Origin of the sequence: Vibrio celticus, assembly GCF_024347335.1 — a bacterium.
GTDB classification, from domain to species: Bacteria; Pseudomonadota; Gammaproteobacteria; order Enterobacterales; family Vibrionaceae; genus Vibrio; species Vibrio celticus.
Window position 1 is genome coordinate 1,211,102 of the sequence record NZ_AP025464.1, and the last position, 461,373, is coordinate 1,672,474.

Consider the following 461,373-nt stretch of genomic DNA (forward strand, 5'->3'; position numbering starts at 1 on the left):
ATAGGCTTAAATTGCACCTTTGAGCGTGACAAGCAAATATCTGACTGGTTTCAAGAGCACAACATCCAGTGGCAAGAGTTCGCACAGGGCGCCGTTGTAAGAGGGTCAAAAGATCGAATCGGTTGGGACAAGCACTGGAACAGTGTCATGCGTGCTCCCATAGCACAAAGCCAGTTGACCACAGAGTCGCTGTATACCCTTGATGCTGAAGAAGTAGGTTTGGCAATAAATCCTCCACAAGCATGGTTAACCAAAAGTAGCGGAATACAAACGGGCGGTAGCGTACTGGCTTGGGCAACTTTGCATGATTTCTTTGAACGCCGTGGTCGTGATTACTACCGCAGTATCTCAAGCCCAGAAGCGTCACGCCATGCCTGTACTCGCCTATCTCCGTATTTGGCTTGGGGCAACATATCGCTGCGTGAAGTTTATCAACACCTGTTGGGACACTGGCAAGTTGCAGGGTTTCGTCGCAGCCTAATTGCCCTTTCTTCAAGGCTTCATTGGCACTGTCATTTCATGCAGAAGTTTGAATCGGAATGCGAGATGGAATTTCGCTGCATCAACCACGCCTACGAGACGTTATTGCAGAATGAAACGGTAAAAGATCCAACACGTTTGGAGGCATGGAAGGCGGGATTAACAGGCGTGCCATTGGTCGACGCCTGTATGCGCTGCCTGCATCATACGGGCTATATTAATTTCCGTATGCGCTCAATGCTGGTGAGCTTTCTCAGTCATCATATGAATATGGACTGGCGTGATGGCGTCACTCACTTAGCGCAGCTGTTTCTCGATTTTGAACCTGGTATTCACTACCCACAGTTTCAGATGCAAGCTGGGGTAACAGGGATCAACACTATCCGAATTTACAATCCGACAAAGCAAGCGCAAGAGCACGATTCAGATGGAGACTTCATCCGTAAATGGGTACCAGAACTTTCAGACATACCCACTCCACTTTTGTTTGAGCCTTGGAAGATGACGCCTATGGAAATGATGATGCATGAGCTCAAACCGGATTCCCCTTACCTAAACCCAGTTATCGATCTCGACACTAGTGCCAAAGAAGCCCGGGTGCGTTTATGGTCGTGGCGAAAACTGACTGAGGTAAAACAAGAACGTAGCCGTATTTTGGCTCGCCATGTCAGGCCATCGAAGAAGAAGCCTAATCAGACTCCAGCTCCACAAGTTGATTGAGCACTTCTTTGTCCAATACTGGATGATGTTTGCTCGCTAAGATCAACACAATATCGACCGAAGGCAACGGCGGCATATCATCAAGAATTTTCAAATCTGAAGTCACGCTCAGCTTGCCCATCGCGCCAATCGCTAATCCGGCTTTAACAATTGCTCGCTGCGCCGATGCGGTATTGCTACACGCCAATAACTGATAAGGCGTACCCTGCTTAGTTAAACCATTCACTGCTGCAGCGTGATACTTACAATCGGTCTGAAACAAGGCTAATGGGACTGGTTTAGAATCATCGAACACAAAATCAGGGCTGCTTATCCATACTCCGATATCATGAGTGAGCCAGTACCCTTCTTCACTATCGGGCGCTCGGGTGACGATCGCAGCATCAAGCCTACCATCATCAAGCCACTCTCTAAGCGTAATGCTCGGCAAGCTAAATACTTGAATGGAACACGTAGGTTCTGCGTTTTGCAACAGCTTAATCACTTTCGGCAAGATGCTGTCGTTATAGTCTTCAGGGCAACCTAATCGTAGAGGCTGTTTGTCCTCATAACGTTTTACTTGCTTTAGCGCGGTATTGTGGAGGGCGACTAACTGTTCGGCATGAGAACGCAGCGCTAAGCCAGCTTCAGTCAGTATCAAATTACGTCCTTCTTTCTGGAAAAGAGTCACGTTGAGTTCTTCTTCCAATTTGCGCATCTGCGCACTGAATGCCGATTGGGTACGATTGATCTGTTTCGCAGCACGAGTAAAGCTACTGGTTTCTACAAACGCGAGAAAGCCTCGCAAAGCATCAATATCCATATTGAAATCACCACCCATCGTTTTTATTAATGTATTGCATCAAAATTATCTGTTAGTGCGCCGCAATACAATCCCCTAAGCTCAAATGCGTACCCACCAAACGCAAGGAAGCCCCTATGCAGCTTTATATTGGAAACCAGAACTACTCAACTTGGTCACTGCGCGCATGGCTGATATTCGACAACTACAACCTGAATACAGAAATCATCAAGCTCAAGCTTTTCACCTCTGATTTCTACGACACTCTGGCGAAAGTGACACCAACGGCTAAGGTTCCAACCCTAGTTGATGGTGACGTTGCAGTGTGGGATTCATTGGCCATTCTCGAATACGTTAACGACGCCCACTTGAACGGTGCAGCATGGCCCAGTTCAGTGAAAGAACGCGCCCATGCCCGAGCAATTTCCGCAGAAATGCACTCTGGATTTTTTGCCATCAGAAATGAAATGCCGATGAACTGCCGCGCACAACGAAAACTCACACTCAGTGAAGAAGCACTAAAAGACATCGCTCGTATTGATGCAATATGGTCAGCACAAATGGAACAATACCCTGAAGGATGGTTGTTTGGTGAATGGTCGATTGCCGATGCGATGTTTGCACCTGTGGCATTGCGCGTAGAAACCTATGGCATCAAGCTTTCAGAAAAAGCATCGCAGTATCAACAACGTGTGCTTAACAGCCCATCAATACAAAAATGGCTGGCAGAGGCAAGCTTAGAAACCGATGTGGTGGAAGAAGATGAGGCGGGTGAGCCAGTATAAAATACAAGACACCCTTCCAAAGCTCACTAGTCTGTGAGCTTTTATCTAAACCTTATTAATTTGGTCGATTGTGATCACCGAATCACAATGTGCAGATGTGATTGTTTATATTCATATAAATTCAAATATTTAAGATAAACATCATGTTACGAGCAACGATCGCATTACTCAGTGTTACTAGCTTCGCCGTATCTGCCAACGCCCCTCTTCCTTCTGGAGAAGAATGGCTCAATCATGCTACTGAAGGGCTTGCACCTTATTGGTTAATGCCTAGCGCTCAAGGAGAACCGGTAGGCAACTTCCCGACTTTCCGCTGTGATGACGGTACCTTGCTCGATGTTTATGATGTGTGCCCTGAACTGAACAAAGGCTGGATCACGCCGCACTTTGGCAAAGAGTTCACACGGATGAAATCACGTCAAACTTATGCCTATGGAGTGCTCTACCACCTTAGTGGTGATAAGCAGGCTTTAGCGCTTGCCAAGCAAGGAGCCTACTACATCATTGAACAGCTAGAAGATAAGCAAAACGGCGGCTTCATCAGCTTCACTAAAGACGGTAAAGCAGGATTGGAGTGGCAACAGCGAACGGCTCAAGATCAAGCGTATGCATTAGTTGGCCTTGCCATGTACTACTACCTGACCCAAGACAAAAAGGTAGAAGAAGCACTCATCGCACAACAAGCTTTTATCTTTGATAAATATCGACTTAGCGACAACAGCGGTCTTGCTTGGGTACTTGCGGATGGTGAAGATGGCAAAGCCACACAGCGTGAACTGGTCGCGCAACTTGATCAGATTAACGGTTACATGCTGTTAGTCGCTCCCCTGCTAAAAGAGCCCATCAAGACAAGATGGCTTGATGATCTAAGTTGGCTGACACAAACCATGGTCGAGCACTACCACTCTGAAGATGAACAACGCTTCTACGGCGCAATTCACGATAAAGCTGCGATGATGCCGAATGCTAATCACAACGATTTTGGGCACACCATCAAAGCGTATTGGATGACTTACCTTACGGGACAAACTCTGGATAACTCCGAATGGAAAGAGTTCGGTATGAATGGGATGAAGCACACTTTAGCCCAAGCTCAATACCAAAAAGAGTTCATGAGCGTATCCCAATATTTTGGCGAAGAACTTCATAATGCGTGGAAAGGACAAGAGATTACAGGCTGGCAAAGCAGACCAAACACAAATTGGGCTTCATCATGGGAGTGGGCAGAGCTCGACCAAGCGGCCATGACGGTTTCGCTGGTCGATGGTTCAATGAAAGACGTCCTGCAATACACCTTACCGACCTTTCATGATGTATGGGTCGACCATAAATACGGCGGTGTCGGGCTTGAGCCAAAACGAACCAAAGCTTTCCATTGGGGCAACGGTTATCACCAGTTTGAACATGCTCTGATTGGCTATTTTTTCGCTCAGCAAGTTGACGCAAAGCCAGCAGTATTGCATTACGCAAGGCCGACCAACAGTGAGATGCCAATGGAACCGTATTACTATCAAGGCGATGTGGTTAAGCTGGAAAACACTGGAGATGGTACGCAGACAGTCAGTTTCAATAACATTCGACCTTAGCGTTGGTTGTTTGTTCTAAATGGACTTGAGGTTCAGGGCTACGGGGAATGGACAAGGTCAAAGAGTTAGCACAATAGTGATGTCGCAGACCAAACAAAAGCCGCTGTTGATCAGCGGCTTTCTTGATGGAGATAAGCGGAGGTTAGTTGTCCAACCCTTTAATTGGGTTCATCGAATGATAAACGGTTTTTACGTCACCTTTGATGGACAGCATACTTAAATCATTAATGAAGAAACGGCTGGTCATTGTGTGCTTACCGCCATTGATGAAGATTTCGATCACTGACTTATCAACATAAACTTCGATGGTTTGCTTGGTGCTCAACCTCGGTGCTTTTCTCACTGAGCCAAACTCTTCCGCGTAGAGCTGAGACATCTTACTGCGATCAAGCATGAACTCCTTTTCTGTAGCACTGAACACGATGTTATCGCCCGCAGCATTTGCAATCGTTAATTCAAACTCGTCCGTTTCCGTTTCAAGTTGAACCATGAAGCTGGTTGTATCCAACTCAAGAACGCCCTCAACCGCAACCGTGTCGCCTTGCAACGCTTTCAATTCAGGTAAAGCCGACTGCACCAGATAGCCATCTTGGATGTGAAGCTCGCGTGGTAAAGACAACATACCCGCCCACTGATGCTCATTAGATGGTGTATCAATCTCAGGCAGACCAATCCAAGCAATCAGAATACGGCGGCCTGTATCATCTAAATAAGTCTGTGGTGCATAGAAATCGAAGCCATAATCTGGCTGCGCAATATCTTGGTGGTTTTCCAGTTCTACCGAATCGAGATTTAGGCGGTCACCGACGATATAAGCCACCGAGTAGATATTTTTGAAATCGTATGGATTTTCGCTAGACACACCTTGTGGAGAAAACAGCATCACCGACTGATTCTCTATTTCAAAGAAATCTGGGCATTCCCACATATAGCCAAGGTTGTTGTAACGAGTTTGAATTGGACCTTTGTGCAGCCAATTCATCAGGTCTCGGCTGCAATATAGCGCCATAGAGCCAGTATTTTGAGGCGTTTGAGCACCCACAACCATCAGATAATCGTCGCCCTGTTTCCACACTTTTGGGTCGCGGAAATGTTCGGTGTAGTGATCGTTTTCGATAACCACGCCGTGCTTTTCTATTTTGCCGTCAGCAGACATCTTGGCAAAACATTGAGTTGGGACTCGTTGCCAGTTTTCATCACGTTTATTACCCGTAAAGAACAGCAGTGCATTGCCGTTTTCAACCAATGCGCCACCAGAATAAACACCGTGAGAATCGTAATCTTGGTCCGGGTGTAGGCCTATGCCGTGGTCTTCGAAATTAACGAAGTCTTTGGTAGAAAGGTGGTACCAGTACTTCATACCATGGACTGGGCCAACTGGCGTCCATTGGTAAAATAGGTGGTGTTCACCATTAAAGAAACACAGACCATTCGGATCATTAAGCAGACCAAACTTAGGCGCAATATGGTAGCTTGGATAGCCAGAGTCTTGTTTGCGAAGCTCTACCATCGCATCAATACTCTCTTGAGAAATATCATCTATACGGCGATATCTTTGCTCTACTGTCCAGTTCGAGTTCAAACTCATACACTCTCCTCTACGGCATTCGTATTTGAGGAGTCTTTTTGAATAAACTGAGTAAGAGCTTCTTGCGTTGGAAGTGCGGTCATTGCGCCTTTTTGCGTGGTCGCCAGTGCACCACACCCATTCGCCCACTGAATTGCAGAATCGACGACTTGTTGATTATTCCACTCTTCATGTTGAGAAAGCTTTGCAAGCAAACCGCCAACAAAAGCATCGCCTGCACCCGTGGTATCCACTGGCGTCACTGAGCGACCTGAAATCAACACACCTTGGTTTTCAAATACTCGCCAAACGCCTTTCGCGCCCTGCGTAACCAAAACAAGCGTGTTATTAAGATCTGCAATGTTAGCCAAGCCTTGTTCCATCGAAGTTGAATCGGTTAAGAAATCCAGTTCTTCTTCTGAGAATTTAACCACATCCGCCAACTCAACCGCTTTCATGACCACAGACTTAATTTCAGATGGGTTTTGCCACACTTCATCACGAAGGTTTGGATCGAAGCTGATGTAACCGCCCACGGCTTTCATGCGTCGGATGGCTTCGAAGGTGCTGCTTCGGCTTGGTTCATTAGCCAAAGAGATTGAGCAGACGTGTAGCCACTCATTTTTCTTAAATTCGGGAATGTCTGCAACAGACATAAACTGGTCGGCACTTGGTTTAACCATGAACGTAAAACTGCGCTCGCCTTGGTCATCAAGATCAACCACCACGGTTGATGTGCGTTGTTCAGGGTCCTTCACCAAGCGATCGGTATTCACACCTTCCTTTTGCAGAGTCACTTCCATAAAAGTGCCAAACGGATCGTTACCCACTCGGCCGAAAAATGCGCTTTTGCCTAAAAGGCGAGAAATCGCTACTGCGACATTAGCAGGAGCTCCGCCCGGACATTTCAATAATGTCGAGTCAGACTCCGGAATGAGGTCGACGACGGCGTCTCCAGTTACCCAAACTTGATTCATCTTTCTTACCTTAAAACTGAAAATCATGACAACCGAAAGCAAGGTGAAACTTCACGCTGTCATGTAAAAATATAAAAAGGCTAGCTAAGCCAAATCACCTAGCTAGCACCCCAAAGCTTAGGAAATGAAGTGAAAAGGGGGGCTTCACTTCTAGGGATAAACGTTAAGCTGTTGTTTTAATGTTTTGCTTGCTGCTCTCACGCAAACCTAAAACAACGGTCAGAGCAAAGGCAGTCACGAACGCGATAATCATACCTACCACGTAGTAACCAATTTTTTCCGGCGATATTGAGATGATGCCAGGAATACCCGCCGCACCCAGTGCTTGTGCTTTCACATTGAACATAGTGATAAACGCGCTTGAAACCGCAGCTGCACAAACCGCAGCAATGAATGGGTAGCGAAGCTTCAAGTTCACACCGAACATTGCAGGCTCAGTAATACCAAGCAAACCGGTCACACCAGAAGGAATCGCGATACCTTTCATTTTCTTATCTTTACTCATGAAACCAACCGCCAGTGCCGCTGCACCTTGTGACACGTTAGACATCGCCGCGATAGGGAAGATAAACGTACCACCAGTTGTTGCAATATCCGCAAGCAATTGAGTTTCAATCGCGATAAAGCTATGGTGCATACCAGTAATAACAAACGGCGCATAAATCAAACCAAACACCGCACCGCCAATGAAGCCAGCACTGTTGTATAACCAATTTAGGCCGTCACCAAGCAGGAAGCCGATATCACGAGTAAATGGACCAACAATCGTGAATGTTAACAAACCAGTTATGAAAATCGCCAATAGCGGCGTTAGCAAGTTATCCAGAACCGAAGGAATAACTTTACGCAGCCCAAGCTCAACTTTCGCTAGAATAAACGCAGAAACAAGAACAGGCAGTACTGAACCTTGATAGCCTACTTTCTCGATTTCGAAACCTAAAATGTTCCAAACCGGAATGCTGCCCGACACTGATGCGCCACCGAAGCCCCAGCCGTTAAGCAAGTCTGGGTGAACCATCAACATACCTAAAGCCGCGCCAAGGTATGGGTTACCACCAAACTTCTTACTCGCTGAAAATGCTAATAAAATAGGTAAGTACACAAAAGGAGCATTAGCAAATGTATTGATCATGTTTGCTAAGTCGGTCAAACCCGGATTAGCGTCGATTAGAGATTTGCCATCAATGAATAAGCCTTGAGCCGTCAATAGGTTGTAGATACCCATCAACAAACCACCAGCAACAATCGCCGGAATGATTGGTACAAAAATATCAGACAGGCCTTTCACCGCGCGTTGCAGGATATTTTGGTTGTCAGCACCTGCAGACGCCACATCGTTGGTCGACATTTCCGTCATTTCAGTCAGCTTAGCCAACTCAGCATAAACTTGGTTTACAATGCCTGAGCCAAAGATGATCTGATATTGACCTGCCACTTTAAACTGGCCCTTAACCCCTTCTAGGTTATCAATCGCCTGTTCATCAATTTTATCTTGGTCTGCAACCGCAAGACGCAGACGAGTCGCACAGTGTGCGAGTGCGGTGATATTACTTTTACCACCTAGTAGAGAAAGCAGCTCTTTTGCTATTTTTGGATAATTCATTACATACCCCATTGGATTATCATTTGAGCTTTTGAATTTTCGGGAACGTTTGCAAAACAAATTTTTGCCTAGAAATAACAAATGATCAAAGATAACTGCTCAATAGTGTGAGAATGATCTTCAAATTATCTCCCTAGGATAAGAAGACAGGGTTAAAATCCCCTAATAACAGGTAAATTTGATGCTCTGTTTGCAAACAATCCCAAAACTAAAATTACAATTGGATAATGAATAATGGCTAGTCTTCATGATGTCGCTCGTCTCGCTGGAGTTTCCAAGTCGACGGTTTCAAGAGTAATCAATGATGAGTATGGCGTAAAAGACGCGACCAAGGTGAAGGTGCGTAAAGCGGTTGAAGAGTGTGGCTATCTCCCAAACCAAGTCGCTAAAGACTTAAAGTCCCAAAAAACCAACCTGGTTGGCGTGATTGTTCCTAGGGTTTCTTCCCATGCCACCTCTCAGGGTGTCGATGGTTTAACCGCCGTCTTAGAGCAAGCGGGCAAGCATGTATTATTAGCGAGCACACACCAAACACACCATAAAGAACTTGAATATATTCAGATATTTAACCAGAAGCGTGTTGAAGGCATCATCCTGTACGCGACCCACCTCGACAACCAATTAGTCAAAGCGATTCAAAGCTCTGCCGTACCCGTGGTATTGGTTGGTCAAGACGGGTCAATGTTTAACATCCCAAGCATTGTGCACGACGACACTCGCGTAGGGTTTGAAGCGGGTAATCGCCTCATAGCGAAAGCTTGTAAGCATATGGGATTCATCGGTGTGCAAGGTGATGATATTGCGGTTGATAAGATGAGATCGGAAGGCTTCGCTCAATCGCTTCAATTTAACGAGCTCACACTGCAATTTCACGCCCGTGGCGACTTCACCATAGAGTCAGGTTACCAACTGGCTAAACAGTCTCTAAAAGAGCACACCGAGCTCGATGGCCTGTTCTGCGCAACTGACCGTATCGCAATTGGTGCGATCAGAGCAATTCAAGAAGCGGGCCTCGTTCCAGGAAAGGATGTCTTGGTACTCGGCGTGGGTGATGATGAACTTGCTTCAGTATGCACACCAACGCTGTCTACGTTTAACTATGCGTTTGATAAAGCGGGAGAAAATGGAGCCAAGCTGCTACTCGACCGTATTGAGAAAAAAGGCTTTGAAATGAGCAAGATGGTGTTGACCTTCACCACTATTGACCGAGAGTCTTGCTAGCGATTTATTTCAGAGATCAGGTTATCCCAAGATAAAAAATGCCAACCTTCGAGTTGAAACGATAAGGTTGGCATTTGGTGATGCGACTATCACATCATGAGTAACACTCTCTATCTAAACGATATATCAAGCAATTAGAACCAAGTTTCCATCTGCAGTGCAAACAGAACCTCGCCGCCCTCTCCCATCGTTGCAGCATCTGCTTCAGTGCTGATCGAGTAACCATTCAGGTCTTCACTCCAATCCACATAGCTCACAGCGAAACGCAGTTCAGGCCTATCAAAGAAACCAGTGCTAGTTGAAAGCTTCAGTGTTGGTGCAACTGTCGCTTTGTAGAAACCGCCGCTCGCTTGCTCTGTCGAGTTGTCTAAATCCATGTATTGCAATGAACCTTCGTAAACCATCTCAAAGTTCTCTGTGAACTCTTGAGCTAATCGAACGTTTAAAGAAGCCCATGTGAACTCGTCATTCTTCTTCAGACGGTCTTGGCTATGCTCTGCCATTAATGCAGGTGCTAAGCGCCAGTTGTCGCCAATGCGAGTGACACCGTAGCTAAACAGGCGAACGGCTTTCGCGTCATCCAGTAGATCACCATTTGAACCGATGCCTTTTAGCTCTGCACCTAGGCCGCTACCCACTAACATACCCGTTTTAGAGAAGCCTTCGCTCAGACCAAAGAAGTTGTCTCCATGGTATGCAAACATTGCGTGTACACCGCTTTCAGCTGCGCCATTTAGGCGGCTATCGTTGTCTGCTGAGGTCATACCGCTCAACATCACTTGCCATTGGCCAATACGGTTATTCATGGTTGCAATGTAGTTTTCTACATCTGTTGACGAGCTATCAATCTCACCAAAATCTCGACCATAAATAGAGAAATTCGCTTTCCAGTTGTCGCTCATCTGAACGTCATAAACGCCCGCACCAGTACCTGATAAGAAGACAATATCCGAATCGAAAAAGTGAATATCAAAGTTATCGCGATCGAATCGTTTACCCGCCCAGAACGTTGCTTCAGAAAACGCTTCAGATTCAGAGAACATACTCAGACGGTTCAGTTCTGAATACACTTGTCGCACATTCAACTGGCTTTCGCTGGCAGTCCACTCGTTATTTGTCTCAGTACTGTCGGCCAACATGATGCGAAACAAAGCACTAGAGCCATCGTCTGCAAATCGCTTATGAATCAAGTTCGCTTCAACGTAATGATCATCTTCAACACCAAGACGTCCAATTGGAGCTCCAATGGCACCAGCTGTCGTCATGTAAGGTCCAGTGCCTGTCGCGCCATTGAGGTCGTCGTTGATCAATAACCCAGAGCGAGCATAGCCGTGAAACTCAAACGAAGAAGCCTTTTCATTGGCCTCGGTAGAGACCTGCTCTGTTTGTGCAACCCTTTGTTCTAATTCATTAATACGTTGCTCTAATGCTGCAACGTCTTCACTTGCTAATACCGATGTAGTCATTAACCCCATTGTTACAGCAACCGCTAAAATGTGTCGTTTCATTCTGATGTTCTCACGTTAATTGTTTTGGATTGTCTGCAAACGTTCCCAAAATAATTCGTAAGCGCATTTCGGCTTATACTTTTGATGTATAAGCTCTATATCGAAGAAGAAATAGAAATCAGTCGTGTTTATTACTTCACTTTTGTATCTGAGTGGATGATAGATCGATAATTTCGGGAACGTTACCGAAAATGAATAATTCTGATAACTTTGTCACAAGTGAAATTGATTAATGGGCGAAAAATAGTGTCTCGCGCACATTAGCTATCTCAGAAAAATAGAGAGAAAATCCAGTACGAGAATTAGGAAAGGCGCTAAAAAATGCAACAGGTTGGCTATAAAAATTAAAGCCTGAGAAGCGATTTTTCAGGCTTTAGAAAGGCGTTCATTGATAACAATAGGTCGTTTTTGAAAAGTGTATGACATTAACTAACGTGACAGTTTATAGAAGAGTAAAGTGTTTAAAAGACTACTTTCTCTTACCCTGCTCCACCAGCTTTTCGTTCCATGCCGTATTGCCGTCACGCTTAGTCACGTCATACTCTGAACAGAACTGAGAGATGGTCATGTTGTTGTCGCCAGTCGCCAATTTCAACGCCAACTGGACTTGTTGAAGTTTGCTTTGCAGACGCAGAATCTGACCAGCATTCGGGCTCTTCTCTTTGGCATACTTTAAGGCTGCATGCTTACGCTCGGCCGCGCCCGCTCGGCGATCGGCTTCTGATAACAGATACTTGAGTTGAGCAACACTCTTGCCTTTCTTGAAGGCAGGATCAAGCAACTCAACGCATTCATCAAACGATGGATCGATAACGTATGGGTCAACTTTATGAGCTTGTTGGCGCATCCACTCTAGTGCGAGTTTTTCATCTGACATAATTACATCTTTACCAAAGAAACAGCCCTATATGGTATCGCTCAATAGCAAACCGCTGCAATAACAAATTGAGTGACTTTACGCCTTTTTGCGCTGTGCCGATTGACTAATTTAACAATCACAGCCCCAATAGTTGGCTTTAACGCATCACAAACAGCTCTTCGTGATAGTGCTTTTCAATATCAAATTGATAGGTGTCTAATTCTTTTTTCAGTGATGTAGAGAACAACTCCGGCCCACAGAAATACATCTCGTACTCGTTGAGGTCGCCACATTGATTGACAATTCTTCCGGCGTTCAGTCGAGGTGAATGTAAGGTGTCTATCACGGTCAACTTCACACCAACCGCGTGTGCAAGGTGCCACAACTCATCGATTAATTGCTTATCAACACCGCGAGTACAATAAAACAGTTCAATACGAGGATGATCTCGTTCTGTTTTGAGCGCTTCAAGTGTTGCAAAAAACGACGCGATCCCAACACCACCAGCAATCCAAATTTGTGGTTTGCTTAGGTCAAAATAAAGTCGACCATAGGGTCCTTCAACCGTCACCGCATCGCCTGCTTTCACTCGCTCATATAGGCCATTGGTAAAATCACCCAACTCTTTGATCAAGAAACTCAGTTCTGGATCATCACTGCCAGAAACAATCGTAAACGGATGCGGGTCTTCATTACCGAAACGCAAGTACGCAAACTGCCCAGCTTTGTGACCTTGCCAAGATGCATCAGGTTTTAAGACTAGCTCCATCACCTCAGCTTGTGGAAAATAACGAGTTGAGGTAATGGCCGCTGAGTGACGATTACGACGCCCAACCAAGCCCAACAAACTGTAAATCGCTGCGATAGACCCAACCAAAGCAAATGCCACAGTTAGATAATAAATAGGCTCTCCCCAATACGCTCGTTTAAGCAGTATTACTGAGTGAAAAGCGATAAACAGGTACGCAACCGACATCAAACGGTGCGACAATTTAAACGGTTTATACTTCACTGCCGCCCATAGTGACGCCACCAGTAAAATGAGTAATAAGTAGAAGCCCCATTCGCCAATACTCTGAGCAATTCCGCGCAATTCACTGACCCATAACTCCCACCCTGTCAAAACAGCTTGCGGCCCTGAACCATCGTGTCGTACAGGCTTATCTAACACGCCAGACACCACCAATGACTTAGGAATTTGGTACCACAACCAGTGTGTCACACCCAGTGCAACACCACCGATACCGAGCCATTTATGGACTCGATATGCTTTATCCATACCTTTCAGCCAATTCTCAACCATAGGCAAACGCATCGCCAAGCTCATGGTGATGGACATTAACATCAGAGACAAAATACCTGAGTACTGAATCATGGCTGAGCGCCATTCAAAGACATCGCTTGAAGCGAATAATTGCGGTTCCATCGCAAACCAAAAGGCTGACATTGTGGCAATCATTGCCCAAATGATATTGCGGACTGTTTTCATTTTTTAACACTCATAAAGACGACATCATTACTTTAGCTCCTGTGATGTAAAGGGACGTCAACGCACGTAAATCTATGCAAAGGATCTCGCTCATTGTGCTGTAGCAGAGATAAAAGAGACAAACTGCCCACGGCCAATAAGTGCTCTTTGATCGATAAAAGCGGATTCTTCGTACATATAAGTCCGTTAGTGAGCATGCTCGAAGATAACAATAAATGAGAAGAAGAGAAGATATGAAGGATATGACCCTTTCTAAACAAGATATCCAAACAATGGATCCGCGCCACCGCATTCGTTTAGTTAATTCCTTGTCTGGATTTAAAAGCGCCAACCTAATTGGCACTTGTGATAAACAGGGGTTTGAAAACCTTGCGATAGTAAGCTCTGTCATTCACCTAGGGTCTGATCCGGCGCTGCTTGGTTTTATTGTTCGCCCAGATAAAAGCCGCCGTCATACGCTAGAAAACATTCTAGAAACAAAGTACTTCACCGTTAACAGCATTGGTGCTGACTTTGTTAAAAAGGCCCATCAAACCTCGGCTCGCTACCCTAAACCAGTCTCAGAATTCAACGCGGTCGGCTTAACGGCCTATTATGACGACAAATTCCCCGCTCCTTTCGTCTTGGAGAGCAGTTTAAAGGTAGGGTTAGCGTTCAAAGAACAGATCACAATCGAAAGCAATCAAACGCAAATGTTGATCGGTGAAGTTATAACGATTCACGCACCCAAACGCGCCGTGATGCCGGATGGCTACCTTGATTTAGAAGCGTTGGATTTGGTCACGGTATCAGGGCTTGATAGCTACCACGTAACTCAAAGACTGCACCGATTAAGCTATGCAAAACCACAACAGCCACTCTTTCCACTCACTCGTGAAGGTAACCCAACTTCATGGGAAGCGTTCGAACTTAATCTAGACTAATTTTGTTCGGCAATTTGTTATCAAAAGTGCTAACGTCCTTTAACGCCAAGAGATGCATCTCACACAAGTGCATCTCGCTGAGCACCCCATTCATTCTTACGTCTGTTTCCAAGGACCCTTTTGAAGTTAACTCACTTTAAATACAAAACGCGCGAAGGCCCAGACTACCGGCACGGCGACCAGGTGTCTTTTATGGACATCAAACAGACCTTCGGTATGGGCAGCATTCGTGTGGGGGCTTGGGTCACGAAAGAAGAAAAAGAGTTGGCCGCAAATCTGATATTCGACTCGCTAGCCGACTTGGCTTACATCTTGGCTTTGCCACCAGAAGCAATTGGCTTACGTGGCACATTAGGCTTAGCGTTCGGCAGTGGTGGCAGAAAGGGTGTACAAGCACACTACGCCCCAAACCAGAGAGAATTAGCCCTCGCCAAGAACGCTGGAGCTGGCGCGCTCGCACACGAGTTCTGGCATGCGTTTGACCACTACATCGCCGAAAAGGCGTTTGAGATTGGTGACACCTCCGGTCCTCGCAAGCAAATCTTGTTCGCCAGTGACTGTTGGCTACACGATAGAAAAGTAAGACCACATCCATTAAACGAGAGTTTGATGTCTTTGTTTGACGCCACTTTGCTTAGCGACAATAACTTGGACAAACACGATTACGTGGCTCGCAGCGTTATTGCCGACAAGGCGATGTCTGCCCGTTACTTCTCACTACCCACAGAGATGATGGCGCGTGCTTTTGAGTCCGTGATTGAATCGTGTTCCGATATCAAGAACGCTTATCTAGTGGATGGCACAACCAAGCCTGATATGTACCCCGTGTATCCTGATATGGCGCACCGAGAACAGATATACCAAGCCCTGCAAGGTTACTTCGCACCATTAGGCCGATCTTTAAGTAAATAGCGTTTTGAGTCAGTAGCACTCTGCAGATTTACAGTGAATGACATGTACCATAAGTTGATCATGTGCAACCTCTGATATAACATGTACAACAAGCGGAACATGTATAATGGTTAATCCATGAATGATTAACTATTCTGTGTATATTGAAAGATTAAACATATCCAAAAACAACAGGGTAAATAAGTGATGAATATTGTTTCTTTTACTGAGGCCAGAAATAGCCTTAAGTCTGTGCTCGATAGAGTGGTAGACGATTCTGATGTTACGGTAATAACCAGACGCGATTCAGAAGATGCCGTGGTAATGTCTCTTGATCATTTTAATTCAATGCAAGAAACCTTGTACCTAATGAGCTCGCCTAAAAACGCTGAAAGATTGGCTGAATCCATTGCTCAACTCGAAGCCGGAAATACAACCGTTCGAGAATTGAATAATGACGAATGATCGAAAGATTGTATTTACAGATAATGCTTGGGAAGATTACCTATACTGGCAAACCCAAGACAAGAAAACGCTCAAGAAACTAAATAAGTTGATTGAAGCTGCCAAAAGAATGCCCTTTGAAGGGATTGGAAAGCCGGAGCCACTAGTCGGCAACCTGTCTGGCTTTTGGTCAAGACGAATCGATGACAAGAATCGATTAGTGTATAAAGCAGATGACGATAACTTTTACATAATTGCTTGTCGTCACCACTATTAAAAGCAGTAAGCAGCACATCATAGACTGAACCTTAAGCATTAAGACCAGCATAAATCCCGTCTAACGTGATGTTTTTCTTTGACTTCCTCTGGGCGGACTTTTGTGCGTTCTTAAATATATAGCTAGAGGCCCATTCCAGTTTATTGCCTATTTCTGACCATGCCTTGTGGCTGATACATTCAAATATGGGCAACAGCCACACATCCACATTTTTTGCCGCCTTAAACAGCGAGACCGATGGCATTATCTGAAGCGCAGTACTGCGCCTGATGATCAGCGAGTAAACTGGCCCAGATAAGCCCATCAACGATGGCCTTTTGTGCGGTGACAAATCGTTGCCAGTTTGTGTGAGATTTTAATTCTTTAAAAAGCAACTCCACCTGCCATCGACAGCGGTAGATCGCCATTATGTCATCAGCAGTATAGGTACCTGAAGGCAAGTTAGTTAACCAAATACAGAATCGCTTTTCTTCGGCAAACCAACGTCTTACCACTCTAAATTCTTGCTTACCACTACGAACTTTAAGGTCGAGTACCTGTGAGCGATTAGTACCTCGAGTGATGTCTTTGAGCTTCTTTCCTTCTAGTTTAGATAAATGCCGGCCCTGACCGTTTCTCGCTTCTATAACATGAGGATTCAGGGACTTTGCTCCTCGAAAAATATAGAAACCACCATACAGTTCAAGCTCAGTAAAGAATTGGAAGTCAGGGTACCCTGCGTCAGCCAACAACAATTTGTTACTCATTGTTTTGGGGGCGGGCAAAAAGTCTCTTTCTGATGCTGTATCAGCGCTGATGCTCATTGCGACTGGAGAAAAGCTTTTTAAAGACATTGTCATATGGCATTCAACTGCGGCTGGATTGCGTTTAAATCGGCTCGGGTAAACGTTCGAAAGGTCACGATGAATGTGGAAAGAGCTACCATCTTGAAGCAGCACATCATCAAAGGTGGCGAGTTTATCTGGTAGGTTGGCACTCTGCTGGCGAGCAAACTGAGCTATCGCTCGCATGGCCAATTGGCGCATGAATATCGGAAATTCTTCTTTTCTTAACTGGTTATGGTAGGGCTTATAAGCCACAGTATCTTTAGCGCTTAAGCACATCCCATTGAATTGCCTTAGTAAATCGGCAATAGATGAGCAGTTTCCTTTGCTCAAAGCGGCCACTAGGCTTACTACTAGCTGGTCGGGTAAGATAGCCCGACATCGCTTCATAAGTCCTGTACTTTTCGCCATTTTTTGAAGGCTATCAGCATTAAAGAATTGCTTAAACTGCTTTTGTAGGGAGATAATCGTCATCGGCTTCACGGTTGATATGGGTGGTTTGTTTGGCGACGATTATCTGATCATAAATGAAGCCTTTTTTCTATCTAAATAAATAGCTTAGAGCTTAAGATCCTGTCTATGAGCAGCACATAGAAAGAGCAGTAATGATCAGTTGGCCATCTTTGGTAAAACTCGACGGTGACGATGAGCTTATTTACGTCGCGTCCGAGCAAGATTTTCAAGCAGAATGCTCAGACATGATCTTGGGCGAAGATGATTATCTGATTGATTCAGAGGGCGACAGCTACTCGCTACAATCAAACTCAAACCAACTGGGTTTAGCTAAACGAGCCGAGCAGTATTCGGTTGAAAGCGTGACTAAACTGATTCGAAATCACGAATTCCAGAAAGCCGAAGTGTGCTTGATGAAGATTCACTTCTTAACGATTGAAGAAGCAATTCAGTCGCTGGCTTTTGAGCCACGTTAATAGCTCTCCTGAAAGCTAAAAAACGAAACCTGTTAAAACAAAAACAGCGCCTCAATAGGCGCTGTTTCTCGTTTCTTATCTCGCTAGTCGATTAAGCGACAATTAAGCGATAAAAATCTGTGCCAGTGCGTAGCCCAAGCAACATGCGCCGACCACACCGATCAAACCAACCGACATGAATGAGTGGTTGAAGTACCACTTACCAATCTTGGTAGTGCCAGACACATCGAAGTTCACCGTTGCGATATCTGATGGGTAGTTAGGGATGAAGAAGTAACCGTAAACCGCTGGCATCAAGCCGATAAGCAGTGCTGGGTCTAATCCTAAGCCAAGGCCAACCGGTAGCATCATACGTGCAGTAGCCGCTTGTGAGTTCACCACAACCGATACGATGAATAGCGCTAGTGCGAACGTCCATGGGTAGTTAGTCACCATTTCCACGATGCCAGATTTGAACTGAGGCATTGCGTATTGGAAGTAAGTATCTGACATCCAAGCGATACCGAAGATAGCAATCGCCGCCACCATACCCGATTTAAATACTACGCCGTTTGGCACATCTCGCGGGTCAGTTTTAGTCGCTAACAAGATGATACCGCCGAAGCAGAGCATCATCATTTGGATGATGACCGACATCTTGATTGGCTTGTCGCCGTCAACGATGGTTCTAATCTCAGGCACCATCGCCACGATAACAATCACGACAATTGAAAGTAGGAAAATCAAAACCGCATTACGAGCCGAAGTTGGCAGCACTTCATCCAAAGACGTCGCTGTGGTGCTTTCGATACGCTTTTTCCACTCAGGATCTTTTAGACGCGCTTGGTATTCAGGATCGTCGTTCAGCTCTTTACCGCGTTTCAAGCTGTACAAAGAAAGTAAGAACGTACCAAACAGCGTTGCAGGAACCGTCACCATCAAAATAGAAAGCAGAGTAATAGAATGTTGAATATCAGAAAGCTGTGCGAGGTAATACACCACAGCCGCTGAGATTGGTGATGCCGTGATAGCAAGTTGAGACGCGACAGACGCAGCTGCCATTGGGCGCTCAGGACGAATACCGTTCTTCAGTGCGACATCACCGATGATCGGCATGATGGAGTAAACCGCGTGACCAGTACCCAATAGGAAAGTCATCGAGTAAGTCACGAACGGAGCTATCAGGGTAACGCGTTTCGGATTCTTTCTTAGCACCCTTTCCGCCACTTGCAGCATGTATTTCAAACCACCTGCCGCTTCGAGAATCGAAGCACAAGTAACAACGGCGAGGATGATCAGCATTACGGTGACAGGAGGAGACGTTGGTGGCATCTTGAAGACAAACACCTCGATAACCAAACCAATACCAGAAACAACACCTAAGCCAATACCGCCATACCGAGACCCGATATAAAGGACGACTAATAAAAATAGAAACTCAAAATACAACATAAACAACCCTGCTAAAAATGTGGACTAATGTTATTTTCTCCCTAAGTTCAGCCATTTACTTATTGCTTGGTCACACTATGATTGCAGGCTCCAGGCAATTGCTTTTTATAAGATTATGGTCACGCTAACACGCCCGTAAGTTTATGAAATGTAATAAGAAGCCAGACGCACAAGCTATATTTGTTATGTGGAATAATCATAATTGTTTCTGTTATATCTGGATGGCCTATAAAATACCAAGCTCATAACTGAGCGATATTATTCCAACCATAATCAATCACATTTAAAGTCATTCAGAAGCATATTACCGAGCCGATTGGATACATTCTTACTGAACGTTGACTCGCCTATCACTAGACACTATGTCAAAATACCTGCCCTCACGACGACAACACAGAAAGAACCACGTATATGAATTTTCAAGCTGCTATTTTTGATATGGATGGACTGCTGCTCGACACTGAGCGACTTTGTATGCAGGTTTTTGAAGAAGCATGTCACGCGCAAGGTGTTCCGTTTTTGCAAGATGTTTACCTAGGCATCATCGGCTGTAACGCAAAAACCATCGAACAGATTTTTCGAAACGGTTATGGTGAAGGGCTAGATTACCCAGCGCTGAATAATGAATGGCGCACCCGCTACAGTGCGATTGTTAAAAACCAAGCAATCCCAGTAAAAGATGGCGTAATTGAGCTGCTTGAATGGCTAAAATCAAACGACATTCCAATCGCGGTGGCGACCTCCACTCAGCTTGATATCGCGAAGAAGAAGCTTGAGCTGGCTGGCCTAGATTCGTACTTCACCTCGTTAAGCACAGGCTGCGAAGTGACTCACGGCAAGCCTCATCCAGAGATCTACCTGCTAGCGGCAGAACGCTTAGGTGTTGCACCTGAAACCTGCCTAGCGTTTGAGGACTCGAACAACGGTATTCGTGCATCAATGGCAGCGAACATGATCAGCTTCCAAATTCCAGATTTGGTTGAACCTTGCGAAGAAGTTAAAGCGCTTGGTCACACGATCAGCCCGTCACTGCATCATGTATTGGCGCAGCTGCAACAGGCCGCCGCTTAAAAGCCCATCACAGCAATTTAAGACCAATATTAAGCCGACTCACTGAGTCGGTTTTTTTGTGGGTATTCCTTTTATAAAAGATAAAAAATCGCGCTAGAAACTGTTACAGTCGATGTGAAACTGATGCTAACTGACAAGCAACATTGATAACGTCTAGAAAGGGAGAAAGGGACGCGTGATTGAAAAAATTGAAAGCCAACTGCTTGATTTTGCACAACAAGAAATGACACAAGATGCGGCGCATGATATCAGCCACATCAAGCGCGTTGTCAAAACAGCTAAGGCTTTATGTACTCAAGAACAGGCTAAGCTTGAGGTCGTTCTGCCTGCTGCTTACCTTCATGATTGTTTCACCTTTCCCAAGAACCACCCAGACAGAGCCAAAAGCTCACAAATGGCGGCAGACAAGGCGATCTCTTTCCTCAAATCTATCGAGTATCCTGCGCCCTATCTCGACGAGATCCATCATGCGATTGTCACTCACAGTTACAGTGCCAACATCACACCAGAAACCTTGGAAGCACAGATTGTTCAAGATGCTGATCGCCTAGATTCTCTCGGTGCGATCGGCATTGCTCGCTGCCTATACGTTGGCCAAAGCTTTAACGCAGAGCTCTATAACCACGAAGACCCGTTCGCCAAGCTGCGTGACTTGGATGACAAGAATTACAGTGTCGACCATTTCTACGTGAAACTGTTCAAGCTGGCTGAAACCATGAATACAGAATCCGCCAAATTAGAAGCCAACAAGCGCACCGACTACATGCGCGGTTTTCTAGAACAGTTGGGCGCAGAAGTTTAACGGATTACAAAAGAGACACGCGATAAGGGAGAGAGAAGGATATGGAAATCAACCGCTTTAAAGCATCCGACGCCGAAGAGATCGTCACTTGGTTTACATCCCTAGAAGACTACGTTCTGTGGGGAGGGCGAACCTTTGGTTGGCCATTAGAAGCCGCCTCCATCATTGAACGTTCTCAAGAGCCCCATGTCGAGCTGTACACATTCTCCACATCTAGCACTAACTCGAATGCTAATGACTTGCTTGGCTTTATGGAATTTCAACGCATGTCAGACAGTGAGCTTCGCTTTTGCCGAGTCGCGATTCGCCCAAGCCAACGTGGTAAAGGGCTTGGGCAATCCATGATAGAAAGTGCATTAGAAGCGGCGAAAGAAATACCAGATGTCACCACCATCACCTTAGCGGTATTTAAGCAAAACCACGGCGCAAAACGCTGCTACGACAAAGCCGGCTTTCAAGTGGTAGACAAAGAGCCGAGCGTAAAAGAGTTCAATGGTAAAACATGGCCCCTGTATCAAATGGAATTAAAGCTCGGCTAGTTTGTTTTGATCAACAAACTGGTTTTAATTACTAGATTCAACCCCATATCATTAAGCATTAGCTACACACTCAAGATACACAGATGTAATTTGGAACCTCCAATGACCCAAGAAAAATTCGATACTATTTACCAACGTGCAGCTCACCGCAAAGGCGGAGCGGCCGAACTCGAAAAGATTGTTCGTGCGCCCCTTTCCCAAGCCGAATTATCGCAAATCACCGACGACCGTTGGCTAGCCGCCTTTACCGAAAAGGTATTCCAGTGTGGTATTTCATGGAATTTGGTGAGAAAGAAATGGCCGCAATTTGAAGAGGTGTTCTTCGAGTTCGACATCGAAAAAATGCTGATGCTGCCGAATGAGATGTGGGAACAGAAAGCGCAAGACCCGCGCATTATTCGTCACCTTACCAAGGTGATGACTATCCCTGCCAATGCCACCATGATTCATAATGCCAAGCGTGAAGCCGATTCATTCTCGCAAATGGTTGCCGACTGGCCATCAGAACGCATCACCGAACTTTGGGATTATCTGAAGAAACACGGCAAGCGACTGGGCGGAAATACAGGCGCTTACACCTTACGCCAAATGGGTAAAGACACTTTGATCTTGTCGTCGGACGTTGAAGCGCACCTACGCAGTACCGATGTGGTCGATAGCGGTCGTAACACCAAGCGAGCACAAATCGCGGCGAGTAAGGCTTTCAACGAATGGCAGCAACAATCAGGTCGTAGCCTCAGCGAAATCAGCCAGATCGTGGCGTACAGCTGTGGCGACAACCGCGTCTAGTTTTAGGGCGAATGTCTTAAAGCTTTAGATTGCACACAGTTCCCTGCAAACTAAATGTTATAAGTCATTAACAAATAAGCGTGCATCGCACTTTCATCCAGTGGCATTGTATAGATAAATGTATACAATATAGAGTAATACTCATGAATTATTCTCGACCAACCCAACTCGACTAAACAAGGGTCCTTATCTCTATGACAGTTCTCAAAAACTCTGTCTCCAAAGGTGTAAAAACGAAAGTAACAGGCCAGACTCAAGACGATGTTGTTTACTGCCATATCTTCGACGCGATACTAGAACAAAGGCTGCCACCAGCCACCAAATTAAGCGAAGAAGCGTTAGCAGAAATCTTTAGCGTTAGCCGCACCATTATCCGCCGTGCCTTACTGCGTCTTTCTTTAGAACAAGTTGTGGTGATCCGTCCTAACCGAGGAGCCGTGATTGCTGCGCCAACGGTTGACGAAGCCAAACAGATCTTTAAAGCACGTGAAGTGATGGAAATTGCTATCACTGAGCTAGCAGTTAAGAATGCAACCAAAGCCCAAATCGACGAGTGTAGAAAACTGGTCGCGAAAGAGAACTGCGCCTTTGACCAAGGTGACTATGGTTCTGGCTTACGTTTATCTGGTGAGTTCCACATCAAACTGGCTGAAATGGCTGAGAACGCGCCACTGCTGGCTTTCCAACGCAGCTTGGTATCGCAAACCTCTCTACTTATTGCCCAATACGAAACCGGTAGCCACTCGAACTGCTCTTTGGATGAGCATGAAGGGTTACTTGATGCGATAGAGTCTGGCGATGAAGAGCAAGCCGTTGACCTAATGCGAGAGCACTTAAGCCACATTCGATCCAAACTCAATCTAGACAGCAACACAGCTTCGAGCGACCTGCATGTGGTGTTCTCTGATCTGCTCAAGAGCAAGTCATAGTTCTGCTAACTAGATAGCCCAACCTTTTGTTAACAACTTTTCGTTAACAAACAAGAGAGAAGTAAGCCTCAGCGTTTACTTCTCTTTTTTATGCGTAAAGCCCTCTTCCATCGTTAGAAAATCACCACGACTTCCCCTGTTCGCCTTGTTATTACTTGCCTAAATGAGGCTATAGAACTGAATAACACCGATGTACTCGCTTCCTTAAAATTCTACAATTTTTGTATACATCGTTAAAAACACATTCACACCATTAAACTTACCAAAAGACCATAAACTCCTTATAAAACAAACAAATAGACAATGGAATAAATTGTACACAATCCAACAATGCGCAATGTTGTTGCATTTTTGTAAATAAATAGTTGACCACAGGGTCAGGATGGATAATTATTGACCTAGAAGTCAAAAAGAATACACATGGAACAATGTCGATTTACAAGGAGGTCTCTTGATTACTTTTTTGCTCAATCAGGAAATAAGACGTGAAGACAATCTGTCGCCGAATATGACAGTGCTCAATTACCTTCGTACCAAGGTTAATAAAACCGGTACCAAAGAAGGTTGTGGGTCGGGTGACTGTGGCGCATGTACCGTCGTTTTAGGTGAAGTGGTGGATGGACAGCTGCAATACCGCTCGGTGAACTCTTGCCTTACGTTCGTTTCAGCGCTGCACGGAAAACAGCTAATCACAGTAGAAGATCTACAAAACCGAGACAAGTCACTGCACCCTGTACAGAAAGCTGTGGTTGATTTTCACGGTTCACAATGTGGTTACTGTACGCCGGGCTTCATCATGTCAATGTTTGCGCTAGGCAAGAACAAACCCGATGCGAGCAAAGAAGATGTCATGGAATCACTGGCGGGTAACCTATGTCGCTGTACAGGCTACCGACCTATTGTTGATGCCGCGATGTCGCTTTCAACAGACCAACCTTTGATCGACCAATTTGCTGAACTTGAACGCAACACCATCAAGAAGCTAGAAGATATTCAAGACACCGAAGCCAACCTACGCCTTGGTCACCTCACCGCTTTTTCCCCGAAAAGCACTGATGAGTTGGCCAAGCTTTTCCAAGCCCACCCGAACGCTAAGCTGGTTGCTGGCGGCACGGATTTAGCACTGGAAGTGACGCAATTCCACCGCGAGATAGAAACACTGATCAGCGTAAACCTTGTTGAAGACATGAAGGTATGTGAAGAGACCGACACCGACTTAATCATTGGTGCCAACCTTCCAATCAGTGACTCTTACGCACTACTGAAAAAACACTACCCAGATTTTGGCGAGCTACTGCACCGCTTTGCTTCACTGCAAGTACGTAACCAAGGCACCATCGGCGGTAACGTGGCGAATGCCTCGCCTATCGGTGACACCCCTCCTCTGCTGATTGCCCTGAACGCGAAGATCAAACTTCGTTGCGGTGACGAGTCACGTACGATGCCGATTGAAGATTACTTCATCAGCTACAAAGTGACGGCGCAAAAAGAGAGTGAGTTCATTGAACAGATCATCATTCCTAAGCCAACTAACGACAGCTTCCGAGCTTACAAACTGTCTAAACGTTTAGACGATGACATCTCTGCGGTATGTGGTGCGTTTGATATTCAAATCGAAGACGGCAAGGTGTCTTACGCTCGTATCGCCTTTGGAGGTATGGCTGCAACGCCTAAGCGAGCGGCGCGTTGTGAAAACACGTTATTAGGCAAACCGTGGACAGACGCTAATATTAAGTTAGCAATGCAGGAACTGTATAACGACTTTGAGCCGCTCTCTGATTTCCGTGCAAGCCAAGAATATCGTTCATTGTCGGCAGCAAATATGTTGCGTCGTTACTTCATTGAACAACAGAACAAAAACAACCAAATCGAAACAAGGGTAACGTCTTATGTCTAAATCACACGAGCATGCGATGACCCACGAAGAGATGGTTACCATTGCAAAACAAGATCTAAAAACTGGCGTCGGAAAAAGCGTTAAACACGACAGTGCAGCCAAGCAAGTAACGGGCGAAGCGGTATACATTGATGACCGCCTAGAGTTCCCAAATCAGCTGCATGTCTACGCTCGCCTGAGCACGCAAGCACACGCCAACATCACCAAAATAGACCTGTCACCGTGTTACGAATTTGAAGGCGTGGCAATTGCCATTCAAGCCAAAGATGTGCCAGGTGAACTGGATATCGGTGCCATCCTTCCGGGTGACCCACTGCTTGCTGATGGCAAAGTCGAATATTACGGTCAACCTGTGATTGCCGTGGCAGCTAACGATTTAGAAACCGCACGTAAAGCCGCACACGCTGCAATCATTGAATATGAAGAACTGCCTGCGATTCTTGATGTAAAAGAAGCGCTAGAGAAAGAACACTTCGTCACAGAGAGCCACACTCAACAACGTGGTGACTCTAAAGCAGCACTGGCAAAAGCGAAACACGTGATCTCTGGTGACCTAGAGATCGGCGGCCAAGAGCACTTCTACCTAGAAACTCAAATCAGTAGCGTGATGCCAACCGAAGACGGCGGCATGATCGTGTACACCTCGACTCAAAACCCGACCGAAGTTCAAAAACTGGTTGCGGAAGTGATTGGTGTACCGATGCACAAAGTCGTGATTGATATGCGTCGTATGGGTGGTGGTTTCGGTGGTAAAGAGACCCAAGCGGCCTCTCCAGCATGTATGGCTGCGGTTATTGCTCACCTTACAGGTCGACCTACAAAAATGCGTTTGCTGCGCAATGAAGACATGCAGCAAACTGGTAAACGCCACCCGTTCTACAATCAATATACGGTCGGTTTTGACGACAATGGTGTGATTCAAGGTGCCGATATTACCGTTGCAGGTAACTGTGGCTACTCGCCAGACTTATCAAGTTCTATTGTCGACCGCGCGATGTTCCACTCAGACAACGCCTATTATCTAGGTGATGCAACTGTGGTCGGTCATCGATGCAAAACCAATACAGCATCGAACACCGCTTACCGTGGCTTTGGTGGCCCGCAAGGCATGATGACGATTGAACACATCATGGACGAGATTGCGCGTTACCTGAAAAAAGATCCTTTGGAAGTACGTAAGGCGAACTACTACGGTGAAGAAGGCCGTAACGTGACCCATTACTACCAAACCGTTGAAGACAACTTTTTACCTGAGATAACCGAACAGCTTGAACGCAGCAGTGACTATCACGCACGTCGTAAAGAAATCGCTGAGTTCAACAAGCAAAGCCCTATCTTGAAGAAAGGCCTTGCGATCACACCAGTGAAATTCGGCATCTCGTTTACTGCGACTTTCTTGAACCAAGCAGGTGCGCTCATCCATATCTACACCGATGGCAGTATTCATTTGAATCACGGTGGTACGGAAATGGGGCAAGGCTTGAACATCAAAGTGGCACAAATCGTTGCACAGGAGTTCCAAGTCGATGTCGAACGTATCCAGATCACCGCTACAAACACAGACAAAGTTCCGAACACATCACCAACCGCAGCCTCATCGGGCGCCGACCTCAACGGTAAGGCCGCGCAAAACGCCGCAATAACGATTAAGCAGCGCCTGATCGACTTTGCTTCTTCGCACTTCAAAGTGTGGCCTGAAGAAGTGGTGTTTAAGAACGGCATGGTGCAAATCCGCGACGAAATCATGACCTTCAAATCATTTGTTGAACTGGCTTGGTTTAACCAAATCTCGCTATCGAGCACTGGCTTCTACCGCACTCCGAAGATCTATTACGATCACGAGAAAGCACGCGGTCGCCCGTTCTACTACTACGCGTATGGCGCATCTTGTTCAGAGGTTATCGTCGATACTCTAACCGGCGAAAACAAGATTCTACGTGTGGATATTCTGCATGATGTGGGCGCTTCCTTGAACCCTGCGATTGATATCGGCCAAGTTGAAGGTGGCTTTGTGCAAGGTGTCGGCTGGCTAACAACGGAAGAGTTGGTGTGGAACCAACAAGGCCGCTTAATGACCAATGGCCCTGCGAGTTACAAAATCCCTGCGATTGCTGATATGCCGATTGATTTCAGAACGCACCTTTTGGAAAACCGCAGCAACCCAGAAGACACAGTCTTCAACTCGAAAGCCGTGGGTGAACCACCTTTCATGTTGGGTATGTCGGTATGGAGCGCACTGAAAGATGCCATTAGCTATGTCGCTGTCGATGGCGCGATTCCAAAGCTCAACACGCCTGCAACGCCAGAGCGCATTCTGATGGCGATTCAGGAAGTCTCTGAAACGGCTCCGACTTCGGTCGATGCACAATCAGAAACGGCTTAATAAGGCTGATGTAGAGCGTAGGAAGCATAAAAGGGATTTAGGAGGACATATGTTTAAGGATAATTGGATTCACGAACTGGCAAAACTGGAAGAGAACTACGAGCCATGTGTGATGGTGACAGTGCTTGAAGACAGAGGCTCAGTGCCGCGTGATGCGGGTACCAAGATGCTTGTCACTCGTGACCGAATCATCGCTACGATTGGTGGTGGTCACCTTGAACATGTGGCCACTAAAATGGCGCGTGAGATGCTGATTGCCAGTGAAAAATCACTCAAAGTAGAACGCTTCAACCTAGGCGCTCGTCTAGGCCAATGTTGTGGCGGAATGGCGACGTTAAGCTTTGAACCAATTGGCACTCAGCAGAATCACCTTGTGCTGTTTGGCGCTGGCCACGTTGCCAAAGCGCTGCTGCACATTGTCGCGACTCTGCCCTTCCGTGTGACCTGGATTGATGAACGTGAAGAAGTGTTCCCTGAAACGCTGCCACACGGTGTTAAAAAGCTTGTTTCAGATGATCCGGTCGGTGAAGTGAAACACATGCCACCAAACAGCTACTACCTTGTGATGACCCACAACCACCAGCTCGATTTTGACCTAACCAAAGCCATTATCGACCGTGAAGACAGCCGTTACTTCGGAATGATTGGATCACTCACTAAGCGCAAGAAGTTCGACTTCCGCTTAGAGCAACGCGGCTACAGCCAAGAGCAAATTGAAACCATGCTTTGCCCGATTGGCATTAGCGCTGTGAATGGCAAACATCCGGCTGAAATTGCGGTATCGGTTGCGGGTGAACTGATCGCACACTATCAAGGCCAAGCCCTTGAACAAAAGCGCCCGACCAAACAATATCGAAATCAGGATTTGACCGATCAACACAGTCAACCAAGCGACGTAGGCGAACCACCATTGGAAGAGAAGATCGCCTAATAAAAGTCGCAAAGCTTTAGCGGCCATAACGTCGCTGAAGTCATTAAAAGGAAGTAAACATGACAACGCAACGCAAAGCTTATCGCGCCAGTATTTTACACAGCGTCGCCGACCCAAAAGACGTCGGCATTGATGAGTCTTACGACTATTTTGAAGATGGTGTTTTAGTGGTTGAGAACGGCCATGTCGTCGACCTCGGGCATGCCGACGAGGTATTGGCTCGCCAACCTAAAACACTCGAAGTAAAAGAATACAAAGACAAACTGATCACCTCTGGCTTTATTGATACGCACATCCACTACCCTCAAACAGGGATGATCGCGTCTTACGGTGAACAGCTACTCGATTGGTTAGAGAACTACACCTTCCCAGAAGAAAAGCGCTTCAAAAACCCAGTTTACGCACACAAAGTGGCGAAGCTATTTCTAGACGAGTTAGCCAGCAACGGCACCACCACGGCACTGGTATTTGGCACGGTACACAAAGAGTCGGTCAACGTATTCTTCGAAGAAGCTGAGAAGTGCAACCTACGCATGATCGCAGGTAAGGTATTGATGGATCGCAACGCTCCAGACTACCTTACCGACACTCCAGAATCTGGCTATGCTGACTCCAAGGAATTGATTGAAAAATGGCATAACCGCGGCCGTTTGCTTTACGCGGTGACACCTCGTTTTGCGCCAACCAGCACACCAGAACAACTTGCTACTGTCGGTAAACTGCTAGAAGAATACCCAGACGTGTACATGCACACTCACCTTTCTGAAAACGAGAAAGAGATCGAATGGGTGAAATCGCTGTTCCCAGAGCGCGACAGTTACCTAGATGTCTATGACCATTACGGACTCCTTCACAAACGTTCGGTATTTGCCCATGGTATTCACCTATCAGATTGCGAATGTAAACGCCTTGCTGATACTGAATCTGCCATCGCCTTTTGCCCAACTTCGAACTTATTCTTAGGCTCTGGCCTATTCCGATTACCAGAGATGGAAGAACACGGCATTCGTGTCGGCGTCGGTACTGATGTTGGCGCAGGCACCAGCTTCTCGATTCTGCAAACCATGAGTGAAGCGTATAAGATCATGCAGCTACAACATAAGAAGCTGCACCCGGCTAAGTCGCTATTCTTGGCAACACTAGGCGGTGCTCGCTCGCTGCACCTAGAAGACAAGATTGGTAACTTGGAAGTAGGAAAAGAAGCGGATTTCGTGGTGCTTGACTTGCACGCTACACAACTGATGCGCTTTAGAATGGAACAAGCCACCAAACTGGAAGAGAAACTGTTTGTATTGATGAGCTTGGGTGACGACAGAACCGTTAGCGAGACTTACATCTATGGTGAAAAAGCCTACGATGTGAACTTCAAAGATTACAAGAAGCTCGTTAGTTAGGCTTAAAACCGAGTAACAATCGCCAGACAGCGACAAGCCGTCGTTAATTAAAAATCCGTCCAGATTTATCGAGCCTTTAAAGACCAGTTGCTGATGCCACTGGTCTTTTTTGTGCTTAATTCAAAGAAATATAAATTAACCGATCACAGACAACGATCTTCGGTGACGCCAAGTCATTATATTGATAGGTTAATGTTTATACATTTCGACTTCATACTTCACTTTAGCGTCTCTCTAAAACATTCGTTTCTCAGCTAAATGGAAGCACTCAATCTAGAAAGGAATTCTATGTTCGAACAGGTCGTCAGCATTCTGTTTCCCGTTTTTGCTTTAGCCAGTGCTGGCTTTGCGGTCGGTCGTTGGCTCAAGCCCGATTTCAAACCGATCAATCGCATCAACATGGATGTGTGTATTCCTGCGCTAGTGTTTGCATCGCTGACCACCATGCCGCTCGACACTGAGCAACTGCCACTCATCACCGCCTCTTTGGTTGCGGTGCTAGTGCCCGCTTTATTGATGATTCCAATCTGTAAGATTTTTAAACTCAATTTCAAGGCTTGGGCTCCGCCACACATGTTCCGCAACAGTGGCAACCTCGCGATTCCTCTGTTCACGTATACCTTTGGCGAGAGCGCATTAGCCCCTGCAGTACTGCTGTTTGTGGTGTCGGCGTGCGTGCACATTAGTGTTGGCTTGGCGCTCCTAAGCGAAGGTAACCCGATCAAACAGATCCTCAAGATGCCGATATTTTTGGCCGCTGCATTAGCGATGACGCTCAACCTGTCTGGCATTACAGTGTGGAATCCAATCTACGAAGCCACATCGTTACTTGGCCAAGCTGCCGTGCCTATCATGCTGTTATCGCTGGGTTCGCAAATGGTAAACTTGAAGCTGAGTGGGCTCAAAGTTGGCTTGCTGTGTACGGCTCAATCGCTGTTCACAGGAGCCATCGCCTTTGCCATCATCTATTTCTTTATCCCGCTGCCTACGCTGCACTTACAAATGATGGTGCTGTTCACCATGCTGCCACCCGCCGTGATGAACTATCTGTTTGCAGAACGCTTCAATGTCGAGCCACCCAAGGTCGCGTCTATGGTGTTGTTCGGCAACTTCCTGAGCGTGGTTACCTTACCTATATTGCTGTCGTTCGCGCTGTCTATGTCGAGTTAATTGTTTGCGCATTTATCCAGTTTAAGCTCTGCCGTCACTTTAGTAAGGCGCAGAGCTATTGCGAAACAGACTAAGTAAGGACTCACATACCAGAAGAGGCTTTCTAGTGGCTGCTTCACCTGCGCTTCTCTGGTTTTTATGTATTGGTTCTTCTGTTTTTCATACTGACTCAACATACCATCCACCCACACAGCATCACTTTCAACCAGCGATACGCTCGGCGCAGGAACCGTAAAATCCGATGCGTTCGGTAACAAGGTGAAATCGACATCTTTGAACGTGATCGCCGTATTCAAATACCACAAACACGCTTCGTGGTGCTGAGCGTGACTATCTAAAGATGGCTGACCGGTACAGGTATCACTTCTTAATTTATCCAAAGAAAACTGCTGAACCGACTCTAAAATCGCGACCGCTCTAGTTTGTTCTGTTTCAACCCAATCACCCGCTACTTTCGCACGAATCTCAGACACTGCACCCAGCATCCCGATACCCACCAAGAACGGCCATAAATAATCCATAAGTTTCCATTTGCGACGGCTCAAATTGAACCCACACCAAATCGGAAGATGAAAAAGGAGCGTTAGCCCAAGCGATAGCAAAACGAAATTCAAAGAGCTAGAGAGCATGAGTTCGCTATCAAAGAAGTTCATCATAATGAGAGACTTGCCTGTATAACAAAGAGAAATTTGATACTAGGTTCGATATTAGAAAAGAGTGTAAGGGTAAAGTAAAAACAGCGCGAAAAGTTAGAGTTTGGATAAATAACATCCAATTGAAACTTGTCGTTATTTCAAAGCCAACACATGCTCGATAAAAGTCGACTTCTTTTCGCGGTATTCATCTTGTGGCCAACCTTCACAAGACATTTTGAGGGTGTTGTATTGCTCCACGAATGCCGGATTCGCACGTAGCTTGTCACGAAATGCCAGAAAGCATTCGAACTCAGAACCGTTAGCGACCACTTGCAACGCCACATCATGAGCGGATGTAGATTCCAACATACACAGTTCGGGTGTTCTTAAGGTATCGAGTTTCTCATTGAAGCCGAGTGTTGTGAGTTGTTCAATGGCGTACTCAAGTTCACTCGATTCAATACCGACGAAGATATCCAAATCGCCCTTAGACACTGCAGATGGAATAGAAGATGCGCCTACATGCTCAATTCTCGCATTAGGGATTAGCGTTTTGATGTCTCGTTCGTATCGGACAAACAGCTCGTTGCAAGCCGCTTGGTATTGTTCCGCGGGGTAAAATTTCATATATCCTTACTCCGAATCACAAACTATTGAACACACCAATTGCTAACAGAAGCAACACGATGCTAATAGCTCCGATATAAGAGATTCTGGTTCTCTCTTTTTCAGTTGGAATCAATGGGGGGAAGCGCCCTAATGTGAATACTTTACAAACTATCCAGCCAGATCCGTAACCAATGAACTCAATCAAGAACGACTGAAACAGATACCTAAAAAATGAGCTCAATGCCCTAAAATACGCGACTATTAAGTCTTCCATTTTTTGTCCTAACTAAAGTCAATTTGGACTAAAAATGCCATGGGGTAGAGATTCATATCAAGAACCTTATACAGGACTGCGCACGCAATGAATCAGTTTAAACGTAAGTACTTACTATCGACATGCAATGATTCACAGAGTCTTCTTTCTCGTCAACAGGTGCAACATAGTGAATTGCAGTTTCGGCATGTTAGACAGCTAACATCGAAGTGTTAGCTGTCACGCATCTGAATACTAGGCTTCAGTCTCGCCTTTTAAGTCCTTTAGAGACTGCAGGTTTTCATTAATTTTGAAGATAACTATCATCAATTCACACCAAATTCTCGCACCTATAGCGCCGCCTAATATCGTAAACGCACCAAGAATAAACTTCTCAAATGTTACGCCTCCATATCCTCCAAACATGGTTGCTAGTCCTGAAACTACAGCGATTAGCAACAACAACCAATATAGGCCAGTAACTAACTTAGGAGTTAACATTGAGTCGAACGAAAAAACTGATTTCATTACTATATTTCCTTACTTTTTATGAAATTTATACTTGGGTATCTAACTAGTTCTTTGTGAATTTTCGCAATCAAAAGCTTTGAATTTCAACAAGCTTTCCTTTCAGAACATACACATACCAAACATACAGCCTAAATTTCATGACCAACAACAATTTATATGCAACTAAATGTATCATGTGACGCAAATATCGAACTCACTTCGGTGGATTCATAAAACTATTAAGGATGCATACTAATAAAGTTTCTAATATACCTTTGTCCAAAAACAAAAAGCCCCGGTTATAGGAACCGGGGAAACAGGGTGGGATGAGTTTGGCGCGTGCCCGTAAACCAAACTCTCCCCAAGCCTCACCTAAGACTCATGCTCTTAGGTAAAGGATTTCACATGATTATTGAAGCGTAGCGCCTTGCTCTACCCAAGTACCGATCAGTGCGCGTTCTTCGTCAGTCATTTGAGTCATGTTGCCGAGCGGCATCACCTTGGTTGTTACGGTTTGAGCAACAATCCTTGGGACATTGGCTTTAATCTCTTCTGGGGTATCAAACATCACACCACCAGGTGCAGCAGCAAAAGCGGCGTGGCTCGGGGTTGATGAGTGACACACAGAACAGCGCTCTTGAATGACTTTGTTGATAGTTTCAAAGCTGACGCCTGCGCTAGCAGTTTGTATTGCGTGATCTGCTGGTGCAGCTTGAGAACTAGTCATCGTTGATGCTGTGTCGTTTGCAGCGAGCTCTTCTGTCGCTGATTCAGTCGCGCTTACTTGCACTTCTTGAACCACTGGTGCTTGCACAACCGGAGTCATCTGTTTTTTCGCGTAAGGTGAGGTAACAAACGCAAGCGTGATCATACCCAATGCTGCTACTGGTATTGTCCATGCAAACTTCTGGCTACCATGACGGGTGTTGAAGTAGTGACGCACCAAGATACTGAAGATCGCTAAACCGGCAAGGATCAACCAGTTGTATTCCGAGCCGTAAGTGCTTGGGAAGTGATTACTGATCATGATGAACAGCACTGGCAGTGTCATGTAGTTGTTGTGACGAGAACGCAGTAGGCCTTTCGCAGGCAGTGCCGGATCCGGTTCGCGCTTCTCTTCAATCGCTTTCACCAAGTTGCGCTGTGCTGGCATGATAACGCGGAATACGTTACCGACCATGATGGTACCAATTATCGCACCAACGTGGATGTAGGCACCACGACCACTGAACACTTGAGTTAGGCCGTAAGTTGCAGCAACGAGCAGCACAAACAGCACAACGCCAAGCAACACCGGGGTTTTTCCTAATGGTGAGTCACACAGTAAGTCGTAGATAAACCAACCAGCAACGAATGAACCAATACCAATAGCGATTGCCGTTGTTGAATCAAGGCCAGAGCCCGGTGCAATCAGGTAGATTTCAGCGTTGAGGTAGTAAACCACACCCAGTAGACACACACCGGTGATCCACGTGAAGTAAGCTTCCCATTTGAACCAGTGCAGGTGCTCTGGCATTTCTGGTGGTGAAAGTTTGTACTTCTCTAGGTGATAAATACCACCGCCGTGAATTGCCCATAAGTCGCCTGAAAGGCCGGTTTTTGGGTTTACTCGGTTAAGGTTGTTCTCTAACCAAACAAAGTAAAATGATGCGCCTATCCACGCAACACCAACAATCATGTGAGCCCAGCGTATTGCTAGATTCAACCATTCTGTAATATGCGGATCCATAATAAACTCCTGTATCACAACGCTTTAGCTAAGCGTTGCTCTTCCTTATTGTCGTCCGTTGGCAGATCGTCCAAATGCAATGCCACTCGGTCGCTGTCGAAATAAACTTCGTCACAGTTGTGCCCTTCGCCGCCTCTATCGACGATCAAGAACTGGTCTTGATCAGTAAGCGCAAGAACTGGGTGATGCCACACCCCTTTGTGATAGTTCACTCCTTGACGGCCGTTGCTCAAGAAAGCTCGGCTATTGGCTAATGTTGGATCGTCGCCTTTTGGCGCAACAACAATTAAATAGGGTTGACCAAGTAATGGAATGAATGCCTGAGAGCCAAGTGGATGACGCTCCAACATTTTGATGGTCAGTGGGTAGCTCAACGGTGTGGCTTGGAAGATGCTGATGATCGCTTCTCCGTCTTGGTCTTGCACATCCGTTGTCGCTAGCTTGTGGTAGCGACGTGTTGATCCACTGTTGATCATGAAGAAATCACTATTATCGGACTCGATAACATCACCAAACTCTGCAAAAGCCTGCTTGGTTAACGGTTCGATGGATAAACGACGTATTCCATTACTCATATTCAATTCCTTACCTATTTCGCTTTCGTACCAAATAGACGCAAACGGCTGATACCACCATCTGGGAATATATTTGCACGTACATGGGTAATCGCACCAAGGTCATTAACCTCAGAAATGAATTCGTGAATCTCGTGCGCTTGCAGCTTTTGTGCTGGCAACAGTTCACGCCAGAATAGGCTTTGTGTTTCCACTTGGTCGTCGGTGCCACCTTTCACGTAAGCCGCTTGGATTGAGCAGCTGTCTGGGTAGTTACCTTTGAAGTGTGCCGTATCCACAACGATACGTTCGATGTTACCTGGGTGACCTAGTGCCACGATAACCCAGTCATTACCCGGTGTACGACGACGTGCTGTTTCCCAGCCATCACCCATGTTTTCACCGCGGCCTGGGCCTAAGATGTTGGCTTTGTTGCCGTAGTGCTCATCGCTACATGCGAGTGCTCGGCCACCGTGTTCAACCGATGCTAGGTCAACTTGTTGCTGAGAATCTATTGCTTCCCAATCGACACTTGGTCGACCGTAAACACGCAAGCGCGCGACGCCGCCGTCTGGGTAGATGTTCAAACGTAGGTGCGTAAATACTTGGTCGCTTTCAATCGCTTCAAGATGATGATGATCACCCTGCAATGCCATTGAAGGCAGAATTTCTTGCCACTCTGTTGCGTCCGTTGGTTCACCTTGTGGTGAATAACACGCGTCAATTGAAGCCGAAGGTGGGAAGTTACCTGTGAAGAATGAGGTATCAATATCAACGCCAGCAATGGTGCCAGCTAGGCCAAGGCGAACGACACAGTAGTCGTAACCTTCACCGCGTTTACGTCTGCTTTCCCAACCGTCCATCCACTTGCCGTTATCGTCATATAAGTCGTCTTTCCACTCTGGCGCTGCGTGGCTGAGTAGACGGCTTTTATCGGCGAAAAAATCGTCTGTTGCGAAGGTAGCTTCTGCGCCGAGTTTTTCGTCTGCAAGGTTTATGAATTGTTCAAATGTTTGGGTCATGTCCGTGTAATCCTATCCAATTAATCAAGTAATAATAAAATGAGAACTTAGTGGCTTATGCTTTATTCAATAAGGCTTTGATAAACAAGCCTTCGATAAATCAAGCTCTAATAAGCAGCGCTCTGATAAACAAAGCTCTTGGCTCACTAAGACTGGGCTGAGATAGCTGTTAACTCCGTTAACTTACATATCCCAGAGACGAAACATCGCGATCTTGTTGATCTCTTGAATCGCCGTAGCAAACTCAGTTTCACTATCATTTCCTAATCGCATCTCGAACGACTCAAGAATTTGGTAACGATTGGCTCCCTTCACCGCCATGATAAAAGGGAAATTGAAGCGACTTTTGTAGCTGTTGTTGTAAGAAGTGAATTTTTCAAATTCTTCGGCGTTGCACTGGTCGATGCCCGCCCCCGCTTGTTCTTTGGTCGACGACTCGGTGAGTTCGCCGTTTACTGCTGCTCGACCGGCTAAATCCGGGTGAGCGTTGATCAAAGCCAACTGTTTGCCTTGGTCTGCACTTAACAAGGTCGATGCCATTTTCAGGTGAAGATTCTCGATATGGTCGTCTTCGGCATTCAAACCTTGGTCATACACCACTTCTGCAACCCACGGGCTGTGTTCGTAAACATCAGCAAAGTGAGCGACAAACGTATCGCGGTCCATGGTTGTTGGTTGGCATGATCGAAATTCAGTCACGTTAAGCCTCCTTGCTTCACTGCTACTTTTGCTGTTGATCAATAGCGTTATTTGATTGATATGGATGATGTTGGTGCCAGTGGTTGGCTATATCGATTCGACGACATAACCACACGCTGTCGTGCTGTTTTACGTAATCTAAGAAACGTCTTAATGCAGCAATACGACCGGGGCGACCAATCAGACGACAATGCAACCCAACCGACATCATTTTCGGTGCGGTTTCGCCTTCCATATACAGGGTGTCAAACGTGTCTTTCAGGTATTGGAAGAACTGCTCACCCGAGTTGAAGCCTTGCGCCGTTGAAAAACGCATGTCGTTCACATCGAGTGTGTATGGGATCACCAGTTGTGGATGACCAGTCTCGGTGTGCCAATAAGGCAGGTCATCGTCATAAGCATCGGAGTCGTAAAGAAAGCCGCCTTCTTCTGCTACTAAGCGACGCGTATTCGGCCCAGTTCGACCTGTGTACCAACCTTGTGGGCGTTGACCCGTCACTTGTTGGATGATCTCAATCGCTTTGGTCATGTGGTCGCGCTCTTCAGACTCATCAATGTATTGATAGTCTATCCAGCGATAACCGTGGCTACAGATTTCGTGACCCGCTTCGACCATGGCTTTGGCTACGTCTGGGTGACGCTCAATCGCCATTGCGACCGCAAAGACGGTCAGTGGGATTTCATATTCATCGAACAAGCGAAGAACACGCCATACACCCGCACGGCTACCATATTCATAAATGGATTCCATGCTCATGTGACGTTCGCCTTTGATCGGCAGTGCTGACGGGATCTCTGAAAGAAAAGCTTCAGACTCGTCGTCTCCATGTAACAAACAACGCTCACCGCCCTCTTCATAGTTCAATACAAAAGAAACCGCGACGCGCGCATTACCTGGCCATTGAGGGTTTGGAGGGTTAGCTCCGTAACCGATCAAATTTCTTGAATAATCCTTATTCATCCAAGTACTCCTAACATAAGTGGTTGGCTTAGCCGCTCTTTCATTGGTTCATCAAAATGAATCAATGAATGGATTTTCCAAAAACTGAGCAACCTTACCCCTGTACATTTATTGTATACAATTATTTATCTCAATGTAAAGATTTTGTTATTCAAGTTAATTTTCCTTACTCAAACCATTTAAAAACAATATCTTAACAACACAACCCTCGACCAAAAACCAATACCCCACATCTAAAAAGTCAGAAAAAACGACTAAATGGTTAACATTTTTCCAACAATTCGCTTTACTAATTGTATACAGTTCGTACATAGTTAGTGATAACAAAGTGACCAGTTGCATTCTTTGCAGGGTCGAATTACACAGATAAACCACGGAACAGAGGAGCGCCAAAAGCGCTATTAAAGGACTATGGGAAGACTAACAACACACGTATTAGACACTACTCACGGCTTACCGGGTGCAGAGATCAAGGTAGAGCTTTATAAGGTCAACGAAGACTCAACAGAAAAGCTGGCGACGGTACTCACTAACTCCGATGGCCGAACCGATGCGCCGATTCTGGCAGGAAATGATTTCCGACCGGGGAAATACCAATTGGTGTTTTACGTCGCCGATTACTACAGAAGCAAAGGCGTGGAGCTGGATGGCGTGCCCTTCCTAGATGATGTGGTTATTCGCTTTGGTCTAGATGATCCAGACGCGCACTACCACATTCCTCTTCTCGTCTCGCCTTACAGTTTCTCAACCTATCGGGGCAGTTAGTCCCGTGACCTAGAACTTCGAACTAGGCTCAACCAACAAATCATAAACAAATTCACGTGTACACCCCAAAAGGTGTGCACTCACTAAACACGCTCATATAAAAATACTAACAACGTTATTAGTTAGAAGTTGATGATTAAACAACAGATAACTAAAGAAATAACGGCTAGGAAAAAACCTTAAAACTTAATATTGAAATCTCGCTGTATTCAATAAATGGATCACAACATAAAAGGACTTGCTGACATGAGTGAGAGTAAAACAGAAATACTCAACCAAGATGCGAACAACGGAATTTTAGAGAAGTTTTTTAAAATTAAGGCCCACGGAAGTAGCGTAAAAAATGAGTTAGTCGGTGGTGTCACCACCTTCGCAACCATGGCTTACATCATCTTCGTTAACCCACAAATCATGGCCGCTTCAGGCATGGATTCAGGTGCGGTATTCGTCGCAACCTGTATTGGTGCAGCTATCGGTTGTTTGTTAATGGGGTTATTTGCGAATTGGCCTGTCGGACTTGCGCCGGGCATGGGCTTGAACGCCTTCTTCTCGTTCACAGTAGTAAGCGAAATGGGCTACAGTTGGGAAGTCGCGCTAGGTGCGGTGTTTATCTCCGGTATCTTGTTCGTCGGGATGAGCTTCTACAAAGTCCGCCAATGGATCATTGAAAGTATCCCAGTGAGTCTGCGTTACTCCATGACAGCGGGTGTTGGCTTGTTCTTAGGTCTGATTGGCTTAAAAACAGCAGGTATCGTCGTCGAAAATCCTGCAACTTTGGTGTCACTAGGTGACTTCACTAAACCTGAAGCGCTACTGGCAGCTATCGCTTTCCTTATCATCGCGGTTCTCAGTGAACGCAAAGTGTTTGGTGCGGTGCTAATCGGTATTTTGAGTGTAACTCTGGTCGGCATGATGCTTGGCTTAGTGCATTACAACGGCTTCTTCGCAGCTCCACCAAGCTTAGCGCCTACGTTCCTAAAAATGGACATTATGGGCGCTCTCGATGTTTCAATGATCAGCGTTATCTTGGCTTTCCTTTTTGTAAACATGTTCGATACCGCGGGTACTTTGATGGGCGTGGCCGAGCGTGCAAACCTGACGAACCCAGAAACGGGTAAGATCGAAGGTCTGAGCAAAGCGCTGAAAGCTGACAGTATCTCAAGCGTGGCAGGTGCGTGTGTGGGTTGTCCGCCAGTAACCAGTTACGTAGAAAGTGCAGCGGGCGTTGCAGCAGGCGCACGAACTGGCCTATCGGCAATTGTGGTTGGTGTGTTGTTCTTAGCGGCAATTTTCCTATCACCGTTAGCCGGTATGATCCCAGCTTACGCAACGTCTGGCGCTCTTATTTACGTCGCATTCGTGATGATGAGCAGCATGCAGCACGTCGATTGGAAAGACTTTACCAATGGTGCTCCTGCCGCGATTACCGCACTGATGATGCCACTGACCTTTTCTATCGCGAATGGTATCGCACTGGGTTTCATTACCTACACAGTGCTTAAGTTGGCGACAGGTAAAACCAAAGATGTGTCTATCTCGATGTACTTCCTAGCGGCTATCTTCATCGCCAAGCTAGTGTTCATCGGCTAATCACCAAACGTAACTATCGCTTGGCCTGTTCGCAGGCCGAGCTATCAAGAAACAGGTTACAACAACATTTTTAAGAAAAAGCTAATTGTGCTAATCAGCGGAACGCACAAACACCCGCTCGGTTAGTGCACCTTTTTTATGACCCTACGCAGTTTGTAGAAGTCATTATTTGACCGCCAATCGCCTGTAAACGGAAACACAGGCAGAGGAATATCAAATGAAACTTCTGTACACCCTAAATGAAAGACCTCCTCATGGGCTAACCCTCCTACTCGCACTGCAACACATGCTCGCCTCGATTGGTGGCATCGTCGCTGTTCCCCTTATTGTCGGCGCTTCTATCGGCCTACCTAACACAGAGATCGTCTCGCTGATCAACGCTGCGCTACTGGCATCCGGTATTGTGACCGTCGCTCAATGTCTTGGTTTCGGCCCTGTAGGTATTCGACTGCCCATGGTGATGGGTTCGAGCTTTGCCTTTTTGGGTGTGGCCATTTCAATCGGTAACGAAGGTGGCGTCGCCGCAATCATGGGCTCAGCGCTTATCGGCTCGTTCGTGGTAATTGGTGCCAGCTTCTACATGGACAAGGTTCGGAAACTGTTTCCAACCGTGGTAAGTGGTGTTGTAGTTACCTTAATCGGTTTAACCATTTTACCGGTTGCCATGAATTGGGTCGGAGACTCTCCTGCCAACACGGAACAATTCGCAACCTTACCAAAGCTGTTTCTAGCCCTTGTATCGCTAGGCATCGTGGTCGGCGTATCGGTTTACTGTAAAGGCGCGGTTGCTGCTTCAGCTATCGTGATTGGTTTAGCGGGCGGCTACATTGTGGCGCTATCGCTTGGCATGGTCGACCTTGAGCAAATCAGCTCTGCCGCTTGGGTCGGTGGCCCAGAACCTTTCAAATACGGCTTCACCTTTTCTGCGAGTGCCATCATCAGTATGAGCTTGGTGTACATCGTGGTTATCGCCGAAGCGACCGGTGACTTCATGGCTCTGGGTAACAACGGCCAAACCCAAGTATCCGGTAAAGACTTAAAACGTGGTCTTCTAGGCGATGGCCTTGGCAGTACCTTATCTTCAATTTTAACGGCAATGCCATTGGCGTCGTTCAGTCAAAACGTCGGCATTGTGGGTATCACCGGTGTAGCGAGTCGTTATGTAGTGGCTGCAACCGGTGGTTTGTTGATTTTAGGTGGTTTATTCCCGAAATTAGCCGCCATTGCCGTCACAATACCTAAGCCTGTTTTGGGCGGTGTCGGTTTCGTGATGTTCGGTATGATCGCTTACGCGGGTATCCGCATGTTGATCAAGGCCGCAGACACCAAGCGAAATGCCTTGGTAATCTGTGTCGGTTTAGCGTCAGGTTTAGCTGTAACTTTCGAACCAAGATTGCTGCAACACTTGCCGCATGACCTTGCGAATTTTCTTCACTCTGGCATCACTACCGGTACTATCATGACGGTGCTATTGAACCTTGTTTTACCAAAGTCTTCACGAGCAGAAGAGCAAGAGGCACTGGCCGAAAGCCAAGCGCAAGTTGAGCTAGAAATGAAAGAGCAAGCTGAAGAAGAGTTACAGTCAAACGACCAATTAGAGATTCAGCAAGCAAGTACAGAAGCAGACGTTCAAGTGGCATCAGATAACCCTGAGCCCAAAGCGAACTAACTGGTTCACTGATTAACGTAAAACCGATTTCCGTAGGATCAGGGCTGATTAGAGCATTAAACGTTTTAACGACCCTGATTCGAATTTATCTATCAACAGCAAATACCAAATAAAGACCCTCTTCCCTGAAAAGGCTGAGATGGCTAAGGACTACTATGAATGGAAACCATCTGGATTAAGAATCCTCTCGCAATCTACACTGGCTCACTGGCTGATGCAGAAGGCGGAATTGTCATTAAAGGTAATACAATCATTGAGCTGGTTGGCAAACACAAAGAACCGACCTTACCCGTAGATTACAGCGTCGACGCCTCTCGTCATGTTGTGACCCCAGGGCTTATCAATGCGCACCACCACTTCTATCAAACCCTAACGCGAGCCTACCCCGGCGCACTGAATAAAGAGCTCTTCCATTGGCTACAAAGCCTCTACCCTGTTTGGGCCAACCTCGACTCGGAGATGATGAGCCTAGCTACAGAGCTAGCACTGGTTGAGCTAATGATGTCAGGCTGTACTACTGCATCCGATCACCACTACTTGCTACCTAATGGGCTTGAGCACGCTATTGATTTACAAGTCGAGGCCGCAGAGAAGCTGGGCGTTAGAGCCATATTCACACGTGGTTCAATGAGTCTTGGGGAAGATGAAGGTGGGCTACCTCCACGACACACCATTCAAACCGAACAAACCATCATTGATGACAGCCAACGCTTGATTCGTGATTACCACCAGCGTGATGAAGGGGCGATGATTCAAATCGCACTCGCGCCTTGTTCGCCATTCTCGGTCACCACCGATCTAATGAAAGAGACCGCCAAGATCAGTGAGCGTGAGAACGTAATGATGCACACCCACCTGTGCGAAACCTTAGACGAAGAAGACTTCTGTATTGAGAAGTTTGGCCTGCGCCCTGTCGATTACCTAGAAGATGTCGGCTGGCTGAATGAACGCACTTGGCTTGCTCATGGTATTCACTTCAACCCAGAAGAGATTAAGCGTTTGGGTAAAGCAGGGATAGGTATCAGCCACTGCCCAACTTCCAACATGATGTTGGCTTCCGGTATTTGTAAGAATAATGACCTCGAGGCCGCGGGTGTAAAGGTCGGGCTGGGTGTGGACGGTTCTGCTTCAAACGATGGCTCCAATATGATTGCCGAAGTGCGTATGGCGATGTATCTACAACGTCTGCAATATGGCTCGGCAAACGTATCTCACTTCGACGCACTGCGCTGGGCAACATCAGGCTCCGCACGAGCGATGGGCAGAACCGACATTGGAACGCTAGAGGTCGGTAAACAAGCCGACATCGCGATGTTCAAGCTCGATGATATTCGTTTCTCTGGCAGCCACGATCCACTTGCTGCACTGCTACTTTGTGGTGCTCAACAAGCGGATAAGGTGATGGTAGCCGGAAAATGGCGAGTTAATGATGGTGCCGTTATTGGCGTAGACATGGAACAGTTGATGCACCGCCACCATGCTGCTGCGATGAAGCTCGGTAAGCTGGCGATGAATAACTAGAGTTTCGATATTTTGAACTCACTGAAAACAAAAGGCCGACGTGATGTCGGCCTTTCTTGTTTATTCATTCTATTCGATTTTAGAAACCGATTTACGCTCTAATCCATCAAGCTCTTAGACTTAATCGCCTTCTTAGAAAGCTCTTTGGCAAAGGCTTTGATGTCAGTTTCAAACTCATCGACGCTTTGGCGGATTTCATCCAGTTGAACCGTCTGCATCACTCGGTTTTCCATTACGATTTGGCCGTTAACAATGGTGGTGTCGATGTTGCTTGGGTTCGCTTGGTAAACCAAAGTCGCGTATGGGTCGTAATTAGGCATCATGTTCGCCGATTGTGTCTCTACAATCACGATATCCGCCTTCTTACCCACTTCAAGAGAACCAATTTGATCTTCCATGTGTAGGGCTTTTGCACCACCTAAGGTCGCCATTTCAATAACCTGTTCAGGGATCATAATGGTGCGGTCTGAATGCTTTAAGCGCTGCATATTAGCTGCGTAACTTAGGGTGCGCATGATATCGACTTGGTTTGAGCTCATTGGGCCGTCTGTTCCTAAGCCAATACGCATGTCAGCACGGTACATCTCCCACGCAGGTGCAATGCCTGTCGCTCCTTTGGCGTTCGCCATTGGGTTGTATGAGATACCTGCATCTGCTTGTTTCAATAGCTTTTGGTCATTCTCTGAAAGGTGGATACCGTGAGCAATCACAACACGCTCATCAAGTACGCCGATTTCATCCATGTATTCAACTGGCGATGTCGCTTTGGTTTCGTCTTTGATGCGCTTTTCTTCATTCGGGAATTCAGCAACGTGAATCAACACAGGCACATCGTATTGAGCAGACAGTTTATTGATTTCTTGCAGCTTATCTTTGCTCACTGTGTACACCGCATGTGGTGCATAAGCAGGTGTGATTAACTCATCGTTTTTGTATTGTTCGATAAAACCCTTCGCATAATCAATTCCACCGTAAGGTTCTTTGGCATCGACCACCGGGAACTTAATCACGGTTTCGCCGAGCACGGCGCGTAAGCCGACTTCTTTGGTCGCCTTGGCCATTTCATCCATGTGGTAATACATATCGGCATAAGTGGTTACACCGCTTTGTGCTAATTCGATAGAGCCAAGCTTAGTTGCGTTGTAAATCAGTTCACGGCTTAGCTTTTCGGCTTCTAGAGGGAAGAAGTAAGCGAACAAGCGGTTCGAAATACCCTCTTCCCCTAAGCCACGAAACGCAATCATAGGTAAATGGTTGTGCGCGTTCACCATGCCTGGCATAACGACTCCGTCTTGAGCATCAATCACCTTTTCAGCGCGATATTGAGTGATCAAATCCTCGTTACCAACTGCGATAATCTGGTCGTTTTTCACTACCACAACACCATCTTCAATCACATCCATTTCTGAATTGATGGTGAGAACCTGTCCGTTGGTGATGATCAGATCTGCGTTGTATGTTTGCGTCGCGACCGTTGAACCGCAACCTGCAAGCAGAACTGCGCTGATGGTGCATGCCAAGCTTTTAAGCGTCATTGCTAAACCTTAATGTTGTGCGTGTAATATTGTTAGCGGCTGCATCTATAAGTTTCCAGCTTTTCGCTTTTCAGAAGAGTAAGTGCCGCCAATTTTCGCGATACTATAACCTGTCATTTAAATAAAATGGCATACCTGATCGAACCGAATTCAAGATAAATGGGTTATTGCACAACGGGTCACAAAAAGTGGCTTTACGCTTGTCGTCGCTCACACGCAAAAACAAAAAAGGCCTGCAATCGCAGACCCAAAAAAACGTTCAAATAACGTTAGCTTTTCACACCACAACCTTTAATTACCAACTGTGTGATGAACTCAGCGGCATCTTCATAGTCTTTATCATCGAGCTGGTCTTTCTGCATTACGCTGCAAATCTGCCAACCAAAATCGGCGTAGGTTTGGGTGGCTGCCCAGATGGTGAACATGAGGTGGTGTGCAGGAACGTCATCCATTAAGCCTTGCGCCGACCATGTCGAGAACTTATCAAGAATCATCTGGGATTGCTTATACAGCTCGTCACCAATCTCTTTCGGCAACACTTTCGCACCCGACATCACTTCATTGGCAAATACTTTAGAGGCATGTGGATGGTCACGAGAAATGATCAGCTTGGTTTGAATATACTGAGACAAGGCTTCAACAGGATCGCTGAGTTCTTCAATCGGACGAGACGCTTCTAGTAAGGGCTGAGTGACGGTTTCAAGCACAGCGTTGTAGAGCTTATCTTTGGAGCTGAAATAGTAGAATACGTTGGGTTTGGGAATATCGGCCGCTTTTGCGATATCGGCCATTTTTGTTGCGGCATAACCATGAGTAGCGAATTGTTCACACGCGACTTCGATGATTAAATCTTGATTCTTTTGTCTGATCCTAGACATATTGCATCCTTTACAGCTCGTTACTGAAATCATAGTAATCAACGTGCTTCATTAGTCCAGAAGATAATCTCAGAACTCAAGGTCACCGCATTGATAACAATAAAATGGCCGCTCTATTTGTTAAGAAGCGACCATTCCATACCGTGTTTATGAACTGTTCAAGTTAAAGAATCAATATTGCGCGGAAGTCATTCACATTTGTCAGCGTCGGCCCCGTGGTAAGAAGCACATCGACTTGCTTGAAGAAATCGTAGCTGTTGTTGGCATCGAGGTAGTCTTGCGCTTTAAGCGACAAGCTCGAACCTAGTTGCCATGTTTGTGGGGTAATCCACGCACCCGCATTGTCTTCCACGCCATCAATCCCGTCGGTATCGGCGGCCAATGCAAATATGTTGTCTTGGCCTTTAAGCTCATTATACAAGCTCAATAAGAACTCACAGTTACGCCCACCGCGACCATTGCCTTTAACGGTTACTGTGGTTTCGCCACCGGAAAGTATCACGCAAGGCGTCGCAAATGGGTGCTTGTGATTGGCCACTTGCTTAGCCAACGCTGCGTGAACTTTCGCGACATCTCGCGCTTCCCCCTCTATACAATCACTCAACACATAGGCGGGAATGCCTAAGCCTTCAGCCTCTGCAGCAGCGGATTCCAATGCTGACATCGGGGTGGCGATAATATGGTGTTCGGCGTTTTTCCAGCACTCATCATCCGGCTTTACCGTTTCTGACTCTGGGTTGTTCAACCATTCGAATGCCGAAGGTGGTGTTTCAATTCGATAGCGTTCTAAAATTGCCATCGCATCAAAACGCGTGGTGGTGTCGGGTACGGTTGGGCCCGATGCAATCACACTGATGTCATCGCCCGGCACATCTGAAATCGCCAAAGAGACCACTCTTGCTGGGTAAGCAGCTTTCGCTAATCTCCCACCTTTGATCGAAGATAAATGCTTACGAACGCAGTTAATCTCATCAATAGCGGCGCCCGATTTAAGCAACGCTTTATTGATTTGTTGCTTCTCTGCCAAGCTGATGTCGCCACCGGGTAGACTTAGTAATGCAGAGCCGCCTCCAGACAGTAGGCAAATCACTGTGTCGTCGGCACTCAAGCCACTCACCAATTGCAGCATGCGCTGGCTCACTTCTAAGCCCATCGCATCTGGCACAGGATGCGCTGCTTCAATCACTTCGATATGTTCGCAAGGGGCAGTGTGCTCATAACGAGTCACCACCAAGCCTTCAAGGTCACGCAGTGCAAGGTCTTGTTGTTTCTTTGCCTGCCAAACCTCTTCAAGTTCTGCTGCCATTGACGCGGCTGCTTTTCCTGCTCCTATAACGACAGTTCGCCCAGCTTGGTTAGCAGAGCGATAAAAAATGTCTTGAGGAAGAAAAGGTTCGATGTGATTTTTGGGTAGCGCCTGATTAACAGCACTTGAGAAAAGGGTTTGCAGAAACTGCTTAGCATCAATGTCCATCAGCCACTCCTTAGTTGACGGAGAAAAAAGAATCCCGATACAAGGCCAAAGGGTGCCTGCTAAGATCAAGTTGGAAAGGAACAACTTCAACCTCTGCCTCGTATCAGGAACGCGTATAAAAGGAGACGAAACTACGCGATTTATAAACAAACTGTTGGGCTACGAATCGATAGCAGCCCTAATTAACGGATAATCGGTTGATTGATTAACCACTAAACGGATAAACCGTTAACTAGATTAACGAATCGAGTGGTCAGAGCGTTTCTCTATCGCTTGGATAAGCGCAGAGTGGTCCCAACCTTCGCCGCCCATTTCGGCACACTCGCCAAACAACTCCTGAGCATTAGCCGTATTCGGCAGTGCAACACCTAACTCTTGTGCGCCCGTTAGTGCTAAGTTCAGATCTTTTTGGTGAAGCGAGATTCTAAAGCCAGGGTCAAAGGTGCCTTCAACCATACGCTCACCGTGCACTTCCAATATCTTAGAGTTAGCAAAACCGCCTAGTAGCGCCTGACGAACTCGTGCTGGATCGGCACCGGCTTTTGAAGCAAAAACTAACGCTTCAGACACGGCTTCGATATTCAGAGCAACGATGATCTGGTTAGCCACTTTACACGTTTGACCTGCACCGTTATCACCCACCAGCGTGATGTTCTTACCCATGATTTCAAATAGCGGACGGGCTTTATCAAAGGCGTCTTGCTCACCGCCCACCATGATAGTCAGCGCTGCATTGATAGCGCCCACTTCACCACCTGAAACCGGAGCATCAAGGTATGAAGCGCCGCCTTCGTTGATTCGCGCTGCAATGGCTTTGGTCGCGATTGGTGAGATAGAACTCATATCGATAACCAGTTTTCCAGTTGCGCCGCCCGCCGTTAAGCCTTTCTCAACGCCGCTGTCACCAAACAGGACATCTTCGACTTGAGGGGTATTCGGCACCATTAGGATAATGATATCTGCTGCTTCAGCCGCTTCCGCTGGTGAGTGGCAGACCGTTGCACCCGCTGCCACAAGGTCGGCAGGCGCTGCATTAAAGTGGTCCGACAGAATCAAATCGTGACCTGCTTTTTGAAGGTTACTCGCCATAGGTTTACCCATGATGCCAGTTCCGATAAATGCAATTTTAGACATGTTGTTCTCCTTAACGTTTGAAGGTTACCAGACGCAATTAACGGTACTGGTGCAGCCAACCAAGGCCTTCTGTCGTTGTTGTTTTCGGCTTATATTCGCAGCCAACCCAACCTTGATAGCCAAGTTCATCAAGATAATTGAGCACGAATGGGTAATTGATTTCGCCAGTACCCGGTTCGTGTCGGCCTGGATTATCCGCCAGTTGCACGTGTGCGATTTGGCCAATGTTCTGCTGCATGGTCGGCGTAAGATCGCCTTCCATAATTTGCATGTGATAAATATCGTATTGGATAGAAAGGTTATCGCTCCCAACCTCTTTGATGATCGCTTTGGCTTGCTCTGTGGTGTTTAAGAAGAAGCCCGGAATATCACGGGTATTGATCGCCTCTATCACTAGGCTGATGCCTTCTGCTGCTAGCGCGTTCGCCGCGTAATGCAGGTTAATCACAAACGCCGAGTGCGCATCTTGTTGGGTAACACCTTGCGGAACAATCCCGGCCAAGCAATTCACTTGAGTACAACCGAGCGCTTTTGCGTAAGCGATGGCTTTAGGTACACCCGCTTGAAACTCTTCTACTCGTGCAGGGTCGACCGCGATACCACGGTCGCCAGCGTCCCAATCACCCGCGGGCAGGTTAAATAGCACTTGCTCTAGGTTATTAGCATCGAGCTTGGCTTTGATTGCCTGAGCATCAAAGGCGTAAGGGAAAAGGTATTCCACACCTTGAAAGCCCGCTTCTGCGGCGGCTTCAAAGCGGTCCATAAAATCAACTTCCGTGAATAACATTGACAAGTTTGCTGCAAATTTTGCCATGACTCTGTCCTTATTCTTTATTTTTGAAAATCTGGTTATTTGTAGTAGAGCCTCGCTCTATTGGAGGCTTTTCCGTAGAGCTAAACCTCAACTCTACGGATACACATGACTTAATGATTACTTGTACGCTAGCGCCGTTGGGGCATCGCCACGGCTTTCAGCAAGTGGCTCAAATTCGTTAATAGCGTTGATCTCAACGCCCATCGCTATGTTGGTTACTCGCTCAAGAATCAGCTCAACAACAACAGGTACTTTATGCTTGTTCATCAGCTCTTTTGCTTGCTCAAACGCAGCGGCAATTTGCTCTGGTTCACGAACTCGAATCGCCTTACAGCCTAGGCCTTCAACAACGGCAACATGATCAACACCGTAGCCTTCAAGCTCTGGCGCGTTCTGGTTATCGAACGCTAGTTGTACACAATAGTCGATATCAAATTGGCGCTGTGCTTGGCGAATCAATCCTAAGTACGAGTTGTTCACCAACACATGAATGTATGGCAGGTTGAATTGAGCACCTACCGCCAGTTCTTCGATCATAAATTGGAAATCGTAGTCACCAGAGATAGCAACGATATCGCGATCTGGATCGGCCGCTCGTACACCCAATGCGGCGGGTGTTGTCCAACCCAATGGGCCAGCCTGACCACAGTTGATCCAGTTACGCGGCTTATAAACATGCAGGAACTGGGCGGCAGCAATTTGCGACAAACCAATCGTGCTCACATAACAAGTGTCACGACCAAATGCCTTGTTCATCTCTTCATAAACACGCATCGGTTTCATTGGCGCTTCATCGAAATTGGTTTTACGCAGCATGGTCGATTTGCGTTCCTGACACTCACTTGCCCAAGCATTTCGGTTTGGCAGCTTGCCAGCGTCACGCCACTCTTGCGCCACTTCAACCATCAGCTCTAGCGCTGCTTTCGCATCAGAGACAATACCTAAATCTGGACAGAACACGCGGCCGATTTGGGTCGGTTCAATATCAACGTGAACAAACTTACGACCTTCGGTGTAAACATCCACAGAGCCAGTGTGACGGTTTGCCCAGCGGTTACCGACACCAAACACAAAATCAGAGTTGAGCATGGTTTCGTTACCGTAACGGTGAGACGTTTGTAGCCCCACCATACCTGCCATTAAGTCATGATCATCTGGGATAGAGCCCCAGCCCATTAAGGTTGGGATCACTGGCACACCGGTGATTTCGGCGAACTGTTGTAACAATTCAGATGCGCCAGCATTAATCACGCCACCACCCGATACAATCAGCGGCTTTTCCGATTGAGACATCATGGTTAATGCTTTCTCAACCTGCGCGCGGGTTGCTTGTGGTTTGTAAGGTTCTAGCGGTTCATAGGTATCGATATCAAATTCAATTTCAGCCAGCTGAACATCAATCGGTAGATCAATCAGGATTGGACCCGGGCGACCCGAACGCATCAAATGAAAGGCTTTTTGGAATGCGCGTGGCACTTGTGCAGGTTCCAGCACCGTGGTTGCCCACTTAGTCACTGGTTTAGCGATAGATTCAATGTCGACCGCTTGGAAATCTTCTTTATGAAGACGAGCACGTGGCGCTTGGCCGGTAATGCATAGAATTGGAATCGAATCTGCAGTCGCAGAATAAAGACCCGTGATCATGTCCGTTCCCGCAGGACCAGAAGTACCAATACACACACCTATATTGCCTTGATTAGTGCGCGTGTACCCTTCAGCCATATGGGATGCACCCTCTACGTGACGAGCTAAGACGTGGTCGATTCCTCCGAGCTTTTTCATAGCCGCATACATAGGATTAATTGCTGCGCCGGGAACACCAAATGCGATGTCTACACCTTCACGTTTAAGCACCTCTACCGCTGCTTCAATCGCTTTCATAATTGCCATTCGAACCTCCAGTTCAGATTGTATACAATTAAACTAACTTTTGTGTACTATGAACCATCCTCGCCATTTATCAACCCCAAAATGAAACAATTTAGTTACATACCGCTGCCATTCTGAGTAAGCACCCACCCTTAAAAGCTTACAATTCATTGCTTTACATAAAATATCTTTACGTGAAAATAAATCACAAAAAGATCAAATGATAAATAAATGTTAAACACCCTTTGCTTGTTTACAATTTATGCAATATAAATATCCTTAAAAAGAGCATTTTGTATACAAAATGACATCGTATTGTTCAAAGGAGACAACAATGATGAATGACGTAAAAGAGAGAGAAGAAGTACAGTGTATGCAGGTACTCGGGAATATGGACAACTCCGAGTACAAAGAGATCTTGTCTAAAGATGCATTAAAATTCTTAGAAGCTCTCGTCAATAAGTTTGGAGATCGCCGTCATGCCCTGCTAAGTGACCGCGACACAAAACAAGCTCAGTATGACGAGGGAGAGCTACCCAATTTCAGAAAAGACACCATTTCCATTCGTCAGAATAAAGAGTGGAAGGTGGCAACGCCTCCACCAGAACTGCTTGATCGCCGCGTAGAGATCACCGGGCCTATCGAAAGAAAGATGGTGATCAACGCGCTAAACTCAGGCGCGAAAGTCTTCATGTGCTGCTTTGAAGATGCGTCTTCTCCTACTTGGGCCAATATGGTCGAAGGGCAAATCAACCTAAGAGATGCCAACCTTGGCACCATTAGTTACTTCGATGAAAAGAAGCAGAAGCGTTACCAATTAAACGACGATCCTGCACTGCTTATCGCACGCCCACGAGGGATCCACCTTCCTGAGCAATCCATCCAATTCAACAATCAGCCTATCGGCGGTTGCTTGATGGACTTCGCCTTGTACTTTTTCCACAACTATCAATCACGTGCACAACAAGGTTTAGGGGTTTACTACTACATTCCAAAACTTGAAAGCATGGAAGAAGCACAATGGTGGGACGATATTTTCAGCTTCACCGAAAACTATTTCCAAGTACCCAAAAGCACCATTCGCGCGACAGTATTGATCGAAACGCTACCAGCCGTGTTCCAGATGGAAGAGATCTTGTACGCAATGCGTGATCATATCGTGGCGATGAACTGTGGTCGTTGGGATTACATCTTCAGCTACATCAAAACGCTGAAGAACCATAAAGACCGCATCCTGCCTGACCGCCATGGGATCGGTATGGATCAAGAGTTCCTAAATGCCTACAGCCAGTTGTTAGTGCGTACTTGTCATGCTCGTGGCGCACTGGCGATGGGTGGTATGTCAGCCTTTATTCCAGCGAAAGACCCGCAAGAAATGGCGCGAGTGACGGCCAAAGTCATTGAAGACAAACAGAGAGAATCTCAAAACGGACACGATGGCACTTGGGTCGCACACCCGGCACTGGTTGATTTAGCGATGTCGATCTTCGATAAGCACCTCGATGGCAAAGTAAACCAAATGGATTTCCAAAGCCCAGAACATGTGATCAACGCCGACACTCTACTCAAGCCTTGTGAGGGCAGTCGCGACGAAGCAGGAGTACGTAAAAATATACGCATCGCGCTGTATTACATCGAAGCTTGGATCCAAGGCTACGGTTGTGTACCTATCTACGGCCTTATGGAAGATGCGGCGACCGCAGAGATCTCGAGAGCCAATATCTGGCAGTGGATCCACCACGGGGTAACGCTCGATGATGGCCAAACCTTTACCAAATCACTATTCCACTCTTGGCTTTACCAAGAGCTAGACACCATAAAACATGAAGTCGGAGACTCGCGCTATGCAGCAGGTCGATTTGAAGAGACAGCTGATCTTTTCTATCAACTTTCTACAGCCGAAGAGTTCGCCGCCTTCCTAACTTTACCCAGCTATGGGCTGTTACAAGAGTCCAGTTAGGACTCTTGTACCGAACTGAATCAGTCAATGATGCTCACCAACAAGAGTCATGATTGGCTGACTTAGCTTGGTACACGGCCCCTTGAAAAACTAGGAGATAACATGGGAAGTTTGACTCTACAACAAGCGTTAACCATCATTGATGGCACCTTACAAGCAGGAAACAAGATCCACACTGAGCCTTTGACGGTCGCCGTCTTAGACAGCGGTGGCAAGCTGATTTCTTTGCAACGTCAAGACGGCTCTAGCATGATGCGACCAGATATCGCGATCGCTAAAGCGTGGGGAGCACTCGCACTGGGTTGTTCCTCTAGAAAACTCGCCCAAGATGCTGACAACCGTCCAGCATTCATCTCCGCCGTAAACGTGCTGGCACACGGAAACATGGTACCAGTTCCAGGGGGGCTACTGATTCGAGATAAGGATAAAACGGTACTTGGTGCAATTGGGGTCAGCGGTGATATCTCAGACATCGACGAAAGCTGCGCCATCAACGGCATTGGCTGCGCAGAACTCTTTAGTGACGAGATGCTCCAAGCTTAACTCGTCAATTCGCTGTACTTGAAGTTCTTAAACAAGAACAAAAAAACCGAAGCGATTAGGCTTCGGTTTTTTATTGAATCTAAAGGAAGATCAGCAAGACTACTCGTACGCACTCAACCATGTTTTCAGAAGTTGGTTGGTGTTCTTCTTCTGACTCGCAGACAATGATTTAACCAGTTTTTTCTGCGTTTCGACATGCTCTGTCATCATTTGGTCAATCAGAATAAGACCATCTTTGGTTAGCTGAACACTCACGCTACGTCTATCTTCTTTGCTGTGTTCACGGCTGATCAGCCCTTTGGCTTCTAGCTTATCAAGGCGATTGGTCATCGCACCAGATGTCAGCATCATCGACCCAATCAGTTCTGATGGCGTCAGTCGGTAAGGCTTTCCAGAACGTCGCAACGTCGCCAGCACATCAAACTCACCCAGCTTCATGTCGTACTTTTTATGAAGCTCGGCAACTTGCGTCTCCATATACTTGGCAATACGCATAATCCGACCCATCATTGCCATAGGCTCAGTTTCTAGTTCGGGCTTTTCCTTTGCCCATTGCTCTACTACGCGGTCGATAGCATCCATTTGCAATCTCGCTCCGTTGTTAGTCTGATTACTTCAAACTAGTTTAACATAAAGATACTTTACAACCACTAGTTCTCAGTATACAGTTCACACAATAGTTATCTTAACGTAAAGATATTTCAGATGAACATATTATTAGCAATGATCCCCGCGTTCTTTTGGGGAACAACCTATGCAGTGACGCAATTTACGCTACAGGAGTGGCCACCATTATTATTGGGTGCTTTGCGTGCGTTACCTGCTGGTTTGTTATTGCTAGCAGTAAAACCAACACTGCCTAAAAAAGGCGAGTGGCAAATCATTTTCACACTGGGCCTTATCAATATCGCGACCTTCTTTGGCTTGATCTTCGTGATGGCGCTAACGCTGCCTTCGGCGATCTCTGGCGTGGGTATGATCTCTGTGCCGGTGTTCGCGATGATCTTCCACTGGGTAGTGAAAAAGCAGCGCCCGCATTTGATTCAAGCTTTGTCTGGTATTGGCTTGATCACCTTAGCGTGGATATTATTCAACCCAAGTCAGATCGCTTTGAATCCAATCGGTTTAGGCGCAATGTTCGCCGCAATCATGTGTATTGTCATCGGCAGCAGCATTACCAAATCACTGGGTAATCGCATGCATTGGTGGAAGGTATTAACGTGGCAGCTGATTTTGGGTGGTACGATTTTGTCTGTCGCGTCTGGCGTTCATGCATTCATCGATCCGCAGCCTTATATTAACGCTGTCACTCATTTCGATACTCGCAATGCGATGGGCTTGGTTTGGGTTATTGGGCTAAACACAGCGCTGGGTTACGGCATGTATGTGTGGTTGCTACAGCGTATGTCGGTGGTTGATTTCACCTTTGGTGGCATCGCAAACCCAGTAGCTGGCATCGTGACCGGTATGGTGTTGATGGGTGAATCATTCACTGCAGTACAATACTCACTAATGACCGGCATGATAGTGATGTCACTGCTGCCACAACTTATTCTGGCAGTAAGACAGTCCAAACAAGTCAAGCCTGTTACGCAGTAGATACCGTCTATTAAACGTATTGATCAAAAACGCGCCTCATTTTGGGCGCGTTTTTGTTGCTACGCTGAAGCAATAACCTAACAGCCATACTCGCCGAATTGATCATTTCTTGAACTAAATTAAACCTCACAAAGAATAATGACTTTACTTAAGCTATCTAAAGTGAATTTACTTTCTATAAAATAATTATATTAGAGATTTTATTCCTACAAAAAACTCAAATTATAGATAAAAAGGCAAAACTTTTCTCCGACTACCTTTCTATACTGTGCCACGTCATTAAGGCGCTACAAGCCTATGATTTAAAATAATTATTAATGAGTAGTCACCATGAATTCGAAGTCGCTAACTATCTTGCTTTTTGTCTCTGTTTGCTTAATTTGGGGAACCACTTGGTTCGCTATGGAAGTAGCATTGCATTCTATTCCACCTATTTTTGCTACTGCGTTTCGCTTTTTACTTGCAGCCCCTCTGCTTGCGGTATTGGCGAAAGTCTTCAACCAACCACTGCTGTTCCCTAAAGGTAAGCGCCAATGGCTGCTTATTGTGGCACTGATGTATTTTGCTATTCCGTTCACTTTGATGATCTATGGTGAGCAATACATCTCTTCTGGTCTAGCGTCGATCATCTTCGCCAACATGCCCGTAGCAGTAATGCTGATGTCGGGTTTATTCTTAGGTCTACGATTAGCGAAACATCAAATCTTTGGTTTGGTCACAGCTGTTGTGAGCCTATGTTTAATCCTTGGCAATGAAATGCAAATGGGTGGTGATGACTACCTTATTGGCACGGTTTGCTTAGGCCTTGCTGTTGCGATTCACGCTGTTATGTATGTGCTGGTTCAAAAGCACTGCAAAGGTATTGAAGTACTGACCTACAACGCCGTACCAAGCTTAATTGCAGCTCTATTCTTATTTGCTGTATCAGCTATAGGTGAAAACGTGAATATTGAATCTTTCACTTGGGACTCAATCTCTGCTGTGGTTTACCTAGGCTTTGTGGCGAGTGTTGGCGGCATTGTTGCTTACTTTAAATTAGGTCAGGTTTCGACACCTTTCCAAGCATCTATCTGCTTCCTAATTTTCCCTGTGGTTGCACTACTGATCTCTTGTTACATCAATGGTGAGGTTCTATCTGAACAGTCTCTTGTAATGATGATTCCTCTACTTTGCGGCATCCTGCTAACCAAAGCACCAAAGGGAATCTTCAAGCTACGCTCTTCTTTGAAAACAGCAAGTAACAACTAAGCTAATAATCTGTCGATCTAACCCTAGGGCTCGCTATGAGTCTCTAGGGTTTTATTTAGTTACGACCCCGACTTAAAATTCTCTCTCACGTCCTCCTCATATACTTCAACCAGTTCCAATGCGCCGCAGGTTCACTGCTCATATCAAATAGCCAATAACGCAGCAATCGAATGACTTAAAAGTCACTATCGACTACATTAGAAACGTCGAAAACAACCGACTCTAGTCTTAACTGCACAGCCTACCTTCAACCAAGGAATGTCATGAGAACTCCCATCAAACACATGCGCCTCATCAAAGGTCAGCCTTGTAGGGTTGAGGAACTGACTAACAGCGACGACGCGTTCTTAGAACCGCACATACATGAATACTGGGAGTTGGTGTGGTGCGTGGATAGCTTAGGTAGTCAGAGCATTGATTTTGTAGACTACGATAACAAGGTCGGCCGTATTTTTACCATTGCTCCGGGTCAGGTTCACCGATCTGAACTAGTGGGAGAAAGCGCTCGTTTACTGGTGTTTACCCCAGGCTTTGTCAAAACCAACCATCGCAACACACAACTGGTCGACACCGTTTTTGCCATGCATCAAAGTCGCCCTCCCTACTTAGATTGCAGTGAAGAAGGCAACCGCTACCTACTGCCTATTTTCACTATGATTAAAGAAGAATGTGCACGAGAAGAGAGCGACTGGGATTTGGTAGAATCCCTCATGAATAGCTTTTTGCGCTACATATTACGCTTCTCAACCCAATCATCATTGAAAGGCGAAGTGCGCGACAGCCGAGTAAACCAAGTGGTCGATTTGATTGAGCAACACTACACTACCCACAAACATTGTGAGTTTTATGCGCAAGCGCTATCGATAACTAACAAGCGCATCAATGAGATCGTGAAGGCTGAACGAGGTAAGACGGTCACCCAATTAATCCACGATCGAATCATCTTGGAAGCGAACCGAGAATTGATTTTTTCGACCAAGACAATTAAAACCATCGCCTTTGAACTTGGCTTCGAAGACCCCGCCTATTTCAGCCGTTTTTACCGTGGCCAGATGAAGGAGTCGCCAGCAGAGTTTCGAACTCGATGTGCAGATAGTGCAACATAACACGCAGATCATCCCTTTTTAGAGCCCAGTTAAGTTCGGATAATGCTCCCTCTTTATTTCATCCAATTTGGTTAAATCCAATTTGTTGGGAGCTTACTCCAATGGCCATCAACCTAAAAACCGATCCGATCTCAAAATCCTTTTATCAGTACCTTTGGCCCGCACTAACTGGCATGGTGATCAAGTCTCTTTTCATCATGGGAGATGCATGGTTCGTCGGACGCGGTGTTAGCCCAGATGGGCTTGGTGCTATCGCGCTAACCATTCCTGCTTTCTCTATATTTACCGCTATCGCGATGATGGTGGGTATTGGCGGCGCGGCTCTTATGTCTATTGAAGTCGGCAAAGGCAATTCGGCGTCGGGCCAAACTCTCTTTAGCCAATCGATGCTGAGTACCGCCGTACTTAGCACCATTTCAGTCAGCATCGCTCTGTATTTTCTGGACGACATTATTGCGTTAATGGGCGCTTCTGGATACATGGCTGAACTGACTCACGATTACCTGTCTGTGATGCTGCCATTCTTTGTGTTGTACTCATTAGCTTGGGTCATGTCGTGCTTTGTTCGTAACGATACCAACCCAAAACTGGCCACTTACGCAATGTCGATAGGTGCCGTGGTCAACCTAGTTTTGGACTACTTCTTCGTCTTGAAATGGGGCTGGGGAATGAAAGGGGCAGCCTACGGTACAGCCATTGCACAAGGTGTCATCGCTTGTATTTTATTAAGCCACTTTGTACGTAAACAAGGCACCTTGGAACTGAGCTTAAAAGGGATTGGTTTTAACAAACTGCCAAGCATTCTAAAAATAGGTACGCCGACCTTCTTCATTGAAGTGACCGCAGCGATGACAATCTTATTGTTCAACTACGTGTTGCTGCATCAGTTTGGTGAGAATCACATTATCGCCTACGGCTTAACCGCAAACATCGGGGTATTTGCGTTGTTTGTAATGGTCGGAATCGCTCAAGCCTGCCAGCCAATCATCAGCTTTAATCATGGTGCTAATCAGCCAAACCGCATCGAAGCAATTTTTCGCTTAGGTTTAAAAAGTGCAATGGGTAGCGGCTTGGTGTTTATGATTATTGTGTACCTGTGTGCGCCTCAAATCGCAGCCCTCTATTTAGGTGATTCGAGTGATTTGATAGGGCTATCTGCAACCGCCTTAACGTTCTTTTTCTTTGCTGTACCACTAATGGGAGTCAACTTGGTGATCGCCAACTTGTTTCAGGCAACGGCGAAGCCTAAGCAAGCGACACTAATCTCTCTTGGTCGTGGTTTTGTCTTCGTCGCATTAGGCATCGTCATCTTACCTAAGCTATTCCCAGAGCAAGGGATTTGGGCAAGTATTCTGTTAGCCGAGACCCTAACCGCGATAGTCAGCCTCAGCATGTTACGCAGCTACAGGAAACGCTTTACAGGCTCTTTAGAAAAACAGGTGGCCTAGGAAGTAATCCGTTTAAAGATATTGCTTCTTGATCATCAAACGCCACATACAAAAAAGCTCCAATAGCGATATTGGAGCTTTTTATTTGTCTCTATCCAGCGTTAACGCCAGCTAAACATTCGCACTTCATTGCCTTCTTCAGGTGTCTTAGGAATGTTTAAAGACAACGCCAAAGAAACCGCCGCCATCGCAGCACCGATGTAGAAAACCGTTGCAGGAGACGATAACCAAATCACACCAAACACGACCGGAATAACAACCGCGGCAATATGGTTGATGGTGAAAGAGACACCAGCGGTTGATGCCATGTCTGCCGGGTCTGCGATTTTCTGGAAGTAAGTTTTGATCGCCAGCGCCAATGCAAAGAACAGGTGATCGATCACGTAAAGTGCCGCCGCCCATTCCGCGCTTTGCACCAAACCATAACCCACAAACACACCAATCAAGCCAACATACTCGAAGATCAACGCTTTACGCTCGCCAACCACACCGATAAATCGACCAATGCGCTTCGCAAACAAGAAGTTAAATAGGTAATTAACCAAGAACAACAATGTAACGTCGGCAGCCGAGTAACCAAACTTCTCTACCATCAAGAAGCCTGTAATACGGTGAAGATTTGTCTTCTCGCGCCGCTCATAAACGTTAGCGCGTAGTAGAGCCAGTAACGCTTTCGCAGTACCAACTTTTTATTCTGTGGCGTCTTGGTCTGAAACTCAGGGAAGCCAAAGGTCATCACCAAAACCAGAATAAAACCAATACCGCCAGTAATACCGTACACCCAAGCAAAGTCGAGCTTCAGCTGTTCTAACATCACCCAGATAGATCCGTAAGTGATTAAAGATGCCAGTGCGCCGACTGAGATCATCTTACCTAGCATCTCTGGCGCTTCTTCTTTACTCAGCCATTGCAGTGACAAAGACTGCTTCAGCGTTTCAAAATAGTGGAAACCCGTCGACATCAAAATAGTGGTAAGCAAAAGGCCTGTCAGTGAAGGGAATAAACCGGTAATCGCGGTGCCCACAGTGAGCATCGCCAGCGATATCAACATGAAACGTTGCTCACGAATGAAAGCCAACACAAACACCACAGTAAACGCCAAGAAGCCCGGAATCTCACGCACACTTTGCAGTAAGCCAATATCCGCACCATCAAAGTTCGCTTTCTCAATCACGAAGTTATTAAGCAAAGCCATCCAGCTCGAAAACGCGATCGGTACAACAATCGAAATCAGTAATAAAAAGTTTTGCGGCGTTTTCCAGCTCGCGGTTCTATCGAACATTGACGGACTCCTGTTCGTCTAATTGAGTGAGCACTCGTAAGGTCAGCTGCTCAGTATAAGGGTTAATCTTCCAATGTTCTGGGCTCCAGCCTTTTACGAAGCGTTGGAAATCAGCCCACGCCACGTAAAACATTGGTCGCCATGCAGCTTCTACCTCATCAAACGAAAGCTGTGGCTGATAGTGCGCCAATGCTTCTTTCAAGTATTGGAAGTAAGTGTCTAAGACTTGTGATTCAAGCTCTGCGCAGTCTTGCGGCCTCACAGCACTGCTCATGAACAGGGAGACATCTTTCATCGCACAGCCGTGACCCACATATTGAAAATCGACCGCAGCCGCGCGCTCGCTTTCTGAATCAAAACAGAAGTTGGCTAGCTTAGCATCGCCATGGACCAAGGTTTGATATGGGCACTCTCTGAGTAGACGGTCGATGGTTTGTGCTTGATTCTTTAGTGGGACATCTGCCAAAGCATTGAGCTCATCAGGACGTGTATCTAGATGCCAATAAGTACCGACTTGCCACAATGATGACGACTGTTGTTGATTGATATTGATGTGCTTTGCGTGAAAGTTAGCGAGCCATTTAAGGCAAGCATCGCGTTGTTTTTGCTCTTCTCTTGTGTAACTAGATACCTGATAGTCAGAAGCAGCAAGCACATCAAACTGAGAGGTTAACGGAAAACCTATATCCGCTAAGTCTTGCATCACAATCAGCCACTCATTCTCTTCTAGTTCACATTGCAGCCCAACAGGTACAGGGCAGCGCTCATCCCATTGTTGGGTGAACGACTGATACCAAGCTGTTTCCACTTGGTAAGAGTGTACCTTTCGTTGGTGAGAGAGTTTGGTATTCCAACCCTTTGGGTGTTCGGCTTTATCTGGCAAAGCGACATGTTTAACAATCACGCTTTTCAGTTCAGCATGGCCTTCTTGAGAAAAGATCAAGCGAACTAACTCGCCATATCCACCCCATAGGCGTTGAATCACTTGGACATCAAATCCTTCATGACACCCCAACGAGGTCGCAATTTTTTGATAAAGCTCATTTTGATAAAAGTCTTGTTGATAAAGCTCTGACTGATTTTGACTTGAACCCGCTTCAGGTTGAGCTCGATTATTCGACGATATTGATTGAGACATATTACTCGTTGTTATGCTTTATCGGATAGAAGATGTGACCACTGTGGCTGCCTATTCATGTAGTGAACCACATAGCTACAAACCGGCACAATTTTGAAGCCCGCCTGTTCAATTTCAGGCAATACCGACTCCATCATCACCTTACCAAAGCCCTTGCCTTGCAGTTCATCAGGAATGCGTGTCGACGTGATATGTAGTACATCTCCGTCCTTTTGATACTTAACGACCGCGAACTGGTTGGGTTCTAACTCTACCGTGATCTGGTTTACTTCTTGATCCCATTTTACTGCCTGCATTCTCAACTCCTGCAAATAATTGATACGACAAACAATAAAAGTTTGAAGTATGAGTTCCTTGTAATAGACTAGCGCAAGTGCATATAAATAAAACTAAGTACTTACAAACACAGCAAATAATTCAGTGCAATCGGCTTAATACAAAATCAGCAATGATAAAAGGCACTCTATAAATCTATGTGAGTACGTCCACTAAATCTAGCACGTAATAACCCCTTGCTAGCAAGTTACCAGTATAACTAACAGACGCATGTTGGCGCATGGAGAACATATAATGAACGCACCCCTGAAGAAGCCTTTGGAGCATAATCAGGCACTTCAAGACCCTCGTAATCGCACCGTTTCCACTATCAATAGCACTGATGCACTGGCCATGATTGAGCACGGCAGTGAGCTGACATTAAATGTCTCGACTCCCGTTGGCACGAAGTTTCTCGCCACCACCAAGTTTATCGGAACGCACAGTGATAACTGTATTGTGGTTGAGGTTCCCGAGGTATCCAATGAAGATCTGAACTTTTTCTTTCAAGAAGGTTTTTGGATGACCGCTCGTGCGTATTCTCTACGAGGTGAAGGCGCGCTTATCCACTTTAGAAGCCAAATTCACCATAAAATTGGTGAACCCTTCCCTATTCTGGTGCTTTCGACACCAAGCACGATGCAAGTGACTCAGCTACGTAAAGAAACACGCTATGAAGTGAATCTGGCTTCAAGAATCATCTTCAACGACCAGCGAGCAAACTGTGAGATAAGAGACTTATCGAAAAGTGGTTGTCGTTTCGTGACCTCACCGACCTCTCGTGCGATTCAGATTGCCGATCGAGTGTCTATTGAGATAACCCCTGAGAACTACAATGGCCCACTGATTCCGCCACTGCGAGGCATCGTCTGTAACCTACAGAAATCGACGCACTACGCTCGATACGGTGTTGAATTTGATGATATTGGCCGAGCTAACGCCAAACACTTATTGGCAAAACTGAAGTTCGATGGCACCAAGCTCTGCTTGCGAAACGGGTAACGCCTTTTAAGACGCGACTTTCACCGAATACAGCAAGCTGACCAAATACAAATAGCTCACTAGCGAACCAAATCGTAACCAACAAAAAAGCCATCGACTCTATAATCGATGGCTTTTGCGTTTTGGCTGTTTATCTGTTTGTTTATCTATCTATTTAGCTTAGCTATCAAACTATGTATCTATATATTCAAGCTATTTACGCAGTGCGTTCAGCTTCGCTTGGGCGATACCAAAGATAGTATCAATTGGATAGCTACCCTCATCACTTGCTTCACCTGCGGCTTTGCCTGTGAACAGCTCAATCGCTTCTGTTACATGGTCAATCGCCCAGATATTAAACTCACCCTTTTCAACCGCTTTCACGATATCGCTGCGCAGCATCAAGTTGTGAACATTAGAACGCGGGATGATCACCCCTTGCTCATTTGAACGCCCTTTGATTTCACACACATCAAAGAAACCTTCAATTTTCTCGTTCACACCACCAATTGGCTGAGACTCACCAAACTGGTTCATCGAGCCAGTAATCGCGATGTCTTGACGGTTTGGCTGCTTAGAAAACGCTGACACCACCGCACAGAACTCGGCCATACTCGCACTGTCACCATCGACGCCACCATACGATTGTTCGAAGGTGATGTTAGTGGTGAGCGGGACTTTCGCTGTCTTACCAAACACAGAAGAAAGGTAAGCCGACAAGATCATCACCCCTTTCGAGTGAATACTGCCACCCAGGTCTACGTTTCTTTCTATATCAATCACTTCGCCATCACCGTAAGCGGTGGTTGCCGTGATTCGGTTCGGCGCACCAAACATATGATCCGTCGTGCTGAGTACAGACAGCGCATTCACTTGCCCAACCGCTTGACCATCAACATGGATTAGCGTGGTGCCGTTAGTGAAGGTTTCCATCACACTGTCTTGCAGTCGTCCGACACGCATCTGTTGGTTAGATAACGCTTGGTCGACGTGTGTCGCACGAATCAGGTTCGATTTTGAGCCTCTCGCCACGTAATTTGATTCACGAAGCAGATTAGCAATGTGTGCCGAGTGCAGAGACAATTTACCTTGGTCACCCGCCTGACGAGAGCTGTGCTCAATGATGCGAGCGATCGCTTTGCGGTCACAATGCAGCATGTTGTTGTCGTGCACGATGCTCGAAATAAAGCGCGCGTAATGCATTTCAGAATCGGGAGTACGCTTCATCTCATCTTCAAAATCGGCCGTCACACGGAATAGTTCACCAAACTCTGCATCGTAGTGTTGCAGCAGTTGGTACGTTCGGTAATCGCCAAACAGGATGATCTTAACGTCCAATGGAATCGGCTCTGGATCAAGCGATACCGCCCCCGTTAAGGTCACCTCTTTTTCTAATGAAGTGAAGCTCAATTGACGTGAACGCAGTGCTCGTTTCAAGCCTTCCCAAACGTACGGTTGCTCAAGTACCTTTACTGCATCCATCAGTAATACGCCACCGTTGGCTCTGTGTAAGCTACCTGCGCGAATCAATGAGAAGTCAGTAAATACGGTGCCCTTGAACGTTGCCGTTTCTACATAGCCAAACAGAGAGTGATAATTTGGATTCTCTTCCACTACGATCGGCAGAGTCTCCTCCTTTTGGCTCACAATCACGTTAACCTTGTAGCGACGCGGCATTTTCTTATCCAAAGAGGCCGTTGCAACTTCTGCTTGCTCCGTGCTCTCTTCTAAAAAGATGTCAGCGTTGTCGACAATGTCTTTACGCAGTGCCGTTAGGTACTTTTTGATGTCTGGATATTGGCTGTAATCCTTCTTCAATTGCTTGATGAAGTGAGTGATCACATCTCGCGCCGTATCATCATTCAGCTTTTGAATTTTCTCAGTGTACGTCTCTTCAAGTTCCGTCAGTTCACGAGAGATGGTTCGTAGGCCGACTTCCAATCCATCAATGGTTTTATCAAATTGATCTTGTTCTTCCGGCGAAAGCAGATCGAAGCTCTCTTCGGTATGAAGATCATCACCATTCATTGCCACAAATTGGTAATCACCCTGGGTGGTGATCGTCAGGTTAATGCCCTTGTCTTTCGCTTCTTGGCTAATGCTTTCTAACGCGGCTTGTTGCTTAGCTGCCAGTTGATTTTTAAGCCTGTCAGCACGGCTAAAGTACATCTCGTTATCAAACGCTAGAGGCATACCTTTCAGCAGTTTACGCATCAATTTTTCAATATCTTGCTTTAAGCTGCTGCCAACGCCACGCGGCAATTTCAGTACCTTAGGTGTACGAATATCTTCAAAGTTCGCGATATAACACCAATCAAAAAGCTCCTGCACTTCTTGAGGGTGACGGTTCAGATAGCGCAAGATCATGGTGCGTTTACCCAGACCATTTCGCCCTATCGCATAAATGTTGTAACCCTTTTCCTTGATTGACATCGCGAACTCAACGGCTTTTTGTGCCCGTTCCTGCCCGACGATTTCGTCAATTGGAGCCAGTTCTTTGGTCGACTTACATGGTAGCTTGTCTAAATCCGCCACCTGATACAGCTGTTCTGTATTGAGTCTTTGCATCGCCATCGCCGCCTCCTTAGTCCTTCATTACTTGGGTGTAGATAAAATCAGTGTAGATGTAATTTCCTACAAATTTAGTGACTTACGCTACACAGCTGTTCAACTGGACAAATAACACACAATTTAAGCCATTTTTAGGAATAGCTCGTCATTTAATTCACCAACTTAACATGTGAATGATTTTAATTTGCAATTGATAATAAATATCATTAACATTTTCAAATATTATAAATTGAGGATGTGGATATGGAAATTGAACGATGCTGGATGCACTACCTAAAAGCTGAACAGTTAATGGAACAAGGTCACTGGCCTGAAGCACAGCGCCTGTATGATGATGTTCTAACCTCACTTCCTCATCACATCCAAGATGCAGCATACCAAAGCGATATCAAGCCTTGCCAATTTGCCTGCCTGCTTGCCGGGTTGAGAGACGCAAGTGTCGCTCAATCAGAGATACTCAACCGATTAGGTCAGCATCAACAAGCCTTCGATACCTTGAATCAATCTTACGCTCTGATGCAATTTATCTCTCTTGAGAACACTGAGCTGATTCAACGTACCTTTGGATTATTGGAAAAGCAGAGCGAAGATTTGCTCAATCACCTGATCGCTTTTTGCAGCGCTCAGCGCAGTTCGCATTGGATGCTCGAACTAGAACAAATTCAACGTGCTCATCACCATTTTGGGCAACTTAAAACAACGTCAGAAGTTCAATCTTCACCTAATGTCTTAAATTGATAAGGATATATCATGTCGGACCGGGCCATACTTAAAGTCAATAACCTCTCCGTAAGTTTCAAAACCAATGATGGAATCATTGATGCGGTCAAAAAGGTTAACTTTACCCTTAATTCAAGCGAAACCTTGGCCATTGTTGGTGAATCAGGTTCAGGTAAATCCGTCTCTTCCAACGCGCTGATGCGTTTGCTGCCTGATAACGCGATTATTGATAAACAATCAGACATCGAGTTTGAGGGAGAATCGATTCTTGGAAAAACTGAGCGAGAAATGCAGTCGATTCGTGGCGATAGAATCGGCATGATCTTTCAGGAGCCGATGACCTCTCTCAATCCTTACCTTCGTGTTGGCATTCAAGTGGCAGAAGCCATTATGTGTCATCGCAAGGTATCAAAAGCAAAACAGCGCGTACTAGAGCTCTTCAATCTGGTTCATTTACCAATGCCAGAGCAGGCTTACACCAAGTATCCGCATGAATTTTCGGGTGGTCAGTTACAGCGCATCATGATCGCAATGGCACTGATCAATGAACCGGATATTCTAATTGCCGATGAACCCACCACTGCATTGGATGTGACTGTTCAGGCGGAAGTACTTTCTCTTATCAAAGAGATTCAAGGCAAAATGGGTATGGCGATTTTGTTCATCACCCATGACCTAGGCGTCGTGAAACACTTTGCCGACCGTGTACTTGTCATGTGTAAAGGGGAATTGGTTGAAGAAGGGCAAACGCAAGAGCTGTTCGATAACCCTAAGCACGACTACACGCGCATGCTGATTAACTCTATTCCGAAAGGCGCTAAGGTTCCTGTTGAGGCGACAGCCCCAGAGCTATTGTGTGCTGACGACATCCGAGTTCAATTCTTGGTGAAATCACACTTCATCAAGAATAAAAGTCAGTACTTCGAAGCTGTAAAAGGCATTTCGTTGAATCTTAAGCAAGGCGAAACGCTAGGCATTGTTGGTGAATCTGGTTCAGGTAAATCAACCCTTGGACGTGCATTAATAGGCTTGCTGCCAAGCAGCGGACGCATTGTTTACAAGGGCCAAGACGTTAGCTTGTTGAACGACAAAGAGCGTCACAAGCTCAAAAAAGATGTGCAGATGGTGTTCCAAGACCCTTATGGTTCTTTATCACCGCGCATGACGGTTGGGGAGATCATCACCGAAGGCTTAACGGTGCATCAACCTCATCTAACCAAGAAAGAGAGATTAGAAAGAGCGCGCAAAGCGTTGATTGAAGTTCGTTTAGAGCCAAACTCAATTAACCGCTACCCGCACGAATTCTCAGGTGGACAAAGACAACGTATCGCGATTGCTCGCGCGCTGATTCTTGAACCTTCTTTTATTTTGCTGGACGAACCAACTTCGGCACTCGATCGCTCAGTACAACTGACCGTGATTGACCTACTCAAAGACATTCAAGCTAAGCACAATATCGGCTTCCTATTCATCAGCCACGATCTCTCGGTAGTGAAAGCACTGTCGGATCGTGTATTGGTGATGCAAAAAGGCGAAGTGATGGAAGAAGGGGCTGCAGAAGAGATTTTCAATGCGCCGAAAAACGACTACACCAAGAAACTGATCGCAGCGTCATTCGACTTAGAAAATAAATCGAAAAAAAATGCCGCTTAAAGGGAACTAATCAACATTAACAGCGTCTTATAAGTACATTCTGAATAATCTCCTAATGGATTGAACTCTAGAATGGATATAGCAAGACTGGTTTGGCCGCCAAAAGAAAAATGTCGCATGGATGCGACATTTTTCGTTTCTGGCGTATATAAAAATCAACTCAGTGATTCGAGCCCGTGATTATGAAGGTTTGCTAAAGTTGACGGACTTTTAACAGGTTAGCTGATAGTCGGGTCACCGTCGCAGAGCGGCTTCGTTCAACTCGTTTTTGGACTGAAATGAGTTTCGGAGAACCAAGTATTAGCAAATCACGAATTAGAATAAATATGGAAAGCCACTAAGCTCACTGTCCAATATTGTTTTCACACAAATCTGACATTGATGGATACCATAAGCATCGATATAAACATCAATATATTGTATTGTTATATCCGTATTTATACTTATTAGGATTTTCTATGTTGATTCACGAATTTTCGAATAAGGACGTTACCGCTGAGCATGTAATTTTAGCTCAAGCAATACTAGCAGGGACTGCTCAAGGTGATAAAAGTAAAGCACAGCGCTTTATGATTTTTGTAAATGAGATTCCCGATGCGCCGACTGTGCAAAGCCTGATTCCATGCTTTAGTCAACTTATGAAGCGCTTTAAAGCCAGCTGACATTCAGAATGCGTTACACAGGGATGTGTAATTAAGATCACCAATTCCCCCCCTAACCACTAACTACTTTTAAACTCTATCTGACCCTATGCTCCCTCTATATCTAGCCATTGTTGTCGGAGGAAAATAGAGTTTGATCAATTTTAAAAACGTTTCTGGACAAAACTTTCTTAGGGTAATCCCTTAATTAGAGAAATTCGGATAACTATTGGTATCGGAAAGTCGCTTAGTTCTGCTGGCGTAGATCAGCTTACCCTTTCGTCAACACATTAAAATCAAGGGTGACTTTTGTCATTTTTAAGGCTGAGAAGGAGCTCGTTAATTACTCAGTCAACAGCCTATACTGGAAAACTTAAGGCGTATTTCTAAATTTTAATATTTGATTCAATAACTTGTAATAAAACTGAAGCATTAATTTCATATTTCAGGGCTAATTTCTTTCACACTCGAAATAAATTAGGAAATGCGCAAAAGTGAAATTCTTTTACAACAGTCCACTCGTATTGTCAGCAATGACACTAGCGATACTTTCTGGCTGTAACGAAACTAAGACTGAATACGTAGACAGAGAAATTGCTGAAAGTATCGATTCTGGCCCATACGGTTGTACTGACGCTGAAATAGCAGAAGCGCCCAATAAAGATTGCCGTCTCTACATTAAAGGTTCGATGAACAGCTGGTCTGCACGACCTGAAGCACAGTTCCATTATCAAGGTGATGGGATGCACATAGCACTGTTTAAAATGGAATCAGGAAGTTATTCCTTCAAACTTTCCGACCCAGATTGGAGTGAAGAGCGTGACATCGCGATATCGAAAGAACAAGATAGCTCGGTAACCACTGATGTGTTGTATGAACTTCAGCGAAAATATGACGAGTTTGAAAACCAAAACATGGATATTGCTGTTGATGGCCAAGACCAAATCTTTAAGTTCTCCCTTGATGCGAGCTCTGGCGTCAACAACCCAACTATTTATATTGAAAACATCACGGATTCTGACGTTGAAGCGCTAACCAGCCCAGTCTATCTCTCTGGTAATTTTAACGATTGGGATACACCTGACGCTTATCAGTTTGACTATATGGGTGCTGGCAACTATCAAGCAACAGTGTCTTTCGAGCAAGACCAAGATATCCAATTCAATTTAGTTCAAAACGTTGACGGCAATGAATTGGTTTATGGCGCACTAAAAAATCAGCTCATCGATCTAAAAGAAGGAGCTTCGGCACTGACCACCTATCCTGGTGGCGTGATTCATTCTTCTGTCGTGGCTGGTACTTACGTTTTTGGTATCTCAACGTTGGGGGATGGACAACTCGCTATTCCAGTATCAATTTCTAAAGTTCGTGCTAACTCGGGTTATGACAAGGTTACTGCTATTGATACGCCGATCAATCTTGGTGCCGATGGTAGCACGCATACGGTGAACTACGACTGGCAAACCGACTCAAGCTTTGTTGGTGTTGATTTACAAGATGACACAAGGCATGACAACGAGCAGTTTCGTCAAATCGCCACCGCCGATTCGCAAGGCCGTTATCAAGTCACACTGACCGCCAACAAAGGGCTTGATTCTGAAACAGTCGATCAACACGATGTTGATGTGGTTGAGATGACACCAACAAACAACGTGATTCTAATGATTGGCGATGGTATGGGTTACGCACAGCTTGATGTAACTCGCGCGTTCAATGGTCAAGCACTGTTTATGGATTCAGCGTCTCATGTCGGTCAAATTCATACTGCTAGTGCTGATACGCTCGGTTATGAAAAACTAGCAGGGCTTGGTATGCAATACTATACCGACTCAGCGGCAGCTGCGACAGCAATGTCTACTGGCGTGAAAGTTGTCTCTGGTACAATTGCACAAGCACGTCCAGGTGATGGTTCAGACTTAGAAACTATACTCGAAGCCGCGCAAAAAATGGGTAAATCTGTCGGTGTAGTGGCAACTTCTCATTGTGTGCATGCAACGCCAGCGGCTTTCGTCGCCCATGGCCCAAATCGTAACGATTTCGAGCAACTTTCTGACAGCATGTTTGGTGATGTCCAGCCAAACCTTGCGATTTGTGGTAGCAAACAGGTCAAGGATGTTGACGTTATTAGCCGAGCAGCTAAAGACAATGGCTACACCGTAGTAAAAAATAACACTGAAATGCTAAAAGCAGTAGAAACACTTCCAGAGCAAGACCCTAATGCTTCAATCAAATTTGCTGCTATTTTTGGTGAAGATGAAATTCCTTACGTATTTCCAACCGAGTATCAAGCGCAACAAGGCTGGAACTACGAAAGCCTTGATATTCCGCATGTCGAAGAAATGACTAAAGTCGCAATTGATATATTATCGCGTAACCCGAATGGTTTCTTCTTAATGGTTGAAGGTTCACAAATCGATTTTGCTGGTCACATTAATGATGAAAAGCGCATGATTCATGAGACGATTAAGTTCGATCAATCAGTAAAAAGTGCTGTTAACTGGGCAGAGACTCGCGACGATACAATGGTGATTGTCACGGCTGATCACGAAACGGGAGGGTTAGAACTACTTAAAACTAATGGCGCTGGCGAAGTACCAGAAGTAAGTTGGCTGTGGGGTAACCATACTAATGTACCAGTACCAATTATGGCATGGGGTGTAAACAGCGATGTTGTTCATGGTCGCTCGGTCGATAACACCTCAGTACACAGCATCATGCACGGTGCTTTATCTTCTAATTAATCGCGTGTCAGTGGATAGCTTGTCTATATAGATAGACAATTTACGCGCAGTCACTATCGGCACAGTAGACGCTGCTACTGACTGTATTTATGAGAAATTCATTTTACTACGCTTTCGAGGTGCCCCTGAAATACGGGGCCTTTTTTATGAAAAAAATGATCAACTCCTTTATCGTGCTTGGCCTGATGTTCAGCGACACGATACACGCCGAGCAAGCAATTTTGTCTTGGCTTGATATGGTTCCAATTGAAGAACGTCACTCGTCAATGCCAGTGAGCGTAAACCACGAAGAATCGTTAGATGCTCGTATACCACAAAGTCTTGTCGGTAAAACAATTAGTGCGTTAAACAATACTGAGCAACGTATTGCGGGCTTTGTTGTACCTTTAGAAGTCAACGGGAACAATATTGAGTCATTTCTGTTGGTGCCTTTCTTTGGCGCTTGCTTGCACGTTCCCCCACCGCCGCCTAACCAAATTGTGTATGTCGAACAAACGATTGACTACATAGACCCGTGGGAGCCCATCGTGATCGACGGTACTCTTAAAGTAACAGCTCAGCAACAACAAGAGATCAGCAGTGGCTACCAGCTTGTCCCAAGTGGCGGCATTCAGTTGTTGAAAACGTTATAAATACAAATCCACTATACTCAGTTAACTTGAATGTACTCGACAGAGCATCTGAAAAGCATCATTAATTCTAGACGTCAGTGAGCCTGCAATCTCCTGCTTCTGGCAGAGTCAAAGTAAAAAATGATTTATAGCCGCGTTGAAATCCTGCTTACTCTTTTTTTGACGATATTCTAGCGTTTTATCTGCGGATAATAACGTTACTTTTCGAATACGCTTTCATGTTGATAGAGCTGAGCTATCAAGTCGAGTACATGCTGAGTTAAATGTGCAGCGTCTGTTCCAGTTGTTACCTAGAAAGATCAGTGTCTAATTCAAACTATTAAGATTCTGGATAGAGACTGCTTAGCTTATCGTTCTTCAAACCATCCCAATTACACCGTCGCCTCGTACAGACTAGGATAGCCCAAAGTGTGTGACTCACTTAAATAGAAATGAATGACACCAGAATAGATTCACGACACGCTGACGGAAGTTGAACTGGCACGCAAAGGGGCAGAAGTGTTTTAGCTTACCTGCCCTATATTGAACAATGTGAAGACGCAAATATCAGCTATGAGGATAGCTTTACTCAGCGGCACTCCGGCCATGGTTCGCATTGACATCAATACGAACCATCAAGGGCGCACACCTTGATGCTTTTCTTGAAATTAACGATACAAAGACTTAGTCGACTCTCTGACGATTAAATCAATCGGAGGTAAACGAGCTTCATGTCGCTCGCCTGACAGCAAGTTCAAAATCGACTGAGCACACACCTCGCCAATCTCTTCAATTGGCTGCCTTAATGTTGTTAACGCGGGTGTGAAATACTTCGACGTTGGCAAGTCATCAAACCCAATAACTGACACATCTTCTGGCACTTTATAACCGTGATCGTGTAGCGCCTTAATCGCACCGTAAGCCGTTTGATCATTGGCGGCAAACAGGGCTGAGAAGTAAATCTTAGATTCGATTAATTCCACGGTTTTCTCATAGCCAGTTTCACTACTGAAATCCCCTTGTTTAACGAGTTTTGGCATCACTTTAATACCCGCCTCTTGAAGTGCTTTCTTATAGCCTTCAAAGCGATTTCCCGAATCCGGTTGACTTGAAAGCCCCTTAATATGAGCAATGTTCACATGTCCCTGTTGTAACAAGTGCAGAGTCGCCATATAGCCACCCAGCACATTATCGATATTGATAGAGCGAACATTATCTTCAACGATGTCGTAACCCACCGCGACAATCGGAATGTCTTGAGCGTACTTAGCGATGTCGTCTTTGGTAATACTGCCCGTCACGATGATCATGCCATCTACGTTACTTTTCGCTAAGTACTCCAGCGCATGTAACTCGAGCTTTTTTTGCCAGTGCCCCGTCGCGATCACCAATGAGTAGCCTTGGGCAATCAGAGTTTTCTCCATGTCGTTGAGGATCCGACAGGTATAAGGGCTGTCAGGGTTTTGTACCAATACACCAATCGTCAATGAACGGCGGTTGATGTTCTCTTGCATTTGAAAGTTAGGTTTGTAGCCTGTGTCTTTGATCGCTTGCTCAATGTTCTGGCTTTTATCATCCGACACATAAGTGGTTCGATTAAGGAAGCGAGACACGGTGCTGGGAGAAACACCAGCCAGTCTTGCTACATCGTATACTGTTGTTTTTTTTGTTTTAGTGCGCATCTCGATACCCTAATCAAGTGACATTCGGGGAGCTTTAAGCTCCCCATCAGTTTCAACCTGCATACCACTGCTTTCGTTGAAAATCGTGTCATTAAGTTAATACAAGTAGGCGAAGATCATCCCCGGTCTAAAGTAGCGACCAGCCGTGTATTTCAAGCCAGTACTCAGTAGCCATTTGTGCAGGCTAGCCAGCTTTTCTAATGGGATTTCACCGCTCAACATTTTAACAAAATTATCAGTATCTTTCGTCAATGTTGGGTTGATACGACCGTCAGACAGCACACAGTTTTGATATTTAAGTACACTTAGCCAGTTTTTCGCATCATTTTGCGACAATTTAAATGCTTCTATAAGATCTTTCTCATTGACAGACACAGAGCAATTGAACCCCTCTGGCGCTGCAAATGGAATTTTCGAATAGTCATAGAGTGCGGTATACACGGTATCCATCAATGTTTCTGCTTGCTGCGATTTACCCGCTAAGTTCAACGCTGTTGCCACACTAAACTGAACACCAATCCACACATCTTGTGCCTGAAATGCTTCATGTGGAGAGCCATCGGCTAACGTCATATTCGCAACACCCAACTCAGGACTGTTAATTTCGAAGTTATGCTTATAAACATAGTCCAATGCGCGTTGGATATTTTCTTGCGGGAAAATACCTTCTAAACCGATGAGCTTAAGGTAGCTGTCGGCCAACAAGGCATCGCCAAAGCTGTTGTCGGAATCTGGCACTAAATCTAAGTATTCTTGTGTAAAAGCTTGTGGCGCGGTCTCACTCAGCAAGCGTTTCTTGGAGATTCTTTGAGATACCTTACTGATGTTGATGGAGGTATCCGTTTCATTGAGATAAGCATTGAGCGTGTTCTTGTCAGCAATCGCATCACCAGTCAAAGTCAGGCCTAAGGTTTCCAGAGCTTGATAGCCAGAACCGGTTAGATGCTTGGCTTGAACTGGCGTCACGAAGAAGTGGTAGTAACCCTCTTTCTCATCCCACAAGCTTTGCTCAACGGTTGCCAACGCCTTTTTAGAACGCGTTAAGTAGCCCGAAGCTAACTCGCTTTCATTCATCAATTTTGCAAGTTCGCTTGCCGCTTGTAGACCTGCCACCCAAAGGCTCGCGCAGTAAATAGAGATGCCGTGAGACGCAAGGTTATCAAAGGTATCGTCTGTACCACGGGTTAGCGGTAAATCATCACCTTCAGCAATCAAGTTCGATAAGAAATCGATGCTTTCAGTTACGGCTTGCCAGCACTCTTTAACCACAGAGATATCTTGGGTGTTTTGATAATGGCGGTACACCATCAAAATGTATTTCGGCGCTAGGTCCTTCCATTCTTTCACGTTGTGCCAACTGTAAGCATCTGGCTGGATGTCGAATGGGCTGCCCAAGTCGTGGATTACCGCACCTCGAATGGCACGCACGCCTTGGTACTTGTCATCAATCAATTCGGCATTAGGCGTCGCTTCGTATTCCCAGTATCGGCGCTGAGTAAAGTCTTCGGCCAAAATCGCTTTCGAGAACTCTTTCATCACGCAGCCATCAAGCTCAGGCAACAAATAAAGCAATGAAAATGAACCGTAGAAGTACACATCCAGCGAGTTAAAGAATGGGTAGTCGACACACTCTTTCACCAAGAATTTATCTTCTTTATCCCATACCGTTGATTCGGCTAGGAAGGACAATGAATTCATTGCCATCGTCGCATAACGCAATGCCGATTCAGGCTGCGATATCTTGCTTTGAGCTTGTTCGAGGAAAGCCGTTTGTTGTTCGACGATCTGTTGCTCAATCGCTTCTAACTCTGGTAATACATCTTCTAACATCGGCAGAGCTGGTTGCATTTGCGGGTAAAATTGCGTGTAAGCCTTATCTGAATACCAGCCATTAAGCATGACTTTGCTGTGCGCCATTACCTGTGCAAAACGCAGATCAACAGACTCACCCGCTTCCAATTCAACCTGAACCACCACCAATGCGCTCAGAGCCTCACGCCCAGTGTAGATGCCGGTCTGGAACTCAGTGTTTGTGCGGCCTGTTTTCAGTGCGAACTCTGTTTGTTGAGCACTCTTAGAGGTGTAAAGCGTTGGCTTAACAGAAATCGAGACCTTGCCAGATTCCGTCAAATGGTTATCCGCTTGAACACCAAACACCACTTCGCCTTCAATATCGCTCTGATAAGGCGATTGGCTAGAAAGCTGAACACCGGTAAAGCTGTGACTTTCGCCTTTTAAGTTAACCACTTCATGCTGCTGAGCGATCGGATTTTGAGATAAGGTACACGCCGAATCTTGAATGCCATCGCGACCTTTTTGATAGGTTGAACCAATCAAGTTTTGTAGCGGTTGAGCAAGCGTAATCACGCGCGTTTGCGATGAATTATTGGTTAATTCGAAGTGATTCCAGTGCATCGGTAAAGAACAAAGGCGTTTGTTCTCTTTAACGATCGGAGATACTACCTTACGCTTTATATTAATATCTTCGAAGCTGCTGTATTTATATTCAGCCAATGGATACAAAGCTTGATATTCTATATCACTGCCATTAACGCTATCCATATCATTATTATCACCCGCGGTAAGTGATAATAACTTCGTTGTATCATTTATTAGTAAACCATTAAAGAAATCTAAGGCGACATATAATTGACAAACTATTGAATCTGAATCTTCTTCAATCAACAATTGAGTCTTATTTGAAAATTCAACGTTCCACTTTGTAAAGTTAGCTTTATTTTCTTGGTAGAAGCGACCATTTTTTAATGCTGCTCGAATCAGGTTAATCGCATTCGATATGTTTTTGCTTTGGATCTTCTTGCCATCGAACAAGGCAGGATAAAAGTTTAGGTGTACGCTCAGCTCTTGCTCATCAATGACTTGCAGCGTATCGATAGTCGGCACATTCATCACGGAAGCATAAAAATCATTAAAATTAATAACTTGCTCTGAACAATCAACAAATATTCCCGGAATAAAGCTGAAATTTGGTGTTTTGCCGTTTGGCGTCAGTGTAAATGTGTTACCAATTCCGCCCACCGCCATACCGGTATTTTCTGGTGTGGTAGAAATTGGCGTGTACCAAGGTTGAATAAATTCAACTGCATCACCTTTTTTACATAAGTGTTCCGAATTTCCTGAGTAGCTCGTATATGGAATTTTATTATTCATTTTAAAACCGCCATTGAATATTTTTTTCTTCTTGTTAATATCTTTTTAAAATGGAGACATCAACATGTTTAAAATTATAAATGAAAAATTTGGAAATATTGACTCAGTCACATTAATAAACCACCAACATGGTATAGAACTTCAAATAATCAATGGATTTGGTGCTGTTATTAATAAATATACCGTAAATAACAGTCCATTCTCTTTTATTTGTGGTTATCAGAATTATGATGAACTGATCAACCAACATCCGTTCTTTTCCCGCAGTGCTAAATTATTCCCTTTTCCAAACCGTTTAAACTTAGGTCGTTACAGTTTCGATAACCAAAACCATCAACTCCCAGCTAACTTTCCTTGGTCTGATCACGCCGTACATGGCCTGCTCTACAACCAACCTTTTTCAATCACAAACAGCGTAGCCACTGAAGAATCCGCCAGTGTGACGTTGCAGTATCAAACGTCATCTTTGCATCCTGCTTTCCCGTTTGCGTTCAACCTTGAAGTCACCTTCACTATCGATATCACGGGTAAACTCACTTCCTCAACGACCGTCTCTAATCTTGGTGATTCTGCATTCCCATTCGGTGATGCTTGGCACCCTTATTTCTCACTCGGCACTGAGCTAGCACAATGTGGACTCGCTATGTCGCCTTGCTCTGAGGTCATACACGAAAACGACCTACCCAATGGTGAAAAACTGGCTTTTGACTGTTTGTCTTTGGGTGACTCACTCACCAATCAAAGCTTAAATCACTGCTTTGAATTTGATTCCAAGGCAACCAACCAACTTGCGTTTACACGCTCAGATTCGTCTGCCGCTATTCGCTATCAACAAGATGCAAGCTACCCATTCGTTCAGCTGTACACGCCGACTAGCGAACAAAGTATTGCAATAGAACCAATGACTTGCCCAGCTGATTCATTCAATAACCAGATAGGCTTATTGACGCTTAGCCCGAACCAATCTCAGACCTTTACTTGGCAATGCCAAGCCAGCTATCAACCACAGTGATGCAACCAAAATAAAGCGACACTAAAGAGAAACCAAAAAGCAATAAAGGGCGCATAAAGCGCCCTTCTCTTTGTTAACCTAAAATCACCTCGATGGTGTGCTCACCAGAGGTAAATACTGGCGCTTTATTACCTGAAATCAGGTCACCATTTACCTTCATCTCTACCACACCTTTGCAGACGTTATTCGGGTTAGTGACATGAATATGGTATGTCGCACCACGGAACTGACGACGGACTTTGAATTCAGGCCATTCTGCCGGAATACATGGGTCCACCAGCAAGCCATCCACTTCAGGGCGAACACCCAGAATCCATTGCGTACCCGCAACGTATGTCCAAGAAGACGTACCAGAAAGCCACGCATTTCGGCCTAAACCGAACTGTTTGTGCTCGTCACCCAGAATGTTCTGTGGGTAGCAGTAAGGCTCAGATTCAAAGGTATCAATGTCGTCGTTCTTAGACGCTGGGTTGATTTGACGGTAGTACTCGTAAGCACGCTCACCGTTACCCATTTTCGCTTCGGCGATCATCACCCAAGGGTTGGAATGCAGGAAGATACCGCCGTTCTCTTTCGCACCTGGTGGGTAAGTTGAAACACCACCTAGCTGCGGATCAAAGCCGTTGTAACCAGGAGTTGAAAGCTTAATGCCATTCGCTGTATTCAGCTTGTTGTAAACCGAGTCTAGGGCTTGCGTTGCACGCTCTTGAGTCGCGAAACCAGAGATCACAGGCCAGCTTTGACCGTTAGTGTAGATCTGCCCTTGCTCATTTTTATGAGAGCCGATTGGCAAACCTTGCTCATCAAAGTAACGAACAAACCATTCGCCATCCCAACCGCACTCATTCACCGTACTCTGCATCTGTTGGTACTGATCGTTAAACTTAGCCGTCAGTTGCACTTCGCCACGCAGCTCACACAAATCCAACATGTCGAGCAGTGCTTTGCCGTACATGTTAGCCACCATCATCGACTCAGCACCGGTTGGCAGGTTCACCGTGTCGTTCCAGTCAGCAAAACCTAGCAGCGGTAGGCCGTGCTCGCCAGTATTGGTGTAGGTAAATTCAATCGCTCGGCACAGGTGGTTCCAAACCGTTCCCGTTTCGACTGGGTTGCCCGCTTTGTCTTTTTGATAGAACGGGATCTCTTTATTCAAGAAGTCTGCATTGCCCGTTTCTTTCACATATTGCGTGACCGCGTAGATGATCCACAGGTGATCATCACCGTAGTAATCCGGGCGATCTTCCTCTTCACGCGAGTCACCCGCGTTCGCTTCCATCGTTGATGGGAAGAACTGATGCATCGCAGAACCGTTGGTGTTTTGCACAGATAACAGACGCTCGATGAATTCACGCGCTTCTTCTGGCATGTGCGTAATTACGCCCAATGTATCTTGCGAAGAATCACGGAAACCAATGCCACGTGCGCCATAGCCAAGCTGGTACAGAGACAAGTAACGAGACCAGTTTTTGGTTGTGTGACACTGACGTGGGTTATGTACGTTCAGCATCGAGTTCATTGCCGGATCTGGCGTTTCAACCTGAACCGCTTGTAGGTAACCATCCCAATGTTCAGCCAGTTCAGCGAAGGCCGAGTCAACCACTTGATGGTCACGATATTTAGCTAGTAAAGGCAGTGCATCTTCTAGGCTCTGTTCTTGCGCGATTTGTACAATCGTACGTTCGGTCTGCTCTGGAGATAACCAACCTAGACGCAGGTTCAGTGCGCCAATGTTGTCGCCACGCAAACACTCGGTGTTGCCTAATTCATCATTGTTTAGTGCTTCTGGTGCTGCCCATGTGCCGTAGCCCAAATTCCCTAGGAACGATTGGCGATCACCATCAAAAGACGTCGCAAGGCGATCCGCTGTCATCAGGTTCACCGCGTAGTCACGCTTCATGAAAGCATACTGCTCAAGCACGGTATGACCCGACTCTTGCTGGTGTGCTTTTAGCGTCATGGTTTGTGGAACCCAGTCCGCATTGAGTAGCTGTTTAAGCGCATCGAAGTGCGTGAATTCGTACACAGGCACTACATCAACGTGCAGTGCTTTGTCTGAAATGTTGGTGACTTTGATGTCTTGTAGCAGTACTTGGTCAGCTTTTGGTACAAAGAACGTCGCTTCACAACGCACACCAAAGGCTTCTGCAATGATGGTGGTGTATGACAAACCAGTGTGGTTTTCAAACTTATCTAACGGCTTCAAGGTTGGCGTGTAGAAAGGTGAGAACACCTCTACGTTGCCCTCTTCATCACGCACCTTAAGGTATAGGGTCGAACCTTTAAAATCTGAGTTTGGCAGTTGAGCAATGTACTTAGTGATGCGGTTGAGTGCTGGATCACCTTTACACAACAACACGCCGCCATTGCTATCTACAATGCCACCGAAATCTAATGTGCCCACATAGTTACACCATTTGATCGGTGTACACGGTGTGGTTGCTACGTATTCTTTGTTTTTATCGTCAAAATATCCGAATTTCATCATCACTATCCCTAGCCCCTCTCAAATCAGGAGGAGCCAAAACAATTTGTCGTAAGTTGGTTGGTGTCAGCTCAATGGCTGATTTGAATTAACTGGCTAGCTCGTAATTAGCTAGCTCGCTAGCGAGTTCTCACTCAGTGCGTCAAACAAGTGGAAAGCATCCAAATCTAAGTAAAGTGTCAGCTCTTTCACATCCACTTCAGCGGCTTGGGTTTCAACCATCAGCGGTTGACCACCAATTTCTGTTTTCAGAAGAATGCTCGCGCCAAGTAGTTCCTTGTCTTTGATTTTCACAGGGAATGGCAGTACGCGATCGTGGTCGACTTGCTCAGCACGTAGGTGGATATCTGTTGGACGAACACCAAAGTGAAGCGCTAGGTTTTTAGACGCCAGAGACTTAAAGCGATCTGGCAGTGGGATATGAACATCGCCAAGTTCAACAAAGTATTCGCCTTCTTTTTCAATCAGCTTGGCTTCCAACATGTTCATTGAAGGGTTACCAATGAATTGCGCGACAAACTTGTTAGCAGGGCGTTGGAACACTTCCGTTGGCGTACCAACTTGAGCCACATAACCGTCTTTCAGGATCACGATGCGATCCGCCAGTGTCATCGCTTCGATCTGATCGTGTGTTACGTAGATCGTGGTGGTTTTTAGTTCACGATGTAGGTGTTTGATCTCTTCACGCATCACGCCACGCAGTTTTGCGTCTAGGTTAGATAGCGGCTCATCAAACAAGAACACTTTAGGTGTACGAACCATCGCACGGCCCATTGCCACACGCTGACGCTGACCACCAGAAAGCTCTTTCGGCTTACGGCTTAGTAGCGGGTCCAGCTCTAGCATTTTCGCCGCTTTTAGAACTTCTACGTCGATTTCTGCTTTCGGCATGCCTTTCAGTTTCAGGGCAAACGCGATGTTCTCGTAAACGGTCATGTGTGGGTACAGAGCGTAGCTTTGGAATACCATCGCCAAGTCACGGTCTTTCGCATCGACTTTATTCATCAACTTGCCGCCAACCACAATGTCACCAGAGCTGATGCTTTCAAGGCCAGCAAGCATGCGTAGCGTAGTCGATTTACCACAGCCAGATGGACCAAGGAAAACCACGAATTCACCGTCTTCAACCGTAAAATCAAACTCTTTTACAACTTCAACGTCACCGAATGATTTTTTGATGTTCTTAAATTCTACTTTAGCCATTATCTGTTCTCCTCAGCGCGCTCTAGAAGCATATTTCGGTACGCAATTGCGCTCTGTTTCAATGTTCTTTCTTGGGTGGTGTAATCAACGTGGACAATGCCAAAACGCTGGCAGTAGCCGAATGCCCACTCAAAGTTATCCATCAGGCTCCAAGCGAAGTAACCATCGACTTTCACGCCCGCTTCAACTGCGTTGTGAACCGCTTCGATGTGGCCTTGGAAGTAGCGAACACGTTGATCATCCATCACTTGTCCGTTAACACGCTCGTCGTTACCTGCAGCACCGTTCTCTGTGATGTAGATAGGCGGCATATTTTCGTAACGCGCATCCAGTCTTACCAATAAATCGGTTAGGCCCTGTGGGTTGATCTCCCAACCGATGTAAGTGTGTTCAGCGTCAGTCTGTTTCACTGATTCAATATCGCCATTCTCGTTGAAGCGAGCGACATTACGTGTGTAGTAGTTGATACCAATGTAGTCGACCGGTGCACTGATGATGTCTAGATCGCCCTCTAGAATCATCGGCATGTTCATCGCTTGGCGCTCCACCACTAACTGCGGGTACTCGCCTTTCAATACTGGGTCGATGAACCAGTGGTAGTTCTCGGCTTCGCAGTAGTCTGCTGCCGCTTGGTCTTGTGGTGTCAGCGGGTAAGCTGGCGTCGCGTTAAATACCACACCGTGCTTAGCGTGAGGCGCATTGTTACGAAGGATCGGCATTGCTAAGCCGTGTGCCAACATTAGGTGGTGAGACGCTAAGTAGCCCTCTTTTTCACCTTTGATACCTGGCGCGTGTTCGCCCCAACGGTAGCCTAGGAATGCAGACACAAACGGTTCATTGAGCGTGGTGTATACGTCGATGGTATCGCCAAAGTACTTGCTCACCACTTCAGCATATTCAGCGAATTTGTAAGACGTTTCTCGGTTTAACCAGCCGCCTTTGTCTTCAAGGTATTGTGGTAGATCCCAGTGGTACAAAGTCACATACACCTTCATGCCACGAGCATGACACTCATCGATGATCTGACCGTAAAACTCAAGGCCTTGCTGATTCACCACACCGTCTTGCGGCAGGATACGTGGCCATGCAATTGAAAGGCGGTAAGCATCAACGCCTAAGCCTTGAATCATCTCGATATCTTGTTTCCATAGGTGGTAGTGATCACACGCCACATCACCATTGTCGCCATTATCGACCTTGCCCGGCTTCTTGCAGAAAGTGTCCCAGATAGACGCTGTACGACCGCCTTCTTCAACGCCGCCTTCAATTTGGTATGAAGATGTCGCGACACCGAATACAAATTCCTTACTGCGTAACTTTGAATCACTTGGAAGTTGAAATTTATTCATTGTTATAACCCTTAAACCTAACCTTTAACTGCGCCGGACGTTAAACCACTGATCATCTGTTTCGATGCGAACAGGTAAGTAATCACGAGTGGTAAAATTGAAATTGTGGTACCTAGCATTACCGCGCCCCATGGCGTATTCGGAATACCTTGAACGCTTCGTAGCGCCTGTGTAATTACGTAATTATCTGGGTTATTTAGAACCACGAGAGGCTGCATAAACATGTTCCAGAAGAAGACGAACTGAACAATCGCAAGCGTTGCTAATGCTGGTTTCATCAGTGGCAGTACCACGCTCCAGTACGTTCTGAACTCGCCTGCACCATCTAGCTTCGCCGCTTCTAATAGCTCTTTAGGAATCGATGCAATCACGTGCTGACGCATCAAAAAGATACCAAATGGCGTGGTGGTGAACGGTAGCCATACCGCCATGTGGTTATCCAGCAAGCCTAAGAATTTCACGATCATGAAATAAGGGATCAAGCTAAGCACAGGCGGAATCGCCATCGAGCCAACCAGCATGCCGAACAACACGTTCTTACCGCGAAACTTAAACACAGCAAATGCGTAACCACCCATGCTACAGAACAGCAGCGAGATAGTTGTGCCTAGGAACGCCACGTAAATCGAGTTAAACATCGCTTTCCAAAACGGCATGATTTCTAGCAGTTTTGCGTAGTTGATTGCCAAGCTATCGCCAACAGCAAAGCTGATGCCCGAACCAAAGATTTCCGAACGATCACGTGTTGAAAGCAGAGCTGACCACACAAACGGGAACACCGTAATGATTGCAGAAACAACCAGTAATATTCCGAGCATAACCATCAAGATCTTAGTCATGATGTACATGGTGCGTTCGCTTGGCATTAGGCCACTTAGTGGTGAAGTATTTGTCTTAATTGATGTCGACATCTTAATGTTCCCCTAAGCCTTTCTTACCGAAGAATAAAAATTGAACCAAGGTACACGTTGCGATGAGTGCAAACAGAAGCCATGAAATCGCTGATGCTGTACCCATTTCTAGCCATTCCCAACCCACTTTGTAGAGGTACATCGAGATAGTTAAACCAGATTGGCCTGTACCACCTGTGCCACGCGTTAGAACGAACGGTTCTTCAAACATTTGCAGGTTACCAATGATGGTCATGGTGATAGCAAAGAAGATGAATGGACGAATCATTGGTAGTGATATATTCCAGAAGCGGCGGAAGGCATTGGCACCGTCCATACGAGCAGCTTCTAAAATGTCTTTAGGAATCGTCATTAAACCTGTGGTGTAAAGGACGATGTTAAAACCGGTATATTTCCAGAAAACCATGATCGCGATAGACGGCTTCACCATAGTGGCATCGTCTAACCAGCGGATTGGTTGAAAATCGTTAACCCAAGCAAATGCCCAACCAAACAGCGTGCTATCAGCCAGAGCCATCAGCGTTTGGTTAATAATTCCTGAGTTAGGAGAATACATATTGAAGAAAATTAGTGACGCTGCGACCGTTGATGTAATGAACGGTAGAAAGTACGCCGATGTTAGCCAGTGACGCATACGGTCACCCATTGAAACCAACATGTAAGCCACTGGAATAGCGACTAAGTGCTGAGCCACACCTGACGTGATTGCTAGCCATAGCGTGTTCTTTAATGAACGCCATAACCATGGGTCAGTTAAAGCGATGTGATAGTTCTCAAAACCCACAAACTCCATCGCATCCATGCCCCTCACAGGGTTCCATTCATGAAACGAAAGATAAACAGAGAACAACAGCGGGAAGATCCCAAATACAGAAAAAATGATCAGAAACGGCAGAAGAAATCCATACGGTGTAAGCGCTTTCAAATTTAGACGAGAAAAAAAGCTTTGCTCAGAAGGTTCTATCGTTGTGCTCGCTGTATGATTCATAGTACGACCTCTTAAAAAAGGAAGCGCGCTATCCGCGCCTCCTCACTTACTCAAAGTAATAACAAATTAAAGATTACGCGTGCGACGTTTGATTAGACGCTCTGCCTCTTTAAGCGCTGTCTCGATGTCCTTACCTTCATCAAGTACTTCCATCAATGCGTTCTCTAAGATGATAGAACGTGCAACGTGGTCGCCTTGCGCTGGAGATACTGGCTTAATGTTTTGCGCTACTTCAGCAAAGATAAGACGAGCTTTTTGTCCACCTAGGAATTCCATCTCTTCTTGGAAAAGCTCATCATCATAAGTAGTTACGTTAGAAGGGAAGGCAGCGATAGTCTCAAAGGCACCTAACTGAACATCACGATCAGTCGTCATGTATTCAATAAGAGCCCAAGCTTCATCTGGGTTCTCTGATTGGGTTGGAATCGAAAGGAATGAACCACCCCAACTTCCGTAGATACCATCAGGAAGGTTAGAGACTGCCCATTTACCCGAAGTATCTGGAGCCATCCAGTTTTGAAGGTGACCCAGCAGCCATGCGCCAGACAGTTGAGTAGCTAACGTACCGTTGCGGAAGCCTTCGTACCATTCGTTAGACCAAGCTAGGATGCGGCCGTCTAAGCCTTTGTCGCGAATCTCTTTTGCTACTTCAAAAGCGTGAACAAAACGCTCTGATGTCACAACAGGGTTACCATCTTTATCAAAGTACAGGCCTTCACCTTCAGGAACGGTCGTAAAGATAATCGCTTGTGCTACATCTGATGCTGAAGCGATAAGTTGTACGTTTTGTTCTTTCAGTTTTTCACCAGCAGCAATGTATGAATCCCAATCTTTGATGGCTTCTTTTACATCAATACCCGCTTTTTCGAATACGTCGGTACGGTAATACATAACACCTGGACCAAGATCGACAGGGATGCCGTACATGTCGCCGTCAGCGCCTTTACCTTGCGCCCATGCGTAAGGTGCGAATCGTTCTTCGTATTTATCTGCACCGTAGTTTTCAGACAGGTTAACTAGACCACCAGAGCCAACGAATGGACCAATTTTCTCAACGTCGACAACAATCACATCACCTGCACCAGAACCCGTTGCAAGGTTCGTTGTCAGTTTCGTGTGGTGGTCACCATGGTTGTTCATAAGGTAATCAACTTTAATCCCTGTCTTCTTTTCGAAATCAGGCAGTAACACCTTCAAGCTGCTATCGAAATCAGGGAAGCCGTCGAAACGAATCTCTTTGTCAGCCGCATTCACAGCTGTTGTACCTAATCCTAAAGCAACCGCGCATGAAAGCGCCAAGGTCTTAAATTTCATGTTCTATCCTTAATATTTTTATAGGGTAACTGGTAAATCCGATACCGAGTTTCTAGTGACCAACGTCGGCAGCAATTTAAAGTTCACGTCATGTTTGATTTTTTTTAGCTTCTGTAGAGTGAGCTGTACTGCTTCAACGCTCATCTCTTCAATAGGGAAATTAATGGTGGTCAAACTAGGGGTCAGATAACGCGCGAAGATGGTGTTATCGAAGCCCACCAGTGATACATCTTTCGGAACTGACAGTCCCTCTTGATGCAACACCTCAAAGGCGCCGAATGCCATGTGATCATTCGAAGCAAATACTGCTGTGAAATGACACTTACGATTCATCAGCTTTTTCATAGCGCTGATGCCCGTCTCTTCAGTAAAGCCCGCTTCCGAGACTAATGCTTCATCGTATGGCACACCCGCTTCTTCCAAGGCCTTTCGATACCCCTGCAAACGCCCCCTAGCATCTGCTTTATCTAAAGGCCCGGTAATACACGCGATATCTGTATGTCCCTTTTGCAAAAGATACTGAGTAGCGAGTAGCCCCCCGACTTCGTTATCAATATCAATGCAACTCATCGCCATTTCTGGGATGAAGCGGTTAATTAAAACCACAGGGGTCCCCTGTTCTTCCAATTCAATTAAATAATCATCACTGAGCAGTTGAGTATGAAGAATCAAAGCATCAACACGACGCCCCAACAGAAACTCCACAGACTCTCGCTGCCCTTGTTCGGTGTTCGAACCCGCTGTAACAACAGCGTGGTAACCAAAGCGGCGTAGGTTTTCTTCTATGCAGTGCAAGATGCCTGAATAGAAAGAACCGCCCAGTTCTGGAACAACTACACCAACACTTCCAGTACGACTTGAAGCCAAAGCTTGAGCGATAGAGTTAGGGCGATAACCCAATTCTTTGATCGCTTTTTCAACCTTTAACTTCTTGTCATGACTCACTCGGCTAGTGCCATTAATAACCCTAGACACTGTCGCCTGAGACACACCTGCATGTTCTGATACGTGTTTAATTGTCGCCACTCGAACCTCGATACTTCATTAGCTTGTAACCGCTTACAAAACGATTATTAAGAAATTACGTTTTAGTTGAAGTGAGTGTCATCACACTAAAGTTGGAGGTAAAAAGGCCAGTTGTGGAAATCATGAAAGCGCTTACAGATTCGCTTCATGCTATGAAACTGTTTCATGAGATTATTGTTTATATTATCAAGATGACGTTCGATTACTTGCTCGTCAGATCAAACAAGTACGCCAAAATTCATTTTTTGAAAGCGTCATTTGATGATGAATCCGCAGCTGACGGTAATATACACGGGGAAAGTGACCTTGTTATTTCAATGGCCTTTCGAAATTGTATGAGAACATTTCCTCTCATGGGCACTCACATTAATGCTCCGTTGACCCGACACAAAAATGCCCAGCAAAAGCTGGGCATGGAAGGGGGTAGAGTCTCCTCTAAACCGTATTTTCTGATTGCTCGGCGAGCTTAAACTCTTGAGTTAGTGAGAATTGCTGCTGCGACATGGTTTCAAGCTGTTGACCATGAGAAAACAAAACCTGAGATCGTTGAGAGTTGTCCTCTGCCAAGGTGTGTATCTGACTGATGTTTTTTGTGACTTGAGAAGCAACCACTTGGTGTTCCGTGGTTGCAGTCGCGATTTGATGACTCCTTTGCTCAACCTCATTAAGCAGATCAGACACCGTTAAAATTGAATGATTCACTTCGCCCGTTTGCTCAACACATTGAACCATACCCACCACACATTGATTGATTTGTTCCACCGCCAATTTAGAACTGGTTTGCAGCTGTTCAATCTTATTGTGTATCTCTTGCGTTGACGCATTGGTTTTGGCCGCTAACACGCGAACTTCATCAGCCACCACAGAGAAACCGCGCCCTTGTTCTCCCGCTCGAGCGGCTTCAATGGCGGCATTCAATGCCAACAAATTGGTTTGTTCGGAGATCCCAGATATCACATCCAAAATGGAGCCAATGCTGGCACTTTCGCTTTCGAGCTGGCCAATGGTCGCTGTTGATTCTGCCAACTTACGTTCTAAACTGCCCATCAACTCGACGCTTTTATCCATCGTCTTCTGGCCATCACTGGAACTCGACACCGCTTCGGTCACTAGGATTAAAGTTTGATTGGCCGCTTGGGTTATTTCCGTTACAGAACACTCAATTTGCTCCATCGCAGTTGCCACCATCACCGTTTGATTGGTCTGGTCTTGCATCGCTTCACGCAGTGAACGACTAGTGCTTTGGTTCTCTAAAGACGCCTCTTTTAAGCGTGTAGACGATTGACGCATGTTCTCAATCATTCGAGTCAGGTGGCTGATCACTAAGTTGACCTTAGTGCTAACTGAACCGAACTCATTATTGGCTTGATATTGCACCATCGTGCTCAAGTCTTTATTGGCAACTTGGTCGAGTGCACTTTGCAGCAGCTTGCTTGGTTTACGGATCCCTTTGGCAATATTTAACCCAATCAACAGAGCAATAAGTACGGAAGTAAGTGCAATAACGCCCTGCATCACAAGGGCTTGCTGTGAAGAGTCCATCGACTCGTGATACAGGCGTGTCGCAGTATCTTCAGCGTACATTGAAAGCTCATCAAAGTGACTTAACTGCTGATCGATTAGCTGTTCAATTTCCTGCTTTTGGAGGGAGATAGACTCATCGAGCTTGACGGTTTCTTTATGGGTAGCTACTGAACCATTGGCTGAAAACGCATGTGAAACGAGCAGTGATAAAGACTGCTTACTGCGGCGCAGCAAAGACGAATCTAGGTTATCTAAATCTACTACCGCTTGTTCGAATCGCTCTTTGCGACTTTGCAGGCGGCGCTCAACACCGCGTACTTCCGATGACGTTTGCAGTGAAAACGCTTCGTTAGCTTCCGATGCGATCAAACTCAATTGCACCAACAGAGCTTCGACTGCCTTTTGTGTCTGCTCCGAATCTGCACTCGCGAGTTGATTCACCAAGGTATTATTAAGCTGTCCCACCACAGATTGAAATTGCGCCTGCTCCATCGAACCGAGATCTTTGCTATCCAAATACTCAACGTAAAGCTCCAATGCCCGCTCTATCTTATCGATCGTCGACACGCCAGTTTGAGTGATGTTGTTGAGCATGGCTTCCATTTGTGAACCAGACTCACCCTTGCCTTCGAACCAGCTCAATTGCTGCTGATATTGCTTGATGTTGTTTAAGAAGGTTTGCTTCAGTGGCTCCAGTTCATCAACATAATTAGCGGACAAGTAGGGTGTGGTGCTGCGATTAATGTCCAAGAATCGAATCGTCAGCGTAGATGATTGAAGCATTAGTGGAGTGGCTTGATGTGTGATGTTTTCGATTCGAGTCGTTATGTCTTTATTGCTATTGATACTTAACCATGCAGAGCCCAGCATGATCACAATGAGTACAAAGAAACCTAAATATACTCGAAACACGATGGAAGAAAGTCTCATGGTGAATCCTTGATCTAGTGGCGAAAAAAAGGGCACAAAGAATGTGCCCAAGAATGGAGTTAATTGAAACGTGCCCTAATTAATCTGCCTTTAGGGCTAAAATGGACAGTCTTTACTACTTTCAAACACAGGCTCTTTGAAAATATGCCGAATTCAAAGAGCTGCTGTTGCTAGCTTGTGATTACCACCAAGCTTCAAACATTGCACCGAATGCAAGTGTATCTGCAGTAACCGTTTTAGTTGTGCCTTTAGTCTCCACATCACCCACTGTTGTGTAGAAACGTAGCATTGGACGACTCCAAGGTAGACCACCAAGTGATACGTTTTGAGATAACGTTACTTTCCAACCGTTTTTCTCAGAACCATCATCACGATCTTCCATCGCGTAGCCCGCTTCTAACCATGTAGAATGCGTGTCATCCCATTGGTACTGTGGGCGAACGATACCAGCATATTCGCTCTGCTCTGTTGCATCGTCACCAGAGATGTCTTTGTACGATATAAGGTAATCAATAATGAATTGATCGCTCGTTGCGTAGTTACCTTCTAAACTTACATAGATAACTTGCTTATCGCCCGCTAAGTCAAATACTGAGTTGTCAGCACCGTCAGCGTATTTAGCAACTAACTTGTTGGAATCACCTAAGCCAAGAGTTGCACCGATTTGCCATGCATTTTCATCGCTTACTTTATTCCCGATAGTATCGGCTTCTTCAGACGCGAAACCATAGTTAGCATACAAATCTAGGTTACCAATACCAGCATTGATGCCGTGAAGTTTCGACGTAATACCATAACGGCCTGAATCATTACCTAGAGCACCGTCTTCGCTATCAACCGCACCAACAAAACCCATATTTAGCTTAATGCCACCAAGGTTTAAGTTGTTAAAGCCCGCACCTTGACCATCATGTGTCATCCAGAAGTAATCGTTCAAACCTTGTTGTGGACGTTGATGGAAATCACGACCAGCCCATGCGTATAGTTCAGGTTGGCTCTCAACGAAATTAGTGACACCAGCATACATTTTCTTCAAGTTTACGCCGCCAGAAGAACCCCACTGATCGTTGTTCCAATCATCAAGCATGAGCACTAAATCCCACTTCGCACCGCTATCTGCTTGGAAAATTTTTCCTAATTGAAACTCACCGCCGTTTGCTTCGTTACCCAAACGACCGAGAGAGCGACCTGAGCTACCAACTTCAACATAGCGGTTGTCTCCATCCGAGTAATGTGCACCGTAACGAGCGTAACCAGAGAATACAATCCCTTCTGGCACTTTCGTGTCTGGAGTCAAGACAGCTGGCTGTTGATCGTTGACATAATCAATATCCACAACCCTAGATTCTAACTCTTGAATTCGTTTTTCTAATGCTTCGATATCAGTATCAGCAGCAAAAGAAGAGATTGAAGCAAGCGACGCCGCCACTGCGACTGTTATTGGCAAAAGCTTAAATTTTTGCATTATATTTCCCTATTATTTTTTTGAGTTTTCATCGAACAGGGAAATTTTAAGCAATGAAAGCGTTGAAAAGTTGGTCGCTGTTCACACTGATAAATCAGCCTAAAAGCCATGAAACTTTTAGAATATCCATGACGAAAACTACAGGTTTAAGATCAACAGGTTAGAATTGATATTGCGTAAAATATCAGCTTGAAATCGCTTTCATTTCATCAGTAATGGTGGCAGCTATCACGGAAAACAGTGTGTAAAAGTTAAGGAGATACGACCCCGTTTTGATTGGTTTTCACATATATGAAAAGCCTCGAGATCTAAGGCAGATTTTGAGGCTTTTTGGTCAGACTAAAATACCCTGTTATCTAAAATCAAGCATTCGCTAAAGTGAATCTAGAGACGCAATCCCCATATTGAACAGAGTAAATGCGTAGATATCGGCGGTTAAATCGATCGCTTTGCTGAGTGGCATTCCGGCGCCATGGCCCGCATTAACATCAATACGAATCATCACTGGCGCGCCACCTTCATGCTTATCTTGCAGCTCTGCAATGAACTTATAAGAGTGAGCAGGCACCACGCGGTCATCGTGATCAGCGGTCGTAACAAGAGTCGCCGGATAATCAACGCCACGCACCACATTGTGAACGGGAGAATAGCCAAGTAAGTATTCAAACATCTCTTTGTTTTGTGCTGATGTGCCGTAGTCGTACGCCCAGCCTTCACCAGACGTGAATGTGTGGTAACGCAACATGTCCAATACCCCAACCGCAGGCAGAGCCACTTGGAACAGCTCAGGCCTTTGTGTCATGCAAGCGCCCACTAGCAAACCACCATTAGACCCACCGCGGATCGCTAACGTATCGCTACTGGTGTAGTTTTCTTCGATTAAGAACTCGGCAGCAGCAATGAAGTCGTCAAAGACATTCTGCTTTTTCTGCTGAGTTCCGGCTTTGTGCCACGCCGTACCATACTCACCACCGCCACGCAGGTTTGGCACCGCATATACACCACCCAGTTCTAGCCAACTGCCGACCGTACCTGAGAAAGAAGGCGTTAGGCTAACGTTAAAGCCGCCATACGCGTACAAAATGGTTGGGTTACTACCGCCTAGTTTTAATCCTTTCTTATAAGAGATAAGCATCGGAACCTGTGTACCATCTTTTGAGGTATAGAAGACCTGTTTAGACTCGAACTTGTCAGATTCAAACGGTGACTCAGATCGCTGATAGATTTCTGAACCACCAGTTTCGACATCGAATAAGAAAATCGTTGGCGGCGTGACATAGTTGGTAAAGGTGTAATAAAGCTGGGTTTGCTCTTTTTTACCACCTAAGCCACTGGCCGTTCCCATCCCTGGCATGTGAAGTTCTCGAACTAAGTTACCTTGGTAATCAAGCTGATCGATTTTAGACACCACATCCACCATGTAGTGCGCAAACAAGTAACCACCACCAGTGCTGATGTCCAGTGGCTGTGGCTTCTCAGGGATGATATCAAGCCACTTTCCATCGCGAGTATCAAAGCTCACCACCTTGCCATTGGGTGCTTCTAAGTTGGTGTATAAGATGAAGACTTGGTCTTGGTTATCGATGAGGTAAGTGTCGCTATCAACATGGTCAATCAGCGTGTTCAACGATTGCGCCTCTGAATCTAAATCGATATAGAACAGTCTGTTACCTGATGTCGATTCTTTCCCAAGAATAATTAGGTAACGATCGTCTTCCGTGGTGTAGCCCGACACATAACGGTGTTGTTCAGCGTTGCTCTCACCAAAGATTACCTTGTCACTAGCTTGCTCTGTACCCAACTCATGGAAGTACAGCTTGTGTTGCTCAGTACGAGCAGAGAGTTCACTGCCGTCTGGCTTGTCATAGCTAGAGTAATAAAAGCCGCGATTACCCAACCAAGAAATACCAGTAAATTTGGCGTCAGTGATTTCGGCTTCAAGCTGCTGTTTAGTCTCGGTATCAATAACGAAGATCTTGCGCCAGTCGCTACCACCTTCAGAAATGCTGTACGCCACTAAGCTGTAGTCTTTAGAAAACGACACCGAGCCTAGAGATGTGGTGCCGTCTTCCGAGAAGGTATTCGGGTCTAAGAAGGCTTCAACCTGCTGCCCCTCTTTCTGACGATAGAGAATACTGTGATTCTGCAGGCCATCGTTCTTATAGAAATAGGTGTAATCACCTCGCACAAACGGCTGCGAGCTCTTTTTGTAGTCTTGCGCTTTCGCCAATCGCTCTCGCAGTTCAGCGCGATACGGAATTTAAGCAAGGTAATCAAACGTGACCTCATTTTGACTCGCTACCCACTGCGCGGTCTCGTCACTTCTATCATCTTCTAACCAACGATACGGGTCTTCGATTATCTGGCCAAAATAGTCATCGCTGACGCTCTGTTTGTTGGTGACTGGATACTCTTTTAGATAGCTCATCGTGATCCTTATTAAAAATAATGTGAAATCGTCAGGTAACGGGTTCTGATGTGTTCAATCAATAACTTAATCTTGTTCGGTGGCTGGCGCGTAAAGGGGTACACCGCATAAATACCCAGCTTTTTACCGACTAAATCAGGGAAGATGTCCACCAGCTGGCCGTTGCGAATATCGTGATACACCAGACAACGTGGCACGTACGCCACACCATGGCCGCCCAACGCAGCTTTACGAAGTGCCGTGGCGTTATCGGTAGAAAATGAACCTGAGACACGCACTATGTATTTGTCGTTGTCAGTACATCCGTCTTTACTATGCAGGAACTGCCATTCACTGGCACCCGTTGTTTGATACGCGTATTGCAGACAGTTATGTTGCACTAAGTCTTTAGGTAGCATCGGCTTACCGTTCTTAGCGATATAAGACGGCGAAGCGCACACCACCCATTGTGAATCCAATATATGACGAGCAATGAGGCTTGAATCTTCCAAGTAGCCGGTTCGAATCACCAAGTCGAGACCATCCTCAACCAAGTCGACAAAGCGATTGTTCAGAGACATATCGACCGTTAAACCTGGGTGCATATTACAAAACTCAGCCACCGCGTCTGCGAGAATCAAATCTCCGGAGATAGTAGGCACTGACATTTTGATATGACCACTGACATTTTCACCAAAGCCTGAAACTGCATCCATAGCCTCTTGAGCTGCCTGCTTCACATTTTTGGCCCCGTGTAACATTGCCTTACCCGCCTCAGTCAGGGTCAATTTACGCGTGGTTCGATATAATAATTGCACGCCGATCTCTTCCTCTAAACGCGCAATTCTTTTACTAACTACCGAATTTGTAAGGTTATTTTGCTCTGCCACTTTACTGAAACTGCCCAGTTCTACCACCTGTGAAAACAGGATCAAATCGTCTGCTCGCATCTGATTATGCCAATTTTGGAATTAATTATTTTCATTATTTCCCTATATCAATAAAAAACAAAGGGGTAAATTCACGCCAAATTAACAAAACAATTACAAAAACAGTCATTCCAATTACAAGAGTCGCCCAAAGAAGGTTCCCATTTAGAGGCCAAAGCGATTCAAATAATGACAAACCATAACGTGATCTTTACTTCAAACATGAACGTTTGAAAACAGTACGAGGAAGTACCCATGAGTGAAACTCTACTAGCCCTATTGGCATTTTCACCAATAGTTGTTGCAGCGATTCTGCTGGTTGGCCTTAACTGGCCTGCAAAAAAAGCGATGCCCGTGGCATTTGCCTTAACGGTTGCTATCGCCCTACTCGCTTGGGATATGTCTAGCACTCGCGTGCTGGCCTCTGTATTCCAAGGCTTCGGCATTACCGTGTCGGTTCTCTGGATTGTGTTCGGCGCCATCTTCTTATTAAACACTTTGAAACACACCGGAGCCATCACCACTATCCGCAATGGATTTACTGACATTTCAGCAGACCGTCGTGTACAAGCGATCATCATTGCTTGGTGTTTTGGTTCATTCATTGAAGGTGCGTCTGGCTTCGGCACACCCGCTGCAATCGCCGCTCCATTATTAGTTGCAATTGGCTTCCCAGCGTTAGCTGCGGTACTGATGGGCATGATGATTCAATCTACGCCGGTATCGTTCGGCGCGGTGGGTACTCCAATTATCGTTGGTGTGAACAAAGGTTTGGATACGCACAACATCGGTGAAAGCCTGATTGCTCATGGCTCAACATGGGATGCTTACCTACAACAAATCACGTCAAGCGTTGCGCTGATTCACGCTTCTGTTGGTGTAATGATGCCTGTATTGATGGCGATGATGCTGACTCGCTTCTTCGGTAAGAACAAAAGCTGGACTGAAGGTTTAGATATTCTGCCGTTCGCACTTTTCGCAGGTGCTGCTTTCACTATTCCTTACGCACTAACAGGTGTTTTCCTAGGCGCTGAATTCCCATCACTGATTGGTGGTTTGGTTGGCCTAGCAATTGTGGTTACTGCAGCAAAACGTGGCTTCCTCGTACCAAAATCAAAATGGGATTTTGAAAGCGAAGACAAGTGGCCAGCAGAATGGCTAGGTTCTCTGAAAATCGACCTTGATGACAACAATCAAAACCATAAGAAAATGAGCATGGCGATGGCATGGGCACCTTACGTGCTGCTTGCTGTCACTCTAGTTGTTAGCCGTGTAAGCCCTGAGTTCAAAGGCCTGCTTAAGAGCGTGAGCCTTTCGTTCAGCAACATCCTAGGCGAGACAGGCGTAAGCACAGCGATTCAACCTCTATATCTACCGGGCGGCATCTTAGTCTTCGTCGCGCTGGTTGCGGTTCTAATGCAATCTCGCAGCGCAGCTCCACTGGCTAAAGCCTTTGGTGAATCAAGTAAAACACTGATTGGCGCAGGCTTTGTGTTGGTGTTCACCATCCCGATGGTACGTATCTTCATTAACTCTGGTGTGAACGGCGCTGATTTGGCAAGTATGCCGGTAACGACTGCGAACTTTGCAGCTGACCTAGTTGGCGGCGCATTCCCAGCACTGAGTGCAACGGTTGGCGCGTTAGGTGCCTTCATTGCAGGTTCGAACACAGTTTCAAACATGATGTTCAGCCAATTCCAGTTTGAAGTGGCACAAACTCTGACTATCTCTAGTGCGGTGGTTGTCGCTCTGCAAGCGGTTGGTGCAGCAGCAGGTAACATGATTGCGATTCACAACGTAGTAGCGGCATCGGCAACGGTAGGTTTACTAGGACGTGAAGGTGCAACGCTACGTAAGACAATCATCCCAACGTTCTACTACTTGGTGATGACAGGGATCATCGGCCTAGTGGTTATCTACGGCTTCAAAATGACAGACGCACTTATGTAAACCATAAGTCGTAACAAAAGCACTTGGCGTTAATACTCAATTCCCCGACTGCAACACCGTCTAATAAGACAGTTGATGAGTTTTGGAATGGATACTGAAACACATCAACACTCTCGGGTATTAACGCCATTTTATCGTTTACAGCTTCAAAGATTAAGCAAGATCGAACACTTACTTTCAAGAATTAAAGCAGCCCAAACCAAGCTCTCATAGAAGGGCAACATCCCAAGAATTTAGGACTGAAATTATGATCATATCCGCATCGACTGATTACCGCGCCGCAGCAAAATCGAAATTGCCACCGTTTCTTTTCCACTACATTGACGGCGGTTCTTACGGAGAACATACCCTACGCCGCAACACGGCCGATCTGGCAGAGATCGCGCTCAAGCAGCGTGTACTTAATGACATGTCGGACCTAAATTTGGAAACCGAGTTGTTTGGCGAAAAACTCGCAATGCCAATCGCGCTGGCTCCGGTTGGTTTAACGGGTATGTACGCACGACGTGGTGAAGTACAAGCAGCAAAGGCCGCCGACAACAAAGGCATCCCTTTTACCATGTCGACTGTATCGGTATGCCCGATTGAAGAAGTCGCACCTAAGATTGAACGCCCAATGTGGTTTCAACTTTACGTATTAAAAGATCGCGGCTTCATGAAGAACGTTCTTGAGCGCGCCAAAGCAGCTGGCGTCACAACGCTGGTCTTCACCGTGGATATGCCAGTACCCGGCGCTCGCTACCGTGACATGCACTCAGGAATGAGTGGCCCGAATGCAGCAATGCGTCGTGTATTCCAATCGATGCGTCATCCTAGCTGGGCCGTTGATGTTGGTTTACTCGGCAAGCCTCACGATCTTGGCAACATCTCTACTTACCGCGGTTCTCCAACCAAACTGGAAGACTACATCGGTTGGTTGGGTGATAACTTCGACCCATCAATTTCATGGAAAGACCTAGAGTGGATCCGTGACTTCTGGAATGGCCCAATGGTCATCAAAGGCATTCTTGATGAAGAAGATGCAAAAGACGCCGTGAGATTTGGTGCAGACGGTATCGTAGTTTCAAACCACGGCGGTCGTCAGCTTGATGGCGTTCTATCAAGTGCTAAAGCACTGCCTGCAATTGCAGACGCAGTAAAAGGCGACACTAAGATTCTGGTCGACTCTGGCATTCGTACTGGCTTAGATGTGGTTCGTATGATGGCGATGGGCGCAGACTGCACCTTGCTTGGTCGCTCTTTCGTCTACGCGTTAGCAGCGCAAGGACAAGCAGGCGTTGAGAACCTACTCGACCTGTATGACAAAGAGATGCGCGTTGCGATGACTCTAACTGGCGCTAAGACAATCAAAGACTTAACTCGTGAATCTCTGGTAGGACTAGATTAATCGGCCACGACTCAGGCTCAGATTCGGACTAATGCTTTGGTCTACTTAGACTGAAGTTCAATCGGTGTCACAGCAATTCCACTGCCGTTGTGACACCGTTTAAGCACTGGAAAATAAAATAAAAACAAATCAGTGCCAAATAAGAAGCACAAGGAAGCAAAGATGGAGACAACCACATCCCATGAGCGAGTAATAGACGCACAAGCTTATCAGCAGCTTGAAGCGATACTGGCTCAAAAAATAGAAACACAACGCATTGTCACTCAAGAGGCAAAGCGATTGGCTTACGGCACCGATGCGAGTTTCTATCGCTTGGTGCCGAAAATGGTTCTAAGGCTCAAGAACTTAGACGAAGTCATATTCACCATTCAAAGTTGTCGCGAACTCGGTATTCATTTTACCTTTCGCGCCGCGGGCACCAGCCTGTCAGGGCAAGCGGTTTCAGACTCGGTACTCATCACACTGACCGACGACTGGCGCGGCCACGAAATCGTCGACAACGGCAATCAGATCATCCTTCAACCGGGTGTGATTGGTGCAGATGCCAACAAATACCTTGCCCCTTTCCAACGTAAAATCGGCCCAGATCCAGCCTCTATCAATACCTGTAAAATCGGTGGTATTGCAGCGAACAACGCCAGTGGCATGTGTTGTGGTACTGCGCAAAACTCGTACCGCACCGTTGAGAGCATGAAAATCGTATTGAGTGATGGCTCCCTGCTTGATACAGCTGATAACGCAAGTGTTGAGGCATTCAAGCAATCACACAAAGAACTGTTTGAAGGCATTGTTGAATTACATCAACAGACAGCGTCAAACCAAGAACTTGCAGACAGAATCCGCCACAAATACCGCCTCAAAAACACTACGGGCTACGCTCTGAATGCATTGGTCGATTACCACGACCCAATCGAAATCATTAAACACCTGATGATCGGTTCAGAGGGCACGCTAGGCTTCATCGCCGAAATCACCTACAACACGGTTATCGAACACCCGAACAAAGCTTCTGCACTGCTTGTGTTTGCCGACATCGAGCAAGCCAGTAAAGCCGTGACTACGCTATCAAAAACGCCAGTTGCTGCGGTTGAATTGATGGACGGCAGAGCGCTGCGTTCAGTGGCTGATAAGCCAGGTATGCCTGCATTCATGCCGAACTTGGATTTAGAAGCCGCAGCGATTTTGGTTGAATCACACGCCAGCTCCCAGCAGGACTTAGATTTACAATGTAAATCAATTTTGGACGCATTGACTGAGTACACGATTGTTGAATCGGTGCCTTTCACTTCCGATCCAAAGACAGTCGCGACTCTTTGGGGCATCCGAAAAGGCATGTTCCCTGCGGTTGGAGCCGTTCGTGAAGTTGGCACAACCGTTATCATCGAAGACGTTGCTTTCCCTGTTGAAAACCTCGCTAACGGCATTCGAGAGCTGCAAGAGCTGTTCGACAAATACGACTACAGCGAAGCGATCATTTTCGGTCACGCACTCGAAGGCAACCTGCACTTTGTGTTTACCCAAGGCTTCGATAGCCAAGAAGAGATCGACCGTTACGGCGGTTTCATGGATGACGTAGCCGAGCTCGTCGCCGTGAAATATCAAGGCTCTTTGAAAGCGGAACACGGCACGGGCCGAAACATGGCACCTTATGTGGAATTGGAATGGGGCAAAGATGGCTATGCCTTGATGCAACAGATCAAAGCGCTGTTTGACCCAGAAAGGCTGCTTAACCCCGGCGTTATCATCAACGACAATCCAAATTCCCACATCACAGACTTAAAGCCAATGCCTGCTGCCGACGACCTTGTCGACCGCTGTATTGAGTGTGGATTCTGTGAGCCAGTCTGCCCGTCTCGCACACTGACCTTATCACCACGCCAACGCATCGTGTTGTACCGAGAACTGCAACGCCGCCGAGAAGCAGGTGAAGAGATAGAAGCAAGCGAGCTAGAGAAGACATTTGAATACCAAGGCATTGATACCTGCGCTGCAACAGGTCTGTGTGCCGAGCGTTGCCCAGTGGGTATCAATACTGGCGATTTAGTGAAGAAACTTCGTATCGCCAAGTATGAAAAGTTCACGCCAATTGCTAAGTGGACAGCGGATCACTTCTCGACCACCACCAAGCTAACCAAGGCTGGTCTCAAAACCAATCAAGTGGCGAATAAGGTTCTAGGCGCAAATACAGTTGGTAAGCTCACCAATGGCTTACGCTCAATAACCAAAGGCGCGACACCGGTTTGGATGCCAGAGATGCCGCAATCCAATAGTCACTCGCTTGCCTCATCACCAGTGACGGCAGAATCTTCAAGCAATCATAAGAAGGTGGTTTACCTCCCTTCCTGTGCGAGTCGCACCATGGGACAACAGAGTGATGCGGGCGACCAACGCCCCCTAACTGAAGTGACCATGTCTTTACTTAATAAAGCCGGATTTGAGGTAATTCTTCCGAAGAAGCTAGACGACCAATGTTGTGGTATGCCTTACGACAGCAAAGGGATGACCGATTTAGCCCAATCTAAAGCGCAACAGCTCGAAGAAGTGTTGTGGCAAGCGAGCTGTCAGGGTGAATACCCAGTCTTAATGGATACCAGCCCATGTGCTAAACGCAGTATTGAACAGTTCACCAAACCGTTAGAGGTATTAGAGCCGACAGGATTTGTGAATCAATACCTGCTTGAGCACCTGACACTTGAGCCGCTGCAAGAAACCGTGATGCTGCATGTGACTTGTAGCTCTCGTCGAATGGGTTTAGAAGGCGCGATGTTGAGCCTTGCTAAAGCCTGTACCGAAGAAGTCATCGTTCCTGAACATATTCAATGCTGTGGTTGGGCGGGTGATAAAGGTTTTACCACGCCAGAGCTGAATGAAGCTGCAGTACACCCACTCAAGGAGCAAGTGCCGAGCAACTGTACTCGTGGATTCAGTAACAGTCGAACCTGTGAGATCGGTTTGTCACATCACAGTGGCATTCCGTATCAGTCAATCTTGTACTTGGTGGACGAAGTCGCGCAATAGCATCGTTCATAGCGCAAAGGTATTAACTTAAACCTAAAACGAAAAATGGCAGCCCAATCAGGCTGCCATTTCTTTATTCGATTTAAAACGCATTACCGAGCTAGATATTGCTGAGCTAACGGTTACTGAGCAAAACGCATCAACTCTTCTGGTGAGTAGTGTTCTGCTTCTGCGCCTTTGGCGATTAAGTCGATCACTTGGAATTCGCTCATGTCACAAAACTCTTTAGTTAAATAATCACGAAACGCTTTCTCATTCGGCCATTTACCTCGCACGATATAGCCCTCTTCTTTGTCAAAGTCTTCCGTTTCAAAAAAGGAAAAGTCGGTCATACCAATATTGTGGCAATACAAAACGAGATACATGTTGAATCCTTAACGCTGAACATTTAACTAAGCTAAAAACCGATCGACAACCGATCCGAAAGCCAATTCAAAAAAACAGGCTCAAGGTTACAATATAAAAAGCAAATCGAACACTCAGTCGAATAGCACATAGAAAACTTAAGCAGCCTGCACTTTTTCGTTAATCATCAAACATCATATTAATTGCAGCACCTAACAGGATCAGACCAACAATTGGGCCCATGACTGCTAATGGCGCGCGTTCAATGTAGGGCAAGTTTTCTGCAATCATCAAACCCCATTCCGGTGCAGGAGGCTTAGCTCCCAAGCCGATGAAGCTAAGCGAGGTCAGGCTCAATGTGATTACTGGCAGCCTCAACATCGCGTGCCTTAGCAAAGGTGGCAATACATAAGGAAGCAAGTAGAAACGGAAGATTCGAAGCTTGCTAGTTCCCCACAATGGCGCGAGGTGCGTATATGGTTGAGCCTTGGCTTCTACGATTAAACTTGAGCAGTGGGCGGCTAACGGCGCCCACGACACCAATACAATCGCGATTAATGCGCTGTTCGGATTCATGCCCGTTAAGCCCGCAACCAACAGACCTGCAATGATGTAAGGAATGCCCTTAGTGATCTCGATAAGGCCTTGGCTAAAGCGGGTATTGAAGCCCATGACGATGCCCGTCACCAAGCTCAAAAACGTTGCCAAGATACCCGCTTGGAAGGTCGAGACCATACCCGAGCCGATTCTCGCCAGTAAGTCTCGGCCAATGCCATCCGCACCCAAAGGCGCTTGCCAACTAGGTGATGCCAAACGTGCGAATTGGCTAGTGTATGGGTCTCGGAATGCAGCCCATACAACGATAGCAATTAGGAAAGAGAAGATCGCAAAAGCAGTGACACGCTTAGCTCGGTTCTGGGTAAAACGAAACGAAGAGTGGCTACTGATGAGCTTGCCGCTTTTCAGGCTGTGACCAAGAATCAATTGCTGAACAAACAAACTCATGCTGCTCACGGCAATTGAAAATAGCAGCAACACCAATAAGCCGCCTTGCAGCGTTGGTAAGTCTTGCGCCTTGGCTGCACCAAGAATCATGCGCCCGATACCAGGGATCGAAAAGATAAGCTCAACCGCGACTGCGCCACCAGTTAAGCCAATCACGATCATCGCGATTTGCGGGATCAGACTGCTCAACGCTCTTTTTAGCGCAAAGCGAATAATTTGATTGGAGTGAACGTTGGCACTGAGCCAAGTGATCACCCAAGGTTCGTTAAGAACGCGTTGTAAACTGTCTCTGAGTAGGCGACTAAACAAGCCACTTGCAGGCAGTGCGAGCGCTAAACTCGGTAGCCAGATATCTTGCCAGCCTTGCCAACCATACGGTGGTAGCCAACCTAACCAGATTGAGAATACCAGTATTAATACCGAGGCGACCACATACTCTGGCAACGATATTAATACGGTGCTTAAACTGCTGTAACTCTGCCCCAGTTTGCCCTTCTTCCAACTGCGTAAGGTAGCAAGTAAGCCTGCACCGCACAGTACGAAAGTCATCACCAATGCGCTAGACATCAAAAACAGAGATGTCGACGCTGTTTTTTGAATGCCTAATGCTACCGAGGAACCATCAATCCATGATTCACCTAGATCACCTGAAAAAGCACTTCCTACCCAGTCGATCAGGCGCTCAATGGCTGAACGGTCAAGCTGAAGATCAGCACGTACCGCCGCTAAAGCTTCAGGCGTAAGCAGGTGTTGTTGCCCCGCCCTAGCCCGCAGAATAGATTGGCTTGGGTCGATGCCTGCAATGTCAGGCATCAAACCAACAAGAATCACCACCACAATCAGTGAGGCGATTCTTGATAGCCAAGGCGTCAAGATAAATAGAGTTCGACGCAGAGTCTCAGCAGATAACATTTATTTAGTTAGCCTGTTTCACTTGTTTGATCTGTGTAGTTTGGTCAACTAAACGACGCTCACTTGGGTCACGAACCACATTGTTTACGCGCTCGCTTTCACCTTGAATCACACGTTCGTGAAGCAGTGGAATCGCAGCAAAGTCATTCAAGATTTTTTGCTCAGCTTCGATGATCGCTTGCTGACGCAGTGCACCTAATGGTTGCAGATCAGCGTGAGTCAGTGCTTGGTCTACTTCTTGAGAACAGAATTGACCAAGGTTGAATGAACCCTTACAGCCAAAGTCACTCATCATGTAAGCCACTGGGTCACCCGAATCTAGAACGGTTGCACGAGAAAGAATGAACGCATCAAACTTACCTGATAGCGCATCGTTCTCGATCTGAGCGTATTCACGAATATCCAGCTCAACCTTGAAACCAGCCGCTTCAAGTTGTTGTTTAAGTAGTGCTGCCACTTCTGGAAGCTCAGCACGGTCGGTAAAGGTACCGATAACAATGCTTTCACCGTTTGCTTTTAGCGTTTTGTCTACAGCCTGACCTTCAGGTCGAATCGGCTCAGCCCAAGCAAGTGCAGGACCTAATAGACCTTGCGCGATATCCGCGTGGTTTTCATAAACGGTATTCACGATTTGCTCACGGTCTACCGCAGCAGCCGCTACCTTACGCAGTTCAATATCGCTAAATACACCTGACTTATTGTTCAGGTAAAGCGTGTTAGTACGAGGCATTGCTACTTCGTAAAGCAGGTTCGGATCAACGGTCGCGATCTGTGAAACTGGCACCGCTTCAACAATGTCAGCCGTACCGGTTCTTAGAGCTGCAGCACGAGCGAAGCCGTTAGGAACGTATTCTGCAATCACAGATTCAACCTGTGCTTTTTCACCCCAGTAACCATCGAAACGTTTCAGTTTCGCGCTGGTTGTACCGTTAATTTCAGTCAATTCAAACGGACCAGTGCCCGCGCCCGTTGGGATAACACGGCCATCTTCTTGGTACGCACTTGCTGCAAGAATCGCTAATTGAGGGCTTGATAAACGACTTGGTAGAAGAGGGTCATCAAAGCTGGTTTTGATCTCTACGCGGTAGTTGTCCATCGCTTTCACTTCTAGCTCTACACCATCTAGGATGCGTGGCTTAGGTGCTGCTTCAAGCGCTTTTTGTAGAGAGTTCACTACAGAGTTTGCCGTTAATGTCGAACCATCATGGAATTTAACGCCTTGGCGAATCGTGAACTGCCAAGTCAGAGGATCAAGATGTTTCCAATCCGTTGCCAGCATTGGTTGAGCTTCAGAGGTTGGGCTCAAGTTCACTAGCGTTTCAGCCGTGCTCCAACGAGATAGCTTAAAAGCATCATCAGAAAGTGGCGATAAGCCGGTTCTTGGCGGTTGCATCATCGCAACACGGATTTCAGATTTTACTGCGGCATCGCTCGACTCTGGCTGAGAGTCAAAACAGCCCGTCAAAGGCAGAGCCAACGCAAGCGTGCAAGCCAGTTTGATTGAATTAAAACGCATAGTTATTTTCTCTGTAGCTGTATTTTTTAATAAGATGTATTTCGTTAATAAATAAGGTTGTGTTAACAAGTAGATTTCGAAAGAGGCTGAGACTCGATCAGCATCTGAGTTGCAAGATGAGCAGGTTTACTCATCACTTGATCGGTCGGTCCATGCTCGACCATTTCACCATGGTCGAGTACCAGAATTTCTTCGCAAAGCGCTTGTGCTGCGCCTAGGTCGTGTGTCACCAAAATAAGGCGCATATCGCGCTTCTTTTTCAATAAATTCAATAAGTCCAATAACCTTTGACGATTCACCGGATCAAGGCTGCTGGTTGGCTCATCGGCGACTAAAACTGCGGGTCTAACGACAAGAGCCCGAGCAATAGCCACACGTTGAGCTTGACCTGTAGAAAGCTGATTAGGTTTCAGTAAGAGCAAACTGGCAGGCAATCCAACGTCTGAAAGCTCCTCTTCAATGATGGCTTCATGATTACCCGAAACATCTAAGTTGCTTAGCGGTTCGGCTAAGATCTGTCGAACGCTATAGTAAGGGTTGAGGCTAGTGTGGGGCTCTTGAGGCACCAATTGAATCAAGCGACACACAGTTGCTTGCGCTTTGCTATCGCGAATTGGGAGCGAATAACCGAACAAGTTTATTTGACCAACGGTCGGCGCTTTAAGGCCAAATAGCAGCTCAATCAACGTTGATTTACCGGCACCAGAACGCCCAACAATTGCTAGGCTTTTGTCTTCAACATTAAGGTCTATGTTCTGTAGCGCTTTGAACGCTTTACCACCCAACCAACTTGGTACGGAGTAGTAGTGAATACTCACATTGTCGAACTTAATCTCTATCGGTGTTTGTGTTTCTGAATCAGTCACTGGCATTAATGACGAGGCTTCTGAGTTTAGTGGTAAGGTCGAGCTCATTCGATTAAGTCTCTCAATGAACAGCAGAAAGCGTGAGAGCTCGATTCAAGTGCATGTTTCGGAGCACCATACGCCACCACACCACCATCATCGATGACCAATAACTTGTCACACGCGAGCGCGCTGTGCAGATCATGAGTAATCAACAAGCCACCGATTTGTCGCTGCTTAACATTGTGTCGAATCAGCTTGAGTATCTCTTGCTCTGTCACCGGATCTAACGCACTGGTTGGTTCATCGGCGATGATAATATCGGCGTTACTCAGCAAGCCAATCGCAATACAAACACGTTGGCGTTGCCCGCCCGAAATTTGGCTCGGGTACAGCCGCAAGATGATTTCTGGATTAGGAAAACCAAGTTGTACTAGCAATTCGATGAGTTTGATTTTGTCTTGTGATTTGGGCTTAGTGCGAGTCCCCGTCAATGCCAAACTAAGTTGACCTTCGATTGAAACCAGAGGATTTAATGCTTGAAGGGCATCTTGGAAGATAACCGCAGGTCGTTGTGCTGCGGTTCTTTGCAGCATAGGCAAACCACATACCGCTTCACCAGACAGAGAAATATGACCTTCAACTTCAATCGTCTCAGGCAGAAACCCGGCAATAGCGCGAGAAAGCATCGACTTACCAATGCCTGAAGGTCCCATGATCGCCAACAGCTCACCGCGATAAACATCGAAGTGGATATCTTGGAAAAGGGTTCTCGAAGAGGTTTTGATCGTTAGGTGGTCAACAGACAAAAGTGGGGCGTTCACGCAGATACTCATAAGTAGATGTTATAACATAACAACTCTATCATTAAGCCTGTATGATGAAAAGTGAACATTGAACCGAATCGCAGAAAATTTGTTTGTGAAACCACCTATGGTCACAATCCGTAAGATACAAAAAAGCGCCTAACTACGAGAAAAAATCAGGCGCTTTCGTAATGATTCTATATGACCTCAGCTTTGTGGTCGCTGTTATTACTTATGTCATTGGAAGGCATTTCCGCTTAACTTGAGCGATGAACGGATACAAGAATGCAATACGCCCAAGATAGAACAAGGTAAACGCCAACCACAAGCCATGATTGCCCCATAAATCGACCGAAAACGTCTGTACAGCCAAGAATACCGCCAAGGTAGCGATGCTTGAGTCTCTAACCGGACGTGTGGTTCCCGTTCCGGTAAAAATGCCATAAACCGTTAAGCCAAAGCCAGCCACTAGCGGGAACACAATTAACCACGGAGCCATCTCTTGGTACAGCGTGACCAGCGCTGGAATATCGGTAAACAAGAAAACAATCATATCTTTAAAAATCAAGGTTAAAAGCGTCAGCGCAGCAATGAAACCTGCCGTCCATTGGAAGTTAAGCCTTAATACTCGATCCAACGTTGAAAGATTCTTCTCTCCTACTGCTTTACCCGCAAACACACTCGATGCGTTGGCAATGCCGTCAAACATGTAACTGACAATGAAGGTTACCTGCATCAAGATCGCGTTAGCCGCAAGAACATCGGTACCCAGTTTAGAGCCTGTACGTGCCATCATGTTGAAGAACACCAAGATACAAATGGTGCGAAGCAATAAATCAGTATTCGATGAGATGATTGCCGATAGGTCTTTCTTGGTCATCTTCGAGCCTTGCAGGAACTCAGAGATCGAGATATTGCTGGTCTTCATCACCAAGGTCACACCAATCGCAAAGGTGGTAATTTGTGCAATCAAACTTGCGTAAGCCACACCTGCGACACCCAAATCGAAATAGAGTACAAACACCGCATCTAAAACAATGTTAAGCACATTACCAAACACTTGTGTATAAAGGACTTCTTTGGCTTTCGCCTGCCCCATCAACCAACCAATAATAGTGTAGTTAAGCAACACGAAAGGCGCACCATAAATCAAAATACTGAAGTAGATATGCGCGTGCTCGGCCACGTTGGCTTCAGGCTCTATCACCCACATTGCACCTTGCCAGATGAGCGGTTGTATCAAGATAAAGATCAAACCCACTAAACCCGACAGCACAAACGGACGCATCAAACTACCCGCCAAATCAGTGCGGTTTCCCTTACCCAGTGCCATCGCACTTTGTCCCGTGGTACTGACACGGAAAAAACCAAACAACCAATACATGGTGTTCATAATAATGGTGCCGATCGCTACGCCACCAATCAATTCAGCAATACCAAGTTGGCCAATAACAGCGGTATCCACCGCACCTAACAGAGGTTGTGTCACCGTTGAGATGATGAAAGGGAAAGCAATTTTCAGATAATCTTTGTGGGTAATGGTCATATATTCCAGTGAGTGATATTAAGAACTATTTGCAATTAGAGCGAAATGCTATCGTTTAATCCGTACGTTGTCATCATTTACTTAGAGTAGATTATCAACAAAGCACCTTTATCTTAGTCCAACTACATTGAATCGTTGGCTACTATTGGTTGTGCTAATTTGTCTCAACAAAAGATCAAAGTCTGGTTCAACAAAACAGCACAACCATCGATTAAGTGATTTTGCGCTAGCGAGCCAAATGAGTAGCTTTAGATCGGTTAGTAAAAACTCACGGGAAGGTAAAAATCGAGTTCGAATATTTCATCACCATTAAGAAAGTGATTCTGATGATAATGCACATAGGCGGGAGTCGAGCGCTGTTTGAAACCAGATGTGGGTAGCCACTTTTCTAACACCATACTGATCTGTGGTAGCAGTTCTCCATAACGGCCATTCAGTCGAAACACGGCATGCAAGCCTCCTGGGATCACCATCTGGTTCACAACACTGCGATACTTAATCGGTTCATCAATCGCGATACACGCGACATAACGACACTGATCCATCTCAACCCAAGCAGGGTTTGAGTGGTGCAAACCAAATTGGCTCGAAAAATCACGCTGTTCGGAATTCGCCCATGCTTTCAATATCAACCACGCATTGCGAATAGAGCGGTTATAACCCGTATGTCGAACATAGGCTGCCATGCGCTCAGGCACTTCAATAATCTTAGGTTCAGGTAGCACTCGCTGCGCCACATTCAAATAACCCGCCGCCACTTCGGGATCTTTCAAATAGGGCTTTTCTGCTACTTGTAAATCATGCTTACGCCACTCTCCGGGCGACATATTAAAGGTCGCTTTAAATGCTCGACTAAACGAAGACACAGAATTAAAGCCACATTTATGGGCGATCTCAACCACAGACGAGCTGGTATCAAACATCAATTGGTTGGCTGCATACTCCATTCGAGTGCGTCGGATATATTGATGCAAGGACTCCCCGACCACACTTTTAAAGGTGCGATGAAAGTGCTGTTCTGAATAGGCCGCTATTTCAGATAGCTCTTTGGCAGACAAAGGCTGACTGATGTCTTGGTGAATATGGAACAGGACATCATTGATTCGCGATATGTGTTGACGTGACATTGTTTAAATAGCATAAATGGACATGTTTAAGAGCATAAACGGACACGCTAGTTTTTACAATTGCCGTGTAATATCAAGCGATAGAATAAAAACGATAAACGACGAGACACAACACATGGAAATCGCACAGTCATTACAACAGATTCAATCTTCATACATTCGAGAGATCCTCGCAGCCGCAAGTGATCCAAATGTCATCTCATTGGCCGGTGGTTTACCGGACGAGAAGACATTCCCTATCGATTTAATGAAGCCAACGCTAGAAAATCTAGCGAATATGCCTGAAGTTTTCCAATACGGTTCTACTGCCGGCTACGGCCCGTTGCTTGACCACCTAACACAAAGCTACCAATTGCCAGAGTCACACACGGCAATGATTTGTACTGGCTCTCAGCAAGGTTTGGATTTGATTGCACGTGCGTATGTAGACCCGGGTGATGTGGTTGTGATGGAAGCGCCAAGCTACTTAGGTGCGATGCAGGTGTTTGGCCTAGTTCAAGCAAACATTGCGACCGTGTCTCAAACTGAATTTGGCCCGAACCTAGACGAACTGGAAACGTGCTTTGCACAGCAATCACCGAAGATGTTCTATGCCGTGCCTGATTTCCACAACCCAACCGGTGTGTGCTGGGCAACAGAAACTCGTCAAAAAGTCGCTGAGCTGTGTATCAAATACAACGTGGCATTCATTGAAGATGCACCATACCGTGAGCTGCGTTTCACAGGTACAGAACTGCCGTTGGTTTCTTCGTTCTGCCATGATAACTCTATCGTTCTTCGTTCATTCTCTAAGATTGCATCGCCAGGTTTACGTATTGGCGCAGTAACAGGCAAACGCAGCTACCTTGAGCCACTGATTAAAGTGAAGCAAGGCGCTGACTTACACTCAAGTGTACCTATGCAAGCGCTGCTTGTCGGTCTTCTAAAACATGAAGACTTCAACGTACACATGGAAAACATTCGCACTCTATACAAGTCTCGTTATGAGGTGCTGTTCTCAGAACTAGAGAAACAACTGCCTGCAGATTGCGTCTTAAAAGCCGTAGATGGCGGGATGTTCATTTGGGTTGAGATCCCAGAGTGCGACACCTTCGAACTGGCTAAAACTCTACTTTCGAATGGTGTAGCGGTTGTACCAAGCCCTGTATTCTATCCAAAGGCCGATGAAGCTAAAGCTGCACTGCGCTTAAACTTCACCAACGCCAACCCAGAAGAATTGACGGAAGCGGTAAAACGCTTAGCGGAAGTACTGAACCAAGCGAAATAGCTATTTATGTAAGGCTAACTTGATAAAAAAGCAAAAGGCTTGCTAAATTTCACAGCAAGCCCAAGCCCTTTAATTTGATACTTGTTTTACTTATTGGTTAACGCTTTGATTGCACTAACCCACCTACACAGCAAGCTGTAGTATCGCGCTTTTTATCACATTTTTTAATAGCAGATAATGACCGTAAAAGTAGAAAATTAAAGCTACAGCAACAACTCTTCGACTTCACACACCATTTTCCAGTTTTTAGGCAACACGTGCTTGTCGCCTTGAACCTTCACGGTGACGCGATGTTCAATCTGGCTAGATGAACGCCCTATCATAAGTTCAAATTCCCCACCTTCAACCACACGACGGTGCTGACCATCAGTAAAGTTAAGCATGTCGACAGGTAAACGGAACATCACTGTTTTTGTTTGTCCTGCTTGAACCGATACTTTGTAGAATCCTTTAAGCTCCTTCACTGGACGAACCACTGAACAAATTTTGTCGCGCACATACAATTGCACGACTTCAGCACCATCGCGACTGCCACTGTTGGTCACATCAACGCTCACTTCGATCATATCGTCAAATGTAACCTCGTCACCATTAAGCGATACATTGGCGTAATCAAATTGGGTATAACTGAGACCATAGCCAAAGTTATACGCCGAACCGAAGTGGTAAGCAATCGGGGTACCCGCACTCTTTAGCTTGTGATTGTAGAAATATGGTACGGCTCCAACGTTCTTTGGAATAGACAAGGTTAAGCGACCACTCGGGTTGACTTTGCCCGAAAGGACATCGCATATAGCGCTTGCGCCCTCTTGCCCAGGAGCCCAGCCATACACGATCGCAGCGGCCTCCTCTTCTGCTCTTCCTAATTGATATGGTCGTCCTCCGGTAACGAGCACAACAATCGGTTTGCCCGTGTCCAGTAGTTCGTTGAGCATCTGTTGCTGCACACCTGGCAACATTAGCGAGTCAGTATCAGAACCTTCACCCACAGTGCCAGTTTGGAACAACCCAGCAAGGTCGCCAACACAAGCTACAACCACATCGCTGTTCATCGCGACATCAACCGCACCCGCGATATGAGAGGTGTCTTGGCTAATTGGTGATGTCATCGCTTGCCCAATCGCAAGGTCAACGTCTCCTGGGAAAACAGGCGCATTGGCGTGACGTTCAGTTAATATTTCGCAGCCTTTATGATAATTCACTGATTCAAACTGTTTTTGGAAGATGTTCAACAAGGTTTTAGACACTTGTTCATCGCTATCAGATTCGCTCAAAATTAGATGTACAGGGAAACTGTAGCCTCCTAGCAACGCCAATTGATCGTCAACTGTCGCACCTACCAAACCGAGGGTCGTTTTGGTATTAAGTGGCAAGATGCCATCGTTTTTAAGCAGCACTATGGATTCACTCGCGATTTGATAAGCGAGTTCACGGCTAGATTCCGTATGTAAAGGCGTAGTAGGAACTTCGCAATATGGATTTTCGAACAAACCCATTTCGAATTTAACGCTTAAGACCCTAGCCACAATTTCGTCGATTTTTTCAATTGAAATAAAGCCTTGATCAACGGCGTTAGTCAGGCGTTCCGCGCAGGCATCGTCAGGAAGTTCGATGTCTAAGCCCGCATTAAATGCAAGCGCCGCCGCTTGTGCGTTGTCTTCTGCAATTGCATGATGCGACGCAAGCAATTCGACGCCACCATAATCAGCAACAACAAGCCCATCAAATCCCCACTCTTCTCTTAACACTTGCGTCAATAAATGATGAGAAGCGTGGCAAGGTTCGCCATCAAGGTCATGGTACGCAGGCATTACCGAACCCGCATTAGCGAGTTTGACCGCCATTTCGAATGGCAACATGAATGTATCGTTGAGTTCTCTAAAACCAAGATTTACAGGCGCGTGATTACGCGCGCCCTCACTGGCTGAATGACCAACGTAATGCTTGAGTGTGGCAAACACATCTCGGTTTGGCCCTTGCAAACCGCTCACATAATGACTTGCCATTACACCAGCGTGATAAGGATCTTCGCCTAATGTTTCTTCTGTTCTTCCCCACCGCACATCACGCGATACATCAAGAACGGGAGCTAAACCTTGCTTTGCCCCAACCATTTTAACTTGTCGGCCAATATCGGCTGCCGCTGCTTCAATCAAAGCCGGGTTCCATGTGTGCCCATAGTTTAGTGACGATGGATATAACGTTGCACCTTGCGCCATTAAACCCACTAAACATTCCTCGTGAGGAATCGCAGGAATGCCTAAGCGCGTTTGCTCAACCAAATATTGCTGAAACTTATTGAGCGCTTTAACGCCCGCTTGTGCATCAACAGTATGGGTACCAAGTGCGCGTGTAATTTGGCCCAAACCATGCTTGATTTTGTCATCTAGGCTGCGCGAGTCAGTGCCAGAAACCATTTCCAAACCGCGTTCTTTATGATCGCCATTTTCATCTAACAGCAGCCACTGCGCGCCGAGTTGAGCTATTTTTTCTTCTAACGTCATGCGAGCCAATAGGTCTTCCACTCGCTGTGCCACTGAATATTCCGGTTGTTTGTAAATCACCATTGTTCACCTCTATATGATGTATGGCGTTACTATCTCCGAAATTCATATTCAATACGTTAAGGTAAAACTCACTTACGAAATCCAACATGAAGCTTGCCAGATTCATAACAGTTGAGGGGGAAATCAGGTAAAACGGTTGTTATTTTGCCTAAATGCTATAGGAGTGAGCCCAAATTGCTTAATGAAAACTTGAGATAAATAAGACTGACTTGGGTAACCCACCTGCTTCGCGATAACTTCCAGTTTTTCAGATGTTGTAGACAATAGTTGTTTTACCTTTTCTAATCGAAGGCGCGTTACGTAATGGTGCGCCGTCACACCATGTGCGATCAAAAATCGCGTATCCAAGGTTTTACGAGACACTCGACAATGATCCGTCACCTGTTTGATTTTGATATTGAGATGGTAATGATTTCGAATATACCCTTCCGCTTTAATGACTATCTGGTCTGCATTATCTTGCGAAATGGTAGTGTGCCCTTGAATCAATTTATACGACGAGAACTTAGTATGGTGCGGCTTTTTAAAGCGCAGCGTTTTCTGTAAGGTTTCTACACATAATTTGCCCAATTCGACGGGGTTAAGCTCAACCGAACTGAGTGGCATCGGCGATAACATTCGCTCGGTGTCATCATAATCGGTGCCGATGATCGATACGTCTTCGGGCACGCTCACACCTAATGTGTGGCACAAATTTGCAAGACGGCGCGCTGAGCGATCAGATGAACAATACACTCCCATCGGAAACGCTTTGTTGTGTATTGCTTTTTCTACGTCATCGACAACCGCAAGCCCCGCGGCTTGCGCGGTTTGTTTAAATGAAACATGGCGCTCCTTACTCCACGGGAACACACAATCTTGTTGGTTAGCAAAATAACCGACACTTGTAATCCCTGTGGCTTCAAGCCCTTGCAATGCGGTAATCGCTAACCCTCTGTTATCTAAAATCACAGAAGACAAACGAGAAGGAATCACCTCAATTTGGTGATTGCTGTACACGACGGCTTTTGCCGACAATGAATCAACGATGTGATTAATATGCGGTTTGTCGTAATCCGCAATAACGTAGTCCCACTCGCGTGACAAGATGTATTCCAAATTTGATGAGCACTCTAAATGAAGCTCTACCTTGATGCTCGACTCATCGACTTTAGCCTTGATGCCTTTCAATATTTCGCGGTCGTAATAGATCATACTGTCTAACAGCAACAACAACGTCTTCACTCTTTTTTTCTCCAATGATGCACTGAGGAATATCGCTCCCTTCAGATAGCAAAAATGCCCCACAACTAAGTGGGGCAACAAGAGTTCATCAGGAGCGATAAACTCTGGGGGTTAGGTCGTTCCGCTCTGTGCTCGATGGTATAGACGAGTTTTATCCTAGCTCAGCGTTATGCACACTTACTTTCTGTTCTTGCTTCAACTTGGCATCAAGTACTAGCAACGCTTTAATTTGGTCGAGCTTCTTGTTATCTAATCGATAGAACATCATAAATATTGCCAAAGAAGCAAATATGATGCCTGGTATTACCGTAAATAATAAGTTAATGGCCGTCACGACCTGATCTGACTGAGTTTCTGCTCCGCCTATATATCCTGCACCAGCGAGAATCCACCCTACTGACGCGCCTCCGATTGCAATACCTAATTTAATCGCAAACAAGTTGGTAGAAAACACCATGCCACTCAAAGAACGATTGCTGCGTGTTTTTTCATAGTCAACCACATCTGACATCATGCTCCACAAAATAGGCGTAGTGCTCATTTGAATCACACCAAGCATTATGACTAACGCAAATACCATATAGATATTCGTTGGATCAACTAAGAACAATAATGCCGACAAAAAACCAGAAACTACAATTAAGACACGATAGATTTTAGGCTTATCAAATCTACCGAGTAACGGTGCTGAAGCCATTGCACCTACAATATTCGCCAACATACCTGCAACCATGAATGTGGTGGCAAGATCCGCTCTCCCCATCACAGTATTAACGTAATACATTGTTGAGGCGCCTTTTAGCACTACACCAGTAAGTAAAACAACGTTAACAATGAACAGCACTCGCCATTGGTTGTTTTTCATCAATAGCTTTAAATCGTCAACCACTGATTGCTTAGCTTCGTCCTCAGGAACACATCGCTCTCTTGTGTTCGCAAAACTAAAGAAGAACAATCCTATTGCGCCTAATCCCATAATGGCCATTGCGCCAACGTAACCTTTTTGAACATCACCTTGCCCAATAACGTCGACTAAAGGAAGCGCAACCATTGCAACTACTAACCCCCCCGCCGTACTCAACGCAAATCGATAAGATTGCAATGACGTTCGTTCACTTGAATCGTTAGTCATAGCATTTGCCATTGCGCAATAAGGAACATTAATGGCGGTATACATGAGTGTAAGGAAAATGTAAGACGCATACGCATAAATAATTTTGCCAGTCTCACCAAAGTCAGGCGTATAGAAAGCAAACATACATGCTGCACCGAAAGGAACCGCCATCCATAAGAGATAAGGGCGGTAACGGCCATGTTTGGTACGGGTTCTATCTACAATCGAACCCATGAGTGGGTCTGTCACTGCATCAATAAAACGAACAAGAAGAAACATAGTGCCCATGTGTGCAGGAGATAAACCATAAATATCCGTATAAAAGTAAGCAAGAAACAACATCACGGTTTGCCATACAAAATTACAACCAGTATCACCTAAGCCGTAAGCAACCTTTTCTCTTACCGATAATTTAATCGTGTTCATTCTTTCTCCAGGGGACAATATTTATCTGGTTGTCATTGTTCTAGCTCTGATAAAAATTATCAATTTGCTCAATTTCGTAACATCATTACGATATTTATTATGTGTGATTTAACTCAATTATTCCAACAAACATAATTGGTTACAACTATAAAAATCAAAGAGTTAAAAAACATTCAATATTAGAAAATATAGATATAAGTGTTTTTTGAGAGGTTGAGCACATTTAATAAATTCAAGAAATTTGGTATCAAAAAACATAATTGATGAGGCCATTAAAAAAAGAAAATATAGCTCACGAAATACGTTCACACCGATTAAACGACTAACTGGAACTTTAGCTATGACTGATTTCTTTAAACACATTAATAAAATTCAATTTGAAGGCACTGAATCTTCGAACCCACTTGCATTCCGTCATTACGATGCCGACAAGATGATCCTTGGCAAAAGCATGAAAGACCACCTTCGTTTTGCTGCGTGTTACTGGCACAACTTCTGTTGGCCGGGCTCTGATGTTTTCGGTGCTGGCACATTCGACCGCCCTTGGCACAAAAATGGCGACGCCATGGAAATGGCAAAAATGAAAGCCGATGCCGCGTTCGACTTCTTCTCTAAACTCGACGTTCCTTATTACTGTTTCCACGACACCGATGTGGCACCAGAAGGCAACTCCATCAAGGAGTACGTAAACAACTTCAAGCAATGGTTGATGTGCTTGAGCAAAAGCAATCGGAAACCGGACTTAAGTTGCTTTGGGGTACAGCAAACGCTTTCTCTAACCCACGTTACATGTCGGGTGCGGGTACTAACCCTGATCCGAAAGTATTCGCTTACGCGGCAACGCAAATCTTCAACGCGATGGGCGCAACTCAACGCTTAGGTGGCGAAAACTACGTTTTATGGGGTGGTCGTGAAGGTTACGAAACTCTACTAAACACTGACTTACGCCAAGAACGCGAGCAGTTGGGCCGCCTAATGCAGATGGTGGTTGAGCATAAACATAAGATTGGCTTTAAAGGGGCGATTTTAATTGAACCTAAACCACAAGAGCCAACAAAACACCAATACGATTATGATACCGCAACAGTTTACGGTTTCTTGAAACAGTTCGGCTTAGAGAACGAAATCAAGGTGAACATTGAAGCGAACCACGCCACACTTGCGGGTCACAGCTTCCATCATGAAGTTGCGACTGCAACGTCTTTAGGACTATTTGGTTCTATCGATGCGAACCGTGGCGACCCTCAACTAGGTTGGGATACCGACCAATTCCCGAACAGCGTGGAAGAAAACACGTTAGTCATGTACGAAATTCTTAAAGCAGGTGGTTTCACTACAGGTGGCTTCAACTTTGATGCTCGGGTTCGTCGTCCTTCCATTGATGGCGAAGACTTGTTCCACGGCCACATTGGCGGCATGGACACTATGGCATTGTCTTTAGAGCGCGCTGCCGACATGATTGAAAATGACGTGTTATCTAAGAAAATTGCTCAACGTTATGCGGGTTGGAATGAAGACCTAGGCAAGAAGATCCTAAGCGGTGACCTTAACCTTGAAACGCTAGCTAAGCATGCTGTCGACAGCAACATTTCTCCGGTTAAAACATCTGGCCAACAAGAACATCTAGAAAACATTGTCAACGGTTTCATCTACAAGTAATTGTTAGGCGTTGTTTAGACCAAGTCCAAGTGTTCTCAGGGGGAGTATCACTTGGACTTTTTTATATCTACGATAACGAGATCATCATGACACAGACCATTCAAAATCCCATATTAAAAGGCTTTAACCCTGACCCATCTATTATTCGTGTTGGCGACGATTATTACATCGCTACTTCTACCTTTGAATGGTTTCCCGGCATACAAATTCACCATTCTAAAGATTTAGTGAATTGGCGGCTAATTGGCCATGTGCTCACTCGTTCATCTCAATTAGATATGAAAGGAATGGATAATTCAGAAGGCGTTTATGCCCCGGCATTGTCTTATTCAGATGGGAAATTTTGGGTCTGCTTTTCCAACGTTCACTCCTGCCGGGGTGGTAACTGGATGGCAACACCAAGCTTTGTTGTTACCGCAGATAATATTGAAGGCCCTTGGAGCGACCTTGTATCAATTGGCAACTACGGTTTTGACCCATCGATCTTTCACGATGATGATGGTAAGAAATATATGTTGAATATGGTGTGGGACGGACGCGCCAACGAGAACTTTTTTGGCGGTATCGTTATGCAGCAATTTGACCCTGCCAATAATACGCTAGTTGGTAAGCCACAGAACATTTTCAAAGGGACTCAGTTAGGTTGCACTGAAGGCCCGCAGATGCTCAAAAAAGAAGGTTACTACTACTTGATCACTGCTGAAGGCGGTACGTCTCGCGATCATGCTGTCACCGTTTGCCGTTCACATAACCTTTGGGGACCTTATGAAGTCCACCCCGAAAACCCTATTCTAACTAGTCGCTTTCAAGAGCAAGCAGAACTTAGCCGAGCTGGCCATGGTTTTTTAGTGGAAACACAACAAGGTGAATGGTATTTAACGCACCTGTGTGGTCGCGGTATACCCAACCCTGAGGGATACCAGTTTATACCTAAATACGACAATAACTTTTGTATTCTTGGCCGAGAAAGTGCAATTCAAAAAGTACATTGGCACAATGGATGGCCTTACGTGTCTACTGGGAAAACCCCAGCGGTTCAAGTGCAAGCTCCCGATCTTGCTGCGTGTCCTTGGCCAGTGTTAGACACAAGAGATGATTTTGATGACAGTACTTTAAGGCTTGAATATCAAACCCTACGCGAACCTTTCACTGAGCAATGGGGTTCGTTAACTGAACGTCCTGGATACCTACGTTTAAAGGGTCGCCATTATCTTAGCTCTCGTTATGAACAGAGCTTGATTGCCCGTCGATTCCAATCGTTCTATGCTAGCGCGGAAACCAAAATGGAGTTTGCTCCAAACACTCCCTACGAAATGGCAGGATTGTGCGCCTATTACGCTCGAAACGGTCACTATTTCTTGAAGGTGTCCGCGAATAACAGCGGTCAACGCGTGTTGCAAATCGTGGGTAATATTAACGATCAATACGAAGAATATGGATCAGAAGTGACGATTGGCGATACTTCTGTTGTATGGATGAAGCTCACTCTCAACAAACAGTGGTATCAGTTTAGCTACTCACTTGATGGCGACACTTGGCACAACATGGGCCCAGCACTGAATAGCACGCCACTATCAGACGAGGGTGGCCCTGATATCTTCCGATTTACGGGAACATTCGCGGCTCTTTACGCTGCCGATATTACCGGACAAGGCAAACACGCCGACTTCAATTACTTTGAGTACCGCGAAAACACAGGATCTTTATAGACATTCCTGTTAACAATCAGTAATCACCGATTTCCATGGATTAACACCTTGGTACTCACTTTTTTGAGTGCCAAACCCCACCTAAATAAACACGTAATTTGGGGTTCAAACCGGAAATCTAGTGAGTATCGCAATAATAAAAAAACATAATTCGCGTGAAAATAAACGCCATTTTGTAGCGAATCAGCGTCGATATACTGGTTTAAATATCTGTTAACTAAATTATAAACTTAGTGAGTAAACATCATGACTGAAACAACCATTGAAGCTGCGTCATTGAGTGACGCTGAAGCTGTCACCGCTCGCGATTTAGAACGCGCAAGCCAACTTAAACCTATTTCCTCACCGCTCGTCACCCACATGTATACTGCCGATCCTTCTGCTCATGTATTTAACGGCAAGATTTATATCTACCCGTCCCATGATGTTGAAACAGGACAACCATTGAATGATGATGGCGACCATTTCGATATGCGCGACTACCACGTGTTTTCACTTGATCGCCCATTTGGCAAAGCTACCGACCATGGCAACGCACTCGACGTTAACGATGTAAAATGGGCGGAACGTCAAATGTGGGCACCGGATGCTGCAGAAAAAAACGGAAAATACTATCTGTATTTTCCAGCCAAAAATTACGACGGCATCTTTCATATTGGCGTTGCCGTCAGTGATCGTCCTGAAGGCCCATTTGCACCACAAGATGCACCCATTGATGGCTCATTTAGTATTGACCCTGCCGTGTTCGCAGATGATGACCAACAGTACTACATGTATTTTGGTGGCTTATGGGGTGGTCAGCTACAAAACTGGCGAAATGGGGAATACGGTGAAGATATTTACCCAGCTGACGATGAGCCAGCACTATTACCTTTGGTCGCTAAACTGAGTGATGACATGCTCAATTTAGCCGAGCCTGCTCAAGAAATTCAAATTCTAGATGAACACGGAAAACTGCTCACTGCTGGTGATGTTGATCGCCGTTATTTCGAAGGGCCATGGTTACACAAACACGAAGATACTTATTACTTCTCGTACTCGACTGGCGATACGCACAAGATCGTGTATGCCACCAGCCAATCTCCGTATGGCCCTTTCACGTACCAAGGTGTGATCTTAGAGCCCGTACTAGGCTGGACAACTCATCATTCCATTGCACAATACCGAGGGAAGTGGTTCTTGTTCTACCACGATAGTTCACTGTCTGGCGGACAAACTCATCTACGCAGTATCAAAATGGCCGAATTAACACACAATGCCGATGGTTCCATTCAAACCATCCAACCCTACCTCGACTAACGGGCTTATTTATAATTGATTTAAGAATCGACGCTGTTAGCGTAAGCAGAAGTTAAGTAAGCAGAAGTTAAGTAAGCAGCGTAAACGCACACAGCTAAGCTACACACAACAACGCCGAGCATGAAGAGAAGTCTTCTTATACTCGGCGTTTTATTCTTGATTTTAGTATTCAATACATAGGTAACACAATGATTACCGATCGGTTGGAATCAATCCTTCAATGAGCGACGTACGCCATTGCATTGCTTCCGCATCGTATGCTCCAAATCCTGCGCTGTACTCCCAGTAGTGCCAACTAAAACCGCGTTTTTCTGCTTCTCTGGCGATAAACGCTGTCCAAGCGCGTTGATCTTCCGCTTTAGAAAACTGGCTGTATACGCCAAATTCACCAATATTCACTTCGAACTCACGACCAGGTTGATCATTCCATTGCGCGACAGCATCAAGGTATGTAAACAAGGTTTGTTGCTCAGCATCACTGCCTAACCATCGAGTTCCTATCCAATCACTGGCTCCTTCTGTCCAATCGGCACCTTGATGAGTGAACTTAAAGGGTTCATAGAAATGAACAGTAATAATAGTATTACTGGCATTACATGCAGCCGGTAAACTCAAATCAGGCAACTTAAATGGCCCGCCCCAATCGGCTGTACCTACCATAATTTTACGTTGTTCGAGGCCGTTATTCTGCTCGCTCGCCTTTTCAGTCCAAAGCACGCTGACTAAGTCATCAATCAGAATATTCCATTCATCAACACCTACCACTTCATGGGGTTCATTCAACAGCTCAAACACCAGTTGATCTTGCGGGTAGCGGCCAAGAGGAAATTGGTCTGCTAATTGCGCCCAAATTGCTTTTAAACGCGCTCGGTGCAGCTCAAACTCACCTTGGTTGTAAAACAGTTCTTCGTAATGGTGAGTATTGATGATAACTCTTAACCCTTGTTGAATAGCTTCATCAACCACTTGTTGTACTCGCGATAGAAATACAGGATCTATCGTATAAGGTGCACCTTCCATTGCATGCGAACTCCAACGAATTGGCACTCTCACACTCGCAAAACCTGCATTGTGAATGTTCTCCAAGTCACTTGATTGAATCAGTCGATTTGCATTCCACTCACCTTCGTAATTAGGCGACTCTAAGTAGTTTCCCATATTGATGCCACGACCTAAAAAGCTGTGCGCTAATCCGTTCGTCTCATTCCAATCATACAAGTCGCTGTAGTACGCTTCATTTAATACCACGCGCGCTTCTTCAGAGCTTTCACTTGAAGAGCCACACCCAGAATTGAATAACAATCCTACCAATACCGCACTCAACGATATTAAGCTGCGTATTTTCACTGGTCTTACTCCATTACTATTCTGTTACCAGTGGAGCACACTGCCCTCTATTCCTGTGTGGCGGCTATCACAACACACTGATAATTATAAATATATAAGAATTCAATCATGTTTTCATGACACGAGAATTCATGACTTATATGTGCATGCGAGGCACCTATCTCACAAGGGGTCAATGACAAAACTCCGCAATAATGTCGGTTTGGTCTTTCGCGATAGACGTTAAGTTATCACTGATGCTGTTCTGTTGCTTCGGGAGTGGACTCCGTAACCGTTAATCGTGGTCATATCTCAAGTCAAGCTTGTAGTAGACATACGACTGTTGAGCAGTAGAAATACTGCTCGCCTCATTAAGCTGTGCAATTCCGCTAAGTTAACAAAGTTAGGCGGTAAACCCGACCTGCCACCCAAGATCATAAACTACGTAAACAAACTAAGTCGATAAGCTACGTCGGCAAATTAGCAGCAAAGAAAAAAGGGTGACGCCATGCGTCACCCTTTGTTAGCAAAGCCTAATCTGCAATGAGTTTTGTAAGCTCCTCGCCAAGGTAAGCAATGTTACTTCCTGGCACTGGATACAATTGATATTTACGACCCTCTTCATCACCATCGTTATCTGAAAGTGCTATGTTCCACATTACGCCCTCTCCAGATTTCATCGGTGCTTCAAGCTCAATCGCAAAAAACAGCTGAGTACCATCGGCATTCCATTGTGCAATGTATTCACCTTTATAGCCTACATCCTCAAAATCTTGGCCTACGACAGTTCGGAACTGAGTGAAACCTTGGTCGCCACGCTGCAAAAATACTTCAACGTTATCATTTTCGTAGGTTTGCTCCATTGACGTCACGGTGGTGTCATCCACGCGATTAACCACACCGTATAGCCAGTTTTGGTGATAACCTACCGTCCAAGTTCCGGCAAAATTGTCGCCTTTAGCTACAGACATATCACGCTGGTTCAACTGGTTAAACGCGAATGAATACTGATAACCTTGTTGCCATACTGCATCATCAGCACCGCTTGGTTTGCTTGTCAACTTAGAAGCTTTAAAAGCTGGTGGAGTTGAAACAGGCACTGTAGACAATACAGCATTTTGCCCATTCATAAACAACTCACCAAACTCTTCACCTTGCCAACCAATGTTAGTGCCCGTAAGAGGATACAACTGAGCATGTCGGCTTCCTGAGCTATCTTTACTGTCGTTATCCGACAACGCGATATTAAAGCCTAAAGTTTCGCCCACTAAATCTTGATAGTTTGAAAATGAAATGTTGAAGTCGAAAACAGTGCCGTCAGTATTCCATTTGCCCGTCGCTTTGCCCGGAAACCCGAGTGGAGCAAAGTCTTGACCAACGACAGAACGGAATTGCCAGAATTGCTCACCAATGCGAACAAATACTTCCACGTTGTCATTTTCATGCGCCTGAGCATTGTTCGTTACGGTGCTGCTGTCTTCACGGCGAACTTGGCCGATGATCGCATTATTATGGTACCCCACCGCCCACTTACCATCGATAACATCACGTGGAGACAGTGTTTGATTGCGTCCGCCGAGCTGATTGTACCCAAATGGGTAAAACACAACTTCTTCGGCATTAAATCGATCAGACGTTAGTGCTTTAGCGTTAAACGGTTGAACATAACGCTGCATATTGCTCATATCGGTTACTGGCTCATAACTAAAGTTACCCGTTACCGCATCAACCAAGACGCCTTGAATCGCGTAATACGCAGGCTTAGGTTGGTAATTTTCATCAAATATTAGTGCTCGCCCGTAACCATTAAACCAACTAGGCACCCACGAATACTTATCCGTGACTCCCCACATAGTGAACATATCAACCTCAGGGTAATACGCCGCGAGCTTCATAAGTTTTTCGTAGTGATTCGCTTGGTCTTGCAATGCAAAATTGCCTTTGCCATCACGAATACGAACATCAATTTCGGTAAAGTGTGTATCTAAACCTAATTCGGAGATACGTTCTATATTGCGTGCAATAGACGCATCACTGAGCGCATTATCACCCGTTAAGTGCAGTTGCGTACCAATACCATGGATTGGCACACCTTTTTTAAGCAATTTTTCTACGTGACGGTAAACGGCATTTGATTTGGCATTCATACCTTCCGTTGAGTAATCGTTGTAGAAAAGCATCGCATCAGGATCCGCTTCATGAGCAAATCTAAATGCCAACTCTATGTAGTCTTCTCCTAAAGTTTGATACCATAATGTATCGCGAAAGCCGCCGGTGTCATCAAACGCTTCGTTCACCACATCCCAGTAGGCGACTTTACCTTTGTAATGACCGACGACTGTTTTAACGTGGTTTTCTAGTACCTGAGTCAGCTCTTCTTTTGTCCATTTCGTATCTTCTAACCACTTAGGGTTTTGGATATGCCAAACTAACGCGTGTCCTTTAACAGTCATGTTGTTTTCTAATGCAAATTCAACCAGTTCGTCGGCTTTAGAGAAATCAAATTGACCGCGTTGCGGTTGTACATAGCTGAACTTCATTTCGTTTTCTGGGGTGATTTGAGAGTACTCGCGAATCACCGTGTCTCGAAACATGGGATCGTCTAAATGACGAGTTTCAAACGCCGTTCCCACTGCAAGGTTGATTTGATCAGCCAGCGCTTTGAGTGGTAACTCGGAACGAGATTGAGTTGCTTCAGCTGCAGTGTTGGCCGAATTAGATTCATTAGCAGATGTAGAGTCATTGGTATTGTTACTGCACCCAAATAACGTGGCAGCAAAGAGTGTCGGCAACAGCGCTGGTAAAAATGTCTTCTTCATTAGCAATTATCCTTATAATTTATAGCGCGATGCCCGCTCATCAATTCGATAGAGCGGGCATCACGTTGATGGTACTTATCCTTTAACCGCACCTGCTGTTAGCCCGTCAATTAGGCGTCGAGAAGCCATAATGAACAAGAACAATAGTGGTAGAACCGCAATCGCAGCTCCTATAGACACCGCGCCCCATGGCACTTGACCCGTTCCTTGAAGTGCTCGTAACGCCAGAGGAACCGTGAACATTTTCATGTCGTTCATAACAACCAATGGTCCCATAAAGTTGTTCCACGTTCCGATAAACGTAATCAAACCCAATGTTCCAAATGCTGGCTTAATCAACGGCACAATCACTCGATAGTAAATCTTAAATTCACCACAGCCATCCATGCGAGCAGCTTCGACTAACTCTTTAGGAATTGAGCTCGAAATAAACTGACGCATCATAAAGATACCCATCGCACCACACGCCGCTGGGACGATCAGAGCTTTAGGATCGTTCATCCAGCCAATAGTCGACATGATCATAGCGGTTGGAATCATGCCTAAAAACGGCGGCAGCAACATAGTCGCCATAATTCCAACAAACATAGCATTCTTGAATTTGAAATCGAACATCGCAAACGCGTAACCTGCCAACGAACAAAACAGTAGGTTCAACACTGTTACGATAACCGCAACATACAAACTCAAGCCCAAGTTGTGCCAAAAGTACGGTAGGAATTCCAACAAGGTATTGAAGTTTTCAACCAAATACTCCCCAAAGAAAATGGGCGGGGGCACCGACAAGATACCGGTATTCGAATGCGACGAAAAAATGAACATGAAGTAAAATGGCGCGAGCATTATTAATGCCCCCAAAGCGACAATAATGTAGGCAATGAGCCTATCTTTTTCTATTTTCATCATCATTGGTTGTTACCACCTAGTAGTTTGTTATTCACGAGCGTCAAGCCGGCTATCAGCATAAATAGAATCCATGAAATTGCTGATGCAGTACCAAAGTCACTCTCTACGAATGCAGTAATGTACATGTGCATTGCCGCTGTTTTACCTGCTTGGTCGATACCACCAGTACCACCAGTGATAATGAACGGTTCTTCAAATAACTGCAGGTTACCTATGATAGTTAATGTCACAGCGAAGAACGCCATTGGTTTTAGCATTGGTAGCGTGATGTTCCAGAATTGCTGATAACGACTCGCCCCATCGATAGTGGCCGCTTCGTAAATATCTTTTGGAATGGTTTGTAGCGCCGATAAGTAAAGCACGGTGTTCCAACCCACGAATCGCCAGAATACGACGAAAGAAATCATATCTTTGGTATACGCGGGTTTGCTCCAGTCAATATTCTCCGTTGGGAAGATCCACGAGAACACTTTGATATCCGCAATTGAGAAGTTGCCTAGCGAGGTCAAAATTTGGTTAACCATGCCGAAGTCACGAGAGAACAAGGTGGTAAAGACCAGAGAAATCGCAACCGTCGAAGTAATGTAAGGCACAAAATACACGCCAATTACCGTGTTACGCATTTTGCTAAAGCTGGTGTGAATAAAGTACGCGAGTGGCAATGCGACTGCGTGTTGAGGAATACCAGATTTCAGAGCGATCACAACAGTGTTGTAGATCGACTTCTGGAACCATTCATCTTCCAGTGCGAAAACATAGTTTTCTATCCCTACCCATTCCATCGCAGCGAGGCCAGCCGCTGGCTCCCAGTAATGAAATGAAAGATAGAGTGAAAATATTAATGGAAACAGTCCGAAAACTCCGAATATTACGAAGAATGGACTCACAAATAAGTAAGGGGCGATTTTATTGCCCTTACGCAACCAAAAGTTTCCCTTTTGCGTTGCCGTTAAATTGGTAGCTAATGAAGAACTCATATATCTGATCCCGACTTGAAAATCATCGAGTTAGAGCGATTGCTCTAACTCGTTACTGAATTAACGACGACGAGCGCGACGTTTAATTTGTTTCTCTGCATTGGCGAGTACTTCGTCGATATCAGCATCGTTCTCAAGTACTTTTTCTAGTGAATCGTTCACAACCTGACGTGCCACTTCGTCGTAACGGTCAACCGTAACCGCAGGAATGTGAGACGCCGCTTCACGCCAAATTAAGCGTGCTTTCTGGTCACCTAAGTAAGCCACTTCTTCATCAAAGAACGAGTCGGTATGTGTTGCTACTAACGCAGGGAAAGCGTTAATTTCAGTAAAGCCAAGTTTTTGAATTTCAGTGCTTGTTGCCATGAATTCGATAAATGTCCATGCTTCTTCTTTGTGCTCAGCTTTTTTAGGGATGCTGTAGAATGAACCGCCCCAACTTGCGTAAGAACCGTTCGGAAGTTGAGAGGTTCTCCATTTACCTTTTGCTTCTGGAGCAATCCAATCTTGCAAGTGCCCACCTAACCATGCCCCCATCAATTGAACGGAAATAGTTCCGCGACGCAGGCCTTCAGTCCATTCGTTAGACCAAGCGCCAATTTCAGCGTCAATCCCAGCATCGCGGGCTTTTTTCGCTAAGCGAAACGCTTCTTTAAAACGGGGAGAGTTCACCAATACGTTATGCTCTTTATCAAAATAGATACCATCGCCATCTTTTAGATTTGAGCGAATATAGATATCCGTGATGTCGACAGCGTTAGCGAGCATGTAGTTGCCCGTTTTCTCTTTGATTTTGATACCCGCTTGAATAAACGAGTCCCAATCTTTTAGCAGTTCTTCTTCTGTGACACCTGCGGCTTCCAAAATGTCAGCGCGATAGAAAGTTGCACCTGGACCGATGTCTGCAGGAATGCCCGACAACATACCTTTTGAACTCGTCGCTTGCGACACAGAATAAGGCACAAGTTGCTCTGTAAATTTAGCGGCATTATATTGCGGCGCATTCAGATCTTCTAGGCCACCAGATTCCACAAAACGACCGATGTAAGCGTATTCGATACCCATGACATCTGGTAAGTTTGCCCCAGTAGCCAAAGCCGTTGTCATTGCGTTATGGTGATCGCCATACGCCAACGTAACTAGGTTTACCTTGATGTTTGGATATTTCGCTTCAAATTTTGGAATCGCCACTTCGGCAACTTGGTTAAAATTTGGGAACGAAGCTACCGTAATTTCGGTCGGCGCTGCATAGGCATTGGACGCAAGCAATGTCGCAATAGATAGTGATAAAAAGTTGATGTTCGACTTCTTCATGTTCAGTCCTTTGTTATTGTAGAGTGGTAATTTTGTTTTTATCGAAATAGTGTGCTTTTCGTTTATCGAAGTAGATCGTGATGTCGCCTTCGATGAGTTCTTCTATGTAATGAGTTTCAACCACCACTTTTTTGCCGTTAAACAAACAATCAAGGTGAATAACTGAACCCAGTACTTCAGAGCCAATCACCGTGACGTTTAATGAACGACAAACTTCAGATTCGATGTCATCTTGATAGAGAGAAAAATCTTGTGGTCGAATACCAATGGATTCGATATCTGCAGAAAGGTCGACGTCAGGTAAGCTCAAGTTGATTTCGGTGGTATTGGTATCAAACACGTTGATTTCCGGGCTACCAATGAAGCGCGCAACAAATTGGGATTTAGGCTGCTCGAAGATTTCTTTCGGCGTACCAACTTGTTCGATAACACCATTGTTCAAAATCACAATTCGGTCAGCCAGAGTCATGGCTTCGACTTGGTCATGCGTAACGTAAATGACGGTGGTTTTGACTTTTTCATGCAACGCACGAATCTCTTTACGCATTTGACCACGAAGTTTTGCGTCTAGGTTTGATAAAGGCTCATCAAATAAAAACACTTCCGGCGTGCGAACCATGGCGCGCCCCATTGCGACGCGCTGCCTTTGACCACCAGAAAGTTCTTTCGGCTTACGATCTAGAAGCGAGGTTAGTTCAAGCACCTTAGCAACATCAGCCACCATTTCTTTACGTGTGGCTTTATCGATTTTCATGTTTTCTAAACTGAAACCAATGTTCTCGCCAACCGTCATGTGTGGGTATAATGCGTAGCTCTGAAATACCATGGCTATATTTCGTTCTATCGGGTGAAGCTCATTCACCATGAGATCGTCAATATAAATCTCACCGCCTGATATTTCTTCTAGCCCAGCAAGCATTCTTAACGTTGTAGATTTACCACAGCCAGAAGGCCCAAGTAATACGATGAACTCCCCATGTTTAACCTCTAAGTCAATATCTTTAACGACCTGAGTTTCTCCATAGTTCTTAATTAAATTCTTAAAAGTTACTGATGCCATTTACATCACCTAATTATTTATCCAGTTAAACCGCTTGTTTAAATAGTGTGTAAAAACACCAATTGGAACAATTATATTTTTTGTTTTCTAATTTACTCTATTTCTTGTTTCGTGGACTTTAAGATAAGAACTAGCCATTGCTCACATATATGAACAATGGCCAATTTCTTTTATTAAATCTTGAATTTAACAACTTGAAATTTATTAATTTGTTGAATTTTTTCTATTATTTACCACCACGCTTCAAACATCGCGCCTAGACTCAGTGTGTCGTATTTAATATTGTCTGTATCTTCTACATCGCCAACGGTCGCGTACAGTCGAAGCATTGGACGGCTCCACGGCATACCACCCATAGAAATGTTTTGCGACGCTGTGACTTTCCAGCCTTTCACTTCGTCATTATTTTCACGGTCTTCCATTGCATAACCCGCTTCAAACCATGTTGAGTGAACTTCATTCCAGCTATACATTGGTCGAACAATCACAGCATATTCACTGCGCTCACCTTTGCCATTTAATGCCGCGGCATCCTTACCCACTACGTCTTTGTATGAGACAAGATAATCAACAGACCAAGGGTTGCCATAGTTGTAGCTACCTTCAAAGCTCATGTAGAGCGCCTGCACATCACCCGCAAGATCAAAGGAAGAATCGTCGGCACCATCAGAGTAACGAGCGATCACTTTGTTTGAATCACCAAGCCCCAATTCGGCGCCAACTTGCCACGATGTTTCATCTTTTAAGTCATTTCCGGCTTCATCAGACGCAAAACCGTAGTTAGCATAAAAATCGAGAGTACCTAGACCGGCATCAATGCTGTGTAATTTACTGGTAAACGCGTAGCGCCCAGAATCATTACCTAACGAACCACCATCACCGAAATCAACTTTTGTGATCACTGCAAAATCGAGTTTTGCGCCACCAAAGTTATAGTTTTTAAAACCACCACCTTGACCATCATGCGACATCCAGAAGTAATCATTGATACCCTGTTGTGGTCTTTGGTGGAAATCTCGACCACCCCAAAAATACATTTCAGGCTGACTTTCAAATACGTTTGTTACACCAGCAAAAGCTTTCTTCAAATCAACACCACCTGGCGATCCCCATTGATCGTTTGCCCAGTGATCAATCATGACTCCCACATTCCAAATTGGACCATTATCCGTTTCAAAGATACGTCCTAATTGAAATTCCCCGCCATTCGCTTCGTTACCTAAACGACCCAATGACCGCCCAGTAGTGCCAACCTCAACATAACGTCGGTCGCCATCGGCATAATGCGCGCCGTAACGTGCGTAACCAGAAAAAACCACACCGATAGGTGCTTTCGTTTCTGGCGTTAACACAGAAGGTTGTTGGTCATCCACATAGTCAATTTTTACCACTTTTGCTTCAAGTTCTTGAATGCGTTTTGTTAACGCATCAATGTCTGCATCGTTAGCCATAGCGGGTAGCGCCATCATTGTGGTAGCCACTGCAGCAGCAAGAGGTAAGAGTTTCAACTGTTCCATATTATTGGTCCTTTATTTATTGTTGGTATAGTTATTCCGAGTGGATACCCACTCAAATTTAAAGTTAGCGATATTGGAACCTGAGACTTCACGCCGCAAGCTCTGTATGTTTAGGCTCTGTATGTTTAGGCTCTGTATGTTTAGGTTTTACATATACCCGGCTTCAGGTAATAGCTGCGATATTCAGCTGTTATCGGATAATCACATTATCGATTTGAATCGTTTTTAGAGGGAGAACAGCACCGTTAGCAATGAACTGCAGTCCGATACGGTCTATATTGGTGAAGTCAGGATTTCCACTGTAACCAAACGCAAAATCTGGTGAAATATTGGGTATAGTAATCGTCGACCATTCATCCAATTGATATCCGAACTGCCATCCAATATAGGCAGGCGTATAAGCGCCATCCATGATGAAAGGCTGAATCGCTAAGTGCCCATCCGTTCCATATTCACTTGGTACGTAAACATCAAAAGACAGCGTTTTGGCGGTAGAGAAATCTATTGTTTCGTTGTCTGTGAACGTAGTGGCAACAACATACTCATCGCCATTTGCTAACCAGTCCACATCAACGTTCATCGTTTTATCAGCGGCATTATGAGTGTATGCACCAGTAACAGTTGTCGAACCGTCTTCATACCAGTACACGCCATCTTCAAAACTGTCTTTAAACAATGATGGCAATTCGGGTTTGGCTGCGGATATCAAGCCATTTGCAAAGCCTTGTAGAGCAGGTTTTGCCACAAGTTTCGAGTCAAAAAGCAACGGCCAGTCAGCATTACCATATAAATCAATAATCCAACTATCGGCATCAGAGACACCCCAAACGGAGATCCCACCACGTTGCTCTTCCGGAACAATGGCTAAGTATTGAGTGACTATATTTTCGAAACGTTTTTTTTGTTTATCTGCGAGTTCAAGCGATAACTCCGAATAATCACCGTTCGGGTTCAAGCGCACATCGAGCTCCGTTATTTTTACTTTTAGACCTGTTTGCGCAGCTTTAGTTAAAGACGCAGAGATCACTTCGATACTTGGATCATCGAGCCCTATGTGCATCTGAAACCCAATACCGTCAATGGGTACATTAGCGGTTTTTAGTTCGTTCACCATTGTAAGCACCGCCGTTAACTTAGCGTCATTACGTTCTATGTTGTAATCGTTGTAATACAAGGCGGCACTGCTATCTGCTTGGTCAGCAGCGGTAAAGGCCTGTGCAATATAATCTTTACCAATATTTGCAAACCAAACACTTCCTTGGTCGCCGGCATTTCGATACGTTCCATCTTCATTAAATGCTTCGTTGACTACGTCCCAACTGTCTACTTTTCCCGCAAAATGATTCGCAACGTTAGTAATATGATCGGTCATCACCGAGGCGCAATTGGTTGTGCAGCTTTTCATCCACTCGGGTAACTGCTGGTGCCAGACTAACGTGTGCCCATGAAGCCCTGATCCAATTTCCTGGCTGAATGCAACCAAACGGTCGGAATCATCAAAAAAGAACGTACCTTGCTCTGGTTGTAAATAACTAGGTTTCATAATGTTTTCAGCAGTTATTTGGTTAAAATGCTGACCTACAACACTTTGTAAGTCGCTTCTAATAAACACTGAGTTTTGAGCATCACCTGCTGGAAGCGCTACACCGATTGGATACCCTTCGGACAGTTGGAACAAACTGGCAACTTCTGTTGAAGGTAATTCAGGAGAGCCTGTCTCAACTTCAGATCCACATTCAGACAAGCAGCCGGGTAAAGCGATAGCGACGCCCGCTATTAGCAAAAATGAATTCCATTTCATTGGTTTTAACCTTTTATTAGTGTTGTATGAGTACAGCAACACTATGAGATAAACCAGCGTGGAGTTCTTTACTAAATATTGCAAATAGAGTTAGGTATTTACCTTGGAATTATTATTTGTGATATAAAGCAAACTATTAATTAGCCACATAAAAGACACAAAAAAAGCTCAATAAAATTATTGAGCTCACATAAAATCAGATATTGGAATGCTTATATTAGATATGATAACGTGAATTTTCCTTCTTGCGAAAATCTAGTGGGGTACAAGACAAGTTTTTCTTGAATACTTGATACAAATAACTTTGGTGCGGGTAACCACATTGCAATGCTATATCTTCAATACTTTCATCGGTCTCAGATAATAATCGCATGCATTTTTCTAAGCGTCTTTCATGAATATATTGATGGACTGTCATATTCTTTGCATTAAAAAATCGACTATCTAGCGTTTTCCTTGAAACACGACAATAGTTAGCCACATCAGAAACCTTAATACTATTGTGGTAATTATTGTAAATATAAAAACTGGCACGACTCACTATTCCGTCAGATAGGTCTTCACTGCTACAAGATGCCTTTTCCACTAGTTGACTTGGTGTGTAAAAATACGCCTGAGCTTTCTCTTCTTTAAGTACCAGCGATAACGCTTGCTTACCAATATCATAAGGGCTGATATCGACAGAAGTAATTGCGACAGGAGAAATTTCACTTTCAATAGGATCACAATCGACACCAATCACGTTAACTTGCTTTGGCACCATAATTTTTTCGTCAGTAAGCGCTTGTATTAATGTTCTCGCCGAGCGATCAGTGCTGCACAACACACCTATTTTCTCATTACTACCTATCAAATGATGCGGGTCGACAAGGCACATCTCTAGGCCAATCTTGTCTGCGGTCGCTTTAAAGCATTGTTCCCTTTCTTTGCTCCATTCGTATTGACGGTCAAATTCGTTGCTATAAAAGCCAACACGTTGAATGCCGAGCTCGGTGAACTTACCTAGTGCGGTAATCGCAATTTGCTGATTATCAACCACTAACGTAGAAATGCCGGCTGGTACGGATTCGAGTTGGTAGCTTGAATATATTAATCCTTGCCGCGCCACCCTCATTACTGAAGGGATATCAACCAACTTATCCCCATCAGCAATGATGTAATCCCAGCTATCTTCTTTCAACTTATCAATGTGCTCTTCAGAACTAATATAAATAGATACGTCTTCTGAACGACAATGCACAGCAGCTTTAATTCCTCGGAATATTTCGCGGTCGTAAAACACCATCACATCCAATAGCACGAGTATCTTTTTCATACTGGTTCTTTCCTCTTACATTGCAATGCTAGAGGATAGCCAAGCCATTTTGATTAAACAGGTGCGATCTTTGAATATCGATATAGAAAGTACAACTCGTGCCCTCTTCGACTTGTTGCTCAGAATCCAGTTCGATGGTCACAGCGGTGTCACCAAGCTGTCCGTGGACTTGTATTGTTGTGCCAAGTAATTCTGTGGATTCAACAAACACTTCAACCGCAACCGCTTTGCTTGAACTTTGGCTGCTAATATCGCTTGGTCTTACTCCTAACGTGGCTTCATTGGTCACTATGCTTGAGTCATTTAACGACACCACATCAATAGTTTTTCCATTTAATTCGATGCTCCAGCCTTCTTGAGCAGGTTTTATTGCAACAGGTAACATGTTCATTGATGGGCTGCCGATGAAACTAGCGACAAACAGGTTGGCAGGTTTGTGGTAGATCTCTTTTGGCGTGCCCACTTGTTCGATGATACCATCGCGTAAGATCACCACTTTATCGGCAAGTGTCATTGCTTCCACTTGGTCATGGGTGACATACACCGTGGTTTTTTGATGCTTCTTATGGAGGTCTTTGATTTCAGTACGCATCACATTACGAAGTTTAGCGTCTAGGTTCGATAGCGGCTCATCAAACAAAAACACTTCTGGTGTTCTAACCATCGCTCGCCCCATTGCTACACGTTGACGCTGCCCACCAGACAATGCACGCGGCTTCCGATCAAGCAAAGGCGTCAACTGCAGCATATCTGCTACGTGTCGAACTTGCTTTTTGATTTCGTCTTTGTTGACGCCAGCCATTTTCAACGAGAAACCAATGTTTTCATACACCGTCATGTGTGGGTACAAGGCATAACTTTGGAATACCATGGCAATATTTCGGTCTTTAGGATTAAGGTGGTTGACGACCTCACCATTAATTAAAATTTCGCCATGAGACACCTCTTCGAGACCAGATAGCATTCTTAACGTGGTTGACTTCCCACACCCTGAAGGCCCTAGAAACACAACAAACTCTCCATCGCCAATCTCGAGATTGAAATCTTTAACAATGTGCGCATCATCAGAATAGATCTTATCTACATTTTTGAATTGAACCGTCGCCATTTATTCACCCTATTGTTCCGTAATTTGTTTTGGATTTTTAATTACTCTTATCTTTATAGGCAATCAACTTAGCCTCAATTATGTTTTTTGTTTCTGCTATTGATAGATTTTACGACTGAGCATTGGATCACAAAGATTGGCTGAGTGGTGCATAGCATGGCATAAATAACAATGAGAAAACTCTCATGCAATCAGCTCGCCCCTAACAAGCAAGAGTTCAACAATATAGCGCGATGTATTAAAAACACAGCACAATTCAGGATTAACCCATATTTGAGACGTGATACACATTTAACAAATAGATTAATAAGTGTATAAAATTTCGTAATTGCTGAAATGTTTTAAAAAAATAATTATTGATGAAATTTAATATCAATACTATGGCACAGTAATCATGACAAAATATTTTGAACACATTAATAAAATTCAATTTGAAGGCACTGCATCTTCGAACCCACTTGCATTCCGTCATTACGATGCCGACAAGATGATCCTTGGCAAAAGCATGAAAGACCACCTTCGTTTTGCTGCGTGTTACTGGCACAACTTCTGTTGGCCGGGCTCTGATGTTTTCGGTGCTGGCACATTCGACCGCCCTTGGCACAAAAATGGCGACGCCATGGAAATGGCAAAAATGAAAGCCGATGCCGCGTTCGACTTCTTCTCTAAACTCGACGTTCCTTACTACTGTTTCCACGACACCGATGTGGCACCAGAAGGCAACTCCATCAAGGAGTACGTAAACAACTTCCAAGCAATGGTTGATGTGCTTGAGCAAAAGCAATCGGAAACCGGACTTAAGTTGCTTTGGGGTACAGCAAACGCTTTCTCTAACCCACGTTACATGTCGGGTGCGGGTACTAACCCTGATCCGAAAGTATTCGCTTACGCGGCAACGCAAATCTTCAACGCGATGGGCGCAACTCAACGCTTAGGTGGCGAAAACTACGTTTTATGGGGTGGTCGTGAAGGTTACGAAACTCTACTAAACACTGACTTACGCCAAGAACGCGAGCAGTTGGGCCGCCTAATGCAGATGGTGGTTGAGCATAAACATAAGATTGGCTTTAAAGGGGCGATTTTAATTGAACCTAAACCACAAGAGCCAACAAAACACCAATACGATTATGATACCGCAACAGTTTACGGTTTCTTGAAACAGTTCGGCTTAGAGAACGAAATCAAGGTGAACATTGAAGCGAACCACGCCACACTTGCGGGTCACAGCTTCCATCATGAAGTTGCGACTGCAACGTCTTTAGGACTATTTGGTTCTATCGATGCGAACCGTGGCGACCCTCAACTAGGTTGGGATACCGACCAATTCCCAAACAGCGTGGAAGAAAACACGTTAGTCATGTACGAAATTCTTAAAGCAGGTGGTTTCACTACAGGTGGCTTCAACTTTGATGCTCGGGTTCGTCGTCCTTCCATTGATGGCGAAGACTTGTTCCACGGCCACATTGGCGGCATGGACACTATGGCATTGTCTTTAGAGCGCGCTGCCGACATGATTGAAAATGACGTGTTATCTAAGAAAATTGCTCAACGTTATGCGGGTTGGAATGAAGACCTAGGCAAGAAGATCCTAAGCGGTGACCTTAACCTTGAAACGCTAGCTAAGCATGCTGTCGACAGCAACATTTCTCCGGTTAAAACATCTGGCCAACAAGAACATCTAGAAAACACTGTCAACGGTTTCATCTTTAAATAACCGATTAATCCCACGCAAATCAAAGCCCAAGCGCATTTCATTATGCTCTTAGGCTTTTTTAGCCATCAATCTATTTCTTATTTAGTACAACAGATTGCTCTACGCTGACTCGAATACGCTGTAAATCTTGGTCTTTAGATGATGCACCAATCATAAATTCAAACTCACCTGCTTCAACAACCTTTTGTAGTTTCGTATTAATGAGCGCCAGTTCATCAAACGGTACGACAATATTCACCTCTTTTTTCTCACCCGCTGCAAGCTCAACTCGTGCAAAACCACACAATTTTTTGATAGGAGTAGTGACCGAGGAATACAGATCGCGAAGGTACACCTGCACAATTTCGACCCCATCTATATCAGATAGGTTTTCAAGTTCTAACGATATTTCAACATTTTGTCCAGGGTTAATGTGCATGTTCTGAATATGAATATTACTGTAGCTAAATCGGCTGTATGACAGCCCTTCACCAAAGCTAAATAATGGGTCTAAGGGCATATCAATGTAGCGTTCTTCACCGTTTGTTTGGCCACTATTGTGCGCGTGCCAACCTTGATATTTGTTGTAATACACCGGAATTTGCCCAACATGGACGGGAAATGAAATGGTTAATTTACCAGCTGGGTTTAGTTGACCAAACAATGCCTCAGAAAGCGCTTGTCCACCTTTAGGGCCAGAGTTAAAACCACACAATATGGCATTTGCATGTTCTTTTACCCAAGGGAGCGTTAATGGTTTAGACGCAATCAAACACACCACAAGAGGCTTATCGTGGCGGTTAATAGTTTCAAGCATAGCTTGCTGCTGCCCACTCAAGTCCAAATTCGCTCTGTCATGAAACTCGCCGTTTTGGGATAAAGTATCTCCCACACATGCCACAACAAGATCCGCCGTCGGCAACGCCAAATTAATTGCATCGATTTCATCAACCGATGCATCAACGCAGTCTGCACCTTTAATAAATTCTAGCTCGAACCCTTGCTCATTCGCTTCATGAGTTAGCGCGTCTAACAGTGTGACCGTTTGTTCTCGATGAAATGTATCGTTTGTCATGCTTGCTTGGATCGAACCGAACGACCAGTCGCCAAGTTGCGCGATCACGTCGTCTGCGTTCGGACCAACCAGAAGCACTTTCTTTAGCGAGTTAGGTTTAATCGGTAACACACCATCGTTTTTCAATAACACTAGGCCTTTACGACTGGCTTCTAATGAAACTGCATGGTGCGCTTCGATGCCCATAATTGAGCTTCGCTCTGGAGCGTAATTGGCCATCGAATCAAACAAACCTAATTCAAACTTCTTAGTTAAAATGCGTTTTACAGATGAATCCAATGTCGCAACTGAAATGCGCCCTTCTTGAACTAGTTCCACCGTCAGAGGGTAAAATTCTGGCGTTGACATCATCATATCGTTGCCTGCAATTAATGACTGATAACACGCTTCTTTGGCGTTCTCGCATACCGTTTGTTTCGTATGCAACGAACGCACGTTTTCCCAATCTGTCACGATAAAGCCATCTAGATTCCAATCGGTTTTTGCTACATCGGTTAACAACCAATCGTCAATCGTACACGGTATTCCGTCGTTGCTGTGATACCCCGTCATCAACGAAGCAACGTTGGCTTCCTTCACGGATTTTTCAAATGGCGGTAAAAATGTCGATAGCAACTGGCGTCTAGTTACATTGGCTTCATACGAGTCACGCCCGCCAATGGTTTCACCATAAGCCACGTAGTGTTTTGCGCACGCTAAAATAGAATCTGGCGAGCTTACGTCGTCACCTTGATACCCTTTAATTGTGGCGGAGGCCATTTCTCCAATTAACCACGCATCTTCACCGTAGGTTTCATCAATTCTTCCCCAACGGGCGTCACGCCCTACACATAACACCGGCGAAAATGTCCAGTGTAATCCTGAAGCGCGCGTTTCTTTTGCTGTAATCCTTGCCATTCTATACATTAGGTCTAAATCCCAACTTGATGAAGTAGCAAGCTGGCTAGGAAAGACTGTTGAATCATTGTCGAAACAGTGGCCGTGAATTGCATCAATGCCAAAAATTAAAGGAATACCAAGACGTGAATCAAGCGCTCGTGCTTGAAGTTCTGAGTTCATCGAGCCTGTACAATGAAGATAACTACCAACATGCCAATGTTCTAACTTATCAGTGTTTCCTTCTATATTGGCGGGCAATTGAAGTAGCTGGCCTACTTTTTCTTCGAGAGTCATAAGGCTAAGAAGATTATCAACGCGCGTCGATATCGGATATTGATTACTCTTATATATTGGGTTCACGCAAGGCTCCATGGTTAAATGATTACCTACTCTTTTATGATACTAAATCAGGATAATTTTCAACGTTACACCACGATAAGAATAGGCTGTGTTTAATAAAAACTCAGTGTGGTTAAAACGTAGTATCATATTTTGACAGAGTATAAGCATTTATCTAATTGAGTATTAGTTTATGTTTTTTCAATCAGTTCCTGTGTTTGTGAGAACAATCATAATATTTGAAAACTGGTGACTGGTTATATGTTTGTTTCACGGGAAAATGTTTCACGGCACGATGACGTAATTTCGTTGTGCTCGTTCTCTAGCCGCGAAATATGAAAGACTAAGGTAGATCAACATGTACTTTATAAACGGTCGTGGATTGAAACGGCTTATCAGCACTCATTAAGGCTGATGCACTTTCGTCCGGCATATTAACCTGATCTGGGAATGCTTGAGTTTCTAAGCATAGACCTGCATATTGAACAAACGGCTTTCCATTTGACATGACTTCACCAGTTAAATGATTTCCGGTGTAAAACTGAATCGCAGGTCTATCAGACAGAACTTCTAACTTTATTCCTGTTTCTGGCTCAAACACCCGTGCTACGTTTCTTACCCCATCTCCTTTAATGATATAGCAGTGGTCGTAACCCTTAGCAGCTTTAATTTCACTATCTTGGCTCACGAGACCAATATCGACTTTTTTGGGTGACAAAAAGTCCATGACGGTTCCAGAAACACTCCGACGATTTATAGGAATTGAAGCGCTATCTACTTGCCAGTATTCATCGGCATCAATAGTGACAACATGATTGCGAATATCATTGTGTCGGCCAGATAGATTAAAGTAAGCATGCTGAGTGGGGTTTACTGGGCAGTCACCCGTAGAATCAACTCTATAATCGATCTTCAATTCGTTATCGTTATTCAAATGATATGTGACGCGTAAAGTTAAATCGGCAGGATACCCACCTTCTCCATTGATCACTTCCGTTTGTAAAGAAATACTTTGCTTTTGACTTGCAGTAACATTCCAACGGCGTTTATGCAGCGCACATGAACCTCCATGGAGATGACTATTACCTTCATTTTGGTCCAACTGCACCGGCTTTCCATTGAGCTCAAACTCACCGTTTCTAATTCGATTTCCCCATGGACCAACCACGGCACCTATGTACGCACCTCCACTGAGATACTCATCATCAGTGTCATAACCCAACACAATATTGCGTTTAATGTTTGATCTATCCTTCACCCAAAAGTTGACAATCGTCGCTCCTAAATCACTGACTTCAACCTTCACTCCGTTTTCATTGGCGAGAACAAAAATGTTATATTCCCCCCAATGTTTACGCTCGGCACTATGCTCATTCACGCTCATATTCACTCCTGTTTTTAGCCATTATCAGAAATAAATATGGTTTCATCCATTATGAAATTTTGAACCACTCTAATGTTAAATCTCAAAGCTAATTTTGCTCACAGTTTCTATAACATTCTCCAAAGCATCAAGATAACACTATATGAACTGCGTTCTTCAAATAATTACATAGACCGGTTCTTTAGAAAATAGCCTTTAAAATAAAGTATTTACCTTCGTGTAGATCTCCTGGAAGATTTTACGTTTTGTTTGATAATATCGGTATTTACTCGCATCAGGCTCATGCCGCTGAACCAATTCGGGTACAGGGCAAACTTCGTCAAGGCGTGCGCCTTTTTCAGTTCCAAGAATCGCTAAACGCGCAGCACCAAGAGCTGGGCCAACATCGCCACCTTTACGGTAAACCAAAGGTAAGCCAACAATATCGGCTAGCATCTGTCTCCAATATTCACTGCGTGCACCGCCACCAATCAATGACACTTCTTCAGGGATCATTTTCGTGACATGCAAAGCGTCAAAGCCATCGGCAAAAGCAAAACCTACCCCTTCTAATACCGCCTGAACAAGTTCAAAGCGTGTAGTTGAATGCGTCATGCCAAAGAACACGCCTTTCGCATTAGGATCATTATGAGGCGTTCTTTCACCGGATAAGTAAGGTAGAAAGATCACTTGAGAGTCTTTATCAGCGTTTACCTGCACTTCGGAAATCATGTTACCAACATCTTCAAAGCCAGTTAGGTCTGCCACCCATTTAAGACATGACGCTGCACTCAATGTCACCGACATGGTATGCCAAGTACTTGGAAGTGCATGACAGAAACTGTGTAATGCAGATTCAGGGTTTGAAATAAACCCATCGCTGACAGCGAAATATACGCCAGATGTTCCCAAAGACAACATCGCTTGTCCCGGTTCAGTGATACCAACGCCTACAGCACCCGCCGCATTGTCACCGCCACCTGCGATAACAGGAACACATGACATTCCCCACAAGGTTGCAATCTCACTAGACAAGCTTCCCGTTACATCACTACCTTCAAACAACTTCGGCATTTGTGCACGTGTTAACCCTGTCGCTTGCAGCAAAGTATCGCTCCAATCTCGCGCATTCACATCAAGCCAACACGTTCCCGCGGAATCAGACATATCCGATGCGAAGTCACCCGTCATTTTAAAGCGCAGGTAATCTTTAGGTAGTAACACCTTATCTATTTTTGCGAATAACTCTGGCTCATAATTTGCGACCCATTTGAGTTTCGGTGCAGTAAAACCTGGCATCATGATATTGCCTGTAATATCTCGGCTATTCGGTACATTTTGTTCCAGTTCTTTGCACTCTTCTTCACAACGCCCATCGTTCCACAAAATGGCGGGGCGAAGGATATCTCCTTTGCTGTCTAAAAGTGTTGCTCCGTGCATTTGACCAGACAACCCAATCGCAACAACCTGTGACAAGTCTACTTTATCCCCTATACCTTTGATTGTTTTACACGTTGCTTCCCACCAGTCGAGTGGGTTTTGCTCTGACCACAACGGCTTTAAACGCGATACCGATAACTCAGCAGAGTGCGTCGCTAGAATATCACCACTGCGTGACATCGCGATGGATTTAACACCAGATGTGCCCAAGTCGATTCCAATATACATAGGTAGACCTCAATTGATTGCAATTCGACACTACACAAACCGGAATTGGTGTTATGTGTGCCGTAGTAACTAGTTGTAATTAGTTACACTATTCATCAACCTTTTACGCTGCACAATTACGTTATTTAACAGTTATGTTCACTGATTTCACGACTGGGCGAAAAGTCACACCTTGCGCAACTGCTCGCTGATACAATAAAAAAAACAAAAACGGACAAACTTAACAGTTAGGACATCATGGATAAACGCTACCGTATTACTTTGCTTTTCAACGCCAATAAAGTCTACGACCGTCAGGTTATAGAGGGGATCGGCGAGTATTTACAAGCCTCTCAATGTGAGTGGGATATTTTCTTGGAAGAAGACTTCGTTACTAACATCGATAATTTTAAGGAGTGGCGCGGTGATGGTGTAATAGCTGATTTCGATAACCCTAAAATTCAAAAACTACTGGTTGATTCTGACGTGCCTGTAGTTGGCGTTGGTGGTTCTTATACCAATGCCGATGATTACCCCAACGTTCCCTATGTCGCTACCGATAACGAAGCACTGATTGAGTTGGGTTTTCAGCACCTAAAAGAAAAAGGGCTGGAGAACTTCGCCTTTTATGGTATTCCACACGACCCAGCCAAACGTTGGGCTACAGAACGTCAGTTAGCGTTTAAAAAGATTGTCGAACGTGAGGGTTATTCAGGCGCGGTATATCTTGGCAACGAAACCAGCCCTCAAACTTGGCAGTACGATATGAACCGCTTAGCCGACTGGTTGCAACGCCTACCGACACCAACGGGGATCATCGCCGTCACCGACTCACGAGCCAGACACTTACTGCAAGTGTGCGAGCACTTGAATGTCATGGTGCCTGACAAAGTGTCTGTAATTGGTATCGACAACGAAGAGCTAGCACGCTATTTAACTCGCGTATCTCTTAGCTCCGTTGGCCAGGGTTGTAAAGACATGGGCTATCGCGCGGCAAAAATGTTGCACAAATTGGTGAAAAACCGCGATACCGAGGCAGGACAACCTAATGCCGATAAGAAACCGCCTCGGATACTGATCCCGCCAACCAAAGTGTTCGAAAGACAAAGTACTGACTTCCAAGCACTAAAGGACACCTACGTCATTCAGGCGATGCACTTTATTCGGCACAATGCATGTAAAGGTATAAAGGTGGATCAAGTTCTAAGCTATGTCGGGATTTCGCGTTCAAACATGGAAGCTCGTTTCAAAGAAGAGCGTGGTCATTCCATTCACCAAGAGATCCACAACTCAAAACTAAAACGCGCTTGTACGTTACTCCAAGGTACATCATTACCCATCATCGAAATATCAGAGCTTTGTGGTTACCCATCTTTACAATACATGTACACCGTATTTAAAAAGAACCTAAACCAAACGCCTAAAGGTTATCGCGAAGCCGCCTTGACTGGTTCTTTGAGGGGACTGTCCTAGCAACGATTAATACTTCTATTTTTATCCGAACCTTAAAATTAGAGCACAAAGAAAACCCCTTACCACTGGAATAATAAGGTTTCCATTAGTTCATCGCGAATGTTCTGGAACTAAAAAAACGATAGTGAGTGATATGGTTTGTTCACCAAACAAAAAACATACACAAACTATTATTTTCATCCTTTCCTACTGTAGGGCTTTAAAATGGTTTCTTAAATCGTAAATCCACATTACATTTTGTGATAAATAGCCCTACGTTTGGTTGGTTTTTGTCCCGCACCGCCTTGGTTATACTGCGCCTGATTTTAATAAGCCAACAAGACAGAACTAAGTTGAAATACTCAGTTCTGATCACAACAGGCAACCGCTCTGGATTTACGTTCCAGCTCGCAGAAAGGAAAAACCATGTCTCAATATGTTGTATGTGCTCTGTATAAATTCGTAGCACTTGATGATTACCAAGAAATTCGCCAGCCACTAACCGACGTGTTAGAAGCCAACCAAATCCGCGGTACTTTGTTACTTGCGAGTGAAGGTATCAACGGTACCGTTGCAGGTAAGCGCGAATCTATCGACGCCCTTCTTCAATGGTTCAAACAAGATTCTCGTTTGGCTGATGTTGTTTACAAAGAGTCGTTCAACGAAGAGCAACCATTCAACCGCACCAAGGTTAAGCTTAAGAAAGAGATCGTAACCATGGGTGTTGAGGGCATCGACCCACGCCATGTTGTCGGCACTTACGTGAAACCAAACGAGTGGAACGCATTGATCTCTGATCCAGATGTGATTCTGGTTGATACTCGTAACGACTACGAAGTGGACATCGGCACATTCAAAAATGCCGTAAACCCAAACACAGAAACCTTCCGTGAATTCCCTCAGTACGTTGAAGACAACCTTGATCCTAAGAAACACAAGAAAGTCGCGATGTTCTGTACTGGCGGTATTCGTTGCGAAAAATCAACAGCCTACATGAAAGAGCAAGGCTTTGATGAGGTTTACCACCTTGAAGGCGGCATTCTTAAGTACCTAGAAGAAGTACCTGAAGAAGAGAGCATGTGGGAAGGCGACTGCTACGTATTTGACGGTCGTGTTGCAGTAAACCACCAGCTAGAAAAGAGCGGTTACGATGTGTGTAACGCGTGTCGTTTGCCAATCACTGACGAAGACAAAGCTTCTGAACACTTCGAGAAAGGCGTAAGCTGCCCTAAGTGTATTGATAAGCACAGCGACGAGCAGAAAGCCCGTTTCCGCGAACGTGAAAAGCAAGTTCAACTGTCGAATGCTCGTGGCGAAACCCACGTAGGTGGCGAAGCTGCTCACCTTATCGAGCAACGTAAGAAAGAAAAGCTTGCACACAAAGAGCAGCAACGCTCTGGCAAGAAAGCAAAGTAAACTTTCTGCTTTAAACTCTTATAGTTCTAAACATATAACTATAAATAGTTAGCTATATACATACAAAAGGGCGCAAGTTCGAAGATGATTCCTCGAGTTTGTGCCCTTTTTTGATCGCTTTACGGCTTTGTGTTTTGAACCACATTTCTTTCGAAAAATTACTTCTATACTGTTAATAATTCGACTAGAGAGGAAGTGCCAATGCTCAATGAAAACCATGCCTTTATCTTAGATTTCCCAGATCTTAAATTAGACATTGTTCAGCTCAACCACGACGACGAAAAATTCAAAGCAGACATGCAAAAATACCACCAACTCGACTACGACATCCGTCAGCTAGAAATCTCTGGCAGCCCTATCGATGACGACAGCATGCACAACCTCAAAGTAGAACGCATGGAGCTAAAAGACTCGCTACACAAACAGCTCACGCGCCACCACGCGCTTAAGATCGTATAGAAAAATCAATCCAATACTTTATTCTAAGCCATGCACTATGAACTGACCCCCAATAGTTGGACACCAATTATTGGGGGTCTTTTATGTCCAAATATAGCCGAGAGCTAAAATGTATCATTGCTAAGCAATACTTAGATGGCACGTCATCTCTCTACTTAGCAAAACAATATTCAATTTCTTCAAGGCAGATACGGTATTGGGCTCAAGTCTTTGCCATCCATGGTACTGATTCATTTTTACCAACTAAGCATGCCGCGACTGCTCAAACAAAACGAAAAGCATTGAATTTAATGTGGACGAATGAATGGTCTCTCACGCACACTAGCGCAGTATTAAACCTCTCATCCCCTGGGACACTGTCTGCCTGGCTCAAACGATTTAATGAGCTCGGTATCAAGGGGCTCAAAATGCGCCAGAAAGGAAGACCCTCAATGAAACAGCAACCTCAACGAACCACTAAGCCGGATAATGAAATGACACTTGAGGAGCTAAAAGAGGAGTTAGTCTACTTACGAACCGAGAATGCTGTTTTAAAAAAGTTGGAAGAGTTGGAGCAGGAAAAAAACCGTCGAACAAAGAAAAAGCGGTCATAGCTCTAACTCTTAAAGGCAAGTACCCGTTGAAGCACTTACTGCAGACTCTACAGCTGACAAAAAGTGTCTTTTATTATCAGGCTCAAACGAGCAAGCGCCCAAATAGCTACGAACGTGAGCTGCGGTTGATAAAGTCAATTTATCATGAACATAAGGGCCGATACGGTTATCGTCGTATTCATTTAGAACTAAAAAATCAGGGGGTCGCGCTTAATCACAAAACGGTTCAAAGGCTTATGGCTCAGCTCAACCTTAAATCGACGGTCAGGATTAAAAAGTACCGTTCATACCGAGGAGAGTCTGGAACAGCTGCTCCCAACGTGCTTGAAAGAGATTTTAGTGCGACTCAACCCGATGAAAAGTGGGTAACTGATGTCACGGAGTTAAAAGTCAAAGAGCAGAAAGTATACTTGTCTCCCGTTGTCGACTTGTTTACTCAGGAAGTGGTAGCTTATAGAGTGGCCAAAAATGCCTGCTTGCCGCTTGTCACGGATATGCTGACGGAGGCTATATCAAAGCTGAAACCCAACTCAAAGCCAATTATACACAGCGATCAAGGTTGGCAATATCGCCATCGACAGTATCAGAAAAAGGTAGCGGAGAGTGGGTTAACGCAAAGCATGTCGAGAAAAGGTAACTGCTTGGATAATGCTGTTGCTGAAAACTTTTTTGCTTTACTCAAAACCGAGATGTATCACAACCAAAGCTTTGAAGATGCAGATGCTCTGATAGAGCAAATTAAAGAATACATCGAGTACTACAATACCAAACGTATAAAAGTGAAACTAAAAGGCCTGACTCCGATAGAATATCGAACTCAGGCCTTGAAAGCCGCTTAACAGAAATGTCCAACTTTATGGGGTCACTTCACTACGCATGGCTTTTTGGTTTCATAACATCGCAAATCTAAGCTAATTCGGCTTCTTCAATTATGTTACTGTTTGCTTATTCAAAGGCGTTTGATAAGGAAGCAAGCAAAGTGGCAAGACAAGAAGAGAATATACAATTCCAGCTCGTTTCAAATTCTGAATTCGAAGAACTGTTTGCGTGTGTGAAACAAGGTCTTTTCATACACGTAGATGACGTTTTCGGTTGGGATGACGACTTCCAACGTCAACGACTTTTAAACGATTACCATCCCTCTTGGTTTCATTGGGTATACCGAGGAAAAGAGAGGATTGGACTTGTGTGTTTTAAGCCTTATGACAACGCATACCATATTCATCTGCTGATCATTTTTCCTCAAAACCAAGGCCGCTCACTTGGCAAGCAAGTCATGACTCTCATACATAAGAGAGCCACGGAAGAGCGACGTGAGCAAGTCACTCTGTCGAGCTTTAGAAGTAACACTCGCGCCATTAGTTTTTATCAGTCACTTGGCTACCGAGTTATTGATGAAGGAGATGATGATTTTATGGGATTGGCTCTCAACCTAGCTAACTCTCAGCCTCGCTAACCATAGAGAAAATACAGATAGCGAGTAGGTAGAGAGCGTTTACTTTAGCGCGCTTGAAATATCTAATTTCTCAATCAATGACGGAAAACCCCAACCGTTCTCGCCTTCGACCACCGATTCTCCGGTCAAATACTCAAACAGCGTTGGCGCTAAAGATCCGTTAGCTTCAATTTTCAATTGCTGAGAGTTATCGCCAATTGGCGCTCCCCAGAATCCGATGAAAGCATCTTTCTCTAAGTAATCCTCACCAGCATGACGACCCGGCACCTTAGTGTTGTAGCCAATTCCCGCTTTAGGGAACAAGTTAACCGTGCCAGCCCTATCTTCAAGGTAGATATTAGCCAGTTGATTCACTGAATCTGGTCGAAGTGTTGGCTGCGTCAATGAAGTCCACTCAGCACTACTACACCACGTTGTCACATCCGCTTTAACCGCTCGGTTAATACACTTGTCGACCAATTGAGAATACTGTGAAAAATCAGCTTCGCTTGGTGATGCTAGGTATGGATTTAACCTTTGCGTATTGAGCAAAATCGGCGCTCGGTTATCTTCCAATGACTCATAGAAAAGCTTGTCACCTTCACGTGTGATCAATTCATCGACCCGTTTTAAATCACGGTTGCCAATCACACGAACAGCGCAACGTTGTTGATCACATGTGCTTTCTCTTACGACCATATAATCAAGACTCTCAGGCAAGCGTTGCGCTATCTGATTGATGATGTCTATGTTCTGACCAGCTGGCGCTGCAATCGGAGACCACTGCGTGAGTTCTTGGTAAACAGGCTGAACCTGCCACCCTTGAGCCGAATTAAAGAAGTCCATCATGAAGTTACCACCAGCAGTCGAGGCAACCACCACATCCAATTCCTTCGAGCTTGGGTAGCTTAGAGCATTGGTGATTTTAGGCCCTTCCCCCTCGTCCGAAGATATCTTCTTAACCACAATTGGATACTCTAGCTCTGCTTGTAAGCCTTCGAATACCTGCTTTTCGGGGTTGAGCGCGTAGAACACTGGCGTTAAACCATGATCTCCTGCCATGCCCCATAGCGTTTTATCGTAAACGCCTGCACTGCGGTAGGTCGCTTCAATCTGGCGAATCCAATAGTCCAGTCGGTTAAGCTCTCCAGTCGGCATCAGAATTTCGTCACTAAAAGGACCGGTAAAGTGTGCGAAGTGATCCGGCCATGGGTTATAAACCAAGGTGTAGTCGGGCATCCCTTTTCCATCTAACTCGGCAAACTGAGTGATCGACTGTTTAACCAGAGCTCTCTTTGAAAACTTAGTGAAAAAATCAAAGCCAGATATAGACTGATACGCTTCAATATCTTCAATCAAGGCTTGACGCTTTTCTTGCAAAACCACTTCGACTTCTGAACGTTCTTGAAGCTCTTTAACGCAGCGTTTCTCACCATAATCACGCAGTGACTCACCCAAACCTAGGTTTACTAGCCCGTCGTAAGTGGTGTGAGCATTCCAATCATATTGAGCGTTGCAGTTCAGCGTTTTCAGGTAATCAAGGCGATCAAACATGGTCTGCACCTTGTTGTTTGCCATCAACACATCCAACTGCAGGGCATCATTGCCGAAGAAGTAATAAGCTCGGTCGATCTCTCGGTCAACAAAGTGGAAATTAGGGATACCAGTGCCACCTTGCCCCGATACTTTCGCGCCCGTTTTAATGATCGGTAGATTACGTACGCTGATCGTCGGAGTAGAAGAGATACCCACTCGGCTTATATTATTTCGATTCTCTTGATAAAGTTTTTTGAAGAACGGAAGATAATTCGGATCACGGTAGGTTTGTTCAGACAGAACCTCCATGAACCTCACCTGCTGTTGATGCTCAGGCTCAATCACCGTTTCTAGCTTAGGTTTGTATTGCGCTCGGTTTTTATGGTTCTGATAAGCAACCGAAATGAAAGGTGAATCTTCATCAACCAAGCCTTCGATCAACCCCTGCTGTAAACCATCGACAGTCACTTGAACCGCAAAGCGCTTGTGCTGTTGGGATTCTAAGAACTGAATGAGCGCATCAGGCTGGTCACTGAACGCTTGCTGCATCCAATCATCGAGCGCTTCTGCACGTTCTTCTTTAAACACAAACTGTCGGTAGGCTTTCAGCAAGTTTAAGCGCACAAAATCAATAAGCGTGATGGTAAGAGCTTGTGCTTTGTTATTCGGCTTATCAGCGTTTTCTGGTTTACCATCTTCTGCAATCGCCAACATTGCAGACTTCATGTCGCCGTCATCCATTCCCAATGCCGCTTTACCGATCAAATCAACAATGATCGGTTGAATTTGAGCGATGATAGCTAGATCTTCAGGGCTATTGGTTAAGTATGTGTAATTCGCAGGGAGCGTGTCCATATCCTGCCAAACACCAATTTCGAATAACGCATCGTAGATAACCACCATGTTAGCAATGAACTGTTCATCGATACGAATACCTTCATGATGTCCCGTTGCTTCAGTCGAGGTATCTGGCTCGTGATGCTCTGAGGTTGGCTTATCTCCAACATGATAGAGGCTATGTTCAAAGCCCTTTAGCGCCTGCTTATCATAAACCGTCGACAAGTAAGATTTGAACACATCTTCACTGCCCAAGCCTGAATAGCGGTCGTAATAACTATAGAGAAAATAACCCAGAGGAATTGAGTACGTCGGGTTAGATAACTGAGCAACGACTCTGGCTTTTGTTTTGACATCTAAAGGGAGAGCGAGAATATACGCATCTAATGTAACGCCACCAATCGTGAAAAGAGCCGCATCACGAGTTAGTTTGGCAGAATAACTTAGGCTTGAAAGCACCTGATTTTTCAACACTTCACTGGAGCTAAACACGCCACCAATGACGGGCGTTGTTGATATATCAGCCGCACTCGGAGCTGACGCAAGCGCCAACGATAAGACACTGAATAAACTGGCGTAACTGCGAACGTGAGAATAAGAGCTCATCAAATTTCCTTTAGATCAACACACTTCTATAAATACGACTTATTGTTTCAGTTTAAACTGATTAGTCAACCTACGGCCATCTCTAAAGGTTATACAGACAACCAGCACCTATAAAATATATACACATCTATAAATAACAATCACTTAACCCAACCTGCAATTGACAGGAACATCAATTACAAACACTAAACATTCACCATAGATATCACTCGCATATATAACTCAGCTAATTAGATATATCTCTAGAATAAACACTCCTGCTATTTCCGCTATATACCGTTTTGATACATTTCTCATCAATGGCATTCAATTTATAAATAGTCATATTTATCAATGACATTCTCCCGATTGATTCCAGAGTAATAATTTTTTATCAATAACTTAATAGGAGAACTAACATGAATGGTCAACGTTCACTGTTAGCAGTGGCAATAGCCCTAGGGATAGCAGGATGTGGTAGCGACAGTTCGGATAGCTCTACAACTGATACTGGCGGTTCAACAGCAACTTCAGCGTCTTTAACAGCAAAAGCCGCTGATGGCTATTTGGTAGGAGCCAATGCGTGTTTGGATCTAAACAGCAATAAAGTTTGTGATAAGGATGAGCCAAGTGCCGTAACGGGTGACGATGGTTCGTTTACAATTGATAATCTAACTCAAGAACAACTTGAACAAGGTACTCTGTTGATCGAAGTGGTTGCTGGGCAAACCATAGATACCGATAACCCAGGTGTCGTTCTAAGCAAGAGCTATCGCTTAACTGCACCTCCAAAATCCGCATTTATTAGCCCATTAACGACTCTGATTCAAAATGAAATAGAGAGTGGTTCTTCGTTAGAAGAAGCTAAAACAGCTATTCAAGAGAAGTTAGGGACAACTCTCGATTTAACGCAAGATTATATCGAAGCCAAAAACAATAATGACTTAGCCGATTCACAAAAAGCGGCTTTTGAAAACCTACACCGCGTTGCTCAAGTTACCGCTTCAGTCATGGCAGAGAACACGGATGCGTTATCAGAAACAGCAGCGGGCGCCGGTATTTCTGTCGAAGCACTCACCGCATTGATTAATGAAGAAGTAACTCGAGTCCTCGAGGAAGTCGTAAGAAATATTGAAGCAGCTGGAGAAAACTTCAACCCAAGCGACATTGCTGGCAGCATTAATCGCGATCACATCGCCATTAATGACTCTAATCTCGAAGATAAAATTAAAGAAAATGACGCAAATAAAGGCTCTAAGCAAGCCGACCTCGCGAAGCTTATCAAAACAGACGGTATCAATTGGTTTGGCGGCGATAATGACACTGGCAAAGATTTAGTAGTTGCCTATGGAACATTGAAGTCTGATGCAGATAACTCAGTTACCGATACCAGTTATATTTATGATTACTTTGCTGAGCAATTTGTTGAGTTTGAAGATACACCTGACACAAATAGCATGGTGTTAGGACAAAACGGTTGGGAAGCGAGCGATGATACCTTAACCAGCATTAAGCCGAACGAAGACGGCAGCTTAACTCTAGAATCTAGAAGCTCGATTTTTAGTGAAGTTGCTAGCGCCAAGCAATTAGATATCAGTGGGCTCAATGTTCGTTCCATCATGGATCAAACGGATGATGAGAACGTTTGGTCTAACATTATGCCAGTAGGTTTAAAATTCCCTGACAACACAACCGCATATAAATTGTCTGTAGAAGACATCAGCGACAACATTTATACCTTTTACAAAGGTGATTGGTGTGCCGAGCACGCTCCGGATCGCTATGAAGCGCTCAATAACATGTGTAACGGCATTAGCGCCTTTAAGAATGGCAGCGATACATGGCTTGCCACTTTGGCATCGACCATTGCTGAAGATGAATCAGACCGTCATGACACAGCGTCTAACAATCATGCAGATTTAATTCCAATGGCAGGCATGGAAAGTGCTGAAATATTTGCACAGCTGCTCTCTAACGGCACCGTAGTTTATTATACAAGAGCATGGAATTTAGATTCTACATTCTCCAAATTGTCAGAACTCGGTTCGTGGAAAGATGAATCCGTAAATGGCGAGGTATTACGTCAAGTTACGATTCCTGAATCTATCCACTCGCAAGCTACATGGTCTAACTACCAAAAAGAAGATAACTCCGCTTACTTGTCTGTAGTCGAAGGCTTTGTACGTATTACCTACAAGGAAGTTGAAGATGCAGGCAGTGAGGCTTATGTTTTTGATGAAGCGACTAAGCAGTTCATTTTGGATAACGCATTAACACCACAACCTTTACACCCTCTCAACCTACAGGCTTGTCTTGACTCGCTGCCGGATGCTGAGTTCATTGCGACGGCTAATGACGTCACGGTTTACGATGTACAGCGCACACCGATATGGGATCCTGAGCCAGTAACACAGAACCTAACTTATGAGTTTATCTATCTTGGGAATACTTTCTCTTGGCTGAATGACGTTACGTTGGTCACCGGGCTACCAAGTTGGATTTCGGACTTAGCAGGTAGCTTAGAAAAAACGCGTATCGATATCAAAGATCCGGAAGGTACTTTAATGGGGTATGAGTATTCATATAGCTCTGAAGATCACTATCTAGGTCAAGAGGGCTTTAACTCTGATGACTCACTAGGTTGGGGATCGGCTAAAGCAGTATTACCACTGACGATTACTGACAACCAGAAAATCATCAATCAAACGGTAGACTTTGGAACGTCAACTAACGCACCACTTGCCTCTCAGTTTGATTATTGGTATGACGAGATCAGCGGTGAATTCGGTGAAACTGAGTACCCTGGATTAAGAACCGTTTCTGTAGAGACTTCACTAGACGATATTATCTACGGACGACCTTACTTTCTGCACACTTTCAACTACCAAGAAACCTACCTAGGTAAAGAAGAAGTTACTGTGCCTGCGGGTACCTTTGCTGCATGTAAAGTAACAAGTGAGACACAATTCGAAAATGACGGACCTCGTGACACTCAAACCACCTGGGTGACCAACCGAGGTTCAATTAAGTCCACCCGTGAAGAACCTTCTTGGGGCATGTCGATTGTGACTGAGGCAAAAAGCTTACCTTCTATTCAATAATCGTTAGATAATATGAACAAGCCAATATCTGAACTGACCCCCAATAGTTGGACACCAATTATTGGGGGTCTTTTATGTCCAAATATAGCCGAGAGCTAAAATGTATCATTGCTAAGCAATACTTAGATGGCACGTCATCTCTCTACTTAGCAAAACAATATTCAATTTCTTCAAGGCAGATACGGTATTGGGCTCAAGTCTTTGCCATCCATGGTACTGATTCATTTTTACCAACTAAGCATGCCGCGACTGCTCAAACAAAACGAAAAGCATTGAATTTAATGTGGACGAATGAATGGTCTCTCACGCACACTAGCGCAGTATTAAACCTCTCATCCCCTGGGACACTGTCTGCCTGGCTCAAACGATTTAATGAGCTCGGTATCAAGGGGCTCAAAATGCGCCAGAAAGGAAGACCCTCAATGAAACAGCAACCTCAACGAACCACTAAGCCGGATAATGAAATGACACTTGAGGAGCTAAAAGAGGAGTTAGTCTACTTACGAACCGAGAATGCTGTTTTAAAAAAGTTGGAAGAGTTGGAGCAGGAAAAAAACCGTCGAACAAAGAAAAAGCGGTCATAGCTCTAACTCTTAAAGGCAAGTACCCGTTGAAGCACTTACTGCAGACTCTACAGCTGGCAAAAAGTGTCTTTTATTATCAGGCTCAAACGAGCAAGCGCCCAAATAGCTACGAACGTGAGCTGCGGTTGATAAAGTCAATTTATCATGAACATAAGGGCCGATACGGTTATCGTCGTATTCATTTAGAACTAAAAAATCAGGGGGTCGCGCTTAATCACAAAACGGTTCAAAGGCTTATGGCTCAGCTAAACCTTAAATCGACGGTCAGGATTAAAAAGTATCGTTCATACCGAGGAGAGTCAGAAAGCTGTCCCAACGTGCTTGAAAGAGATTTTAGTGCGACTCAACCCGATGAAAAGTGGGTAACTGATGTCACGGAGTTCAAAGTCAAAGAGCAGAAAGTATACTTGTCTCCCGTTGTCGACTTGTTTACTCAGGAAGTGGTAGCTTATAGAGTGGCCAAAAATGCCTGCTTGCCGCTTGTCACGGATATGCTGACGGAGGCTATATCAACGCTTAAACCCAACTCAAAGCCAATTATACACAGCGATCAAGGTTGGCAATATCGCCATCGACAGTATCAGAAAAAGGTAGCGGAGAGTGGGTTAACGCAAAGCATGTCGAGAAAAGGTAACTGCTTGGATAATGCTGTTGCTGAAAACTTTTTTGCTTTACTCAAAACCGAGATGTATCACAACCAAAGCTTTGAAGATGCAGATGCTCTGATAGAGCAAATTAAAGAATACATCGAGTACTACAATACCAAACGTATAAAAGTGAAACTAAAAGGCCTGACTCCGATAGAATATCGAACTCAGGCCTTGAAAGCCGCTTAACAGAAATGTCCAACTTTATGGGATCATTTCAAGCTCATCGCTTTCCCTAGTTAAACGCCCTAGCCACTCTGCCGTTACTGCTCAATTCATAATGACCAATATAGGCTGGGATAAATACAGATTGCCCTTTAGTGAGCGTTAAGTGCTCGCCTTTCTGACTCACTAGCGTTAGATCAGCGTCTATTGCCATTAATATTTCAGCGCCGCTTGTGATGACTTCTTCTTGTTTGGGGCCATGAAAGATATTGAAATCAAAATCACTGACCGGGATATCATAGCTATCACATTGACCCAGTTTTGAGGGTGCTAATAATAAGCGTTCGAACGGGATTGGCGTAAACTCTGTACACGCAACTAATTCAGCGACATCAATATGTTTTGGCGTTAAACCAGCACGTAACACGTTGTCTGAATTTGCCATGATCTCGAGCCCAGTTCCCTTAATGTAAGCGTGCGGAGTGTTCGCATTCAAATACATCGCTTCACCCGGCTTCAATGTAATCAAGTTAAGTAGCAGAACACAAAACAAACCGATGTCGTTCGGGTACTGATGGCTAAGCTCAGTAACCAAAGCAAATTCAGCTTGGTCTTGGTGAGCGTCTGCGTAAGTCAAAAGTTGCTCTAACGCATGATGTTTACGTTGGTCATCTAGAGTTAACAGATCGCGGAAAAACGCTTCTAAGCCTAGAGAATCAAGGTTGTTGCCAAACTCTTCAACTAAACCAGCCAGCTCGCTCGAATCCAACGTTCTGAACAGACCTAATATTTCATCGAACTCTCGAAAGCTATTCATCGCTTGGTATTCAGTGATCGCGTAAACCAATTCAGGTTTATGGTTAGAGTCTTTGTAATTACGATGCCCTGCAGTCAGAGGGATTCCTGCTTGCTCCTCTCTCGCAAAGCCTAATTCAGCTTGTCGCTTGTTTGGATGCACCTGAACAGACAGCGCTTTTTCTGCCGCCAAGATCTTAAACAAGAACGGCAGTTCACCGAACTCCTGCGCAATATCAGTAGATAGATAGGCCGGTTTATTCTTGTTAATCAGCTCAGAGAGAGGCACCAAATGTTGGTCTAGCTTGACCATTGAACAACCTTTCGGATGCGCTCCCATCCAAACTTCCGCTTGCGGCTCTTGTGACTCATTCTTAAAGCCAAACAGTTCACGTATCGAAGAAATGCTCCCCCATGCATAATTTTGGATGGTGTTTTCCATTAGGAAAAATGAGTGTTCTGAGAAGTGGCTGAGTGACATGGCGTTTTCCGTAGTGAGCCCTTTGAACACAATTCAGAGAGCTGATTTCTAATAACGTAAATAATTAGAAAGACTACAGAGAGCAGCTAGAACCCACATGAGATGAGGTCTTAGACGCAATAGGAAAAATTCTTAGAAACGGGTGAGAACGATGAAAAGCGTGAAAAGAGTCACATTTGAATACTACGTATAAAAAACGCTGAAGATAAGATAGCTGCACAATAACCAGAGGACTATTAGCAGCTATCTTATTGACGAAGAAACCCCTTAAAAACCAGAGCGAGCCTCTGCACTTTTCTGAGGTGATTGAGCTTGTAGGAAAGGCAGTAGCAGCAACCCGATGACCGCAGCACAAGTAGATATGGTAATGAAGAACCCACTCCAACCGTAGGTTTCTAGAACGAGCGCTAATGGATAACCAGAAAGTGCTGCACCCATGTAAGCAAACAAGCCAACAAAGCCTGTTGCTGCCCCGGCAGAGTCTTTATGTGAGCATTCCGCGGCAGCCATGCCAATAAGCATTTGAGGGCCAAACACAAAAAAGCCAACACAAAACAGCCCAGCCGCTTGAAACACAAAGTTGGTTAAAGGCATAAGCCATAAAGCCGATACCGAGAGAAAAATACCAATCGCAAACAGGATGTTCATCGGGCCACGGTTGCCACCAAACAATCTATCCGATCCCCAGCCAGCAACAAGTGAACCAACGAAGCCACCAATCTCGAACAGAGACAAAGCAGCATTTGCGTTAATCAAACTGTAATGGTGTTCTTCGGTGAGATATAAATTACCCCAATCGTTGACGGCCGTTCTTACGATGTAAACCAACACATAACTAAAGGCGAGCAACCAAATGTACTTGTTGCTGAACACGTAAGTTTTCAAGATCTCTCGATAGCTTAACCCTTGCCCATGGCTCTCTTGCGCCAATTCTAGATGGTCATTGCGCCACTTCCCTACAGTCGGGAGCCCCATGGTGGTGGGCTTATCACGTAAGCGCCAACAGACGATAAGACCAATAAAAACACCAATCACACCCGGCCATATAAACCCTGAACGCCAACTGTATTGAAGAGTTAGATAGCCCACAAGAATAGGGATAAGCGCCCCGCCAACGTTATGGGCTGTATTCCATATTGCCCAGCGAAATCCTCTCTCGGAGCGAGAATACCAAGTCGTCAATAACTTAGAACATGAAGGCCAACCCCAGCCTTGGAACCATGCATTGAGCACCCAAAGCGAGATAAAAGCTGCTAACGAACTTGAGAAGCCAAACGCGATGTTTATCAGACCAGTCGCGATTAAACCAAGCCCCATGAAGTAGCGAGGGTTTGAACGGTCCGATATTGTTCCTGAGATAAATTTCGATAAGCCGTAAGAGAGATAAAAGAGCGTGCCAATTAAGCCGATATCACCTTTGTCTAAGCCAAGATCGGTGATCATGGCTGGCGCGGCATAATTGAAGGTTTTACGAGTGAAGTAAAAACCAGCATAACCAACATACATACCTATCATGATGTGAAGGCGCCAGTAGCGGTAACTCTGATTGACCTCATCATCACTTAGAGTATGACGATTTGACGTTGTTGAGCGCAGAAATCCAAACATACTCGTTCTCACACTTTAGGTAATGTAACGCTGATATTGGTGCCCGAAGATGACCCATTAGCGTTGATTGTCATCTTGCCGCCGAGTGCCTGAACACGCTCTTGCATACCACGAACCCCCATTCCTTTGAGAAGATCTTGCGCTGTAAAACCAACGCCATTATCTGTGATCTGAAGGTCAGCTTGGTCACCTAAAATCAGTTCAATTTTAATCTCGCTCGCGTTGGCGTATTTAGAGGCATTGTTTAGAGATTCTTGGCACAGTCGGAAGAGAGTGACCTTGAGCGTGTCACTCAAACACGAGTAATCACCTTGCCAATTTAACTGGATATCAACGCCGTGATCCGAAAACTCCATCTCTCGAATAAGCTGTTCCACAGAATCTTTTAGATCCAGATCGTCCAACATCTTAGGTCTTAATTTTGTAAGTAGACGTTTGGTGGTGTCATAAACATTCAAAGACAATGACTCAATGGTACCCGCACAGCGAACGCTCATCTCAGCGGCATCAACGCGTTTAATAATGCTTGCCTGAGTACGAATTGCCGTGATGTTTTGGCCGATTTCATCATGCAGTTCACGCGCAATATCACGACGAACCGACTCTTCAGCGGTCACTAACTGACGTGAAAGGTTTTGATTTCTGGAGAGTTCACTTCGCAATTTGGAGTTGAGATCTTTCTGCTTTTGAACCGCTAAACCAAGCAATATGCCTGTGATGGTTTGAGCAGACAGAGACAAGAGCAAGTCGGTAATTTCGAGTTTGGATGTTCCGCTGTGAGCAGCAATCAACGCGACACTATTTAGCATTGTTGCAAGCAGAGCACCTTGCCATCCATAACGAACGGCGAGTAAGATAATAGGGATCGCCATACAGAACGGGGCGAAGCGCCTTAATTCATCAGGCAAACTGGTTTGTATTAAAATACTGGCGACCAACAAGACGCTATATAAAGCGATGTGACGAATTTTGAACTCAACGACATTGTTGATTAAGTAAGAGCTCAGTGGCGCCCACTTATTTTGGAATAGATAGTTCCAGACCAGATAACACATAGGCACCAGCATCAGTCCACCCGTGATACTCGCTAACCACACCATGTAAACGGCTGGTACATGAGAACCCACCACAGCAACGTTAATTGATGCGGTGACCATGATTAAGCTCGCCATCACTAGCAAGTGACGATTCTGGTCACCAGAATAATAACGCTTGGCAATGAGAGTGGCAGGAATACTCAATCCACTGGCGATAAGGATCGTCAGCCATTGAGGTTCATCAAGTAGCAGAGCTAAAGCGATCGCAAGCCCCCACTCGGCAATATAGATAGCAGGCCAATAGTGAATGCGAGTGTGCAGCGTCATTCCCAGTCGAAGTGAAAACGGGAAAAGCAGAATGGCTAACTCAGGATCATTAATGAAATAGAAAGCAATAACCCATAAACAGAACCATGCACAGCCAGCCATAAAAACCCCACACAGGGAGGTGGCTAGATAGGAGCGCATTAGTACTGGTCTTGTGTGAACAATTTAGCTAACTCGACGTTGTTCTTAACATTGAGTTTGTCCATGGCATTGGCACGGTGTACATGCACCGTTTTATGGCTAACCCCTAGCTCAACGGCGATAGATTTCACATCGAGCCCTGTTGCCAATAACTGACACACTTCGCTTTCTCGGCGGGTGAGTTGATTTAAAGAGGCTTTATTCTTCATGGGTGTCGCAAGCTTTATTGCGATATCGGGCGTGAGATAACAGCCACCATTTGCGCTCGTGTGTACGGCTTGAATTAACTCATCAGGGCTACAGCGCTTGCTGAGATAACCTTTGGCTCCTAACTCTAATGACTTCTCAACCATCGCCGGAGAGTCATGAACGCTCAACATGATGCTGGCAATGCCAGATGGAATCTCTTCCAATAAGCTCAGGCCACTTTCGTCTTGCATTGAGATATCTAAGATCACGACATCAGGGTGACAACTTGGTAATCCGAGGCGCGCTTCTGCCGCAGAGTTGAATTCCCCCACGACCGTAATATCAGCTTCAAGACTGAGTAATTGAGCAAAGCCAGATCGAACAATGACGTGGTCATCAACAAGCGCAACATTAATCATGATATTAACCAGAATTAAGAGTAAGAAAGAAAAATAGCCCCAACAGGAGCTATCTAAAATTGAGTTTATTGATAGAGATGATACTGAATCGAACTAACGATTGGTATGATCTCACGTGCTTTAAACCAATAAAGCACGTGAGACTCGCTACGCGTTTTGAGACGCTAAGTGCATTTTCTTAGCATGGCGAATCTTCTTCTCTTCCGCAACCGCAACGAATAGCAGTAACACGATACAAATGGCAGCTGACGTATCAAGCGCTGCGAACGTGCCTTTCCAACCCGTTAAGCCAAAAATAGGCGTGCCGTCTGCAATCATACCTAGGCCAAGTTTGGCAAAACTGTCACCAATTAAGTAAGCAAATGTACCTTTCACGCCATCCGCAACGCTGATTGCTTTCTTAGGCACGAAACCTACTGCAGCAACACCAATCAGCAACTGAGGACCAAACACAAGGAAACCAAGCACAAACAGTGATGCTAGGTACATGAACTCACTTGTTGCATGCTGGTAGAACTCTAGAGAAACGATGATCAGGCCAAGCGACACACAAGCAACCAAAGCACGGCGTCCGTTCGCAAGGTCTGACAGATAACCCCACATTAACGTACCGACTAGTGCACCAACCTCAAACAGAGTGAAGCCTGAAATCGCGGTTTCTTTTGATAGACCTAGCTCTTGATACGCATAAACGGTAGACCATTGATCGATACCGATACGAACAATGTATAAGAAGATATTCGCGAAGCAGAGCAACCAGATCACTTTGTTTTTCAGGATGTATTCAACAAAGATCTCTTTCTTAGTCATTTGATTTTCTTCAGCAGCCGTATCTTCTTCGCTGACTTCTTCATCAAACAACTCTTCGACTGTACCTAAGCCATATGCTTCTGGAGAGTCGTTACCAAAGCGCATACCAATAAAGCCAACCACAATCGCAATGATTGATGGGAACACAAACATACCGATCACGTTGCCATCAAATAGGTAGTTAGCGCCGAACAGAGCAACACCAGCCGCACCTGCGCCACCCACGTTATGCGACATATTCCAAAGGCCTAAATAAGAACCACGCTTGTTACGAGGCGTCCATTTAGTGATGGTCGAGTAGCTTGAAGGACCGCCCGTACTTTGGAAGAAACCACTCAACGCATAGAAGGCAATCATCAGGAATAAGCTAGCGCTGCCGCCGCCCATACTGAAGCTGAAGCCCAACATGGCAATACCAGAAAGGACAAGCATAAATGGCAGGAACTGCTTGGTGTTTTTACCATCGGCATAATAGGAAACGACAGTTTTACCGATACCGTAAGTGATAGAGAAACCCAGACCGATAAGACCTAGATCCGTCATCGATAATCCATAAGTAGAAATCATGTCGTTTTGCGCGACATTGAAGTTCTTACGGATCAAATACATGGTTAGATAACCAATGAACACGACGAGGTAAGATTGTAGGAATGGTTTAAACCACATTTTTCTTCTAGTTTCGACCGGAAGATCCAGCGTCGGTTTTCGAACCTGATCTAGGAACTTTAACATTGTGAACTCTCTTATTATTTATGAGGTCTGCACGGCATAATTGCGACCATGCATTGTTTGTTATTTGATAGGGAAATAATAAGGAGTCTAAAAATCGACCGCATGAGAGAGGGTCTTAGAATAACTAGGAAAAATTCTTAGTTCAGAATTGGGAATCAAGAAAGCGTGAACAGCATCACTTTGTTTACGGTCTGTTATGGATTGATATTACGATAACAAAAGTCACTCATTTCAAGGCGGACGAACCTTGTAAACAAACAGAAACAAGTGGATTACTTCACTAAAAAAACACCAGTATCGGTTCATCACCATCAAACTCCATGGTGTGTCCGATACTGGTTCAACATCCATTCTTATTAAAATAGATTCAATAGGCTTGTTACGTTTCGTGCGAATCGTACTACAGTCGTTTACCGCTGCCGTCTTCCCACATCACTTCGCATTCATCCTTGATGGCGGCCTTTAATAATTCAACCAGTGGGAACGCTCGGCTACCGATATTAACAGGCGCTTCAACCACCTCTTCTTCATTGTCGTCATCAGTATTTTCTTGCTCTACGGGCTTGCTCTGCTCTGCTGCAATAGCAGCACGTAGATTATCCAGAGCTTGAGGAACCTCTGAAGCATCCATAGCACCTGGAATGGAACCGCTATGCCCAAGCATCTTGATGAACTGAAGGCCAACTTCACCAAACATCGTGACGCTAGCATGAGCTTTACAACTAAAGGTAATTAACATAGTGAGCCTTTCTTAATTTTGGTGGTTTACAAACTATGTGGAGTAACTCACTGGAAAGCAAGTAGATAAACATCAAACAACGGTTACAAATTTGATGCTTAAATCTAATCTTCTAGAGATGACCTGCACCGTCGGTGATATACATCACTATTTGGAATTGGTTAAACAGTCTTTCATATGAAACCTTGATAGTAGTCACACTAAATAGACATCTAAGCCTCTGCATAGCTTGTTATTTAATCTACTATTAACACCATTATCAAAAACCTTGGCACAGATCACATGAAAAGGCTCGTCGGCAGACACCTAGAAGAAATGGCGGACATACGATCCACCCGCAAACAAAAAATTGTCCACTCCTTTTCACTGACTGCCGCTGCGTTATTCATTTTCTATACTTGGGCCTACTTCCAAGGCGAACATTACACGCTGTCAATTTTCGAATTGTGCTTCGCCATCATTGCTGTTTCTAATGCGTTTTACGTAAGAAAAGTCATCAACCCTGAGTATTCCGAATTGATTCTGAGTGGTGTTCTTCTAGTGCAGGGCGTCATCCTATTCTTGTACAGTCACGCTATCCCCGATCGCATACTTTGGCTCTACCCAATTCTGGCCGCGGTCATTTTCATTAATGATTTCAGAATTGGCATAATCTTCAGCACCTCGTTTTGCCTGTTCATCAGCACCTTGATCACAGCAATGCCTAACAACTTTTCTTTACCATTTAACAGCACACACAGATTTGTCCTTAGCTTATTTACCATGAGCTTGGTGTGCCACACATCCGCCTATTACTACACAAAAGCCGTCAGTTATATCCAACGCCTGTATAAAGAAGGCATTGAAGATCTCGCCTACAGAGATCAGTTAACCGGCTTGGCAAACCGTTGGAGCTTTGAACGCTGGGCGACAGAAAAACTAGCAACAGTGGATAGTGAGCGGTCACTTACAGCACTGGTCTTTTGGGATATTGATGACTTTAAAGGCATTAACGACAGCTACGGGCACGATGTGGGAGACAGTGTCTTACAGCATTTTGCCAATCGCTTGAGCAACAACATTCGAACCAGAGACAGAAAAAGCCATGAATACGATTATTCCATCGCGCGCTTTGCTGGAGACGAATTTGTTCTGATGCTCTACGATATCCCTACACGTAAAGATCTAGACGGTATTCTAGATAGGATTTGCGGGCTGTTCGAAAGCGGGTGCCAAACAAACGAGAGAATCAAGGAGTTGACGTTAAGTGTTGGGGTTGCTTTATACCCGCAAGATGCCCAAGAATTACATGAGCTGACGAGATGTGCTGATAAAGCGATGTATGTTGCCAAGCGTTCAGGAAAAAACCGCTACGCTTATTACCACGACAACCCGGTATCGACTTTGATAGAAGAACTACCAACGAGCCTTGTTAGCTCAGCACCGGGTTCATCTGAACTTGAAGATTGCTTTGAAGCGAAGATCAAAGGGAACAATGTTACGTTATTAAAAGCGCGTCAACGCTAGCCATTCCTATAACGGAGCGGCGCTGCTAACCTGCAAAGTACATAAGCCAAAGGCTCACTAACCCGATCATAATAATCCATATGACTTGACGTGTTCGGTTTGGGTTATTCCCTTTAGGTCGTCTCACCACGGTTTTAAAAGCGGCTTGCTTCGCTGACTGAATAAACGGTGCCTCAATCTCACGCTTTTTCACGCGGCGTTTAACGGCACTGTTCGCAACCTCTGTAAAGCGCTGGCTTTGCTCCGTTGTAAAGTCGTTATCAAAACCCATCCGACCATGCCTTTCGCCATGTTTTTGCTGAACTGCCATAGCGGCCTCCTTGGCGATATACTCTCTATTGAGTATAGACATAATTTCATATTGTTACCTGTTCAAGATTTTCGAATAAGTCACTCAACGCTATGCCATCTTCTTTTTAATTCAAATTACATAAACTACAGCCATTCAAGTTTATGAGGGTTTCAAAATGACGAATGTAAGAGCAGTAGATCATGCGATTGCAGCACATGCCACCTCAGATGGTGATGGCGTCAAAATCCAACGGCTCGCGGGTTTTAATAACGCGCGCTTCTCTCCATTTTTGATGGTTGATGAACTAAAATCGGATGAAAGCAAAGACTATGTTGGCGGCTTTCCTCCACATCCTCACCGTGGGATAGAAACGCTCACTTACATGCTCCAAGGTCACTTCCAACACAAAGACCATATGGGAAATGTTGGTGAGCTGAGCAGCGGTGGCGCTCAATGGATGGCCGCAGGTCGTGGTGTCATTCACAGCGAAATGCCAATGATGGAAGAAGGTGCGCTGCATGGTTTTCAAATTTGGATAAACCAACCTGCGACACACAAAATGCAGCCAGCGCAGTATCACGATTTCCAAAGTGAAAGCATCGCGGAGCATCAAAGTGAACAAAGTGGTTTGTTAAGAGTGATAGCCGGAGGGTTTGAACTGCACAACCAAACTGATGATGATTCAGAGATTTTACGAGCGCAGGGTCCATTACAGAAAACAGGTGTGCCATTAAGCGTTGCGGATTGGCGCTCTCATTCTGGGCAAAAAGTCACGTTAGGGACTAATGTTAATCACAATGCCATGACTTACGTGTACAAGGGTAGTATTAAGATCGGCGACAAAGTGATCAACCAAGGTCAACTTGCCCTGCTCACCAAAGCTGACTTGCTGTCTTTGGGTAGCTTGGAAGATTCAGGGGTACTGATTTTTTCTGGTGAACCGATTAATGAACCTGTTGTGCACTATGGTCCGTTTGTCATGAACTCGATGGAAGAGATTGAACAGACAATTCAAGACTACAACAACGGTGTGTTTGAGACTTACTGATGTCTTGGCTTTGAGCTTTGAAGATTGAAGAGATTTTGCAACGAACAACGATTTGGTCATCCATTTGATGACTACAAAAACAAGTGACACTATCCACTGCCGGTTACTATCACTTATTTAACCACGCTCCTAGAGCGTGGTTTTTTTCTATTCAATCAGAGACAAACGATGCCCTGGTTGAACAAATTTAGATCGGATTACAAGTACTCACACAGGTAAGCCGTCGCTTCTTTTACCTGTAGGTCGAATGATGAATCACCCGCAACGTCAAAAGACTCACCAGATTGGTATGTCGTCCAATCATCATCGCCAACACGCTTTACAATCAAAGCACCTTTAACAACGGTCATCTTTTCTGGAGCCGCAGTACCAAAAGTGTACTCACCAGCCGCCATTACACCAACACTCACATCAGCACCAGACTGGTTAAACGCTAACGACTTAACGCCACCTTCAAAGTATGTGTTTTCTTTAATCATTGTACTTCCTTGTTATCTTCAAATTGCAATTATTGAGCTCACCGAGTAAGCCTATGCGTAAATTTAGGTGATAATTGTTTTAACCAATTCGAGACTTTCCTACAAGAAATAAATACGCATAGCTTAAGCATTTCTGGAATTCGCTTTCATTGATAACATAAATACTGAGGAGCAAGGCTAAAAACCACTAACGCAACCAAATTTATTAGAACATTCGATCCTGCTTCTAACTCTTAGAACAATTTTTGCAAACTAAGGTTTTAGTTAATAGAATCTAAAACAATATCAGTCGAAAAATGAAGAAATAATGGCAAAAAAGCCGACTAAAAGCAGAGATCTATTTGCCAACTCGTTACTCTACGGCTTCCTATTAGCTGGCTTTATGGTTGCCCTCACCGCTGGCTATTTTGCTTACCAAGCCCACCAGCAATCTGTCAGCCCAAATAACGTCTATGGCACATGGATAGAGATTGCGGCGCCACCTTACAATACCGATATCCTGACACTTTCAGAGAACGGTGTGATGATGAATCATCGTCTTATCACTACCTCATTCGATTTTAACGGTAAGATCGTCACGATCAATACTGGCTCTGGAACCACAGTTTACACCATCAGTGGTACTTACGATTCGCCTCGCTTAAAGCGATTAGAGCCAAGCGTACCATCTCAGCAATTTATTAAAGAAGGCTACGAAGATACTGCGACTGGTGATACCCATAGTGTAATGCAGCAACGACGCGCTTCCTTAGCTGAGCAATTCAAAAGATAACCCTCTTATCCATACTGCCATAAGCATTCGTCTTCAAGTTTGCTCGTCGATCGACCCCGCCCGCTCAACATACTTCACTTTGTGATTTCGCTTCAATTCACAGTATTTTCTTATAGTTTGTCGCACCTTTTCATAACTTCATGTCGTGAATTTTCACTTGTGAGATTTTCCTACTGAAGGATGTTTTATTTTATAAAACATGGACTCAGCCTCTCATTCATTAAGCAACAGAATTGTAACAAGATACAATTTTTTAGTTGTCCATCGAAAACGGATTTATTTTCAGTTATGAAATTAAAACTCTCTCGAATACTGACTGGGAAGCTCCTTCAAAACTGATTGGAGCCGTTTATGGGGCCAATTGGTTCTCGTAATCTTCAAGGAATGAGAGAAATAGTATGATTCGTATAAATACCTGTGCTGCAAGCATTGCTCTAGCGCTATCTGGTACAGCATTAGCTGCTCCAACAGCACCTAGCATCGACATGTACGGTTCCAACAACCTGCAATTTTCTAAAATTGAACTCGCGATGGAAACCACCTCTGGCTACAACCAGATGGTGAAATATCACGATAAAGCAAAGGTCGACGTTAAGTTCAACCAATGGAGCGGAACGTCAGGAAACACGTACAACATCTACTTTGATGGCGTTAAAGTGGCCACCGGCCCAATCACTGGCAGCCAAACCACAGCTTCTTTCGAATACGGCCAAGGCGGCTTATTTGAGATGGAAATCGAAGCGTGTGATGAAACAGGTTGTAGCAAGAGCGCACCTGCTCAAATCACGATCGCTGATACCGATGGCTCACACTTAGCGCCACTTGCGATGAATGTGGATCCGAACAACAAGTCATACAACACAGATCCAAACACGGTAGTCGGTACTTACTTTGTTGAGTGGGGTATTTACGGTCGTGATTACACCGTTGATAACCTACCCGCTGACAACTTGACCCATATCCTTTATGGCTTCATCCCAATTTGTGGTCCGAACGAATCAGTTAAATCAGTAGGCGGTAACAGCTACAACGCACTCATGACAGCTTGTCAGGGTGTTAACGATTACGAAGTGGTGATTCATGATCCGTGGGCGGCATTCCAAAAGAGTTTCCCTCAAGCAGGACACGAATACAGCTCACCGATCAAGGGTAACTACGCAATGATGATGGCGCTCAAACAGCGTAATCCTGATTTGAAGATCATCCCATCGATTGGTGGCTGGACACTGTCTGACCCGTTCTTTGATTTCACAACCAAAGCCAACCGTGACACCTTCGTTGCATCGGTTAAGAAATTCCTCAACACATGGAAATTCTACGACGGTGTGGATATCGATTGGGAATTCCCTGGTGGAGGCGGTGCGGCGCCAGACCTTGGTGACCCAGTAAATGACGGCCCAGCTTACATTGCATTGATGGCAGAACTTCGCGTGATGCTGGATGAGCTAGAAGCGGAAAACGGTCGTACTTACGAGCTAACATCAGCGATCGGTGTTGGTCACGATAAGATTGAAGACGTGGACTACGGCGATGCAATCCAATACATGGATTACATCTTCGCAATGACTTACGACTTCTACGGCGGTTGGAACAACGTGTTAGGTCACCAAACTGCGCTCAACTGCGGTAACTTCATGCGTCCTGGTCAATGTGATGGCACAGGCATTGATGAAAATGGCGAACAGTACACAGGCCCAGCTTACACCACAGACAACAGCATCCAATTGTTGCTTGAGCAAGGTGTTCCAGCGAACAAACTTGTGGTTGGTACAGCGATGTACGGTCGTGGTTGGGAAGGCGTATTACCATCATCACTTTCAGATCCTAGCGATCCTATGACTGGCGTGGGTAACGGCAAACTGAAAGGTAGCTCTGCGCAAGGCGTATGGGAAGATGGCGTTATTGATTACAAAGGCATTAAAGAAAACATGCTTGGCGCGAATAACCAAGGCATCAACGGCTTTGAATATGGTTACGACGAAATGGCAGAAGCGCCTTACGTTTGGAACCGCACTTCAGGTCAGCTAATCACATTTGATGACGACCGCTCGGTAAAAGCAAAAGGCGCGTACGTTCGTAGCCTTGGTCTTGCGGGTCTATTCTCTTGGGAAATTGATGCAGACAACGGCGACATTCTGAATGCAATGCATGAAGGCCTAGCGGGCGGTACAACAGATCCTGTCAACCGCAAACCAACGGCAGCCGCAGGCGCAGACCAATCAGTTGAAGGTCCAGCTTCTGTTTCTCTAGATGGTAGCGCTTCAAAAGACAGCGACGGTACAATCGCTAGCTATGCTTGGTCACAAGTAAGTGGTTCGGCAGTAACGCTGGCGAACGCAAATGCCGCTGTTGCAAGCTTCGATGTGGTTGAAGTCGCTCAACAAGAAGTACTCACGTTCAGCCTGACGGTAACTGATAACGAAGGTGCTACTGCAACTGACACCGTTGTTGTAACGGTAACTCCTAAAGACACGGGCCCAGTCAATACAGCACCGGTTGCTGTGGTTACGGCTCCGGCTGAAGTGAATGCAGGTGATGGAGTCGTGGTTGATGCTTCGGCTTCGAGCGATGCAAACCAAGACACATTGACCTTCACATGGGATGTACCTGCTGGTATTGATGCAACGGTTCAAGGTTCTTCAGTGAGCTTTGTCGCGGCGGAATACACGCAAGATACAACGTTGAACTTCTCTGTAACAGTCAGCGATGGCACAGAGACATCAGTAGCGGCTACTTCAGTGAAAGTTCTTAAGAAAACCACAGGCGGCGGTACTTGTACTAACGCTTGGGATTCAGGCGCGGTTTACACTGGTGGCGACCAAGTGACTCAAGGCGGTAAGATTTGGGAAGCGAAATGGTGGACAACCGGTGAAGATCCAACAACGACAGGCCAATGGGGCGTGTGGAAAGAGATCGGCCCAGCAAGCTGTTAACTAAAAATAAGGTTGAGCTAAACACCAACTAAGCATCAACTAAATCCCTAAAACAAAGGCCAACCAGATAATGTCTGGTTGGCCTTTTTAGTGTTTGTTTTCTTAACCTGCGTTCTATTGGCTTGATTAGTTAAAGTTAACCAATCAAGTTGTCAAAGCTCTCAAATACTTGTGGGCACTTCATTACTCGCCCGTGGCCCTGTCCTTGAGTCGCAATTAAAGTAACGCGATCCATTTCATTAGCAGCACGCTGAGACACATCAAACTTAGTAAACTTGTCTTGCTCATCATGAACGATGATCGTCTGAGACTCTCGAAGCGCTAGCTTTCCATAGGGATCAACAGACTGAATTGGGTAGTTAAACTGCTCTTCCACTTCACCTACCACCGCCTCAAACAGTTTCATTGAGTAACCTGAACGAGCCACGCTTCCAAATAGATTTTCGAGGTAATCCAACACAGGTGCGATAAGCAATAACGGCTTGTTTTCCAATTTAACGTGCTTACATTCCAACGCAGAAGCCGTGCCCATACTGTGACCGACCAAACCTGCCACTTCACCCACCGAATCTAGAATGGCTTCAAGACCGTTCACAAACGCAGGAATATGACCATGTACACCATCGCTGCCACCATGAGCAGGATGATCGTAAGCCAGAGCCGTAAAACCTTTTGCAGCAATATGTTCCATCAGAGGGAAAAACTGACTCGCGGTACCAGACCAACCATGAGTCAGTACCCAAACAGGCCCCGTACCCAAAGAATAGGTTTTTAAAACGCCATCACGACCTTTGATTTCACTCTTGATAAGCCCTTGGGGATCAGCATTTTTCTGCTCAGTACGCATTGGAGTGAGCAGCAGCTTACGTGCCGTTTTCTTCGCATGACTCGGCGCTAGAATGTAATGCAGATTGGTTGTTGCGCCAATCAAGCTGCGCTTGAAACTGAATTTTTTCGATGTATTAAAGTAGATTTTGTCACTCATGACCGTTCCTTGTATCGCCATCATCATTGGCGGATCAAGCTCGGTCCTAAAAAATCGAACGACCGTGCTATTTGTTAGTATAAAAAATAGCGACAGCGCTTTTTATGACTGCTTGCCGCCACTTCTCTTAAAATCTTTTGCAAACCTTAGTTAAGCAAAGTCACATGCTTTGCGAGCTCAATAGTTTGCGTGCTAAGTAGCTTACGAACTCTATAGATTTCCGAACCAAGTGGCTTGGCGAGTTAAACCGCCTTCCAACTAGCGATTAAGCGCTGTACGCCACTCCAAAAATGGGTATGGCTCGCTTGTTGGCCTCGCAACGAGTAGAACAAGTTCGCACTCAAGTAGAGGCCGTATAACTCAAAGGTAGCCTGTTTAGGATCTAAATCGGCTCTGAACTGTTTGCTCTCAACCGCTTTTGCTACCTGAATCGTCAAGTAATCAATCCACACTGAAATGGTTTTCTGCAGTGCTTTCTGAATCACAGACGTTTCACTGCCCGCATCTTTCCATGCATCAATAAACATGCAACTGCCTTGGAATGAATGGTTCCAGCCCAGCCAATTGTCGAGCAGCTGTTTCAATTTCGCTTCAATATCACCATCTCCCAGCTCTCTTGCGGGAATGATGACTCTTTCGGTGAATATGGCGTTGGAATACTCGAGTACAGAGAGTTGCAGGTTTTCTTTAGAGTTGAAGTGTGCAAACAAGCCACTCTTAGACATGCCACACTGCTTGGCTAACTCGCCAATCGTCAAACTCTCAAGCCCATTCTCACTCGCAAGCGCGAATGCATGGCTCAAAATATACTCTTTGGTTATCTTTCCCTTGCTCATTATTCACCAATAATAAATCTGATACATTATTTTTAGCACGTTCGTTCTTTTTTTCAAGATTTTTTACTTAACCCTTGGTATTCATTTTGTCTTATCAAAGAATTATGGAAAAATGCGACAGTATTCAAAGGAAATTGAAATCGACTAACAAAGGAAAAACAATGAACACACTTTGGGAACAGTTTGCGTTTTCGGCGTCAGTAACAGGCCCTATCTGTTTAATGCTGTTTCTCGGTGTGATGCTCAAGCGAATCGGCTTAATCAATGACAATTTCATTGATGTCGCATCTAAAGTGGTATTTCAAGTCACCCTGCCCGCAATGCTATTTCTGAGTATTGTTCAATCGAATCACAACTTTTCAGCCAGTAGCGCGTTAGTTGCCTTTGGCGTCATCGCTAACTTTGTCTTTTTCTTGTTCACGATTTTCTCGACCAAGTTAGTATTTAAAGGTTCGAAAGATCAAGGTGTGATTGTCCAAGGTGGGTTCCGCGCTAATACCGCGATCATCGGCCTCGCCTATGTAGCTAATATCTATGGTAACCAAGGCGTGGCATTGGCGGCGATCTATGTCGCATCCCTAACCGTGCTATATAACATTCAAGCCGTAATTGCACTGACACCCAAAGGCGAAGACACAGGCGCGAAAGCGATTAAAGTAATCGCCAAGTCGATTACCAAAAACCCATTGATCATCGCTATTTTCTTAGCGGTCGTCTTCTATGCGCTTTCTATTCCTATCCCAAAAATGGTCACTGACGCTGGTCAATACTTTGCCAACATGACGTTGCCTTTAGCACTGCTGTGTACCGGTGGGTCGCTCGATATCAGCTCGCTCAAACAAGAAAAACTGTCGACGTGGTTCGCCTCTAGCTACAAGTTAATTGCCTCACCGTTACTGATTACACTGGCGGCTGGGTACTTAGGATTTGAAGGGCTCGATCTCGGGCTTATCTTCTTGATGAGCGCAGCACCAACAGCAGCGGCAAGCTACGTTATGGCTCGTGCGATGGGAGGAAACTCAACACTCGCGGCTAACATCATCGCACTTACTACTGTTGTTTCTCTTATCACTTGTACTCTCGGTATTTTTGTACTTACTGCAATGGATTTAATATAGCTGCGACAGGCTTCAAAAAACCGACACAAGCCTTGAAACAAAGGTCATAAGCCTTGATTTAGTACTAACTGGGTGGGCATAAAGACTGCTAGATTTCGTAAAAATTTTACTAAGAGATCTGATATGTCTTCCGTTCAACATACGCCTTCACAACAGATCGCCAGTATCGAGTTAGGCCGAGTGATTGCTATCTTGGCGATCATTGGTTTACACGGTCAAATGGCACTCACTTATTGGCAAATAGATGAAGTGCCTTGGATCGGTTATGTACTCAACCAAACCGCTCGTTTTGCGGTACCTCTGTTTTTCCTAATTTCCGGTTATCTTATTCAGCCCAAGTTGACTGTATCCCCGTGGCAAACCGTCATTAATTACTCTAAACCACTGCTTAAGGTTTGGTTGGCATGGAGCATCATTTGCCTAGTGATGCCATTCAACCTCGCGAAGGTAGAAGAGTTTGGATACCTGGGTGAGCGCCAAGGCTATTGGGGTTTCTTAATGAACACGCCGCTTAATTCTTTCTTAGAGGGTGGGTTGGTTCATTTATGGTTTATTCCCGCTCTCGTATGTGCAGTGTTGGTCATTGCTTTGATAGTCGAAATGAAACTCGACAAACTGCTATTACCGGCGGCTATTGTACTTTACGTTTATGGTGTTTTGGCAGGCAGCTACGCAACGCTAACCGGGTTAGAAGCACCCTTCTTCACGCGTAATGGCCCGTTCTTCAGCACGTTAATGGTGACCTTAGGTTTCCTTATTCGTCAGAATCAATGGAAGGTGTCATCAACTAAAGCGTTGGGGCTATTAGCGTTAGGCATGTTGATTCACTTTGCTGAGGCGGCATGGCTCACCACGTTCGACGTCGGATTCAACATGAATGATTTCTTGTTTGGCACGGCGCTATGGGGAATGGGCGTATTTATGTGGCTTTTGACTAATCCAAACATGGGTAACTACGCTTGGATTCGCGCCATTTCAAATCGCATGCTGGGTATCTACGTCTGCCATCTGCTGATCATTATCGTGTTGTTCAATGTCTGTGGAGTCTTAGGCATTACGGAATTGGCAAAAGACGTTACGGTATTTTTTGGCACCGTATTGTTGAGCTTCGGGTTGATTGCTGGGATCGAGAAAACACCACTGCGACGCGTGCTACTTCGCTAAATTAGTTTTAAAGAGCAACAAAAAAATAAAGGCAAGATAACGGATTATCTTGCCTTTATTTCATCATGTCAGTAACTAGACTATATCACTCGCTGGAGTGTTATCGGAACGCCATTGCGCCCTTGCCAACACCTTCATAAGCGACGATTTGTAGTGATTGGTTCTCTGCTAGGCTAGGTTCAACTTGATCCGCAATATAGCCCGCAAGTAATTCCACCGTGGTATCGGTCGGCAAGATCTCTGTTTCACTCTTAGCAATCGCTAGCTCAAATTCGCCTTGTGGCGCGGTGTAGCGGAAGCCATAGTGACTTTCATCATTAACACTTTTCGCGTGTTCACTCAGGTTAAGTGATGAAACAGAAACTTGGTCTTCTTTAGAACCTAAGTAAATGTCTTCCCAACGCTGAGCAAATGCTTGTTCGCGTTGCTCGTCACGCTGACCATCAACCACGATTTCTACTGGAGAACGGTGACCATGGGCGATGCGTTGGCAGTTGCCATCATGCTTTTTTAAACCATGGGTGTAGTGGTAGAACGCGCCATTAATGTTCTCATGACGTAGGGTGATCTCTAACCCTGTGACGTTACTTGGTAGGTTATCGCGAAGAATATTGTAAACGTGTGCGGTCACACTCTCGATGGTGATCGCTTCTGCATCAATCAGACAATATGCTTCATCAGGGCAATGTAGATGAAGACTCTTGTCACCACGCAGCACGTCAACCTTAGAGTAGCCCGCTTTGCTCGCTTGAAGAACGATTGCAGCGTTTTGCATTGGCAGCAGCAAACGGTGATCAACTTGCTCATCGACAAGCTGTTTGATCTGCTTTTTGACCTTGCTAAAATCCAGCACCATGCTCATTTCATTAAGTTCACCAGACATGGTGACATCTAAAATCCAACTATCTCCTACGACCCCTCTGTGTTCACAGATGTATGAAGAATCGATAACGGTAAGGTCTCTTACAAATAGGTTCAAGTTGAACTCCTTAATACTTTAATGAGATACGGGAGGCTGAATAATGTTCAGCAGGCACTTCGTCTCATTGGTGTCTAGATAAAATAGGACGGGCAGGATGTTACAACGAGCTTATAAAGTCCACCTTTTTACACTCTCTGCCGATAAAAGAACAAACTACATACAATTTCCGCTAAAACATAGACCAGCCAGATGTGAATAGCCATAAACCGAGTGGGGCTGACCGGCGTTTCACCCATTTATCGTTTGAACGCTTCAATAAACTGTGTGCGAGACATCACGGCCAGTGACGCCATTTCGGCAATCGAATGGTAATCGAGAATAGACGTGACCACAGAAGCCAATCGTGGGTGAGCAAGTGCCGAGAAAACGCCGCTATCAATTTTCTGTTGTTCGATGAGATGACGAAAAATCAAAGCCATCAAGGCATCGCTCAATTTGTCCATTAAGTACTGCTGCCCCGACGACTCTTGGCTCGACTCATTAGATAACACCTTGATCAGTAGCATTAAGTTAGGTGCATCCTCAAACGGAATCACTATCACGTCAGGCAGAGCCGATAATAAAGGATTCATCTGCCCTAAACGATATTCTACGTGCGCACACCCGGCTTCAGCACCGTCTCCAACGCCTTCAATCACATGTGGTGTTATTTGGAAGGTAAACAATGCAGGGCTGTGACAGTTGCCTATACTCCGTGTACGCGTTAGACAAGCTCACCTTTCAAGCCCATTTTTATTCTATACTCCTAGCAGATAAGCTTTTCTTTTTATGGAAGAATAATGACATTACCTAGGATTTTGGTACTCGGCCTCTGCGCCCTATCGACACTGACTTATGCCAACCCGTGGCAGTTCGTCAAAAGTGAAGGTGGCATCATGATTGATAAAAGGCCACACAGCGAAGGCTTGGTCGAAATACGAGCACAGATGCAAACGCCCACTACTTATTCCGGTTTTTTACTATTGCTGGAAGACAGCGAGAACGTACCAAACTGGATAGATAACGTGTCGCAAAGTCGTGTGTTGATGCAGATATCTGAAGATGAAAACATCGTCTATACCCAATTCAAAGCACCGTGGCCTGCCCGAGATCGAGACATGGTGACCTACTCAAAATACAGCATTGAAGATGGTCAGTTTGTATTGTCGATAAAGGATGCATCGAACTATTTGGCGAAAGAGTCGGGGTACATTCGAATCTACGATGTGGACGCACTTTGGACACTGCAACCGCTGACTAATGGCAATACCTACATCACCTACACCGCGTATGCGAACGCAGGGGGCATCTTGCCAAATTGGTTGATGAACAAGTTATCGATAGGCAGTGCACTGAGCACGTTTAAGGGGCTAAAAGAACAGTTACCAAAGTACCAAGGCCAACAGCACCCTAACCTGCCAAATGAGTCTCGCTAACGATACAAGTCGATAAGTAAATGGAGGCATTAAGGTTAAAGATTAAGGTCTTCTAGCAAGATCGCGCGCTAAGATAAGCGCCAAGCCAAATACTTGAAGAAACAGGGCTATGTTCTTATAGAAAGCCATTTTCTCATCAAGCCTTTGGATTAACTCAACCAAGGTCAGGTTATCCAAATAGTAGTCATCGATTCGGGTTCGTTGCGCTTCTTGTGCACTGTTTATCAGCATCATCAGTTTCGGTAAGTGAGCCAAAGAGATACTTGGCACTTCGCTACTCACCCAACGCCTAAGTTGCCCACGCAGTGCTTCGTCGAGAACCGTGGTCGGCTGCACCGTTTCTGGTTTATCAAGGTGAATCAGAATCGCTTCACGCTTGCGCTCTAGGGTTTCAATCGTATTCCAAGCAAGCTGTATTGAGTACACATTGCCGTATTTGCGATCGTTATACTCCGCTTTCTCAGCTTCAATTTTATCGAGCACCAAGCTCGACATGACAATCGCCATGATGTTGAGTATCAAGCCTGCGAGGACAATCGCCCAAGCAGGAGGAAGACGCAACGCCATAATGCTCCCTAGAACATTTTATCAAAAGGTAAGTAAGCTAAGTTTAGGACAATCAAAGAGATCATGCAGATAAGCGTTAACACCATCCCCACTTTTCGACCTTTGAAGTTCTTCGCTAAGATCCCTTTCGCATGAATCACACGCCCCACAATAAACGCCACACCAATGACATGAATCAGCCACACACCAGCACCATTCATCTCTAACAATCCCATCAAAATCACCGTGATTGGGATGTAATCCATAGCATTACTTTGTGCCGAACGTGCTATCTGTAACGACTCGACACCGCCATCAGCATGAGCAACAAGATTGATTCGCCTTTGCTTGATCACCTCTATTGCTAACCAAATCATTACGACCGTCAGCAAGGCTGCGTAAAGTGCTGTAACCATCATATTTCCCTATTATTTTGTGTTTACTCAGTGTTCTTTCTTATCTGTTCGACAACACCCGCCGAGATAAAATGAAAATCGCGCCCGAGCACTTGTAAGAGATCTCTCACACCGAACGTAAGAGATCACAATCAAGCTTCGCAGAAAATTCCTAAAATACAAACCCAAGCCCTTGTTTTGTATGAATCCACGCATATTTCTTTCGATCAGTGGGTACATTTATTTCTTGAGGTGGATTGTGAGTAAAGCCTCTGCAGTGTTTAATACACATGTCGACAGGGAGTTGGCAGGAACAGGAAAAAGCCTAACGGATTAGGTATCTTCAGGATGAAGATTTGATAGCTTTAGGATGAGTTATCAGCAAGGAAGTTATGCTCTAGGATAGAGTCGCTTATCAAGATGATGAGTTTGCAAGGACACCGCTAGGACGGCGATGAATTGGATAGGTTAAAGGATTTAGCCACGTCAAGGAACGATGCAGGGAGCACCAGTTACCTATTGAAAGATAAGTAACGCGCAGTAGCAGGATGGCTACGAAAAGAATAGACCCCGTTTGGTGAAAGCCAAACGGGGTTTCCTTTTTTGTAACGCCTGAAAGCTGCTAGCAGCTAACCGTTCAAAGTCACGTTACAAAATAATGTTCATCAAGAACATTGCACCAAAGGCATTCAATACCGAAATCGCAATCATCACCGGGATGTAGCGACCTTCAGTACCAATTGGCCCCATAATACCGGTGTTTTTCAAGGTAGTTGTCATCATTTGCTTACTTATTAAGCAGCTTCTCTTTCTGGATTTAGGTGAACGTCACCGACAGGCTCACAGTTCCTGATATCACCAGGCCATCGCTCAGGTTTTCGGCGTTTTGCAGCGAGCAATACCTCAGCACGCTGCTTCAAGATCTCTTTATCTTTTCCATTGTGACGCTCTGAAGGCGTGACGTAATTTAGCTTACTGTGCTTGTGCTCGGTGTTGTACCAGCGTACGAAGTCTTCAACCCAACTTCGACTACTGTCGAGAGTTTCAAAGCCCTTTGTTGGCCAGCTTGGTATGTACTTTACCGTGCGGAACAATGACTCGACATACGGGTTATCATCACTGACTCTCGGGCGGCTATACGATGAGGTAATACCTAACTCTTCCATTTTAGCTTTGAACGTCAGCGACTTCATAGGCGCACCGTTATCTGAGTGAAGAACCAGCGCTTGATTGAAGCACTGCTCTCGCATCAACGTCCGTTGCAGAAGTTGTGACGCCAGCTCACCGCACTCACGCTCATACACTTCATAACCAACGACTTTTCGGCTGTAGATGTCCTCGATGACATACAGGTAATAGTGGTGGCCTCGAACCTTTGAAGGTAAGTAAGTGATATCCCATGTGTAGACTTGGTTCGAGTCCGTAGCTGTGTAACTTGTTGGCTTCGCTTGCTTCTGTCTACTCCGCTGACGACCTCGTTTGTGAAGTTGCCCTCGTGCAGTCAGCACCCGATAGTAACTCGACTCAGAGGCGATATACTCACCTTTATCAAGCAGTGTTGGGACGACTTGAGTCGGAGGTAAGCTTGCGAATTCAGGGCGGTTACACACCTCGATTATCGCATCTCGCTCTTCCTGCGACAGCTTGTTAGCAGGCTCAGGTCTGACGCATATCGGCCTTTTGTCAGCTTGAACTTCACCTTGCTGATACCAGCGACGATACGTTCTCAAGTCGATTTGAACTTCATGGCAAGCTGGCTCTAAACGACATCCGCATTGCTTCGCTTCAAGGATAAGAGTCACTATGGTCTGCCTTTCATCGGTTGAGGTTAGTCGTCCTCTGGCTCTTCCCCGTAAAAGGCTCTCAGCTTTTTTCTTAGTACCAAGAGAGCGGCCGTTTCAGCGAGTGCTTTTTCTTTGAGTCGTAAATCTTTCTTCAACTCTTTGATTTCAAGTTTGTCAGCTTTAGCCTGCTTCTTTGCTTCAGCTTCCTGCTCTTTACTCGACTTAAACCCTTGCATACAATCGCTGCGCCAGCTTTGGATTTGCTCTGGAAAAAGACCTTTTTCACGACAATATTGGCTGAGTTCACTTTCTGTCATTGAGTAGGTTTCAGCGACGATGGCGAGTTTAGTTTGAGCAGACCACTGCTCTGATGAAGTGTTGCTATTTGGCACTGCGGCTCCTGAACGTCTGAGTTGCTTGCGCCAATGATACAGGGTCGCAGTGCTAATTCCTTCCTCTTCCGACACTTCTTTAACTGACATTGAATAGGGAGGCAACAGCTTCTTCAATATAGCTTCTTTTCTTTCTACTGAGATACGAGACACAATTACTCTTTATCGCCCAAACTGGTTAAATTTTAACAGTGACAACTACCCTGCCAGATAGGGATACGACCCATGTATTGCACTTGAGAGCCCATCAAGTAGATAGCAGGCGCCAAGATAGCGATATGGTTGCCGTTCAAAATACCTTGATCAAACAGCGTGATAACCACGCCCACCGCGCCACCCATCGACATCCACGCACCGATCAATACCGCTGCCGCTTCGCCAGGCAAACCAAATACCGCCATGATCGGAGCAAATACACTGCCCATCAAATCCAGCGCACCCGTTATCTGCAATGCCTTGATGATCACAAATGCCATCAGAACATTTGGTACTGTAGAGGTAGTCGCAATAACCCAGCCTTTCTTAGCACCTTCAACGAAAATATCAGTAACCATTGGTTTCTTTGCTTTAACTTCGCTCATTATGCTACTTCCTCTTCCAGTTTTTGTTCTTTGTCTGATTTTGGTTTGTCTTCTTTGCCTTCAGTAATGTTGAGGTAAATACGGAACAGGTTCGCGCCGATAAACTTAAAGATAAACATCACAGCGACAGCCAAACCAATTGACGACGTCACCGCTAAAGAGCCGTCCATCGCGGTTAGAGTGAACAGCACCGCACCTGAAGAGAAAAAGTTAACGATCGCCGCACCCGCCGTAAACTGGAACATGGTGAACACATCGGTTTCACGCTTAGTGAGATGCCCTTCATCTTTCAGCTGACGTGTCATCGCTGCGCCAGCATCGGTACTTTGCAAAGACGCGATCAGTGCCAAGCCTGAGTTACCCGGAATACCCATCAGAGGGCGAAGCAGAGGTGTCAGCAGTTTACGAGCTGCATCCAGTGCACCGTAATGCTCAAGTACGTTGATCATACCCAGTGCAAACATTACGGTCGGAATAAGTGTCAAAGCAAAAATGAAACCGTCGCGAGCACCACTACCGCCTTTACCACGCAGTGACGTCGTTGCCGCTTGAATACCATCGGCAGTTTCACTCACATCGTAAGCGACCTTACCGAATGAACCGTTGAGCGTTGTAAAATCGAACACTCCATACCATTCATTGGACTGCATTAAACCTGAAAAGAACACAGTCGCGAACGCGAGTGCGATATAGCTGCCGATCGTGACTTTACGATCGGTTTTGGTTGGATTAGTCATAAGGACCTCTATACATCTCGTTTATGTGGAACAGAACACGTATAGATAGTGCAAACTAATGAGCGAAAGGTTAATGACCAAAATCAAATAGCGTATCGGTTTGAATAAAAGAAGCACAGCAACATATAAAACTGTGGTTTGAATTTAAAAGCAGGACCATACGCTAAATAAATTAGAATATTTCACATACAAAACTAAACAAACCTTGCTTCAACAGCGCAACCAAAAACGCACACAATCACCACACAAGTCTGGCTTCTAGTGAGAAGTTTTTACCTAGTGTGATCTCTGATAATGTTGTAAGAGATCTCTTACATTGTTTTTCTGGTCAATTTTAATTCGATTATAATACAGAGACTTAAAGAGTGATTTTGCTTCCAGAACGAAACCGTTTTCCCTTAGTTGATTGAGTTTTGAGCCAAGCGCAAACAGTGAGCCATTTTATAAAGAATTTGAGCTTAATTCGAAATTTCAGCCCTCAGAGGTGCTATAGACTTCGCGCAGCCAATATAGAAGGAGAACGGTGATGACTATGGAAATGAGAACGCTTAAATATCAAGTAATGGGCAAAGGCATGTGGATCACTGCAACAGTATCTCGCGTAGTAGCGGACAAACTTGCGCTTGAATACCAATCCTATGGCAGGCCTGTTGAAGTATGTGCAGCAGAACAAACACTGACGTTTGATCTCAATGCTGCATAATGTTGGCAATTTCGAATAAGCTCTATCGGCACTGAGTCCGGTAGGGCTTTTTCTTTAGTCTTTAGGGCGTGTTGATCTTTGCTGTACATTTCGCGTTCAACAATACATCGGTAGCCACATTAACATGAATGCCAGCGATAACATGCTGGCATAATTCCTTTCTAGCTTGTCATATCTACTTGAAATAGCTCGATAATGCTTAATTCTCCCAAAGGCATTTTCGACCAAGTGACGATACTTGTATAAACACCAATCCATACTGTCTTTGTCTATATCTTGTCCGTAATTGCGTTTAGCAATTACCGTTTCTCCGCCACGTTCCTTAACAAAAATACGGAAAGGTTCGCTGTCATATCCTTTATCACAAACGATGGTATTAACTTCATCGAGTTGCTCAACTAAGCTTTCGGCATGCACTATATCGTGGCGTTGTCCCTCTGATAAATCAAAGCAAATCGGCAGGCCACCACTATCTACGGCTAAGTGAATTTTGGTTGAGTTGCCCCCGCGACTTTTTCCTATTTGCTCTGAACTTTCAGTAGCTGCACCTGTACTATGCTGATGTGCTCTAACTATAGAGCCATCAAGAAATACCATTCAAAATCAGCCATGTTAGATAAGCTTTTGAAAAGATTATCTAAAATCCCTTTCTTTGACCAAAGATTAAATCGTCTGTAAACGGTACTCCACTCTCCGAACTCAGAGGGTAGATCTCGCCAAGGAATACCTGTTCTCATTCGATAAAGTATTCCTTCAAATGTCATTCGATGTTCAGTTTTATCGTAAATACGACCTGTACTTTTCATAACTTGGAGTAGCAGTTCCCAGCGAATATCAGTTAGCATTGTTCTTGGCATGGTATTGGTTATGGTTTTACTTTTGGCGAAGCAAATTATAACTCTTTACCATGCTGTTCAAAAAACACTCACGAAAGATCAACACGCCCTAGTGAGGTGCAAGGGATGAAAACGAAAACAGAACTCGAGAAAATGCTGTCCGGCGAGATTTTTGATGGCGCAGACCATGAGATTGACCACATGCGCACTCACGCCAGCAAGGCGCTATCAGACTTGAATCAATGTTCAGACGATACTCAACTACCAAGTCTTCAGGCTAATCTGTTTGGTAAAGTAGGAAGCAGCGTTGTCCGTCCCCCTTTTCATTGTGAGTTTGGCAAAACCATCGAAATTGGTGACGACACCTTTATCAACATGAACGTGGTGATGCTTGATGGCGCGAATATCAAAATTGGCAACAATGTATTGGTGGGGCCAAGTGCCCAATTTTACACAGCCTTTCACTCACTGGATCACCTCAGTCGTCGTAAGTGGGAGACTTTCTGTCTACCTATTACAGTCGAAGATGATGTTTGGATTGGCGGAAACTCGGTCATCAACCAAGGAGTTACGATTGGCGCACGCTCTGTTATCGCAGCGAACTCAGTGGTTAATAGTGATGTACCACCAGACTGCTTATACGGTGGCACTCCAGCCAAGTTGATTCGGCATTTGAATACTGAGCAACAAAGCGACTAGTTCAGAAGCAATCTAAGAAAGGCAATGTTTATCACCCAACATGGCCTTTCTTCCATTGATAAGGTGTAATTCCATTTGCTCGCTTAAACGCTCTTATAAATTGTGAGGCATCTGCGTATCCCAAGTGAAGTGCAATATCTGAAATCGAATAATCTTGCTCAGTCATAACACGCTTGGCGAATTCAAAAGACAGAGCCTCTTTAATGGTTCGAAAGGTCGTCCCCTCTTCACTAAGCGCCCTTTGAATTGTACGCTTACCCATTCGGTTTATCTGACTAAACGAGACCAAATCTACATCTACTCGACCGATATAAGGAAGTAATGCTTGTGTCACCTTGAAGGTAGAAGTAGTAGCCGTTGATACCGCTTTGATTGAGCAATCTCGATCAATGGGGCTATACGAAATGCACGTCTCAGATTGACCTAGGTACTGTGGCGTTTCCGTTTGTATTCTCAACTCACTTAACGTACTCGCCGACACCGAAACTAAGTCGTAGCGAATTGGCTTATCAATATCAGTCTGCTGAGATTTAAAGTAGGCGTGGCTATACACGATCAAAAACAGCTCGGCTTCAATACCATTGAGCGAGCTATTAAATACTAGAAATGAAAGCTTTAATGACTGTGAAGACGATTCGACTGACCATTGTTCAAACGGAAAAAGGGAGAGAAAACCTTGAGCTGAAAGGTTGGAAAAATCGAGTTCGAGAGCGGCACGTTGAGCACTGCCTAATAACGAAGAAACAAACACCTCTGATGGTAATATATTCCTCAACCCCTCTAAGAACTGAGTAAACACATTAAACGGGACATATTGAGCAGGTGAAGTATCCATTGAGAATGGCATGCTCACTTGAACTGCGAGCGCTTCTATCGCGGCGTGATATGGAGCTAATGACTTATCTTCTCGGACGCACTGCTGAAAATGACTCACAACACTCTTCGCAATCAATGGTAATTCAAGCATCAGTTCACGATTCCTTTGTCTTGTTCAAAACAGAGTTCTGTTGCTTTATGACTCCTTTTTGGACAGCTGGCTGAGGTTAAACTCTGTGTGAGATCAAACTAGTATCGCTATAGGCTTCAAAAGCAATAGTTGCTGGTTCTATTTCACTTAGAAAGGTTAAGAGTCGGTTGCGACGAAGCGCCTCCACCTCACAACGGTTATGTGCGATAGCATAGAAGCAATGTTTACCTAGGTCGATACTTAAAGTATGGATAGAAGATATTTGGTTCACCTCACTCTGAGAGCCGACTCTAAGCTTAAGGGCTTGAGAGTGAGGCGGATCATATAATTAAGCCCCACCAAAGTGCTGTGGCTTTATTGTTAGAAATTAAACAGGCTCTGTTTACCTGAATGACATAGACTAGTGATTCACTTGCTCAACAATCTCGCGCGTTAGGCGGGCAATCTCATCCCACTCTCCGTTTTCAACCAGCTTCTTGTCGACCATCCACGTACCACCGCAGGCTAATACTTGAGGCACGGCTAAGTAGCTATCGATGTTTGATGGCGTGATACCGCCTGTAGGCATGAGTCTAATGTCGCCATAAGGTCCGACTAACGATTTCACCATACTGATACCGCCAGAAGCTTCTGCTGGGAAGAACTTCAAGTTTGTTAAGCCCATCTCCAATGCAGCTTCAACGGTGCTTGGATTGTTCACACCCGGCATGATATCGATACCGATTTCTTGGCATGCTTTAACAGTGTTTGGATTAAAGCCCGGTGATACCACGAATGTTGCGCCCGCTTCTTTCGCGGCTAGAGCTTGTTCACCATTCAAAATCGTTCCGGCACCAATCAGCATGTCTGGCTGAGCTTCTCGTAACAGTCGAATCGCTTCAACAGCGGCTTCTGAGCGGAACGTGATTTCTGCTGCTGGCAGCCCATTTTCAGCCAAGACTTTACCTAATGGAATAATATCTTCTGCGTTATCAATCGCGATAACTGGGATAACTTTAAGTGCTTTTAATTGGTCATTAATTGTAGGCATGGTTTACTTCTTAATAGGGTTTGAAAGAGTATCGGTGATGGCTTTTGGAATAATTGCACCGTGGTGCTGAATCACTAGTCTCGCGAGTGCATTACCTTGTTGGCAGGCTTCTGAAACAGAACCTCCAGAGAGATAACAAGATAAGAAACCACCGTTAAAAGAGTCGCCTGCAGAGGTGCTATCAACCACAGTTTCGACAGGTGTTGTTGTGACTTTTATTGGCACATCTTTGGGGCTTTCACTGATCAAGCAGCCTTCAGCACCAAGCTTTACAACAACAGTTTTGACGCCGAGTGCATGCAGTCTTTTTATGGTGTCTTGTGGCTGGGTGTCTTGCCATAAAAGTTGCTCATCGTCGAAGGTTACCAAGGCGATATCTGTCGCTTTATAGGCAAGCTGATAAGCTTCTTTGGTTGCGTCTTGTGAGTCCCACAACTTTGGTCGGTAGTTACTATCAAAGGCGATGGCCACGCCACGTTCACGTAGACCTTGGATGATAGTGAGTAACTTTAGCTGATCGCCATGAGGCAAGATCGCCATGAGGCAAGATCGCCAGAGAGATTCCACTCAAAAACACCATATCGACATCTTCAAGTTGGGCGGTTATTTTGTCGAAATCTGGGTGCTGTACCATGTAGCGAGCAGCCGAATCATTACGCCAATACAGAAATGTGCGTTCACCAACGTCATCCAATTGAATCAGATACAGGCCTGGCGAGCGCTGCTCGTCAATCAGTACGAAATCAGTTGATAGCCCTCCATCCTGCCATCGGTTAAGCATCTGCTGACTGATAGCGTCTGAGCCTAGCGCTGTGACATAACTGGTACGAATCATAGGTGTATCTGACGAACAGGAATGGCTGATGGCACTTCGGTTCAAATAAACAGCGGCGTTGAGCGTATCCCCACCATAGGTCTGTTGCATGGTACCGAATGGAGCGCCGTTCAGTTCTATCATGCACTCGCCGATAATCGCAATGTGGCTCATAGTGTGCCCTTACAGAAAGATTGGTATTGCTAGGTATAAATGATGGAACGTGGCTACAAGGAAAGTAGCCACGTTGATTCTTTTCCCAATAGCTTGAGAGGGAGTGTTACTTGTTGTCTAGTTTCACGAACAACAGCGTTAGAACATAAGAGAGTGCGAACACACCCACCACGCCCATCAGTGCTTGAATGAAGTTTTGCGTACCGCCTGCAAGGTAAGCTGGCAAGCTGAATACAGAAGAGAGAATGTAGCTTGTTAAGTGCGTATCGATTGTTACCGAGATAGCACCGAACACACCTGCAGCTAAACTCGCGGTCATCATCGCTTTGGTGTATTTCATGAGTACACCAAATAGAGCCGGCTCCGTGATGCCTAAGATAGCGGTAACACTTGAGCCCATCGTAATTGAAGATTGCTCTTTAGAAACCGTTTTACGTTGTTTGTGCCAGATAGCCATGGTTGCACCCGCAATCGCCATGTTACCCAAACACATGATAGGCATTAGTAGATCCTTACCATACAGTGCAAAGTTGTTGAGGCTGATTGGCGTCATGCTGTGGTGGATACCAAATACGATGGTAATCGGGCGAGTTAGACCAAACACAAAACCCGTTAGCGTCGGAGAGATTTCCAGTAGCGAGCTCATTACCCAACCCGCGCCATTACTTAGCCAGATTCCTGCAGGGCCAACAAATGATAGCGTGATAGTAGAAGTCACCGTAAAGGCAAGCAGTGGTGTAAATACTGGTTTCGCTGAAGAGGGTACCAGTCGGTCAACCAGAGGTGTCACTTTCGATAGTAACCAGATAGCGAGAATCGCGGGTACGATAGCGCCACCGTAGTTAAGCAGCTCAATGGGTACTACGCCTAGCACCGTCAGCTCTGGTGCAGCGCCAGCCTCTTTTAGCATCGCCGCTTTATCTACTAGCTTGGGGGCTAGCATTGCAGAGGAGACAGCAAGTGCGATGTACTCGTTTACTTTGAATACCTTAGCGGCAGAGAAAGAGACCAGCATAGGCAAGAAGAAGAACACAGCGACAGAAATTGAACGGAAGAAATAAACCGTGTCTGAGGTTTCAGAGATAACATTGGTTGCGATAAGGCCAGAAAGTAAGCCCATCAACATACCTGCACCGGCAATCGCTGGGACTACAGGGCCGAAGATACCCGCGACAATGCGCATCACGCCTTGGAACAGTTTGCCTTTCTCTAGCTCATCAGCCGGATTAGCGTCAGCTTGTTGAGTGTTTGATAGCGCGTTAAACCACTTCTCTACTTCAACACCGATGATGACTTGAGTTTGACCTTGTTGAAGTACCACACCTTTCACATCAGCGATCTGCTTGATCGCTTCTTCGTCTACCAGAGACTCGTCGGCTAATTTGAATCGCAACCTTGTCATACAGTGCGTGATACGGCTTTGTTGCGTAATTAAATTTAGAGATAGAGCAACCCGTTTCGCTTGTTTTTTAGTCAACACGACAAGTTTCAGGCATACCTAACCCAGTAAGCTTGTTCAACGCTTTTATCATCGCGTAAGTTTCACCCACCTGGGCATTGTAATTTCTTAAGCTCAGTTTCCCTCCTAGCAACTGTTTAACTCGATACATCGCTGTTTCTGAGAGTGAACGTTTGTGGTATCCATACCGCTCTTTCCAATACTTATTTGAGCCGTATAATTTCTGGCAACCCACGGCGAGATTTCGAGGGTGACCTCGCTCCCAGAAGGCAGCCCTTCTCTTGGGGAATAAGCGCAATAGCTCCCTTAATCTTAATAGCAGCGTGACACGCTCTCGTGTCGTAAGCGCCATCACCAGACACCTCAAGGATACTTCGGCGTGTTTGTTTCAGTAAGTTAGGGAGTACTTCTCCATCTGTAACCGTCGATAAACTTAGCTCAGCGGCAATGATCTCATGAGTGTTGGTATCGACGGCAATATGAAGCTTTCGCCAGACTCTACGCTTGCCATCCGTCCCATGTTTTTTGACTTTCCATTCACCTTCGCCATAAACCTTAAGGCCAGTAGCATCAATAGCTAGGTGCTGTATCGCTCCTCTCGTTTTAGTCTTAAATGAAACCTCAACTTGCTTGGCTCTACGACTGATGCAGGTGTAATGCGGACAACTTAACGGTACATGGGCTAACCTAAATATCGAGTCGATAAATCCTTGCAGCGCTCTCAATGGCATAGAAAAAACTCGTTTCACCATGAGTGCTGTCGTGATAGCTAAATCACTGAACCGACGCGGCCTCCCGCGCTTATTCTGTTTACTTTGCGCCCACCCGCTTATTGCTTCTTCATCAATCCAAAAGGTCAGAGAGCCACGGTTAATGAGTGATTGGTTGTATTGCTTCCAGTTGGTTGTTTTGTAACGAGGCTTAAGCATAGGGCTACGAGAGAGGGTGGAGGTAGCTGATCAGATCGTAGGTTCTTGATTTAGTTCCATTGAATTACGCAACAAAGCCCATGAAAATGTAACAGTGGAGGGTGAGCCCTCCACTGTTACATTTTATGCTGCATTCACCGATGTCTCGGTTCTTTTATCTTGATCAAAGAACTCTTCATGCAACGCGCAAATCGCTTGTTGATACTTGTCATCACTCACAACAAATTGCACATTTACGTTTCTCATAGACGAATGTAATGCAATAGGCGTAACACTATGATTCATCAAAGCCAATACACCATTAGCGAGCGTTTTATTGGTATCAATTTGAGAACCGATCGCTGAAATTATAGCGACCATTCGACCTGAAATAGATGCCTGAGGGTAACGTTTCTCAGCTTTATAAGACACCTTGTTTAAACTCTCGGTGCTACCACCTAGATAATAGGTAATAGAATTGGCGTTCATCTCTTTACCGATAAGGCTCACTCTAGCATCTGCGATAATCTCCATTAACTCATAACTAACATTGTCCGCCTTACCGACCATTCCCTGGTCAAAAACGTGTAACGCATATACCTTCTGTTTTCCGGCAATGATCTCAATGTGATTAGTGTCTGGTCGGTAATCAGAAGAAATCAGTGTTCCCTCATGTTCTGGCTCGAAAGTGTTTTTGATTTGCAGTTCTATGCCACTTTCTCGTAACCCAGCAGCCGCATTAGAGTGAATAGCTTCCATACCAAGGTTAGCCAGTTGATCGGCAACATCATAATTGGTTGCCCCAATCGGTTTAACCGAACCTACACCAACGACTTTTGGGTCAGCCGAACTAAAATGATACTCCTTATGGATGATCGCCAATGATGCCTCAGTAATAGTAGCGATACGACTAAACGTCATCTCACTGTAACCACGATCATAAGTATGCATCAAACCTTCTTTGCAATATGCATAACCAGTTACTATGGGAAGCTCCTCAGTAACATCAATGTCAGAGAAAGCCTCTCTAATGGTATCGTCCAAACTTTGAGGGGTTTTGTTGTCCCAACCAGAAAGGTCAACAAAGGTCGAGTTTATACCAATGTTTTTTAATTTAAGAGCCGTGTTGTATGCACTATGTGACTCTCCAATTGAAGAAAGAAACTCTCTAATCTGTGGTAAATAATGTCTCAGTGAAAACTGTCCGTATTGACACGTTTCAAGAATGTTAGTGATACAGTTTTTAGCTTCTGAAATACGAGACCGGATGAACTTATCGGCTCTCATACGATTCATTGGATCCGCAAAAATATGCTCATTGGTCAATAGCATGCGGCGTTCAATATAAGATAGAGCATCCTTCCACGAATCGTCACGCATCGCTATCAATTGATAGATACCAGGCTTACCTGTTTTTTTACATTCCAACAATGCATCCGTCATACCGCTGTATGCGGACACAACAAAGATTCGGTTATACGGATTTTGAGGGCGGAGAATAATATTGTCGAGCACAGCATCAAATGCTGTCATTGATGTACCGCCGATTTTTTCTACGGTAAATGTCATAAAAGACCTTTTGTTCTTGAAGAGATTAAAGACGAAATAATAGGGAGCGGGGTGAGATATCACCCCTGAAGATATGGGTTAATCAACGAGTGGATAAACGCCGTTTTCATCGTGTACTTCAGCGCCAGTAATTGGTGGGTTAAACACACAAGCCATTGTCATTTCTTTGTTTTTATATGCGCGTAAATAATGCTCGTCATTCTTATCTAGGATGTACAGCGTACCGGGTTTGATTGGGTAAGTTTTACCACCAACGACTTCAATCTCCCCTTCACCACTCATACAAAACACAGACTCCAAGTGGTTTTGGTAATGGATATGTGTTTCTGTCGCTTCGTAGATTGTTGTGATATGAAAAGAAAATCCCATATTGTCATCTTTCAATAACATGCGAGTACTTTCCCAGTTATCCGATACAATACGTCTTTCACTATTACGACATTCATCAAGTGTTCTAACAATCATTTTACTCTCCCTATTACGATGCTTTCTTGAAATGCTTGGTTGCTACCACTTCAACTGAGTCTTCGAACATAGTTAAACCTTGCATCAATTCCGATTCTGAAATGGTTAATGGACAAAAGAACTTCAAGATTTCATCGTTTGGACCTGCGGTTTCAATTACCATGCCCTTGTCAAAACACACTTTCGCAATCTCATCAGCTGTGTTCCCATCTTTACATTCAATGCCAATCATCATTCCGCGTCCCTTGCGTTGAACAAATAACTCAGGGAAACGCTTGAGATTGCGTTGAATGACATCATCGACCATGCTTGAGCTACGTTGAATATGGTTTTCAAAATCATCATTTGACCAATACATTTCTAACGCTTTCGCAGCAGTAATGAACGCATGGTTGTTACCACGGAAGGTACCGTTGTGTTCTCCCGGCTCCCACTTGTCTAGTTCAGGCTTTAATAAAACCACAGCCATCGGTAAGCCATAACCACTTATCGACTTAGATAGCGTAACGATATCTGGTTTTATGCCTGAAGGTTCAAAGCTAAAAAACGTTCCTGTTCGACCACAACCGGCTTGAATATCATCCACAATAAGTAGGATATCGTGGACTTTACAGATTTTGCTTAACTTCTGTAGCCATTCATTTGAAGCGACATTTAACCCGCCTTCACCCTGAACCGTTTCCAATAAAACGGCGGCAGGTTTATCCATACCAGCGGAATTATCGGTTAACATCGTTTCAAATAATTTTAAACCATCAATTCCAGCGTAACCTTCAAATGGCAAACGCGTAACATTGTTGAGATTTGAGCCCGCACCTTGCCTGTGGTGTTGGTTGCCTGTAGCAGCCAATGCCCCCGCCGTACAACCATGAAAGCCATTGGTAAATGCAACAATACTGCTTCGACTTGTCACTTTTTTTGCCAATTTAATCGCTGCCTCAACCGCATTTGTTCCTGTCGGGCCGGTAAATTGAACTTTGTAATCTAATGCTCGAGGTTCCAAAATAAAGCGACTAAGAGCTTCTAGAAATTCAGCTTTGGCTTCTGAATGCATATCTAAGCCATGTGTAATTCCATCCATTTCAATGTACTCAAGTAGAGCTTGCTTTAGTATTGGATTGTTGTGACCGTAATTGAGAGATCCTGCTCCAGCAAGAAAATCGAGGTAACGATCACCTTGTTTTGTTTCAAGCCAGCAGCCTTTTGATTTAGCAAAAGTGACTGGAAAACTATTCGAGTATGAACGTACGTTAGATTCCTGCTTCTTAAAAATATCCATGATAATGCCGTTATTTAATTCCTATAAGTGTTTGATTATTCGAGGATAATTCGATAGAGATATTCGGTATCGTGCTGCCCGTTAAAATGAAGGTTTTCATCTAAGAAAGTAGTCACTCGCCCGGTGTTACCGTTTTTTTCGTCCAGCTTTTTGAATAGTGCCCAAGACGCTTGGTTTGATTTAGTGATAGTCGTTTCTATCGCTTCAATGCTCTTTAGGCACTCTCGATTAAGTAAGGTGTTCAACATCTTGTAGGCTAAAGCATTGCCTCTAAACTTAGGCGCCACCGCGACTTGCCAAATAAAGAGAACATTGGGCTCACTAGGTTTCCGGTAGCTAGAAATAAAACCAGCAAGGTCACCTTCATGCTCCACTAAAATGCAAGTTTTACTAAAGTGAGTAGACTGCAAGAAATTGCAATATGAAGAGTTAGTGTCTAATGGAGGGCACTCTGAAATTAATTGATAAATGTTGTTGCCATCCGAAACTTCTGGCTCGCGAAAATTCCACTTTTCAATCATTTTTTCTACAACCTCTGGATACAAGATCCAAGGCGCTGATGTAATCATACCGAGAAAATCCTTTGAGCTCTAATTAAATTCCTTTTTATTATGAGCATTTACTGCCTGATAAGATCAACAGCTTAGCCTTAAAAATTAAAAAATAGTGATAAACATCACATTTAGTGGCGTTCACCATGAATTAAATAATATTTTGAGCTCTAATGTATTTTATTGATGAGGATTTTAAGAAAATGTCTTAAACGGAATAAGCGCCAAAAGAAAGCTAGAGTTATTAGAAAATAACGATGCTCAGATTACTAAACAAGCGGCATACATAAATCACCAAAACTCTCAATGCTGAACATTCTGTCGAGTCGATAGCAACGCTTCTAATGGCAGAGACTCGTTATCCACTATTAAAATACCTGTCTTAAAAAAACAAAAAACCTAGCGAGAGCTCGCTAGGTTTCTTATCTAACATATCGATGAATAATGAACTCAGAGGGAACGAGTTCAGGAATATCAGCTTAGGAAAGGTTTACTTCAAAGGGTCATTGTCAGGAAGTGCATTATGAAGCCAGAGTGCTAAACGCTTCTTGATGTTCGCACCATCAAGCTTGCTCTCAGGGAGAGGTGTGATCTGATTGACTTCAACAAGGAACAAGTACACCGCTTTAACCTTTATCGGTTGGGATGAATTTGGCAAATCAAAACCTTGTAGTTTTGCCATCTTAAAACCGACTTCAACTGCTTTTTTTACCAGCTTATCTTCATTAATGATCTTCGCGGTTTTCGACATATCATCTCCATCATCTTTATCGAACGAGTACTGAGTATATCAAACCGAACAACTCACAAGATTACCTCGCTCTCAATTTGAGGAGTCGCTTTGATAAATAACATAAAACGAATAACAGGCTCTAGGCTGATTCAAATTTGGTTGGCATTTACGATATCAATGGCTATACGCAACCGTTCTCTTAATAAAACACTCAATAAATGAGATCTTAAGTCAAGAAACAAAAAGTTGAATAATATTTGACTTAGTATTCCAAAGAATACGGAATACTATGTTTCTCATTTAGATGATAAACATTGTATATAATACAAATAACTTTCTGTTATTTAATCAGTTTTATACTAAAACGACTTAGATCATACTTACTAGTTCTTGTAACAAAATGTTATTTACAAAATACTCATTAAGAAAATAGAATAAACCCACTAATATTATACTGGTGTTAAAAATGCGTTACCTATGGGCTTCATTCTGTCATAAAAACCCAATCATCGGACGAATCGTTCATATCTTGGTTATGTTAGTTGCATTAGCTTCTATCGTTGTTCCATTGATATCAAAAGACGCAACAACAATCATAGCTTCACTGTGTGTTGCTCTAGTATGCTTCGTCATTTTTGTCTTCTTTGCACTCGCCGACAAGATGCGTTCAGGCATGCACTAATCAGTTCTCTATTCACCAAGCATTCTCTTTTCTACAATTTATTATAAAATGCTGGTTACCAAATACGGAAAAGCCCAAAGTTATTAGCTTTGGGCTTTTTGATACCAGTAATCATTAACTCAGCAACACACTTAATATAAGTGTGCAAATTCTTCGATTCGACTCTTACCGCGCAGTAATAAAAAGTTCAAAAAGCGGGATGTTGAGGTAGTGATTATTTTGTCTTCTTCCACACCGTGCTTTTCAAGTAATGCTTTTACAAGACCCAAATGAGCAATCTCTTCACAGAAATGCGCATCAGAACCTGTAGTTTGGGTTCCCTAAGTGCCCTAGCACATCAACTTGGCCACTCTTAATGACGTTGATTAACGCCTGTGTATGTTCTTGTTCTGTCGATGGCTTGAAAACTGGCTCATGTAAGCTCGCAATCACCCAGTCTAAGTGTTGGTAAGAAGAGGGAGGAAGATCCAACTCTCCAGCAGTGTTCAGTGTGTTGGCTTCCACACCACGCAAGATACCTACATCGTGCAGAAAGCGGGGCAAAATCCTTTGGTTATTGAAAAACCAGTAGTGGGGGGCTCCCGGCATTTCAGGAGCATGATCCGTTGTACAAAGGAGTTTTAGCCCTTTATTTTTCGATGCCAGTGCATTTTCGATAATGGTGCTATAGGCATGGCCACTTGCCAATGTATGAGTATGGCTGTCGACAACAATCTCCATTATGACCTCCTAAATTGTTTAATTGATTTGAAACGAACCGTCTTGACTCATGAAGAGTGTTAGGTCAGCAGGGATAGAATGGTCTCATAGACTGAACCTTAAGCATTAAGACCAGCATAAATCCCGTCTAACGTGATGTTTTTCTTTGACTTCCTCTGGGCGGACTTTTGTGCGTTCTTAAATATATAGCTAGAGGCCCATTCCAGTTTATTGCCTATTTCTGACCATGCCTTGTGGCTGATACATTCAAATATGGGCAACAGCCACACATCCACATTTTTTGCCGCCTTAAACAGCGAGACCGATGGCATTATCTGAAGCGCAGTACTGCGCCTGATGATCAGCGAGAGTAAACTGGCCCAGATAAGCCCATCAACGATGGCCTTTGTGCGGTGACAAATCGTTGCCAGTTTGTGTGAGATTTTAATTCTTTAAAAGCAACTCCACCTGCCATCGACAGCGGTAGATCGCCATTATGTCATCAGCAGTATAGGTACCTGAAGGCAAGTTAGTTAACCAAATACAGAATCGCTTTTCTTCGGCAAACCAACGTCTTACCACTCTAAATTCTTGCTTACCACTACGAACTTTAAGGTCGAGTACCTGTGAGCGATTAGTACCTCGAGTGATGTCTTTGAGCTTCTTTCCTTCTAGTTTAGATAAATGCCGGCCCTGACCGTTTCTCGCTTCTATAACATGAGGATTCAGGGACTTTGCTCCTCGAAAATATAGAAACCACCATACAGTTCAAGCTCAGTAAAGAATTGGAAGTCAGGGTACCCTGCGTCAGCCAACAACAATTTGTTACTCATTGTTTTGGGGCGGGCAAAAGTCTCTTTCTGATGCTGTATCAGCGCTGATGCTCATTGCGACTGGAGAAAAGCTTTTTAAAGACATTGTCATATGGCATTCAACTGCGGCTGGATTGCGTTTAAATCGGCTCGGGTAAACGTTCGAAAGGTCACGATGAATGTGGAAAGAGCTACCATCTTGAAGCAGCACATCATCAAAGGTGGCGAGTTTATCTGGTAGGTTGGCACTCTGCTGGCGAGCAAACTGAGCTATCGCTCGCATGGCCAATTGGCGCATGAATATCGGAAATTCTTCTTTTCTTAACTGGTTATGGTAGGGCTTATAAGCCACAGTATCTTTAGCGCTTAAGCACATCCCATTGAATTGCCTTAGTAAATCGGCAATAGATGAGCAGTTTCCTTTGCTCAAAGCGGCCACTAGGCTTACTACTAGCTGGTCGGGTAAGATAGCCCGACATCGCTTCATAAGTCCTGTACTTTTCGCCATTTTTTGAAGGCTATCAGCATTAAAGAATTGCTTAAACTGCTTTTGTAGGGAGATAATCGTCATCGGCTTCACGGTTGATATGGGTGGTTTGTTTGGCGACGATTATCTGATCATAAATGAAGCCTTTTTTCTATCTAAATAAATAGCTTAGAGCTTAAGATCCTGTCTATGAATCGGGGCTAGCTTATTGCTGTCGAAGTTTGCGTCGGCATAGACAGATAAAGGCTCGATGGCATCGTTTGGCTTAAACGTATAACAGCTCACAGAGGCTGAAGTGCGATCAAACCACTGGTAAGGTTGTGCACCGATTAAATCGTAGACCGTGCAATCATTGAATTGAATCGCCCACTCTTGGTGAGCTTTAAAACCGAGGTAACCTATGGGTTGTGATGGTTCAGGCTTTGAGTCCGCCTCCTGCTCATACACCGGTTCTGAGGTAGCACATCCCATAAGCCCAAGACTAAAAAGGAAAGTCACAGCAAGCTTCATCATTGTCATACCTCAGTTCCGTTAGTAGATGAGTAACTCAATTAAGTCTCTACATTAAACGGTAAGTTCCAAACGATTACCATCCGGATCGAGTACACAGCTCTCATAATAGCCATCACCTGTTCTTCTTGGGCCATCTAAGCGTTCATAGCCGTCTTCGACCAAGCGTTGAGTCAGTTGATCGACCGCTTGTTCCGACCCTAATGAAATCGCCATATGAATGAAGCCTGTGAACTGGTCATAAATATCATCTTTCGATTCAGGCACAGAATCCATTTCCATGATCTCTAAACGACTTCCCGTTTCAAACGAGAGGAAGTATGAAGAAAACCCTTTAGTTGGGTTGTGATATTTTGAGTTCGATGTCGCGCCGAAATAATCTTCATAAAATCGCTTCAGCACGTCGAGTTTTTTGGTCCAAATTGCGATGTGTTCAATCTTCATTTTGTTTGCCTAAGTTTGATGTCTAACGCTAGATTACTCATCAAATTAAGAACAATAAACAGAACGAAATTCATCGAAATTGTTCCTGATTAACGGGCTCGATTTTATGTCCATAACTGCACAGTATTGGTATCTATGTTTGTGTAATAGTTATCTTTCCTACATAGTCAGTGTTTTACACATTCTGAGATATAAGCCGTGAACTTTCTAAAATTAATAACTCTCGCTGCTATATGGGGAGGCTCGTTTCTTTTCATGAGAATGGCGGCCAATCCATTAGGGCCCGCAGTCTTGATTGAAGCGCGAGTTCTGTTTGCAGCACTTACTCTGCTTTTAGTTTCTTTTTATTTAAAAAAGAAGCTCTCTTTTCATGATCACGCTAAACACTTCTTCATTCTCGGGCTGTTTAACACCACACTTCCTTTTTTGCTTTTCGCTTATGCCGCGCAGACACTTAACGCCTCGACACTCGCCATCTTGAACTCTACCGCGCCAATATGGGCGGCAATCATTGGTGCAATATGGACCAAAACAGCACTCGAGGCGAAAGTTCTATTGGGACTTGGGATTGGGGTAACGGGAGTTGGCGTGTTAGTCGGTTGGGATGCGATGAACATTGGCCGTGAGGCTATGCTTCCTATCTTTGCAGCAGTGATGGCGGCCTTTAGCTACGGAATAGCGTCAAACTATACGAAACAAGCCCCTAAAGTTGAGGCATTCAACAATGCTCATGGCAGCATGTGGGCTGCGGTGTTGCTGGTTTTGCCATTTGTATTATTTATTCCAATGAGAGAAACACCCGACGTTACGATCACTACGTCAGTTATCTTATTAGGCGCGGTATGTACTGGGTTAGCGTATCTACTTTACTTCAATCTAGTCTCTGAACTCGGCGCACCTTCAGCCCTGTCCGTAACCTTCATCATTCCGGTATTTGGCATCTTATGGGGCAACCTTTTCTTAGACGAAGCGATTGGCCTTAATACTATTTTCGGATCGGTTCTGGTTATTACAGGTACCATGTTAGTAACCGGTATGACGCCTTCTAAGATGATAGAGAGCGCCAAACAAAAACGATCAGCAAGAGCGGCTCGTTAATCAGCCATGTATTGTTGAATCTTGTTTCTCAACCACTGATGAGCAGGATTCAAATCGGTTCTCTTATGCCAGATCATGTATTGCTGCATCGGTAAGATTTCAAACGGCTGATCAAGGACTTGAAGCTGGAAGGATTCGGAAAATTGATTGGCAAAATCACGCGATGTGCTGCCGACACAATCTGAGCCCGATACCAGCACACACATGGTCATCAGCGAGTCACACTCGGCACTCACTTTTCTCTGTTTCAGTGGCGACTTGGTAAAATAATCTGCCGTGTATAAACGGGTTCGACGCATTCTAAAAGTAACATGCTTTTCGTTGTAATATTGCTCTTGCGTCACAGAGCCATTGATTCTCGGATGCCCCTTTCGAGCAATTAGCACCAACTCATCTTCAATCATCGGCTGCTTCATATATCCATTAACTTGCGGGTAATGGATATCAATCGCCAAATCGGCTTGCTGCATGCTTAAACTCTGAAGAAGCTCTTCTTCGTTGTTCGGCACCATATTGAACTCAATAGAGATATTTCCTAACGTTTCATCTTGCTCGACAAGGGGTTGAAGCTTGGTTAAACCGATCTCATTCACCAGAATTCGAAACACATGATGCTGCTGATTATCGAACTGCTTTAAGGTACTAACTGCACTGGTTATGCCTTCAAGAGCCGGTTCCACTCGGTTTGCTAATTGCACCGCAGCGTTGGTCGGAATAATCCCGCGCCCTTCACGAATAAACAGGTCGGTATCAAGCTGAGATTGGAGTCGCTTCAAGGCTCCACTCACCCCGGGCTGAGTCATACCAAGCGATTCTGATGCAAGCGTGATCGACTTTAATCGATACACTTCTAAGAACACGCTCAATAGATTTAAATCCAACTTTTCCACGTCGCTCACCGTTACTCTCCCTGTCAATGTGGTCTTAATCAATCATTGGTCAGGATTCGTCTTCGCTCCTCAACCATTGCATGACTCAATACATAGCCAATCGTGATGTATTAAATAAAGCTTACTTTATTTTTTGCTATATGTCTTATTCCTATAATCGCCTCAACGAAACAAAATTCTGAAATGAAGAGGCTCTTATGAAAACTTCTCGCACGTTCAAAAATGCATCACTGTTCCTAGCTATCTCGCTGGCATTCCCGGCGATTGCAGCTAACCATGACCACGCACACTTCAGCGAAATTGGCGATCAAGGTGGCAAAAGCGCAACCGAGATGACGACTAAGGCAAACCAAGAGTTCGCAAAAACACTTAACTTTGCCGACACTCGCGCTTTCGACAATAACAACAAGGGTCTTATTGCTAGCTTCGACCAAGAGACGGGCGACATCATTCGTAATAGCTTTAACTTCATCGATCCAAGTGTGACGAATGCAGACCAAGCACCAGATTCAGTAAACCCTTCACTGTGGCGCCAAGCGGTATTGAACCAAGCGGCAGAAGGTTTATATGAGGTTGTTCCGGGTAAAGTTTACCAAGTTCGAGGTGCTGACTTAGCGTCTATCTCTTTCATTCGTAGTGACAACGGTTGGATCGCTTATGACGTACTCCTGACCAAAGAAGCGGCCGCTAAATCTCTCAAATTCTTCAAGAGCAATGTGCCTGATGGCGGTGAACTGCCCGTCGTTGCAATGATTTACTCTCACTCGCACGCTGATCACTTTGGTGGCGCAAGAGCAATCAAAGACGCGTACCCAGATGTAAAAGTGTACGGTTCGAAAAACATCACTAAAGAAATCGTCGACGAAAACGTATTGGCAGGTAATGCAATGTCTCGTCGTACCGCTTATCAATATGGCGCAACCCTGAACCGACACGAACACGGTATTGTTGATGCGGCACTGTCGAAAGGCCTATCAACCGGTAGCATTACTTACGTACTGCCAGACTACGAGCTGAACCATAACGAAGAGATTGAAACTCTGGTTATCGACGGCTTAGAAATGCAATTCATGGATGCTTCAGGTACCGAAGCGGCCTCTGAAATGGTGACCTACATTCCAAGCATGAAAGCACTTTGGACTGGCGAACTGACCTACCAAGGCATGCATAACCTGTACACGCTGCGTGGCGCTAAAGTACGTGACGGCTTGAAATGGTCTAAGAAGATCAACGAGATGTTAGTCACTTGGGGTGAAGATACTGAGGTGCTGTTTGCGTCTCACTCATCGCCAATTTGGGGCGAACAAGAGATCTCTGATTACCTAAAAATGCAGCGTGACGCTTACGGTTTTACTCATAACCAAACGCTTCGCTTAGCCAATAACGGTGTGGTTCTACAAGACATCGGGGACGAGATTTACAAGGTCATGCCAAACAGCATTCAACAGTCTTGGCACACCAACGGTTACCACGGTACCTACTCTCACAATGCTCGCGCTGTGTACAACATGTACCTTGGTTACTTCGACATGAACCCAGCGAACCTAAACCCATTACCAATCAAGCCAGAGTCAGTGAAGTTTGTTGAGTACATGGGCGGCAGCGACGCTGTGATTGAAAAAGCACAGCAAGACTTCCAAGAAGGTGAATACCGCTTCGTTGCAACAGCACTGAATAAGGTGATTCAAGCTGAGCCAGAGAACAAAGTTGCACGTGGCTTATTGGCAGATACTTACGAGCAATTGGGTTATCAATCAGAAGGTGCAGGTTGGAGAAACATCTACCTAACCGGCGCTCAAGAGCTTCGCATTGGCACACAACCGGGCGCACCAAAGACTGCATCTCCGGATGTGTTGGCTAACATGACCATTGAGAACTTGTTGGATTACTTAGCAGTTAAAGTGGATTCGCTAAAGGCACAAGAAACACCATTTACGTTGAATATTCAGCTACCAGATGTACAAGAGTTTTACTACGTTGAAATGTCTAACGGTAACCTGAACAACATTCAAGTGAACGAGCTGCAAGATGCAGATACAACACTGATCATCAATAAGTCTGACGTGTCTGACATCGTGCTTAAGAAAACAAGCCTTGGAAAACTGTTAGAAGACGGACAAGCAGGCGTGAAAGGTGATAAGACATCACTTAACAAACTGCTGTCTTCATTGACAGAAGCTGACACCTCTTTTGAGATTGTTCCTCGTCCAAACAAAGGCGAAGAAGTTGATGCCGAGCTATACCAAGATTCACACGAGCACGCTCACTAAGCAGCTCTTAGGTAAAATAATTACAACGTCAAACTGGCCTAAATAGGCTGAAACAAGGCTAATACGACCAAGCCTCAACCATTAAACTGGTTGAGGCTTTTTTGATTTGAGCTTTACTCGATATCAAGAAAATAAAATGAAAAGCCACACCCTTGTTTCACGGTTTCTCAATCGTAATACACATCCGTACTTTCTATATCTCAGCATGTGAAGTAGTAGAAACTTTGTGCAATCAAACTTTGTTATAAAAGTTGTCCGGACTCTTTATTCAAGGAAGGAAGATGCGAAAAAAGATCATGATTACAGGTGCGACAGATGGTATCGGTTTAGAGACCGCGAAAATGTTAGCCCAACAAGGGCATCACATCCTTATCCATGGACGTAACCCAACAAAACTCAGCAAAGTAGAAGCCGGCCTTTCTCGATTATCCAAGGATGCGATTATCGAAAATTATGTTGCTGATCTCTCTTCTCTTTCTGAAGTTAAAGCCCTCGCCAACCAAATAAAGTCGAAGCATGAACAGCTCGATGTACTCATTAACAATGCTGGTGTCTACAAGGTTTCGGAAGTCACCACCTCAGACAACCTTGATGTACGTTTTGTTGTGAACACCATTGCCCCTTATTTACTGACTCAAAAGCTGCTACCACTTTTTGATGCCAACGGTCGCATCGTCAATCTATCTTCAGCCGCTCAGTCATCGGTCGATCTCGAGGCACTTGTCAGCCCAAATCCTGACGCTTTAGATGGCCCCATCTACGCACAAAGTAAGTTGGCGTTAACGATGTGGTCAATCCATCTTGCGCACCAATTAAGAGATCAAGGGCCTCTAATCATTCCCGTTAATCCGGCCTCATTTCTTGGCAGTAAATTGGTCAAAGATGCGTATGGTTTGGAAGGTAATGACTTAGGGATTGGCGCTGATATCTTATGCCGAGCGGCACTATCGGAAGAGTTTTCTAACGCTTCTGGGAAGTATTTTGATAATGACTCAGGGCTATTTAAAGACCCTCATGCTGATGCATTAAATACGGAGAAAAATCAGAAACTGATGACGACTCTCGACCAGTTACTTACAGAACCGCTCTAGCTAATGCCACGCTCACTAGTCAGATACAATGAGAGCTCCGTATTTAGGAGCACTCCACAACCCAAAATTGTCTGATGTGGTTACGACAGAACTCCAGCAATTGTTTAGATAGAATTGAAATGGTTCATCCACCCGACAAGTTAACTGGTGTTAGCGAAAGGAAGACATTACGCATACTTGATGAAAGCTTGGCTTAACCGCTGAAAGAGTGAGTCTACGTTGGGGAGGCTCGTCAAATGCGCGGACAACAGTGTATGAACCTGCGCATCCACCACGGTCGGGTTATCGCAAATTTGATTATAAAAATTCACAGGCGCAACGATGTTCTCTAAGTCGGCATCTAACAAGATACAAGCTTGCGAAAGTACAATTTGGCCGCCCCCTTGTTTAAGCAATACACGCTGCGCAGTACCCACTATTTTTTGTTTATTGATATTGAGGTTGTAGTCACCATCACAATAAGAACCGGGGGTTGCGTGTACATCCACATCAATACCCAGTTCTTTAAAAAACAGGGTTAATACATCACATAAATGTCGATACGCTTTTTGGATGTTGTAGGCTTCATCACGAGGCCAATGATAAATGTGCGATAGGTTAATGATCCCCGGTAGTTGAGGAACGGGAGCGCCGCCTGTTTTTCGCGAGGTGAGTTGCCAGCCTTGTGCCGCAAGTTGCTTTCTAGACTCAAACGTCACTGGCCACTTTTTACCTGCGGGCAAAACGAGTGTTGGCGTTTTTGCTTGCCAAAGCATTAAGGCTTGCGCAATTTCACCGGCCTGTATTTGCTGCAATAGCTCATCTTCTTTTTCAAATGCGCGATCAACATCAATGTGCGGATAACGTACGAGTTTATTCGTTAACTTCAATGCACTTTTCCTCTACAGATTGTGGTGACCGACCATTTAACGCTCTGAAATGGTTGATGACATATGGGACTATGTGGGATGGAAACAGCGCCAAAATTTAGTTATTGGCGCAACAATCGTTTTTTTTTGCATTTTTATAGACTCGTGACTTTAATATTTCGCTTACTTTTTTAGTCTCACGCCAAACTTCAACTCTAAATTGATCTGTTACAGGAGCTGGACGCTTAGGTTGAGGATTTCTCGGCTTTTTAGGCTTCGAATCTTCAATTGTAAGCTCTTCGCCATCCGAATCCACTAGATTCAATTCCATTTGTTTGGGAATTACTGGGACTCGTTCCAATGATTTCTTTAGATCAGACATGAACTCAGGAGATTCCTCAACCTCGGCACCGAATATGGCTTCGGTTTCCTGCATTGCTATTTCAACGGTCATTTCACCTCTTTGGACTTTGACAAAGAGGTTTTCTAACCGTGCTAGAGATTCCCCACGATTTCGTATTTTAGGTTTGGCTAAACTTAGGTCGAAGGGTGAACTAGCTCTTTCTCCCAAATACGCACCAACAGCCCTAACTTGATTATGTATAGACCAGAAACAAATGAACCATATTGACCAATACCAAAATAGAGAACACCGATCGTAGCAAATATTTTTCCCTTGGCTTTAATTGACCCTTCTTCCACCTCGAGCACAAGTGAGAAATCACTCAATTGTAAATGCTCTCCGATATAAGCCTCCCACTCATCGAAAAGCTGAGTCGAGTAAATTTCAAATTCTTCACGAGGTAAACTTGGCACTCCAAGATAGAAGTCAACCGTACCTATATTTGCCATTGTTACTCCTTTCACCAGACTCTAAGTGCGCTAACGAATTCCATGGATTCCCCCTCCCGAGGATCTGCCACACTTATGTGGTACTTAAATGCATCGGAGGCACCATGTCTGATTATTCTTATTTCTGCGGTATCAACCTAGCTAAAAACCACTTCAGTCTTCATGCCGTAGACCAAAATGGTAAGATAATACTTCATAAGCCGGTAACTCGCTCTAAACTGCTGACTACAATAGCAAATATGCCACTCATGCGTATAGATATTGATGCGTGTGGTGGTACACATTATTGGGAAAGGGTAATCTAAATTATGCCGTGGCTATCTCCAAAACAGTCCGACACCTTTTCTCGATAACTCAGGGGCTTGATGGCTTCTGTCTGACAAGGTTGTCTGATATGGTGGCGGCAGAACTTCAGCAATTGTTTAGATAGTATTGAATATGAAAACACTAACCATACTTGATGGCGGCATGGGCCGAGAACTCAAAGAAATTGGCGCGCCATTTTCTCAACCGCTTTGGAGTGCTCAAGCGCTGATTGAAGCACCCGATTTTGTCAGCCAAGCGCATCAAAACTTTGTCGATGCAGGTGCTGAAATCCTGATCACCAATAGCTACGCATGTGTGCCTTTTCACTTGGGTGAAGAGCTGTTCGATCAACGAGGTTTTGAACTAGCCGCACTGTCTGGCGAACTGGCTAACGCAGTGGCTGACAATGCTACCCACACAGTGAAAGTCGCGGGCGCGATTCCACCGCCATTTGGCAGCTACCGACCAGACTTGTTTAAGGTCGAAGAAGCAGCGCCGATCATCCAAACGCTTTACGATGCACAAGATCCAAACATCGACCTTTGGATAGCAGAAACCATCTGTAGCCTGCAAGAATTCGAATCCATTCATGCGGTACTCAAGCAATCAAGCAAACCGTGTTATTACGCCTTTAGCTTGGAAGACAACAAGGGCGATTTTGCCAACATTCGTTCTGGCGAGAGCGTAACAGACGCCATCAAACTTGCCTGCCAATCAAACGCAACAGGCATTATGTTTAACTGCTCAGTGCCTGAAGTGATGGATCAAGCCATTATCGATGCTAAGAAAGTGATCGATGAGCTAGGCCGTGATTTAGAAATTGGTGTCTACGCCAACAATTTTGCGCCTATCAGCAACGAACATGAAGCGAATGATATGTTTCAGGAGATGCGTGAGCTGGATGGTCAAGGTTACTTAACTTACGCTAAACGTTGGCACGCATTGGGCGCGAATATCGTCGGTGGCTGTTGTGGCATCGGACCAAAACACATTCAAGCCCTAGCCGATTGGAAACGCTCCATACAGAGCTAATCCTGAGCTTCAACTAGAATAAAATAAATAGAGAACAGGTTGAGAAATCTGTTCTCTATTTGTATGTGACGTCTCTGAGTACACTGATACAAAACAACGATTTGGAGCAACAGATGAGCGACACGCAACGCAAAATTAAATGGGGCATCGCAGGGCTAGGTAATATCGCCAATCGATTCGCAACGGCAGTCACAGAACACTGTCTGCATGGTGAGCTTTATGCGGTTGCCGCGAGAGACCATACACGCGCAGCCACATTCGCCAACAAGTTTGGTTGCGACAAGGCTTATGGTTCTTATGAAGAGATGGCGAATGACCCAAGTGTTGAAGCAGTTTACATCGCTACGGTTCACCCATACCACCAGCCACTCGCCGAGTTGTTTCTAAAGAGCAATAAGCACGTATTGGTCGAGAAGCCAGCTTTCACCAATCTTGGTGATTGGCTTGAGATGAAAGCCCTTGCAAATCAAAATGGCGTGATGCTGTTAGAAGCGATGAAAACCGTGGTGTTTCCCGCGTATCGTGAGCTCCAGTCATTCTTGGTCGACAACAACATTCAGATAGACTCAATTGAAGCCAGCTTTGGTAACCATCATGACTATGAGCCCGATTTGTTTATCTTCAATCCGGATTTGTCAGGCGGAGCAACGCTTGATGTTGGGGTCTATGGGCTTTGGTTCTTTTACGATCTGTGCAGAACACTGGGTGTGACCCCTTCAAAACCTCAGGTAGAGATGTCGTGTCTTTATGAGGGAGCGAATGTTGATACCAATGCATGCTTTACATTCTCTGGTGATATAAGCGGTAAGATATCGGCATCAACGGTGCAAAACCTTCCCCGATCAGCACACTTGAGTGGGCCTGATACTAAGATCACCATTCACGAAAAATGGTGGAATCCGGCCTTTATTGAGATTGAACATCAAGGCAAAAAGTCGACCATCAACTACCCAGTGACAGGGAATGGGTTCGAGTTTGAAATCGACCATTTTTCAGAGTTAGTCCTTCAGGGCAAAACTGAATCGGATATCCTAAGCTCAGAGATAACCTCTCGAGTTCTCGATACGATGGAAAAAGCACTCATTGACTCTGGCTATCCAAACTTAACTCAACCTCGTCGCTAGGAAAAGAAAATTGGGCAACCTTAAGCGCAAGCTTGAACTGTATGAAAAGATATTTCAGGCTTTTGGGCCTGGAGTATCACATTGTCAGGTCAACCAACTGGCCACACTGCTGCACGTGAGTGAACGTCACGTTCAGACCTTACTCAAAGCGATGACAGCACAAGGCTGGATTGAGTGGCAAGCTAGCTCAGGCCGCAGCAAGAAGGCAGAACTCACGTGTCTGGTTGAGCCCATTGAGGCGTGTTACCGATACGCACAAACCCAAGCTGACGCAGGCAACATAGAACAGGTGTTTAGCACCTTAAGCTTCAACGGCCGCAATGCTGGCGCTGAGTTACAAGCCTTTCTAAGCAGCACCAATCCGTCGGCGCAGAATATCGCGTATATCCCGTTTCACCGAGAACTCGAGGCTCTTCACCCTCAACGAGTACTTAGACGCACCGAACGTTTCTTAGTGATGCAAGTTTGCCAACGCCTAACCTCCGTTAAGCACGGCAAACTCAGCGGCGATCTGGCTTATCATTGGCAGCCTAATCTAGATGCGACACAGTGGCACTTTCAAATTCGCAATGGTGTTCAGTTTCATAACGGAAGAACACTCGAACCTCAAGACATAGCGCGCAACCTTAACTCGCTCTGCCAAAGCAAAATATGGCGTCGTTGTTATCAGCATATTGATGAGGTATCTATCGCGGCAGGCAATGTGGTTGTCGTAAAGTTGAATCAACCGGATTGGCATTTACCGCGCCTACTTGCCAGAGCTGAAGCTTCCGTATTTGATCACTCATCACCGACTGATAGGCTGATTGGATCTGGCGCGTTCTCATTAGACATCTTCTCGAACAAGATGTTGAGATTGAGCCGCAATAGCGCCTATTCACACAGCACGCCGATTCTCAATCGAGTCGAGTTGTGGGTCTATCCGGAATGGGCACAGAGCAAAGCCTGCGCTCAAAATCAGGTGTGCGTGAAACTGCCCGAGAAGACGACCACCGTGCGTGGGGATGGCCATGCTTCCCAACCGGATTTCGGCTCAACCTTCTTTAAGATTCAAAACCCGATGTTGTCGAAAACCGTTCGTGAGTTCACCGTTGAAGACACCTCTGAATGCCAAACCCTTTTCGAGCAGTTGTCAGTGTCTGGCGACTACAAAACCAGCGTGGAATATGGGCACTACCTAACTAACTTCCTAACTACCAAAGACGTCGCGTTGTGCAGCATTATTGATGAGAACGACACCTTCACTTCGTGGTTAAGCTTCTTCAGTCGCTTCCCGTTTGAGGACTTAGCGCTGCCTGCTGAGATGCTAGAGAAAATCGAACAAGGCTTAGCCTCAATAAGAAACCAGCCAAACTTTAAGTTGGCGATGAATACACTGTTGGAACTCAAGCATTGGTTGAATGACTCTGGGGGTGTGGTTGAGCTCAAGCAAGAGGCGTTCAACTTAGAGGTTTCTGAAAAGATACACGGCGCGCAAGTGAATGGTTTCGGTTGGTGCGAGCTCGACAAGCTATGGATTAGCCATTTGTAAATCTAGCCATGTTCAAAATAAGTCATTAGGCACAGAGACTTATCTTTAACACTCCCCTGCCAATAGCAAAGAAATGGGATGCTAATGTACTCTCGAAGTGAGACTCAACAAGTATAAGCACAAACTAAATAGACCCAATAAGAAGGTAAACCATGACTCGACACCTAACAGGCTCATTACTGTTTCTTTGCGCATTCTCTTTTAACAGCATGGCGAGCACCCAATGCGATGCACTTGTAGGATGTGAAAAAAAGTTCTGTGAGATCGAATATCAGATAAAGAAAGCGGAACCGTACGACAATCAGTACAAAGTAGAGCGATTAACAAAAGCGTTGAAAGCCGCGAAAGAGAACTGCACCAATGAAGGTTTGAAGGATGATCTCCGTGAGAAAATCGAATCAAATGAACAAGATTTGGCTGAATACCAAGCCGACTTAGAAGAAGCAAAAAGAGATGAAAGAGCGGATAAAATTCGAAAGTATGAAGGTAAGATCGAAAAAGAACTGCGTAAAATCGATGAATTGAAGCAAGAACTGGCTCAGATCCCTTAATCGATAATTGAAACAAAAATGGTCTTACTGCTTCGTAAGACCATTTAGAAAATACCGCTTTATGACGACTACAGAATCAACCTAGCTAACGCCAGCCGTTATTATCCTACCAGCGCTAATTCAGACTCTTTATAGATACGATTAGCCACTTTGTATGCCGTAGGCGACGTTAGTGTTTCTTTGCATCTGCACTTAAACTGCTCGACTTCAATCGTTTGTTGTTCCAGTAAATAGCACAGCTCACTCAAATAGTTTGCTTCAAACACAGCCTGACCAAGTGGTGTGCATTCGTATCGGCTCGACTCTTGGTAACCAATTGCGGTCAACACAGGCTCTGGCAGCTCCCAGAACTTGGCAATGGTGTAAGTCAGACGAATAGAGTAGCTGTTCATCAGGCGCTTCAATGCTAGCGAGTTAGGCGGAACAGAAGGATCAACATGCTTGAAGGCTTCTACCATCATCTGGAAAATGATCATCTTGCCTAAGTTTCGAATCAACCCAACAAAGTACGCCGCCGCTTGATCTTCTTGAGATGAAGAGTCTTTCATCAACTCCTTAGAAAACGACGCGGTTTGAACACTGTGATTCCAAATTTTCTCACCGAAGTAACGCCAGTAAATATTGTTCCCCGGTGTGAAGTTCTTCATGTAGCTATTCACCACCCCTTCAACAAGCCCCTGAGAGCCCATATTGAGGAATGCTGTTTTTAGGTCAGTAACCTGCTTTTCACCACGCTTATAGAAAGTACTGTTAGCCAGTTTAATTACATCGGCAGCCATACTCGGCTCACGCTCTATCACTCTTAACAGTGCATCGACATCAAACTCATCGCTCTGTAATTCTGCCATTAACGTGGTCACAGAGGCTGGCATCACTGGCAGTTCATTAAGCAAGGCTTTCGGAGAGCGAATCAAGCGTTCGATTTGGCAAGCCACAAAGTCGCTAAACGGATCTGACTCTGTTCTCAAGCGTGATTCTCCAAACAGATAATCAAGAAACTCACCATCGTGAAGGCTTATCGTTATATCGACAATGAGTGATGATGGCTGAGCGGACGAAGGCGGAACAAAGATTGAAGTGCGGGGAGTGACTTGCTCCGCTTTAACGTTTTTCTGCTCAGAGGTCGTTTGTTGGGATGTAGCTTGTTGAGAGACACTTTTTGAAGAATGACTTTGCTTACTTTGATTAGCAACGAAAGGGGAAAATAGTGCCTGCAATACCCTTTTAAACATCAATACGGCTCCTAGATGAATACAACATAGATCGGGATATATAACGGCGGTGATTATCGCACAGTTAATTCATAAACCACACAATGGCAAATGAATCATTAATTTTTTAGCTGTATAGGATCTGTTACTCAACGGCTGCGAGACAGTGCCTACCAGCATTCACTAGAAACAAAAAAAGCGAACACATAACGCTTGTTCGCTCTTACATAGATTAGACGTGTGACTGCCAAGAGTTAGCTCTGAGCGACTTCCAACACGATCTTACCGACGTGTTTTTTCTTCAGGAACTCATCTTGTGCTTTATGGATATCGGCTAGCGGATAAGACTCTGCAACGATGGCGCCAATCTGCTGCTTCTCAATACGGTCTACTAGATTCTGGAATACCTGAGGCTCTAAAACCGTGCAACCAAAAAAGCTGAGATCCTTGAGATACAAAGTGCGAACATCAAGCTCAACCATAGCGCCACCAATTGCGCCAGATACGGCATAACGACCATGTGGTTTCAGCACTTCAAGGAATTCAGGCCACTTATCACCGGCGACTAAGTCGATAACGACATTAACGCTGCTTTCACCTAGCGCTTTAACCAAATTAGCATCACGAGCAATTACTTCATCAGCGCCAAGTTCAAGTAACTGTTGGTTCTTGCTTGGGCTAGTGATGCCAATAACATAGGCGCCGCGAGCTTTTGCTAGCTGAATAGCCGCAGAACCCACACCACCCGATGCACCAGAGATAAGCACGCGATCACCCTCAGCCACATTCGAGCGAGTCAGCATATTCTCTGCCGTCGAGTAAGAGCATGGAAAAGACGCTAACTCAACATCCGACATGGTGCTGTTCACCGCGTAAGCATGCTTAGCTGCTACTTTGGTGTATTCAGCGAAACCACCATCGCACTCAGAACCGAAATACCATGGCTGTGGCAGATCTCGTCCGTATACTTCTGTTAAACAAGGTTCGATAAGAACACGCTCACCAATACGGTCAGCAGAGACTTCATTGCCGACTGCCACGATGAAGCCGCACACGTCAGCACCTTGGATACGAGGGAATTTCAACGCTTCACCCGACCAACTAGCATCGTCTGAGTCATCGCTTTTTGAGTACCAACCGATTCGTGTGTTGATATCGGTATTGTTAACGCCTGCTGCCATCACTTTGATCAGCACTTCATTAGGCTCGATTTGAGGAACAGCGATATCTTCGCGGTAGCCAAGCATTTCTGCTCCGCCGTGCCCCAACATCTCTACGCCTTTCATTGTCTTTGGTAGTTCGAATTTCATCGTGTTTCCTCGAGTAATTTTGTAACCATATTCTGTGCTGATGCCACCGCTTCTTCGCCTAATACCGGCCACGCGCTTGATACGCCTTCATGAAGTAAAAACAGTGGTGTCGCGAGATCATCTCGCAGGCTCTGCTTGCCTATAAGCAAACGAACTTGTTCTTTATGCTGCGTAACCGCTTGGTTGATAAGTTCATTATCTGGGAACGCAGCAATCGCATTCATCGACATACACCCATGCGGCGCATACTCTTCTAACCATTGTTGGAGCTTGTTGAATATATGAGTCACAGATTCCAATCCAGCCTCTGGCGACGCCTCCAGTAAGAAATCGAGATAGCGTTGGTGTCGGTATTCCAATGCTCCAACAATCATCGCTTCTTTTGAAGGGAAGTGTTTATACAAGGTTCTTAGGCTTACATCGCACGCGGTTTTCAGTTGTGCAACGCTCGGCTCAGCAAAACCTTGTTGGCTGAACGCTACTTCAAGGCTTGCTGCAATCTGTTCTCTCAACATAGTGCTCTCTCAATACCCGATAAAGGGTAGAATGATTGTTCTACTTACAGGGTAGAACGATCACTCTACCCCTGTCAATATCCAAATTTACAAACCAAGAAATGATAAATTCCGCGCCAAACAGGACACGGAATTTATCAATACAGATGAGAGACTTAGCGTTTAAGAGAGAGTCGGCTGCGTATCGTCACCAACACAGACAAAGCGCCGCAAAGTACCAACACCACCCCTAAATCTTGAATCATTCCCGCTAAAGCGAGCCCTGAGCCGATCAAGGTGTAATACATCAAACCAAACAGTGCGCCTGCACTTCCCGCTTGAGATTGGTAGCTGACTAATGCGCGACTCAACACATTGGGAATCGCAATACCAAATGCCATGACCACCAGCATCATCGGAAGTAAAAACCATATTGAGTGTTGTGAAAAATAGACACCCACCGCACCTAATGTTTGAAGCCCTGCTGCGATACCAATCAGAGACATTGAAGACACTTGTCTCTTCAACAATGTCTTGTTCACCAAGCTTCCTAACAGAGTCCCGAACCCAAGAACAATGCCGCTGTAGCCAAACTGCTCGACGTCAAATCCAAGTTGAATGAAGGCAAATGAACCCAATTGATAATAAGAAAACAGCGCAATATTGAACGACGCGACCAGCAACGCAGACATCCATATATCGCTATCTTTGATCATGTGAATACTGAGTGACTTTAACTGCAATGGCTGCTTAGATTGTTGCGTTTCAGGCAATGACCATAGGCTATGTGCCAACAGCGTTAACACCATAATAAACAGGGCAATAAACACATATTGATGCCCGCCCGCTTGGCTTAGTTGACCGCCAAGAAGCAGCCCGATGATTGGACTAATCGACAGCCCCATCCCCATGTAACCAAACACCTTGGCTAGCTCTGTTCCGCTAAAAACATCTCGAAGCATGGTTTGAGTGACGACAGAGCCAACTGCAAGTCCGAAAGCGCCCATCGCTCTTGCTATCATCAGCCACGTAAAGCTGTCGGTTTGCATGGCAATGAGTGCTGAACAAGCGAATAATCCCATCCCCAATAACATGGTGGGACGACGTCCCCATTTATCCGCTAACACGCCCCATACCACCACACCCACCGCAAATGCAGAGAAGTAAATCGATAGGGTTTGAGCGGCTTGTGTGTAGCTGACATCAAAGGATTTCGATATTGAATCCAGAGTCGGGCTATAGATGGTTTCTGCGATTTGAGGGAACATCAACAGCAGCACCATTTGCCATAAAGAAGGTTTTGTTTTCATCATTTTTCCAAGACCAGTGAACTTGACGAGGAGTCTAGGGGAAACTAACCTTGGCTCGTTAACAACATTAAAACCAAAAACAACAAGATTGGGACAAATGGCATTAATCAGCGAAACCATTGAGTTTGATGCAGACAGCTTACCTGCGCCCGTAATAGGGATTGCGGCAGAACTAGGTCAGCATGACTCAGGAATACATAACCACGTAAAAGGACAACTTCTGTATGCTCCGCAAGGCTGCATCACCTTGACCTTAGAGAACGCCCTTTGCATTTTGCCACCGACTAAAGCCGTGTGGATCCCGCCCTATACCAAGCACCGAGCGCAAATGACTAATGTGGTTGCTTATCGGTCGCTCTATTTTGATAGCAGTATTTACACCTGCCCAGAAGTGATTGAAATTGTGGAAGTGAATGAGCTTTTAAAAGCCCTAATCAATAAGATGGCTTTCTGGGATTGGGACGTTGCCCGCGAGCAAACCACCAATACCGCCAACCTATTCTGGGAAGAGTTTTACAGTGCTAACCAACACTCGTTTATCTTGCCACTACCGACAGATCGCCGCTTTAAAAGCTTTTGCAAACAAGTCCGAACCGCTTCCTTTCTTGCCCCAGCCCTCTCGACATTAGCGAACTCGGTTGGCGCAAGCACCAAAACGATTACTCGATTATTCAAAGCCGAAACAGGCATGACTTATCAAGAATGGCGTCAGCAATGGCGCTTGTTTAAAGCGATTGAACTGCTCTCAGAAAACCGACAAGTCGGTGATGTGGCTCATCTGCTAGAGTTCTCATCCAACAGTGCGTTTATCGCCTTTTTCAAACAGCAAACCGGACAAACCCCGTTGGCGTTTACCAAGTTAGCAGCGTGATTATTGTTATCCAAACTCTGAAGTTTTACTTAGCTCAGATACAAAAAAACCAGAACATGAGTTCTAATGCCGTTCACTTAAGAGTGAACGGCATTTTTGTTCTTAGCATACCGTTGTGGTCTGGGTTTAACTGTTCTAGGGAATGTCCTTTCCCTTCGCCCTTCAAGTATTAAGCTTTCAGCCATGTTGTGGAACCCCTTTAGCTGACGAGGTATTGCGCCTGGTGTTGAGTAAGGTAAGCCTACAAGTAACGCAGATACATGAGCTAATGTGCCGTTAAAACTGAGTTGATAAGGAAGGTAATTTCCCTTTAGATTGAAGCAGAGCTCGACCATCTGGTATCGGATTAAATTGTAAGTAAGCAAGATGCCCCATAACTCCTGCTTTACCAGTTCTGGTAAACGACTTCGCAGCGTGAGACGATTTCCAAGCATGTATTGTTTCTGCTCTCGGTAGCCTAGCTCAATTTCCCAACGATGTTCATAAAGGCCTGCAATATCTTTTGATGGGTAACGCAGGGAGTCCGTCATGGAGGTTAATACTTGGTAGTCTTTTCCTTTAATTTTACGAGTGACAAGTCGAGCGGTTATCGACTTTGGTAAATCAGGCCATAGCTTTCTAGCCCTTGGGTTACTGTGTAATTGAACCAGTTTGTCATTTCGCCCTAAAGATTGAACAATGTCATATTGTGTATTTTTCTTGAGGGGGATAAGCCAATGACGCTCTGAGCCAGAGTCTTGCCATTTATGTAATAAGCCTAAAGAATAGAACCCTTATCGAACATTGTCACGCTATGGTTTGGTGTTGTTTCTATCAGTTTTTCAGCTAATATCATTTCGTTTGTATTGTAATTATCAAAGGCACTGGCCGTAATAATGTGACTGCTTAGTTCCATTTGGCAGACCATTCTCACTTGCGGATATTGCGTCCCTTTTTGTCGAGAAAATGCCTTTTCATTTTGCGGGTTATCGGGCGTTCGCCAAACAACGCCATCGACGCCAAGAAGCGTTAATCCATTCCACTGGGGTAACTTTGCACTTTTTAACCATGACGTAGTCATTCGCTCAAAGACCGCTTTAATTGCGTCTTCACCCAACGTCTTTCGACGTTGAGTTAACGCACTTGGTGCGACAAAAGCTTTACCTGTACGGTCGACAATATCAAGTTGGTTCACTAAATCTTTCATGGATTTACTGTTATAGATAGCCATTCCAACAAGCAGCCACACCATGGATTCTAAAGTTAATTTCCTCTTTCTCATCGTGACGGTATCAGTAAGAGAATAAGCTTCGTCGATGAGGTCAATTGGAAGCAAGTCAGACAAAGTTTCAACGTTGCTAGGTTTCCAATCATTAATTATGTTTAGAGCTTGAGAAACATCCATAAAAAAATCCAAGTGCATTAAATACACTTGGATTTTGACAGCTCTGAAGGATCGTTCAACCGATCACTTTGGCTTTAACTGATCGGCATTAGAACATGAGTTCTGGTTTTTTAATGCAGATTCAACTAATCAATCAACACCAACGAATCCAAAATCCCTTTACCACTGTGGATTCCACCTTCATTTTCGCTAGCGGGTTTGCTGCGGATTAAATAGCCCGCGTAGCCGTCTAGCTCTGTTACTGGTTCACCTTTGAAGTAAGCGGTGAACAAACCCACTTCACTGACTAAGTCTGTCACGAGCGTTTGTTGAGTGTCACGCACTGCAATAGTCGGCACGTCACGTTCATGCGGGTACAAGCGTTGCATCAATGCCCACGCGTCGTACTCCTCTGCCTTAAGTTGGCTCAGTTGTTCGCTGATGCCGTCACCAAAAACACAATGGCCACCGCCCTCACCTTGGTTTTTCAACACCCACTCTTGCTTATCAGCTTGTGTGTTAAACCATTCAATCGATTCACTGGTGATTGGCTTCATGTCAGCTAATACACTCTTGACCAGTTCGGCTTCTTCTAGCGTTAAACCCCAGCGGGCATATTCAGCTGCAGACATCATGGTTAGCAGCATTTGCATGGTTTTACTGGTCGCTAATTGCTGGCTGATGGTCGCGTTCATTGCGACATGGTGTTGTTCCATAAACAAGCGAGTCTGACTTAGCGTATGGCAACAAACCGATTCGTTGAGTTCTGGAGCCCAGTAATCTGAATACTGGTAGCCAGCTCTTAGGTACACCACATCGACAGCGCCGACATCTTTCAATAACAGGCGTTGATTATCACCCGATGAAAGCTGACAACTCAATTGTTCAAAGGTACGACGAACCGTGCGAACTCCCTGTTTTTGCAGCTCAACTTCAAGCAAATGTTGGTCATATACGTTGTCTTCGTTCTTCTGCACCACCATCAAGAAAACCGGTTTACCTGGTTCATTGAAATCCGCTCTCACTTGCCTTGCTGCATTAGCGATACCATAAGCCAACTGGGTTAAACCTTGGTTTTCAGCCGGTGTTACTGACGGATCTTCCAACCAATGGTTATACACGTTTGGCCATTGGTTTTGCATGAATGAGTGGAATTCTGTAGCGCGTTGACCAAAAGGCGCCATCCCTGCCGCAATGCCATTAAACTCAATCACTTTTGCACCGTGTTGGCGATCGTCCATGAAATCAGTACGCATCAACAGCAATGGCTGACGAGCTGGATTCAAGCGTTCACCCGCAAAACCGTGTGCTTGTTGGTGCAACTCCATCAGGCGGCCAAAGAACGGGTCGGCTTTCGCCATATCGATCAATGATGACTGTAAAAAGTCATGGTCTTCCGAGACATTGTTGATGAGTTTGGTGATCAGCGGCGTCACCTTCAACAGGTGTTCAAAAACCTCACGCTCAATACTCATTGGAGCAAGACTAAACGGGCAATGCCTCGCGGTATTGTCTGACTGACGAAACGCGACACCGTGCATGATCGCCCACTCACAAGCATCTTCTATTATTTGTTGCGGAATCAATGGCATTGAATTCATTTAGATATCTCATTCTTGTCGGGCATTTGGCACCCGTAGTAAGACGATGCTCATTCTAAAAAGACGAAATAAATTTCAAAAAGTTATTTCGCCGTTTTGATCATCGTAGCTCGCGGTTTACAGCTGAGGTTCTTGAGTCTTATTAACAATGAGGTCGCGAAGCCATTTGTGGCTTGGTTCAGAATCAAAGTAACGGTGCCAAAGCAGAAACAAACCACCAGGAACCAACTCAATGGGAATCGGCTTCATCACCAGTTCGCCACTCTCAATATAGTCACGAACCGAGTTGTACGGATAACACATCAGCAAGTCGCTTTGCTTGCACAGCTTTACTGCGCTGGTGATGTCCGACACGTTGGCGGCTTTGTTAATTTGGAGCTGTTTGGCTTGCAAGATTTCCAGTAGCAGCCAGTCGCCAACGCCACCGGTCACTAACTGAATATGACGATATTTAAGGAAGGCTTGCAGGTTCCACTCTTCTTGAAGTACTGGGTGATCATTACGCATCAAACACACAGAGTAATCTTGCAGCAACTCGACATGGTTCAGCTCAGCAGGAATGTTTTGAATGTGGGTACTCGCCCTTTCATCGAGCTCAAAAATTCCAATCCCGAAATCGACCTCACGCTTTAGTAAGCGCTTAAAAGTTTCGCTACTCCAAGTTGTGCTGTTTACCGTAATGTTCGGCGCATCTGCTAGCGCGTTAGGCATAAATTTAGGGTAAATCGCGGTATAAGCGGTTTCGACTAGATCGATATTAAAAGTGCGCTCGCTGTCTTTCGGCTCAAAAATGTCCGGCACGGTTAGCTGTTCAACTTGCAGAAGGATCTGATGAATCTTAGGCGCTAAAGAGGTGGCTTTCGGGGTTGGAAACAGGCCTTTTGACTCACGTTCGAACAGCGGGTCATCAAACAGAGAGCGTAGCTTGGTGAGTTGCTTACTCACCGCAGACTGACTAAGGAATAATCGCTCTGCCGTTTTGCTCACGCTGCGCTCTTCAAGCAACACGTGTAAACACAGCAGTAAATTCATATCACATTTGAGTAAGCTTTTAACATCTACCATGATATTCCTTAGATTCAGATTAATGATGACTTTATGTCACTTTAAATCATATCACAAACTTGTTAATTTAAGCCCATGTAACCTATGAGTTAATAACTCAAAAAATAATAAACCTAAGGAATACTCATGAACTTTCTAGCACTCCCTAAGATTGATCTGCACTGCCACCTAGACGGAAGCGTTCGTCCAGACACCATTATTGATCTGGCGAAACAGTACGGAATCGAACTTCCAGAAGACCGTGAAGCGGTAGTAAAGTCTCTAACAGTGCCTGAAGATTGCAAAAACCTTGATGAGTACCTAGCTTGCTTTAGCCTGCCACTGCAAGTGATGCAAACGGAAGAAGCTATTGAGCGTATCTCTTTTGAGCTTTACGAAGACGCGGCACTAGAGAACGTTAAATACCTAGAAGTTCGTTTTGCACCGATTCTTCACGTAAACAAGGGCTTGTCTCTTGATGCGATCATCGCAAGTGCGGTTAAAGGCATGAAGCGTGCAGAAGAGAAATACGACATCAAGGGCAACTACATCATGTCTGTACTTCGTATGTTCCCTAAAGATTCAATCAAAGACGTGATCGATGCAGGTAAGCCATACCTAGGTAAAGGTGTGGTTGCGTTTGATATTGCTGGCGGTGAAAAGCCGGGCTTCTGCGCTGAATTCCCTGAGTACACGCAATACGCGATCGAAAAAGGCTACCGTGTGACAGTTCACGCAGGTGAGCAATGGCATGGTCAGAACGTTTACGATGCAGTGACTCTGCTAGATGCTGAACGTATCGGCCACGGTGTTCACATCCAAGGTAACGAAGACGCATACAACATCGTTAAAGAGAAGCAGGTTGCGCTTGAAACTTGCCCAACAAGTAACGTGCAAACTAAATGTATTCACAAATTCAGCGACCACCCAATTGCTGAATTCAAGAAAGACGGCATCGTTGTAACGATCAACACAGACAACCGTACTGTGTCGAACACAACCATGACTAACGAAGTGAAGCGTGTATGTGAAACGTTCGGTCTAACACAAGAAGACTACGCAGAGATCTACAAGTACTCTGTAGAGAGCGCTTTTGCTTCAGACGAAGTGAAGAAGCACCTAATGGGTTTCGTTGAGCAAATCTAATTTGAGCAATCTTGATTGCTAAGTAGAAAAACAGGAAGAGAAAGGCTTAGGCTTTTCTCTTTTTTTATGTCCAATTATCCGTATTCTAATACCCATGTTGACTAGGGCGTGTTGATCTTTGCTGTACATTTCGCGTTCAACAATACATCGGTAGCCACATTAACATGAATGCCAGCGATAACATGCTGGCATAATTCCTTTCTAGCTTGTCATATCTACTTGAAATAGCTCGATAATGCTTAATTCTCCCAAAGGCATTTTCGACCAAGTGACGATACTTGTATAAACACCAATCCATACTGTCTTTGTCTATATCTTGTCCGTAATTGCGTTTAGCAATTACCGTTTCTCCGCCACGTTCCTTAACAAAAATACGGAAAGGTTCGCTGTCATATCCTTTATCACAAACGATGGTATTAACTTCATCGAGTTGCTCAACTAAGCTTTCGGCATGCACTATATCGTGGCGTTGTCCCTCTGATAAATCAAAGCAAATCGGCAGGCCACCACTATCTACGGCTAAGTGAATTTTGGTTGAGTTGCCCCCGCGACTTTTTCCTATTTGCTCTGAACTTTCAGTAGCTGCACCTGTACTATGCTGATGTGCTCTAACTATAGAGCCATCAAGAAATACCCATTCAAAATCAGCCATGTTAGATAAGCTTTTGAAAAGATTATCTAAAATCCCTTTCTTTGACCAAAGATTAAATCGTCTGTAAACGGTACTCCACTCTCCGAACTCAGAGGGTAGATCTCGCCAAGGAATACCTGTTCTCATTCGATAAAGTATTCCTTCAAATGTCATTCGATGTTCAGTTTTATCGTAAATACGACCTGTACTTTTCATAACTTGGAGTAGCAGTTCCCAGCGAATATCAGTTAGCATTGTTCTTGGCATGGTATTGGTTATGGTTTTACTTTTGGCGAAGCAAATTATAACTCTTTACCATGCTGTTCAAAAAACACTCACGAAAGATCAACACGCCCTAGTCTTTAGTCTTTAACTTAAGTGTACAAGACAGTAATCTTGAGCATGTAAGACCGTATTTCGTTCACATCACAGTCTATTCCTTTCATTATAATCTATTGAATTATTAAGATATCTATCACACTGCACATGGTTATTTAGGTCTACGCTTTTACCCGTGTTAATAACTTATTAACTTCGGAGCGTAATCCATGTTAGGTATCCAGCTTTCTGCTGTTCTCTCTTTGTTACTCTTTTCTACGGTAGCAGGTGCTGCCACTTCTCAGTTGGGAGAACCACTCAAGCTCACCAGCTCATTTGCTGGTTACCTATCCCTGACCATTTTCGTTGTTGCCTATATAGTGGTGATGATGGAAGAGTACCTAAAGCTCCGAAAATCCAAGCCTGTGTTACTTGCGGCAGGCCTGATCTGGATAATTATTGGTTTTACCTACCAAGAACACAACCTCGTTGACGTCGCCAAACAAGCACTCGAACACAACTTATTGGAATACGCTGAACTGTTACTTTTCCTACTCGTCGCCATGACCTACATCAGCGCCATGGAAGAGAGAAGACTGTTTGATGCACTGCAAGCGTGGATGGTGGGCAAAGGCTTTAATTTCCGCTCTCTGTTCTGGCTAACCGGTATTCTGGCCTTCTTTATCTCACCGATCGCCGACAACCTCACTACAGCTCTATTGATGTGCGCCGTGGTTCTGAAAGTTGCAGGATCTAACCCTAAATTCGTTAACCTAGCGTGCGTGAACATCGTGATAGCCGCAAACGCTGGCGGCGCATTCAGCCCATTCGGTGACATCACAACGCTAATGGTATGGCAGGCTGGCTATGTGAGCTTCAGTGAATTCATTCCCTTGTTTATCCCTTCAGTGATGAATTACCTCGTCCCAGCCCTGATCATGTCTTACTTTGTTCCCACAACTCAACCTGACACGGTTCATCAGCACGTTGAATTAAAACGCGGTGCAAGACGCATCGTGTTCCTATTCATAATGACCATCGGCACTGCGGTTGCTTTCCATGCCGTACTCCACTTCCCTCCTGTGATGGGGATGATGATGGGGCTCGCCTACCTGCAGTTCTTTGGTTATTACTTACGTAAGACTTTACCCAACTCACTCGCGAAGAAAAAAGCGGTGGCGATCGCCAACAATGATGAGGGGACATTGAAGCGACTCGGTTCTGTTGTGCCCTTTGATGTATTTCGTAGAGTGTCGCATGCCGAATGGGACACGTTGCTGTTCTTCTACGGCGTGGTAATGTGTGTCGGTGGCTTGAGTCTGCTTGGATACTTGGAGCTTGCCTCTGGCGTGATGTATAGCCAATGGGATCCAATTTGGGCCAACGTCATGGTGGGGATCTTATCGGCTATTGTCGATAACATTCCGGTGATGTTTGCCGTGTTATCGATGGAACCTCAAATGTCGATGGGTAACTGGCTACTGATCACCTTAACCGCAGGCGTTGGCGGCAGCTTATTGTCTATTGGTAGTGCGGCAGGTGTGGCGTTAATGGGGGCGGCGCATGGAAAATACACCTTCTTTGGACACTTGAAATGGATGCCAGTGATCATGATTGGCTATGCCGTCAGCATCGCGGCTCACCTATGGCTTAATGGTGGGCTTTTCTAATTCGGAGATCTTTTCTAGTTCGAACTGTCTTTCAGAGGCTCATCTACAAGTGTCCAGACGTTACTCAATTGTATTGCTGGGCATTGGTTGCAAGTTAACATCTCGCCCTGATGTTGAATGCGCATCACGAGTCTAGAGTCAGTTCGGCTGCTTCCAGAATTGAACTCAATGGTGATCAAGTCATCATCAATACGATAGGTTCGAGTCACGGAATTGTCCGTTGTTTGATAAGTCACTTGCCCGGATTCAAAAAGTAGATAACTGTCATTATCTGCGTTCTCATACATACCTTTGAACAGAGCAAGCTGTGGAACCTCGAAAGGTCGGCTGGTATCAGTTAAACAACCTGTCAGCAATAATGCAGAGCTGCAGCCAGATATAAGTAACGGGAATCCATTCATTTGGGCATCCTTGCCTAGAGAACATAGTCAAATAATATGCAACCAAATCAATACTTTCCAGAAAGCGTTGATTTTAATGCAAAGTCACATTTTAAGAACCACTCGCCTTCATCATAAGTAGTACGTGATCCTCGTCCAGCATCTCGACAGGCTCATTGCCAAATCGCTTGCTAGTCTTGCTCTCTTCCTTCTATCACCAATAAGCGCTGTTTGCGTTCTACGCCACCTGCATAACCCGTCAGCTTGCCATTTTTGCCAATCACACGGTGACACGGCACAATCACAGAAACCGGATTTTTGCCATTCGCTAAGCCAACAGCACGAACGGCTTTCGGATTACCTATCGCATCAGCCAGTTGTGCATAGCTCCAAGTCTCTCCATAAGGAATGGTAGTCAGCGCCTGCCAAACCGACTGCTGAAATGGAGTGCCTTTGGCTGCGATCGGCACAGAAAATTGGATAGCTTCGCCTGAGAAATAACGATTAAGCTGCTCGATAGCCAATGCAAAGATCGGAAAGCTATCTTCTTGAACACCCAACTGTTCCGGCTTGGTGGTATATGTTTCAAACCAAAGGCCGAGCAAGCCCTCATTGTTCGCCTGTAAAGTTACGGTTCCCAATGGGCTCTCATAATATGTAAAACGGTTAGCCATAATATCTCCTAGCGTGGTACTGCAAATGTTTGTGGATTGCTCATGTTCGCGGGTTGCTTCTATTAAGACTGATTCCAGCAATGGAACGTGGCGTAGCTCCCCCAAGGTGAAACACTCTCTGTATTAATGGCAGGTCGATGCTCAATAAACTTCTTCACTACCAAATCACCAACCAACAAGTGGTTAGGCTCGCTTAACCCGCGAAGCAGCGCGTATTGAATTGTCCAAGGCCCAATGCCTTTTAGCTCAATCCATTTAGAAGGATGCTCAGTTTCATTGTCGACCATGTATTCGGCAAAACGCTTTAGGGTCTCTTTGCGGCTTCCCGGCATTCTTAAAAAGCTAACATCGGCCTCCGCTATCTGCTTAGGCGTTGGGAAATACGCTTTCTCGGATGCATCAGAAAGCTCTTTAACCAATAAGTTGAGCTGGCCAATCGCTGCGATTACCGAGACTTGCTGCCCGAGGATCGCTCTCACTCCGGCTTCCCAAGCACTCCACACGCCAGGAATACGGATGCCACTCTTAGCCACCAAGTTAGGATCGATAGTCGTAAAAAAAGCTTCGACTTTGGCGATGTCGACATCAAGATCGAACATACGGCGGATATTCGCAATCAAGCTTCTTAACTGGCTTATATCGTCCAACTCAAATTCAATATCCAAGCGGTTCTCTTTGGCTAAAGTCGCCTTGAACCAACCCTTTGACCCGTTCACATTTACCGAACGCTGATAATAATCTTCGCCAACATCTTCTAAGCCCTCAATCATTCTTCGTCGATAAAACCCCAACAAGTGATTCCAATCTAAGGGTCCATGAAAACCAAGCTGAATATCATTACGCAGGGTGTCACTTGGCTTGGCTCGCCTAATTTGGGTTGGCGAAAGCTGCAGCTCTTTTTGAAAGGCATCATTAAAACGGCGCGTACTATTGAAGCCACTAGCAAAGCCGACATCCGTAATGCTCATGCTGCTGGTGTGCAGCAACTGCTTGGCGAACATCAGTTGGCTGTACAGACTATATTGCTTGGGTGACACACCGATGTAATTTTCGAATAAGGTTCGTAAGTAACGATCTGAAATACCTAGCCGCGTTGCAAGGTCGACGATAGATCCTGAATTCAGTGCGCCATTATCAATCAACTGCATCGCACGCAAGAAAGTGGTTTCGACGCCCTTCCATGCTGGCGAAAAAGGCGCGCTGTCTGGTCGGCAACGTAAACAAGGACGATACCCCGCTTTCAATGCTTGAGCTTGATGGGAAAAATATTCGACGTTTTCTTCTTTGGGCGGACTTGCTGGGCAAATCGGGCGACAAAAAATTCCTGTCGTTTTCACCGCTGTAAAAAACATCCCATCAAAGCGAGCATCTCGCGCATATCGAGCCAAATGGCACTGTTCACTGGTTAAGGTGCTGTTGTGATTGATCTTTTTCGACATGCCGTACTCTTCCCATTTACCATAGCGTTTGATCCGATACCTAAAAGTTTACCGTGAACCACCATTGTCGCTAGCCACTTTCGGAAGCGAAGGTCAGATAAATCACAAAAAAGGGTTTTAATTTTATTAAATTCGACTAAATTTAACCTAGAGAAGGCAATCTTCTCACGACGTCAACGATCGGTACTTAGCACGCCAAGATGCAGAGACCGATCGAATATAAATATAAAAAGGAAAAGGCTATGGTTCTTCACACGTGTCGTATTGTTTTATCAAACCAACAGGTTCTCACCAGTCAATCAGTCGAGCAGTCTCTAAGCTTTCTTGAAGACAAAGCGGACAACGGGATTTCTATGATTGAGATTGACGCAACGGATGGCAGTCAAATCCATTCGTACATGTCACACTCTCTTGAAGAGTCTATTGAGAATCTAATGAACCTATAAGTGTGTTAACACTATAGAGCCTTAAAATAGGGCTAGATATACCAGGCTTAAACGATTTTATTGGAATGAGAAACGATCTCTAGTTCCGAAAAGAAGTACATCTCTGGTTTAAAACAAAAATGGCTCCTAACTAATTAGGAGCCATTTTTTATTTAACCTAAACAACAAAGCATATTGGTTATAGCAAATGCCGTTACTCAGGCGCTTGTTCAGCGGCTTGCTGCAATGTGTAAGCCGTCGATGGGTCAATCTCATTAACCAACTTCTCAACCTGCATGATTGCATCAACCGAAGTACTGCTTTTACGGTAGCTCAGATAAATTGGGCGATACCAGTCTTCAACCCCTTTCACCTTATGCAGCTGACCCGAATCGATAAAAGGTTCGACTAGAGACACCGGAAGATACGCACTACCACCTTTCTCTAAAATGAAATCGAGGGCAATACGCGCTGTAGAGGTGCGTAGATAAGGTGCTGGCACTTTAGGGTGACGTTCTGCGTGTTCAGAACCAAAACGCGTTCCCCAATCTACATACACGTACTTATGTTGGAATACAGATTCCAGATCATCTTGCTGCGTTGATACCAACACCAAAACCAAGTCAGCGACTTTTTTACAGTTCAGCTCTTCTGCTTTAATCTGATCGAACGCGAAAGCCATATCTAAGGTTCGTTCTAACAAATTACGGTTCAGTTGCTCGCGCCCCATCACCTCTGCCATAAAGCCGTAACCACCAAAAGAGTCGGTTACCACACTTAAACAGTTTTGCAGATACGCATCCCAAATATTCGGCGTGCCGCCCAGCGTTAACTGCAAGGCTTTACCACTCTCTAACGACAGCTCAAATTTGGCTTGTTGTAGGGTGGACACCATCACTTCGGCATAACCAATCAAACGTTCACCGGAAGATGTGAGTTTGATGTTATTGCGGTCACGAATGAAGAGCTGAGTATCAAAATAGCCTTCAAGCTGTTTGATCCGCGCACTCACCGCCGCTTGTGTTAAATACAAGTTTTCAGCTGCACGCCCAAAATGGCGCACCCTTGCAACCTCAAGAAAGGTTCTAAATACTTTCACATCCATCAAATACATCTCTGTAATAAATCTGCTAACTAGCCGATCTAGGATTGTTTATCGTAAAGGCAAAAACGTTTTGTTTCCTATTTTAGCCTTTTAACAATATTTTCGCGTGAGCAATAAACACTAATTTCTATCTAACCACATTACTGAGGCTGATATGTCTGAGACCGAATTCCGACACGGAAAAAAACGTTTTTATGACACCATTAAATTCCCGAGAGGGTTCGCTAAGTCGGGTGATTTTACTCTTTCAGAAGAGGAAATCCTAACCTTGTTTGGTGACACTATGCTTGCACTTGAAACTGGTGAACTAGCACCAATCAATGCAGAAGAAAAACACTTCATTAAAGTGTTGTCTCACCCTCATAAGGCAAAGTCCAAGTTAGAGCGTGTTTGGTTGAAGTACATTCAACTGGCTCGTGGACGCCGTCGCTTTCACACCCTAAACGGCTGCAAACGCGGCGACGTATCTAGGGAAGAATACGAAAGTGAGTTAGTGTTAGAAGATTAGTAAAATCGCTCAAAGTGATACCTCATCACTTTGGGCTTTTTTTTGCCTTCAAACACACATCTTCTTTGTAATTGGTAAGTTTAGCCAACCTGTCCATTTTTACCAATATTTATATACAATTCATAGCGATAGCGTGACTAAAACACAGCTCTCGTTCAATCTTATGGGTATTCATCCCACTGAGATTCATCGTTCTTCACCCTGCCCCTGTCTTTTATCACGATAGCGCTCCATTGCCATCATTATTTTTCTAGTTTCAACTGTAAGCTCAACGCTTGTTTATACGCGAAACACGTTAATGCACCAAAATTCGTCAATGGTTCGAGCGATGCGATTATTGCAATAATCGTATCAAGGCATAGAAACACACCAACCCTTTCAGGTGCTGAATTAGATCAACATTGCTGTATATGACAAACGTATTAATCTTGTTTAACGCCACCAAATATCCATACAAAAATTGTGCAATATTGAGAGTTCCAGTCACAGTTACGACGAAAAAAGCAAAAACTTGACCTAAAACAATAGCGGAACTGGATAACTTATTTTATAATGCGAATTAATGTTTCAGAACACTATAAAATTTTATTTCTAGGGGCAAAATCAATGAGACTTATTCCATTAAGCAACAAAGCAAAAGTAGGTAAATGGGCTGCTCGTCATATCGCAGATTCGATCAACAAATTCGCTCCAACTGCTGAGCGTCCATTTGTACTAGGTCTTCCTACTGGTAGCACACCTCTAACTACTTACGCTGAGCTAATTGAACTTTACAAAGCTGGCGAAGTAAGCTTCAAGCACGTTGTAACATTCAACATGGATGAGTACGTTGGTATCGAACCAAACCACCCAGAATCTTACCGCACATTCATGCACGAGAACTTCTTCAACCACGTTGATATCCAAGCAGAAAACATCAACCTGCTAGACGGCAAAGCTGAAGATATCGATGCTCACTGTGCAGCATACGAAGAGAAAATCCGTTCATACGGCAAAATCAACCTGTTCATGGGCGGCGTAGGCATCGACGGTCACATCGCATTCAACGAACCAGGTTCTTCTCTATCTTCACGCACTCGTATCAAAACGTTGACTGAAGACACTCGTATCGCGAACTCTCGTTTCTTCGATGGTGACATCAACCAAGTTCCTAAATACGCACTAACTATCGGTGTTGCGACTCTTCTAGATGCAGAAGAAGTGATGATCCTTTCTCTAGGCCACAACAAAGCTCAAGCGCTTCAAATGGCTATCGAAGGTTCTGTAAACCACATGTGGACTGTTACAGCTCTACAGATGCACCGTAAAGCTATCATCGTTGCTGATGAGCCAGCTCAACAAGAGCTAAAAGTTAAGACTCTACGCTACTTCCAAGAGCTAGAAGCTGAGAACATCCAAGACCTATAATTCCTATAGTCTTGAATAGCAGGGCGTTTTTAATAAAGAGAGCGTCTTGAATAGAAAAAGCCACTGAAGGTGGCTTTTTTTGTGCCTGTTACTTTCGTGTTTAATGGGAAGAGGTTTCGGATATTTTTAGAGGCACAAAAACAACAAAGCGATTTCTCCAACGAGAGAAACCGCCATCATTTTAAGCTTTGGATTGAAACGAACGAACAGCTACAAGATATGTAGGATGTGAAACAAGATAAGCAGGGCTGCAAACTAGAACTAAGAGCTCAGCGCGTTATCTCGGCACAAGGTAGTGATAATGTCAGTGATAGCCAATACGATCGTCGACTTCACTTTCTGATTATGTCGCCCCAAAAACATTTCAAGCATTGGGCCAGACATGGTTTCCACCATCTCCGCGTCATATTCGATAGGCATAATACGCTGAATAGCGTGCACCTTGTTGAGCTCAAATATCACATCAACTTCTGTGAAGCTGGTGTCTTCACCCTGTATTTTCGCCCACTCTTTCAAGGTAACGAAAACCTCGAGATCGTCGTAGAGTTCTTTACTGATCACGCCAAGCCCTAATAGCAACTTAGCACGAATCATGATCTCGCCTAACGGCCCACCACTGTTGAGAAGTGGTTCGACAACGAACTTAATTGCAGTGTCGTCTTTCTTAAAGATGTTTTTTAATACGGCATCTACCGTGTCATCCAATGCATCGTAAGCAGCCATTAGGCAGGCGCCAGCACTCTCAGCTTCCGAAAGGGCTTCGAGTAATTCAGTTTCATGGCTTGTTTGTATTGGCATAACGGCTCGACAATAAGAAAGTGCCACTGGTGTGGCACTTTGATGGTTTATCATTTCAATGCTAGATAAGCTTCTTCCGCTAGTTTAACAACTTCTGAGTCACTATTCAGCTCAGAATAATGCGCCAATGTCTCAGCAAAGCCTTTTTCTGCGAACATTGCTTGAAGTTCAACCGCTTGTGGGTCGTCTTCGTTCTTGTAATGGAACGCAGCAGCAATTGCTTTTACTAGGTGAGTATTCGGTAGGCCGTACTCTAACGTACCGTTTAGAGGCTTAACTAGGCGGTCTTGCGGGCTCAGTTTACGAATTGGCTGACGACCAACGCGGTCTACTTCATCACGTAGGAACGGGTTAGCAAAACGACCTAGAATCTTTTGGATGTAGGCAGCGTGAGCTTCTGGATCAAAGCCGTAACGCTTAATCAAAACCGCACCACTCTCTTCCATCGTCGCTGTTACTTCAGCGCGGATTACGTCATCTTCGATAGAGTCTTTAATAGTCTCATGACCTGCAAGCACACCAAGGTATGCCGTTACCAAGTGACCAGTGTTTAGCGTGAACAGTTTACGTTCAACGAAAGCCATTAGGTTGTCAGTGCATTCCATACCTGGGATGTTTGGAATCTCACCTTTGAACTGTGTTTGGTCTACGATCCACTCGCTGAACGTTTCAACCGTTACCGCTAGAGGATCTGTTTCGCCCGATTCTGCCGGTGGAACAATACGGTCAACCGCAGAATCAACAAAGCCAATGTGCTCTTCAGTGAAGGCTTTCATTTCATCAGAAAGGTGCTCTAACACTGCTGCTTTTAATTGGCTTGTACCGCGAACCATGTTCTCTGCCGCGATGATGTTCATTGGTGCAGTGTTGTTTGCTGCTGCACGCTTTTCAATGCCTTGAGCGATAGACTTAGATATGATCTTAAGAACCGTAGGGCCTACTGCTGTCGTCACAAGATCAGACTCAGCAATGCAATCTACTACTGCGCTTGTCGCTGAGTTTACTGCTGTCACGTTCTTAACAACTTCGACAACACACTCTTCGCCAACAATCTTAACTGGGTATTCTTGGCGTTCAATTAACGCATTTACAACCGTTTCATTTACGTCAGCAAACGTAACCTTCATACCAGCATCAGAAAGAAGCTTACCAATGAAACCACGACCGATATTACCTGCACCAAAATGTAACGCTTTCATAATTTTGACCTTATAAATATTTGAATCTAGATAGCTAACTGCTCAACAACATGCCTGATGATTAACTAGAGGCATTAAGCAGTAAGCTATTCAGACTGAATCTTGTTAAGACAGATTTAGACCGAAAATGAGGCCAGTAGGGGGATACCGGCCTCCTTCACTTAGGAGCTTGACTAGAGCTTTTTAGTTTCCGTTGAGAATACGTAGAACATCAGCAGGGTTTGTTGTGTTCTGTAGGCATTCCACAGCGTCTTCATCATCAAGTGAATTGGTAATAGCCATCAGCACCATGTTGTGCTCATCGCCTTGTGCGGCAATACCGATAACCATCTTAGCGATATCATCTTCATCTTCGCCCCACTGAATACCTTCTGGGTACTGACAGAATACGATGCCGGTTTTTTGTACATATTGCTTCGCTTCGATTGTGCCGTGTGGTACTGCGATAGACTCACCTAGGTAAGTAGATACAAGCTCTTCACGAGCAAACATGCCATCTACATACTCTGGAGATACGTTGCCAAGCTTCACTAATTGGTCGCCAGCAAACTTGATTGCGTCTTCTTTCTGAGTCGCTTTAAGGCCAAGGAAGATGCTGTCATTAGTCAGTGCAAGCTTGTTGCCTTCTTGAGCTGGTGCTGCTGCAGGAGCCGGAGCTTCTACCTTCGCTTCACCACTTTGTGCTTCAACAAGTTCTGCTACTAGGTTGTCGTATACTGCGCCATCTAAGAAGTTGTTCAGAGACATGTGCATTGCACCAGGAATGGTTTTACGTGCACGGTCTGTTAAATCTTTATGCGTAATAACAATTTGTGAATCAGCTGGTAAGTTGTTGATTGCGTAGTTAGTTACCGTGATATTTAGGCCCGCTGCATCTACTTTCTTACGAAGGAGACCCGCACCCATTGCACTTGAACCCATACCCGCATCACACGCTACGTATACTGCTTTCACGTCAGCTAGGTTGATGTCTGCACCCGTGGTTGCACCTTTAGAAGACGCTTTCATGTCTTTCATTTGTGCTGATGCTTTCTCTAGTGAATCTTCCTCGTCATCTTGCGCTGAAGTCTTAAGTAGGATTGAAGCTACGATGAAAGACACGGCCGTTGCAGCGATAACCGATAGAACAACACCGATGTAAGAACCTTTTGGCGTCATCAATAGAATCGCGAAGATTGAGCCCGGAGATGCAGGAGAGATAAGGCCAGAATCAAACACCACGTTAGTGAATACACCAGCCATACCACCTGCGATTACCGCAAGGATCAGACGTGGGTTCATTAGAACGTACGGGAAGTAAATTTCGTGGATACCACCTAGGAAGTGGATAATAGATGCACCAGCAGCAGATTGCTTCGCGCTACCTTTACCAAACACCATGTAAGCAAGTAGTAGACCTAGACCTGGACCTGGGTTTGCTTCGATTAGGAAGAAGATAGAACGACCCATCTCTTCAGATTGCTGGATACCTAGTGGAGAGAAGATACCGTGATTGATTGCGTTGTTTAGGAATAGGATTTTCGCAGGTTCAACAAAGATAGAAGCAAGAGGTAATGCGCCCGCTTCAACCATTACGTTAACGCCAGCCGCTAAACCAGAAGACAGAACTTTCACAGCAGGACCAATCACGATGAACGCGATGATCGCGCAGATCATACCGATGATACCAGCAGAGAAGTTGTTCACTAGCATTTCGAAACCACTCTTCACTTTACCGTGAACAGCTTCATCGAATTTCTTGATTGCGATACCACCTAGTGGACCTACAATCATTGCACCCATGAACATCGGGATGTCAGTACCAACGATAACACCCATTGTTGTGATGGCACCCACTACCGCACCGCGGTCACCACCAACCATTTTACCACCGGTGTAACCAATCAATAATGGCAGCAAGTAAGTGATCATAGGGCCAACCATTGATGCTAACGTTTCGTTAGGCCACCAACCTGTTGGGATGAATAGTGCTGTAATGAAACCCCACGCAATGAATGCGCCGATGTTTGGCATTACCATATTGGATAAGAAACGACCAAAGTTTTGAACCTTGATCTTCGCTTCTGGTGATAACATAGGTAGAACCCCGTAGTGTATTGGTTGGTCAAATGACCGAAAGTGTGTGCTCAAAAGTTGATTAAAATGTATCACAACATTTCCAAAATGCACCCAGACCCACTTTTCGTGACAAATGTCACACACAAAAAACACTTACGGGTTAATGCGAACGACTTAGATCACAAAAACACCATGAATTTAAATTACAAAGCAAAATTAACGATAATAAATCTCATTCACACGAGACTCACATCACAATTACAAACTCAACACCCAAAAATAAATAGCGATCCGCATCACACTTAATAAAAGATACACCCTAGAAACTATAAAACACGTATGAAAGAACGCCATTCTAAGTGTGTTTTCTATGCACTTAGATGAATTAAACTTATCATTTTGTAATTTAATTACAAAAAGAAAACTAAAGCCTATCTTTCAATACTCTGATTCTCCTAGCGCCCAAACCTCAAAATACATGAACAATGAAGGAGCGAAATTGCGTAAAATAGATGTGTTATTCTAGTAACTCCTATCCCAACGTTATCCAGTAGCCCAATAACGACTTAAGAGAAGACTATGTCAGACAAGATCTCCACATCGGCTCTCGCTAAACAGAGAGATATAGACGCTAAAACTCTATTCAGTGATCTAAAAACGGCAGGCTATATCGTACGTTCACAGGATCGATGGGTACTGACCGAACGAGGGGAAAGCTTTGGTGGGGAATATGTCGAACACAAAAAGTTTGGTGTCTTCATTGTATGGCCAGAGAAGCTGCTTATCGACTTGGACACCTTCTCAGGGCAAACACTAACCGCAACTCAGCTCGGCAATGCCTTTCAACTCAGCGCAAAGAAAATCAACTTACTGCTCAATGAGCTTGGTTGGATCACAAGAGAAGAAGACGGTTGGCACGTCACCTCGACAGGTTTAAAGGCCGGTGGTGAACAGAGAGAAGATAAAGCCACACAAAATCTATTCGTGGTGTGGCACGATTCATTAGTCCGTAATAAACGTTTGAAGCAATCAGTTATTGAGTTCTTAGGGCACGATGCAGAAAGCCACTCAACGGATGTATCGTTTTCTAGCTTCCGCCAAAAGTTCGAGGCCAAGCACCGAAGCTTAGATGGACATTATGTGCGTTCAAAAGGAGAGCTGATCATCGATAACTGGCTTTATATGGCTGGAGTGGTTCATGCGTACGAACGTCCGCTGCCAATATCAAAAGAAGTCATCAGTGATTTTTATCTGCCAAGTGGCAAAGTATACATCCAGTTCTGGGGAACCGATTCTGCACCCATCGCCGAAGATAAACGTGAAACGACGAGAAAAGTCTATGAAGAGCATGGTTTTGGTTTAATCGAAATCACGCCAGAAGAAATCACCAACCTAGACAGCGTCCTTCCGCCATTATTGCGCCAATACGGCATCAAGGCGTACTAAACTACTGAATCTAGACATTTCATACCTATTAAGATCACACTTATCGAGTCATTATGGATATTATTTACCATAGTGATTTGATGTGTTCGCTATTTTTCCCACGTCATTCTTCTATTATCTTACACCCATCGACTTGAGCTACCGCAGATACTCGATTTATTGGGGCATGTTCGATGACCATTTAGACGTTCAATCTATAGAGATTCGTTTAAATTCGTTATCCGTTTATTGTTGACGTGACTGAACATAAAACCCTACAACATTTATTATTGATAGATATTAGGATTCAACATGACTCATCCAATCATTACTGATCTAAACACTCGTTACACAGCTAAAAAATACGATGCAGAAAAACGCATCTCTGCGGAAGACATGGAAGTAATCAAAGAAGCACTTCGCTTGTCAGCTTCTTCTATCAACTCTCAGCCTTGGAAATTCATCATCATTGAGAGTGACGCAGCAAAACAACGCTTCCACAATACTTTCGAAAACATGTTCCAGTTTAACCAACCACATGCGAAAGAAGCGTCACACACGATCCTGTTTGCTCACGATCCTAAGTACACTAAAGAGAAATTCGCGAAGCGTGCTGATACAGAAGTAAGCTCTGGTCACCTACCAGCTGAAATGTACGAGCAATTCTTAGGTGCTTACGCATTCACAGAAATGAACACTGACGAAGCTGGTTTCAACGGCAACTGGACTAAGTCTCAAGTTTACATCGCACTAGGTAACACACTGCACACACTAGCTCGCCTAGGTATCGCTTCAACACCTATGGAAGGTGTAGACGCAGCTATGATCAGCGAAGAGTTTGCTGACGAACTAGAAGGTCACATTGTTGATGTAGCGCTAGCTATCGGCTACCACAAAGACGGCGAAGACTACAACTACGGCAAACCAAAAGCGCGCCTAGCTCTTGATGAAGTCATTACTACGCTGTAATAGACACTGATCTGTAATAGCTGACACAAACAAATCGCACTGCTTTATTTGGCCAGACGCTCGTCTGGCCTTTTTTGTATCTGTTATTTATCCAAGCAACTACCAACCATCAACCACTTAGTCATAAAGACACACTGTGTTTATTTTGATTACACAAACTACAATGTCATAAAGACACATCATGACGATTAAAAACCAAACAAACGACATAAAAACAAACACTTAAAAACATGGCATGACTAGTGCAATGAGAGCCTTAGATATTTCAATAAGGTATTATCATTATGACTATTCACGTTAAATCAAATGTTCATTGGGTCGGCGTCCACGATTGGGAAACCGAGCACTTCCACGGTAAGGAATACCACATGAACAAAGGTACGAGCTATAACTCATACCTGATCCGTGAAGAGAAGACAGTGCTTGTCGATACTGTCGATCATCGCTTTACTGAGCAATTCCTTGCAAACCTAGAGATGGAAATCGATATCAATGAGATCGACTACATCATTTGTCAGCACGCTGAAGAAGACCACTCAGGCGCGCTCTCTGCGCTGCTTGCTAAAATTCCGAACACGCCGGTTTATTGCACTGAAGCGGGTGTAAACTCCATTGTTGGTCACCACCACCAACCAGACTGGAATTTCAGAACCGTCAAAACCGGTGACACTCTTGATGTCGGTAACGGAAAGCAACTTATCTTCGTAGAGATGAAAATGCTGCACTGGCCAGACTCAATGGCGACTTACTTAACTGGAGATGAAATCCTGTTTAGTAACGACGCTTTCGGCCAACACTACTGCGACGAAAACCTATTCAATGACCAACTAGACCAAGTTGAGCTGCATGAACAATGTCTGCGTTACTTCTCGAACATCCTGACGCCGTTTGCGCCGCTGGTTAAAGCAAAGATTGAAGAAGTGCTGAGCTTAGGCGTGCCGATTGATGTCATTGCTACTTCTCACGGCTGTATTTGGCGTGACAACGCGACTCAAATCGTTGAGCAATATTACGAGTGGTCGAAAGCCTACAAAGAAGATCGTATCACGATTGTCTACGACACCATGTCCAACAACACTCGCATGATGGCTGACGCGATCGCAAAGGGTATCCGTAAAGGCAGCCCAGAAACGGCAATCAAGGTCTTCAATATTTCTAAGCACGACAAGAATGACATCCTTGCCAATATCTTCCGTTCAAAGGGTGTGCTTGTTGGGTCATCGACCATGAACAACGTGATGATGCCGCAAATCGCCGCGCTACTTGAAGAAATACACGGCCTGCGCTTTGCAGGAAAAAGAGCCGCAGCATTTGGATCTTCAGGTTGGACTGGCGGCGCAGTAAAGCGCATCGATGCTCGCTTACGTGAAGCCAACTTCGAGGTGAGCGCACCTCAGCACATCCACTGGAAACCAGATACAGACGCACTTCGTCAATGTATTGATTACGGGATGACACTGGCCGAGGTTTGGCGCACCGATGCGGACGAGGTTAGTGAGCCTAAACAAGTTGAGTGCAACGTTCAACGTATTGAATCAGCACCGACAAGCACCCCAACAGAGCTAAAAGACACGGCAGAGCAGAAGTCAGAAGAAGCGCAAGATAAGCCTGTACATAGCGCAGATTGCACTTGCTGGCGCTGTACTGTGTGTGAATGGGTGTACGACCCACAACTGGGTGAACCCTACCAAGGCGTTGAACCAGGAACACCATGGGCACAAGTGCCAGATGATTTCCTTTGCCCTGAATGCCATCTCGGTAAAGAAGTGTTTGTGGAGAAGTAACATGTCGAACATTGTGATTGTGGGCGGTGGTTTCGCCGCCCTACAAACCATAAAGATGGTACGTAAAATTGACCAAGATGTCGCGATTACCATGATCACGGCAGATGCAGGGGTTGAGTACAGTAAGCCGAATCTTTCACACGCATTCAGCCAGGCTCAAACACCACAGTCGTTAGCCGTTAATAACGCTCAGCAATTGGCTGAGCAGTACAACGTAGTCATCAAAACCAAGGCTTTCGTCAGTGAAATCGATACCAAGCAGCAGTGTGTTCATGTTGACGGGCAAATTATCCACTATTCGAAGTTGGTATTAGCAACGGGGGCTACACCTTTCATACCACCAGCGGAAGGGCTTAAACGCAGCGCGACCATTACGTTAAATAGCTTGGAAGAGTTCGAGAAACACAAAGCTCAGATCGATGAAGCTCAACGTATCACTGTGATTGGTGGAGGCTTGATTGGGGTAGAGCTCGCATTCGACCTTCAAGCTGCGGGCAAAGATGTCACGATTATCGAACCCGCAAGTTATCTATTGAACAGCCTTGTGCCGCCTTTCGTTTCACTTGAGTTGGAAAGGGAGCTGGCAAAAGCAGGGGTTACCGTCGAAACCGACTCTGCGATTTTTCGAGCGACTTACCTCCACGATGGAGTCAGGCTACAAACTACCGCCTCTCGATTAATACGAGCAGATATCGTGATTGCCGCAGCAGGATTAAGGCCAAATACGGCTTTAGCCACGCAAGCGGGAATAGACGTCAACAGAGGCATTGTGGTCGATGACACCCTGAAAACCAGTGCCAACAATGTGTATGCGATTGGTGATTGCGCTGAAATTGAAGGGCGTGTTATGGCTTATCTGCAGCCAGCAATCTTGTCGGCAAACGTGTTGGCGAAGCAGTTGACTATGGATAAAGGCGACATCAAAGTGGGCGAAGCAAAGCTCAGCTTGCCTCATATGATCACCAAGGTGAAAACACCGAGTTACCCGATTCAGCTGGCAGGGCGCGATATTCACACAGCTCAGAGCTGGGAAACTCGATTCGATCCCAAAGGTATTGTCGCCAAAGGCTTCAATGAAGATAACCAGTTGGTTGGATTCATTGTCACGGGAGAGCACATCAAGGCTGCATTTCCTTTATTAAAGGAGTTGCAAATCAGTTCACCATCATAAGTACAAAGGTGTAAAAGCAGTCGACTCATTACATATGTTCGGCTGTGTTCAACGCAAAAATGCACATCAAATTCGGGAAAATTTGATGCTTATACTAGAGCAACTCGAGTATAAGCAAGCAATAAAAAAGCCAGTCAACAGACTGTAATGCCGTTCACTTAAGAGTGAACGGCATTTTTGTTCTTAGCATACCGTTGTGGTCTGGGTTTAACTGTTCTAGGGAATGTCCTTTCCCTTCGCCCTTCAAGTATTAAGCTTTCAGCCATGTTGTGGAACCCCTTTAGCTGACGAGGTATTGCGCCTGGTGTTGAGTAAGGTAAGCCTACAAGTAACGCAGATACATGAGCTAATGTGCCGTTAAAACTGAGTTGATAAGGAAGGTAATTTCCCTTTAGATTGAAGCAGAGCTCGACCATCTGGTATCGGATTAAATTGTAAGTAAGCAAGATGCCCCATAACTCCTGCTTTACCAGTTCTGGTAAACGACTTCGCAGCGTGAGACGATTTCCAAGCATGTATTGTTTCTGCTCTCGGTAGCCTAGCTCAATTTCCCAACGATGTTCATAAAGGCCTGCAATATCTTTTGATGGGTAACGCAGGAGTCCGTCATGGAGGTTAATACTTGGTAGTCTTTTCCTTTAATTTTACGAGTGACAAGTCGAGCGGTTATCGACTTTGGTAAATCAGGCCATAGCTTTCTAGCCCTTGGGTTACTGTGTAATTGAACCAGTTTGTCATTTCGCCCTAAAGATTGAACAATGTCATATTGTGTATTTTTCTTGAGGGGGATAAGCCAATGACGCTCTGAGCCAGAGTCTTGCCATTTATGTAATAAGCCTAAAGAATAGAACCCCTTATCGAACATTGTCACGCTATGGTTTGGTGTTGTTTCTATCAGTTTTTCAGCTAATATCATTTCGTTTGTATTGTAATTATCAAAGGCACTGGCCGTAATAATGTGACTGCTTAGTTCCATTTGGCAGACCATTCTCACTTGCGGATATTGCGTCCCTTTTTGTCGAGAAAATGCCTTTTCATTTTGCGGGTTATCGGGCGTTCGCCAAACAACGCCATCGACGCCAAGAAGCGTTAATCCATTCCACTGGGGTAACTTTGCACTTTTTAACCATGACGTAGTCATTCGCTCAAAGACCGCTTTAATTGCGTCTTCACCCAACGTCTTTCGACGTTGAGTTAACGCACTTGGTGCGACAAAAGCTTTACCTGTACGGTCGACAATATCAAGTTGGTTCACTAAATCTTTCATGGATTTACTGTTATAGATAGCCATTCCAACAAGCAGCCACACCATGGATTCTAAAGTTAATTTCCTCTTTCTCATCGTGACGGTATCAGTAAGAGAATAAGCTTCGTCGATGAGGTCAATTGGAAGCAAGTCAGACAAAGTTTCAACGTTGCTAGGTTTCCAATCATTAATTATGTTTAGAGCTTGAGAAACATCCATAAAAAAATCCAAGTGCATTAAATACACTTGGATTTTGACAGCTCTGAAGGATCGTTCAACCGATCACTTTGGCTTTAACTGATCGGCATTAGTCAACAGACTGGCTTTCTTGTGTTCATCTTAGTGCGATGAGCTCATCGCGTTTAAGCAAAGGCGAACATTAACCGATAAACGAGATGTAACCTTGAAGGATAATCAGGTTAACGATATCGATAAAGAAGGCACCAACAATTGGCACCACCATGAAGGCTTGTGGCGATGGACCAAAACGGTTCACCAAAGAGCCCATGTTCATTACCGCTGTTGGTGTTGCACCTAGGCCGAAACCACAGTGACCACCTGCCATAACCGCTGCGTCGTAGTTAGAACCCATTACTTTAAACGTCACAAAGTAAGAGAAAATACCCAGTACAACCGCCTGAACCGCAAGGATAACCAAGAACGGAATCGCAAGGTCAAAGATGTTCCAAAGCTTAAGGCTCATTAGCGCCATTGCTAGGAACAGTGACAATGACACCGTACCAAGAATATCGACCGTTTCGCTGTCAGTCTTATGCAGCTTAGTCACTTCAAACACGTTAGTGATGAACACACCGATAAACAACGCGTAAACGAAGTCAGGAATCATCAACCAAGAAATTTCAAAAGTCGCCACCCACTGCTCTAGGTACTTCGCACCCGTGATACAGATAAGAAGGATGAACAACACTTCAATCACCTTCTTCGCCGTCACTTTGTCTTCTTCATACTCGTTGTAAGTAACAAGTTCAGGGAAGCGTTCATGCGTTTGCGTGCCAGTGCCGTACTCAGATTCAAGCTGGTTTTTATCAATCAGCTTTTGCGCCACTGGGCTACCGATAATACCACCGATGATCAAACCAAAGGTCGCTGAAGCCATCGCGATTTCTAGCGTATTGGCAATGCCAAACGTGTCTGCAAAAGTTTGAGACCAAGCCGCGCCTGTGCCGTGACCGCCCGAAAGGGTAATAGAGCCAGCAATCAAACCCATCAAGGGTTCAAGGCCTAGTGCCGTAGCTAAGGTTACACCTACACCGTTTTGAATAATGATGTAAACCGATGCTACCCCTAAGAATAGGAATACCTTAGCACCACCTTTTACCAGCTGCGTGTAGTTCGCCGCAAGACCGACCGTTGCAAAGAACATCAACATAAACGTGTTCTGCAGGGGCAAAGAAAACTCAAGATCAAGGCCGTTAAAGTGCAGGGCTGTAATAGCAAAAGCGACAATCAAGCCGCCGACAATGGGCTCTGGAATGTTGTACTTTTTGAGAATCGGAAGCTTTGCATTGACGAAATGACCTAGAAACAAAACACTAATCGCGATTAGGAAGGATTCTAATGGTCCAATTGAAATTAATTGATTCATATAACCTCTATTTTTTTACGTTCTCATCTTCCCTAATGAGTCTAGTTTTATCTGTAATTATTTGTGCTGCTCTACCTATATTTATACAAACTGGAGAGAAAGTGTGGATTCGAAAAGCGAACACATTACTGCGATCGCTTAGTGCCATGTTAGTAGCACGTTAACTTTTATAGGAGATAAAAGGATTTGTGACAACAATCACCTCCTAAAAGTTGAAAGCGGCGTGAGTATCTATGCCGCTGACTCTGCTTTCTTAATACCTAAAAAAGCAAAAAGGAGCTATTTCTAGCTCCTCTTTCATCACCATCGCTGGTAATTAGAATTTTTTCGGTGCGTAACCAGTCATAACCTCAATGCGAAGTTCTTTACCGATCTTCGTCATTGGGTGAACAATTACGAGTCCTTTAACAGACTTTTTGAGTTTACCCATATCCGCTTGCTCAGCCTTGGTGATCTCACGGCTAAATGGCATATCAACCAGAGACTTACGCTCTTGGTTCACATCGTAGCTTTCTTTGTGTTTGAGCTGGGCAATTTTCTTAGTTAGCTTCTTAATCTCTTCCTCGAACTGACGAACAACAGGACGATCATTACGAGTTTTAGCAGCATCTAACTTGTGGCGACACTTGTCTAGACGGTTGTTAATTTGTTGAAGTTCGTTTTTAACACTCATAATAATTTCCTAAGATTAAACAAGCCAATTCGGATTGGGGCGCGGAGTATAGCACAAGGGTTCTGTTGAACCGAAATTTATCTGTTAATTACCAACAGAAACGAATCACATCGACACCGCTCATTCAGCCCACCGATTCTTTGTGGCGAATCTCTAAGCGGATTATTCATTGATAGGATAGCGCCTACTTCAAAAATTGCAGTCCTCGATGCATCAAAATTCCGTCTAAACTTATACTCTAACGCAATAACTAAATCAGGGTACACAGCTTGGAGTTGTTACCCCCAGCACGACTCTGATTCACCACGTAATCACAAGGATAGCCGATGACATTATTGAAACGAACATTGACCTGCAGCCTAGCCTTAAGTGCAATGTTTGCCACAACTTATGCATCTAGTGAACAAACCACCCAAAGTAACCTGCTCGTCGAGTACTCTACACCGCAAAATACAGAAGAAGAACAGCTCAAACGAGAGATTCAAAGTAGTGGCGTTAATGACACCGTGGTCGACCTATCAAACCAACTCTTCATGTTTGAGAAGCCATTAACCATTCAATATGGCGGGGAAGAAGGACCACTCTACGATCCACAAAACCATCAAGTGCTGGTCCCTTATAGCTTTTACGCTGAGTCACTCAATTACTTTGAGAAGAACCAATACGAAAAAGAGTATGGAAAATCTGCGCAAACCGGCGCTATTGATACTTTGCTGCACACCCTGCTGCACGAAGCTGGGCATGCGTATATCGAAGACCAGAACATTGCCATATTGGGTAAAGAAGAAGATGCAGTTGATAACCTAGCGACGGTGCTACTGCTTAACTATGTAGAGCATGGGGCCGACGCTGCTATCAGCGCTGCAGACATGTTCGCTTTCGAGTCCGAAGACCGCCCGGAGTATTACGACTTGGGGGAATACATCGACGAGCACAGTTTCGACCTGCAGCGTTACTTCTCCACGTTATGCTTGGTGTATGGCAGCGATCCTGATGCCTATAAAAACTTGCTCGATGAAGTGGAAAACGACTATTTGAAAGACAGAAAAGAGTTCTGCGTTGAGCACTTTGATGTGATCAATGAAAATTGGCACCAGTATTTAAAAGAGAGTGACGATGCTTAAATGCTTAAAAGTTAGTGTCGAGAACGAGACAAAACGGCTTTGGTATCAAATTCCAAAGCCGTCACTCGATAGGTAAGCTTACGTATTAAGAGTTAAGAGCTTAAACCCTAGACCTTCACTTTATACTTCAGATCTTGAGCTTCATCGCCGGTCATGCCTCGAAATCCCCAACAGTGCGATGGCTGCTCCTTAATGGTGATTTCAATATCAATTGGAGAGATAGCTAACTGCTTCTCTATCTCAGAAAATATCTTCTTGATTAGACGCTTTTTGGTGTTTACCGCTCGACCTTCCATCATATTTATCTCAATGACGGTATAGGCTTCTGTTCTTCCTTCTGGGTAAAAGAAGTCATCTCGTTCCAATGGCACAAATCGATGTGCTCGCTTGTCATCAGGTAAACCCATTTCACTGTTCAAGCACTGCTGCAACACATTAGAGAGCTGCAACTTAATTGGATTTAAGCACTCTTTGATACCATAAATAACAATCATGACCATTCCTTTGATGCGATGTTAGGTATAGAAGAACGTCAGATAGAAGCATCATCTGGCGACTACCCATTCGCTTACTATTTGTACATATATTACCTAATGACGCGTATGAGAAAAGGTAAAAACAATGAATTTATGAACAGGTGCAACAAAATACTTATCCCTTTGCCAACATAAGCCGAAGCGAATTGATCGAACACCACCCTCCCCGCGTATATCTTCTCAAATCACATTTGAACTAAGGAGTGCTATGTGCCGAATTCACCTAGGAAGACCACGCGGACAGACACCGAACCAGAAACACCCGTAGAGTCTTCTCTAAAGCTTGCTGTGTTTCCTCTCCCTATCTTTCTTTTACCGGGAGGCAGGCAAAGACTGCGCATTTTTGAGCCAAAGTATCTCGCGATGGTTGCTCACGCAGCGCAGGGCGATGGTTTCATTATCGCCACTCAAGACAACACTAACTCTGATCATCTCAGTTCTTGGGGAACAAAGGTGACCATCGTAGACTTCAATATGTCGGAAGACCAAATATTAGAAATTGATGTTGAAGGCGAAAAGTTGGTGCAATTGCATGGGTCGTTTCGAGACGATGATGACCTGATTAAAAGTAAGTTCAGCTCGTTGCCACACTGGCCAGCCCATGAATATAAAGTGCCTAACGTGTTTACAGCGTTTTTGGTTCAGCTATTTCGCGACCACGATTCGATAAGAACCCTTTACCCCACCCCTGATTTCGAAAGCCCGCAATGGATCTGTGCGCGATTGCTCGAAATGATGCCTATCCCATTGGAAAAGAAAACAGAATTTACTGAACCAGCCAGCTTTCCGTCTCTAGTTCCTTTTTTGAATCAAATCATTACGGGGCAATAAGCACCTTTCTCCACTATAATTTTGTATAGTAGAAATTAATTTAAATTAAAGTGATCCCGACTTTCTCCTTTCACGTAGTGCCTATCAAATTCGCATGATGGTTAGTTACTATGCAAGTGGAAAGCAGAAGTTCAGGGAACGGCAAGGAGCATGTCATTATTCCCGATAACAAAGTACCTACAGACAACAAAGTACCGACAGAGCTATCGAGCTGGTTGATGTTGGTTGGTACAGACCGAGACAAGCAGGCGTTCACCTATTTGTTCAAGTTCTTCGCTCCTAAGATTAAGCGTTTTGGTATTAGTAAGTTGGGTGGCGAAGCGGCTGCAAACGAGCTAGTTCAAGACACGATGACTAATGTTTGGAAGAAAGCTCATCTTTACAATGTAGACAAAGGCGCAGCGACCACTTGGGTTTACACCGTTATGCGTAATGCAGCGTTCGATATGTTGCGCAAAGTGAAAGCGAAAGCCGAACAAACGACAGCCGACGATATTTGGCCAATCGATGCGATGGTAGCCGAGTCTCAAAGCGAAGATTTGCCATTCGGTGATCATTTGATGAGCCGACACGTAATGACTCAAATAGAAAAGTTGCCTCTCGCTCAGAAAACTATCGTCAAAGGCGTTTACTTTCAAGAGCTCTCTCAAGAGCAACTCGCTCAGCAACTTGGCGTCCCACTTGGAACGGTGAAATCACGTCTGAGACTCGCTTTAGCCAAATTAAAAGTTCACATGGGGGAACAAGACCATGATTAAACATCACCCAAACGCGGCAATATTGAAAGACTTCGTCGATGGCATGTTGGCTGATTCTGTTTCTTTGATTGTTTCTAGCCATGTAGAACTGTGCGAACACTGCCAACAACAAGTTAAGCAGCTGACCGCCGAAGCGGCAAATGTTGCATTTGACGCAGAGCCAGTATTCTCAAATGAAGATCTAGACAGCTTCTCAATAGACGACATGGACTTCGATTGTGACGCGATAGATCAAATCACAGCCGATGCTTCTCAGTCAGTTGAGGTCATTCCAGAGGTTCAGAAAGTAACTGTCGCTGACACGACATTCACAATCCCTCGCGCCCTTAACTCAGTAGCGAGAAAGGACTGGATGAACCTAGGCAAAATTTCTCGAGCAAGACTCGATTTTGCTGACGAAGCACACCACACCAGCTTGTTGCACATAGACAAAGATGGACAAGTGCCTTGCCACACCCACAAAGGCTTCGAGATCACGCTTCTTCTAGAAGGTAGTTTCGAAGACGAAATGGGTGTTTACAACAAAGGTGACTTCATCTGGTTGGATGGCAATCACACTCATCAACCGGCAACAAAAGAAGGTTGTGTCTGTTTAACCGTTTCAAGTGATGCGCTTTACTTCACAAAAGGTGTGAGCCAACTATTCAATCCACTTGGAAAATATATCTATTAACCCAGTTGCAGGCTATAAATATACAGGATGGCATGAAGCTATCCTGTATATCGTCAATACATCTGAATAAAAACAACTACGGTGTCAAAGTAAAAACACACCCAGCTCTGTAAGTACGATTAGCAATGTTGAACTATAAGAAAAAGCTCAGAGCAAGAGCAAAGGAGTTGGCCAATGGAAAAGAAAATCAAAATCGGTATCAGTGCATGTGTTGCTGGACACAAAGTACGTTTCGACACAGGTCATAAACGCTCTCGTTTTTGTACAGACGACCTAGCAGACTACGTGGAATTAGAACCTGTTTGCCCAGAGATGGCTGTTGGCCTTCCAACCCCTCGTCCAACCATTCGTCAGACAAGAATGCTAGATGACATCATCCATGTTTCTCGCCCTGATGGCTCAGGTGATGTGACCAACGAACTGATCGAGTTCGGTCAAAACTACTCAAAGAAAAACCAACACATTGCTGGCTTTATTGTGTGTCAAAAAAGCCCAACCTGCGGTATGGAGCGCGTGAAGGTGTACCACCACCATGGTCGCGGCTCTGAATCGACTGGCGTAGGCATGTTCACCCAACAAATTATGGACGGTAACCCGTTACTCCCCGTTGAAGAAAACGGCCGCCTTAACGATCCCATTTTGCGTGAAAACTTCATGACTCGAGTATTCACATACCAAAAATGGCTCGATCTTGTGGATGAAGGTGTGACCAAACACAAATTGATTCAGTTCCATAGCGCCCACAAGTACCTCGTCATGTGTCACCACGTTGAGGGTTACAAAAGCTTAGGCAAACTGCTAGCGGGTAATGACTTAGAAATCGACGAATTGGCGGCTCAATACATCGAGGGCTTGATGACAGCATTGTCACATCACGCGAATCGAGGCAGTCACGCCAATACGCTGCATCATTTGCAGGGTTACTTTAAGAAACAACTGAGTAGCGCCCACAAACAAGAGTTGACCAACCAAATTGCAGCTTTTCGAGAAGGTGTTATCCCACTGTTAGTGCCGCTGACACTGATCAATCACTACCTGATGGAATACCCGAACGAATACCTAGAATCACAGGTTTACCTAAACCCGCACCCTCAAGAACTTAAACTGAGATACGGATATTGAGTGACATACTATGGATACGACGAGACCTGCGGATTCACGATAACCCAGCGCTCGTCTCGGCAGTTGAAAACGGCGTAACAATCGCCGTTTTCATTTCAACTCCTCAAACGTGGCAGCAGCACCACCTTGCGCCAATCAAAGCTGATTTCATCTATCGTCATCTAAAACAACTCGATTCCCAGCTCGCTGAATTCGGGATAACGTTGCTTCACTTGAAAGCGACCGATTTTGACGACCAATCCAAACAGCTCATCGATTTGTGCCAGCAGCTTGATGCCAAGTGCGTCTACGCTAACTCTGAACCAGAGGTCGATGAACAAGCTCGCGATAGAAAGCTGATTTCAAGTGGCCTAAACCTCAAGATCAGCGATTGTGACGTTATGCTGCCACTCGGTAGCGTTCTCAACAAACAAGGCGAGATGTTCAAAGTCTTTACGCCCTTTAAGAACGCTTGGTTAAAAGAAGTTCAGGTGAAAGGCATCATCTGCAGTCCAGCTCCTGTCGTGCCGACTGAACGTTCACAAACACAGCTTCCTGACGACTTACAAGCCTTAACCATCTCCGCTGACTATGATTTCGATTTTCCGCGTGTTGATTCGAGTCGCTGGCCATTAAGCCAAGATGTATTGGGCAGTGTGATCCCCAATTTCTTAGAGAATAAAGTCAACGACTACGCACGTCTGAGAGATATTCCCTCAGTTAAAGGAACATCGGGGCTATCACCTTATTTAGCAATTGGCGCAGTGAGCCCACGTTGGTTAGCGATTCAATTGATTCAGCAACAACCCGATCTGTTATTTGATACGCAATTACCGGCCTTTTGTTGGCTCAACGAATTGATTTGGCGAGATTTTTATAAGCATTTGATGTTCCACCATCCTAAACTGGTTAAAGGCGCTAACTTTCAGCAAAAATACAATGGTTTAGATTGGTATCACGATCATCCTAGCTTTAAAGCTTGGTGCGAAGGAAAAACAGGATATCCATTGGTTGATGCAGCAATGCGTCAACTGGTTGAAACGGGCTGGATGCACAACAGGCTAAGAATGGTGGTGGCAAGCTTCCTAACCAAGCACCTGCTTATTGACTGGCGTTGGGGCGAACGTTTCTTTATGTCACACCTTATCGACGGTGACTTTAGTGCCAACAATGGTGGTTGGCAGTGGGCTTCAAGTACGGGCTGTGATGCGCAACCTTACTTCCGAATTTTCAATCCAATCACCCAGAGTGAAAAGTTTGATCCAAAAGGAATTTTTATTCGTAAGTACATACCAGAGCTGCAAAATATTCCAGATAAGCATGTGCATTTCCCACATGAATTTATCGCTAAAAACGGAATAGACAGCGAATACTGGCAACCCATCGTAGAGCATAAAGAAGCACGATTGAGAGCCTTAGCCTTCTTCAAATAATTAGAGTGAATATTATGGATAACTCTCTATGGCTTGATAACTTTCTCAACATGTATCAAGAACTCGGAACCGACAATTTCGACGTGCTTAAGACGGTTTATCACCCTGATATTGAATTCCAAGATCCGCTGCATCATGTCAGCGGTATTTCGGCGCTTACGCACTACTTCGAGAACCTCTACACCCAAGTAACCAGCTGTTACTTTCATATCGAACACACTTTCGAAGCGAACGACGAAGCTTCTGTTTACTGGACGATGCAATTCGCTCACAAGCAATTAAATGGGCAAAAGCCAATAGAAGTACAAGGACACAGCCACCTCAAGATGCTCGACGGTCAAGTGATTTACCACAGAGACTACCTCGACGTCGGTTCTATGTTGTATGAACACATTCCAGTACTGGGCTGCGCGATAAAATCCATCAAAAAGAGAGCGAGTCGATAATGCGTATTATGATTACAGGCGCGACCTCAGGTATCGGCCAATCCCTAGCTAAAGATTACGCTCAGCAAGGGCATCAGGTGATTGCTTGTGGCCGCAATCCAGACAAACTGCAAGCCTTAGTTGATTCTCACGATACAGACATCACGCATTCATCAATTACACCGCTCTGTTTCGATCTGACTGATTACCACAACTTTCCAGAACTCGACCAAGACAAGCCGCTCGACCTGCTGATTTTAAATGCGGGTGATTGTGAGTACATCGACGACCCAGTGAACTTTGATGCCGAGCTATTCGAGCGCGTCATCAATATAAACCTAATTTCAATTGGTTACGCTCTTAAAGCTTGGTTAAAAAACATCAAGCCCGGCGGTCGTTTGGTTTTAGTCAGCTCCAGCGCCAGCTTTTTACCTTTGCCAAGAGCCGAGGCTTATGGCGCTTCAAAGGCAGCCCTCACCTACTTAGGCAGAACACTTTCGGTTGATCTGGCAACGCACAACATTCATGTCTCAATTGTGCACCCTGGCTTTGTTGAAACGCCATTAACCGAGCGAAATACGTTCTCTATGCCTATGATTATTAGTAGTGAGGCCGCAACTCAGCGAATCGTAAATGGTATCGCTCAAGGAAAGAGTGAAATCGATTTCCCAAGACGATTCATCATGTTGATGAAGCTACTAAGAATGCTTCCAACTCCAGTTTGGCAAAAACTCGCTTCAAGGATGGTATAACAATGAAGAAAATCGCCATTATTGGTTCAGGTATCTCTGGACTCACTTGCGCGCATATATTAGACAAGCACCACGACGTAACAGTATTCGAAAAGAACGATTACGTTGGTGGCCACACCGCTACCGTTGATATTGAACATCAAGGCTCGGCGTTTTCGATAGATACAGGTTTCATCGTATTCAACGATCGAACCTACCCGAATTTCAATCAGCTTCTAGAACAACTCGGTGTCGAAAGGCAACCTACCGAGATGAGCTTCAGCGTCCACAACACCACTACCAAGTTTGAATACAACGGCCACAGCATTAATTCGTTATTCGCGCAGAGAAGTAACATCTTCAAACCTCAGTTCTGGTCTTTAGTGTCTGACATTCTCAAGTTCAACAAACTGTGTAAGGCTCAGTTTGAAAGCAATGAATTCACACCAGACGTTACCCTCGGCAGCTTCCTACGTGATAATCAATTTTCCGACTTTTTCAGTCAGCACTATATTCTACCGATGGGCGCGGCTATTTGGTCGACAAGCTTGGAAGAGATGGAAGAGTTTGAGCTGAAGTTCTTCATCCAGTTTTTCTACAACCACGGATTGCTCGATATCGCGAACCGTCCTCAGTGGTATGTGATTCCAAAAGGATCGCGTTCTTATGTTGAAATCATCCTTTCACGCTTAAACAAACCCGTTGCACTCAATACATCGATTAAACAAGTGACTCGCCAAGAAACGGGAATCACGATTGAATTTGAAGATGGCAGCACACAAAGTTTCGACGAAGTGATCTTTGCTTGTCACTCGGACCAAGCCTTACGTCTGCTTGGTGATGCAACAGAACAAGAGCAACAGGTACTGGGCGAGATCCCATACAGCCGCAATGAAGTCGTTCTGCACACCGATACTCGATTGTTACCAGATCGAAAACTGGCTTGGGCAAGCTGGAACTACATGTTGGATGGCGATAGTAAACGACCTGCTTGTGTCACGTATAACATGAACATTCTGCAAGGCATCGAAAGCCAAGACACCTTCTGTGTCACCTTGAATCAAAGCGAAGCCATCGACCCAGAAAAAATTATTCGCAGCTTTGTTTATCATCACCCGGTACTTAACTCGAACACAGTAGAGGCTCAGCACAAGCGCGAACAGATCTGTGGCAAAAACCAGACGCACTTTGCCGGCGCGTACTGGTACAACGGGTTCCACGAAGACGGTGTCCACAGTGCACTCGATGTGACCAAACGCTTTGGTCTAGATTTGAGTACGAGTTCAGCGCTATGAAGAGTCAAACCCTGACACCCGAGATGGGGATCGCATCCGAAAAGAGTGAAGAGCTCAGCGGTATCTATTGGGGTAACGTCAGACATCGCCGCTTTGGCGACATCACCCATGAGTTTAGTTATCAGCTGTATATGATGGGGTTAGATCTTGATGAGCTACCCCAAACCACAGCGCGTAGTGCGCTGTTCGGAACTCGATGGTACAACCCGATTCGCTTTGTCCAATCGGATTATCTCGCTGAAAAAAAAGAAAATGTCACCACGGATGAACCAAAATCACTTAAGCAACGTATAGCTTCCAAAGTGCAACAACTTGGTGGGGTTTGGTCTGATTCAAACCGTGTGACTATGCTGGCTCAGTGCCGCTGTTTAGGCATCTACTTCAGCCCAATCAACTGTTTCTTCTGTTATGACGAGACTGGAGATTGTAAGTACATGTTGGCTGAGGTGAGTAACACGCCTTGGCGAGAAAGACACTACTATCTGATCAACATGCACCAAGAGTTAAAGGTAAAAAAAGAGTTTCACGTTTCGCCGTTCATGGATCTGAACATGACTTATTTTTGGAAGATTAAGCCACCAGCGAAACGCACGTTAGTTCACATCGAAAGCCGCCGAGACGACAAGCTTTTCGATGCGACACTGGCTCTGACGAAACAGTCAGTAACCAAGACAAACATTAGACGAACGGTATTCAAGATTCCGGCGATGACGATAAAAGTCGTGATGGGAATTTATTATCAGGCTCTCAAATTATTCCTGAAAAAAGTACCGTTTGTGGCGCATCCAGACTCAACGTCTTAAGCGCTTAAAACAGAAATCGATTCTAGCTTGGGTTCGCTCCAGCCGAGGAGCAGAACTCAGCTTAGTTGGCACAAAATATTAGAATGAGTTATCAGCGAGGTTTACATGGAACAGCTTGCCAAACAAAACAACAATATTGAACAACAAGCTAAAGCCGTTGCTGTTTCAAGCAACTGTAAATATCGAGCTTTAATCTTCAAGGTTTTAGAAAGCCTACAATTCGCGACGCTTGAGATCATTGAGCGCGACCAGCATTCAGTATTTGGTGATCGAGAAGCCGAACTGAAAGGTCGAATCGTGATTCATGATGCGACCTTTTTTAGAGATGTCGTTATCAACGGCAGCATTGGGGCATCTGAAGCCTATATCGATGGCAAATGGACCAGTCCAAATCTGACGCGTGTGATTCAAATCATGGCTCGTAACCAAGCCCAATTGGATGAACTTGATGACAAGACACAGTGGATTTCTCGCATCAAAAACCTCTTGCTGCGTCGTAAGAATGCCAACACCGAACAAGGCTCCAAGCGCAACATTCTCGCCCACTACGATATTGGCAACGAGCTGTATGAGCGCTTCTTAGATAGCTCGATGCAGTACTCTTCCGCTATCTACAGCGAAGACGCAGAAACCTTGTCGAAGGCTCAACAAAACAAAATGAAAACCATCTGTGAGCGACTAGAACTGTCTGAGAAAGATAGCGTGGTCGAGATAGGCACAGGCTGGGGCGGCTTAGCCATCTTTATGGCGCAGCATTACGGTTGTCATGTCACCACAACCACAATATCAGATGCACAACATGCACTTGCTGAACAGAGAGTAAAAGCACTTGGTTTAACCGACAAAATTACTCTACTCAAAGAGGATTATCGCAATCTCACTGGTGAGTACGACAAGTTGGTCTCTATCGAGATGATAGAAGCGGTCGGCCATGAGTATCTACAAACATTCTTTGAAAAATGTTCATCGCTACTTAAGCCCTCAGGCAAGATGCTGATTCAAGCAATTACTATTGCCGACAGCCGTTATGATAAATACCGTAAAGGCGTCGACTTTATTCAGAAGTACATCTTCCCCGGTGGTTGTTTACCTTCGGTTGCCGTGATGACTCAACATCTCGCGACCAGCACCGACCTTGTCGTCCAAGAAATTGATGACATTGGCCTTCACTACGCTCGCACACTCAATGACTGGAACGTCGCCTTTGAAAACAGCTGGGAAGAGCTCGAATCATTAGGCTATTCAGAAGAGTTTAAACGCCTTTGGGTCTTCTACTTCTGTTACTGCGAAGGGGCATTCCTAGAGCGCGTGATCAGTACTCATCACCTTGTCGCAAGAAAACCTCGTTACTTTGGAGCAAAAGATGAAACGGTTTTGGATTATTAATCTCGTTCTGTTTCAAGCGACCTGGGTTTGCAGCGCCTTCTTTACCGCGCAAGCCCCGTTCGTCACGCCATTGATCGTGGTGGTTCACTTCCTTCTCTCTCCAACTCGCAGTAGCGACTTAAAAATACTCATCTTATTACCATTGGGGCTATTGCTTGATAGCCTCATGCTCCACTTCGGTATTTTTGCCGTCGACTCTGAAATTGCTAATCAATCTTGGTTTCCAGTTTGGCTCATTTGCCTGTGGATCATGTTCTTAATCAGTTTCAATCACAGCCTGAATTGGCTTTTAAAATGCTCAAAAGTGATCTTGTTTGTCATAGGGTTCGTAGCAGGTACTAGTAGTTATTGGGGAGGCATCAAAGCAGGTGCCCTTCTTACTACTTGGCCAGATGCATCGGTGCTAGCTGCCCTTGCAATAAGTTGGGGGATTTTGTTGCCCTTACTGGTGGCCGCCTACTCCAACTTAATACAACGTAAAATGGCAATAACGAGGTGACTTATGGCTTATCCACGCAACCCGACACAAACGTTCAAACCTGAGCGCGGTATTGTTCGCCCTCATCAGCAAGCAAAAAACACACTTCTAAGCTTTATTACTCTCTCGTTAATTTTTGCTACGCTCTTATTTACCGGAAGCGTTAAAGCCTCTGCTGTCGATGATTTAAACAAACGTGGTGAGGGTGAAATGAGTTACCTGTTCTGGACTCTCTACTCCGCAGAATTCTACGCGACTCCAACCAACTCTGAACGAGCTTTGAAGCTTGAGTATTACCGCTCTATCGATAGCAAAGACCTCGTAGACGCGACCGAAGATCAGTGGAACAAGCTTGGCTACTCTAACAGCAACATTCAACGTTGGTTGAAACCCTTATACGCGATGTGGCCGAACGTGGAAGAAGGAAGCACACTCACGATTCGTGTCGCTGAAGATAACGTGAGTCGCTTTTATTTCGATGAACAACCGATCGGCATCATTCAAGACAAGCAATTTGGTGAAGCCTTTCTAGCTATTTGGTTATCTGAAAACACCTCTGAACCCGGTCTTCGTAAACAACTTTTAGGTTTGAACAAATGAATCCAAAAACAACAATAATAAAATTCGCTCTGGCATTTCTTTCACTCACTTGGCTAGTGGGCTGTGGTTCTGCAAGTTTAGAAGACCATGTCGACACTACGCCAGAGCTCAAGCTTGAAACCTTTTTTAATGGCGAGCTAATGGCCTACGGCATGGTGCTCGACCGCTCTGGTAACTTACTGCGCCGCTTTGATGCCAAGCTCATCGCTACTTGGGACGGAGACAACGGAGAAATCAAAGAGTGGTTCTCCTTTGCTGATGGTGAGCGTTCAACCCGCGTTTGGAACCTCATCAAAACCGGTGACAACACCTACACAGGCACCGCCAACGATGTCGTAGGCACGGCATATGGAGAGACCCAAGGTTCTGCGCTGTATTGGAAATATGATCTAGAAATTGAAGTAGACGGCAGCACCTATGAAGTGGTGCTCGATGATTGGATGTTCTTAATGGACGATAAACGCTTGTTCAACAAGACTGAGATGTCCAAGTTTGGCTTTAAAGTCGGAGAAGTCATCTTATACATCGAGAAGATTTGATTTAACTACCGTTTCTGATTCTTAGTTTCAAACCGATGACTACATCTACAGTACGTAACAAAACAGCCCACAACGAAAATTGTGGGCTGTTTTGTTTAATCCCTCGAATAGCATACCTGCATGCTCAAGCCACTGTGCTAAGATGCGCCACCAGCATACAAATGGACTAGACTCATACTCAGCTGTCCCTATTTGTTTCGCTAAGCGTAGATTCCCTACCATGAATAATTGAAAAGGCTTTAAAGCATGAGCAAGTTGACCTCAGCGGAGCGTAAAGCTCGCGACAATGAACGTTTCTCACAACGCGTAAACGACCGCAGAGAAAAAGGTGAAGACGTAGTTGCTTACGCACTGACCAACAAAAAAGCTGTAAAATTCCTGACTAAGTCAGAGAAAAAACGTTTCAACGAAACGAGAGCGACTCTGCAAGAAGAGAAGCGAGTGAAAGAACAAGAAGAACTTAACCGAATCGAAGACGCGTTCACGATCAAACAGTTCGACGACGAATAATCACTTATGATTACTCAAAAGCGCTGGCACTATGCCGGCGCTTTTACTTGTTAGTTCTATTGCTTTTTAGCGGTTATATTTCTCACCAACCCCGTCGATTCTTAACGGCTTTCCCCACGCTCTTATTTCAGCCCAACCTATCAACTAAGCTATCGATCAACTTTAGCCATAGATCTCAGAAAATCTTAGCCTAGCCCCTTACTATCTCGAATCAACTCTACAAACTTAAGACAGTATGATTTTAATTACCGGATCAAGCAGCGGTTTAGGGGCAGCGCTCGCGAAGCAATATGCTAACGCCGCAACCAACGCTCAGCGTGTAGCCATTACAGGTCGCAACGCACAACGTTTAGCCGAAGTAGCGCAAGGCCTACCTGCGAATACCATTAGCCAAGCGTGTGATCTCTGTGACCCGCACTCAGTGAGTGAGTTATTGGATGCGTTACCTGAAATGCCTAAGCTGGTGATCCACAGCGCTGGCAGTGGCTACTTCGGTAAGATAGAACAGCAAGACCCAGCCACCATCAGCGACATGCTGAAAAACAATATTGAGTCTTCGATCTTTTTGATTCGCGAGCTTGTGCAGCGCTACAAAGATCAATCGGTCACCATTGCTGTGGTGATGTCGACGGCGGCACAAGGTGCTAAAGCGGAAGAGTCCACCTACTGCGCGGCAAAATGGGCCGTGAAAGGCTTTATCGAATCGGTAAGGTTGGAGCTAAAAGGTCACCCGATGAAAATCGTGGCGGTTTATCCTGGAGGAATGGCGACCGAGTTTTGGAATACAAGCGGTAAAGACATGGATACCTCGAGCTTTATGACCGCGCAAGAAGCCGCTCAGATGTTGCAGCAGGCGTTAACCAGCACCGAGCATGGATTCGTATCAGATATCACGATAAACCGCGGCTAGCAGGTAAACAGCTCGCTTAATCGGTAAATAGAGCGACGCGTTACCAAAGAAATGATTAGAGTAATTATTTGTGAGGGTGAGCATGAAAGTGTGCGACAATGCTCGGCGTAAATTCATATTCAAGGTTTATTATGAAACTTCTAGTTCGTAACCTATCGCGCTCTACCTCTGAGCAAGACATCCGTGTGCTATTTTCTGAGTTTGGCTCAGTAAAAGAGTGCAGCCTAGTTTTAGACCAAGAAACTGGCGACTCAAAAGGCTTTGCTTTTGTTGAAATGCCAGAGCAAGAAGAAGCTAAAGCGGCACTAAACAAGCTGAACTTGTCAAAGCTTGGCAAAAACACGATTCGTGTAAAAGTAGCGAACTCTTAATCGAGTCAATGCTTCATAAGCCGGATGGCTTAGCTTAACAGCAGCACAGATGATAAAGCCCGTAACGATATGACGTTTTCCAGCGCAATATCGTTACGGGCTTTTTGCTGCTCGCAATTCTCTTTTCACACGCTTCGAATACGCCTACAGACCTTCATGTTCATCAATAGCACGTCTTGCTTCGGCCATTGAACATCCAGATTCCATCACCAGCTGGGCCACAGTCATTGAAGGTGTAGCGGCCAACAGGGATGCCAAACACACCACGGGTTTAGGCAGCACTTTGTCGATTGCAATTGCTATCCAACCGTCTTTTTCATGGGTTAACATCGTTTTAAATTCAACGAGTTGATGCTCTTGAGCGACCAACATCCAATTACGCGAACGACGAACTCGTTTCAACTGACATCCACATTCCGCAGCATTCGCCATCACTTGGCTTTTATCACTCACACGATGTACAAAACTATTCAATGGGACGCTAAACATAACTCTCTGCTAATCAATCTATTCCTACCATTCAAAAGCTCTCTACCTATCTCTCAGAACTTTCTAACTGTCACTCAATTAAAACCGTACGTAGGATTACACAGACACAAAAAAACCGCCAGTGATGCACTAAGCAACCTCGCGGTTTTTCGATGTTAACGTGTGTGGTTTACGCTTTAGTTTCTACCACAATGTCCGTTTTTACCGAGTTCGCGATAAAGCAGTTTTTGTGCGCCAAGTGGTGCAGTTTGTCGAGCTGCTTGTCGGTGGGCTTTTTGGTACCTAAAAACACAATCTTAGGGCGCAGTGTCACCTTAGTAACAGACGAGCGGCCAGATTCATCTTCTTCCAGCACACCGACGGCATCATCAACATACGAGTCGATCACGTACTTCTGCTTTGCAGCTATGCCCAAAAACGTCAGCATATGGCAACTAGAAAGTGCCGCGATAAACGCTTCTTCTGGGTCGACATTCGCTTCCACCGACAACGGTAGTGGCACAACATGTGGGGAGGACGAAGCAGGCACAGTGACACCACCATCGAACTCCCACGTATGGCCGCGACTGTATTGATTGTCGCTGAAGGCTTCATCTTCTGCTTTTTTCCAGCGAATGATCGCTCCGTATTCAGACATAGTTCCTTCCCTTTTTAATGCTCAATAAATTAACGATCAGCTGGATGATTAACACCATCATTGGTCACCACATCACCAATATCAAAAGGGTTCACCCCTTCCAAACAGCCGATGTTAAAACCGTATTCGTTTGGGCTAGAACGGCGTTGATGATGGGTATAGATGCCACAGTTGGAGCAGAAGTAATGCTTCGCGGTATTGGTATTGAATTGATAAAGCTTGAGATACTCTGCACCTTTGAGGATCTTGATGCCATCCAGCGCAACAGAGCCCACAATCGCTCCCCTGCGACGACAGATAGAACAATCACAGCGGCGTGGCTTTTCTATCCCGTTAGGTAAGCTGAGCTCTAGTTCAACCGCACCGCAATGGCAGGTTGCCTTGTGAAAAGGTTGGATAACCGTATCTCCGACGACTTTCATTTTTATCTCCAATCACATCCTTATGTTGGTCGTATCATAACCAGTTCAATACTCTCTGTCCGTAGTCGGGTGTTGAGTTCGAGATATCTATCATGCGCTGCTTCTCGGCTAATCTAACTAGACTTTTCAACCAAATTGCCAAAGCGTTCAAACAGAAAATCAAGAAACAACCGGATACGCTTAGGCTGATACTTCTTGCTGATGTACACCACATTCAAATCGGCACTCGACACCGACATCGCGGTGTTGAAGTTCTTCATGTAGCCATTGAGCAGCGTCACAAGGCGCTGGTTGTTGATGTCATCTTGCACATCCAGTACCGATTTAAGTGCAATGCCCTCGCCTTTTAATGCCCAGTAGCGAATCACTTCGCCATCGTCTGAGAATCGCTTTGGAACAACGGTAATCGACTTCTTCATATCATGATCTTGGAAGTGCCATGTCTTGAGCTCTTCATTACTGCGCAGCATGGCTAAACAATCGTGATCAACCAAATCTTGTGGTGTTAACGGTGTTCCATGCTTGGCAAGATATTCAGGAGAAGCACACAGCACACGTCGGCTTGGCGACAAGCGTCTGGATATCAAATTGCTGTCGACCAATTCACCATAACGGACCACGATGTCCATGCCAGATTCAGCAATGTTCGAGAGGTTATCGTTCAAGTAGAGGTAAGGGATCACGTCGGGATATTGCTGACAGAACTCAGAGAGAATAGGAAGAATGTACTGTTTTCCGATGTCTTTCGGCGCGGCGATTTTGAGTGGACCTTTGACCTCTTTGACACCATTTTGGATCAGGTTTTCGGCCTCACTGACATTATCTAATATCTCCAGACACGCCTTGTGATACAACTCGCCAGAGTCGGTCAAAGACACATGGCGCGTGCTTCGATTCAACAACTTCACACCATATCGTTCTTCCAGCGCTTGAAGCCTTGCTGTCATTGTCGCAGGTGATAAACCTAGTTCACGCCCCGCCGCCGCTAACCCGTGATGCTTAACAATACTGACGAACATCGCCATATCTGAAAACTTATCCATACGATTCTCGCTTCCGCCTCTTCGTCTTACTTCTCGATCTTAATGCTCGATCTCAACACTTAGCCACATTATTCAGATTATCCGAATAATGAATTTATATTTTAGCCAATTATCAAATTTAGTCGAATACATATAATGACAAACATCAACAGAACAACGCAGGAATTCAGAGCATGACTAACGAATCGACTAATCAAGAGCAACGCACTTTCGTCATCATTGGTGGCACATCCGGCATCGGTAAAGCACTCGCGATGAAATTGAGAAACGAAAACAACACAGTGCACGTCGCTAGCCGACATACAGGCCTTGATATCAGCAATGAAAAGTCAATTTGTGAATACTTCGAATCGATTGGCGTATTTGACCACTTAATCGTAACGGCTGGCTCATCCGCTCCCGCAGGAAAAGTAACAGACGTCGCAACCGCGGACGCTAAGACAGCTTTTGACACTAAGTTTTGGGGCAGCTTAAACGTAGCAAAACATGCCGCACGCTACATGACGCCAAACGGCTCTATCACGTTCACGACAGGCATGTTGTCTCGCAAAGTAGTGGCTGGCACTTACGTAAAAACCGCCATCAATGCCGCACTAGAAAGCGTGACTAAAATACTGGCGAAAGAGCTATCACCCATTCGAGTTAATGCCGTTAGCCCGGGTTTAACCATGACGGAAGCCTACAAAAACATGGACGATTCCGCTCGTACAAGCATGTACGACAACGCCAAAAATAATCTACCCGCAGGCAAGGTTGGGGAAGCTTCAGAGATCGCCATGGGTTACCTGTTCGCGATTAATAACCCATACGTAACTGGGTCAATCATCGACATCGATGGCGGCGCTCTACTCGGCTAACACCTCGCAAAGACACAAAGAACAATGGTTAGGGCGTTTGTCTCACGTCCTAACAAACAAGAATTTACATAGGTAGATCATCATGAAAAAAGAACAGATCCCATTCCAAGTTTGGATACTGACACTCGCGGCGTTCGCGATCGGCACCGCTGAGTTTGTTATCGCAGGCATTCTTCCACAAATCGCCACATCACTTTCAATCACAGAAGGTCAAGCTGGCTACCTTATCAGTGCTTACGCGTTGGCTATCGTTATCGGCGGGCCAATCTTAACCATCTACCTTGCACGCTTTAATAAGAAGATGGTGCTGATTGGCTTAATGGCACTGTTCATCATCGGTAACGTGTTGTCGGCCTTAGCGCCAAGCTACCCATTACTACTGGCAAGCCGTGTGATCGCAGGCTTAGTGCAAGGCCCTTTCTATGGCATAGGTGCGGTTGTCGCAACCAACTTAGTGTCTGAAAAAATGGCAGGTCGTGCCGTTGGTCAGATGTTCGCAGGCCTAACACTCGCTAACGTTCTTGGCGTTCCAGCGGGTACTTGGGTTAGCTTGCAATTCGGCTGGCACACCACTTTCTTTACCGTGGCTGCACTTGGCACGATTGCGATGATTTCTATTCTAACGTCAATCAAATCGACTGGTCACAGTGAAGCAAAAGACATCAAAACTCAGCTGTTAGCGTTCAAAAATCCAATGCTGCTGATCAGTTTGGCAATCACTGCTTTTGCTTGGTCTGGCTTCATGACGCTATACGGATACCTTGCGCCAATCGCTATGCACATCACCGGCTACGGTCAAGAGTCTGTTACTTGGATCTTAGTGATTGTGGGTGTCGGCTTAATCATCGGTAACACCTTGGGCGGACGATCTTCAGATAAAAACCTAGGCAAAGCTTCAATGTTTTGGGCAGTCGCAATGATCGTTTCATTGGTGTTGGTTGGCCTTGTGGTAGACAACAAAATCCTATTCGTTGCAGCGGCATTTGTCTTTGGTATTGCATCATTTGCGAACGTTCCAGCCATGCAACTTCGAGTAATGAACAACGGTGGCGAAGGCCAAGAGCTAGCAGCAACCGCGAATATCTCAGCGTTTAATTTAGCCAATGCCTTTGGTGGGTTCCTTGGCGGCATGGTACTCGACAGCCAACTAGGCGCAGGCATGATTCCATTCGCAGCCGTTGTTGTCCCTGTTATTGGTTTGCTGCTGATTGCGAAAGCCAACCGAGCGGGCAAGCCACAAAGCAACTCTATTTTCAGCCCAGCAGAAAGCAAATAACGCGATATAGCCCCATACAAAAAGAAAGATCACAGCATTAAAACAAGGTAGAAACCATGAACAAACTATTCGAAACATCAGAACTGAAAGGCCTAGAACTGCAAAACCGCGTGGTTATGGCACCCATGACACGCGCTCGTACTAGCCAACCTGGAAACGTGCCAAACGACATGATGGCAACCTATTACCAACAACGCGCAAGTGCAGGGCTTATCATCACTGAAGCGACCCAAATCTCAGATGACTCTCAGGGTTACTCATTCACACCCGGTGTTTATACCGATGCGCAAATCGAAGGTTGGAAGTCAGTAACCACAGCAGCCAAAGCACAAGGTGCCGCGATATTCTGCCAACTATGGCACGTAGGCCGAGTATCACACCCCACCTTTCAAAAAGGCGAGTTGCCGATAGCACCTTCAGCATTAGCACCAATTGAAACGCAGGTTTGGATCTCTGATGAGAATGGAAACGGCAACATGGTGGATTGCATCCAACCAAGAGAGATGACCCAAGCAGACATCGATCGTGTTGTTCAAGATTTTGCTAACTCAGCGAAAAAAGCAGTCGAGGCAGGATTCAACGGCGTCGAGATCCACGGCGGCAATGGCTACCTGATTGATCAATTTCTAAGAACCAATTCAAATAAGCGCACCGACAACTATGGTGGCAGTCGTGAGAACCGACTTCGCTTCCTAATCGAAGTTTTGGATGCAGTGGTTGAAGCAATTGGCGCAGACAAAGTAGGCGTACGCTTGGCTCCGTTCATCACCTTCAAAGACATGAACTGCCCAGATATCGTGCCAACGATTTTAGAAGCGTCAAAAGCGCTGCAAGCTCGTAATATCGCTTATCTGCACTTATCAGAAGCCGATTGGGATGACGCGCCTGTGATACCTGAAAGCTTCCGTGAAGAACTAAGAGAACTGTTCTCTAACACCATCATCGTCGCTGGCAGTTACACGCCACAACGCGCCGAAGAAGTACTAAGCAAGGGCTACGCCGATCTCGTCGCATTTGGTCGCCCATTCGTGGCAAACCCCGATCTCGTTTCACGCCTACAAAACGGCAACGAACTATCAGAACTTGATGGCGCTACGTTATTCGGAGGCAACGAAAAAGGCTATATCGATTATCCTGCTTTGTAGTGAATCTTGAAGTGATAGTGATGACTTGAATTTTTCGACAGGCAAAAGAAAGGCTCGCGTGACTAGTGCGAGCCTAATGCAGTTTAGGGGGTAAACCACAATCTGATATTAATTTGGGCTAATTATTTAACTTATGAGCCATTATGCACTTGCGCGCATTGATATTCCATTTTTAAATGATTCACTGCAATTAATCAATCGATAAAAGTTAGCGTTTGGTCAATTTAAACCACACAAATAGCAGTGAATTAGTGAACTGTGTCTACTAATCCACCAAAAAGCCCCTACATATCAGGCTTATAGACTTTTCATTTGCCAATAGCCTTCACCATTGGTTGCAAGCTGACTATGTAAATAATCTAGCGTGTCAGCAACCGTCCCTGCAATGCCTTGTGGTGGGTTAAATAACAGCAAACCACTGCCGATCAAGCGATCATCACCCTTGGGATCTCGAAGGCGAAGCTCCGACTTAATCGGACTGGGTAGCAAACCATCTTTCACCGCTGTCACACAGTGGTTCAGAATCAGTGAGCTCTTGTCATCCGTATAAAGTGGATACCAAATCAAGGCAGATACCTTCTCAGATTGCTGATACGCCTTAACCAAGGCATCGATCACCGCGAGATATTCAGAATCGGTTTCATAGGGCGGGTCGATAACAATCAGGTGATGGTTGTCGTGTTTTGCTATGCCGTCAGGCAGTGCTTTCAAGCCATCGCCAGCGGTAATGGTGAGCTTACTTGAAACATCAAGATCGCGTTGCAGCTTCTCAATGTTGGTTTGTAATAAGTCGGCTTCATCTTGCTGAATGTCTGAAAAATAGAAGCTATCTTGGCTGCGGCCTTGTTGGTAGGTGATGGCTGCAGAACCCGGATAGAGAGAGATAAGTTGGTTCGGATTGTAGTATTCCAGCACCGACATAAAAGAAGCGAATGCCGGAGGAAGATAAGCCTTGTTTCGCCACAAGTACCCGACCCCTTCGGCAAACTCACCAGCATGATTACTGGGTGCAGTGTTGAGGTCATAACACCCTGTACCAGAGTGGGTGTCGATAACATTGAGGCATGAATGTTGCTGCATTAATGACTGAACAAGTGCACTCAATACTGGATGCTTTAGCGCATCACCATGGTCGCCTACATGACATTGATGTCGATATTCCATTCCCTTGCCTCATTTCTACGAACATCATCTAAACATACTTCATATCATGAGGGCTTGCCTGTTCAATCCATCGTTTTTTGAAATAGGCTCTCTTTCTGTAACTGTTTGACTCTTATAAAAAATAAAGCCCCTCGTTTTGTTATAAACGAAGGGCTTGTTGACGTTACTGACTAAGTCGTACAGTTAACCCATAGAGAGCCTAAGGGTACTCACCCTCAACTTCTACCGGCGCTTTCACTTGGTAGTGACAAGGCTGTAGGCCAAGTAACTTAGGCAGTGTAATACCTACCGAAACTGAAGACCACGTACCGCTGACAATACCTACAACCAGTGCAATCGCGAAACCTTGCAGTGCCGCGCCACCAAGCAGCCAAAGCGCAGATACAGTGATTAGCGTTGTTCCTGAAGTCACCATTGTTCGTGAGAAAGTCGCTTTAACCGATTCGTTAAGCAGGTTATCAGTGTCACCATTTGGATTGCCACGCAGCATTTCACGAACACGGTCGGCAATGATGATCGAGTCATTCAATGAGTAACCGAGAATCGCTAGCACGGCCGCCAATACGGTCAAGTTGAACTCAAACTGAGTAAAAGCGAACAGACCCAAGATAAGCGTCACGTCATAGATGATCGCGGCAAGCGCGCCGAGTGCCAAACGCCATTCAAATCGAACACTTAGGTACAGCATGATCATTAGGAAACACACCAATACCGCCAAGCCACCTTGGTCAACCATGTCTTGACCTACTTGAGGGCCAACCACGCTGCTGTTAAGCACTTTTACTTGGTCACTTACAGAAGACAAAGCATCCACTAAGTTTGGCTGTGGGGCGTCTGTCAGTTGGCTGTAACGGATTGTCCAGCGATCCTGCTCTGCCATACCAACCACTTGCACGTCTTGTTGGAAAGCCGTATCAAGTTTTGTTTTTAACGCATCTTTGGTGACTTGATCAGAGAGCTGAACCTCAGCAACCACACCACCTGTGAAGTCCAAGCCCCAGTTAAAACCTTTCACCGCCACCAGCATCACAGAGCTCATGAACAGCACAATAGATATCGCAGACATCACCTTACGAAGGCGAGTCATATTCTTATCCGAAATATAGCTATTTGAAAAATAGCGGTCTGAAATAGTCATTTTTGAAGTACTCATGCTTAAATCCTTACATCGTGGCGTTGGTCACGCCCCCAAACCAAATTGATGATCGCTCGTGAAGCAAAAATGCCCGTGAACATACTGGTTAGAAGACCTAAACCCAGTGTCAGAGCGAAGCCCTGAATCGGTCCATTACCGATTGTGTATAGAGCCACAGCAACGATCATGGTGGTGACGTTAGCATCGAAAATTGACGAGAATGCGCTATCGAAACCACGATCGATAGAGCTAGCAAAGCTGCGCCCTTCTTTCATCTTGTCTCGAATACGCTCGAAGATAAGCACATTAGTGTCTACCGCCATACCAACGGTCAGTACCAAGCCCGCAATACCCGGCAGAGTTAATACCGCACCCGGTAGCAAAGCAATCAAACCAAACAACGTGGTCATGTTAACCACCAATGCACAGTTCGCGACCCAACCAAGGCGGCGGTACCATAGCGCCATAAACGTTAGAGTAAGACCAAGGCCAAGAGCCAAAGCAGCAAAGCCATTCGTTACGTTTTCAGCACCCAGAGATGGGCCAATGGTACGCTCTTCAATGATGGTAACAGGCGCTGTTAATGAACCTGCACGTAGCAGTAGAGCAAGCTCTTGTGCGTCTGCCATGCTGCCTGCACCAGTAATTCTGAAACGGCTACCCAATTGAGATTGGATGTTCGCCACACTGATCACTTCACTGGTTTTTTCGCTGTTACCGGCTCTGTCACGGCTGTATTCGCTGTAAACGGTTGCCATTGGCTTGCCGATGTTATGGCGAGAAAACTCAGACATTTTCTTACCACCAGAAGAATCAAGCGTGATGTTTACTTCTGCACTGCCCATTTCACCAATGCCACTGCGTGCATCGATAATGTGTTCACCGCTCAGCACTGCTTTGCGAGCAACCACGACACGATTACCATCTGAATCTTTCAGAGTTTGAGTATTGCGCGTTGCGTTGTCGTACACAGAGTAGAACGCTAATGAAGCCGTAGCACCAATCACGTCTTTCGCAGCTGCAGGGTCTTGTACACCCGGTAATTCGATACGGATACGGCTTTCACCTTGGCGTTGAATCGATGCCTCAGTGATGCCTAGCTCTTCAATACGGCTGCGCATGATTTGCAGGTTTTGTTGAACCGTTAGGTTGCGTAGCGTTCTTTGTTCTTCTTCAGACTGAGTTAACGTTAGCGATTTATCTGAACGGTCACGCTGCCATTGTGGGAACTCTTCACGAATCAGTTTTTGTGCTTTCTCGAAATCTGCATCAGTGCGGAAGTTAAATTCAACTTGGTTGTTCACCACTTTACCGCGTGCATAACGTACTTGGCTGGTGATTTCATCGACCACAGATTGCGCTTGTGCGTGGTAAACCGGTTCCATGTCCACTTCTAGCAGGAACTGCACACCACCACGTAAGTCAAGGCCTAGCTGAATCGGTGCGAAGCCCATGTCAGTCAACCATTTCGGTGCTGCTGGCTCCATCGCTAGCGCAACCGTCGCGTTGTCCAATAGGCGCTCATTCAGCACCTCTTTGGCTTTCGCTTGTTGCTCTGCATCTTCCAAGATCACAACCAAACGGTTGTCTTTTTGAAATGCCGATTTGGCTTGAATGCCTTCGCTCGCAAGGTATTGGGTAATTTGGCTCGCATCGATGGTCTGTTCGGAACGATTGTTAATTTGAACCGATGCATTCTCGCCATACCAAGAAGGTAAAGCACTCAGAACCATGATGATGATAGTGGCGATAAGCACCACGTATTTCCACTTTGAGTAGTGGTTTATTTGTTTTCTTTGAATGCGTTTTTTCACAGTCAAGATCTCTTCTTTGAACTAATATTTTGCGAACACGAGCAATGGCTAATCGCAACCAGAACAAGCTGATTGAAAGATAGTGATGCTAAAGCTGATGTCGCTATGTTTGTTTTGGTTAATTGGCGAGTTCAACGGGCACAAGTGGCGCCATCGATACGACCAATTTAGGGTCAAACGATTAGCTAAGAAGTTCTCGGAAATGCGAGTATTGGATGTTGCCCTCTTTCCACCCAGCAAGCCGGGAGGACGGAGAACTCACAATGCTGGTCCAGTGCTGCTTGGAATCCAACAACGGTGTGTTGAAAAGCAGAGAAGCCAGTAATGAAGGGGGAGAGAAGTCGATCAGTAGGTGATAAGCAGGCTCAAGATCGGCCACGCTTTCTTGCTCGTTACTGAGCATACGTCTGAAGTTTGCTGCTTGAAGGCTTGATTCGGTGTCGTGATAGTTGGAACTGTCACCAGAAGGTACTGTGCCAAACTGAGCCTTATCGCACTCTAAGTAGCTCGACGGATTATCCGTATCAGCTTGTTTACAAAGATCATTTTTTGAAGATTGCTCTTGAGCCGAGTATATTTGAAATGGCTTAGAAGGCAACGAATAGCCGTTAGAATTCACTAAGCCAAAGCTCAGTAAAAACAACATTAAGACTAATCGGGTACCCAGTTTAAGCAATCTAATATCCAAACAACATTCTCGTAGATCGTCAATCTACAATACAAATGAAACGCTGTCTTGATTTAAAACATTTTTTTAGAAAATGATTCGATGCAACCGATTAAGCACCCTCGCAATTTAGATTTACATAGATCTAAAACGGCTTAACAACTGGTGATGGATAGATGTTATGAATAGTAGAAAAACAAGAAAGCCAAGCGGTGCTCGCTTGGCTTTGAGTTGTCTCTTTCTGTTGGCTTCAAGCTTCAAGCTTTAGGCTTTAGGCTTTAGGCTTTAGGCTTTAGGACGCATGATGTTCTTAACCTTACGGCTATTTTCACCAAAGATGCGTTGGACAAGTTGATTCATGTCTTCCGCAGTGATCGACCTCGCCACTCGCTCAACTTGAGACAAAGCTTCGATATCATAACCATGAAGTAAATAACGAGACAGGTACCATGCTTGGTCAATAGAGCTCATCTCGAGAGGTGTGAAGTCCGCTTCAAACTGTTTCACGACTGCGTGCATTTCCTTTTCAGAGACGCCTTGTAAAAGGTCTGCAATCACTTTATCGATCGCCACTTCGACTTGGTCAACGTTCTCCGGCGCTACCATCGCCCCGATAACCCACTCGCCACTCAGCTCACTATCTGCTGATGCTGAATACGTATATGGCGAGTAATCTAAGCTCAACTCTTCACGAATATAAGCATCTAAGCGAGTCGCCAGCAGTCGTTCTAGCAAGTTTTCCATGAAGATATCTTTTGCCGTTACGCCTTGGTCGGTTTCGGCTTCAGGTTCAGGTTCAGGTTCAGAGATGACTCGTAAGATGTACTCTGCACTATTCACATTGTTGATCGCTAAATCAATGCGTGATTCAGATGGCTGTTTGTAAGCCACCTTAAATTCAGGAACCTCAGCTTTTTCTAATGGAATCGAAGCCAAGTATTGCTCAACCAAAGGCTTTAATTCACTTGGGTCGATGTCACCCACGATCACCAATTGGTTATGCCTCATTTGACCAAACAATTGCTGATGAAGATTAGCGACGTCTTCCACAGAAACCGCTTCAACACGTTCTTTATCAACAAAGAGGTGACGACTGTCTTGACGATAGATATTCTGGTTTCTTGCGCGCTCAAACTGACCAACAGGGCTGCTCAAGAAAGATTCTTGACCTTGTACAAACTCCTGTTTCACTGCCTCTAACTGCTCGGGAACAATTTTAGGCGCAGTTATGAAGGTATAAAGCGCAGCAAACGTATCTTTAAGTCCGTCTTTACTGATATTAAATTCAATACCATGACGAGTATTACCAATGAAAGAATCGGCGCTAATATTTTCACGATCAAAGTACGCTAAAAGCTCAGAGCCCGTAAACTCACCGACACCACTTCGAGCGAAGGTAGGTAACGCAACCTCAACCGCTGGGTACAAGTTCGGATCCAAAGCCGCTTTTCCGCCGAGGCTCATGTACATCACCCCAACATCATCACCTGCCTCATAATCACGCAGGTACCACATGTCGATGCCATTGCTTAACGTCCACTTTTGGATGTATGGGTCGACAGACATTTGTTCAGCAAGTACAACCTCGCCTTGCGAGCTAGGTACAGCAAAAGCACTCGCTGTTCCAATCGCAAGCGGCGGAACTCCCGCCTCGCTATACGTGGCTTTTAAACTATCGAGAGAGTTGATGATCGCTGCTCTGTCTTCAGAGTCGTCCATCCCAATAACAATAAAGTAATCATCAGAAAGTAAATTCTTGATGTTGTCGTTAATCACTTCAAGGCTCAAGTTAGCGATGAAAGCTTCCAAGCTAGCTTGATAATCTTTCTGTGATTGGACTATTCGATCATTGACTAACGCACTCACTTTGTAATTCGCGTGTTCAACACTGTCCATTTTATCCCAGTTATGCTCGATGTTATCCAGCAAGTCTTGGTAGTAGTGCTGTTCGCCAGCAATATCCGTTTCCGAAACACCAAAATCACGCAATGACGCCAATGTAGAAAGCAGCTCTTGTTGGATAACTTCACGGTCTCCAGCCGGAAACCCAACACTTATTGATGAATAGTGCAGAGCGCCCATCTGATAGCCATCAGATGCTATCCATTGAGTCGGCAGCGCAGCATCATTGAACACCGCTTCTAATCGTAGTCGAATCAATTGTTGAGCGGTTTCATCTAACCAGCGTTGATGCTGCTGAGCATGATTTTCAACTCTATTTAAACCTCGGTTAAACGTCAGAGTGATGCTTGGCGCTTCTCTTCCTGCGTACTCAACATAATCACCTTCATTGAATGACGTCGTTTTCTGTTTCTCTGGTCTCGGCGTATCACCACGCTCCCAGCTAGAAAACTTTTCTTCAATGAGTGGAATCACGGTTTTGATGTCCACATCACCAGAAACGACCAGCTCTACTATTTGAGGTTGATACCAAGTCTGATAAAAGTTGGTGATGCCTTGAGGAGTAGCATTCACGATCGACGATTTCGTCCCTAGTGCATCTTGTGATTCGTACGGGCCGCCTTCAATGAAGTGATCATAATATATATCTCCGAATGACTTATCATCGAGGCGAGCCATACGGAACTCACCAAGAACCACGCCTTTTTCTTTTTCGACTTCTGAACTTGATAGATCCAGGCCATCACCAATGTCACGCATCCACGTCAAAGCAGACTGCAATTGAATGTTATCTGGCAAATCTAACTGGTAGACCGTCTCTTCATAAGAGGTGTAGGCATTAATATCAGCACCAAAGCTAGCGCCTGCGTCTTCGAATAGACGAATCACATCATTTTGAGAGAAATTCTTACTGCCATTGAATGCCATGTGTTCCAAAAAGTGCGCGTAGCCTTCTTGTTGAGAAGTCTCTTGAATTGAGCCCGCGTGCACGACTAAACGCACAGAGACAGAGTCCTCATGATCTGGATAAACATGATAAGTAAGGCCATTTTCTAGTTGGCCTGAAGTCCATGCCGGATCCGGCTGGATTGGCGTTTCAGTAGTTTTTGATGTTGAGCTACAGCCAACTAAGGTGAGGCATAGAGCCGTGGCTAAATAATATGTTTTCATAACAACCTCTTAATGTCATTCATCGACAATATACAGATTGAGCTAACGATTATTATTTAATATTGAACCGGATGAGTATCTTTGTGATCTAGATCTTTATTTTATAAATCATCAATCGTTATGTAAGATCGCTGTGCTCATTTAAATAGGCATTTAGATAAGAGCCTATTACATCGATTTTAGACTCGCTTGTCAGTGCAATAAAAAGCCAAATGCTTGAACATTTGGCTTGTAAGTGAATCCACATAAAAAAGTAGAAGCGGCTTTCAAGAAAAACCACTCACCTAACTAGACCTAACCTTGTGGGCTTAACAAATTCTTCAGCTGATAGCTGTTATCACCAAAAATTTCTTTCGCATACTCTGTCATGTCTTGACTAGAAATTGAGTCTGCCGTCCCCTGCAGGTCGAACAACACCTCAAAACCATAGTCATGAATCAAATAACGAGAAATAAACCAAGCTTGTTCGGTAGGCTTATATTTAAGTGGAGTAAGGTCCGCTACAAGCTGCTTAGCGGCCGTTCGAGTCTCATCTTCAGAAATCCCTTTTGCCGCTTCAGCAATGACCTTATCAATCGCCTGTTCAATTTTATCTGAGTTTTCTGGAGCCGTTAAAGAGCCGATTAACCAGTCATAACTCGGCTCACTGTCTTGTGCAACCGAGTACACATAAGGCGCATAATCCAAACCTAACTCTTCACGAACATAAGCCGTTAAACGGCTCGACAACACGCGCTGAAGCATATCGTCCATAAACACATCTTTTGCGGTTTGATCCCGAGCTTGCTGGGAAATCACACGCAATAAATACTGACTGCTGTCTTCATTATTGACGGATATATCCATTCGTTCTTTCGAATCAGGACTATAAGCCACCTGATAATCAGGAGACACAGCGGCTTCTAATGGCAACGATGCAACGTATTGACGCACAAGAGGCTTAATTTCAGCGGGGTTAATATCAGCGACAATAACCAATGTATTGTCTCTTAATTTTTGAAAGAGTTGATGCTGTACGTCTAGTATATCTTGCGACGTGACAGCTTTAATATCGTCACCTTCAAGCATCATGTGACGGCTGCTTGTTTGATAGCTATTGCGATTAACCATCTGAATAAACTGACCAACTGGTGTTTCTAAATATGCTGTACGATCTTGAGCAAATTCAGACTTCACAGCCTCAAGCTGGGCACTGTCTATTTTAGGTTCGGTTACAATGGTATGGAGCGCAGCTAAACCCTCTGCAAGCGTCTTTTTCTTGGCGCTTATTTCTAAACCATGATGAGTAAAGTTGATAAAGGGGTAGATTTCAATGTCTTCGCGTCTCAAGTGAGCGGTTAACTCCGAACCACTAAATTTACCAACACCACTACGAATCGAAGCTGGCAGAGCAATCTCTACAGCAGGAAACAGCGAAGGATCCAACGCCGCTTTTCCTCCCTCACTTGCATAGTAAACCCCAACACTATTACCAGCCTCAGAGTTACGGAGATACAAAACTTCAATGCCGTTGCTTAGTGTCCATTGCTTCAAATTAGGATCGTCACTCACCTGAACTTGTTTTACAATTTCACCTTGAGACGCTGGTACACTAAACGCCGAGCTTGCAGTAACGAGCAATGGTCTGTTACCTGTCTTTTTATAGGCTTTTCTGACATCTTTTAGCTCGTTATTCATTGCCTGCAAGTCTTCTTTAGACGATAAACCTAATCCCAAAATATATGGACTAGAAAGTAAATCATCTAAATTATCATTTACGGCTTCCAGATCCGTACTCGAAAGAAACTCTTTCAAGCTCGACTTATAATCAAGCTGTGATTGAACCGTTTGGTTAATCACCAGCGCCGTCGACTTACCGTCAGCATGAGCTACTGCGTCCATTCTCTCCCAGTTAGCTTGAATGTCATCAAGGTTAGCTTGGTATTGCTGTATCACACTCGTGAATTCATATTCGCTCACACCATAATCACGCAATGAGGCGAGAGTAGAAATAAACTGCTGCTGGCTTTGCTCTCGACTATCGATAGGAAAGCCAAGCGTAGTAATGGAATACCTTTGGTACTCTAAGAAATAGGGAGTCGAAGCAACCCATTGCACTGGCAATGCAGCGTCAACAAAATCTGAATTCAACCTTTGTTGGATGAGTTGTTGAGCAATATCATCTAGCCAAAGCTGATGTTGTTGCTCATGGCTCTGTGTCACTCTTTGCCCACGCTCAATCACTATCCCGATGCTCGGTGGCTCGCTCCCAGCTCCATACGCCACAAAATCTTGAGTATTGTAATCCGCTGACGTGTTCTTTACGGGAACCGGTGTTGTGCCTCTTTGCCAATCAGAGAAAGTTTCTTCAATCAAAGGGATCACTTCTGCCAGAGTGATATCACCAGAGACAATCACCTCGGTTAACTGAGGTTGATACCAGGCTTGGTAATAGTTATTTAACTCTTGAACATTCGCATTAGAAACGGATTCTTTATTGCCAATGGGATCGTTGGTTTGGTGATTCGTGCCTTCAACCATATGGTCGTAGAATTTAAATGAGAGAGGCTTATCTTCAACTCGTGTGTGTCGAAATTCTCCTAATATCACTCCTTTCTCTTTTTCGATCTCAGCGCCGGACAGCAGTAAACCATCGCCAATATCTCTAAACCATGCCAACGCTTTATCTAGATTCTTGTTGTCGGGTAGATCTAACTTATAGAGGGTTTCTTGATAAGAGGTATAAGCATTTAAGTCAGCGCCAAAGCTAGCACCAGATTGCTCAAATAACTCAACTACATCATTTCCTGAAAAATTGTTGCTGCCATTAAACGCCATGTGCTCAACAAAATGGGCATAACCTTTTTGTTGATCGCCCTCTTGAAAAGAGCCGGCATGCACAAGTAAGCGTACCGATACTGGTTGTTCTCGGTCAGGGTAAACATGGTAGGTTAAACCGTTATCTAATTCACCTGTGACCCAATATGGATCGGATTTCAATAACGTTTGTTGCTGAGGAGTAGAACTGCAACCTAGCAATGTGGAGCTCAATACGACGACTAAATAGTATGCTTTCATAACGATCTCTTTGAAGGGCTTTCCTCCAATATATCCGATCGCCAAAGTGTAATAATTCGCCATTAAATCAAACGACTAAAATTTTAGAGTCACTCGATATAAGTATGAAAGTGTTTAATTTATAAATTACATAAATGAATTGTAAAGCCGATATGTAGCACCTTTTATTTGTTCGCTACATACCCTTAAACAACGCTTGCGAGGCACGGCTGATCGGTAGTTTTTCCCCTGACACATACGCCGACATCTGACCTGAGAGCCCTTTCTTCACCTTATCGATGGCCGACACTTTCACCACCACCGAACGATGGATCTGCCAAAACTCATCCGGGTTAAGCTGCGCAATCAGCTCTTTTAATGATACGCGAAGGATATACTCCTCTAGCGAACCTCCTTGACCCTTCTTAAATATAGACACGTACTTATCTTCGGCTTTGATATACGCCACATCATCGACGGCGATTAGGTGAATGTCTTCCCCAACACTGGCTTTGAGCCATGTGAGGTGCTTTTGCTGCGATCGATAGGGAGGTTGTTGTGACGTTGATTGTGATAACTGCTGAAGTTGACTCATTAACGCCGTGATATCGGGCTGTTCTGGTGTAATACCTGATTGTGTTTGATTGCTCGACAGACGCGCTTGAACCTTCTGACATGTGGCCAGTAAGCGCTCTTCGTTGATGGGTTTCAGCAGGTAATCCATCGCATTGTGTTCAAAGGCTTTGACCGCGTATTCGTCATAAGCTGTGATAAACACAATCAATGGCGGTGAAGCTAGCTTGTTGAGTTGTTTCGCGAGCGAGATACCATCCAGCTCCGGCATACGAATATCGAGAAACGCCACGTCGGGCTTAAGCTGCTGAATACTCTGCATCGCCTCCAAACCGTTTTGTGCCTTGCTGACGATCTCCAGCTCCGGCCAAACCTCAGCAAGGCTCTTGTCTAAATGATGCCTTAGCAGTGCTTCATCGTCTGCGATAATCGCCGTTACGCTCGGCTGTATTGCTGGGTTGTTCATGGTTAATCCTTTAAATTCACACTGTAAATCGTCTATTTTTCGTCACTGTTCTGTGCTTTCTGACCTGTAATTCTAGGCAGCTGCGTCAGTCAGCGGTAACAAGATCGTCGACACTACCCCGCCTTCAGCGTGTTCAGTAATCGTTAGGCTCGCCTTATCGCCATAAAGGGTTTCGATTCTTTGACGAATATTGCTTAACCCAACACCATGACCCGTATTCGCAGAGGGCGTTTTCAACCCCGCGCCATTATCAGCTACTTCAATTTTTAGCTGCTGTGCTTGTTGAGTAATACGAATATTCACTTGGCCACCAGCGGCTTTGGGTTCGATACCGTGCGTGAGTGCATTCTCGACCAAGGGTTGAATCAAGAAGGGCGGAATCACCTGCAAATCGCTAATCTCGTGTGTTTCAATCGAGAACGCTAAGCGCTCACCCAAACGTATCTTTTGAATATTAAGATAAGCGTCTAACAAGTCGACCTCTTGTGCGATGGTCGATTGCTCGGTGCGGCTGTTTTTCAAAGTCACACGCAACAAGTCGGTGAGTTTTTCGAGCATCAACTTGGCTTTCGCGCTATCACTCTCTATCAACACATTGATGGTCGCAAGTGTGTTGAACAAGAAGTGCGGTTCAATTTGGCTTTGCAGTTGTTTAAGCTGACTGAGCACCACCACCTTTTCTTGATCGGCCTGACGACGCTTAGCCACTTCCAATTCGTTATCGGCGCGTAGTTGTTGCTCTCGGGTATAGAAATAGTAATAACAAACTGAACAAAAGATCACGCCCAATAGCACTACAGATTTAAGGTCCGAGATATTTGTCCCGAAATATCCGTTCAACCAATAGTGCGCGTTCAAGGTACCAAAGGTCATCGCGATCACCATTGAGATACCCACATCAAACACCTTTGATTTCCTCTTAAACACCTCGACCAAGATAAAAGAGGACCCCACCGCGCTGTAACCAAAACCAAAGCTTATCGCGAGATTGACCACAAGGTCTCCACCCCAAATCGTTTGAGTGGTGATGGCAATGACGAAACAAAACAGAGTGGTCAGCGTGAAACTTTTAATCCATGGAAACTGACTGTTTGAAGAAATGTTCATTAAAATCGTCCTTTGATATTTATAAGAATCATATGACTATCGGGTAAGTTGGCGTAAGCAGAATCACTTTTACCGCCTAGAAAGCGTGCAGCAAGTTCCAAATCCAACGATGAATTGCCATTATCTAAAGCCTGATAGTTGAGCCACTGGGTAGCAATAAAGCCGCCATCTTGTGGAGACAACATAACATCGAATGTCGGCGTGATATCTTCAAGCCAGCCATGTGTCGAATCCAATGACCAATGGAACATGATGTTGTGTTGAACCAAATTGGCATGCTGATAGCCTTGTGCGTAAGAGCCTGCCAGTGATGCTGTCATTGGATTAACCGACAAAGACTCTGCACTTTCTATCGCACTTTGCCACTCAGAGTTGCTCCAAGCTCGACTATCAAACCAGTATTCCAACACCACATTATGGCCCGTGTCATTGGCCCATGTTAATCCTGCTAACGCTTGATAAGCCTCGCCCTGCTCTTCAAGATAAACAGGTTTAAGCATCGAGTTGGGCTGACTGTAGCCAAGGCTTTGTCGTTGATAGACCACCGAGCCATGAAACTCCCAAGCGAGGTTCAACACCGACACTAAACTCGCCCCAAGCAAGCCGTGACGTACATCGTCGTAATAAGCGACCCACTGATACTCATGATCACCCACTAGGTTGTAACGACGTACCCCAAAGCCTTGTTGCTGATTCTGCTTTTCAAACTCATTCACGTCTTGAGAAGTCCATGACGAATCACTGTAAAGCAGTGTCCATTCGCCCGTCATATCGAACAGCGACGCCGATGCCACACCCGCGCCCTCTTCTGCCACAATACCCACCGGGTTCTGACGGTAAGGCTTGATGATGTCTAACGGTCGGTAGCCATAACCCACGCCCCAATCCAAACGAACCTTGCCGAGCGTGACATCAAGATAGTAGTCACCGAACGCTGAATTAGACAGCTCGACACCACCTTGCCAGAGCAACTCACGCACGATGAATTCAGACTCAAAGCTCGCGTCTTGTTCTTGAGGGCTGTTGCTTAGAATATCGTTGGCTTTCACTGCGAACAGACCAAGCCAATTACCATATCCAATCTCTAGATCCAGCAAGCCATTGAATGACTGACGATTATCAGACGCTAAAGGGCTGAATGGCGACTCTCTCGATTCAACCGACTCAGCGCTAAGTTGCCAGTCCCACGCCAAGCTCAGATCGTCCGCCTCAACCGTGTTACTCACACAAGACAAGGCAAGCAAAGTAGCGATTGAAGACTTGATGTGGAATCGGCGATTGGAAGCTTTCATGACGTCCACCTACAGACCAGATACGCTGTTACGCGATAAATAAGCAGGGTTGTAATATTTGTCTTCCAAGCTTTTCTCAATCACTTCGCGGTACTCAATCACGGTTTTCTTGCTTGGCTGAATCTTATCGAGCAAGGTCATCGACACCACTGTGGGTAAGCCATCACGCACGCCTTCAGTAAACCAAGCTTGTTTCGCCAGCTTTCCTGAACGCAGATAAAGATCCGCTTTAACTGGAAACGCTCGGTCAGCCGTTAACCACAGATCAATCGATTGATAGCTGGCACCCTTGGTTTTCGCCGCGAGCTTTAGGTGATGGGTATTTAGTGTCTCGCCAGTCGGCATCTCAACCTGTTGCTCGGCAACCCACTCCCCTTGGTAGTCTTCGCTCCACGTCAGCGTCGAGATATCCCCTACCGAGGCTTCGCCCAATAGCTTTTGCATCGGTGTGATACGAATTGGTCGACGAGATTTCGGCATCAACAACCAATAGTTATCTTCAATCATCAGCATCTTTTGCCCAGCCTCGACGGCTGATTTAAAGACCACTAGTGACTCTCGGTTTGGCCTTGTGTAGACGTTGTATTCACGGGTTTTGTCCAGTTGCTCGTCTTGATACAGCGCCACAACAGACACTACCTTAGAGGCTTGTGCGCTGTTCAAGCGGTAGCTATCTGCCTTGGCGATCATCTCAGTGACTTGTTGTGAATCGACTGCCCAGCTTGGTGTCGATGCTAGAACCAAAACCAATACAGAACCTAAAACAGTGAGTGAACGAGTAAATTTACACATAAACCAGCGCCTCCGTGATTGGCTTATTCACGCCTTTGCGAGCAGAGAAATAAGCAGCTAGCAAACATATCGTCAGCACACCTAAAGTGGCGTAACCAACCAGTTCCAATGAGAAATAAATGTTGAGTGGGTAACCCTCGGTTCTGCCGGGAGGTGGTGGCATTTGGATATCAACCACCAGCAATAACACCGACACTAAGCCACTCACTAACGCGCCTATCGCGCTGCCAATCAGTGCCAGCAATCCCGCCTCTTTTAAGAAGCCTGCCACGATTTCAGAAGGGTAACTGCCGAGTGCTGACAAGGTGCCAATTTCACGAGTGCGCTCAGTCACTGACATGGTCATGGTGTTAAACAGCGACACGAACACCACCAATGCCATCACCGCGCCCATGATGCCGAAGATACGATCGTAAAGATCTTTAACCTTGGTGTAGAAAAACGCGCGATCTTGCCATGGGGTGATCTCGATCTCTGTGCCTTGATCGCTTTGGCTCGCGCTATTTCGATCTAAAGCAGTTTGGATACGCTGTTGTACGGTCGAGGTCTTGCTTGTTTCAAATAGGAACACCGACAAGGTGCTGACTTTGTCTGAGGCCAAAAGCTCTTGAGCAGTGGTGATGTGAACATACAGCTGACGCTTATCCAGCTCTGGCACACCCGTCGAATAGATACCCTGCACCTTAAAATCAAAAGCGTTCAAAGCACCGTCACTGGTGGTGGCTAGCAGCGTTACCCAGTCGCCAACGACAACTTTGAGGTTACGAGCAAGTTCAGTTCCCAGCATCACTTGTGGCTCTTGGCTGTCGTATCTTGGGGATTTCACATCCGACAGGGTTTGCCCGCTGCGCACATCAAGGAATGGACGTTTCATATCGAACTCACGCTCATTAACACCCGTTCCCATAAAGATGGTCGACTTACTGCCGTTAGACACCAAACCGCTGAAATAGACTCGCGGCTGCACACCACGCACGTCACTGTCGCCAATAATGCTCTTGGTTAGCGCTTGAACGTTGTCCAGACCATTGCTCAACGGCATGTCTTCGTCTTGTTCAAAATATCCCGGCGTGCTCAAAGTGAGATGACCAGTATCTCGCGCTGTCGATTCACGCAGAGATTCATAGGTGTAAAGCCCATAGCCGCCCGCACTGGTCAGCGCAAATACCGCAATCGCGATGATCAATACCGAAAGCAGGCTGCGTCGACCGTTTCTTAATAAATTAAGCCAAGCCAAACGCACCGAGGTAGGAAGCAAAAAAGTGCTCATTCTTTGTGTTAACTTGCCCATGAGATTGCCTCCATTGCTGTGGCTTGTAGTGCCAGTTGGCCATCGATTAACTCAATCACTCGGTCACAACGCTGCGCCATTCTTGGGTCATGCGTTGCGACAATAAAGGTGGTGCCCATTTCATGGCCGAGCTCTTTCATAATGTCGATCACAAGGTTGGCGGTGTGGCTGTCTAGGCTTGCAGTCGGCTCATCGGCAATCACCAAACTTGGGTTGTGGATTAGCGCTCTGGCTATCGCGACACGTTGCTGCTGGCCGCCTGAAAGGTTGTCTGGGCGATGATGTACATATTCGCCTAGCCCAACACGCTCTAACATATCTTGCGCTCTGCTCTGTTGTTCTTGCTTAGAGCATTGGTTCAGCATTAATGGGTAGGCGACGTTCTCAAGCGCTGTCATCACCGGAACCAGATTGAAGCGCTGAAATACAAAACCCAACGACTGACGACGAAAACGCGCAGCGGCGATTTGCTCTGTCGGATACGCTTTGCCATCAATATTGATCTCGCCTCGGTAATCCATATCCAACAATCCAAGAATATTCAACAGTGTGCTTTTTCCAGAACCCGACGGGCCACACAACGCAACCATTTCACCGCGCTGGATATGTCCGTCGACCCCGTTTAATGCATCAACACGTTGACCGCCCGTGACATATGCTTTGCCGATATCTTTAAATTCAATCATTCCTCTGTCCTCCGCTGACCCATCATTCTTAAGCGTTCGCAGCTGTTATTTGGCTTTCGCTATTAGGGCTTTAGCCGTCATTGTCTCGATGTTGCCAGCATCTGTACTTTCCATTTTTTCAAGCCACACCTGTGCTTGCTCGAAGTCTTCAGCACGAATCGATGCGGTAATGGCGTAACGGTAAATCCATGAGGTCGCAGCGAAATGCTGTTGTTGGAAATCATCTTCCGCAAGTAACGAGAGGAACAGGTCATAACCACGATCGAAATGGTTAAACATGTCTGGTAGCGAAGTGTAAGTCACCGCAGCCATTGCGCGAGTTAGGTAAGAATCTGGCAGCCCTTGAACACGAGGTTGCTCATGAATCGGTTGGTCTTCGCCTTTAAGCAGCACCAGTGATTTATCAATGGTTGATAAGCCCTTTTCCACAAACTTCATCTTGTTCCAAGGCAAGAACGCATCACGCCCCATCAGGGTTTCTGTGCTTCCAAGGTAAACCAAAGTCAGTGGCGTCGCGCCGTCTTGTTGCAGCGTGTCATTAAGGCGTTCGTAAGCCACCTCAACCAAGTCTTCATTGCCTTGCGCGGCTTGATTGTAGATATCAAGCACGTCTGAACTTGGGTTCGCCAAAGCTAACGACGGTGCAAACGAAACAAGCGCAATCAGTAATGAACGCTTAAGCAGAGAAGTGGTAGAGCCTGAATTAAATGAGTGTGAAGTAGTCATGATTTCTAATCCCTTTCAAATGTTGACGTTGAAAGGTTAGCTAGAATTTGTCATGCTGTTTTACCAATGCGACGAATGGTAATAATGAGGAGTGAATGGTTTAGAGAGGGTGTGAGTGGAAAATTCGAAAAGAAAGAATAAAACAGATGGGTCAAAAAATAATCTGATATTGCCCACTTCAGACCTTAATCAAAGCTGACTAATTTCTGCCCCGAAGTGAGCCGGAGTGAGATTGAACCTAATTTCAATTATCTGAGTTTTGGTTTACTTTTCCTAATGCTTAGAGTTCTAACTTTGTGGCCAAATTTGCTAATTCACAACACTTTTGCAAAGATCATCTTGTTGGCTTTTATATGCAAAATCCTTGACCTTAGAGCTATATCAAGGGTTTATTATGAGGCTTGATTTAACGGATAATATTTGGTTTTTGAATGTATAGGATCGGAGAGTTAGCTAACCTTCACCGAATTAAGGTTGATACGCTGCGCTTTTATGAAAAAGTCGAGATTCTGCAACCGTCAGCGCGTAGCAATGCAGGGTATCGGCTCTATAACCAGCACGATGAGCAAAAGTTGGCATTTGTAATACGAGCTAAACAAGTTGGATTTTCATTGCAAGATATTAAGCAGTTACTCTCTATTGAGGTTGATAGAGATAATCGGGCTTGCTCTGACTCTAAGGCGATCGTTGATAGCAAACTTGCGCAGGTCGACGCTCAGATACAAGAGTTGCAGCTCTTTCGTGTATCACTATCAACGTTGAGCCAGTCTTGCTGTGGCACTGATGAGCCAGCGACGAATTGTTCGATTTTAGAAGCGCTAAACAGTCACGATTAGGGTGTATACTGAGCGTGCAATAACTCTGAAGCAGTGCCTGTCAACTTTGTTTGTAATGTTGTACTTGCACAGTATCAAGTGTTTAAGGGTTAAATCTAGGAAAGGTAGTTTTGAAAACGATTGAAGCGATACGAAAGATTACACTCATAGGTGCATTGGTCAATATCATATTGGCGATTGTGAAAATAGTTGTAGGTAGTGTGTCTGGCAGTAGTGCGTTGGTTGCAGATGGTGTACATAGCTTTTCAGACTTGCTGACTGACGCTGTAGTTCTGTTTGGGGCACAGTATTGGATAGCGCCCGCAGATGCAAAGCATCCCTATGGTCACTATCGTTATGAAACCATGTGTAATCTAATTATAGGTACACTTTTGCTGTTCACCGCTGCTGGCATTGCATGGGACTCTATTGACCGAATAGGGTCGAGCGAAGCAGTAGCCCCTAGCATGTGGGCGTTAGTTGCGGCACTAGGCTCTATTGGGGCCAAAGAGTTGCTTTATCGTTGGACATTTCGATGTGCCAACGATGTTGGCTCATCGGCATTAAGGGCCAATGCATGGCATCATCGCTCTGACGCACTGAGCTCTGTACCTGTTGTTTTGTCTGTAATTGCAGCTCCCTTTGTCCCTGAATATTACTACCTTGACCAAATTGCCGCGTTGTTGGTTACAGCTATGATACTGAAAGGCGCAGTGTCAATCGTATTGCCTTCCTTGCAAGAGATAACGGAGCGGAGCGCTGGTCAAGAGGTGATAGGTAGAATACAGCAGCATGCTGCTGAGCATAACGACGTTAAAGAAGTTCACGCCATCAGATCACGGCGTGCTGGAAATGCAACATTTGTCGATTTCCATCTTCTGGTGCAGCCAGATCTAACGGTCAGAGAAGGGCATGATATCGCAAAGGACTTTAAATTGAGATTAATGAAAGAAAGCAATGAGATGCTAGACATTATTATTCATATTGAGCCTTATGAACCTCGACCTCAAGTATATTGACAGTAGCAGGACTTAATTAGCCTCACCCTGTCAATAATCAGGTCACAGTACAATCTGATTTGTTCTAGCCAGACTGGATATTAATCTAAGCGACTTTCTATACCTATAGTTATCCATTAGTCGCTCATATTCGATTTTTCGAAACTCATTTATGTCCAACGATGTTTCGCACCTGGTGATGCTGGACAAAGGTCACTTGGCATTAGTGTGTCTGGGGTCCTTAACTTAAAGCTGCCCTATAGCGAGTTTCGAGCGATTAAAAGATCTTTCAGAAAAGCATGATTTGATTTACTTTTCTTCATGCTTAGAACTCTAATTATGTGACCAAATTAGTTAATTCATTACAGTTTAGGAGGGGGTATTGTTATTGCGTTATAAGATTTGCTTGTTCGGTTTAAGTGTACTTTTTACCCTATAGCTCTTAAGATTATTTGAAACGATAAAGGAGTGAAGCGCATGTCTTCCCCAATTCAAATCTATTTGCTACTTGGTTTTTTTGCCATTGTTGGGTTAACTCTAATTACTAGCCGCCTCTTATTAAAAAAGGCAGCTAAGCAGTAGGTCAATTCTTTTTGCCATATTTGATGGTTAAACTTTACTCCTGTTTCAACCAAAGGAAAGGTCTATGAGTCAGCAGCTTTTGTATCTGAAAAACCTAAAACCAGATCATACTAATAAATCTGAAGTAGCCGTAATTAAAGAAGCTGAAAGTATCTTTTCTAGCCTTGATAAAGCTCTCCGTTGGATGACTAAACCGAAGAAACAATTTTCCGGAATGACTCCTTTAGACATGATTCAAAGAGGACAGCGAGATCAGGTTAGCCAGCTATTAACTAAAATCAATCAAGGGTCTTGGTAAATAAGAGAACGACAAAGAAGCTTAGTAGTTAAGGTACGACAGAATCGCTGATCTCAATACTTTTAGCGTGTGCTGTAACTTCCCTTTGCCCCACCATTAGTCATATTTAACAGAATGTTAACATGTATTTGCCCTACTAAAAGTCATCCCTTGTCTGTTGGATATTTGCAAGGCAAACTGCTGGGCAAAAGTTCGAAAACACTCTGAATGTCTAAAAATCGCCATATTTTTCGAATCTAGGGATTTTATATCATCGGCTTTTCGGTTTCGGTGGCTGAAAGTTTGGGATAATTTGGAAATAGCTATACCTGTACTCTTATCTGAGTCATAGCGGCAGAAGATTCATAATTTCTGTTGCGCTGCGCTTACGAACCGATGAGAACATAAATCGATATCTACTTAGCCATCTTTACATACCTTTACATCACATAACGTTATCTTACTTACATTAGTATATTCTTAAGTAGTGAAACAAAGAGAAGGAAAACGTCATGAAAATCAAAAGGACGATAATCGCGTTACTCGGTATCGTTATTGCCTTCGGAGCAATGGCTGGTGGAATGAATAAAGGCATGAATAACAATATGTCACGCCCAGTATTTTCACAGTTTGATCTCGATGGTGATGGCAAGATAACCGAAGCCGAGTTCAATCAAGCACGCTCAGAACGTATTGCCCAGCGAGCAGAAGAGGGACGTACGTTGAAAAATATCAATCAAAGCCACAGTTTTGCTTCGTTAGATAGCAACGCGGATGGCGCTATCTCTCAACAAGAGTTTAATGCTCATCAAGGCATGGTGAACCCCAAAAATACCATGGGCAAAGGAAAAAACAATCAGTAGCTCAATTCAATCAGGCCTCCATTTGTGAGGCCTGACTTATTTTGAGATCAAGGAAGCAAATCCGCTTATGTTGGTGTGCTACCTTTTACTTAAGGCAAAGCTAATATATAGTAAGGGAATCGCTATGACTGGGTATAGCTGGTTACAAAGGGCTCTGTTTGTTCCTCCTGTTTTTTTGGGCATCGCGTTATTGGTGATCGCACCAGGGATGAAGGCTGAACCGCCTAAAGCGAGTAATACGGCTGCTAAAAAGGTGGTTCGGGTGTTGAAAGTCGAGCCGCGAAATATCCAACCTTCTGCCATCGGATATGGACATACCGAGTCTGTTCAAGACTGGCAGGCACAGTCTGAACTTGACGGCGCGGTTGTGTGGGTTTCTGAGCAATACAAAACGGGCGCTATTATCCGCAAAGACAGCGAACTCCTTAGAATCGACCCCACCTCTTATCAACTTACTATTGCCCGTTTGCAAGCTGAGCTTGAAGTGCTAATGCTAACGAATCAGACCATTATCGATTCGCTCAAGATTGCAGAGAAAGAGTTTGAGGTACAACAGTCAGAATATGCCCGCTCAATCAAATTGAGTGAAACCGGGCATATCTCCAAAACAGAGAAAGACCGCGCGACCAAAGACTTGCTCAGCAGCCAGCAACAGCTCCAGACACAGAAAAACCAACTGGCAATTAATCAAGCGCAGCAAAAGGTTTTGCAAACGGAACTAGCACTTGCAAACCGAGATCTCGAACAAACCGTAATTAAAGCCCCATTTGATATTCGCATTGTCGAAACCCTGGTTGGACTCGCCGAGTATGTCAACAAGGGGGAGTTGCTGCTCAAAGCGGATGACATCGATGCCGTTGAGGTTCGCGCGCAGTTTCCGCTTGGTAAAATGCGTCCGCTAAGAAATTCCAATCGTTTTGACTCGCTTGACGAAGATGTTCATAGCAACTTGAGCGCGACAGTAGAACTCCAAGCAGGCGATAAAGTAATTACTTGGCCTGCCGAGGTTAGCCGCTCCGGCGGTGAAATCGATGCCCAGACTCAAAGCCAAAGCCTGGTTGCACAAGTCAATCAGCCCTATCAGCAAGCCATTCCCGGGGAGAAGCCACCACTTATTCGTGGGACTTTCGTTAAAGTCACGATTAAAGCACCGATGATGGAGCAACAAGTCTTGCTACCGATAAACGCCATCCATGACGGTAAAGTTTACACTGTCTCTGAAGGTAAACTGAAAAGCAAACCTGTCAGGATAGATTTCGTCCAAGGGCAGGTTGCGGTGATTAAATCTGGCGTGGAATTCGGTGATGTGGTTGTGCTAAGTAAACTTTCACCCGCCGTTGAGGGGATGGCTTTACAACCGCAACCGGATGAGAAAATCGGCCTTTGGTTGGATACGCAGAGCGGATTTAAAGCCCTAAACGCGATTCAGAAAGAGAGCAAATTATGATCGCTTTTTTTGCTCGGCACACCACTGGCGCCAATGTCCTGATGATGGCGGTACTGCTGTTAGGGACTTTTGCCTTGCCCAAACTGCAGAAAGACACTTTTCCGTTGACGCCGACCAAAAATATTGAGGTTCGGATCGTTTATCCGGGCGCGTCACCTTTTGAGATGATGGAAGAAGTGTGTTACCCGTTGGAAAATTCTCTCGATAAGCTGAGTGAAATTAAAGAGTTAAGCTGTGATGCCCGAGAGAATTTGGTCATCGCCAATGTGGAAATCGGCGATGATGAAGACATTGACACTTTAACCAGCGATATTCAACAGCAGGTTAACGCCATCAGTGATTTTCCGGATCGAGTTGAGCAGATCACGGTGTCGAAACTGGACCGAGTGGCAACGGTGGCCAGTGTCGCGATTACCGGCAATATGTCAGATAGGGACTTATATCTCTATGCCCAACAAATTAAGCACAAGTTAAAAGAGAGCCCATTGATCGCTCAGGTGACCGTGAGCGGTTTTGCGGATCAAGAAATAGAAATTCGCGTATCGCAGTGGAAGTTGCAGCAGTACGGCCTGAGTGTGTCCGACTTGTCCAATCTGGTACAACAGCAAAGTATCAGCACTCCTGCTGGTGTATTTAGTAATGACTTGGAAGAGATCAGCGTCCGCTTCGACCACTTAGGCAGCAACGTCAGAGACTTCGAAAATATCGTGATTAAATCCAGTGAGACGGGGACTCAGGTTCGCCTCGGTGATGTTGCCGTTATTCAGCAGAAGTTCACTAGCGATGAAAATCAAATCCTGTTCAATGGTCAGCGTGCCGCTTTGCTTCAGGTGTCCAAAACGCAATTTCAAGATACCTTAACGGTCAAAGATGCGATCGTCAGCATCGTTGAAAAAGAACAGGCGAGAGCCCCTGAAGGCGTCGCTTTAACCATCACCCAAGATTCCAGCATCAATATTATTGAGCGTCTGAGAATCCTCACCAGCAATGGCGCACAGGGATTAGCACTGGCATTTTTGATGTTGTGGGCGTTTTTTAATATTCGCTTTAGCTTTTGGGTCACCATGGGGCTGCCGGTTTCATTCCTTGGCGCCATTTTTGCGATACAACTTCTCGGTTATACCCTGAATATGATGACGCTGGTCGGGCTGATTGTCGCGATTGGTCTGCTAATGGACGACTCGTTGATCATTGCAGAAAACATCGCTGCCAAGAGGCAACAAGGGCTACCCGCGTTTGACGCTGCAGTTGAAGGTACCAAACAAGTCTTCCCAGGTGTGATTGCATCGTTTGCTACCACCATCATGGTGATAGGGCCGCTGATGTTTCTCACAGGCAAGATGGGCGAAGTACTACGCTATATTCCCATCGTGTTATTGATTACCTTGCTTGTTAGTCTGATAGAAGCTTTCTTGATCTTGCCGTCTCATTTGGCACATAGCCATACTGAATCTCGCTCTAATCCTATACGGGACAAGTTCATTGCCGGTTTTGAAAACATCAGAGACAGATTCTTTGTGCCAGTGAGTGTCAAGGCGATGAATGCACCTTATCTTTCACTAGGGATATTGGTGATGGTGGTGATGATTTCAACCGCTTCCATTTCATCAGGTTGGCTGAAATTCAAAGCCATGCCTGCCTTGGAAAGTGATGTGCTGCAGGCGCGTATCTTGCTCCCTCAAGGCAGTTTACTGAGCCAGACAGAGGCGGTGGTGGAGAAGGTTTCAAACGCGCTTGATGAACTCAACCAAGAATACGCAGAGAAACACCCAAGCTCAAAACCTTTGGTCGCGAGCACCACCATCATGTTCAACTTAAATGCTGATGCCAATGAGTCGGGGCCGCATATGGCAACCGTCAGTGCCGATCTATTGCCAGCGCAATTTAGGCAGCAGAGCATTAAAGATCTGATCCAAGATTGGAAGCAAAAAGTGGGCCCCATAGCCGATGTGGTTTCACTCAAGTTTACCGATAAAGAACGGGGCATTGCTGGCAATGGCATTGATATTCGAGTTCAGGGGGAGTCGTTACAAGAGCTTGATAAGGTGAGCCGATTGCTGGTGAAATGGCTAAAGGGATTTGATGGTGTCTATAACTTGTCCACTGATCTACGTGAGGGCAGAACCGAATTTCACGTTAACCTTAAAGATGAAGCTGGTGTGATGGGAGTTAATGCTTCCAACATTGCTCAAACGTTGCGCAGTGCGGTAAAAGGCAGTACTGATCTGACGGTTTTCCAACAAGGTGAGCTGGTGGATATTAGTGTGAGACTGGATGAGTTTACTCACCAAGCTAGCCTGTATGAGTTGAATAACTTGATGGTGACGGCAGGCAATGGAACCCTAGTTCCATTATCAAGTGTTGCGACGTTTGACAGAAAACAAGCCTTCTCGCGAATTCACCGCATTAGTGGGATGAACACTGTGGTTGTGCAAGGCAATATCGATACGCGGGTTGCCAATGCGCGTGAAATCATGCTGCAGTTCAATAGTGAATTTGTCTCGCAAACTCAACACAAATTCCCAGACATCACCTTCACCTCGCAAGGTCAGGATAAAGAAAGCTCAGATACGGGCTCCTCGCTGGCGACCTTCTTTGCTCTTGGCGTGGTGGGGATTTATCTTATTTTAGTTTTCCTGTTACAAAGCTACACTCAACCGATTGCTGTGCTGCTGGCAATCCCTATGGGCTGGATTGGTGTGGTATGGGGGCACTTGGGCATGGGGTTCGATTTGACTATTCCAAGCTTGGTTGGCTTTGCTACCTTAGCGGGTATCGTCGTTAACGATAACATTCTGTTGGTCAATTTTATTAAGAAGAATATCGCCCAAGGCGAGCGCTTGATAGACGCTTGTCGAGAGGCGGTACGTGACCGATTTAGAGCGATATTTATCACCTCGTTAACCACATTTGCAGGATTGCTTCCACTGTTAACCGAAACCAGTACGCAAGCGCAATTTCTGATCCCGTTAATTGCCAGTATTGCGTTTGGCTTAGTCTCGGCTACGTTACTCGCGTCAATTGTTGTGCCTTGCGTGCTGCTTATTTTGGACGATTTAAAGCTGACCAAATGGGCAGAAGGTGCTCAATCTTCCCTTTGAGGCCCTTGGGAGTGCATGCTGAACCATGTCATTCAGCCCGGCATGAAAATGGTAGTTTGCGTAGAATTTATTTGGCGATTAAACCCTATCACTGACTGCTGTTTTTTTGCTTACAAAAAACAATAGGGTCTTGTCTTTTGCTTTTTGGTGGCAGTTTTCTATCAGGTTTAGCTATTTGTTGTCATAAGACAATATAGTTTGAACGAGTCCAATAATGTCTGATCATTTACAATAAAGTTTGTCACTTTTCCTCTGTCAGTTCACTTGGCAGAGGTGTTGCGAACCGACTATAGCAAACACGCCTTTGTCCACCGACGTTTCAGATCTTTCTAAACCCTACTAAATGTGACTGCCAAACTTCATGTTGACCAAAAACACTGAGAGGAGGTCATCATGAGAAAGCTATCTTCTGGAAAATGCAGTGGCATCAAAAGGCCATTTAAGCTTGAAGAGATCTGGCGGATAAGAACTAGGCTGGAGATTGAAAATGATCTGATGCAGCTCGCACTACTGAACCTAGCGATAGATAGCAAATTAAGAGCGAGTGATTTGCTAAAACTACACGTTTACGATGTTTCTTCACAAGGAGTTATCTATGAAAGGGTTCAGTGCATCCAGCAAAAAACTGGCACTGATGTCCACTATGAGATTACCCCGAGAACACAGCAAAGTATTAGCCGATGGATTTTTGCAGCATCCCTAGAGGCGAACAGTTTTCTATTCCCGAGTAGCCGACGCTTTGGGCAACCAATCAGCTACTCATTCTATCGTTCAATTATCAGGAACTGGGCTACAAAACTGGGACTGAATGCAGACTATTACGGCACTCATTCCATGCGCCGCACCAAAGCCACTTTAATCTATGCCAGAACGAAAAACATCAGGGCCGTACAGATTTTACTTGGACATTCGAAGCTAGATAACACAATTCGATACCTTGGCGTTGAGCTAGAAGACGCTCTGAGGCTGTCTGAGAAAACAGACTGCTGACAGACAGGCGCTGAAACAGGCTTTTCTTCTGAAAAGCCTGTGTCCAAAAGCTTCATAAATCCAGTATATGTAGCTACATTTCCATAGCTCCAAGAAAAGCCCTCATTGCAACGCAATGAGGGCTTAAATCAAATTCCAATAATCAAACCAAAGTTTAATTCACAGCGTAGTGTTTTCTTGCTGCATCAAGGATCTTGTTGGCTTCCACGTCGTCGCCCCAGCCTTGCAGTTCCATACCACCGCCTGGACCTTTGTAGTTTTCAAACCATAGACCGACGATGTCTTGAACACCTGGGTAGGTAGCGTTTAGCTCGTTTAGCGAAGCAATATCTTTAAATGGTGAATCGTTAGTGAGAACAGCAATGAGTTTGTCGTCTTGCTCGCCATCATCTAGCATTTTCATCACACCTATTAAACGTACAGGAACAACTTCACCACGTGGTACAGACTGACCAAGAACAATCACATCTAACGGGTCGCCATCACCACCCACCCCTTTTGGTAGTGCAGTACGTGGGATAGAGCCGTAGTTACCTGGGTATCCAAGATAGTTAACAACGCGTGGTGCGCCTTTTTTGTGTTCCCAGACAACTTGCTTGTCATTGTCTTTGCTTAGTTCCCACTTAGCGGAAGTACCTGTTGGGATCTCTACAATTGCATTGACAATGCCATCAGCAGAAGCTGCTGGGTAATCATTAAAGCTTGAGTTTGCTTCAAGGGTAAATTGGTCTAATTGTTTTAGTGCAGGAGCTGATGCAGCTGCTAAGTCATAGCTTAAACCATTGGCGGTAGATGTTGTTTTGTAACGCAGCATATAGTCAACTTTACCGCGCTCTTTGAACAGTTTATCGAAGCCTTTTTGGTTATATGCGCTAAACTGCCCCATCTGCTTAACGGAAAGATTTGAGCCACCAACGTTGTTGGTATCCATAGATAGAATATGATTGCTGACCGCATTGACTGCTTTTGCGTAACCTTCGGTAGAATTTAGATCAAAGTCTGCAGCATCAATCGCTTTACGTACCTCTTTAGACCAGTAAAATTCTAAGAACGGGACTGGTTGAATTGGCTTGTTCCAGCCTACATCACGAGAAAAGTACATCAGTGAGCGATATTGATCGTTAGCAAAGTTGGTTAGCCCAAGAGAGGTTGGAAGTTGTTGATAGCTAATCGCTTCGCCTTTGTTATCAAACAGCCATGTATTACCGTCTTTTACCATTTGGTTCCAGAACGCATCCATGTTTTTGAGGTTGCGGTAATCTTTATCAACCACCACATTCACATTGAACGATGCTCCACCTTGCGACATGCGGTAGAACACATTGAACGTATGGTGACCGTCAGTCAGGTAGTACTCATCGTTGGGTGCGATAACCACAGTCTTCATGTCTTTTTTACGTGCACCTGTTTCCAGCTCACAGGTGAAAGTCGAAGGAATATTCGGGTGTGCTTGGTCTTTGATGCTCACTACACCTTTTTGGCCGTTGGCTTCACAGATTTCATCAAACATCTTTTCTTGGTCAAATTGGTAACGACCCAGCTTGTACATAATTTGATCATAACCCACAGATGGTTGAGTTGGTTTTAACTCATGGAGACCAAGCTTAATAACATCGCCTTCAGAGACATTGCTTGCGTGAGCGGGTAAAGCGAAGATAGCCAGAGCGCCAATCGTGGCAAAAATCCCAGTCTTTTTCATAAGTCCTTCTATATATGGAATAAAAATTATGCGCTAAGTTAATATGCAATCATGACATCAATATTTCACTTTGATAAAGAAGATGTTGCAGTCGTTCTGTCGTGGGTGACTGATTTCAGCCTACCGACTAAAGGCTTTCTTATACCTCGGGTAATCCGTTAAATACTAATTTAGTAAACCCATTAAAACGTTTCTGTCCAATAGTGAGTTTCAGTACCAACGCTTTCACTGCATTCCTAAGTTCATACATACAAAAATAGCCGCTAATCAGCGGCTATTTTTAATTATCCAAGCGAAGCTTCTATTACTTCTAGCTTCTACTTCTTAGTCTCTTCAACGACAGCTTTCATCAATACTGATGTATCCATGCGGCCTTGTCCTTCGGCAGACAGAGCCTTGTAAGCATTGTTGGTCTTTTCAGTCAGTGGAAGCTGGATGCCTTGGCGCTCTGCTTCATCTAAGCAGAAACCTAAGTCTTTGATCATCCAATCAATAGCGAAGCCGAAATCGAACTTATCTTGTGCCATTGTGGTAGCGCGGTTTTCCATCTGCCATGAACCAGCTGCGCCGTTTTTAAGACAATCAACCAGAGTTGGAATATCCAAACCTGATTTCTCTGCAAGTACTAAGCCTTCAGAAAGACCATTCAATACACCTGCAATGCAAATCTGATTGACCATCTTTGCGCGTTGGCCTTGGCCGACTTTACCCATTAGAACTGACGACTTACCGTAAGCTTCGAACACAGGTTGAAGGTCGTTGAAAAGCGCTTGTTCGCCGCCACACATGATGGTTAGCACGCCATTTTCTGCGCCCGCTTGGCCACCAGATACAGGTGCATCCATAAAGCGAATACCTGCTTGCTTCGCTGCCACTTCAAGCTCTTCAGACAGAACTGCAGACGTTGTAGTGTGATCGACAAGAATCGCGTTTGGCTTCATCGCTGCCAATGCGCCTGTTTCGCTGGTTGTCATGCTGCGTACGTCGTCATCGTTACCCACACAAACCAATACCACGTCAGCTTCCGCTACACATTCAGCCACAGATTCTGCCGCTTTACCTTGGTGTTTATCAGCCCAGTCTAGCGCTTTGCTGTGAGTGCGGTTAAATACCGTTACTTCAAAACCGGCTTTGACTAGGTGGCCTGCCATTGGGAAACCCATAACGCCTAGCCCGATAAAACTTACTTTCATTGTTTCTCCTTTTATTTGACCAAACCATCGCTATGAAAAGATCGAACACTCTCAATCAATGCATCAATAAGCAGGGTCAAAGCCTTTGGCTGATATTTTCTTTCTTTGTACACTAAATACGCTTGGCGATCACCCCGATGATACTCAGGGAGCACTTGAATCAAATTCATCTCAGGGGATACATGACGAAAAGGCAATGACGCGAGCCCCAAACCTTTTTGTGCTGCGGCCGCCACCGCATGAATATCGTTGACGATGAACTTAGGTTTAATCGTGATCATTTGCTCTAAGCGGTCGGATTTGTAGAGCGGCATATCAAACACATCATCGACGTTAATCCAATCTTGCAGCTCCAGGTCGTCCGGTTTTTCTATTGTTGCACGCGAATCTAAGTATCCTGGGCTCGCATAAAACCCGTATTTGGCTTTAAACAGCGGTCGAGCAATCATGCCTTCCATGTCCGAGATCTTAAACGTGATCAGTAAGTCACGATCGGTCTGTGGAATGAGCTGCTGCTGGCTCAGAGTAAGGTCGAGCTGAACGTTCGGATATTGAGTGAGGAATTGCTCTACCGTCGACCGTAGAAAGCCACTGTAGAAGTTATGAGGCACGGCAAGCTTTATCTTGCCTTGGATAGCGTCACGCTCTTCAAGCAAGCTATTAAAGCCGTGATGAATCGACTCCATACCGCTGCTCAGTGCAGAAAAAGCCGCCTCACCGTCTTTGGTGGCCACCAGCTCTCGACCTTTCTTTTCTAAAAGTCGGATATTGAGGCGATCTTCCAATGCGGTTAGCCGACGCGACATAGTCGACACAGGGAGTTGCAGCCGTTTCGAAGCCGATAGCAAAGAGCCCTCTTCAACCACTGCACAGAATAAGAACAGATCATCAATGTTTCCAAATATGGAATTCATACTTCTACATGTGCCTATTTTTCTCATTAATGGATAAATGTAACCTTATCTCGTCAACATCAGAAAATCACGGGAGAAACACAGTATGAGCAACAAACAATTTTGGGTAACCGCGATTTTATCTTCACTGACCATGGCGACCATCATGTCTGGGTTAATTTCTGGCTACAAAATGGGATTTAGCCCCGAATGGCCGCCAATCTGGATGCAAAGCTTTTTCATCGCTTGGCCGTGTGCCATCGCACTCAACCTCACCGTGCTTCCTTTGATCAGAAAATTCTCAGCATGGATTTGTCGCCCAAGAACGCCTTGCGAACCTGAGATCACGGAACGATGATCAAGGGCTTATGACCAAGGCGCTATAACCTAGGTTCTGCCACCAAATAGCTGCGTTCAAAAAGCTATGTTCATGGATAAACTACTGAATTACAGAAATAAAAAAACCGAGCACTAGGCTCGGTTTTTTATAACTTGTTGTTACTGTAAAGATTACAGCTCAGCGTTGTGGTAAACCTGCTGAACGTCATCACAGTCGTCAAGCATGTCTAAGAACTTCTGGAATTTCTCAGAATCTTCTTCAGCTACTGGCGTAGTTGTTTGAGGAACGAAAGTGATTTCCTCAACATCTAGCGTTAGCTCTGGGAACGCAGTGTTTAGTGCAGTCTTCGTTTTGAAGAACTCAGTCGTTGGAGCGAATACAGTGATAACACCGTCTTCTAGCTCAACGTCAGTCACGTCTACGTCTTCCATCATTAGCGTTTCTAGGATGATCTCGTCGTCTTCGCCTTTAAACTGGAATACAGCTTGGTGAGCGAACATGTGAGAAACAGTACCTTCAACACCGATTTTCGCGCCAGTTTTAACGAAACATTGGCGAACGTCTTGGAAAGTACGGTTGCCGTTGTCAGTTAGACAGTCAACGATTACGCTTGTGCCACCTGGGCCAAAACCTTCGTAACGAGCTGGTTGGAAGTCTTCACCGCCGCCGCCGTTCGCTTTATCGATCGCTTTGTCGATAACGTGAGCTGGTACTTGGTCTTTCTTCGCTTTAGCAATCAGGTGCTTAAGAGGTAGGTTCATGTCTGGGTCAGAGCTGCCGTTCTTAGCCAGTACGTAAATCTCTTTACCGTATTTAGAATAAACTTTAATTTTTGCGCCTGCAGTTTTCGCCATTGAGGCCTTGCGCACTTCAAAACTTCTTCCCATCGGGATCTTCTCTCTGATTCAATTAACGGTGCAAATTCTAGCAAATTACTGTGTCATTTCAATTCAACAGCACTGCTGGGCAAGGTTTGTCTGCGTTTATGCGACACCCATTACCCGTTTGTATTTTTCTACAGACTGATCAAACCAAGCCTTTTCTTCTGGGTCACCTAGCTTCATTGCTTCTTCAACAATGGCTTCAGGGCCACATTTCGCTTGCTTCAGTTTCCATACAAGAAACGATGCTTGCTTATCCAGTTCGATTTTATTTTTCTCGCTGGGTGGAAGGAGTGAAAGGTTGATAGACATTATTAGCCTTCGTCTGTAATACACTTGGCCGAGAAATATATCATAGAGCAGCCTCATAAAACCAATACTATGAGTAACAGAAAGGGTTTATGAGACAAGAAACCAAGCAAGTCGCTGATGCAGGTCAAGCTAGTTTGAGAGAAGTTGCACCCCATGGTGAGAAAGTATCACGTATTCGACTCACCTAATGAGCCGAATAATGAGGTAATCGCATCACTAAGGTTGCAAGAGTAACCCCTAACCAAAAAAACTACTCACTAATGGCGAACACATCGCAGCGTGAGGCGCAGATGAAGTCGTTTTTGTGCAGGCCTTTGATTGAGTGGCTCCACCAAGTGACGGTGACTTTGCCCCACTCCAGTATGATCGAAGGGTGGTGGAACTCTTCTTCTGCCAGTTCTGACACTTTGTTGCTGAATGCCCACGCTAGTTTGTAGTTCTTAAACTTAAACACCTTCTCAAGCTGCGGGATGCCGTCTCTTTCGATGACCTGCCAGTCTGACAACTCCAACAGTAAAGATTGTTGTTCATCTTTACTTAGGGCAATCGCGTCGATACTGCAGGCTTCGCATTTTTGTTCATTCAACATGTGTTGGTTCCTTGGGTTCAAACAGTGGTGGTAGTAACCCCGCGTCGATGGCGAGATCAGCTTGCTGTAATAGGTTTTCCTGACTGATTTTGAAGAGCTCAGATAGCTCGTCGATCACGTAATATTTCGGCTGCATAATGTCAATTCGATAAGGAGTTCTTAACACCGTTTGCAGATCGAACCGCTCACGAACCGCCAAATCACCACCCAACGCATACATGGTTTCCGCCGGAGAAGAGAGAATGCCACCGCCATAGATTTTCAGTTGTTGGCCTTCTTTTACTAAACCGAACTCGACCGTAAACCAATACAAACGGGCAAGATAAGCACGCTGTTTGGATGTAGCGGCTTGGCCTAGTTTTCCATAATGCTCAGTGAATGCTGCGAAATCAGCATTAGTGAGCATGGCACAGTGGCCGAAAATTTCATGAAAGAAATCAGGTTCTTGTAAGTAATCGAACTCGTCTCGCGTTCTCAGAAATGTCGCAACTGGAAATTTCTTATTGGCGAGCAAATCAAAGAATCGGTCGAAATCGATCAATGCAGGCACAGGCTGAACTTGCCAACCTGTTGTTTCCATTAGCACTTTATTTATCTCTGGCAGCTGAGGAACTCTGTCCAATGGCAGATCCAGCAGGGTCAAACCGTGCAAATAAGCTTCACAAGCGCGGTCATTAATGACGTCCAGTTGCCTTTTCACTAAGTCATGCCAAATGGCGTCTTCTTCGAGGTTCCACTCAACCCATCCCTCTTGGCTCACGGGCTTAGAATGATATTGAGTCATTACACACCTCCTTTTGAATGTCTCACTTTAAGCCTATCTCCACTCCTTATATCCGCCAATTTGCGCGATTTTTCTAAACGGGCGATCGTGTAACATTTTATTTACACAATTCCGACAGCCCCTTATTTTGCTGATCTTTTGACTTTGTAAAACCTAAATACCAGACTGAAATCGTTAACTTTTTGTTAAAGGTAAAGGAATGCACGAGAGCAATAAGCCAATTTGGCAACCCAGTGACCAACGTATCGCACACGCCAACGTAACCCGATTTATGAATAACCTCGATCAGCAGGGCGTATTCGAGCGGAAATTGAAAAACTACACGGAGCTTCATCAATGGTCTGTGGAGCAACCGGAGTTGTTTTGGCAAAACGTGTGGCAGTTTTGTGGAATGGTGGGGTCGCAAGACTGTATTAACAAGGCAGAAAGCGAGCACATCAAAACTCAAGGCGAGAGCCGCTGGCAGCAGCCGAAATCGAATCGCGATGCGGTCTGGTTTCCGACAGATCAAGTTAACTACGCCGAAAACTTACTGCATTCAGCAAAAGCGTTGCCAAACGAACTTGCGATTTGGTTTGAGAATGAGCGTGGCGAGCAGCAAAGCTACACATGGCAAACCTTGTATGAGGAAGTCTCTAGCATTCAACAATGGCTCGTGAATTGTGGCGTGCGACAAGGCGATGTGGTCGCCGCTTATACCCCTTATCTGCCACAAACCGTGGTCGCTATGTTGGCAACCACCAGCTTAGGGGCGATTTGGACATCAACCTCGCCTGATTTTGGCGTCGAGAGTGTGATTGAGCGATTTGGACAGGTGAAACCTAAGGTGCTGTTCACCTGTGATGGCTACACCTTCAATGGCAAAATGTTCGATATGACGGACAAGAACCGTGAAATCATCGATCACTTAAACGCGCTAAAACAGGTGTGTCAGGTCGGCTATTTGAAACCGACTCGTGATTTAGAGAAGAAAAAAGTTGAACATGATGTGTCGATTCTAAGTTGGAACAGCATCATTAATAATTATCAGCCACAACCTGTACGATTTGTACGTGTCGGCTTCAATGAACCACTGTTCGTACTCTACTCTTCCGGCACCACAGGCAAGCCAAAGTGCATTGTGCATTCTGTCGGTGGCACCACCATCAATCACCTAAAAGAGCATCAACTTCATTGCGATATTAAGCCGAGAGATCGCGTGTTCTACTACACCACTTGTGGTTGGATGATGTGGAACTGGCACGTCTCTGCGCTCGCGAGCGGTGCTTGTTTGGTTATCTTTGATGGTAGCCCGGTTTACCCGCAACCCAACGTTCTGTGGGATTTAGCACAGCGTGCTGACGTATCGACATTTGGCACCTCAGCCAAATACCTAGAAGCGATTGAGAAAGCCGAATTCTCACCGATCGACAGCCACTCTCTTCCCCACTTAAGAACACTGTGCTCGACCGGTTCTGTGCTCTACCCAGAGCAGTTCGATTACGTTTACAAGCACATCAAGCAAGACCTGCATTTAGCGTCCATTTCTGGCGGCACGGATATTTGTGGCTGCTTTGTTTTAGGCAACCCTATCTCGCCAGTGTATCGCGGTGAGTGCCAACAGGCAGGGCTCGGCGTCGACATCAAGGTGTTCAATTCGTCTGGTCAAAAGGTCGATCACGAACGGGGCGAATTAGTTTGCACCAACTCCCTACCCAACTTCCCCGCAGGCTTTTGGAATGACACCGGAGAGCGCTATCACAGCACCTATTGGGATAGGTTTGATAATGTGTGGCATCACGGTGATGAAGTCGCACAGAGCGCACATGGTGGCTATCTGTTCTACGGTCGAGGCGACACCACACTCAACCCTGGTGGCGTGCGAATTGGTACCGCTGAGATCTATCAACAAGTGAACACCATTGAGGGCGTTGTTGACTCGATAGCAGTCGGTAAAGACATCGACCGCAACGAGCAGATATGGCTGTTTGTTCAACTGCAACAAGATATGGAACTAGATGAAACGTTATTGGCAGCCATCAAAAGCAAACTCAAATCCTCTTGTTCGCCGAGGCATGTACCAAGCCAGATATTTGCGATCAGCGACGTGCCAAAAACACGCTCTGGCAAGCTGGTGGAGTTGGCGGTGAAACAGGTGATCAATGGTAAGAGTGTAGAAAACCTCGGGGCTATCGCTAACGCCGAGGTTTTGGAAGAGATAAAGAGTGTTGTTTTGCTGTAGCGCTCTTATCTCACAAGCTCTCAATTAGAAGAAAGTAACTTCCAACGAAAGCCCTCCACGAATAAACATCGTGGAGGGCTTTTTTATCTTCGTATTAACTGTAACTCAGGTTTAAGCGGTTCTAACAAATTGCTCAACTCATTTTTACCTCTAATTGAAGCGAACAATATTTAACCAACCCTTAATCAATCAGTCATCAATATTCTCTAACGTAAACACTCAATGAACGGGCGTGCAAAAATTAAGGAGAAATTATCCATAAGTTATTTTGGCCAGAGCTAGCTTTACTGACAAGCTCTCAAGCCTTGGCATCAGTCATTCAGGTAGAACCTGTAGATCCAAGTAAACATACATTCAGTGACATCTATTACATGCAGCAACATAACACCCAAGACTATGGAGATAAGCTGACGGATTGGTTAGATCAGGGGTTTGGTATCGTGGAATTGGATGTGATCGATAGAGGTAGATGGGAACACGAAGAGTTTGGCCCTTACGTGTCTCACTCCTCAAGTCCCGGCAACAAAAACTGCGCAGCAGCTGGCAATACTCGGCCGGGGCAGGAACACAATGGCACCTTTACTCCTGTCAGGATTTTAACGCAAATACTCGCTTCAAACTGCTGCCAGTCACTCGTTGGGATGACACTCACCAATAAATATTAACCAATATCTAATTTCAGTGAAGCTTAAAATCGCTTCGCCATCATGATTTTAAGTTTCACATCTTCGTCATCAATCTGACATTTAGCTTCACTAAGGTAACAAGCATCAATTTGAACACGCGTGCAATAACGCTCAACTTATCAAGGAAAGGGAGAACGTCATGTTCCGAAAAGCAATCATTGCCTCGGCAATTCTCGCCACAACACCATTGGTCAATGCAAGTGAACTGGTCATTGCAAGTCGCGATAGCAGCTATGGCGAAGCCATGGAATTTGTAGTGAGTGAGTACAACAAGGTTAAGCCAGAGACGAAGGTAACCTTGGTTAAACGCCCTACCAAAGGACTGTATGAAAGTACGGTTCTTTCTATGCGTGAGCAAACGGGTCATTACGATGTGATCCTTATGGACGATACGTGGGCACCTGAGTTTTTAACCAATCAATGGTTAGCACCACTGTCTAGCTCAGTAGAGGATACTGACTTTGTTCAAGCGTCATTTGATATTGGCCGCTACCCAGATGCAAGCGGCCCTGCTTATGCGATGCCAATGGTGGGGAACGTTGCGATGTTCGCATGGAATCGTGCTGAATTTGCAAAACATGATCTGTCAGAGCCAACGTCATGGACAGACGTGCTCAATTCAGCAAAAACCATCAGTGAATCAAGTGACACTAATGGCGTGGTTTTTCGTGGCGTAAAAGGCAACCCTATCGTGACGGGTTTCCTACCTGTACTTTGGGGATATGGCGCTGATGTGGTCGACGAGAATGGCCGTTCAACTCTCGACTCTAAAAAGGCTGTAGAAGCATTAGAAACCTTCCTAGCAATGAAGCAATTTGCGCCGAGAGGCGTCGATGTTTACAACGCTGATGAAGTACGTGATTCGCTGCAAAAAGGGACAGCGGCAATGGCGATTGAAGTATGGCCAGCCTGGGTGCCAAATCTAGATAACGCTGACGTATCCAACGTTGTGGGTGATATGGAGATAATGGCACCGCCAGCAGAAGTAGGAAGCCCTGCGCCAATGCTAGGTATTTGGCAGCTCGCCATTCCTTCAGACTCAAACAACAAGCAAGAAGCAGAGGCATTCTTAAAATTTGCAACCAGCGCCGATATTCAAAAAGCTCTCGCTCTCGACTACGGCATGCCACCAACGCGTAACAGCATTTACTTTGATGACGAAGTGGTGAGCAAGTATCGTTGGTATCCACAACAAGCCAAAGCACTCTCAACAGGTAAGGCTCGTCCTAGAATCCATAACTGGGCGGAAGTGGAAAGTATCTTAGGTGACTTCTTACAGTTAGCAATGATGGGGCAAATGAGTCCGGAGCAAGCCCTTAAGCAAGCTCATACTCGCATCAATCGTATTGTTAAATCGTAATCACTCATAATGAATGCCATCGGTATTGACCTGTGTCGTTGATGCCGATGGCTGCTTTTAGGCTTTTGTATGTTGTTTGAAAATCGTAAGCAGCTCACTGTTTTGTTGCTCCCTGCAATGCTTGTGCTTGGCTTACTCACGGTCTACCCAATTTTGTCGGTACTTTACAATGCGTTCTTCAGCTTAGACAGTGAACGTGCCGGCTATCAATTCATTGGCTTCGCGAACTTCAGCGAACTCTTCAATGACTTCTTCTTCATCGTTGCGATAAAAAACACGTTCGTTTTTACACTGGTAGCCTCAACCGCTCAGGTGCTGCTTGGTTTGGCATTAGCCTTGCTGTTTCATCGCCAATTTCCTGGTCGACGATTCGCTCTGCCCATTATCATCTACCCGATGATGATCTCGACCTTAGTTTGCTCTTCTATATGGCGCTCTTGGTACCACTATGATTTCGGCCTTCTGAACGCCGTTTTGGTGTCGATTGGACTGCCTGCACAAGAGTGGTTGTTTAACCCTAACTTAGCTCTATTTGCCATTGCCATGGTTGATACTTGGCAGTGGACGCCAATGGCATTTCTCATCATTCTCGCGGGATTACAATCGGTGCCGAAAGACATCAATGAAGCCGCGATGGTCGATGGTGCAAAAGGCTGGAAATCGACGTTTTACATCACCTTACCGCTCATCCAGAAACAGATATTATTGGCCTTTCTTCTACGCTCGATAGACACCTTTAAGCTATTTGACAAGGTGTACGTGATGACGGGAGGAGGCCCGGGGAACGCCACAGAAACCTTATCGATGTTTGTCTACAAATACGGTTTCCGATTCTTTGACTTAGGAATGGCAAGCGCCTCATCACTGGTCATGCTCGCTATCTCACTCTCTATGACTCTTATCTATGCGAAACGCGTAATGAAAGGAGGCAAAAAATGAATACACGCCTTCATATTTTTTTCGTCTGGGCTGCGACCGGCCTATTTATACTTCCGATCATTTGGATGTTCGGTACTGCCTTTAAGTCACCCGCGGAAATCTTACATTCTGGGACCGCATTATTGCCTTCGACACTGAGCTTCGACTCCTTTCTAAAGGTATGGCAAGGGGAGCTGTTTACTCTAATCAGTAATACCGTACTGGTATCGCTATCTGCAACGGTGGTTTCCGTCATTGTGGCATTCTTCGCTGCTTACGCGTTGGTTCGATACCGCTTTCCAGCCAAACTGGACAACCTGTTTTTATTGTCGGTGTTAATCATCAAAATGATGCCACCGATTGTGGTCGCCATTCCGTTGTACTCGTTAATGAACCAATTCGGGTTACTAAATAGCAAGCTTGGGCTGGTATTGGCGTATCAGGTTTACACCCTGCCCTTTTGTATCTGGATGCTGCTAGGCTTCATTCGTGACGTCCCTTTAGAGATTGAAGAAGCAGGCTCAATGGATGGCGCTCACTTGTTCAAACGCCTTCAATATATTGTATTTCCACTCTGTGCCCCAGGTTTGGTTGCCACGTCTATTTTCGCCATGATTTTGGGATGGAACGAGTTTTTATTCTCTCTTCTTTTCGTGCACACACCGGACAAATTTACCATCCCGCTGTTCATTTCTAACTTCATGACAGAAGACGGCACCGCATGGGGCGAGCTTATGGTGATAGGCATTATCTCCTCTGTTCCTATGCTTTTTCTTGCCAGCTATATGCAGAAATACCTGCTGCGCGGCTTTTCGATGGGCCTGAAATAGGAATTGAAATAAGGAATTAATCATGACGAAACTAAAACTAAAACTAAAACTAAAAAATATCCATAAAACCTACGGTGACCACATTGTGATCCCTGAGGTTAACTTGACCATCAACGACGGTGAATTTGTCGTGTTTGTAGGCCCATCAGGTTGCGGAAAATCGACGCTTCTTCGCATGATTGCTGGTTTAGAAAGCATTACCAAGGGCACCATGACGCTCAACGAGCATATTTTGAATCGCGTACACCCTTCTGAGCGTGAAGTTGCGATGGTATTTCAGTCGTACGCTCTCTATCCGCACATGACGGTAAAAAAGAACATTGGCTTTCCGCTCAAGATGGCAGGGGAATCCAAAGAGACCATCGATTCACTGGTGCAGTCCACAGCCGAAAGCTTGCAACTCACTCCCCTTCTAGAGCGCTTACCCAGTGAGCTCTCTGGTGGTCAAAAACAACGAGTAGCCATTGGCCGAGCCATTGTAAGAAATCCTGAACTTTTCCTATTTGATGAACCGCTATCTAATCTAGACGCTAAACTGCGCAGTGAAATGCGCCTTTATTTAAAGCAACTACATCAGAAGCTCAAGTCCACTATGGTTTACGTGACCCATGATCAAGTGGAGGCCATGACACTAGCGGATAAAATCGTGGTGCTTAACAAAGGATCGATTGAACAAATAGGAACGCCTGAGGATCTGTATAACAGACCACAGAACAAATTCGTTGCCTCATTCATTGGCTCGCCAGTCATGAACTTTCTGCCAGCTGACACCTATGAGGCGCTCACTCATAAAGGCTTAGTGCCAAAAGGGGCTGTATCCGTCGGACTGCGCCCTAGTCAGGTTTGTGTCGACTCCATTAACCCAAATTGCACAATGACTGTAGAAGTCATGGAGCCGCTCGGTTATGCCCGTCTCTATTATGGGCATTTGAACGGTTCAGCCTTCATTGTAGAAAGTGATGAACTGTATGACGTGGGTGACGCTCTGCCTATCAACCTGCCTGATTCAGTGCAACATTGGTTTGACGACAACGATGAACGAGTACTCGATATCGAGGTTTCTCATGCCGCATGATTTTAAGGTACACACACTTGGGATTGGGGATGCTTATGATGGAGAGCATATTAACGCCAGTGTTATCGTCAAGCAACGCGATTACTCGTTATTAATTGACTGCGGCCCAACGGTGCCAGCTGCCTTATTTCGCTGCAATATAAGTTGCCATGAACTCGATGCCATCTACATTACCCATTCGCACCCCGATCACTGCTTGGGGTTAACCACACTGCTCAATTGGATGGACTCAAAGCAACGCTCACGACCAATCAAAATCATTGTTCAACGTGAACAAAAGGCGATTATCGAACCTTTAGCTCATTTTGCACATTGGCCTGTTGATGCCTTGGGTTATGAGATCGAATGGTGTGAGAGTGAAACGTTAACGAAGATTGGACCTTGGGATGCTCAAACCGCACCGACACAGCATGCAGTCAGTAATTTGAGCCTGCATTTAACCACCTCTCTAGGCTATCAACTCCTCTACTCTGGGGATGGTCAATTAACTGGGAAAAGCTTAAAACTGGCCTGCGAGAGCGATCTAGTCTTTGCTGAATGCGAGACGATCGAACCTCATACCAGTCACGGATCGTGGGCGCAACTCTCCAATGTTGAAGTAAAACCTGGCAGTCAGTGGAAACTCTATCATATAGAACCAGCGTTACGCTCGCCGCTTTCAATTGCAATCTATCATCGTACTGAGTTCGAGTTGGCAAAAGAAGACGAGATTCTGGTTGCTATCAATCATTGGGGAAACGGTAATGTCGCTTAATCAACCAGGTTCAAACTGCTCAAGTCCAAATCGAGTTCAATCACGTGACGAACTTAATGCCATGTTAAACACCGTTATCGAGATAGCTAACGACGCGGCAACCATTGCAATGACATGGTTCAACAATCGACATGATCTGTCAGTGGAGTCAAAGGGACACCACGACTGGGTATCTGAAGCTGACCGAGAGGTAGAACAGTTCATTCGCCAAGCACTAAGCCACGCTTACCCTACGCATCACTTCTTTGGCGAGGAGCTTGGTGGGAAGTTAATCGCCCCTTGCTGGGTAATAGACCCCATTGATGGCACGACAAATTTTCTCTACGGGCATGGCGACTTTGTTATTAGCATCGCCTTTCTAGACCAAAATGGCGCGTGTATTGGCGTGATCGCAAACCCAATACAAAAGCGAGTGGTCGTCGCCAGTCGCGGGCAAGGAGCCTACGAAATTAAAAATGGAGAGACCCGCCCTTTAAGGCCAAGGCCACTTTCAGACAAAGAATTAGTCATAGGGCTAAATCTTAATTACCAACCAAAGGTTGCCAACGGCTACTTACGCAACACAGAATGGCTCATTGAGAACGGCCATCAGGTTCGAGTGAGTGGTTCCGCTGCTTGGTCAATGACACAAGTAGCCTGCGGAGAACTGGACGGATGCTACATGGGACACGTGTATATTTGGGATGTTCTCGCGGCCCAATTAATCTGCGCCGAAGCAGACTTAGTGGTAGCCCCGTCACTCACCACCACTTATACTGGCCCAGTGTGGGCATGGCCCAAAGGATCAATACTGGAACAATTGTGCCAGCCATCTGATGGCCACGATGTAAGCCAGAAAGTTCGAAAGGAGTCCATTTATTAATAGCACGAAAAAGACCGTTACCGCACTGGATGTTGCCGAGCATGTAGGTGTCTCACGATCCGCTGTTTCAAGAGCATTTACCGAAGGTGCAAGCATTCAAGCCGACAAACGAGATCGAATTCTTGAGGCGGCAAAAACACTGGGCTATCAACCCAACTTCTTTGCTCGAACCTTAAGTACCCCTGCACAAAAAAAACGGTCAAACTTAGTAGCCATATTGATCAGCGACTTTTCAAACCCGTATCAGTCGCATTTATTTGAGATCCTCTCCAACATACTTCAACAACATGGCAAGCAGCCTATGCTACTCAACGTTAAGCACGAGCAGGACTTAGAGCAAGCCATATTACGCCTCTCTGGTTATCAGGTTGATGGCGTAATTGCTGTCGCAGGATCTCTCCCTGTCGAAGGATTTGAACAATGCCTAAAGCTCTCTCTACCCCTTGTGACACTGGGACGAGCGGACGAACGAGGCATCATTCCCTCTGTTCAAACCGACAATGTTCAAGCTGGTCGCCTTGCTGCTGAACACTTGATTCGCCTCGGTATAACAAAGCTCGGATTTATTGCTGGTCGGCAAGACGGGTCAGCCTCAAATGAACGCTATCAAGGCTTTAAAAACGTCGTTGAAGAGCAGCTTGGCTTTATCCCTGAACGTTTGTGCGCGCACAGCTACGGCTATTCAGCCGGTTTTGAGTTGGCTATTCGAGAGATAGAAGCCATTCGTGAGCTTGACGGCATTTTTTGCGCTTCAGATGCGCTCGCTATGGGCGTCTTGGACAGCTGTCGCGATATCGCTCGTATCCCAGTGCCAGAACAGTTAAGAATCGTTGGCTGTGATAATGTTCCCCAAGCGGCGTGGCAGGGTTACCAGCTCACAACCATTGCCCAACCGGTCAATGAGATAGCCAAGACCGTGATGGAAAAGCTCAACCAGATCTGGTCAAATCAACACGGTACTCAAACCTACACCCGCATTTCTCCCATATTGAAGGTACGCAGAACCTGATTTGGCATTTATTCAGGCTCTTAAATGTCAGGCTGTGTATAAGCTATTGCAGTAAAGCCAGTTGTTAATTGTTGCTATTCGCTTACATCGGTACATTCGCATCCGCTTGATTCTCTGGCATCGCATCGATAAAAGCGGGCAACTGATTACACGCTTCGACAATCGAATTAATTAGCGGATAAGGCGACATATCAACGCCAAAGCGCAGCGCGTTATACACCTGCGGCACCAAGCAAATATCGACAATGCATGGTGAATCGGTAAGGCTATAAACTGAATCACCGTGTGTTTGACGATGCTTAGAAAGCTTCTCTTCTAAAGCTGAAAAACCTTGGCTCATCCAATAGTGAAGCCAATCCATTTTCGCCTCTTGCTCACACGACAATTCTCGCTCCAAGTACTGCAACACACGCAAGTTATTAAGAGGATGAATTTCTATCGCAATATCCTGAGCCAACGCCAACGCTTGATAGCGCAGTGGTGTTTGCTCAGGAATCAACAAGGAGTCTGGGCTGCTCTCACACAAATAGTGTTCATCGAGATATTGAAGAATAGCCAGCGACTGATTGAGTTGAACGTCACCATCCACCAGCACGGGCACCAATTCACTGGCGTTGAGCTCACGATATTGTGGGTCATGCTGCTCGCCGCCATTACGCACCAAGTGCACCGATTTAGACTCATAGTTGAGTTGCTTTAGGTTCAACCCAATACGTACTCGATAGGCAGCGGAAGAGCGCCAGTAACCGTAAAGTATAATGCTCTTGTTCACGATGCTCTCGCTCATACAGAAATCCTATTATGTGGATTATAGCGCTCGATACTGGCTCACTTTTTGGTCTATCGCGCCAAAAATAGAATGACCTGCAGCATCAAACATCTCAAGCTTGATCGAGTCACCAAACGACATGAATTGAGTCGAAGGCTTACCATCACGGATGGTCTCAATCATACGAACTTCAGCTATGCATGAATAACCCACGCCGCCCTCGGCAATTGAGGTGCCGTGGTCAGTGCCTTGCTTATTCGATACCGTGCCTGAACCTATGATCGCGCCTGCCGATAATGGTCGAGTTTTCGCTGCATGCACAACTAGTTCGGCAAAATTGAAAGTCATATCGACGCCCGCATTCGGACAACCAAAAGGCTGGTCGTTGTAGGTCGATATCAACGGTAGATGAACCTTGCTGCCTTTCCACTGTTCACCAAGCTCGTCAGGTGTCACTGCGACCGGAGAAAACGCTGAAGAAGGCTTAGATTGGAAGAAACCAAAGCCTTTCGCGAGCTCTGCTGGAATCAAACCACGTAAAGACACATCGTTCACCAACATCAGCAAGCGAATCGAATCGTGCGCTTGTTTAGCGCTAGCGCCCATCGGTACATCACCGGTCACAATCGCAACCTCACCCTCGAAATCAATGCCCCACTCGTCGCTAGCAAATTCGATGTTGTCACGAGGACCGATAAACGCGTCTGAGCCGCCTTGATACATTAATGGGTCGACCCAGAAGCTTTCTGGCATTTCAGCACCACGCGCCTTACGCACCAGTTCAACGTGGTTTACATAAGCACTGCCATCAGCCCATTGATATGCGCGTGGCAGAGGTGATTCACAATACTGAGATGCAAACACTTCACTGCCTGTGACATGTCCGTTGTTTAACGAGGTGTATAACTCTTCTAACTGAGGTGCAACGCTGTCCCAGTTATCCAAAGCCACCTGCATGGTGGGTGCAAGGTGCATTGCATGGAAGATTTCGGTGGCAGCTACGCACTGTTTAAGATCTTTACTTACGACCATCAACAGCCCATCACGAGTGCCATTTTTCTTGGTTGCTAATTTCATCCTTGTCCCTTATTTCTCTTGCCAACTGTAGACATATTCTTTGTTTTCAACGCTATCGAGTTCCTCAGAGAACTGCAGCGCGTGGCGAGTATCAATCATCACCGCCACTTCGTCGGTGAACTTCTTCTTATGCGCCTGACCCGCCTTGAAAGCCTTTGGGTGAGGCCCATGCGTGAAGCCCGCTGGGTGGAAAGTCACCATGCCCGCTTCAATATTGTCACGGCTAAAAAAGTCACCAGCGTGATAGAACAGCACTTCGTCGTAGTCGTCATTGTTATGGTAAAACGGCACTTTCAATGCGCCAGGATCGCTCTCAATCGGGCGTGGCACAAAGGTACACACCACAAAGCCTGCGCCAACAAAGGTGGTGTGTGCAGACGGTGGCAAGTGGTAACGATGTGACATCAGCGGTCTGATATCACGCCAATTCACTTTCACCACCGCTAAGTCGCCATGCCAGCCAATTGCATCTAATGGATTGAACGGATAGGTGATCACACTGACTTTGTCGTGGTGTTTCACCTGAACCTGAGTTTGATTTTCTGAATACTGAGCGCGGAATTGATCATTGATTGAAGGGATGTCGAGCACCGCCGGATCAAACACCGCGTGATTGCCGACCATGCCTTTCTCTGGCAAGGTGTAAGCCGCGTCTGTGTTCTCAATCATCAAGATGAACATCGGCTCACTTGGCTCTAAGCGCCAGTTGGTCGAACGCGGGATCATTACATAATCCCCTTCACTCACCGCTAGATGACCATAGTCACAATAGAGATCGGCGCTGCCTTGATGAATGAACAGCAGCTCATCACCATCAGAATTACGCACCAAGAAATCCATCTTCTCATCCATGCGCCACACACGGATTTTGCAGTCCGCATTGTGCAAAAGATGAGGCACCGCCCAAGGGGTTATCTGGCTGGCTTTTTCCACCAGCGTAAAATCAAAAGCGCGAGGGCGCAGATCGCCCTCCCACTCCGACCAACCTGTTGGGGCATGTTGGTGATGAAAATGAGCGGCAGGGCCGAAGAATCCACTTCGGCCCGCCTCTCGCTCATAAATTGCCTCTTCGGGAAAATCGGCGTGCGCTTGTTTAGAGCACACCCCCTCCCGATGAGGAAACGAGATCCATTTATGCATCGTCTAATACTCCTCGACGAATCTGGTCCTCTTCAATCGATTCAAACAGCGCCTTGAAGTTACCTTCGCCAAAGCCTTCGTTGCCTTTACGCTGAATGATTTCAAAGAACACTGGCCCGATTACTGTCTGTGTGAAAATTTGCAGCAAGATGCCGTCTTTGGTCGGCGCGCCATCAATCAGAACGCGTAGATCACGCAGCAAATCGGTATCTTCCCCGTGGCCTTTCACACGATCGTCAACTTTCTCATAGTAGGTGTCAGGAGTTGGCATAAAGTCCATACCGCGATCACGCAGAGTCTTCACGGTTTTGTAGATGTCATCGGTGGCGAGTGCGATGTGTTGGATGCCTTCGCCGTTGTATTCGCGAATGAACTCTTCGATTTGTGATTTGTCGTCGGAAGACTCATTGATTGGAATTCGGATTTTGCCACACGGTGAGGTCATGGCGCGGCTCACAAGGCCTGTCAGCTTACCTTCAATATCGAAGTAGCGAATCTCGCGGAAGTTGCCCAGACGCTCATAGAACCCAGACCATACATCCATATTGCCTTGTTTCACGTTGTGCGTGAGATGGTCGATTTCATACAAGCCAACATTGGCTTCGGCCATGCGTTGTTCCGCATCGTCATAGAATCGGAAATCGACATCATAGATGCTCTGCTTGCCATAACGATCCACAAAATAGAGCAGGCTTTCACCGATGCCGTAAATGGCAGGAATACTCAGCTCCATCGGCCCTATTTCTGTTTTGTACTCTTCACCACCGCCCTTAAACGCTTGTTCCATTGCAGCTGTTGCTTCGTTGACACGAAAGGCCATGCCGCACACCGATGGCCCATGCACTTTAGCGAACGCTTCCGCTTGGCTGTGTGGCTGTTCATTAACAATGAAGTTGATGTCACCTTGTCGATACAGCCAAGCCTCTTTTGAGCGATGCTTGGCGACCTCAGCAAAACCAAGTGACACAAACAGTGCTTTAAGTTGCTCAATTCCCTTGTGGTCAACGGCCGTGTATTCAACAAACTCGAATCCATCCGTACCAAGCGGGTTGTATGTATCCACCATGAACTTTCTCCTTGTACCTATTGGTTTTGTGTTGTGTATTTTTTGTCCTTAATTAAATTTGGCCCACAAGCGGAAATAATGAAATGGATGGAGGAAAATGGGCAATTTCAATGAAACCCCGTCAATTTGTAAAATAATTATTACACGCAAACCCTCACAACAGGAAAGTGAGTGCTATCAAGGGATTGAAGAGTGGTGGTTTGATTTACAGCAAAGCAAGAGATGTTATCGAATTGTTACATACGCAATTTTATCAGCTAAGGTGATAAATCGAACATTAGATTGATGATGCAAAAAAGCCGCTGTAGTCAGCGGCTTGATGAGTTCTAGAACGAACCTAATTTGAATATAAGATTCAATTTAATCCCAGTTGAGAATCGACCAATTCGGTTGATCGGCTAACGCTTTCAAACGCGGACATGGGTTCACCAAATAAGCAAAATCAGCGTGTTCACACAAAGGTAAGTCGTTGATTGAATCCGTATAAAAGTGGATATCTGAGTAGTTGGTTTCTTGATTATCTAACCACTCTTTTAAACGCGTCACTTTGCCTTCACGGTAGCTTGGCACACCTGAGATTTGAGACGTAAAACGGCCTTGGTTTTCAATCAAATCAATACCGAGTGCATTCTCGATACCAATCTTACGGCCGACCGCTTCTACTAAAAAAGTCACGCTGGCAGAGATGATCAACATATCGATATCATCATTCTCAAGCTGCTCAATCAAAGGTTTCGACTGCTTGAACTGTTTAGGCAAAATATGCTGTTCAACACACTCTTCCACCAAGGCAGTCACTTGCTCTGTTGGCATATCGGCTAATGGCTGCATAGAAAACGTGAGGTAATCTTCCATGTTCAGTTTGCCTTCCGAATACAGGCCCATTAGGCGCTTGTCTTCTTCAATAAAGTTGGGCGCTGTGGCAATGCCCTTTTCAACCAAGAACTCATTCCAGAGCATCGCTGCATCAGCATTGATCAGCGTTTCATCCATATCAAATACATACAAAGGTTTGAACATCTTAGGCTCTCACGGGTTGAATTTCGTTAAGGTTAAACAGGAGTTCAAGTTGGCTGCCGTTTGCCAACAGTCGTTCAGAGGAACGGTTAAGTAAGTCAACGGTTAATTCACATTCATCGACGTCCACTTGGTAGCGAATCACATTACCCAGTAACTGGTGGTTACGAATAGTGCCCGTTTTCGGCGCAGAGATATGCTCGCCATATTGTCGACCTTGCTCTTTAACGTAGATAGATTCAGGGCGAATCGCCACTTTCCACTCGGTTTCAATATTGAACAGCTGCTTGGCTTTGTTCGCCTGCACCAAGTTGTAGTGCCCCATGAAACCCGCTACGAACTCATTGGCAGGTTGAGTGTAGATCTCTTCGGGTGTCCCCGCTTGTACGATCTCGCCTTTGTTCATCAAGAAGATACGGTCAGACATGATCATCGCCTCTTCCTGATCATGAGTCACGAAGATCGTGGTCAGGTTCATCTCTTTTTGAATATCTCGGATCTGTTGGCGTAGGTGTTTACGGATTTTCGCATCCAGTGCAGAAAGCGGTTCATCGAGCAATAGAATACGCGGCTTGACCACCAAGGCTCTTGCCAAGGCGACACGCTGACGCTGGCCGCCCGATAACTGATGCGGGTAGAATTTCTCTTTGCCCGTTAAGTCCACCAGCCCAATCACTTTCGCTACTTCACGTTTAATCTCGTCAGCAGCAAGCTTTTTCATCTTGAGGCCAAACGCAATATTGCCTTCAACCGTCATGTTTGGGAACAGCGCATAAGATTGAAACACCATGCCGATGCCACGCTGTTGTGGCACTTGGTGAGTAATCTCTTCGCCGTTAACCCAGATCTCGCCACCATCAACAGGATTCAGTCCTGCTAAGCTACGCAGGAGAGTCGATTTGCCACAGCCACTCGGACCAAGCAGAGTAATGAATTCGCCCTTCTCGATGGAAAATTCAATATCTTCAAACACCGTGTTGTCACCAAAGCTTTTGGTGAGGTTTTTCGCATTTACATAGCTCATTATTTTGTTCCCTGGCTGAAACGACTTGCCAACCAAGTCAGTAAGAAAATAAACAGGAAGTACGTCATCACAAGGGCTGACGTGAAGTGGCCACTGGTTTGACGCATGTTGTATAGGTAGATTTGCAGCGTCTCGTAACGTGTACCCACCAAGATGTTGGCGAACACGAACTCGCCTAATAGGAACGAGAACGACAAGAACAGCGATGCCATTAAGCCTTTCTTAAGGTTTGGCAGAATAATCAACAAGAACGCCTTGGTGGTGCTTGCGCCGAGCAGATGTGCTGCATCCATCAAGTCATGCAAGTTAATCGCTTCAAAGCTGTTGGCAATCGCGCGGTACATGAATGGCAGCGCGATGGTGAAGTAAGTACCAATCAAAATCCACGGCGTGCCTATCAGTGAGATTTCGCTGTCTGCATACAGCTGAAGCAAGCCGACTGACGACACTACTGGCGGCACCGCGAACGGCAATAAGATCAGGATATTCATCACCTTGTCTAGCTTCGGGAAATAGTAAAACACCACGAAAATCGCAGGCAGAACCAACACCACACTCAATGACAGCGCTGCCACACAGATAAACAGTGAACGACCAAAGGCTTGTAAGAAGCGAGGATCGGTCAGCAGGTTGATATACCAATCTAACGTGAAGCCATCCGGCAGGATCGTCGCGCCCCAACGAGAAGAGATCGAGTAGATAAAGGTCGCCAAGATCGGGATCATCATGATGCCGACAATCGAATAGACAACCGTTTTATGAAAGCGAGTATTTACGGTGTTCATTACTTTCTCTTCCCTGCGTAGCTTTTACTGATCAGCCATTGGTTAATCACTGTGATGAAGGCCAGCATCGCCATCAGAATCACGGAAATTGCAGCAGCCAGGTTTGGTTCTAGGAACAGGTCGCCCGATACCAAGCTCGCAATTCGAATCGTAATCACGTTGTAGTTGCCCGAGGTCAACGCATACACACTCGCATAGGCGCCAATCGCGTTGGCAATCAAGATGATGAAGGTGCCGAACAAGGCAGGCGACAACACAGGCAGTGCTATTTTGGTCCAGTATTGCCAAGTTTTCGCGCCAAGCAATGCCGAAGCGGCTTGCCAGTCGTCACTCAAGGCATCGAACGCTGGATACAGCAACAACACCGCTAATGGGATCTGGAAGTAGATGTAAATCGCCAGCAAACCCCACTTGCCGTACAAGTCAAAATCGCCCAGTAAACCGTACTGCTTAAGCAATAAGGTGATCGCACCATTAGTACCAAGGATGATGATGAAGGCGAACGACAAAGGCACACCAGAGAAGTTGCTGCTCATGTTGGTAAACGCGATCACCGCATCGCGGATTTTAGAATCAACACGGCGCAATGAAGAGACCAACAGAGTCGCAATCGCCAAGCCAACAATGCTCGACCAAATCGACAACCATAAACTGTTGCCAAAAGCCTGCATCATGAAAGCAGAATCGAATATTTCAGAATAGTTTTCGAGAGAGAGCTCATCGTCATAGAAGAAGCTGTTGATCAGCACCCAAACCATGGGAGCCAGTTGGAACAGATAGAAAAACAGGGCGAAAGGCGCAAGCCACAAAGCGGGCTTGAGGCGTTGAAACAAAGATTTGGTTTTGGGTTGAAGCGCAGAGCCATCGCTCTGCGTGATTACAGAACTGCTCATAGGGCCAACAATTCCTGAGTGTAAGATTTATCGTGCTCAAGGTTGAGTAACTGACACACGCAGCCGCAGATGTCGGTCTGTTTCACTGAACACTCTTGGTGTGTGAACTTATCGCCAATCACAAAGAAAGGCACTTCACGCTCTTCAGGCAAAATACCACCGTGAGACAAGTCATTGTTCATGCCATGGTCACTGGTGATGATCACTTGATAACCATCGTCTACCCATTTCTCAAGATAGTTTGATAGGTAAATATCCGCGCCACGTGCACTATTGCGGTACTGGCGAGAATCCAACCCATGCTTGTGTCCAATATCGTCAATGTTCATTGGGTGAATCAATAAGAAATCAGGCTGATGAGTCACGCGCAGGTGCTCGGCATCCAAGAACAAGGCTTCATCTGGGTAGTGATCCCAGTGGTAGAAACAGCCATGTTGAATGTTCATGGTCTCATCGTTGGTAAAACGGTCACGCACAGCATCAAATGGCGCGCGGTTATACAACTCACTCACCCAGTGATAGGCCGCCGCTGCCGTCACTTTGCCCTGCGATTTCGCCAAGCTAAAGATCGACTCGTGATTCGACAAACGCACGATTTGATTGTTAACGATGCCACTCTCGACAGGGCGAACCCCAGTTAAGATGCATTCATACAGTGGGCGTGACATGGACGGCAATTCACATTGCACAGGGTAAAGCGTGGCGCGCAGCTTGTTTTTTTGCGTGCTTATGATTTGCGAAGTGCCCTGTTGGCTCAGAGGAACGCTGTGGTTACTGTTTTTCGAGTCACTAAGTTCTAGAAGACCGTTCAGGTAGCCCATGCAATCACGGGCTACCTGATAATTCAGTCCATCTAGAACAACAAGGATAACCTTATTGCTCATGGTCTATTCTCTATTGCTTGTTTCTATAAGCCACCTACAGGTAGCGTGTTAAGCGGGGGTTATTGCTGGTGAATCAATACGCTTTCTTGCCATTGACGCGGCAGGCGACGTGCTGATTTTTCCCATGCTGAGAAGTCAGTCACTGGGTGAACATTGCTGTATTGCTCGTTCGATATCAGCTTGTCTTGCACTGATTTAGGCAGCGTAACGTTGCTACGGATTGGACGTGCGTAACCTTCTGCTAGGTTGATTTGGCCTTGGTCGCTGAAGATGTATTCACGAGCCAACTTCGCCGCATTCGGGTTTTGTGCGTATTTGTTGATGATGGTGGTGTAACCAGAGATCACTGAGCCATCTTGTGGAATGCTTACAGTAAAGCGCTCACGGTCGATCTTGTCGCGGTAGTTCAGTGCGTTGAAGTCCCACATGATTGCCACTTCCACTTCGCCTTTTTCAAGATTAGCGATGCTTGGGTCGGTGTAAGACAGACGGCCTTGCTTCGCTAATTCACCAAAGAATTTAATCGCCGGTTTTAGGTTTGACTCGTCACCACCGTTAGCAAATGCAGCTGCTAGAATCGCGTTGTTTGCTTGCGCTGCTACACCGACATCGCCCACTGTGACTTTGTAGTCACCTTCTAGTAAGTCACTCCAAGTTTTCGGCGCATCTTCAACAAGGTTGTTGTTGGAAATGAAAGAGATGGTGCCAGTGTAAGCCAGAGCCCAATGACCATCTTTGTCTTTTGCCCAGTCTGGAATGTCATTCCAAGTGGTTGGTTTGTATGGCTGAGTGACGTTTTTCTTTACGGCCACACGTGCGAATGCGAAACCCACATCACCAATATCAGCGGTTGCGTTTTTCTTCTCTGCTTCAAATTTCGAGATCTCTTGCGCCGAGCTCATATCGGTATCCTGATGCTTCAAACCGTAGTTTGCTTTCAGGTCAGTCCATGTGCCTTTCCAGTTTGCCCAACTGTCTGGCATACCCACACTGTAAACCGCACCCTCTTTTTGAGCGGCTTCAATCAGTGACTCAAGATCAGCATCCTTCGCCATCGCTGGCATTGAAAGTGTTGCCGTTATTAGCGTTGCGCCTATCAATTTTGCAGGTGAACCGATTAATTTAGCTGGCGATACAGTTGAACGGCTAAGCAAAGTTTTCATTGTCTCTATCCTTCTGGACTAGGTCAGTAAGTTCGTTTTGTATGCTATAGCCGGAATATGACGGTTTGCCGTAAGTTATTTGACAGTTCGAGTGTATTTACGTGGCAGTTATATTTCACTCATATGACAATAAGCCATTGTTTACTGTCACATTCCTGTTAACTCCATGGTTTACCTTATTAAGCACACGAACTTATGGACTAGATCAGCAATGAGAACATTGGGTACAGGGCAATCAGGGACACAGCTAGGCAGAATTAAGGCAAGCATCAGAGAACAGCTTCAAGCAGGCATCTTCACCGAGGGGCAAAAACTGCCATCCGAAAGAGATCTCAGCGAGCTGTTTTCCACCACACGAATCACGCTCAAAGATGCGCTGGTGTCATTAGAAACCGAAGGCTTGATATACCGAGAAGAACGCAGAGGCTGGTATGTGTCACCCGAACGGATTCGCTACAACCCATTGTCACGTTCTCACTTTCATCAAATGATTCGCGAACAACATCGTATTGCAGAAACAAGGCTGCTGAGCACCCGAACAGAAATGGCAGCGGGCGATTACGCCAAAGCGTTAGAGATAGAACAGATAACGCCGATACACGTCATTGAGCGATTACGCTTTATTGATGGCAGAGCGGTACTCTTCGTTGAGAACGTCTTGAAAGCACCGCTGTTTGAGAAGGTATTATCAGAAAACCTCACCATGTCGTTGACGGGTATCTACCGAGAAAAATACGGCTACGAAACCCAACGCTCGCGCTTTGACGTGGTTCCTACTTCAGCCCCTGCGCATGTTGCCAAGGCTCTGAATTTGGCAGAGGGCCAGCCAGTTCTTAAGATCTGCCGAGTGAACTACAAACAAGACGGTGAGCTAATGGACTGCGAACTGGAGTACTGGCGACCTGATTCTGTGGTGATCCATATTGATAGTATTGGTTAGCGTCACGTAACCATTTGCTTAGGCCTAGGTTTAAGCTTTGGCTTAGGAAGAAAAAGCGAGCACATACAAAAACTCCGACGGATTCAGTCGGAGCTTTTTAACAGTCGAACCTTGAAGCTGTGCAAGCTATCTAGCTCATGAATCAAGCTTGAGGAACTGTCTTACCCTTGATGAATCTGGGTTAGTGAAAAACTTCTCTGGGTTGGATTTTTCAATCAATATGCCTTTTTCAAGAAACACCACCTGATCCGACACCTGACGCGCAAACTCCATCTCATGTGTCACAACTACCATGGTGTAGCCCTCTTGCGACAGTTTCTTCATCACCAATAACACCTCTTCGACCAATTCAGGATCGAGTGCTGACGTTGGTTCATCAAACAGCAACACATCCGGCTCCATCGCGAGTGCTCTGGCAATGGCGACACGTTGCTTTTGCCCACCCGATAACATGCTTGGGTAGTTCTCTAGTTTGTGCGACATCCCAACCTTATCGAGTTGCTTACGAGCCATCTCTTCGGCGTCTGATTTCGCGATCTTCTTAACGTGAACGAGCGCTTCCATGACGTTTTGCAACACGGTTAAATGCGGCCACAAGTTGAAGCTTTGGAAAACCATACCAAGGCGCTCTCTAAGTTTCGCCAGCTCTTTATATTTGAGTGGTTTTTCCGTTTCTGAGTTAATACCAATACGCTCATCACCCATGAAAATCGTGCCGCGCTCTGGCTGCTCTAGCCAATTCATGCAACGTAATAACGTCGATTTCCCCGAACCTGACGAACCGAGAATACTCACCACATCGCCTTTGTTGATGTTGAGGTTGATGTCTCGCAGTACTTCGATGCCATCAAACTGTTTCGACAGGTTTTCAACCTTGATGATCGTCTCTCGTTCCTCCAATAGTGGCTCGCACTCAATTACTTCCAAATTCACGCCCAAAGAAGGGTTAATCGGTGCTTCCGTTTCAATAATCTCTGATTGTTTAAGCATGGCTAAGCCCTCTAAGTTCAACTTTGGTTTGGATTCGTTTAGTGATGGTTTCAAGTGCAATACTCACAGCCCAGTAGAGCGCGATAGCAATGATGAACGCATTCAATGGGATGAAGTAGGTCGATTGAATACTGTTGGCTGCCGCAGTAATTTCTGCGACGGTGATGATGCTAAGAAACGCTGTGTCTTTTAAGCAGATGATGAGTTGGTTCGTGATCAGCGGAACCGACTTAAACAACACATTTGGGGTAATAACTCGGGTAAAGGTTTTGAATTTAGAGAAGCCATAAGCGTGCGCTGCTTCGATGTAACCAGGCTCTAGCCCTTTACGAACACCTCGGAAAATCTCACAAAAATAGGTACCGTGATAGAGACTTAGCGCGATGATTCCCGCTGTAATCGCATCGAGTCGAATACCAACCTGCGGCAGCCCGTAATAGAGCAGGTACGCTAAGATAAGAAACGGCAAGGTGCGCATCATGCCTATCAAACTATTGATGGTGTACTTCACACCAAGTTTTGAATTTTCGAGGCAATACAACAAACTGATGCCAATGATGAAACTCAAGATTGAAGACGAAACAAAAAGATAAAATGTGGTCACAAACCCTGAAGCAAACAGCTCTTTTTGTTGCCAGATAATATTCCATTCTTCCATATTTACTCCTTAAACTTACCCGCTCAATAACGCATCACAAGCAGGTAAATGGTGCTTCTGACCAAGTAGCCGTGACGGCTAAACTGTGGCTGTTGTTGATAGCTGTGACTGAGGTAGATGACTGCTAGCCACACTTACTGCTGCAGATAAGTGGCTCGGTTTTCAGCCACCGCTTGCAACTTCACCAACACGCCAATAATCAACATGTATATGGCGCCGGCACACAGAATCGGCCCAAGTGGTTCATAGGTAACCGCAGAGATTCGATTGGTGACACGAGTTAGGTCGACAATACCGATCACCGCAATCGCTGGGCTGCCCTTAATTAAGAATGACATCTCATTGACTAGCGCTGGTAGGCTCATGATCACCATTTGCGGGAACATGATGCGGCGGAAGTAAGTTATGCGTCTCATACCAATGGCTTCCGCCGCTTCCATTTGTCCTTTTGAAAAGTTAAGAAACGCGTTGCGCCAAATCTCTGCATTGAATGCCGATGTATTGAGTGTGAGAGCTAAAATGGCAGAAACGTGTTTATCTAAATTGATGCCAAATGACGGAAAAGAAAGGAAAATAAACAGAGCCAACGTAACCAAAGGCGTTGCTCGTGCCCAACTAACATAAATGCCCAACATTTGATCCACAAACGGGATTTTCATCATTCTAACCAAGGCAATCATTAAGCCAATGACGACACCTAATACAATCGATACTGCCGATATCCATGCCGTTGCCCACGCGCCCTGCAGTAACTGTTCCCAAGCGTAATAATCCATAAACGACCTCTTTGATCAGCGACTTCTTTCGATAGATTGTGCGCCAATGACTCATGGGTTAAACCGCTTTGAACCCATTGGCATGGACACAAACAGTCGCTAACTGTTTGTGTCGGCGCAAGCTTATTCATCTATTGAACGGCTGTTAGCTTGCGATACTGCTCGACCGAAGTGATGGCTTCTGAAGGGAGTTGGTCGAACGATTCACCGAACCACTTCTTCTGCAGCTCTGCCATTTTTCCTGTTTGCTCAAGGTGTAGGAAGAATTCCGTTAGGTAAGCCAAAAGCTCAGGATTATCTTTAGGAACGGGCCAGCTCACGAAACCCCGGCCAGAGACTGCTTCGCCTTTTTTGAATACCTTTGACTTCGACTTCACTACCTCGTTAACCGAAACGACACTGTTGATCACATAGTCGATACGACCGATCGCCAAGTCGGAATACGCTTCTGGATAAGATTGATACTGAACGACTTTGCCCAAAGACTTGCCTTGTGCTTCTAGCATCTCTTCCAGCTCAGGAAGTCGCTCTAACAAAGCACTACCCGCTTGTAAGCCAACAGTTTTACCGTCTAGATCCGCGACAGTATTGATGTCGTCATCACCTGCTCGGGTTAAGAAGTAGTGCTGCGCTGAAGCAATCGGTGGAGTAAAGTCGAAGGCCTTTAAACGGGCGTCGGTAATGATCGCTCCGGTTAACGCCACATCGTATTGGCCAGCGGATACTGACGCGAGTAACCCTGTCCAAGGTAAGATCTCTTGTTCAATATCGAACTTCGAATATTCACGCAATTCATCAAGCAGATCTTTATTAATCCCAGCCGGATTACCACGATCGATGTAGTTGAATGGCGAATAGTTATCTTCTGTCGCCACTTTCATAAAACCTTGCTTTTCGATGGCTGCAAGCTCGGATGCTTGTGCGACACCAAAACAACCCAGTACAACTGTTGCTGCCGCTGTTGAAACCCATGCCTTCATCGTCATTCCCTGTTTCATACGCTTTCCTTATCGAGATTATTTGCCTGCCTTTACTTTATGAACGGAATGCCTCGAAGACGTAGAGCCAATTTAATTTTCGGGTTGGGACAGAGTGGTTTTCGGGTTTGGGACAGGGCATCTTTCACATTAGATACCGTTCAAAAGCCAGTCCTTAAAACATCCATATGAACTCTGGCTCAGTTCTTGCTCTTTTATACAAATAGGACCGAGGTTTACTGAGAATAAGGACTGTATCTCATGGCGATAAATCACAATTGTTTCATCGAGTTTGATTCCAAAAGAAGCCTACAAGAACAAGTGCGGAGCTATTTGGTGACGGCGATATTGAATGGTATTTTTCCTGCGAAACAAGCGCTCCCGTCTTGTCGCAAGCTCTCTAGCCAATTAGGTGTTTCACGCAATACGGTCTCGTTGGTGTACGACAGTTTGCTCGATGATGGTTATCTCATCAGCAAGCCTCGTAGTGGTTATTACCTGTCAGAAAAGTATCAAAATCCAAGCGAAGAAATCGATGCGAAGTTGGATCATTTTGAATCAACAGACAACGACAATGCACCGGATTGGAGCAAGCGAGTTAAACTGCAATTGAGCCAATACCCTCGCATTGTCAAACCCTCGCACTGGAGCTGTTATCAGTACCCCTTTATTTTTGGCCAACCCTCTATCAATGACTTTCCATTAGCGCAATGGCGAGAAGCCACAAGAAAGGTCACCTCAGATCCAAATGACCATCGCTGGCTGTGTGACAAGGTCGATAAAGACGTCGACATGCTGGTCGAACAGATACGCACAAGGGTGCTTCCTCAGCGCGGTATTCATGCCCAAAGTGATGAGGTCCTCATAACCTTAGGCTCGCAAAATGCGCTGTATTTGATTTCGACCTTGCTCATGAACCATCAGAGCCGAGTCGGAGTCGAGAACCCCGGCTACAAGGAAGCGAATCACATCTTTAATCTCGCAGGCGCGCAGTTACACCCGCATCAAGTGGATGAACAAGGATTGAGATTCAATGAGCACTCTTCACTGTGTGATCACTTCTATGTCACGCCCAGCCATCAAGCTCCAACGGGCGTCACCATGAGTGACGAACGTCGAACTCAGTTACTGGAAATGGCCAAAACCAATGACGCGGTGATTATCGAAGATGACTATGACGCCGAGTGTAACGTAGAGTGGAACCCTAAACCCGCGCTAAAAGCCAGTGATAAGGAAGGGCGTGTCATCTACGTCAGCAGCTTCTCTAAGCTATTAGCACCCGGCTTGAGGTTAGGCTACATCGTGGCACCTGAAGAGTTGATCTACGACCTTAGAATACTGCGTCGCTTGATGTACCGACATGCGCCAAGCCGTGTTCAGATGGAAGTGGCGCACTTTATTGAACAAGGCTACTACGACAGCTTTGTGAGGCGCTTTAGAGAAAACACGCGCCAGCGCTGGAAGCTTATCAACGATGCCGTCTTGAAGTACCTACCTGACTGCAAGCGACTGGCTCAAAGCGAGCAGGCCAACTCTCTGTGGTTACAAACGCCCAGCCACATCAATAGCCAGCGTTTAGCCTCACGAGCCGCCCAAAAGGGCATATTGATTGAGACAGGCTATTCACACTTTATGACTAATATCGAAACGGAATCGGGCTGTGAAGCATTGTCAGAATATGATCCCAATTCCTATTTTCGATTGGGCTTTCACGCCATCGACAAAGATCTGATCGCCCTCGGTATCAAAGAGCTGTCAGAGGTGATGAAGATCTAGCATCATTGAAGAGCGGTTTGAGCAGAGTGATTTAGTGAATAAACGTAAAAAGAGCATCATTCGATGCTCTTTTGTCGTTTCTGAAGGTTAAGTTTGGCACGTTTAAAAGAACGGGGAATCCTTTGTCAAAGTGCCTTGGTTGCTGTGCTGGCTATCTTATTGAAGAATTAAGAAGCGAGTTCAAACAACACTTCATCAATGATCTTAACGCCTTTCTTAATCTCGCTTGGCTGAATAACCAAAGGTGGCGCAACGTGAATACGGTTATTCACAATGAAGGTCAACAGGCCTCGCTTAGTCAATTGCGCTTTCAATTGCCCCATTTTTTCATTGCTTAAAGGTGTTTTACTTTCACGATCTTCCACCAGCTCTACCGCCCAGAACATCCCTTTACCGCGCACATCACCAATCATAGGGTGCAACTCTTGAAGACTCAGTAGGAGCGGCCCTAGCACGCTGTTACCGACGTTATCAGCATGTGTGACAATGCCCTCTTGCTCCATCACATCGAGCGTTGCAACGATAGAAGCCATCGCCAAAGGGTGACCAGAGTACGTTAAGCCGCCCATAAAGAAGTTTGACTTAAAGTACTCAACGATCGGTTCACTAACCACCACACCACCAGCCGGCACGTAACCCGAGTTCACCCCTTTCGCGAAAGTAATCAGATCTGGCACTACATTAAAGTGTTCAAACGCAAACCACTTACCCGTGCGGCCAAAACCGACCATCACCTCATCAAAGATCAGTTGAATGCCATGTTTGGTTGCCAGCTCACGCACACCAACAAGGTAGTCTTTGGGCGGAATCAGAAAGCCAGCTGTTCCCGGAATGGTCTCTAGAATAATCGCCGCAATCGCCGTTGGCCCTTCGCATTCAATCACTCGCTCTAAATGCTGCAGGGCACGCTCACTCTCTTCTGCCTCAGTCGCCGCGTTGAATTCGCTTCGATAGAGAAATGGATTGAAGAAGTGAACGTGCCCACGGCTATACTCGTTTGGAATTCGACGAAAGTCCCCCGTCGCAGCAATAGCAGTACCTGTATTGCCATGGTAAGAACGGTAAGCAGATAACACCTTGTCGCGCCCTGTGAATTGTCGCGCCATGCGAATCGCATTTTCGTTGGCGTCTGCGCCTGCATTGGTAAAGAACACTTTCTTAAACGTGCTTGGCGCTTTCGACAAAATGCGCTTGGCCGCCAAACCGCGAGTGAGGTTGGCGGTCGCAGGGGCAACAGTTACCAATGATTCCGCTTGATCTTTAATCGCTTTGATCACTTGTGGGTGCTGATGACCAATGTTGGTGTTAACCAGTTGGCTACTAAAATCAAGGTACTCTTTACCTTCGTAGTCCCACATTTTGCATCCTTGCCCACCCGCAATGGCGATAGGCTCCGCTGCTTCTTGAATCGACCAAGAATGAAATACGCTCTTGTCGAGGTCGATAATATCTTGGTTCACAAGCTGTTCTGTTGATACTTCCATTTCATCGTCTCCATTAACAACACTAGATTCACAGCCGCTCGTGCTTGGCTAGTCTTCGAGAATGAAAGACACAAAACACGACATTGAAAAGGCTGCGCTATCGGATGGAATAATCTTCATCCCAAACAGGGCGGATCTCATAGTGTCAGTTTCAACAAAATCGTGGGCCAGTGGATCAGCCCAAACCTCCTCCCCGATCCAACCAACAGCCTGACCCAATCCAATCGTCGATCTGGCTCTATTCAAAATTCTTAGGTGTGAATAGATTGAAAGGCAGACAAGACAAGTCTCATCAAACGCTAATTAACGCAGCAGCAATATCAAAAGCAAAGAGGTGAGTAAGAGTGGAATTAGGGTTGGCGATGACATTGATTCTGTTTGCAGGAGTAGTTCGAGGCTATTCAGGGTTTGGGTTTGCGATTATCGCAGCGCTCTCCCTCAGCTTTATTGTTACACCATTGCAAGCGGTAACCATCGCTATCCTGTTGGACTTTTTAAGTACCTTTCCTCTGCTCAAGCGAAGTAAAACCACCATCAATATCCGGCTTATTGTGCCGCTGTGTATTGGCATGTTGGTTGCGGTTCCTTTCTCGCTGTATTTCATTAGCACGATATCGGAATCAGGCTTGAAGGCCTTTATCGCGATGATGTCTTTGGTCGCTGGCACGCTGATTATTTTGGACTTACGCCTCACTTGGCTACACCAACGACACGCGTTTTGGGCGGGAGCCATTTCGGGGTTTAGCATGACCACCGCCTCTTCAGGAGGTCCGCCATTAGTGACGTATTTGATGAACCTAACCATTCAAACCAGTGAGCAGAGAGCCACCGCGATTGTGTTTTTTCTGCTGAGTTCAGCAATTTCACTGGTTGGCTTCATATGGATTGGCGCATTTAACCAAGGGTCGTTCATCACAGGTTTATGGCTATTACCGGCAGCTTTGATTGGCAATGTACTGGGGCAAAAACTGTATCTATCAGTACCGAACTTGTCTGCAAAAACAACGACCGCGCCGATTTTGATCGGCATGGCACTACTTATGTTAATTTCAAATTAGAAGGATGTATTTATGGATAAGATAGCGTTCATTACAGGGGCAACCTCTGGTTTCGGCAAAGCGGCAGCAAAACGTTTTGCAGAAGATAACTGGTCGTTAGTGTTGTCTGGTCGTCGAATCGAAAGGCTACTCGACCTAAAGGAAGAATTAACGGTGCCTGTGCATGTAATTCAACTCGACGTTCGAGACGCAGACGCCGTAAAACAAGCCATTGATTCACTACCCGCTGAATTCTCATCGATTACCGCATTGGTTAATAATGCAGGATTAGCCTTGGCACCAGAAGGCTCGCCTGATGTGGACTTGAAAGACTGGCACACAATGATCGACACCAATGTCACTGGCTTGGTTAATGTTACTCACGCGCTGCTGCCGACGTTAATTAAAAAAGGCGCAGGAAGCTCGATCATCAATGTTGGATCAATCGCCGGGCAATGGCCTTACCCAGGAAGCCATGTGTATGGTGCCAGCAAAGCATTCGTAAAACAGTTCAGTTACAACCTACGTTGCGACCTACAAGGCACAGGGGTACGAGTGACTGACCTTTCCCCTGGTATTGCAGAAACGGAATTTACTCTAGTAAGAACCAAAGGTAATCAGACGGCTTCAGACAATCTTTACCAAGGCACCACACCGTTGTCAGCAGAGGATATTGCCGAGCAGATGTTTTATATCGCAACCTTGCCAGATCACATCAACATTAACCGAGTCGAAGTGATGCCGACCCGTCAAGCATGGTCTGCATTCGCAATCGATAGGGACTAAGTTCAAACCGACACAAACAAAAAAGGTGGTCTTTTCAGGCCACCTTTGTCATTTCTTTCACACGATACTTCAAATATAACCAACGGCATAAAAGACGGTGTCTAACTCGCCTCATTACTCTTTTAATGAAAGTAAGATTAGATATACTCAACTAAACAATTTGCTGCTCATGCTCTTTGTTTGATTCGGTCTCTTTCGACAAGAAACTCGCTACGATCTCTCTCAGTTTGCCTTGGTTAACAGGTTTAGGTAAAAACTCATCCATGCCTACATCGAAGCACAAATGCTTGTCTCGCTGTACGACGTTGGCCGTCAGCGCAACGATTGGGATGTGCTTTGAAGAGCCTTCTTCGAGCGCTCGGATCTGCTTGGTCGCTTCGAAGCCATCGAGAATCGGCATCTGACAATCCATAAAAATCATCTCGTATTCGTTGGCTTTGAATTTCTCGACACCAATTTCACCGTTGTCGGCAATATCAACCTCAAAGCCAAGCTTCTTGAGCATCATCTTGGCAACTTGCTGGTTTACTCGCGAGTCTTCAACGACCAAAACCGTACCACTAAATTCTCCGGCAACCGCGACAGGTTTTGACTCTGCTTGAACTGGATCTTGTTTAACGGCTTGCGGGGCGTTTACAGAGACATTGGAAGCCTCTTTAACAACCGCCGCAGGTTTGCTTAACGGCACAGGTTCATTGTCTTTAAACGCAACCTCTCCTCTATTCGGATAGGTAAAGACTGAAGTATCAGCGGCTCTCGCGAGTACCTCACTGATGGTCCATTTAAGCTGATTATCTTGGTAAGGGCGCGCAATGTAGGCAACAAAACCGACTTGTTTAGCACGAGCTTCATCTTGCTTTCTAGGGTCAGCAGAGATCATTACTAACTTAGGACATTCAACACCAAAGCGTTCAACTAAGCTTCTCGCCAGTTGAAAGCCATCAACGGACGGCATTACTTTGTCTATCAGCACGAGATCATAAGGTGATGACTGAGCCACAGACTCTGAAACCAACTCTAACGCTTGGTTTGCCGTTTCACAGCACTCAGACTTAACGCCAAAGGATTGAAGCTGTGTAGACGTTATACGCATGTTCAGCTGGCTATCATCCACGAGCAAAACCGAAACCTGATTGAAATCAATATTGCTTTCGTCGGCTTCTAAACACGGGTCAAAGTCAGCCGTAAAATAGAAGGTACTGCCCTGACCTTCAACACTGGTGAGTTCAAGCTTGCTGCCCATCAATGCCACGATCTTCTCGCATATTGTTAGACCAAGCCCTGTGCCTCCGTAAATACGCGTGGTACTGCCATCGGCTTGTTGAAACTTATCGAACACCGATTTCTGTTTGTCTTCTGCAATACCGATACCGCTGTCGATAACCTCGAATTTCACTCTGAGTTTTTGCTCAGGCTCAACCACCTCTTCCAAACGAAGTGAGAGTGTGACGTGGCCGTGCTCGGTAAATTTAATCGCGTTGCCTACTAAGTTATTTAGGACTTGTCTTAGTTGAGTACCGTCGCCAATCACCATGGTTGGGATCTTAGGGTCGATCGCTAATTGGAATCGAAGCCCTTTCTGTTCGGCTTTCACTCGGAAGGTTGATTCAACGTCAGCCGCAATGCCCATCATTTTCATCGGCTCTTGCTGAAGCTCTAGTCGCCCTGCTTCGATCTTCGAGTAATCGAGAATATCATTGATTAAGTCGAGCAAAGTAAGCGAAGAGGTGTTGAGCATGTTGATGTACTCTTTTTGCTCTTTCGGCATATCCATTTCAGAGAGCAAAGACGACAACCCGATAATCCCATTCATTGGGGTACGGATTTCGTGACTCATATTGGCAAGGAATTCACTTTTATTGCGGTTGGCCACCTCAGCAACGTCTTTGGCTTTTTCCAGCTCTTGATATTGTTGACGAATACGTTCTACCGATCGGTTATAGCTACTCTCCAGAGTCGATATCTCATCTTTGTAAGTAGAGTGAGTTGGCGTTATAAAGCGCGGTTTGTTGTCTTCGACCTGTTGCTGGTTGATTTGGGAAGACATAGTCATCAAACGTTTTACGACAAGACGATAGACGATGGTTAAACATACCAGAGACAACAAGAAGATTTTAACGGCTTCGAAGGCGAGCAACAATAACACTCGTTCTTCAAAGTCATTGAGGATCATGCTCAAGTCAGATTGCACCGTGAGCGTCGCCAATGGGAAGTCTGTACCGCCCATCTGGTGCACCATTTCCCAAGACTGAGAATAAGATTGGCCTTCGGTCTTTTGACCTAACTCTAGAATTTTTTCATCGGGACTTTCGATAAGAAGGTAACTGACCGAAGGGAGGCGAGAGATGCCTTCGGCTTGCACAAACAATTGCTCTCGATCTTCAACCCACAAACTAGACGTTAAACCAGACAGGTAGCCAGCCTTGACCAGCTCGATCTGAGAGCTGATAAAAGAAACTCGACTTTGGTACTCTACATACAACCCGAGACCTGTCACTATAACTGTGAATAAGGTACTGATCGCTATTATCATCCCGATCAACTGTCGGGAGAGTCCAACGTAGCGTTTTCCTTTTGTCACCATACACGAATTACCATTATTGTTATCCTAGCAAACTACAATTAGTATAATAGTAGTCATTCATCAAATAACTAGGGAAGGTTATGAAAAAACATCTTATCGTTGCATCCATAGTCAGTTTGTTTTCAAGCAGTTATGCTTCTGCAAGCGAACCCCTTCACTACTACATTATTGCGAGCCAAGCGCAACCTTTTCAAATCGAAACTGACGGGTCATCTCACAGAGGAATCGTTTCAGATATTGTGGAAGCCGTGTTTGATGACAGCCAATATGAGATCAACTACCACACCTACCCTTTTAATCGAATGATCGACAAGCTCGATGCGAGAGAGAATCCAAACTGGGTTACCTATGGCAGCCCTAGTTGGGGGAATATTCAATCTGCGAACCTATCTGAAGACCCGATTTACAATGTAAAACACGTATTACTCAGCAGCGGTAAAAAGCCATTTGAGTTCAATACAATCGATGATCTCGATGGGAAAGCCGTGGTATTGCTGAAAGGATTTGAGTACCCGAATTTGGAACCTTATATCCAACAAGGCAAGCTCAACGAGATTCGAGTAAAAGATTACACTGCTGCGTTTCGTGTCCTGAACCGAGCACCTGGCGATACCGTGTTTGTAGAAATGGAATCACGAATCAAATACAACCTAAACGAGCAAAAACTGAGTATTGATGATTACCAGATGCAGGAGTTTGGTTCTGTAATCAATAACTATCCTATCCATTTGGCGTTTGACCCTGAGATGGATCCTAAGCTGCAAAGCTTCATCAACCAACGCCTCGACCAAATGAAAGACGATGGACAGCTTGACGACATCGTACAGAGTTACTTGTAGCACCAGCGTTACGTCGAACTTAGCAACGGATAGCTTGATAGCGAATAGTTTGATGACGAATAGCTTGATAACACACTTTAACTATCGTTGATGCCTGACTCTATAAAACCGAAAAGGCCGCCCTGCTTAATGCTAGATAGCAGAGCGGCCTTTTAAATGCGTCTAAGGGATAATCATAAGCATGTCGCTATCTGAATCGACGAATCAGTGCGAAGCAATAAAATGCAGTTGCTGAGTACGAAGCTGGTGACGCACTGCCATCAGAATCTTACCCAAATGGTTCTCGCCGGTTCCATCGCCTCCATCGCCCCAGAAGTGGTCTTTATGCGAATGTTCTTTGATCACCGAATCTCCGGTGTTGGTAAGAAACAACGCAAACTGTGGATTCTGTCTGAACTTCTCCGTCACAATAAACTGCATCACTTCAACACGAATGTCATACCAATCTTCGCGAACTTGGTCTTCGTAGTCACGACTTAAAGAGAACGCTTCGGCAGGTGTACTGGCTTCTAAAATGGTATTGCGTAGCGCTTCGGAGGCAAACTTCATCGCTTGATAATAATGTTCGCTGGTTGCCCAAACTTGATCACCCACCTTGATAGGACAAGCGGCAAAATTTGACAGGTATCCGTTCGGATCTTCGGGTTCGTAAAACAGCACTTCTTTAGCTTGAGCCACAGAATTAGACATAGCCTTCTCCTCACCAACGACATCGCATATTTTTGCTTTAACTTTAAAATTAGTGGCGTTGAATATGACTGTCAAACAACTTAGTTCAAGAGTATGCCATGTGCGTGTTTTTCATCTGAAAAGCGTAATATCAAAAGGGATAGGCTAAACGGAACAGTGAGCTAAAGAATCAAGGGGTCGATTCAATCTGGATAGGAACTATTAAAAAATACATATAAATCAAAGGGTGGCGTTGTACCACCCTTCTAAATGCAATGAGGGTTATTAGTGAATAAGACCTAGCTCCCTCGCTTCTTCCAGACTCAAACCGCTTTCTCTAATCTCTCTTAGAGCCTCGATACGACGACGAGCTTCAGCAGACTTCATTTTCTTTTCTGGTTTGAAAGATACCTCTTCTTCAGCATCCCACTTGTTTGCAATATTTGTCATTTCATCATGGTTGATAGAATTAATGGACATGTTTCCCTCCGAAAAGCACCATGTAATGGACAGGTAATCTGTAGCAAATGCTTTTTCGCTTGTTAAGAAATTCTGTACTGAAGTGTGATGATTCCGACGCTTCACAAAGCTAATTAATAAATGCCTCATTTAAACTTTGCCAAAGCTATTTTCTGCAATTACATTTAAAAGATTCCCCATAAGAAATGTGGTTTGATCCAACTCTCATTTTCCCCGCTTTCAATGCAATAAAATCCGTTAGCTTTCACATAGGCTAAGGCGAGATTTTCGGCTTAGCCGGAGAATCAGGTTGTGGTAAAAGCACCTGCGCACGATTTTTACCCTACAGCGAAGGGAGAGATACTGTTCAAAGGCAGGGACATCTCTACGCTGAAAAGCCGTAAAGATATCTTGGATTATCGCAGCCGTGTGCAAATGGTTTTTCAAGACCCCTTTGGTTCACTCAATCCCACTCACACCATTTAACGCGCCCACTTAAGATCCATAAAAAGGTAGCTACTAAACAGGCTCTCACAGAGCGCCTCAAAGAGTTGTTAACGCTGGTGGAGTTACCCATCGAAACTCTCGCCAAATACCCGCACGAGCTCAGTGGAGGCCAAAGACAGAGGGTTAACCTAGCCAGAGCACTGGCCGTTGGCGCTGAGGTTATTCTTGCTGACGAACCCACCTCGATGTTGGACGTCTCGATTCGACTTGGCGTGTTGAACCTAATGCAAAAAATGAAAAAAGAGTTGGGAATTGGCTTTTTGTACATAACCCACGATCTTGCCACAGCACATTACATCGCAGAAGAGACAGCGGTGATGTACAAAGGACAGATCGTCGAATGGGGATCAACCCAGTCGATCTTAACCAATCCACAACACCCGTACACTAAGTTGTTGATCTCTGCAGTCCCTGATCCCGATCTGCCATTTGGCGAACTCGTCAAAAATGAGCCAAACTATTCAATAGACGCTGATCGTATTCGAGAGCAGAGCAGTGAAATACAGCATGAAATCAAACAAGTTGCTGATAATCACTTTGTAAAACAGTGGGATAACGTTGCATGAATGAACTAGACACTTGGTTAGAGCGGATCGGAGATTGGTACAAAGACCGAAAGCATGATCAAGTGGACCGGTTAGAGCCTTTGATCTTAACGCCTCCAGATGCGCTCTGGGGGCCATTGATCACGGATGAGCAGAGTAAAGGCATCGCATGTTGGCTAGACGGGTGCCTGAGAATCTTTACTTTCTATCGCCACCTCGCGGATTCATCGAATCCGGAGTTGGCCTCGCAGGAGGTCAGCAGTTCAAGCCATCAAGATAAAGCCTACCAATACCTGATGTTTGCCTACAGCAAGCTGCAAACGGTGTCATGCGACCCAAAATCAGAAGCAGGATTGCAAGAATGGTGTACACAGCGGCTACAACACTTGTGTGTATTGGCTTTGGAGTTTACGAACCAACAGCAAGAACCACGTTGGAAAGCAGAATCAGAGAAATTGATCGAATCGCATGTGCGTTTTATGGCAACCCATCCCCGAAACGATGATCAAGGCAGCATTCAACGCCATCTCCACTGATCAAGCCCTTCTCGATCAAACATGAAATCAAAATCTCATCAGAGCTAGATCCGTAGAAAGCATGATCTAGCCTTGATCATGCTTCGGCATTTAATTCTTTAAGTTATTGAATTTTAATGATTGACTGAATTTAAGGCAAAAAAAAGCGAGTCCCTTAGGAACTCGCAAAAATCTATTCAGTATGATGTAACAAAATATGAGCCAATCTATTAATCATAAGAAAGGACAAAGGTTGTCTATTCGGGATAAATAATAATCAACTAGATGCGTTACTTTGTCATCAGTTTGTCAGCGTTAGGTGCGATTTTAATCAGCACCCAATGTGTTCAAAACTATCCATTCAGCGACGGTAAAACAGGCTTATCGCGATAGGATAATGACTAGTGGCCAATCGCCATTTCATCGAGCGCAAGGAACACGTTTTCATCTAAATGGCCTTCATGAACTTGTTTACACACTTTACGACGCACCGCTAAGCCAGAGATCAAACGTTCAATGGACAGATGTCGATTGCTGGTGCTATCTCGGTCGTTATATAGCTCAATCAAGCGACTCAGTGTTTCGTATGGGATAACGTCCTCCCCTACTCTCAACCAATCAAGCTTCTCAATGAGCTCTGAGCACTCTTCTTTGATTGAGGCATGTGAGTGCCCTGTCATAGCAGATAAAGCCGTTATGCTGCGTTCTAGAGCCTCTGCAGAGGTATATTTAGAGAGAGTAATCATGATCTCGTCAGCGTTGATCTCAACAGAGTGTTTACGTTGCTTAACTCGACGTCCCAATTTGCCTCTTGGCGACGGTGCTTTACGCTGAATTGGCTCAAACTCACCGTCGATAATCTCAGACAGCTCTTCCAGTTTCTGCTTAGACACCATTTCGTTACGAAGTGGGTTCGGCAGCGTTGGTGCCATATTACGCTTACCCGCGTTAGTGGTACGCGCTCTTGAGTAACGTAAGACTTCTTCCACATTACATTTGATATCTACCTGATAATCGGTCGTTTTCCCTTTTTCGATCAACGCGGTGATCGTCAAGTGATACCCCCAAAGATTAACCAGGAAGGTATCTTCTTGATCCCCGACCTCACCCAGCTTTCTAAGCTCGCGGATCAGATCCATCGAGAAACGACGCCAATCGATGTTACGCGCCAATTTCTGGTTGAGCTCACTGAGCAACATGCTATCTGAATGGCGACGTGCCATGCGGCTTCTAAAGTACGAATACATTTGGAAGACCAAGGTATGTTGCTTCAGGATTTCTGGCGGAAATAGGAAGAAATAATCACGCGTCAGCAGCTCTTCGTAGAACGAAGGTTCCCAAACCAGGATGTATAGGTTCGGCTTAATGCGAATTTCGCCGTCAGAGCCCTCTGTAGGCGCTTCTTCCGATGCGGTAATGGTTCTAGCTAAGAATCGGAAACGATCACTCTTAAAGCCTTCTGGCATGTTCTCACTAAGCCAGCGACCTGTAAGCTCGTGCAGTTGGAAATCCGTGAATTCGATACGATCAATACTGTCGCGGATCGAATCACGTGCAGGTCCGCTGTCTTTCTTGCCACGTAAAGACAAAATATCAGTGATGTAGAGTGGTGTTTTGTTCGGCGTGTGTTTCGCGTCTAGATGGTAATCATCTTGGTGATGATCATGATATTGAACGGTGAGCGTGAATAACGCGAATAACGTCATCAGATCGTCAACGGTCATGATGTTTTTAGAAGATCTTGTCTCGATCACAGCTCGAGTGCCAGAGATCGAAACCATGGATTTCTGGTAGCTCTTACGAGTTCTAGGTGGCGCTAACGCTTGATCAATAATCCCCGCCCAATTGGTTGGCGAAACAATGAATTGATCCGCTTCATCTTTCATCGTTGGTGGGGTATTCAACCCATGTTCATTCAGTAAGCGCTTGTTTACTTTGGTTTGAGCTAGGGCTTTAGAGCGCTTTTGCTTTTCATTTTGTTTCACGCTTTCTGTCACTAAGCTGGTGGCACCCAGTACCGATATCAATTGGTTTGGGTTCACAAAGCGATGCAACATGGTTTTACCAGCAAGGCCTTCTTCAAAGCGAACGGGGATTTGTTTGAACAATCCGATATTGACTGCTGCTCTCAGCCTTTGCTGTAAGGCCGCACGAGTGACTTGACCATCAGTTGATTCAATAATCTCAGTGGTGGAAACGTACCCGTCTTTGCTGCTAAACCCACGAAGTGAAATTAGGTTAAGAAGCTCAACTATGCTTTTGGTGACACCTTTGAAGTGTTGATATTGTTCTATCCATTCAACGGCTGTTTCAGATACCTCAAATAAATGACCATCTTTGTGGCTTCGTGCCTTAATTAACAATTTCTCTTCTGGTTTCATTTTTGATCCGTATCACACTAACCGTAATTTCACTATAGTTCCTGAATGATAAAGAAAGAATGATCATAAATAAAGAGAATTTATTGGCTTTTAAATAACTGATCTTTTTGATTAATATGATCTTAAATGATTAAGTGATCTAATGATCTGGACGCAACTTTGCTTTTAAGTGGCTGAATTTAAAGTATTAAAATAAATCGCCTTGGAAAGCATGATCATAAGGGTTCCGAAACTATGATCATTATACTTAAGAAAGCATGATCACAGAACATCAGAACGATGATCATTAAGTCATTGTAAGCATGATCATTATTGGTTCGAAAGCATGATCATTATACTTATACAGCTTATCCACAGATCGGAATTCAACATCGGTTTCTAAGTCGCTTTTGACTTGTCTATGTGGACACTTGTGGCGGCCAATCTATCGGAACAATGATCAAGAGAGCATACTTTTTTATCGTTCCTACCCTATTGAGTGCAAAATTTAGTCTGTATACGCTGGAAATGGATTGCTTTGATGTATTTAGCGCTGGTGGGTCTTAACTAGGAAGCATGATCATGAAATTGTCATGTTTGTGTATTCTCGGTCTGTGTCGATTGAATTTTCAATCATTGAGCCCTTATAGGCGTTGAATCCCCATTCCAAAAGCATTTATCCGTAACTTAGCTCATAAATTACATGCTTCCGGAACTATGTTTACTTGATCATTTTTCCGGAGGTTGATCATTTCCAATGTGCAGTTGCTCGGATCAATATTGTTCAGTTTACGCCTTGATCATGCTTCATAGTTTGGCGTTATTAATTATCTTACACTGGATGTGGTCCATGATCATTCTTCCGGTTAGGCTCCAATCCTCTGCTGTTTTTTGACATCCCGTCTTCTCTTCTGTTTTGAATCTTATTGTTCATTGAGCGTTTTTTAATTTTTATTGTATTGAAAATCTATAAATTCGAATGCAAATCACACCAACCGTAATCTACGGTTGTATTTCAATCGTTCCGAAGGTTTTTCGCTGAAATTCCATTTACATTGTAAATAAGTGATGCTGTAACATTTTAAATGTAGGTTAGAAATAACATGGTTATGCATGATAAAAACGGTCATTTTTGTGTTTGTCTAAGGCGATGTTTCATCAAATTGTAAAAACGCGGTCTATTTTATGTGATTTTACTCATAAATGTATGTTCATGTTTTTGTTGTGTTTGCTGTTAATCGCTGTACAATTTGTGCTTAGTTAATCATTACGGAAACTGGCAATGAAAAGAGAACAAACGATTGATAAGCTCTATCAGCTAGCCGAACAAACTCAACAAGTTCAGGCTGACCGAATTGAGATTATTTTGGAAGAGCGAAGTGATGAACATTTCCCTCCAATGTCTAAAGCTATGATGGAGACTCGTTCTGGCTTAACGCGTCGTAAACTCGATGAAGCGATCACTAAACTTGAAGCTGATGGCCATCAGTTTACAAAGAACAACGCCAATCATTACTCGATTTCATTGACAGAAGCTCACATGCTGATGGACGCGGCAGAAGTGCCAAAGTTCCATGAACGTAAGCAGCACGCTGACAATAAGCCATGGATTATCAACGTACAAAACCAGAAGGGTGGCACGGGTAAATCAATGACAGCGGTTCACTTAGCCGCTTGTTTGTCTCTGAATTTAGATAAGCGCTACCGTATCTGTCTGATTGACTTGGATCCACAGGGCTCTTTGCGTCTATTCCTAAATCCACAAATTAGTGGGGCAGAGCACGACAGCATCTATTCTGCCGTCGATATCATGTTGGACAACGTGCCTGAAGGCCAAGATGTCGATTTAGAGTTTCTTCGTAAGAACGTACTATTGCCAACTCAGTATCCAAACCTGAAGACAATTTCTGCATTCCCGGAAGATGCGATGTTTAACGCTGAAGCGTGGCAAAGCCTTTCACAAGATCAGTCACTTGATATTGTTCGTCTATTAAAAGAGAAGCTTATCGACAAAATCGCCGATGATTTCGATGTGATTATGATTGATACCGGCCCGCACGTTGACCCTCTAGTATGGAATGCAATGTATGCGTCGAACGCACTTCTGATTCCATGTGCAGCTAAGCGTTTGGATTGGGCTTCAACGGTTAACTTCTTCCAGCACTTACCAACGGTTTACGAAATGTTCCCGGATGACTGGAAAGGGCTCGAATTTGTTCGTCTAATGCCAACTATGTTTGAAGACGACAACAAGAAACAGGTGTCAGTTCTGACTGAAATGAACTACCTGTTGAATGATCAAGTAATGATGGCAACCATTCCAAGAAGCCGTGCTTTTGAAACCTGTGCCGACACTTACAGCACGGTTTTCGATCTAACGGTGAGCGACTTTGAGGGCGGTAAGAAAACTCTAGCTGTTGCTCAAGACGCAGTACAAAAAAGTGCTCTAGAATTAGAGCGCGTATTACATAGCAACTGGCCTTCACTTAATCAGGGATAACAACAATGGCAATTAAAACATCTGACTTAAATGCAAAGCTATTTGGTAAAGCAAACAAACGTCGCGTAGTAACACCACAAGAAGCGCAAACAGCGGCAAAAGAACAGGCTCAAGTGATCGAGCTTTCTGTTGCTGGCGAAGATCTGGTTTCATTTGAATTGGTTCGAATTCCTGCGGCTGAAGTGGCTACTCGAACGGTTGTTTTTGAAGAGAACGCTCGTGAGCAATCTTTCTTAAACGAGCACGCGCTTTCTGATGTTCTTACAACATTGAAAGAACGTGGTCAGCAATACCCAGCGGTTGGTCGTAAGAACAAAGACGGTAAGATTGAAGTTCTTGATGGTAGCCGTCGTCGTATGTCATGTATTTTGGCTGACAAAGAGTTCCTAATCTACGTTGCTGAAAACATTAACGGCGAACACGCTAAGTTCCTATCAGACGTAGCTAACGCTCATAAACCGCTTTCTCTTTACGAGAAGGGCAAAGAGATGCAAGCGAAGCTGGACAAAGGCGAAGCTGAAGACCAGAAAGCACTGGCAAAAATGTTCCAGTGCAGTGAAGCTTTGGTGAGTGGTGCATTGAAAGCGGCCGCTTTGCCACTTGAATTGCTACAAGCTTACCCGAATGTGAGCGACCTTGGTCGTCCAACTATTGTTAAACTGCACAAGCAGTTTGGTGGATTGACGAGTGAACAGCAGCAAACACTGCTTACTAAGTGTGATGCTTCTGAAGGTTTCGTATGGCAGCGTAGCGAAGCTCAAGGCGTAACTCGTCTAACCAAAGACGTGACAGAAACTTTGGAAGGTTGGATTCTTGAATTGGCGCCAGCGCCAGCGAAGAAAGCTTCTCCAAAAGTTGAGCTTATTAAGGGGCGCGCATCATACAGCCGCAAGGGTTCAAACTTGACGTTGAACCTTAAGAAAGTTGATGATGCAACAATGGAAGAAATCCTCGCCTTCGTTCAATCGAAGCTCGACTAAGTCGACGACTTTTCATTACTCCTCTAAAGCCGCTTAATGCGGCTTTTTATTTGGCTGTGATAAACTGTGTTTAGATGAATCTGGACGCTAACTATGACAAACCCAACCAACACTTTTCTGCATACACTTTCTAATATTGCTCAACATAACGATCACCGTTACGGCGTGGTCTTTGATGGCGAATTTGATTGGCAAAACTCAGCTGTTTTTACTTTCCTTCAAGACTCACACACTCAGAGCATCTTCCAGATTGGCGGTACGCCATTTGAAGATGTGATTCATGCTCCAGTAAAAAAAGGCCAACAACTGCTTGGTCGTGAGTGCCAAGTTCTTATTTGTGACTTTAGAGAGCAGTTTGATGCGAATGGTTTTAGTGCCGCGCTGGGTTCGTTAGTTGGTGGTGGGCTGTTGTTGGTGTTGCCGCCAAAATTTGATGCCTCTGAAGATAGCGAAAGCTTTGGTCAACGTTGGTTAAAACGTCATTTCGATAAACTGATTTCTGTTTCACAACACAATGAAGCCGGCGATGTAGTTCAAGCTACTCACGCTCTTCCTCAGGTGCAAAGCGCCCAAAACGGATTGGATAAATTTGAACAGCAAAATACGGCTGTTGAATTAGTCAAAAAAGTGGTGTCTGGACATCGTAAACGTCCTTTGATTCTCACTGCGGATAGAGGGCGTGGTAAAAGCTCGACATTGGGTATTGCCGCAGCGCAGCTGTTAGTTGAGCGTCAGGGGTTTAATATTATTGTTACCGCGCCTTCAGTGAAAGCGGTAGAGCCGGTATTTTCTCATGCTAGCCAAGGGTTAGAATCTTGCGAAGTGGTTAACGCTACTCACATTCGTCATCAAGGTGGCAGTTTAAGATTCGTCGCAGCAGATGAATTACTTAAATCCAAGCCTGATTGCGATCTGTTATTGGTTGATGAAGCAGCTGCAATTCCAATTCCGATGCTTAAATCCATGGTCGACATCTATCACCGTATGGTCTTTTCAACCACGGTACACGGTTACGAAGGCAGTGGACGAGGGTTCGGTATTAAGTTTGAGTCTTGGCTTTCTGAGCATCGTCCGGGGTGGAAAGGCTTTAAGCTCGAACAACCGATTCGTTGGAATAACAACGATCCGCTAGAAGCTTGGTTGTTTGATTGCTTCCTACTTGGTAATGACGCATCACTCACTGAATTGGCGGTTGCTGAACTCGATGGCTTTTCTGCCGAGGCAATCAACCAATTAAACTTGGTCGAGTTATCAAAAGCAGAATGCTTGGCTAATCCTGAGCAGCTACAACAATGTTTTTCTCTTCTCGTGGATGCGCACTATCAGACCTCGCCTAATGACTTAATGCAGTTTCTCAACAATCCAGCAATCCGTTTATACGCCGCTTGGCAGCAAGATGAATGTTTAGGTTGTATGTTAGTGACGGAAGAGGGTGGTTTGGACAGCGAGTTGATTGCTCAAATTCAACTTGGAAAACGCAGGCCTCAAGGTCACCTTGCTCCCGTGTTATTGGCAAACCAACTTGGCTGTACTCCGGCGGCGACCAGTCGGTGCCTTCGAGTTATGCGCATTGCTGTTTCAACGCGTCATCAAGGTTTGGGTATTGGCCGTTGGATGTTGGCTCAGTTATCACAGCAAACCAGCCAAGCAGATTATCTGGCGACAAGCTTTGGCGCGACCAGCGAGTTGATTTCTTTTTGGCGTGGTAGTGAATTTGAAGCTGTGCACATTGGCCACCAGCGAGATCAGGCAAGCGGCTGTCACTCGGTTCTGATGGTTAAGGCCCTTAACTCAAACTCTCAAAGTTGGATTAACCAAGTTCAAAATCACTTCGAGCGTAGCTACTGTTTTCTTGTTTCAGGTTCTTTGGTTTCACTTGAAACCGATATGGTGCGAGCTCTGCTGCCAAAGAGTGTCGATGCCGTTGGCGAGTTTGAAACTCAGTTAGTTAGAAATTACGTGAACGGTGGCAACAGTTATGATGCGATCAGCTTCAGCGTACTGAACTTGATTCTACTCAGTAACGATCGAAACATAGGTATTTCTGACTTACTCATCGCAAAGGTTGTTCAGCAGAAAGAGTGGGGGACTTGTGTCGAACAGTTAAATGTTGTTGGTCGCAAACAAGCAGAGATTCAGTTTCGTAAAGACGTCGATGCATTGCTAGCAAATTTACACTGTAAATAGATAGGACATCAATAAAATAGACCGACCGCTACAAATTAGATTTACAGTGTAAATTAGAATCTTGGATTTACACTGTAAACTGAAGCTCCATATTGAAATCCGTTTTGACCCTGATTATCTGTTTAATCACTTCCGTTTCATCTCTCCATGACAGCCTTTAATCTTCTAAAGCTATTCGTCTTTACTATCTTGCACCAATATCGAATCGACATTCAATCACACTAAATATTATGAAAAAGTCTCCCTATGTATTTGTAAAGGCGAAGCAGATCATAAAATGTGTAAGTCTTATTTATGAGTCATGTTTGCAGAATCGAAAGTAAGTGATGTGACGCTGATTATTCTAATAATGTGATACTCAGCGCAGAATGAATTATATAGACTGAATAACAACTGAGTCATTAGGGATACTCAATTCGAATGTGGGATAACATCGTTACATTGTCGGAAGACAAGCAACAAGTAATGGCATGTCTGCCAACCGGGACAGTGGTTGACGCAAGCTTTGATAACAAGACGCTGCCACCAACCTTGGAAGCTTTGAATGCATCAAACTATTTTCTTTTCGAAGAAGAGGTCTTGCGTTTCGTTACTCTTGCTAAAGAAGGTAAGGGTGAAGCTTATGAAGGAATCTTGATTGCTGAAGTTCGAAATGCCAGTGTTGCGGTCGAACTGTCTGATGATGAGATGTTGGCGAGTCTCGTTGTCACTGGTCCCTACAATGGACACCCACTGCGTGGCAGCGACATCATTCATTGTTTATCTCAAGCTCAAATAACAAAAGGAATAAATAAGTTAGCGCTCAGAAAAGTTCTGATGATGAGTAGCAAACTTAAGCCCGGCGAAAAGTTTACTCAGCCAGTCGCTAAAGGGACACAACCAGTAAAAGGTAAAGACGCTAAGTTTGCCGCTTTGGTTGAAGATATTACTCGTCAAGTATTGAAGCCTCGTAGTAAAGACGAAGGCAAGATTGATATGCGAGACTTGGGACAAACCATTACCGTTGGTCAAAATGATCACTTAATGAAACGAACCCCCGCTACCAAAGGCATCGCTGGCTTTACCGTTCAAGGCCGAATTATCCCACCGCTTCCTGGACAAGACAGTTTAATCAAGCCTGGAAAGGGCACCTACATCTCCCCTGAAGATCCCAATTTACTACTCGCCTCACACCCTGGATTGCCCATCATTAAAGACCGAACCATCGAAGTGGATGACGCCTTATGTGTCAGCAACGTCGATGTCTCAACTGGGCACGTTAAATTTAAAGGTAATGTCTTTGTCTCTGGCAACATCGAGCCGGGGATGATCGTCAAGGCGACCGGAAGTGTTACGGTTGGTGGCTTTATCGAATCGGCCGAAGTGCAAGCTCAGGGGGATGTCAAAGTCGCGAAAGGCATTATCGGCCACACGACCAAAGAGGGTGAGCCAAAAAGTTGTAAGGTATTCAGTAAAGGCTCTATCACAGCAAGCTACGCACAGAATGCCGAGCTACAAACGGCCAATGACCTTCGACTTGGTGTGCACAGTATGAGTAACGACATTCGCTGTGGTAACAACCTTATCGTGATGGACAGCTTGAAAAAACACGGCACGCTAAGCGGTGGTGAAGCCAAAGTCGGCGGAAAGGTCGAATGTGTCTTCTTAGGCGTTGAGGGAGATACCGCAACCAAGGTACATGGTTTTGCGCGCTACGATGGCTACCGCCAAAAGATAGCCGAGCTGAAGGAAACTTATAAACACACTCAAGAGCAAACCATGGGTGTTATTCGCCAAGAGTTGGAATTTAAGAAGCGCCCGAAAGCCGAGAGAAACGAAGAGCAAGCTCTAGAAATTGAGCAACAACGTGAGAAGAACAACCTCGCTATTGAAAACACGAAGTCGCAGTTAGATACACTCGAAGCGGAGTTTGAAACCAACCTTGCTGAATGTACGGTAGAGGTGCACGAAAAAGTGTATACCCGAGTGACGATTCAATTTGGTGATGAGACAGTCACAACCAAGCGAACCCACGGCGGAAGTGTTTTCTCATTCAACCAATACGAGATCCAATGTTCGTTTAAGATGGAGCAAGAGGATATTGCTTTGTAGGCTTTGTGTTGAACATAAGTGATGTGTGGTTTAGGTGACGATACTGACAAATAGAAAAAAGGGGAGCTGATGCTCCCCTTTTGGTTTCTACTGATAACGATTTATTTAGGTGATTTGAGCGCCCTAACTAACGGCTCTCACTCGACCTTGTTTAAGGTCTGAAAGAACCTGTGCTTTTGGACCATCTGCAATGATGCAGCCTTTCTCCATAACGATCACTCGATCGACAATGTCCAACATCGACGTTTTGTGTGTAATCAGAATTAACGTCTCGCTTGGTAGCAATTGGTTAAGCTGGTGCTTGATGTGCATCTCTGAACGGTTATCCATAGCACTAGTCGGTTCATCCATTAACAAAACTGGCGGACGGCCTAGGAAGGCTCTAGCAATAGCAATTGACTGACGCTGACCACCAGACAGTAAAGCACCACCTTCACCCACTTGGCGTTCCAAACCTGCAGGATCTTGTTGAGTAAACGCGGTTACCCCTGCACGGTTTGCTGCATCCATCACGTCACGGTCATCTACTAAAGGGCGACCTAAAGTAATGTTGTCTCTTACCGAACCGTAGAACAAGTTACTGTCTTGCGGCACACAGCCTATATTGCGTCGTACGTCGACATGATGCAGTTGTTCCATATCGGTGTCATCAATGCGTACATGGCCCTCTGTGGGCTTGTAGAGGCCCATAATCAGACGTTCTAGTGTGGTTTTACCTGAACCGATACGTCCAATGATCGCCACTTTCTCACCGGGTTTAATATGCAGAATTAAATCTCTGATAGAAGCCACGGGCGAATCAGGGTAGTGGAACGTCACTTTGTCGAGCGAGATATGACCTTGAATAATCGGACGGTGGATGTAGCGCTTACCTTCTTCTTGTTCATCAGGCATCGACATCACTTGCTCAATCAGAGTCATTGATGATTTTGCTTGGTTGTAACGAGTCGAAAGTAGCGACAGCTGAACAAGCGGGCCAATCGCTCGGCCGCTCAACATGGTCGCGGCAATCAAGCCACCCATCGTAAGTTCGCCTTCCGCTATTAGGTACACACCAAAGATGATCATACCGACGTTAGTACTTTGTTGAACAAAGCCGGCGGTGTTTTGGATGCTGTCTGTGATGCGTCGGCTTTTTATATTCCAATTCGCCATGTGAGCAACGGCTTCTTCCCAACGGAATTGGAATTGGCTTTGCGCACTGAACAGCTTAACCGTCTCTAACCCTGCCAAACTCTCGATTAAGTTCGCGTACTTCTGCGAAGCAAGACGAGAGCCTTCTTCAATGGTGCGGCGCAGTGGGCCTTGGATTAGCAATGCATAGACGATCAAAATGACCACGCCAGCAACGGGAACGAATACGAGGTTTCCAGCCATTAACCAAATGAGTGCTAAGAACATCAATGCAAAGGGGAGATCGATGAGCGAGCCAATGGTTGCAGAGGTAAAGAATTCTCGAATGGATTCGAACTCTTGCAGGTTTTTAGCAAAAGCACCGACAGAAGCAGGCTTCGCTTCCATACGAATCCCCAGTACTTTACTGAACAGCTTGGAGGAAATGAGAATATCGGATTTCTTACCGGCAACATCAATGAAGTAGCTGCGCATCAATTTGAGCAACAAATCGAATAGGAACACGACGAAAATACCACTCGCTAACACCCACAAGGTCTCAAAGGCGAGGTTCGGTACGACTTTGTCGTACACCAAGCGTGTAAACATGGGCGCGGCTATCGCGAAGATGTTGATCAGAATTGAGGCTATCAACACATCTCGGTAGATGTTTTTAGATTCCCAAATCGTGCTCCAAAACCAGTGACCTTTGCGTGTTTTTAGAACCTCTGGTGAACGTTCATCATAACGGAACTGTTTCTTTACCAAGAAGTAGCGGCCGATAAATTGTTCTTTCAGCTCTTCGACAGGAATGATGATTGGCATCATTCCGCTTTCCGCAGTAATGATTTCCGCTTCTTGCTTCTCTAAATCGATACTGTTGAGAACGCACGCCTCACCTTGTTTAAGCAATAAAACTGCAGGCAGAATCAGGTGAGGGATCTTTTCTAAGTCGGAACGGTTTTCTTTCGCCACCAATCCTGCTCGCTCAGCTGAACGAGGGAATAGGAAAGGGGTTAGCTTTCCGTCTGATAGTGGTAGCCCATTGATCAACGCTTCGGGCGAGTTAGCTAACCCGTAATATCGGCTAACGTAGATCAGTGAGTTCAATAGTGGATCTTGCATGTGATATAACCCTTACAACTATTTATCAACAATGAAGCCTTGGAACACTTCTACGTAGTTATCAGACAGAATATCTAGCTGAGTCTGAGTTTCTATTCGAGACGCAATGGTGGTGACGCCTAGGTTGTGAGCGGTTCTAGAGATCGACGTTAAGGTGAACTTCTGTTTTTCGTCATCAAGGTTATGTGTGAACAGGTAATCTAGCTTCACATAGCTTGGACGGTATTCGTTGATGTAATCCAGTGATTGGAAGTTACGTCCGTAGTTATCGACACCAAACACCGCTTCAGCGTTGCGAATGGTGTTACACAAGAGTGCCGTGTAGTGCGGAACGTTGATGAAGCAGTTTTCTGGAATCTCAAAGTGCAACAGGTGAGCGATTGAAGCATTCTGTTCAAGCGTCTTACCGATCCAACGGATGAAGCTTGGTTGAGAAATACTGCTTGGTGAAATATTAATAGCGACAGGGCTGGTTACTTCTTTTGCATTGAGCTTTTCAATCATCTTCTCGATAACGTATTGGTCGAGAATGTGGCTCATTTCAAGCTGTTCTAGCGCGTATAAGTACTGGTTAGCACCGTAACGCACGCCATCTTTTTCAATCGCAGAGAACACCTCTTGGTGATACGTTTTACCAAAGGCATTGTTTGCAGCCTGCAGACGGAAGGTAATGAGGTCGTTGATGATCGCTTCTTCAACCAACATGCGCCATTGTTGTTTGCCCATTACAGCGCCGTGATCGTCTGCGGTTACGTAGCCGTAAGACAGCTCTCGGTTCGCCTTGGCACTTGAAAGCGCGTTATCCACCAGCGACATGATTTCAGTACTGGTCTTACGCGTGTTGCTGTATGTCACACCAAGAGCAATATGTGGATTCGCAGTACCTGTTGGGTCTGAACCTAGGCCCTGGATACAGTTTACGATGCTGCTCGCGACAAGTTTCAGTTCGCTCTCATCAATGTTTGGCATGATGAAACCAAATTCGTCACTAGAAATTCGGGCGATGGTGATGTCTGGTGATGAAATTGAAGCCTGTAGCTGTTCAGCCAGTTGATGAACCAAGGCATCACCTTCTTGATAGCCCTTTTCATCGTACTCTTCACTAATAAACTCCGCTTTAAGTACCGCTAAACCACCTAAGCTCGACTCTTCTAACCATTGAGTTAACTGAGACATGTAGTAAGCACGGTTACCGAGCTGAGATACAGGGTCGATATACGCTCTTTCACGTAACTTCTGAGCTTCTTTCGCTTGGTTTTTAAATGCCAGTTCAACTTGAGTCGACATGTGGTTGATACCATCGACAACCAAGGTGAGATCTTTTGTCTTTGGACGAGCCAGTGGTTCGCCAAACTGATTCTTAGCGATCTGATCCATCTTAGTAATGATCAACGAGAGCGGGCGTAAAGCGCGTTTAAGGATCCAAGAGATAGACACTAAACCGAGCAAGAAGATCGTGCCAAAGATGCTCAGTAAGCGGATGAATGCTTGCCAAAGTTGATCGTAGGCAGGGCCAGGATGACTTACGATCTCGACTTCGGCCAATTGCATCCAGCCACTGGTGATCACGCGGCGGTCATGAACAGGCTCGAACAGGTTTAGGTTGGTAAACCACTCTGGTACGCCAGTTGGCTTTACAGGGTATGAGCGGAGAATGTCTTCACCGCTATCGAGAAAGATCAATCGAACGACTGAGTAAGAACTGCCATCAAACAGGGCGTTGATAACAGACTCCACTGCCACCTTGTCCTTTTCTTCTAGGTAAGGGGCGAGAGCCAGTCCAACAGTATTAATGGTATTACTTACCTCAGAGCGTTGCTGCTCCTCTAAGTATCCACGGGTGGTATTGAATTCGATCATAAAAACTGACGTCATCAGCAGAATGAACACTGCAACCATCCCGACCACAAGCTGTTTATATAAAGTCATTGTACCTACTCATCGTAATTGATAATGGGTTTGTTTAATTTTAGAGAGCGCTCACGTGAACGTAAGTCGTTCCATAAGCTCAATCTTGAAGATTTCCCTGCCAACTTGCCGCTGCCTGCTGCCGACTTGATCAACCAAAGGTTTTTACCGTTAAAACTGTAAATTGGTCGTAGATCTGGGCGTTTGGAACCGCGTTTAATTTCAGGGTTTAAGTTGTCCAAAATTAGTGGCTCTGCACTCGGTGTTGAGTAGTACGCCAACACCATGTGGAACTGGTTTAGCTCCAGTGCTTTTACGTACACTAATCGTAATTTTTTATCTGGGACGCCCAGTTCAAGTAAAGAGAAGTATTTTGCGATAGTGAAGTCTTCACAATCACCGGCGTTGCTGCCTAAAAATTCCAGTGGTGTTGCCCAGTAGTCATTCTTTCCCCACAGCATGTTGTCATCGACAAAGTACATCTGGTTGAAGAACTGGTTTACCGACCTGAGCTTCTCTTTTTCACTTAATCCGTCGTATGACGTCATATTTGAGCGCCATGTTGCCACTCGCTTTCCGGCTCTATCGCCGTAGGTTTTGGTCACCGCATCTATCCACCGTTGGTCGCTCTTGTTGAGCGCCACAGAGGTAAAAGAGGTGAGGACCAGCAGCAATAGCGAAATCCGAGACTTCATAGCCTCTGCTCTTGTCTATTTGCTGTGTATTGAAAGGCGTTATCAAACATCCAACGTCCTTACTCTTTTAGTGCATTGTTTTGAGCGCTTAATAGTGGCTTCAACATGTACTCAAGCACGGTTCTCTTGCCCGTGATGATATCGACAGAGGCGGTCATACCTGGAATGATTGGCAACTCTTCGTTCTGTCCAAAATTGTGTTTTTCGGTGCGCACGCGCACGATGTAGAAGCTATTGCCTTCTTCATCTTGGGTGGTATCGGCACTGATGTGCTCTAGCACGCCTTCTAGACCACCGTATTTAGTGAAGTCGTAAGCACTGAATTTAACGATGGCTGTCAGTTCTGGGCGTAGGAAGGCGATGTCTTGAGGAGCGATTTTCGCTTCGACCAATAGCGAGTCTTCTGTTGGTACAATCTCAACGATGTCCATACCCGGTTGGATAACACCGCCTACGGTATTTATGCCAAGCGTTTTAACGGTGCCGGTTACAGGAGATACCACCACAGTGCGGTTTACTCTGTCTTCAAGGCCAACGGCCGATTCGGTCATTGCAGATAGCTTGTCTTGGGCTTGATTGAGTTTTTCTTGTTGTTCGGAGCGGAAGTTCAGTGCGGCATCAATACGGCTGAGCATCGCTTCTTTGATGGCTGAACGTAGAAGAGGGATTTTTAGCTCGCTTGAGGTCATTTCTCGGCGAGTGTCGTTGACTTGTCTTTGCAGTTTAAGTAATTCAATTCGTGGTACCACCCCTTCATCGGCCAGAGGCTTGGTGATATCCAGTTCTTGGCGGGCGAATCGGTAACTCTGTCTTAAGTTATCGACACGCGCTTTAATTTCGATAAGGTCTTGTTGTTTCTGTTCAACTTGTTGATCAAAAACGGAAAGTTGGTTTTTTAGGTTATTGAGATCTTGACGATATTCTGCTTTTTGGCGATTAACCAGTTGAGGTTGAAGTTCATAAAACTTGGGTGGGAAGGCGAGCTTGCCGTAATCAAGTAACACACTTTTTTTCCACTCTTCTACAGAAAACTCTTCGTCGATAACAACACTGGTTAATGAGGCTGAAAGCATCAATACGTTGGCGGTTAAATTGGCAACTTGTTGTTCACGTTCGCGGAAGTCTGAGCGGAAGCGAGTGTCATCGATCAATAGTAGTTGTTGACCTTTTTGAACTTGTTGGCCTTCTCTAACTAAGATCTCTTTAACCAAACCACCCTCAAGGTTTTGCACCACTTGGATCTGAGAGGAAGGGATGACTTTGCCTTGGCCAACGGTAACTTTGTCGATCTCTGCCCAGGCAGACCACCCAATAGCAGCAATAAAAAACAGAACGATCACCCACAACATAATACGCGCACTGGTGGGCGTATTGAGGAGCAGTGCCGCTGTTTTATCATCGACATACTCAAGCTCGGTCTCGTTCAATTTGCTGAAATTTTTCTGACTCATAACAGTCCTTGTTCGCTAAATAAAAGTGCAAGCCTATTGAGTGTATTCTTACTTTTGATAAATGTTAAGATTTTGCTCCTTTAAATCTTTGAATTTATATATTTTTTAAGACTTATCGGTTCTTGAAATCTGTTTTATCGAGTTGGTGCTTTCTTAGTTTGTCATACAGTGTTTTTCGCGACACCTGCAGCTCTTGTTGTACTTCTTTTAAACGACCTTGATGACGATGTAGCGCCTCAATCAAGATAATTTGTTCAAAGCTATCGGTGCGTTGGTTTAACGACTGTTGTTGCTCTTCAATGCTCATATCGAGTTCATTGTCGTCATTTGGCTCATTAGTATCGCTGTCGAGCGACGGCTGCTTAATTTGAGTCAGCACTCTGAGTTCAGCATGTTGGCGAAGCTGACGAATGTTCTCCGTCCAATGCGTTGCAATGAGTCGCTGAATCTCTTTTTCTGTAATGACGGGTGGCGGCAGTTGATAGCGACTGGCTGCACCGCGAGCAAAGTGTTTGAACAAAGAGCCAATATCTTCCGTTCTTTTCGCCAAGGGTAGTAAATTAAATTGGCGCAGTTCACCTGTAATTGTAGTAGGAACTACTGTAGTTGCGATAATGATACAAGTTGCATTGGTCTTGCATGAGTTTTCACGAAGTAGAGTGGGTTTTAGGTTCGCTAACCACAGCCATTGATCCTGAGTTAGTGCTTCTGTCTCATGGATATAGAGTGTTCCACCTTGATGCTTCAAGAACAGTTGCAAAATAAACTGATGGAATGTCGCTTCGTCACTGCTTGGCAAATTAAACGCAGCGACAGGGCAAAGCTCCGCGGTTTGATGACTGTGTAAATCATGGGTGTATTGTGCTGTGACCCTTTTCCCCGTCCCTAAATCACCAACAAATAATAGAAGTGGGTTAGTTTTGGTATCTAGGGTGATCAATTCTCGGCGTAATGCCTGCATTGATGGTGATTGACCAATCAGTTTCGGGCCAACCTGATTTTGCATTGCCAACTCTTTACGCAATAGGTTGTTCTCTTCAACCAGTGCGAGCTTATCTGCGGCTTTTTTAACGGCAGTGAGTAGGGCATCGACCACAAATGGCTTTTCCAGAAAATCGTAAGCGCCGGCTTTCATCGCGGATACCGCGGTTTGCACATCACCATGCCCGGTAAGCACGATGACCTGAAAATGAGGGTTTTGGTTCAGTAACTTTTGCGTTAATTGAATGCCATCCATCACCGGCATGTGAATATCGGTGATGACAATTCCGGCTTGCGTGGTATCTATTTTCTTTAATGCCTCAATAGCATTGGGAAAGCAGACGATATCGATGCCTTCAATGAGCATGGCTTGTTCTACGGAGTCTCGAATGGCGGGTTCATCGTCGACAAAATAGAGTTTAGGCATAGAGTGCAAAAGTCGAGTCCTTAGCTGTAGGTGAGATTAGCAGTATGTGAGATTCGTTTTCTAATCAGCGATAACAACGGCGTGTTAGCCCTTATCGTTATATAACGGGATGCTTAGCGAGAATACCATGCCTGAAGGCTCTAACCGGTTCGCGCTGATCGTGCCGTGATACGCTTCAATAATCCGTTTCGATATTGAAAGCCCTAGCCCTAAGCCTTCCGGTTTGGTGGTAAAAAACGGGTCGAATAGCTGTTCTAGTTTATCGCTCGGCATGCCAATTCCGTTATCCCAAATGATCAGCTGACAAGAGTTATGATGCAGTTGCCACTCGATGCCTATCTGAGGGCTAGTCTGTTGGTCAACGCTTTCCAGGTTTTGTTGATCCTGCAAGATTTTCTGTTCAAGAACTTGTTGTTGAAGCGCTTGAGTCGCGTTGTGAATCAGGTTAATGAGCACTTGTTCGAGCTCGGTTGGGTGAATCGCAATGTTAATGTCGTCTGGCACTGTGCTTAACCTCAGCGTAATGCCTTGCTTGATCATCAGCGCACTGAGAAGGCTGGTAGCGTTGTTGACCGCTTGGTGGAGGTTCGCCACATGATGCTCTTGTTTAGTGACCTTGCGAGTAAAGACTTTGAGTCGCGCGATGATGTCGGTAATGGTGTTGTTGAGGGCAATCATTTTCTCAAGATTGCTCTTCACTAAATCGGTTCGTTCCATTTCAAGCAGCTTTAAGCTGTTTTCACTGTAGGTTCGCAGTGCTGCAAGCGGTTGGTTGATTTCGTGGTTAATGCTGGCTGACAGTTCACCGAGTACCGCTAATTTCGCGGTTTGTGTCAGCTCTTGTTCTGTCTGTTTCAACTTGGACTGCGACTCTTGGTATTGAAAAAGGGTTTGTTGCAGCTGTTGATTGGATTGCTTCAAGTAGTGGGTACGTTTATCAACGGTTTGCTCTAGGTTTTGGTTGAGTCGGGTCAACGCCACTTTCGCGAGATAAGTCTGGCGCCACGACCAAGCGATGAGCATCACCAAGCTGTAAATCACCACGAAGATGACATCGATCTGAAAGATTTTAATAAGTTCAGCTCTGGTCTCTTTTAGTGCGACAACTTGGTACTGGTTGTTGCTGACCGTTGCAGGGTAAAGATTAAAAGCACCAAGCTTGAATAACTGGTTGGCGGTGAGCTCTTTTCGGATTTCATTGGATTTAAGGTTATCAGATTGATTGGCGTTGCTCGCTTCTGACTGAGAGCTTGAAGAACGAAAGGCTTCGATGATCGAAATTTCGCTTTGACCGTATTGGCGTTGAAGTGCGATATCCGTTTGTTGTTGCTGCGTTAATGGCAACAATGAATGATAAAGCCATGGAGCTTGGCTTGATAGAAAGACCACTTGGTTCGAGTCTAGTACTACGATCTCAAAGTCGTCGCTGGTCAGGATGTTTTCGAGATTTTCTAAGCTCACTTTTACGGTGATAACGCCAACAACTTCCTTGTCGATATACAGAGGTGAAGACAGAAAATAACCTCGTACGTTCGAGCGAGCGCCTAGCGCGACATATTGTGTGTTGTTACCTTGAATGGCAGAAGCAAAGTAGGGACGAAACGAGAAGTTTTCGCCAACAAAAGTTCGTGGCTTTTGATCGTTACTTGAGGCTACGACAGTGCCGCTTGGGTCATGAATATAGATGGTGTCAGCCTGGCTTTGTCCCGACCACTCGAATAACAAGTTATTGAGCTGCGCCGCGGAAATCCTGTCTGCTTGTGGTGATTTGTCGAAGTAAGAGAGTAAGCGCGGATCGTGGCTGAGCAGGTCGGGGATCTGCTTGAACTTATCCAACTCAGAATCGATTTGTAGATTGGCTTTATTGGCCGCCTCGTTGAGTTGTTGAGTGACGATTTTTTCTTGAAATTGCACTGCCAAAAAGTGTGTTGCGGTCAGCCCTGCAGCTCCCAGTAGCAAAGAGAATAAAACGAAGGGCGTCATTAGGTTAGGCAGTATTTTGGTCACTCGGGTCTCAGCTTGTCATGGGTTTGTATAAAGATTATCAATATGATGGAGAGAGTACCGAGATCTTGTTAACACAGAGCACCTTCTGTGAGACAAAACCATGGCTTAGACTTGTGTTTCAAAGGATTACGGCGCAAAATCACAAAAAAATTAAAAGGAGCAACCAAATGGAACTGACAGATATTCGTCGCGAATACGCTAAGGGTGGATTGAGACGTAAAGACTTGGCCGCAGACCCGATTGAGCAATTCAATCTATGGCTAGAGCAAGCCATTGAAGCGAAGTTGACGGACCCTACTGCCATGACAGTTGCTACGGTTGATGAAAATGGTCAGCCATTCCAACGAATTGTTCTGCTGAAGAATGTTGATAAAGACGGTTTCGTTTTTTACACCAACTTAGGTAGCCGTAAAGCACACCAGCTTGAGCACAACAGCAAAATCAGTTTGCATTTCCCGTGGCATCCACTTGAGCGACAAGTTCATATTACGGGCACGGCTGAAAAGCTAACGGCTATGGAAAATATGAAGTACTTCTCGTCGCGTCCAAAAGAGAGCCAATTGGCCGCGATTGCAAGTAAGCAGAGTAGCCGCATCTCAGCGCGTGGAATTTTAGAAGGTAAGTATCTAGAGCTTAAACAGAAGTTTGCCAAAGGCGAGATTCCCGTGCCTTCTTTCTGGGGTGGATTCCGAGTTCGTGTGGATAGCATTGAGTTCTGGCAGGGTGGTGAACACCGCTTGCACGACCGTTTCTTGTTCTCACGCCAAGACAACAGTTGGGATATTGATCGCCTAGCGCCTTAGGCTGCTTGATCGCTTAGCTGCTTAATAGATCCAAAAATGCCGTTGATTAGACTGATCAACGGCATTTTTTTGTCTGAATTTTCAGCTGATTAGTAAATCAATCACTATGTAGAACAACAGATATCTGTTTTTTGAGCAGAGTTTCTGGGATCACTGAGCCCAATCCTGAGTCCAATGCATACTCAATCAATTGGCTTTTGCTGCGTGCATCGAACTTCTGTTTCAATCTGGCGACATGACCTTCGACCGTTTTGATTGAAATGTTTAGCGTCGACGCGATGTACTGTGGTTTCTTGCCAAAAAGCAGTAAGAACAGCACCTCTGATTCTCTCGAAGTCAGCCGCTTTTGCAGTTTAGACACACGCGGCTCTGATCCCGCAAGCGATGCCTGATTACCTTTTGTTCCTGTGGCCTGACAAACCCAATGACCAACCTCTAAGATCGCGGTATCGGTAAGCTCTTGGCCATAGAAGATGGTGCCTTGGACGTTGTCGTCATCATCAAGCCAAGGGGTTTTGGTAAAGATATGGGCGTGCCAGCGTCCGTCTGGATAAGGGTGAATATCGAGAATCTTAAGGGTACTGCGTGTATCCATCACATGTTTGTCTTGAGCTCTGAAATCTTGTGCGCACTCCGTGGTTTGACTGGGCATGTCGAAGTCGGTCAAGCCAGTACAAGTCTCATTAGGTTTTAAGCCAATCAATTGGTTGTAAGCAAGGTTGGCGTACACGAAGACCGAGTCAGTATCTTTGCAGCCCCAGCAGCCTGGAAGTTGTTCGAATAAAGAACGATGTATGGAGTTTAGTGGATCTGGCAAGGTTTTATCTCGTAAGCTGAGGTATAGCAATGATATCAGTTTCTTATAGCGCTGCAATGTCAATTAGAGTACGAAAAATAAGGGGTGACTGACAGTTAAACGGACTGCTGATTAACTGTGTCAATCACGGGGAATCGATGGGCATAAAGGGTGATAATCAGGCAAAAAAAAGCCAGCCTGAAGAGGGGCTGGCTAAAGACAAGATATGCCTTGTCGACATGTAGAAGATTTTCAGTCTAATTTACGAGGGTCAGGTAAATTAAACTGAGGCATCAATTTGATACCCAGAGTGACTTACTACTCTATCGACGAATCTACTCCTAGGAGTGCTTATGCATAAGGGGGGAATTCCCCTATAAATGCTGCTCAATGTGATAATTGAGAACTAGAGTAAATATTTGGGATTCTGAGCCTGTGATTGGGAGCCTACAGCTCTCGTACTACTCGGAATCCTAGATAGTTCGCTGCCGTTGAAGGCGGTACGTACAGTTCGTTAAACACTTTTGCTTCTTCAGGAGAGAAGCTCCACGCGCCACCTTTCGCTAGGCCTTTCTGAACGGTTGTCCATTCCCATACATTACCCACCATGTCGTAGAAGCCTGTAAAATGTTTTTCGTGTTTGTGCGATTGCTTGTGAAGCCCCTAAACTCACCGGAACGATTGGTTTTACAACGCCCGTAGTTTATACACTCTTGATCATCTTTCCGGAGGCATGATCAAGACGATCGCAGTGATGATCTTTCCTTTGAGGTCAGGAAATGACTCTCATGATCATTTACAAATTCATCTTATGCAGATTTCAGAGTATTATTCTTACTATGTCGATCTGAGTATTTTGCTGTCATGCCAAAACCTTTACCCTTTCCAAACCTAGACTTGTCCCCGCTAGGCCTTACTGGCCCTCGCCCTGCGGAGATCATTACTTTGCCTTCGCATATGGATTGTCACGATCACCACTATTCGCAGGTCGTGATTGGTTTAAAAGGTCAGGCAGAATTTGAAGTTTGCGGTAAAGGTAATCTTATCGGGCCGGGTCAAGGTTGTGTGGTAACGGCAAGCTCTGATCATGCTTTCGGTGGGGTGGTCGGTCAGTCGGATATCCTAGTGCTTAACATGCCAGTGCCAACCGATGATGACCCTCTAATGTTAGAGAAGATTAACCAGTTAGAATCATCGAACGTCTACTTTCAATTAGACGCGCAAATTCAAAAGCTTATCCATATGTTGGTGCAAGAAATGCAGGCGAGCCCGGATGATCTATTGTTAAGCCGTGCCTGTAATGACACGGTGATCGCTCTGATGCAAAGGCACATCTCGGCATTTGAAACCTCAATTAAAGACTCGCGTTTTGATCTTGAAGCTCTGGATCGTTATATCGAGCAACACCTCGCAAATAAGATCTCCGTCGCGCAGCTAGCAGGCAGTGTGTTTTTGGGTGAGAGCCAGTTTCACATGCTATTCAAAGAGCAAATGGGCATTACCCCTCACCAGTATGTATTAGGTAAGCGTATCGACCGCTCTCGCCGCTTGATCGAACAAGGCAACCTGAGCCTTGGCCAGGTTGCAGAATTGGCTGGTTTCTCCGGCCAATCTTCCTTTACTCACACCTTTTCACGCCTTCAAGGCATGTCACCATCCCAATATAAAAAGAAAATTTCTGTTAAATAGTGAAACAAAACGGCATGTTATTTTAAAGTTTCATGTGTGACGTTGTGTTTGTTTTGTTAATAAAGCGAGTTTTTAGCAAAAAACTCGGAGTTTTTGACAAGTAATCCTTATATACTCTAAATACACTGCAGCCATTGTAGAGATCCCCGGGCTAATTCCGGGTGTGAGATTAAGGAAAACGCATGTTTACAGCTACTGATGTGTTAAAGCCAGAATTCAATGAGCAGTCGCTTACTGATCTATGGTCGCTTATCTCACCATTATATATGGTGGATGAAACCCAATGGCTAGAGCAACTTCTGCCACTAGCTACCCCTTCTGAGTCTGAAAAGCAGCAAATCACAGAGAAAACGACCTCATTGATCGAAGCTATCCGTGCGGATAAGACTTCTATCCAGATGATCGATGCACTGTTGCTTGAATACAGCTTAGATACTCAAGAGGGCATCTTGCTGATGTGTCTGGCGGAAGCCTTGATGCGTATTCCTGATTCAGCAACGGCTGATGCACTGATTCGCGACAAACTAAGCGTTGCGGATTGGAAGTCTCACCTTAAGAATTCTGATTCGGTGTTTGTTAACGCATCCACTTGGGGATTAATGCTAACGGGTAAGGTGGTTGGGCTTTCATCTAAAGAGCAGAGTGCAGGTCAAGCGGTTAACCGTCTAGTGAACAAGCTTTCTGAGCCGGTGATTCGTAAAGCGATGCACCAAGCAATGAAGGTGATGGGTCACCAATTCGTTCTTGGCCGCAGCATTGCTGAAGCGCAGAAGAACGGTAAGTCTATGCGTGACAAAGGTTTTACCTACTCATACGACATGCTAGGTGAAGCGGCACTGACTACTGCAGACGCAAACAAATACTTCAAAGATTACCTAATGGCGATTGAAGCCGTAGGTCGAGACACGTATGTCTCTTCAAAATCGAGCCCTGCGCCATCGGTATCTATCAAGCTTTCTGCGCTTCACCCACGTTATGAAGTGGCGAACGAAGACCGCGTACTGACTGAACTTTGCGACACGCTAGAGCAGTTATTGCGCCGAGCAGTAGAGCTAGATGTTGCAATTACGATCGATGCGGAAGAAGCGGATCGCCTAGAGCTTTCTCTTAAATTATTCGAAAAACTGTACCGCACTGATCTTGTAAAAGGTTGGGGTAAATTTGGTCTGGTTATTCAAGCTTACTCAAAGCGTGCACTTCCGGTTCTAGTATGGCTAAACCGCCTAGCGAAAGAGCAGGGTGATTTGATCCCGCTTCGCTTAGTGAAAGGCGCTTACTGGGACAGCGAAATCAAATGGTCACAACAAGCGGGCTTTACTGATTACCCAGTTTACACACGTAAAGAAGCGACAGACGTAGCTTACCTTGCATGTGCGCGTTACCTATTGAGCCCAAGCGTTCGTGGCAATATCTTCCCTCAGTTTGCGAGCCACAATGCTCATACGGTTTCTGCTATTGCAGTAATGACCGAGCATAAAGACTTTGAATTCCAACGCTTACACGGCATGGGTGACTCACTTTACAACCATGCGATGGAAGCTTACCAACAGTCAGTACGTATCTACGCACCAGTTGGCAGCCACAAAGATCTACTGCCATACCTAGTACGTCGCTTGCTAGAGAACGGTGCAAACAGCTCGTTTGTGCACCGTCTAGTCGATGCACGTTGCCCAGTGGCAGAACTGACTCAACACCCAGTCGATATGCTTCTGGCGTTCGATACATTGAACAACACTAAGATTCCTCTGCCGCCAGCGGTATTCCCTGAGCGTAAAAACTCTTACGGTGTGAACATTGATATCGAAAGCGAAGCGCATCAGTTTGAAGAGCAAGTAAAAGGCTTCTTAAACAATCAATGGACTGCTGGCCCTGTGATCAACGGTGAATCTCTTGCCGAAAGCATGATCAAGGCTGATCAGAACGTTGAGCAAGTGACGGCACCTTATGATCGTCGTATTAATGTGGGTCAGGTGGCTTTCGCTAACCTTGATCATGTTTCCGCTGCGATCACTGGCGCAGACGCAGCATTCGCTGATTGGAACGCAACTTCGGTTGAAACCAAAGCGGCTGCACTTGATAAGTTGGCTGACCTGATGGAAGACAACCTCGCTGAGCTGGTGGCAATTTGTCATCAAGAAGCGGGTAAGACGATTCACGACAGCGTTGATGAAGTGCGTGAAGCGGTCGACTTCTGTCGTTACTACGCAAAACAAGCAGATAACCTACAAGGTTTCGAACTAAAAGGTTTTGATGGCCAAACACGAATCGCTTCTCGACAAGGTCGTGGTGTGTTCGTTTGTATCAGCCCTTGGAACTTCCCTCTAGCTATCTTCCTTGGCCAAATTACTGCAGCACTAGTGGCGGGTAACACGGTTGTGGCGAAGCCTGCCGAGCAAACAAGCTTAATTGCAGCTCGCGCAGTGGAATTGATGAATGAAGCGGGCTTCCCTGCTGGCACCATTCAGTTACTACCGGGTCACGGTGCTGAGATCGGCAGTGCACTAACAAGCCATGATGCGATTGCGGGCGTTGCCTTTACTGGTTCTACGCCAACGGCACAGCGTATCAATGTGTCATTAGCCACTCGTAATGCTAAGCCAGTTCCGTTTATCGCGGAAACCGGCGGCCAGAACGCGATGATCGTCGACAGTACTGCACTGCCTGAACAGGTAGTTCGTGATGTGATTCGTTCAGCATTCGCTTCAGCAGGTCAGCGTTGTTCTGCACTACGTGTGCTTTACATCCAAGAAGACATTGCAGACCGCGTGGTTGGGTTGATTCACGGTGCAATGGACGAGCTGAGTGTTGGTATTCCACACCTTCATAAAACCGATGTTGGCCCTGTTATCGACCAAAACGCGAAACAGAAGCTAATGGCGCACTTAGAAAACATGACCAATACCCAGAAGAAGGTGGCTCAACTTTCTCTAGGTACGGATTGTGAACATGGTGATTTTGTTCCACCAAGTGCTTTTGAGATTGATGACATCAGCTGCTTGAAAGAAGAACAGTTTGGCCCAGTGCTACACATTGTTCGCTTCAAAGCGAATGAGCTAGCGCAAGTGGTAGACCAAATCAACCAAACGGGCTTTGGCTTAACCATGGGTATCCACAGCCGTAACGAGACAACTTACCGTTGGATCGAAAAACACGTTCGTGTGGGTAACTGCTACATCAACCGTGACCAAGTGGGCGCCGTTGTTGGTGTTCAACCATTTGGTGGTCAAGGCTTATCAGGTACTGGCCCTAAAGCGGGTGGTCCTCACTACCTATACCGCTTTACTGATGTTCATTTCTCTCAATCACAAGACAAGGCATAAGGAGCATTATCATGGTTCATCAAGTGACAGGTTTTTCTGATGCTTTGCTAGCGTGGGAACAATGGAATCTTACCGATTTTGATTACAAGAGTGCTCAGGTACTTGCGCTTAAATCAGAGATCGAAAGTCAATCTGTGCCTTTGGCGACGGTGGCGACTTATCATCTAGAGCAAGCGTCTGCACTGCTTTCTGAACATCACCTAATGGCAGGTCCTACGGGCGAAACCAATGAGTTGTATGCCGCTGGTCGCGGTGTGGCTTTGGTGATTGTTGATGATTGCGAAGAGAAAGTGCCAGCACTGCAAACTGCAATGGCTTTGATTACTGCTGCGCTATTGGCAGGTAACAGCGTTCAATTGTGCAGTGATGATATGCAGTTCAATACCTTAGTTGCAGACGCAGCTAAGTCGGCGAACTTGCCAACTAACTTGGTGCAAGTTGCCTCGTATGACGCTGCTCAACAGTTGTTGTCTTGCGATGTACGTAGCGCGGGTTACGTGGGTAACTCGCAAACGGCACAAGCTATCAATTTACAGCTTGCTAAGCGTGACGGTGCAATCGTCGGTTTAGTAGCTGAAACGGATCTGGCGACAATGAATGTTGCCAATGATCCACACCTATCGCTGCGCTTCATTACCGAGCGTACGCGAACTATAAATATAACAGCCGTGGGCGGTAACGCGACTTTGCTCGAACTTGGAAGCGAAGCTCACTAACCTTCAGTAAAATTGGCTCTAAGCACTTTTGGTTGTTTCCATTTTTGGTTGTTTCCACTTTTGGATTTAACCCATAGTGCTTTGGAGCCTGAATACCTAACTCAATGCACTCGCTTGCCTTTATGGTGAGTGTCTTGCATTGAATTAGGCATGGAAGGCTTTCTACAAAATGAGGACTATCAAATGATAGAAAACAGTTTTGCAATAACGACGACGTTCATTGCGTATCTAATTATGATGCTAGCGATCGGTGTTATTGCTTACAAACGTACATCTAACTCAACTGACTACTTCCTAGGTGGTCGTTCGTTAGGCCCATGGCCTGCTGCACTTTCTGCTGGTGCATCAGACATGAGTGGTTGGCTGTTACTTGGCCTGCCTGGTTACGCTTACGCTGCTGGCTTTGAAGCATTCTGGCTTGCTGGTGGCCTACTTGTGGGTACTTGGGCAAACTGGTTAATCAGTGCTAAACGCCTACGTACTTACAGCATTACTACAGAGTCACTGACACTGCCTGAGTTCCTATCTCGTCGCTTCAACGATAACTCTAAGCTGATCCAAACAATTTCTGCTTTCTTTATCCTTTTATTCTTCCTTTTCTACACAAGTTCAGGCTTGGTAGCTGGTGGTAAATTGTTTGAAACGGTATTCGGCCTAGATTACACAACGGCAGTAATTATCGGTACGGTATGTGTGGTTTCTTACACCCTGTTTGGTGGTTTCCTAGCGGTATCTTGGACTGACTTGGTTCAAGGTTTACTAATGTCTGCTGCGCTATTGATTGTACCAATCGCGGCAATGAACGGCGGCCTTGGTCAGTTGTCTAGCGACCTGCACAACATCAACCCAGAGCTACTAACGCTATGGAATGATGCGAAAGGTGAGCCGCTTTCTGCTATCGCGATTATCTCGCTAGCGGCATGGGGTCTAGGTTACTTCGGTCAGCCGCACATCCTTGCTCGTTTCAAAGCAACACGTACTAATAAAGACCTAACAACAGCGCGTCGTATCGCGGTGGTATGGACAGCACTGTCTATGATTGGTGCAATGCTGGTGGGTCTTGTTGGTCTAATCTACGTAACTAACTCTGGAGCACCTAAGCTAGACGATGGCGAGAAGATCTTCATGCTTCTTGTAAACGCGATGTTCCACCCAGTTATCGCAGGTATCCTACTTGCTGCAATCCTAGCGGCAATCATGAGTACTGCGGATTCACAACTTCTTGTTTCTTCATCTGCAATGGCAGAAGATTTGTACAAGCAAGTGCTTAAGAAAGATGCGACGTCTGAAGAGATCGTTCGTGTCGGCCGCTTCGCGGTAATCCTAATCTCTCTCATTGCACTTGTGCTAGCGATGACGCCAGACAGTTCAGTACTTGGCCTTGTGTCTTACGCATGGGCTGGTTTTGGTGCTGCGTTTGGCCCAGCTATCGTATTGAGCCTTTACTGGTCTCGTATGAACCGTAACGGAGCTCTAGCGGGTATCGTAGTTGGTGGTGTTACGATTGTACTTTGGAAACAGTTCACAGGCGGTTGGTTCGATGTGTATGAAATCGTACCGGGAATCATCCTATCAACGATTTCTATCGTTGTGGTTAGCTTGATTACTGGTGAGCCAGAAGATGAAGTTAAGAAGCAACATGCTGAGTTCGAGAAGAACCTCGTTGAGCTAGACTAATTTACATTGTAAAAATACAGATGAATTAGCAAAAGCAATTGCAACAAATAATAGAGTCACTTCGGTGGCTCTATTTTTTTGACCAGTCCCTAATGCTTTCGACTTCTTTTTGAACGATATTCAATGACTCCAAGAACTCTTGGTGAGCACTCGGTTCCATCTTCTCAAACAGCCTGTGTCAGTTGTACATGTATTCTTCATTGCCCCCGTAATTCTCCATGACGTGACCCTAGCGTTCTTTATCAATATTGGTGTTTATTGCTTCGTGCTCGATCAATATGTTTTTTGTGATCATTAAAAGCTGAGTTTTCTTTATGTGGGTGCGACTTTTGTCTTATTTCAAATTCGGATGAATACGGGTGAGGTACTGCCGTTATCGGGTTTTACAATGTAAATCGAACCCGAATGATTAAAAGGGGGGTAAATAGAAGAAGGATCTTGATGACGCTTGATATCAAAAAACGAAGGGAAAAATGGCTATTTTTTGAACTTGGCGCTCACTTTTGTGATTAGCTCGGTGAATTGTTGAACTGAATTAGACATGATGTGTCAATTGTCAGTAACCACTAAAGACCTATAGGACAAAGGTATGCCAGATCTCTATTGCAAAGGATGTAAAAAAACAACACTACATAAGTCTATAATGAAACGTTGTGAATCAGAGCCCGAGACAACCTCTGGCCGTATGATGCAATGGACGTCAAAGCTATTTAGTGGAAACCTGTACTACGATATGGAAACTCAGCACTTCTGCCGCACGTGTAACTGCCGTTGCGAAACAGGAAGTACTGTACCCCAAGTTGGTTTAGCTTAACTTACAGTAAGCGCTCACTAACTTAGATCAAAAAACCTCCGTTTTAGGAGGTTTTTGCGTTTCTATGCGGCTTTGAGTGCTAGCTCAGCATCAATGGCGTCGCCATCAATCTTCACATCCCAACCATAGTTTGAGTACTCATTTGCTAGTGCTTGAGCAACATCTTTTGATACCGTTACGTGTGTCCATGAACCAATACCGTAAGGTTTATATGCGAGTTCTTGCGTTTTCATAATAGAGTCATCCTTTCTCTTTGATAATTATATTATTCACTTTGGCCTATATGCTTTCTTTCGTTTCCGGCTCAACTTATTTGTTAATCGGGTCATTTCTATAATAATTTGTTAATAACTAGAGTTTGATTTATAAGGGCTCTTATCTATTTGTATGTATTTATATCTGGTGTGAATATCATCCGTGCATTTAGTTTTTAAATGTGTGAGCGAGGTTTTCTTCGATTGCACTTGGTATGGAATATACTGAGCGGAATTTAGAATGTTTAAGGAATGTTATGTCTCAGCATCAGCTCGATCGTATCGATAAAGAGATACTAAGAATTCTGCATATGAAAGGGCGTTTACCTGTCGTTGAACTGGCAAAACAGGTCAACCTTACTACGTCACCTTGCTCTGATAGACTCAAGCGATTGGAGAAAGAGGGCTACATCACGGGCTATCATGCTGAGCTTTGTTCAGAAAAGCTGGGACTCGATGTTCAAGTCTTTATCCATATCCGTCTCGATCAGACTAGCTTTTCGATCTTTGACAAATTTGCCCAAGCGGTAGAGATGATGCCTGAGGTGGAAGAGTGCTACTCACTGTCGGGTGACTTTGACACTATGATCAAGGTTCGAGTGAAAGACATGAAGGCGTACCAAGCGTTTATGGCAACTAAGTTGGGTACTTTGCCTGGTGTGATTCAGACACGCAGTGAAGTGGTGATTGAAGAGCATAAAAAGGGCTTCGGTGTGAACCCTGAGTTGTTGGCAACTCTAAAATAGTGGCCTGATTTCGCCTTACCAAGGTGGTTTAGATATAAAAAATGGAAGCTAATAAGCTTCCATTTTTTGTTGAGCGTCAGATAAAGAGCGATCCGATAAACTTGTTCGGCTTACAGCGTAATTGTCGCAGAGATTAAGCCAATCACACCACCGAATACACCGCCCCAAACAACCAACCAACCAAGGTGTTTCTTGATCATGGTCTGAACCATCTCTTTAACCAGCTTAGGTGTTAGTTCATTCAAGCGCTGATCGATGATCGCCTCAATGTTCTCTTTGATTTCATCCATCATCGCAGGCGACTCTAGCTCGTCTTTGATGGCATTTTTTACAGAGTCACTCTTGCTGATTTCAATCACAGATTCTTGCATCTTCTCAACAAATGGCGCTTTCATTGGCTCTAGTGCTTCTGTGCCACCAAACATTGCCAACATACCGCCAAACTGAGAGTTCTCGATAACATGCACCAGTGAGTCGAATGCAGGGTTAAAGTCGATCTTCTGAATCACAGGCTCTAGATTGAGCGACTTTCCTGTCATCTCGCTGCTTAGGAAGCGATCGATGTTACTTTCTGTAAAGAATTGCTCCATCATCAGTTGCTTGATGGCTGCCTTGAACTCTTCAAAGCGTGCTGGAATAACGCCAGAACCGTATAGGCCGGGTACTTTCTCGAACAACATGTGAATCGCAAGCCAGTTGGTGATGGCACCAGAAAATGCGAATAGGCCTGCGTAAAGCAAGTATTGGTTTGCTGTCGCATAGCCGCCAGCAAGCAGTGCTAACGCAATAACGTTAGTTAAGACACTTTTGTTCATGGTTGATCTCTAGAAAGAATATTGCGCGCATTTTAAGAAAAAAACGCCAAGAAAAAAACAAAAGGATCGATGAAGTTTATTTGGCAGGTAGCAAAGAACGCTAAATAGCAGGTATAAAAAAGGCTAGCCTCCCCCCGAAGTCTAGCCTTATTCCAGAACGCGCAAGCGAGGCGTCTTTGGTGTTAATGTCATTATATAATTACAACATAACATTCTGCTATATGTAATTTACCGTTAATTAACAAATTGGTGTGAATAACATCGCACTTTTAAAGTAGCACAAAAATTAAGCGTTCGTAGCTTGCTCAAGATCATCGGCAATGAAGCCACCAGTTTGGTGATTCCACAATTGAGCATAGATGCCATTTTGTGTAATCAGCTCTTGGTGCGTGCCTTCTTCTACGATATTGCCGGCATCAAGCACGATCAGGCGATCCATCGCAGCAATGGTCGACAGGCGGTGTGCAATCGCAATAACCGTTTTGCCTTCCATTAGCTCAATCAAGCTCTCTTGAATCGCGGCTTCTACCTCAGAATCGAGTGCAGAAGTTGCTTCATCGAGAACAAGTAAGGGAGCATTTTTCAAAAGAACACGCGAGATAGCGACACGTTGACGCTGACCACCAGAAAGCTTGACGCCACGTTCACCCACTTGAGCATCGTAACCAACGTTGCCAAACGGGTCGGTTAGTGTTTCGATAAACTCATGAGCGTGCGCCTGTTTAGTCGCCGCGTATACCTCTTCGTCTGATGCCTCTGGTCGACCGTAAAGAATGTTGTCTTTGATCGAACGGTGCAGCAGTGAAGTGTCTTGGGTCACCATACCGATGTTGCTGCGCAGAGAATCTTGAGTAACGCTCGAGATCTCTTGGTCATCAATCAGGATGCGACCACTTTCTACATCGTGGAAACGCAAAAGTAAGTTAACTAGGGTCGATTTACCTGCACCCGAACGGCCAACTAAGCCCACTTTTTCACCCGGTTTGATGTTGAGGTTTAGGTTGTTAATCACCCCCTTATTCTCACCGTAGTTAAAGCTCACGTTGTCGAAGTTGATGCCGCCTTGTGGAACGTCCAGAGGCTTCGCGTCTTTCTTGTCTTCAATAGCGATGGGCTTAGACAGAGTTTTAATGCCGTCAATCACGGTACCAAGGTTCTCAAACAGACCACCAATTTCCCACATGATCCATTTCGACATGCCGTTAATACGCAGAGCCAAGCTGACCGCAATCGCGATTGCACCCACGGTGATCGCGTTGTCTAACCATAGGTAGATAGAGATACCTGCAATGCTGAATACCAATAGATAGTTAGCGAACTCAACGCAGATGTTGAAGCCAGTAACCAAGCGCATTTGGCGATGAACCGTATCTAAAAAGCCTTCCATGCCTTCTTCTGCGTATTCGGTTTCTCTTTTACTGTGTGAGAACAATTTCACGGTGGCGATGTTGGTATAGCTATCAACAATACGACCTGTCATCAGTGAACGAGCATCTGCTTGTTCGGAAGAAACGTCTTTTAGCTTTGGCACGAAGTGCAGTTGGATACCGATATAAACGAATAGCCAAATCAGCATCGGAGCCATCAATCGCCAATCTGATTCAGCAAGCATGAACAGCATCGCCGTGAAGTAAACCGTTACGTAGACAAACACATCAACCATTTTGGTCACGGTTTCACGCACCGCGAGCGAGGTTTGCATCACTTTAGTCGCGACACGTCCGGCGAAGTCATCTTGATAGAAGGACAGGCTTTGCTTCAAAAGGTAGCGGTGTGCTAACCAACGAATCGACATTGGATAGTTGCCCAGCAAAGTTTGGTGAAGCAATAGCGAGTAAACACTGATCAAGATTGGCATCACAACCAACAGCAGAATACCGAGCCCCACCAATGTCGACTCGTTGTCTGCTAAGAAAGTGTCTGGGTTGCTTGTTGATAGCCAGTCGACCAATTGCCCCATGTAACCGAACAGCGCGACTTCGATGATCGCGATGGTCATGCTCATCAACCCGAGCAAGATCAAAGGTTTCTCGAAACCCCGAGTGTAATGGCGGCAGAATGCGAGTATGCCAGTAGGAGGTTGTATCGGCTCTCCCTTTGGAAAGGCTTCAGTAAAGCCTTCAAATTTCTTGTACATAGATTTCCCTTTATAAACTAGTGCATCTATAAGCGACTGCATCGTTGGTGCAGCTTTGTTTTTATGGTCTTGATTCGAAATTTAACTGTCTTAGTTTGAAATTATATAAGCGCCCATGGGTTCTTATCAGTATTAAGTCATTCGATGGATTTTGTTCTAGCGCCTATTTAGGCACTTGGCTTTAAAACACTAAAACTTTGTCTAAGCGATACAGGAAAGGTCCAAAGAGTGTCTTTCATGACGCTTATTTTAGATTGAATTAGACAGGAAAAGTTAAGCTTATTTCCAACGTAATTGATTGTTATGCAACGGTGATAATCCTAACGTTAAATGGATTGAATTGTAATCAAAACTCGTGATGGGCGAGAAAATGGAATCAGAATATTTATCCATAAAGTGACTTAACGAATATGCATACAGTTGGTTCTTTCTGATGTGCTGTTATCTTGCAGTAAAAATTACCGATTAATCTAAGATCTGCAGTAATTGTTTGGGATAAATATTCAAATCAATATTCTTTTCAGTGAATCTTGTTGTAACAAGTTGTTTACAATTCTGAAGTAAATAAAAGATAGGGACGGTTGAAATGTTAAACCTACACAAAAAATCACTTCATATCACTAATGTTCAAAACGCCAATTGCGTTGTTATGGTGCCGCCAAAAGAGTTTAAATTTAACGAAGAAACAGCACGTGATAACGAATTTCAGCACAGAGTTAATCTGACCGAAGCTGAGGTGAAAGTAGAAACGATGGCCGAATTTAAAGCTATGGTCGCTTTGTTGCGTAAAGAAGGTGTGCAAGTTGTAGAGTTTGATTACCCAGAATTGGGCGTTGAAACTCCGGATGCTGTTTTCCCAAACAACTGGTTCAGTACCTGTAGCGATGGAAGCTTATTCACTTTCCCTATGGCGTGTGAAAACCGTCAGAATGAAGTTAAGCCAAATGCTCTTATTGAAGCGTTAGAAGCGTCGGGTCGTATTGTTAACCACAGTGAATCTCTAGAGTCTTACATCGCGCAGGGTTCTTATCTAGAGAGCACGGGCGTGATGGTTATCGACCATATCAACAAGACTATCTACGCAGCGCTTTCTCAGCGTTGTGACCGTGAAGTGTTAGAAGACTATGCGAAGCGTATTGGTTACTCTCGCGTGGTTTCATTCCAAACAGCACTGCCGTCTGGCCAGCCGATTTACCACACCAATGTGATGATGGCGATTGGTGATAACTTCTGCGTGATCTGTGATGAAGTGATCCCAGAGTTTGAGCGCCGCTTTGTGGTGAAATCTCTTGCTAAAGACAAGCAAGTTATCTCTATCTCAATTGATCAGATGAACCGATTCTGCGGTAATATTCTGCAACTGGAGACAGTGAATGGCGACAAGGTGATCGCGATGTCTCAATCGGCTTACGATGCGTTTTCTCCAGCTCAGTTAGCTCAGCTATCGACACATGGCAAGCTGCTACCATTTAACGTGAAAACGATCGAAGACATTGGCGGTGGTTCGGTGCGATGCATGTTGGGTGAGGTGTTCTTACCAACACGAGTTAATCGCTTGTAACAAGTATAGAAAGTATAACAAGCACTCACTTCAGTAATGAATCTTTGAATACCACTCTTATCGCAGAGTGGTATTTTTGTTTTTATCCATCACAAATAAGAGAACAAGAGTTCGATACAGGAGTCAACGCGCAAAAGCTAATGGCAATAAGCTATGAAGCGTCCTTAAAAGCTCTGTGTTCGATGAACTGAGCCGACAGTGTTACGACTTCTTTGGAGTAGACAAGCGCTGTGTGGTTGAGTTTGAGGGCGTAGGTATCCGTTGCTCCTCTTAGGTTGGCGTCTTCGAGTGTGACTGTGCCATCGCCCGGATTTCTTCCCAGAACAATACGTCCGACTCCGGCGTCGTAGGTGCCTGTAATCACGCCAATCGGCACATCAATATCGTAGTCACCCAAGCCATCGCTTAAGATAATTTTGCTCGAGCCAAATATAAATCCAAGCCCATGATTCGACAGTGTTTTGGCGATGGTTGCCCCATTGTGCGGTGTGCCTGCTGTAATAATACAGGTGTCGGCAAAATTGGGCTGATAAAACTTAAAGTAGTGACGAATGAGCAAACCACCCAGTGAGTGACCAAAGAAGTAGACCTCATCGTATTCATCAAAACGCGCATTAATAAAGCGATTGAGGCGTTTAGCGGCCGAAGGGAAACGCAGCGAGTTGTAGGCAAACTTGTGCGTTGTAAAGCCGCGTTTTTTGAAATTCCTATCCAGATATTGCATGATCAACGAAGGCATATATAGACCATGAATTAAAACTATATGTTTGTTTTTATTGTTCATTTTTGTCCTCCGTTTGATGATGTCCCCAGTATATTCAGTGATGAACCGAAACTCAATTAAATGCATTGGTGGCTTTGTTGCGTAATTAAATTTAGAGATAGAGCCAACCCGTTTCGCTTATTTCTTAGTCAATACGACAAGTTTCAGGCATACCTAACCCAGTAAGCTTGTTCAACGCTTTTATCATCGCGTAAGTTTCACCCACCTGGGCATTGTAATTTCTTAAGCTCAGTTGCCCTCCTAGCAACTGTTTAACTCGATACATCGCTGTTTCTGAGAGTGAACGTTTGTGGTATCCATACCGCTCTTTCCAATACTTATTTGAGCCGTATAATTTCTGGCAACCCACGGCGAGATTTCGAGGGTGACCACGCTCCCAGAAGGCAGCCCCTTCTCTTGGGGGAATAAGCGCAATAGCTCCCTTAATCTTAATAGCAGCGTGACACGCTCTCGTGTCGTAAGCGCCATCACCAGACACCTCAAGGATACTTCGGCGTTTTTGTTTCAGTAAGTTAGGGAGTACTTCTCCATCTGTAACCGTCGATAAACTTAGCTCGGCGGCAATGATCTCATGAGTGTTGGTATCGACGGCAATATGCAGCTTTCGCCAGACTCTACGCTTGCCATCCGTCCCATGTTTTTTGACTTTCCATTCACCTTCGCCATAAACCTTAAGGCCAGTAGCATCAATGGCTAGGTGCTGTATTGCTCCTCTCGTTTTAGTCTTAAATGAAACCTCAACTTGCTTGGCTCTACGACTGATGCAGGTGTAATGCGGACAACTTAACGGTACATGGGCTAACCTAAATATCGAGTCGATAAATCCTTGAAGCGCTCTCAATGGCATAGAAAAAACTCGTTTCACCATGAGTGCTGTCGTGATAGCTAAATCACTGAATCGACGCGGCCTCCCGCGCTTATTCTGTTTACTTTGCGCCCACCCGCTTATTGCTTCTTCATCAATCCAAAAAGTCAGAGAACCACGGTTAATGAGTGATCGGTTGTATTGCTTCCAGTTGGTTGTTTTGTAACGAGGCTTAGGCATAGGACTACGAGAGAGTGTGGAGGTAGCTGAGCAGATCGTAGGTTCTTGATTTAGTTCCATTGAATTACGCAACAAAGCCTTTTTTATGTTTTGAATGAAAGTCTCAAAGCTGTTTGTTCGTTAAAGTAAATGACTGATTAATGTTGAAAATGTAATGTTCTTAATTATTCTAATGGCTGATGGTTTGTATTAATTAAACGCAAGGAATTTTTATGAAAAAGGACAAGTCAAAACTATCATGCCTCAAAGTAACAGCACTTACTTTCTTAATAAGTTCTTCATTTGCTAACGCAAATATTCACCTAGAAGAACAAGTAAAGATATCCGATATAGGGTTATTTTTTGATGGAGAGAAAGTAGCAAATAATGCTGAAAACACAGGTCCTGGACAGTATGATTATCTTTTTGGGCAGCAGATCTCAGCTCATGGCGATGCTATTAAGGTTTATAAAGACTATGTGTTTGTCACTTGGTACCGAGGAGGCAAGTACAATCGTCACGTGATGCTCAGTAGATACAATCGTGCAACAGGCAAAGTCAAAAGTATTGAGTTTCCTCATACGCATACTGGGTTTCAAAATCAGTGGTGGATAGGTGAGTCCCACAACACAATAGCCGTAGCCATTAGCCCTGTTGATGAGTCTATCCATTTGTTATATGACATGCATGCATACTCGAATTCCAAGCCATCCGATGGCAGTTTAAGCCAGGACTATTTTCGATACAGCTTTTCAATGAATAATGCTGCAAGTGTGCCAGATAGTGAATTTAACTTAAGTTTATTTGAACAAAATGATGACGGTGGATATAAGCACCTAACGTTAACTGGCGAAGTTGATCATGATACGTTTTCAGGTTTGACTTACCCTAAATTCTTTCAGAATACATTGGGCGAACTATTGGTTTACATGCGTAAAGGCGGTAACAATAATGGAGGCTACCAATTTGCTAAGTATAAAGCGGATGAGAATCGATGGTCAGATTTTCAGCCGTTCAATGTTATCAATGCTAAAAGCTATGGTGAAGCATATAACTGGGGTGTATATGGCAGCATGAAATTCGTTGATGGTAAGCTCAGGGTTGGCTTTCAACGACGTTCTGGTAATAACAATGATAAATATGTTTATCAAAATGGTTTTTACTATGCCTACTCGGATGATCCAAGCGGTGCAACGCAATGGAAAGATCACAGAGGAAACGCTTTTTCTATCCCGTTAGCAGAATCGGATAAAATTAAAATTTCTGAACCCGGTGATCTGGTCAGTCAAACAGCGCCTAATTCAGTTTACATCGTTCATGGTTTTGATTGGACCGTGTCTGACGCTGGCGACGTTCACTTTATAGGTGCAGTAAAAACCACAGACAATAGTGAAAGGGTAAAGGTACATACTTATAAAAAATCAGGCGATGAAGACTTTACGACGACTACCGACTTTGCCGGTGCTGACAAAATCTATACTTCTGGGAATAGAATTTACATCATAGGCTTAAATTCACAAGGCCGACCATTTGTCGAGATGGCGAAAAGTGGCACCAATGACTTTACTCGCGTTTATGAGGCAAAAGATGGTCCGAACTTTAGGCATGGCGTCGTGCATGTAGAAAATGACAAAGTATACTACTACCTTCAGGAACGAGGTGAATCTGATAAATTACCCTTGTATGTACAAATTATTGACTTAGAGTTAGACCCTACGGCACCTGAAGGTTTTGAGTTTGCAAGTGTCGAAAACCAACCGATCAGAATTGATACCCCTGTTGATATTGCTTTTGGCTCCAATGGAGAGTTTGTATACCTATATGGACAAGAATCAGAGATCAATTGCAACGTTGAGCAACTCGGTGACCCTAACCCAGGACAAACCAACTATTGCTATACCCGCCCCGCGCAATCACTTGATCCTGTCGTGACTTTTGAACAGACATCAGTTGAATTAAACGAGAGTTATGATTCTTTGTACGTATTAGTCAATGCCAGCACGAACAAACCGGACAGTACAATATCTACTGTGAAGTTGTATTTAAATGGTGAGTTTTTAAGGCAAGAAAAATATGCTCCCTATGAATGGGGTGACAATGAGCGAACTGAACTACTCGGGCTTGAAGCGGGTACACATATGATAACTGCAATAGCGGTTGACAGTGATGGGATTGAAACAGAAACCACGATGAACGTAACTGTTTCCACACTAGAACCTCAAGTGATCTATGTAGACGATGAGCAGGAACCTAATGTTGCGTCCAATATGTTGGATGGTGATAATTCTGATGCTTCTCGATGGAGTGCTCAGGACTTTAGCAAAGCGGTCATCTTCGATCTTGGGCGTACCGAAACCATCACTGGTACAAGTATGTGGACTTATCAAAACCGCGCATATCAGTATCAAGTCTCTGTCTCTGATCAACCATCAGGGCCATTTACTCTGCTTTCCGATATGGGTGAGAATACCAGTAGTGCACAACCTCTAACGACTCATGATCAAGCACAGGGTCGTTATGTTAAGCTAAATGTTATCGGTGCATCTAATTACAATCATAATTGGGTGAGTATCAACGAGTTCAAAATTAACACTCAGTAATCGTATTTTCGTTAAATATATGAAATAACGTAGCGAAAGGGCTTTAAGATCACTCTTAAAGCCCTTTCTATTATTAGAAATACTGTCAATGTATTTTAGGACGAGACACAGTTATTTTATTTTGGATTAACCAAGAAAAACACTTGGGATTTCATTTGGGTAACGTTCATGTGCAGGTTGGTTGTAATTAATATCAGAAACACCAATCAAATCGAGCACTTGGTACAGTGTTTTACCTACATGGCCAAAGGCAATGCCAGCATGGTGCGGATAACGTTTCTGAATTAATACGTGACGGTAAAAACGCTGCATTTCGGGAATAGCAAACACTGCGATAGAACCAAATGATTCAGGGTCGATATCTAGAATATCGCCTTGTGCAACGTATGAACGCAACTTAGTGTCTGCCGTTGATTGAAGACGGAACAGTGTGACTTCACCCGCTTTAATCTGGCCTTCAAGAGTACCACGAGTGATATTTGGCTCAAGTCCCGGTTCCATCAAGCTGTGCATGATTTTTTGGAAGCGAAGCTGTGAGTTTTTCATGCAACTTGGTGCTGTGTTGCCACAGTGGAAACCCATAAAGAGATCTTTCTCTGTGTAGCTACCCATTTGGTCTGCAGCATTTTCAACCATGTCTTTTGGCACGGTATTGTTAATATCTAACAAAGTAGCTGGGTGGTCGGTGGCACAAGTAATCATATACTCAGACAGTGCTCCGTAAATATCGACCTCGCAAGCGACAGGAATACCGCGCTCTGCTAGACGAGCATTGACGTAACAAGGGACGAAGCCGAAGAACTTCTCAAACGATGGCCAGCACTTGTTAGCAAAGATACCAAAGGTTGAAGCGCCAAGGTTTTCTTTGTGGAATTTCAATAGTGCCACTTCGTATTGTGCCAGTTTTGGCAGCAGATCTGGGTATGGGTTGTTATCGCCCAACTCTTGCTCCATTTCCGCAACGATGCGCGGAATGTCTTCGTGACCTTCTGCTTGCTGATAGAGATCCAGCAAGTCCAGCTCGCTGTTTTCCATGATCTCTACGCCAAGATCAAACAGGGCTTTGATAGGAGCATTACACGCAACGAAATCATGCGGACGTGGGCCAAAGCTGAAAATTTTCAGACCTTTTAAGCCAAGAATGGTGCGTGCCACCGGAGCAAAGTCACCGATCATTGTCGCGACTTCTTCAGGTGTGCCTACTGGATACTCAGGGATATGTGGGCGAATATTGCGCAGGTTTGCACTGTAAGACGCGTTTAGCATACCGCAGTAGGCATCGCCACGATCATTGCTCAAGCATGCGGTTGATTCCTCTGCAGCAGAGACAAACATCACAGGGCCGTCAAAACGTTGTGCCATTTGAGTTAATGGGCCTTCAGGTCCGAAGTTACCTAAATAGATCACAAGAGAGTTGATTGACTTATCTTTTGCTTCTTGGAGTGCTTTGATCATGTCATTTTCATTTTCGATGATCGTTTCTAGCTCTACAATATTAACTTCTTTGTTTTGACACTGCGCTACAACATTGTTTCGACGTTGCTTTGACAGTGAAATAGGAAAGCAGTCACGGCTAACAGCAACAATGCCCATATTTACTTGAGGAATGTTAATCATAATAATCTCTATCTATTTGGTTGTTAGTACTTGATATACAACGTTGTGACGGTACGGCTTGTTTGGCCCATAAATACAATCTTGTTTATTATCCATATTGATCTGGTTTGGATAACATTGAGTCTCTAGACATAAGCCTGCATGCTTATGATAAATTCGGGAATTTCGGCCATGCTCTTCGTTTAAAAAATTACCGGTGTAAAATTGCATGCCAATTTGGTCACTTGCTACATGCAAGTGAAGGCCAGATGTGTTTTCTGAAACAATTGCGTTAGTTTGAAATTCGGTTGGCTCGAAACACCAACAGTGGTCATAGCCACCAGCCGCTTTTAGTTGCTGATTGTTTAAGTCCATATTCTGTTTAATTTGAACAGATTGACGAAGGTCGAATGGAGTATCTTCAACCGGCGCTTCAAATAATGGAATTGCGCAACTATCTACAGTTAGGTAACGGTCAGAGTTGATTTGAATACTGTGGTTCAACACATTTTCACTTTCATCTAAGTTAAAGTAAGTATGTTGAGTCATATTAATTGGGGTTTTTCCGTGTGGCATTGCTTCATAGCAGATACGGAGTTCATTTTCTTCAGATAAGTGGTACGTGACCTCAAAATCGATCGTATGTGGATAGCTTGCTTCATCAGCATTTATCGTTGTCGCGAGTTTTAATGTGGTGTCGTTAATGATTTCGACAGTCCAGCGTTTTGCGCCTAAATTGGCAGAAGCACCATGTAAATGATTGGTGTTTTCATTTTGTTCTAGTGCAAAATCAATATCGTCAATTGAATAATGGCCATTAGCAATACGGTTTGCCCAAGGCCCGACAACGCAACCTAAATAGCATGCCCCATTAATGTACTCATTCGGAGTGTCGTACCCCAAAACAATATTTCTAGTTTTTTCATGCTTGTCTTGTACATAGAAATTGACAATTAAACCGCCGAGATCAGAAATATCAACTTGGGTGCCTTGTTGATTAACTAAAGAGAACAATTGGTATTCACCCCAACTCATCACTTTGAAATTTGCCATAATTTAATTATCCGAATTATTTGAATAACTAAATTTTGTGCTTTACACAGTATTTTTTCTATTATGTTTTTTAGTCTCTAATTAATAAATAAAGTTAATGTGATCCAAGGCGTATATCTATTGTTGAACTTGAATTTTGCCCGTTAATTTTATTTAAGTTACCTTGTTGATTAACATGAATTAAACTTTGTAATTACTGTTGCGTAACAAGAGAAATCCCCAAGAGGTACGACCAACTTGGGGATTAAACAACCTACATTGCTAATGTTTATGACAAAGAGTCACGTTATGCTTTACCGGCATTGGTTGGCGCGCCACATCTTAGCCAGAGTGAGCTTCACAAACCATATTCCATTCTCTTGGCAATACTTTTTTACCAGGTTGAACTTTTATGACATGTCGCGACTCTATTTCTTGTGAAGAACGGCCTAGCATGAGATCAAACTCTCCGCCTTCAACCACACGTCGATTTGATGAGTCAGTGAAGCTCAACATATGAATCGGTAGCGTAAAGGTAACGGTTTTAGTCTCTCCAGCGGTTAAGAACACTTTATGGAAACCTTTCAACTCTTTTACGGGGCGTACAACAGAACAAACTTGATCGCGAGCATAAAGTTGGACGATTTCTGTACCGTCACGTTCACCTGTGTTAGTGATGTCGATAGACAGAGTTACTGATTCATCAAATCCATAGTCTGTTTTGTTTAATGTCGCGTTGCTGTAGTCAAAGTTTGTGTAACTTAAGCCAAAATCAAAATTGAACCGAGAGCCAAAATGAAAGGCTATCGGTGTACCAGCACTTTTCAGTTTGTGGTTATAAAAATACGGCACCGCTCCAACATTTTTTGGAATAGATAGGGTCAGCTTACCGCTTGGATTAGTCACCCCTGTCAGTACATCTGCAATCGCGTCTGCTCCTCGTTGACCTGGAGCCCAACCATATACGATCGCAGCAGCTTCATCTTCTGCCCGACCTAAACAATATGGGCGACCACCCGTCACAACGTCAACAACTGGCTTACCACTATCTAGTGCAGCATTGAGTAACTGCTGTTGCACACCAGGTAAGTCAAGTGTATCTGCATCAGATCCCTCACCAATTGTACCGGTTTGGAACAAACCTGCTAAATCGCCCACACATACTACCGCTACATCTGCGTCGCTTATAATAGAAGTCGCTGATTCAATATCCGAAGTACCCATACTTACCGGTGATGTTTTATCCTGCGTGACCGCCATATCAACATCCCCAGGGAAAACGGGTGCTCCGCCGTGGCGTTCTGTCAGGATATCGCAACCTTTTTGGTAGCCAATCAGAGTCACGCGTTCTTCCATTGCCTCTTTGATAGATTTAGCAACACGTTCTGATGAATCGTTACCGCTCAAAATGAGATGTACAGGGAAACTATAGCCACCAAGCAGTGCTAATGGATCATCAGCCGTCGCGCCTAGTAGTGCCACTTTACTATCCTTCGATAAAGGTAATTGACCATTGTTTTTCAGTAGTACAATCGACTCACTGGCTGCTTGATAGGCGAGCTCATCACTCGTTTCATTATGTAAAGGCTCAGTAGGTACAGGTGTGTATGGGTTTTCGAATAGGCCAAGGTCAAATTTCATCGCTAAGACGCGCCCAACAATCTCATCAATTTTTTCTAATGTGATGAGTTTTTGCTCAATCGCTTCACTAATGTAGGTTGTACAAGCATCATCAGGCAACTCAACATCTAGCCCTGCGTTAAAAGCTTGTGCTGCAGCATCAACGCGATCTTTAGCGGTAGCATGGTGCTCACTTAGAAGCTCAACACCGCCGTAGTCAGCAACAATAAGACCATCGAAGCCCCATTGGTTTCGCAATACCTCTGTCATTAGAAACTCAGAGCTATGACATGGTTCACCATCAATATCATGGTATGCCGGCATTATGGAACCCGCATTACCTAACTTTACTGCCATTTCAAAAGGCAGTAAAAAGGTGTCATTCAACTCTTTAAAGCCTAAGTTTACTGGTGCGTGATTACGCGCTCCTTCACTGGCTGAGTGACCGACATAGTGTTTTAATGTTGCGATCAAATCACGGTCTTTACCTTGAAGACCTTTTACATAACTGGTGGCCATGATACCAACCAGATAAGGATCTTCTGCTAGGGTTTCTTCAGTACGCCCTCAGCGAACATCACGAGATACATCTAATACAGGGGCAAGACCTTGCTTAGCACCAACGGCTCTTGCTTGACGACCAATATCTTCGGCCACTTTCTCCATTAGTTCCGGGTTCCACGTATGCCCGTAGTTTAAAGAGGATGGATAAAGAGTGGCACCTTGTGCCATTAAGCCAACTAAACATTCTTCATGCGGGATGGCTGGAATTCCTAGTCGAGTATTTTCTATTAGATGTTTTTGCAGTTGATTTAATGCCTGAACCCCTTGTATTGCACCAACAGTATGAGTACCAAGTGGGCGGGTAATTTGCCCAAGACCATGCATTAATTTCTCTTGAACGGTGCGAGAAATACTATTGCTTGACATCTCAAGCTCGCGTTCTTGATGGTCACCATTTTCATCCAAAATTAACCACTGTGCACCTAATTGAGCTACTTTCTCATCTAATGTCATTTTTGAAAGTAAGTCTTTTACACGTTCGTTTGTGGTGTATACCCGTGAGCATTGAAGGTGCTTGATTTTAGCCAAAATGAGGATCATGCTAGGTGACATGAAAATAACACTATCCAATGAACAAAAAATCACGCTGATTAACCAACACGATACGACTCGTGATGGGCGAGTGCGCGATCGCATCAAAGCTGTTATTCATGCCAGTAACGGGTGGAGTCCTGAAGAAATTGCCGATGCACTGCTTATCCATGAAACAACGGTTAGACAGCATCTCAAAGATTACTCACTATCGAACAAGCTCAAGCCTGAAAATGGTGGTTCAAAAAGCTACCTATCTCAACAGCAAACCCAAAGCTTGATTTCACACCTAACCTCGCGCACCTATCATCATACGCGTGAGATTGTTGCGTATGTTTTTGCTGCTTACCGTGTGCAATATAGTGTTGCAGGAATGAACAAGTGGCTTCACCAAAATGGTTTCAGCTACAAGATGCCCAAAGGCGTACCTCATAAGTTTGATGAAACCAAACAGAAAGCTTTTATTGAGGCTTATGAAGCGCTCAAAGCCAGCTGTAGTAAGGATGAGTCGATCCTATTTATTGATGCAGTCCATCCGACTCAAGCAACCAAAATATCGCACGGTTGGATACGAACAGGGCATGACAAGTCTGTTGAAACAACGGGAAGTCGAAGTCGCCTCAATCTCATTGGTGCTTTAAATCTTAACGACATTGGCGGGACTATTATTCATGATTACGAGACCATAAACAGTGAAAGCATTGTTCGCTTTTTCTGCCAAATTAGAGAGCGTTCATAGACAGGATCTTAAGCTCTAAGCTATTTATTTAGATAGAAAAAAGGCTTCATTTATGATCAGATAATCGTCGCCAAACAAACCACCCATATCAACCGTGAAGCCGATGACGATTATCTCCCTACAAAAGCAGTTTAAGCAATTCTTTAATGCTGATAGCCTTCAAAAAATGGCGAAAAGTACAGGACTTATGAAGCGATGTCGGGCTATCTTACCCGACCAGCTAGTAGTAAGCCTAGTGGCCGCTTTGAGCAAAGGAAACTGCTCATCTATTGCCGATTTACTAAGGCAATTCAATGGGATGTGCTTAAGCGCTAAAGATACTGTGGCTTATAAGCCCTACCATAACCAGTTAAGAAAAGAAGAATTTCCGATATTCATGCGCCAATTGGCCATGCGAGCGATAGCTCAGTTTGCTCGCCAGCAGAGTGCCAACCTACCAGATAAACTCGCCACCTTTGATGATGTGCTGCTTCAAGATGGTAGCTCTTTCCACATTCATCGTGACCTTTCGAACGTTTACCCGAGCCGATTTAAACGCAATCCAGCCGCAGTTAAATGCCATATGACAATGTCTTTAAAAAAGCTTTTCTCCAGTCGCAATGAGCATCAGCGCTGATACAGCATCAGAAAGAGACTTTTTGCCCGCCCCCAAAACAATGAGTAACAAATTGTTGTTGGCTGACGCAGGGTACCCTGACTTCCAATTCTTTACTGAGCTTGAACTGTATGGTGGTTTCTATATTTTTTCGAGGAGCAAAGTCCCTGAATCCTCATGTTATAGAAGCGAGAAACGGTCAGGGCCGGCATTTATCTAAACTAGAAGGAAAGAAGCTCAAAGACATCACTCGAGGTACTAATCGCTCACAGGTACTCGACCTTAAAGTTCGTAGTGGTAAGCAAGAATTTAGAGTGGTAAGACGTTGGTTTGCAGAAGAAAAGCGATTCTGTATTTGGTTAACTAACTTGCCTTCAGGTACCTATACTGCTGATGACATAATGGCGATCTACCGCTGTCGATGGCAGGTGGAGTTGCTTTTTAAAGAATTAAAATCTCACACAAACTGGCAACGATTTGTCACCGCACAAAAGGCCATCGTTGATGGGCTTATCTGGGCCAGTTTACTCTCGCTGATCATCAGGCGCAGTACTGCGCTTCAGATAATGCCATCGGTCTCGCTGTTTAAGGCGGCAAAAAATGTGGATGTGTGGCTGTTGCCCATATTTGAATGTATCAGCCACAAGGCATGGTCAGAAATAGGCAATAAACTGGAATGGGCCTCTAGCTATATATTTAAGAACGCACAAAAGTCCGCCCAGAGGAAGTCAAAGAAAAACATCACGTTAGACGGGATTTATGCTGGTCTTAATGCTTAAGGTTCAGTCTATGAGAGAGCGTTATCCATTAGAACACAAGCTCCATCTTATCTTAGATGGTGCGGGGTACCATCGCAGTGAACTAGTCAGGGATGCTGCTTTTGTCTTGAATATTGAGCTTCATTATCTTCCACCTTATAGTCCGAATCTAAATCCAATCGAGCGGCTTTGGAAAGTGATGAACGAATATTCAAGGAACAACGTTTATTTCAAAACTAAACGGGAATTCAGAGAAGCCATCGAGAATTTTGGCATTTTGACTCTACCTGAGATCGCAGACTCTTTGACGTCTCGAATAAATGATAATTTTCAAGTGCTCAAACCCGCATCTTCAAGTTGACTGGGTATAACACTAATCGTTCACTATCTATCCAAGTCCATGACGCTGGAGTGTACCAATTTAATAGTCTTGTATGATACGACCATGATCCTCTTGCTCAATCAGCATGCAGCTTATTTTTAAATGGGGAGTTCAGTATGATGGTACCGAGTAACGGAACGAATAATACATCAGTCGTTGTTGAAGGTCTGAAGGTTAAATTAGCTCCAGGTTTTTATACATTAGATACTGACTTTGTTAAGCCTGGTTTAGTTTTAGAAAAAATCATGTTCAGCAAAGAGCTGCTTTAAATAAATGTCTGTTTGTAGCCCTTTATTGAACTTATTGATTGGGACGTTGAATAGGGCGCATTATTTTCCTGAGTCTCCAGCTTTGATGAGTTTTGTATCGACAGTTTCACTCTTTAACTCAGGATCAACTAATACCTTTATCACGCCTTTTTGTAGGATCAGGTTATTAGGGTAGGTGATGATGTTGCCCGAACTGTGTCGAAGAATAACATGGAACATGGTGATATCGATGATCACACCGCTGATGTCTTCGTCTTTCTCCGCGACTCTTACTCTGTCGCCAATGCGATAAGGGAAGACGAAAAATATTAGTACGCTGGCTGTGAGGTTACTTAGAATCGACCATTGCGCGAATAAAGCGACACCCAGCACCGCAAATATGGATGATAAGAACAGCGAAATATCACCAAAACCCAAGTTAAGAACAATCGTAAACACAGCGATGAAGAGTAGAAACAGAACGATATTGAAACACTTAATCACGAACTGCTTTCGCTTCAATTCGACACGCTTATTTTCCGCTAATGTTTCTATCCAGTTCTTACCTAAGCGTTTGATCACCCAATACACAGTGATAAGAAGTAAACCTAAAACTACTTGTCTAAGCCACATATTGGATTGCAAAAACTCAACCATTAAATAAACCTCAATTTTTTCAAAATAATGACCTCTGCCGCTATGACCACGAGCAGCCCAACGCAAAATAGTGGAAATGCTATCGGGTTATCTGTTCCGGGTATCCCAGCTATATTGACACCCAGTAAACCGGTGAAAAACCCAGCAGGGAGGAAAATACCTGCAATGATAGAAAATAGGTACGTATTTCTATTCATTTTTTCAGCTTGTTGCTGACTTAGGCTCGCTAAAAATACATTAATTTGTTCGATGTAAAACTCAACAGACTCGTTAATTCTCAGGATGGTATCAAGGCTGTTCTTTATATGACTGTTGTGCTTACTCAATGGTGCAGGTAGGTCACTCATTAAATCTTCAAAAACGTATTTCTGTGGCTTCAAATAACGCCTTAGTCTGAGTAGCCTTGAATGTAGAGCGTTAATAGATCTTATGTCGATATTGGATGTAGATTCTAACTCATCAATTAATAGTTCGACGGGTGCTAGGAAGGTTGAAATATTGTGGTTGATTCCACGGATCATGCCCAACAACACATCAGGTAATGATGTAGGGCCTTGGTTTTGTTTGAGATCAGATATCAGATTACTGACCGCTTTTGAAGGAACTTTGCGTGTCGATATTAAAGTGCCTTTGTACCATAAGATGCGTAGGCTAAGCATGTCGTCAGGGTTAGCACCTTCGTTTAGATTAATGCCTCGCAGAATCATCAAAAAACAGTCGTGGCCAAACTGTTCGAACCGAGGGCGGGTGTCATCGGTGAGTAATGAATCGATGATGGCATTTGGAACCGTATTACTGTGGAGCCATTCTCTCAAACCGTCAGCATCTCTTTGGCAGTGATACCAAGTTGATTGCTCGAATGAGGCTGGGCTGGTGGTGTGTTCATGTGCCACACCCTCAGAAAATTGCCAGCTTGAAATTATGAAAGCGTCCATTCATTTGTCCTTAATGATATGACGTAAACATTGATATTATGGCGCCATTCAGGTGCCGTATTGAACTGAGCTTAATCTTGGTAAGTTCAATGAGCGATGTGAGTGAGATAAAGTCTAATAAGACAGGTTGGTCTTTGGAGCTCGACGGACTCTTCCATTATTGTCTCTATTAAATGTAGCTCATTGTTTCGTCGTTATAAATTAGCACTCTAGCTCCATGTTAGCGACGAAAAAAAGAAAAGACCGAGGTCTTTTCTTTTTAGGGGAAGTTGAGGAGAGCTGGTTCAGACAACTCGAGTTTTCCGATGGTTTACATAAGCAAAAACACTACCGACACGCAGCAAAAATATCTTGGTTCTCTCGATATTCTTTGGTTTGTACATCCATTAGGCCGAGTAAAGAGTCGAACAGGTTGTCTTGGGAGAAGCTCTGTTCTTTGCCTGCCTTTCTTAAGCAGGTCTGGTTTATCCCTTTCTGCTCGGCGAAACCATCAGACATCCACATGATCATAGGCACATGGGTTTGCTCTTTCGGCGCCAATGAATAAGGCATGCCGTGTAAGTAGACGCCGTTTTCCCCTAAAGATTCACCATGATCGGAAATGTACATTAGCGCCACGTTGTACTTATCGGTGAGTTTCTCTAGCTTTTGAATAACCTGTGAGAGAAAGAAATCCGTGTACAAAATGGTGTTGTCGTAGGTGTTTACCACTTCCTCTTTGGTGCAGTTTTCGATATCTGCACGAGCGCAATCAGGCGTAAATTTCTTATGTTCTTCTGGATAACGCTCAAAGTACGTTGGGCCGTGAGATCCCGAAATATGATAGAAAATGATGCTATCTTGCTTAAGATCTTGAGTGTCTTGTTCGAAGTTCTCTAGCATCGCTGTGTCGTAGCATACGTCGTTATTACATAACGGGTCGCTGTCTTTAGCGACGAGCGTCATCTCTTTGATTCGGTGTGCGACCGCCTTATCCCCACCATCATGTTCTCTCCAGATAGAGTGAATGCCCGCGCGGTTCATTATGTCGACCACGTTATCTTGGTTGTAGGCTTTGTCGCGGTCGTAGTTGCTACGATTCATGTTCGAGAACATACACGGTACAGAAACTGCGGTGGCTGTTCCGCACGACTGCACATCAGAGAAAAATATCGGGTTATAAGGCTTGGTATGAGCGTTGGTTTCTCTCTCATAGCCATAATATTGGTAGTTATACACGCGAGCGGTTTCGCCAAGCACAAACACCAATAAGGTCGGCTTGGTTGCCGCTTTTGCTTGTGGTTTGAGCTGAGCCTCTAACCCCAATTCTTGATAGGGGATGGGCTGTTTGATGTAGGTGTTATTGATGTATTTGACCGTTGATGCCACATACTCGGTCGGAATGATCATCTTTTTGATGTGCGAGTTATTACGACCAATCGAGACGTAATCTTTGTAGAAAAGCCCGGCAATAATCGCAATGACAATCAAGGAAGAGAGCAGCCCAATTGATTTCCAGACAAAGAAATCCTTCCAAGACTCTTTTTCAAGTTTGGTAAACAGCAGGATGAGCGATGGAATACCGCCCATGGCGAGTAGCCATAAGATCGAGTGACCACTGATATAGCTGGCTGCTTCACCGCTATTGGTCTCAAACACATTCTCTATCATGCCGTAGTCGACGAATATGCCGTAATTGAACATGCTGTAGCTGACTAAGGTTGAGGTGATCAGCAATAAGATGAAAAACGGCTTAGAGAAAATAGGCCAGTTGAAGACTTGGAAGATGAAATTAAAGGCAGCAAGGAAGAAGATAGGAATGGAGATAAGAAACGCAACGCTTTCAGACTTCGATGCCTGAACAATACTAAACAGTTCTTGGGAGAGAGGTAAATTGACGACAAGCAGATAATACACGGCCAACACAAAAGGCAGCTTGTTTATCGACATGTTAAAGCTTGGTAGATTCATAGGTCTTGTTTTCCTGCGTCTCTTATCCCTTTATTTTAGTCTCGCTACCAAGAAAGCTCTAATATCAACGCATAAAGCTCAATAAGTGATGGTGAGCGATAAACCGGCTAAAGTGAAATGACGCGATAGGACGTGTAGAAACAAAAAATTCACTTTACTGAGTGACCTTCATGACAAGGTGGAACAGCAAAGTGAATTAGTATGTTCAGCTTATTCTATGTGGTTCAATCACATTAGAAGTTGTATGAACCACCGAAGCTAATGCTGTTGAATGCTAACGTGTGATCATCGTTTTTGAGTGACCCATTGCCAATAGAATAGTCATCGACACTTACTGCGTCTGCTTGCGAAATCAAGCGTAGCGTTAGGTGTTCGATTGGCGTGTATTCAACACCAACACCAAAGTGGAAACCTGTACCGCTGTCATCAGCGTAACCAGCACTCTTATTTGCGTTTAGGTCAACAGAGCTTAAACCAGCCAAAACGAATGGGCGGATTGTGTTGTCGAATGTGTAACCAAGATTTGCTGACAAAGAAACAGACGTCGGAGACAGCTTTTCAGCGCTATTTTTGTAGTTTGCGTAATCTGTGTAGCCAAGTTCAACACCTACGATACGGTTGAATTGGTAGCCGCCGTATAGGTTGTAGCCCATGCCATCTGAATCTAAGCTACCGTGACCGTCTGTGTCAGAATCTTGGTAGACACTAAGTCCGCCACCAATGTACGCACCGCCGTCAGTACCTGCTGCTAAAGCTGGAAGAGAAACTGCGCTGATTAACCCCAGTGCTAATGCTGATTTCGTTATCTTGTTCATCTTAGTTACTCACTCTTAAATGTCATGCCAGTATCAATAATTTTTATTTTGCGACCTTTCGACCGTTGGTGAGTATTATTCCGTAGTCTTGTATGTATTACTGTATGGTTTTGTAAGCTGAATCATTACATAGTAGAAAACATACACATCAGATTGCGTAATTAATCAGGCTGCCCAAAACAAGGAGTAAACATGCTAATGAAAAAAAAGACAGGTTTGGTGGTCGTGGATGTTCAGGGTAAGCTCGCACGCCTTGTTGATGAGAGCGAGACACTGATTGCTAACTGTGAAAAGCTGATTGAGGGAGCTCAGATTTTAGGTCTTCCTGTTGTTAGCTTGGAGCAGAACCCAGAGAAATTGGGGGCAACCGTTAGTGAGCTGAATGACCTATTGAGTAACTCTAAGCCGATACCTAAATTCACGTTTAACGCGTGTGATGAGCCCAAGTTTGTTGAGGCGGTTCAAACCAAGGATGTAGAGACTTGGTTGGTGTGTGGGATTGAGGCTCATATTTGTGTCTATCAAACCGCAATGGGGCTGTTGGAACTTGGGTACAAGGTTCAGGTAGTTGGCGACTGTGTTAGTTCGCGAACGGCACTCAACAAGGATCTAGCAATCCGTCGACTAACGGATGCTGGTATCCAAATCACAGGATTGGAAATGAGCTTATACGAGCTTGTGAAAGATTGCCGTGCACCAGAATTTAAGTCCATTCTGTCCTTGATTCGTTAACTTGGGTTTCGTTAAGGTCCGATTCGTTATTTTCCCCCTTTGAAGAGGTCTATTTGAACAATCTAATCGTATTTACCGGTGGGCCGGGATCTGGCAAAACCTCGGTCATCGATGCTTTGAAAAGTCAGGGTTATCGCTGCGCACCAGAAGTCGGGCGTAAAGTGATTCAACACCAAGTTGAGCAACAAGGTAGCGCTTTGCCGTGGTTAGATAAAGTGGCTTTTCGTGATGAGATGGAGCGAGAAGAGTTAGCCAATTACCAAGCATTTGAGGCAAGTGAGCAACTCATCTTCTTTGATAGAAGCATCGTGGATTCATACGGTTACAGCCTGTTAGAAACGCTGCCTATTCCAGAATCCTTGCTAAATAGCTGTAATGAGATCACATACAACAGTAAGGTATTTATCTTCCCGCCTTGGGATTCGATTTTCATCAATGATCAAGAACGTAAACAAGACTTCGGCGAAGCGATCGCCACCTACGAAAACATGGTGTCAGCCTATAATCAGTTTGGTTATCAGCTGGTGGAAGTACCTAAATTATCTGTTGAGGAACGAGTTGAGTTTATCTTAGCTTCAATTGACGCAGGCGAGTAATTCCCCGAAACCACAATTAAAAAAGGTTCATCGCGGCTTTCCGGGGAAGGCCGCTTTTATCTTCATAAAAAAGTAATCCGTATCTCGATACCCATAGCCCATTCTTTTGATTAACTTAATCTTGTTATTAATCCCTTCCAAGGTACATGTATTTAAGTGATATAAAGCTGAAGACACTATCCCATGAAGGTACGGTTTCAGCTTTCTAGCAAAGTTTATGAGTGGCTTTACTCCGCTTTCATGAACTTGTTGCCACCATATTTCCCAAAGGTCTCGGGCTTGTTTTTCCGATTCGCAGTACCAGAGTTCCTTGAGTTGAGCGCCAAGTAAATGGGTCACCATTAAGTCACGGTTAATCGCAAGTATTTCATCCAGATAGCTTTGTTGCTTGGTATTTAAATTCTCTCTATTTTTCAGTAGTACCCAGCGTGAGCGCTTGACCCAACGCCGTGCACTTTTGTCATCTTTAAGTTGGTTAGCTTGATCTACTCGAACTCTATCCATAACCTCTCGACCAAACTTAGCGACGACATGAAAGAGATCATAGACGATACGGGCATTTGAACAATGAGCTTGAACCTCTAGATCAAAAGCGGTGTTCATATCCATTGCCACAACTTCGATATTTTGTGCATGCTCTCCAAGCATCTCAAAGAAGGGGCGTATGTCTTTGCGACTTCTACCTAGACCAATCCAAAGTACTTGATGCGTTTGTGCATCTGCGATAACAGTGGCGTAACGATGGCCCTTGAATATGGCAAACTCATCCATGACCAGTTGACGCAAGCACCCCCAAGGAACCTCAGGTACGACACGCTTGAGACGTTGCTTGTCTATTTCTTTGATGGTGTGCCAGTGCACTCCAGTAAGCTCTGAAATGTGTTTGATGGGTAGCAATGGTAATAGATTATCAATGTAATCAATCAGCCGATTAGTGAGGCGAGAATATGGCTTAACCCAAGAAATAGACTCAGTCTTGATACCACAATTTGAACACTTGATGCGCCGAGTCTGAACGAGTAACTCAACGGGTGTGCCTAGCATCATCGCATCCTTAAGCGTTCTCCACTGAGTGTCATGGATAGAGGCAGAAACTTGACCACAAGAGCAGTATGCTGCGGTATCAGGAATTAAGGTGATAGAGATTAATGAGTCAGTTTTATAAGACTTTACGATCTGAAAGCCTTCCCAGAATGACGATAGGAAAGTATTATTCGGCATGAAAACGGTAGTTTGTGAAAGGTTGTGTTTGGCGATGTAACCTTACCACTAACTACCGTTTTTGTTTTCAGTTCCCGCTAATCTGCGAAGAACCTTAAAAAAGCCCCGCAGTATCGACTCAATTGAGTGAATACTGCGGGGCTTTTTTATTCAGATTTAGTTTGTGGTGTACTAGCGGCGAGAAGCTTGGTTTCGGTAACGTTTAATCGCCGAGAGGCTGTCGGTCGCCACCGCCTCGGTAGGAATCGAGCGCAACCTTTAAGCGACGCAGTTTATCGCGCGAACGGTTCTTGTGATTGACCGCCATGCCCATCGAAAGCACATCTACTAGAGCCAACATTGCGTAGCGAGAAGCCGATGGTTTGTAGATGAAGTCGGTTTCCATATGTTTGATTGGTAACAAGATATCCGCAATTTTTGCTAGCGGAGTGTCTTGTGGGGTAATAGCGATAATCTTAAGCCCGTATTGCTTGGCTAATTCGGCGGTTTCGGTGATCACTGGCGTAAAACCGGTCGCTGAAATCATCACCATCACGTCATTGGCATCGGCCGTGGCAGCAACCATACGTGACATCAAGCCATCGTTGTACGACACCACTGGGTAGCCCAAACGAAACAGTCTATGTTGCAGCTCTTGAGAAGCAATGGTTGAACCGCCGCCCATGCCGATAGCAATGATCTGTCTGGCGTTATGCAGCCAGCTCACCGCAGTTTCAACGTCTTGCTCTTTGAACAGAGTTCGGTTGATGTCTAGGCTCTGCTTGATCGATTCGTAGATACCTTGATAGCCCGTTTGGTCAACAGGTTCGAGGATAAAGCGCTGGCCAACGGTTAGCGTCTGAGCCAACTTAATCTTCATATCACGTACGTTGCTGCAACCGATCGCTTTAGCAAAGCGTGTGATGGTGGCTTCGCTCACTTGAGCACCTTCAGCAAGTTCTGTAATGCTGGCATTGGCAGCAAAATCAATGTCGTCCATGATCAGCTTGGCGACTTTCTTTTCTGCATCACGAAGAACAGGAAAACGCTCTGTTATCTGTGAAATGATATCTACTTCTAAACTCAAGAATCCTGATCCTTTGTTGATGGGGCTATTTGCTAATACCTAGTCATTGGTCGCTAAAGCTTAGCCCCGTTAGTATATCTTATTGTTTCGCTGATTCTAGCTTATCGAGAATTCGATTTAGAAACAGGTTTCCACCCAGTTTGTTACCTGATGGTCGTCATCGCTGATGGCAATGTAGCGCCATTTGTCGAAGGTTAAACACGGATGTGAGGTAGAGAACGCAATCATGTCGCCCACTTCAATCTCAGAAGAACCGTCAGTTTCAACAAAGGTATGCTGATCCATCACAGCAGTAGCTGTCAGCCCTTTTACTGAGATAGCTTCGCCATTGCGATAGCCACGCTCAGCAATCGGTAAACCCGCATCAAAGGCCACATCACGCTTGCCTAGCCCAACCACTAACTTTGTTGGCTCCGGACGAGAGATTACATACGCCCATACCTCAAGTGCCGATTCTAAATCACCACCTAATTCGCACGCGTAACCTTGGTTTACTTGGGCGCGTTGCAACACCTTGCTTTGTGCGTCTAGGTAAATGCCTGTGTCGTGAATCGCGTAACAGCCCGGGCGGATGATCGCCAAGTAATCGGTTAGGTTCGCCAAACATTCTGCAACCACGTCATACCAAGCTGAGCCTGCGCCAGTGATAATAGGTTGCCCTGCAATTAGGCCATCTGATGTCAGGCTTTCGACCGAAGTGAGCGCCTGATTTAAGAAGGTGCGAATGTCTTGCTCGGCATTGTCGCCATGAATCACACCCTCGTATACCTCAATACCCGCTAGCGAAAGCGCAGGTGTGTCTTGTATGGTTTGAGCCAGTTCTAGAACTTCTTGTGGTGAACGACAACCACAGCGACCGCCCGGTACACCAAATTCGATCAGTACTTTTAGTGTCTGTTTTGTATTAGAGAAATATTGGTTAAGTTGCTGCACGTTTACCGAAGAATCCACACAACAGTAAAAGTCGATATCAAACTCACTGATCAGCTGTTCAACGATCGCCATGTTGGTTTTACCCACCAATTGGTTGGCCATGATGATTCGTTTTGCACCCGCCATAGCGGCAACTTCTGCCTGTGCAGGCGTTGCTACTGTAATACCCCAAGCGCCATTTTCTAGCTGTTGGCGGAAAAAATCAGGTGTCATTGATGTTTTGCCATGTGGTGACAATTTAACCTGATGATGATCAGCGAATGATTGCATCCAATTCAGGTTATTGGTTAATGCCGATTGTTTGATAACTGCGACCGGAAGTGAAACATCTTCATCAACCAGTCGGTAAATACCGTTCTCAGATTGTGATATTGCTCTCCCTTTTTGGCCTTTTTCAGTCAAGACAAAACTATCGTTTTGATACTTTATAAGATCTTTATGTGCAGGGTTATGTTTCATTGCTGATTCCTAACATGATTTAAGTTGTTGTTATTTAATGTTTAAATATATCCACAATCTGTTTTGTGGTAGAAACTATCACACAATTTAAAATATTATGTGTGTTTTGTCACTGAAAACAATCGGCCAAATTTTTAAGATAGCTCCATCAACACAGTGGATTGAGAGAGTGAAAAATGTTGTTCGATACGATAATTAAAAATGTAGAGGTGTTTGATGGCACCGGCGAACAATCGTTTTGTGCCGATGTAGCAATCCGAGATGGAAAAATCGCCGAAATTGGTCAAATCGATCATGAAGATTGTGGCCAATTGGTTGAGGGAGCAGGCTTAGCATTGGCTCCTGGTTTTATCGATGTACATACACATGACGATACCAATGTAATTCGTTACCCAGACTGCCTACCTAAGATCAGTCAAGGTGTCACAACCGTGATTGTTGGTAACTGTGGTATCAGCGCATCACCAACCGTTTTGGCTGACGATCCACCTGACCCAATGAATCTTTTAGGCGCACAAGCTGACTTTAAATACCCAACTTTCGCCGCGTATGCACAAGCGGTAGAGCAAGCTCAACCCGCAGTAAACGTAGCAGCATTGGTCGGCCATACGACATTGCGTAACCAAGTGATGGACGACCTGCAACGTACTGCAAGCGAAGACGAAATCGCAGCGATGCAAACCAACCTTGATTTAGCGATGACGCAAGGTGCATTAGGTTTGAGTTCAGGTCTGGCTTACGCAAGTGCGAAACAAGCGAATGCCAACGAAGTGATGCAGTTAGCAAAGGTACTGTCTAGCCACGGCGGCATCTATACCACGCATATGCGTACCGAATTTGAAGAGATCTTAAGCGCGATGGAAGAGGCGTTTGAGACAGGACAATACGCGAAAGTGCCAGTTGTCATCTCTCACCTTAAATGTGCAGGTGCGGGCAACTGGGGCAGAACCGTTGAAGTACTTGATTTGATGGACAAGGTTTCTGAGCACCAAGATGTGTCTTGTGATTGCTACCCATATTCAGCGAGCTCTTCAACACTGGATTTGAAACAGGTGACGGATGATTTCGACATCTTCATCACTTGGTCTGAAGCAAAGCCAGAACATGCAGGAAAAACGCTTAAGCAGATTGCTGATCAAATGAATCTACCTCTGATGGATGCGGCGAAAGCACTTCAACCAGCAGGTGCGGTTTATCACTGTATGGATGAGAACGACGTAAAGCGCGTATTGAAATACAAGCTGACCATGGTCGGTTCTGATGGTTTACCAAATGACCCGCATCCACACCCAAGACTGTGGGGCACCTTTCCGAAAGTCTTAGGTCACTACTGCCGAGATGAAAAACTGTTCTCGTTGCCAGAAGCGATTCACAAGATGACCGGAATGTCGGCAGAGCGTTACAACTTAGCGGGCCGAGGCGAAGTTCGCTGCGGTGCATTTGCCGATTTAGTTTTATTTGATCCAAAGAATATTAAAGACACAGCAACATTTGAAAATCCTATTTCAGTTGCTGAGGGAATAGAAAGTGTATTTGTAAATGGTGAGTTAACTTACCAGCAAGGAAAAGTGAAAAATAATCGTTCAGGCGTTTTTATTTACCGAAACTAGATTCTAATTATCAAATTAAATTTACGGTAAATATAAAAACGACGAATTAATTTAAATATATTGGAACAGAACCAATATTATCTATAAAGAAGTGGAGTTAAAAAATGACTATTAAACGTTCATAGACTGAACCTTAAGCATTAAGACCAGCATAAATCCCGTCTAACGTGATGTTTTTCTTTGACTTCCTCTGGGCGGACTTTTGTGCGTTCTTAAATATATAGCTAGAGGCCCATTCCAGTTTATTACCTATTTCTGACCATGCCTTGTGGCTGATCATAGACTGAACCTTAAGCATTAAGACCAGCATAAATCCCGTCTAACGTGATGTTTTTCTTTGACTTCCTCTGGGCGGACTTTTGTGCGTTCTTAAATATATAGCTAGAGGCCCATTCCAGTTTATTGCCTATTTCTGACCATGCCTTGTGGCTGATACATTCAAATATGGGCAACAGCCACACATCCACATTTTTTGCCGCCTTAAACAGCGAGACCGATGGCATTATCTGAAGCGCAGTACTGCGCCTGATGATCAGCGAGAGTAACTGGCCCAGATAAGCCCATCAACGATGGCCTTTTGTGCGGTGACAAATCGTTGCCAGTTTGTGTGAGATTTTAATTCTTTAAAAAGCAACTCCACCTGCCATCGACAGCGGTAGATCGCCATTATGTCATCAGCAGTATAGGTACCTGAAGGCAAGTTAGTTAACCAAATACAGAATCGCTTTTCTTCGGCAAACCAACGTCTTACCACTCTAAATTCTTGCTTACCACTACGAACTTTAAGGTCGAGTACCTGTGAGCGATTAGTACCTCGAGTGATGTCTTTGAGCTTCTTTCCTTCTAGTTTAGATAAATGCCGGCCCTGACCGTTTCTCGCTTCTATAACATGAGGATTCAGGGACTTTGCTCCTCGAAAATATAGAAACCACCATACAGTTCAAGCTCAGTAAAGAATTGGAAGTCAGGGTACCCTGCGTCAGCCAACAACAATTTGTTACTCATTGTTTTGGGGCGGGCAAAAGTCTCTTTCTGATGCTGTATCAGCGCTGATGCTCATTGCGACTGGAGAAAAGCTTTTTAAAGACATTGTCATATGGCATTCAACTGCGGCTGGATTGCGTTTAAATCGGCTCGGGTAAACGTTCGAAAGGTCACGATGAATGTGGAAAGAGCTACCATCTTGAAGCAGCACATCATCAAAGGTGGCGAGTTTATCTGGTAGGTTGGCACTCTGCTGGCGAGCAAACTGAGCTATCGCTCGCATGGCCAATTGGCGCATGAATATCGGAAATTCTTCTTTCTTAACTGGTTATGGTAGGGCTTATAAGCCACAGTATCTTTAGCGCTTAAGCACATCCCATTGAATTGCCTTAGTAAATCGGCAATAGATGAGCAGTTTCCTTTGCTCAAAGCGGCCACTAGGCTTACTACTAGCTGGTCGGGTAAGATAGCCCGACATCGCTTCATAAGTCCTGTATTTTTCGCCATTTTTTGAAGGCTATCAGCATTAAAGAATTGCTTAAACTGCTTTTGTAGGGAGATAATCGTCATCGGCTTCACGGTTGATATGGGTGGTTTGTTTGGCGACGATTATCTGATCATAAATGAAGCCTTTTTTCTATCTAAATAAATAGCTTAGAGCTTAAGATCCTGTCTATGTGTGGCTGATACATTCAAATATGGGCAACAGCCACACATCCACATTTTTTGCCGCCTTAAACAGCGAGACCGATGGCATTATCTGAAGCGCAGTACTGCGCCTGATGATCAGCGAGAGTAAACTGGCCCAGATAAGCCCATCAACGATGGCCTTTTGTGCGGTGACAAATCGTTGCCAGTTTGTGTGAGATTTTAATTCTTTAAAAAGCAACTCCACCTGCCATCGACAGCGGTAGATCGCCATTATGTCATCAGCAGTATAGGTACCTGAAGGCAAGTTAGTTAACCAAATACAGAATCGCTTTTCTTCTGCAAACCAACGTCTTACCACTCTAAATTCTTGCTTACCACTACGAACTTTAAGGTCGAGTACCTGTGAGCGATTAGTACCTCGAGTGATGTCTTTGAGCTTCTTTCCTTCTAGTTTAGATAAATGCCGGCCCTGACCGTTTCTCGCTTCTATAACATGAGGATTCAGGGACTTTGCTCCTCGAAAATATAGAAACCACCATACAGTTCAAGCTCAGTAAAGAATTGGAAGTCAGGGTACCCTGCGTCAGCCAACAACAATTTGTTACTCATTGTTTTGGGGCGGGCAAAAGTCTCTTTCTGATGCTGTATCAGCGCTGATGCTCATTGCGACTGGAGAAAAGCTTTTTAAAGACATTGTCATATGGCATTCAACTGCGGCTGGATTGCGTTTAAATCGGCTCGGGTAAACGTTCGAAAGGTCACGATGAATGTGGAAAGAGCTACCATCTTGAAGCAGCACATCATCAAAGGTGGCGAGTTTATCTGGTAGGTTGGCACTCTGCTGGCGAGCAAACTGAGCTATCGCTCGCATGGCCAATTGGCGCATGAATATCGGAAATTCTTCTTTCTTAACTGGTTATGGTAGGGCTTATAAGCCACAGTATCTTTAGCGCTTAAGCACATCCCATTGAATTGCCTTAGTAAATCGGCAATAGATGAGCAGTTTCCTTTGCTCAAAGCGGCCACTAGGCTTACTACTAGCTGGTCGGGTAAGATAGCCCGACATCGCTTCATAAGTCCTGTACTTTTCGCCATTTTTTGAAGGCTATCAGCATTAAAGAATTGCTTAAACTGCTTTTGTAGGGAGATAATCGTCATCGGCTTCACGGTTGATATGGGTGGTTTGTTTGGCGACGATTATCTGATCATAAATGAAGCCTTTTTTCTATCTAAATAAATAGCTTAGAGCTTAAGATCCTGTCTATGAGTATTGGGTACAACCGTCGCGACTATGGTCGGTACGGGCTCAAGTATGGGTGCGGTTGGCTTCGGCTACGCGAATGGTTGGGCTGGTGCTCTGTACGGCATTGGCGGTGCTATCGGCATCCTATTGCTAGCCCTTTGGTTTGCTCCGGTTCGTAAACTGAACTTCATGACCATGAGTGAAGAGCTGGCTTACTATGTTGGCGCTAACCGAATCGTGAAAAACGTGGTTGGTCTGCTTATCTTTATCGCGTCAATCGGTTGGTTGGGTGCGCACATTCTAGGTGGCGGCATGTACCTAGCGTGGATTGCTGACATCGACCTTAACCTTGCGAAAATCATTATTGCTGCGGCATTCACTATCTACGTGGTGATCGGTGGCTACACAGCGGTTGTTTGGACCGATACTATCCAAGCTATCATCCTTTTTGCTGGCTTCATCTTGATGGCGGTTATGTCTGTGGATCACATCGGTGGCATGGATAACCTTTACGCTGCGATGGACCCTGCTGCTACAAGCTTTTTAGCAATCGATAAACTGGGCATTCTGCCTGCTGTGTCTCTGGCTGTAGTTATCGGTGTGGGTGTACTGGCGACGCCTTCATTCCGTCAACGTATCTACTCAGGCAAAGACGTTAAAACCATTCGTCGCTCATTTGTGGCATCGGGTGTGTTGTACCTTTTCTTCTCAATCATCCCAGCAATCATTGGTATGGCTGCACACGCAATCGACCCATCATTGGATAACCCGAACTATTCGTTCCCTTACGTAGCTGCAACGGTTCTTCCTGTTGGCGTTGGCATGATTGTTCTTATCGCGGGTCTTTCTGCAACCATGTCGAGCGCAAGCTCCGATGCGATTGCGGGCGTGTCTATCCTACTGCGTGACGTCTACGTGATGTTCACAGGCCGCGTACCAAACAAAGAATCAATGCTGAACTACTCTCGCTTGGCACTGATTGTGGTGATTGGTTTTGCATTGCTGTTCGCGCTGACGTCGAACGACATCATTGGCTACATCACTAAGATGATTTCAACGGTAATGTCGGGCATGTTCGTGTGCGGTATGTTGGGTAAATTCTGGAAACGCTACAACTGGCAGGGTGCGCTTGCAACGCTAGCAGGTGCTTCTGTGGCTTCATTCGTAGTGATGCTAAACGCTGATTACACAGCCTTCTGGGGCAACCCTGTGATTCCTTCATGTCTGTTTGCTCTAGCAGCAGGTGTGGCTGTGAGCCTATGTACTCCGGCTAACCAAGTAACACCAGAAATGGCGAAAGCGATTCTTGATGATGAACGCGCTCTGATGGAGATGGAAATGTCTGATTCAGGTGTAATTGAAGAAGACGCGGCACCTCAACGCCCTGCTAATCAAACAAGCTAAATCTAGTCTCCACAACTGGTTTGCTTAATTCAGGCCCTGCTTAACGATAGGGCCTTTTCTAAAGTCAATTATCTCTATTTTTAGGAACGGCTATGTCGGCATCTTCCCTGTTCAATATTGCTTTCTTCGGCGAATGTATGGTCGAAATAAGCGGCTCTCCATTAACTAAAAAATTTGGCGGTGACACGCTCAATACCGCGCTTTACCTTTCTCGCTTAACCCAACATCAAAACCTCTCTGTTCATTACGCTACAGGTCTTGGTAGCGATGAACTGTCTCAGAATATGATTGATAGTTGGCAGCTAGAAGGTATTCAAACCAATTTCGTTGAACGTATCCCAAACAAGTTGCCCGGTTTATACATGGTAGAAACCGACGAAACGGGTGAGCGACATTTCCATTACTGGCGCAACGACGCGGCAGTAAAGTTCTATTTTCAAATCGATAACTTAAACAAGCTTGAAATCGCTCTGAAAGAGAAGCATGTAGACGCGATTTACATCAGCGGTATTAGTATCGCGATCTTGGATGATGCCTCTCGTGAGCGCTTATTCAAAGCCATTAGCGTGTTCTCAAATCAAGGCGGCAAGGTGATTTTCGATAACAACTATCGCCCACAACTTTGGAGCACCGAGCAAGCTCAACACTGGTATGCCAAGTTACTGCCATTGGTAGACATCGCACTGATTACCGAAGACGACGACCTGCTTGTGTGGGGCAACTCAGAAAGCGTTCAACAACGTTGCCTTCGTATGGGGTGCCACGAGATCGTCATCAAACGTGGCTGCGAGCCATGCAAAATTGTTCAAGTTGAACAAGGCAATGTTGTTGAGAACTATGTGTCAGCGACTCGTGTTTCTAATGTGGTCGACACCTGTGCTGCAGGCGACTCATTCGCTGCGGGCTATTTAGCTGCGCGTCTTACTGGCGAGAGCGCCACCGACGCAGCCGAACTTGGCCACCAACTGGCTTCAATCGTTATTCAATACTCTGGCGCCATCATCCCCGTGAGCGCTATGAGCCAACTGATTAAAGAATAAAATTAAAAAGCGGAATTATTATGTCTCAAGAAATGATCAACACACTTAAGCAATTCAAAGTTATCCCTGTTATCCAAATCAATAAGGTGGAACACGCGATTCCACTGGCAAAAGTGTTAGTAGAAAATGGCCTACCCGTTGCTGAAGTAACATTCCGCACTGAAGCGGCAGCAGACGCGATTCGTGCGATGCGCGATGCGTATCCAGAGATGTGTATCGGTGCTGGCACAGTATTAACGCCAGCACAGATCGACCTTGCGAAAGAGTCAGGCAGTGAGTTCATCGTGGCTCCGGGCCTAAACCCAAACACCGTAAAGCGTTGCCAAGAAATCGGTATGCCAATCGTTCCGGGCGTAAACAATCCAAGCCAAGTCGAGCAAGCGCTAGAGCTTGGCCTTAACTTCTTGAAGTTCTTCCCTGCGGAAGCGTCTGGTGGCATCAACATGGTGAAATCTCTGCTAGCGCCATACGTTGATGTGTCTTTAATGCCAACGGGCGGTATCGGCAAACACAACGTTAATGACTACCTAGCCGTGGATCGCGTGGTGTGTTGTGGTGGTACTTGGATGGTATCTCCGAAGATGATCGAGAACGAACAGTGGGACGAGATCGCGGAGTTAGTTCGAGAAGCGGTCGCTCTTGTGAGCTAACGAGAAGCGTTTGGAATAAAGATAAACAACAGCAGTGGCTGATGGTTCTGTTTTGTGAATCGCCTCCGATAAACAAAACAGAACCATATTTATATAGGAAATCTAATAATGAAAAAAACTATATTATCCCTATTGATTTCAGGTTCAGTAGTGTCCCCAATGGCGTTAGCAATGGCTCCAAATACCGATCTAAATTTAATGCCGTACCCGCAAACAGTCGAGCTGAAAGCTGGGCAAGTTAAGGTCGACGGTAACTTCAAGGTTTACATCAAAGGCTTTAACTCTGACCGTGTTGAATACACGGCGAAACGCTTTATTGACCGTCTTGAGCGCCAAACTGGCGTGCCGATCCTGAACTGGCAGGTAGATAGCGCCGACCAAGCGAACCTGATCATTGATATCGACGCGGCACCAAAATCTGAAGTACAAAACATTGATTCTGTGGAGTCCTACAAAATTACCACTCAGGGTGATCAAATAACGCTGAGTTCACCAAGCCCATACGGCACAATTCACGGCATCGAAACCCTTTTGCAGCTCGTTGAAACGACAGCGACTGGCTACCACATTCCTGCTGTCACGATTGTCGATGAGCCTCGCTTCCGCTGGCGTGGTGTCTCTTACGATACTTCACGTCACTTCATTGAATTCGATGTGTTGATTCGTCAGTTAGATGCGATGGCGTCGGCGAAGATGAACGTGTTCCATTGGCACTTCTGGGACGACCAAGGCATTCGTATTCAAACCGAATCATGGCCGCGTCTGTGGTCTGAAACCGCTGATGGTAATTACTACACCAAAGACCAAGTTCGCTACCTAGTTGAATACGCGCGTAACCTTGGTATTCGTGTGATTCCAGAGGTGTCTCTTCCGGGTCACTCTTCTGCGGTGGCTCACGCTTACCCGCGTTTGATGTCGGGCGGTGAAGGGCAAAACTACGAGCAAGAAAGAGGCTGGGGCGTGTTTGAACCATTAATGGACCCATTGAATCCAGAGCTCTATGAAATGCTGGGCGACGTATTTGATGAAGTGACCGAGCTGTTCCCAGACGAGTATTTCCACATCGGTGGCGATGAGCCGAACTATGCGCAGTGGAAAAACAGCGAAAAGCACCAACAGTTCATTGAAGAGAATAATATCGATGGTGAGCGTGGCCTGCAGTCTTACCTCAATGTAAAAGTTGAGAAGATGCTCGAAGATCGCGGTAAGAAGATGACGGGTTGGGATGAGATTTGGCATAAAGATCTGCCGACTTCGATCGTGATTCAAAGCTGGCAAGGGCATGACAGCATTGGCCGTGCGGCAAAAGAGGGCTACCCAGGTATTCTTTCTACCGGTTACTACCTAGACCAACCTCAGCCGACTAGCTATCACTATCGCAATGATCCAATGCCAAGTGGCATCACGGTTGACGATAAGCTGCACATTGGCGAAAAATTCGTGACTTACCAATGGCAGAAACCTCGTTCTAAAGGCAGCCCACGTAAGGGAACGCTGACTATCATTGAAGCGAAAGACGGTACTTTCCGTGCGTTTAGTGATTACAACGGTAAGTCTCGCGAAGAGATCTACATCCTTGATTATGTGCCGGGTAAAACCTTTGTTGGTCACTTTGATAACTTCATGTCGTACACCGAGTTCAACCTAAACTTGAATCAAAAGGGTTTTGCCGAAGGCAGTTACCAATTGGTCGGTAATGTGCGTTGGCCAACTACAGGTGAAGTGATTGCGAGCAGTGATGTTGAAGGCAGCGTGATTCCTGAACCAAATGGCGGTTACCCTGCGGAGCTAACCGACAAAGAAAAAGAGCTGATGTTAGGTGGCGAGATCACCATGTGGCTAGAGAACAAAGACAGCCTCACTGTAGAAAACTACCTATGGCCGCGTAGTTATGCGATTGCAGAGCGTTTCTGGTCTGATGCAGAGCTGACTGACGAGCGCAGCATGTACAAACGTATGAAAGCGATGGATACATGGTCTGAAGTGTCTGTTGGACTTCGTCATCATGCGGATGCTGACATGTTGTTAAAACGCATTGCCAAAGGGCAGGATATCCACGACCTGCGCGTGCTTGCCAAGTACACCGAGCCAGCACAGTACTATGCACGTAACTGGGAGAAGTGGAACTCAACTGAACCTAAGGGCACTTTATACAGCCAATATGAGCGTCTAAACCGCTTTGTTGATGCACTGCCAGTCGAAAGCTACGCCGTGTATGAGATGCAAGATTTGGTCAACGAAGTCGCGACCGGAAATCAACAAGCATTGGATCAGCTTACTGAGCATTATCAGCAAGCAAAATCAGCTGCACTTGCCGCAGAGACTGTCTTCGCTGGTAACGTATCTTCGGTCGATACCGTGGTGGTTGCAGAGAAAACGGCGGAAGTCGCAGATTTGGCGTTAACCTTGATTGCTAAAGCACAAACAGGCGAGAAAGTAAGAGAAGCCGACGTGAATGCCTATCAAGCGATACTGTCTGATTCGGCGAAGATCTACGATGAATCGATCGTCGCGATTGTTCGCCCTACAGAGTTACTGTTAAAGCAGCTAGCTGAGTAAGTCGCTAACTGATTAGCTGATAAGTTAAACGCCAATAAGTGAATCCAAACCGCCCTCTGTGGGCGGTTTTTTAGTTCTGTCTTCTTTATGAGGTGCGATTTTATGCTTTTTGTTAGTAACTACTCACTATCTATATTCTTCAGCGTTAACGTGAATGTCATGCCTTGGTCTGGGTTGTTCTTTGCTATCAAGGTGCCTTGCATATCCCGTACATTGTTTGCTGTGATGGCCAAGCCGAGACCCAAACCTTCGCCCATCTTTTTGTTGGTATGGAAGGGTTCGAAAATGGTTTCGAGTTGGTCTTCTGATACGCCACAGCCATTATCTTGCACTTTGATGATCACGCGTTGTTGATCGGTATGTGCGCTGATAACAATGGTCGCGGGTGTTTGATTTTGAGTGGCGTCTATTGCGTTTCGAATTAGGTTTCCAAGAACTTGGCTTAGCCTGGCTTCTTCACCCATCACCATAGAAATATTGGAGGCGATTCGTACTCGAATATCGACGTTTTCGAGATCGGCTTGGTGAATGCGTAGGGTTTCTTGCAGTGCGTCTGTCAGTGACACTGGGTATGGTTTTTCAAGTCTTTTAAAGGCGAATGACTTCAATTGGCTGGTCATGTTTGCCATTCGGTCGATAAGACTCATCACGAGATCCATGTTCGCTTTCAACATCTTGGTCTCGCCTCGTTCCATCAGTAATTGATTACTTGAAAGCAGAGTTTTTAGTCCTGTCAGTGGCTGGTTAAGTTCATGAGTGATCGCACTCGACATCCGCCCTAGTGCGGCAAGTTTGCTTGATTCAACCAGTTCTTGTTGTGCGTCTTTCAGGTCTTGTGTTCGCTCTTCTACACGTAGTTGAAGCGTTTTATTAGCATTTTGCACTGCAATTTCTGCTTTTTTACGCTTACTAATATCGATCACGGTACACAGATAATAAGTGGTCGCATGCCAAGGAAAGGCACTTATAGAGAACAGTACCGGAAAGTAGCTACCATCGCTGCGCCTTGCCATAGTTTCGACGCTGGTGATCTCGGCCAGCTCTTGATGCTGCTCTAAGTTTTTGAGCAGTTGCAAGGTGGTTGAATTTGGATTGCCTGCCTCAAATAACTGCCAAGCTTTGATGTTACTGATCATTGAATCGGATAGTGAGAAGTAGTTCTTGGCCATGAGATTAATATCATGGATATGACCATGTTTGTCGATCAGCACTAGCCCAACGTGCGTTTTATTGATCATCCCAGACAGACGCTTTTCCGACTCTTCGATGAGTTTTTGTATTCGTAAATTGCTGAGCTTTTTCTGACGTCTTTGATAAAGAATAACTAGCAATAACAGAATGAACAGACAACCTACTGCGACGCTCCAACTTATCCAACTTGTGGTTTGGTTTAGGCTGGTTAACGGCGTTAGGTAGGTTAAGCGCCAATTCAGGTCGTCTAACTTTATGGATTGAATAAGGTAATCTTTATCTTTCAGTCGCCATACGCGAATGTGGGTTTGGTCATATAGCTCACGCTTTGTAGCGAGCGGTTGTGAAGTGAAATTTTCATTGAACCAATCTGCATTCAATCGGTGATCACTCGATAGAAAAAACTGATCGCGAGGGTTTTGAAACAAGATGGCTTCACCATCGGCAAACCATTGGTCGATCAGTAATGATAAATCAATTTGTACTGCAACAATGCCTACCACATCGGATGCTCGATAAACGGGTGCAGCAATAAAATAATCGGGTGTGACGCCTTTATTTTTGGTTACTAGGGAGATCGCACCGCCTTGCTGGTGGATCTTAGAGACAATCGTGCTGGCGTTCTTTTTACTCAGTTTGCTTCTTTCAACACTCGATACCAACAAATCACCTTCGCCAGAAAGTAGATACCAACCTTTGGTATTAGCGGCTTTATCCAATTGAATCAGTTGTTTCTTGATGCGTTTTTCGAGTCGTTGTTCACCATCGATAAAACGAACCGTGGTTTCATCATTGGTGACTAGATAAGGCAGATAATAGAAACGCTTAAGGGTTCGCCTTGCTTCGGCAATGTAGCCAAGGAAGCGCTGCTCGGCATAGCGTTGGGCTTGTTCAAGCTTCCACTGGCTGATGCCATTTTTGGTGGTGACCTGCACCAATCCAATCAATAAACAGGCACATAGGAATAACCAATATCGATTGTTACTAACCATTCTTGATTAAATCCTTTTAAAAATTAATAAGTTGTAATTTTTCGTCGTTTTGTTATTTGGAAGGTAAAGTGTGGGACAAATCGAAGCTAACAAACATTATTAAACTGTTAAAGGAGTGTTATTCAAAGTGGGAGCTAGCTCCTTTTCGTCTGCGGCTTTTTTACATACCGTGGATGACACTAATCAGATGTAGAGCGGCGGAACCAAACTATGCAGCGTATTGCTTTAATTGAAGATGACGCGATTGTGCGTCAAGCAACCAGCCAATGGTTGCAGTTGGCGGGCTTCGATGTCACCGCATTTGAAGTAGGACAAGATGCGTTAAATGCCGTAGAGCAGGGTGATTTTCAAACCATTATCACCGATGTTCGTTTACCTGATATAGACGGTGTCGAATTGCTTACGCGATTTAAGCAGTTAGTGCCAGAGGTGCCTGTTATTTTGATTACTGGACATGGCGATGTCGACATGGCGGTAAAAGCCTTACAACAAGGTGCCTATGACTTTATTGAGAAGCCATTCGATCCAGACCGTTTATCTCAAACGGTCTCGGAAGCGGTTGAAAAACATCAAAGTGGCCAAGACAGAAACAGTCGTCAGAACTATCTGGATAACCTTAAGGGCATTGAACAGGTGCTGATCGGTCGCAGTAAAGTGATGTGTGAATTGCGAGAGCAAATCCAAAAAGTCGCTTCGATTGATACCAACGTGATCATTTATGGTGAAACCGGCTGTGGGAAAGAGCTAGTCGCCTCTTGCTTGCATGAATTCAGTCAGCGAAAACCTCATCCTTTTGTGCCGCTCAACTGTGGTGCGATTCCAGAAAATCTATTTGAAAGCGAGCTGTTTGGTCATGAAGCCGGGGCATTTACTGGTGCTGCTAAGAGGCGTATTGGTAAGCTTGAATTTGCCGACAAAGGTACGGTCTTTCTTGACGAAATAGAGAGTATGCCGTTGTCGATGCAAGTCAAAGTGCTACGTACTTTACAAGACAATGTTGTTGAGCGTGTCGGTGGTAATCAACAGCAACATGTTGATTTAAGAATAGTTTCAGCTTCGAAATGCGACCTTTTAAATCATCCTGACTTTCGCCAAGATCTTTTCTATCGTTTGAACGTTGCTCAACTGCATTTACCTCCCCTTAGTGAACGAGAAGACGATGTTCTTATCCTTTTTGAACACTTCACTCAAGAAGCGAACAGCGAAACCCGAGCGGCCAGTGAGGCTGATCGCTATGCCTTGTTGTCGTATGCATGGCCGGGCAATGTGCGTGAACTGCGTAATGTTGCGATTCGTTTTGCGCTGGATGAAAGCCTGACCGTTGGGGATATTTTGGCGTGTCGTCCTAATTCTGTCACAGAGTCCACAACGGCAGGCATCCCGTTGGCGGTTCAAGTACAGAGTTTTGAACGGAAAGTGATTCATGACGCGCTAGTGCGTTATCAGGGGCGCATCAATGACGTGATGCAAGATTTGGATTTACCTCGTCGAACATTGAACCAAAAGATGGTGCGTTATGCGTTGAACCGAAGCGATTATGTCGATTCGTAATTGATGATGAGATTAGAGAGGCTGTCTGAATCAATGAGCAATAAATGGCTCATTGCATATTTATCAATTTACATACATTGATCACATAAGTGCAACATGGTGTGACTTGCTTCCCGATCTACAGGTGTTAATTCCGGTAGCCGATAAGCAAAAAATGGCTTACTTAATAACAGGGGAATAAGCAAAAAATGGCTTATTTTAAATAGGTTTTAAAATAAAAGTAAATTAAAACAAATATTTAAAAACTGGCATTGCGCTTGCTATCTATCGTTTGTTGTTAACAAAAATATAACGTGAATAACTCTACATGGAGAGTAATAATGAAATACAACAAGCTAGTTAAAACTTTAGCGATAGCAATGGCTTCTCTTGGCCTTATCAGTAATGCGTCAGCTGAAGAAGATCGCAGCTATATTTTAGCGACGGCCTCAACGGGTGGTACCTATTATCCAGTAGGTGTGGCCTTAGCGACATTGAGTAAAGTTAAGCTTGCGCCAAAGCAGCACTTTTCTTTAGCGGCTATCAGCTCTGCGGGCTCGGGTGAGAACGTAAAGTTGTTGAACGAGAACGAAGCTCAGTTCGCCATTCTACAAGGTTTGTATGGTGCTTGGGCTTGGCAGGGTTTGGGGCCATATGAGAAATCTGGCAGACAAACTCAACTGCGTTCAGTTTCCATGTTATGGCAAAACGTAGAACACTTTATTGTGCGTTCAGATCTAGCAAAAACAGGTACGGTAAGCGATCTAGAGAACCTAAACGGTAAGAAATTCTCTATCGGTAAGAAGAACTCTGGGACTGAAAACTCAGGTCGTCAAATCATGCAAGGCTTATCCGTGGACCCAGAACAATTTAAACTCGCCTTTATGGGTTACGGTGGTAGTGCGAGCGCATTACAAAATGGCACAATTGATGGTATGAACACGCCTGCTGGTGTTCCTGTTGGTGCGGTGACGCAAGCCTTTGCAGCACTGGGTGAAGATATTCAAATCTTGTCGTTTACCGATGCACAAATCAAACAAGCGAACGGCGATTACAATATTTGGACCAAGTATGAGATCCCAGCAAACACTTATCCAGGTGTCGATAAACCAATTACTACAATTGCCCAACCTAACTTCCTAGCGGTTCGTGAAGACATTTCTGAAGAAGATGTCTATCAACTGACCAAAGCTATCTATGAAAACCTACCTTTCCTACAAGGTATCCACAAAGCAACCAAAGCAATGGCACTTGAGAAAGGGATCGCAGGCCTTCCTGTTCCGCTTCACCCAGGTGCTGCTCGTTACTATAAAGAAGTGGGCATAGAAATCCCTTCTGAGTTGATCGTCGACTAACCCTTTGTCTTCGATTAGCCATTTATCTTTAACTCGCTATTTGGCGTGAACTGAATATTCGCGCTAATTAATTGCTTGGTGCGTTTTCATCTGTTTCGGCTACTTTGTCTGATTTGACTGTCTCCGATTCGTTCGATTATTTGAAGTGAAAACGCACTACCTTACTTTATGGATTTTCTCTGCGCGTTTGGCTGTGGAGAGCAGGAGTTTTCTATGAGCGATTCGCTGCAGCAGGAACTGAAAAAATTCGAATTGCCTACCCGAACAGATTTCCCTTGGGTAGGCAAAGCAATAACGACAATGGGAGTGATACTCTCCCTCCTACATATTTGGTTTAATACCTTATCTACCTTGCCAGAGCTGTGGATTTCGGCGACGCATTTCGCTGGTTTCGCAATCATTTGCGCGCTTTGGTATCCCGCTCATATCTCACTGAAAAAGAGCAAGATAGCTCTGGCGGTCGATATCGGAATTGCCTTGGCGGCTCTGGCTTGTCTTATCTACATCCCCTTTGCAGAAGATGCGTTGTATGACCGAGGCGTAAAATTTATCGCCAGTGATTGGTTTTTCTCTATCTTGGCGATTGCCATCGTCATCGAGCTGATTAGACGCACTATGGGCTGGTTCATTCCAGTGCTTATCTTAGTGTGTTTAAGCTATGTAGTGCTTTGGGGACAATGGACCAGCGGTATTTTTCATTTTCCGGGTTTAAGCCTTGAGACGTTACTTTATCGAAGCTTTTATTCATCAGAAGGGATGTTTGGTTCGATCTCAAGAATCAGTTGGACCTTCGTGTTCATGTTCATCCTATTTGGTGCTTTCTTAGTACGCTCGGGTGTTGGTGACTACATCATTGATGTGTCTCGCGCAGCAGCGGGCAAGGTAATTGGTGGCCCGGGCTTTATCGCGGTAATTGGCTCAGGCTTGATGGGTTCAGTCTCCGGGTCGAGCGTAGCAAACACAGTATCGACGGGCGTGATCAGTATTCCCTTGATGCAAAAGGCAGGTTTCCCTTCGCGCTTCGCGGCAGGTGTTGAAGCGGCTGCATCTACTGGCGGGCAGCTGATGCCACCTGTGATGGGTGCGGGCGCGTTCATCATGGCGTCTTACACGCAAATTCCTTATGTCGATATTATTGCGGTTTCCTTCGTTCCTGCGCTTATCTACTTTTTGTCTGTGGCATTCTTCGTGCGCATCGAAGCAAAACGCAGTGGTGTGCAAAAGGTGACTTCTGGCTGTGAGCCTCTATTGAAGGTCTTGCTGTCGGGTTGGCACAACCTGATCCCATTAGCGGTGTTAGTGACTCTGTTGGTGAAAGGATTCACGCCGACTTACGCTGCGGGCATCTCGATTCTGTCTGTCGTGGTGGCTTCATGGTTCTCTAAAAATCACAAAATGGGTCCAAAAGCGATCATTGAAGCTTTGTCTCAAGGCGCAAAAAACATGGCGACCACGGCTGTGTTACTAGTTGGTATTGGTCTAGTTGTTAATGTCATTAGCACTACGGGAATTGGTAACACCTTCTCTTTGATGATCAACAGCTGGGCGAATGGCGAGTTACTGGTGATGATCGCCTTAATTGCACTGGCGTCTTTGATTCTGGGCATGGGCTTACCAGTAACCGCGGCTTATATCGTGTTGGGTACTCTGTCTGCACCAGCTTTGTATAAACTGATTGCTGAAAGTCAGTTGCTCGACCTGTTGGTTTCGGGACAGTTACCGGAACAGGCGAAAGCTATCTTCATGTTGGCTGCGCCAGATAAGCTTGATTTGCTGAACGCGCCAATGGCACTTGAAACAGCCAAAGAGATGATTGCGTTAGTCCCTGCTGATTTTGTGGAAACTCTGCTTGAACAGAGCCTTGGCTTAGAAGCGATCAGCCTTGCACTGCTTTCTGCCCACTTGATCATTTTCTGGCTATCGCAAGACAGCAACGTGACTCCGCCTGTTTGTTTAACTGCATTTGCGGCTGCAACCATTGCTAAAACACCCCCGATGAGAACGGGATTAATGGCATGGAAGATAGCCAAAGGCTTGTATTTAGTACCATTGTTGATTGCCTACACTAACTTGGTAAGTTGGGATGTGACCTCCGTTTTAGTCACGGGTGGCTTTGCTGTTATTGGTACTTACGCGTTTATCGCGGCGATTGAAGGTTATCTAGAGAGCGAAGTTAATATTATTACTCGAGTAGTGTTGGTTGCGATAGGGATAGCTCTAGTATGGCCTGATGTTTCAGTCGTGATCCGTTTGATATGTGTTGCCATTTTTGTTGGCATCTTTATCTACAGCGGTCGTAAATACGATGCTAATCAAGTGAAAAAGGAATCAGAAAGTGAGGAAAAAAAGTTACCTCAAACCGGGTCTAACACTGTCGCGTCTTCCCTATAATTAAAAGGATTGAATGTAGGAATATTATGAACTCAATATACGACTATATTATCGTTGGTGGCGGCATTGTTGGCGTGTCGACGGCTTGGCAATTACAGCAAGCTCACCCTGATAAAAGTATCCTTTTAGTCGAGAAGGAATGTGGCTTTGCGCAGCACCAAACTGGCCATAACAGTGGTGTGATTCACGCTGGCGTTTACTATGCTCCGGGCAGTTTAAAGGCGGATTTTTGTAAGCGTGGCGTAGAGCGCACCATCGCCTTTTGTAGCCAACACGATATCCCTGTCGAAAACTGTGGCAAGCTGTTGGTTGCGACCAATGAGCAGGAAGTGGAGCGCATGAACGCGCTCTATCAACGTTGTCATGATAACGACATTGATGTCGATCTCTTAGATCAAGCACAGCTGAAACTTGCAGAGCCGAACATCACGGGCTTGGGCGCGATTTATGTCAAAACCACCAGTATCGTCGACTACAAAAAAGTGACCGAAGTGATGGCTCAAGAGTTTGTTGAAGCTGGTGGTAAGCTCAGTCTAGGCACGGAAGTGATTATGGCGGAAGAGCAAGAAGATGAGGTGCAGTTAACGTGCAAAGTCGATGGTCAGACTCTTCAACTGAACAGTCGATTCTTGATCACGTGTTCTGGCTTGATGGCCGATAGAATGACCAAGATGTTAGACATCGAAACCGACTTCCAAATCGTGCCTTATCGCGGTGAGTATTTTCAGTTAGACGCTAAGCACAACCAAGTGGTGAATCATCTTATCTATCCGATCCCTGACCCAGAACTGCCTTTCTTGGGCGTGCATTTAACACGCATGATTGATGGCTCCGTAACAGTAGGGCCAAATGCAGTTCAAGGCTGGAAGCGAGAAGGTTATGGCAAGCTTAACTTTAGCTTCAAAGACACTTGGCAGATGCTGAGCTTTGCGGGTTTTTGGAAAGTGACTGCGAATCACTTGAAAACGGGTTTGGTCGAGTTTAAGAACTCGTGGTGGAAACCGGGCTATCTAAAGCTAGTGAACAAATACTGCCCGAGTATTACGGTTGATGATTTTAAGCCTTATCCTGCTGGGATTCGTGCTCAAGCGGTGCTAAAAGATGGCACCTTGGTTCATGATTTCCTGTTTGCTGAAAGCCCAAGAAGCTTGCATGTGTGTAATGCACCATCGCCTGCAGCGACTTCGGCGATGCCGATTGGTGAGTATATTTGTACTAAGGTGATGAAAAAGACGACTAGATGATAACTGAAGATCATTGATCGAACTTTTCTCCAAAGAGAATAAAAAATCCGCGAGCTCAACTCTATTAAGGGATCGAACTCGCGGGTTTTTAGTTCTCGCCATGTTTGTTCGGATTAACGTTAGTTAGTTAGTCAGTCAATTAACCTTACAGCCAATCAGGAACGAAATTAGCAACGATAGATACGTCGCTGAAGTTGCGATAGCCACGCACCATGATGTTGAACTCACCGGCAGGCATGTCTAACACACACTGTTCGTTGCTGCTGTTCTGGTATGGGCGACAGTCGTAGCTTGCTTTTGATACGGTGCCATTGTGTTTCACATAAAGGTCGGCATCGCCACTACGATGGCCGGTCATGGTTACGGTTAACTGACCAGAGTACTCCGTTGTTACGGTAAAGAATTGCTCTTCACCGTAACCTGCGGATAGCCCTTCTACAGGGACGTCATATTGCAGCTCTGTTGGTCCTGCAACGGGTGAGTCGAGGCTAGTTTCGACAAGGTAAGCAATCGCCAATTTGGCGAATTTAGTCGCGTGTGTTGCGGTTGGATCGGAGTTTTCAAGCGTGTCGTGCTGGGTATGAATACTTGGGTTGTAATCATTGAACATGCTCTCGAATGGCATGGCTGCTGGGTAGCCAACATTGTGCCAAGAGGCGTGATCAGAACAGGCATAACCACAATCATCAAAACCGTAACTGATGTTGCTAGCGTAAGTGTCGATCAGCTCGCTTAAGTAGGCGGTTAAGTTGCTGTCGGTGTAGTCTGTGATGAAGGTGATATCGTGCGCTGAACCGTTGTAGTTGGTCATGTCTAATTGCAATACCGATACAACGTTGGCTTGCTCATCTCTTAAAGCGTTGGCGACATCTTGTGAGCCGCGCAATCCCACTTCTTCTGCCGCATAACCATAAAACTTGATGGTCTTGTCTGGCTGAATACCACTGGCGATCATCAGGCGAAGCGACTCTGTTACCGTAGCAATGCCAGACGCATCATCATCAGCTCCCGGTGAGATTGTGCCTTCGCTTGTCCAAGAACCTACCGTTGAATCAAGATGGCCGCCAACCACCACGATCTCTTCAGGATATTTAGCACCAAGCAGTGTCACTTCAACGGATTTTTGCGGATATTCAGCATGCGCGATTTGGCGTGCAGACGCATACGGCACATCTTTAATTTCTGTTTCCCAACGCTCTAAAAGCCAATCCGAAGCAGCAACACCAGTAGAAGTAGTATAAAAACGGTTGGTGAAGTTGGTTAGATTTTCTATGGTCGTGACCATGTTGTTCGGCTCGACCTGAGCGAGTAGGTCGTTCACTGTGTCTTGATGGCTGATTACCGGCTTTTCGAAGCTGCTCATAGTCAGTGGCATAGCTGCGGCTTTGAGTGCGCTTGCTTTGTCTTCGTGCACCATGTAGCCACCACAACGGTGAGTTTCTTCGTGCATGTGGCTGGATAGTTTCGCGAGCTCTTTCTGGTTGATTTTCGCGACGATGGAATGCTTGTTTCCTGTCACGCCTGGGTAAACCGTTGCGCCATGTTGAGTCATAATATGTTGTGCGTCCGCATCGGTGGTGATCCAAACCTCTTCGTTCGCTGGTGGTGTGATTCCTAGGGATGCGTAAGCCGAAGTACTGTTGATTAAGGCTAAAGAACCTCCGAGTACAGCCAAAGCTAGCATGCTTTTTTGAATAGCCATTTGTCGTCCTTTTTACGGTGAGTATTGTTGTGTTGATTGGTGTGATTTTTTTTAGTGCGTGGATGTTTCATTTTCTAAACAGATAACCGCGAAAAGGGCCCCTTTCGGAGCCCTGATTTTACTATCGATTATTGTGCTTTAATGAAACGGTAGTGCTTGGTTTCTGAACAGATATCGCTTGAGGTACACACTTGGTACTCAACATCTACTGTGCCGTTGTGACGGAACTTGTCGACGTATGAGTTGAAGTCTGTAGCACCAACATTCTTGCCATTACGCTTAATCACGAAGTAGTCATTGGTGTCGTAATCCCATGCCAGCTTAACGCGAGCTTTGCCGTTCGGGTTTTTGTTACCAAACTTCAGTTTTAGTGGGAAGCCTTCCGCTGAGTTACCTTCAATCGTAATAGATTTGCTTGTTGATGTTGCAACGCCTGCATCGTCTGTCACGGTTAGAGTCACCACGTAGTCGCCAGCTTCAGCGTAGGTATAGCGAGTCACTTCACCTGTTTGTGTGTTGCCATCGCCTAGGTTCCATTGGTAAGAAACGATCTGACCATCTCTGTCTGAACTTGTGCTGCGCAGTTCTACTTCTTTGCCGACAATGGTGTGTTCGAAAGAAGAGACTGGCGGTACGTTAGCATTGCCTGATTCGTATGATGCTTTTAGGTTCGCACCTGCGTAATCTGAGTAACCTAGAATGTTCACCGTGTAACGACCAGCTGTTGGGTTTTCAATTACACATACTTCATCGGTTACGCTTTCACTCTTACAGATATTCTCTTGAGAGCTTGGCGCATAATCTAGACCAACATACATATCCGGATCACCAGTAGACACAGCAAGATCAATCGTTAGCTTGTCTTGGCCTTCTGGTACTTCGATATCGAAGTAAGTTTTTGAGCCGGTTTCACCAGCAACCGCAGCTTCAACACCGTTTTCAAGGCGTTGATATTCCGGTTCTGGCGGCAGTGGTGGCTCTGCACATGGGGTAACACCCACCAGACCGAACGCAGAAACAACATCATCGGCATTGTAGCCAAGGTCGGTTGCTGAGTTTTTCACGCCACAAGCGCCCTGCCAAAAGTCACTGTTTTCAGACCAGTAGATCTGGTTGGCTAGCACGAACAGTTCGAACGCTTTCTTGGTGTCCCAACCTTGTGTGGTTGCAAGATGGTAGAACGCCTTGTTGAACACGCCAGAGCTGTAGTGCACGTTTAAGCCATCGTAGTACTCAGATGCATTGTTGATTGAAGAGCCATCGCGTGATGGATCGTCCATGTAACGCAGCGCACCTTCGCCTTTAAAGATATTGCGCCCGACCATCCAGTCGTTGGTGCCTTTCATGTAGTATTCTGCGGCTTCACCTGCCATGTCAGAAAAGGCTTCGTTCATACCGCCGGATTGGTTTGCGTATATCAAACCTGAATTTTGCTCAGTGAAACCGTGGCTCACTTCATGGGCTGATACATCTAGGCTAACAAGCGGGTAAAAGAAGCTTTCACCATCGCCAAAGGTCATGGCTCTGCCATCCCAAAAAGCATTCTCGTAGTTTTCACCGTAGTGAACACGCATCATGAGTTTGAAAGAGAGTGGCGCTGTGTCGAACCAGTTTTTATACATGTCGAACACAATGTTACCGAAGTAATGGGCATCGTTGAGTGGCGAGAACGCGCCGTTCACGGCTTTATATTCGTTACGAGGACATTCATAGCTGTAAGTCGTATCGCCGTCGGTCGCGCCATTTAGGTCAACGGTAACGACATTTTCAGACTCCATTACACATTCTGTGCCCACTTCTTGAACATCAAGGTAGTGGTAGTCGGTGCCGTATTCGTACATGCCTGTTTTTTCGTTGCCACCAGGGCCAGTACCGATCTGAGCATGGGCAATACCTTCCCAGCGGTCGATGACTTCGCCTGTGTGCGCGTCTAGCATGGTGAACGGTCGAGTCGGCTGTTCACTGCCTTCTACTAGGTAAGAGACAACGTACACTAGTCGTGTTTTATCTACGCTTTGCTGTCCGATGCCTTGCTTCACAGAGCCTTGATAGATAAATAGCTGATGTTGAACGTTGTCTAGAGATTTGCTGGTTAAGCCTTGAGTATTTAGATCTTTACTTGCGAGTTCAACCGCTTGAGCGCTGTTGATTGATGGCTTAACAAAAGATCGCTCTAAGGTCGTTGTTTTAAGGTAGCTCCCTTGAACCGACTTTAACGCCCCACCTTGTGCACTTTGGGTGGCATTTAGGTAATGTCCCCATACCGGGGTACCCCAGATGTTCTGCTGGATCTTAACTTTATAGATACCACGCTTTTTCAGGTTTACTTCTTTCACCATCTTGAAGCTAGAGGCGTTACTGACTCCTAACTGAGCGTTTAACCCAGAGAAGTTAGTAAAGTTGATCGGTTGATCGATTTGAACGGATTCACTTGCATGCACTGACAAAGACATAGCACTGGCTATAGCAACGGCAACTAAACGCTTTCTTATTTTCATTGTTGTTTTCTCTTTCCATGTAAAATCCAAGAAAACGTAACAAATTAATCACAGCGAATTTACATCATTCGATCTGATTAATTAGTAGCATGGCAATGATCTCTTTTATTCATGAAACTTATATTTCTCGTATTTACAGATAGTTATCATTTCTGTTTATTTTTGAACGCACCCATATGTTTTATTTATAAAATCGTGACACTTTTATTAAGTGTTAATTTCTCTTGGAAATTAAGATTTTAGAGTAAATTGATCTGTGCCTCAATTAACGGATTTTGGGTTGATAGAAGGATCAACGATTTGAAAGTGTCACTTTAAGCAGAAGGCCATTTAGCGAATTTAGGGGCAATTTTGATAAGAAATCGAAGACTTTTCGGCTAATTTTTCGAATTGTTAGTTAAAAGAGGGAAGGGGAATCGGGCACTTGTTTGGCACAGAGCACAAAATCTGCTGGATGACAAAAGCCAGCGACGGGTCACTGGCTTAGATTAACTTAGTTTGTGCAGGCTACTGAATATAGGTAGGCAACTGCGACACTTAATTATGGCACGTGGCTAACGTCACTATAGCGAATTACTGCTTTTTACCGCCAACTTGTACGTAGTCGATACCGATAATACGGTTGATGATACCCAGAACAGAGCTCGTATCAGAGTTTGTTGAGCGAATCGTATCAACCGTTGCACCTTCAGGTACTAATTCCATTGCGCGGTCTTGAGTGTTACCTGGCACTTGGAAACCGACAATGTTGAAGCTTTCAGCGTGCGCTGTGTACACTTCTTCGTTGTGGCTGATACCAGAACAACCCGCTAGAGAAACAATGCCTAAAACAACTAATAACTTTTTCATACAAACACCTTAAGAAAGATTGGAATTTAGATTCAATAGGTTCATTGGGAGACAGCATCTCCCGACCGATGTTGAACATTATTCCAGAGGTGTTTTGTAGTTACTGTATGGGTTTGTCAGCTGAATCATTACATAGCTGAATGGTTATGGTGAATACCGCACCCTTTAAGGTTTGGCTCTGACCAACCTCTACGGTCGCGCTATGTTGAGCACAGATCTTTTCGACGATAGAAAGCCCTAAACCATGGCCGCTCTTGGCCTTGTTACGCGCTTTGTCGCCAACGTAAAAGGGTTCGAACAGGCGAGCTTGATGTTCTTGTGCCACACCATCACCATCATCATGTACCGCGATCTGTAGCTTATCTTGATGCACGCTTGCTTCAATCGAAACTTGTGAGCGTGCGAATTTCATTGCGTTACGCACTAGGTTATCTAGTGCTCGGTTGAGTAGCGTTTCATCCGCCATTATCGAGCTAGATTGCTCTGGCAGTGATAGGTCGATGCTGAGCTGAGTGTCTTTGTTCCAACGCGTCATTGCGTGGTCGAGTAAGTCTCGTATCTCTAATGGTTGTTGTAAGTTTTCTAGGTCAGTGCTATCGAGTTTGGCGTAATACAATAGTTCATCGACCATCCTTTCCATCTCTTCCGTGTCTTCGACAATACTCTCAATCGTGCCCTCTTGCTCTGCGTTTAGCTGGGTATCTTTCAACATTTCAGCTTGCCACTGAATTCGGAATATTGGCGTGCGCAGTTCATGAGCGACAGCATTAGTGAGTGAGCGATTACTTTCTACTAAGCGATGAATTCGGTCGGCCATTAGGTTGAAGGATTTGTTCAGTGAACCAATCGCAATACCACTTGAAGTCTCGGCTCGTGTCGAGAGATCCCCTTCCGCAAAACGCAGAGTGGCCGCCTCTAGCTTTTTAACTCGGCGGAAGATAATAAATAGATGACATAAGCCATATAAGATAAAGCTAGCTAAAAAGAACAACCAAATGAGGTCATCCTCCAACTCTATTTTTTGCCTAACGAACGCTTCACTGTTGGGGAGGTAGTGATAAGTATTGTCACTGCTTGTTAAGCGAAACCATAGGTCACGTTCATCATCGTGAAAAACAAAGGTATTCGGGTTAGTGCTGAAGAACTCTGAAACGGGACTAGGTATTTCATCGTCTGGGCTGAATGTAACCAATTTATTTCGTGTGGTTTCTACAAACTGGTTTATCGCTTGATGGGCCGCCTCAAGGCCTTGATTTTTAGCGATATTCTCGATCAATTGCTGGTGGGCAGCTGCTTCGTAATCTTCCAGTACATATTCGTAGTCGGTATTGAGCTGATAGACGCTAATCTCGTAGGCGACAAGGCCAGCCATAAAGCAAACTAACAGCCCTATTAAGGACTCCAAAAAGATACGTCGCATAATCGCTCTCTTTTATTACGCTCGTATTGAGCGAGGTTAACGCCAGGCGGTCGAAACAAATAAGTAACCCTTCCCGCGAATGGTCTGAATTTTCTCTGCTGGTGTGTGGTCGTCGCCAAGAATCTTTCTTAGGCGCACTATTTTATTATCAATCGTTCGATCGATTCCGTCGTACTCAATACCACGTAGCGTTTGTGTCAAATAGTCACGTGATAGCGGAGTATCAGGGTTACTCGCTAATAACCACAACAGGTCAAATTCGCTGTCAGTTAGTGATAAAACGGCACCTGAAAGTTCACACTTCTTATAGGTGTTTTTCAGAACCAGTTGATCAAACTGAAGGTTGTCTGAGTCATCGACTGAAGCTGTATTGGTGTCTTGGCGGCGTAATAGTGAACGAACTCTGGCCAGCAGAACTCTTGGTTTGATTGGCTTGGTGACATAGTCATCAGCGCCTGTCTCTAAGCCTGCAACGTGGTCGAAATCATCATCGCTAGCGGTGAGCATTAAAATCTTACCTTTAAAGAGGGTGCGGGTCTGTCGGCATATTGTCAGTCCATCGGTTACAGGGAGCATTAAATCCAACAACACGATATCAGGCTGTTCGGCAAGGATGGTCTGTGCGGCATCACTGCCATCATCGAGTGTGGAAACATCAAAGTCCTGCGTAACAAAGTAATCCTTTAGCATTCGCTGAAGTTTCAAATCGTCTTCTACGATGATCATTTTAGGTTTTGTCATTCCATTCTCAGCCTTATCGTGTGTTTCATTTATTGAGATTACGTGAGGGAGCCTTTTTGAGTATCTAGTTATTGTGGCATACCCAATTTACAGGCCTTACGTAAAATACCTGACATGAATGATTAAACACTTTGCACGCTAGTTCAATGATGTTTTTGGATTTGTGTGAAAATAAAAAACAATGTTCAAAACGATATACATTCTCATACATTCGCACGACAGATGTTTTGATCTTTAAATAATAGAATTTTCCCATCAAACATTTTGGGAATAACTGTATGAACGACTATAGAAATGCATTACTGGCGTTACCTTTGATTCTGCTAGCGGGTTGTAACTCAAGCTCTAACTCAGGTAAAGCTGCCAACAAAGCGCAAGTAAAACCTCAAGCTGATTACGTATTTTCATCAGCGAAACTGGGTGAGTTGTATAAAGAGCGACAAGAGGTCCAAGAATCCATAAAGCTTGATTACAACGGTGTGCAGTATGAAACCGTTCTGTTTGCGGAAGATATTAGTGATAAGCAAAAAGTAGTTAGGCTTGCGGATAGTTTAGGTCAAAGTGTGGATCTGTACCTTCCTGATGCAGGGGCTGACGATTGTGCGATATACAGTGAGGGTAAGTTTTTTGATTCATTTGATTGTGGTGTTGCTCAACGCTCAATTGGGAATGACACCACGTTAATTAACACGACAACGAATACTCATAAACCCGTCGAGCTTGAGTATCACAATGAACTGGTTCAATACGTGACTAGCCTTGGGTCTACTATTTTGAGCAACACTAAAAGTGGCAACAAGGTAACCATCACCACATCGTTTGCTTTCAACGCTTTTTACCGTGATGTTCTCAATGAGACTGGCGCTGCTGATCGAATTCGGTCGACTCTGGGGGCATCAACCTATTCTCAGCTTTTTGATATCGTGAAATTGTATCGAGGCAGCGAGATGACATTGAAGTTTACCAACCATATTGGTGGCAGCGCTGACGACGATATCAATATGTATACCGGGCGCATGATCCACAGTAACAACATGACGACGATCGTAACGCCTACGGGGTCGGTGTTCTCTGGCGGCACGGATCTTTTCGCTGCGGGTAACCCACGAGTATTGCAACGAGCAGATACCACCAAAGCCATTGAGCTTAATAAGCAGGTTGGTGTGCACAGTTGGGCTGAGGATGATAAAACAGCCAAAGAATTCCCATACACCAATGAAAGCCATCGTAAGCAAGCGACCTATTTTAAAAAGGTGATGGGAGACAAAGGAATCGATTTCTATATCTTCACTTTAGACTCTGCGCCTGCTTCTGGTGAACACTGGGTGACTAAGGCCGATTCAGATAAATACGATTTCATTACACGCATTGAGTAGCTTAGGCTCGAATTAAAGTTAGTAACGACTAGAGAAGGTTGGTGATGACGTTGTTGTCACCAATCTTTTTTGTTCATTTTTTGATTCGTTACCGGTGTTGATTGTGGATTTTCTGGCCTTAAATTTAAGTATAAAAATTCCTTGATACTACCTTTTCACTCCCTCCCCAAAAAGTTTCTACACGGATTCTCACTGATTGATTTTTGAACTTTCCAAGCAAAAACATTTGACCAATAACTATCACACCTCAAATCTTTAATTGTTTTCGTTAGTGCTCCAAATGATATTTAATTTATTGTTTTATAATGATTTTTGTTGTTTTAAATGCTGTGTTGTTACGAGTTTGTTTTAAATAATCATTTGAACCCTAACTAAATTTCTGTCATTTTATATTTAACTGAACGTTCAATATAAAATAAAAGGACTGAGAAATGCCGAAGGTTGGGATGCCTGATATACGTAAACCACAGCTTGTTCAAGCCACCATGACGGTGATTGATCGAGTGGGTTTGCATGCCGCGAGTATTGCGTTGATCAGCAAAGAAGCGGGAGTCTCCACTGGCATTATTAATCACTATTTTGGCGGGAAGCATGGGCTGCTCGAAGAGACCATGCGTGAAATCCTTCGCCAACTTTCCAATACCATCACGACTTCACTAAAAGCGCTTCCTGTTGATGCTCACCAACAGAGAATAAACGCGATCATCGATGGTAACTTCGAAGGTTACCAGGCAGAAAATAAGGTCGCGAAGGCGTGGTTGGCATTTTGGTCATATTCAATGCATGACGAGCAGCTGAAAAGACTGCAGCGTGTGAATGAAAAACGTTTAATTTCACACTTACGTCTTGAGTTGAAAGGTATTTTGAATCACGAACAAGCGGATCTCGTTGCTCACGGGATTGCGTCTCTGATTGATGGTTTGTGGCTGAGAGGCACACTAAACCCAGATGGTATCGATGCTCAAAAGGCGCGTGCCATCATCAATGATTATCTAGATAAACAACTTACGTTCTACTCGTGCAGTACCAAATAGAACGCAGTGTTAGGACTAGAACAGCACTAGAACGACCAATACTCACATATAGACCAGTAGAGTCTAACAACAATAATTAAGTCAGAATCTCAAATGGAAATGAACTCGTTATACATCGATGGCGCAGCGGTTAAAGCAACCTCTGGTGAAACCTTTGATAGCATTAACCCTGCCAACGGTGAACCTATCGCGACGTTAGGCCAAGCATCTTCAGCAGATGTCGATAGCGCTATTGAATCTGCGAAGCGCGGATTTGCGGTATGGTCTGCAATGACCGCTGTGGAACGCAGCCGTATTCTGTTGAAGGCAGTGGAAATACTTAGAGCTCGAAATGATGACCTTGCAAACCTTGAGGTTGTTGATACGGGCAAGCCGCTGCAAGAAGCGATTGAAGTGGATGTGGCGTCTGGCGCTGATGTTATTGAATACTTTGCTGGCTTGGCACCAACGCTACAAGGCGACCAACAACCGCTGAGCGAATCTCAATTTTTCTACACTCGCCGCGAGCCGCTAGGCATCTGTGCGGGCATTGGTGCGTGGAACTACCCTATCCAAATCGCGATGTGGAAATCGGCTCCGGCATTAGCTGCGGGTAACGTGATGATTTTCAAGCCTTCAGAAGAAACGCCGCTAACGGCGCTCAAGCTTGCTGAGATATTTACCGAAGCTGGTCTTCCTGATGGCGTGTTCAACGTGGTTCAGGGCGATTACCGTGTTGGTCAGATGCTAACGGCGCACCCAGATATCGCGAAAGTATCGTTCACGGGCGAAACCGGTACCGGTAAAGCGGTAATGGCAGACAGCGCTAAGACGCTGAAATCAGTCACCATGGAACTTGGCGGCAAGTCACCGATGATCGTGTTTGATGATGCGAAATTGGATGATGCAGTGTCAGCTTCGATGGTCGCAAACTTCTACACTCAAGGCGAAGTGTGTACTAACGGTACTCGTGTTTATGTACATGAAAACATCTACAACGCATTCATCGACCAACTTAAGACTCGCACTGAGAAGCTGATCATTGGTAACCCAATGGATATGGAGACTCAGATCGGCGCGTTGATTTCTAAAGAACACCTTTCAAAAGTCCTTGAAGCAATTGAGCTAGCTAAACAGTCGGGCGCAACCCTGCTGACGGGCGGCTATCAAGTGACAGACAACGGCCTCGAAAATGGTAATTTTGTTATCCCAACCGTGTTTGTGGATTGCGAAGACAACATGCCTCACGTTCAACAAGAGATCTTTGGCCCTGTGATGTCAGTGTTGAAGTTTACCGACGAAGACGATGTGATTCGCCGCGCTAACGACACCAAATATGGCCTTGCGGCTGGCGTGTTCACGCAAAACCTTTCTCGTGCTCACCGCGTGATCCATCAAATGCAGGCAGGTATTTGTTGGGTGAACACGTGGGGCGACTCACCAGCAGAAATGCCGGTTGGTGGTTACAAGCTTTCGGGTATTGGCCGTGAAAATGGACCAGAAACCCTACTTCATTATACGCAGACTAAGAGCATTCTTATTGAACTTGGCGACTACGCCAGCCCTTATGCCTAACGCGTAACACTCAATTTTATGGGTTAGCTTAACAGAGCTAGCCCCACTGACTTATCTCAGGGAAATCAAAACATGGAACAACGCTACGATTATATTATCGTCGGCGCGGGTTCGGCCGGCTGTGTGTTAGCGGATAGGCTAACGGAAAGCGGTGAACATAGCGTTTTATTACTGGAAGCTGGTGGTACGGACAAGAGTATTTTTATCCAAATGCCAACCGCGCTTTCTTACCCAATGAATACTGAAAAGTACGCTTGGCAATTTGAAACAGAGAAAGAACCGGGCCTTGATGGACGTGAACTGCACTGCCCACGTGGCAAAGTGTTAGGCGGCAGCTCATCGATCAACGGCATGGTTTACGTTCGTGGCCACGCCTGTGATTTTGACCAATGGGAAGAAGAGGGTGCTGCGGGTTGGAACTACCAAGCATGTCTGCCTTATTTCCGCCGTGCTGAATCATGGAACAAAGGCGGTGATGAATACCGTGGAGACAATGGCCCTGTCGGCACTTGTAATGGTAACGATATGGAGCTCAACCCGCTTTACCAAGCGTTCATCGATGCAGGTAAAGACGCCGGTTATCCAGAAACCAACGATTATAACGGCTACCAGCAAGAAGGCTTCGGCACCATGCACATGACGGTAGACAAGGGTGTTAGAGCCTCAACCTCTAACGCTTATCTACGTCGAGCATTGAAGCGTTCAAACCTGACCTTGAAGAAAGGTATCGTGGCGCGTCGTTTCTTACTTGAAGCACAAGACTTAGAAGGTCAATCAGGCTTGAAAGCGGTTGGTGTCGAGTTTGAAAAGTCAGGCAATACCCAGGTGACTGTGGCGAACAAAGAAGTGATCTCTTCTGCGGGTTCTATTGGCTCGGTTCAACTGCTGCAGCTTTCTGGTATCGGCCCGAAAGCCGTGCTTGAAAAGGCCGGCGTTGAAGTTAAACACGAACTAAGCGGTGTCGGTGAAAACCTTCAAGATCACTTAGAAGTGTACTTCCAATATCACTGCAACGAACCGATCACGCTCAACAGTAAGCTTGGCTTGGTCAGCAAGGGCATGATTGGCGCGGAATGGATTCTGACTCGTAAAGGCCTTGGTGCCACTAACCACTTTGAATCGTGCGCGTTCATTCGTTCTCGCAAAGGATTGAAGTGGCCAAACATTCAATATCACTTCCTGCCAGGAGCGATGCGTTACGACGGGCAAGCGGCCTTTGATGGTCACGGTTTCCAAGTACACGTTGGGCCTAACAAGCCAGAAAGTCGCGGTACGGTTGCGATCACTTCTGCTGATCCGCATGCCAAGCCAGAGATCATTTTCAACTACATTTCGACTGAGCAAGACCGCCAAGATTGGCGCGATTGTATTCGTCTGACACGCGAGATTTTGTCTCAACCAGCAATGGATGCTTACCGAGGCGAAGAGATTCAGCCGGGTCTAAGTATCACTTCCGATGAAGCAATCGATGAATGGGTTAAGCAGAACGTGGAAAGTGCGTACCACCCTTCATGTGGCTGCAAAATGGGTGCTGATGATGATCCAATGGCAGTGCTTGATGAAGAGTGTCGCGTTCGCGGTATCGACAGCTTACGTGTTGTTGATTCGTCGGTTTTCCCAGTTATTCCAAACGGCAACCTGAACGCCCCGACCATTATGGTGGCTGAGCGTGCTTCCGATTTGATTTTGGGTAAGCCAATGCTCAAAGAGCAGGACGTTCCAGTGTGGATTGCACCTGAATGGCAAGAGAAACAAAGAATCAATAAACCAGTAAGAGAAGCGTAAGCCTCTGTTATTGAGATAAAAATAATAAAAAGTAACAACCAAAATTAGTCAAAAGTCAGTAAAACTGCCCTGATTAGTATGAGTTAGGGCAGAAAAAGGAAAGATAAAAAGGAATCATTATGACGACTCAACATAAGCAAACTGCTACAAAAAAGGTATTAGCAACATTAGCCATCAGTTCATTTGCGTTCGGTGCTAACGCTTCTATTGAACCACAGCAATGTGAAAACGTTCGCTTCGCTGATGTAGGCTGGACTGACATTACCGCAACAACCGCCGTTACTTCTGAACTATTAAAAGGCCTTGGTTACAAAACTAAAACCGACCTACTTTCAGTACCGGTGACTTACTCTTCAATGGCGAACGGCGATATTGACGTATTCCTAGGTAACTGGATGCCAACCATGGAAGGCGATATTGCTAAGTACCGTGAAGCGGGCACGGTTGAAACCGTTCGTGCCAACCTTGAAGGCGCAAAATACACGCTAGCCGTACCAAAATACGTGTACGACTCAGGTGTAAAAAGCTTCGCCGACCTAGCAAAACATGCCGACAAATTTAAAGACCGCATCTATGGCATCGAGCCGGGTAACGACGGTAACCGCCTAATACAATCAATGATTGATTCAGACGCGTTTGGCTTGAAAGATTTCAGCATAGTGGAATCAAGCGAAGCGGGTATGGTGTCTCAAGTATCACGCGCAGCACGCCGTAGCCAATGGATTGTTTACCTTGGTTGGGCTCCGCACCCGATGAACAGCAATGTTGAGATGGAATACCTTTCAGGCGGTGACGACTTCTTCGGCCCTAACTACGGTGGCGCGAATGTTTACACTAACGTTCGTTCAAACTACCTGTCTGAGTGTGCAAACGTCGGTCAACTTCTACAAAACCTAGAATTCACTCTAGAGATGGAAAACCAGTTGATGGAAGAGATTCTTAACCAAAAAGTGAAGCCAGAAAAAGCGGCTCAACAATGGTTGAACAACACCCCTCAACAAGTTGAAGCTTGGTTAGACAACGTAAAAACGCATAAAGGTGAATCAGCGACTCAAGCCGTTACTGAATACCTAAAGCAAGTTAAAGCTTAGTTCTACCCATCTCAACAGCTACATAAATAATAAAGGTGGGCTTACCAATTTATCGATTGGTTTGAAGTAGCCCACCCATAATAAAAGGCAATATTGTGAATTTTATTACGGAAAACAAAATCCCTGTCGGACAATGGATGGAAGCGGGTGTTGATTGGCTAACAATCAATGCAGCAGGATTCTTTGACGCTATTTCGATTTTTCTAGAAACCGTCATTATGTTTTTAGTCGATGTATTTAAGTGGATGCCGCCTGCTCTGCCAATCGTGATTACCGCTGCGATTGCGTGGTACTTACACCGTAAACCTTCGCTAGTGATCTTTGTGGTCGCGGCACTGCTGACTATTCTTAACCTCGGCTACTGGCAAGAAATGCTGGAAACCTTTGTTCTCGTCTTTGCGGCGACAACGATTTCCGTATTAATTGGCGTACCGGTTGGCATCATGGCAGCGCATCGTCCTTGGCTCTATACGATGTTGCGTCCAATTCTCGATTTAATGCAGACCGTTCCAACGTTTGTGTATCTGATTCCAACTCTGGTTCTATTCGGCTTGGGCATCGTGCCTGGCTTAATCTCGACCATTATTTTCGCGATAGCTGCACCGATTCGTTTGACCTACTTAGGGGTAACTAAAGTCCCTGAAGAGCTGATTGAAGCGGGTAAAGCCTTTGGTGCAAGTCGCATGAAGTTACTGCTCAAAGTTGAATTACCAGCCGCTCTGCCAAGCATCATGGCGGGTGTTACCCAATGTATTATGCTGTCGCTTTCGATGGTGGTTATCGCCGCCCTTGTTGGTGCTGACGGGCTTGGTAAACCTGTTGTTCGTGCATTGAATACAGTGAACATCTCACAAGGTTTTGAAGCCGGATTAGCGATTGTTTTAGTCGCAATCATCCTTGACCGCTTGTGCAAAACACCAAACCAGAAGGAAGCTTAATCATGTCTAACTCTCAGGAAAAAAAGACAATGGACGCGATTACCATTAAGAACCTCGATGTTGTGTTTGGTGATAAGCCGAAGCAAGCGCTTGAGCTGCTCGACCAAGGTAAAACTCGCCAAGAGATCATTGATGAGGTTGGCCAAGTCGTTGGCGTGGACAATGTGTCTCTGACCGTTGAAGAAGGCGAGATTTGTGTGCTGATGGGTTTGTCTGGTTCTGGTAAATCATCTTTGCTACGCGCAGTTAACGGCTTGAATGAGATCAGCCGTGGTTCATTGGCGATCAAAGATGGAGACAAGCTGGTTGATTTAGGTGAACAGTGCGACGAAGCGACTCTGCGTCATCTTCGTACTCACCGCGTTTCTATGGTGTTCCAAAAGTTTGCTTTGATGCCATGGCTTAACGTATTAGACAACGTGGCGTTTGGTCTTGAAATGCAGGGTGTAGCAAAAGATGTTCGTCGTGCAAAAGCGCGTGAGCAATTGGAAATGGTCGGCCTAGCCGAATGGGAAACCAAATTCCCGCATGAGCTTTCTGGCGGCATGCAGCAACGTGTTGGTTTGGCACGTGCGTTTGTAATGGATACTGACATTCTATTGATGGATGAACCGTTTTCGGCGCTTGACCCACTGATTCGTGCTCAACTGCAAGATGAACTGATCACGCTGCAAAACAAACTCAACAAAACGATTCTGTTCGTGAGTCACGACCTAGATGAAGCACTGAAGATTGGTAACAACATCGCGATCATGGAGTCAGGAAAGCTGATTCAACACGGTAAGCCTGAAGAGATCGTATTGACGCCAAAAACAGAATACGTAAAAGACTTCGTGGCTCACACCAATCCATTGAATGTGCTTAAAGGTCGTTCTTTGATGCAGCCTCTTGATTCACTGACGCAAGAGAATGAAAGCTGGAAGATCTGCGATTCTAAAGATCTCTGGATTGAACAGAATGAAGGTGCTTTATCTGTGAAAGGTGAATCTGCTTTGGCGCTTGTCGAGTGGAGCGAGTCTGATGACCTAACCGCGATCAGCGCGTCGAGTGTGGTCGTGGCAAGTCCGGAAATTGGCATGCGTGATGCGATTAAGCTCAAGCAGATCAGTAACCACCCGATTTTGCTGGTGGAAGACAATCAACTGGTCGGTATTCTGGATAACAGCGAGTTTTACAACGCACTAACGGGTAATTTTCAGATGAATACAGCCGCGTAAAATTTCGTTTTCCAGCTTGGCGATTAGGGCTGGTTTTTTATTAGGTGGAGAGGGTTAAGTCTCTCTACCTCTATGATTATTAAAATATATTATTCTTTGAACTTGTATTCTCTGACTCGTTATTTTTGCCTTCATTGAAGCTTTCATTTCCCCTTCATTAAGTAAAAGTGCCGTACCACGCAAGTTTAGTGGTATAGAAAAGATTGAGAATAGTATGAACATCAGTACAATGCGGAAAAATCAATGAAGTAATTTATCAATTTACAGTGTAATTCGAGCTCACCTGACGTAAATAATCAGGGCATATCATCGCTTCGACGCTGTAAACCATTCACAGTATATTAGTACAAAGGTCTGCATCTTGGACAAACATGACGAAATCCTGGTCGCTATTCGCCAAATTATTCGCGCTATCGATTTACACTCGAAAAAGCTGAGTAAAGAGTATGGTTTGACTGGCCCTCAATTAATCTTAATGAGAGCAATCCAAGAAATGGGTAATGTGACGATCAAAGAATTGTCTAATCACACCAATGTAAGCCAAGCCACCACAACCACGATCATCGATCGCTTGGAACTGAATGGCTATGTACAACGTGTTCGCAGCTCGTCAGACCGACGCAAAGTACACGCAAACCTGACTGAAAAAGGTCAAGAGTTGCTAAACAATGCGCCACCACCGCTGCAAGATAACTTCGTTAAAAAATTCCAAAACCTAGAGCCGTGGGAGCAAAGCTTACTACTTTCTTCAATGCAGCGAGTATCATCAATGATGAACGCAGAAGACATCGACGCTGCTCCAGTACTTCAGCTTGAAGGCATTGCAAACGTAGCCAAGAGCTAACGTCAGTTTTAAATTATTCATTTAGGACAATGACTTAAATGATTGTCAAATGGTCGCATTAAGCGGCCATTTTTGGTCTTGGCCTCCCCACTCCTCAGATTTTACTGATACAAATTATCTTTTAGTTGTAGCCTGTCGACACAAACTAAGGCCTTCGAGTGACGAGTATCAGCGAGTGTATCTGTATAGGGTATTGCATCAAGTTCATACTGACATATGATGATTATCTTCTCGTTGTGTCTCATCTTATACACCTCTTCTAAGCGACAAAACTTTTTTCAAGATAAGCACATCCTATAAATCGAAAATAACAACCTTAAAGGGCTTGTTTGGTGCCTTAAAATGGCTAAATTAGGGTGTTTTAAGTTGCTGTTTTTGTTGGTTTTTAATTTGGTGTTTTCTTAAGATCGCAATGGTAGTCTTAGCTTAATTTCTTTAGGGGGCTAAATGGACACCAATAACAGCACTTATCATCACCACAGTTTTGCTCAGCAAGACTTATCAGAGCTTACATTTACAGCCTGCACGTTTATCCGTTGTGATTTCAGACGTTCGAACTTGCGTGATGCAACGTTTATTAACTGTAAGTTTATTGAACAAGGCGATATTGAGGGATGCCACTTTGATGTTGCCGACTTACGAGATGCAAGCTTCCAGAATTGTCAGCTGGCGATGGCGAATTTTAGTAATGCGAATTGCTATGGGATTGAGCTACGTGAATGCGACTTGAAAGGGGCGAACTTTACTCGTGCGAACTTTGCCAATCAGGTGAGCAATCGCATGTATTTTTGCTCGGCATACATCACGGGTTGCAACCTGTCTTACGCTAATTTTGAACAAGCTTGTTTAGAGAAGTGCGAGCTGTTTGAGAACCGTTGGATAGGTACTTACCTTGGCGGTGCGTCACTGAAAGAGTCTGATCTCAGCCGAGGTGTATTTTCGGAAGATGTATGGGGGCAATTCAGTATGCAAGGTGCTAATTTATGCCATGCTGAATTAGAAGGGTTAGATCCTCGCAAGGTCGATACATCTGGAATTAAAATTGTCGCTTGGCAGCAAGAGCAACTGCTTGAAAGTATGGGTATTGTTGTAATGCCTGACTGATTTTTTTCACTCGGTTGGAATCAACCACAGTCGCTAGAAGAAAAGCCCAAAGCTAATAACTTTGGGCTTTTCCGTATTTGGTGTCCCATCTGACTTTTTTATGCAAGTCGTTTGCATGTCGTGAGGCTAGATGAGTAAGTCAGCAGTTTGTTATGTCGTAAAATTTCAGTTGAATGGTGTTTGGATTTCATACGCGATCTTGATCACTGATTTTAGCGTGTTACATAGACAGGATCTTAAGCTCTAAGCTATTTATTTAGATAGAAAAAAGGCTTCATTTATGATCAGATAATCGTCGCCAAACAAACCACCCATATCAACCGTGAAGCCGATGACGATTATCTCCCTACAAAAGCAGTTTAAGCAATTCTTTAATGCTGATAGCCTTCAAAAAATGGCGAAAAGTACAGGACTTATGAAGCGATGTCGGGCTATCTTACCCGACCAGCTAGTAGTAAGCCTAGTGGCCGCTTTGAGCAAAGGAAACTGCTCATCTATTGCCGATTTACTAAGGCAATTCAATGGGATGTGCTTAAGCGCTAAAGATACTGTGGCTTATAAGCCCTACCATAACCAGTTAAGAAAAGAAGAATTTCCGATATTCATGCGCCAATTGGCCATGCGAGCGATAGCTCAGTTTGCTCGCCAGCAGAGTGCCAACCTACCAGATAAACTCGCTACCTTTGATGATGTGCTGCTTCAAGATGGTAGCTCTTTCCACATTCATCGTGACCTTTCGAACGTTTACCCGAGCCGATTTAAACGCAATCCAGCCGCAGTTGAATGCCATATGACAATGTCTTTAAAAAGCTTTTCTCCAGTCGCAATGAGCATCAGCGCTGATACAGCATCAGAAAGAGACTTTTGCCCGCCCCAAAACAATGAGTAACAAATTGTTGTTGGCTGACGCAGGGTACCCTGACTTCCAATTCTTTACTGAGCTTGAACTGTATGGTGGTTTCTATATTTTCGAGGAGCAAAGTCCCTGAATCCTCATGTTATAGAAGCGAGAAACGGTCAGGGCCGGCATTTATCTAAACTAGAAGGAAAGAAGCTCAAAGACATCACTCGAGGTACTAATCGCTCACAGGTACTCGACCTTAAAGTTCGTAGTGGTAAGCAAGAATTTAGAGTGGTAAGACGTTGGTTTGCAGAAGAAAAGCGATTCTGTATTTGGTTAACTAACTTGCCTTCAGGTACCTATACTGCTGATGACATAATGGCGATCTACCGCTGTCGATGGCAGGTGGAGTTGCTTTTTAAAGAATTAAAATCTCACACAAACTGGCAACGATTTGTCACCGCACAAAAGGCCATCGTTGATGGGCTTATCTGGGCCAGTTTACTCGCTGATCATCAGGCGCAGTACTGCGCTTCAGATAATGCCATCGGTCTCGCTGTTTAAGGCGGCAAAAAATGTGGATGTGTGGCTGTTGCCCATATTTGAATGTATCAGCCACAAGGCATGGTCAGAAATAGGCAATAAACTGGAATGGGCCTCTAGCTATATATTTAAGAACGCACAAAAGTCCGCCCAGAGGAAGTCAAAGAAAAACATCACGTTAGACGGGATTTATGCTGGTCTTAATGCTTAAGGTTCAGTCTATGAGCCCCGATTAACCTATTTCAAGAGCTGCAGGTATCAGAGTCTGGCTGGGGCAAGTTTCCTGCCGTCTATGAGACCAACGGTACCAATTGGCTGAAAGTCAAAGAGGGTTGGATTCACCTCACACTAGCCGATCAGACACTCGTTCAGTTCTACCCGGGAACTCAAGACCTATCCGGCAAATTGCAGCATGATCAGTATTTTGATCAGCATTGATCGTAAAGCTGAATTTTGACTAGGGCGTGTTGATCTTTCGTGAGTGTTTTTTGAACAGCATGGTAAAGAGTTATAATTTGCTTCGCCAAAAGTAAAACCATAACCAATACCATGCCAAGAACAATGCTAACTGATATTCGCTGGGAACTGCTACTCCAAGTTATGAAAAGTACAGGTCGTATTTACGATAAAACTGAACATCGAATGACATTTGAAGGAATACTTTATCGAATGAGAACAGGTATTCCTTGGCGAGATCTACCCTCTGAGTTCGGAGAGTGGAGTACCGTTTACAGACGATTTAATCTTTGGTCAAAGAAAGGGATTTTAGATAATCTTTTCAAAAGCTTATCTAACATGGCTGATTTTGAATGGGTATTTCTTGATGGCTCTATAGTTAGAGCACATCAGCATAGTACAGGTGCAGCTACTGAAAGTTCAGAGCAAATAGGAAAAAGTCGCGGGGGCAACTCAACCAAAATTCACTTAGCCGTAGATAGTGGTGGCCTGCCGATTTGCTTTGATTTATCAGAGGGACAACGCCACGATATAGTGCATGCCGAAAGCTTAGTTGAGCAACTCGATGAAGTTAATACCATCGTTTGTGATAAAGGATATGACAGCGAACCTTTCCGTATTTTGTTAAGGAACGTGGCGGAGAAACGGTAATTGCTAAACGCAATTACGGACAAGATATAGACAAAGACAGTATGGATTGGTGTTTATACAAGTATCGTCACTTGGTCGAAAATGCCTTTGGGAGAATTAAGCATTATCGAGCTATTTCAAGTAGATATGACAAGCTAGAAAGGAATTATGCCAGCATGTTATCGCTGGCATTCATGTTAATGTGGCTACCGATGTATTGTTGAACGCGAAATGTACAGCAAAGATCAACACGCCCTAGTCTGTAGTTCGATCAAAAAAGATCTTTTAACTATTGCTGAAACCGGTTTCAATCTGTATCTTTGCTTTTATTGAAATCGGTTTCAGAGTTGTGAACGCAGCTCTAATCCTGGTCTTTTTCACGAATAACTTGTAGCGAGTAATGGTATGAACAACGAATTTCCGAACGATTTTTTATGGGGTGGTGCGGTTGCAGCACATCAGTTAGAAGGCGGCTGGGATGTGAATGGTAAAGGTGTCAGTGTTGTTGATGTATTAACAGCGGGCGCTCATGGTGTACAACGTCGAATCACCGATGGCGTGATTGATGGCGAAAACTACCCAAACCAAGTCGCAGTGGATTTCTACCATCGCTACAAAGAAGACATTAAGTTATTCGCTGAGATGGGTTTTAAGTGTTTCCGTACCAGTATCGCTTGGACGCGTATTTTCCCAAATGGCGATGAAGCTGAGCCATGTGAAGCGGGTTTAGCATTTTACGATGACCTGTTTGATGAGCTGTTGAAATACGACATTCAGCCTGTGGTAACACTGAGTCACTTTGAAATGCCTTACCATCTAGCTAACGAATATGGCGGCTGGATGAACCGTAAAGTGATCGACTTCTTCGTTAAGTATTCAACTACGGTGATGGAGCGATACCAACACAAAGTGAAATACTGGATGACGTTTAATGAGATCAACAACCAGATGAACACTTCGGCAGACATCTTCGGTTGGTTATGCTCTGGTGTGAAGTTTCCACAATGCGAAAAGCCGCAAGAAGCCATGTATCAAGCGGTTCACCACCAATTTGTTGCCAGTGCGTTGGTGGTTAAAAAAGGTCACGAGATCAATCCAGATCTTCAAATCGGCGCAATGTGTGCGATGGTGCCTTTCTATCCTCGTTCTTCAAAGCCAGAAGACATCATGGTGGCACAGCAAGCGATGCGTGACCGTTACTTCTTCTCAGATGTAATGGTGCGTGGTCATTACCCAAATTACGCTAAGCGTGACTGGGCAATCAAAGGCTTCAACATTGAGATGCAGCCCGAAGATGAGCAGATCCTAAAAGAAGGTAAGGCCGATTACTTAGGCTTTAGTTACTACATGTCGAATACTTTGGATTCTTCTTCGCATCAGTCGACTGAAGAGGCGATGGACGGCGGTCATGAAAACTCGGTTGATAACCCGTTCATCCAGTCTAGCGATTGGGGCTGGCCAATTGACCCAACGGGTTTGCGTTTCTGTTTAGCGTCTCTGTATGAACGTTATGAAGTGCCATTGTTCATTGTTGAGAACGGTTTTGGCGCTGTTGATACCATTGAAGAAGATGGCAGCATTAATGACGACTATCGCATTGCTTACCTTGGCGACCACATCAAAGAGATGAAAAAAGCCGTTGCGATTGATGGTGTTGATTTGATGGGTTACACCCCTTGGGGCTGTATCGACTTAGTGTCGTTCACCACGGGCGAGATGAAAAAACGCTACGGATTCATTTACGTAGATAAGCACAACGATCAATCTGGCTCACTTGAGCGCAAACGCAAGAAGTCGTTCGAGTGGTATAAAGGCGTGATTGCATCTAACGGTGCCACTATTTAGAATGCATTTCCCAGCGCAGTTATGTGAACTGTGAGCTGTGATTTTGGAATGAATTAGTCGGCCTATGTCGACTAATTTTTTATAAAGGAAAAGAAGCCAATGGTAACCATGCTTGATGTCGCGAACCGCGCAGGCGTATCTAAGTCGACCGTTTCTCGTGTCTTAAATGGCAAGAACATCGTGCGCCCAGATGTGGTGAAAAAGGTATTTGATGCGATTCAAGAAACAGGTTATCGACCGAACTTGTTGGCTCAGCAATTGGCGACCAAGAAGACCAATTTCATCGGCTTTGTAATCACCAATGAGTTGTTCAATGGCCCTTATTTCTCTTCCTTGATGTATCACGCGGCTTCTTATAGCGAAAAGTCGAATCACCAACTGGTGATCACCGATGGCAAACACAGCGCCGAAGACGAAAGAAAGGCGATCAACTTCCTGCTGGATATGAAGTGCGCGGGCATCATCATCTACCCACAGTGCTTAAATGAAAGTGAGATTGCAAAGGTCATCGAAAGCACTGACACACCGATTATTGTACTCAACCGAGAAATGCCGTCGAAGCCTAATCATGCCATTACCACCGACCATTATCAGAGCGCTTGTTTGATGGTTGAACACATCATCGAGCAAGGCCATACAGGCATTGCAGTGATTCGAGGAAAAGCCGGTTCTTCGACAGATGAGTTGCGTTACCAAGCCTATCAAGATGTGCTAACTAAACATGGTACTGCATTGGATGAGGCCAAAGTTGTTCGAGGTGATTGGACGATGGAGAGCGGTTATCACGCGGCTCAGGCTCTGGTTAAAAGCAAAACCATATTCACTGCTATCTTGTCGGAAAACGATGATATGGCGATTGGTGCGATTAAGGCGTTAACTGAACTTGGGTACTCATTACCTAAAGACGTTTCTATCGTCGGCTTTGATAACAGCAAAGTGGGGGCGTTTTTAACGCCAAGCTTAACGTCTGTCAGTGTGCCATTAGAGCAAATGACGCAAAAGGCGATCCTGCAAATTGTCGGTGAAACAGAGCAAGCGACCACCATCAATACCACCGGCAGTTTGGTGCTACGTGATTCGATAGCGAAGCAAAATTAGCACTGTTCGAATTTCATATTTCACCTACAAAAAGTGACGAGCTGCGCATCTCTTAAACCAAGCGTAAACACTCCTTATTCACGGTTATTTAGATGTGCGATATTGCGTTTTTTGGTCGATGAATTGACCAGCATTAGTTCAGTAATGTGAGAACAGGTAAGTAACGTGAAAACAGAAAAACAAAAAATGCTAGCAGGCGAACCTTATCAGGCTTGGGATAAAGAGCTTTATTCCGCTCGTATCGAATGTCGTAAGGTACTTCAAAAACTCAATAACAGTATTCCAGACACACCCGAATGGGAAGCGGCAACTCAAGAGCTCATTCCGGGCTGTGAAAATGCGCATCTAGAACCTCCATTTCGTTGTGACTACGGCTCGAACATCAAGCTGGGCAAGAACTTCTACGCTAACTTTAACTGCGTGATTTTGGATGTGGCTGAAGTGACCATTGGCGACAATGTGTTGCTTGGCCCGAATGTTCAAATCCTGACCGCAGGTCATCCACTTGATGTGAAAGGCCGTGTAGAAGAAGGCGTTGAGTTTGGCACACCGATTAATGTTGGCGACAATGTTTGGCTTGGCGGTGGTGTAATCATCTGCCCCGGTGTCACTATTGGCGAAAACAGCGTGATTGGCGCGGGCAGTGTGGTAACCAAAGACATCCCAGCTAATGTGGTTGCAGTCGGTAACCCATGTAAAGTGCTGAAAGCGATCGATAACGAGTAATAATCAGATTGAATTGATAAAGCCCGAACCTAGGTTCGGGCTTTGTTTTTTCTATCCTTGCTAGATGCTAGATGCTAGATGCTAGATGCTAGATGGAACAGCTTGTTGTGCTTGCTTCTTATCTAACGCACCACTGAATCGAGTCAGAACAAGAGCGATCAAAACGATCACAGCACCTACCCAAGGGGTGTTCATTAATCCAGATTTCGCGACAATCAAACCACCGCCCCATGATCCCAATGCAATACCGACGTTGAAGGCTGCAATGTTCAACCCAGAAGCGACATCGACGGCGTCAGGTGTGTATTTCTCAGCCAGTTTCACAACATACACTTGTAGCCCCGGAACGTTACCGAATGCAAATGCACCCCAAACCAAAATAGTCGCAACGGCTGCGTAAGGGTTTACAGCGGTAAAGTTGAATACCACCAGTACCGCGGCTAAACCAGAGAAGATAACGGTCAGTGCTTTAATCGGGCCCATCTTGTCGGCCATTTTTCCGCCCCAGATGTTACCTACCGCTACTGACACACCGTAAACCAACATGATTAAGCTGATTGAGCTCGAATCAAACCCTGATACGTTTTCCAGTATTGGAGCAAGGAAGGTAAACGCTGTGAATGTTCCGCCATAACCAAGCGCCGTGATGGCGTAAACCAACAGCAAGCGTGGTTGAGTTAGAACCTTTAGTTGTGCCGAAATCTTCGCCGCAGGTGGTTGCTTAAGGTTGCTTGGAACCAAGATAGCGCTACCGATAAGAGCAATAAGGCCAAGTAGAGCAACGATCAAGAAGGTTGCTTGCCAGCCAAAGGTTTGGCCGATGTAAGTGCCCAGTGGTACGCCGGTTACCAATGCAACCGTTAAACCCGTAAACATGATCGCAATGGCACTGGCTGCTTTATCTTTTGAAACCAAACCTGTCGCGATGGTCGATCCGATCGAGAAGAACACACCATGGGCAAGGCCAGTCAAAATTCGTGCGGCGATCAGCGTGTTATAGCCTGGAGCTTGCCACGCCAATAAGTTACCAATGACAAACAATGCCATCACGGTCAGCAGCACCGCTTTACGATTCCATTTTCCGGTTAATGCCGTTAATACTGGTGCGCCAATAGCAACGCCAAGCGCGTATAAACTGACTAATAGGCCTGCCGATGGCAGAGATACATTCAAGTCGCTCGCCATGGTAGGAATCAAGCCTACGATGACAAATTCTGTGGTTCCGATGGCAAAGGCGCTGAGCGTCAATGCAAGTAATGCTAATGGCATAATCATCTCTCTTACTGTTCTTTGTTAAATACCGAGCGCGATAAAATGGGGCAGCTTGTGACGGCAATAGGAGCGCTTCGTTTGATGGCGAGGATTATCGAGCAATATATATTTGTGATAAATGACGCCATTAACAAATAACCTTTGTTAAATTTGCAATAATTGAAGAGTTAGCCGATCATTGGATTAAGCTGATGAGATCGAAAAGACATAGATGATTTGAGCTGTGATGAGCACAAGCGAGATGACATTAAACAAAATGAAGATAGCGAAGGAGCCTTATGTTAACCCGTTCAGATGATTTAGAAATGGTACTCACCGTTGTCGATGCTGGTGGTTTTTCTGCGGCGGCAGAGGCGTTGGATGTGCAGGTCGCCAAGGTGTCTCGTTCGGTGAGTAAGGTTGAGTCGCAACTCGGCGTCTCAATATTCAACCGAACAACGAGACGCGTGGAATTGACGGAGGAAGGGCGGCAGTTTGTCGATTCAGTCAGGGTGGGATTACAGATGATCCAGAGTGCGGAAGAAGAAATCGTGTCGCGCGGTGAGTTGCCAAAAGGTCGTTTAAGAGTCGATGCCGCCAGTCCATTCGTATTCCATCAGCTAGTGCCGTTGGTGCAGTCATTCAAAGAGGCTTACCCAGACATTGAGTTGGAACTCACTTCCAACGAAGGCTTCGTTGATCTTCTCGAAAAGAGAACCGATGTTGCGATTCGAATCGGTAAGTTGTCCGATTCAACATTGCACGCTCGACCGTTAGGAAAAAGTTTACTCCATATTGTGGCGTCACCTGATTATCTCGCTAAGCGTGGGTTACCCACCAAACCTGAAGATTTGAGTTCGCATCAAATTGTGGGATTTGCGGGTAACAAAGTGCTTAACCATTGGCCTTTACCAAACCAAAGTGATGTCGCGCCGACTGTGACAGCCAGTAATGGTGAAACGGTGCGTCAACTGGTATTAGCTGGAAATGGGATCGCTTGTTTATCGGGGTTTATGGTGCAGGAAGATATGGCAGCAGGGCGTCTAATCCCTATTCTGGAACAAGACAAACTTGCCAACACAGACCGAGAGCGAGTGAATGCGGTTTACTACAAGTCGTCATCGGTCTCTAAACGTATCTCGGCGTTTATCGATTTTATCCAGCCCCGTTTGAAGCTCTAACTATGGCAGACTACTGGGACTGTAACTAAGCGATCTAAGTCATCTCGTTAAGTGTAAATAACGTAACATCCAGTTTTCATTAATTCTACTTTGCCTTGGCTGATGATGTTGTTCTTCTTCTTATCTTGGATAATTACCTATAAATTTCCGGCTTTAACAGTAATAATCAAAGAATAGATCTGAATAGCTTGTTCATTGAAAAGCTTTACGGAAAGTTTCTAAAGACGCCATCGTGAAAAGGAAGTCAGATACATGCCTGTGCTCCAACGCATCAGTTTAACGTTAATCTTAATCGCCGTTTTAGGTGGGTGTTCTTCACTTCCTGAAGGCATCGATCATCCAACAGAACCGCCAACCTCTCCTGCACCTAGTTCTTTATCGGTTCTAACCAATGAATTTCAGCCTGAAGCTTTAGAGCAAGGCACCACTGCGGTTCGTCTGCAAGAGTCGGGTTGGGATGCTTTAGCACAGCGATTAGCGCTGGTCGAAAGTGCCGAGCACACCATCGACATTCAATACTACATCTGGAACTCTGACGAATCGGGCAGCTATCTCGCTAGCCGTTTGTTAGCCGCGGCTGAGCGTGGTGTGAAGGTGCGCGTAATGTTGGATGATATCAACCTCAACGAACGTGAAGGTTTGCTGTCGGCACTGGATGCGCACCCTAACGTCGAGATTCGTATCTTCAATCCAACGCCAACACGCCGTGGCTTCATTAAATGGCTGAGCTTTGTCGGTGACTTTTCTCGCTTAAATCGCCGTATGCACAATAAGTCGTTTACCGTAGATGGTACTTTGTCTGTGGTGGGTGGCCGTAATATCGGTGATGAATACTTTGACCTTTCTGATGAAATCAATTTCCGAGACCGCGATGTATTAGTCATGGGCTCGGTAGTTAACACCATCCAAACCAGTTTTGTTGAATACTGGAACAGCCGTTGGTCTTACCCTGTCGATATGCTGGGTGATGACGAACAACCTGATCTCTCGAAGATAGATAATATTGTCGTTCCGCATTATCAAAATTATCCTGAATTACCATTAGATCGTAAGGCTGCTGATAGTTTACTGAAAGAGGTGGTTGGTGAGATGACTTGGGTGAATGCGCGTTTTGTTTATGATCAACCCGTTCCTGATGACTCCGATAATACTGATGAACCAAAAGCGACCGCGATTCTTCTAGGTAAGTTAGCGAGCGAATCGAAACAAGAGATCTTATTGGAATCGGCTTACCTTGTATTCGATGATGGTCAGCTTGAAGAGTGGCAGGTATTGAATAACAAGGGCGTTGAGATAAAAGCGCTAACGAACTCTATGGCGTCTAATGATCTGGTGACCAATCACTCCGCTTATGCGGGCAGACGTTACGATATGTTGGAGCATGGTATCGACCTGTTTGAGCTAAAACCAGAATCTAAGCTTTGTGAAGCATCGACTCAGGACTTGTCGAAATGTGCACCTGAGACGGCCTATGGCTTGCACGCAAAATCAGTCGTATTCGACCGCAGCATCGCGAGCATCGGTTCATTTAACTTCAACTTGCGTTCTACCTACCTCAATACTGAATCGGTTTTGATCATCGAGAATAAAGAGATTGCTGAAACGTTAGCAAAAACTATTGAGCAAGCAATGAGTGACGACAATAGCTGGCGTTTGGAACTGGAAGACGGTGATGTGTATTGGTATTCAGGCGATCAAAGCTGGGACAGCGAACCAGAAACGGGTAAGTGGGAACGAATGCAGTCAGGCTTTTTGCAATTGCTACCGATTGAGAAATATCTGTAAGCTAGCCGCCTCCGGATAAATAAAAATGTCAGCGTATTGTACGCTGACATTTTTGTTTGTACTGCTGCTAGCTCTAATCGCTTAACGGCTTAACGGCTTAACGGCTTAACGGCTTAACGCTTGGTCAGCTGCTTGCTGTTTAAGTAAGGCAGGATATGTGGGCGAGATTCGCCAGACAGTTTTTGCGTGATCTGTTGTGACCAACTGCTCTGCTTTTGGTTGCTTGAACGGCTTGCGTAGTAGCTCTGCATTGAATCATCGTAGCTGGCAATTTCATCTAGGCTCAGCGGTTGGTATTGGTTTTCGTGCATCACCACATGAGCAGGGAGGCGAGGCTTAACCTCTGGTTGTTGTGCCGGGTGACCTAAGCACATTCCGAACAACACGGCGGTGTGCTGTGGCAGTTCTAACAGTTCATCGACTTGTTGTGCGCTGTTACGTAACCCGCCAATGTATACGCCACCTAAATCTAGAGACTCAGCAGCCAGCATGCAGTTTTGCGCCATGATGCCAGAATCGACAGCGCCAATCAGGGTCAGTTCAGTAAAGTCGGTTTTCACTTCAGGGTTAATTTGAGCGTGGCGTTGATAGTCGATACAGAACACCAAAAACTCAGCCGCATTCTCAACGTAAGCTTGGTTACCTGCGTATTCGGCTAACAGTTTGCGCTTCTCTTTGTCTGTCACTCTCACGATAGAAACAGCCTGCAGTAAGCTCGATGACGAAGCCGCGAGACCAGCTTGAATAATCACATCAAGTTGTGCTTTTTCAATCGGTTGATTTGTATATTGACGAATGGAGCGGTGCCCCAGAATAGTTTCAATCGTGCTGTTCATAACTCTCAGACAGTCCTTGTGATGATGACGTAGAGAATCACAATAACGACAATTACCATGAGCGTAAAGGGTGTTCGAGCCTTTCTGGTTGGCAGAATGATATTCATGAATTTAAAAGGATTGCTGTCACAGCCAATCCTTTTTTGTACGGTTTCTTGCTAGAAGCGAATAACGCTCAAGAGTTCGCTTTAATGGCGAAGAGACAAAGTGATGAAGTGAACTCTGTTGGTCGAATAGCTGCCAGAAGGCTGAAATAGTCCTGAGTCAGCATTAATTTCACCATGGCCTAAATCTTGGTATTGGTAGCTCAATCCTAGATGTAAGTCGTTGGATATCTTCTTCTCAGCGCCGAATCCGATACGCCACTGTTTATCGAGCGGGAGTAACACATCTCTGTTTTGACTGCTTACAGGGCTCGTGTCACCGCTCACTCCGCTGTACAGCAACCAATCCTCGTATGCGTATTCCACACCAACCCCAAGAGAATAGGTGGTTGAGTATTTGTCATCATAATCTTGCCATGTCTCCATGTTGGAGCTGAGTAGAAGGTTTAAGTCTTCATTTAATGAATGCTTCAACCCTAAGTTTAAGCTTCGAACCCATGTTAGTTCAGAGCTAATGCCAAAAGCGTTGGCGTTATCAAGGGAAAGGTCGTGATCAAATTGACCCTGATAACTGACACCCAATTGTGTGTTGTCACTGATGTGGTGATTGAGACTCAGGCCGAATCCTAGGTCGAGGCTATCTCCTTGGAGTTCTCGACCGTTCAAAGCTTGAGTTTCAAGAGCTGCGTGCTGCAATATCAAAGAACCACCAAGAGACAGTTGTTCACTAACTTGATACGACAATGACGACGTTAAGTTGAGTGCCGAAATGCTATTTTCTTTGATCAATAAAGCAGGGTGCGCGCCAACGCCGTGTGAGTATTCAACGCCAGTGCCGCCAGCTGCGTGCAATGCTGCGCCAACGACCCATTGGTCATTGAGCCTTGATGCGTAAGATAAGTGAGGGAGAACATCGGCGCTGCTTCCTGTGGTCGACGCCGAGTTATCGTCACGGACAAATGTGGTTTCAACATCGAGGTATTGAACGCCGAGAATCCAAGCGCTTTCTTCAATAGCCGATAACCCCGCAGCATTGGTGATCACGGCGGATGCATCGTTCGCGGTTACGTTCCCTGTGCCTGCCGTGCCGACGCCTTTAGTGGTCGCAATCTGAGATAGATTTAACCCTCCCGCGTGCGCGAGAGAGCTGACTATCCCTGTTACTAACAGAGACAGTGTGATGAAAGGTGTTTTCAAGAATAGAACCTTATTTTCAGTGTATGAGTTATGTTGCTTACAGTTTGAGTCATGTATTTGGGGATAGAACGAATTGCCACGAGCGAACATTAAGAACGCCGTGGCAATTGACTTGATCGACTTAATTGACCTAATTGGGGTTAGAGCTTTTCAACTTGCGGCAGTGGATATTCATTGTTGAGAACGGCTTGAGTTGGCTCATACAGGCGCATGTGAAGATAGAAGTCATCTTGAGGGGCTGGCAGCCAGTTACACGTTGGATCGGACGGTTTTACGTATTGAATGCATATTGGCAAGGTGCCGTCTTCTGCGTATTTCAGCTCATCTTTACGATTGGTTGAGATTGAGTAGCGTTGAATGAAGTTCTCAACCATGAACAGGTTTTTAGCGTCGTACATGGTCAAAGACCAAAAGGCGTCAGCGGGTGCATCGGCAGGCATGGTCATTCGATATTGATTGTCTCCCGACAGTTGCTCACCATTCGAGTCTGTGTATCGATTTGGGTAGAGTGCTCGCTCTGGCACATTCAAACCAGCCGCACGCATATTGATGCTCGCTCGGCTCAGGTAATCATTTCCGTAGCGGCCTCCCTCGTACATCATCGACCAGCCATTATTGACATCACCGATGCTTCGACCTGCGTATTGAATGATCTGTTGTGAAGACTCAATCGCGCGCATTAGTCCTTTTTTCTGTGCTGAAGTTAGTGCTTCAGGGTTAAAGGGGGTCGATCCTCCAATACCAATTTGTTGGAACTGATCAACGATGGCAGCATCTTCTGGAATCGGGTTTTTACGTAGTTCACGGTCAATTAGCGAATACCACTCTAACCCTTCAGGCCTCGCCATGGGTGGGATGCGACCTGTCGAAGCTTTGAGTTCTACGATGTCATGCTCTGCGCCAAGCTGATCAAGTGGGTAGCTGAGGAATTTATCGTGAGTAACCAACGCGTCATTAAGGTCTTGCTCGCCAAATACGCCCGTTCGTTGAATTAACCAAACCATAGGAGTGCGAGATTCTACGACACGATCAATTCCCTCTGGTACTTCGCCAGCCCATCCTTTGTTAACCAATAGCACTTTTGAACCTTGGTCGCCGACATTCTTTACGTGCAGATCTTCAATCGAATCTGAGTAAGCATCCAATAACTGAACAATGTAATAACGGTTATCGGTGCGAGGAATATCAATCACCATTGGACCTGATAAATCCAGATCGTAGTGAGCCTGTGAGTAGAGCGTATCGTTGTTGACGGTAGGTACAATTCTATCCTGAGGTCCGGATAGAACGCGTGTTTTACCCATCTCATTCAATGGTGCCATGGCGTTGTCCATCGGCGCATCAACAGATGTGGTCGTTTGCCTAACCGCAGCCACGGTTAATGGACCCGTACCATAGATAAATGCTTGAACACCTAGATTGTAAGCGAGCTCTTCTTCAGGGTTAATAGATTGTTGGGCAAGGGATGGCATCGCGATAATACTGGACAAAGAACACACTAAACTGGTCAGTACACTTTTCTTATAGAGGAGCTTTCTCATGGAACACCTTAGATCGTAGGAACAGAATTAGGCATTTATCATATGAGCAAGTGAGATTAAGGAGTGTAATAGCCGATATTAAGGATGTTAATAGTCTCTTTTTACCTTTCAAGTGGTTGTTTTAATTAACATTGATTTAGGGTGGTGAAGTGCCCCTACGACGTGTGCGAGTAGGGTGCTTGAGGCGCTATTGTTTGATTGATTTTCGGTTGATATGTTGGCAAAAAAGTACGGGAATCGATATGAACACATCTACTTATCCTTTTAGCTTATTCATTAAAGCAGAAGGGGCTCAGTGCAATCTGGATTGTAGCTACTGCTATTATCTCAATAGACAAGATGGCGATAAAAGATCGTCAATGTCTCTGGACATGATGGAGCAAATTGTCGGTGCTCATATCGACGCGCAGCCAATGAAAGATCAACAAGTGGATTTTATCTGGCACGGTGGCGAGCCTATGTTAAGAGGGCTCGATTTCTATGAAACGGCGATGAAAGCACAGGCAAGCAAAGCGACGAAAAAGCGCATCGTGAATACGATGCAGACCAACGGAACCATGATTAACGATCGCTGGGCGAGTTTCTTTGCTAAACATAATTTCATGATGGGCATCAGTATCGATGGCCCCAATATTCTGAATGACATCGCTCGGATCGACAAAAATGGCGAGTCGTCTTTTGAACGCACAATGCGTGGGATGTCTTACCTAAAGAAGCACAATGTTGATTTTAATACGTTAACGGTCGTGAACAATAAAACCTACAAACACGGTAAAACGATCTATCAGTTTTTGGTTGAAAATGGCAGTGGTTACATGCAGTTTCAGCCTTGTATCGATCATGAGTTAGACAGACGAACAGGGCATGATTGGTCGTTAACTGGTGAGCAGTGGGGGCAATTTCTTTGTGACTTGTTTGATGCATGGAGCGCCAATGATGTCGGTAAAGTGTATATCCAGTTTTTTGAAAACTGTTTAATGGTGTTGATGGGCTACCAAAGCCAAATGTGCCATCACAGCGCGACTTGTGGACAGCAATTAATGGTTGAGCATGACGGCAATGTTTACAGTTGTGACCATTATGGGTACCAAGATCATCAATTGGGCACCATGAACAGTGATAAGCTTGCAACTATGGCGAGCTCACCAGAACAAATCGCGTTTGGCACCAACAAATATGATGAGTTAAACAGCACTTGTCGACGTTGTGATTTTGTTGAACTCTGCCAAGGTGGTTGTCCTAAAAACAGAATAGCAACAACCGAAGATGGCAGTCCGATGAATCATTTGTGCCAAGGGTATGAGGTGTTTTTTCGGCACGCATTACCCAAATTATTGCCTATGGTAGAAGCGATGAAAAAAGGGTATTCGCCAGCGTACTTTCCACTTTTCTAAATCATTTGGAGTAGGGCATGACCAAAGACCTAAACTTACTGCGGCTCATTTTGGTGCTTAATGAAACTCGTCAAACGGTGAGTGCAGCCAAAGCCTTGAACGTAAGTCAGCCGACGATCAGTGTCATGCTTCGTAAACTCAGAGAACAATTTGATGATGAATTGTTTGTTCGAGATAAAGCAAGGCTTGAACCCACCCCAAAATGCTTAAAGCTTATCGAAACCTTGCCTCTGCTATTAGAGCAGTTAGATAACCTTTACATACCCAATGATGAGTGGGGGTTGGAAGATTTAAGAGGGGAGGTTCAAATCATGTTGCCTTCCCCGCTTTTGATCCCAGTGGGTGTGCCATTAATCAAGAAGCTGACCAAAGAAGCGCCGCAAGTGACGTTTCAATGTTCACCTTGGTTAGAAAACGGCGTCCAGTCCCTAGAGACCAACCGAATGTGTTGGGGAGTGAGCTATCTTCCCATGGAGGTCAATAAAACCTTGACTGAGCGCCCAGTTGGCTTTGATAAGTTCATGTTGGTGTTAAGAGCTGACCACCCAATTCAAGGTAATTCCCTTGAGGACATTCTGAAATACCCACTCTGTATCAATATGATCCCTGGTTACATTCAGCCGTCCAAGGCGGAAATGTTGATCAAAAAATATGACTTAGATAAACACATCGGGCTCAGAAGTAACAATATGAATTTGATGCTAGAAGTCGTTAAGGACAGCGACTTCATCTATATAACATCGTCGAAATGCCGCTATTTGCTTGATCACTGTTATCGTTGTATCGACTTACCGCCGGAACTGTTGAAAGACACCTATCGTCGAGAATTGGCACTGTTTACCCATCAAGCAAACCGCAATAACCCGTTCACGGATTGGCTTCAAAATGAAATTACGTCGATTATTCAATCCTAGTGTCACGCTACTATTCCTTTTAAATAACTCCCCTTTCTAACGGCCACTATTAATAATCGTAATAGTGGCTATCAAGCCATTTTTGGCGTCTTTCTTATACCATTTACCTCAACAACGGTTCGCTGAGACATGCACAATTTTCGTTGTGACTTCAGCGATTTACTCATAGTGAATGAGGGTTATAAATGTATAAGTCTTTTGTTAAATCCGCTCTGGCGCTTTCGGTATTGGCGTGTGTCAACGTACATGCAGCGAGCCAACCCAATGTGGTTGCTATCATGCTCGATGATGTGAGCCCAACGGATCTGTCTGCCTACCACCGTGGTTTAGGCGCAGTGGATACGCCGAACATTGATCGAATTGCCGAACGCGGCATGATGGTCAGCGATTACTACGCACAAGGCAGCTCTACCGCGGGGCGCTCTGCCTTTATCACGGGTCAATATCCTTTCCGAACAGGCTTAACGTCTGTCGGTCAGCCGGGCTCTTCACTTGGCCTTCAAAAAGAAGATCCAACCCTAGCCGAAATGCTGAAAGACAAAGGCTATGCGACCGTGCATGTCGGTAAAAGTCACCTAGGCGATAACAACAGTCACTTACCAACGGTGCACGGCTTTGATGAATTCTTCGGTTTCCTTTACCACCTCAACGTTATGGAGATGCCTGAACAGCCGGAATTCCCAACAGACCCTAACTTCAGAGGTCGCCCTCGTAATGTTCTTCACACCATCGCTACCGAGAGTGTGGACATGCAAGAAGACCCAAGGTTTGGTGTGGTTGGAAAGCAAACGATTGAAGATAAAGGTCCTTTAGGCGCTAAACGCATGCAAACCGTTGATGGCGAATTTTTGGAGTTTGCTACGAATTGGCTCGATAGACATGAAGCAGAGAAAGACGAACAACCTTACTTCATGTGGTACAACCCGACTCGTATGCACCAAAAAACACACGTGCGTCCTGAGTATCAAGGCGCGAGCCAAATCAACACGTATTACGATGGCTTGATTGAACTTGATGACCAGATCGGTGTATTACTCGATAAGTTAGAAGATCTTGGTGAAATTGATAACACGATAATCTTGTTTACCTCAGACAACGGCGTAAACCTAGATCATTGGCCTGATGGTGGTTCTGCCTCTTTCCGTGGTCAAAAAGGCACGACGTGGGATGGCGGTTTCCGTGTACCAATGCTGGTCAGCTGGCCAGATAAAATCCCTCAAGGTGAATACACCGATGGCTTCATGACTTCTGAAGACTGGGTGCCAACCATTATGGCTGCAGTGGGTGAAGGCGACATTAAGCAAGAACTGCTTGATGGAAAAGAGTTAAACGGCGAGCGTTATCAAGTCCACTTGGATGGTTATAACCAGCTGGATATGTTGACCAAAGGTGAGCCGAGCCAACGCCATGAGTTCTTCTTCTACAACGAGCAAGATTTAAATGCGTTCCGAGTTGAGGATTGGAAAGTGCACCTAAAAACCAAAACGGAATGGATTGCGCCTCCTGAAGAGTGGCCACTAGGGATGCTCATCAACATCAAGGCTGATCCTTACGAGCGTAGCCCTGATACTCGCGGTTGGTTCTTATGGATGAAAGAGAAGTCTTGGGTATTACCAAAGCTACAAAAATCAGCGGCGGAATATCAGAAGTCACTCAAAGCGTTTCCACCAAGACAGAAAGCCGGTGGTATTGGTATGGCAGACAAATCAGTGGTTGCTGACTAACGCCAAATACGACTAATGCAAGGTGTGCTGTAACAAGCGCACCTTATATATTGCTTTTAGTTGGGACATTAAATGATGAAAAAAAACATACTTGCGACAGCACTGGCTTGTGCTTTCATGGTTGCACTTCCGTCTACGGTATTTGCGAGCCAATCAGTGGACGCGACGAGCGCTGCTATGGCAACAAAAGCAACCGTAACGACAAACACCGCTATTAGGATCAAGACGGGAACTCTACCCGTTGAGATGGGGAACTTAGCGTCGCTCAAAAAGGATAATCAGTTATTGGCACAACTTGCCTACGAGTACGCGTACTCGATAGATGAAGCCTACAAATACTTTTACAAAACCGACGTTGAGCAAGACTACCCTTTGAATCGATTCCAAAATATTCGAATACTTGCTGACGACACTTACACTGCACATCCTACGATTAACAATGACACATTACACTTAATGGGTTGGATGGACCTAGCAGCAGAGCCTGTCATCGTTACGATTCCAGACCATGATGACAATCGATACTGGTTGTTCCATACCATGAATATGCAGCACTTTACTGACTCGGCTTTTGGCTCTCCACAGCGAGGCACAAAAGGCGGCAGTTTCATGTATGCAGTTGAAGGGTGGAAAGGTGAAGTGCCTGCGAGTGTCGATCAAGTCATCTATGTCGAGCACCCGCTGGTCAAAATGATGGGTCGAATCATGGACCTTGGCGGTGACGATTCTGCAACTGCTCAAAAGTTAATGGATCAATGGAATGTTAGGACGTTGTCGGAATACTTAGGTCAGAAAGGGCCAGTTCCTATTGAGCGCGAGTATCCAGATCCTGAAGACTCTAATTGGGTCGAGCGAACCAATTTCATTCTGTCTGAAGGAACAATGAAGGCGCATGACCAAAAGCTGCTTGAACTGTTCGAGTACATTGGCTTAGGAGATGTTGAATTAGGCAAAGCCAATCATCCATTTACGAAAGAACAGCTTAGTATGATCGAGTCTGGTCAAAAAGACGGACTGGAGCGAATCATTAATGCGGGCTTTGATGATTCACGTGACGTATTAGGCACTCGCGATGAAATGACTAAGGTTCCAAGCTTTCAACACGCCTACGGCACCTTAATGGGTCAATGGGGGCTGCCTGCAAAGCACACTATGTATAGTGGTGACTTCTTCGATAGTGAAGGTGGTTCACTCGACGGTAGTAAGTATGATTACACGGTGACCTTCGATGCGCCACCGCTAGAAGAGGGTGGTTTTTGGTCATACACGGCCTACAGTGGTGAAACCCGATTGATGGAGAAAAATAACTTAAACCGTCATTCCCGAGGAGACAGAACGCTAACACCTAATGCTGATGGCAGCTACACCATTTACATGAGTAGCGATGTAAAAGGGCATGAAGATGATCCTAACTTCTTACCTATCCCCGATCACCAATGGTATTCAGTGTTACGCATGTACACGCCCGGTGAAGAGGTGAGAACAGATAAATGGAAATCGACACCATTTACCAAGGTCAAAAAATCCACGGTAAAGTGATGATTTAAGTCACCTGTTTAAGGTTTTGTTTATAATCGATTAATGCCAGTTGCTATGCCGCTGGCATTTTTTATTGAGCGAAACTTGCTTCGAAATAGGCACTAAATGCTCAGAACTGTCGGGTAAAATAGGGCATACTGGACTGAATATATAAACCAAAGAAAGTAACCACGCGCATGAATCCAATCTGCCTCAACGACCCTTTTTCTCTTCCTAATGGTCAAGTGATCAAAAATCGCCTGTTCAAATCGGCAATGAGTGAACAGCTAGGTGATAAACACCATAACCCTAAGCAAGGTTTAGTCACGCTCTATCAGCGTTGGGCTCAAGGAGGAATTGGCCTATCCATGACGGGTAACGTGATGGTCGATAGAAGTGCGCTTGGTGAACCTAAAAACGTTGTGTTAGATGAGCACAGTGACTTAACCGTATTTCGTGAGTGGGCGAGTGCCGGAACACAGAATGGTTCGCAGATATGGATGCAACTGAATCACCCAGGTAAGCAAATCCCTAAATTCTTATGTGATAGCCCGGTTGCGCCTTCGGCTATCTCTTTAGAGCGCGGATTAGAAAAAGGCTTTAATACGCCACGAGCTCTGACTGAGACGGAAATAATCGCAATCATTGATAAATTCGCGCTGAGTGCAAAGCTTGCAAAACAAGCGGGTTTTACTGGTGTCCAGATTCACGGTGCTCATGGTTATCTTGTCAGTCAGTTTTTGTCTTCGAGACACAATCAACGCCAAGACAAATGGGGTGGCTCACTCGAAAACAGACTTCGTTTCGTGCTTGAGGTTTATCGTGCGATTCGAAAAGAGGTCGGTGACGATTTCCCTGTCGGGATTAAGCTCAACAGCGCCGACTTCATGAAAGGCGGCTTCACTGAAGAAGAGTCAATGCAAGTTGTGCAAACATTGAGTGATAACGGTATCGACCTGATTGAGATCTCCGGCGGCACCTATGAAAGTCCATCAATGATGGGTTCAAAGAATAAGGCTGAACCAATCAAGGCCAGCACGGTAAAGCGTGAAGCGTATTTTCTGGATTACATGGTGAAGGCGAGAAAACTCGTCAGCACACCGCTGGTGGTCACGGGTGGTTTCCGAACCGCGCAAGCAATGAATGAAGCATTAAACACCTCGGCGACTGATTTTATTGGTATTGCACGCACAATGGCGGTTGATCCTGATTTCCCTAACAAGTTAATCGAAAACCCTAGCCACGGCATGCCGCTAACCGTGCCAACCACAGGGAAACCCGCTTTAGACAAGATGGCGATGGTCGGGCTGGTTTGGTATGAACATCAGATGTGGCGCATCGCCTCTGGCAAGAATGCCGATCCCAAATTAAGCGCATTAGGTGTGGTGTTAAAAACAATTCTCAGCGCTGGCTGGCACGCCTTCAAAAAGCGCAGAGCGTAAGCAGTCATGGATTGGTAAAGTAGAACTTTGAGGAATTAATGTTCTGTTTTTTGTTTGTCTCTTTTAAAATCTTAATTCTCGAGAAATACGTCGTATAGCACTCTCGGTCAGTCCTTGTTGTGGCACTAATCTAATACCAACATGAGTATTGGTTATAGTGTCCATAAGTGGAAAATAAGAGTAGACCAACTAGGATGAATTGAATTAAACCCTACAATTAATTCAATAACATGGTAGTTGCTATGAAGAAAATAAACCTTTTGTCAGTTGCGATTTTATCTAGCCTCTCTTTCTCATCTTTTGCTAAGGATTGTGACCCGAATTTGTTGCCATCTTGGAAAGATAGCGAGAGTAAATCCGCCATCGTGGATTTTGTTGGGCAAACCACCAAAGCAGAGTCTGATACGTTCGTTGCGGTCCAAGACCGTATTGCTGTATTTGATAACGACGGTACGCTTTGGTCAGAAAAACCTTATTACTTCCAGCTGGCCTTTGCGCTAGATCGTGTAAAAGAGATGGCGCCTGAACACCCTGAATGGAAAACGGAAGCACCGTTTAAGTTCGTGCTTGAAGATGACGTTAAGAGTGTTCTAGGAAGCGGCGAAGAAGGTTTATTGAAAATTATCATGGCGACGCACTCTGGTATGACAGTCGAACAATACCAAAAAGATGTTGAGCAATGGTTAGCCGCAGCGAAAGACGCTCGTTTCAACAAAGCCTATACCGATTTGACTTACCAACCAATGAAAGAGATGCTGACTTACCTTCAAGAGCATGACTTCAAGACTTACATCGTGTCGGGTGGCGGTGTTGACTTCATGAGAGTGTGGGCTCCTGAGGCTTACAATATCCCGTCAGAGCAGATCATCGGTAGCGCACTTAAATACAACTACAGCTATAACACGGCAATCCGACCGTTACCAAAGATTCGTCCATTTTGACCATTGATGACAAAGCCGGAAAGGTCACCAATATTCAGCATATTATCGGTAAGAAACCTATTCTAGCGGTCGGTAACTCAGACGGTGACCAAGCTATGATGCAATGGGCAACCAGCCAACCCAACTCAATGGCGATGATTGTTCATCACACCGATGCCGAGCGCGAGTGGCAGTACGATCGTAAGTCTCATGTTGGTAAGTTGGATAAAGCGTTAGATGAGGCGAATTCCAGAGAGGATTGGACACTGATCGACATGAAATCCGATTGGTGTGAGGTGTATTAACGCTCATAAACATTCAGATAAAACAACAAAGGCTCGGATGGTTCATTCGAGCTTTTTTGCTAAATAGCGAAGGCTTCGTCTCATTTTCAGCAAGAACGTACTATAAATTTTTAACGCATGACGCTTTAATCGGGATAGTCAGAAATTAAAGGAATAAAAAATGAAAACGATCGGTTTGCTTGGTGGCATGAGTTGGGAATCGACCATGAGCTATTACAAATCCATTAACGAAGGTGTTAAAGCGACGCTGGGCGGGCTTAACTCTGCAAAGGTTTGTATGTACAGCGTGAACTTCAACGAGATTGAAAAGTTACAACACCAAGGCCGTTGGGCTGAGACGGCCGATATTTTAGCTGACGCGGCATTATCTGTTGAGAAAGGCGGCGCGGACTTCATTCTGATCTGTACCAATACCATGCATAAGGTTGTGCCTGAGATCGAAGAGAAGATCACGATTCCTATATTACATATCGCTGATACCACCGCGCAGAAGCTGCTTGAACAGAGCGTAAAGAAAGTCGGATTACTCGGCACGGCTTTCACGATGGAACAAGATTTCTATAAAGGACGCCTGACTAACAAATTCGGTATCGATGTTGTAATCCCGGATGAGGATGACCGAGAGAAAGTGCACAACATCATTTACCAAGAGTTGTGTCGAGGCCAAGTAAAAGAAGCCTCTCGAGATGTATATCGTCAAATTATTGAGAAGTTAACTCACCAAGGTGCAGAGGCTGTGATTCTGGGGTGCACTGAAATCGCCCTGCTGATTCAGCAACAACACACTGATGTTCCCCTGTTTGATACCACAACCATTCATGCAGAAGCGGCAGTACGTTTGGCGACGAGTGACTAACTTCTAGCTCTTATTCTTAGTTCCATAGCTGTCCTATTTTCGCTCTTGTACGATTTTTATTCGTTGAAGTGAAAGTTTTTTGTACAAAAGCAGGTCGTTAGTTAAAGAAGCGATGCTTTGTTCATTAACCAAGGCCTTATCGGTAGGTAAGGTTTTAGTTAATGACTGAGGTATCCGCGCTTTTAAGCACTATGCTTTAGTCATGACCGAAAGAGGATTTATTATGAAATGGCTTATCTTATCTGTAACGCTGTTATTCGTGGCAGGATGCCAATCGACGGGGTCTCAAGAAGCACAAGTCGGTGACGACATGAATCGAGTTCATACTCAGGGATGCAGCAGCTAATCTCTTTTTTGAAAATACTTTTTGGCTGCTGTTATTATCATTTCTGTCACTGTTCTTATAAATAACTCACCTCTACAAAGCCTTGCGATTACGTGAGGCTTTCTTCTATGTAAAACAACGCATCTCTACCGATTTATGTTGTAAATTTGTGAATCTTAATTGTCTATATTCTATGCTGTGTACTGGATCTCATTTGTTATTTGAACCACTTGCTAAGGTTAATAATGAATGCGTAATACCAATCACTTTACTCAACTTAAGAGGTTTCTATGCTAGGTGAAAATCATTCTCTTGTTCACGAATTTCCTGAAATGAAAGATAAAATTGCTGAGCTTGTTAAAACTGACGATGGCTTTGCATCAGACATGAAGACGTACGACAACCTTGATAAAGAGATTCGTAAGCTTGAGCTGAAAGATTCACCCATTGATGACGGCTCGATGCACCAACTGAAACATGATCGTTCTGTACTGAAAGATGCACTGCATGCTCGTTTAACTGGCTAGTGAGCTAGTAATTTTGCTGATTAGCTAAATGGCGAATTGCAGACTTAGACAAAAAAACTCCTTCGGGAGTTTTTTGTTTCTGCATTCCAGTCCCTATCTGAACACATAAGCTTGGTTTTCATTGAATATAAAAAAGCTTAGCGCGGGGGACGCTAAGCTTCGTTGTTAAGTATGTTCTTGAATCATGTTTAGGCTGGTGGGGTTAGCCTACTTGAGAAAAGCTCACTACCTTGCTTTGTAGTTTCTCTTTCAGGTAATCCGTTACTGCTTGCTGCTCTGATTCACTCATGTACAGGCCAAGCTTGGTTCTGCGCCACAAGATGTCTTCGTCAGTCATCGCCATCTCTTCATTGATCAAGTAATCGATCTCAACTTGATAAACGCCATGCGCTTCCTTTGAGAATTGAATACCAAGGTCAGCTTCGCTATTTGCGCCCTTAAGTAGCTTCCACGTGTAAGTACCAAATTGAGTCACGTAGCGAAGTAACAATGCTTGAGATGCCCAAGGGTATTTAGTGTGGATCATCTTCGCAAGTTGCTCTCTACTGCAACTAAAGTTACCACCTGGAAGCGTGTCGTTCGCTGTCCAAGGCGCACCCATATTGGTTAGGTGTGGTTCTAACTTCTTAAGTGCTGCTTCGCCTAGCTTACGGTAAGTGGTTAATTTGCCACCGAAGATCGAAAGCAGTGGTGCTTGATCCAGTTCTGCGTCCAATTCCAACGTGTAGTCACGAGTGATCGCTTGTGGTGAATCCGATTCGTCGTCACAAAGCGGTCTGACGCCACTGTATGTCCAAACCACGTCTTCACGACCGAGTTGTTTAACAAAGTGTTGGTTAACAATATCAATCAAGTAATCCACTTCGACATCATCAATTGCGACGTTACGTGGGTCGCCTTTGTATTCAAGGTCGGTAGTGCCGATGATCGAGAACTTATCTAGGTAAGGGATCATGAACACAATACGATTGTCTTTGTTTTGCAGAATGTACGCTTGTGGTTCGTCGTGAATGCGTGGCACAACAATGTGCGAGCCCTTGATCAGACGAATATTACGAGGCGAAGCTTGCTCTAATCCATCATCAAAGAACTGTTTAACCCAAGGACCAGCTGCGTTAACAAGCGCTTTTGCTTTGCGTTCAAAGCGTTGGTTTGTCATCACATCAAGGATCGTCACATGCCAAATACCACCTTCGCGGTGCGCTTTTTCAACACGGCAGTAGTTACGTACTTCTGCGTTGTTCTCTTTTGCTGCCAACACGTTAAGCAATACCATACGCGCATCATCAACCCAGCAATCTGAGTATTCGAAACCGGTCTTCATTTCTGGTTTCAGTAGCCCTGATTTTGCTAGGTTGACGGTCTTACTTCCAGGAAGAGTGGTGCGCTTACCCAAGTTATCGTAAAGGAATAGGCCACAGCGAATCATCCAAGCTGGGCGTAAAAATGGTCGATGAGGTAAACGGAAACGCATTGGCTGAGCAACGTGAGGCGCTTTTCTTAACAAGACTTCACGTTCAGCGAGTGCTTCCGAAACCAAACGAAATTCGTAATGTTCAAGGTAGCGTAGGCCACCGTGGATAAGCTTTGAGCTGGCAGAAGACGTTGCAGATGCGAAATCATTTGCTTCGTATAAGCCAACGTTTAGACCACGACCTGATGCGTCTGCCGCGATGCCTGCACCGTTGATGCCGCCGCCAATCACGATCAAGTCTAAAGTGGAAGATGTACTGTTGTTTGAATTATTTTGTTGAGCACTCATTGTTTTGACCTCTTTCTGAGCGAACGAGCATTTTAGAACATAATTGAATCCTATATGAACTTTCGTTTGCGGTCATTTATTATTTTCGTTTATGCGCGTTTTATGTGATTTGGGCATAAAAAAACCTCTGCTTATGAAAGCAGAGGTTCAAATAAGACTAATTCGAGCATAGAAGCGACAGTGACAGCGAGCAAGTTTTACTTTATTAACTTTTCTATAAAGAATCGTGATTCATTTAAGAAAGTGGCGTCACTGAGCTCTTGTTTTGATTTATTCGCTCATAGGACGAGCGGTATCGATCACTTCTAATGGTATTGCCGAATCTTTAAGGATGTTGAGAATCTCTTCCGGTGGCTGCTTATTAGTAAACACCATGTGCGCTTGAGAGATATTGCCGAGCTTAACCATCGCGTTACGGCCAAACTTAGTGTGGTCGACGGCTAAGAAGATGCTGCGACTGTTTTCGATGATGGCTTGTTTTACACGAACTTCGTGGTAATCAAAGTCGAGCAGTGAGCCATCAAAGTCGATGCCGCTGATACCTAAGATTCCGAAATCAAGGCGGAATTGTTTAACGAAATCGAGCGTTGCTTCACCCACGATGCCGCCGTCGCGGTTTCTCACTTCGCCGCCCGCTAAGATAACCTTGATCTCTGGGTTCGGAAGAAGAATGCTCGCAACGTTAATGTTGTTGGTGACAACTCGTAATTGTTTGTGATTTTTATTGAGCGCGCGTGCTACCGATTCTGGCGTGGTACCGATATCAACGAACAGGGTTGCACCATCTGGGATGTGCTTAACCAGTTCGTCGGCGATCACGTCTTTTTCGTTGAAGTTAAGCGCTTTACGCGTGTTATAAGAGGTGTTTTCCGAGCTTAAAGGAATGGTTGCACCGCCATGATAGCGACGAATTTTGTTGCTATCGGCCAGTTCATTGAGGTCTCGTCTGATGGTTTGTGGGCTGACATCGAACTTTTCAACGAGCTCTTCGGTGCTCACATATCCTTGTGTTTTTACCAGATCTACAATCTGCTGGTGTCTTGGTATCTGCTTCACTTAACTTACCACTCCCTGCGCGCAAAGGGCTCTAGCGCGTCAAAATCGAAAATATAAACTCACGCTATTGTGCTCGAATTGATGAAAAGAGAGAAGTAATGATGGTAAGGAATCATGTCTAAACCGCAAAAACGCTGGTCAAAACGTGTAATTTGAGCCTGAAACGCAATAAAGAGCACAAAAGAGTGCTCTTTTTAGTTTCGTTTGCTGAGGTTCGAGCAATCTAATCGATGAGATTGCTCGAGTTCCTAGGTCAACGGATAATGATTAACGATGAGCTGAATACTCAGTATTACTCTTCGTCGTCATCGTGCAGTTCAGACCAAACCTGTGCACACTTGATAGCACGCTTCCAGCCTTTGTAACGGCGGTTACGCTTCTCTTCGTCGTGGTGCGGAATGAATGTGCGGTTAAGAACGGCTTTGTCTTGAAGCTCGTCAATGCTGTCCCAGAAACCAACCGCTAGGCCAGCAAGGTAAGCGGCACCAAGAGCCGTTACTTCTGTTACTTCAGGGCGGTGAACTTCAGTATCCAGCACGTCTGATTGGAATTGCATTAGGAAGTTATTCGCTACTGCGCCGCCATCAACACGTAGGTTTGCTAGCTTGATGCCAGAGTCCGCTTGCATCGCGTCTAGTACGTCACGCGTTTGGTAAGCAATGCCTTCCAAGGTTGCACGGATGATGTGGTTCGAGTTAACACCACGAGTCAGGCCAACAATCGTACCGCGAGCGTAAGCATCCCAGTATGGTGCGCCTAAACCCGTAAACGCAGGGACTACGTAAACGCCGTTTGAAGAGTCTACTTTGGTTGCGAAATACTCAGAGTCTTCTGCGCCAGCCAGTAGTTTCATTTCATCACGTAGCCATTGGATTGATGCGCCGCCCATGAATACTGCGCCTTCCAGTGCGTATGCAGGTTCGCCTTTGGGACCACATGCCAGTGTGGTTAGAAGGCCGTTTTTCGATGTGACTTTCTCTTGGCCCGTGTTCATTAGAAGGAAACAACCCGTGCCGTAAGTGTTCTTAGCTTGGCCTGCTTCTACACACATTTGACCGTAAAGTGCCGCTTGTTGGTCACCCGCAATACCCGCGATTGGAATACGAGTACCGCCTTTACCACCAAGGTTCGTTTGACCGTAAACCTCAGAAGAACGCTTCACTTCAGGCATCATTGATGACGGGATACCCATTTCATCAAGTAGCTTTTGATCCCAGCATAGGTCGTTGATGTTGAACAACATAGTACGTGACGCGTTAGTGTAATCCGTAACGTGAACACGTCCTTGAGTCATCTTCCAAACCAACCAAGTATCAACGGTACCGAACAGTAGTTTACCAGCTTCAGCGTCTTCACGAGCGCCTTCAACGTTGTCTAGAATCCATTTTACTTTGGTACCTGAGAAATACGGGTCAAGGACTAAGCCTGTATTGTCACGTACGTAGTCTTCTAGGCCACGTGCTTTTAGGTCTTCACAGATATCTGCTGTACGGCGACATTGCCATACGATTGCGTTATAAACCGGCTTACCTGTCTCTTTGTTCCAAACAATGGTGGTTTCACGTTGGTTCGTGATACCGATGCCCGCGAGCTCATCGCTGCGGATGCCTGCTTTAGCAAGAGCTTCAACCAATGTAGAGCTTTGCGTTGCCCAGATTTCCATTGGATCATGTTCAACCCAACCGGCTTTAGGATAAATCTGAGTAAATTCACGTTGAGAAGAACTTACGATGTTTGCATCGTGGTCGAGGATTACAGCGCGAGAGCTTGTGGTGCCTTGGTCTAGGGCAACAATGTATTTTTGCTCGGTCATGGTAAGAATCCTTTTTCTTTTGTTATTTATATTTTAGTAAATGTAGGGGCGCTTAGTGATTAAGCTTGAGCTTGTTCAGCTTCTTGTTCTGTTTCACATTGGTTTGGAATTGTGCAGCCTTGGCCTTCAATAGGTAGGTAAGCACCGATAACACGTGGGTACAACCAGCCACCAAAACATGCACCCGCAATTGGAGCAAGGATTGGAACGATGAAGTAAGGAATATCACGAGCACCTGTTAGAGCGAAATCCCAACCTGCAAAGTAAGCGAACAGTTTTGGTCCGAAGTCACGAGCAGGGTTCATTGCAAAGCCCGTCAGTGGACCTAAAGAACCACCGATAACCGCGATAAGAATACCGATCAGTAGAGGGTTCATAGCACCGCGAGATGCGCCATTATTCTCATCACCTAACGCTAAAATGGCAAACATCAACACTGCAGTAATCACGAATTCCACAGCAAAAGCGCCGAAGAAAGAGAGTGAAGCATGTGGGTAAGTCGAGAAGATACCAGCAGTTGATAGTGCGTCTTGGCTGCTACGAACGAAGTTGTGTGCGATTTCGTAGTCAGTGAATAGGTTGCTGTACAGGCTGTAAACCAGTGCTGCAGAGCAGAATGCGCCAAGCAGTTGCGAAATGATGTAAGGCAGCACTTTCGCTTTATCAAAGCCATGGAACATGGCTAGTGCAATCGTCACGGCTGGGTTGATGTGAGCGCCTGACACGCCGGCAGTACAGTAAATTGCAATCGCAACACCGAAGCCCCAGATGATGCTGATTTCCCATTGTCCGAATGTTGCACCGGTTAGTACCAGTGCAGCCACACAGCCAACGCCGAAGAATATGAGCAATCCTGTACCGATAAATTCAGCCAAGCATTGCCCAAATAAAGAAGGGTGTTTGTTTGTTGTCATGTTCGAGTCCTTTTTAGTTTTGCTTATCTAGCACGTGTATTGTGCATATATTTGCGAACTCGAAAATAAACGAACATTAAAAGTGAGCGTTTGAGCATAAAATTGTTAATTAAAGTCACTTGAAATGTTAATCCGAACACTTTTGCTCGAAAAAGATGCTCGCATGAACGTCATTGCTCGAATTGATAGGTTGCGAAGCCGCTCAAACTACCTATATGTAAATGAATGCGCAACTGGTACGAGGAGTTTATGTTTGGATTTGTGATGCTACTTCGTGAGTGGTGGATTATTAGACTTAATTAGGGAGGGCTGTGTGATGTTTTTGCTATGTAACAAGTGCGTTAATAAATGAGCTTATATTCATAAATGAATAAACTGCCAACTATGTTGTAGTTTGGCAGTTTTAATTTGGGTGTATGTTCTTGTTATAAGATACGAACTTACCGCTCTAAACCAGAGCTGCCACTTTTCCTTTCACTACCAATTGATCTCGAACCGAGTCGTATGCCCAGTTGAACGCAATCGCGTAAAGTACGAAGAAAATCACTAGGCCGATGTCCATGATCAGTACGGTTAGGAAGTCGAGTTGTAGAACCCACATCAAGACAGGTAGAGTCACTGTCATTAAGCCAAGCTCAAAACCTAATCCGTGCAGAACACGTGTTTTCGTGGTTCTTTTGCTTCGGTCTGCTCCGTAAATTTTGTCGTAGCCATAGTTGTAAACGTAGTTCCAAGCCATCGCTATCAATGATATTGCGAGCGCTAAGCCTGCCATTTCGCCTGCGCCGTTTCCTGTAATATAGGTTGCAAGCCCTGCCATCAAAAACAAAGCAACCAATTCAAATAGCACCATGTGCAACATGCGTTCTTTATGTGACATTTTTCTAACTCTCTTTACGATTAAATAGCCGCCGATGGGCTAATGACTTGGCTAGATAATATCTACTTAAGTGATAATATAAAGATAGTTAGCATCACATATAGTGATAGTAAGTTTTGGGAGACACCGAATGTACAACATTGAACAACTGAAAATGTTTGTGTATGCCGTTGAATTAGGGTCATTTTCTGCGAGTGCTCGTGAGTTGGGCAAGGTGCAGTCGGCGGTGAGCCAAGGCATCAGTAATCTTGAAATAGATTTTAATGTTGAGCTTTTTGATCGTTCGACTCGAAAGCCTTCACTAACGAAAGCGGGCGAGCAGTTATTTAAACAGGTGAAAGCAATCGTGCTTCAGGTTGAAGATCTGAATGTGACGGTTAGTGCGATGGGCAGCGGTGAAGAGGGGCTCATCAAAATTGCATTAGATGATTCACTATTGGTCCCGAATTTATCTAAGATCCTTAGTCAGTTCAGTCAACAATTCCCTGCGACTGAAGTGGAACTAGTTGCGTGTACCACGACAGAGGTCAATCCGTTAATTATCGAAGAGAGAGCCGACATTGGATTAATGTTTACTAACTTGGCTTTTGATGTCGGTTCTGAGCCTTGCTTTATCGGTCACTTACCGTTTATTGCTGTGTGTCATCCAAGTCATTCGCTCGCAAAAACAGGTGTGGCGAAACTCTCTGATTTACTCCCGCATCGTCAGCTAATGTTGAGGGGAGATAAAGGTAAGGTGATGGATCAATTTCCACTGATTGCCGGAAAGGTATGGTGGTCAAACAGCTTTATTGTTATCAAAGAGATGGTGCTCGGCAGCGATATTGGCTGGGCATACTTACCCAAGCACCTTGTCGAAGAGGAGCTGAATAAGCAGCGTTTAGTGGAGATTAATGTCTCATTCGATCACAAAACATGGTCGCCGCCCGTTGATCTTGTTCTGTCTAAAACACGCTCTAAAGGACCTGCGTTACTTTGGCTTGAACAAGCATTGAAAGGCTTATTAGACGAAACGTAAAAACTGGACGAAACTTAAATTGGATCAAACTGAATAAAGAAAAGGCTCACCGTTTAACGTGTGAGCCTTTCTGTTTGATGTGATGCTGCTTTTTGTTAGCTGTAACTCTAGATGCTAGACGCTAGGTTTAACCGTCTGACCGTTGTAGTACTTGTCTTTCATCTTAAGCGCTACGTTCACTAGGTAAATCAGCACTGGTACTTCAATCAGTGGACCGATAACACCGGCAAACGCTTGGTCTGAGTTGATACCGAATACTGAGATAGCAACGGCAATCGCTAGCTCGAAGTTGTTACCAGTCGCTGTGAATGCAATTGATGCGTTCTTGTCGTATTCAATACCCATCTTCTTACCAATGAAGAAGCTGATGAAGAACATCGCTGTGAAGTAGATAGTCAGTGGAACCGCAATCAACAATACGTCCATTGGCAGTTCTACAATCATCTCGCCTTTTAGGCTGAACATCAGAACGATAGTCGCCAGTAGCGCAATCAGTGTGATTGGCGAGATGCGTGGAATAAACACATCGTTGTACCACTGTTCGCCTTTCATCGATACAAGGATCTTACGGCTTAGGAAGCCCGCTAAGAATGGGATGCCTAGGTAGATAAGTACACTGTGTGCAATGTCGATCATCGAGATATCAACCAACATGCCTTCGTAACCAAATACTGGTGGAAGAACGCTGATGAACAACCACGCCATAAAGCTGTAGCTCACTACTTGGAATGCACTGTTTAGAGCAACCAACGCCGCACCGTACTCCTTGTTACCACCGCCGATGTCGTTCCAAACCAGAACCATTGCTACACAACGAGCAAGACCAATCAGAATTACGCCGACCATGTAACCTGGGTGATCACCCAAGAAAGTCAGTGCCAATACAAACATCAGAATTGGGCCAACAAGCCAGTTCATGATCAAAGATAGCTTGATCGCTTTCTTATCTTTTACCACGGTGCCTAGCAGGTTGTAGTTAACCTTAGCCAAAGGTGGGTACATCATTAAGATAAGGCCAATCGCAAGCGGAATGTTGGTGGTACCAACAGACATAGATTCGTTCCACTGCTCGATCTGTGGGAATAGGGTGCCAAGCAATACACCAAGGCCCATGGCAATAAAAATCCACAGTGTTAAGTAGCGATCTAGAAAACCTAACTTTGGTTTCATGATAATCTCTCTTTGTTGATATCGTAAATCGTCGAAAAACGATTGGTTGTGGCAAAAAAACACGCTTAAAAGTAAAGGCCACTAAAGCCGATCATTCAAGCGTGAACTTCTATTTTAAAATGCTGTTAAATACCGATTCGAAGCGTTGAATATTGTCGCGGTCGATGCGGTAACACATCTTCGGCGGAATAGACTCAGCCGTAATAAAACCTGAAGCTTTCAATATTCTTAAGTGCTCTGATACGGTTGATTGAGCTAAACCCAACTCACTCACCAGATCACTGTTCAAGCAGCCGCCCGATTTTTCTAAAGCGGACAAGATACTAAGTATGCGAATTCTCGCTGGATGAGCGAGTGCTTTTGCTAACGCAGCCATCTCTTTTTCTGCTTCAGCATTACTCGGCGGAAGAGGTAGAGAACAGCTATCTGTTGCTTGGCATGTTGCAGTCATACTTAGTGGGCTCACTTACTACTAATCGTTAAAAGACGATTGATAGTAAGCCTATTTCTTTTATTGGTCAACGCGAAATTTAAAAGTGACGCAAATTCACACCCCAACATCATAGTTCTTAATGTAATCGAGTGTGCGATCAGAGTAGGCATGTGAATCCAACATCTCAGACAGACCAAGAAGTGTCTTGTAAGGTTGAGATACTGCGACCATATTGATTAACCAAGATGGAATCGACCCTCCTGGGTCACTCAACACTTGATAAGAAATATGGGTTGTATTGTTGTCCAGTGGTTTGAGAATCCATCGCGACTCTAAATGAGCCACTCTGACGATGCGTTTGTCGTTATTAGGCTGATAATGGGGTCTGCCGTGTTGGGTAATCATCACGGTTAATGCGTCTGGATCTTGCTCGATAAAGTTTTCGACAATGGCTTCACGATCCGATACGGGCCAAGGTGCTTTTGTATAGGTTTTAGTGACCGTGTGTACTTCGCTAAAGTGTTCTATCTCTTCCATTTCATCAATGTTTTCTACCCATTGAGTGCCTACTGAAGTATCCGTAAACAAAGCGATGATTGAGGTAAGGTTGGCTTGGATATCGGCTTCTGCACGAAATTCCTTGAAGTCGTTACCTTCGATTTTTCGATTGTAGACTTCGATGCCTTTCTTATTACGCACGAGCTTCCACTCATTTGCGTCCGACGCTAACACTGAAAAGGACGTCGCAATCATCGCGAAAGTTAGAATCTTACTGATCATGACAGTGATCGTCCTTTCCAAGTGATTTTATTGTTCTTTGATAAGCGATAGCTGTTGAGAATCAACAAGCTTTGCAACGAAATCCCCAAAGGCACAGTTAGCGCATAGCGAGCTGGTATAAAGAGCTCTTTGACCAAAATAAGATAAGTGACAATGGAAGCGAACAACATCAGAGCATTGATCGCTAAGGAATAGGCGTTGAATGATGAAGGGTCGCCGATGAAATGGTGAGTTGATACCAGCAGCATCACCGGGACAGCCCATGCAATGATATTCGTTTTGATGAATGCACCAAGTACTTGGAATCTTGATTGGCAATTTACAATAAGATTCATGTTTTTGGAGAAACCCGCCCAAATCGAACCAAAGTCTGAATACATATGAGTGCTCATGAGCTCGTCTGCAAAAGCCCAAAAAGCTTTTAAACCACATATCTTCATGAGTTTTGCAAAAGCGATGTCTTCGGATATCTTGCTGGCTACCGCAGTATGTCCACCTACCGCATCGTATGACCTTCGTGTAAACAACATGGCTTGGCCGTTAGCAATGGCGTCTCCTTTTGACTTGTCGTTTGCGTTTTTGAAGTTCATGTAAGACGCGACTGAAAGAAATATGCCGGGTAAGGTGATTTTCTCAACGGTTGATGTGAATGCTTGTCTAGGGTTGAACGACAGCAAATCCGTTTTGTGTCTTGAGGCGAAATGGATAACGCTCTGTAGCATCAAGGGTTCAGACTTTGTATCAGCATCGATAAAATACAAATATTCACCCGTTGCTTGCTGTGATCCCACCATACAAGCGTTGCTTTTCCCTAGCCAATTGGGCGGTAACTTTCTTCCCGATATGCAACGAACGTTAACACTCGATGTGTCGATGAGCTTATCAACAATGGCCCTTGTCGAATCAGTAGAAAAATCATCAACTACGATGATTTCAAACCTGTCTCTTGGGTAGTTTTGCTTTATTAGCGAACTGAGGCTGGTTTCAATATTATCTTCTTCATTTCTCGCAGGGATAATAATGGACACGGTTGGCCATTTGGTTCGGTTCAACGAAATTCTAGGCGTAATGTGAACGCGATGGCGCGCTAAATTGGCAAGTGTGATTAGAAACTTGATGGTAACGACGCAAAATAAGGTCGAAGTGATAGCTAGAATCATGATTACAGTGGTCAAAAACAGAGTGATAGAGTTTAAGAAGCGTATAGTCTCGAGGCCTTTCGTTCACCTCAGATATGTAGGACTCAATCATTCAAAGCGACATGTCGGGCTGTTCAGTTTTGCGTTTGAAGCACATTTGAAGCGAATTATTAGAGCTCAGAAATAAGCATTGCTTTCACTGGCTACTCTAACGATATAATCGAACGCATAACCGTTACACAAGATAACGAAAAATCATAATTTACACTTTAATCTTTACTTATAGGTAAGCCCTGAAATGCCACAACAGAACATCAAATTTATCGCTGCTGATATGGACGGCACTCTGCTTAATGAACACGGAAAGTTAGACCCGGAATTCTTCAATCTTTATGAGCAACTAGAAGCTCAAAACATTATTTTTGCTGCGGCATCGGGTCGTCAGTACTACAGCTTGATGGAAACCTTTGCTCCACTTAAAGATCGCATGATGTTCGTTGCTGAAAACGGCACATTGGTGATGCACAAAGGCCAAGAACTTTACAGCTGCTTACTTGATACTGATGCCATCAAAGAGATCATTAAAGAAGCGCGTGCTATTAAAGGCGCGCATGTGGTGTTATGTGGTAAGAAATCGGCGTACATTGAAACCAAAGATGAGCGTGCTCTAGCGGAGATCTCTAAGTACTACCATCGCCGTGAGCAAGTAGAAGACTTACTGGCGGTAGAAGACGATTTCATCAAGGTGGCTATCTGTCACTTCGACGGTTCACAAGAGAAAGTGAACCCAACTATTGATGCCAAATTCGGTGAGAACTACCAAGTGGTTGTCAGTGCAAAAATTTGGTTGGATGTGATGAACGCTGAGGCATCAAAAGGCGCGGCGATTAAACATCTACAAAACACACTCGGCTTCACTTACGAGCAGACCATGAGTTTTGGTGACTACCTGAATGACTTGGAAATGCTTAAAGAGAGCTACCACTCTTACGCGATGGAAAACGCACATCCAAAGCTGAAAGAGATCGCTCGTTTTGGCGCGCCAAGTAACGTCGATGCAGGTGTGTTCCAAGTGCTAGAGAAACTGCTAGCGTAACGCGGTTAAGCTCAATCCGATTTTTATCAAAGCCAACTCGGTAATAGGAGTTGGCTTTTTTGTTGGCTACTGGTTCATCGAGTTAAATTTGAACGAGTGTTCAGCATGTTGTAGTCTAATCAGAAAGATGGGTATTCACTTTGAATTGAATACGCCTTAGTAACGATATTTGGAATGACGATGAGCAAGAAACTTCAACTTGATATTATTTCTGACGTGATGTGCCCGTGGTGCGTAGTCGGTTACAAAAACTTAGAGCAAGCCGTTTCAGAGCTTGGCTTAGAACAACAGATTGAACTTGAATGGCAGCCGTTTGAGCTTAACCTTGATATGCCGCAAGAGGGCGAAAACCTGCGTGATCATATCATGAGAAAATACGGTTCTAGCGCAGAAGAGAGCCAACGTTCACGTGAACAGCTTGCGGCGCGTGGCAAAGCGGTTGGTTTCGATTTCAATTTCTATGACAGCATGAGAATGGTCAATTCACGCCATCTCCATGTGCTTCTCGATTTTGCACTAGTGCACGGTAAACAGACTGAGTTAAAGCTACGCTTCTTTACTGCGCATTTTTCAGAGCAGAAAGATCTGTCGGATCTTGAAGTCATTGCACAAGAACTTGAAGCGGTTGGCTTGGACTCAACTAAGGCACTGAAACGCCTAAAGAACATCGATAACTTGAAGCAAATTGAAGCGCAAGAGTTTGAATGGCAACGCATGGGGATCTCTGCGGTACCTACTGTGGTATTCAACCGCAAGAGTGCAGTGACAGGCGCGCAGACGGTTGAAACGTACAAGCAAATCCTTCAAGAGCTTATTGCTGAATCATAAGCCAGTCATTGGTATCAATTAGAGTCTGAATTACATGGAATCACTGTCACTCGCACAAGCGCAAAAACTGGTATTGCTTTCGCAAAAGCTGCCGCCTAAAAAGCAACGCAATGGAGGCACTTTGGCGAACACGCTGTCTGCGATTGAAAACCTTGGCTATGTGCAAATTGATACCATTTCCGTGATTCAGCGAGCCCACCATCATACGCTGTGGAATCGCAATCAAGGCTACCAATTGAACCATCTTGATAAGCTGCTAGAGCGTCGAGAGGTATTTGAGTATTGGTCGCATGCCGCCGCGTATTTACCCATGCGAGACTACCGTTTCAGCCTACATCGAAAGAATGGCTTTGCGAGCGGTAAGCTCAAGCATTGGTATAAAAAGGATGACGCACTGATGGCTCATGTTCTCAAACGTATTGAGAATGAAGGGCCGTTGATGGCGAAAGATTTTGAAGGGGATAGGCCAAACCCCGGCGGTTGGGGCGGTAAACCGGCCAAGCAAGCATTAGAAACCTTGTTCATGCAAGGCGACTTAATGGTGCCAAGCCGAGTTAACTTTCATAAGGTGTATGACCTAACCGAGCGAGTTTTACCGAGCGGAATTGATACCTCTGAGCCGACAGAACAAGAGTACATCGAGCATCTGATAACACGTTATTTAGAGGCTAACGGAGTTGGAATAGCGTCGGAAATGAGCTACCTACTCAAGAACACAAAGCCTTTGATTCAGAGAGCACTCCAACAGATGCTTGAAGATAAGCAGGTTCTGAAAGTAGATATTCAAGGCTCTGATTACTATGTCCTGCCAGGTGCTTTTGAACTGCTGAATCAACCTCTTTCCAGAACCAAGCTTAAGATACTGTCTCCGTTTGATAACCTGCTGATTCAACGAAAGCGAATGCAATCATTGTTCAACTTTGACTACCTCCTTGAATGCTATGTTCCAGAGGCCAAGCGTCAGTTTGGTTACTTTAGTTTGCCGATTCTATGGCAAGGTAAACTGGTGGCGCGAATGGATTGCAAGGTCGATAGAAAGAGTCGCTTACTCAATATTCGTAACTTGGTTGTTGAAGGCAGCGTTAAAACTCATGAGTCTTTGATTCACGCTTTATGCGAAGAACTTAAACACTTCATGGTGTTTAACCAATGTGATGAGATGATCGTCCATAACGCTTGATGAGCCATTGGCAAACAGTCTAGCGGTCTTTGTTGTTTAGAAAGCGCTTAGTTACTCAGAAAGAGAGGCTAATAAAAACTCGACAAAAGTTCGGTTCTTCAACGACAGTTGTTTGGTTTTGTAGAGCAAGTGAATCGGCTTTGGTAACGGCGCCATGCCGGGCAAGATCTCCAATAACATCCCACGCTCAATTTCTTCTGCGACCAAGATAGTCGGCTGTAACAACACACCTACACCTTGTAGAGCGGCATATCGCAACACATCCCCATTATTCGACATCAAGCGCACACGTTCTTTATTCGGTGTAGCGTGAGGAGCTTGGCTGCTGTAACTGAACCCAAGCGACGGGTGCTGCGCTAAGTCTTCTAATACTCTGATATCAGCATGCTGGTTAAGATAATCGGGCGCCGCGCAATAACACATTTCATAACCCCCTAAATACCTTGCGACCAAGCTTGAATCAGATAGGTCACCAATTCGCACAATTAGATCAATGTCAGATGAATAAGGATCAACAAGGTCATTATTCAACATCAGCTCAACGTTAATGGTTGGGTGATGCGCGAGAAACTTAGCTACGATAGGGGCAAGTACCTTGTTGCCGTAGGTGACGGGGCAGTTAATCTTTACTGTGCCTTGCGGTTGGTTTTCCAAGGTTTGAATCAGGTTCTCTGCATTGCTGATGTCTTCGAGAATTCGCTTACACTCACGATAGTAAAGCTGCCCTGAGTCGGTTAACGATTGCTTACGCGTGGTGCGGTGGATCAGCTGAGAGTTCAAACTGGTTTCTAAGGAATGGACATGCTTACTGATCATGGTCGCCGACAGGTTGAAGTGGTTTGCGGCGCTACGAAAGCTGTCCTGTTCCACTACGTAGACGAAGACTTTCATGCTGGTTAACTTATCCATTGAACACTCTTGGTTGATAAACAATAAACAAAAGGTGAGTTTATCAATTATTAGGGGTTAATTATATTAATGGCAAACCGATAATTAACTAAAATAAGAGCGTGAAATGCCTCAAACGAATGAAACTATCTTTGTTACTGCCGAACTTAAGATCAAAACCAACATAGAGCGAGCTGCTGCGATCGAAGCTATCGAACAGTTTTGTTTAGACATGCAAAGCGAGCCAGGCTGCCTACAAGCGATTGCAACCTATGATCAAAGCCAAAGCGATCGTGTGATTTTGCTTGAGCAATACGCAAACCGTGAAGCGATTAATCAGCACTTTGGTATGCCTCATACCCAAGCGTTTATTGAGCGTGATATAACGGAATTAGTACAAGCATTTGAAACGCAACGTGGACCTATCAAAGCACAAGAGCAGGAGATCTAAGACATGAAATGGGGAATCCTAGGAACCAGCTTTATCTCAGGCGTAATGGCGGATGCGATTAAAGGCGATGCTCAAAGCGAGTTGTATGCCGTTGCTGGTCGTACTGAAAAAACACTTAACGAGTTTGCTGCCCAATACCAACCAACACGAACCTTCAACAGCTATGAAGCCTTGATTGAAGATGAGTCGGTCGACATTATCTACATTGCTCTGCCAAACCATGTCCATCATGAGTATGTGATTAAAGCAGCTCAAAAAGGCAAAGCGATCTTGTGTGAGAAGTCTCTGTCGGTAGATATGGAAAAAACCGAGCAAGCTTTACAAGCCGTGAAAGAAGCGGGCGTATTCTTTGCTGAAGGTCTGATGTATTTAAACCATCCACTTATCACCAAGCTTCATCAAGAACTGGCAACTGGTGAGATCGGCGAAGTGCGCTCAATTCAAGGTT

General features: G+C 45.1%; 366 protein-coding genes and 31 pseudogenes (2 of these 397 only partly in view). 185 read left to right on the forward strand and 212 right to left on the reverse strand.

Features of this window, described 5'->3' with window-relative positions; genetic code table 11:
* Positions 1–1,200 carry the 3' portion of a cryptochrome/deoxyribodipyrimidine photo-lyase family protein gene (locus OCV19_RS21370; RefSeq protein WP_065675307.1) on the forward strand. 303 nt of this gene lie to the left of the window's left edge, so 1,200 of the gene's 1,503 nt are visible here — the last part of the coding sequence; its start codon lies off the left edge, out of view; its stop codon occupies positions 1,198–1,200.
* Here OCV19_RS21370 and OCV19_RS21375 read toward each other — a convergent pair.
* Complete coding sequence (locus tag OCV19_RS21375; protein WP_065675308.1) at positions 1,169–2,020, reverse strand: LysR family transcriptional regulator; 852 nt, start codon at positions 2,018–2,020, stop codon at positions 1,169–1,171. The two genes, OCV19_RS21370 and OCV19_RS21375, sit on opposite strands and share 32 nt — an antisense overlap.
* 98 nt (positions 2,021–2,118) lie before the next feature.
* Here OCV19_RS21375 and OCV19_RS21380 point away from each other — a divergent pair, with 98 nt between their 5' ends.
* Entirely contained in the window at positions 2,119–2,766 is a 648-nt protein-coding gene (locus OCV19_RS21380; RefSeq protein ID WP_065675309.1) for a glutathione S-transferase family protein, read from the forward strand.
* A 143-nt stretch (positions 2,767–2,909) separates the two neighbouring features.
* Complete coding sequence (locus tag OCV19_RS21385) at positions 2,910–4,352, forward strand: AGE family epimerase/isomerase (protein WP_065675310.1); 1,443 nt, start codon at positions 2,910–2,912, stop codon at positions 4,350–4,352.
* Positions 4,353–4,494: 142 nt separating this feature from the next.
* On the opposite strand, the gene OCV19_RS21390 is transcribed toward OCV19_RS21385, so the two are convergent.
* The 3 genes from OCV19_RS21390 to OCV19_RS21400 all read right to left on the reverse strand — a co-directional run bounded on the left by OCV19_RS21390 (position 4,495) and on the right by OCV19_RS21400 (position 8,499).
* Entirely contained in the window at positions 4,495–5,940 is a 1,446-nt protein-coding gene (locus OCV19_RS21390) for a sucrose-6-phosphate hydrolase (protein ID WP_065675311.1), read from the reverse strand.
* Positions 5,937–6,896, reverse strand: a complete 960-nt coding sequence (locus OCV19_RS21395) for an aminoimidazole riboside kinase (protein WP_065675312.1) — start codon at positions 6,894–6,896, stop codon at positions 5,937–5,939. Before OCV19_RS21395 ends, OCV19_RS21390 begins: the two co-directional genes overlap by 4 nt.
* Positions 6,897–7,059: 163 nt before the next feature.
* A complete protein-coding gene (locus OCV19_RS21400) occupies positions 7,060–8,499 on the reverse strand; it encodes a sucrose-specific PTS transporter subunit IIBC (RefSeq protein ID WP_065584829.1) in 1,440 nt (479 codons plus the stop codon).
* Between the two features lie 234 nt (positions 8,500–8,733).
* Between OCV19_RS21400 and OCV19_RS21405 the strand changes: the two genes are divergently transcribed.
* The gene (locus OCV19_RS21405; protein WP_065675313.1) at positions 8,734–9,720 is read left to right on the forward strand and encodes a LacI family DNA-binding transcriptional regulator; all 987 of its coding nucleotides are present in this window, start codon (positions 8,734–8,736) and stop codon (positions 9,718–9,720) included.
* Positions 9,721–9,854: 134 nt separating this feature from the next.
* Here OCV19_RS21405 and OCV19_RS21410 read toward each other — a convergent pair whose 3' ends face one another.
* The 3 genes from OCV19_RS21410 to OCV19_RS21420 all read right to left on the reverse strand — a co-directional run bounded on the left by OCV19_RS21410 (position 9,855) and on the right by OCV19_RS21420 (position 13,576).
* Positions 9,855–11,228, reverse strand: a complete 1,374-nt coding sequence (locus OCV19_RS21410; RefSeq protein ID WP_065675314.1) for a carbohydrate porin — start codon at positions 11,226–11,228, stop codon at positions 9,855–9,857.
* Positions 11,229–11,697: 469 nt separating this feature from the next.
* Positions 11,698–12,105, reverse strand: a complete 408-nt coding sequence (locus tag OCV19_RS21415) for a hypothetical protein (protein WP_017061620.1) — start codon at positions 12,103–12,105, stop codon at positions 11,698–11,700.
* A 139-nt stretch (positions 12,106–12,244) separates the two neighbouring features.
* A complete protein-coding gene (locus tag OCV19_RS21420; RefSeq protein WP_065675315.1) occupies positions 12,245–13,576 on the reverse strand; it encodes a ferredoxin reductase family protein in 1,332 nt (443 codons plus the stop codon).
* Positions 13,577–13,809: 233 nt separating this feature from the next.
* Here OCV19_RS21420 and OCV19_RS21425 point away from each other — a divergent pair, with 233 nt between their 5' ends.
* From OCV19_RS21425 to OCV19_RS21440, 4 genes are all read left to right on the forward strand, one after another.
* Positions 13,810–14,499: a flavin reductase family protein gene (locus tag OCV19_RS21425; protein ID WP_065675316.1), complete on the forward strand. Its 690-nt coding sequence runs from the start codon at positions 13,810–13,812 to the stop codon at positions 14,497–14,499.
* Positions 14,500–14,619: 120 nt separating this feature from the next.
* Complete coding sequence (locus OCV19_RS21430; protein ID WP_050653202.1) at positions 14,620–15,411, forward strand: CLCA_X family protein; 792 nt, start codon at positions 14,620–14,622, stop codon at positions 15,409–15,411.
* A 186-nt stretch (positions 15,412–15,597) separates the two neighbouring features.
* Positions 15,598–15,855 carry a type II toxin-antitoxin system Phd/YefM family antitoxin gene (locus OCV19_RS21435; protein WP_017061616.1) on the forward strand — a complete coding sequence of 86 codons (258 nt, stop codon included), beginning with the start codon at positions 15,598–15,600 and terminating at the stop codon, positions 15,853–15,855.
* A complete protein-coding gene (locus OCV19_RS21440; RefSeq protein ID WP_019821272.1) occupies positions 15,845–16,111 on the forward strand; it encodes a Txe/YoeB family addiction module toxin in 267 nt (88 codons plus the stop codon). The genes OCV19_RS21435 and OCV19_RS21440 overlap by 11 nt, the downstream gene beginning before the upstream one ends.
* Before the next feature lie 31 nt (positions 16,112–16,142).
* Here the strand turns inward: OCV19_RS21440 and OCV19_RS21445 are convergent.
* Positions 16,143–17,409: pseudogene (locus OCV19_RS21445) on the reverse strand (IS4 family transposase).
* Positions 17,410–17,540: 131 nt separating this feature from the next.
* Between OCV19_RS21445 and OCV19_RS21450 the strand changes: the two are divergent.
* On the forward strand, positions 17,541–17,864 hold the full coding sequence (locus tag OCV19_RS21450) for a DUF4144 domain-containing protein (protein WP_050647471.1): 324 nt from the start codon (positions 17,541–17,543) through the stop codon (positions 17,862–17,864).
* A gap of 102 nt (positions 17,865–17,966) precedes the next feature.
* On the opposite strand, the gene OCV19_RS21455 is transcribed toward OCV19_RS21450, so the two are convergent.
* Positions 17,967–19,295, reverse strand: a complete 1,329-nt coding sequence (locus OCV19_RS21455) for an anaerobic C4-dicarboxylate transporter (RefSeq protein WP_010432780.1) — start codon at positions 19,293–19,295, stop codon at positions 17,967–17,969.
* Positions 19,296–19,706: 411 nt separating this feature from the next.
* Between OCV19_RS21455 and OCV19_RS21460 the strand changes: the two genes are divergently transcribed.
* The 10 genes from OCV19_RS21460 to OCV19_RS21505 all read left to right on the forward strand — a co-directional run bounded on the left by OCV19_RS21460 (position 19,707) and on the right by OCV19_RS21505 (position 31,200).
* Positions 19,707–20,366, forward strand: a complete 660-nt coding sequence (locus OCV19_RS21460; RefSeq protein WP_010432777.1) for an HAD family hydrolase — start codon at positions 19,707–19,709, stop codon at positions 20,364–20,366.
* A gap of 175 nt (positions 20,367–20,541) precedes the next feature.
* Positions 20,542–21,168 (forward strand): HD domain-containing protein, encoded by a 627-nt coding sequence (locus OCV19_RS21465; protein WP_065676283.1) that lies wholly within the window; start codon positions 20,542–20,544, stop codon positions 21,166–21,168.
* Between the two features lie 41 nt (positions 21,169–21,209).
* Positions 21,210–21,707: a GNAT family N-acetyltransferase gene (locus OCV19_RS21470; RefSeq protein WP_065676284.1), complete on the forward strand. Its 498-nt coding sequence runs from the start codon at positions 21,210–21,212 to the stop codon at positions 21,705–21,707.
* 102 nt (positions 21,708–21,809) lie between these two features.
* Positions 21,810–22,496 carry a DNA-3-methyladenine glycosylase I gene (locus tag OCV19_RS21475; protein WP_065676285.1) on the forward strand — a complete coding sequence of 229 codons (687 nt, stop codon included), beginning with the start codon at positions 21,810–21,812 and terminating at the stop codon, positions 22,494–22,496.
* Positions 22,497–22,690: 194 nt separating this feature from the next.
* Positions 22,691–23,425 (forward strand): GntR family transcriptional regulator, encoded by a 735-nt coding sequence (locus OCV19_RS21480; protein ID WP_065676286.1) that lies wholly within the window; start codon positions 22,691–22,693, stop codon positions 23,423–23,425.
* Positions 23,426–23,876: 451 nt separating this feature from the next.
* Entirely contained in the window at positions 23,877–25,322 is a 1,446-nt protein-coding gene (gene xdhA / locus OCV19_RS21485) for a xanthine dehydrogenase small subunit (protein ID WP_065676287.1), read from the forward strand.
* Positions 25,315–27,705: a xanthine dehydrogenase molybdopterin binding subunit gene (xdhB, locus tag OCV19_RS21490; RefSeq protein WP_065676288.1), complete on the forward strand. Its 2,391-nt coding sequence runs from the start codon at positions 25,315–25,317 to the stop codon at positions 27,703–27,705. Before xdhA ends, xdhB begins: the two co-directional genes overlap by 8 nt.
* 49 nt (positions 27,706–27,754) lie before the next feature.
* Positions 27,755–28,636 carry a xanthine dehydrogenase accessory protein XdhC gene (gene xdhC / locus OCV19_RS21495; RefSeq protein WP_004732871.1) on the forward strand — a complete coding sequence of 294 codons (882 nt, stop codon included), beginning with the start codon at positions 27,755–27,757 and terminating at the stop codon, positions 28,634–28,636.
* 59 nt (positions 28,637–28,695) lie between these two features.
* A complete protein-coding gene (guaD, locus tag OCV19_RS21500; RefSeq protein WP_065676289.1) occupies positions 28,696–30,030 on the forward strand; it encodes a guanine deaminase in 1,335 nt (444 codons plus the stop codon).
* 288 nt (positions 30,031–30,318) lie between these two features.
* Positions 30,319–31,200 carry an AEC family transporter gene (locus tag OCV19_RS21505; protein WP_065676290.1) on the forward strand — a complete coding sequence of 294 codons (882 nt, stop codon included), beginning with the start codon at positions 30,319–30,321 and terminating at the stop codon, positions 31,198–31,200.
* On the opposite strand, the gene OCV19_RS21510 is transcribed toward OCV19_RS21505, so the two are convergent.
* The 9 genes from OCV19_RS21510 to puuE all read right to left on the reverse strand — a co-directional run bounded on the left by OCV19_RS21510 (position 31,197) and on the right by puuE (position 38,172).
* Positions 31,197–31,721, reverse strand: coding sequence for a hypothetical protein (locus tag OCV19_RS21510; RefSeq protein ID WP_065676291.1), 525 nt, complete (start codon positions 31,719–31,721; stop codon positions 31,197–31,199). The genes OCV19_RS21505 and OCV19_RS21510 overlap by 4 nt on opposite strands.
* Positions 31,722–31,988: 267 nt before the next feature.
* Positions 31,989–32,462 (reverse strand): GrpB family protein, encoded by a 474-nt coding sequence (locus OCV19_RS21515; RefSeq protein WP_065676292.1) that lies wholly within the window; start codon positions 32,460–32,462, stop codon positions 31,989–31,991.
* Positions 32,463–32,478: 16 nt separating this feature from the next.
* The gene (locus tag OCV19_RS21520; RefSeq protein WP_065676293.1) at positions 32,479–32,718 is read right to left on the reverse strand and encodes a hypothetical protein; all 240 of its coding nucleotides are present in this window, start codon (positions 32,716–32,718) and stop codon (positions 32,479–32,481) included.
* Between the two features lie 234 nt (positions 32,719–32,952).
* Entirely contained in the window at positions 32,953–33,225 is a 273-nt protein-coding gene (locus tag OCV19_RS21525; RefSeq protein ID WP_017064999.1) for a DUF4282 domain-containing protein, read from the reverse strand.
* 391 nt (positions 33,226–33,616) lie between these two features.
* Entirely contained in the window at positions 33,617–34,936 is a 1,320-nt protein-coding gene (locus tag OCV19_RS21530; RefSeq protein ID WP_065676294.1) for a urate hydroxylase PuuD, read from the reverse strand.
* Between the two features lie 14 nt (positions 34,937–34,950).
* Positions 34,951–35,511, reverse strand: a complete 561-nt coding sequence (locus OCV19_RS21535; RefSeq protein WP_004732859.1) for an ureidoglycolate lyase — start codon at positions 35,509–35,511, stop codon at positions 34,951–34,953.
* A 14-nt stretch (positions 35,512–35,525) separates the two neighbouring features.
* Entirely contained in the window at positions 35,526–36,512 is a 987-nt protein-coding gene (alc, locus tag OCV19_RS21540; RefSeq protein ID WP_065676295.1) for an allantoicase, read from the reverse strand.
* Positions 36,513–36,695: 183 nt separating this feature from the next.
* Positions 36,696–37,211: a 2-oxo-4-hydroxy-4-carboxy-5-ureidoimidazoline decarboxylase gene (uraD, locus tag OCV19_RS21545; protein ID WP_017067791.1), complete on the reverse strand. Its 516-nt coding sequence runs from the start codon at positions 37,209–37,211 to the stop codon at positions 36,696–36,698.
* A 22-nt stretch (positions 37,212–37,233) separates the two neighbouring features.
* Positions 37,234–38,172 (reverse strand): allantoinase PuuE, encoded by a 939-nt coding sequence (puuE, locus tag OCV19_RS21550; protein ID WP_065676296.1) that lies wholly within the window; start codon positions 38,170–38,172, stop codon positions 37,234–37,236.
* A gap of 411 nt (positions 38,173–38,583) precedes the next feature.
* Between puuE and uraH the strand changes: the two genes are divergently transcribed.
* The 4 genes from uraH (at position 38,584) to OCV19_RS21570 (ending at position 43,717) form a co-directional block, all read left to right on the forward strand.
* A complete protein-coding gene (gene uraH, locus OCV19_RS21555) occupies positions 38,584–38,937 on the forward strand; it encodes a hydroxyisourate hydrolase (protein WP_065676297.1) in 354 nt (117 codons plus the stop codon).
* A 246-nt stretch (positions 38,938–39,183) separates the two neighbouring features.
* Entirely contained in the window at positions 39,184–40,527 is a 1,344-nt protein-coding gene (locus OCV19_RS21560; protein ID WP_048611821.1) for an NCS2 family permease, read from the forward strand.
* A 217-nt stretch (positions 40,528–40,744) separates the two neighbouring features.
* Positions 40,745–42,196 (forward strand): nucleobase:cation symporter-2 family protein, encoded by a 1,452-nt coding sequence (locus OCV19_RS21565; protein ID WP_065676298.1) that lies wholly within the window; start codon positions 40,745–40,747, stop codon positions 42,194–42,196.
* Between the two features lie 159 nt (positions 42,197–42,355).
* Positions 42,356–43,717, forward strand: a complete 1,362-nt coding sequence (locus OCV19_RS21570; RefSeq protein WP_059018107.1) for an 8-oxoguanine deaminase — start codon at positions 42,356–42,358, stop codon at positions 43,715–43,717.
* A 98-nt stretch (positions 43,718–43,815) separates the two neighbouring features.
* Here the strand turns inward: OCV19_RS21570 and OCV19_RS21575 are convergent, their stop codons facing one another.
* The 6 genes from OCV19_RS21575 to gcl form a co-directional block, all read right to left on the reverse strand.
* A complete protein-coding gene (locus tag OCV19_RS21575; protein WP_065676299.1) occupies positions 43,816–45,252 on the reverse strand; it encodes an amidohydrolase in 1,437 nt (478 codons plus the stop codon).
* Between the two features lie 269 nt (positions 45,253–45,521).
* Complete coding sequence (locus OCV19_RS21580; protein ID WP_019826185.1) at positions 45,522–46,130, reverse strand: TetR/AcrR family transcriptional regulator; 609 nt, start codon at positions 46,128–46,130, stop codon at positions 45,522–45,524.
* Positions 46,131–46,293: 163 nt separating this feature from the next.
* Entirely contained in the window at positions 46,294–47,604 is a 1,311-nt protein-coding gene (locus OCV19_RS21585; RefSeq protein ID WP_065676300.1) for a glycerate kinase type-2 family protein, read from the reverse strand.
* Positions 47,605–47,841: 237 nt separating this feature from the next.
* Positions 47,842–48,738, reverse strand: coding sequence for a 2-hydroxy-3-oxopropionate reductase (locus OCV19_RS21590; protein WP_065676301.1), 897 nt, complete (start codon positions 48,736–48,738; stop codon positions 47,842–47,844).
* A 37-nt stretch (positions 48,739–48,775) separates the two neighbouring features.
* Positions 48,776–49,552, reverse strand: a complete 777-nt coding sequence (gene hyi, locus OCV19_RS21595) for a hydroxypyruvate isomerase (RefSeq protein WP_065676302.1) — start codon at positions 49,550–49,552, stop codon at positions 48,776–48,778.
* Between the two features lie 117 nt (positions 49,553–49,669).
* Positions 49,670–51,442: a glyoxylate carboligase gene (gene gcl / locus OCV19_RS21600; protein ID WP_017071975.1), complete on the reverse strand. Its 1,773-nt coding sequence runs from the start codon at positions 51,440–51,442 to the stop codon at positions 49,670–49,672.
* 313 nt (positions 51,443–51,755) lie between these two features.
* Between gcl and aceB the strand changes: the two genes are divergently transcribed.
* Together aceB and OCV19_RS21610 are read left to right on the forward strand one after the other, a co-directional pair.
* Complete coding sequence (gene aceB / locus OCV19_RS21605) at positions 51,756–53,381, forward strand: malate synthase A (protein ID WP_065676303.1); 1,626 nt, start codon at positions 51,756–51,758, stop codon at positions 53,379–53,381.
* 102 nt (positions 53,382–53,483) lie between these two features.
* Positions 53,484–53,924: a GlcG/HbpS family heme-binding protein gene (locus tag OCV19_RS21610; protein WP_004732837.1), complete on the forward strand. Its 441-nt coding sequence runs from the start codon at positions 53,484–53,486 to the stop codon at positions 53,922–53,924.
* Between the two features lie 99 nt (positions 53,925–54,023).
* Here the strand turns inward: OCV19_RS21610 and OCV19_RS21615 are convergent, their stop codons facing one another.
* Positions 54,024–54,506, reverse strand: coding sequence for a MarR family winged helix-turn-helix transcriptional regulator (locus tag OCV19_RS21615; RefSeq protein WP_010432677.1), 483 nt, complete (start codon positions 54,504–54,506; stop codon positions 54,024–54,026).
* Positions 54,507–54,629: 123 nt separating this feature from the next.
* Between OCV19_RS21615 and OCV19_RS21620 the strand changes: the two genes are divergently transcribed.
* From OCV19_RS21620 to OCV19_RS21635, 4 genes are all read left to right on the forward strand, one after another.
* Positions 54,630–55,523 carry a DMT family transporter gene (locus OCV19_RS21620; RefSeq protein WP_017067653.1) on the forward strand — a complete coding sequence of 298 codons (894 nt, stop codon included), beginning with the start codon at positions 54,630–54,632 and terminating at the stop codon, positions 55,521–55,523.
* 330 nt (positions 55,524–55,853) lie between these two features.
* Positions 55,854–56,771: a DMT family transporter gene (locus tag OCV19_RS21625; RefSeq protein ID WP_065676304.1), complete on the forward strand. Its 918-nt coding sequence runs from the start codon at positions 55,854–55,856 to the stop codon at positions 56,769–56,771.
* A gap of 263 nt (positions 56,772–57,034) precedes the next feature.
* The gene (locus tag OCV19_RS21630) at positions 57,035–57,877 is read left to right on the forward strand and encodes a helix-turn-helix domain-containing protein (RefSeq protein WP_065676305.1); all 843 of its coding nucleotides are present in this window, start codon (positions 57,035–57,037) and stop codon (positions 57,875–57,877) included.
* Positions 57,878–57,978: 101 nt separating this feature from the next.
* Positions 57,979–59,325, forward strand: a complete 1,347-nt coding sequence (locus OCV19_RS21635) for an MATE family efflux transporter (protein WP_065676306.1) — start codon at positions 57,979–57,981, stop codon at positions 59,323–59,325.
* A 101-nt stretch (positions 59,326–59,426) separates the two neighbouring features.
* Here OCV19_RS21635 and OCV19_RS21640 read toward each other — a convergent pair.
* The 3 genes and pseudogenes from OCV19_RS21640 to OCV19_RS21650 all read right to left on the reverse strand — a co-directional run bounded on the left by OCV19_RS21640 (position 59,427) and on the right by OCV19_RS21650 (position 62,041).
* Positions 59,427–60,607 (reverse strand): annotated as a pseudogene (locus tag OCV19_RS21640) (MFS transporter).
* Complete coding sequence (locus OCV19_RS21645) at positions 60,597–61,745, reverse strand: phosphotransferase (protein ID WP_065676307.1); 1,149 nt, start codon at positions 61,743–61,745, stop codon at positions 60,597–60,599. The pseudogene OCV19_RS21640 and the gene OCV19_RS21645 overlap by 11 nt, the downstream one beginning before the upstream one ends.
* 11 nt (positions 61,746–61,756) lie before the next feature.
* Positions 61,757–62,041, reverse strand: coding sequence for a GNAT family N-acetyltransferase (locus OCV19_RS21650; protein WP_004732803.1), 285 nt, complete (start codon positions 62,039–62,041; stop codon positions 61,757–61,759).
* 274 nt (positions 62,042–62,315) lie between these two features.
* On the opposite strand from OCV19_RS21650, the gene OCV19_RS21655 reads away from it, so the two are divergent.
* On the forward strand, positions 62,316–63,062 hold the full coding sequence (locus OCV19_RS21655) for a flagellar brake protein (RefSeq protein ID WP_017065025.1): 747 nt from the start codon (positions 62,316–62,318) through the stop codon (positions 63,060–63,062).
* Between the two features lie 192 nt (positions 63,063–63,254).
* Here the strand turns inward: OCV19_RS21655 and OCV19_RS21660 are convergent, their stop codons facing one another.
* On the reverse strand, positions 63,255–65,615 hold the full coding sequence (locus OCV19_RS21660) for a Lon protease family protein (protein WP_017061577.1): 2,361 nt from the start codon (positions 65,613–65,615) through the stop codon (positions 63,255–63,257).
* Positions 65,616–65,855: 240 nt separating this feature from the next.
* On the opposite strand from OCV19_RS21660, the gene OCV19_RS21665 reads away from it, so the two are divergent.
* The 5 genes from OCV19_RS21665 (at position 65,856) to OCV19_RS21685 (ending at position 71,999) form a co-directional block, all read left to right on the forward strand.
* The gene (locus tag OCV19_RS21665; protein ID WP_065676308.1) at positions 65,856–66,350 is read left to right on the forward strand and encodes a hypothetical protein; all 495 of its coding nucleotides are present in this window, start codon (positions 65,856–65,858) and stop codon (positions 66,348–66,350) included.
* A gap of 12 nt (positions 66,351–66,362) precedes the next feature.
* Entirely contained in the window at positions 66,363–67,985 is a 1,623-nt protein-coding gene (locus tag OCV19_RS21670) for an ABC transporter ATP-binding protein (protein ID WP_065676309.1), read from the forward strand.
* Between the two features lie 458 nt (positions 67,986–68,443).
* A complete protein-coding gene (locus OCV19_RS21675; protein WP_052880474.1) occupies positions 68,444–68,647 on the forward strand; it encodes a hypothetical protein in 204 nt (67 codons plus the stop codon).
* Positions 68,648–69,120: 473 nt separating this feature from the next.
* A complete protein-coding gene (locus tag OCV19_RS21680) occupies positions 69,121–71,367 on the forward strand; it encodes an alkaline phosphatase (RefSeq protein WP_206377661.1) in 2,247 nt (748 codons plus the stop codon).
* 146 nt (positions 71,368–71,513) lie between these two features.
* Positions 71,514–71,999 carry a DUF3299 domain-containing protein gene (locus OCV19_RS21685; RefSeq protein ID WP_065676310.1) on the forward strand — a complete coding sequence of 162 codons (486 nt, stop codon included), beginning with the start codon at positions 71,514–71,516 and terminating at the stop codon, positions 71,997–71,999.
* A gap of 647 nt (positions 72,000–72,646) precedes the next feature.
* On the opposite strand, the gene OCV19_RS21690 is transcribed toward OCV19_RS21685, so the two are convergent.
* Positions 72,647–73,660 (reverse strand): LacI family DNA-binding transcriptional regulator, encoded by a 1,014-nt coding sequence (locus OCV19_RS21690; protein WP_065676311.1) that lies wholly within the window; start codon positions 73,658–73,660, stop codon positions 72,647–72,649.
* Positions 73,661–73,756: 96 nt separating this feature from the next.
* On the reverse strand, positions 73,757–76,831 hold the full coding sequence (locus tag OCV19_RS21695) for a GH116 family glycosyl hydrolase (RefSeq protein ID WP_065676312.1): 3,075 nt from the start codon (positions 76,829–76,831) through the stop codon (positions 73,757–73,759).
* Between the two features lie 64 nt (positions 76,832–76,895).
* Between OCV19_RS21695 and OCV19_RS21700 the strand changes: the two genes are divergently transcribed.
* Positions 76,896–77,843: an aldose 1-epimerase gene (locus OCV19_RS21700; RefSeq protein ID WP_065676313.1), complete on the forward strand. Its 948-nt coding sequence runs from the start codon at positions 76,896–76,898 to the stop codon at positions 77,841–77,843.
* A 73-nt stretch (positions 77,844–77,916) separates the two neighbouring features.
* On the opposite strand, the gene OCV19_RS21705 is transcribed toward OCV19_RS21700, so the two are convergent.
* The 11 genes and pseudogenes from OCV19_RS21705 to OCV19_RS21755 all read right to left on the reverse strand — a co-directional run bounded on the left by OCV19_RS21705 (position 77,917) and on the right by OCV19_RS21755 (position 94,395).
* Positions 77,917–80,331: a GH36-type glycosyl hydrolase domain-containing protein gene (locus OCV19_RS21705; RefSeq protein WP_065676314.1), complete on the reverse strand. Its 2,415-nt coding sequence runs from the start codon at positions 80,329–80,331 to the stop codon at positions 77,917–77,919.
* Positions 80,332–80,439: 108 nt separating this feature from the next.
* Entirely contained in the window at positions 80,440–81,531 is a 1,092-nt protein-coding gene (locus tag OCV19_RS21710) for an ABC transporter ATP-binding protein (protein ID WP_048611927.1), read from the reverse strand.
* Entirely contained in the window at positions 81,531–82,880 is a 1,350-nt protein-coding gene (locus tag OCV19_RS21715) for a GH1 family beta-glucosidase (RefSeq protein WP_065676315.1), read from the reverse strand. The genes OCV19_RS21710 and OCV19_RS21715 overlap by 1 nt, the downstream gene beginning before the upstream one ends.
* 17 nt (positions 82,881–82,897) lie before the next feature.
* On the reverse strand, positions 82,898–83,746 hold the full coding sequence (locus OCV19_RS21720) for a carbohydrate ABC transporter permease (protein ID WP_170926829.1): 849 nt from the start codon (positions 83,744–83,746) through the stop codon (positions 82,898–82,900).
* Between the two features lie 46 nt (positions 83,747–83,792).
* Positions 83,793–84,779 carry a carbohydrate ABC transporter permease gene (locus OCV19_RS21725; RefSeq protein ID WP_050647510.1) on the reverse strand — a complete coding sequence of 329 codons (987 nt, stop codon included), beginning with the start codon at positions 84,777–84,779 and terminating at the stop codon, positions 83,793–83,795.
* Positions 84,780–84,845: 66 nt separating this feature from the next.
* A complete protein-coding gene (locus OCV19_RS21730) occupies positions 84,846–86,093 on the reverse strand; it encodes an ABC transporter substrate-binding protein (RefSeq protein ID WP_065676317.1) in 1,248 nt (415 codons plus the stop codon).
* Between the two features lie 18 nt (positions 86,094–86,111).
* Positions 86,112–87,119, reverse strand: coding sequence for a LacI family DNA-binding transcriptional regulator (locus OCV19_RS21735; RefSeq protein ID WP_017097774.1), 1,008 nt, complete (start codon positions 87,117–87,119; stop codon positions 86,112–86,114).
* Positions 87,120–87,554: 435 nt separating this feature from the next.
* Complete coding sequence (locus tag OCV19_RS21740) at positions 87,555–89,573, reverse strand: methyl-accepting chemotaxis protein (RefSeq protein WP_065676319.1); 2,019 nt, start codon at positions 89,571–89,573, stop codon at positions 87,555–87,557.
* A 181-nt stretch (positions 89,574–89,754) separates the two neighbouring features.
* On the reverse strand, positions 89,755–91,038 hold the full coding sequence (locus tag OCV19_RS21745; protein WP_065676320.1) for a carbohydrate porin: 1,284 nt from the start codon (positions 91,036–91,038) through the stop codon (positions 89,755–89,757).
* A 373-nt stretch (positions 91,039–91,411) separates the two neighbouring features.
* Positions 91,412–93,466 (reverse strand): annotated as a pseudogene (locus OCV19_RS21750) (prolyl oligopeptidase family serine peptidase).
* 11 nt (positions 93,467–93,477) lie between these two features.
* Complete coding sequence (locus OCV19_RS21755) at positions 93,478–94,395, reverse strand: LysR family transcriptional regulator (protein WP_048611944.1); 918 nt, start codon at positions 94,393–94,395, stop codon at positions 93,478–93,480.
* 234 nt (positions 94,396–94,629) lie between these two features.
* On the opposite strand from OCV19_RS21755, the gene OCV19_RS21760 reads away from it, so the two are divergent.
* The 3 genes from OCV19_RS21760 to OCV19_RS21770 all read left to right on the forward strand — a co-directional run bounded on the left by OCV19_RS21760 (position 94,630) and on the right by OCV19_RS21770 (position 100,729).
* Positions 94,630–96,324: an L-lactate permease gene (locus OCV19_RS21760; protein ID WP_065676321.1), complete on the forward strand. Its 1,695-nt coding sequence runs from the start codon at positions 94,630–94,632 to the stop codon at positions 96,322–96,324.
* Positions 96,325–96,571: 247 nt separating this feature from the next.
* Positions 96,572–97,711, forward strand: coding sequence for an FMN-dependent L-lactate dehydrogenase LldD (gene lldD, locus OCV19_RS21765; protein ID WP_050643634.1), 1,140 nt, complete (start codon positions 96,572–96,574; stop codon positions 97,709–97,711).
* Positions 97,712–97,873: 162 nt separating this feature from the next.
* Positions 97,874–100,729, forward strand: coding sequence for an FAD-binding and (Fe-S)-binding domain-containing protein (locus OCV19_RS21770; RefSeq protein WP_065676322.1), 2,856 nt, complete (start codon positions 97,874–97,876; stop codon positions 100,727–100,729).
* A 122-nt stretch (positions 100,730–100,851) separates the two neighbouring features.
* On the opposite strand, the gene OCV19_RS21775 is transcribed toward OCV19_RS21770, so the two are convergent.
* The 7 genes from OCV19_RS21775 to OCV19_RS21805 all read right to left on the reverse strand — a co-directional run bounded on the left by OCV19_RS21775 (position 100,852) and on the right by OCV19_RS21805 (position 108,831).
* Positions 100,852–101,094, reverse strand: a complete 243-nt coding sequence (locus OCV19_RS21775) for a hypothetical protein (RefSeq protein WP_065676323.1) — start codon at positions 101,092–101,094, stop codon at positions 100,852–100,854.
* 160 nt (positions 101,095–101,254) lie between these two features.
* Complete coding sequence (locus OCV19_RS21780; RefSeq protein WP_065676324.1) at positions 101,255–102,991, reverse strand: ABC transporter permease subunit; 1,737 nt, start codon at positions 102,989–102,991, stop codon at positions 101,255–101,257.
* A gap of 4 nt (positions 102,992–102,995) precedes the next feature.
* Positions 102,996–104,507, reverse strand: a complete 1,512-nt coding sequence (locus tag OCV19_RS21785; protein WP_065676325.1) for an ABC transporter substrate-binding protein — start codon at positions 104,505–104,507, stop codon at positions 102,996–102,998.
* A gap of 62 nt (positions 104,508–104,569) precedes the next feature.
* Complete coding sequence (locus OCV19_RS21790) at positions 104,570–105,421, reverse strand: ABC transporter ATP-binding protein (protein WP_065676326.1); 852 nt, start codon at positions 105,419–105,421, stop codon at positions 104,570–104,572.
* On the reverse strand, positions 105,418–106,176 hold the full coding sequence (locus OCV19_RS21795; protein WP_065676327.1) for an ATP-binding cassette domain-containing protein: 759 nt from the start codon (positions 106,174–106,176) through the stop codon (positions 105,418–105,420). Before OCV19_RS21795 ends, OCV19_RS21790 begins: the two co-directional genes overlap by 4 nt.
* Positions 106,177–106,390: 214 nt before the next feature.
* On the reverse strand, positions 106,391–107,704 hold the full coding sequence (locus OCV19_RS21800) for an MATE family efflux transporter (RefSeq protein WP_065676328.1): 1,314 nt from the start codon (positions 107,702–107,704) through the stop codon (positions 106,391–106,393).
* Positions 107,705–107,961: 257 nt separating this feature from the next.
* Positions 107,962–108,831 carry an AraC family transcriptional regulator gene (locus OCV19_RS21805; RefSeq protein WP_065676329.1) on the reverse strand — a complete coding sequence of 290 codons (870 nt, stop codon included), beginning with the start codon at positions 108,829–108,831 and terminating at the stop codon, positions 107,962–107,964.
* 115 nt (positions 108,832–108,946) lie between these two features.
* Here OCV19_RS21805 and OCV19_RS21810 point away from each other — a divergent pair, with 115 nt between their 5' ends.
* Positions 108,947–110,098, forward strand: coding sequence for an aminotransferase-like domain-containing protein (locus OCV19_RS21810; RefSeq protein ID WP_065676330.1), 1,152 nt, complete (start codon positions 108,947–108,949; stop codon positions 110,096–110,098).
* 203 nt (positions 110,099–110,301) lie between these two features.
* On the opposite strand, the gene OCV19_RS21815 is transcribed toward OCV19_RS21810, so the two are convergent.
* The 3 genes from OCV19_RS21815 to OCV19_RS21825 all read right to left on the reverse strand — a co-directional run bounded on the left by OCV19_RS21815 (position 110,302) and on the right by OCV19_RS21825 (position 115,429).
* Positions 110,302–112,665: a glycoside hydrolase family 3 N-terminal domain-containing protein gene (locus OCV19_RS21815; protein WP_065676331.1), complete on the reverse strand. Its 2,364-nt coding sequence runs from the start codon at positions 112,663–112,665 to the stop codon at positions 110,302–110,304.
* Positions 112,666–112,788: 123 nt separating this feature from the next.
* Positions 112,789–113,889: a substrate-binding domain-containing protein gene (locus OCV19_RS21820; protein WP_065676332.1), complete on the reverse strand. Its 1,101-nt coding sequence runs from the start codon at positions 113,887–113,889 to the stop codon at positions 112,789–112,791.
* Between the two features lie 151 nt (positions 113,890–114,040).
* The gene (locus tag OCV19_RS21825) at positions 114,041–115,429 is read right to left on the reverse strand and encodes a glycoside-pentoside-hexuronide (GPH):cation symporter (RefSeq protein ID WP_065676333.1); all 1,389 of its coding nucleotides are present in this window, start codon (positions 115,427–115,429) and stop codon (positions 114,041–114,043) included.
* Positions 115,430–116,140: 711 nt separating this feature from the next.
* Between OCV19_RS21825 and OCV19_RS21830 the strand changes: the two genes are divergently transcribed.
* The 3 genes from OCV19_RS21830 (at position 116,141) to OCV19_RS21840 (ending at position 120,096) form a co-directional block, all read left to right on the forward strand.
* Positions 116,141–117,088, forward strand: coding sequence for a xylose isomerase (locus OCV19_RS21830; RefSeq protein WP_390904184.1), 948 nt, complete (start codon positions 116,141–116,143; stop codon positions 117,086–117,088).
* A gap of 86 nt (positions 117,089–117,174) precedes the next feature.
* Positions 117,175–118,797, forward strand: coding sequence for a glycoside hydrolase family 43 protein (locus tag OCV19_RS21835; protein WP_065676991.1), 1,623 nt, complete (start codon positions 117,175–117,177; stop codon positions 118,795–118,797).
* A 246-nt stretch (positions 118,798–119,043) separates the two neighbouring features.
* Positions 119,044–120,096 (forward strand): glycoside hydrolase family 43 protein, encoded by a 1,053-nt coding sequence (locus tag OCV19_RS21840; protein ID WP_065676992.1) that lies wholly within the window; start codon positions 119,044–119,046, stop codon positions 120,094–120,096.
* A gap of 192 nt (positions 120,097–120,288) precedes the next feature.
* On the opposite strand, the gene OCV19_RS21845 is transcribed toward OCV19_RS21840, so the two are convergent.
* The 10 genes from OCV19_RS21845 to OCV19_RS21890 form a co-directional block, all read right to left on the reverse strand.
* Positions 120,289–121,443: a glycoside hydrolase family 5 protein gene (locus OCV19_RS21845; protein WP_139093572.1), complete on the reverse strand. Its 1,155-nt coding sequence runs from the start codon at positions 121,441–121,443 to the stop codon at positions 120,289–120,291.
* A gap of 512 nt (positions 121,444–121,955) precedes the next feature.
* Positions 121,956–124,241, reverse strand: coding sequence for an endo-1,4-beta-xylanase (locus tag OCV19_RS21850; RefSeq protein WP_065676993.1), 2,286 nt, complete (start codon positions 124,239–124,241; stop codon positions 121,956–121,958).
* Positions 124,242–124,316: 75 nt separating this feature from the next.
* Positions 124,317–125,150 (reverse strand): carbohydrate ABC transporter permease, encoded by an 834-nt coding sequence (locus tag OCV19_RS21855; RefSeq protein ID WP_065676994.1) that lies wholly within the window; start codon positions 125,148–125,150, stop codon positions 124,317–124,319.
* Positions 125,147–126,124: a carbohydrate ABC transporter permease gene (locus tag OCV19_RS21860; protein WP_046209674.1), complete on the reverse strand. Its 978-nt coding sequence runs from the start codon at positions 126,122–126,124 to the stop codon at positions 125,147–125,149. Before OCV19_RS21860 ends, OCV19_RS21855 begins: the two co-directional genes overlap by 4 nt.
* 60 nt (positions 126,125–126,184) lie before the next feature.
* A complete protein-coding gene (locus OCV19_RS21865; RefSeq protein ID WP_065676995.1) occupies positions 126,185–127,438 on the reverse strand; it encodes an ABC transporter substrate-binding protein in 1,254 nt (417 codons plus the stop codon).
* Between the two features lie 13 nt (positions 127,439–127,451).
* A complete protein-coding gene (locus OCV19_RS21870; RefSeq protein WP_065676996.1) occupies positions 127,452–128,498 on the reverse strand; it encodes an ABC transporter ATP-binding protein in 1,047 nt (348 codons plus the stop codon).
* Between the two features lie 230 nt (positions 128,499–128,728).
* Positions 128,729–130,015, reverse strand: coding sequence for a carbohydrate porin (locus OCV19_RS21875; protein ID WP_065676997.1), 1,287 nt, complete (start codon positions 130,013–130,015; stop codon positions 128,729–128,731).
* A 190-nt stretch (positions 130,016–130,205) separates the two neighbouring features.
* A complete protein-coding gene (locus tag OCV19_RS21880; RefSeq protein WP_065676998.1) occupies positions 130,206–131,816 on the reverse strand; it encodes an endo-1,4-beta-xylanase in 1,611 nt (536 codons plus the stop codon).
* A 217-nt stretch (positions 131,817–132,033) separates the two neighbouring features.
* The gene (locus tag OCV19_RS21885; protein WP_065676999.1) at positions 132,034–133,131 is read right to left on the reverse strand and encodes an AraC family transcriptional regulator; all 1,098 of its coding nucleotides are present in this window, start codon (positions 133,129–133,131) and stop codon (positions 132,034–132,036) included.
* 28 nt (positions 133,132–133,159) lie between these two features.
* Positions 133,160–134,239 carry an ABC transporter ATP-binding protein gene (locus OCV19_RS21890; RefSeq protein ID WP_065677000.1) on the reverse strand — a complete coding sequence of 360 codons (1,080 nt, stop codon included), beginning with the start codon at positions 134,237–134,239 and terminating at the stop codon, positions 133,160–133,162.
* 394 nt (positions 134,240–134,633) lie between these two features.
* Here OCV19_RS21890 and xylA point away from each other — a divergent pair, with 394 nt between their 5' ends.
* Entirely contained in the window at positions 134,634–135,953 is a 1,320-nt protein-coding gene (gene xylA, locus OCV19_RS21895; RefSeq protein WP_261875701.1) for a xylose isomerase, read from the forward strand.
* Positions 135,954–136,023: 70 nt separating this feature from the next.
* On the opposite strand, the gene OCV19_RS21900 is transcribed toward xylA, so the two are convergent.
* The 3 genes from OCV19_RS21900 to xylB all read right to left on the reverse strand — a co-directional run bounded on the left by OCV19_RS21900 (position 136,024) and on the right by xylB (position 141,256).
* Positions 136,024–138,246, reverse strand: a complete 2,223-nt coding sequence (locus OCV19_RS21900) for a glycoside hydrolase family 3 N-terminal domain-containing protein (protein WP_086738457.1) — start codon at positions 138,244–138,246, stop codon at positions 136,024–136,026.
* Positions 138,247–138,568: 322 nt separating this feature from the next.
* The gene (locus tag OCV19_RS21905; protein ID WP_065676336.1) at positions 138,569–139,609 is read right to left on the reverse strand and encodes an aldose epimerase family protein; all 1,041 of its coding nucleotides are present in this window, start codon (positions 139,607–139,609) and stop codon (positions 138,569–138,571) included.
* A 195-nt stretch (positions 139,610–139,804) separates the two neighbouring features.
* Complete coding sequence (gene xylB / locus OCV19_RS21910) at positions 139,805–141,256, reverse strand: xylulokinase (RefSeq protein ID WP_065676337.1); 1,452 nt, start codon at positions 141,254–141,256, stop codon at positions 139,805–139,807.
* Between the two features lie 237 nt (positions 141,257–141,493).
* Here xylB and OCV19_RS21915 point away from each other — a divergent pair, with 237 nt between their 5' ends.
* The 6 genes and pseudogenes from OCV19_RS21915 (at position 141,494) to OCV19_RS21940 (ending at position 146,611) form a co-directional block, all read left to right on the forward strand.
* The gene (locus tag OCV19_RS21915; RefSeq protein WP_065676338.1) at positions 141,494–142,708 is read left to right on the forward strand and encodes a XylR family transcriptional regulator; all 1,215 of its coding nucleotides are present in this window, start codon (positions 141,494–141,496) and stop codon (positions 142,706–142,708) included.
* 405 nt (positions 142,709–143,113) lie between these two features.
* On the forward strand, positions 143,114–144,103 hold the full coding sequence (gene trhO / locus OCV19_RS21920) for an oxygen-dependent tRNA uridine(34) hydroxylase TrhO (protein ID WP_048613324.1): 990 nt from the start codon (positions 143,114–143,116) through the stop codon (positions 144,101–144,103).
* Positions 144,104–144,304: 201 nt separating this feature from the next.
* A complete protein-coding gene (locus OCV19_RS21925) occupies positions 144,305–144,562 on the forward strand; it encodes a YdcH family protein (RefSeq protein WP_009846137.1) in 258 nt (85 codons plus the stop codon).
* Positions 144,563–144,645: 83 nt separating this feature from the next.
* A complete protein-coding gene (locus OCV19_RS21930; RefSeq protein ID WP_261875691.1) occupies positions 144,646–145,155 on the forward strand; it encodes a helix-turn-helix domain-containing protein in 510 nt (169 codons plus the stop codon).
* Positions 145,122–145,994 (forward strand): annotated as a pseudogene (locus tag OCV19_RS21935) (IS3 family transposase); the annotation flags it as partial. The gene OCV19_RS21930 and the pseudogene OCV19_RS21935, both read left to right, overlap by 34 nt.
* Positions 145,995–146,086: 92 nt before the next feature.
* Positions 146,087–146,611, forward strand: coding sequence for a GNAT family N-acetyltransferase (locus OCV19_RS21940; protein WP_065677718.1), 525 nt, complete (start codon positions 146,087–146,089; stop codon positions 146,609–146,611).
* 39 nt (positions 146,612–146,650) lie between these two features.
* Here the strand turns inward: OCV19_RS21940 and OCV19_RS21945 are convergent, their stop codons facing one another.
* Positions 146,651–149,569 carry an alkaline phosphatase family protein gene (locus OCV19_RS21945; RefSeq protein ID WP_065677719.1) on the reverse strand — a complete coding sequence of 973 codons (2,919 nt, stop codon included), beginning with the start codon at positions 149,567–149,569 and terminating at the stop codon, positions 146,651–146,653.
* Between the two features lie 398 nt (positions 149,570–149,967).
* Here OCV19_RS21945 and OCV19_RS21950 point away from each other — a divergent pair, with 398 nt between their 5' ends.
* The 3 genes and pseudogenes from OCV19_RS21950 to OCV19_RS21960 all read left to right on the forward strand — a co-directional run.
* Positions 149,968–152,649 (forward strand): hypothetical protein, encoded by a 2,682-nt coding sequence (locus tag OCV19_RS21950; protein ID WP_065677720.1) that lies wholly within the window; start codon positions 149,968–149,970, stop codon positions 152,647–152,649.
* A gap of 74 nt (positions 152,650–152,723) precedes the next feature.
* A complete protein-coding gene (locus OCV19_RS21955; RefSeq protein WP_261875691.1) occupies positions 152,724–153,233 on the forward strand; it encodes a helix-turn-helix domain-containing protein in 510 nt (169 codons plus the stop codon).
* A pseudogene (locus tag OCV19_RS21960) lies at positions 153,200–154,069 on the forward strand (IS3 family transposase); the annotation flags it as partial. The gene OCV19_RS21955 and the pseudogene OCV19_RS21960, both read left to right, overlap by 34 nt.
* Positions 154,070–154,115: 46 nt before the next feature.
* On the opposite strand, the gene manA reads toward OCV19_RS21960, so the two are convergent.
* From manA to OCV19_RS21990, 6 genes are all read right to left on the reverse strand, one after another.
* A complete protein-coding gene (manA, locus tag OCV19_RS21965) occupies positions 154,116–155,321 on the reverse strand; it encodes a mannose-6-phosphate isomerase, class I (RefSeq protein ID WP_065676396.1) in 1,206 nt (401 codons plus the stop codon).
* Positions 155,322–155,588: 267 nt separating this feature from the next.
* Positions 155,589–156,929, reverse strand: coding sequence for an MFS transporter (uhpC, locus tag OCV19_RS21970; RefSeq protein ID WP_065676397.1), 1,341 nt, complete (start codon positions 156,927–156,929; stop codon positions 155,589–155,591).
* Between the two features lie 8 nt (positions 156,930–156,937).
* On the reverse strand, positions 156,938–158,434 hold the full coding sequence (gene uhpB / locus OCV19_RS21975; protein ID WP_065676398.1) for a signal transduction histidine-protein kinase/phosphatase UhpB: 1,497 nt from the start codon (positions 158,432–158,434) through the stop codon (positions 156,938–156,940).
* The gene (gene uhpA, locus OCV19_RS21980) at positions 158,434–159,042 is read right to left on the reverse strand and encodes a transcriptional regulator UhpA (protein ID WP_017061545.1); all 609 of its coding nucleotides are present in this window, start codon (positions 159,040–159,042) and stop codon (positions 158,434–158,436) included. The genes uhpB and uhpA overlap by 1 nt, the downstream gene beginning before the upstream one ends.
* 147 nt (positions 159,043–159,189) lie before the next feature.
* Positions 159,190–160,584, reverse strand: coding sequence for a hexose-6-phosphate:phosphate antiporter (gene uhpT / locus OCV19_RS21985; RefSeq protein WP_065676399.1), 1,395 nt, complete (start codon positions 160,582–160,584; stop codon positions 159,190–159,192).
* Between the two features lie 400 nt (positions 160,585–160,984).
* Positions 160,985–161,323 (reverse strand): DUF1840 domain-containing protein, encoded by a 339-nt coding sequence (locus OCV19_RS21990; RefSeq protein WP_048610005.1) that lies wholly within the window; start codon positions 161,321–161,323, stop codon positions 160,985–160,987.
* Positions 161,324–161,638: 315 nt separating this feature from the next.
* On the opposite strand from OCV19_RS21990, the gene OCV19_RS21995 reads away from it, so the two are divergent.
* On the forward strand, positions 161,639–162,829 hold the full coding sequence (locus OCV19_RS21995) for a GGDEF domain-containing protein (protein ID WP_065676408.1): 1,191 nt from the start codon (positions 161,639–161,641) through the stop codon (positions 162,827–162,829).
* A 25-nt stretch (positions 162,830–162,854) separates the two neighbouring features.
* Here the strand turns inward: OCV19_RS21995 and OCV19_RS22000 are convergent, their stop codons facing one another.
* A complete protein-coding gene (locus OCV19_RS22000) occupies positions 162,855–163,139 on the reverse strand; it encodes a hypothetical protein (RefSeq protein WP_048610314.1) in 285 nt (94 codons plus the stop codon).
* Between the two features lie 157 nt (positions 163,140–163,296).
* On the opposite strand from OCV19_RS22000, the gene OCV19_RS22005 reads away from it, so the two are divergent.
* Complete coding sequence (locus tag OCV19_RS22005) at positions 163,297–164,169, forward strand: pirin family protein (protein WP_065676400.1); 873 nt, start codon at positions 163,297–163,299, stop codon at positions 164,167–164,169.
* A 197-nt stretch (positions 164,170–164,366) separates the two neighbouring features.
* On the opposite strand, the gene ppnP is transcribed toward OCV19_RS22005, so the two are convergent.
* Entirely contained in the window at positions 164,367–164,648 is a 282-nt protein-coding gene (gene ppnP / locus OCV19_RS22010; RefSeq protein ID WP_017057600.1) for a pyrimidine/purine nucleoside phosphorylase, read from the reverse strand.
* 307 nt (positions 164,649–164,955) lie between these two features.
* Here ppnP and OCV19_RS22015 point away from each other — a divergent pair, with 307 nt between their 5' ends.
* Positions 164,956–165,420 (forward strand): DUF2850 domain-containing protein, encoded by a 465-nt coding sequence (locus OCV19_RS22015; protein ID WP_065676401.1) that lies wholly within the window; start codon positions 164,956–164,958, stop codon positions 165,418–165,420.
* 398 nt (positions 165,421–165,818) lie between these two features.
* Positions 165,819–168,353 carry a glycosyl hydrolase family 18 protein gene (locus OCV19_RS22020; protein ID WP_065676402.1) on the forward strand — a complete coding sequence of 845 codons (2,535 nt, stop codon included), beginning with the start codon at positions 165,819–165,821 and terminating at the stop codon, positions 168,351–168,353.
* A 136-nt stretch (positions 168,354–168,489) separates the two neighbouring features.
* Here the strand turns inward: OCV19_RS22020 and OCV19_RS22025 are convergent, their stop codons facing one another.
* Positions 168,490–169,338 carry an alpha/beta hydrolase gene (locus OCV19_RS22025; RefSeq protein ID WP_065676403.1) on the reverse strand — a complete coding sequence of 283 codons (849 nt, stop codon included), beginning with the start codon at positions 169,336–169,338 and terminating at the stop codon, positions 168,490–168,492.
* A 242-nt stretch (positions 169,339–169,580) separates the two neighbouring features.
* Positions 169,581–170,174 carry a TetR/AcrR family transcriptional regulator gene (locus tag OCV19_RS22030; protein WP_065676404.1) on the reverse strand — a complete coding sequence of 198 codons (594 nt, stop codon included), beginning with the start codon at positions 170,172–170,174 and terminating at the stop codon, positions 169,581–169,583.
* Positions 170,175–170,335: 161 nt separating this feature from the next.
* Here OCV19_RS22030 and OCV19_RS22035 point away from each other — a divergent pair, with 161 nt between their 5' ends.
* Together OCV19_RS22035 and OCV19_RS22040 are read left to right on the forward strand one after the other, a co-directional pair.
* The gene (locus OCV19_RS22035; protein ID WP_048610304.1) at positions 170,336–171,292 is read left to right on the forward strand and encodes an AEC family transporter; all 957 of its coding nucleotides are present in this window, start codon (positions 170,336–170,338) and stop codon (positions 171,290–171,292) included.
* Between the two features lie 123 nt (positions 171,293–171,415).
* Complete coding sequence (locus OCV19_RS22040) at positions 171,416–172,456, forward strand: acyltransferase (protein WP_065676405.1); 1,041 nt, start codon at positions 171,416–171,418, stop codon at positions 172,454–172,456.
* 100 nt (positions 172,457–172,556) lie between these two features.
* Here the strand turns inward: OCV19_RS22040 and OCV19_RS22045 are convergent, their stop codons facing one another.
* Together OCV19_RS22045 and OCV19_RS22050 are read right to left on the reverse strand one after the other, a co-directional pair.
* Positions 172,557–173,435, reverse strand: a complete 879-nt coding sequence (locus tag OCV19_RS22045) for a 6-pyruvoyl trahydropterin synthase family protein (protein WP_065676406.1) — start codon at positions 173,433–173,435, stop codon at positions 172,557–172,559.
* 242 nt (positions 173,436–173,677) lie between these two features.
* Positions 173,678–174,158 (reverse strand): annotated as a pseudogene (locus tag OCV19_RS22050) (cupin domain-containing protein); the annotation flags it as partial.
* Between the two features lie 59 nt (positions 174,159–174,217).
* Between OCV19_RS22050 and OCV19_RS22055 the strand changes: the two are divergent.
* A complete protein-coding gene (locus OCV19_RS22055) occupies positions 174,218–174,853 on the forward strand; it encodes an START domain-containing protein (RefSeq protein WP_065676407.1) in 636 nt (211 codons plus the stop codon).
* Positions 174,854–174,895: 42 nt separating this feature from the next.
* Here OCV19_RS22055 and OCV19_RS22060 read toward each other — a convergent pair whose 3' ends face one another.
* The 6 genes and pseudogenes from OCV19_RS22060 to OCV19_RS22085 form a co-directional block, all read right to left on the reverse strand.
* Positions 174,896–175,420: a hypothetical protein gene (locus OCV19_RS22060; protein ID WP_017061527.1), complete on the reverse strand. Its 525-nt coding sequence runs from the start codon at positions 175,418–175,420 to the stop codon at positions 174,896–174,898.
* 8 nt (positions 175,421–175,428) lie between these two features.
* Positions 175,429–175,815, reverse strand: coding sequence for an MAPEG family protein (locus OCV19_RS22065; protein WP_050632578.1), 387 nt, complete (start codon positions 175,813–175,815; stop codon positions 175,429–175,431).
* 627 nt (positions 175,816–176,442) lie between these two features.
* Entirely contained in the window at positions 176,443–176,577 is a 135-nt protein-coding gene (locus OCV19_RS22070; protein WP_370736622.1) for a hypothetical protein, read from the reverse strand.
* A gap of 11 nt (positions 176,578–176,588) precedes the next feature.
* Positions 176,589–178,123, reverse strand: a protein-coding gene (locus OCV19_RS22075) for an IS3 family transposase (RefSeq protein WP_390904185.1) whose coding sequence is annotated in 2 segments (ribosomal slippage) — positions 176,589–177,670 and positions 177,670–178,123 — 1,536 coding nt in all. Because the reading frame shifts where the segments join, the coding sequence is not laid out codon by codon here.
* Positions 178,124–178,185: 62 nt separating this feature from the next.
* A pseudogene (locus OCV19_RS22080) lies at positions 178,186–178,551 on the reverse strand (YjiG family protein); the annotation flags it as partial.
* A complete protein-coding gene (locus OCV19_RS22085; RefSeq protein WP_065677730.1) occupies positions 178,551–179,288 on the reverse strand; it encodes a nucleoside recognition domain-containing protein in 738 nt (245 codons plus the stop codon). The gene OCV19_RS22085 and the pseudogene OCV19_RS22080, both read right to left, overlap by 1 nt.
* 526 nt (positions 179,289–179,814) lie before the next feature.
* On the opposite strand from OCV19_RS22085, the gene OCV19_RS22090 reads away from it, so the two are divergent.
* The gene (locus OCV19_RS22090; RefSeq protein WP_167352295.1) at positions 179,815–179,991 is read left to right on the forward strand and encodes a hypothetical protein; all 177 of its coding nucleotides are present in this window, start codon (positions 179,815–179,817) and stop codon (positions 179,989–179,991) included.
* A gap of 96 nt (positions 179,992–180,087) precedes the next feature.
* Here OCV19_RS22090 and OCV19_RS22095 read toward each other — a convergent pair.
* Positions 180,088–180,848, reverse strand: a protein-coding gene (locus tag OCV19_RS22095) for an IS5 family transposase (RefSeq protein WP_261875687.1) whose coding sequence is annotated in 2 segments (ribosomal slippage) — positions 180,088–180,584 and positions 180,584–180,848 — 762 coding nt in all. Because the reading frame shifts where the segments join, the coding sequence is not laid out codon by codon here.
* Between the two features lie 105 nt (positions 180,849–180,953).
* Here OCV19_RS22095 and OCV19_RS22100 point away from each other — a divergent pair.
* Positions 180,954–181,526: a sugar O-acetyltransferase gene (locus OCV19_RS22100; RefSeq protein ID WP_065676557.1), complete on the forward strand. Its 573-nt coding sequence runs from the start codon at positions 180,954–180,956 to the stop codon at positions 181,524–181,526.
* Positions 181,527–181,557: 31 nt separating this feature from the next.
* On the opposite strand, the gene OCV19_RS22105 is transcribed toward OCV19_RS22100, so the two are convergent.
* The 10 genes and pseudogenes from OCV19_RS22105 to OCV19_RS22150 form a co-directional block, all read right to left on the reverse strand.
* Entirely contained in the window at positions 181,558–182,493 is a 936-nt protein-coding gene (locus tag OCV19_RS22105) for a helix-turn-helix domain-containing protein (RefSeq protein WP_065676558.1), read from the reverse strand.
* Positions 182,494–182,893: 400 nt separating this feature from the next.
* Positions 182,894–183,523, reverse strand: a complete 630-nt coding sequence (locus OCV19_RS22110; RefSeq protein ID WP_065676559.1) for a bifunctional 4-hydroxy-2-oxoglutarate aldolase/2-dehydro-3-deoxy-phosphogluconate aldolase — start codon at positions 183,521–183,523, stop codon at positions 182,894–182,896.
* 3 nt (positions 183,524–183,526) lie between these two features.
* Positions 183,527–184,511: pseudogene (locus OCV19_RS22115) on the reverse strand (sugar kinase).
* Between the two features lie 106 nt (positions 184,512–184,617).
* A pseudogene (locus tag OCV19_RS22120) lies at positions 184,618–185,925 on the reverse strand (PTS transporter subunit EIIC); the annotation flags it as partial.
* 55 nt (positions 185,926–185,980) lie between these two features.
* Positions 185,981–186,899: pseudogene (locus OCV19_RS22125) on the reverse strand (IS5 family transposase).
* Between the two features lie 123 nt (positions 186,900–187,022).
* Positions 187,023–188,447 carry an aspartate kinase gene (locus tag OCV19_RS22130; protein ID WP_065677674.1) on the reverse strand — a complete coding sequence of 475 codons (1,425 nt, stop codon included), beginning with the start codon at positions 188,445–188,447 and terminating at the stop codon, positions 187,023–187,025.
* Positions 188,448–188,525: 78 nt separating this feature from the next.
* Positions 188,526–188,912 (reverse strand): ectoine synthase, encoded by a 387-nt coding sequence (locus tag OCV19_RS22135; protein ID WP_010431969.1) that lies wholly within the window; start codon positions 188,910–188,912, stop codon positions 188,526–188,528.
* A 13-nt stretch (positions 188,913–188,925) separates the two neighbouring features.
* Positions 188,926–190,191 carry a diaminobutyrate--2-oxoglutarate transaminase gene (gene ectB / locus OCV19_RS22140; RefSeq protein ID WP_065677673.1) on the reverse strand — a complete coding sequence of 422 codons (1,266 nt, stop codon included), beginning with the start codon at positions 190,189–190,191 and terminating at the stop codon, positions 188,926–188,928.
* Between the two features lie 35 nt (positions 190,192–190,226).
* On the reverse strand, positions 190,227–190,760 hold the full coding sequence (gene ectA / locus OCV19_RS22145; RefSeq protein ID WP_065677672.1) for a diaminobutyrate acetyltransferase: 534 nt from the start codon (positions 190,758–190,760) through the stop codon (positions 190,227–190,229).
* 472 nt (positions 190,761–191,232) lie between these two features.
* Entirely contained in the window at positions 191,233–191,493 is a 261-nt protein-coding gene (locus OCV19_RS22150; RefSeq protein ID WP_065677671.1) for a DUF5062 family protein, read from the reverse strand.
* Positions 191,494–191,941: 448 nt separating this feature from the next.
* Here OCV19_RS22150 and OCV19_RS22155 point away from each other — a divergent pair, with 448 nt between their 5' ends.
* Complete coding sequence (locus OCV19_RS22155; RefSeq protein WP_017065847.1) at positions 191,942–192,157, forward strand: hypothetical protein; 216 nt, start codon at positions 191,942–191,944, stop codon at positions 192,155–192,157.
* Between the two features lie 131 nt (positions 192,158–192,288).
* On the opposite strand, the pseudogene OCV19_RS22160 reads toward OCV19_RS22155, so the two are convergent.
* The 4 genes and pseudogenes from OCV19_RS22160 to OCV19_RS22175 all read right to left on the reverse strand — a co-directional run bounded on the left by OCV19_RS22160 (position 192,289) and on the right by OCV19_RS22175 (position 195,109).
* Positions 192,289–192,877 (reverse strand): annotated as a pseudogene (locus tag OCV19_RS22160) (phosphatase).
* A 98-nt stretch (positions 192,878–192,975) separates the two neighbouring features.
* Positions 192,976–194,239, reverse strand: a pseudogene (locus tag OCV19_RS22165) (IS4 family transposase).
* Positions 194,240–194,341: 102 nt separating this feature from the next.
* Positions 194,342–194,668: pseudogene (locus tag OCV19_RS22170) on the reverse strand (hypothetical protein); the annotation flags it as partial.
* A 51-nt stretch (positions 194,669–194,719) separates the two neighbouring features.
* Complete coding sequence (locus OCV19_RS22175) at positions 194,720–195,109, reverse strand: VOC family protein (RefSeq protein ID WP_065675922.1); 390 nt, start codon at positions 195,107–195,109, stop codon at positions 194,720–194,722.
* Between the two features lie 198 nt (positions 195,110–195,307).
* Here OCV19_RS22175 and OCV19_RS22180 point away from each other — a divergent pair, with 198 nt between their 5' ends.
* Positions 195,308–196,207: a DMT family transporter gene (locus tag OCV19_RS22180; RefSeq protein ID WP_083994282.1), complete on the forward strand. Its 900-nt coding sequence runs from the start codon at positions 195,308–195,310 to the stop codon at positions 196,205–196,207.
* Here the strand turns inward: OCV19_RS22180 and OCV19_RS22185 are convergent.
* Positions 196,204–197,106, reverse strand: coding sequence for a LysR family transcriptional regulator (locus OCV19_RS22185; RefSeq protein ID WP_065675923.1), 903 nt, complete (start codon positions 197,104–197,106; stop codon positions 196,204–196,206). The genes OCV19_RS22180 and OCV19_RS22185 overlap by 4 nt on opposite strands.
* A 188-nt stretch (positions 197,107–197,294) precedes the next feature.
* On the opposite strand from OCV19_RS22185, the gene OCV19_RS22190 reads away from it, so the two are divergent.
* The gene (locus OCV19_RS22190) at positions 197,295–199,367 is read left to right on the forward strand and encodes an alkyl/aryl-sulfatase (RefSeq protein ID WP_065675924.1); all 2,073 of its coding nucleotides are present in this window, start codon (positions 197,295–197,297) and stop codon (positions 199,365–199,367) included.
* Between the two features lie 281 nt (positions 199,368–199,648).
* Positions 199,649–200,458 (forward strand): SDR family NAD(P)-dependent oxidoreductase, encoded by an 810-nt coding sequence (locus OCV19_RS22195; protein WP_065675925.1) that lies wholly within the window; start codon positions 199,649–199,651, stop codon positions 200,456–200,458.
* 167 nt (positions 200,459–200,625) lie between these two features.
* On the opposite strand, the gene OCV19_RS22200 is transcribed toward OCV19_RS22195, so the two are convergent.
* From OCV19_RS22200 to OCV19_RS22210, 3 genes are all read right to left on the reverse strand, one after another.
* Positions 200,626–201,327 carry a lipoate--protein ligase family protein gene (locus OCV19_RS22200; RefSeq protein WP_065675926.1) on the reverse strand — a complete coding sequence of 234 codons (702 nt, stop codon included), beginning with the start codon at positions 201,325–201,327 and terminating at the stop codon, positions 200,626–200,628.
* Between the two features lie 97 nt (positions 201,328–201,424).
* Entirely contained in the window at positions 201,425–201,760 is a 336-nt protein-coding gene (locus tag OCV19_RS22205; protein ID WP_240508205.1) for a hypothetical protein, read from the reverse strand.
* 83 nt (positions 201,761–201,843) lie between these two features.
* Entirely contained in the window at positions 201,844–202,158 is a 315-nt protein-coding gene (locus OCV19_RS22210) for a hypothetical protein (RefSeq protein ID WP_240508204.1), read from the reverse strand.
* A 104-nt stretch (positions 202,159–202,262) separates the two neighbouring features.
* On the opposite strand from OCV19_RS22210, the pseudogene OCV19_RS22215 reads away from it, so the two are divergent.
* The 5 genes and pseudogenes from OCV19_RS22215 to OCV19_RS22235 all read left to right on the forward strand — a co-directional run.
* A pseudogene (locus tag OCV19_RS22215) lies at positions 202,263–202,460 on the forward strand (IS110 family transposase); the annotation flags it as partial.
* 136 nt (positions 202,461–202,596) lie between these two features.
* Positions 202,597–203,496: a homocysteine S-methyltransferase family protein gene (locus OCV19_RS22220; protein WP_065675928.1), complete on the forward strand. Its 900-nt coding sequence runs from the start codon at positions 202,597–202,599 to the stop codon at positions 203,494–203,496.
* Between the two features lie 113 nt (positions 203,497–203,609).
* Positions 203,610–204,620, forward strand: coding sequence for a Gfo/Idh/MocA family protein (locus OCV19_RS22225; RefSeq protein WP_065675929.1), 1,011 nt, complete (start codon positions 203,610–203,612; stop codon positions 204,618–204,620).
* Positions 204,621–204,630: 10 nt separating this feature from the next.
* Positions 204,631–206,151 carry an SgrR family transcriptional regulator gene (locus OCV19_RS22230; RefSeq protein ID WP_065675930.1) on the forward strand — a complete coding sequence of 507 codons (1,521 nt, stop codon included), beginning with the start codon at positions 204,631–204,633 and terminating at the stop codon, positions 206,149–206,151.
* Positions 206,152–206,303: 152 nt separating this feature from the next.
* Positions 206,304–206,702, forward strand: coding sequence for a DUF1090 domain-containing protein (locus tag OCV19_RS22235; RefSeq protein WP_065675931.1), 399 nt, complete (start codon positions 206,304–206,306; stop codon positions 206,700–206,702).
* A 101-nt stretch (positions 206,703–206,803) separates the two neighbouring features.
* Here OCV19_RS22235 and OCV19_RS22240 read toward each other — a convergent pair whose 3' ends face one another.
* The 4 genes from OCV19_RS22240 to OCV19_RS22255 form a co-directional block, all read right to left on the reverse strand.
* Positions 206,804–207,934: an HDOD domain-containing protein gene (locus OCV19_RS22240; RefSeq protein ID WP_065675932.1), complete on the reverse strand. Its 1,131-nt coding sequence runs from the start codon at positions 207,932–207,934 to the stop codon at positions 206,804–206,806.
* Between the two features lie 233 nt (positions 207,935–208,167).
* On the reverse strand, positions 208,168–209,223 hold the full coding sequence (locus OCV19_RS22245; RefSeq protein WP_065675933.1) for an alcohol dehydrogenase family protein: 1,056 nt from the start codon (positions 209,221–209,223) through the stop codon (positions 208,168–208,170).
* The gene (locus OCV19_RS22250; protein ID WP_065675934.1) at positions 209,220–209,738 is read right to left on the reverse strand and encodes a TetR/AcrR family transcriptional regulator; all 519 of its coding nucleotides are present in this window, start codon (positions 209,736–209,738) and stop codon (positions 209,220–209,222) included. The genes OCV19_RS22245 and OCV19_RS22250 overlap by 4 nt, the downstream gene beginning before the upstream one ends.
* 155 nt (positions 209,739–209,893) lie before the next feature.
* Entirely contained in the window at positions 209,894–211,027 is a 1,134-nt protein-coding gene (locus OCV19_RS22255; protein WP_065675935.1) for a multidrug effflux MFS transporter, read from the reverse strand.
* 97 nt (positions 211,028–211,124) lie between these two features.
* On the opposite strand from OCV19_RS22255, the gene OCV19_RS22260 reads away from it, so the two are divergent.
* Positions 211,125–211,898 carry an AraC family transcriptional regulator gene (locus OCV19_RS22260; RefSeq protein ID WP_065675936.1) on the forward strand — a complete coding sequence of 258 codons (774 nt, stop codon included), beginning with the start codon at positions 211,125–211,127 and terminating at the stop codon, positions 211,896–211,898.
* Between the two features lie 77 nt (positions 211,899–211,975).
* Here OCV19_RS22260 and OCV19_RS22265 read toward each other — a convergent pair.
* The 3 genes and pseudogenes from OCV19_RS22265 to OCV19_RS22275 all read right to left on the reverse strand — a co-directional run bounded on the left by OCV19_RS22265 (position 211,976) and on the right by OCV19_RS22275 (position 215,927).
* Positions 211,976–213,282 (reverse strand): annotated as a pseudogene (locus OCV19_RS22265) (IS4 family transposase).
* Between the two features lie 125 nt (positions 213,283–213,407).
* Complete coding sequence (locus OCV19_RS22270; protein ID WP_065677454.1) at positions 213,408–214,862, reverse strand: glutathione synthase; 1,455 nt, start codon at positions 214,860–214,862, stop codon at positions 213,408–213,410.
* 117 nt (positions 214,863–214,979) lie between these two features.
* Positions 214,980–215,927, reverse strand: coding sequence for a LysR family transcriptional regulator (locus tag OCV19_RS22275; RefSeq protein WP_017061092.1), 948 nt, complete (start codon positions 215,925–215,927; stop codon positions 214,980–214,982).
* A 126-nt stretch (positions 215,928–216,053) separates the two neighbouring features.
* Here OCV19_RS22275 and add point away from each other — a divergent pair, with 126 nt between their 5' ends.
* The gene (gene add, locus OCV19_RS22280; RefSeq protein WP_065677455.1) at positions 216,054–217,052 is read left to right on the forward strand and encodes an adenosine deaminase; all 999 of its coding nucleotides are present in this window, start codon (positions 216,054–216,056) and stop codon (positions 217,050–217,052) included.
* Positions 217,053–217,188: 136 nt separating this feature from the next.
* Here the strand turns inward: add and OCV19_RS22285 are convergent, their stop codons facing one another.
* Entirely contained in the window at positions 217,189–217,950 is a 762-nt protein-coding gene (locus tag OCV19_RS22285; protein ID WP_086738309.1) for an IS5 family transposase, read from the reverse strand.
* 281 nt (positions 217,951–218,231) lie between these two features.
* Here OCV19_RS22285 and nhaD point away from each other — a divergent pair, with 281 nt between their 5' ends.
* On the forward strand, positions 218,232–219,671 hold the full coding sequence (gene nhaD / locus OCV19_RS22290; protein WP_065676242.1) for a sodium:proton antiporter NhaD: 1,440 nt from the start codon (positions 218,232–218,234) through the stop codon (positions 219,669–219,671).
* Positions 219,672–219,685: 14 nt separating this feature from the next.
* On the opposite strand, the gene OCV19_RS22295 is transcribed toward nhaD, so the two are convergent.
* The 3 genes from OCV19_RS22295 to OCV19_RS22305 form a co-directional block, all read right to left on the reverse strand.
* A complete protein-coding gene (locus tag OCV19_RS22295) occupies positions 219,686–220,072 on the reverse strand; it encodes a hypothetical protein (RefSeq protein ID WP_065676243.1) in 387 nt (128 codons plus the stop codon).
* Positions 220,073–220,242: 170 nt separating this feature from the next.
* Complete coding sequence (locus OCV19_RS22300) at positions 220,243–220,725, reverse strand: methylated-DNA--[protein]-cysteine S-methyltransferase (RefSeq protein WP_065676244.1); 483 nt, start codon at positions 220,723–220,725, stop codon at positions 220,243–220,245.
* 62 nt (positions 220,726–220,787) lie between these two features.
* A complete protein-coding gene (locus OCV19_RS22305) occupies positions 220,788–222,164 on the reverse strand; it encodes an AlkA N-terminal domain-containing protein (protein WP_065676245.1) in 1,377 nt (458 codons plus the stop codon).
* A 242-nt stretch (positions 222,165–222,406) separates the two neighbouring features.
* Here OCV19_RS22305 and OCV19_RS22310 point away from each other — a divergent pair, with 242 nt between their 5' ends.
* Positions 222,407–222,610, forward strand: a complete 204-nt coding sequence (locus tag OCV19_RS22310; protein ID WP_048610044.1) for a hypothetical protein — start codon at positions 222,407–222,409, stop codon at positions 222,608–222,610.
* A gap of 193 nt (positions 222,611–222,803) precedes the next feature.
* Here the strand turns inward: OCV19_RS22310 and OCV19_RS22315 are convergent, their stop codons facing one another.
* Positions 222,804–223,694, reverse strand: a complete 891-nt coding sequence (locus OCV19_RS22315) for a LysR family transcriptional regulator (protein ID WP_029405267.1) — start codon at positions 223,692–223,694, stop codon at positions 222,804–222,806.
* Positions 223,695–223,848: 154 nt separating this feature from the next.
* Between OCV19_RS22315 and OCV19_RS22320 the strand changes: the two genes are divergently transcribed.
* Entirely contained in the window at positions 223,849–224,202 is a 354-nt protein-coding gene (locus tag OCV19_RS22320) for a DUF413 domain-containing protein (RefSeq protein ID WP_017061517.1), read from the forward strand.
* A gap of 606 nt (positions 224,203–224,808) precedes the next feature.
* Entirely contained in the window at positions 224,809–225,609 is an 801-nt protein-coding gene (nagB, locus tag OCV19_RS22325; RefSeq protein ID WP_019819998.1) for a glucosamine-6-phosphate deaminase, read from the forward strand.
* Between the two features lie 261 nt (positions 225,610–225,870).
* Here nagB and OCV19_RS22330 read toward each other — a convergent pair whose 3' ends face one another.
* The 3 genes from OCV19_RS22330 to OCV19_RS22340 form a co-directional block, all read right to left on the reverse strand.
* Positions 225,871–226,407 carry an MltR family transcriptional regulator gene (locus tag OCV19_RS22330; RefSeq protein WP_017065079.1) on the reverse strand — a complete coding sequence of 179 codons (537 nt, stop codon included), beginning with the start codon at positions 226,405–226,407 and terminating at the stop codon, positions 225,871–225,873.
* 50 nt (positions 226,408–226,457) lie between these two features.
* Entirely contained in the window at positions 226,458–227,606 is a 1,149-nt protein-coding gene (locus OCV19_RS22335) for a mannitol-1-phosphate 5-dehydrogenase (RefSeq protein ID WP_065676246.1), read from the reverse strand.
* A 183-nt stretch (positions 227,607–227,789) separates the two neighbouring features.
* The gene (locus OCV19_RS22340) at positions 227,790–229,682 is read right to left on the reverse strand and encodes a PTS mannitol transporter subunit IICBA (RefSeq protein WP_065676247.1); all 1,893 of its coding nucleotides are present in this window, start codon (positions 229,680–229,682) and stop codon (positions 227,790–227,792) included.
* Between the two features lie 561 nt (positions 229,683–230,243).
* On the opposite strand from OCV19_RS22340, the gene OCV19_RS22345 reads away from it, so the two are divergent.
* From OCV19_RS22345 to norW, 4 genes are all read left to right on the forward strand, one after another.
* Positions 230,244–231,110, forward strand: coding sequence for a glycerol kinase (locus OCV19_RS22345; protein WP_065676248.1), 867 nt, complete (start codon positions 230,244–230,246; stop codon positions 231,108–231,110).
* A gap of 291 nt (positions 231,111–231,401) precedes the next feature.
* A complete protein-coding gene (locus tag OCV19_RS22350) occupies positions 231,402–232,058 on the forward strand; it encodes an NAD(P)H-dependent oxidoreductase (RefSeq protein ID WP_065676249.1) in 657 nt (218 codons plus the stop codon).
* Between the two features lie 284 nt (positions 232,059–232,342).
* Positions 232,343–233,842 carry an anaerobic nitric oxide reductase flavorubredoxin gene (gene norV, locus OCV19_RS22355; RefSeq protein WP_065676250.1) on the forward strand — a complete coding sequence of 500 codons (1,500 nt, stop codon included), beginning with the start codon at positions 232,343–232,345 and terminating at the stop codon, positions 233,840–233,842.
* A gap of 1 nt (position 233,843) precedes the next feature.
* The gene (gene norW, locus OCV19_RS22360; RefSeq protein ID WP_065676251.1) at positions 233,844–235,013 is read left to right on the forward strand and encodes an NADH:flavorubredoxin reductase NorW; all 1,170 of its coding nucleotides are present in this window, start codon (positions 233,844–233,846) and stop codon (positions 235,011–235,013) included.
* 158 nt (positions 235,014–235,171) lie between these two features.
* Here the strand turns inward: norW and OCV19_RS22365 are convergent.
* The 3 genes and pseudogenes from OCV19_RS22365 to OCV19_RS22375 form a co-directional block, all read right to left on the reverse strand.
* Positions 235,172–236,478: pseudogene (locus OCV19_RS22365) on the reverse strand (IS4 family transposase).
* Positions 236,479–236,638: 160 nt separating this feature from the next.
* Positions 236,639–237,865, reverse strand: a complete 1,227-nt coding sequence (gene gltS / locus OCV19_RS22370; protein ID WP_065676011.1) for a sodium/glutamate symporter — start codon at positions 237,863–237,865, stop codon at positions 236,639–236,641.
* A gap of 316 nt (positions 237,866–238,181) precedes the next feature.
* Positions 238,182–238,538 carry a YibL family ribosome-associated protein gene (locus tag OCV19_RS22375; RefSeq protein ID WP_017060971.1) on the reverse strand — a complete coding sequence of 119 codons (357 nt, stop codon included), beginning with the start codon at positions 238,536–238,538 and terminating at the stop codon, positions 238,182–238,184.
* A gap of 326 nt (positions 238,539–238,864) precedes the next feature.
* On the opposite strand from OCV19_RS22375, the gene OCV19_RS22380 reads away from it, so the two are divergent.
* Positions 238,865–239,662 carry a DUF4344 domain-containing metallopeptidase gene (locus tag OCV19_RS22380; protein ID WP_065676012.1) on the forward strand — a complete coding sequence of 266 codons (798 nt, stop codon included), beginning with the start codon at positions 238,865–238,867 and terminating at the stop codon, positions 239,660–239,662.
* A gap of 107 nt (positions 239,663–239,769) precedes the next feature.
* Here the strand turns inward: OCV19_RS22380 and OCV19_RS22385 are convergent, their stop codons facing one another.
* Positions 239,770–240,156 (reverse strand): tautomerase family protein, encoded by a 387-nt coding sequence (locus OCV19_RS22385; protein WP_017070218.1) that lies wholly within the window; start codon positions 240,154–240,156, stop codon positions 239,770–239,772.
* A 252-nt stretch (positions 240,157–240,408) separates the two neighbouring features.
* Between OCV19_RS22385 and OCV19_RS22390 the strand changes: the two genes are divergently transcribed.
* The 16 genes from OCV19_RS22390 (at position 240,409) to OCV19_RS22465 (ending at position 253,042) form a co-directional block, all read left to right on the forward strand.
* A complete protein-coding gene (locus tag OCV19_RS22390) occupies positions 240,409–241,029 on the forward strand; it encodes an LON peptidase substrate-binding domain-containing protein (RefSeq protein WP_065676013.1) in 621 nt (206 codons plus the stop codon).
* 110 nt (positions 241,030–241,139) lie between these two features.
* Positions 241,140–241,787 (forward strand): sigma-70 family RNA polymerase sigma factor, encoded by a 648-nt coding sequence (locus OCV19_RS22395; protein ID WP_065676014.1) that lies wholly within the window; start codon positions 241,140–241,142, stop codon positions 241,785–241,787.
* The gene (locus tag OCV19_RS22400) at positions 241,780–242,460 is read left to right on the forward strand and encodes a ChrR family anti-sigma-E factor (protein WP_065676015.1); all 681 of its coding nucleotides are present in this window, start codon (positions 241,780–241,782) and stop codon (positions 242,458–242,460) included. The genes OCV19_RS22395 and OCV19_RS22400 overlap by 8 nt, the downstream gene beginning before the upstream one ends.
* Before the next feature lie 174 nt (positions 242,461–242,634).
* Complete coding sequence (locus tag OCV19_RS22405; RefSeq protein ID WP_017070215.1) at positions 242,635–243,582, forward strand: YbgA family protein; 948 nt, start codon at positions 242,635–242,637, stop codon at positions 243,580–243,582.
* Positions 243,579–244,994, forward strand: a complete 1,416-nt coding sequence (gene phrB, locus OCV19_RS22410) for a deoxyribodipyrimidine photo-lyase (RefSeq protein WP_065676016.1) — start codon at positions 243,579–243,581, stop codon at positions 244,992–244,994. The genes OCV19_RS22405 and phrB overlap by 4 nt, the downstream gene beginning before the upstream one ends.
* 14 nt (positions 244,995–245,008) lie before the next feature.
* Entirely contained in the window at positions 245,009–245,440 is a 432-nt protein-coding gene (locus OCV19_RS22415) for a nuclear transport factor 2 family protein (protein ID WP_050632592.1), read from the forward strand.
* Positions 245,440–246,171 carry an SDR family NAD(P)-dependent oxidoreductase gene (locus OCV19_RS22420; protein WP_065676017.1) on the forward strand — a complete coding sequence of 244 codons (732 nt, stop codon included), beginning with the start codon at positions 245,440–245,442 and terminating at the stop codon, positions 246,169–246,171. The genes OCV19_RS22415 and OCV19_RS22420 overlap by 1 nt, the downstream gene beginning before the upstream one ends.
* Positions 246,172–246,173: 2 nt before the next feature.
* Complete coding sequence (locus OCV19_RS22425) at positions 246,174–247,445, forward strand: NAD(P)/FAD-dependent oxidoreductase (protein WP_065676018.1); 1,272 nt, start codon at positions 246,174–246,176, stop codon at positions 247,443–247,445.
* Positions 247,442–248,248: a DUF1365 domain-containing protein gene (locus OCV19_RS22430; RefSeq protein ID WP_065676019.1), complete on the forward strand. Its 807-nt coding sequence runs from the start codon at positions 247,442–247,444 to the stop codon at positions 248,246–248,248. The genes OCV19_RS22425 and OCV19_RS22430 overlap by 4 nt, the downstream gene beginning before the upstream one ends.
* 105 nt (positions 248,249–248,353) lie before the next feature.
* Positions 248,354–249,634 carry an SAM-dependent methyltransferase gene (locus OCV19_RS22435; protein ID WP_065676020.1) on the forward strand — a complete coding sequence of 427 codons (1,281 nt, stop codon included), beginning with the start codon at positions 248,354–248,356 and terminating at the stop codon, positions 249,632–249,634.
* Entirely contained in the window at positions 249,612–250,133 is a 522-nt protein-coding gene (locus tag OCV19_RS22440; protein WP_065676021.1) for a DUF2878 domain-containing protein, read from the forward strand. Before OCV19_RS22435 ends, OCV19_RS22440 begins: the two co-directional genes overlap by 23 nt.
* A 3-nt stretch (positions 250,134–250,136) precedes the next feature.
* Positions 250,137–250,712 (forward strand): chalcone isomerase family protein, encoded by a 576-nt coding sequence (locus OCV19_RS22445; RefSeq protein ID WP_065676022.1) that lies wholly within the window; start codon positions 250,137–250,139, stop codon positions 250,710–250,712.
* A complete protein-coding gene (locus OCV19_RS22450) occupies positions 250,709–251,251 on the forward strand; it encodes a DUF3833 domain-containing protein (protein ID WP_065676023.1) in 543 nt (180 codons plus the stop codon). The genes OCV19_RS22445 and OCV19_RS22450 overlap by 4 nt, the downstream gene beginning before the upstream one ends.
* A 246-nt stretch (positions 251,252–251,497) precedes the next feature.
* Positions 251,498–251,761 (forward strand): hypothetical protein, encoded by a 264-nt coding sequence (locus tag OCV19_RS22455; RefSeq protein ID WP_017061275.1) that lies wholly within the window; start codon positions 251,498–251,500, stop codon positions 251,759–251,761.
* A 235-nt stretch (positions 251,762–251,996) separates the two neighbouring features.
* On the forward strand, positions 251,997–252,671 hold the full coding sequence (locus tag OCV19_RS22460; protein WP_065676024.1) for an SDR family NAD(P)-dependent oxidoreductase: 675 nt from the start codon (positions 251,997–251,999) through the stop codon (positions 252,669–252,671).
* Between the two features lie 131 nt (positions 252,672–252,802).
* Entirely contained in the window at positions 252,803–253,042 is a 240-nt protein-coding gene (locus tag OCV19_RS22465; protein WP_017061273.1) for an RNA recognition motif domain-containing protein, read from the forward strand.
* Positions 253,043–253,186: 144 nt separating this feature from the next.
* Here the strand turns inward: OCV19_RS22465 and OCV19_RS22470 are convergent, their stop codons facing one another.
* From OCV19_RS22470 to OCV19_RS22485, 4 genes are all read right to left on the reverse strand, one after another.
* Positions 253,187–253,531: a ribosome recycling factor family protein gene (locus tag OCV19_RS22470; protein WP_065676025.1), complete on the reverse strand. Its 345-nt coding sequence runs from the start codon at positions 253,529–253,531 to the stop codon at positions 253,187–253,189.
* Between the two features lie 169 nt (positions 253,532–253,700).
* Positions 253,701–254,168, reverse strand: coding sequence for an OsmC family protein (locus tag OCV19_RS22475; RefSeq protein ID WP_065676026.1), 468 nt, complete (start codon positions 254,166–254,168; stop codon positions 253,701–253,703).
* A 29-nt stretch (positions 254,169–254,197) separates the two neighbouring features.
* Positions 254,198–254,590, reverse strand: coding sequence for a GFA family protein (locus OCV19_RS22480; protein ID WP_065676027.1), 393 nt, complete (start codon positions 254,588–254,590; stop codon positions 254,198–254,200).
* A 113-nt stretch (positions 254,591–254,703) separates the two neighbouring features.
* Positions 254,704–255,633, reverse strand: a complete 930-nt coding sequence (locus OCV19_RS22485) for a LysR family transcriptional regulator (protein ID WP_065676028.1) — start codon at positions 255,631–255,633, stop codon at positions 254,704–254,706.
* Between the two features lie 173 nt (positions 255,634–255,806).
* Here OCV19_RS22485 and OCV19_RS22490 point away from each other — a divergent pair, with 173 nt between their 5' ends.
* The 3 genes from OCV19_RS22490 to OCV19_RS22500 all read left to right on the forward strand — a co-directional run bounded on the left by OCV19_RS22490 (position 255,807) and on the right by OCV19_RS22500 (position 258,911).
* The gene (locus OCV19_RS22490) at positions 255,807–256,490 is read left to right on the forward strand and encodes an SDR family oxidoreductase (RefSeq protein ID WP_065676029.1); all 684 of its coding nucleotides are present in this window, start codon (positions 255,807–255,809) and stop codon (positions 256,488–256,490) included.
* A gap of 82 nt (positions 256,491–256,572) precedes the next feature.
* Positions 256,573–257,766: an MFS transporter gene (locus OCV19_RS22495; RefSeq protein ID WP_065676030.1), complete on the forward strand. Its 1,194-nt coding sequence runs from the start codon at positions 256,573–256,575 to the stop codon at positions 257,764–257,766.
* A 56-nt stretch (positions 257,767–257,822) separates the two neighbouring features.
* A complete protein-coding gene (locus tag OCV19_RS22500; protein ID WP_065676031.1) occupies positions 257,823–258,911 on the forward strand; it encodes an alkene reductase in 1,089 nt (362 codons plus the stop codon).
* 297 nt (positions 258,912–259,208) lie between these two features.
* Here the strand turns inward: OCV19_RS22500 and rlmJ are convergent, their stop codons facing one another.
* The 13 genes from rlmJ to OCV19_RS22565 form a co-directional block, all read right to left on the reverse strand.
* Positions 259,209–260,075: a 23S rRNA (adenine(2030)-N(6))-methyltransferase RlmJ gene (gene rlmJ, locus OCV19_RS22505; protein WP_065676032.1), complete on the reverse strand. Its 867-nt coding sequence runs from the start codon at positions 260,073–260,075 to the stop codon at positions 259,209–259,211.
* 199 nt (positions 260,076–260,274) lie between these two features.
* Positions 260,275–261,228 (reverse strand): protein translocase subunit SecF, encoded by a 954-nt coding sequence (gene secF, locus OCV19_RS22510; protein ID WP_017061264.1) that lies wholly within the window; start codon positions 261,226–261,228, stop codon positions 260,275–260,277.
* 2 nt (positions 261,229–261,230) lie between these two features.
* The gene (gene secD / locus OCV19_RS22515) at positions 261,231–263,030 is read right to left on the reverse strand and encodes a protein translocase subunit SecD (RefSeq protein WP_065676033.1); all 1,800 of its coding nucleotides are present in this window, start codon (positions 263,028–263,030) and stop codon (positions 261,231–261,233) included.
* Positions 263,031–263,205: 175 nt separating this feature from the next.
* A complete protein-coding gene (locus OCV19_RS22520) occupies positions 263,206–263,670 on the reverse strand; it encodes a hypothetical protein (RefSeq protein WP_065676096.1) in 465 nt (154 codons plus the stop codon).
* Positions 263,671–263,976: 306 nt separating this feature from the next.
* Positions 263,977–266,763 (reverse strand): M16 family metallopeptidase, encoded by a 2,787-nt coding sequence (locus tag OCV19_RS22525; protein ID WP_065676034.1) that lies wholly within the window; start codon positions 266,761–266,763, stop codon positions 263,977–263,979.
* Positions 266,764–267,057: 294 nt separating this feature from the next.
* Complete coding sequence (locus tag OCV19_RS22530; RefSeq protein WP_065676035.1) at positions 267,058–269,820, reverse strand: M16 family metallopeptidase; 2,763 nt, start codon at positions 269,818–269,820, stop codon at positions 267,058–267,060.
* A gap of 175 nt (positions 269,821–269,995) precedes the next feature.
* Entirely contained in the window at positions 269,996–270,838 is an 843-nt protein-coding gene (locus OCV19_RS22535) for a LytR/AlgR family response regulator transcription factor (protein WP_065676036.1), read from the reverse strand.
* A gap of 72 nt (positions 270,839–270,910) precedes the next feature.
* Positions 270,911–271,945, reverse strand: coding sequence for a sensor histidine kinase (locus tag OCV19_RS22540; RefSeq protein ID WP_065676037.1), 1,035 nt, complete (start codon positions 271,943–271,945; stop codon positions 270,911–270,913).
* Complete coding sequence (locus tag OCV19_RS22545) at positions 271,945–273,237, reverse strand: hypothetical protein (protein ID WP_065676038.1); 1,293 nt, start codon at positions 273,235–273,237, stop codon at positions 271,945–271,947. The genes OCV19_RS22540 and OCV19_RS22545 overlap by 1 nt, the downstream gene beginning before the upstream one ends.
* A gap of 9 nt (positions 273,238–273,246) precedes the next feature.
* A complete protein-coding gene (locus OCV19_RS22550; protein ID WP_065676039.1) occupies positions 273,247–274,029 on the reverse strand; it encodes an outer membrane lipoprotein-sorting protein in 783 nt (260 codons plus the stop codon).
* Positions 274,022–275,320, reverse strand: a complete 1,299-nt coding sequence (locus OCV19_RS22555; RefSeq protein ID WP_065676040.1) for an ABC transporter permease — start codon at positions 275,318–275,320, stop codon at positions 274,022–274,024. Before OCV19_RS22555 ends, OCV19_RS22550 begins: the two co-directional genes overlap by 8 nt.
* Positions 275,308–276,006 carry an ABC transporter ATP-binding protein gene (locus OCV19_RS22560; RefSeq protein ID WP_065676041.1) on the reverse strand — a complete coding sequence of 233 codons (699 nt, stop codon included), beginning with the start codon at positions 276,004–276,006 and terminating at the stop codon, positions 275,308–275,310. The genes OCV19_RS22555 and OCV19_RS22560 overlap by 13 nt, the downstream gene beginning before the upstream one ends.
* A gap of 45 nt (positions 276,007–276,051) precedes the next feature.
* The gene (locus tag OCV19_RS22565; protein WP_065676042.1) at positions 276,052–276,732 is read right to left on the reverse strand and encodes a hypothetical protein; all 681 of its coding nucleotides are present in this window, start codon (positions 276,730–276,732) and stop codon (positions 276,052–276,054) included.
* A gap of 431 nt (positions 276,733–277,163) precedes the next feature.
* On the opposite strand from OCV19_RS22565, the gene zntR reads away from it, so the two are divergent.
* The 7 genes from zntR (at position 277,164) to OCV19_RS22600 (ending at position 285,805) form a co-directional block, all read left to right on the forward strand.
* Entirely contained in the window at positions 277,164–277,568 is a 405-nt protein-coding gene (gene zntR / locus OCV19_RS22570) for a Zn(2+)-responsive transcriptional regulator (RefSeq protein WP_065676043.1), read from the forward strand.
* A gap of 110 nt (positions 277,569–277,678) precedes the next feature.
* The gene (locus OCV19_RS22575) at positions 277,679–278,566 is read left to right on the forward strand and encodes a cation diffusion facilitator family transporter (RefSeq protein WP_065676044.1); all 888 of its coding nucleotides are present in this window, start codon (positions 277,679–277,681) and stop codon (positions 278,564–278,566) included.
* A gap of 625 nt (positions 278,567–279,191) precedes the next feature.
* Positions 279,192–279,425, forward strand: a complete 234-nt coding sequence (locus OCV19_RS22580; protein ID WP_065676045.1) for an MbcA/ParS/Xre antitoxin family protein — start codon at positions 279,192–279,194, stop codon at positions 279,423–279,425.
* A gap of 491 nt (positions 279,426–279,916) precedes the next feature.
* Positions 279,917–280,267, forward strand: coding sequence for an EF-hand domain-containing protein (locus OCV19_RS22585; RefSeq protein ID WP_065676046.1), 351 nt, complete (start codon positions 279,917–279,919; stop codon positions 280,265–280,267).
* A 124-nt stretch (positions 280,268–280,391) separates the two neighbouring features.
* On the forward strand, positions 280,392–281,714 hold the full coding sequence (locus tag OCV19_RS22590) for an efflux RND transporter periplasmic adaptor subunit (RefSeq protein ID WP_065676097.1): 1,323 nt from the start codon (positions 280,392–280,394) through the stop codon (positions 281,712–281,714).
* A complete protein-coding gene (locus tag OCV19_RS22595) occupies positions 281,711–284,815 on the forward strand; it encodes an efflux RND transporter permease subunit (protein ID WP_065676047.1) in 3,105 nt (1,034 codons plus the stop codon). The genes OCV19_RS22590 and OCV19_RS22595 overlap by 4 nt, the downstream gene beginning before the upstream one ends.
* Before the next feature lie 393 nt (positions 284,816–285,208).
* Entirely contained in the window at positions 285,209–285,805 is a 597-nt protein-coding gene (locus OCV19_RS22600) for a tyrosine-type recombinase/integrase (RefSeq protein WP_065676048.1), read from the forward strand.
* Positions 285,806–285,959: 154 nt separating this feature from the next.
* Here OCV19_RS22600 and OCV19_RS22605 read toward each other — a convergent pair whose 3' ends face one another.
* The 3 genes from OCV19_RS22605 to OCV19_RS22615 all read right to left on the reverse strand — a co-directional run bounded on the left by OCV19_RS22605 (position 285,960) and on the right by OCV19_RS22615 (position 289,611).
* Entirely contained in the window at positions 285,960–287,504 is a 1,545-nt protein-coding gene (locus tag OCV19_RS22605) for a ParB-like protein (protein ID WP_065676049.1), read from the reverse strand.
* Positions 287,505–287,821: 317 nt separating this feature from the next.
* Positions 287,822–288,697: an NAD(P)-dependent oxidoreductase gene (locus OCV19_RS22610; protein WP_017070192.1), complete on the reverse strand. Its 876-nt coding sequence runs from the start codon at positions 288,695–288,697 to the stop codon at positions 287,822–287,824.
* Between the two features lie 11 nt (positions 288,698–288,708).
* Complete coding sequence (locus OCV19_RS22615) at positions 288,709–289,611, reverse strand: LysR family transcriptional regulator (protein WP_065676050.1); 903 nt, start codon at positions 289,609–289,611, stop codon at positions 288,709–288,711.
* An 85-nt stretch (positions 289,612–289,696) separates the two neighbouring features.
* On the opposite strand from OCV19_RS22615, the gene OCV19_RS22620 reads away from it, so the two are divergent.
* Positions 289,697–289,948 carry a DUF2798 domain-containing protein gene (locus OCV19_RS22620; protein ID WP_065676051.1) on the forward strand — a complete coding sequence of 84 codons (252 nt, stop codon included), beginning with the start codon at positions 289,697–289,699 and terminating at the stop codon, positions 289,946–289,948.
* Positions 289,949–290,100: 152 nt separating this feature from the next.
* Here the strand turns inward: OCV19_RS22620 and OCV19_RS22625 are convergent, their stop codons facing one another.
* The 4 genes from OCV19_RS22625 to phhA form a co-directional block, all read right to left on the reverse strand.
* Entirely contained in the window at positions 290,101–290,817 is a 717-nt protein-coding gene (locus OCV19_RS22625; protein WP_017057670.1) for a YebC/PmpR family DNA-binding transcriptional regulator, read from the reverse strand.
* A 96-nt stretch (positions 290,818–290,913) separates the two neighbouring features.
* Positions 290,914–291,123: a DUF3283 family protein gene (locus OCV19_RS22630; protein WP_004732615.1), complete on the reverse strand. Its 210-nt coding sequence runs from the start codon at positions 291,121–291,123 to the stop codon at positions 290,914–290,916.
* Between the two features lie 250 nt (positions 291,124–291,373).
* Positions 291,374–291,712 (reverse strand): 4a-hydroxytetrahydrobiopterin dehydratase, encoded by a 339-nt coding sequence (locus OCV19_RS22635; RefSeq protein WP_065676052.1) that lies wholly within the window; start codon positions 291,710–291,712, stop codon positions 291,374–291,376.
* On the reverse strand, positions 291,702–292,496 hold the full coding sequence (gene phhA, locus OCV19_RS22640) for a phenylalanine 4-monooxygenase (RefSeq protein ID WP_065676053.1): 795 nt from the start codon (positions 292,494–292,496) through the stop codon (positions 291,702–291,704). The genes OCV19_RS22635 and phhA overlap by 11 nt, the downstream gene beginning before the upstream one ends.
* Positions 292,497–292,695: 199 nt before the next feature.
* On the opposite strand from phhA, the gene OCV19_RS22645 reads away from it, so the two are divergent.
* The 9 genes from OCV19_RS22645 to OCV19_RS22685 all read left to right on the forward strand — a co-directional run bounded on the left by OCV19_RS22645 (position 292,696) and on the right by OCV19_RS22685 (position 302,211).
* The gene (locus OCV19_RS22645) at positions 292,696–294,717 is read left to right on the forward strand and encodes an acetoacetate--CoA ligase (protein WP_065676054.1); all 2,022 of its coding nucleotides are present in this window, start codon (positions 292,696–292,698) and stop codon (positions 294,715–294,717) included.
* A 305-nt stretch (positions 294,718–295,022) separates the two neighbouring features.
* Positions 295,023–295,382, forward strand: coding sequence for a hypothetical protein (locus tag OCV19_RS22650; RefSeq protein ID WP_261875703.1), 360 nt, complete (start codon positions 295,023–295,025; stop codon positions 295,380–295,382).
* 160 nt (positions 295,383–295,542) lie between these two features.
* Positions 295,543–296,763, forward strand: coding sequence for an extracellular solute-binding protein (locus tag OCV19_RS22655; protein WP_065676056.1), 1,221 nt, complete (start codon positions 295,543–295,545; stop codon positions 296,761–296,763).
* Between the two features lie 69 nt (positions 296,764–296,832).
* On the forward strand, positions 296,833–297,702 hold the full coding sequence (locus OCV19_RS22660) for a carbohydrate ABC transporter permease (protein WP_065676057.1): 870 nt from the start codon (positions 296,833–296,835) through the stop codon (positions 297,700–297,702).
* Positions 297,699–298,511: a carbohydrate ABC transporter permease gene (locus OCV19_RS22665; protein WP_065676058.1), complete on the forward strand. Its 813-nt coding sequence runs from the start codon at positions 297,699–297,701 to the stop codon at positions 298,509–298,511. Before OCV19_RS22660 ends, OCV19_RS22665 begins: the two co-directional genes overlap by 4 nt.
* Positions 298,512–298,533: 22 nt before the next feature.
* Entirely contained in the window at positions 298,534–299,586 is a 1,053-nt protein-coding gene (locus OCV19_RS22670) for an ABC transporter ATP-binding protein (RefSeq protein WP_065676059.1), read from the forward strand.
* Complete coding sequence (locus tag OCV19_RS22675; RefSeq protein WP_065676060.1) at positions 299,576–300,340, forward strand: MBL fold metallo-hydrolase; 765 nt, start codon at positions 299,576–299,578, stop codon at positions 300,338–300,340. Before OCV19_RS22670 ends, OCV19_RS22675 begins: the two co-directional genes overlap by 11 nt.
* Positions 300,330–301,202 carry an inositol monophosphatase family protein gene (locus OCV19_RS22680; RefSeq protein ID WP_065676061.1) on the forward strand — a complete coding sequence of 291 codons (873 nt, stop codon included), beginning with the start codon at positions 300,330–300,332 and terminating at the stop codon, positions 301,200–301,202. Before OCV19_RS22675 ends, OCV19_RS22680 begins: the two co-directional genes overlap by 11 nt.
* 25 nt (positions 301,203–301,227) lie before the next feature.
* Positions 301,228–302,211, forward strand: coding sequence for a LacI family DNA-binding transcriptional regulator (locus OCV19_RS22685; RefSeq protein ID WP_240508213.1), 984 nt, complete (start codon positions 301,228–301,230; stop codon positions 302,209–302,211).
* An 82-nt stretch (positions 302,212–302,293) separates the two neighbouring features.
* Here the strand turns inward: OCV19_RS22685 and maiA are convergent, their stop codons facing one another.
* The 4 genes from maiA to hppD are packed head-to-tail and all read right to left on the reverse strand — an operon-like array spanning position 302,294 to position 306,263.
* Positions 302,294–302,998, reverse strand: coding sequence for a maleylacetoacetate isomerase (gene maiA / locus OCV19_RS22690; protein WP_065676063.1), 705 nt, complete (start codon positions 302,996–302,998; stop codon positions 302,294–302,296).
* A gap of 21 nt (positions 302,999–303,019) precedes the next feature.
* Entirely contained in the window at positions 303,020–304,057 is a 1,038-nt protein-coding gene (locus OCV19_RS22695) for a fumarylacetoacetate hydrolase family protein (RefSeq protein ID WP_065676064.1), read from the reverse strand.
* 9 nt (positions 304,058–304,066) lie between these two features.
* Entirely contained in the window at positions 304,067–305,197 is a 1,131-nt protein-coding gene (locus tag OCV19_RS22700) for a homogentisate 1,2-dioxygenase (RefSeq protein WP_065676065.1), read from the reverse strand.
* Complete coding sequence (hppD, locus tag OCV19_RS22705; protein WP_017091952.1) at positions 305,190–306,263, reverse strand: 4-hydroxyphenylpyruvate dioxygenase; 1,074 nt, start codon at positions 306,261–306,263, stop codon at positions 305,190–305,192. Before hppD ends, OCV19_RS22700 begins: the two co-directional genes overlap by 8 nt.
* An 83-nt stretch (positions 306,264–306,346) precedes the next feature.
* Here hppD and OCV19_RS22710 point away from each other — a divergent pair.
* Positions 306,347–306,529 (forward strand): annotated as a pseudogene (locus OCV19_RS22710) (hypothetical protein).
* Between the two features lie 94 nt (positions 306,530–306,623).
* Here OCV19_RS22710 and OCV19_RS22715 read toward each other — a convergent pair.
* The 6 genes from OCV19_RS22715 to OCV19_RS22740 are packed head-to-tail and all read right to left on the reverse strand — an operon-like array spanning position 306,624 to position 312,029.
* Entirely contained in the window at positions 306,624–307,283 is a 660-nt protein-coding gene (locus OCV19_RS22715) for an HAD family hydrolase (RefSeq protein ID WP_017091954.1), read from the reverse strand.
* Position 307,284: 1 nt separating this feature from the next.
* A complete protein-coding gene (locus OCV19_RS22720) occupies positions 307,285–308,304 on the reverse strand; it encodes an ABC transporter ATP-binding protein (protein WP_017078395.1) in 1,020 nt (339 codons plus the stop codon).
* The gene (locus OCV19_RS22725) at positions 308,304–309,089 is read right to left on the reverse strand and encodes an ABC transporter permease (RefSeq protein WP_004732591.1); all 786 of its coding nucleotides are present in this window, start codon (positions 309,087–309,089) and stop codon (positions 308,304–308,306) included. The genes OCV19_RS22720 and OCV19_RS22725 overlap by 1 nt, the downstream gene beginning before the upstream one ends.
* Entirely contained in the window at positions 309,089–309,982 is an 894-nt protein-coding gene (locus OCV19_RS22730; RefSeq protein WP_065676066.1) for an ABC transporter permease, read from the reverse strand. The genes OCV19_RS22725 and OCV19_RS22730 overlap by 1 nt, the downstream gene beginning before the upstream one ends.
* Positions 309,979–310,866 (reverse strand): alkaline phosphatase family protein, encoded by an 888-nt coding sequence (locus tag OCV19_RS22735; RefSeq protein ID WP_065676067.1) that lies wholly within the window; start codon positions 310,864–310,866, stop codon positions 309,979–309,981. Before OCV19_RS22735 ends, OCV19_RS22730 begins: the two co-directional genes overlap by 4 nt.
* Positions 310,867–310,925: 59 nt before the next feature.
* Positions 310,926–312,029 (reverse strand): ABC transporter substrate-binding protein, encoded by a 1,104-nt coding sequence (locus OCV19_RS22740; protein ID WP_065676068.1) that lies wholly within the window; start codon positions 312,027–312,029, stop codon positions 310,926–310,928.
* A gap of 211 nt (positions 312,030–312,240) precedes the next feature.
* Here OCV19_RS22740 and OCV19_RS22745 point away from each other — a divergent pair, with 211 nt between their 5' ends.
* On the forward strand, positions 312,241–312,969 hold the full coding sequence (locus tag OCV19_RS22745; RefSeq protein WP_065676069.1) for a UTRA domain-containing protein: 729 nt from the start codon (positions 312,241–312,243) through the stop codon (positions 312,967–312,969).
* Between the two features lie 135 nt (positions 312,970–313,104).
* Here OCV19_RS22745 and OCV19_RS22750 read toward each other — a convergent pair whose 3' ends face one another.
* From OCV19_RS22750 to OCV19_RS22765, 4 genes are all read right to left on the reverse strand, one after another.
* The gene (locus OCV19_RS22750) at positions 313,105–313,959 is read right to left on the reverse strand and encodes an amino acid ABC transporter ATP-binding protein (protein WP_065676070.1); all 855 of its coding nucleotides are present in this window, start codon (positions 313,957–313,959) and stop codon (positions 313,105–313,107) included.
* Entirely contained in the window at positions 313,952–314,617 is a 666-nt protein-coding gene (locus OCV19_RS22755) for an amino acid ABC transporter permease (RefSeq protein ID WP_017066357.1), read from the reverse strand. The genes OCV19_RS22750 and OCV19_RS22755 overlap by 8 nt, the downstream gene beginning before the upstream one ends.
* Positions 314,618–314,751: 134 nt before the next feature.
* Entirely contained in the window at positions 314,752–315,393 is a 642-nt protein-coding gene (locus OCV19_RS22760) for an amino acid ABC transporter permease (protein ID WP_017066356.1), read from the reverse strand.
* Positions 315,394–315,524: 131 nt separating this feature from the next.
* Positions 315,525–316,391: a transporter substrate-binding domain-containing protein gene (locus tag OCV19_RS22765; RefSeq protein ID WP_065676071.1), complete on the reverse strand. Its 867-nt coding sequence runs from the start codon at positions 316,389–316,391 to the stop codon at positions 315,525–315,527.
* A gap of 240 nt (positions 316,392–316,631) precedes the next feature.
* Here OCV19_RS22765 and pdxR point away from each other — a divergent pair, with 240 nt between their 5' ends.
* Positions 316,632–318,146 (forward strand): MocR-like pyridoxine biosynthesis transcription factor PdxR, encoded by a 1,515-nt coding sequence (gene pdxR / locus OCV19_RS22770; protein WP_065676072.1) that lies wholly within the window; start codon positions 316,632–316,634, stop codon positions 318,144–318,146.
* Between the two features lie 167 nt (positions 318,147–318,313).
* Here the strand turns inward: pdxR and OCV19_RS22775 are convergent, their stop codons facing one another.
* Positions 318,314–319,630, reverse strand: a complete 1,317-nt coding sequence (locus OCV19_RS22775) for an aspartate aminotransferase family protein (RefSeq protein WP_065676073.1) — start codon at positions 319,628–319,630, stop codon at positions 318,314–318,316.
* Positions 319,631–319,992: 362 nt separating this feature from the next.
* Here OCV19_RS22775 and OCV19_RS22780 point away from each other — a divergent pair, with 362 nt between their 5' ends.
* Entirely contained in the window at positions 319,993–320,688 is a 696-nt protein-coding gene (locus tag OCV19_RS22780) for a sulfite exporter TauE/SafE family protein (protein WP_065676098.1), read from the forward strand.
* Positions 320,689–320,700: 12 nt separating this feature from the next.
* Positions 320,701–321,453, forward strand: coding sequence for an SDR family NAD(P)-dependent oxidoreductase (locus tag OCV19_RS22785; RefSeq protein ID WP_017071252.1), 753 nt, complete (start codon positions 320,701–320,703; stop codon positions 321,451–321,453).
* A 151-nt stretch (positions 321,454–321,604) separates the two neighbouring features.
* On the opposite strand, the gene OCV19_RS22790 is transcribed toward OCV19_RS22785, so the two are convergent.
* Positions 321,605–324,037: a hybrid sensor histidine kinase/response regulator gene (locus OCV19_RS22790; protein WP_065676074.1), complete on the reverse strand. Its 2,433-nt coding sequence runs from the start codon at positions 324,035–324,037 to the stop codon at positions 321,605–321,607.
* Between the two features lie 80 nt (positions 324,038–324,117).
* On the opposite strand from OCV19_RS22790, the gene OCV19_RS22795 reads away from it, so the two are divergent.
* Positions 324,118–324,876: a substrate-binding periplasmic protein gene (locus OCV19_RS22795; RefSeq protein WP_019823349.1), complete on the forward strand. Its 759-nt coding sequence runs from the start codon at positions 324,118–324,120 to the stop codon at positions 324,874–324,876.
* A gap of 204 nt (positions 324,877–325,080) precedes the next feature.
* Here OCV19_RS22795 and OCV19_RS22800 read toward each other — a convergent pair whose 3' ends face one another.
* Both OCV19_RS22800 and OCV19_RS22805 read right to left on the reverse strand, forming a co-directional pair.
* The gene (locus tag OCV19_RS22800) at positions 325,081–325,641 is read right to left on the reverse strand and encodes an NADAR family protein (protein ID WP_065676075.1); all 561 of its coding nucleotides are present in this window, start codon (positions 325,639–325,641) and stop codon (positions 325,081–325,083) included.
* A gap of 189 nt (positions 325,642–325,830) precedes the next feature.
* The gene (locus tag OCV19_RS22805) at positions 325,831–326,025 is read right to left on the reverse strand and encodes a PA3496 family putative envelope integrity protein (RefSeq protein WP_004736928.1); all 195 of its coding nucleotides are present in this window, start codon (positions 326,023–326,025) and stop codon (positions 325,831–325,833) included.
* A 185-nt stretch (positions 326,026–326,210) separates the two neighbouring features.
* On the opposite strand from OCV19_RS22805, the pseudogene OCV19_RS22810 reads away from it, so the two are divergent.
* Positions 326,211–327,077 (forward strand): annotated as a pseudogene (locus OCV19_RS22810) (ABC transporter ATP-binding protein).
* The gene (locus OCV19_RS22815; RefSeq protein ID WP_065676076.1) at positions 327,074–327,592 is read left to right on the forward strand and encodes a transcriptional regulator; all 519 of its coding nucleotides are present in this window, start codon (positions 327,074–327,076) and stop codon (positions 327,590–327,592) included. Before OCV19_RS22810 ends, OCV19_RS22815 begins: the two are co-directional and overlap by 4 nt.
* A 380-nt stretch (positions 327,593–327,972) precedes the next feature.
* Here the strand turns inward: OCV19_RS22815 and OCV19_RS22820 are convergent, their stop codons facing one another.
* The gene (locus OCV19_RS22820) at positions 327,973–329,952 is read right to left on the reverse strand and encodes a replication initiator protein RctB domain-containing protein (RefSeq protein WP_017071247.1); all 1,980 of its coding nucleotides are present in this window, start codon (positions 329,950–329,952) and stop codon (positions 327,973–327,975) included.
* Between the two features lie 1,261 nt (positions 329,953–331,213).
* Here OCV19_RS22820 and OCV19_RS22825 point away from each other — a divergent pair.
* The 4 genes from OCV19_RS22825 to OCV19_RS22840 all read left to right on the forward strand — a co-directional run bounded on the left by OCV19_RS22825 (position 331,214) and on the right by OCV19_RS22840 (position 337,689).
* Positions 331,214–332,431, forward strand: coding sequence for a ParA family protein (locus tag OCV19_RS22825; RefSeq protein ID WP_017061213.1), 1,218 nt, complete (start codon positions 331,214–331,216; stop codon positions 332,429–332,431).
* 5 nt (positions 332,432–332,436) lie between these two features.
* Positions 332,437–333,411, forward strand: coding sequence for a ParB/RepB/Spo0J family partition protein (locus tag OCV19_RS22830; protein ID WP_065676077.1), 975 nt, complete (start codon positions 332,437–332,439; stop codon positions 333,409–333,411).
* Positions 333,412–333,504: 93 nt separating this feature from the next.
* Positions 333,505–335,598, forward strand: a complete 2,094-nt coding sequence (locus OCV19_RS22835) for a GNAT family N-acetyltransferase (protein ID WP_065676078.1) — start codon at positions 333,505–333,507, stop codon at positions 335,596–335,598.
* 420 nt (positions 335,599–336,018) lie between these two features.
* Positions 336,019–337,689 carry a DUF342 domain-containing protein gene (locus OCV19_RS22840; RefSeq protein WP_065676079.1) on the forward strand — a complete coding sequence of 557 codons (1,671 nt, stop codon included), beginning with the start codon at positions 336,019–336,021 and terminating at the stop codon, positions 337,687–337,689.
* Positions 337,690–337,812: 123 nt separating this feature from the next.
* Here OCV19_RS22840 and OCV19_RS22845 read toward each other — a convergent pair whose 3' ends face one another.
* The 6 genes from OCV19_RS22845 to OCV19_RS22870 form a co-directional block, all read right to left on the reverse strand.
* A complete protein-coding gene (locus OCV19_RS22845; protein ID WP_065676080.1) occupies positions 337,813–339,927 on the reverse strand; it encodes a type I secretion system permease/ATPase in 2,115 nt (704 codons plus the stop codon).
* Between the two features lie 18 nt (positions 339,928–339,945).
* The gene (locus tag OCV19_RS22850; protein ID WP_065676081.1) at positions 339,946–341,856 is read right to left on the reverse strand and encodes a bifunctional diguanylate cyclase/phosphodiesterase; all 1,911 of its coding nucleotides are present in this window, start codon (positions 341,854–341,856) and stop codon (positions 339,946–339,948) included.
* A 5-nt stretch (positions 341,857–341,861) separates the two neighbouring features.
* Positions 341,862–342,530, reverse strand: a complete 669-nt coding sequence (locus tag OCV19_RS22855) for a transglutaminase-like cysteine peptidase (protein WP_065676082.1) — start codon at positions 342,528–342,530, stop codon at positions 341,862–341,864.
* A gap of 59 nt (positions 342,531–342,589) precedes the next feature.
* Entirely contained in the window at positions 342,590–343,981 is a 1,392-nt protein-coding gene (locus OCV19_RS22860; RefSeq protein ID WP_065676083.1) for an HlyD family type I secretion periplasmic adaptor subunit, read from the reverse strand.
* Between the two features lie 112 nt (positions 343,982–344,093).
* The gene (locus OCV19_RS22865; RefSeq protein ID WP_065676084.1) at positions 344,094–345,389 is read right to left on the reverse strand and encodes a sigma-54-dependent transcriptional regulator; all 1,296 of its coding nucleotides are present in this window, start codon (positions 345,387–345,389) and stop codon (positions 344,094–344,096) included.
* Positions 345,390–345,473: 84 nt separating this feature from the next.
* Positions 345,474–347,396 carry a sensor histidine kinase gene (locus tag OCV19_RS22870; protein WP_065676085.1) on the reverse strand — a complete coding sequence of 641 codons (1,923 nt, stop codon included), beginning with the start codon at positions 347,394–347,396 and terminating at the stop codon, positions 345,474–345,476.
* Positions 347,397–347,563: 167 nt separating this feature from the next.
* On the opposite strand from OCV19_RS22870, the gene pdxH reads away from it, so the two are divergent.
* Positions 347,564–348,199 (forward strand): pyridoxamine 5'-phosphate oxidase, encoded by a 636-nt coding sequence (gene pdxH / locus OCV19_RS22875; RefSeq protein WP_017061203.1) that lies wholly within the window; start codon positions 347,564–347,566, stop codon positions 348,197–348,199.
* Positions 348,200–348,296: 97 nt separating this feature from the next.
* On the opposite strand, the gene OCV19_RS22880 is transcribed toward pdxH, so the two are convergent.
* Positions 348,297–349,079 carry a helix-turn-helix transcriptional regulator gene (locus tag OCV19_RS22880; RefSeq protein WP_065676086.1) on the reverse strand — a complete coding sequence of 261 codons (783 nt, stop codon included), beginning with the start codon at positions 349,077–349,079 and terminating at the stop codon, positions 348,297–348,299.
* 363 nt (positions 349,080–349,442) lie between these two features.
* A pseudogene (locus OCV19_RS22885) lies at positions 349,443–349,619 on the reverse strand (SUMF1/EgtB/PvdO family nonheme iron enzyme); the annotation flags it as partial.
* Positions 349,620–349,859: 240 nt separating this feature from the next.
* Here OCV19_RS22885 and OCV19_RS22890 point away from each other — a divergent pair.
* The 4 genes from OCV19_RS22890 to putP all read left to right on the forward strand — a co-directional run bounded on the left by OCV19_RS22890 (position 349,860) and on the right by putP (position 356,397).
* On the forward strand, positions 349,860–350,684 hold the full coding sequence (locus OCV19_RS22890; RefSeq protein ID WP_019823315.1) for an AraC family transcriptional regulator: 825 nt from the start codon (positions 349,860–349,862) through the stop codon (positions 350,682–350,684).
* A gap of 182 nt (positions 350,685–350,866) precedes the next feature.
* Complete coding sequence (gene putA / locus OCV19_RS22895; RefSeq protein WP_065676087.1) at positions 350,867–354,004, forward strand: bifunctional proline dehydrogenase/L-glutamate gamma-semialdehyde dehydrogenase PutA; 3,138 nt, start codon at positions 350,867–350,869, stop codon at positions 354,002–354,004.
* Positions 354,005–354,015: 11 nt separating this feature from the next.
* On the forward strand, positions 354,016–354,720 hold the full coding sequence (locus OCV19_RS22900) for a 1-pyrroline-5-carboxylate dehydrogenase (RefSeq protein WP_065676088.1): 705 nt from the start codon (positions 354,016–354,018) through the stop codon (positions 354,718–354,720).
* A gap of 150 nt (positions 354,721–354,870) precedes the next feature.
* A complete protein-coding gene (gene putP / locus OCV19_RS22905; RefSeq protein ID WP_170926838.1) occupies positions 354,871–356,397 on the forward strand; it encodes a sodium/proline symporter PutP in 1,527 nt (508 codons plus the stop codon).
* 876 nt (positions 356,398–357,273) lie between these two features.
* Here the strand turns inward: putP and OCV19_RS22915 are convergent.
* Positions 357,274–357,444, reverse strand: a complete 171-nt coding sequence (locus tag OCV19_RS22915) for a hypothetical protein (RefSeq protein ID WP_019823299.1) — start codon at positions 357,442–357,444, stop codon at positions 357,274–357,276.
* Positions 357,445–357,722: 278 nt separating this feature from the next.
* Here OCV19_RS22915 and OCV19_RS22920 point away from each other — a divergent pair, with 278 nt between their 5' ends.
* Positions 357,723–358,211 carry an Lrp/AsnC family transcriptional regulator gene (locus OCV19_RS22920; protein WP_004732526.1) on the forward strand — a complete coding sequence of 163 codons (489 nt, stop codon included), beginning with the start codon at positions 357,723–357,725 and terminating at the stop codon, positions 358,209–358,211.
* 110 nt (positions 358,212–358,321) lie between these two features.
* Here OCV19_RS22920 and OCV19_RS22925 read toward each other — a convergent pair whose 3' ends face one another.
* The gene (locus OCV19_RS22925) at positions 358,322–359,026 is read right to left on the reverse strand and encodes a DUF445 domain-containing protein (RefSeq protein WP_065676089.1); all 705 of its coding nucleotides are present in this window, start codon (positions 359,024–359,026) and stop codon (positions 358,322–358,324) included.
* 286 nt (positions 359,027–359,312) lie between these two features.
* A complete protein-coding gene (locus OCV19_RS22930) occupies positions 359,313–361,163 on the reverse strand; it encodes an ABC transporter ATP-binding protein (RefSeq protein WP_065676090.1) in 1,851 nt (616 codons plus the stop codon).
* Positions 361,164–361,749: 586 nt separating this feature from the next.
* On the opposite strand from OCV19_RS22930, the gene OCV19_RS22935 reads away from it, so the two are divergent.
* Complete coding sequence (locus tag OCV19_RS22935; protein WP_065676091.1) at positions 361,750–362,724, forward strand: arginine deiminase-related protein; 975 nt, start codon at positions 361,750–361,752, stop codon at positions 362,722–362,724.
* Between the two features lie 151 nt (positions 362,725–362,875).
* Here the strand turns inward: OCV19_RS22935 and OCV19_RS22940 are convergent, their stop codons facing one another.
* Both OCV19_RS22940 and OCV19_RS22945 read right to left on the reverse strand, forming a co-directional pair.
* Positions 362,876–363,508, reverse strand: coding sequence for an esterase/lipase family protein (locus OCV19_RS22940; protein WP_065676092.1), 633 nt, complete (start codon positions 363,506–363,508; stop codon positions 362,876–362,878).
* 124 nt (positions 363,509–363,632) lie between these two features.
* Positions 363,633–364,553 (reverse strand): IS5 family transposase, encoded by a 921-nt coding sequence (locus OCV19_RS22945; RefSeq protein WP_065676099.1) that lies wholly within the window; start codon positions 364,551–364,553, stop codon positions 363,633–363,635.
* 212 nt (positions 364,554–364,765) lie between these two features.
* Here OCV19_RS22945 and OCV19_RS22950 point away from each other — a divergent pair, with 212 nt between their 5' ends.
* On the forward strand, positions 364,766–367,132 hold the full coding sequence (locus tag OCV19_RS22950; protein WP_065676093.1) for a BNR-4 repeat-containing protein: 2,367 nt from the start codon (positions 364,766–364,768) through the stop codon (positions 367,130–367,132).
* Positions 367,133–367,258: 126 nt separating this feature from the next.
* On the opposite strand, the gene OCV19_RS22955 is transcribed toward OCV19_RS22950, so the two are convergent.
* The 4 genes and pseudogenes from OCV19_RS22955 to OCV19_RS22970 form a co-directional block, all read right to left on the reverse strand.
* On the reverse strand, positions 367,259–368,749 hold the full coding sequence (locus tag OCV19_RS22955; RefSeq protein WP_065676094.1) for an L-fucose/L-arabinose isomerase family protein: 1,491 nt from the start codon (positions 368,747–368,749) through the stop codon (positions 367,259–367,261).
* Between the two features lie 12 nt (positions 368,750–368,761).
* Positions 368,762–369,781 (reverse strand): aldose epimerase family protein, encoded by a 1,020-nt coding sequence (locus tag OCV19_RS22960; protein WP_065676095.1) that lies wholly within the window; start codon positions 369,779–369,781, stop codon positions 368,762–368,764.
* Between the two features lie 321 nt (positions 369,782–370,102).
* Positions 370,103–371,401 carry a glycoside hydrolase family 3 C-terminal domain-containing protein gene (locus OCV19_RS22965; protein WP_240508239.1) on the reverse strand — a complete coding sequence of 433 codons (1,299 nt, stop codon included), beginning with the start codon at positions 371,399–371,401 and terminating at the stop codon, positions 370,103–370,105.
* Between the two features lie 12 nt (positions 371,402–371,413).
* Positions 371,414–372,580 (reverse strand): annotated as a pseudogene (locus OCV19_RS22970) (glycoside hydrolase family 3 protein); the annotation flags it as partial.
* Here OCV19_RS22970 and OCV19_RS22975 point away from each other — a divergent pair.
* From OCV19_RS22975 to OCV19_RS22990, 4 genes and pseudogenes are all read left to right on the forward strand, one after another.
* Positions 372,495–373,205, forward strand: a pseudogene (locus OCV19_RS22975) (IS630 family transposase); the annotation flags it as partial. The pseudogenes OCV19_RS22970 and OCV19_RS22975 sit on opposite strands and share 86 nt — an antisense overlap.
* 112 nt (positions 373,206–373,317) lie before the next feature.
* A pseudogene (locus OCV19_RS22980) lies at positions 373,318–374,588 on the forward strand (IS4 family transposase).
* 10 nt (positions 374,589–374,598) lie between these two features.
* Positions 374,599–374,928 (forward strand): annotated as a pseudogene (locus OCV19_RS22985) (transposase); the annotation flags it as partial.
* A 137-nt stretch (positions 374,929–375,065) separates the two neighbouring features.
* Positions 375,066–375,218: a hypothetical protein gene (locus OCV19_RS22990; RefSeq protein WP_206377652.1), complete on the forward strand. Its 153-nt coding sequence runs from the start codon at positions 375,066–375,068 to the stop codon at positions 375,216–375,218.
* 60 nt (positions 375,219–375,278) lie between these two features.
* Here OCV19_RS22990 and OCV19_RS22995 read toward each other — a convergent pair whose 3' ends face one another.
* The 4 genes from OCV19_RS22995 to OCV19_RS23010 all read right to left on the reverse strand — a co-directional run bounded on the left by OCV19_RS22995 (position 375,279) and on the right by OCV19_RS23010 (position 379,554).
* On the reverse strand, positions 375,279–375,854 hold the full coding sequence (locus tag OCV19_RS22995) for a mechanosensitive ion channel family protein (RefSeq protein WP_065677698.1): 576 nt from the start codon (positions 375,852–375,854) through the stop codon (positions 375,279–375,281).
* Positions 375,854–376,789, reverse strand: coding sequence for a CorA family divalent cation transporter (locus OCV19_RS23000; protein ID WP_065677699.1), 936 nt, complete (start codon positions 376,787–376,789; stop codon positions 375,854–375,856). Before OCV19_RS23000 ends, OCV19_RS22995 begins: the two co-directional genes overlap by 1 nt.
* A gap of 327 nt (positions 376,790–377,116) precedes the next feature.
* On the reverse strand, positions 377,117–378,739 hold the full coding sequence (locus OCV19_RS23005) for a phosphoethanolamine transferase (protein ID WP_065677700.1): 1,623 nt from the start codon (positions 378,737–378,739) through the stop codon (positions 377,117–377,119).
* A 233-nt stretch (positions 378,740–378,972) separates the two neighbouring features.
* On the reverse strand, positions 378,973–379,554 hold the full coding sequence (locus OCV19_RS23010; protein ID WP_065677701.1) for a porin family protein: 582 nt from the start codon (positions 379,552–379,554) through the stop codon (positions 378,973–378,975).
* A gap of 192 nt (positions 379,555–379,746) precedes the next feature.
* Here OCV19_RS23010 and OCV19_RS23015 point away from each other — a divergent pair, with 192 nt between their 5' ends.
* Positions 379,747–380,286, forward strand: a complete 540-nt coding sequence (locus tag OCV19_RS23015) for a hydrolase (RefSeq protein WP_065677702.1) — start codon at positions 379,747–379,749, stop codon at positions 380,284–380,286.
* 53 nt (positions 380,287–380,339) lie between these two features.
* Positions 380,340–380,882 (forward strand): AAA family ATPase, encoded by a 543-nt coding sequence (locus OCV19_RS23020; protein WP_065677703.1) that lies wholly within the window; start codon positions 380,340–380,342, stop codon positions 380,880–380,882.
* 27 nt (positions 380,883–380,909) lie between these two features.
* On the opposite strand, the gene OCV19_RS23025 is transcribed toward OCV19_RS23020, so the two are convergent.
* The 3 genes from OCV19_RS23025 to OCV19_RS23035 form a co-directional block, all read right to left on the reverse strand.
* Positions 380,910–382,103, reverse strand: coding sequence for an ISL3 family transposase (locus OCV19_RS23025; protein WP_261875704.1), 1,194 nt, complete (start codon positions 382,101–382,103; stop codon positions 380,910–380,912).
* Between the two features lie 202 nt (positions 382,104–382,305).
* Entirely contained in the window at positions 382,306–383,169 is an 864-nt protein-coding gene (locus OCV19_RS23030; RefSeq protein ID WP_065677705.1) for a MurR/RpiR family transcriptional regulator, read from the reverse strand.
* A 117-nt stretch (positions 383,170–383,286) separates the two neighbouring features.
* Positions 383,287–384,561, reverse strand: coding sequence for an amino acid deaminase (locus tag OCV19_RS23035; protein ID WP_065677706.1), 1,275 nt, complete (start codon positions 384,559–384,561; stop codon positions 383,287–383,289).
* Between the two features lie 176 nt (positions 384,562–384,737).
* Between OCV19_RS23035 and OCV19_RS23040 the strand changes: the two genes are divergently transcribed.
* Positions 384,738–386,171 carry an N-acyl-D-amino-acid deacylase family protein gene (locus tag OCV19_RS23040; protein ID WP_065677707.1) on the forward strand — a complete coding sequence of 478 codons (1,434 nt, stop codon included), beginning with the start codon at positions 384,738–384,740 and terminating at the stop codon, positions 386,169–386,171.
* Between the two features lie 133 nt (positions 386,172–386,304).
* Here OCV19_RS23040 and OCV19_RS23045 read toward each other — a convergent pair.
* The 3 pseudogenes from OCV19_RS23045 to OCV19_RS23055 form a co-directional block, all read right to left on the reverse strand.
* A pseudogene (locus tag OCV19_RS23045) lies at positions 386,305–386,451 on the reverse strand (IS4 family transposase); the annotation flags it as partial.
* Positions 386,452–386,461: 10 nt separating this feature from the next.
* Positions 386,462–387,725, reverse strand: a pseudogene (locus OCV19_RS23050) (IS4 family transposase).
* A gap of 109 nt (positions 387,726–387,834) precedes the next feature.
* Positions 387,835–388,964, reverse strand: a pseudogene (locus OCV19_RS23055) (IS4 family transposase); the annotation flags it as partial.
* A gap of 109 nt (positions 388,965–389,073) precedes the next feature.
* Here OCV19_RS23055 and OCV19_RS23060 point away from each other — a divergent pair.
* The 4 genes and pseudogenes from OCV19_RS23060 to OCV19_RS23075 form a co-directional block, all read left to right on the forward strand.
* A pseudogene (locus OCV19_RS23060) lies at positions 389,074–390,453 on the forward strand (sodium:solute symporter family protein); the annotation flags it as partial.
* 92 nt (positions 390,454–390,545) lie between these two features.
* On the forward strand, positions 390,546–391,493 hold the full coding sequence (locus tag OCV19_RS23065) for a sugar kinase (RefSeq protein WP_065677253.1): 948 nt from the start codon (positions 390,546–390,548) through the stop codon (positions 391,491–391,493).
* A gap of 20 nt (positions 391,494–391,513) precedes the next feature.
* Positions 391,514–392,143: a bifunctional 4-hydroxy-2-oxoglutarate aldolase/2-dehydro-3-deoxy-phosphogluconate aldolase gene (locus OCV19_RS23070; protein ID WP_065677252.1), complete on the forward strand. Its 630-nt coding sequence runs from the start codon at positions 391,514–391,516 to the stop codon at positions 392,141–392,143.
* A 108-nt stretch (positions 392,144–392,251) separates the two neighbouring features.
* Positions 392,252–394,702: a family 20 glycosylhydrolase gene (locus OCV19_RS23075; RefSeq protein ID WP_065677251.1), complete on the forward strand. Its 2,451-nt coding sequence runs from the start codon at positions 392,252–392,254 to the stop codon at positions 394,700–394,702.
* 119 nt (positions 394,703–394,821) lie between these two features.
* Here the strand turns inward: OCV19_RS23075 and OCV19_RS23080 are convergent, their stop codons facing one another.
* Positions 394,822–396,885 (reverse strand): ATP-binding protein, encoded by a 2,064-nt coding sequence (locus OCV19_RS23080; RefSeq protein WP_065677250.1) that lies wholly within the window; start codon positions 396,883–396,885, stop codon positions 394,822–394,824.
* Positions 396,886–397,095: 210 nt separating this feature from the next.
* Here OCV19_RS23080 and OCV19_RS23085 point away from each other — a divergent pair, with 210 nt between their 5' ends.
* The 4 genes from OCV19_RS23085 to lhgO all read left to right on the forward strand — a co-directional run bounded on the left by OCV19_RS23085 (position 397,096) and on the right by lhgO (position 403,405).
* Positions 397,096–398,436 (forward strand): sigma-54-dependent transcriptional regulator, encoded by a 1,341-nt coding sequence (locus OCV19_RS23085; RefSeq protein WP_065677249.1) that lies wholly within the window; start codon positions 397,096–397,098, stop codon positions 398,434–398,436.
* Positions 398,437–398,756: 320 nt separating this feature from the next.
* On the forward strand, positions 398,757–399,770 hold the full coding sequence (locus OCV19_RS23090; RefSeq protein WP_010432072.1) for a TAXI family TRAP transporter solute-binding subunit: 1,014 nt from the start codon (positions 398,757–398,759) through the stop codon (positions 399,768–399,770).
* Between the two features lie 213 nt (positions 399,771–399,983).
* Complete coding sequence (locus OCV19_RS23095; RefSeq protein ID WP_065677248.1) at positions 399,984–402,161, forward strand: TRAP transporter permease; 2,178 nt, start codon at positions 399,984–399,986, stop codon at positions 402,159–402,161.
* 26 nt (positions 402,162–402,187) lie between these two features.
* Positions 402,188–403,405, forward strand: coding sequence for an L-2-hydroxyglutarate oxidase (lhgO, locus tag OCV19_RS23100; RefSeq protein ID WP_065677247.1), 1,218 nt, complete (start codon positions 402,188–402,190; stop codon positions 403,403–403,405).
* Positions 403,406–403,550: 145 nt separating this feature from the next.
* On the opposite strand, the gene OCV19_RS23105 is transcribed toward lhgO, so the two are convergent.
* The 5 genes from OCV19_RS23105 to OCV19_RS23125 form a co-directional block, all read right to left on the reverse strand.
* The gene (locus OCV19_RS23105; protein ID WP_065677246.1) at positions 403,551–405,107 is read right to left on the reverse strand and encodes a M28 family metallopeptidase; all 1,557 of its coding nucleotides are present in this window, start codon (positions 405,105–405,107) and stop codon (positions 403,551–403,553) included.
* A gap of 128 nt (positions 405,108–405,235) precedes the next feature.
* Positions 405,236–407,605, reverse strand: a complete 2,370-nt coding sequence (locus tag OCV19_RS23110) for a M4 family metallopeptidase (RefSeq protein WP_065677245.1) — start codon at positions 407,603–407,605, stop codon at positions 405,236–405,238.
* 573 nt (positions 407,606–408,178) lie between these two features.
* Entirely contained in the window at positions 408,179–408,454 is a 276-nt protein-coding gene (locus tag OCV19_RS23115; protein ID WP_017065177.1) for a hypothetical protein, read from the reverse strand.
* A gap of 100 nt (positions 408,455–408,554) precedes the next feature.
* A complete protein-coding gene (locus OCV19_RS23120; RefSeq protein WP_065677244.1) occupies positions 408,555–409,874 on the reverse strand; it encodes a sensor histidine kinase in 1,320 nt (439 codons plus the stop codon).
* A gap of 36 nt (positions 409,875–409,910) precedes the next feature.
* Positions 409,911–410,615, reverse strand: coding sequence for a response regulator transcription factor (locus tag OCV19_RS23125; RefSeq protein WP_065677243.1), 705 nt, complete (start codon positions 410,613–410,615; stop codon positions 409,911–409,913).
* 278 nt (positions 410,616–410,893) lie between these two features.
* Between OCV19_RS23125 and OCV19_RS23130 the strand changes: the two genes are divergently transcribed.
* The 15 genes and pseudogenes from OCV19_RS23130 to OCV19_RS23200 all read left to right on the forward strand — a co-directional run bounded on the left by OCV19_RS23130 (position 410,894) and on the right by OCV19_RS23200 (position 427,697).
* Complete coding sequence (locus OCV19_RS23130) at positions 410,894–411,991, forward strand: alpha/beta hydrolase (RefSeq protein ID WP_065677242.1); 1,098 nt, start codon at positions 410,894–410,896, stop codon at positions 411,989–411,991.
* Positions 411,992–412,422: 431 nt separating this feature from the next.
* Positions 412,423–413,025: a transcriptional regulator BetI gene (gene betI, locus OCV19_RS23135; protein ID WP_048610022.1), complete on the forward strand. Its 603-nt coding sequence runs from the start codon at positions 412,423–412,425 to the stop codon at positions 413,023–413,025.
* 93 nt (positions 413,026–413,118) lie between these two features.
* A complete protein-coding gene (gene betB, locus OCV19_RS23140; protein ID WP_065677241.1) occupies positions 413,119–414,579 on the forward strand; it encodes a betaine-aldehyde dehydrogenase in 1,461 nt (486 codons plus the stop codon).
* Between the two features lie 72 nt (positions 414,580–414,651).
* On the forward strand, positions 414,652–416,364 hold the full coding sequence (betA, locus tag OCV19_RS23145) for a choline dehydrogenase (RefSeq protein WP_065677240.1): 1,713 nt from the start codon (positions 414,652–414,654) through the stop codon (positions 416,362–416,364).
* Between the two features lie 119 nt (positions 416,365–416,483).
* Positions 416,484–417,455: a choline ABC transporter substrate-binding protein gene (locus tag OCV19_RS23150; protein ID WP_065677239.1), complete on the forward strand. Its 972-nt coding sequence runs from the start codon at positions 416,484–416,486 to the stop codon at positions 417,453–417,455.
* 95 nt (positions 417,456–417,550) lie between these two features.
* A complete protein-coding gene (gene choW / locus OCV19_RS23155; RefSeq protein ID WP_019824535.1) occupies positions 417,551–418,393 on the forward strand; it encodes a choline ABC transporter permease subunit in 843 nt (280 codons plus the stop codon).
* Between the two features lie 2 nt (positions 418,394–418,395).
* The gene (gene choV, locus OCV19_RS23160; protein WP_065677238.1) at positions 418,396–419,610 is read left to right on the forward strand and encodes a choline ABC transporter ATP-binding protein; all 1,215 of its coding nucleotides are present in this window, start codon (positions 418,396–418,398) and stop codon (positions 419,608–419,610) included.
* Between the two features lie 361 nt (positions 419,611–419,971).
* Positions 419,972–420,454, forward strand: coding sequence for a MarR family winged helix-turn-helix transcriptional regulator (locus tag OCV19_RS23165; RefSeq protein ID WP_017061075.1), 483 nt, complete (start codon positions 419,972–419,974; stop codon positions 420,452–420,454).
* A gap of 447 nt (positions 420,455–420,901) precedes the next feature.
* A complete protein-coding gene (locus OCV19_RS23170) occupies positions 420,902–421,558 on the forward strand; it encodes a QnrS family quinolone resistance pentapeptide repeat protein (protein WP_048614309.1) in 657 nt (218 codons plus the stop codon).
* A 331-nt stretch (positions 421,559–421,889) separates the two neighbouring features.
* A pseudogene (locus OCV19_RS23175) lies at positions 421,890–423,153 on the forward strand (IS4 family transposase).
* A gap of 17 nt (positions 423,154–423,170) precedes the next feature.
* A pseudogene (locus OCV19_RS23180) lies at positions 423,171–423,380 on the forward strand (hypothetical protein); the annotation flags it as partial.
* 111 nt (positions 423,381–423,491) lie between these two features.
* Positions 423,492–424,252, forward strand: a protein-coding gene (locus tag OCV19_RS23185; RefSeq protein WP_261875664.1) for an IS5 family transposase whose coding sequence is annotated in 2 segments (ribosomal slippage) — positions 423,492–424,032 and positions 424,032–424,252 — 762 coding nt in all. Because the reading frame shifts where the segments join, the coding sequence is not laid out codon by codon here.
* 181 nt (positions 424,253–424,433) lie between these two features.
* Complete coding sequence (locus OCV19_RS23190) at positions 424,434–425,873, forward strand: 6-phospho-beta-glucosidase (RefSeq protein WP_050643445.1); 1,440 nt, start codon at positions 424,434–424,436, stop codon at positions 425,871–425,873.
* A 99-nt stretch (positions 425,874–425,972) separates the two neighbouring features.
* Entirely contained in the window at positions 425,973–426,971 is a 999-nt protein-coding gene (locus OCV19_RS23195; RefSeq protein WP_065675776.1) for a LacI family DNA-binding transcriptional regulator, read from the forward strand.
* A gap of 165 nt (positions 426,972–427,136) precedes the next feature.
* The gene (locus OCV19_RS23200; RefSeq protein ID WP_061037884.1) at positions 427,137–427,697 is read left to right on the forward strand and encodes a sugar O-acetyltransferase; all 561 of its coding nucleotides are present in this window, start codon (positions 427,137–427,139) and stop codon (positions 427,695–427,697) included.
* 81 nt (positions 427,698–427,778) lie between these two features.
* Here OCV19_RS23200 and OCV19_RS23205 read toward each other — a convergent pair whose 3' ends face one another.
* Positions 427,779–428,966, reverse strand: coding sequence for an MFS transporter (locus OCV19_RS23205; RefSeq protein ID WP_017062388.1), 1,188 nt, complete (start codon positions 428,964–428,966; stop codon positions 427,779–427,781).
* Positions 428,967–429,247: 281 nt separating this feature from the next.
* On the opposite strand from OCV19_RS23205, the gene OCV19_RS23210 reads away from it, so the two are divergent.
* Positions 429,248–430,129 (forward strand): LysR family transcriptional regulator, encoded by an 882-nt coding sequence (locus OCV19_RS23210; RefSeq protein ID WP_019827078.1) that lies wholly within the window; start codon positions 429,248–429,250, stop codon positions 430,127–430,129.
* A 252-nt stretch (positions 430,130–430,381) separates the two neighbouring features.
* Positions 430,382–431,914, forward strand: coding sequence for a phospholipase D family protein (locus tag OCV19_RS23215; protein WP_065675775.1), 1,533 nt, complete (start codon positions 430,382–430,384; stop codon positions 431,912–431,914).
* 113 nt (positions 431,915–432,027) lie between these two features.
* Here the strand turns inward: OCV19_RS23215 and nfsA are convergent, their stop codons facing one another.
* The 3 genes from nfsA to OCV19_RS23230 all read right to left on the reverse strand — a co-directional run bounded on the left by nfsA (position 432,028) and on the right by OCV19_RS23230 (position 435,592).
* The gene (gene nfsA, locus OCV19_RS23220) at positions 432,028–432,750 is read right to left on the reverse strand and encodes an oxygen-insensitive NADPH nitroreductase (RefSeq protein ID WP_065675774.1); all 723 of its coding nucleotides are present in this window, start codon (positions 432,748–432,750) and stop codon (positions 432,028–432,030) included.
* 188 nt (positions 432,751–432,938) lie between these two features.
* Positions 432,939–434,051, reverse strand: coding sequence for an OmpP1/FadL family transporter (locus tag OCV19_RS23225; RefSeq protein WP_065675777.1), 1,113 nt, complete (start codon positions 434,049–434,051; stop codon positions 432,939–432,941).
* A gap of 140 nt (positions 434,052–434,191) precedes the next feature.
* Positions 434,192–435,592 (reverse strand): DUF1254 domain-containing protein, encoded by a 1,401-nt coding sequence (locus OCV19_RS23230; RefSeq protein ID WP_065675773.1) that lies wholly within the window; start codon positions 435,590–435,592, stop codon positions 434,192–434,194.
* Between the two features lie 242 nt (positions 435,593–435,834).
* On the opposite strand from OCV19_RS23230, the gene OCV19_RS23235 reads away from it, so the two are divergent.
* From OCV19_RS23235 to OCV19_RS23275, 9 genes and pseudogenes are all read left to right on the forward strand, one after another.
* Entirely contained in the window at positions 435,835–436,986 is a 1,152-nt protein-coding gene (locus OCV19_RS23235; RefSeq protein WP_065675772.1) for an anaerobic sulfatase maturase, read from the forward strand.
* 17 nt (positions 436,987–437,003) lie between these two features.
* Positions 437,004–437,900: a LysR family transcriptional regulator gene (locus OCV19_RS23240; RefSeq protein ID WP_065675771.1), complete on the forward strand. Its 897-nt coding sequence runs from the start codon at positions 437,004–437,006 to the stop codon at positions 437,898–437,900.
* A gap of 185 nt (positions 437,901–438,085) precedes the next feature.
* On the forward strand, positions 438,086–439,624 hold the full coding sequence (locus OCV19_RS23245) for a sulfatase-like hydrolase/transferase (protein WP_065675770.1): 1,539 nt from the start codon (positions 438,086–438,088) through the stop codon (positions 439,622–439,624).
* Between the two features lie 72 nt (positions 439,625–439,696).
* A complete protein-coding gene (locus OCV19_RS23250; protein ID WP_065675769.1) occupies positions 439,697–441,163 on the forward strand; it encodes a DUF1254 domain-containing protein in 1,467 nt (488 codons plus the stop codon).
* A gap of 176 nt (positions 441,164–441,339) precedes the next feature.
* Positions 441,340–442,584, forward strand: coding sequence for an NADH:flavin oxidoreductase/NADH oxidase family protein (locus OCV19_RS23255; RefSeq protein WP_065675768.1), 1,245 nt, complete (start codon positions 441,340–441,342; stop codon positions 442,582–442,584).
* 242 nt (positions 442,585–442,826) lie between these two features.
* A pseudogene (locus OCV19_RS23260) lies at positions 442,827–443,809 on the forward strand (HAD family hydrolase).
* Positions 443,810–443,969: 160 nt separating this feature from the next.
* Entirely contained in the window at positions 443,970–444,665 is a 696-nt protein-coding gene (locus OCV19_RS23265; protein ID WP_065675767.1) for an aspartate/glutamate racemase family protein, read from the forward strand.
* Positions 444,666–444,888: 223 nt separating this feature from the next.
* Positions 444,889–445,011 carry a hypothetical protein gene (locus OCV19_RS23270; RefSeq protein WP_258182976.1) on the forward strand — a complete coding sequence of 41 codons (123 nt, stop codon included), beginning with the start codon at positions 444,889–444,891 and terminating at the stop codon, positions 445,009–445,011.
* A gap of 269 nt (positions 445,012–445,280) precedes the next feature.
* Positions 445,281–445,517, forward strand: coding sequence for a YdcH family protein (locus OCV19_RS23275; RefSeq protein WP_065675766.1), 237 nt, complete (start codon positions 445,281–445,283; stop codon positions 445,515–445,517).
* A gap of 202 nt (positions 445,518–445,719) precedes the next feature.
* Here OCV19_RS23275 and glpD read toward each other — a convergent pair whose 3' ends face one another.
* The 5 genes from glpD to OCV19_RS23300 all read right to left on the reverse strand — a co-directional run bounded on the left by glpD (position 445,720) and on the right by OCV19_RS23300 (position 451,942).
* Positions 445,720–447,279: a glycerol-3-phosphate dehydrogenase gene (glpD, locus tag OCV19_RS23280; RefSeq protein WP_065675765.1), complete on the reverse strand. Its 1,560-nt coding sequence runs from the start codon at positions 447,277–447,279 to the stop codon at positions 445,720–445,722.
* Between the two features lie 270 nt (positions 447,280–447,549).
* Entirely contained in the window at positions 447,550–448,335 is a 786-nt protein-coding gene (locus tag OCV19_RS23285) for a DeoR/GlpR family transcriptional regulator (RefSeq protein ID WP_017096306.1), read from the reverse strand.
* 292 nt (positions 448,336–448,627) lie between these two features.
* Complete coding sequence (gene glpK / locus OCV19_RS23290; protein ID WP_065675764.1) at positions 448,628–450,148, reverse strand: glycerol kinase GlpK; 1,521 nt, start codon at positions 450,146–450,148, stop codon at positions 448,628–448,630.
* Between the two features lie 59 nt (positions 450,149–450,207).
* On the reverse strand, positions 450,208–451,062 hold the full coding sequence (locus tag OCV19_RS23295) for an MIP/aquaporin family protein (protein ID WP_048609888.1): 855 nt from the start codon (positions 451,060–451,062) through the stop codon (positions 450,208–450,210).
* 448 nt (positions 451,063–451,510) lie between these two features.
* Positions 451,511–451,942, reverse strand: a complete 432-nt coding sequence (locus tag OCV19_RS23300) for a PACE efflux transporter (RefSeq protein ID WP_065675763.1) — start codon at positions 451,940–451,942, stop codon at positions 451,511–451,513.
* Between the two features lie 130 nt (positions 451,943–452,072).
* Here OCV19_RS23300 and OCV19_RS23305 point away from each other — a divergent pair, with 130 nt between their 5' ends.
* Entirely contained in the window at positions 452,073–452,960 is an 888-nt protein-coding gene (locus OCV19_RS23305; RefSeq protein WP_065675762.1) for a LysR family transcriptional regulator, read from the forward strand.
* Positions 452,961–453,074: 114 nt separating this feature from the next.
* Here OCV19_RS23305 and arsB read toward each other — a convergent pair whose 3' ends face one another.
* The 4 genes from arsB to OCV19_RS23325 form a co-directional block, all read right to left on the reverse strand.
* On the reverse strand, positions 453,075–454,130 hold the full coding sequence (gene arsB, locus OCV19_RS23310; RefSeq protein WP_017078537.1) for an ACR3 family arsenite efflux transporter: 1,056 nt from the start codon (positions 454,128–454,130) through the stop codon (positions 453,075–453,077).
* Between the two features lie 109 nt (positions 454,131–454,239).
* A complete protein-coding gene (locus OCV19_RS23315; protein ID WP_048610478.1) occupies positions 454,240–454,581 on the reverse strand; it encodes an ArsR/SmtB family transcription factor in 342 nt (113 codons plus the stop codon).
* Between the two features lie 96 nt (positions 454,582–454,677).
* The gene (locus tag OCV19_RS23320) at positions 454,678–455,343 is read right to left on the reverse strand and encodes an START domain-containing protein (RefSeq protein ID WP_065675761.1); all 666 of its coding nucleotides are present in this window, start codon (positions 455,341–455,343) and stop codon (positions 454,678–454,680) included.
* Positions 455,340–456,503, reverse strand: coding sequence for a glycosyltransferase (locus OCV19_RS23325; RefSeq protein ID WP_065675760.1), 1,164 nt, complete (start codon positions 456,501–456,503; stop codon positions 455,340–455,342). Before OCV19_RS23325 ends, OCV19_RS23320 begins: the two co-directional genes overlap by 4 nt.
* 277 nt (positions 456,504–456,780) lie before the next feature.
* On the opposite strand from OCV19_RS23325, the gene OCV19_RS23330 reads away from it, so the two are divergent.
* The 3 genes and pseudogenes from OCV19_RS23330 to OCV19_RS23340 all read left to right on the forward strand — a co-directional run bounded on the left by OCV19_RS23330 (position 456,781) and on the right by OCV19_RS23340 (position 459,609).
* The gene (locus tag OCV19_RS23330; RefSeq protein ID WP_065675759.1) at positions 456,781–457,578 is read left to right on the forward strand and encodes a Cof-type HAD-IIB family hydrolase; all 798 of its coding nucleotides are present in this window, start codon (positions 456,781–456,783) and stop codon (positions 457,576–457,578) included.
* Positions 457,579–457,758: 180 nt separating this feature from the next.
* Positions 457,759–458,406: a DsbA family oxidoreductase gene (locus OCV19_RS23335; protein ID WP_065675758.1), complete on the forward strand. Its 648-nt coding sequence runs from the start codon at positions 457,759–457,761 to the stop codon at positions 458,404–458,406.
* A 34-nt stretch (positions 458,407–458,440) separates the two neighbouring features.
* Positions 458,441–459,609, forward strand: a pseudogene (locus OCV19_RS23340) (winged helix-turn-helix domain-containing protein).
* A 28-nt stretch (positions 459,610–459,637) separates the two neighbouring features.
* Here OCV19_RS23340 and OCV19_RS23345 read toward each other — a convergent pair.
* The gene (locus OCV19_RS23345) at positions 459,638–460,495 is read right to left on the reverse strand and encodes a LysR substrate-binding domain-containing protein (protein ID WP_065675756.1); all 858 of its coding nucleotides are present in this window, start codon (positions 460,493–460,495) and stop codon (positions 459,638–459,640) included.
* A 106-nt stretch (positions 460,496–460,601) separates the two neighbouring features.
* On the opposite strand from OCV19_RS23345, the gene OCV19_RS23350 reads away from it, so the two are divergent.
* Together OCV19_RS23350 and OCV19_RS23355 are read left to right on the forward strand one after the other, a co-directional pair.
* Complete coding sequence (locus OCV19_RS23350; protein ID WP_050620391.1) at positions 460,602–460,925, forward strand: putative quinol monooxygenase; 324 nt, start codon at positions 460,602–460,604, stop codon at positions 460,923–460,925.
* A gap of 3 nt (positions 460,926–460,928) precedes the next feature.
* Positions 460,929–461,373, forward strand: the 5' end (the start) of a protein-coding gene (locus OCV19_RS23355; protein WP_065675755.1) for a Gfo/Idh/MocA family protein. Its footprint extends 530 nt past the window's final position; the window shows 445 of its 975 coding nt (coding positions 1–445); its start codon is at positions 460,929–460,931; its stop codon lies off the right edge, out of view.

Excerpts from the sequence above, each read along its gene's own strand:
- OCV19_RS21740 (WP_065676319.1), bottom strand. The coding sequence starts at position 89,573 with ATGAGACTTTCTTCCATCGTGTTTCGAGTATATTTAGGTTTCTTTGTA.
- OCV19_RS22175 (WP_065675922.1), bottom strand. The coding sequence starts at position 195,109 with ATGAAGATTGAACACATCGCAATTTGGACCAAAAAACTCGACGTGCTG.
- OCV19_RS23320 (WP_065675761.1), bottom strand. The coding sequence starts at position 455,343 with ATGATCAGTAAGATTCTAACTTTCGCGATGATTGCGACGTCCTTTTCA.
- OCV19_RS22745 (WP_065676069.1), top strand. The coding sequence starts at position 312,241 with ATGAGAACATTGGGTACAGGGCAATCAGGGACACAGCTAGGCAGAATT.
- OCV19_RS22635 (WP_065676052.1), bottom strand. The coding sequence starts at position 291,712 with ATGTTGAATGAACAAAAATGCGAAGCCTGCAGTATCGACGCGATTGCC.
- OCV19_RS21940 (WP_065677718.1), top strand. The coding sequence starts at position 146,087 with ATGTTACTGTTTGCTTATTCAAAGGCGTTTGATAAGGAAGCAAGCAAA.
- OCV19_RS22935 (WP_065676091.1), top strand. The coding sequence starts at position 361,750 with ATGTTAAACCTACACAAAAAATCACTTCATATCACTAATGTTCAAAAC.
- OCV19_RS23115 (WP_017065177.1), bottom strand. The coding sequence starts at position 408,454 with ATGAAAAAGTTATTAGTTGTTTTAGGCATTGTTTCTCTAGCGGGTTGT.
- norV (WP_065676250.1), top strand. The coding sequence starts at position 232,343 with ATGACTATTCACGTTAAATCAAATGTTCATTGGGTCGGCGTCCACGAT.
- OCV19_RS21630 (WP_065676305.1), top strand. The coding sequence starts at position 57,035 with ATGAGAACTCCCATCAAACACATGCGCCTCATCAAAGGTCAGCCTTGT.
- phhA (WP_065676053.1), bottom strand. The coding sequence starts at position 292,496 with ATGACTCAATATCATTCTAAGCCCGTGAGCCAAGAGGGATGGGTTGAG.
- OCV19_RS22715 (WP_017091954.1), bottom strand. The coding sequence starts at position 307,283 with ATGTTCAAACCTTTGTATGTATTTGATATGGATGAAACGCTGATCAAT.
- OCV19_RS22040 (WP_065676405.1), top strand. The coding sequence starts at position 171,416 with ATGTCTTCCGTTCAACATACGCCTTCACAACAGATCGCCAGTATCGAG.
- OCV19_RS21955 (WP_261875691.1), top strand. The coding sequence starts at position 152,724 with ATGTCCAAATATAGCCGAGAGCTAAAATGTATCATTGCTAAGCAATAC.
- add (WP_065677455.1), top strand. The coding sequence starts at position 216,054 with ATGAACTTTCTAGCACTCCCTAAGATTGATCTGCACTGCCACCTAGAC.
- OCV19_RS22495 (WP_065676030.1), top strand. The coding sequence starts at position 256,573 with ATGAAAAAAGAACAGATCCCATTCCAAGTTTGGATACTGACACTCGCG.
- OCV19_RS22490 (WP_065676029.1), top strand. The coding sequence starts at position 255,807 with ATGACTAACGAATCGACTAATCAAGAGCAACGCACTTTCGTCATCATT.
- maiA (WP_065676063.1), bottom strand. The coding sequence starts at position 302,998 with ATGAGCGAGAGCATCGTGAACAAGAGCATTATACTTTACGGTTACTGG.
- OCV19_RS21785 (WP_065676325.1), bottom strand. The coding sequence starts at position 104,507 with ATGCGTTTTAATTCAATCAAACTGGCTTGCACGCTTGCGTTGGCTCTG.
- pdxH (WP_017061203.1), top strand. The coding sequence starts at position 347,564 with ATGGAACTGACAGATATTCGTCGCGAATACGCTAAGGGTGGATTGAGA.
- OCV19_RS23205 (WP_017062388.1), bottom strand. The coding sequence starts at position 428,966 with ATGCCATTAGCATTACTTGCATTGACGCTCAGCGCCTTTGCCATCGGA.
- OCV19_RS23235 (WP_065675772.1), top strand. The coding sequence starts at position 435,835 with ATGAACACATCTACTTATCCTTTTAGCTTATTCATTAAAGCAGAAGGG.
- OCV19_RS22310 (WP_048610044.1), top strand. The coding sequence starts at position 222,407 with ATGGTTCTTCACACGTGTCGTATTGTTTTATCAAACCAACAGGTTCTC.
- OCV19_RS22375 (WP_017060971.1), bottom strand. The coding sequence starts at position 238,538 with ATGAGTGTTAAAAACGAACTTCAACAAATTAACAACCGTCTAGACAAG.
- ectB (WP_065677673.1), bottom strand. The coding sequence starts at position 190,191 with ATGGATATTTTTAAGAAGCAGGAATCTAACGTACGTTCATACTCGAAT.
- OCV19_RS22305 (WP_065676245.1), bottom strand. The coding sequence starts at position 222,164 with ATGTCGAAAAAGATCAATCACAACAGCACCTTAACCAGTGAACAGTGC.
- OCV19_RS22315 (WP_029405267.1), bottom strand. The coding sequence starts at position 223,694 with ATGGATGTGAAAGTATTTAGAACCTTTCTTGAGGTTGCAAGGGTGCGC.
- OCV19_RS22100 (WP_065676557.1), top strand. The coding sequence starts at position 180,954 with ATGAAAACGAAAACAGAACTCGAGAAAATGCTGTCCGGCGAGATTTTT.
- OCV19_RS21590 (WP_065676301.1), bottom strand. The coding sequence starts at position 48,738 with ATGTCTAAAATTGCATTTATCGGAACTGGCATCATGGGTAAACCTATG.
- OCV19_RS22540 (WP_065676037.1), bottom strand. The coding sequence starts at position 271,945 with ATGAACATTTCTTCAAACAGTCAGTTTCCATGGATTAAAAGTTTCACG.
- OCV19_RS22270 (WP_065677454.1), bottom strand. The coding sequence starts at position 214,862 with ATGAATTCAATGCCATTGATTCCGCAACAAATAATAGAAGATGCTTGT.
- OCV19_RS21375 (WP_065675308.1), bottom strand. The coding sequence starts at position 2,020 with ATGGGTGGTGATTTCAATATGGATATTGATGCTTTGCGAGGCTTTCTC.
- OCV19_RS22030 (WP_065676404.1), bottom strand. The coding sequence starts at position 170,174 with ATGAGCAAGGGAAAGATAACCAAAGAGTATATTTTGAGCCATGCATTC.
- OCV19_RS23295 (WP_048609888.1), bottom strand. The coding sequence starts at position 451,062 with ATGACAACAAACAAACACCCTTCTTTATTTGGGCAATGCTTGGCTGAA.
- OCV19_RS22600 (WP_065676048.1), top strand. The coding sequence starts at position 285,209 with ATGAGAAAGCTATCTTCTGGAAAATGCAGTGGCATCAAAAGGCCATTT.
- OCV19_RS23190 (WP_050643445.1), top strand. The coding sequence starts at position 424,434 with ATGAACAACGAATTTCCGAACGATTTTTTATGGGGTGGTGCGGTTGCA.
- OCV19_RS21780 (WP_065676324.1), bottom strand. The coding sequence starts at position 102,991 with ATGTTATCTGCTGAGACTCTGCGTCGAACTCTATTTATCTTGACGCCT.
- OCV19_RS22615 (WP_065676050.1), bottom strand. The coding sequence starts at position 289,611 with ATGAATTCCATATTTGGAAACATTGATGATCTGTTCTTATTCTGTGCA.
- OCV19_RS22335 (WP_065676246.1), bottom strand. The coding sequence starts at position 227,606 with ATGAAAGCGTTACATTTTGGTGCAGGTAATATCGGTCGTGGTTTCATT.
- OCV19_RS21395 (WP_065675312.1), bottom strand. The coding sequence starts at position 6,896 with ATGAATCAAGTTTGGGTAACTGGAGACGCCGTCGTCGACCTCATTCCG.
- OCV19_RS23350 (WP_050620391.1), top strand. The coding sequence starts at position 460,602 with ATGCCTCAAACGAATGAAACTATCTTTGTTACTGCCGAACTTAAGATC.
- OCV19_RS22830 (WP_065676077.1), top strand. The coding sequence starts at position 332,437 with ATGGCAATTAAAACATCTGACTTAAATGCAAAGCTATTTGGTAAAGCA.
- OCV19_RS21420 (WP_065675315.1), bottom strand. The coding sequence starts at position 13,576 with ATGAAAACAGTCCGCAATATCATTTGGGCAATGATTGCCACAATGTCA.
- OCV19_RS22000 (WP_048610314.1), bottom strand. The coding sequence starts at position 163,139 with ATGGCAGTTCAGCAAAAACATGGCGAAAGGCATGGTCGGATGGGTTTT.
- OCV19_RS22890 (WP_019823315.1), top strand. The coding sequence starts at position 349,860 with ATGCCAAAACCTTTACCCTTTCCAAACCTAGACTTGTCCCCGCTAGGC.
- OCV19_RS22035 (WP_048610304.1), top strand. The coding sequence starts at position 170,336 with ATGAACACACTTTGGGAACAGTTTGCGTTTTCGGCGTCAGTAACAGGC.
- OCV19_RS21480 (WP_065676286.1), top strand. The coding sequence starts at position 22,691 with ATGACAGTTCTCAAAAACTCTGTCTCCAAAGGTGTAAAAACGAAAGTA.
- OCV19_RS22665 (WP_065676058.1), top strand. The coding sequence starts at position 297,699 with ATGAATACACGCCTTCATATTTTTTTCGTCTGGGCTGCGACCGGCCTA.
- OCV19_RS21650 (WP_004732803.1), bottom strand. The coding sequence starts at position 62,041 with ATGCAGGCAGTAAAATGGGATCAAGAAGTAAACCAGATCACGGTAGAG.
- OCV19_RS22760 (WP_017066356.1), bottom strand. The coding sequence starts at position 315,393 with ATGGATTATTACGCTTGGGAACAGTTACTGCAGGGCGCGTGGGCAACG.
- OCV19_RS22430 (WP_065676019.1), top strand. The coding sequence starts at position 247,442 with ATGAAGAGTCAAACCCTGACACCCGAGATGGGGATCGCATCCGAAAAG.
- guaD (WP_065676289.1), top strand. The coding sequence starts at position 28,696 with ATGACAACGCAACGCAAAGCTTATCGCGCCAGTATTTTACACAGCGTC.
- OCV19_RS21615 (WP_010432677.1), bottom strand. The coding sequence starts at position 54,506 with ATGGATGCTATCGACCGCGTAGTAGAGCAATGGGCAAAGGAAAAGCCC.
- OCV19_RS21945 (WP_065677719.1), bottom strand. The coding sequence starts at position 149,569 with ATGAGCTCTTATTCTCACGTTCGCAGTTACGCCAGTTTATTCAGTGTC.
- OCV19_RS21660 (WP_017061577.1), bottom strand. The coding sequence starts at position 65,615 with ATGGCGATGCAAAGACTCAATACAGAACAGCTGTATCAGGTGGCGGAT.
- OCV19_RS23245 (WP_065675770.1), top strand. The coding sequence starts at position 438,086 with ATGTATAAGTCTTTTGTTAAATCCGCTCTGGCGCTTTCGGTATTGGCG.
- OCV19_RS23130 (WP_065677242.1), top strand. The coding sequence starts at position 410,894 with ATGAACGACTATAGAAATGCATTACTGGCGTTACCTTTGATTCTGCTA.
- OCV19_RS22835 (WP_065676078.1), top strand. The coding sequence starts at position 333,505 with ATGACAAACCCAACCAACACTTTTCTGCATACACTTTCTAATATTGCT.
- OCV19_RS22435 (WP_065676020.1), top strand. The coding sequence starts at position 248,354 with ATGGAACAGCTTGCCAAACAAAACAACAATATTGAACAACAAGCTAAA.
- OCV19_RS22960 (WP_065676095.1), bottom strand. The coding sequence starts at position 369,781 with ATGGCAAATTTCAAAGTGATGAGTTGGGGTGAATACCAATTGTTCTCT.
- OCV19_RS21875 (WP_065676997.1), bottom strand. The coding sequence starts at position 130,015 with ATGGAACAGTTGAAACTCTTACCTCTTGCTGCTGCAGTGGCTACCACA.
- OCV19_RS22855 (WP_065676082.1), bottom strand. The coding sequence starts at position 342,530 with ATGAAGTCTCGGATTTCGCTATTGCTGCTGGTCCTCACCTCTTTTACC.
- OCV19_RS21460 (WP_010432777.1), top strand. The coding sequence starts at position 19,707 with ATGAATTTTCAAGCTGCTATTTTTGATATGGATGGACTGCTGCTCGAC.
- glpK (WP_065675764.1), bottom strand. The coding sequence starts at position 450,148 with ATGACCGAGCAAAAATACATTGTTGCCCTAGACCAAGGCACCACAAGC.
- OCV19_RS22560 (WP_065676041.1), bottom strand. The coding sequence starts at position 276,006 with ATGATTGAATTTAAAGATATCGGCAAAGCATATGTCACGGGCGGTCAA.
- OCV19_RS23330 (WP_065675759.1), top strand. The coding sequence starts at position 456,781 with ATGCCACAACAGAACATCAAATTTATCGCTGCTGATATGGACGGCACT.
- OCV19_RS21890 (WP_065677000.1), bottom strand. The coding sequence starts at position 134,239 with ATGGCGACGGTTCAATTCAAAAATGTAGATAAGATCTATTCTGATGAT.
- OCV19_RS22500 (WP_065676031.1), top strand. The coding sequence starts at position 257,823 with ATGAACAAACTATTCGAAACATCAGAACTGAAAGGCCTAGAACTGCAA.
- OCV19_RS22525 (WP_065676034.1), bottom strand. The coding sequence starts at position 266,763 with ATGAAAACATATTATTTAGCCACGGCTCTATGCCTCACCTTAGTTGGC.
- OCV19_RS22130 (WP_065677674.1), bottom strand. The coding sequence starts at position 188,447 with ATGACATTTACCGTAGAAAAAATCGGCGGTACATCAATGACAGCATTT.
- OCV19_RS22260 (WP_065675936.1), top strand. The coding sequence starts at position 211,125 with ATGGCATTAATCAGCGAAACCATTGAGTTTGATGCAGACAGCTTACCT.
- uraH (WP_065676297.1), top strand. The coding sequence starts at position 38,584 with ATGGGAAGACTAACAACACACGTATTAGACACTACTCACGGCTTACCG.
- OCV19_RS22320 (WP_017061517.1), top strand. The coding sequence starts at position 223,849 with ATGTCTGAGACCGAATTCCGACACGGAAAAAAACGTTTTTATGACACC.
- OCV19_RS23110 (WP_065677245.1), bottom strand. The coding sequence starts at position 407,605 with ATGAAAATAAGAAAGCGTTTAGTTGCCGTTGCTATAGCCAGTGCTATG.
- OCV19_RS22300 (WP_065676244.1), bottom strand. The coding sequence starts at position 220,725 with ATGGCTAACCGTTTTACATATTATGAGAGCCCATTGGGAACCGTAACT.
- OCV19_RS22020 (WP_065676402.1), top strand. The coding sequence starts at position 165,819 with ATGATTCGTATAAATACCTGTGCTGCAAGCATTGCTCTAGCGCTATCT.
- OCV19_RS21925 (WP_009846137.1), top strand. The coding sequence starts at position 144,305 with ATGCTCAATGAAAACCATGCCTTTATCTTAGATTTCCCAGATCTTAAA.
- OCV19_RS22395 (WP_065676014.1), top strand. The coding sequence starts at position 241,140 with ATGCAAGTGGAAAGCAGAAGTTCAGGGAACGGCAAGGAGCATGTCATT.
- OCV19_RS22060 (WP_017061527.1), bottom strand. The coding sequence starts at position 175,420 with ATGGCGTTGCGTCTTCCTCCTGCTTGGGCGATTGTCCTCGCAGGCTTG.
- OCV19_RS22285 (WP_086738309.1), bottom strand. The coding sequence starts at position 217,950 with ATGCCAAGAACAATGCTAACTGATATTCGCTGGGAACTGCTACTCCAA.
- OCV19_RS22250 (WP_065675934.1), bottom strand. The coding sequence starts at position 209,738 with ATGTTGAGAGAACAGATTGCAGCAAGCCTTGAAGTAGCGTTCAGCCAA.
- OCV19_RS21755 (WP_048611944.1), bottom strand. The coding sequence starts at position 94,395 with ATGCGAGCAGACGATTTGATCCTGTTTTCACAGGTGGTAGAACTGGGC.
- OCV19_RS22015 (WP_065676401.1), top strand. The coding sequence starts at position 164,956 with ATGGCAAAAAAGCCGACTAAAAGCAGAGATCTATTTGCCAACTCGTTA.
- OCV19_RS21385 (WP_065675310.1), top strand. The coding sequence starts at position 2,910 with ATGTTACGAGCAACGATCGCATTACTCAGTGTTACTAGCTTCGCCGTA.
- OCV19_RS22950 (WP_065676093.1), top strand. The coding sequence starts at position 364,766 with ATGAAAAAGGACAAGTCAAAACTATCATGCCTCAAAGTAACAGCACTT.
- OCV19_RS22085 (WP_065677730.1), bottom strand. The coding sequence starts at position 179,288 with ATGACTAATCCAACCAAAACCGATCGTAAAGTCACGATCGGCAGCTAT.
- OCV19_RS21645 (WP_065676307.1), bottom strand. The coding sequence starts at position 61,745 with ATGTCTCAATCAATATCGTCGAATAATCGAGCTCAACCTGAAGCGGGT.
- OCV19_RS22815 (WP_065676076.1), top strand. The coding sequence starts at position 327,074 with ATGAATGAACTAGACACTTGGTTAGAGCGGATCGGAGATTGGTACAAA.
- OCV19_RS22795 (WP_019823349.1), top strand. The coding sequence starts at position 324,118 with ATGAAAAAACATCTTATCGTTGCATCCATAGTCAGTTTGTTTTCAAGC.
- OCV19_RS22915 (WP_019823299.1), bottom strand. The coding sequence starts at position 357,444 with ATGAAAACGCAAGAACTCGCATATAAACCTTACGGTATTGGTTCATGG.
- OCV19_RS21415 (WP_017061620.1), bottom strand. The coding sequence starts at position 12,105 with ATGTCAGATGAAAAACTCGCACTAGAGTGGATGCGCCAACAAGCTCAT.
- uhpB (WP_065676398.1), bottom strand. The coding sequence starts at position 158,434 with ATGCGCTCCTATCTAGCCACCTCCCTGTGTGGGGTTTTTATGGCTGGC.
- OCV19_RS22330 (WP_017065079.1), bottom strand. The coding sequence starts at position 226,407 with ATGCCAATACAAACAAGCCATGAAACTGAATTACTCGAAGCCCTTTCG.
- OCV19_RS22240 (WP_065675932.1), bottom strand. The coding sequence starts at position 207,934 with ATGTTTAAAAGGGTATTGCAGGCACTATTTTCCCCTTTCGTTGCTAAT.
- lldD (WP_050643634.1), top strand. The coding sequence starts at position 96,572 with ATGATCATATCCGCATCGACTGATTACCGCGCCGCAGCAAAATCGAAA.
- OCV19_RS21810 (WP_065676330.1), top strand. The coding sequence starts at position 108,947 with ATGGAAATCGCACAGTCATTACAACAGATTCAATCTTCATACATTCGA.
- OCV19_RS22460 (WP_065676024.1), top strand. The coding sequence starts at position 251,997 with ATGATTTTAATTACCGGATCAAGCAGCGGTTTAGGGGCAGCGCTCGCG.
- OCV19_RS21535 (WP_004732859.1), bottom strand. The coding sequence starts at position 35,511 with ATGAGTAATGGAATACGTCGTTTATCCATCGAACCGTTAACCAAGCAG.
- OCV19_RS22850 (WP_065676081.1), bottom strand. The coding sequence starts at position 341,856 with ATGACTTTATATAAACAGCTTGTGGTCGGGATGGTTGCAGTGTTCATT.
- OCV19_RS21390 (WP_065675311.1), bottom strand. The coding sequence starts at position 5,940 with ATGAGTTTGAACTCGAACTGGACAGTAGAGCAAAGATATCGCCGTATA.
- uhpC (WP_065676397.1), bottom strand. The coding sequence starts at position 156,929 with ATGTTTGGATTTCTGCGCTCAACAACGTCAAATCGTCATACTCTAAGT.
- OCV19_RS23125 (WP_065677243.1), bottom strand. The coding sequence starts at position 410,615 with ATGACAAAACCTAAAATGATCATCGTAGAAGACGATTTGAAACTTCAG.
- OCV19_RS21695 (WP_065676312.1), bottom strand. The coding sequence starts at position 76,831 with ATGAATAATAAAATTCCATATACGAGCTACTCAGGAAATTCGGAACAC.
- OCV19_RS21905 (WP_065676336.1), bottom strand. The coding sequence starts at position 139,609 with ATGAGCGTGAATGAGCATAGTGCCGAGCGTAAACATTGGGGGGAATAT.
- OCV19_RS21915 (WP_065676338.1), top strand. The coding sequence starts at position 141,494 with ATGGATAAACGCTACCGTATTACTTTGCTTTTCAACGCCAATAAAGTC.
- OCV19_RS22415 (WP_050632592.1), top strand. The coding sequence starts at position 245,009 with ATGGATAACTCTCTATGGCTTGATAACTTTCTCAACATGTATCAAGAA.
- OCV19_RS22465 (WP_017061273.1), top strand. The coding sequence starts at position 252,803 with ATGAAACTTCTAGTTCGTAACCTATCGCGCTCTACCTCTGAGCAAGAC.
- OCV19_RS21805 (WP_065676329.1), bottom strand. The coding sequence starts at position 108,831 with ATGTCACGTCAACACATATCGCGAATCAATGATGTCCTGTTCCATATT.
- OCV19_RS23040 (WP_065677707.1), top strand. The coding sequence starts at position 384,738 with ATGTTGTTCGATACGATAATTAAAAATGTAGAGGTGTTTGATGGCACC.
- OCV19_RS21450 (WP_050647471.1), top strand. The coding sequence starts at position 17,541 with ATGATCAGTTGGCCATCTTTGGTAAAACTCGACGGTGACGATGAGCTT.
- OCV19_RS21840 (WP_065676992.1), top strand. The coding sequence starts at position 119,044 with ATGACTGAAACAACCATTGAAGCTGCGTCATTGAGTGACGCTGAAGCT.
- OCV19_RS22195 (WP_065675925.1), top strand. The coding sequence starts at position 199,649 with ATGCGAAAAAAGATCATGATTACAGGTGCGACAGATGGTATCGGTTTA.
- OCV19_RS23105 (WP_065677246.1), bottom strand. The coding sequence starts at position 405,107 with ATGGCTATTCAAAAAAGCATGCTAGCTTTGGCTGTACTCGGAGGTTCT.
- OCV19_RS22925 (WP_065676089.1), bottom strand. The coding sequence starts at position 359,026 with ATGAACAAAAGTGTCTTAACTAACGTTATTGCGTTAGCACTGCTTGCT.
- OCV19_RS23000 (WP_065677699.1), bottom strand. The coding sequence starts at position 376,789 with ATGGACGCTTTCATAATTTCAAGCTGGCAATTTTCTGAGGGTGTGGCA.
- OCV19_RS22545 (WP_065676038.1), bottom strand. The coding sequence starts at position 273,237 with ATGAAAGCTTCCAATCGCCGATTCCACATCAAGTCTTCAATCGCTACT.
- OCV19_RS22055 (WP_065676407.1), top strand. The coding sequence starts at position 174,218 with ATGACATTACCTAGGATTTTGGTACTCGGCCTCTGCGCCCTATCGACA.
- OCV19_RS23035 (WP_065677706.1), bottom strand. The coding sequence starts at position 384,561 with ATGAAACATAACCCTGCACATAAAGATCTTATAAAGTATCAAAACGAT.
- OCV19_RS22755 (WP_017066357.1), bottom strand. The coding sequence starts at position 314,617 with ATGGAAGAATGGAATATTATCTGGCAACAAAAAGAGCTGTTTGCTTCA.
- OCV19_RS22995 (WP_065677698.1), bottom strand. The coding sequence starts at position 375,854 with ATGGTTGAGTTTTTGCAATCCAATATGTGGCTTAGACAAGTAGTTTTA.
- OCV19_RS21565 (WP_065676298.1), top strand. The coding sequence starts at position 40,745 with ATGAAACTTCTGTACACCCTAAATGAAAGACCTCCTCATGGGCTAACC.
- OCV19_RS22400 (WP_065676015.1), top strand. The coding sequence starts at position 241,780 with ATGATTAAACATCACCCAAACGCGGCAATATTGAAAGACTTCGTCGAT.
- OCV19_RS22530 (WP_065676035.1), bottom strand. The coding sequence starts at position 269,820 with ATGAAAGCATACTATTTAGTCGTCGTATTGAGCTCCACATTGCTAGGT.
- OCV19_RS22725 (WP_004732591.1), bottom strand. The coding sequence starts at position 309,089 with ATGAACACCGTAAATACTCGCTTTCATAAAACGGTTGTCTATTCGATT.
- OCV19_RS22675 (WP_065676060.1), top strand. The coding sequence starts at position 299,576 with ATGCCGCATGATTTTAAGGTACACACACTTGGGATTGGGGATGCTTAT.
- OCV19_RS23270 (WP_258182976.1), top strand. The coding sequence starts at position 444,889 with ATGAAATGGCTTATCTTATCTGTAACGCTGTTATTCGTGGCAGGATGC.
- OCV19_RS21700 (WP_065676313.1), top strand. The coding sequence starts at position 76,896 with ATGTTTAAAATTATAAATGAAAAATTTGGAAATATTGACTCAGTCACA.
- xdhC (WP_004732871.1), top strand. The coding sequence starts at position 27,755 with ATGTTTAAGGATAATTGGATTCACGAACTGGCAAAACTGGAAGAGAAC.
- OCV19_RS21710 (WP_048611927.1), bottom strand. The coding sequence starts at position 81,531 with ATGGCTAAAGTAGAATTTAAGAACATCAAAAAATCATTCGGTGACGTT.
- aceB (WP_065676303.1), top strand. The coding sequence starts at position 51,756 with ATGATGAATGACGTAAAAGAGAGAGAAGAAGTACAGTGTATGCAGGTA.
- OCV19_RS21775 (WP_065676323.1), bottom strand. The coding sequence starts at position 101,094 with ATGTATCTCGTTTTGTATTGCCACAATATTGGTATGACCGACTTTTCC.
- OCV19_RS23210 (WP_019827078.1), top strand. The coding sequence starts at position 429,248 with ATGTTAACCCGTTCAGATGATTTAGAAATGGTACTCACCGTTGTCGAT.
- OCV19_RS21790 (WP_065676326.1), bottom strand. The coding sequence starts at position 105,421 with ATGAGCTCGACCTTACCACTAAACTCAGAAGCCTCGTCATTAATGCCA.
- OCV19_RS22220 (WP_065675928.1), top strand. The coding sequence starts at position 202,597 with ATGAAAACACTAACCATACTTGATGGCGGCATGGGCCGAGAACTCAAA.
- OCV19_RS22740 (WP_065676068.1), bottom strand. The coding sequence starts at position 312,029 with ATGAAAACTTTGCTTAGCCGTTCAACTGTATCGCCAGCTAAATTAATC.
- OCV19_RS23065 (WP_065677253.1), top strand. The coding sequence starts at position 390,546 with ATGTCGGCATCTTCCCTGTTCAATATTGCTTTCTTCGGCGAATGTATG.
- OCV19_RS21670 (WP_065676309.1), top strand. The coding sequence starts at position 66,363 with ATGTCGGACCGGGCCATACTTAAAGTCAATAACCTCTCCGTAAGTTTC.
- OCV19_RS22340 (WP_065676247.1), bottom strand. The coding sequence starts at position 229,682 with ATGTTATCACCAGAAGCGAAGATCAAGGTTCAAAACTTTGGTCGTTTC.
- OCV19_RS21720 (WP_170926829.1), bottom strand. The coding sequence starts at position 83,746 with ATGCCAAGCGAACGCACCATGTACATCATGACTAAGATCTTGATGGTT.
- OCV19_RS21690 (WP_065676311.1), bottom strand. The coding sequence starts at position 73,660 with ATGCGCACTAAAACAAAAAAAACAACAGTATACGATGTAGCAAGACTG.
- OCV19_RS21585 (WP_065676300.1), bottom strand. The coding sequence starts at position 47,604 with ATGGACATTGATGCTAAGCAGTTTCTGCAAACCCTTTTCTCAAGTGCT.
- OCV19_RS22700 (WP_065676065.1), bottom strand. The coding sequence starts at position 305,197 with ATGCATAAATGGATCTCGTTTCCTCATCGGGAGGGGGTGTGCTCTAAA.
- OCV19_RS22630 (WP_004732615.1), bottom strand. The coding sequence starts at position 291,123 with ATGTCTATCAACCTTTCACTCCTTCCACCCAGCGAGAAAAATAAAATC.
- OCV19_RS22205 (WP_240508205.1), bottom strand. The coding sequence starts at position 201,760 with ATGACCGTTGAAATAGCAATGCAGGAAACCGAAGCCATATTCGGTGCC.
- OCV19_RS21835 (WP_065676991.1), top strand. The coding sequence starts at position 117,175 with ATGACACAGACCATTCAAAATCCCATATTAAAAGGCTTTAACCCTGAC.
- nhaD (WP_065676242.1), top strand. The coding sequence starts at position 218,232 with ATGTTAGGTATCCAGCTTTCTGCTGTTCTCTCTTTGTTACTCTTTTCT.
- OCV19_RS23265 (WP_065675767.1), top strand. The coding sequence starts at position 443,970 with ATGAAAACGATCGGTTTGCTTGGTGGCATGAGTTGGGAATCGACCATG.
- puuE (WP_065676296.1), bottom strand. The coding sequence starts at position 38,172 with ATGAATAAGGATTATTCAAGAAATTTGATCGGTTACGGAGCTAACCCT.
- xdhB (WP_065676288.1), top strand. The coding sequence starts at position 25,315 with ATGTCTAAATCACACGAGCATGCGATGACCCACGAAGAGATGGTTACC.
- OCV19_RS21800 (WP_065676328.1), bottom strand. The coding sequence starts at position 107,704 with ATGACCATTACCCACAAAGATTATCTGAAAATTGCTTTCCCTTTCATC.
- OCV19_RS22590 (WP_065676097.1), top strand. The coding sequence starts at position 280,392 with ATGACTGGGTATAGCTGGTTACAAAGGGCTCTGTTTGTTCCTCCTGTT.
- OCV19_RS23025 (WP_261875704.1), bottom strand. The coding sequence starts at position 382,103 with ATGCCGAATAATACTTTCCTATCGTCATTCTGGGAAGGCTTTCAGATC.
- OCV19_RS22765 (WP_065676071.1), bottom strand. The coding sequence starts at position 316,391 with ATGAAACAGGGAATGACGATGAAGGCATGGGTTTCAACAGCGGCAGCA.
- OCV19_RS21505 (WP_065676290.1), top strand. The coding sequence starts at position 30,319 with ATGTTCGAACAGGTCGTCAGCATTCTGTTTCCCGTTTTTGCTTTAGCC.
- OCV19_RS22580 (WP_065676045.1), top strand. The coding sequence starts at position 279,192 with ATGAGTCAGCAGCTTTTGTATCTGAAAAACCTAAAACCAGATCATACT.
- OCV19_RS21860 (WP_046209674.1), bottom strand. The coding sequence starts at position 126,124 with ATGAGTTCTTCATTAGCTACCAATTTAACGGCAACGCAAAAGGGAAAC.
- OCV19_RS21580 (WP_019826185.1), bottom strand. The coding sequence starts at position 46,130 with ATGTCTAGGATCAGACAAAAGAATCAAGATTTAATCATCGAAGTCGCG.
- OCV19_RS23325 (WP_065675760.1), bottom strand. The coding sequence starts at position 456,503 with ATGATTCTAGCTATCACTTCGACCTTATTTTGCGTCGTTACCATCAAG.
- trhO (WP_048613324.1), top strand. The coding sequence starts at position 143,114 with ATGTCTCAATATGTTGTATGTGCTCTGTATAAATTCGTAGCACTTGAT.
- OCV19_RS22840 (WP_065676079.1), top strand. The coding sequence starts at position 336,019 with ATGTGGGATAACATCGTTACATTGTCGGAAGACAAGCAACAAGTAATG.
- nagB (WP_019819998.1), top strand. The coding sequence starts at position 224,809 with ATGAGACTTATTCCATTAAGCAACAAAGCAAAAGTAGGTAAATGGGCT.
- OCV19_RS22620 (WP_065676051.1), top strand. The coding sequence starts at position 289,697 with ATGAGCAACAAACAATTTTGGGTAACCGCGATTTTATCTTCACTGACC.
- OCV19_RS22420 (WP_065676017.1), top strand. The coding sequence starts at position 245,440 with ATGCGTATTATGATTACAGGCGCGACCTCAGGTATCGGCCAATCCCTA.
- manA (WP_065676396.1), bottom strand. The coding sequence starts at position 155,321 with ATGTCACTCAGCCACTTCTCAGAACACTCATTTTTCCTAATGGAAAAC.
- OCV19_RS22405 (WP_017070215.1), top strand. The coding sequence starts at position 242,635 with ATGGAAAAGAAAATCAAAATCGGTATCAGTGCATGTGTTGCTGGACAC.
- OCV19_RS22955 (WP_065676094.1), bottom strand. The coding sequence starts at position 368,749 with ATGATTAACATTCCTCAAGTAAATATGGGCATTGTTGCTGTTAGCCGT.
- OCV19_RS21760 (WP_065676321.1), top strand. The coding sequence starts at position 94,630 with ATGAGTGAAACTCTACTAGCCCTATTGGCATTTTCACCAATAGTTGTT.
- OCV19_RS22605 (WP_065676049.1), bottom strand. The coding sequence starts at position 287,504 with ATGAAAAAGACTGGGATTTTTGCCACGATTGGCGCTCTGGCTATCTTC.
- OCV19_RS22730 (WP_065676066.1), bottom strand. The coding sequence starts at position 309,982 with ATGAGCAGTTCTGTAATCACGCAGAGCGATGGCTCTGCGCTTCAACCC.
- OCV19_RS22225 (WP_065675929.1), top strand. The coding sequence starts at position 203,610 with ATGAGCGACACGCAACGCAAAATTAAATGGGGCATCGCAGGGCTAGGT.
- OCV19_RS22865 (WP_065676084.1), bottom strand. The coding sequence starts at position 345,389 with ATGCCTAAACTCTATTTTGTCGACGATGAACCCGCCATTCGAGACTCC.
- OCV19_RS22670 (WP_065676059.1), top strand. The coding sequence starts at position 298,534 with ATGACGAAACTAAAACTAAAACTAAAACTAAAAAATATCCATAAAACC.
- OCV19_RS21400 (WP_065584829.1), bottom strand. The coding sequence starts at position 8,499 with ATGAATTATCCAAAAATAGCAAAAGAGCTGCTTTCTCTACTAGGTGGT.
- OCV19_RS21425 (WP_065675316.1), top strand. The coding sequence starts at position 13,810 with ATGAAGGATATGACCCTTTCTAAACAAGATATCCAAACAATGGATCCG.
- OCV19_RS23010 (WP_065677701.1), bottom strand. The coding sequence starts at position 379,554 with ATGAACAAGATAACGAAATCAGCATTAGCACTGGGGTTAATCAGCGCA.
- OCV19_RS22105 (WP_065676558.1), bottom strand. The coding sequence starts at position 182,493 with ATGCTTGAATTACCATTGATTGCGAAGAGTGTTGTGAGTCATTTTCAG.
- hppD (WP_017091952.1), bottom strand. The coding sequence starts at position 306,263 with ATGGTGGATACATACAACCCGCTTGGTACGGATGGATTCGAGTTTGTT.
- OCV19_RS23230 (WP_065675773.1), bottom strand. The coding sequence starts at position 435,592 with ATGAGAAAGCTCCTCTATAAGAAAAGTGTACTGACCAGTTTAGTGTGT.
- OCV19_RS22150 (WP_065677671.1), bottom strand. The coding sequence starts at position 191,493 with ATGTCGAAAACCGCGAAGATCATTAATGAAGATAAGCTGGTAAAAAAA.
- OCV19_RS22065 (WP_050632578.1), bottom strand. The coding sequence starts at position 175,815 with ATGGTTACAGCACTTTACGCAGCCTTGCTGACGGTCGTAATGATTTGG.
- OCV19_RS22775 (WP_065676073.1), bottom strand. The coding sequence starts at position 319,630 with ATGGAAGTATCAACAGAACAGCTTGTGAACCAAGATATTATCGACCTC.
- OCV19_RS21855 (WP_065676994.1), bottom strand. The coding sequence starts at position 125,150 with ATGATGATGAAAATAGAAAAAGATAGGCTCATTGCCTACATTATTGTC.
- OCV19_RS22805 (WP_004736928.1), bottom strand. The coding sequence starts at position 326,025 with ATGTCCATTAATTCTATCAACCATGATGAAATGACAAATATTGCAAAC.
- OCV19_RS23255 (WP_065675768.1), top strand. The coding sequence starts at position 441,340 with ATGAATCCAATCTGCCTCAACGACCCTTTTTCTCTTCCTAATGGTCAA.
- OCV19_RS22190 (WP_065675924.1), top strand. The coding sequence starts at position 197,295 with ATGAAAACTTCTCGCACGTTCAAAAATGCATCACTGTTCCTAGCTATC.
- secF (WP_017061264.1), bottom strand. The coding sequence starts at position 261,228 with ATGAGTACTTCAAAAATGACTATTTCAGACCGCTATTTTTCAAATAGC.
- OCV19_RS23275 (WP_065675766.1), top strand. The coding sequence starts at position 445,281 with ATGCTAGGTGAAAATCATTCTCTTGTTCACGAATTTCCTGAAATGAAA.
- OCV19_RS22965 (WP_240508239.1), bottom strand. The coding sequence starts at position 371,401 with ATGAAATTTGACCTTGGCCTATTCGAAAACCCATACACACCTGTACCT.
- OCV19_RS21745 (WP_065676320.1), bottom strand. The coding sequence starts at position 91,038 with ATGCAAAAATTTAAGCTTTTGCCAATAACAGTCGCAGTGGCGGCGTCG.
- lhgO (WP_065677247.1), top strand. The coding sequence starts at position 402,188 with ATGAACTCAATATACGACTATATTATCGTTGGTGGCGGCATTGTTGGC.
- OCV19_RS22695 (WP_065676064.1), bottom strand. The coding sequence starts at position 304,057 with ATGAAATTAGCAACCAAGAAAAATGGCACTCGTGATGGGCTGTTGATG.
- OCV19_RS22555 (WP_065676040.1), bottom strand. The coding sequence starts at position 275,320 with ATGGGCAAGTTAACACAAAGAATGAGCACTTTTTTGCTTCCTACCTCG.
- OCV19_RS22485 (WP_065676028.1), bottom strand. The coding sequence starts at position 255,633 with ATGGATAAGTTTTCAGATATGGCGATGTTCGTCAGTATTGTTAAGCAT.
- OCV19_RS21655 (WP_017065025.1), top strand. The coding sequence starts at position 62,316 with ATGAACGCACCCCTGAAGAAGCCTTTGGAGCATAATCAGGCACTTCAA.
- OCV19_RS21470 (WP_065676284.1), top strand. The coding sequence starts at position 21,210 with ATGGAAATCAACCGCTTTAAAGCATCCGACGCCGAAGAGATCGTCACT.
- OCV19_RS22535 (WP_065676036.1), bottom strand. The coding sequence starts at position 270,838 with ATGAACAACCCAGCAATACAGCCGAGCGTAACGGCGATTATCGCAGAC.
- OCV19_RS21620 (WP_017067653.1), top strand. The coding sequence starts at position 54,630 with ATGAACATATTATTAGCAATGATCCCCGCGTTCTTTTGGGGAACAACC.
- OCV19_RS23090 (WP_010432072.1), top strand. The coding sequence starts at position 398,757 with ATGAAATACAACAAGCTAGTTAAAACTTTAGCGATAGCAATGGCTTCT.
- OCV19_RS23005 (WP_065677700.1), bottom strand. The coding sequence starts at position 378,739 with ATGAATCTACCAAGCTTTAACATGTCGATAAACAAGCTGCCTTTTGTG.
- OCV19_RS21560 (WP_048611821.1), top strand. The coding sequence starts at position 39,184 with ATGAGTGAGAGTAAAACAGAAATACTCAACCAAGATGCGAACAACGGA.
- alc (WP_065676295.1), bottom strand. The coding sequence starts at position 36,512 with ATGACCCAAACATTTGAACAATTCATAAACCTTGCAGACGAAAAACTC.
- OCV19_RS22445 (WP_065676022.1), top strand. The coding sequence starts at position 250,137 with ATGGCTTATCCACGCAACCCGACACAAACGTTCAAACCTGAGCGCGGT.
- OCV19_RS22475 (WP_065676026.1), bottom strand. The coding sequence starts at position 254,168 with ATGTCTGAATACGGAGCGATCATTCGCTGGAAAAAAGCAGAAGATGAA.
- OCV19_RS22350 (WP_065676249.1), top strand. The coding sequence starts at position 231,402 with ATGACTCATCCAATCATTACTGATCTAAACACTCGTTACACAGCTAAA.
- OCV19_RS22820 (WP_017071247.1), bottom strand. The coding sequence starts at position 329,952 with ATGAAACCAGAAGAGAAATTGTTAATTAAGGCACGAAGCCACAAAGAT.
- OCV19_RS22470 (WP_065676025.1), bottom strand. The coding sequence starts at position 253,531 with ATGTTTAGCGTCCCATTGAATAGTTTTGTACATCGTGTGAGTGATAAA.
- OCV19_RS21405 (WP_065675313.1), top strand. The coding sequence starts at position 8,734 with ATGGCTAGTCTTCATGATGTCGCTCGTCTCGCTGGAGTTTCCAAGTCG.
- OCV19_RS22860 (WP_065676083.1), bottom strand. The coding sequence starts at position 343,981 with ATGAGTCAGAAAAATTTCAGCAAATTGAACGAGACCGAGCTTGAGTAT.
- xylA (WP_261875701.1), top strand. The coding sequence starts at position 134,634 with ATGACAAAATATTTTGAACACATTAATAAAATTCAATTTGAAGGCACT.
- OCV19_RS22345 (WP_065676248.1), top strand. The coding sequence starts at position 230,244 with ATGTCAGACAAGATCTCCACATCGGCTCTCGCTAAACAGAGAGATATA.
- OCV19_RS22930 (WP_065676090.1), bottom strand. The coding sequence starts at position 361,163 with ATGTACAAGAAATTTGAAGGCTTTACTGAAGCCTTTCCAAAGGGAGAG.
- OCV19_RS22610 (WP_017070192.1), bottom strand. The coding sequence starts at position 288,697 with ATGAAAGTAAGTTTTATCGGGCTAGGCGTTATGGGTTTCCCAATGGCA.
- OCV19_RS23300 (WP_065675763.1), bottom strand. The coding sequence starts at position 451,942 with ATGTCACATAAAGAACGCATGTTGCACATGGTGCTATTTGAATTGGTT.
- OCV19_RS21520 (WP_065676293.1), bottom strand. The coding sequence starts at position 32,718 with ATGGAAGACTTAATAGTCGCGTATTTTAGGGCATTGAGCTCATTTTTT.
- OCV19_RS23215 (WP_065675775.1), top strand. The coding sequence starts at position 430,382 with ATGCCTGTGCTCCAACGCATCAGTTTAACGTTAATCTTAATCGCCGTT.
- OCV19_RS22450 (WP_065676023.1), top strand. The coding sequence starts at position 250,709 with ATGAATCCAAAAACAACAATAATAAAATTCGCTCTGGCATTTCTTTCA.
- OCV19_RS22520 (WP_065676096.1), bottom strand. The coding sequence starts at position 263,670 with ATGTTGTTTTTACTGAGCTTTGGCTTAGTGAATTCTAACGGCTATTCG.
- OCV19_RS23240 (WP_065675771.1), top strand. The coding sequence starts at position 437,004 with ATGACCAAAGACCTAAACTTACTGCGGCTCATTTTGGTGCTTAATGAA.
- putP (WP_170926838.1), top strand. The coding sequence starts at position 354,871 with ATGGAAGGCTTTCTACAAAATGAGGACTATCAAATGATAGAAAACAGT.
- OCV19_RS21435 (WP_017061616.1), top strand. The coding sequence starts at position 15,598 with ATGAATATTGTTTCTTTTACTGAGGCCAGAAATAGCCTTAAGTCTGTG.
- OCV19_RS22005 (WP_065676400.1), top strand. The coding sequence starts at position 163,297 with ATGACGAATGTAAGAGCAGTAGATCATGCGATTGCAGCACATGCCACC.
- OCV19_RS22790 (WP_065676074.1), bottom strand. The coding sequence starts at position 324,037 with ATGGTGACAAAAGGAAAACGCTACGTTGGACTCTCCCGACAGTTGATC.
- OCV19_RS22090 (WP_167352295.1), top strand. The coding sequence starts at position 179,815 with ATGACTATGGAAATGAGAACGCTTAAATATCAAGTAATGGGCAAAGGC.
- arsB (WP_017078537.1), bottom strand. The coding sequence starts at position 454,130 with ATGAAACCAAAGTTAGGTTTTCTAGATCGCTACTTAACACTGTGGATT.
- xylB (WP_065676337.1), bottom strand. The coding sequence starts at position 141,256 with ATGTATATTGGAATCGACTTGGGCACATCTGGTGTTAAATCCATCGCG.
- hyi (WP_065676302.1), bottom strand. The coding sequence starts at position 49,552 with ATGGCAAAATTTGCAGCAAACTTGTCAATGTTATTCACGGAAGTTGAT.
- putA (WP_065676087.1), top strand. The coding sequence starts at position 350,867 with ATGTTTACAGCTACTGATGTGTTAAAGCCAGAATTCAATGAGCAGTCG.
- OCV19_RS22135 (WP_010431969.1), bottom strand. The coding sequence starts at position 188,912 with ATGATTGTTAGAACACTTGATGAATGTCGTAATAGTGAAAGACGTATT.
- OCV19_RS23250 (WP_065675769.1), top strand. The coding sequence starts at position 439,697 with ATGATGAAAAAAAACATACTTGCGACAGCACTGGCTTGTGCTTTCATG.
- uhpA (WP_017061545.1), bottom strand. The coding sequence starts at position 159,042 with ATGATTAATGTTGCGCTTGTTGATGACCACGTCATTGTTCGATCTGGC.
- OCV19_RS22655 (WP_065676056.1), top strand. The coding sequence starts at position 295,543 with ATGTTCCGAAAAGCAATCATTGCCTCGGCAATTCTCGCCACAACACCA.
- OCV19_RS23335 (WP_065675758.1), top strand. The coding sequence starts at position 457,759 with ATGAGCAAGAAACTTCAACTTGATATTATTTCTGACGTGATGTGCCCG.
- OCV19_RS21515 (WP_065676292.1), bottom strand. The coding sequence starts at position 32,462 with ATGAAATTTTACCCCGCGGAACAATACCAAGCGGCTTGCAACGAGCTG.
- OCV19_RS22625 (WP_017057670.1), bottom strand. The coding sequence starts at position 290,817 with ATGGGAAGAAGTTTTGAAGTGCGCAAGGCCTCAATGGCGAAAACTGCA.
- OCV19_RS21380 (WP_065675309.1), top strand. The coding sequence starts at position 2,119 with ATGCAGCTTTATATTGGAAACCAGAACTACTCAACTTGGTCACTGCGC.
- OCV19_RS21675 (WP_052880474.1), top strand. The coding sequence starts at position 68,444 with ATGTTGATTCACGAATTTTCGAATAAGGACGTTACCGCTGAGCATGTA.
- OCV19_RS21815 (WP_065676331.1), bottom strand. The coding sequence starts at position 112,665 with ATGGTGATTTACAAACAACCGGAATATTCAGTGGCACAGCGAGTGGAA.
- norW (WP_065676251.1), top strand. The coding sequence starts at position 233,844 with ATGTCGAACATTGTGATTGTGGGCGGTGGTTTCGCCGCCCTACAAACC.
- OCV19_RS22070 (WP_370736622.1), bottom strand. The coding sequence starts at position 176,577 with ATGATGACAACTACCTTGAAAAACACCGGTATTATGGGGCCAATTGGT.
- OCV19_RS22720 (WP_017078395.1), bottom strand. The coding sequence starts at position 308,304 with ATGAGCTATGTAAATGCGAAAAACCTCACCAAAAGCTTTGGTGACAAC.
- gltS (WP_065676011.1), bottom strand. The coding sequence starts at position 237,865 with ATGAATCAATTAATTTCAATTGGACCATTAGAATCCTTCCTAATCGCG.
- OCV19_RS22565 (WP_065676042.1), bottom strand. The coding sequence starts at position 276,732 with ATGACTACTTCACACTCATTTAATTCAGGCTCTACCACTTCTCTGCTT.
- ectA (WP_065677672.1), bottom strand. The coding sequence starts at position 190,760 with ATGATTACATCAGCGCCTTGGATCTTGTATCCAGAGGTTGTAGAAAAA.
- OCV19_RS21510 (WP_065676291.1), bottom strand. The coding sequence starts at position 31,721 with ATGGATTATTTATGGCCGTTCTTGGTGGGTATCGGGATGCTGGGTGCA.
- OCV19_RS21990 (WP_048610005.1), bottom strand. The coding sequence starts at position 161,323 with ATGTTAATTACCTTTAGTTGTAAAGCTCATGCTAGCGTCACGATGTTT.
- OCV19_RS22480 (WP_065676027.1), bottom strand. The coding sequence starts at position 254,590 with ATGAAAGTCGTCGGAGATACGGTTATCCAACCTTTTCACAAGGCAACC.
- rlmJ (WP_065676032.1), bottom strand. The coding sequence starts at position 260,075 with ATGGAATATCGACATCAATGTCATGTAGGCGACCATGGTGATGCGCTA.
- OCV19_RS21635 (WP_065676306.1), top strand. The coding sequence starts at position 57,979 with ATGGCCATCAACCTAAAAACCGATCCGATCTCAAAATCCTTTTATCAG.
- OCV19_RS22900 (WP_065676088.1), top strand. The coding sequence starts at position 354,016 with ATGGTTCATCAAGTGACAGGTTTTTCTGATGCTTTGCTAGCGTGGGAA.
- OCV19_RS22735 (WP_065676067.1), bottom strand. The coding sequence starts at position 310,866 with ATGAGCAATAAGGTTATCCTTGTTGTTCTAGATGGACTGAATTATCAG.
- OCV19_RS22210 (WP_240508204.1), bottom strand. The coding sequence starts at position 202,158 with ATGGCAAATATAGGTACGGTTGACTTCTATCTTGGAGTGCCAAGTTTA.
- OCV19_RS21930 (WP_261875691.1), top strand. The coding sequence starts at position 144,646 with ATGTCCAAATATAGCCGAGAGCTAAAATGTATCATTGCTAAGCAATAC.
- OCV19_RS21865 (WP_065676995.1), bottom strand. The coding sequence starts at position 127,438 with ATGAAGAAGTCGAACATCAACTTTTTATCACTATCTATTGCGACATTG.
- OCV19_RS22660 (WP_065676057.1), top strand. The coding sequence starts at position 296,833 with ATGTTGTTTGAAAATCGTAAGCAGCTCACTGTTTTGTTGCTCCCTGCA.
- OCV19_RS21870 (WP_065676996.1), bottom strand. The coding sequence starts at position 128,498 with ATGGCATCAGTAACTTTTAAGAATTTAATTAAGAACTATGGAGAAACT.
- OCV19_RS23095 (WP_065677248.1), top strand. The coding sequence starts at position 399,984 with ATGAGCGATTCGCTGCAGCAGGAACTGAAAAAATTCGAATTGCCTACC.
- OCV19_RS22680 (WP_065676061.1), top strand. The coding sequence starts at position 300,330 with ATGTCGCTTAATCAACCAGGTTCAAACTGCTCAAGTCCAAATCGAGTT.
- OCV19_RS21715 (WP_065676315.1), bottom strand. The coding sequence starts at position 82,880 with ATGAATAAATTTCAACTTCCAAGTGATTCAAAGTTACGCAGTAAGGAA.
- OCV19_RS23170 (WP_048614309.1), top strand. The coding sequence starts at position 420,902 with ATGGACACCAATAACAGCACTTATCATCACCACAGTTTTGCTCAGCAA.
- OCV19_RS22595 (WP_065676047.1), top strand. The coding sequence starts at position 281,711 with ATGATCGCTTTTTTTGCTCGGCACACCACTGGCGCCAATGTCCTGATG.
- OCV19_RS21850 (WP_065676993.1), bottom strand. The coding sequence starts at position 124,241 with ATGAAGAAGACATTTTTACCAGCGCTGTTGCCGACACTCTTTGCTGCC.
- OCV19_RS22025 (WP_065676403.1), bottom strand. The coding sequence starts at position 169,338 with ATGAGTGACAAAATCTACTTTAATACATCGAAAAAATTCAGTTTCAAG.
- OCV19_RS22245 (WP_065675933.1), bottom strand. The coding sequence starts at position 209,223 with ATGAAATTCGAACTACCAAAGACAATGAAAGGCGTAGAGATGTTGGGG.
- OCV19_RS22295 (WP_065676243.1), bottom strand. The coding sequence starts at position 220,072 with ATGAATGGATTCCCGTTACTTATATCTGGCTGCAGCTCTGCATTATTG.
- OCV19_RS22275 (WP_017061092.1), bottom strand. The coding sequence starts at position 215,927 with ATGGTAGATGTTAAAAGCTTACTCAAATGTGATATGAATTTACTGCTG.
- OCV19_RS23315 (WP_048610478.1), bottom strand. The coding sequence starts at position 454,581 with ATGACTGCAACATGCCAAGCAACAGATAGCTGTTCTCTACCTCTTCCG.
- OCV19_RS21570 (WP_059018107.1), top strand. The coding sequence starts at position 42,356 with ATGGAAACCATCTGGATTAAGAATCCTCTCGCAATCTACACTGGCTCA.
- OCV19_RS22825 (WP_017061213.1), top strand. The coding sequence starts at position 331,214 with ATGAAAAGAGAACAAACGATTGATAAGCTCTATCAGCTAGCCGAACAA.
- OCV19_RS23085 (WP_065677249.1), top strand. The coding sequence starts at position 397,096 with ATGCAGCGTATTGCTTTAATTGAAGATGACGCGATTGTGCGTCAAGCA.
- OCV19_RS23345 (WP_065675756.1), bottom strand. The coding sequence starts at position 460,495 with ATGGATAAGTTAACCAGCATGAAAGTCTTCGTCTACGTAGTGGAACAG.
- betB (WP_065677241.1), top strand. The coding sequence starts at position 413,119 with ATGGAAATGAACTCGTTATACATCGATGGCGCAGCGGTTAAAGCAACC.
- OCV19_RS21705 (WP_065676314.1), bottom strand. The coding sequence starts at position 80,331 with ATGATGAAATTCGGATATTTTGACGATAAAAACAAAGAATACGTAGCA.
- OCV19_RS21825 (WP_065676333.1), bottom strand. The coding sequence starts at position 115,429 with ATGAACACGATTAAATTATCGGTAAGAGAAAAGGTTGCTTACGGCTTA.
- OCV19_RS22550 (WP_065676039.1), bottom strand. The coding sequence starts at position 274,029 with ATGTGTAAATTTACTCGTTCACTCACTGTTTTAGGTTCTGTATTGGTT.
- OCV19_RS22785 (WP_017071252.1), top strand. The coding sequence starts at position 320,701 with ATGGATAAGATAGCGTTCATTACAGGGGCAACCTCTGGTTTCGGCAAA.
- OCV19_RS22255 (WP_065675935.1), bottom strand. The coding sequence starts at position 211,027 with ATGAAAACAAAACCTTCTTTATGGCAAATGGTGCTGCTGTTGATGTTC.
- OCV19_RS22920 (WP_004732526.1), top strand. The coding sequence starts at position 357,723 with ATGTCTCAGCATCAGCTCGATCGTATCGATAAAGAGATACTAAGAATT.
- OCV19_RS23305 (WP_065675762.1), top strand. The coding sequence starts at position 452,073 with ATGTACAACATTGAACAACTGAAAATGTTTGTGTATGCCGTTGAATTA.
- OCV19_RS22235 (WP_065675931.1), top strand. The coding sequence starts at position 206,304 with ATGACTCGACACCTAACAGGCTCATTACTGTTTCTTTGCGCATTCTCT.
- OCV19_RS21880 (WP_065676998.1), bottom strand. The coding sequence starts at position 131,816 with ATGAAATGGAATTCATTTTTGCTAATAGCGGGCGTCGCTATCGCTTTA.
- OCV19_RS21440 (WP_019821272.1), top strand. The coding sequence starts at position 15,845 with ATGACGAATGATCGAAAGATTGTATTTACAGATAATGCTTGGGAAGAT.
- zntR (WP_065676043.1), top strand. The coding sequence starts at position 277,164 with ATGTATAGGATCGGAGAGTTAGCTAACCTTCACCGAATTAAGGTTGAT.
- OCV19_RS21530 (WP_065676294.1), bottom strand. The coding sequence starts at position 34,936 with ATGGATCCGCATATTACAGAATGGTTGAATCTAGCAATACGCTGGGCT.
- OCV19_RS22780 (WP_065676098.1), top strand. The coding sequence starts at position 319,993 with ATGACATTGATTCTGTTTGCAGGAGTAGTTCGAGGCTATTCAGGGTTT.
- OCV19_RS21410 (WP_065675314.1), bottom strand. The coding sequence starts at position 11,228 with ATGAAACGACACATTTTAGCGGTTGCTGTAACAATGGGGTTAATGACT.
- OCV19_RS21685 (WP_065676310.1), top strand. The coding sequence starts at position 71,514 with ATGAAAAAAATGATCAACTCCTTTATCGTGCTTGGCCTGATGTTCAGC.
- OCV19_RS23195 (WP_065675776.1), top strand. The coding sequence starts at position 425,973 with ATGGTAACCATGCTTGATGTCGCGAACCGCGCAGGCGTATCTAAGTCG.
- OCV19_RS22645 (WP_065676054.1), top strand. The coding sequence starts at position 292,696 with ATGCACGAGAGCAATAAGCCAATTTGGCAACCCAGTGACCAACGTATC.
- OCV19_RS22845 (WP_065676080.1), bottom strand. The coding sequence starts at position 339,927 with ATGCAAGATCCACTATTGAACTCACTGATCTACGTTAGCCGATATTAC.
- OCV19_RS21610 (WP_004732837.1), top strand. The coding sequence starts at position 53,484 with ATGGGAAGTTTGACTCTACAACAAGCGTTAACCATCATTGATGGCACC.
- OCV19_RS23120 (WP_065677244.1), bottom strand. The coding sequence starts at position 409,874 with ATGCGACGTATCTTTTTGGAGTCCTTAATAGGGCTGTTAGTTTGCTTT.
- OCV19_RS22990 (WP_206377652.1), top strand. The coding sequence starts at position 375,066 with ATGATGGTACCGAGTAACGGAACGAATAATACATCAGTCGTTGTTGAA.
- betI (WP_048610022.1), top strand. The coding sequence starts at position 412,423 with ATGCCGAAGGTTGGGATGCCTGATATACGTAAACCACAGCTTGTTCAA.
- OCV19_RS23080 (WP_065677250.1), bottom strand. The coding sequence starts at position 396,885 with ATGGTTAGTAACAATCGATATTGGTTATTCCTATGTGCCTGTTTATTG.
- gcl (WP_017071975.1), bottom strand. The coding sequence starts at position 51,442 with ATGGCAATTATGAAAGCGATTGAAGCAGCGGTAGAGGTGCTTAAACGT.
- OCV19_RS23075 (WP_065677251.1), top strand. The coding sequence starts at position 392,252 with ATGAAAAAAACTATATTATCCCTATTGATTTCAGGTTCAGTAGTGTCC.
- OCV19_RS22455 (WP_017061275.1), top strand. The coding sequence starts at position 251,498 with ATGAGCAAGTTGACCTCAGCGGAGCGTAAAGCTCGCGACAATGAACGT.
- OCV19_RS23150 (WP_065677239.1), top strand. The coding sequence starts at position 416,484 with ATGACGACTCAACATAAGCAAACTGCTACAAAAAAGGTATTAGCAACA.
- OCV19_RS23015 (WP_065677702.1), top strand. The coding sequence starts at position 379,747 with ATGCTAATGAAAAAAAAGACAGGTTTGGTGGTCGTGGATGTTCAGGGT.
- OCV19_RS21455 (WP_010432780.1), bottom strand. The coding sequence starts at position 19,295 with ATGTTGTATTTTGAGTTTCTATTTTTATTAGTCGTCCTTTATATCGGG.
- glpD (WP_065675765.1), bottom strand. The coding sequence starts at position 447,279 with ATGAGTGCTCAACAAAATAATTCAAACAACAGTACATCTTCCACTTTA.
- uhpT (WP_065676399.1), bottom strand. The coding sequence starts at position 160,584 with ATGTTAAAGTTCCTAGATCAGGTTCGAAAACCGACGCTGGATCTTCCG.
- nfsA (WP_065675774.1), bottom strand. The coding sequence starts at position 432,750 with ATGAACAGCACGATTGAAACTATTCTGGGGCACCGCTCCATTCGTCAA.
- OCV19_RS21995 (WP_065676408.1), top strand. The coding sequence starts at position 161,639 with ATGGCGGACATACGATCCACCCGCAAACAAAAAATTGTCCACTCCTTT.
- ppnP (WP_017057600.1), bottom strand. The coding sequence starts at position 164,648 with ATGATTAAAGAAAACACATACTTTGAAGGTGGCGTTAAGTCGTTAGCG.
- OCV19_RS21575 (WP_065676299.1), bottom strand. The coding sequence starts at position 45,252 with ATGACGCTTAAAAGCTTGGCATGCACCATCAGCGCAGTTCTGCTTGCA.
- OCV19_RS21730 (WP_065676317.1), bottom strand. The coding sequence starts at position 86,093 with ATGAAATTTAAGACCTTGGCGCTTTCATGCGCGGTTGCTTTAGGATTA.
- OCV19_RS22380 (WP_065676012.1), top strand. The coding sequence starts at position 238,865 with ATGACATTATTGAAACGAACATTGACCTGCAGCCTAGCCTTAAGTGCA.
- betA (WP_065677240.1), top strand. The coding sequence starts at position 414,652 with ATGGAACAACGCTACGATTATATTATCGTCGGCGCGGGTTCGGCCGGC.
- choV (WP_065677238.1), top strand. The coding sequence starts at position 418,396 with ATGTCTAACTCTCAGGAAAAAAAGACAATGGACGCGATTACCATTAAG.
- OCV19_RS21950 (WP_065677720.1), top strand. The coding sequence starts at position 149,968 with ATGAATGGTCAACGTTCACTGTTAGCAGTGGCAATAGCCCTAGGGATA.
- OCV19_RS21665 (WP_065676308.1), top strand. The coding sequence starts at position 65,856 with ATGGAAATTGAACGATGCTGGATGCACTACCTAAAAGCTGAACAGTTA.
- OCV19_RS22750 (WP_065676070.1), bottom strand. The coding sequence starts at position 313,959 with ATGCTTAAACAATCAGAGATTATTGAAACGGAAGCACCGATTAACCCT.
- OCV19_RS21525 (WP_017064999.1), bottom strand. The coding sequence starts at position 33,225 with ATGAAATCAGTTTTTTCGTTCGACTCAATGTTAACTCCTAAGTTAGTT.
- OCV19_RS22155 (WP_017065847.1), top strand. The coding sequence starts at position 191,942 with ATGCGTTACCTATGGGCTTCATTCTGTCATAAAAACCCAATCATCGGA.
- OCV19_RS22110 (WP_065676559.1), bottom strand. The coding sequence starts at position 183,523 with ATGCCTACAATTAATGACCAATTAAAAGCACTTAAAGTTATCCCAGTT.
- OCV19_RS21885 (WP_065676999.1), bottom strand. The coding sequence starts at position 133,131 with ATGAAAAAGATACTCGTGCTATTGGATGTGATGGTGTTTTACGACCGC.
- OCV19_RS22385 (WP_017070218.1), bottom strand. The coding sequence starts at position 240,156 with ATGATTGTTATTTATGGTATCAAAGAGTGCTTAAATCCAATTAAGTTG.
- OCV19_RS21725 (WP_050647510.1), bottom strand. The coding sequence starts at position 84,779 with ATGAATCATACAGCGAGCACAACGATAGAACCTTCTGAGCAAAGCTTT.
- OCV19_RS21475 (WP_065676285.1), top strand. The coding sequence starts at position 21,810 with ATGACCCAAGAAAAATTCGATACTATTTACCAACGTGCAGCTCACCGC.
- OCV19_RS21770 (WP_065676322.1), top strand. The coding sequence starts at position 97,874 with ATGGAGACAACCACATCCCATGAGCGAGTAATAGACGCACAAGCTTAT.
- OCV19_RS21625 (WP_065676304.1), top strand. The coding sequence starts at position 55,854 with ATGAATTCGAAGTCGCTAACTATCTTGCTTTTTGTCTCTGTTTGCTTA.
- OCV19_RS22945 (WP_065676099.1), bottom strand. The coding sequence starts at position 364,553 with ATGCCTAAGCCTCGTTACAAAACAACCAACTGGAAGCAATACAACCGA.
- OCV19_RS23070 (WP_065677252.1), top strand. The coding sequence starts at position 391,514 with ATGTCTCAAGAAATGATCAACACACTTAAGCAATTCAAAGTTATCCCT.
- OCV19_RS22585 (WP_065676046.1), top strand. The coding sequence starts at position 279,917 with ATGAAAATCAAAAGGACGATAATCGCGTTACTCGGTATCGTTATTGCC.
- OCV19_RS22940 (WP_065676092.1), bottom strand. The coding sequence starts at position 363,508 with ATGAACAATAAAAACAAACATATAGTTTTAATTCATGGTCTATATATG.
- OCV19_RS22425 (WP_065676018.1), top strand. The coding sequence starts at position 246,174 with ATGAAGAAAATCGCCATTATTGGTTCAGGTATCTCTGGACTCACTTGC.
- pdxR (WP_065676072.1), top strand. The coding sequence starts at position 316,632 with ATGGCGATAAATCACAATTGTTTCATCGAGTTTGATTCCAAAAGAAGC.
- OCV19_RS22440 (WP_065676021.1), top strand. The coding sequence starts at position 249,612 with ATGAAACGGTTTTGGATTATTAATCTCGTTCTGTTTCAAGCGACCTGG.